Genomic DNA, 461,373 nt, shown 5'->3' with positions numbered 1-461,373 from the left:
GATTTAGTACCATTTCAAATGGTCCTTGAGGAGAATTTGCTTCAGTGGTTTGTGCTAAGAGTAAAAAGACTACTAAAGTGATAAAAAAAACACTAATGTCGTAGCGTCTGGTATTTAATGAAGAAACCGCAAGTCCTATGATACTGATAATAAATACGACAGGAATTAATCGATAATTCAACTGCATTAGATAAATTAGGGGAATTAAAATCGTTAAGGCTGCAAAAGTACCTCCAATGCGATGAATTGCCCGTCTGATAATAAAGCCAGGTTCAATTCCTGCGCTGATGACGATGACTGTCAGTAAAACCCACCATTTATGAGGGATTGTTGTAAATAAATAAATCCACATGGCAACCATAAACATGATTGCCAATTGCGTAAACCGTGCATAATCAAGCTTTTTTTTCAGTTTTGCCGCAGAGAGCATAATTTATTCCAATGGATAAACGCTTGCTGTAAACAACGTACAATATAATGCTGTAATTTTGTTTGAGGTTCTATAGGAAGTGATGGGGTTCCGCAGGGCGTATAGGTCCCCATGTTTTTTCTCAGCCTAAATAGATTATTCTTTACACCGTTCCAAAACACCTCATTTTTTGTCTCATAATATAAATTGTCTAATGCATGTTGAATATTTCTGAGGTTTATTGAAACACGATAACTTTGCATTAAATATTTCTTGGGAAGCATTCGTCGGTAATTTCGTACCATTCCCAAATGGAGGATTTCTTCACCTATAGGACTTTTTTGATCCTGATTGAACGCCGATTCAATATCTTTCTCAAGGTATTGAATGAATTTTTGCAAACCTTTGTTCCATACGATCAAATACATATTAGGGAAACATCTCAAACTAATCAGTGCAAATGTCATTGATAATAACGTTGATGAAATAAAACCGTATGCAACCTCAAGATTAGCAGGGGGTTCAGTACTTAAAACAACTGCTCCTGTCGCGATAAGTAGCATAGTTAAATTTTTTAAAGCATAAAAATATTTTAAAACGTAAAAATAGGTTACTGCTAACACAAATACTGAAAAAAAGAAAAAAACACCACGAAAGGGGTAAACAAGATAATAGGAAACACTAATGAAAATGACGGCAACAGTGATAAAAATTAGTAAACCTTCTTTTTCTTTAAATGTGGAGAGAACGGGTGCCTCATAAAGAGCGGCCAAAAAAAAGGGTGAGATAAAAGCAAGGAAACTGACGGGTTGAAATAACCAATAAACATAAACCTCTACAGTCGCAACAAAGAGACACTTATAAAGGGTAATCCGTTGTAATGCATAGGGATCGACTTCATCAAGCCATTGCTTAAACTTTGATATAGACATAAGCACTTGTTCCTAGGCGTAGCGGGTAATAAGGATCCGGATCCGTGATGCGAATAATCACAGGGAGTCTTTGCGGTAATAAGATCCATTGATTTTCATTGATGACGTTTTGTAACTGAGTACGATTATCTACCAATTGTCGATTTGCCGCCCAATAATCTGACTCAATCACCCCATGAAACATTTTTCTTCCCAGATACATTCGGGGAAATATCCATACCTCCGCGCCTTTATGGACATGGCCTAGATCCGTTTCATTAAAATTTGCTTGAATGAAAATATTATCCATATCAACTAAGGAAAATAGAGGCTGATTGATGTTCACGGGGGTTCCAACACTAAAAAATAAATTTTGAATAATTCCATTTGTTTGTGCATAAACTTCGGTTTGTTCCAAATTCACCTGAGCGTTTTTTAATCGTGCCTCCAAGGATTTAATTTCATTTTCTTGTGCTTTTATTTGATGCTGATCAATTTCCAATTGTTTTAATGCGGCGTCCCATTTATCTTTAGCGGCCTTCGTTTCTTGTTGTGAATTTTGTAAGGTGATGAGTGAAACAGATTTCAATAAATAACCTTTGTTATATTTTTGGTCGTCTTGTTTGAATTTAATGTAATTCTTTTGCTCATTCTCACTAAGTTTTAGATCGCGCTCGTAGGTAGTTTTTAAGGCTTCTAATTTAGCCCCTGCACTGGCTATATCGGCTTGAAGTTGTTCCACTGCATAGATATAGGGTTTTTGAAATACAGTAAAAAGTTTTTGACCTTTTCTGACTACATCGCCATTATGCACATAAAGATTCGTAATATAGCCATTAGTAAGTGCTGCAACTGGGCGTACATTATTGACGACAAATGCATTATCAGTAAAAGGAAATAAAAAAGAAAAAATATAAATAATGGTGGTTAGAATACCAATAAAAATGATGACATTCGCTATGGTGCTCCAACGTTTCAGTCGGACAAATCCATTTCTCATGCGCTCGCGATATCTGACTAAATTGATCATAAATCCAAATTACCATTAATTATATAGCCTGATGCTGCCGGGAATCGTGGCTCGATACCCAATACCAACGGAATTTTCCCAGGCTACAAAGAGTTTCAATAACTATTTATTGCAAGCATATCCCCCCGCTAAGTCTTGATATAAAATCACCAACGACATTGCGAGTTCCAACTTGACTTGATTTGTTGAGAGAGCCAAGTTATTTAAATAGATTTTGCTTTGTAATAATTCCTTATAAGAAATTAATCCGGTTTTTAGTAATCCTTTTTGTAAATTGTATTTACGACGGTAATCTTCTTCAGCATGTAAATAAGCCATAAATTTTTCATTCATACGTTTATTGGCAGAAAAATCAGTATCTACTTCTTTTAAAATACGTCGGACTGTTTTATTAAATTCAGCAATTTTTGTATTGTAGGCCCCTTTACGAGCTGCAATTTTTCCTAGAGAACTGGGTCTAAGTGTCCAATTGACGTAGGCATCGGTTGTTTCAGCAAAATTACTGCTGGGCAAATCTACTTCGCCTAAAAAAGCATCCAACTGCAAGCCGGGAAAGAAATCACTATAGGCAACATTAATGGCTGCTCGCGAGGCGTTTAAAGCATATTGCGCCATTTTCAAATCTGGACGATTATTTAATACCGTAGCCGGTAGGCTGCCCGGTTTGAAATGGGAAAAGTCTAATTTGGCAAAATTATTTTTATTTTTTATCCTACCAGGATTTTCATTGAGTAAATAACGAATTGCATTCTCGCTGGATACAATATTATGCAAAATAGGTTTTATTTGTGCCGCAATCAAGCGCTCATCAGATTGCAATTGAGCCAGAATAATCTCATTCTCCAAACCAATTTTGATGTCTCCGGTGCCCAATTTAATTAAGGATTTTAAGTCCCTGTCTAATTGTTTTAATAATCTTAATTGTTCTACTTGAGCGATTAAAGTGAAATAAGCAGACGCAACCTGGCCAATTAATGCCAAACGCATCCCTTCAATTGCTGCGAGACGATATTGAACATTAAATGTGGCTTCTTTTTGTTGGGTATAAAGTTTCATAATGTTCAGAAAATAATAGGGCCAGACCCCATAAAATGCACCAGGGGCTCCAAGCGCAGGGTTGGTGGAGTAGCCTGCAAATATTTGTACGATAGGAATCCAACTGAGTTTGATTTGTCGCAATTCGCCTTGTGCTTGTTGTAAATTTCCTATGGCAATATGAATGTCCATGTTATTGTTCAAACCAGCCTCAATCAATTGATTTAATTCTACATCATGAAATTGTTGCCACCAAGCAATGTAAGGCAAATCATCAACAGGTTTATAATCCTTGGTGCTGGAAGGAAATTTTTTAGGTGGTACTGCGGTTTGCTGTTCAATATTTTTATTGCAGCTTAACAACCCTACGCCTAATAACAAAAGACACAGTATTTTCTTTAACATGAATTGATCATCGTATGGAGTGGGGGTGTTTTTATCATTATTTATTTGCGGTTTTTATCGTGAAATATTAATACCTTATATTCCTTGAAATGATTAGTGTTAGTCAACCCATTCTAGAATTGTCTTTTATTGACAGGCAAAAAACTTTTCCTTATATTCTGTTTATCCACGCAAGTTGATGATTACATCTATTCTCGATTCCTCCCGATTTGTAATGTTTTATTCAACTTGTAGGGCGAGGGATACTTTAATTTATTTTTGTTAAGGTATCTCATATGCTAAATGACACTTCAATTTTAAGACATCGACCTATTTCAATAAATCTGGATAATTTCCCCGGTGGCGTAGCGGCGTGGGGTGCTTTACCTGCTGTTTTCGATTGCCATAGTAAGAAATTTGATCGTGGGGTCCATATTCATGCAAGAATGACTCATTCGGGTAAAAAAATAATTGATCAATCGTACCCTGAAGTTGAGCTAGTCTGGCAACAAAAAAATGTGATAATTACCGAAGCGAGTGCCTTGAGTTACACCATGAGCTCGATTTTTGATGTGGAAATCGTAAGTTTGAATTGTAGTCATTGTGGCTCGGAATTGCTTGATCAGGACTTAGCTTCGGTTCGTCCTTCTTTTGAACACTATTGTAGTTTTTGTGGAAATTCAACCTTGTCTAGTACGCGTTGTGTTGTAAATCCGCTTATTCGATTCAAAGAGATGCTTGATGATCAAGTAAAAAGACCCTCAACAATGCCCAAACGAAAAATAAATTTAGATAATACCCAATATCCAGGTGGATTTCAGATTTGGGGATCTAATCCCTCGATTATTTGGACTGCAAAACGCTTGGAAGAAAGCGCTATCCATGTTCATGCTTACAATGCCGAAAATAAGCGAGTTATTGATAATACATATAGCGAGGTTTGGGTAAATGGGATGCTTTTGGATATTGAAATGGTCCGTACATTGCAAATACAAAAAGCAATTCCTGAACTTCGACTTTGTTTAACCAGCATCCATTGTCCTAGTTGTTTCCATGCTCATTTTGATAAGGAGCTACTCGCAGTAGTTCCACATCAACAACATCAATGTGAACACTGTGATGCGGTTTTTACTACATCCGAGCGTGCTATTAGTAATCCTTCGACAGCCATTTTAAACGAATTAAATAGTTCACTGGAGGATATTAGAAAATGCATCAATTAATAAAAACGATCTTTAAAGCGGGAGCATTAATTTTTGATGCCCAGCATCGGGTATTGGCAGTGCATAAACGAGGAAAACCACCCAATGAATATATTGTGCCAGGAGGTAAGATTGAGCCTGGAGAAACGGATGAGGAGGCATTGAGAAGGGAATTATCAGAAGAGTTAAATGTCAGTATTCGATCGATTAGGCCTTATGAAGAATTCCAAGCAAAGGCCATTTATGAAGATGCATTGTTAGTGATGCGGACTTATTTTGTCAGTATTGAAAGAACGCCTATTCCAGGAAATGAGATAGATTATTTGGTATGGTTAGATGCTCATTTCAAGACGAGCGGATACCAATTTGCTTCAATTTTGGGGCAACAGATTTTACCGCGGTTGTTTGCTGAGGGTCATCTTGGTCTGCATTAAGGTACTGATTCATCCCAAGTTGAATCCTTTAAATGATCATCCATTGCTTTACCGGGAGCACATTCTTTTGAGAAATAACCATCATTGCGTGCAAGGTAAAAATTTTTATAATAATCAAGAGCATTTTGTTTCGCAATATTAGCGGGTACTCCCAGCAGTTTGGCAGTACGATAATTTCGTTGTACTGCTTCACATTCGGTTTTTGCTTCATTATATTCTCCACGTACGTGCATGCTTTCATGAGTTAAAATATTCAAACTGATCAATTCATCTAGGGTTGCACGTTGAGGATGCTTTACATAACTCATTAATAAGGAGCATTTGGGATATTGGATGACAATGTATCCGGTTTTAGGATCAGCATGGCCGTACACTCTTGGTTCTTCATCAAAAAGTGTATCAAATAAGGTATTACAATGAACTTTTGCAGGACGCCCTTCAGTGAGTTGGTTCGCCACATGAGTTAAAAAACGCTCGAAACGCCAGTGGTGAAATGGAGGCCATGCAAACAACAAAGCCAGGCTCAGTGATACGATGAGATAACCTGGAGATATAGGTAAGCGACCCGTGAGCTCCCGGAAAACCAGCCAGAAAAAAAATAAAGAAATTAGGGCCCAGAGCATGATGATCCTTATTGTTTACGCTTTGCTAAGACCTCTTTTTTTAATACATTTTTCATGGCCTCATAACCATTTTTTTTATGTTGCTCTATAGTTTCCCTTGAAAAATCAGAATCCCATGCACAGGGATCATCTCCGCCTACTTCTCGTATAATCCTGGTAATGGATTGTATCCCTGGATCACCCATTGTCTGAATATAAGTGGGGAAGTGTCGAATTTCTTCTGCTAGACTAGGTTCACAATAGCTTAAAATTTGCTCAATTAATTTTTTGTAATTATTGATAAGATCAGTAGTATGTATGTCCTTTCTTATTTTTTCTGAGAATAAAATCTCATCTTTTCTTGAAAGAACCTCAATCATATTTTTTGGAAGCGAGCGATTTCGTGAATAGAGTTCTACAATATAGATTTTTTTGTTGGATTGACCACAGACCTCAAGTGTTGAATCAATAGGGGTATTAGTTATGATCCCACCATCCCAGTAATGTTTATTATTAATGGTTGTCCATGGAAATCCTGGAGGTAAGCTTCCACTGGCTAGAATATGATCCGGGGTAATGTCATCTGTATAACTATCAAAAGTTTCAAATTCAGATGTTTCAACGTTAACGGCCATTACCAATAATCGAACCGGGCTGTCTTTTAGTTTATCAAAATCAATGTACTTGCGTAAGAGATCCTTAACGTATGAGGTCTCGTAAAAACTTGTCCAGTGAATGGGTAATTGATCCACACTGAAAATCGGCATAGACCATCTTGGGAGGAAAAAGTTGGGTGCCCCCCAAATTATTGTATGCCAGGAAGCGAGAATACGTCGTATTTGTTCATCAGAAACATTGAACATATCCTGAGCGAGATCATTCCAAAAACCTTCTAAGGCTTCAGTAGCATGTTTGGGATTTCCGGCGATAATTGCAGAATTAAAGGCACCAATAGAAATCCCAGAAACAATATCTGGGTAAATTCCATGTTCTTCCATTGCTTTAACCACTCCGCACTCAAAAGCACCAAGAGCGCCACCACCTTGTAGGGTAAGAACTGTTTGAATTGCAATTTCTTCCAGGGGGTAGTTAATATCAAATAACTTTTTCTTATGAGACTCTATATTAACTCGATTGATGATCAGGGATTCGGCCGCTTTAATTTCTTCGATTGGACGTCCTGAAAAAAAAGCCCCTTGTAATAATCCATCTTTTAGATAAAACAAGGCACAGTTTCTTTCTTTAATTGAACCTCTTACTATGCGCTCCGTAGCATCAGCTGTATCACCAATTATCTCAATGTAGTTATCAAATGCGTGCAGATAAAAATAAGAAGCACTGTTATAGCTTTTTCTCATTCCCATCATATTTAATGCTGCAATTTTTCCTTGCTTGATTGCATTATCAACCCCTCCGTTTCGGTGATATCTTCTAAATACAGGATCAAAAAAATTAGCAACATCTCCGGCAGCGTAAATTCCTTCTTTATTGGTTTGCAGGTATTGATTCACAACAATGCCATCATCGATCTGAATTCCACTGTCTTGAAGAAACTCAATAGAAGGAAAATATTTGTCGGTAATAAGTACAAAGTCACATGCTAAATTTTTTCCGGTATTGGTCTCTATTGACTGAACTTTGTTCTTACCATTAAATTGTTTTATCGTTTCATGAAGAAGTACTTCCACACCATTGCTAGTTATAAAAGTAGCTACTTCCGCAGAGGAACTTACATTAAATAAATGAAACTCTTCTGCGATAATCGTGACTTTTACATTGTTTTTAACCAACAAAGATGCGATCTCGATGCCAATAAAGCTTCCTCCGACAATCACTACATTTTTTGCTTGTTTTATTTCATGAATGAGTGGCTGTGCATCCATGATCGTCTTCAAATAATAGATTTTATCGAGCTTGCTTCCTGGTAGGTCAACTATTTTAGGGGCACAGCCTGTGGCAATAAGTAAATGCTTAAAACTAAAAGTTCCAGCATGGTCTGTTCTCACTGTTTTGGTTTTCGGATCAACAGACAAAGCTTTGGTATGGAGTAAGACATCAATATCATTTTTTATATAGTGGCTTTCATTGAATATAATAAATTGTTCTTTTTTTCGTTTTCCAGTCAGAAACCCTCTGGCAAGCTGAGGACGCAGATAGGGAAGGAAAGGTTCCTCCGAGATAATAGTAATGCTGCCGGTAGCGCCTTCTTTTCTTAATGTGTCGGCTGCAAATGCAGAAGAAAGGCCGCCGCCAAGAAGTAGATAGTCGACTGTTTTTGTCATTTTATTTCCTTTTACCAATGACAAGTATGCAGTTTAAAACAGCGAACACCTGCTACCTGCTCTTTTTTATAAATACACAATGAAGCTTTGAATTAAGTATTACCTTAAATTATATAACTTGGGAATATGAGGAGAGCTAATTATGAGAAAATTCTAATTTTCAATTGGTTAAGTAGAAAACTATAACACTTTTAAAAAGTAAGTTGGTGAATATGTCTCTTTTAATTCTTCCAAAATGCATAGAGGAACAATTTAATCGAGATGATCGAGTGGAAGTGTGGTTGTTTCACAAATAGTTCTTAATATAAAGCTTGATTGTACACTCGTCACCCCATTGATACGTGTCAATTTATCTAATAAGAACGATTGGTATGCGTTGAGATCCGGTACGATTACTTTTAAAACGTAATCTGCAGATTGGCCGGTTATTAAATAACACTGTACTACTTCCGGTAGAAAACGAACTGCTTCCTCAAATTGACTCATGACTGCGGGTTGGTGGCTATTTAATCCAACTAACACAATCACAGATAACTTTAAACCCAATTTTTCGGGCTCAAGAAGAGCAACCTTTTTCTTAATATAACCATTATCTTCTAACAATTTGACGCGACGAAGGCAAGGAGAGGGGGATAACGCTACCATATCGGCAAGCTCTTGATTGTTAATTTGACAATTCGACTGCAGGATATCTAATATTTTTTTATCAGTACGATCCATAAATTTTTTAAAAATAACATGAATATTTTAAATATTAGCATTTTTATCCAATAAATGTTAATAATTTAAAATTAAAATCTAAATAATCGAAATAATTCCCTATATTTGCAATAAAATTTCAAAACAAATGCATTAAAATGATTTTCTAATGCATAGGTTGTAATCAAAGTGCTTCTATTAGCTGCTTGTTTTTTTGAGGATTTATATGTCTACATCACGAGTTGTTGCCTGGTTTGTCTGGCTTATTGCGTCAATATTTTATGCATATCAATATGTTCTTAGGGTTATGCCCAATATTATGATGGATGATATTACTTCGCAATTCCATATTGATGCGACAGTATTTGGGCAATTTTCTGGGGTTTATTATCTTGGCTACTCTTTAATGCATTTGCCAATCGGTATTATGCTGGATCGTTTTGGGCCGAGAAAAGTAATGACTTTATGCATTTTGCTTCCAGTTATTGGCTTGTTGCCGCTTATCTTTGCGGATCATTGGATGTATCCACTTATAGGAAGAGCGCTTATTGGTATTGGGTCCTCCGCGGCAATTTTGGGAACATTTAAAATAATACGTATGACATTTAAAGAGCAGCACTTTTCTCGAATGCTTAGTTTTTCAGTAATGATCGGGCTTATAGGTGCTGTTTATGGTGGCGGTCCTGTTAGTTATATGTGTCATGCTGTGGGTTATAAAATGGTCGTTGAAGTATTTATTGCTCTTGGCCTCGTCCTTGCTTGTGTAACTTATTTTATTGTCCCTGATGAGAAACCAACTTTTCATACATCCGTTCTTGCTAACATCAAAACAGTTTTTACCAACAAAAAAGTAATTCTTATGTGCTGTTTTGCAGGGTTTATGTTAGGCCCTCTTGAAGGTTTTTCTGATGTCTGGGGCTCTGGTTTTTTAAAACAGGTATATGGTTTAGATGCCTCAACAGCAAACTATTTACCTTCAATGATTTTTATAGGAATGTGTTTTGGCTCCCCAGTATTAAGTTTGATTGCCGAAAAATCAGGATATTACCTAGGTACAATCATCGCAGCAGGAATAACGATGTGTCTAATTTTTACTGCGCTTGTTACAGGTATGTTAAATGTATCCAGTATCACGATGTCTTTTATATTGGTCGGAATGTGTTGTGCTTATCAGATTCTGGCTATTTATAAGGTGTCTACTTATGTTCCAGAGCATCTTGCTGGCCTCACTACGGCAATCGCGAATATGATAATCATGATTTTTGGTTATGCGTTCCACACGATTATAGGTTTTGTAGTCAATGAAAATGGGGGTATTCGTGAAGCAGGAGCCTTTGTTTATGGAATAGGGGTTATCCCTGTGACTCTGGCAATGGGTGTTATCGGTTTTCTATTCCTTGCGTATCGAGAAAAATATTCCCTCCCAAAGCTCTATCCTGTAGAGTCTCCGAGTTAAGCGTAAATAGAGCTTTGCTGATTAATGTGTGGGACCCTAATCCTCATCCCGTGGCAAGTCTGCGGGATTCCCTTGCTTCTCTTCGAGTTCATATAAGATCTAGGAAACATGTTGTTTGATATGGTCTCTCAAGTAGTTGGAAAATTTATCGATATCAGCTAGTATTTTAACAGTTAATAATCTAATGTTAACCGTTCCATTTATAAGGGCCGTTAGCTCAGCTGGTAGAGCAGGAGACTCTTAATCTCTTGGTCATAGGTTCGATCCCTATACGGCCTACCAAAATCAATGTAAGAAAATGAAGATGGTTTATTTCTAAACTACTTTAGCTTCTAAGCCACCGTCCCCAATTTTTTTAACATATGCAACATACACTTTATCTGGAAATATAATGGGTTGGTATCCACTAAGCGAGTCAGGGCTATCTTTGAAGCGGGCCAAAAAGAGTTTGCAAGTAGGATATGCTTGAATAGCAACCAATTCATATCCATTTGCTTATTAGCATAAGTCTATGGTAAAAAAGTTATTTTTATAGAAACTTGGTTCAATAAAGACTTTATTCAAATAAAATAATTACCACCTATCATATCATCACTGAGATAAGTGAGTATCTCTGAAAGACGTTATCACCAAAAGAAAAATGGAACATAATAATCAAGGATACAGTGATATGCCAAGAAGAGAATTAAAATTAATCATTGTTTCATTTGTTCTATTTTTATTTCCTAGTTTTTTATTAGCACAACATGAACATCATACGAATGCACCACCCAGCATCACTTTATCAACCCCAAATATTCCCTCTAAGATAAAAAAAGGCATAAGAAAAAAAGTAATTCATGGGGCTATGCTTCCCGCTGTCAATAAAGAGCGTACTATCAATTTAGTGATAGAGTATAAAATGGTGAACTATGCAGGGAAGATGAGACGCGCAATTTCTGTAAATAATCAAATTCCAGCACCGACACTTCATTTTAAGGAAGGAGAACACGTTAGGATCAACGTTTACAACAAATTAGATCAGGGATCATCAATTCACTGGCATGGGCTTCTTGTACCTTGGCAAATGGATGGAGTGGAAAATATTAGTCAAAAAGCGATCCCGCCCGGCGGAGTGTTCCATTACCGCTTCACACTTCATCAAGCAGGGACCTACTGGTATCATGCCCATGCAGATGTGCAAGAACAAGAAGGACTTTATGGGGCGTTTCTCATTGATCCAAAAACACCGGTTCCTTATTCTTATACTAGGGATTATGTGGTTGTTTTATCGGATTGGAGCAATTATCCCGCCAACCAAATTTTTGCTAATTTAAAGAAGGATGGGGATTATTTTTCACCAAACCTTCCCCTGCAGCCTTCCTTAGCTAAGTTTATTCACGATTATCGTAGAGCTAATGTTAAGGAGCGCAAAGCCCTTATGAATGACTATAAAATGATGCAGCAAATGCGTATGAGCATTTATGACATCAGCGATGTAGCCTACGACGCGTTTTTATTGAATGGTCACCCTAAAACCAATCCCTGGAAGGCGCCGGTTAAGGTGGGCGATGTTGTTCGTCTTCGATTTATTGGTGCTGGTGCCAGTACCATTTTTCGGGTGAAAATTCATGATACAACAATGAAAATGATGCATGTGCAAGGCAATGATGTTAAGCCTTTTACGCTGAAAAGTTTTGATATTGCTCCTGGAGAAACATATGATGTTCTGGTCGCGATTAAAAAAAATACGCCTCATATTATTTATGCTGAATCTATTGATACTGTAGGAGCAGCGGTTGGCGCTTTAGTCACATCATTTAACCAAGCCATAGATTATAAAGCAATACCTCCTTTTCCCGAACCTGAGCCCACTACACGCCAAATGATGGCTAATATGATGATGTCAGGGATGAATCATGATTCGATGTCATCGCATGCCAGGATGAAGCATGGGCAAACAGAATCTAAGATGCACGGAATGGAAAAAAATAGGATGCCGATGGGCCATTCAATGAATATGTCATCTATGGATATGTCATCTATGGGGCATCCGCAGAGGAACTTCTCTGACATTGATAAGACCTCAATGGGTATGGAAGGGGATATGGCCATGGATAAACCCATGAGTATGCCTTTAGAGTCAACCATTATTGGAGATGCCATAACTCCTATAGATAAAAAAACATCTTCTAAGACACTAGGAACCAAATATCAAGATTTAAAAGCTGCTGTAAAAACCAATAACCCAAACCGAAGCGTGGATGGGGTTATTCGGATGGAATTATTTGGTTATATGGACCGTTTTATATGGTTTATTAATGGATTGCCTGAATACAGAGCCAAACCCATTTTAATTGAACCTGGGAAGCGTTATCGAATTATTTTTACCAATAATTCTATGATGCGCCATCCCATGCACATTCATGGTCACTGGTTTATACTGCGTAATGGCCATGGGGCTTATGACCCTTTATTACATACCATTAATGTTCCACCCGGCGCTACTGCGGTAGCAGACTTCGACACCGATGCGAGTGGTCAGTGGTTTTTTCATTGCCATCATCTCTATCATATGATGGCCGGAATGGCACGAGCTTTTCAATATGAAACGATTTTAGAAGTAGCAAAAGGACTTAAAAAGCCCGAATACGAAATTGCAAAGACTGGTTATTATAATAGACCGATTGTCAGAGTCGATGAACTCGTTCCAATAAACAAGTCTTTAATTTCTCATCCTGCAGGTCATCATGCACGATTTTATTTTGCTAGTTCACTTGATATTGGCGAAGATCCTTTCAATAATGTCCAACGGTTGACCTATCTTGGCTTATATGGGCCCGATTATAATAAGTTAGAGTTATTTGCCAATGATGCGGAACTTAGTGAAGGAGAGGTGGAAAATGCAGATATAGACATTTTTTACTGGCATCAAATCAGTCAATTTTGGGCAATAAAAGGCGGGGCAAATTATTTTAATCGACCGGCTGTTTCACCTTATTGGCAACCAGGTATTGGTGTAGAAGGGATTATGCCTTATTTTATTGCGACCAATCTACGTAACTATTACTACAAGGGAAGTGCTAAATTCGATTTGGAATTATCTAGAGACACACAAATAACGAATAATTTCTTTTTGCGTTTAGGTGTCCGTAGTATTCTAGCCACTAAAACGGTAGATGGAGTAGTTGGAAACGGATTAAATCAAATGCGCTATGTGATCAGACCTTATTATCGCTTAACCCCAGGTTTAAATCTTACCGTTGAATTTGAGCGTGAGCAAGCCTATGGTTCTTATAAAACGATTCTTAACAGTTTAGGGCAGGAGGCCAGTGAAAATACGCTTACTTTTGGTTTATCCATGTTATTTTAATAGAGTTAGAACATATATGGCAATTGCATGTTTGGCATTAGGTGGTTAATTTTTACCCTAAAAACAATAGCTTGAATGATTTCTCAACTTCGCTAAATTATCAATATCCTAGGCTATCCTAAGGACAGAAAGTGGTCTCCTGTGTCGTTCATTTCTTCATTATTTAGCTTTTGATTATCCAACTCTTTGTTTCTCTTTTGCATCAATAGTTCATGATATGCTTTTTTTCGCCTTTGGACGATTAAATCAATGCGCTTTTGTTTGGCCTCTGCAAAAAAATTTAGCATAGTTTGGGTTTTTATATTTATTTTTTCGTCTGGATCATTCCAAGGCTCTTTATATAAAGTCTCCCGTACTGTTGAACTGGTATACCATTGACCATGAAAAAAAGAATACTTTTTATTATTCAGGGAAGGACAAAAAAGGGTGCCAGTATAATAATCAATATCCGCGTCAAATAAGACTATATTTTTGTGAAATTCTTTTGCTATAGCTTTCTGATTACCTTGATTGTTGCAAAAATAAAGCTTTATATCCCTAACTTTAGAATGTACATAGACAAAATCAGAATTAAAACGATCTGCTATTTTATCAATACTCAAGTAGGCCGTTTGGCTGCTAATCGGATAAGTGCTGGCCAAATGAAAATACTCTAGTAAATGATTAACCCCGTGTGCAAGTATATAAATGGTGAGCTGCTCCTGCTTTATGGATTTATAATTGATTGGATTGCCATGTTGTAAGATGAGTATTTTTTGATCTTTAAGTGTTGTTTTCCAATGGATTGCGTTGGAAACGAGATCATTATGTTCATGGAATGGGATATATAGAATTATCATTTTTTTACATTTTATATGAGCAATAGCAACTTTTTATTCAGAGCTTCTAAGAAAAGGTGATTGTACCAGTTTGAGAATAAATTGTTCACATCGATTTAATTGTTCCAGTTCTACGAATTCATTAGCACGATGTGCTTGTTCAATACTACCGGGGCCACAAACAATCGTGGGTATTTTTGCTTGTTGAAATAATCCTGCTTCAGTAGCATAAGCGACTTTTAATAGTTCTTCGGTCTGACAAATGGCCTGGGCAACACGCACAATAGGTTCCGATAAGGGTGTATCCAGTCCTGGTGCTTTAGCGAGTGTTTCTAGACTCAGATGTGCGCTCACTTGATCTTTATGTAGAGCAGGAATTAGTTGGGCATTTAGGTAATTCATGATTTGTTGATATAGTTGTTCTGGGTTATCTGCCACTAAGTTTCTAATTTCAAAAACAAATTCACACAGGCTGGGAATTGTATTATAAGCATTTCCACCCTGAATGAGGTTGGTGGAAATTGTAGTGTAGGGTACATCGTAAGAGGTATCATGATGTCCTTGAGTTTTGAGCTGATCCGCCATATGGCGAAGATAAGTAATGAATGATGCAGCATGTTCTATCGCATTACATCCCTGAGGGGTGAGTGAAGAGTGGGCCGCCACTCCGTGAATTTGGCAGCGATAGCATTGTATGCCTTTATGCCCGATCACCGGTTGCATTGAGGTGGGTTCACCTACGATACATGCTTTGGGTTTATAATTTAAATGAGTCATTTTCTCAATAAGGCTTGGTGCGCCAAGACAACCAATTTCTTCATCGTAAGAAAAAGCCAAATGTATGGGAAAATCTAGATTAAGTGCTCTCAACTGTGGAATGAGAGTCATAACTACAGCAATGAAGCCTTTCATATCACACGCTCCTCTACCATATATTTTCTCGTTTTTGAGCGTTGCTTGAAATGGGTTGCTATCCCATGATTGACCATCCACGGGTACTACGTCGGTATGGCCAGACAAAATAAGACCCCCATCGAGGTGACCATGCCGATCAGGGAGGGTTGCAAGTAAATTTGCTTTAAGACCTTTATTGTCATGAATTAAAATGGGATTAATATGATAATCATTTAATGCATTAGCTAATGTTTCTATTAGTGATAAATTGGAATTGCGTGAGGTCGTATCAAAAGCGATAAGTTTTGTTAGCCAATCCAGAGTATTCATAATATTCCCGTATCGAAGTAAGCAATTGTCATTCAAGCATATTTAAGCATTATAATCCTTCTCAAGGGGTAAAACATCTAAAAATCCGCGCTCAAATTTTTCTTAGATTTTAGGGATAATTCGCTATGGATATAGATGCGAAATAGATATTCATCGTGAAATTCTGCATGAATTGTCTACAATCAGGAGAGTAGGGCTTTAACCTGCAAGGTAACCATCCATTTTTGACTGGCATAAGGATATGAGCAATGAAAAGAATGATCGCAGTTCAGGTGAATCAATCTGGAGAATGGGAAACTGTTGAAAAAAACTTAGTAAAGCCGGAAGCAAATCAAGTTCGTATTAAAGTTGAAGCATGTGGCGTATGCCATTCAGATCTATTTGTGAAAGAAAATTTATGGCCGGATCTTCAATTACCTAGAATTCCAGGGCATGAAATAGCTGGGATAATCGACGAAATTGGGCCGAATTGCACCAAATGGAAACCAGGCCAAAGGGTTGGCGTCGGTTGGGCTGGAGCACGTTGTGGACAATGTCTCCCTTGTCGACATGGTGATTTTATTCTCTGTGAACATCATCAGATTACCGGATTACATTATGATGGTGGCTATGCACAATATATGATAGCTCCTTTAGAAGCCCTGGCATCGATTCCCGATGAGCTTTCCTTTGCTGAAGCGGCACCATTAATGTGTGCAGGGATAACAACATTTAATGCACTGCGACATAGCGTTGCTCGTGCGGGTGATTTAGTGGCAATACAAGGAGTAGGGGGCCTTGGGCACCTAGCAATTCAATTTGCTAATAAAATGGGATTTAAAACAGTTGCCCTTTCTTCAGGTGCTGACAAAGAAACACTTGCTAAAAAGTTAGGTGCTCATATTTATTTAAATTCTAATGAGCAAGATGTCGTTCTCGAGTTACAAAAATTAGGCGGTGCTCGAGTTATTCTGGCTACTGCTCCTAGTGGAAAATCAATTACTCCTTTAATTAATGCTTTAGGAAATAAAGGAGAGCTTCTGATTGTGGGAGCCTCTAATGATCCAATTGAAGTTATTTCAACTCAGCTTATTGGTAATAATCGATCGATTAAAGGCTGGCCATCTGGTAGTGCAATAGATATAGAAGAAACATTACAGTTTTGTGCATTGACCGGAATTCGTCCCATCATTCAAACATATTCACTTGCACAAGCGGACAAAGCTTTTAACGATATGATGTCCAATAAAGCTCGATTCCGCTCCGTCATCGTAATGCAATGATATTAAGTGAATTTATTGTTCTATACTTAATCAGGATCATTTAAGTTCATTTCAAGGAGTGAAATTATTATGAAAAAATTATTCTTATTTATTTTTTCGTTTACGATGATCAACGTGGTTTCCTATGCTAGTAAAATTGTAATTACCGGTACTCCTATTTTTTTGGAAAAACAAGGTGATGTTTACTATGTACCTAATGATTATAAATCGACTAAATCATATTATTATGTCAATTTAAATGGAGCACGGCAGGTATGCTATATGGACAAGCAACCTGAATTATCTGCCTTGAATCATACGACACTTGAAGTGAATTACATCGGCTCAACGTTGAGTTGGATTTGTTACCCATTGGATACTAATTATTTTGAAACTCGATAAAAATCTTATAGCGCTACGAAATGTTACGCACTGTTTAAGTTCTAAATTTCTTACCTATGTTCCACGATTTGTCTGCGGGAGCATTATATTGGAGGATTATAGATCCCTGGACAATCTGCGCGATAGGGAAGAAGATGCGTCAAGTAGGAAGAAGGTGAGCGGGCTTCAGCCAGGCTAGAATCAAAGAGCCTCGACCCACTTATTTTCCTTGTTTTGAAGTGACTAAATTGAGTCCATTAACTACTTCCTGAAGCATTTTTAAATGAATCGGTTTGGTTAATACTTTCTTCATTTCTGCACACGCGGGATTATTTCCTGTTTCACCGGAAGTAGTTAATCCAATAATTGGCAAAGGAGTTTTTTTATCACGTTGTTCCCTATCCCGAACACACTGAACTAGATTTCTACCTGAAATACCAGATATCCCTATATCCGTTATTATTAAGTCAAAGTTGTTCGTTTCTAACAACTCTAAAGCATGTTCGCCATCGATTGCCGAATAAAATGGATATCCTGCTTGTTCAACAACATTTTCAATCATGTGTAGGGAGATGATATTATCTTCTACGAGAAGAATAAGCGGGGCATCCGATACGGATTGATTCTGCGGTGATTTTGTTTCGTTATAGCTGAGGTTATTGATCTCGTTATATCCAATTTTCATTGTGAGGTTAAAATAAAAAGAAGAGCCTTTTCCTACTTCGCTTTCTAAATGGATCTCTCCGCCGAGTAGGCTTAAGTATTTTTGGGCAACATGAAGCCCCACACCATAACCACCGTGCTGACTTTTATAAGAAGGCATAGCTCGAAAGAAGCGGTCAAAGATTTTATCCTTTAATTCATGGGGGATACCAATTCCGGTATCGATTACACTGAATCGCAACTGGGCATAACTATTTTCATGAGAAAGAGTCTCAACTTTAATGGTAACAATCCCTGCATCAGTGAACCTAATTGCATTTCCTACTAAATTTAATAAAACTCGATGTAATTTTGTTCCATCAGTAATAAAACTATTTGGTGCTGTATCATCAATTTCGATATTCAGCTGAATTTTTTTCATTTCCAGACTGGGTTGCACAAGATATGCGATATCGTTAATGCTTTTGCGTAGTTCAAATAATTCTTCGTGGACGTCACTTTCCCTGAGATTATCTGCCGCAACAACTTCCATTACACCATTTAATAAGTCTAATAATTGTTCTCCACTTTCGTGGATCCAACGCGCATATTGTTTTCTTTCAGGATCCTCTGCTTTCTCTTCTAAAAGCCGTGACATCCCAACAATACCGCTTAATGGGGTATGGATATCATGACTCATGTTTTCAATAAATTCAGTTTTAGCCTGATTTGCAACCTCAGCGTTTTCCTTGGCACGACGCAGGGCAACTTCCATTTTTTTGCGTTCGGTGATGTCCAGAGAAATACCCAAAACCCCAACAGTCTCATTCTTTTGGTTCCGTAAAGGGACTTTTTGGGAATAATAAATACCCATTCCATTTGCCATAACTGCGTATTCTTCTGCAGTGTGAGGTATACCCGTTTCCATAACTAAGGTATTGACTTTATTCAATTCTTCTGCTTGATCTCTCCATGGCATATCATAATTGGTTTTTCCAACAATTTCTTTCCTGGATTTTAAACGAGCGCTTTTAGCCTGGAGATCATTACAACCTAAAAAAACATTATTTTTATCAAGCCAATAAACATGTCCAGGCATTAATGCAATTATATTTTCATAATAATCGTGAACCGCTTGTAATTCATTTTTGAATTTCAGTTTTTCATCTTCGAGAGAACGAGTTAACTTCTGAATTTCTTCGTCTTTTTGATTAATAATTTTGTACAATTCTTTTATTTTTTCTGAATCCATTATCCACCATATAATATGACTTAATAATCAAAATAGCTGCATTATTAAGTAAAAATATTGCTGAGCGACAGTATATTAAATGGACTCACTCTTAAAGAGTATAGTAATCTCCAAATAATCTGGCTCTTAAAAGTAATTAGTGAGGATATTATAAACTATTTATAAAAAAATTGGTTATTTTTTTTTCAAAATGCATTATACTATGTCTATAATTTTCTGATTGATCAGTAAAAAACTTTGATTATAAAAATAAAAAAAATTAATTTAAGTACGTAACATCATGATTTAAATAATTTTAAAGTAATAGAGTGAAGTACTAGCGTACAGAAGTGTGAGAAATAACGCTAAGGAAATATTAGATGCCAAAAATTAGAGGTCCAAAACACGGCAAAATTATTACCGCAAGTTTTGATTCAAAAGATAACAGTAAAAGTCGTTTTCCTTCATTGAAGACTACAAAAGATTTAATCCTTTTAAGCATTAAAGGAAACGAGTATTGTACGGGTGAATATTTAAAAGCCATTGTGCAACAAGCTGTTGCTGTGCACCAAACGGGTGTTAATTATACAGGTGCTCAAGGTAAAGCAACATTTTTGATAGCTGATGAAATTTATTGGCATAATATGGAGGGATCCCCATCCGGCGAGGATGAACATACTCTTAAAAAGAAAGCCATAGAGTTGGGTGAGCAATATTTAAAAAGTAATCTTAGTGCTTTTTTAGAACCTTTAGGGCTGACTCCAGAAAGTTTTAATAATAATTATCCTTGTTCTACAATGGATGAAAAAATCGAAATTATCAATAAGCTAGCAGCGCAGCAAGGCAAAAATTTTGAAATAATGCGTTGGCGTACTTGGGTTGCTCAAGATAATTTTGAGAAAACTTTAGAAGAAATAATGCCTCTTTATAGCTCTGTAGAAGGGCTCAAAATAGCCATTGACAAAACAAGTGCCGATTTTGTGAGTCGTCATTCCCAAGAAGGGGATGACCCCAAAACCTCCCTTCTCCGTTCTCAACATTACCTTACTGAAGAAAGTCCTTCTATTATGTTGTTAGGGGCTAGCTTAGGTTATAATTTTGTTATCTATCCAGGTAGTATCTTACCTCCGTTTGAAGCAACACGAGAATACTTTGTGGTTGAAAATCATGTGGCTCGCATTGAAAAAGGTGAGAATATTAAAAAGGAATGTACTCATAATAAATTTTGCTTTCATGTTGAGGATCCTTCTCGTTATGTCAACTGGTTAGAAGTTAACTTTAAAAGAAGCGAGGAAAAAATATCTGAAATAAAAGTAAGACCTAACAAGAACATTACTTTTTTCGCTCCTAAAACAACACCTACAGCAATAACCTTTAACGGGCTAAAGGATACGGAAACAAAAGACGAACAGGGTATGGAACTTGTACCTCAAAAAGATGTGTCCGACATAATACAGGGAATTTATCTGGCTTTTCAGAAAGAATACCTTGCTAAGAAAAAATCAAATTCAAACCAATCTTCACCTGAGTTGACTCAAATATTTGAGGGTATAACCCAAGGGGTTTTAGCAGCTGATATGCCTATGGTAGATAAGATTGGTTTGTTAACATCTATTGTAGATACCTACGTTAATCGTAATACTTCAGAACATCCCGTTCCGAAACATCTCCCTATAATGTAACTAAAGCCCCCTATAATAGGGGCCTTTAAGGTAATAAGTATCAATTATTTCAACATATCGGGAGTGAATGGCTGACCATTTACAATCATCTTTTGATTTTCTAGTTTAAAGGTCAATACATAATCGTTTCCCTCAATCTTTAAAACACCTTTGTTAACAAGATCTTGGAGTATTTTTTCTGCCTTATTTGCTGCTTCATTGTCAGGGTTAGACAAGATTTGTGTTGGGTTTGTTGAGCCAGATGACGTTACTTGGGTCTCTGGATTGGCTTGGGAATTGTTGGAATTGTTGGTGAGATCACTTTTAATCGATGCGGTCATCAGTGCTTTTACTGTAGTTCTAGGTGCCTTAAAACAACCCTCACCCTGCATCTTTTGCATTACTTGAGCTAGGTCATTACCATCACTTTTAGGTACGGATAATCTAAAATTACCTATAATTTTCCCATCTGGTAAACTCAAGGACATCTCAGAAAGTTCTAATACGGCCCCTTTGGCAACGAGTTTAGGTAATTCTGTTGCGAATGCTAGTGAAACCAGATTAGGGTCGCTATTCTTTTGAATTATATTAAATTCTTGTTGATTGATTTTCGCTACAATGTCTGGATCCAGATTCCTAAAATTCAAGTGTAAAATGCCTGGTCCATAATTCCGATTATTAGTAAATAATTTTTGCAACGACAGTCTAAGGTCGACGTTCAGTACATCATTACTTGTGTAAGAGCTTGCTGAGAAATCAAATCCATTAAGCTCAAAGTTTTTTGCACCAGCTAGATTCACTGCAATAGCAGGAATGTTAAAACGGGTTTGGCCAAGCCATAACCATTCTTGGTGTCTTTTAAATTTATAATCATAAGTGATTTCGCTAATCTTAAAAACAACATTACTTTGATTGTTCGCAGGATTACTGGCTTTCCCGTTCAATCCTAACAGTCTTAAGTTTCCATCGATATGATCAAGATTAGAAGAAACGCACATCAAGGAGGTTAAACCTTGCCAGTCGAACTGAAAATCTCCCTCATTTTGTCCAATCTTACCTTGTAGGGAAAAAGAAGGAAGCGTATATCTGAACACTGTTTTATTCAGGTAATTTATAAAAGCTTCATAATGAGTTTCAGGTTGCGTTGTAATGAGACCTAATCCAAAACGTATGCCATTAGGTGTTGTTAAAAAAGGTCCATGTTTGATGAGGATAGGTATATCCATATTTAAATCAACCGGCGGCTCTGTTTTAGTAACCCCATCTTTATCAGTTGTACTTTGAGCTGGGATATACATCTTAAGTGTTAATACCGCTTGAGAGGAAAACCAGCCACGATGGTATTTATTAAGGTAGACACTAAATGCGGAGGTTTTAGGCATTGAGTTTATATTTTTACTTAGAGTGCTTTTTATTGCGAAACCAATGAAATAGTAAGCTATGAGGATAAGCACCACTAAAGATAGGATAAATACAGGCCATTTTTTCATAAGTACCCAAATTAAAAATCCCTTTGTTAATAGTATTTAGACTAAAAATTTTATTTTGTAAATTAAATAGATATTGGTTAGAACTAAGTTTCAGTAAAAGTTTTTTAAGGAATAACACTTCCAGTAAAGACCAGAATGCTCTGGCCTTTATGATTGTTTAGTGATTAAAATTTAAAAAACTGCCGAGCGCCTCTGGAGTTGATTTAGGAATTGGTGCAAAAAATGAATGATACATAGTTTTACGCATATAATTCTGATAACCCATGGATTCGGAGATGTTTTCTTGAAAATCTTTCAAATTCCTAAGTTTTAATTGATAACCCTCTTCCACCATATTCCTAAAATGGACATCATCCATGCTGGAATATAATCCCCCTAATTCTGCCCAGACTTTTTTAGTAACTTCTTCTTTTATTGTTTTCCAAATAGGTAATAAATTGTTTTCAAGGAGTAAAAATAATTTCATTAGCTCCCTGTATTCATGTGCTGTCTGGGGGTTAGTTAAGGGCTCTAAATGGTTCATTGCTACATGTTCAATAATTTTATCCCTCCGTGTAGAGATGGCAAAGCTTAATGCTTTTTCAAGTGGAACAAAGTCATCAAGACTCGATTCATAAACAAGAACCTCACCTGTTTCAAACTCATAGAACCAGCCATGAAGAGTGAGTTCTTTATTTTTTAATTTTTCGGCAATTAATGGATAGGATTTTAAATGTTCCATCTGAGTCAGAATGTTTAGCTTAGTAGCCTGAAGTACTTTTAAATTGAAATCTTCCGAATGAAAATCATTAGAATCATTCATTTGTTTTAAGACAGAATGTGAATGAGAAAGCCAGGAGGCGACTTCCGGTAAACGCTCATTGAGACCGGGGGTTAATAAACCCTTCATTGCCCCGCAGTGTGAATGACCACAAATAATAATATCCGTTATGCTATGAAGCTCACTTAAAGCAAACATGAGGCCGGCAGCTTCACTCGATGGAACATGAGGAGGGGGAATAATATTGCCTACATTACGAATGACAAATAAATCACCGGGTTTTGCTTGCGTTAAAAGATTGGGTAATAAACGTGAATCAGAACAAGTGATGAATAAAATCTCAGGGCTTTGACCTACGCTCAATTGTTTGAAAATGCCTTCCATTTGTTTAAAAGATCCATCTTGGAACTGACGGACCCCCAGCATCAATTTAATTAACATAGGTGCTCCTTTTTTAAGTAGAAAACAGGTTGTGCGAAAAAAGAATTATCCTATTAAGTTAAGGTATTATTTCATAATCGTCAATTTATATAACAAAACTGTAAAGTGCTCTTTAGGGTATTCTGGATATTCCATAAATAAATACTATTATTTTAATAGTTCCATAAATCTTCAGAAGGATTTTTTGATGGACTTCCCGGGTGTTACAAGCGCTCAAATAGAAAATAAGCTTATAACCGAGGCATATAAAAAATTTTATGTTCTAGTAATTGCGGATTTTTTTGCAACCATTATTTTTGCCTTAATTATTTGGCCCCAAGTAAATAACAAATTTTTAGTAGCCTGTTGGGTACTGTTAATGTTTGTTTTCAATCAATTATTAAGAGGCGTGTTCTTATTTCGGTACTATCAGCAGAAAAAGAAAGAGAGTTTATTTAGTCCTTCTTTTTGGAAAAATTATTTTATAATTAATAACTTACAATCTGGAATCTTATGGGCTTTAGGTGGATTTTTATTTCTTTATATAGAGAATCCTCTTTCGCGAATGGCTATTTTTGTCTATCTGATTGGACTGATTGGAGCCCCCGCAGCTAAATTGCTAACCATCCACAGTGCTTTTCTTGCGTTCATGGTTCCAATATGGTTGCTCCTGATTTTTTTATCAGTATCCATTACACCTTCAATATCGTTAATCTTATTTCTGGCGACGGTGCTCTACGCAGTTGTTGTGCTTTATGGAACCACAATGGTAAATCAATTTTTAATGAAGTCAATTTATCTGGAGGTATATAGTTCGAATCTTTTATCCGATCTAAGACGCAGTGAAGAGAGTTTTCGCAATACGATTGAGAATGCACCTATTGGGATGGCTCTTGTAAAACCTGAAGGAAAATTCATCCATACGAATCGGACGTTGCAAGAAATTTTGGGGTACAGCAGTGAGGAATTAAATAGTAAGAATATACTGGATATTACTTATGCTGATGATATAGCTATGACACAAGATGCTTTGGATAAGCTTCTAAAAGGCGAGTTACGCATTTCACACATGGAAAAACGTTATATTCGAAAAGATGGCAGTATTATCTGGGCGATGGTTAGTGCCACGTTAATTCGGAATGAGAACGGAGAACCTGATAATTTTATTATGCAAATGAAAGACGTCAGTGATCGCATTCAAAATGAAGAAAAAATGCGGGAGCTGAATGAGAAAACGATGGAAACTTTAAATGAATTGAAGTTATTGGAACATGATGAAAGTTTATTAAATAAATTAAATCGTTCCTTGCAAATTTGTATTACAACAGAAGAGGCCTATCCACGAATTAATCTAATCGCCCAAGAGTTATTTCCTGATTTAAGCGGCGGCTTATCCATTTACAACAAGGGAATGAATCAAATGGAAACTGTTGTACAGTGGGGAACAGAACAATTACTCCCCAAGACCTTTCTTACCATGGATTGTTTTTCAATTCGTGAAGCAACTATCAACGTGATTGATGATCCAAATAAATCAGTTCCTTGCTCCCATTATAAGACCCCTCCTCAAGGAGGAAATATGGCATTACCACTCATGGTGCAAAATGAATTAATTGGGGTTATCCATCTACTTGCTCCGAAAGGAAAAAAGTTAACACAACATCAACAAGACATGGCAAATTCATTTGGTAATATCGTCAAGCTTGCCATTGCGAATATTAATTTGCGCGTATCTTTAAGTGAACTATCATTACATGATCCATTAACTAATTTATATAATCGCCGGTACTTAAATGATATTTTATCTCGAGAATTAATTCGAATTGCTCGAGAACAAACTTCATTGTGTGTGGCGATGCTCGATATCGACAACTTCAAGAAATTTAATGATACATATAGTCACTTAGCTGGGGATGAAGTTCTTAAATTGATCGGAAAAATATTGAAGGAAAGCTTCCGCGAAAGTGATATTTCTTTCCGCTTTGGAGGCGAAGAATTTGTTGTTGTGTTGTTAAATACAACATTGAATAATGCGGTAAGTAAAATGGAAGAACTATGCGAACGAATAAGAACCGCACCCATATTTTTTAAAGGTCATCCTCTAAATAAAATTACCATCTCCATTGGCGTAGCAGAAGCACCAAAACACGGTGCTACTATTGACGAGATAATCAAGGCTGCTGACCATGCGCTTTACGCAGCGAAACAGTCCGGTAAAGATAAAGTAAGAGCCTATAATTCATAACGAATTCATATTTTGAAGCAACACTTCAAAATATGAATAGGGTAACCCAGTTAAATATTTCCCAACGGATTGTCTGAGCGTACTGGATTCCTAAGTTCTTCCTCAAACGTGTTCGTCAACATTTCTCCTATTTCAGGGCGTGGCTTACTGGTTATGACCCCTTTAGTAAGTTGCTCACCAATAAAGCAGACTAGTTCATCAATAGTGATCCGAACTTTGGCTGGTTGATTCAATAAAAAGCTTTCAAGCTGAATTGTTAACTCTTCGAGGGCCTGGTTAAAATAATTTTTTGCTCCTGCAATATCAATAGCCGCGCTAGGGATAGGACTTTGTGGTGCATTACTAAAGAGTCTATACGAATTTATCAATCTCGAATGTTGGATGCCTATATTTCTGAATTTTTCAATGGCTCTGTGGTGGTGTGGATCTATTTTAAATACTTGTTTATAAAGATCATGAGCTAACACAATTGCATTTTGTTTTTGGATATAATGCGCTTTATATTTATTGAAAAAATCCGCTATTAGACAAAGTAAATTGGCTAAAAATCTTGGATCCCTTGAGTGAGCGGTTATTTTCTCTAATCCGAGTTGAAGCGCCCTGCTATGGGGAAGTTCATCTTCTGCTTGTAATTGGGGATGGGGGCTAAAAAAAGTTTGTGTTGGCATTCCGTCAAAAACACGGGAGCTAAATGACTGACTGATTGAGGGGCTTTGTGTCATCTCCTGATCAGAGGTCAGCGTATTTTCTGGTGAGAGAGGCAGAGGAATCCCTGAGGGTTCAGGTCCGCTTTTTTGAAGCTCTAACAGCATATCGACAGGACAGGTACTGGCATCGATCACATCAAATTGAAAGGGTTGGGGATAATCGCTAAGATCTTCTAAGTCCGAGGAGTTAGTTTCCATAACGTCTGGCATATCATCCTCTAACTCATTTTCCTTTTCCTTTTCCTCTTGTGGTACTATATCAAGTAAATTTTGAAGATCTTCTAGGATAGGATTGTCTCGTTCCTCTTTCGGAACCAAATCATAAAGTGCCTTGCATTCACTAATAAGACCATCCGTATCTTGACGATTGAAAATTGCTACTCTCGCGACATAGCTTAGAAGTTCTAGTTTGCGCAAGGGAGATCTGATAGTCCTTTCTAAAAGATTATGTTGGTTTATATACTCAGATATTACTTGGAGATAATTTCCATCTTGTGTTTTTTTATAGAGACGCTCAAGTAGATTTAAATATCCTAAACTGCTTGAGAGTTTAGGAGTGCTTTCTGTTTTTATCTGGAATTGAATGGCTCGCTTCATCCACTCAATGGATGGTGAAATGCTCTCTAAAGTGACTTCTTCATCATCTTCTAATTGATCCGCTAACTCGTCACTTACCTTCTCACAAACTGTTGCACATAATATGTTGACCCGTTTAACTACGTCTTCTTGGTTGCTAAATGCGTGGCGGGTTTTTTTAAGATGCTCCTTGTGGGTTAGTTCCATCTCATGAAACAAACCAGGGAGATCCCGCCAATAGTTTGTAACTGCCTCAAAATTCGCAGTTAGAGCTTCACGTTGTATTATTAATAATTTGGTACTTAGAATTTCGGAGAGTACATAAACCAAAGCATCATAAAAATCAGCATGCCGCGTTGTTTGAGCAGCAGCATGTAGTTGCAATGTTTTCAGTGCCTCTGAATAATGTACAAGTGCATCCTCATATCGTCCCTCATTGTATGCCTTATCGCCTTCTTGTTGTCTGTACGTATTAAAGTAAAATCCCATAATGAAGATCCAGAAAAAATTGATATTGTAGCTTAGCAATTTTTTTAATCAACAAGGAAATATATAATTTCAATTGTTCATAATTGGAAAGGAAACTTTCATAAATAACCCAGAAACGGTTTTGACTAGTAGTTAGGGTTATTTGAGCGTATTCTGATGGAAAGGATAAAAATCATTAAATTTATAGAAAGGAAATCGGGATGCTTTTTACCAAGATACTTAATAAAGAAAATGATTTAGATTTACAAGGACGCGTCTACTACCGCTCTGATAAGCGACCACCAGAAGTTATTTTTAAAGAAGGATTTTCTCCAAAAATTACAGAGTTTGAGGCAGAGTGGTGGAAAGAAGCAATTAAATATAGAGGATATGTTAATAATCGAGGAATTGACGATCGAGCGGTGGATGCGGATCCCGCGGTCTGTGTCTGTATGAGTACCAAGTTTGAGAGTGCTGCGATTTTTCCCCTCAATAATGAAGATACTTATATTTATGCCATCGCACTTCCTGATCTTACACAAACTGAATACATCGGCTCCACAGGGCAAGTCAGTTTATCAAGAACTAAAAATACCCCAGCGCACAATACAGAAATTGTGGTTGATTTAAATGGATTACAAATAGTTCAGACAAGAAATATTAATGAGTTTTTTAATTCATCAATGTCGCTAAGTGCAGGGTGGCCTCTCTATGCTTATGAAGCCTTGGCATATCGTGTATTGCCTCGATCCATTATTTGTGCAATTAAATGCATTAGAACAGACCTAGATGTGAGGCAAAACGATACACAAAATTTAAAAATGTCGTTAGCTAAAAAAATTACCCCTATTGGACCGATAATGAAAAATTTGAATTTTTGTGAAGCACAATTAATGCGAATTGGTTCAGCAGATCAAATATCTCTTAGGATAATGGATTATGGTCCACAAAAAATCCAGGCAATTCAACACATGACTCTATTGAAACAGAATAATGAGCTGCAAACTCCTAATGTTTATTATGGATTAGGAGGAAAAACTTTTTAGTTGCTTAAATGAGATTCTCACTAAAATGAGCAGCATCCTAATACAGTAAAGCATAACGAAAAAAGAAACAGCTTATTATTTTTTATGATTCTCTTTTCCCAATTTAATTGTTCTAATTTAGCACAACATGTAAATAAAGTTGACTAATCGATCTGATTGTATTAAAATGTATCCACTTTGTTTAAGAATTGAACATATTTGGAGAATTTATTATGCAAGCTAAGTTAACATCATTTTTTAAAAAGGAAAGTATTCCTAAAACCAGTCAGGAAGCGTTCGACATTTTAAGTTGTTCTACGGATCTTGCAGATATGGAACAAATAGTATTTCATTTCAAGAACTTGGTTGATGTTGAAAAAAGCGTTTTAAAATCTCACGCTCTTCGTGATGGAAGAATAACTAATAATCAAGAATTCATTGCTGACCTAGAAGCGCGTTTGCAAAAATTACAAGACGCTGTAAACGATGAGAAACCTTATAAATCTTTGTTCGGTGATGTTTGTAAAGTAAAAGAATCCCTACAGGTAATACTTGGATATTATCAAGATCAGCAGAAAGCGCGCCAGCGAATCGTATTAAATTATATGGGATCGACTAAACAAAAGAGCAACGACGTTGCGATATTAGCCTCTTCAATTGCAACAAACAACACGACATTACTTGATGAACAAGACTCAAAAGTATTAATTAAGTATTCCATTAATTTTTGTGCTGCGACTATCATGAAGGAAGATATAGAAAAGATTAGTAATATTGCTCAAAAGTCATTTTTGGCTGATCATCATCAAGATCCTCAGTTTTCCTATATTTAAATCTAAAGTTCTAATCTGTTGCGGCTTGTCCGCAACATGATGGAACCTAAAACCTAAAACCTAAAACCTAAAACCTAAAACCTAAAACCTAAAACCTAAAACCTAAAACCTAAAACCTAAAACCAATTCAATCTCTACCTACCGCGTCTTGTGCGTGGTAGGTAGAGATTAAATTTCGTATGAGTCTCTTGAGCTTATCAGGACGTAGTCTTAATAAGGGTTAGATAATTGGCAACCTAGCCCAAAACATCCCATACTGCTCGGAGGAGGATTTTTACACTTTACTGATCCAAATGTGATTGATGCAGGAGAAGCAGTTACTTCGAGAGCTGTGGTCGTACAGGATTGAGTACCGGTTGTCGCAGAAACAGTAATGTGAGCTCCTTTATAAATTAAAAATTGTGGCCATGGGGTCACTGCGCTGATCTCAGGGGATGAACCCGAGTTTGCAGGTATTGTCACGTTTATCATTGGATGTTGTCCGGAAGGATAAGTAATTTGCACTTTAAATGATTTCTGAGTTGGGGGTGTTGTGCCAAAAATAGTCAATAATGTACCACTGGTATACCCTTGACATCCTTTAGCGGATACTAGAGCATTGTTTGGAACAAACCCAGCTCCTTTTTGAACACAATTCGAATTAAAAAGACCGTAGTTTTGTTCTGCAGTAGGACCTCCTTTTGCTGGTTCATCATAGGCTTCGAATGCAAGAACTCCTATGTTATACCCGGAATTTTTTACAAAATTACTCGTATTCAGTTGATAAAGGGTTTTGAAGTATTCAGTTGCATTTGCTATTGAGGGTTCACATGGTCCTGGAGAGTTACATGCGTATCCTGTAGTTGTTCCCGCTGTTGCCCATCCTGTTTCTGCTGTCAATAGGACTCGTCCAGATGTATAAAATGGCTTTGGATTAGCCTTGGGTAAAGCAGGAGGGGTTGTCGAACCTACAACTTGAATGTAATCCCAGGCAAGTGAATTAATATGTTGAACCGTTGAGTTTAATGGAGGCATCCATACTGCTGTAGTTGCTGGTATTACTCCAAATTGAAAAGGATATGGATCATAAGCTAAAGGGGCAGTGGAAGAATAGGAGTCAATTAATGTTTTCATATCTGCAGAAATTGCAGCACTGGGTGTGACAAAATTTCCGCTGACAACCGCTGAACCTACTGGAGTTGTCAAATTATGTGCCGTTAATGTTGCTTTCAAAGCAGAGACTGCACTGGTTAAATAGTTAATATTGGAGGTTCCATTGCACGGAGGAATGGTATCACCTGCACTACAATAATTTTCGTGTCCTGCAAAGACAAGAATGACGGTTTTATTAAACACAGAAGGCGTAACTGCATTAATCACCGAATTTAATGTGTCTTGTGCGCAGGGTATATAATCTTTAGAACCAAATGGACATTTAGGGTAAATAGTGTCCACTGGCAACTGAGGAATATCTGCCTCATAAATAACCTTCATTCCTAAGAGATTGGCTTGTTTGATAATATCAATCCAACTATAAGGTTCAGTTTGATAGGAACGAACCGTTGTAAATCCGGCATTTTGCAATTGTTGGAGTTCTGCATAGACATTCGTAGCTGTTGCGCTATTGGGTGTTCCTGTATAAAAAACATCATGAAAATTGAAGGGATAATTATTCGTATAATGATTAGGATTATAATCAACACCAATAAGCTTATTGAATGAAAAGGATTGTACTGTGGTTGAGGTGCTAAGTTTATTAGAACTTAGGTAACCAATTAATTCAGCTGTCAGAGTGAACGTCCCATTCGTAGGTGAATTGAATGTACCGGTAATACTGCATTGTTCACCGCTTGCTAAGGTTCCTGTTGTTCCTGATGGAACACAGCTGTTGCTGGTGATTAAGAAATTGGGATGAAGCGGATTATTATTTTGAAGTATATTTTGGGTAAAACTGACTGCTGAAGGATCATGGTTTTTGAATGTAAACGTTACCGCATAATTGGAGTTTTTAAATACTTGACTGGGTAAGGGTTGTGCTAAAGGAAAATCGACGGTACCAAGAAGGCCTGCCGGAGCTTGGGTCGCAGTTGTTGTTAAGGCAGGTTGAACATGAACTACATTATTATCATATCCATTGTAAGCAACTAAAATAGTTTTTCGACCTATGCTCTGAGGGGTTAGAGTGATGGTATAGCTACACTTTTCTTTGGGCTGTAGTTTTTTACCACTGCATAAATCTTTATATTTAAATTCTGCTCCTGTAGCAGTACACGCTTGATTAGGAGAAGGGCACAGTATGGGTATGACTCGGAATGGATTTTTAAAAGCAAAGGGAAGATTATTGGTAAAAATATATGTAGAAGTAACACTTCCCCCTAAAGTGGAAATTTTTTTAGGAAATGGTTGATCTAAAGAATGAAGGACAGGATTACTTGCAAAAACCGGACTCACCATCAAAAACAAAGTGGTTGCTAATTGGAATTGATTCATTTTCACTCTAATGTTCCCTTTTTGTAATAATAACTTAACCATAAGAAATGCCACTCTGAAAATTGAATGAGTTATTCAATTGCTAGGACAATTCCGGCACTGCGTCCCTTCTTTTCATAAAATGTAACGTTCCTGACCCATTTTATTTTGAAGCAGGACATCATACTAAATAATGCAATACAAATTTGCTACATCTAATTATTAAATCCTTAATAGAATGAATGAAATTTCACGGGTTCTTAATTGAGTTAAGCCTCATAAAAAACTTAGTGATTTTAAAAAGGACATTATGTAGTATTTGCGATTTTTATTAAGAGGTAATGTATTTATGGGCTCAGAGAAGAAAGAGAAAAAGACACTTTGGGATGCTTATGCTTTTAGTGTGACATACACCGGAATTACAACATTGGTAGGACATCCCGCAGAACGACTTAAGGTTGCCATTCAAACCAATCTTTGGCAAGGTTCATATGCTGTTACTAAACAATTTATAGGCGCTAATTTAAACCATTTTTCGACAGGGTTTTTGTCTTGCATCCTTCGTCAACAAGGAAAAGTGATATACAGACCTTTATTGATTACTCACATGCCAAAAGAAGTTGATAAATTACAATGGCCTCCGATGATTGGGGGACTATTCAAAGCAGCCATTTCCGCTACTTTTGATACTTTAGTGCTCAGTCCTCTTGAGAATATTAAAACCGTACAAATGCGGTCGATAGCAAGCCAGGCTAAGCCAATAAAACCTATTCAGGCTATGCAAACCATCTACCAACAAAAAGGATTGCCTGGTTTCTTTTCAGGTAGTAATGCAACTCTTGCAAAATCATTTCCTAGTTGGCTTTATCTATATACGACGTATCATGCAATTAACACAAAACGGGAAAAGCAAAGTTTCTTATCTACGATTCTATGGGCAACCACAGCCTCAATCCCTATCGCTTTATCGACAACTCCACTTGATGTAATTAAGAGTCAACAACAGGCTCGCTTGGATTCATCCAAGCCAACAATAAAAGACCTTGCAACAGAAATTTATAGAAATCATGGCGTAAGTGCGTTTTTTAAAGGATTTAATTGTCGATTAATGCACAAATCATTGTCTACAGCAGGAGCTTACATGATTTTAGATATCGGCAGTAAAATGTAAGTTCCTATAATTAAGAAATAAAGCTAAGGACAGATTATTCTGTCCTTAGAATGTTTCTTGCACGAAATTTTATTTTCAGACATCATTAAAATTTAGGTAGAAAATATAATAGTTCTGCAACAGAAGTATGTGATCTCTAGATAAGTGCTTTGCCCTATTTAGAGTAGGCCATTAATACACTAAAAGACTAATTTATGAAGAAAATAACACATTGTGAAAAAACTGCGTACCAAGTCGTGGAGCAATTTAACCATTTAAATGCTTCACGAGCACCAATATCTGCTTTTTTACCCATCGTTGATCCAGAACATTTAATTATTACCTTACGTGGTAGCGATATTGTATTTAAGGGAATTGCAGGTTTTGCTGATCATCAAATAGGTAAATTAATATATTTTGATCAAAAATTTGATTGTGAACTTGTTAAAAGTGAAACTCAGGAGGAGCAAATTACGCTTAGTACCAAAGGAGTGTGGTATGCACGAATTTGGCAATCTCCAGCGGCCTACAGTCAACAATTAATTGCCGATTTAAGTCATACGTGGATTTTAAAACAAACCAAACAATCAAATTATATTATTGTTACTCATATTTGCGAACATTTTAAATATAGAGATGGATTTTCCCCTAGTGATATCGTTGAAGACTTTCATCTTACTTTAAAATAAGTTGAGGCGCGCGTATCGAACTCAGAGGCACCTAAAGACTCCATCCAAGATGTGTCATTAAAGTTTTCATCGAAGAACAAAAAATCTCTTTGATGAGTTGGGGGTTTCTATTGATAATTAGCAGCAAATGAGTTTTGGAACGATAAGATTGCTTTATTGATCTTCATAAAATTTTATGTTTAGATGCATTCCAACAATCACTGCAACTCAGGGAAGTCCGAAAACAGATGTTTGTTAGCTGAGCGGTTAAAGAAAAATAACGAATGATAAGATAATATTGAGCCGCTATCCAAGAACTCATCGATTATTCTTAATTTCTACTCCCTAACTTTGATATTTGATAACTTTTTTGCAAGGAGCATTAATTGAAAAGATATTCTCTATTTTTCATTTTATTCTCAACTTTTCTAAACCATAATGTTTTCGCAGAGACTCATGTTTCTACGACTCAAGCTTCTAATCCTTTATGGACATTTGTCCCCAATGCAAAATTTCCTCCCAAGGTAACTGTAAGCCCCACAGGAACGGCTACCATAAAATATACCCTAACCAATCAATCAAAAAAACCAAAGATTTTGATTATGAGTCCTATTAATGGAATTAAACAGGTGACTACAGGGACGGGGAACTGTAGCAATCCTTTTTCATTAGGATCTAAGCAATCCTGTACTCTAACCTTAGAAGTAATTGGTTCTGAATTAGTGGGAAATATCTCAGGTGGTCCTGTGGTTTGCAACCAAGGTAATCGCTTGCAATGCTATCAACCGAGCTCTACGAACAGTTTAAATATTACTCAAGGTAAAGCAACGAGATTCTATGTCAATGGGCATAACTCTACAAACGGTAATGGAAGTAGTTGGGCCAATTCCTTTAATAATTTAGAGTCTGCACTAGAAGCTGCAGATGCTGATCCAGGCTCGGTTGAAATCTGGGTAGCTCAAGGAGTTTATAAACCCACACGCGTCTATGCGCCCCAAGGAGTGGTTGGAGGAGCATATGGAATTAACACTCCGAAACTAAGGACATTTAATCTCCCAAGTAATACAGCAATATACGGAGGATTTTCAGGAAAGGAAACAAGTCGTCGACAAAGAGATGGGCAACGTTTCCCCACCATTTTATGTGGTGACATGACTTCAACTTGTCTAACTCCTTATGTAGTTAAGAGTACCAACGATAGGGTATGGCATGTGCTTATGGCTGGAAGTGATGTTCCTCCGGGAGAAGGGGTTAAAAACGTTACTCTTGATAGTCTCATAGTCAGGGGAGGATATGCAGTTGGTCCCGATAGAGGGGTTTTAGGACCTTTAAATATGCTTGAGAGTCTGGATTATGAACATGCTGCAGGCGGGGGGCTTTTGGCACGATATGGTTCAGTGATTGAACTTAGTAATATGCTTTTTGAGCAAAATATAAGTGATGGTTCTAATGCAACAGTGACTGAAATTCTCGCTGGTGATTTCCTTGCATTAGCGTCCGGGGGAGGGGCAGTTGCAGGAATAGATACCAATACCTCCATTACGATAAAAGAGTCCAAATTTATTAATAATCTAGCCGTATTTCCAGGAGGTAGTGGTGGCGCTTTAGAAAATTTGATTGATGCTGCATATACGGTTACTTCAAGTCAATTTGAACAAAATATTGCTTTTCGTAATGGGGGAGCCATTCGGGGTAAAGATGGTGGTGATATCATCATTGCATCAAGTAATTTCAAGGGCAATGCTTTAAAGGGTCCAGTCCCAGATGCAAGTGGCGGCGCTTTGGGGGTTATTAATACTAATGTATCTATATCCGATTCAACGTTTACACAAAATCAAACCACCAGTACCGGTTTTGGTGGTGGAGCAGTTTTTTTCCACATTCCTTTTAATGATGGCACTCCTTATTTTTTAACTGTTGTAAATTCTAAATTTATAGATAATGCTGCTGCAGCATTTGGAGGGGGTGGTGTTAATGTGTTCGGGATACTTCCCCATCCCAATTCGCGAGCTCAGATCTTAAATTCTGAATTTACTAACAACTTTGGTGGTGTCGGTGGGGCAATTTACATTGACTCGATAGCAACCACCGTAACCCAATCTATTTTCTCGAAGAATAAAGCAGAATTAGAAGGAGGAGGAATTTTCGCCTCTAACTTTGGGAATGCTTTATTTGCCTCTCCTTTAAAACCACTGGCACAAATCTCAAATAATAAATTTGTACTTAATACAATTGAGGGAGTACCTCCTGGTACAATTTCACCATTACTTTTCTTTAATGAGATCGCCAATTTCTTTAGTGGAGGTACTTCTTCAGTAAGTACTATGGCACCAGGAGGAGGCGCAATAGCGGTTGAGTTTTCTGGAAATGCTAAGATTGTTAATAATATTTTTGAAAAAAATACGGCACTGAAGAAATCATTGGGAGAGGATACTAGAGGGGGCGCGATATTAGTAGGCGGCTCAGCAGGAACCCCATTAACTATGAATTTGGCTCATGCCTGTGTCTCTTCAAACACTTTTTTCGGCAACCAAGCGAATATAGGTGATAACATCGCGCTATATAATCCAGGAAACATTCCTGGAGGTGTAACCATTGATGCATGTGTTCTCCCTATAAAAAAATAAAACTTTATAACCCGGATAGGACTTAGATTCTAATCTGGGTTTATGAATTTGATTAATTTAGATCAGATTTACTCACTTTATGGATGGGGTTATGGAAGCTGGCTTAATGTCACTTCACAAAAGATTTTGAGTTCATTTTATGAATAAATTAGGATGGTTTGTTTATTAACTTATCTCATGTAAGGAGTTTTGATGAGGAAAAAGTGCTATTTAGTATTAATGATGAACCTTTTAAGCGCTAGCGTAATGGCTGGTGCCATGGGTGAATCTGTCTCGCCTTGGAATTATGTTGCGGCATTGAGCATTGGTCCTGTATGGGAAAATGAGGGCGCTGCGCAAACCTTTTTTTTGGCTCCTGAAATTGAAAAAACCTATACCGCAGATAAATCGACACACGCACTCGCAGATTTTGAAGTGTTTTTTGGCTTGCAAAAAGCATTAACTGCTACATTCTGGGGGCAGTTAGGAATAGCAGCAGCTGCAACGACTAATGCGAGGCTTTCAGGAGACATTTGGGATGATGCAGATCCTGAGTTTGATAATTTTACCTACAGCTACAAAATGAAACATACTCATGTTGCAGCAAAAGGGAAATTATTGGCTGATATGGGGTTTATAGTGATACCTTGGGTGAGTGGTAGCATTGGTGTAGGCTTTAATGAAGCAAGTTCTTTTATAAATACTCCGAAGATTTTTGAAGCCTTACCTAATCCTAATTTTGCCTCTCATACTCAAACTGCTTTTACTTATACAGTGGGCGGAGGGATACAAAAGGCATTGAGTCAAAATTGGCAAGTTGGGGTTGGTTATGAATTTGCCGATTGGGGTAAAAGTCAACTTGGTCGAGCCTCAGGCCAAACCATAGGTGAGGGTTTGGAATTAAATCATTTCTACACAAATGGGGTTTTATTCAATATTACTTATCTTGCATGATGAGAAGTGGAGGTCGGGGAATAGGATGCTAATCTGCCATAGATTGAAGGTAAGATTCAAAGAATACTAAGTCTTATCAATGCAAGTATTATTGGTTTATGCATCAAGCTCGTCCCGGGTGGGAGGAGCTTGATTTGAAGATTAAGGTTTAAAGGTTCTTTTTGATAAAACATCCAAGCTGTGGAGATCTTTTGTTTTAGTTGCGGCAGCCGCTGCAAAATCAGCACCAATACCAAACTCGACTCGGGATAGGATTTTTTGTTGACTGGTATCAAAAGAAGGTAAGACCCAGAATGGGTCATCAAAAGCCCGAATTTTTACCCCAAGTAGTTTTGCCAATTTTTTACCAAAGGCATTACTGACCACAGCCGAACAAGAATATAACCAAATTTCAGCGTTAGGAGCCCAGGCTTTCTTGAGTTTAGCTTGCAAGGCTTTTGTGGCTGATTTTTTACTAAGGGCGGTTATTAATGCTGAATCCAAGCCTGCCGATTTAATATCATTGCCCAATACGGCATCCCATTTTCCCGTAGTGGTTAAGGTGCCTTTAAATGCTACATCTCCACTTTCTGCATATAAGAACAGATTAAGTCGTACTACTGTGGAAGCATGGGTTGTTCCAAAACCGGGCACTTGGGGTGCAAAGTAGAGCACTGTATTGATTAAATCTTCTACAGAAGTGATCACTTGACCAAAAGGTTTAGTGCCTTGATTGTTGGCGCTTGTTGCAGCAGGACTAATACTGTCAAAATCCTCTTCGGAGGGAAGCCATTTACCATTCGCTAGACCTTGGACTTCGTCTGCTTCAGTAGCCCAGGGTTTGGGAAAACTTGCATAGAAAGCCAGCTCAAATTGAATTACAGAGGGTTTAGTGGTGCCGGCGCCCCCACCGCCACCTTTATCGGAGTAACTGGCGGGGATAATGGAAGCACCTGATTGCCCTAAACTTCCCCAGTTCATTTTGGAAAGTACTTCATCTGCTCGACTAGTACCGCCAAATAGGCTACGAACTTCGTCTGGTACTCCAGGCATGGTGGGTTCACTTGTTCCTCCTGAACTGCCGCCTGAACCTTCGGAAGTTGAGCCGCCACCTTCAGAACCTGTAGAAGAAGGGGCAGTTCTGGGTGAACGTTTATCCATTTCTGTGGCAGTATTCAATAAAGCACCACCCTCAGAAATATTTTTACTGGCGCCTGCATTTGCGGAAGGTAACCCCATTGCAGCCATGGCAAGTTGTGCAGCAATTCTTTTTTCTTCAATGTCTTTTTGGGCGGCGACGGCTAAATTCGCTGCGGCTTGTTTACCCGCTTCAATACCAGCGCTGGTTGAATTACTTCCTAAAGCTTGAGCTAATGCAGCAGTGCTTGCAAGACCTGCCATATCGCGGAACATGCTACCATTTTGCACCGCATTTAATATTGCTCCCACTCCAGTTGGATCAGGAAGTGTTGTAGGATTCATAATATTTAAAACAGGAGCCCCCAATTGTCCCGGGGTAACATCAATTGGCTGAGCTCGAGATTCCATTTGAATTGCAGCAATTTCAGGAGGTTGTAAAGGTATTGGCGAGTCTTGCCAATTCCAAAAGCGTGTTGCATCGAGTCGTTCTGCACAATTGGAGCGACCCAAGACTGCTTCTGCAAAAACTCCTCCAGTTGGAATAGGAATAAGTTGTTCGACCGCTGCATTTGCACCTAATACTAACCCACGATCCTTTAACCAACCCCGCCAGCTTTTATGAGCTTCATCTTCTGTATCTGATTCAGTATCTTCAATGCCTACTGCTTTGATAAAACTTGGCATGCGAAATACTAAATAATTACTTGCAACCATCACTGGATTTGGATCAATTAAATTACCTATAGGTTTATCTTCAAAGGTAAATGCCGATAAGAGCAACGCAATTTGTGACGGATCGAGAGCGCGCCAAACCACTTGACTGTAATACAGTCGGTTTTGTTCAAGGTGCATTTTTAATTCAGCTTCATCGCTTTGGTTCACTGCAAAACGGCAAAGCTGTAATTCAACTGCATTAGGACTCACTTCCACAGGTAAACTAATAGGGAATTTTGCGCTGTTATAACTGAGCTGCAGAGTTAATCTTCCTGTTAAGTAGCTTGTATTCGCTGAGGTAATCCTAATTGCTGCTAACTCTTGAATTGGAATTGGTTCAGTAGTAATCCAGGTAATCGGGCTGATGCTATTCAATTTAATTATAGTACCGGATTGCAGATCTACATTTACTGCAGTGATTGAGAAGGATGAACGATTTTGCGCGGTTAAATCCAGTGAAATTCCGTAAAATTCTGTTTCACCTGGCAAGGAGACATTGGTAGTTCCCGGTTTTGTTATACTCGCTAAAGTGATACGAGATGCTCTGATTAATTCATCATTGAGCCAATATGGTCCGCTTGGAGTTGGAGAGGGTGGGGGATTTGTAGGTTCTGCTGCGGGCGGAGGGGTATTTGCTCCATCTTCGACAGCGTTCGTGATGTTTGTGGATGCTCGCATCGAAACATTGAGGGCTATTCGATCAATTGCCGCAACATGATCAAACACAGAACGTGTAGGCCGAAGTGGTAGGGTAGGTTGAATTATTACCGAACCAAATTCCCTGCTTAACAACTCCTTGGCCCGCTGACTTATCGCTGCGTTGGCGAGTATTCCTTGATAGCGTTTAATCGTTGCATGATCAAATTGAATCAATTTCATCGGCACAAAAAGACAACGCTCCACTTGTTGTAATTGAACATTGACCCTATAAATTTCAATGACTTCATAATATTGGATCGTTAAGGCATGCATATGGTTGTAGTTGGCGATAATCCGTGTAGAGACTGATTGATGCTCTTCCTCAGAAACCTCTTTAACAATAGAGGCTCGACGATTTCGCACTGAAGATGCCGCTTGTTGTGTCGCATCAGAAACTCGTTGATTCATCGTTGCAGAAAGATTGCGAGTTCCAGAAGAAGTTGAAAAACTTTCGGCATTGGAACTTGATGTCGCGGAGGATCCGCTTCCTCCCAATGTTAATGGGCCTAAACTCAATCCTAAACCACCGCCCCCTGCCGAGGTGGTGGAACTGCCACTTGTTTTGGAAAAGCCAGTTTGCACTTCGGAAGCAACCGCATCTTGTACTTCACTTATCGCGCGATTATGAGTGGAGGTATTGGTTAGATTTTCTGATTCAGAAATGGATTCTTGCCCTGATGCTTTGACCTGACGTGACCAGTCCATGACTGCAATACGTGTACTTTCACCGGGTGCAAGGGCGACACTATGGAGTAAATTACCTAAAGTTACGCCTTGAGCAAACCAAGATTGAGCAAAGGTAAGCATTGCCCCGACCGCAGGTTTTTTAAAGCCGAAATCAGATGAAACAGTAGGGGAAATATCAATGGGGCCTGCATTATTTAAATCACTTGTTTCCTGTGGGGATACCTGATCAATCACAATCGAGCGGTAATAATGGCGTTCAGTTGGATACTCACCTAGCTTAGGGACTAATTCACTACCTTTTTCTTCTTCCTCTTGATTCAAATCTGGAATTCCAACATCCAATATAACTTGGGCGGCACAAAATGGAGGCCATCGACCTAAATCACCAATGGTTTCAACTTGCAGATTATTCTTTATCTCGTTAGCAAGAGGAGTGCTAATGTCTCTAAAAGCATCGATTCCCGCTCCAACTAAAGCGTCTGGTGTTTTTGGGGCATCTGAATCAATAAAACTCGAGGAAATCTTTCCGGAGCGTGCAACGATAGAATTTCCTTCTCCATTAGCTGCAGCAGCAATATCCTGAGCAACTTGGAATAAAGCACAGGTTGCTAAATCATATACCGTTTTAATCCCTAGTTTATTTAAGGTTTGTTCGGTTTGATTTGAGATTCCCAACAACGAAGAAACGGGTTGACTCAACGCGTGTAAAGCATCCATTTTAGTAAATTGGAATTTTAATCCGTCGCGGTACCCCATTTTGAACTCCATTTCAAAAATGATGTTCTAAAATTATACACTACGTGCAAAATTATACCAGCTTGGAGAGAGTTAATTTTATGAGGTATGGAGAAAAAACATCCTAAATTATAGGAATGGAATGTAATATAATTCATAGGCATCTGGATTAGACCAGAAATGCAGCCTTTTGATTTTTTATGAATTAAACTCTTTAGATTCTATTAAAAGTTATTCATAAGATGAAGGTTTTTTTCTCAGGACCTTAATCTCACTTTGTCTGGATTTTTCATCTAAAATCTTTTGTTTCGCTCGCCTCGAACGTCTTTTCTTTTGGCGTTTCAATCGTTCAATTTTTTGCTGTTCTTTTGTTTGTTCATCACTGACTATCGAATGTAATTTGTTACAAAGGCGTAGTCTAGCAAAATACCGATTGTCTTCTCGACTTCTTGATTCTTGACATTTTATTTCCAAACCAGAAGGTATATGTTTTAAATAAACCGTAGAGGCTGTTTTATGCAGCTTCTGGCCTCCTTTACCACTGCCTACGATAAATTTTTCGAACAGATCTGCTTCTTGGATATGAAGTTGAACCATTAAATCGTTTAATTTATCCCATTTCTCTCTATTAATCATATTGACTACATATTAATCTTTAAGCATTAGTTAGAGTACATTACTTTAACATGGGTGAAATAGAGTATTCGATATGAAATGAAAAACATTGGATTTAAAAATTAAAATTACTTAATTAAAAAAATTATATATAAGTAATGACACATTTCGAATATCTCGGTCTAACCTGAACCTGAAATATAAATATAAATTTTTAAAGGGATGGAGGTATATCTAACTTAGTACTCTGCTTTTCCGATGGTTCTTTCTTGGTTGCCTCTTTGATAGATTCTAATTCCAGTTTTAAATTGGTTTGATTTTCAAAACGTTTCTTTTCTTCTTTTTCTGCTTGGGTATCCCAAAGAGGAGCGAAACTGAAACTTTTGATTGCCTCTTTTATTTTATCCCAAAGATCTCGTACATTTGGAGATTCTACTTTTAAAGTATCATCATCTACGCTCTTTAGAAATATATTAATTGCATCTTGATATTTATTAAGTACGTAATCTCTTTTTGTATTGTCTGAGGCTGATTCCATTACTACATTGACTGATCTTGCTGTTTCTAACCTATCTTTTAAGAGTCTTAATGCCTCCAAAGGCTCAGAGGTTTTAAAATAATCATCAGGAATTGCGCCCTGATGATTAGGATTTTTGGCGCTAAAATCGTCGGAGAGTTTTTTCCTTAGCTTTTTAAAAGAGTCATCAACTAAAGTAAAAAAAATATCCGCTTTTGCTTCAATGACATCGAGGGGTATATTTTCTTTCGGTTCATCTAACATGATTAAGCTAAAATTTGTAGCCATAACTTGTATTGGAATGACTACTGAATTTGTGAATTTATTCAGAGTGTCACTTATCTTTGAATCTATTGCTTGACGCAAAGGCTCTGCTTCACTAAGTATCTCAAGCATGTCACTTACGTCAGATTCGCTTATTTTCTCCTTAGGAGAGTCTAGGAATTTTTGAATTTTATCACTTAGATCTATGATTCGTCGATTGGCATCATCTATCTCTATATCTTCTACTTTAACCTTTTGTTTTTCATAACTAGGAAGTTCGCCACGGAGGTCTTTTATCTTATTTTTTAGGGCTTCGATCTGGTCAAAGAGAAGTTGATTATTTTGACGACAATCCTTTTCTTTGGGAGTTAAGCTATACTCTTGAAGATTCAACGCATAGACTGTCATGATAGCTGCTAGCATATGTTTGGCAACCTCTTCTTCTACTAAAGCTCGATTATTACCAATTTGTTCTGACTCCATAATTGCAGTAATCATCTGCTTATATCGTTCTTCGCCAATAGCTTCGATTACTTCATCACTTAAGCGGGTTCTTTCTTTGTTGAGCAATTTTTCTGCAACTTCATTTAATATAGGACGCATGTAAGCCAGAGCACTGCCTACTTTTTCGAGTTTCTGCTCCAAAACAGTTCTATCTACTACGGGTAAGTCTAAGTTATCAAAAATTCTTGATAACTGTCCTATATTAAATTCAGCCTGTTCAAGCTTTTCTCGTACATATACGTGCTGCTTTAAATAGTCTAAGAATCCGGATTTAAAAGCATTTAAAAAGACTCTATCAGGTGTTATTTTTCCCGATTTCTCAGCTTTCAAGTCTCGGGCTAGGTCAATGATGCTAGTGCGTAGTTCGTTTATACCCGTACCCTGTTTGGCGCTTGTTTCAATGGTTTTGGAGGTAATATTTTGCTTTTCCTTAAAATCCTCAATTGCTTCAGCCGAAATTTTGGGTGGTAGGTCTGTTTTAGTAATAGCAATAATAATTTGAGCATTTTTATCGAGCTCCTTAATCTTTTTTGCATGATAACCAGCTATTTTTAAAGAGTCAGGATCGTTTTGATTAATACAAATGACATTTACTTCTTCCTTGAACATATTATAAGGCGGATCGGGCAGTTTCTTCGCCCCTGAATTATCAGCAAGAAATATTTCAAGATTTTCTATTGGTGTTATTTTCTTAAAAGCTGTACCGTCTGTTGGTACATAGCCTTCGTCTGAACTAAAACGGTTTTCTTTCGATGATAGTGCATCAATAAGTTTTGTCTTTCCTGCCTCTGTGCTACCAAAAAATCCTACCATTATTTTAGTTTTTTCTTTTGAAACTTTTTCCGTACTCATGATGATATCTCGTAATTTAGCACTTTAATAGTTATTATAGGTGCTTTATTGTTTATTGGGTACAAATCAGCACTTCCTTGATAAAAAATTGACATCAAGTTAAAAAGCATTTGAGTGTAACTTAGGCTGGCTGGGGAACATTGGTTATTCTAATCAAACCAATTATTTGGATAAAGCTTTAGCTGTAAAAGGTTGGGTCATTACCCAACCTTTGCATAGATTAAGGAGTAGGTTGATTTGCGATGAAATCATCATCGCTGTCATCTGAATCATCAGGACCTGCTAAAAACTTATCTTCATAATCAATCACAAAACCGGCAAAAATACGAATGATGCGATCATCAATTTTTTCAGGATAGTGTACAGAGACTTCCCAGGTTTTGTCCCCAAAGTTGCGATTTAATTCAGCGATAGGGTGGGGATTGTTGGTTGATGATAAAATAACAAATCGGTCAAAGCTTGGATTCGCATAAGCAAAGCCAATTTCAGTGGATTTTCCTGACTCATCATAGTCATAAATAGTGAATTTTGCTGATTCGAGTGTTGCTAAATTTCCATCAATAAAGCCAATTTGTACTCCACGGGTATCATAAATATCAATTTCCTTCGCCCATGCATAAAGAGAACCTAAAGAAATGATTCGTGTAATTCCCGTTGCTTGCCATCCATCTTTATTGGATAAATCATAGTTGGTACGGATACGAAATGCACTTTTTTTTACTGAGCCAGGATATGTCTCTTTTTGAGGTGATTTAATTTGATAAATTTCTGAAAACTTATAAACATCTTTTGTAACTACAAAATCATAAGGGTGGTCTTCATGAACACCATAACTATTAGCAAGAGTTGCATAGGATATTGTAATCAGGAAAAACAAATACGACACCAATGATTTACGCATATATGGACCCCTTTGATTAAATAATTTTGAAAATACCAATGTGAAACAAAGAAAAACATAAATATTTCAATGTATTCTTACCTCGCGAAAGGTTGGGGTATAGTAAATCAAATTGATCACGGAATAAATTATTTCTCGTAGTTCGATGCTTTTTTAATATAACTTGAGTAAATAAATTTCGGTATGGTTAAAAAATATCTACCCCTTCAGTGTTTAAACTATAATTAACACGAATATCATCTTTAAAAAAAGGAATTTTACCCTGAACTTACTTCTATTTATTGTCTTAATTGTTATTTTATTAGCCGTACTTCCGACATGGCCTTATAGTAGCGGTTGGGGTTATTATCCTAGTGGTGGAGTAGGTTTAATTCTCCTTATTCTAATTCTGGTATTATTGTTCCGGGGTTGACTTAACCGAAAGGAACCCACAGCCTGCAGTGGATCCCGTGATTAAAACTCGGGTTCCACTGCGATGAATGCACTCAGTTATTTTTATTAAAACTTCTGCAATACCTAAGGGTTACTTCGGACCATCAAGAGAGGTGGATTGCAAGGTGTCATTATCCACTATCTCCTGTTTTTCTGAATTTGGGAATAAAAAAGTAGGAGCGGCAATCTTGTCATTATCACCCTCAAAAATACTAAACTGAGTAAGATTCGCACTGCTAAATTTAGTTCCAGAAGTATTTTTTGCAAATGTTAATCCTTTTTCCGAAAGAGAGATCAGATTGATTTCTTCCTGTATTTTTTTATGTCCAAGATTCACAAGAGATATTTGAGAGTTTAATTCAGCAATTTTGGGCTCAAGCGCATTTAGCTCATCTTTTAATTGCTTCTGCTGCTTACTTAATTCTTTCTTCATTTTTCGTTTCATTGAAGAATCCTGCTTCTGCTGTTCTATAATTTCTATCTGGTGTTTCAGCATCGATGCTTGCAACATCAAACTACCCATTGGAATGGTTACTGATTTTTTGGAGGCTACTTTCATATGTTCCAGTTGGTCTCGTATTAAATGTCTGGTGTTTGCTAAATGTTCCAATTTATCTGCGTGACGTTCTTTGAACTCCTCATCCCATTTTTTGTCGGTTATATAATTTTCTAATACAGGTGTTAACTGACTCATAAATCCACTTAAACCCAAAAAGTCCGTCACCGGGAATAGATCTAAATCCTGAGTCAAACGCGGGGCCATAATAATCGCAAGATTGGCATATGTCATTCGGTTAATTTCTTGAAATCTGCCCACTTGGTGCATTAAGTAACAGTAATGATCAAGAATCTCTCCTGCGCGTTGATGATCTATTCTCTTTGAAAGGAGGAGATCATCAATAAAATCATCGAATAATTGAGTTGCCGCACTAAGGTTTTTCTCATCGGGTAAGTCCAACAGCGATTTTAATTTTTTAGCGAAGGTTCCAAGTAATTTGTCTCCTGAATCTAATAATTGGGTGTTTTTAAAAAGTGTGGGTATCATTCCTAAAATGTTGTGGAGATGCTCACTATGTACTTTATTTTTTTCCATTACATAGTGACTTAGAATATCTACGTCAAATTGTTCATGGATAAGTTGATCCAGTAATTTCTCCGTTTCCTCTTTAGAACCAGCAACTCGAAAAGCTCCAGAGATTTTTAATAATTCGGGATTTTGAGATACTAATTGAACAATGCTTCGAAATACATTCACTATGACATGGGTGTTGTAAGGGCCAGGCATAAATTCTCCAGATGAATAAAATGAACGATAATGTTTCGGTTTATAATGTTCAAAAACAGTTATATAACTTAAATGTTATTGAATTCAAATTAGACATCAACCACCATATTGAATCCCCCATAAATCAAACGTTTGCCATCAAAAGGCATCGGGTTGTTATCGGGGTTTAACCGAGGATCTTTCATAGCTTTTTTCATTCCTTCATCCCGAACTTGCTTCGATGGCCAAAGGATCCATGAAAAAACAACGATTTCATCTTCTTTACACTTAACCGCCATAGGAAAAGATGTAATTTTCCCTTCAGGTACATCATCTCCCCAGCATTCAATTAGTTTTAACGCACCATGTTCTTTAAATACCATGCCCGCTTTAGTTGCTTGTGCAATGTATTGCGCTTTATTTGCTTTAGGCACTGCAACAATAAATCCATCCACATAATTCATAAACAACCTCCTTTTAATTTATGAAAAATAACCGATTATTAATATGGCACATTTAATTCATTTATTCCAAATATCGCATAATGATTTCTTTTTTTTAAATTAACTTAAAAGCACCCAAAAAACTCTCCTAAACTCAGGCAACCTTCTATAATTAAGATAAGGAAGAACAGATTAGCTAAGCAAGGGGACAAAAATTATGTTTAAAAGAATTGTTTTATTTCTAGCTACGAACTTGGCCATACTCATAGTTATTTCTTTTATACTAAGTTTATTCAATATTAGCCCATACCTGACACAATATGGTTTAAATTATAAAGTTCTATTAATTTATGCGGCGATTGTTGGTTTCACAGGATCCTTGATTTCACTTTTTATCTCAAAATGGATGGCGATTCATGCGTTTAATGTCCAATTAATTGAGAAACCAACCACTGAAGCAGAATCTTGGCTAATGAATCAAGTAAGGGATTTGGCGAAAAAAAGAAACATCGGCATGCCTGATGTCGGAATTTACGACAGCCCAGAGCCTAATGCGTTTGCAACTGGATGGAATAAAAATAATGCACTTGTTGCCGTTTCAACAGGATTACTCAATTCGATGCAGGAAGATGAAGTACAAGCCGTTTTAGGGCATGAAATGTCACATGTTGCCAATGGAGATATGGTAACGCTTGCTTTGATTCAAGGAGTAGTCAATACATTTGTAATCTTTTTTGCCCGTATTGCTGCATTTTTTGTGATGCAGTTTTTTAGAAAAGACGGTGATGAAGAGATACAAGGTGGTTTTGTTTATTATGGGGTGGCTCTCATATTTGAATTGCTGTTTGGAATTTTAGCCTCTTTGATCGTTATGTGGTTTTCTCGCTATCGTGAATTTCGAGCAGACAGAGGTTCTGCGCAATATGTTGGTAAAGATAAGATGATTAAGGCGTTACAACGTTTGCAACAACTCATGGATAAAACCCCAACAGACGATCGCGCACCTGCGTTTAATACCATGAAAATATCGAGCCACGGAAGTTGGCTTGCTCTGTTCTCAAGCCATCCTCCGCTTGAAAAACGAATTGAAGCATTGCAAAAGTATAGATAATACTTTTTTACTTTGGAGCCAATTTAAAATTTATAACCATTTTTTCTTTTTAAAATACCTGAATGGCAACCATGCTGAAATGACCATCATCAGTATCGCCAGCGGGTAGCCTATATGCCAACGTAACTCAGGCATGGCATTGAAATTCATTCCATAGATGCTTGCTATGAGAGTTGGGGGCAGGAAAATAACGGCGGCAACTGAGAAAATTTTGATTATACTATTTTGCTCGATATTGATCATGCCTAAAGTAGCATCGAGTAAGAAGCTAAATTTCGTAGAGAGGAAACTTGCATGTTCTCGAAGCGCATTAATATCTTTTTGGATTATGTGCATCTCTTTAGAAATATCTGAGTCACTTACTTGTTCTAAGTAAGAAATTAAGCGAGTGAAGGATATTAAACTTTCACTGGCTTTAGTACCAAGGTCTCCATTGGCTCCTATGTATTGTAATATATGCTTATAGTTTGTTTCAGCTGTTGTATTATTATTTTGTTTTGGATGAAAAATAATTTTCGATATTTCATCAAATTTATTGCTTATTTTTTCTAAAATATCAGCAAGTCTGTCTACGACGGCATCTAATAATTCTATTAGTATGGCTTTTGCATTGTAATTTTTTGTTCTAGAGCGCACCAATTTTTTAATAAATAATTTAAATGGATACAGCTCGACATAGCGCAAGGTAATCAAGCATTTTTCGGCAAGCATAAAAGTGACCACATCCGTTTTAACTTCAGGTAAATCGGATAGTGCAACCATTGTTGCTGTCATATATAGGACATTATTATCAGTGTACAATCTACTGGAAGGCTCGATTTCTTCAACCTCTTCTTTAGTCGGTATTTCAATTTTTAATTGCTCTTCGACTAGTTGTTCTTCTTCCTTTGTCGGGCACAGTAAATCAATCCAAAGAGCATTTTGAAGTAGATCTTTATTCTCATCGTTCAGAACTTTGGACTGTATACGAGTATCAGTTTGGTAATAAATGACTACCATGTGATTTATCCTTTTCGGGTTATAAACGCTGTAGCCGTGTTTGTATTTATCTTATCGTTTTTTATTATAAATAAGTAGCATTCATTCTTGGTTGCTTTCATAACTAATTTCAATGTTACATTAATAGTATGAGTTAGAGATTTGTCTTTTTTTATTACCGTGCCTGACAAATTAGCTTAATGCTTAATATTTAGTTAAGTTGTCTTGTGTAATATTAAAAGTATACAAGATACACTTTACTTTAAATAGTGAGTTAATGATGCTCTCTAAAGCCCCTAGAGCGACTAAATATTTCAAATCAAAAGCAAAACATGTAAATTTAGGCGGCAATACCCACATTGTTCGTTATTATTCTAAGTACAATTGGAAGAAATTTAATGAAGGGTCTTGTGATATTGAGGGGGTACTTCAATCAGGTAAAGAAGCATTTCCAGATATTTTTAATGAGCCCACGGTTGAATTTACGGCCTTAAAAAATTCGGTACAAAAGAAAGAAGAATTAAAGTTAATGTTAAAAGGTTTTGGACATTATAAAGGATATAGCGGTACGTCCATAGGTGATTTAATCCTTTATGAAAGCTATCGACGCTCATTACAAATAACAGGCGCTTTGATTCCTTTATTAGTTAAAACACCACCTAAAAATTTGGAATTTGGCTGCTTTGTCCGTGATTTCCACTCAAAACATATTGTTCCTGCGATTCCTGAAATAAATATGGTCTCTGAGCGAAAGAAATATCTGGATTGGGTATCTAAAATGTTACATGATCCTTGGACGGAGCAGCACCATCCACAGATTCATAAGCATTATCATAAATTGAAAGCAGAACTCATCAAACGAAGAGAGGGAGGAGTTATTGATGCTTCGGATCTTGGGATAGGTGAATTGGCCGTAATTCGAGTAGCAGATGAGTTACTAAAAAAGGAAATGGATGAACGAATCTATACTGTTTCAGAGACCATAATTGAGTCTCTTCTTAAACAATGCAAATATGAGGCTTTACCTTTGGTTTCTGCGATACAGGCTAATACGTTTATTGGTGTTCCCGAGAAAGAACCTACACATTACCCTGACCGGTTCACCGTTTTGATGGCAGGTGGACCTGGTAGCGGTAAATCAATAACAACAGAGAGTTTTGCTTTACAATTGCAGCAACAAACAGGATATGCATTAGATGAACTAGCTTTGCTAACGGTTGATAGAAAACGAACCATTTATTATGAAGATGAGTGCGTTAAAGCCGCCCCCAAGAGGTATATTGGGGCTTTGACGCATACTGAAGCTGTTGTGACTTATAATATGAGCGGTGAATTTTTAACGCGTCGTATGGATCAAAATAAAAAAGTCCCCAATGTATTCAAAGAGATGTGTAATATATGGCCTAAATGGCTTGATATAGGCTTAAAAAAAGATGGAACTTATCTGATAACCGTTTCGACACGAAAACCAGAGAATGCAGTGGATGGGGTGATTCAAAGAGGTATTTCGAATAATGATTTTATTACACCACCTGAATATGTTTTAAATTCATATCGGAGCGTTAGTGAACGTTTTCCAGTGGTAATACAAGAAAATCAGTCCAAAAAAGTGATTATTAGTGTGGTGAATAATGAAATGGCGATTGAGAAAAAATTCAGTCGTAAGGAAGAGCAAGAGACTGATACGGAGGATAACAAACCCGCTGTGGTCGTCGATTGTGAGACAAACACAATCTATGTAATAAATCTTCCACAATATATGGATTTTCTCAATCAAAGCCAACTTAATAGCAAAGCAACATCCGTACAAGAACTTTATGAAAATGCAGATATTTCCATTACCGCGGGCATAGCAAGAGCAATCGATCCAGTTAAATTTGGAGCAGCTAAAATTGCATTTGTTTGTCAGGACCTTGGTTCAACTGCGATTAATAACTTGGAAAAAAATATAGTGGCTACCGTCCAAGATGGTGTATTCAGTGTTCTTGATGAAGAAGAGTTTGCTGCATTAAAATCTAGTGCTCCTGAACATTTCGAAGTATTAGAGCGTTCTATATCCCAATGTTCACTGGGTCTAAAGTGAATGCCTAAGTGCCTCAGCATAGGGGAAATAAGCCTAGGAGCCTGATTGAAGGTGCAAGCCATAACCTAGGAATTTTATATCAGAAAACCAAGATTCGCTTGGATTACATTAATTTTGGAACGGGTCCTTGAGCATCAACGGTGGAAGTGCTTTCGAGCTCGTTCACAATTATTTTAGTAGATTCATTTAATTTTATTTTAACTCCTTTTTCCTTAACTATTGATAAATTCATCTCTTTAAAAAAACTACTGGAAGTAGAGTTATTCTTCAGCATTTTTTGAGGAGCAGAAGTAGCGAACCTTTTAAAAAACATCATCATCTCTAAAATCCTTTTTATCAAATTATGCTTTACTAGGATAAATTTTTATAAAAAATATGCAAGTGTTATTTTATTTACCAACTAAAGAGGTAATCTATTGTTTTTTTTGTGGATTTAATTCATTTTTATCAGGCAATGGATTGGTATCTAACTCTTTGGCAATTGTTCGGGTGTTTTTATTTAGGGAATTTATTTGTTTTTTATCCGAGGTCACCGTCCAGTCAATCGATTTCCCAAAATTTTTTGGAATTTTTTTAGACATTCTGGCTCTCTCCTAAGTTATAAATCTACTTATATATTAGCAAAATATTAAAAGTTGATCAGTGTAAGCTAAGTAATTTTATATTTGCGCTTTGTAGTTGGCATGAATACCCCAATTTTTTTAATATGTATTACTAATCATAGTGGTAATTTTTTGCCATTATACTTAGTTATAAGATATAACTGAAATACATCATTATGATGTTCTCAAAGGATAACTCTATTTGAACAATATACAGAACTAAAAGGAAGCGACATGTTTTCAAAAATAGATCAGATAAGAGAAAAAAATAAGAAAAAAGTGATAAAAGCAATATTTGAACTCGAAGATATAACTTACGAGACCGTTTCAATGTCTTTACCTACGAAGCTTGCAGAGGGCTCATTAGAATTAGATCATAGTGTTTACATGCCTCTTGATTGCAGTACAGTGAAAGCGAATGGTGTAGGGCGGTATCTTATTTACGATCATGCCGATGAAAAAAATCCTTTTTCTATCTGGGCATTTGCCTTTGCGGAACGACAACAAACCACAATTCATGACCATAAATATAAAGGTACTGTAACCGTTCTTGAAGGGCCAATATCTGAGAAATACTATCGACCCACAAGTGAATCTACCGCGTGTTTAGAGAATCGCATTGACCGTTTTCGGTTCCATTGCAATCGTGACGATTTAAGTGGAATTTATGTACATCAGCTTAAGCGAAGAAAAGGTTTGGGGAAAGGGATTAGTGTGACATTACATATCTACAACATGCCAGCTTATTTAGTGAATTTAGAAGGGGATAAAGTAGATCGAAGAAATTTAAAAACAATTTATTCTAAAGATAAAACAATTGATAAAGAGAATATTCCGGCTTATACAGAAGCATACCCTCAGTTAAAATTTGACTAAATAAAAACATCTAAAGTCAATTCCAGAAAAAATAAGCTTATGAGCCAAGATATATAACTTGGCTCATAAGTATTTTTATAAATTTAGAAATAGAAGTAAGGCTTTTTGTACGTGCATCCTATTTTCACTTTGATTAAAAATTATTGAAGCAGGACTGTCTGGCAATGTCTCGGATACTTCTTTTCCTCGCTCCATGGGCATACAATGCATAAACACTGCTTCGGGTTTGGCATAAGACATTAAAGATTCCGTTACCTGAAATCCTTGAAAGGCTTGAGCATTTTCTTGCTCCTCAAAGCCCATACTGGTCCATACATCCGTATAAACTGCATCGGCATTTTTAACCGCTTCTTCCGGCTTAGAAAAAACATGAATCATTCCTGTGGTGCTACTTTGTGCTTGTTTGACAATTGAATCATTCGGTTGGTGATCTTGAGGACAGCAGTAATTAATGGTTATTCCTAATTGAGGAGCAAGGAGCATCAAACTGTGGAGAATATTATTTCCATCACCAATATAAGTTACTGTTAGTCCATCAAGAGAGTCGAATTGCTCCCATAGGCTTAGTAAGTCTGCAAGAATCTGGCAGGGGTGATGCAATGCCGAAAGACCGTTAATTACCGGTACTTTGGCGTAAGCAGCCATTTCCTGTAATACTTCGTCAGCATGGGTTCTTACCATAATAAAATCGGCATAACCGTTTAGGACTCTTGCCATATCGGCCGGTGTTTCTTGTTTTCTGGTATTACCTACGCTTTCAATGGCGATTCCCCCCATACTTTGAATCGCCATTGCAAAACTTAAGCGAGTTCGAAAAGAAGGCTTTTCAAAAATCATTGCAAGACTTTTACTCGCTAAAGCCTGATGGTATAAGGAAGGGGAGTGTTTAAGCGCTTTAGCGTTCTCCAAAATTTGCAACAATTCTGATGTACTTAATTCAGTTCCTGTCAGTAGATGCTTTGGTTTCTTTGAGAAAGAGGAATTGTTTAAGTCTTCTGATTGGGATGGAGGACAATTTGACTCCAGAGCAAATCGTGCTTGTTGTAAATTAATAACAAAGGTATTCGTTGTTACTTCACTGATAGATTGAGAAGGATTTTCTGCAATCGCATTGTGATTTTCTGGGATAGTAAGGGACATATTAGCCTCCATCAATTCATTTATAATGAGTCCTTTAACCACATATTTTCCAATTTTTGAATTTCTCCATTTTCTTTAAGCTTTTGTAATGCTTGGTTAATTTTTATCGTTAAAGGAGAACCCTTTTTGACTACCAATGCATATCCATGATCCGCTTTGGCAATTACAGAATGAGAAAGATCTGTATGTTTTTTACAGTAGATCTTACCCTGAGATCCATCCATTAAAACGACATCAACTAGCCCTGCACTTAATGCTTCAATAGCTTGATTGTTATTATCAAGAACAGTAATTTCGGCCTGAGGAAAATTTTCTCGCACCCAGATCTCCATAATACTGCCCAGTTGCACCGCTATTTTCTTATCTTTGAGTTGGTTTGGGATCCTAACCGGTTGATTGGAATGATAGACAGCGGCCATGCCTTCAAAATAGTACGGGTCAGAGAAATCAAAATTGATTTTTCTAGGTTCAGTAATTGAGATTGTAGCTATGGCAATATCATCTTGACCCGAGCTTATAGCAGGAAGAACTGTGCTGAATTGCATATTGTCAAAAACAGCGTTTTTGCCAAGTTCCTTAGCGATTAGTTTTGCTAAATCAATATCGAATCCTTTTATATCCCCATGATCGCTATATTCAAATGGTGGATACTCTGCAGCGGTGGCAAAATGGAGTGAGTTTGGGTTTTCTTTTTTATCGCATGCATATATGAGAAGGGTTGTTGCTAGTAATGCAAGCTTCAATAATTGTCTCATTTGAATTTCAATCCGATATTTATCCATTTAATGAATATATAGATCATTTATTTTAATGTCAATATAGAATGAATATAATTCCAATATGTAGAATGCGTATTCAATGTAGAGAGCTTGGATATGCAAACTGTGTTTTTAGGAAGTTTTACTTAACTATTGAGCAAAATCTAATTGCCTCCATGCTTCGTATAAAACGACCGCAACTGAATTTGAAAGATTTAAACTGCGATTATTTTCACGCATTGGAATAGAAAGAGAGGTATAGGCTTGTAGAATCTCTTTAGGTAAGCCATTGGATTCGGGGCCGAATAAAAACATGTCTTCAGAAGTATATTGAACTTTCGAGTAACACTTCTGTGCCCGAGCACTGAAAGCATAAATCGTTTTTTGATGGTTGTTGAATAAATGCTTCCCAATTCTCATATTGAGCTATGGAAGTCCATTCGTGATAGTCGAGCCCCGCTCGCCTTAATGCTTTTTCTTGTAAAGAAAAACCAAGAGGATGTATTAAATGTAATTTTGCTCCTGTATTGGCGCATAGTCGAATGATGTTTCCTGTGTTTGGAGGAATTTCTGGTTGATATAAAGCAATATGAAACATAAATTTTATAATAAAAAAGGTTATATAATTCCGTTGTATGAACGATTCATCTTCACTACTTAGAATGTGAACAGTATGAATGGCTTATACAAATAATTAAAATACAATTGTTATGTAGTATTTTATCTTATTTATAATGTCAAGGAAGCAAAGTCATCCTGCAATTTTGGATGATTTTGTGAATCGACTTTTTTAACATCTTTAAAAAATGAAATCATACTTCTATCTTGCCGTACGATGAGTGCAGTACTTGAAGTTCTAATTTCAGTTTGAGATTCTGCTTCAGTTCCATAGGCAATATCTAATTCTTCATCTGGAAAAGTAATTGTTTGAGTTCCTTGCATCAAACTATGCTCTGTACTCTCAGAATCTAAAATTTCTACAACACTTACAGAACTTGCATCAGAGACTGTCTCTTTAAATGTGGGTAACGATCGCGCTTTCGAGTTTAACGAATCGGTAGCATTTGGGGAGCTTGGCTGCACCAAGGTGTCGCTAACCTTTAGGGTATGCTTATGCTCATGGGCATAACCCGCTTTAAGAATTGTGTTGTGGTAGAAGTACGCGAGTTTTTTGGTCTCATAGTAAAACCCATCTAATGAAACTAAACTCGGTATATACACTTCTGCTGAGTAATAGTTAATAGTGGTGTCTTTGTAATGCTCACCTAAACCTTGACCAAAATAAACGGCTAATTGTTTATTGGTATTATGATGATCACAAATATATAAATTTATTGCTGATACACTCTGAGCTAGTTTCGATGTAAGACCACTTTGTTTTAATCGCCAGGCCATTGCATGGATCGATAGCTGATAAGGTTCTTGCGAAAGATATTGATAATAGGCTTGATTAATATTTATGACATGCTCAGGATCCCCTGTTCCATCAGCAAGAATATAAATTTTTGCGTTGCCTCCCAAATTTTCCTGATTAAAATGAAACTGTGCTTGATCATAATATTCGTAATCTTCTTCTTTTTCATCAGGATCTTGATACATTACGATACTAGGAATTTTATCACTTTTGTCCTCTGAAGTTCTTAAGTTATATCTCCAGTCTAGGGCTCTTATATAGAGAGAAAAATTATTTTCACTGGCAGTAAATGGAATAAACAACACAATTTTTTGTTTCGGCAGGTTTGAGTCAATTTTTTTTAACATGAGTGAGCAGAACTAATAAATTTAGTAAATTATATAATTCTCAAATTAAGGGATTATTAAGTAGATTAAATTATTAATTCTACGGAATACCGGTTATAAGGAATTAAGTTTGTAATTATTTATATCTAGGGAATAAAACATCTCAACATGAGGTAGGGTAGATAAAAACTGGATACTCCACAATGCAATGGTTCCATCATAACCTAAAAACCGCCCATCAGCGAGTATGAGTGGCTTATTATTGACCATAATGAGGAAGTTATCAGTAAACCATTTAAAAATCCTAAAATCGTTTAATAAAGAAGGGGAGCCTTTGACATATTCGGGAAATTTTGGCGATGAGAAAAAAGGATAATTTTTAATCAGTGGGATCCTTGATTCTTTAAAAATTGGGGTTTCAACATTCATGATAAATAGGCGATTTGAAGTTAAGGCAATTCCTCTCCATGAAGTTGAACTTAAAAATTGAGGGAACACACGTACCTTCTGAGAATTTATCTGCAGCCTAACAAGTTCCTCCTGAATGGCTGCCATTGCTCGATAATGTTGAAACCCATTGAATAGCATAAATAGGCTAACTAATATTAAAGCAAGAATCACCGGTTTTCTTTTTTTAAAAACAATAGTGCAAATCACTCCTAAACATAAAGGTATTGTAACGAAGGGATCCACAATAGAAACTATATCCCAACTTACTCTGGTTTCGGAAAACGGCCAAAATAAGACGGTCCCGTAATTGGTACATGCGTCGAGCACCCCATGGGTCGCATAACCTATTAGTGCTGCTAAAAAAGTGAATTGCCAATTGGTTCGGAAGCGCTTAAAAATTAATAGCCCTAAAGTAACAATCAAAGCGCCTATCGGAATAAAGAGCAAAGAGTGGGTGAAGTGCCGGTGATAGAGAAAAAAAAGCATGGGGTTGCCTGATTCCTGAATTAATACGTCTAAATCAGGTGCCATTGCTGCTAATCCACCAACAAGCCAAGCATTCTGTTTGTCTTTCTTATATAAAATTGCCTGAGAACAGGCGGCTCCCAAGACCGCATGCGTGACTGGATCCATGTTTTATCCCTGTAATATTCTATTAATTTTTAATCCATTTTATGTTGGATGAACAAGAGCTACATAATTATATAATAATCCTAAAAATAAAAAGAGCTAGCTCTGTCATTCTTTGAAGACCAAAGCTATCCCTCCTAAGAAACAAGGCGAAATTGATCCATATTGGATCAATTTCGCCTTTTTTGACTTATGCTTTAAATTTCGAATACTCGCAACTCAGTGGAAGAGTGGAGGCTGTGGGGAACATATTGGTTCTTGAGAAAAGTCATATTCAGCCATAAGAGTTTCTTTAATTTCCAGGGGCGTAGGTCTATTCTCCGGACGTGACGATACCATGGGTAAAAGATGATCAGTGATGATGTCTCTTTCTTCTTCTTCATCAAGAAAGATTAGATCGTTATCAAAGCGGCCTTTCATATTTAAACGGCATATTTCTTTTAACCCCCAGCTGCGTCGAGGTGTGATTCGATGCCCTCCAAAAAGTTCCCCAAGAATATGGCCTAAAGCAAATACATCACTGGCTGTGCTGGTGCCATCCCCTACAAACCGTTCAGGGGCCATATACAAAGGAGTACCTCTTATGTCGGGACCTGCATCATTTTTATGAATTTTCTTAGAAAATGCAAAATCAATAAAAGTTACGATTGGTTTTTTGGGGTCAGAAATATCAAGCATTATATTTTTAAGCGAAATATCATTATGCACCAATCCCTTATTTTCTACTTGCTCTATGTAAGCATTAAGAATGGCGATAGAGATTTTTTTACGTGTTGCGATATCAAGTTCTATCTTAGGGCTACCATATAAAATATCATGTAACGTGGTACCTGATGCTTTTTTGATGAACATGTAAGCACCAAGCTTGCCCGATCCGTCTATAAAAAAAACGGGCTCCCTGGCATTTAAATGTCCTGCTTGCTTCGTTCGTTTATATTCTTGTTTAATGCTCTCACGCCATTGTCCTTCCTCTTTATCTTGTTTAAAGAACATGAGTTTTCTAACTCTTTCCTTATGAGGTTTTGTATGAGCAGGTATAAACTCCACTTCCTCGTTAAGAAAAATTAATTTTCCTTCAATGTGGTCCACTGCAGCATATCTTCCGCTGCCTGCGCGACTATTTTTCATCACTTCAAAACACTCACTGATGCCATCTTTCCCTGAACGCCAATTCAGCTCATGTGTTAATTTAAAATGAATTTGTTTATATATATAAAGGTTATCCACTAAAAATACTTCTGGTTGATCATCCTCCTCTAAAAATTCTTTTAGGAATATGCTCTGTTCTTTAGTTAACGCAGTTGGATTAATGAGTATAATTGGTTCCTGCACATCGTTCGTTTTTTCGTCTGTGTTAGATAGTCTAGTCATGGGAATACTTAAATATTAAAATGAATGATATTATACATTTCAATTATTAATTAAGCATTACGTAATTTAATTGAGCAGATAAAATCGATTTAAAGAGAGGAAAACATTCCAGCTCAGATGAGATTTGCAATGTTTCAAATGTCCAAAAAAGACGCTATAATGTCAAATTCAAATCTCAATGAGATGTCCTATGACACTTGAAAATACTGTGGATGTGAAAATTGATCAATCAATCGTTATTGATAAAAATAGCGAATTTTTTATCGCCATCGCTAAAAAAGGTGTTCATAGTTTCATAATGTTAGGTGTCATGGTTGACGGCGAACCTAAGTTGTTAGCGAAGGTTGGTAAGGGAAATATTATTGATAAAAGCTTTGGCTCAAGCTGTGTTCAGCAATTCACTTTGTTTGGAAAAATGGTTGGAAGTCATTCAGATGCTGTATTATTGGATGAAGGTCTTGGAGCTACCAACAAATTTCCCGAAATTAGTTATCAAGCCTATGCTATCTCTTTTGATCAATATTTGGAATTTTTAGAGATCACCAGAGATATCCATCAGGAGCAATTGGATTTCTATAAAAATAGACCTAATCCCGTTGGTGAATATAAAAAAATGACCTTCCCAGAACTGGGAGTGTACAAACTCAGAGAAGGCATTCATTGTTATATTCCTGCAGAAGAAGAAACTCCGGGAAAAATCATTCTAAGATATCAAGAGATTGGGACTTTTAAACAACACAGTAGTCACGATGCCAAGCTTCGCCAAGATATAATTGATGAGTCAAAAGAAATTCATAGCTCTAATACTTGTCGTACTACAGCCCGATCTCTCCTTAATTATACCTTACATTATCCTGCCAATGTTTCTAGTTTATTTACTATCGGTTTAAATTATAATACAAGACTATGGTATGGGAATACTTTAAAGTCGAATACCTTTTATATCCTGCCCAAGCCCCCCAATTGTTTTCGCGTGCCTTCTTCGAAAAGGAAAATACTGGATGAACTATATAATAAGCTTGAAGATTTACCTAAAAAAGAACCAGGATCAGACGCAACACGCCGAAAATTTAATGAATTAAAAAAACTATATCTGGAAGTAGCAGTTGAGCCTAAGTTATCGTTGAGCCAGCTTTTACGTAAAATAATCGAGCATCGGAAAAATAATAAAGTATTATTCGAGACCCGAAGGGGGCACAATTTGCTGAGTAGTATTGTTGAAATGTTTGGGTTTAAAATGAAAACAGGAACTCAGCAAACCTATGAACGAATGGAGCAAACTTTAAATCAAGAAATCCAGCGAAAAAGAGAAATTGAGGGAGGGCTTATACAAGCCCAAGATGAGCAAGACAGGGAGAGAAATATTTGCTACCTCAGTAGTTGATTGTTAGCAAACTCAATCATGGATTTCAGTTTGGAATTGGGAGGAAAGACCAGTAGAAGGGAAAAGTTTACAAGCCCCTCTAATGAAAAAATTAAAAATTATCTCGTCAAGACTGTTTTTCACTTATTTTTTTAGATATCATAGCCAACCCACAATCTAAAGATTCTTCAATTGTTCCTTTGTGGATATCTTAACCCTCCGCTCGATATAAGTTATCTATGATAGATGTATTTCTTGAAAAATCCTGTTTGTTTCTTCAATAACTTATCCCCATTTTCTGTGGATAAGTCTGTGTATACCCACTGGAATTCATATATCTTAGACTTGAGAACTTATCACATTAATAAGCCTATGAATGTATTGTTAAGCGCCTAAATGACCAATCCATTTTTGTAAAAAAAACATTTTGTTACTATATTTATCATATTATCTCTTGAAGGGAATTTAAGGATGTCTCGGCAAAAAGAAAGACAGGAAGTTGAGATAAAAGAACAGCCATTCGACAAAAGTAATGCCTTTATGGAAAGTAGATTGCGCGATATTCTCGAGGCAATTGAGTCTGTAAGACGAGGTGATTTGTCTAAGCGATTAAAGAAAGATCAATATGATATTTTTGGGGAAATCGCTGATTCGTATAATAGTATGATGGAAGGATTAAGCAGCTTTACTTCAGAAGTTACCCGTGTTGCCCGCGAAGTAGGTACCGAGGGGAAATTAGGTGGTCAAGCACAGGTTCCTGGTGTTACCGGCACCTGGAAAGAATTAACTGATAATGTCAATGCAATGGCTGCAAATTTAACTAGCCAAGTGCGCAATATTGCACAAGTAACTACAGCTGTTGCGAGTGGGGATCTTAATCAAAAGATCACGGTTGAAGTTAAAGGCGAAGTGTTGGAATTAAAAAATACCATCAACAAAATGGTTGATAATTTGAGATCATTTTCTGGTGAAGTAACCCGGGTTGCGAAAGAGGTTGGTACTGAAGGGAAATTAGGAGGTCAGGCACAGGTTCCCGGTGTTACAGGCACCTGGAAAGAATTGACTGATAACGTCAACGCGATGGCTGCCAATTTAACGAACCAAGTACGCAATATTGCCCAGGTAGCGACAGCAGTCGCAAAAGGTGATTTGAATCAAAAGATAACGGTTGAAGTACAAGGTGAAATGCTGCAACTCAAAGAAACGCTTAATAAAATGGTGGATAGTTTGACCATCTTTGCTTCAGAAGTAACCCGGGTGGCTAAAGAAGTTGGTACGGAAGGAAAACTTGGCGGTCAAGCACAAGTACCAGGTGTTACGGGTACATGGAAAGAATTAACGGATAACGTGAATGCGATGGCAGCTAATTTAACCAGTCAAGTGCGCAATATTGCCCAAGTTGCTACCGCCGTTGCAAAAGGGGATTTGAATCAGAAAATTACCGTAGAAGTACAAGGTGAGGTATTGCAACTAAAAGAAACAATTAACAAGATGGTAGATAGCTTGACGATTTTTGCTTCAGAAGTAACCCGGGTTGCAAAAGAAGTAGGTACCGAAGGAAAATTAGGTGGGCAGGCACAAGTCCCCAATGTTACCGGCACCTGGAAAGAATTAACCGATAATGTCAATGCAATGGCTGCAAATTTGACGAGCCAAGTCCGAAATATTGCCCAAGTTACGACAGCTGTAGCGAGCGGCAATCTTAACCAGAAGATTACTGTTGAAGTAAAAGGTGAAGTATCCGAATTAAAAAATACCATTAACGACATGGTGGATAACTTAAGATCCTTTTCAGGCGAGGTAACCCGAGTCGCGAAAGAGGTCGGTACCGAAGGTAAATTAGGTGGTCAAGCACAAGTTCCTGGAGTTACCGGAACATGGAAGGAGTTAACCGATAACGTTAATGCAATGGCAGCAAATTTAACCAGCCAAGTTCGTAATATTGCCCAAGTTGCAACTGCTGTGGCGGATGGTGATCTCAATCAAAAGATTACTGTGGAGGTAAGTGGAGAAATTCTCCAGCTTAAAGAAACACTGAACAAGATGGTAGATAACTTAAATTTGTTCGCCGCTGAAGTAACCCGAGTTGCAAAAGAAGTGGGTACCGAAGGAAAATTAGGTGGGCAGGCATCAGTGCCAGAAGTAGGTGGGACTTGGAAAGAGTTAACTGCAAACGTTAATGCAATGGCCTCTAACCTTACCGATCAAGTACGTAATATTTCAAAAGTTGCTATTGCAATTAGTGCAGGTGATTTAACGCAAAAAATTACTGTAGAAGCTAAAGGAGAAGTATTACTTCTAAAAGAAACCATTAATAAAATGGTGGATGACCTCAATCGCTTAGCAAGTGAGGTATCTCGTGTGGCTCAAGTCGCGGGTAAAGAAGGCCGATTGAATGAGCGTGCAAATGTTGAGGGCGTGGGGGGCAGTTGGAAAGATATCGTAGACAAATTAAATAATCTTCTTAATTCAATTGCCACTCCCGTGCAAGAGGTTATTCGCCTCGCGGTCGCATTGTCTATGGGAGATGTATCGCAACGAGTCAGTATCGAAACCCAAGGCGATATCAGAACTTTATCCGATGCACTGAATAAATCTTTCGATGATTTAGGAGCGTTAATTCGTTTTGCTATGGATAGTTCTACCAAAGTTTCCAGCGCGTCAGTACAGTTAGCGGATATTTCCAAGCAAGTTAGTACGACGTTACAGCAAGCTGCAAGTACCACACAGCAAATAGCTGTTGGTGCGAAAGAACAGGCGAAAAAACTAGAATCGAGTACGCGAATCGTTACGGAACTGTCTAAATCAATTCAACAAGGGGCTACCAATTCACGTAGTGCAGCAGAAGTGACCCAAGAAGCTGCAAAACTTGCAAGCAGAGGAACTGATGCAGGAAAACAGGCGGCTACCAGGCTGAAGTCTATTGATGATATTGTGAAATCAAATACCGATACGGTAAAAGATCTGGATAAACGCGCTAAAGAAATTGGAGTAATCGTCGGCACGACAAAAGGTATTGCCGACCAAACGAACCTTCTCGCATTAAATGCGGCAATAGAAGCTGCACGTGCGGGGGAAGCTGGTCGAGGGTTTGCGGTTGTGGCCGATGAAATTAGGAAACTTGCGGAAGGGACTAAAAAAGCAGCGGTCCAGATTGAAGGCATGGTTAATACCATTCTTGAATCAACGACACAAGTAGTAGAAGGAATGACCACGGGTACACAAAAAGTAACTGAATCAATCGATATCGTCAATGAAGCATTAAGGATTCTTAGTCAAATTAGTTCAGGGACTCAAGAGATCACAGTCAAAGCGCAAGAAATTTCTACTGCTACATCAGAGCAAGCGAAGGCAGCTTTAGCTGTTGCCAAAACCACAGAAGAAATATCGGCCACTTCAGAACAAGCAGCAGTTGGTGCAGAGCAGATGTCTTCTTCAATTCAACAGCAAACAGCCAGCATGCAACAAATGTCTGTGTCTGCTTCGAATCTATCGGTCTTATCTGATGAGTTAAGAACAGCATTGAAGCGATTTAAAGTGGCATATATGGCCTCTGAGACACACGTGCTTAGGAGTGAATAATGCCGAATAAATCACACCTAACCCTGAAAACGAAAGAACAACAATTGGTGCAACTTATTGTATTTCGCACTGGGAATGAAGAATTTTGTATCCCAATCAATGACGCACAAGAAATTATTAAGGTTGTACCGATCACACCTATTCCAGATTCTCCTTATTTTATGCGAGGGTTGATCAATGTACGTGGGGATATTGTAGCAATTATTGATATTAAGAAACTATTTTCTCTACCCAGTATCGATATCGATAATCCGAAGCATATTATTATCACAAAGCAAAGAAGTGGAATTTTTGGTCTCATTGTTGATGAAGTAGTAGAAGTTTTGCGCGTAAATGGAACAGATATAAATCAAAATCCATCCAGTATTGTAAATATTCATGAAAAATACGTGGGTGGAGTTGTTATCTATGAAAATCGTTTAATCATTTTATTAGATTTATCAAGCATCCTAACTCAAGAGGAACTTATAAAATTATCAGTCATAGAACGTAATTAAAGAATGATTTCCGGAAACACCGGTCATCAGTTGTGGTTGCAACATCGAGTCGCTCACAAAGAGCGTCTTCTATTTAAGAGTTTGCAACAACTAATCGGTAACTGGAATATGAGAAAACTAAGGAAAGATAGGGTAGATCTCAGTTTAGGAGAACATAATGGGGAAGATGGTCATGATTGTAGATGATTCCAAATTTATGCGGATAATTTTAAAAGATATTTTAAAGAGTAATTTTGCAGATCTCGATATCATAGAGGCTGATGGAGAAAAAGCCGCTCTACTTCATCTTAAAAAAAAATCACCCGACCTCGTGTTATTGGACATAGTCATGAACACAAGTGAAATAGAAGGAATTAAACTCTTAGAAAACATTCATGATAAATATCCCCATCTCAATGTATTAATGATTACATCGATTGGTCACGCATCGATTAAAGAACAGTGTAAAGCCTTAGGAGCGAAAGGATATATTCAAAAACCGTTTGAGATTGAACAAATCAAAAATGAACTTAAGAGCTATTTATAACTCGTTATAGGTGTTGTAAATGAATGAAGACATAAATAAATATATGGAAGCTTTTCTTAGTGAGGCAAATAATCATATTAAAAATATGAACTTAGCTCTTATTAATTGGGAAAAACATCCAGGTAACAAGAAAAATCTTCAAGATATTTTTCGCAATGCCCATACATTCAAAAGTATTTCTGCCACTATGGGATTTCAACAAATAGCAAATTTAAATCATGCAATTGAAGATTTATTAGATGCGATTCGCACTAAAAAAATTACACTGAAAAAGTGTATAAATCTTTTATTTAATTGCTTTGATTTTCTAAAAGAAAACATAAAAAAAATTGCTAAAGGGCAGCCCGAATTTGATACAGCCTCACTGATTGAAAAAATAAATTTGATATTAACGAATAATGAGAAACAAGGAGCGGATCTCTCATCGCTTGAATTATTTAGCGGCATGGAATCAATCACAAGCGTCGAAGTGAATGTGGACCGTCTCGATAAATTGCTCAATCTAACCAAAGAATTACTTATTAACAAAATGAGGTTGGAAAGTTTAAGCGAAACCCTTCAATCCTCTGAATTAACTGCAACCCTTGGTAGTCTGAATCAAACACTAAATGAGTTACAGTATTATGTAATGCAAATACGTCTAGTCCCTATAGGATTTGTTTTCGATCGTTTTTCCCGTATGGTCAGAGATCTCGCCGAACAACAAAAAAAGCAAGTAGAATTTTACACTGAAGGCAGAGAAATTGAGGTTGATCGTTCCTTAATCGACGCAATAAGCGAGTCACTTGCCCACTTAATCAAAAATGCGATTGATCATGGCTTGGAAACCAGCGAAATCAGGAAGACCCGAAGAAAATCTGTAGAAGGAAGCATCAAATTAAGAGCTAAACGCCAGAAAGAATCAGTAGTTATTGAAGTAAGTGATGATGGTGCTGGACTCGATCTCGAAGCGATTAAAACTATTGCTGTACGTCACAATTTATTATCCACAACCGCAGCAAAAGCAGAAGTAACCAAGGCCATCTTTTCTGGGATTTCTACTGCAGAAAAAGTTACAGATATTTCAGGAAGAGGGTTAGGCTTATCTATTGTTAAACAAACAATCGAATCCATTAATGGATCGATTGAAGTCGAGACCGAAAAGGGAAAGGGGACTCAATTTATAATAAAAATTCCTTTAACCTTAACCGTTATTCTTGTTTTATTAATACGTCAAGGTAATCAGATTTATGCATTACCCTTAAATAGTATAGAACGCTTAATAACGATACCATATCAGGACATAGCATCTCTCTTGCACCAAGAGTCTTTTGTATATGATGAAATGAATGTCCCTCTCTTACGCTTGTCCGTTATTTTTAAAGAAAAAGTAACATTAGAAGAGAGCCGGCAATTTATAGTCGTCTTAAGAAAAGAAGAAGAATTATTAGGTGTAATTGTAGATAGCTTGCTGACAACAGAAGAAATTATTACCCAGCCCATAAATCCAACTATTCGAGGTAGTAAATTATTTTCTGGCACAGCATTATTGGGATCGGGTGAAACCATTTTAATTATCGATGTCGATGAGCTTTTTCTATGCTTAAAATCTAAACAGGAGGGATGAACTATTATGAAGATAGGGAAACGATTTAACGAATTAATGAGCTTTGCAGCATCAGAAGCAACCTTTGCACTTTCAGGATTGTTAGACCAGCAGATAAAACTAGCGCATGTCGATGTGACCGTTAAAGTAAGTGAGGTACAAAATAGTATAAAAGATAATATAAAAGAAGAGTTAGCTAAAATTAACCCTAACACCGGGGGCGCGATAATTATGACGACCCCCTTAATCGGCACTTTAGAGGGGATTGCTTCATTTATCTTACCCGTTACATCCGCTTTTAGATTATGTGATGTTCTTTTACATAGAAAGCTTGGATCAACAACTCAACTCGGAAGTATTGAAGAGTCTGCATTGCTGGAGTCGGGAAATATAATTGTCAGCTGTTTTTTAAATGCATTAGGTTATATATCAGTTCTTGATAATATTTTGCATAAAAAAATGACACTTAGGATCAGTACTAATAATGAAGCTCCTAATTTAAGCTATCTAGCTTCTCGTGGTGAATATTTAGTACGTACTAGCTTTTATATGAAACATAGTGTTCAAGATGAGGAGCAACGTATGGATATTGATGGAATTTGTGTTTTTTTCTTTGAAAGTGCGAAAGTTACAGCCCTATTAAATATGCCTCATAATCCTGAAAAAAGCTGTTGAAATTACAAAGAATTTAATCGCCTTTCTTTGTTCGATCTATTACATCTCCTAAACATTCATACGTTATAAATATTAAAAGGTTCAATTAACGCAAAAACTCATGTCGTAGATAAATCATTCCACCAAAACGGATGTTATGCATTACTTCATCTTTGAGGTTTTTTTGGGAGATAGCTGCCTAATTCTCTATATAATTAAAACTTTAGTTCCTGGATTAGCTTTTACCCAATGAGCGACATACTCGATATGGTTATTTTTGCCAACTGCAATGCATCCACGCGTTGACCAAGGTAAGTTACTTAACCAACTAAAACGACTGGAGGACTGGGTAGGTCCATGGATACCAACATCTCTTCCTGAATATCCTGCAGCTAATTGCTTTGGAGTTGGATAGAGAATTGGAATAAATACTTTAAATTGATTTGATTTTCTTGGATGAGCTAACCCATATAAACCTATCGGAGTTTTATTATCACCCGCACGTTTTTTCCCTACACCTTTATTTCCGATGGCAATTTTAAATGTCTTAATTACAGTGCCTTGTTTACATATATTTAAAATTCGTTTTTTAGTATGTACATTGATTCCGTTTGCTAAGGGACAGGGCGCAGAACTCGACCACAAAGCCATAGGAAAAAAAATGGAAACCATTAGAAATACTGCTTTTATTTTCATATAACTAGACTAATATTATTTAAACTGGCCAATTATTATCCCATATTATGGTTTTTTTTCATAGTGGTTGGTGGCTTAAATCGTTGGGTATCATCTTATGAGAAACCTATTTAAATATAATTCCGGGAATTATTAATCTTTTTGCAACTTAAGCTCGTTCATTCGAATCAATCGCGTTTACACGTTTCAGGAAAAATAGAATTCCATGCACACTAAATCCGAGGATATTTTTAATTGATTATTTTTTGTTCAGTTAAATTGCCTGTGCTATGATTATTAAATGGGCTTAGTGTATTTTATGGAGTCATTGTGGCGGTCATGAAAAGAGCAATGTTCTTTGTTGGGGCATGCAACCGTGCTTTTTTATCACTTGTAGCAAGTTATCTTCGATTGAGTCCTCGTTCTTACAGCGAAAGATTGAAATCTTTACGTGTATTTCCCTTGTTTGGCGATCTTGTTACAGACAACAACTATTTACATCTTTTGTAAGGAGATCACTATGAGAAGGCGTTTCTTAGAGGTGGATAAATTAACGGGTGTAGGCATTGCTTTTCGCCGAGCAGTTATAAGTCATGCTACCCAATCGGGTACTTTATTTTCATCCACAGATTATCCTTATAAGTCCACTGAAAGACAGAATATAGGGCATTCCGAATTATTAAACAGTTTACCGGTAGCCGAAGATATTTATTTTCGGGGTACACCAGGTACAGAGGAAATAAATGAGATTATGCGCTCAGGTGAAATGGGAACAGGAAAATATTCCAGAAGAGAACCAAGTTTAGAAATACCGGAGTTTATTGAGGAGAATAATAGTTGTTATCTTCTCTCTGCATCTCCTTGCCCTCACACAGTACAAGACTATGCTGAAGGCTTATCGGTACTACCTACCAAAGGGTATATTATTGTGATGGGCTTGCCTAAAGTCTCTATTCGCCCTCAGCTAGTACTTCATCTCGATAGGGAGCTATATGAGGAATACGCAAGGTTGAAAAATGAAAAGGAGGAACCGGGAATCCGTCATGTATATAATTCAATTGTGACCACAGCACAGAGAAACAATGAAGTGACTATCGTATTAGGAACTGATAAACAAGATAATTGGAGGCCAATAATTGGTACCGATATCATGAAAATTGTTGAAATTACCGCTCCTGGTAAGTTTCTAGGAAAGTTTATGGCTGCTAAAAAAGTTCACAGTCGAACCATCGATAATGAGGAATTTGTAAAACGCCCATGGGCTCTAGAGATTGCAACCACCAGGAGTTCAGATCTTCCTGAGTTTAAATCCGCTTATGAGCGCATGAATAGACGAGCCGATGAATTAGGTTTGATAACTTCTTCTGATAGAAGACTGATGACTATTGATGATGTAAAGGGGGTTATGAGAGCCGGTATACTGGAAGAATTTTCACGAGATTACACTGCGGATAGAACGCTTGTATTTAGAGATGTTCCACGGGAAATTGCAATCGGCAATGCTGAAGCACTAACTGAGTTCATGATTTCTGAGCTTAAGTCTGAACTTACCTTGCAAGAAATAGTTCGTGCTGAAAGCCCCTCACATTTTTGACGAAGCGCCAGTGTAGGAACTGTCTTGGAATTTTTCTAAGACAGTAGGAATGGAAATTCATAAAATGTGTCATCGCCTCTGAGTAGTATATTAGTAATACCTGCTATACTTAGTATGAGAGACATATACGCACAATATATTCTTACCGATTCCTTTTTTTAATAGTGAGCCTCCATGACTCATATGTTGTTAATGAGTTTTGATGATAGTAATTTTTTGAATCTAAATTGTACCCTTAATCGATTTATGGAGTATGCGTTCGGTTTAATTAATAAGACTAATATCCATTTTTGTTACATTGGCACCGCCGGTAACGATAAATGGATCGAACGAGTTTTTTTTACTCGATTTGTTCGTGCAAAATTTGGAAAAAATATCACCACTTCCGAATTATCCTTGACAAAATCACGGCGCACAGAAAAACAACTGGAAGACTACATTACTCAACAAGATATACTTTTTATTGGCGGTGGTGATACCGAAAAAATGTTGGAAATATGGAACAAATCGGGATTTAGCTTTATCTTAGATAAATTGAAATCTGAAAATCGATTGCCCCTTTTAGCCGGTGTAAGTGCGGGTGGAATGTATCCTTTTCATTCGGGATTGAGTGATTCTACACCAGGACAATATACAGCAATGTCTTGCTTAGGTTGGTTTAAAGAAAGTTTCTGTCCTCATGCTAATTCGAAAAGAAAATCGCTTTGTGCGTACAGCGATAATCAATATTTAGAGCGCATGGATGCGTACATAATCGCAGTAAGACAAGGATTATTACCATCCGGCTTTGCTGTGACGGATAATTGCATGCTCCATTTCGAAAATTTTAATTTAGTAGGTGTTATCTCCTCATTGAAAGAAAATAAATGCTACTATGTGACTGATCAACAGGTTACTGATTTAGATACAGTGTGCACCGTGAATGCGAATGATCCAACCATCCGTCTCGAATGTTGGAGTACCTTATTCAGGTATATAAATTATTTCAAACTATGCACAGCAAAATTACAACTGAGCAATGGCTGATCACTTTATCGGAAGGAGTACTCATTAAAAGCTCATAATAATGATGAGCCCATTATTTCTAATAAATTGGAACCAATAACTCTGCGAAATTCTGGTCTTAAATTACCCGATATGATGAGATAGGATTTACCCTGTTCATCTCGATCAAACCAAATATTTAATACGTTTTTTTCAACTATTTTATCATCATGATACGCTTTAATTGGCATTTGACTAAACCCAAACAGCTTTGTTTCAGAGTTATTATTAAGGAAATGATTCAGGATGTTCACATTAACAAAAAAACTATTATTTTTCCGTGCCAAAAACACTCGCCCAAACATTACTAAAATTTCATAATTTAACTTATATTTATGAAAAATGCCTGTATATATTTTCGCGAAAAGTTTTATAAAAAAATTGCCAACTTTTTTATTTTTCCAGTTTTTTTGCATCAGAAAGGCAATTTTTATTATAGTGGGACATGATTGGTAATAATAATTTTCTATTCGTGAATTTTGGACTTGCTTTGCTAATTCGAGTAGAGTGACTGAGTGATTTAAGTCGATTTTAATAACATCATTTCGCACAAAAAGTCCTATCGCATGATCATAAGCCTCATGATCACGAATCGATTTTACAAAATTAATAATCGCTATTTTGTTTTTCTCATCGAGATAGGGTGCCAAAACATAACCCGTGGCTGCGATTAAAGTATCTCCAATACCAATTCGGTTTTTTTTGCAAAAGCTCTGTAGCCCCTGCAAGATATTATGGGGTATTTCAAAATAGGTAGTACACGATGAAGTTATGCTGTTTAAAATTTCATTCTGTGGAAAAGCCAGTGAGGGAATATCGGCTAAATAATGATCCCAGAAATCCATATATTTTAGTAAGTTTTTACTAAGCTCTCTTTGTTCTTGTTGAATGTAATCGTAAAAAACTAATTCAGTTCTTTTCTCGACAAACTCTGATTCGTTTTTATAGTCAACATATGCATTAGAAACCTCATTCATTAGGATTTCTGCGGATATTTCATCTGAGATAAAATGAGATATAGCTATTTGAATTTCACAAGAATTAGTTCCTAATCGAAATAATTTAAACAGAATCATAGGTAATTTTCTGTTCCATTTTCGATGTTCTAATTCAACTAGTGATTCATGTAGTTCGTGTTCTTGTTCTTCCAATTTTAAATCTCTAATATCCTGTTCAATTACTTCAAATTGAAGAATATTCTTTTGTGGACGTTGTAATGGCGAATATCTTGGGATTGTAGAGCATAGAACTGGATGATTTTTACACAGCAATTCAAAAATAATATCTAATTTCTTTTTATCCAAATTACCCGAGATTCGTTTTCTAATTACGATATTGGATAGATTCGATCTAGGGTAAAACAGTTTCATTAACCAGAATAAAAATTGCAATTCATTTAAGGGCATTTCCTTTAAAGATGGGAGGCGATCCTTTCCATTTTCATCTTCCAAAATATCGTCTGCTGCATCAATTACACCAGCGAGACGAGCAATTGTTTCGGAATGATATAAATCCTGTAAGTAAATTTTTTTATGGGCGACTTTCCTAATCTTTGTAATGAGCCTAGCCGCTGATAATGAATTGCCTCCTAAATCAAAAAAATTATCGTGGATGCTAATATCCTTTAAGTTTAAAGATTCTAACCAGATTTTTTTGAGTATGGTTTCAGTTTCGTTTCGTGGGGGTATAACTTGCTGAGGCTCCTTAGCTTCTGGTTTAGGTAATTTACTTTTATCTAATTTTCCACTCGCAGATAAGGGGAGCTCTTCCATAACCACAAAATGTGTTGGAACCATATAATTAGGTAATAGGTTTTTAAGATAATCACGCAAATCATACGTGTCTAATTTTCTAGGGTCTTTGGGAATACAATAGGCAACTAATTGTTTTTCTTCTAGTTCCCCGTGCTCGGCTCTTGCTAAAATAACAACATTTTGAATGCCAGGATAAGATGCCAAACACTTCTCAATTTCACCAATTTCAACTCGAAATCCTCTAATTTTAATTTGATCATCTATCCTTTCGACAAATTCAATATTACCGTCGTGTAAATAACAACATAAATCTCCGGTCTTGTACAACCTACCCGTGCCAAAAGGATTTTTAACAAATTTTTTCTCAGTTAATTGTTGTTTATTCAAGTAACCTTTAGCAATACCATCCCCCCCGATATATAGCTCTCCCAACGCCTCAACGGATACTGGTTGCATATTTTTATCTAATATATACAACTTGGTATTTAAAGCGGGTTTTCCAATTGGAATTCGATGCTTATACTGATCTATATTATGTTCATCAATGAGAATCCATGATGAGGCAACAGTGGCTTCAGTGGGACCATATTCACAAAATAGTTTATGAGTTGGAAATTTTTTTAACCAGTCATGGATATCTTTTGCTAACAAAGTCTCTCCACCAAAGACAATGTATTTTAAATCCAGCCTTTTTTCCTCGTTCAATACAATGCTGTTTAATTGTCTGAAACGACTTGGTGTGATTTTGATGATAGACACATGTGCATCTTGCAAATGCTTTAAATATAAATAGGGATCTCTTTTATCTGTTTCAGGACAAATGGCAATTTTAAGACCTTTTAACAAGGGGAATAACGTACATGCCACTGCAAAATCGAAAGAGATAGAAGATGAAAAATCAATGATGTCGTCCGATGAAACTGAAATAGCTTTACCAAACCAATGCACAAAATGATGAACATTACGATGAGTTATCATTACGCCTTTTGGGGTACCAGTTGATCCGGAAGTGTAGATTACATAAGCCAAATCTGTTGATTTATTTATGTGGGTTGGATTGTTGGTAGGGTACATGGCTCTCTTTGATTGGATTGCTTCCCAACAAATTACTTGAGATTTGGCCATATCATCAAATTGATCCGCTAGTTTTGAATGAGTAATTATAATTTTTGTATTTGAATCAGATAATATAGTTTTTTGGCGAAGAACAGGGTTATTAGGATCCAATGGAATATATGCTCCCCCCGATTTCAAAATTCCCAGGATGCCGATTAATAATTCAAAACCCGGATCCATGCATAGGGCGACTAAAGTATTTTGTTTAACTCCAATGTCTCTTAAATAATGAGCCAATTGATTGGCTTGATTGTTGAGATCTTCATAATTAAGGGTATTTGATTTATAGATTAACGCCACTTGCTTTACTACCTGCTCGATTTGTGTCTCGAACAATGCGGGGATGATTTTGTCATAAGTATATTTAGAGCGGGTTTGATTCCATTCTTTTAAGATTTTATGTTGCTCCTCTAAGCTCATATCCGTTGATGGTGAGGTCATACTTAAGCCTATAGTAATAAACTAATAAATTTATATAAAATTTTAGCACCTAAAAGCTACCTACTAGGGAAAACATTTATTAAAAAGTGGACACCTCGCTTTGGAAAACCCTTAATTATGTTAACTTAAAACAATCCGACCATGTTAAAAGAATTTTACTTTTGGGGTTAACATTAGGAGGCGAGTACTATGATTTTAGCACCATTAATCATGTTTGCTACGCTGGTTGAATCATTTATAATAAAATATTTATCACTCGGTACCCATCGATGACTGTCTATTTTTTGTTTGGTAAAACTGGCTCTGGAAAAAGTTATATAGGAAAAATGCTCGAAAAGCTCGACATCATTCATATCGATGGCGATAAACACATTACTCCCAGGATGCTGGACTGTCTCATTGAAGATGAACAAATGACTCCTGAGATGATTGATGAATACGTCTCTGTTTTAATTGAGGTCATCAAGACCCAAAAAGAAAAAGATCCGGCACGGAGTTTCGTTATCTCCCAAGCAATGTACCTCGACAAATATCGACTTAAATTATTACATGCTATACCTGAGCTTAAATTTGTAATGATTGATGTCGAACCAAAGGTTCGTGAACATTTCATCACCCAACGATTTCAAAATAAAGAAAGTAAAGTAAGCCCGAGGTATGCAAAAGAAATGGATAAGTTTTTTGAGACTCCTTCCCATGACATCATACGATTTGAGAATAATCTACAAACAGAAGACTTTTTTATGGAACAAATTCATGAAAAAATGCCAGCTCTTTTTAACTTAGAAAACGAAGTAACCCCTATGGATACTACGTCATATTGTCTAAACCCAGTGCTATAAGAATATTTGGACCATAAATATTTAACCCAACACACTAGGCGATAGAATTTCAAGTATTTAAGTTATATCTTTAGTTTTGGATATTGAGAAAAAACTGAATAAAACGATTGCTAAGCCCAGTTTTCATTTGCGGTAAAGGCGATGGTTAGCCAACGTTGTGGCGTGTCTTCCCCTATTGCCAAGGCGATTTCATTTCGAATTTCATCCAAGGTTTCAATATTAGAAATTGGATAATCTTTGGGTACTATTATATGTATCTCAATAAATTGTGCCCTTCCTATTTTCGCAACATAGCTGGTATAAGTTTTGAAATTACGTTGTCTGATAAGTTCGTCTAAAAATTCTCTTATTTTTTCGTCAAGATCCAAAGGCGCCATCCGAAAGATGTCCCGTGTGGCATCACGGACTGTAGCCATAGGCACAAAAATCAAACACGCCGTAAGAATCGCTAAAATAAGGGGGTCAATATAGGGGGTAAAATGTCGGTAGTCACCACCCTGCAACAAAGTTGCCAGACCAAATGCCAATAGGAGAGAGGAAGAAATTAATGCAGACATTAACCAACTTTGAATGTCTAATCGCAAGAATTCCGATTTAATTTTGCGGTTTTTTTTAATCAAATAAAAATACATGCCGGTTGATAAAAAAAATACCAAAAGAGCAAACACAAATGCACAATCAAAATCCAGCTCATGCCCACCCGACATTAAACTACCAATCGCATTTATCATCGCATAAGCACAAAGAAGTATAAGAATACTACCATTCAAAACAAGAACCATCGGTTCAATATGCCAGTATCCATATTGGAACCGCCGATTCCCCTTACTTGTTAAAAGACGAGCTACAAAAAAGGCGAGGGTTGATATAACGGTATCCACCATATTGAACATACCATCAAAGACGATGGCTAATGAGCCCGACAATAGCCCAAATAGAATTCCTGCCACGGATAAGAGAAAGGTAGCAGCTATTGAAATTTTAAGAGCTCTTCGTTCATGAAGTCCCTCTTGCTTTTTCATTTGAGTGATATCCTGATATTAATAATTGCTTTATTTACTGTATATTATTGCTTCAAGCTACTAATAAATCCATAGGCTGATGTGAGTGAATTGTTTCCTAGTAGCTGATTCTTTTCCCAATTGCTGCAGTCAAAACGTCGCAGGGTTAAGAAAAATCAGCTTATTTTACGCACATTCACTTTGCGTCCTTTTAATTTTCCACTTTGTAAATATTGGTACGCTTGATCTGCTTGGCTGTGGTGGATTGCAACATAGGAGTACATGGCGGTGATATTAATTTTGCCAATAGTGTTGCCTGGTAATCCTGCATCTTTGGTTAAAGCCCCCAATATGTCACCGGGGCGAATTTTATCTTTTTTACCGGAAGCAAGACAAAGTGTAACCATTTCTGGCGCTAAGTGAGTAGGAGGATGATTTTCTAATTCATTAATGTTTCCCCAATGAATTGGGTGTGGGTAGTTGTTTTCAATGGTGCAAACTCGTTGGGCATCTGCGGGTGTTGTAATATTTAAGGCAATACCTTTACTTCCGGCTCGTCCGGTTCGACCAATGCGATGGATATGGACATCGTGATCAAAAGCAAGATCAAAATTTATTACTGCAGCAAGTTCTTTGATATCAAGTCCACGTGCTGCAACATCAGTGGCGACAAGGATAGAGCAACTTTGGTTAGCAAAACGCAAGACAGCGAGATCCCGATCAGCTTGCTCCATGTCTCCATTTAATGCAATGGCACTAAAGCCTTCGTGGATAAGCTGGTCTGTTACTTCCATTGTTTGTTGCTTGGTATTACAGAAGATTAAAGAGGATTGGGGGCGATAATGCAACAACAATGATTTTAATAAGGGATACTTCTGAGCCTGTTTTGGGACTTCATAAAAATATTGTTCGATATCCATTTCTTCAGGAGGAGTTACTACATGAACCTCTTGCGGGTCCTTCATAAATTGTTTTGAAAGTTGTTTGATTTCTTCAGGATAAGTCGCAGAAAAAAGTAGAGTTTGTCGTTGTTCGGGACACACCGAAATGATGTTTTTAATGTCATCAAAAAAGCCCATATCCAGCATTCGGTCTGCCTCATCTAAAACTAAAGTTTGCACCTTAGATAAGTCTAAAGAGCCCATTCTTAAATGCTTAAGGACTCTCCCGGGAGTTCCTACAATGATATGAGCTCCATGTCGTAAAGAATCCAGCTGAGGCTTCATGGGTATACCACCAGATAAATTGATAATTTTGACATTAGGCATCAGACAGGCTAAACGTCGAATAGCTTGGCTTACTTGTTCGGCTAGTTCACGGGTAGGGCACAGAACTAAGCCTTGTACTGCAAAAAAAGAAATTTTTAAATTATTTAATAAAGACAAAGCAAAGGCCGCGGTCTTTCCACTCCCTGTTTTTGCTTGAGCAATAATATCTTCATTTCTAAGAATTATGGGGAGACTTTGCATTTGAATTGCGGTCATATATTCATAATTTGAAGAAGCAAGGCTTTGTATTAATTCTTCTCGAAGAGGGAGTTGAGCGAATGATGGGTTTTGGTCGGTGTGTTCTATTTGAATCATGAAGCTGTTCTCTCTTTTACTTAATTGCTATATGTATTGTTATTTGTTACGGTAATTGTTCCAATTGAATAAATGGTTCAGAATGGTTTGGTATATTTAGGTAATAATAATACATAGGATAAACTGTGTGATGCCAAAGCCTTTATTTTAAATTGTATAAATTATCGATGACGCCTTCCAGGGGGATGCTTCTCCTGGGCCATAGTGACTTTCAAGGGGCGGCCGTCAAGTATTTTACCATTCATATCTAAAGAGGATTGAGCTTCTTGCTGCGAGCTAAAGGTTATAAAACCAAATCCTTTGATGTGACCTGTAAAGCGATCTCTGATTAAAAGAAGCTCATTTACCTTACCATATTTAGAAAACGCTGCTTGTAATGACTCTTCAGTAATTCCAAAGGGTAAGTTGCCTACATAAATTTTGTTTTGTCTCACTGTCGTCTCCATAAAGTAACCACTTAAACCACAGTGAGATAGCGGTTAATAATATTAACTGCTTAAATTAAAGAGCTACTATATTTTGTGCTTGAAGACCTTTGGTTCCTTGAGTCACAATGAATTGTACTCGTTGACCTTCTGTGAGCGTTTTAAATCCAGAACTTAAAATTTCTTTAAAGTGCGCAAATACATCCGGGCCAGATTCTTGCTCGATAAAACCAAATCCTTTAGATTCGTTAAACCATTTAACGACTCCGTTTACTGTTTTAGACATAAGTATCCTTAAGTGTTTATGATAATGCCTGTATAGGCGAATTAGCCGGAAACCGGTCAAGAATTAAAAAACTACCGAACGAGGGATTAAATGAATAAAACGACGATTTGGAGAATATAAAATAGACATTTTCTAGCTGAGACTAGGTTACTACTCTTTAATATCAAAAGTCAAATCTTATTATACATGCGTTGTTCAAATCCCCTCGAAAACCCTTTTTAATGCTTTAATATAAAAAAGTTTGAACATTTATCTTCTTGTTTTTCTCTAATTTTGGACGTCTCTGCACTTCCATATAAAGATAGGTAGATAAAGAAAAACATCAATCCCATGAAAAGTAGATAAAGAAATTATTCATCAACATATATGGGATTTTTTTGAGCGTTTTCTTTTACTGTATTTATAAAAAATTGCCGACCCTCTCTATCAGAGAAACTATTAATTCCAATTAATTTTTGCGTGCATGAAGGGCATAGATGATAATAAAGTAACCTCCCGTTCTTAGCGCGAGATTTACCCATTAAAGAAAAATTATTTTTAATTTCTAAACAATAATGACATGTTTGGCAGCTCATAGATTTTCCTTTATAAGTAGCTAATAGCTCTTAATGACTATGAGAAAAAGTAAAGAAATTACGAATAAAAAAGGAATTTCCCTAGATAGGCAATAAGAAGATAATAGAAGATATGATCAACATAATACCAATCAATAATAACATTTTTTTGACCAATAAACCAGATTACTACTTTTCCATGGGAGCTGGGGGAGAGAACAGGACTATTCAAACCTCTATTAGATCGCAGTGATGGGGATGCGATTAAACTTCACCATGTTTTCAGATCATTAATGCTCGAACTTATTAATCGGGATAACCAATGCACTCCCTCATCATATTGACTCTTACTATGGATAACAAGGTAAATTGGGGTGGGTTCAAGGTTGAACGGCAAAGGTTGTATACTCAAACCGAATTGCTTTGAAAAAATATTAATTAAAAAACTTGGCGCTGTGGATATAACGGTATCCGAATTTGCAACGGCAAAAATAGCAGGCAAAATGTTTTTTACAAAGAGTTTATCATTGCGGCTCAATTTTCTTTTGAGTAAATATTCCGCTGAATGGCTGTATCTTTCCTGATTAAAACTAAATGCAATATGTTTACTGGTCAGATAACTTTTTAAAGATAAGGGCTTATTAATAAGTGGATTATTTGTACTCGCAAAACAAATAATTTCTTCTTCATATAATTTTTCAATCGTAAGTTGCGATGATAGAGCATTTTGATCAATCGCACCAATAGCTATATCCACCCCCTCATCGATGAATAGAAGAGGATCATCTGCCATGGACTCGATCGTGGTTTCAATGACGATGTGAGGCAGCTTTTCTAGCGCTGAAATCAAAGAAGGTAACAAAATTAATTCAACATAATCAGGTAAAGCAATTTTAAATGATCTCTTGGATTGAAGAGGGTCAAATTTTTCACTAGGTAATAAGATATTTTTTAAACCAGACATTACCTGTTCTAATTGGTCTTGTAATTCTTTCGCTTTGGGGGAAAGAAAGTATTCACCTTTACCAGGAATTAATAGTGGATCTTTAAAGAATTCTCTGAGTTGCTTTAAAGAAGAACTCATTGCAGGTTGACTTATGCACACTTTAGAAGCAGCCGCGCTCACGCTTTTTTCACTTAATAATGCATCTAAATGCAATATTAAATTTAAGTTAATTCGTTTAAAAGGCATCACGATATTTACCTCTCGGCAATGGTTTTTTTCTAATACAAGTATAAGAAATTAAATGCATCTTCCGAATACGAATTCCACAGCTATCAAAGTCATTATAGACACAAAATTGTTGAAACGGAGCAAATATTGCACCCGCAAAAGGACAATTGTTTGTTAAGGGTGATATAAGTGAGGAATAACTTCTGAATTAACTGGTGGTAAACAGTTTAGTCTAGAGTTCAATAAAACTTTATAAAACGAGCCTAAAGCCTCCCGCCTGGTTTTAAAAATTTAAAAAAACTCTTTTTCCTATTGTTAAATTATTCTCTCTGTGTAATAATTCACCAATATGTTCGCAAATAATGTTTTTACATGACTATTTTACCCTCCCAAGCTTTAAATACAGCTTCTAACAACTTAGGAATAAGTATCGTTCCTGAGCTAGTTATTAGTAAGAAGCTACAAGGTGAAGCTCAAAATAGGAAAATGTATGAGCTGAACATTGATTACAGCATTACTCTTTCTTCTCTCGGAAGATACTTATTTCAATTTCCACCTTCTGATGTTATTGACATCGTTAGAATTGCTACCACTCCTCCCGATCCCCAAACGTTCAAGTCTTTTCTCTAGTCTGAGATTAGCTCAGTCTCAACTGGAATCTGTTGGGAGTCACGTACATACCTAAGACCGCAAAGCTAATGAGCTTTAAAGGGGTCTTTGTATCTGCAAAGTCAAATTTTCATATAGCGTGTACGTTCTCTCTCATCTGGAAGATAAAAATAACCACTGTATCCAAATCGTAGCAATAAGATTTAAACATACAGTAAGTTAGGTTGATAAATGAAAATGCAACGTAGTGTAAAAGGCGAACGATACCTTTATATGGGTCTTAATATCTTTTTAATATTTGATTAATAGTTCTTGTTTGTTACAAATTAACCAATCTTTTAACAAATTTAACTGACTATTAGCGGGATTCATATGAAAGATAAAGAACAGAGAAATAAATTATTAAAGAAATGTATTGAAATTAAAGATTCAATTAATCAACAAATTCCTTTGGCAGCGAATCGATATGCAGAGTTTGAACAGATTGAACGCACCAAACTACAAGCCTATGAGCAGGCCCGAAGGGCAAATACCCCAGAAGCCGAACAATTGGAATCATGCATATACGAAATGGAATATCTTGAAGAACATGATGAGAAGTATGAAGCGTTTGAAATTTACGTAAAGCAAAAGCAAACCGAATACTATATTTTTGATTTCATCAATGAGTGCTTCAAGGAATTTTGTCTGGATGAGAAGGTACAATCGCCCAGCAATCTAAACGAAAATCAAAAGCAATGCTTCAAGCAAATGATTCTTAAGCAATCTTCGATTTTGTGCGAGAAAATAGCAAGAGCACAAAAACTGTTGGGAAAAGAACGTAGCGATATTAATGTCAATGAAATGGAAGACTATCTTGAAGAACATGCCGATCATTTCATTCACATTTTAGAGCAGGGAGAGGAATTAACGATTGCTGATGAAGCATTAGCTTATCGTTTTAAAAAAAGCCTTGAATTAGTGGAGCATCGAGATGCTTTACAAAAAGAGTTTAGACGAGAAAATGCTCTGCTTTTTCAATGGGGAGGGGATAGAAAAGTTACAGAAACAATCCGAAAATGCAGTGTATTTGCAACCGCTGAGTATTTTGATAAGCCTGAAATCAATACAGGTTTCTGTGATGAACATACCTCCATTGCTTTAAAAAGACTATATGATGAATATCTAATTGATAGTGATACTCGCGTAGAGAAAATTAATATTGGTTATCTTGATAATGACGGTAACCCAGCAGATGGCCACACCTTTTTGGTCATTGACCGTAATCCTGATAGTCCTCTCAATGACATCAGCAAATGGGATGGTATTCTTTTAGATCCATGGAATGGGATAGCTTGTTTGACTGAAGATTACAATTCCTTACCCTATTTTTATATTTCTTACCCAAAAGGAGCAACCTGGGAATCCATTTGTTTTACGGATGCTGATTATGATCTACGTAGTGGGATTCGAGATGCGAACAAATTCTACCGGATGACAGGAAACGGGGACCCAGAAAAACGTAGACTGCTGCTTATGGAAGAGCATCAGTTACATTCATTAGATGAAGCAGGACTCGAAGAAACCAAGGCTTTTCTTTATAAAATGGTTGATCAAGTACGGCCTGATAACTTTAAGGAACCCCTTGAAATTTTTATAACATCAACAGGCAATAAATTAGTCAATTCCCTGGCCGGGTTCTCTAAACCCGCAATTACCATTCACAGCGATTTTCTTAAGCAAATGCAAGAGGGTGTTTATACGGTTGAAGAATTAGAATTCGCATTAGCTAATGAGTTACTTTACATGAAACATGAGGGTGTTGGAATTTATCATGAAATTTCAGCCAATGAGCAATTTAAACTTGATAAATTAACCATTGAACAATGTCACAATACAGCCGCAGGTATTAGTTACTTAAGAAAAAGCATAATCTTTCAAGAGCAACATCAATGGGACGTAAGCCATGTGAATCCACCTTATTTGATTCGTAATTATTTTAATGGTGCATTGGCGGATTATCATCAACGAATAAAAAATTTGTTAACCTGGTTAGCTATCAAAGAAAATGAACGTGATGAAAAACAAAATACGTTTTTACCAATTCCCATTTTAGAAGAGGTTGCTCCGATTAACCGGGAAATTTTTTTTAAAAAAGAATGTGATGCATGTGACAATACTGTAGCAAAACTCAAATTTTTAGAATCCAAACTACCAGAACTTGCAATTGAATTACTCCCGTATGAAGTAACCTTTAGTATGGGAATCAAGGTTAGGGATTTCTGTCAATTATTGTATGCAATGGATATTAATTTGCAGGATCCGGAAGTGGCAAAAGCAACGGAAGATTTGATTGCGCGAGCTTTTGAGTTGCGAGTTCCAGCCTTTGAGCGTATTTATTTAGCTCTTGTTCATCAACATTTCACGAGTCAAAATTATTTAGATGATAAAGTTAGGGTACCTCCACTGGGACTTTTTAAGATCATAAATAATCTAATTGACGTGTTTGTGAAAGCAAAAAGTTTTGAGGAAGCGAAAGAGGCGGCACAGACATTAAAACAGTTACAAGATAAATACATCGGTCATTTTAATCTCTCGCATGGTCGAGCAAGAGCTCATACCTATCAATTTGAGAAATTGCATGGGCGTATGCCTGCAGGAAACGAAAGATTTTTCGGTTCAATTATCGGCGAGCACATCGATTGGAACACTTTCAAACCGCAGGATAATAGTACTGAGGTGCCTTGGTCGAGTCATCTTGAATGGGTACAAAAAGATGAAAGTTTTACCATTGCTGAGACATTGTGGCGTTTGGGGGTGACTACCGATCAAAACTTATGGCTTTTATTTCCTGAAAAAAAACTATTGTCTTTCATCCTAAATTATCGCGAATATCACCCAATCACTAAATTGCCTCATCAATTTTCCGCCTATGGTAGTAGTGATTATTATGAAGCCATATTAAGATTTCTATCTGAAAATATGATTCAAAAGTTTAATATCAACTTCGATATGTTTTTTATTGAGGACTCTTTTGAAAATAAATTTAAGCAGTATTATGATTTGAATTGGCCTGTGTTAATCAAACCCTCCGAATATGAAAACCGTAATATTGACAACCTGGCCGTTCAATTTTTGCTTTCTGAGTTTGCCAATATCGCTATAAATGGAACGCCAGAAGAAAAGGCCGTCGTTAAAAGCTTTTTCCTGGGACGAGCGGATAATCGGGATTTGCAGCACTTGCAGGAGGTTTCTAACGAACTTAAATCCGTTTTACATGCTAATACTCCCTATGTGAATTTCTTTATTCATCAACAGTTTCAAGACAAAAAATTTGATTTATTTACCACAGAAGAGCAACTTAAATTACTTGATACCATTACCATGTATTTGTTTGAAGTTCCCCCACAGGCGTTTATTCAAATTTTTCGCTTACCTTTTGAATCACTTAGTTTTGATTGTTTAGAGCAGTTACTCATTTTAACTAAAGATCAAGAATGGATGCGGTTCCATAATTTGGAAATCAATTTTTTTAAGGAACATATCAAACAACATGGAAATTATGAGGTATTAACTAAAGAGGCTATAACCTTAGTAAAACTTTCCATTCAATATGTCCGCAATCCTGTTGACCGTATGGAGCTATTTAAATCATTCCAATGGACTTTACCTCAAGATGTTAAGGGAACAAATCATTTAACACCTAATGATTTAATTCTTCTCTATCGCTTGTTTGATTCACAACTGATATTTCCTTCTACCGAAGTGCAAGAGCATTTTGCTCACCTGGTTATCGAACGGATAAAAGGGATTTCAGAGCTCGATGAGCGTATTCAGGCCTTGGAAGAGCTTCTCTTTGTAGAGAATTCAATAAGTCTCCCGATTAGCTATATTTCTATGCGTAATGAAGCCATTGAACTGCTAGTCAAAGATCTAACAGATAAATATGGACGTGATGACCAATCCCAGGATTATAGAGAAAAGATGATTGCAGTGATTGATCGTCTCTATAAAAACAGTTCCAAACGAGATGTCACTTTATTGCTTTCCCGATTGGCCAATGCTATCGAGTCTCAGTGGGAAGTGACGGAACATTTAGGTATTTTGTTAGAGCCTGATAAATATTTACCGACACATCAAGAGTCGAAAATCGATTTTTCTATTAGTAATCTTGCCGCAGCATCTCGGAAACTTAGTGAAGATAAGAACGACGTAAAGGAATTTTTGGATTTTATTTCCTCTCCTATCAGTTATCAAACAACAGAGAAGTTTTCCAGCTATTTGCTCAGACATAACAAAATAAACAACCTGGCAAAACTATTAGGCTATGGTGATGATCTGGCAGAAATGGAAAAGGAAAAGCCAGGAACTGTCGCCTTAATGTTAAGAACTTTTTATGCACAGTTTTGGGATGTAAGCCTGGAGGAACGAGCAGTTATTGTGGATCACTTGCTTATTCCTGCCAATAAGGTAAAAACCGCTGATGAGATGGAGGATGCCTACGAAGAAGCCTTTTCCTATGTTGTTCAAAAATTATTTCCTCATGCCGAAACAGATAGAGAGGAGAATTTTGCTTGTGCTTTGCTAAAGACTTATCTGGACACCGCCGATAAATACATACGCAGCCATTTGTTAGCTGGGATGTTAGTAGCCACCAATCAGTCGAATGAAATGGGGCAATCACCTAGTGCGGGTAAAAAATTAGCCATGTTATGTGAACACATGGGTCCTGCCTATGTCAAACTGGCTCAGGCAGTTCATAGTCATCCGAATACGCCGGAACATATTCGTCGGGATCTGGATCACCTGAAGGGAAGAGCGAACCCACCTCATCGTTGGCAATTATGGCGACTCTTGCGCGAAGTAGTTTCTCGTGAGGATCGTAAAATGATTAAACGTGTCGGAGCTCTTTTAGGCTCGGCTTCTTATAACCTAGCTCTAGAAGCAGAGTTAGAAGATGGACAAGATGTGGTGCTATTGATGTTGCGTGAAAATGCAGCAAAAAATGCGCAAGAGGGTTTCATGCATTTGCAAAAGACCATTGAATCTTGCTCCCACGTTGATATGAATCCCATTCGGGAGAGCATTTTATCGATTATCAGTGAAGCCAAAGAACTTTCGAAAATTGAAATGAACAGGAAGTTAAGTGAGCAGCAAAACCAGATTGCAGCTAACTTATACGCTCGTTCCATTACAGTGAAGGTTGATGAAAAAACCCATACTTTTACTATGAATCCCGCTCATTTGATTAAAAGTGGGGAAGGTTATCGATTCATTGAACGTATTTATGGAACGGAATTTAATGAGCTTCCTAATCAAACCCCGGAAGACAATGAAATTCGTCGCGCCATTGCTAAAGCAATCATCACGGTGGAGCTCATTAACATTCTTCAGGGGGGGTGTTTTGATTCTGATCGCCATGGTAATCAATTGCGTCATCAGAACCATCAGCTGGGATTATATGATTTTGGTGAAATGTCCTTACAACCGCCCAATGCGGTGGAGTTAAAGCAATTAGCCAATGTCCTCTCCGATATTCCCCAAGCGGCTATAAAAAACAAACTGTTTCATACCAGCTTCGACCTGCTGTTAACAAAGCATATACAAAAAGCGATTAAATCGGGTGAGCCGACCAGCTATTTAATGCGAGTACGTAAAGGACTTTTGGCATTACGAGATTTCCAAAAAGAATTATCGACTGAAGAACTAATCGATGTGTTAAAACAGGTTAATGCCAGTGAAGCCATCCATCAAAAATTCAAATCTCAGGTGGCAAATAATATTCGTATGGCGGAATACATGGAAGATATTAGCCAGAGTTATCAACATTTTGTTAGCAAGGTGGGATTTTTCAAGAGAAAGGTTGACTCATTACTCAAAGGTTGTACCTCCTATGAAGCGTCATCTCAGAATGGATCCTTATCGGACAAGGATAACCCAACATTTTTTGCTAATGGCAATTAAAAATAGAAATTAATACCTTGAGGTGGGATGCAAAAATTCTACCTCAGTAATTCAATTTTTACGGAGATACCGCTGTGTATACTACTAAATCTGTACGTGAAATTTATTTAACTGCTTTATCTAATAATGATACCTCAACTGTAGAAGGTTGCTTAACTGTCAATAAAGTTTCCCCCAATATCCGCGATAAAGAGCTGAATACAGGCTTGCATCTTGCTGTTGTGTCAAAGAATAAAGATTTATTAAAATTATTATTAAAACATAATGCTGACATTAGTCTTAAAAACAGAAAGGGCTTAACCCCTATTCAGCTAGCGGCTTTTAATGAAAGTTATGAATGTTTATCCATCATAGCCGATTTTTGTTTACTAAATAACAATTTGAAATTAGAGGCAGCCGATAAGAATTTACTAGAAGTTTTCCATTCCTCTCAAAACGAATCGGTGACAAATCCATTCATAGAGGCTGTGAAGAGAGGGGAGCTTACCCAAGTAAAAAAATGCCTTGAATCAGGTTCATCCGTCGACATGATCATTGATAATGAGTCGAGCACAGCACTGCATGAGGCAGTAAAACAACAAAATAAAGAATTAATTGCGTTATTATTACAATATGGACCTAATCTTAATCTTACCGATAAAAAACAGAGAATACCACTTCAATTGGCAGCAGAAATAGAGGATTGGGAGTGCTATCAACTCATTGCTGATTACACGAATAAGTTGGAAACATCTAGCAACATTAATAATAACATAATGGAGATGGATCAACCCAAGATTGCGAAAAAAACATCTCCGAGAGTGGCATATCAAGAAGCGGTTCGTCAGGGTAATAGTACAGAAATTGCCCAACTATTAGATGCCAAGGTATCTGTTAATACAGTCGTAGATGCTCAACTAAATACCCTTTTGCATGTTGGCGTAAAAACACAAAATTTAGAATTAGTAAAATTGGCAATAGCTTATGGTGCTTTAATCAATCGTCCAAATAGACAAGGCCAAACAGCACTAGAGTTAGCTTTATCTAGCCAAAACTGGGGTTGTATTGAAGTAATGGCTGCATCTAAAGACTTTGCGAGTCAGGAAATAAGTCCAGAAATATTAAAAATCGCAGTCCATGCAAATCAGGTGAATACAGTAAAAATATTAATTGATGCCAATGTTTCAATGGAGTATTTCAACACCAGTGCAGGCATCAATTACATTAACTGGCTGATGAGCAACAATCAGCAGGACATGCTGGCTGTTTTGAGCCAATCCCCTATAGTCCAAAAATTCCTGTTCCTGGATGCTATTAGCAAAAGTAACCTCAATTTGGTGCAAGAATTATTAAAGAAAAATAAATCTTTAATTGATGTAATGGACAGTGAGTTCAATACAATTCTGCATATCGGTGTAAAAATGCAAAATCTAGAATTAATTCGGCTTGCACTGCAAAACGGAGCTGTTTCAAATCGTAAAAATAAATGGGGTAAAACTCCTTTAGAGTTGGCACTGGAGAATAGAGCCTGGAGCTGTATTAAAACAATTGTTGAAAATGATTTTGTACATAACGAATCTCTTGATACGGCATTACTCGCTGCCTTACGTGCCCATCAGGTTGAGATAGTGCAGGTTTTAATTAATGCTGGTGCCTCGATGAACTATTTTACTACTCTTGCAGGCAAACTTTATTTTGAAAAATTGATAGCTAACAAACAAGATGAAATGCTCGCCGTTTTATCTATATCTCCGGTGGTTCAAGAATTAATGTACTTAGCTGCAATCAGTAATAATGACATTTTTGCTGTTGCAGGTGCTTTGTCACGAAAGGACGTATCTGTGGATGCTCTATTAGGGCCCAATAAAGAAACCGGGTTACACGCCGCCATTACTAATAAGAGGGCGGATATGGTTAAATTATTTTTAGATAACCATGTTCAGCTTAACACACGAGACATTAATCAATTGACAGCCATTGAGTTAGCCTTGAAGTTGCAGTCCTGGGATCTTATTAAAATCATTTTGGAAAAACGACCGCTTGATAAAAGTAATATGGCTCAATATCAATGTATTTTTATGCAAGCTTTAAAAGCGAATCAGCCAGACATACTGATGATATTGCTCAGGCAAGGTATGCAAGTACTTCCCGGTTACTTTAATTCTGATGAATGCGTACAAGATTACCAACGAATGGTTGCTAATCAATGGAATGATATGATTCATGTTTTATTGATAGGAAGTAAAGAATTTCGAATGAAATTTGGTGTTTTACCTGATCAAGTAAAAGACTATTTTGAAGAAATTATTATGGGGGAAGAGTTAACAAATCCCGTTATTACCAAGCAAGGAACAACCTATAACGCACAAGATATCAAAAAGCTGGTTCATGATCCAATTAGCAGAGCACCATTGCAACAGAGTGAATTAGTTCCAAATCTAATCGTCTATGAGTTGTTAGCTTATTATAAACATCCGCAAGTTAATCTTATGGAAGTACCCCCTTGTTTAATATGCCCAGAGACCAAGGATGTCTATAAAGAACCCGTTGTTACTGGTGATGGAGTCACGTACGAAAAAGCATGGATTACTGATTATTTGCAAAAAAATAATAATAAAACTCCTGGTGGTTATTCGCAGCTTAATAGGCCTTTATACAAAAATCGACTGGTTAAAATGTTAGTTGAAGAAAAGTATTCCCTTGAGAAAATGGTGGAAGAAAAAAATAGGGAAAATTACAAAAAAGCATTTTCAGAGAGAAATTTAAAAGCAGTGGAAGAATCTTTAAAGGCAAAAGTTTCTCCAAATACCCCTCTCGATGCCAATGCAAATACTGGATTGCATAAAGCGGTGGAAGAGGGGAGTATTGAGCTAATTAAACTACTCCTCGATCATGGAGCCAGTTTGACAATGTTGAATAAATCGGGTTTGTCACCCATGAAACTGGCAGTTACTCGTAAAGCCTGGAATTGCATTGGGGCAATTGCTGTCCTTCATCCCAATGATAAAAGCATGCTTTCTCAATATGATACTCCTTTGATCCATGCATTACAGGCTGATCAAATTGAAGTAGCTCGAGCTCTATTAAAAGCTGGTGCTCCGATGTCCTATTTTACACTTGAAGAGGGTGAGGAATATTTCAAAAAACTAATTGAGACGCAACAAAAAGAAATTCTTACTTTATTAATCACAGAAGGACGACCAGAAGTTATCAATCCTTTGTTATTTAAATTTGGTAAATTGCCTTCTGAATTAGAAGAGCTGTTTGAAGATTCAGTATCATTTACTCCTATTGAAGAGCCCGTTATTGTTCCTACGGGTATTACTTACGATTTACAAACAGCAACTACCTTGAAAATGGATCCCTTATCGCGACAACCATTAACTAAAGAAGATTTAATTCCCAATCTATTGGTAAAGGATTTATTAACCCATTACAAACGTCCGGGAGTAAATGTTTCTCAACTACCCCCATGTTTGATTTGTAAAGAAACTAACGAAATATATAGAAACCCTGTTGTTGCGCTGGATGGTAAATCATATGAAGAGGCATGGATTACAAAATATTTAGCCGATCATAATGGAATGACACCACCAGCAGATGGGGCGCCTAAGGGTTTTAAACAAACAAAAAATCTTTACTCCAACATTTTAGTCAAAAAGTTGATTGAAGAAAATTATAAAAATGCTCTTCAAAAACCACCAGCAAAAAAGATAAATTTATCAGGAGAGTCTAACCTTGGTTTCTTTGGTACTAAAGAAGAGAAAAAAGAGCCACCTCAATTAGATAATTGTATGGAATATAGTACAGGATAATCGAATAAAAGGTCGGACCAAGCCATTGATTTAAATACCGGACTTCAAACCCCTTGACACCTGGGTTCGAAGCCCGGTATCTTAAAATAACTTATTGATTATTAGTGATATACTAATTTCCCCACCTATTAAAAATTATTATTCCCTTTATTTTTGACCATAAAAAATAGGCAATGATAAGGATATTATCGAAAGGATTGTCAAATGATAATGAGTATAGAACCGAAAACTGAGCGATCATGGGTAATTTTTTAGGAATAGACAAGCTCTTGGATTATGGCCTCTATCTACGAGGGATAGTAATTACCTTGTATGCAATTGTTATTTTCAGAATGAACTTGTCCCGACTTTATGGAAATCATAGCGCCCTTGATTTTATTATTTATATAATCTTAGGTGCCATTCTGGGTGAAGCTATTGTAAATAATATTCCTCTATTGCCTTCTATAATAGTGTGTACACTTATTATTACTATGTATCGATTTTTGGCTTTTTTAACGTATAAAAGTCATCGGATAGGAAAATATATTAAAGGAGAAAAAATTATACTCATAAAAAATGGGAAATTTATTAAAAAGAACCTTGAATGTACACGAATTACACGAAACGATATAATGCAGTCATTAAGATTGCAATCTGGTCTAAGTAATCTTCGATTAGTAAATACTGCTATTCTTGAAAGAGGGGGGCAAATTTCTTTTCAAATGAAGCCTCAATTAAAAAAACCTTAATAAATGCATGAATCTTAACAGTAAGTTGTCTTTCCAGGGAACCAAGAAAAAATGTAGTCAATAAGACTCAGAAAAATGAGATGGGTTCCTTGTCCTCCTGTCGATTTAATGCTGAAAAATAAGCGCAATACGTAGTTCAACTTTGATTCTCAGTGAGCTAAAAATAGTTAGACTCTTTAGAACAATATTAATCGGCTTATCCTGAAATCATTCAATTAGATTGGATTCAGATTAAAAATGGTTTTAATTCGCATCATAAATATGATGGTCAACAGCCCAATATAATTATTTCGTAGTGTACTATAATGTTTTATACATATTTTTCTAAAGAAACAAAGACAAGAAATTAAAGCTCGTTTCAATTCAAACATGAACGTGGAATTATTTAAGGATTTAGAAATGAAAAAAGGATTTTTTTCCAATTTTAAATATGACTTTCAAGCTTCAATAGTTGTATTTTTAGTCGCTTTGCCTTTGTGTCTTGGTATTGCTCTGGCATCAGAAGCACCTTTATTTTCTGGTATTATTGCTGGAATAATAGGTGGTACTGTTGTGGGGTTTCTTAGCGGTTCAGCCCTTGGTGTTAGTGGTCCTGCTGCCGGCCTTGTGGCAATAGTTCTCGCTGCGCAACAATCCTTAGGTTCATGGAACACATTTTTATTGACCGGATTTATCGCAGGAATTTTTCAAATTGTAGCCGGATTTCTACGTGGGGGAATAATTGCTTATTATTTTCCTTCATCGGTAATAAAGGGCATGTTGAGCGGGATTGGGATTATCATAATATTAAAGCAGATTCCGCATTTAATTGGATATGATATTTCTCCTATTTTAACAGATTTAACTAATGGTCGACTCGAATTTTTTTATATTAATAAAGCGATTGAGAATATTAACTCAGGAGTTGTCATCATTAGCATGATCTCACTTTTAATCTTGATACTATGGCAATACTTAATTAATAGGGGATACAAACTATTCGAGACTTTACAAGCTCCTTTAGTAGTCGTGTTGTGTGGACTTGCTCTGTCTTTGCTTTATAAAAAAGGTTGGCTTCCCTTTCATTTAGAGCCATCAGAGCTCGTACAAATTCCTGAGTTTAAAAGTATTACAGATTTGGCTGAATCTATAACTTTACCTGATTTCTCACAACTGGGTAATATGAAGGTATATCAAGTAGCGGCCATTATTGCTTTAGTTTCAAGCTTAGAAACTTTATTATGTGTTGAAGCCACTGATAAGCTGGACCCATATAAAAGAGTTACACCAACAGATCGAGAATTGAAAGCTCAAGGGATAGGAAATATGCTTTCTAGTTTAATTGGTGGATTACCTATCACTCAGGTAATTATACGTAGTTCTACAAATATTACCTTTGGCGCTAAAACTAAGTTATCCACGATTTTGCATGGTCTATTGCTTTTAGTTTGCATACTCACTATTCCTATGATCTTAAATAAAATTCCACTGGCTTCATTAGCGGCAATCTTAGTTATGATTGGATATAAACTAGCTAGCCCCTCTGTATTTAAGCAAATGTATCAAATGGGATGGGAGCAATTTCTACCATTCATTGTTACTGTAGTTGGTATTGTAGTAGACGATTTACTTTTTGGTATTAGTGTGGGCTTTGCTGTAGCTATTTTCATTATTTTACGCCACCATTATTTAAACGCTCATGACACTAGTATTGTTATGGAAAAAGGAATGGTGTATCACATGGAGCTAGCTGAGGAAGTATCTTTTTTAAATAAAGGTAGCATCATCCATCAATTTCGAAAAATCCCACCTAAATCTACTCTAATCATTGACAGCAGCAGCTCAAAATACATCGATAACGATGTGCAGGAAGTGATTAACAATTTTACAGAGAGCGCAAAAACAAAAGACATTACCGTTGAAATGCGAGGAACTTCACTCCAAAAATAACTTTATTAATAGGTTGTGCTACTAGTATTAGGTCGTCTAAAAAATTTGGAGCACCTATGTATTGTTTTTCATATGGGCTTGCTAAATTAGTGTGATGAGATTGTTAGTTGCAGAACTATATTTGCTTCTGACTTGCTAAAAAGGGATTTGCTATGCAACTTAATGGGAAATCATCGAAAGATTCTGGTCTGAGTCAAACCGATTCATGGCATACCCTTCAAATCAGTGAAGTTGCGCAGCGTTTGAATGTTGATCTATCTAAAGGACTTAGGGAGCAAGAAGCAGCAACAAGATTAGCTTCGGTGGGTATTAATCAAATCCCAATAAAACCGTCGCGATCACCTGTCTTGCTATTTCTGACCCAGTTTAAAAGCGCCTTGATTCTCATCCTAATCGGAGCTGCTGTACTCGCCACTTTAATAGGGAACTTCAAGGATGCCAGTGTGATCCTGGCGATTGTAATTATTAACGCCTTCGTCGGTTTTTATCAAGAGTACCGGGCAGAACAAAGTTTAGCTGCACTTCGCAAGATGCTTCCATTGAAAACCCATGTTCGGCGTGGAGGTAAGAAACATTTGATTAATGCTGAAGCCGTAGTGCCTGGTGATATAATACTGGTGGAAGCTGGTGACCGACTTCCTGCTGATGGCAGGTTGGTCGTTGTAGCCAATTTTGATGTTGATGAGTCAACTTTGACCGGTGAGTCACAACCCATTAGCAAATGTGTGGATGCCATGTTAGAAAGAGATCTTTCAGTAGCTGACCGGTTAAATATGGCCTATATGAATACGATGGTCACTCGCGGACGAGCAGAACTTCTGGTTACGGAGACTGGAGTGCGAACTGAGATGGGAAAGTTATCGCAACAGCTGGCTTTGACACCAGAGACTCTTAGCCCACTACAAGTTCAGTTAGACCAGCTCGGCAAACGCTTGGGCGCGATAGCTTTAATGTTGATAAGTCTTCTTTTTATATTTCAACTACTTCGTGGTGAGGATCTCACAGATGCTATTATTGATGCTATCGCGCTGGCTGTCGCCGCAATGCCAGAGGGTTTGCCTGTAGTTGTCACGGTAACTCTGGCTTTGGGTATGTATCAGATGGCACGACACAATGTGATTGTTAAGCGTCTGGCAGGTGTTGAGATCTTAGGGTGCACAACGGTCATTTGCTCGGATAAGACTGGAACACTGACCCTTAACCAAATGACTGTACGTGAATTGTTCTACCTTGGCCAGCGGTTCAAAGTTACTGGCGAGGGCTACAGTACTGCGGGTTCAGTGCTTCATGAGACGGAGAACTCATTGCTGCCAGACATGCGTCCAATTTTGGTCCCCTTAGCCGCTTGCAATGATAGCCATGTTGAGGATGGGCGAATCATTGGAGATCCGACTGAAGCAGCTCTTCTAGTACTTACGGCAAAAGCAGGATTTCACCATGAATCCTTATTGAATGAATACCCACGCATGGCCGAGATACCTTTTGATTCAGCCTATAAATTCATGGCTACATTTCACCGTGTTGGAGAACATGTTCGCATTTTCGTTAAAGGAGCCCCAGATGTTCTTCTGGCTCGTTGCAGCCATTTTATTATTGATGATGAGCACAATGGTTTGTTGGACAGTAAGCAAAAAAAGGAAATAGAAGATCAGTACAGCATCATGGCCTCCCGTGGTCTTCGATGTCTGCTTATAGCCTCTCGTACTTTGGATGCAAAAGAATTTGTGGTGTCAGATAACTTATCGATTTGGGTTGACGATCTCACTTTTTTAGGTCTCATCGGATTCCAGGACCCCCCACGACCCGAGGCAAAGCAAGCTATCGCGGACTGTAAAGCGGCAGGCATCGCGGTCAAAATGATTACGGGTGATCATAGGGATACGGGAGTGGCTATCGCACATGAACTTGGTCTTCAAGGTGGGGCTCTCTCTGGTAAAGAACTCGATCAGTTGGATGATCGACAGCTTGCCGAAGTCATCGACGATATTACCGTATTTGCGCGAGTGTCGCCTGCTCATAAAGTGAAAATCGTGCAAGTGCTGCAGAATAAAGGGCATATAGTGGCGATGACTGGTGATGGTCTGAATGATGCCCCTGCCTTAAAAAATGCAGATATTGGTGTGGCGATGGGTGTTGTGGGTACGGCCGTTGCAAAAGAAGCTGCTACTATGGTGCTCATGGACGACAATTTCTCCACAATCGTTGGAGCGATACAGCAGGGGCGAATACTCTATGATAATATCCTTAAATTCATCCGCTTCCAACTTTCCACCACTGTGGGCGCAATTCTGACAGTGTTTTTCGCGCCCATACTAGGATTACCGGAACCCTTTAATCCAATCCAGATCTTATGGGTCGCACTAATCATGGATGGCCCACCTGCAGTATCCCTGGCCTTAGATGTGGGACGTCCAGGAATTATGAATGAGTTGCCACGTAATCGTTCGGAACCCGTATTGCCATGGTTGCGTTTGTCACGCATCCTTATGTTCGGTTTAACCATGATGGTGGGAACACTTGGTGTGCTGTACTATGCAGTAAACAATTACAATGAGCAAACAGCACTGACACTTGCATTTACCACATTTGTGCTATTCCAGTTTTTTAATGTGTTCAATGCCCGTGCTGAGAATGACTCGGCTTTTGACAAAGGTTTCTTCAAAAATCGCATGTTATGGCTATCGCTCACATCCGTCATCATTCTTCAGGTACTGGCAGTATACTGGATACCGGCACAGTCAATTTTCGGGACGTCCCATTTGACTCTTACTCAGTGGTTAATAGCCATTGGCATTTCTTCTTCTATATTGATTTTAGAGGAAGGACGTAAAGCCGCAATTCGATGGTTTTAGGGTGGATGCACGAAGAGAAGATTTGAAGCGCGAGATTACATACAATTTTATGAATGATAACTTTTAAATTGGTTGTAGTCTCATATTTTTTATAAAAATTAAGATTAAATAATGATGAAAGAAATAATAAGAAACAATAGCTTTTATTTATTAATAGGCGGAATTTTAAGTCTTTTTTTATTTACGGTACTTTTGTTTGCTGTCTATTCTCAAAGCTCATTTTTATCAATTAATCATGAGCTATATTTATTAAGCAATAAAATACAAAACAATTCCACTCACATTCTTAGTAATTTCATTTCGCTATTTGGTGATAAATACATTATTGTACCTTCTTTCATAAGCACGGGTGCCATCTTATACATCAAGAACCAAAAGTGGATAGGTCTGCATTTGATTGGGTTCATTTCAATCGCAGCTCTTCTTGCTTACATTTTTAAAAATGTCATAGCCGTTCCTAGACCAGAAATAATAACAAGCATATTACACAGTTATGCATTCCCTAGTCGCCATGTGACTTTATGCTCCGCGTATGTTACTTTTCTAACCTCACTCATTGTACCGCAAATGAAGCGTCCTTGGTTCGGAGTAATTATTGCTGGTTTTCTCATAATACTTGAGTCATATTCCCGCATAGCCCTCCAAGTTCATTGGCTATCAGATGTCTTAGGCGGGGCTTTACTTGGAGTTTCTTGTGGATTGCTAGGTGCCTATTCCTTTTTTCGAAAACCTAAAACCCCACTAAATATCAAATTTATAGTTACAACATTATTAATAACTTTTCTAATTTTTAGTTTTATATGTCTAGGGCTAGATTTTTGTGATCTTTAATCAAACCAATATCTTTATAAATCTTGGTAATTTTATTAGAACAAAAAACTAATCTATAATCAATATATTACCTTTTTACTAGAGCCTATATGAGAATCCAATTTTTGGGCGCAGTACAAACAGTCACAGGATCGAAATACCTTATTCAAACCAATCAAATTAACATTTTGATAGATTGTGGCCTTTTCCAAGGATATAAAGAGTTGAGGTTACGAAATTGGGCTAATTTACCTTTTAACCCTCAGAAAATTGATTATGTGTTATTGACTCATGCTCATATTGATCATAGTGGCTATATTCCTCTGTTGATAAAAAATGGTTTTCGGGGAAAAGTCTTATGCACAGCCGCCACAAAAGATTTGTGCAATATTTTATTGCCAGACAGTGGTCATCTTCATGAAGAGGATGCACGTTATGCAAATCGGAAAGGCTACTCTAAACATCACCCTGCTTTACCACTTTATACGCAAAAAGAAGCCGAAGATTCATTAAAATATTTTCAGGCCATTTCTTTTGGAGATCGCATTCAAATTGCTAAAAATCTATACGCGGTATTCTATTACGGTGGCCACATTTTAGGTGCATCCTTCATTCGTTTAGAGCAGGGTGATACGTCTATATTATTTTCGGGTGATCTCGGTAGGTCAACAGATCCTTTGATGTTTGCACCCAAAGAGCCTCCATCTTCTGAGTTCTTGGTTATTGAATCAACTTATGGCAATCGCATTCACGACAATACTGATCCCTTGATTCAGTTAAAAGCAATTATTAATCGTACTGTAAAGCGTGGCGGCTCTATAATTATCCCTTCTTTTGCAGTGGGAAGAACCCAGTCCTTACTTTATTATCTTCATGAATTAAAATCTAAAAAAGAAATTCCTGATATTCCAGTATTTGTTGATAGTCCAATGGCAAGTAATGCCACAAAAATTTTTGCTCGTTATGCGGAACAAAACCGCTTAACTAAAGAACAAAACCAAGCGGTGTGCGCGGTAGCTCATTATGTTAACTCAGTCGATGAGTCTATAGCTTTAGATCACTCAAAATACCCAGTCATTATTATTTCAGCAAGTGGAATGGCAACCGGTGGCCGCGTTATTCATCACATTCGTCATTTTGCACCAAACCCTAGAAATACGATTTTATTTAGTGGCTTTCAAGTAGGTGGAACTCGGGGAGATAGGATGATTCGAGGCGAGAGAGAAATAAAGATGTTTGGACAAATGATTCCAATACGTGCTGAAATAGCACAGATAGAAAATATATCTGCACATGCAGATTCTGCTGAAATGCTTAATTGGTTGGGCCATCTAAAAAAAGCTCCTCGTAAACTATTCATCACCCATGGTGAATTAGAGGCAGCACAAGCACTAAAAGCTAAAATAGAACAACAATTCCATTGGACATGTGACATTCCTTCTTATCTAGATTTTGCAACATTATGCGAGGATCCTAAGTGAAAATTTACGAAAGGTTGCCCCGTTACATGGGTTACAACAAGTTGGGTGGGTGGGCCAATTATGAAATGGTGTGCGTTATGCACATTTTCAAAGTGCACATCTAAGAGCTGCGGCAGAGAGTTGTTTAGACACGTGGGGACAGTAACTTGGTTTTTCGTCACAAACTAGAACTAAGTATTTAATTTTAAATGGCGCGCTCGAAAGGATTCGACCTCCATAAGCCTTAGTACGAGGCCTTATGCTCTGGTTTTAAATTCGTTATAAATCAATATATTGTGAAGTGCTTTCTACTAATAATTCAGGTCTGCCATTTTTTTGCAAAGCGTGGATTTGAATCTCACCCATTTGATATATTTTAGTTAGATTCCGTATTTTAAAAGCAGGATCTCGCCTCATCCAAAGGTCCCTTTTGTATTTGATTTACACTGTAGGGAGGGTAAGCGATCTTATTGCCAAAAACTGACAGGATAGTATTGTATATCGAACCGACTCGAATGGTATTACGTCCCCAACCCACGTCTTATCCAATAGCTCTAAGGGAGCCCTTTTCTGGATTAGATCTCTGGGGCATGATGGACACGTCACGGGCGGAGGGAGGATTCTATTGCAATTAATATGAATATGTGGAGTATATTTTCAGGACTAACATACAGATATCTGGCGTATGCGGTTTCTTTTATAGGAAGCATCATGAAACCAGTGTCTCATTTGATTATCTTGTTTATGTTACAGAATATTCGGGCAAGGGAAAAAAAGACCCGCCAAGGTTGCTTTGGCAGGCATGGTTTAGGACAGTTACACAACTTACTTCTTATGACCCACCTTTAGTGCATTCGCAAATGGGTGAATCACCGTCGCAATAACAGCCACAACTGCCGCCCTGGCACGTTATGGATTTTGAGCCGTTTTTACACTGAACATCGCAAGACTTAACATTTTCCTCTGTGCATTGACAGATTGCTTTACCTGTATTTCCTTCTGAACAATAACATCCGCACCCCCCCGGACATTCAATGGAGTTGGAATCCCCTTTGCAATCTACATTGCACTTGTCTGCATAGGTGCTTACAGGCACTAATAGGATGAAGGTAAAAGCGCAAAACGATAATATAAATAGTAAGATGGTTTTCATAAACTAACTCCTTTTAGATGCCAATCACTGATGCGCGTTCTTTAAAGTATAGTTCAATGGAAGTGAGTGCTAATCAACGAACGATACCAAAGATCCACGGGATGCTCATAAACAACATTTAAAGACTGTCTTGTTGGCCATTTTTGATTCAAAAAAAACACCCCATTTTGAGGTTATTTATGAGAAATGGTCACTCTTATAAATATCATCCATAAGGCGGCAATATTTTTATCCATTGATAACCTCACCCTAGCGTTTCAATGCAACCAATGCGCTTTATAGCTCCTTTTTATGGCATTCATTGCGGAAGTAATCGCTGCCATCATCGGTGGATCTGAAGATTTGATCCTGTGGAACTTTGGTATGGTTCGTTGATTAGCTCCCTCGTTTTTTTATATCAATGGCTATAGATAATTTTGTGATCAAATTGATTGTTATTTTATGGCAATTTTTCTTCAAACAATGTGGGCTGTTATCAACCCAATTTTGGAGTTTTATTTGTTAAATCCTGCAATATTTTAAATAATATAGGTTCAATTACGGCAGGTTTTGATTTTCCATCATGAATTTCATAATCTATATATCCTTGGATAATTTCTGGGGCAGATGCAAATTGATTCGCTTGTGAAATCAAATTATCTAATGGACTATTTGGGGGACTTAATTGTTTTGCATTAAGGTATTCCAAAAACTGTTTATCTAATAATTTTTCATTTATAAGTGGAGTAAGATGTTCTTGGATATCTTGTATATTTTGAATTAATAAGGAATGGGCTTGTTCCCGGGTTAACCCAAGTCGTGCATAATCGTCCATACCATTATCATCATATAGACTCGATTTTTGAGAAGAACCAAAAAATGTTGGCACCCGATTTACAATGCTAGATTGCTCTTCATCGTCAAACTCGTCTGAAGGGAGAGGAATCAATGGTTGGTAAAAAGCGGACTCCAAAATATTTTTTTCTGGTCTAGTTTTTACTTTATCAAGATCTGCAAGAAGTAACTGCACCCGTTCTTCCTTTAATGGAATAATGAGTGAATCTGATGTTCCATCAGAAAAGTGAAAGGGGTTGATAATATCGGCTATTTCTGTATCAGTGAAGCCTAATCGTTGTAATTTTACATCCACTTCAGCTTTCGCATTCACATCCCAGTAATCAGATTGACGCTGAATCTCTAAAGAGTTTGATGACCAATTATAACTAAAAAAAATGTGGCTATCGGCATTCAAATAAGGAAGAAGTTCCATTATTCTAAATTCAGGATAATATGAGTGACTTAATGCCGTTATTAGCTTCTGATTTTGTCCGTGTACTGCAAGAAAATCAAACTCTTTTTGCCATGGGTTTTCTACCAGCATTGTAACCATTTGTAGGTACATATCATGATGTTTCTCATCATAAAATTTTAATGCTTCAATTAAACGTTCTTTCTCATTATTTAGGATAGGTTCACTCGATATATCAGCTCGTCTGCCTGGATTTTGTTTAAAAAAAGCCAGCATGTAATAAATTATGAGATTCCTTTGAGGATCAATTAAATTAGATTCTTCTAAGATCTTAATCAGATGCTCCACATCTTCAAACTTAGACCAATTCTTCATGGCCCAAAACACTAATTCTTCTAAACTGTTGTGCACTTCATTGGGAGTATCTAAACTGATATTTTTTACAAGTTTAATAAGATTTCGATAAGTATCTTCAAAATCTCGGCTATAAAATTTTAAAGATTCTATCACTCTGTCTTCTCTATTTTTGGTAGATGAGATTGTTCTACAGATAAGGCCAGATCCAAAAATTCCAGACTCATATTCGTCTTGTTTGTATATATTTAAAAGATAATATAATTCCGGCTCAGTATTGCTGTTAATTAGATTCAATTTCTCTAATATGTAGGTTACTAATTCAAAATTAGAAGAATTGATTTCTTTTACAGCTGAATTAACTAACTCATCCCTTTTTTGAGCTGATGTATTATGAAATTTTTCATTCTTTATATGTTCTAGAAAGTTTGTATTATCAAATACCCAATTTCTAAGTCCAAATTGAGCAGACAAATCAATTAAATTAAGCAAAACAGAACGTTCGTTTTTACTGTTTAACAATAAACTTTTAATATAAAAATCGGAAAATTTGGATGATCCATGATATATATCGCGTAAATCAGAAAGATCCGGTTCAAAGGAAGAGTTAAACCACCATGATGCCCCAAGGAAATGCTCATCTCTTGTATAATACAATGATTTAATATTTTCTTTTGGAAATAAATCATAAAATTCTTGAAGCTGATCGATTGTATTATGCCAAAATACGAGTTTAAGCTTAGGCTTCTCTTTAATAATTAATTTTATCGTGTCTATCAACTCAGGTGTTAATGTTGTAAATGAAAGATCGATAATGCTGTCATCAGCAAGGTGTTTTACTAATTGTTGATTAAGGAGCAAAGCAGTAGGGTTGTGGTATAACGACAAATCAAGCGTATTATATTGTTTGAGCTTTTTTAATTTTTGTTCAATAAATTCTTCCTGGGTCATTTTTTTACAAGAAAATAATTCACTAGCCGTAGTTGTGGAGGGTTCCATACGATATCCAACTTGCTTGGCAATATGTCGGTTAATCAATGGTTCACCAACACCACAACCCACTAAATAATCAGCAGAATCACTATTTGCAAAACCCTGTAATGCCTTTAGTGCTTGAAAACCATCGGCTAATACAAGGCGTGTTAGAGAGCCCGATAACACAATAAAAGTTGGGGCATTCTCATCCAACACGTGAGCGCATTGGTCTAGAACCTCTTGGAAATTCAGCAAATCTCCTCTAATAAATGTTCCTTTATCTGAATATTTAGATTGTGCTTGCTCAATATTAGACTCATTAAAATCAAAGCCCGCCAAATGAACATCAATTTCATTAAATGCGTTTGCCGCTGCATTAATGAACTTCCCGTTACCACAACCACCATCAATAATATTTATTGTTTTCAGTGCTGGCTCTTTTGCTAGTATTCGTCTAATTTCGTTAATAATTTTTAGATGTTCGGCATCATAGAATTCATCAACTTTATCACGACGGGAAGCGTATGAATCGTAGACAGTATCTACATTCGATTTAATCCAATCCACAGCAAGTGCCGATTTTCTTGAATAAATACGATCAAGGTTGCATCCATAAACTGTGAATAACTCTTTAAGGACTAAACAATTTACGGAATTAATCGGTAGGACAAATTTGGTTTTATCCCTAAAACTCAGTACTAGATATCCTTTAAAACTTGGATTATCACTACCAATAAATTCTAGCAAACGCATTTTTACGAGAGATTTTTGGGTTCCATTAACCAGGAGTTCACAGGGTTTTTCTGAATCAGCTGCAAATTTAGCTTGTTGTAAAATATACATGTTGAAATCCAGGTGGGTAGGGAATGAATATCTACCCTGGGGATACGAATCAATAAGAGATTGGACTTCAAATAATAAGTTAGCTAATTCTTTTGATGTGGACTCTATAGAGCTATTGAGTGGATGTTCTTGCCCCATGTTAAGTATCTCCAGCATTTATGATCAAACAGGGTTCATGCAACCGAACATACACCAATTTTGTTTGGAGTTTTCTCATTAGAAAGTATAGAACAACTTTGAATTAAAACTCACTGATGGCGTTTAAAGTTACTCTGTAGGTGATTATATCCATCCGCTTAAATGGGAAAGGGCCCATTTTCGAAACCGTACCAAAACACGTTTCTTCCCAATTAAACTAAAACCAAGTGCTGTATTAAAACGATCGGATTAACTTATTGATTGTAAATGACAAAAATGGTGCGCTCGGAGGGACTCGAGCCCCCGACATTTTGGTTCGAAGCCAAATTAATCGAGTATAAATATTAATAAAATCAGTTAATTGCGGTGTAACAATTTTAGCAATTACTGCCTAAAACTGCTTGAAGCTTCGCCAGGACTTTTTCATGTAGAATTATTTTTTATAAAAGCAGGTTCCAGTTCTTTCCCCTCTATAATATTTAATATAATGCTAATTATCCCACCGACACTAATCTTTATGTGATAATCAACTTCGGATATTGGAACATCATCAATTGAAAGGTGAGTCAAATGTCCACAAGTAGTCTATAAAAAACGGCATCCATAATGGTCAAAACTTGTTAAAAATGCAATTATAAAATACAATTTCTATATGTTATTAATAAAACTACAGTCATGGGAAAGAAAAGGAAACTGTCTTATATTGTTGATGCAAGTGACCTAAAGGTTCGGTTTGCCGAGTTAAAAAAATCTATTGAGGCCATAACTGATCCCGGTGCATTTATACCGAGCTCTCTGCATAATTATTTGATGCAAAAAAACATCTATGAAAAAACCATACAAGATCTAAAGACATCAAATAATCAAGACTATTTTAAAAATGAAAAAATGAATAACTATGCCAAACTTTGTCTTGGTACTGATCAATTAACAGCATCAGCGTTTACGGAATACAACCATCGCTTAAGAGATTATTTTTTTGAACTACCTCAAAAAATACAGGAGCTTAAGCAAATTAAACGGGATTTAAAAACCTTGATTAAAGCAGCTGATAATCGAGCCCCCTCTCTTTTTAAAACCGGGAATGTAAAAGAGTCTATTCGAGAAGTGATTGATTTAAATGAAATTAATCAATTATTGGCATTTGCAGAAGAAACACGTGATAACATGGCAACTCATCGCGATCTTTTTATATATAAAGACAGCCAATATTATTTGCAAGCTTAGAAGTGGAATAATATCTGCCCCCTTAAATTGGAAAGAGCCGATAAATGGCGCGCTCGGAGGGACTTCAACCCCGACACCTTGGTTCGAAGCCTGATGCTCACCATTTAAAGTCATTAATAATCAACATGCTACGATGTATCAAAATCGTAAAAAACTGCCAAGAACAGCCTATTTCTGTTAGCACTGCCACAGTTATGTCACAATTTATGAGAGTGGCCAATCTCAACAATTATAAATGGAACAACATTATCAAGGTTTGGTTAGCCTGCCAATCGCGGCCTAAAATAACAACTCGAGACGTTCAGCTTTGGCATCTTTTACTGTTTCAAGTGCATCATTTTATCAGCAAGAGTGGAGCCTATTCAAAATCCGGGGGTCAAATTGCAAATGGAATGACTAAAAACTGTCCTGAAATTTCTGAACACGGCTAGAACCGATTAGCAAAATGGCAATTTTCATCATTATAATCTAATCTTTAAGCTAGGATAATGGACGCCGGTTCTATGGACGGAATCATGGAATCATGGAATCATGGAATCATGGAAAATGGTGAAACTAAGCTCTTAAATATATGTCATATTATAACGGTATTTATTGGGACCGTTATAATTTTCGCAAGCTTGTCTGTTTATTTTGGAATCTTATTTAATATTCCTGGGCTAACCAGTATTTCTTCTAATATAAATATGGAAATAAATACAGCCACTTGTTTTCTTTTGACTGGATCTGCACTTTTAGTCATAAGCAAGCGAAACCCTGGATTTATTACCCGAATAGTTTTTGATGTTATTTCAATTAGTATTCTGCTGATAAGTAGCATAACCATATACGAGTATATGTCAGGTGTAGATTTAGGTATCGATCAATTAGTAGCAAATTATATGTCGCGGTCTCAAGGCACAATGTTTACAGGACAAATGACCTTTATTAGCGCAATTTGTTTCATCCTTATTGCCGTCACTTTTATATTTGTATTAGAAAAATGGGTATCAATATGGATAGTACAAACATTTGCATTTTTGGTGATGTTACTAGCTCTGTTTTCCTTATTTCACTATCTCTACAGATACAACAATAACTACTATATCAAATATACCTCAGTCCAAGCTGCTCTGCTATTTATCATGACAAGTATAGGTATTGTATTAAAATTTCCCCATTCGGGTATTATTGGTATCTTGACCAAAGATAACTATAGCGGTTATTTATTGCGTCGGGCAGTACCACTTACTATTATTCTGGCAATCTTATTATTTTTTCTGGAATTATTTATTAAAACAAGAGGATTACTCAATTCAGATACCATTGTGGTTGTATCAGAGGTAAGTATTTTTTTCATCATTGGAATCACGACTCTATTCGCATCCATCATTCTTTCTCGTAAAGATAAAAAGCTCGAAGAATATCAGATGCAAGTCCAGCATAATGCAATGATATTTCATCAATTTGCAAAAAATATCGATCTCGTTTTTTATACAACTTCACCTGATTTAAGCCAAATGCTTTATGTCAGCCCAGCTTATGAAAAAATCTGGGGGAAAAGTATAGAGTCCTTGTATAAAAACCCTAAGGACTGGTTTGAATCTATTCTTCCTGAGGATCAAAAAAAAGCATACAAAGCTTTTTTTACTGGCTTCAAAAAAGAGGATTACAGTGCTTTTGCTGATTATCGAATTAAAAGACCAGACGGCTCAATACGGTCTATTCTAACTCGACTTTATAAGGTAAAGGATGAAAGTCATAATGTATTTTGCATTATCGGCATAGCAGTCGACATGTCCAGTATTAAAATAGGTAAAGTATGTAATCAAATCGATCATGATACATTACTCTTAATAGAAAATGAAAAGAACATTGAGGAATTTACACCAAAATTTCTAAAAATGATATGTCGCGCGTTCGATTGGGATTTAGCTGAGTTATGGCTAATAGACAAAGCCAAGAATAGATTGAGATGTATTGATGTTTGGCATAAAAATGATGTGTTATTGAATGACTTTTCTAAAAAAAGTCGTCAATCTACCTTTGGTCTTGGTGAAGGCTTGCCTGGAAGAATCTGGAATGAAAAGAAGGCCGTCTGGATATCAGATTATACATCTACTAAAGCGTTCTCTCGATCAAATGAGGCAAGAATTGCGGGATTAAAAAGCGCACTAGCATTCCCTATTATTTTTCAAGACAGATTTTTTGGAGTTATTGAATTTTTCAGTCATTACCTAGTTAATCCTGATCCTGATTTATCCGATTTGATGGAAAATATCGGTAAAAAAATTGGTGATTTTCTGGCTCGTATCTATAGCATTGAACAAATTTATGAACTTTCTCGGCAAGACGCGTTAACAAAACTCTTAAACCGTTCAGCATTAGAAGATGATATAGATCATCTGATAGTCAGTCAAAAACCAAAATACATCGCTGTTATGGTACTTGATATTGACCGGTTTAAATTAATCAATGAGGCATACGGACATGAATTTGGCGATATCCTGTTAAATTTGATCGCAATAAGATTGAGGAAATTCAGTGAAGTTAAGACGATGGACATAGCAAGACTAGGGGCTGACAAATTCATCTTATATATTTCTGAATCAAATAAAGAAGATGCTTTTAGCTATGCCCAGTTGATTAATCATAAGTTCCGTGAGCCATTCGAACTTGATAATAATAAAATATATATAACAGCAACTTTAGGAATCGCTATTTATCCACAAGACGGTCTTGATAGTAAATCTTTAGTCATGAATGCTGATTTGGCAATGATTCATGCTAAAGATCAGGGAGGAAATAGAATTAATTTTTTCACCAAAGAGCTGCCTTTTGTCACTTCCACAGCAATCGCCATGGAAGCTGATTTACGCCAAGTTATAAATGGCAATCAATTGATTCTGGCTTATCAACCCCAAGTCGATCTAAAGTCTGGAAAAATTTGTGCTGCCGAAGTCTTGGTACGATGGCAGCATCCCACAAGGGGATTAATAAATCCTGGTATATTTATTCCATATGCAGAAAAGATAGGTTTTATTGTATCTCTCAACGAACACATTATGCGCATGGTTTTTCAACAAATAAGCTTGATGGCAATAGAACTTCCAGTTTCAATCAATATTTCGGCTCAGCAATTTGATAACGGATTTCATATAGTAGAATACCTTGAGTCGCTTATAAAAGAATACCCCGTACTACCCAAACAAATCGAGTTGGAAATTACCGAAAACATGCTCACGAGAGATACTGAACATAATATCGCGGTTTTAACCGCGATCCATGAGCTGGGTTTTGAAATCTCAATTGATGATTTTGGCACGGGCTTTTCATCGTTCAACTACCTTAAACGGCTACCAGTTCATAAAATAAAAATTGATAAGTCCTTTATTACCGGGCTGCCTGTTGATTTAGCAAATGCAAAAATTGTAAAGGCAATCATCGCTATGGTTCATTCTTTAGATAAAATCGTTGTTGCTGAAGGCGCTGAGACAAAAGCTGAGGTTGAATTTTTAATCCAAGAAAAATGCGATATGGTTCAAGGATTTTATTATTTCAAGCCTATGCCGTTTAATGATCTCGCAGATATCTTAGTTAAAACTAATGTGGTTAAAGCAAATCAGAAATAAATTTATCTATAGAGTGCGGGACAAAAAAGGATTTATTACACTCTTTAAACGATTCGACAAGATAATACCATCAACAAGCTACACTGCGACAGTTCGCTATTAAATAATATTATCTAATTCAACGTTTGTCGCAATTGTCGCAGTGTCGCAAAATTTATTGATAACAATGAAGATTCATTTCCAAAACAGTTTTATTCCCCTGAGTTATCTCACTAATAACATGATGATCCATCAATATATCTATCGCTTTATTAATTCTAGACTTATCCTTTAAGGGACTTAATCTTTAAATATCTCGCATACTGAAGGTATACGTCTCGAATTGATATGACTGAACTGAATCGGAATTATTAACTGTTGAAAATATCAAATTCATCACCAATTAAGCGGGAATGAAGAAAGTTTTTATGTTGACATTTTATTTTTTGCGTACCTTGCTCTAGCTAGCTAACATGGGTCACCAAGAGACTGATAGCAGAGAATATCATGCTTCATAAACAGTTAATTATTGTTAGTCGTCAATGTAATAGATCACCAAACTTAGGTCTATGGGATCTCCTATGCTTTGCTTTTATAACAGGGCTAGTTTCTATAAAACATTTGCCCAAGATTGGCATTGTTATAAAACCATCTGCATTAATCAAGTTTCACAAAGCTATGGTTAAAAGAAAATATAGTACCTTATTTTCCAATCAGTCAAAATGCAAAAAAACAGGACCCTGGTCCATCTCAAGAATTAATACTATACTTGAAATGAAAAAAAGAAATTCTCGTTTTGACTGCAGATTGTCATGCAAATGAGTAACATGTTTGGCATAAATATTAATAAAGATGTCGTCTGACGCATTTTATCCAAGCATTACAACCAAGCTTTAACGATGTTGGTCCCTAATTGCTCTCTTTCTTTGGCAATACAAAAGGTTCGTTATGGTCATTAGATTTATTTTGTTGCGAATCCGTTTTATTAAAATCGCATCGGGTCATGGTAATAATGGATCAATACACACGACGAATCATCGGTTTTGCAACACACACAGGCGAATTGAATGGAATAGCAGTCTGCCGCATGTTTTATACAATAATTTCAAAAAAATGCGTTACCAAAATACTTAAGTTTAGACAATGATCCCTTATTTACTTTACATCAATGGAAAAGCAATTTAAGTATTTCCAGGAACTGCCCAAAACTACCTATTATAGCGTAGTGCCGCCACAGTTGAGACATGTTTTGGTCACAGAAGAAAATTAATCATTTTGTTTTAAATTAACCCGAAAAAAACGCAGATTTTTCAATATTTAAATTTAAAAGACGCCAATTTTTTCTATTGCACCCAAAACATTGGAATCAGCTGGCAGAAGGGGATAATCAGTATGTTGCGGCCTTAGTGGCATTTAAGAGTATTTTTCAACTGCTTTTCTTCAGTGTTTATGCCTGTTTTTTCTAAACGTCTTGCCCCTCTTGTTGGCATGAGTGGGCAAATAGTCCATATCAATTTTATGACGATTGCCGAAAGCGTCTTTATTTATCTAGGTATACCCTTTTTTTTTCAGGTTTTCTGACTCGTATTGTATTGATAAAACGAAAAGGGTTAACCTGGTATGAAACCAATTTTTTACCAAAAATTTCTCCCATTACCTTGATCGCTCTACTTTTTACGATTCTTGCGATGTTTTCTTTGAAAGGCTCTATGGTGTTGCAACTTCCAGTAGATGTCCTTCGTATTGCCATTCCATTGGCTATTTATTTTGTGGTGATGGTTTTTGTCAGTTTTGCTATGGGAAAGTTTATTTTGGTGCCAGTTATGGAAAGACAACGGCCTCAGCCAGTAATAAATTTTGAATTGGCTATTGCTGTTGCAATTGCTACCTTTGGACTTAATTCTGCCATTGCCTTTACAATGGTCATTGGGCCTCTTGTAGAAGTACCGGTTCTTATTTTACTTGTGAATGTTGCATTTTGGTTGAGAATGCGCTGGTTTTTAGGAACAACTCTAAAGCAATGACTATAATCTAATATTGAAATTACTTAGTGACCGCTCAACAGTCGTTCTTTTTGAACTGGGAGGCTCAAAATTATCCCCATTAATTTCTGCTAATATTAAGGTTTATGGAAGATAGTAAATAAAGGGAGGTTTTATGGAAAATCCGTTACAAACATTAATTCATATAACTCCTGCTTACTCAGGTAGATCCTGAGTTTACCTTAAGGAGCTTAGCAAATGAACATTCTCCAGGAAACGGTTGTCTCTGAAACAGAAGATGGTCAGTTTACACAGAAAATTATTATAGGAAATCATGTTTTAAGAGCTGATGAGCCTATTATAAATGGTGGAAAAGATACTGGTCCCTCACCCTATGATTTTTTACTTGCTGCATTAGGCTCATGTACTTCGATGACGTTACGTATGTATGCAAAACTTAAGAAATTTCCCTTGGAACAAGTTACTGTGAGATTAAAACATGAAAAAATTCATGTTGAGGATTGTATTGGGTGTGAAAACAATAATTCAAAAATCGATCATATTGAGCGTTTAATTGAGCTAGAAGGAACACTGACTCAAGAACAACGTACTCAACTATTAGAAATAGCCAATAAATGTCCAGTGCATCGAACATTAACGTCCAAAATTATTATTACAACAAAGCTGGTTGAAAACCAATCCAAAAGATCTTAAGGAGTATCGCGATGAAAGCACTCATATACCAAGGACCAGGGAAAAAATCTTTAGAGGAGCGGCCCGTTCCCGAAATAATACATGCAACTGACGCGGTCATTAAGATCACAAAGACTACAATTTGTGGCACTGATCTTCATATTCTTAAAGGAGATGTAACAACATGCCAGCCTGGGCGAATTCTTGGCCATGAAGGCATAGGAGTGGTCGATCAAATTGGTCCAGGAGTAACTGGATTTAAGAAAGGAGATCATGTTCTTATTTCTTGTATCACATCCTGCAGCAAGTGTGATTATTGTCGCAAAGGAATGTTCTCACACTGTGTAAACGGTGGTTGGATCCTTGGTAACTCAATTGACGGGACACAAGCTGAGTATGTTCGAATACCTTTTGCAGATACCAGTCTTTATAAAATTCCTAAAGGAGTAGATAAAGACGCTCTGGTAATGCTGAGTGATATTTTACCTACAGGTTTTGAATGTGGCGTACTCAACGGAAAAATACAACCAGGTAATACAGTTGCGATTGTTGGCGCAGGGCCTATTGGCTTGGCTGCTCTTCTTACTGCCCAATTTTACTCTCCGGCTGAAATTATAATGATTGATTTAGATAATAACCGTCTGGAAATAGCAAAACGATTTGGAGCAACAGCCACAATCAATAGTCAAGATGGCAAAGCTGCAGAAAAAATAATGAAAATGACCGACGGGCGTGGAGTAGACACGGCTATTGAAGCCGTTGGCATTGCCAATACATTTCTTATATGTCAGGACATTGTGGCGCCAGGTGGTACTATTGCTAATATTGGTGTCCATGGTGCGAAAGTAGATTTACATCTAGAGAGATTGTGGTCACAGAACATCGCGATTACTACCCGACTTGTTGATACAGTCACTACACCCATGTTGCTCAAAACAGTATGTGCGAAAAAGATTAATCCATGCTTATTGATTAGTCATCACTTTAAATTTGAAGATATTATGGATGCTTATGAAACATTCGAAAATGCAGCTAATACTCATGCGCTAAAAGTAATAATTGACTTAGAATGATGCTGTTTACCAGGGAGTTGGCAAGATAGCTAATTCCCTCGTTATCGTAGAAAGCAACTTAACTTAATTTTGTCTGGATGCGCTTTAGCCGATCGTAAGCATCCTGCGCTATTTCCAAAATTTCTGGTTTGTTAACAAGGCCCATGACAGCAAGTGGATCCATAAAAGAAACAAGCACGCTACCATCATTTTCTTCACTAACAACTACGTTGCAAGGTAATAACAACCCGATATTTGGATCTATTTCTAACGCTCGATGTGCTAATTGAGGATTGCAGGCACCGAGAATAATGTATGGTTTTCTTTCAATGCCTAATTTCTTTTTCATGGTTGCTTGTACGTCAATTTCAGTTAAAACTCCAAATCCTTCTGTTGTAAGTGCTTCTGTTACTTCTGCAATGACATTTTTAAATGAGTCGTGTCGTTTAACATTGAAATGATACATAATTGTTTATCTCCATAGTTATGTTCGATTCTCTCACCCTGAAATCGTTAAACAGCTTGTATAATGTAGCTGATTAATAGTAGAAAGGTATTATTCTTTAAATATGCCATTATTTAAAAAATACTCATCAAAAGGCAAATCGCGTAAATCTACTGCTAAATAAATCAGCCCTAATAACAACACTTCTCTTATATTATATACCTCTGCTCCACTAAAAGTATCGTGCAGTGACGTAGGAAAAAACTTTAATGTTACCTAGTAAAATTAAAAACGAGAATGGGATCGTCGGGCTAGAGAATTAATAAGCCGAGAACATGGACATTCTCGCTATAACAAAAATCTATTGTGGGTAGTAGGTTATTATGTGCAGTTGCCGAATAAAAATATGATTCTACATGAGGTTAACTAGTGGTTTTTTTGCCTTACGCACTTCGATTATTTAATTTTTGCATAGCAGCCCAAGTTCCGGCACTCTAGGCCGATTAGAGCCATTGCAGACCTAGTAGTCCATTTTATACTGCTATACCTAACAGCGAGCCAATACCTGCACTTACAAGCATCGCTATTGTTCCCCAGATTACAACACGCAATGATCCTAATAATATTCGAGCCCCGCCAACTTTTGCAGCAATTGCTCCGAGTAATGCTAAAAATAGAACCGCCATTATTGATACTGATGGAATAAGGTAGATTCTTGGAACAAGAAAAATAATTAACAAAGGTAATAATGAGCCAAGAGTAAAACTGCAGGCAGAAAAAATTGCAGCCTGAAGTGGACGCGCAGTTGTTATTTCTGTAATACCAAGCTCGTCGCGAGCATGAGCACCTAATGCATCTTTAGACATCAATTGTTTTACAACTTCTTGGGCAAAACTGCGTTCCAATCCACGATTAACGTATATAGCTGTTAACTCTTCAACTTCATTCGGTAAGCTTTCTGCAAGTTCTTTCTTCTCTCGCTGTAAGGCTGATTTTTCTGTATCCGCTTGAGAGCTTACTGATATATATTCACCTGCAGCCATAGACATGGCACCAGCAATTAAACCTGCAATCCCTGCTACAAATATTCCATCATATGGTGTATGAGCAGCAGCAACACCAATCAATAAGCTTGCAGTAGAGATAATACCGTCATTCGCTCCCAAAACTGCAGCTCGTAACCACCCAATTCGTTCAATTCGATGATATTCTTTATGTTTCATATATAAGAACTCCAATAGGGAATAGATCTAAGCCAATTTGATCAAGTTCATGTGTTTCGAATATCCAATCTTATTGTTGAGGTTGGTCATGGAAGTGATATTCATAAAAAAACTGCGCATCTTTAATGCTTTCCATTATTTAAATAAGCTATTTACTATATATCAATCTATGAACTTGTTTAACACTTTACATAATCGTTTATTATTTCACAACAGATCTTATTTAAAGCTTTTTATAATACTTATCTGGGTTAATTTTAGGTTAAAAGCTCAACACACAATAGTTAAAAAATTCTCAAATTAACAGCCGGTTTAGAAATTTTGAAAGCTATAGATTAAGAGTTAGAGTGCTATGTGGATGAGTAAAGTGCCCCCGGATTTGGGGATGAGCCAACACTTAGCGCTTGGAAAGATGAAGTCGCCAGAATGTGGCGGTTTAGTAAATCTAATGGAATAACAGAAGGGTTCCATCGCAAAATGAAACTCATTCAACATAGAGCTTATGGTTTTAGAAATTTTGAAAATTACAGAGTGCGTGTTAAGGTGCTCTGCGGGTGATTAGGGTGCTGTGCTGTTAAATCTGAGTGCCCCGTAATTGGGAAAGACCCTAAAAAATGGCGCGCTCGGAGGGACTCGAAACCCCCGACACCTTGGTTCGAAGCCTGATCCTCTTGTTTTAAATTCGTTATAAATCAATACATTGTAAAGCGTCAAACTCACCAGGAACTGCCTAAAACTGCCTATTACAGCGTAGTAGCGCCACAGTTGAGACACGTTTTGGCCACAGAAGAAAATTAATCGTTCTGTATTAAACATGCCCAAACTGAGGTTTTCGATTGTAAGCTATAATGATAGATAATGAATCAAAAGGAGTAAGTTATGAATATACAAATACAGCAAGCATTAAAAGAGCATAACTATAACGATTTAAAGCAGCTAATTGAAAACGTAGATGATTTCAAATCGGCTGTGCGTTCTTTCCCAGATTATGAAGCATCATTGGTGGAATTCTTATCTGAGCCCGATGTGTTCAACCGGTTGATCAAAGACCACAAGGACTTCATGATGATCACGCGTGATTTGCCGTCACATAAGGAAGCGCTGATAACGATGAGCCGGGTGCTATCCGATCCCGAGGCGTTCGACCGGTTGATTAAAAACAACAAGGAGTTTATAGATACCGCTAGGCAATATGCACCATATAAGCCAGATCTGATAAGGATGAGTCGGGTGCTATCCAATATCGAGGCGTTCGACCGGTTGATTAAAAACGAATATGAGTTTAAATCAATAAAAGAAGCATTTAACAAATATAACGTATTCAAAGAAGACAACTTTGAATCGCAGCGCCTTCAAGTAGTACAAACTGTCTCCTCCGCTAAAGCATTTACAAGAGGAGCAACCGTAGGTGCTTTAGCTGGCGGAGAACTTTCCCAAAAATTGCCACCGGAAGTATCAAGCTATATTGGTTCTTTTCTTGGGCGCAAGGATGGAGCTAATTTAGCCCAAACACGAAAAGAGGCAAATGAGCTGGCTAAAGAAGAAGAAGAGCGTCAGAATACGCTTAAACCTGGGAAGTAGGGGTTCTAGCGACCGAAGGTTTCCATCGAAAGATGAAACTAATACAAAGAAGAGCTTATGGCTTTAGTAACTTTGAAATTTACAGAACTCGTGTTAGGGTGCTGTGCTGTTAAATCTGAATTTGATTGGAAAAACTCGTGGTAACAGTAGTTACCCAGCAATTCAGACATGACGCCGTATTGTATTAAGTGATTAGTTAATTAGTTTAGGTATGAAATTAATCATGTGGATTCCAGGGATCTATACCCTGTTGTTCCAGAATATAAGGTTCGTGTTCATCTACTGGATGGGAAAGAGCCTTTTAAATGGCGCGCTCGGAGGGACTCGAACCCCCGACACCTTGGTTCGAAGCCAAGTACTCTATCCAGCTGAGCTACGAGCGCAATAAGGTATGGGTTTAATATTTTGCCATATTAGGTTCTGGTTGATATTGTATGCTGATAACCAGAATGGTGGGCCGTATAGGATTCGAACCTATGACACAGAGGTTAAAAGCCTCCTGCTCTACCACCTGAGCTAACGGCCCTTAAGGCAAAATATTTTTTAAACTGTACTCTAAAACTGGTGGGCCGTATAGGATTCGAACCTATGACACAGAGGTTAAAAGCCTCCTGCTCTACCACCTGAGCTAACGGCCCTAAAGAGGCTGGAATAATACCGTATTAGCACAGAATTTCAAGTCTTTTTATAATGTTTCTTAAATTTTTGTTATTTTAAAGGGCACAAATATTTTTTTTAGGCAAAATTGGCATTATAAAAAATAAGATTATTTAATTAATGGAGCATGAACATAAATATTTTTTTCTGTAGCCAATACAGTCCAATGATGCATTTTTAATTTATTGGCAAGGAATTGCGCATTTTTGGTTGCAGTAATGAGTAATAAAACATCAGCTCCTAAAGCGCCACAACCTTTGATGGCGAGTATCTCCGGCTCTTTTTTAAATTCACTTATAATTTTTAGGCTATGTTCTGCAACCAAATTTAACTCGGCGAGTTTTTGATGATAGAGATTGATCGTCCTAATCAATTTTTGGGAATTAGCATGTTCGAATGCTTGTTTTGCTTCATCAACTAAAAGTGACAAATAATCAATCTGATCGGGTAAGTCAGTGGCCTGTAAATGATGATGAGTAGCGAGTTTTACGCCAGTATGGATGAGAAAGAAAGACAAATCATGAAAGGGCCAGTCGTAGGATTTCATTATATTGTGTTGCTTATTAATGTAAACGCAGCCTTGTTGAGATTGTGCCATTACGTCATAACCACTTGGCCTTAATCCTTTCCCAGCCCATGATGATGCATAGTATGCCTTAAGCATCTGGTCTAAATTGGGTATAGTGTTTTTTATGAAACAACCTGCTAAATAGCTTGCCAAAAATTGTGCACTCGAGGCTCCTAAACCACCTCGGCCTGCATAAGGATCCTTCCATACAAGATTTTGTTCTAAGTGTTGTTGCTGCCACCAAAGCCCAGCTGGAGATTCTGGGTGAATTCCCGAGTGATTTTCTTGTTTTGTAAACGTAAGCTCGAAGCAGGGGGCAGTGGTGATGAGAAATGCTGAAGCTTGAGCTACGGCAGCATATTCACCTAATAGAAAAGTTTTTGCTGGGATTAACCATTTCATACGGCAATTGGTGTTTGTCTGATTTTGGCCAGTAAATCATGGGCATTGTTAAGGCTAATTCTTTTATGCAAATCCAGCCATTTTTGTAAATGTTCTTTGAGTACAGGCATTTCATTTTCATTGGCTCCTGCAGCCAAGAGCAAATTATCAATATGTAATTTCATATGGCCCTGAATAATGCCTTCAGTACATAAGGCTTTAATTGCACCTAGATTTTGGACTAGGCCTACAGCCGCAATGACTTGAGCTAATTCATTCGCTGAAGAAATATTCATCATTCGTAAACACATTTTTGCAGTAGGGTGCAGTGAAGTAACACCCCCTATAGTTCCTACAATAATTGGAGCTGTGAGTTGTCCAGTAAGTATTCCATCATGATAACGCCAACGGGTAATTGCTCTATATTGGCCATCACGAGCCGCATAAGCATGTACTCCAGCCTCTACTGCACGCCAGTCATTACCTGTTGCAATCAAAACAGGATCGATGCCATTCATTACCCCTTTATTGTGGGTAGCGGCTCGATAAGGATCCATTTCTGCAAAAAGGGATGCTTCTTGCAGTTTTTGACCAAGTACTGGGTCGATGGTATGGATCGTGACTTGAGCGGTTGTTAACTTTTGATCATTCAAATTGGATAAAATACACATAGTGACTTCTTCACCAGTTAACTGCTCTATAGGTGTTTTCAAATATTCAAGAACTTGATTAATAATGTTGGCACCCATGGCATCACAGCTATTCATGGTCAAGTGAATGACAGCCATATCTTGATTATCTTCTCTTTTGAGTTGGCGTAATTGCAAATCCATGACGCCACCGCCGCGTTTTACCATGTTTTCAGCAACATCTTTATTGGCTTTACTGATGAGATAAGCACGGTTTTCATGGAAAATTTGTGAAAATTTAGAGAAATCTTTTACGTTGGCTAATTGAATTTGACCTATAATGCACTCACCTTGAACCCAGGTCTTTATTTCGCCACATTGTCTAATCCATTTGGCAGATTTTGATAGGGCGGCAATAATTGAAGTTTCTTCAACAGCCATTGGAATCACATAGTCTTGGCCGTTAATGTTAAAATTAGTTGCTACACCTAAAGGTAATTGAAAATAACCAATGACGTTTTCAATCAGTTTATCTGCTAAATTTAAATCCTTTATGCCTCCATTTTTAAGAAATGCAATGTCTTCAGAGGTGATTGCCCCTAAGGCTAACAAGCGCTTAAAACGTTCTTCTCTAGAAAGTTTAGAAAATCCACGGAATAGCTCATCAGTATTAGAAGTTAAAGGCATGCTTTCTCCTTTGAGTAGCCGGCATTAACGCAAGTTTTTGTAATGCCATGTTTGCGTTGTTCAAATTGGCTGTAATTTTCTTGCATACCTGAATTAAGTGTCTTGAAAAAAATAAAAGCAATTTTATCATAAAATAGGACCGCAAACTACTCGAAAATCGTAGCTTATATTGGATTTTGTTTTTAGGCTCTTGGGTACATGATCACCTCATGCAGTTGGTCTGTTCCTGAAGAAGTAATTTATTTTGTGAAACAATAGAAATTTTTGTTTAAGATAACGTAACTTTCTATAATTGCTCCTTTTTTTATTGAATTCCCCTGGTGTTTTTTTGGCATGAAGTGTAAATTAAGCGCACTTAATTAGATTCAACTGTTGGAGAAGTTATGGGGAAATCGAGAGAAATGGAGTCGTTTACCTGGGCAAAAAGCATAAGGGAAACACTTATCGGGCAATTGAAAAAATGCAACTCTCTTGTAGCTTTGGAGGGATTTCTAAAGAAATTTAATGATAAACAGAAGGGCAGAAGTACTACAAATTTGACTGTTTTCCACCAAGGAGAGATCAAAAAACTGGATGCAGAAATCGATGAATTGATCAAGAATTTAAGAAAACGGTTCGCACCAGAGGTTCGAATTGAAACCATTCCAACAAGTAGTGATCAACCTGTAGTGGTATCTGCTGTCGTAGAAGAAAATTCAAGTCTAAATACGACTTCATTAGCAGAGCCTGGAAAAAAACATCCTCCTCAACTGAATGAGCATAAAATCGAGGTTTCTCTCGAGAAAGATAAAGGAGGAGCTCTGGTCTCAACTCAGACTAAATCGCCACTTAAAGGCAATTTACAAGGGATGAAAATAGAAAAAGAGAAATCTAGCATAGCAGATGACAATAAAAAAGCCGTTACATTTTTAATTTCAGAAGATCATCAGCGACATAAAAAAATTTTAGGTGATAATAAGTTGGCCAAAGAAACTAATGTTGATAATAGAATCCTGAGGCAACGAAAAATTCAGCTTTTTGATGTTGATGTAAAATTAAAGGCTATTTATACTAAGTTGGGCATATATGAAGCAAAAGCAAAAAAATATAAACAACAAAACAATTTTAAAGAAGCATATAAATATCAACAAGCTGCACAAGCCGCAAAAAGTATTTATAACCAAATAAATGCCTTAAAAGACACATATCTCCATGATGGTGATTTAGTTACTTTTAAATCAAAAAGCCAAGAGGTTCTAGGCGATGAGAAAAGCTCTGTAAAAACATTAAGGACACATCGTGGATGGTGGGAAAAATTTTTGGATGATCTCGTGAATCTTATTAATACCGGATTGGATCGCGCAGGTTCCTCAGTGCATTTGCCTAAATTATCACTGTTTAAACCTCTTGCTGATGGAGGCAAGAAAGTTACCGAACTAAATAATTCAATTAGTTCTCTAAAGGCATAGTTTAATTTCTAACAATAATTACCTGAGTTAATTACCTTGACTCAGGTTCCTTTTTTACCTCCCCAATAATATATTATTGTGTTACCATGTTTTATTGTTTTTGCTCTTCCTGAATATTTCTATTATTCTTGAAGCTATTTCTCAATAAATATGACTATGGTACAAAACAGCGCGCAAATCACGTTCGATAAGGAACTTGCCAGAGTTCACTGTACAGGTCACTGGTCTGTTTTGAGAATTGGGAATTTATTATCACAGTTCCAAGAACAGGAATTACCCAAAAAACAAAAAGTGATTATTAACGGCGAAAGCATCAGTGATTTTGATAGTGCAGGCGCTTTAACTTTAATTAAATGCATTGACCTGCTCGAACAACGAGGAAATCAAGTTCAGCTGTCTGATTTTAGCGAAACCCAACAACAACTCATTGATTTAATTAAATCAAAAAAAGATGTTTTAGATTATCATATTCCTGTCCCCGATAAAAAAAATCTACTTTATCAATTAGGTAAAGAATCAGAGAATAAATTCCGACAAGCAGATGGTTTTGTCGCTTTAATAGGTGATTTGGCTACTAAATTATTCGAAGCATTTGGTAATTGGCGACGATTTCAATTACCAAGCATAATCGCAAATGTACATGCTACGGGTGTTACTGCTTTACCCATCCTTGCTTTGCTTTCTTTTTTAATTGGTGTCGTTTTGGCCTATCAAATGGGATTGCAATTACAAACTTATGGAGCGAACAGCTTCATTGCTTATTTATCAGGGATGGCTATTTTTCGGGAATTTGCGCCTTTGATTACAGCTATTATTGTTGCTGGGCGTACAAGTTCTGCATTTACGGCACAAATTGGCAGTATGAAACTGAATGAAGAAGTGGATGCACTTTTAACTATGGGACTTTCTCCCACGGAATTATTAGTCCTTCCTAAAGTTATTGGCTTATTGCTCGCATTCCCTTTATTGATTTTTTGGTCTGATGTTTTTAGTATTTTAGGTGCAATGATAATGGCTAATAACATGCTGGGCATTACCTTCATCGATTTCTTGCAACGATTGAAAGATTCTGTGGGACTTTCACAATTGAATTTAGGTTTATATAAAGCACCCGCTTTTGCAATGTTGATTGCGCTAGTTGGTTGTTTTCAGGGATTCAGAGTTGAGGCCGGTACGGAAAAAAATATTGGGAGCCAAACTACCAAAAGCGTAGTGCAAGCATTATTTTTAATAATAATTGCTGACGCGATTTATTCAGTCATTTACAGTCGGATGCATTTATAAATGAGTGAACCCATTATCGAAATTAAAGGACTGAAGAATTGCCTCGGTGGTCAATGGGTACACTCTGATGTAAATTTGACTGTGGAAAAAGGCGAAATTTTAGCCATTATTGGTGGTTCAGGAAGCGGAAAAACAACCATATTACGTAGTCTACTCATGTTACTGAAGCCTACAGCCGGTACCATTAAAATATTTGGCCAAGACATTAGTCATCTCGATATGGAGCAATCATTCTTGCTTCGGCGTCGCTGGGGGATGCTTTTTCAGCATAGCGCATTATTTTCATCCATGAATGTAATAGAAAACGTTATGTTTCCTATGCGAGAATTCACTAGTCTTGATACTCAATTCATGTATGAATTGGCTTTGTTAAAAATTGCTTTAGTGGGGTTACCTAAAGAAGCCGCAGGCAAATTGCCATCAGAATTGAGTGGGGGAATGCAAAGAAGGGCAGCAGCTGCACGTGCCATCGCAATGGATCCGGAATTGTTGTTTTTAGATGAGCCGACCACAGGATTAGACCCACTTAGTGCTAGGCTTTTCGATGAATTGATTATTTTTTTAAGAGATTCTTTAAAACTTACTATAGTCATGGTGAGTCATGATATAGAATCTTTAAAGCGGACGACAGATCGCGTGGCCTTTATTGGTGATGGAAAAATTTTAAGTGTTGAGCCGATTAATGATTTAATGAAAAATAAGAATAAAATAATTGCTGGTTATTTCAGTAAAATGTAATCTAGAGCCTCCCAACATTAATTGTATGAAAGGCACTAAGCGTAACTGGAGACAGAATACTTGGAAGCGAAAACCAATTACACGATCGTCGGTGTAGTCGTACTTATATTGCTGGTAGGTTTAGTAGCTACAATGCTGTGGTTATCTGTTGGTTTTAATCAAAAAAAATATATTACTTATACCGTTTTCATGCATGAAGCGGCATCTGGCCTGACTCAGGATGCTCCTGTGAAATACAATGGAGTACAAGTGGGGCATGTAAAAGAAATAAAATTAAATCAAAGCGATCCAAGACAAGTTGAAATCTTGTTGGATATCGAAGAAGGGACACCTATTACAACAAGTACATACGCCACGTTAAATTCTCAAGGGATCACTGGCGTCACCTATATTGGTTTGAGCGCAAGCACTTCTGATCTGACCCCAATTCAAAAAATGCCAGGTGAGCCCTATCCAGTTATTCCTTCAAAACCTTCTGTTTTTACTCAATTGGATGGTATTTTAAAAAGGGTGTCCGAGGACGTAGACTCTGTAAGTACTGAAGCAAAACGCATATTTAATGAAGAAAATGCAAAACATGTACGGCATATCTTAACTAATATTGATCATTTTTCTAAAGATCTTGCAAGTAACGGGAAGAATGTTAATGTTTTAATGGATAATCTTGCCAAAACAAGTCGTGATTTCCCGCATATGCTTGAGGAGTTAAGAGTAGGAATAGCTAAATTTAATACAATGGCGGAAAGTTTGAGTAAAGCTGGGAACAGTGTATCAAAAACTATGGGTACAGGAAAAAATGCTATTGATAAAATTTCTGAAGAAGCGCTCCCACCAGCGGTCATCTTATTACGAAGATTGAATGCAATTTCTGCAAACTTGGAAAAGGTAAGTAGTGAAATGCGCCAAAACCCTGCTGTGGTTATTCGTGGAACTAAACCGCCAAAACCTGGGCCTGGAGAATAAAGATGAAAAAGTTGACCGTGTTTCTCGTGGGCTTGAGTACAGCATTACTAAGTGCATGCTCACCTGTTAAAGTCTCTGTAAAAAATCAGTATCAATTGAATGCATACAGTTCGAAACAGTTGGTGAAAGAACCGATGCCTATTACTTTATTGGTTACGCCACCGGATGCCGCTGCCGGATATCAAACAGAGCAAATGCTCTACAGTAAAAAACCTTATGAATTGGAACCGTTTGCAAAAAATGCATGGGTAAATCCACCCGCAGATATGCTTTATCCTTTAATCCTGCAAAGCTTGCAACGAACCAACCTATTTAAAGCGGTTACATCGAATGCCTATACCTTAGGTGTAAATTACCGATTAGATACCCAATTGTTGGCGCTTGAACAGAATTTTCTTAAAAAACCAAGTGTCCTGGAGTTTTCAGCCAAAATGGTTTTAACCCATGTAAGTGATAACAAAGTACTGGCTTCAAAAATTATCAATTTACAAATTCCATGCCCTAGTGATACACCTTACGGAGGTGTAATCGCAGCCAATAGAGCAACACAACAATTTACTGCGATCTTAGCACATTTTGTAGTATCTCATATTGAACATTAATCGATTCGTTTCCAGTAAATTACGTCGTAATCTGGTTAGTATAATGGAATCCAAGTTTTGAACAAAAAGTTCTCAAGACCGGGTTCCACTCCCATGCTGCCCGCTTAGTCAATGTTTTAGGCAGATCTTCTGGAGAAGACCGCGAACAGGGACGGACCTTAGGATAAAGCAGGCGGCTTTTAGCAAGCTAGAAGATTCATACGCTGCACCTGGTCATGAATTAAGATGAAATTGGTTTAATTAGTTAGTGTAGCCAAAAAATAAAAAGAATTGTACAATGTGGCCCCATGAACCCTATATGGGAACTTTGAAATTTGTTAATAATAAAAAGAACGAGGAGATTGAGGATGAAAGCCGGATCATTATGTAAATTAGGTCTGCTTGTAGCGAGTGTTGTTTTAGTTGCTGCGTGCTCCAAAACACCAGGTAGTGCAGATGGCGTAGGAGTTACTGATGCCGAAGCTTCTGCTCAAGGTTTAGGACAGTTCACTCATTTTGCGGGTCAAGAACCAGGTGAATCTTATACAACCAAGGCACCTCATAATCAATTGTACCTGTTCTCTTATGATGATAGTAACTTAGCTCCCAAGTATTTACCCTCCGTCAATGCTCAGGCAGAATACTTGAAGACTCATCCAGGTGCTCGTGTGTTAATTGCTGGACATACTGACGAACGAGGTAGTCGTGAATATAACGTAGCTCTTGGTGAGCGTCGCGCAAATACTGTAGCTGACATTTTACGTATGGCCGGTGTTAATAGACAACAAATGCGTGTTGTGAGTTACGGTAAAGAGCGTCCAATTAATTTAGGACATGATGATGCGTCACATGCACAAAATCGACGCGTTGAATTTACTTATGAGGCAACAAGATGATAAATTGCAAAAAACACCTTATCGCTACAGGTTTTATTTTTCTGCTACCTTTGACCAGTTGGTCCGTGGCACCTGTGGTTGATGACAGTGAAAATTTTGCAATGATTGACCAACAGGCGTATGAAACGTCTGTTGGCCCTAAGTACGATGAACCACAAATTGATAATGGTCAGTTTGAAATCGCTCGTAACGAGAATTACACAATAGATCATTCTCAAACCGATGATGAACCTGCGCTTGCTAAAGATGATCAAGCAAATGATTCAAATAATAATATTACTGATAGTGCCAAGCTGATTGACAAAATCCAAAGTTTACAACAAGAAATCCAAGAACTACGTGGACAATTAGAAGTACAGGCTCATGATTTGAAGTTATTACAGCAACAGCAAGTCGCTTTTTATAAGGATTTGGATTCACGTTTAAGTGGGACCACTTCTGCGAAAGCCTCTTCAAATAAACCTTCATTGGATCTTTCAGTAGGCTCTAAGGAACCCGTTGCGCCTAAGAAAACTGTATCTGCTCCTGATGTTCAAGCAAATAAAGCGGTTACTACGCCTGTTACCGTACCTGTATCTACTGCTTCCAGAGCAAACCCTGCTGATGAACAAATTAGCTATTTAGCTGCATATGAATTGGTAAAAAATAAACGATATGATGATGCTTTGAGTGCAATGAATTTATTCGTACAAAAATATCCAAGAGGTGGTTACACTGCTAATGCACAATATTGGCTAGGCGAGCTTTACTTAGTTAAAAAAGATTATTCTCAAGCCATAGAGCATTTTAACGCTGTACTACAACAATTTCCCACTTCAAGTAAATCGGCTGCGAGCATGTTAAAAGTTGGCTATGCCTACGCTGAACGAGGTGACAAACAAGAGGCTAAGAAGTTTCTACAACAAGTTGTACGAGCTTATCCTGGTACCCCAACAGCACAATTGGCTAATTCAAAATTACGTACAATATAATTAAATGAAAATGTAACTCAGAATTTGTATTTGTAGCCTGGGTGAGGCACACCGTAACCCGGGTTTTTCTATTGAAAATTTCTTGAGTTACCGCTTATAGGCCTTTACCTGGCTCTATTGAAATAGTTTACGGATCCCAAGGAGAAATTATGTATTGGCTAGCTCATGCCCCAGCTAATATTGCTTTGATCAAATATATGGGAAAAAAGGATGATAGTTCTAATAGTCCTGATAATCCTTCTTTGTCTTATACGTTAAATGAACTTAAAAGCACAGTTCGACTTGAAAAAGCAAGTTCGAAAAAAGACATTTGGGAACCATTGCTTATACCTGGCGGAATTGACAATTTTGTTCTTTCTGCAGAAGGACAGAAAAGGTTTCTTGATCATCTCGCTCGCATAAAAGCATATTTTGGCTATGATGGTGGGTTCTTAGTACAGTCTTGTAATAATTTTCCTCACAGTAGTGGAATGGCGAGCTCTGCTTCGAGCTTCGCGGCATTAACTCGCTGTGCTGTGATCGCTTTGAGCGAATTAACTAATAAACCCACGCCGTCTGTTGATGAACAAGCACAATTAAGCCGTTTAGGCTCAGGATCATCCTGTCGCTCTTTTTATTCTCCCTGGGCTCTATGGGATGATCATGAAGTTAAAGCAGTAGATTTGCCTTACCCAGAGTTAATTTATCAAGGGGTGATTATTAGCAGTAAGAAAAAGGAAGTTCCCTCCAGTGAAGCACATCAACGAGTAAAGAGTAGTCCTTTTTATGAAACACGTAGTCAAAGAGCAAAAGAGAACTTAAAACTTTTATTAGACGCCTTGATGAGCCAAGATTGGACTTCGGCCTACCAAATCTGTTGGCGTGAATTTCAAGATATGCACCGGTTATTTAATACGTGCGAGCAACCTTTTTCCTACATGACTGAAAATTGCATTGATTTATTGCGTCATTTAGAGAATTTTTGGCATAAAAAAGGCGATGGACCTATAGTGACTATGGATGCAGGACCAAATATTCATTTGTTGTATCGTTCTAACCAATCAGAATTGGCACGTGAATTTAAACGTGATTATTTAATAGGCAATTATGATGTTCTGTGATTTTGAAACCACAACGTTTGGCAAATGGATTTTAGCAGGTGAACATGCTGTAGTACGGGGACATCCAGCTCTTGTATTTCCGATCAAGGAAAAAAAGTTAACCTTAACTTATTCTGTTAATGCAACTTCTTTAGGGGCAGATTATACGGGAACTAGTGGTGCTGATATGCAGCTTTTGTTTTGGAGTGTATTGGAACATGGCATGCAATTATTGGGACGTTCTTTAAATCAATTAGGTGGTTATTTTCATTTAGATAGCACAATTCCTGTAGGAGCCGGAATGGGAGCTTCAGCAGCTCTTTGTGTGGCAATGAGTCGCTGGTTTTGTGCGCAAAAAATGATAGAACAAAGTCAATGTAATGATTTTGCAAAAGAACTAGAACATTTGTTCCATGGAAAAAGTAGTGGGCTCGATGTTGCAGGCGTCGCTACTGAGGGAGGGGTTTATTTCAAATTGGGAAAAATTATACCACTTCAGCAAAAAATTCGTCCTCAATTTTTTTTATCTTCCTGTAAGCAAATCGGAATTACCTCACATTGTATTCATCAGGTCCAGGATTTATGGACTAAAAATCCTACATTAGCTGAGCAAATCGATGCACAAATGGTTGTAGCAGTTGAGGAAGCTAGAAATGCTTTAGAACTGGGGGGAACAGATGCAATCCCTTCTTTAGCGCAAGCAATTAATAAGGCGGCAGATTGTTTTTATCAATGGAACTTAGTTAGCGAGAGTTTGCAGCAACATATGAATCGATTAACTGCTGAAGGAGCCTTGGCTGTAAAACCGACAGGTTCTGGAGGAGGGGGATTTGTGCTAAGTCTTTGGGACAAACAACCACCTGAATATCTTGAATTACTAAGTGCTTAACGGAGAATGATCAGTCTACAAATTGATAATAGACTTCTGTCCCTTTTACCATTCCAAGTTCATAGCGTGCTTGTTCTTCCAGAGCTTGCTCGCCACCTTTTAATTCTCTAATATCTGCTTCAAGCGCTCGATTTCGTGTTGCCAGTTTATTGTTTTCTTGTTCGTGAACAACCAGTTTTTTTTCAAGATTTTGCCATTGAATTAAATTTCCATCGCCCAGCCACAGCTTATGCTGTAAAACGACCAGGGAAACAATTAAAATTATAAACAAAGGGCGCATAGGTTTTGCTTAATTAAAAGGTATCCTTTTGCCATTGTATTACCATATCACAATGTGTAGCAATATGTGCTCGAGGAATTTTTTTACTTTAGACATAAAAAACATAAAATTACAGAAAAACTAGTTAGATTAGGGAGTTAAATCTATAACTAAAAAAACGTTATTGATTGAGCCAGTAACCTGGTTCCAACCAGGCTACTGGCTAATACTATCAATCAAGCAATCAAAAATGTTTACGTAAAATGTTAAGCTCTTCGTTTAATTGATCTATTTTTTCTATTAAGTCCAGTGCAAGGGCTACCCCCGGAAGATTAATTCCCAAATCCTGGTGGAGGCGAAATGCCGACTCAATTTTTCGGAGATCGTTCGGATTTAACTCCAGGTGCTCTGTTTTTGTGGTTTCTGTAGAAAATAAACCGTACTCAACCATTTCATGTAACAATTCTTCAGGTATCTGATATTTTTGACATACTTCATCAAATGATATGGTCATCGTTTCTTCGATAAGCACGCCAATAATTGTATTGTCTTGTTTCATGCTTATACTCCCATTTTGTCACGTGGATTAAAAGGCATTACTTGCTCCATTTTTTTATAGAGCTCTGTAGCAGCTTCAGTGGTTGCTGGTGGGGTAATAATTTTTAAAAGTACGTATTGGTGTCCAGGTGTTTTACCAGGTAACCCACGATTTTTAAGTCTTAACTTTTGCCCCCCTTGAGAGCCAGGAGGAATTTTTAAATCGATTTTTCCTCCTAATGTAGGAACGACCACAGTTGCACCCAACGCCGCCTCCCATGGAGTAATAGGGAGTGTGAGGTAGATATCACCATCCATAAGATCAAAGAGTGGATGTTTCTCAATTTGTATCGTTAAATAAATATCACCGCGTGGGCCCCCATGAATTCCTGGGGCTCCTTGTCCTGCAAGCCGAATTTGTTGGCCCGATTTGACTCCTGGAGGTATTTTCACTTTTAGGGTTTGCATGGTGACTTCTGATCCGTTTGTCATAGGAATTTGTATGTTTGTCACCGTTCCTTTAAATGCATTTTCCAGGCTGATATTTATTTTTCCATGATAATCTTGTCCGGCCATCGGTTGCTGGCGATAGCGAGAATGCCCGAATAAATTTTCAAATAAGTCCTCATTAAATTGGCCACTGTAGTAATGTTCGGATTCTTCCGGTCGCCAATGCGTTGATCCTCCTTGCTGATGAAACGCTTTATTTCTTCGATAATTATCATACTCTGCTTTTTTCACTGGGTCTCTTAAAACCTCGTAGGCTTCTCCCATTTCTTTAAAGCGCTCTTCTGCGTTTGGCTCTTTACTTATATCAGGATGATATTTCCGAGCCAATTTTCGATATGCCATCTTAATGTCTTTATCAGAGGCATCCTCACTTACTCCCATTATTTTATAATAGTCTTTATCCATATTTGTTTACTCAATTTAAATATCATTCATTTTTGTAACACATATTTTCCCGGCGCGTTAGGTAATGTTTTATCTATTTTAGGTGGTGTGCTCAACCACAACTCAATTGTCTCACTAGTCAATCATGTCAGGCAATCCACAATGAGCTTTTTCCTAGTTTGGCAATATCGGATGCGTTTACTTTAAAGTCAGAGCTTAGTTGACTCTTTTATTTCTTATATTTTATGTGACTGTTTTTCTATTATGCGCAACCATCTAAACATTTTTACATGGTTTCAGTTTTTCATCACCGTTTTGTTATAAAATTGTATAGTCTCTTGGATATTTATTTGTATATTAATCAGTTAAAGTACATACTATCCACATACTTCTGGATGTTGTCATGAGTTGTAATCCTGTACTTCAGGACTCTTTTCTAGGTTGACTTTGTTTAGTTTGAGCAATGGTTTCTTGTTGCTGAGAACTTTAGCTAGATGTTAACAACTACATGAAGTATCACAGTACCGTTATGAATTAATATTGGAGACCTTTATGCAAAAGTACGTACTAAATATCTTGGTGGTTTTTGTTTTATTTTCTTTGGTTGGTTGTCAGTCGAACCAAGCAACTCCTAATATATTTAGGTCGTTTTCACCTATGGCTACTCCAGGCGCAGATTTAACACAAACTGTACAAGAAGCTTTAATGCGTAATGATGATCTTGCTGTGTCGCAAGTGCATGTTCAAACAAGACAAGATGTTGTAATTTTAACTGGATACGTTAAAAAAATAAGACTTAGTGATACTGCAGAACAAATAGCGCGTCAGGTACCTGGTGTACGTGGTGTAGAAAATCATATAATTGTCCGACAATAGTCTTTAAAGCTCTCCATTTGTACTATATTTATAAAATAGGTTAAGTATGTTCAAATGGAGAATAAAATGGCTGACCTAATCCATAATGCCTTACCAGTACCGAAGCGAAAAATTATTTTTATCCATCCAGAAGATTCTGTAAGAAAATGCATTAATATGATGACGGAATTAGATATCGGTGCCTTAGTTGTAGTAGATAACGACAATCAATTAGTAGGTATCGTAAGTGAGCGAGACATAGTTCGTTCTTGCTTGCACAAATGCATTAATCTCGACACAGGAACGGTTGACGATGTGGTGCATAGAGATATAACGATACTTAGCCCTAACGATGTTGTAGAAAAAGCAATGCAAGCTATGACCGCCACTAAAAGAAGACATGTGTTAATTCGTGATGAAAATGATGAGTTGGTCGCTATTTTATCAATAGGTGATTTGCTTTATCATCTATTAGAAGATAAGGCTAGAGTGATAGAACAATTAGAAAATTACATTCATACCTATTAACAGAGTTTTTTAGGATGATATAGTATCCTTTTAATGCACCTACGAATCCTATGAAAATTGCTTTCAAATTGCTCATAATGCTCTTTATTGTTTGCGCTACAGGGTGGGCTGCTCAACCTTTGCCCACATGGTATTCGATCACAGATCATAAAGCGATCATAAAGGTAGAAATGTTTCTGTCGACCACCTGTCCCCACTGTCAAAAGGCTGATGCTTTTTTCCATGAAATGGAAAAAAAATATCCGGATTTACAGGTTCAACGATATTATATTAATCAGGATAAAGACTCATTAGGTCGTTTTTATCAATTATTGAGCGCACAGCAAATGGACGATTTTGCTGTTCCATCAATCTTTTTTTGTAATTCGCGTTGGGTTGGTTTTGCTTCAGCAGATACCACTGGAAAAGATTTGTTGCAAGCGATTAACTATTGTAAGAAGCAAATTGAACATAAAGGTGAATTAACTATTGAAACGGTTAATACTTTGCGTCATTTGGCCAATGCAAATCGATTTATTACAGGAATAGTAGAAAAACCGTCAAGGCTTCAATTTACAACTACCATTGCGCTTATGGACTCCTTTGCTCCTTGCGCTTTTTTTTGTTTTGCAGGATTTCTAGCTTTTCTTTTAATTGAGACACAAAGGAAAAGTCAGATTACTGCAGCATTTTTGTTTGCCTCTTCTGTAGCTATAGTCCACTATTTTCAACAAGTGTACCCCAGTGCTTTTTTTGAATTGTTGCCCTGGATGCGTATACCCGCAGTACTATTAGGCTTGATGACTATTTACTTTGTTAGGCAATATTATAAAAAACAGCATCCTAAAACTTTGTATTTTGTATTAGCCTTTTTCCTAGGGCTAATTACTACTATATATCAGCAAACCTGTGTGATGAATTGGTCTACAATCTTTGAACAATGGTTGAATGATCAGCATTTACCCAGTGGGCAAGCCAGTATGTATCAATTGCTGTATCAAGGAGTATACATACTACCTCTACTCCTGATTTTACTTATTTATTTTCTCTTGTGCCGGATCAAACGCTTTGCCGCTTTAAGAACAAGACTAGCCACTATTGGGTTATTATTTTTGCTTGCTATCGCTGTTAGTTTAGTGGTCTATCCCTTCGTATTGTCGAATTTGGGAATCTCAATTGTGCTTTTATTTATCTTAATGATTATTGGTAACTTTTTAAATTTGACTTGATCTTAGTTAGATGATTTGGGATTATCATCTTTCTTTGTTTGTAATAGCTCTGGTTCCCATTCGAATGTTTACTCGAATGGTTGGATTTGCGTACAAGATGCGCCAATTCGACCCTTCAGAAGAAGAAGCTGAGCACTACCTTTGTTTTTCAGGTGATAACATGAGCAAGCCCATTAATATTCCCGTGGTCGTAGAGAGTGGAAAAAAATATAAAACATCTCACGGGGTAACAGCAATTAAAGACGGAGTAAAACCAACAGGGCTAATCTATGAGCGTTTACCGAAACCTAAATGGCTGCGCGTGGTAAATCATACTACTCCTGAATATCATCAAGTAAAAGAGCAGGTGCAAAAACATCGTTTAGCGACTGTTTGCGAGGAAGCAAAGTGTCCTAATATTGCTGAATGTTGGTCGCATGGTACTGCTACAATTATGTTAATGGGAGCTGTGTGCACACGCGCCTGTCGTTTTTGCGCAGTAGACACTGGGAATCCTCATGGTTGGTTGGATTTGCAAGAACCAGAAAATACAGCCAATACAGTTGCCTTAATGAATTTAGATTATGTCGTGTTAACTTCCGTAAACAGAGATGATTTATCAGATGGTGGCGCCCATCATTATGCGCAAACTATCCGTGCGATTAAACGACGCTCTCCTAAAACTAAAGTGGAAGCATTAACTCCTGATTTTCAAGGAGTAGAAAAAGATATTGCCGTATTATTGGATAGTGGTGTCGATGTATTTGCACAAAATGTTGAAACAGTAGAACGTTTGACTCATCCAGTACGAGACAATAGAGCCGGATATGCACAAACATTAAATGTTCTTTCATTTGCTAAACGCTACAGACCTGACGTTTTGACCAAAACTAGCTTGATGCTAGGTTTAGGTGAAACGGATGAAGAAGTTATCCAGACAATGGATGACTTGCGTGTCCATAATGTAGATATTCTTACGCTGGGGCAATATTTGCAACCAACAAGAAATCATTTACCCATTGCGCGGTACGTGACTCCCGAAACCTTTGCTGAATTGAGGCAGATAGGATTAAAGAAAGGCTTTTTTGAAGTAGCTTCCGGGCCTTTAGTGCGTTCAAGTTATCGAGCAGACCGAATATTTAAACAAGATAATTTAGGTTTAGATAATTAACTCCATATTTTGCTCGGGTGGAGTTGAAACCCGGGAAAAGAATTTTTCCCAGGTTCCATGTGTTTATAAAAGTAAATTTCTTTATAACTTAATGGACAAAGAGTCGGTGTTTGAGTTTTCATCTTGAGGAGGTTGATATTTTTGCAATTGATGTTGCAAGAAACCCACAACTTTATTAGCAATCATCTGACTATAAGCCATTACTTTTTTCTCATCTTTAGGATGCTTGAGTTTAACATCTGCCAATTCAACAGCTAATTTATCAGCCCACTCCTTACATAAGTAAAAATTTCTATCTATCTTGTATAATTGAGCGATATATTGACCATGTGTTGAGTTAAGAATTTTAGAGATTTGGGTTATTGTTTCTATGGTTACTTGAGTAACAATTTCAGGTATTAATTCTTTTTCAATTTTTAATTCTTTTTTACTGCTACTACTGGTTAGTTGCTGCTCCAAGAGAGTTTGTATCAGTGTTTTGAATGAATGAAAATTCATGATCACAGGTGCATCAATACTTAATGAATCATTTAATTGTGTGCTTAATTCCGTATAGGATTCTTCAACCATTCCCGACTCAATAATCAATTGAGCAATCTTATTTAATTGTGCACTTATGCCTTCTAGGATTTCTTTAGGCTGTTTGAGTACAAATTCGCGTAAGGAAGTGATTTCGGTTAGAGTGTGTACTTCTTTCTCACTCAGTGCAAGCTCAGGAGGTAATTCTGGGTTAATTAATATATTAAACTTCATTAACATTAATTCGGCACGCAAAGAGCGAGCTTTTTCTATTGCATATTTTCGTAGTGCCGCATTCAATTTTGGTGGTTCTTTGGTTTCAAACTCTGTCGGCTTGTTATTGAGATTACCATTGAGCATCGCTTCTAATACTGCATTTTGAAAATAATGAAAAATCCACTCTCTGTTCACCTGAACATTTTTGTCCGAATACCAATTTGTATAGATTGGATCAAGCACCTCTAATAAAGCACGTATTTCTTTAATCACTTTTGATTTTAAAGGATAAAGATGACGATTTTTTTCATACTGCACCATAACATTGAATGCCATTGAAGACTTTAAGAATTTTGCGCCTCGAGCTTTAGCGTCAGTGCTGGTCTTTTTTTCAAAATAATTCTCATAAGCAACAGTATCACCCCATAAAGCACACGTAGATTCATCATTTTTTATCAATTCATCCAAAGTAATATGCGTAAAAAGAGGGTGGTTTGTATTGCTTAAACTTAAGCTGCGTTTGAGAGGTTTAGAAGTGGAAGCTTCGTCTTGCAACTTATTTTTTTGTTGCAGGAAAAAAGAACTTTTTTGTCTTGTAATAGTGGCTTTAGGGGCAGTGATTTTATCCTTTATTTCGTAAAGATGATCGACGCTTTGGTAGGGCTGGCCGAAAGTTTTAACGTCTTTAATTATAATTTCACCCTTGTCATGGGTAATTCCCGAAAATTTCTTAAATAGTTCAAGAGACATTTTAGGTAAAAATTGAACTTCATTGTCCTTTTTGATGCAATACAATAAGCATGTGGCTTGATTGGTTTTTTCATTCAATTCCCAAACTAGTGGATGTCCCTCGAATGTAATATCTCGAAAATAAATCTTCATATGAATGCACTCTAGTTAAAAAAAGCATGGTACGAATTACGTACTTAACAAGCAAGCCTATCTTTATATTTTTATAGTAAAAACAGAGGAGGTATTTATTTAAATAAATGTTAAATGCATAGGAAGACTATAAGAGGACTCTGTTTTGTGTAGAGCGCCAAGCTTCTGCTTGGCACCTGAAGGATATATTTGAATCGTTTAATAGCTGCTCTGCACTCTAACCTAAAATCACGCCGCGTTTTTTCATTATTTTTTGCAAAACATAGGCGAAAAGATACATCATAATACCTAGTCCCATAGCACAGAGACCTAGAACCAAATAATAGTTTTGATAATAAGGAAGACTTTCAATAGGTGAATGGATGGTATTAGGAATAGCTACCCATGCAGCAATTCTTCCCGATATAGCATGTGCTAAAGAACTGGCGAGGTACCACACACCCATGGCAAAGGCAATTGAGTGTTTATCACAATATAAACCTACCATGCTTAAGCCGATCGCACTGACCCATAATTCTGCAATAGAAATGAGGATATAGGTTAAAGCAATATAGTTGCCATTAATTATGCCGGTGGTGGTTGTCGAAGCCGCGCAGGACATCACTAAAAGTGCAATTCCTGCAAGCGCCGTACCTGCTGCAAATTGATAGGGAATGGTAAAGTGTGGAAATATTTTATAGAAACGCGGTAGTTGACTGCCAATAGCTAAGATAAGTAGTGGATTTAATATTTGATAATGAGCTGGTGAAACGGTTAAACCAAATAAATTATGGTCGGAATTATTTTCAGCAAATAAAATTAATGTGCTATTCATTTGGTTATAAATAACAAAAAAAACAACGGCTTCAACAATGAGTAGCAACGCAACCATTTGTTTGTCACGAACAATACCATGAAGAGTTAACGTTTTTCTTAAAAACCATACAATTCCTATACCACATCCGGTGGCGATAATTGTGCTGGCAATGTAAACATGAGAATAGGCAAATAAAGTGAGAGTATAGATAGTGGCTATATAAGCAATTAAACGAACTATGCCTGACTTGGAAAATTTAGATTGGTCTTTACCCCAAATGACATTTTCATAAATGGAATAGCGCTTAGCAAAATTTAAAGCAGCAATCGATTTTCCTACGAAAGTCAAAGTCAGAATAGAAAGCGGTCCATAGCGACTTTCAAAGAGTAGTGGGGCTATTAAAGTAGCTAACAGTGCGCCCACATTAATTGCTATGTAGTAGTATGTCATCGCTGATTTTGCCTTAATGGCATCATCTGAATAAATATGCGAGACCATGCTTGAAGAAGTTCCCATTAAAAGAGAGTTAGTGGCAGGAATAAATGCATATGCAGCAATAAAAAAAGTATCTCCTAGAGAACTGACTGTGTAGCCACTAAGCATAATCAGTAAATAGGCAAGCGCTAATAAGATACTTCCAAGAAGTATGGATCTCCTAATTCCCACTACCGTGTCAGCCATATACCCACCTAACATGGGCATCAAATAACCCATGGCATGGGCTACTCCAATAAAAGCATAGGCTTTGGCTTGGCTATACCCTAGACCTTGAGACCATACAGGGCGGGTTAAAAACAAAACTAAGATGGTGTTCAGTGCATAGACAGAGAATTGGCTCCAGAAGGTAATAAATATGATGTTATTGGCTTGTTTTTGTCGGAGAGCCAATTCAGGTAAATAATTCTTCACTTCTTGAGAAATCATTTTTCCTACCTCACTACCCAAAGATAATTATCAGATTATCATTTTCTAGCAAGAACGACATCAATTATGTGAGTATCGTGATAAGGAAAAGTGAATATTTTGCTAAATAGACGCTTAAGTCTTTGAATCAAAAAAATTTTTGGCAGCATTCTTATGGATAAAGTATTAAGAAACCATGTTCCCTCTATACCGAAAAGGGCTAATTCATCAATCGTGTTTAATGTTATGGGTATTTCTAGACGTTGATGAGCGATGACTTCAAATTGGTGGTGCTTGAATGCGTGCATCAATTCATTATTATTCGCAGCCACTGTGGTATTTTTTACAATAGATTTATAATAATGACCCACAACACTGCTTAATATGGAGTCCTCTGTAATAAATTCTGCTAGACGTTGTTGAGCGACAGGAAATGAATCATAGGTTGTGGTAATCATTGAAAAATGACCATTTGCTCGAGTAAGTAGTTTGGCTTCGTTAAATAAAACTTTAATCGGAATATAAGCATTAATAAAATGAGCCAAAATTAAATCTTGGCTATGGGGTGGTAAGAATTTACTGGCTTGTGCAGCACTACCTTCTATGGTGATGAGGGGTAATGTTTCACTAGCATGTTTTAACATCTCTGCAGATACATCAATTCCAGTGAATTCTGCCTGCGGCATAATTTGTTGCAGTTTTTTTAGAAACGCACCATCACCAACCCCCAAATCAAGAATTTTATAATGAGGTTTCATTCCCAAATAAAAGCGCTTCATTTGTTCAATTGCGACTTGGTGACTCTGGCTAATTGCACCAAAACGATTAGCCATAGCATAGTGTTCAGCGATGTCGTTGTACATGGCCTTCAAGGACATGCAAAATTTCCCGTTTAATAATGTTTGGTAAGTATATCCCTAAATGAAGGAAATTTGCGACTGGTCATCAAGGAAAAATTAATTAATTCGTTTTTTCGGACTTACAGACAATCATTTTTTCAGATTATATTTTGCTCTTTTTCGCTCAAAATAGACCCTAATATTATTTTTGTTTGAGGGATAATCCTTTATATATCTAAAATAAATGGGTCACACGTATGTATGCAATTAATCTTCAATTTACTAATTTAATTGGTTTTAAGGGAAGTTAGAGAAAAAATTTTTGCACGAAACCGTGTAAAAAGAGATAATTTACCCGTTTTCTTAATACTCTGTTAATAATCACAGTGTAAAATTAAATTCGTATAGCAAGTATTTTTTTGTCTTAGTCTTTTTTGGCTATCAAGAATACCATGGATAGCGTTCTGTGGAGGAATAGATAGCTGCTTTGTTAGGGAGATTTTTATGTTAATTTTGACTCGGCGCATCGGTGAAACCTTAATTATTGGTGATGATGTTAATATTACCGTGTTAGGTGTGAAAGGTAACCAAGTTCGCTTAGGTATTAATGCACCTAAAGATGTATCTGTACATCGTGAAGAAATTTATTTACGCATACAACAAGAAAAACAATCAGACGAGTCTGAAGAAGCAGTATAAATCGATTTCCTCGCAGTTCATCCAGTTCCGAGCATGTAAAAATGCTCGGGACGAACCCTTAATTTTTATTTATATCCTCACATTTAATAATTCCATATCATTTTTCATGAAGTGATGTATCTCCTGAAGAAAGAAAATGCATAGTTCCTCCTTCATCTTGCAGTATTAATTGTCCTAATGGATTAATTCCACAAGCAACTCCAGATAGTGTGTCTAAAGATTGTGTGACTTTTATATTTTTTCCAAACAAATAATCCGATTTATTCCATTCATCCATAAAATAGTTTAGGTCATGGTGAATAAATTTATTCAAATAACGTTCCAAATTGATAATCAGCTTTGCAATGAGAATATTACGATCAAAGTATTGTTGGGTTATTTCATATAAGGAGCACCAGGGTTTCTCTGGAAGAGGGTGGTTTTGTGTATCCGTATTAACATTTAAACCAATACCGATGATAACTTGAATACTACCATTGGATTCTGCCAATATTTCAATCAAGCTACCGCATAACTTTTTATGGAACCACAAAATATCATTTGGCCATTTAATTTTGATATTCGATGAGATATCTAATTCATTGAGCGTTGCTGCTATTGCCAAACTGGTCACCAAACTTAACCCTGAAAGTTTGGTCAAATCGTAATTGAGATTCCAACGACTTGAGCAATAAATATTTTCGCCAAATGGCGAGTGCCAGTGGCGGCCAAACCGACCTCTCCCTTGAGTTTGAATTTCAGCACAACAAATATCTACAGTATTTGTAGGAGGCAAATCTTTAAGATAGCGATTTGTAGAATCAATAGAAGTAACCACATGTACATTGTATGGAGGCATTTTTTTTTGTAACTCAAGGTGCTCCGTAATGTGTTCTTTATTTAATAAAAGCAGAGGGCTAGTGAGTTGATATCCTTGATGTCTTATTCTTTTTATAGGAATTCCTGCCGCAATTAATTGATTAATTTGTTTCCATATTGCCGAGCGGGTGATACCTATAGTTGCTCCCAATTCAGAACCACTATGGCAGTTTCCGTCGCCAAGCAACTGTAATAAATTGAGTTGTGAAGAAGTGAAGTACATTGGTTTAAACCTAAAAAATTAAAGTGTTATTTTCTTGTAGATGAATAAATCCATGTCTGATTTCTCTTACTGTAGGGTGATGGCATAATGCGCCACTGCAGGCAACTTCAGGCATAAAAGAGCGTAATTGCCAAGTTATGTTATGTAAGGGATCATCTACCAATTGTTTGGTTGGCATAGAGATGGGAACACTAAAATGTTTGGTTGGGTATGAAAGACCTAAGCCACACGCTTTAATAAATGCTTCTTTTTGGGCCCAAACATGAAAGAAAATGGCAGGTTTTAGAGCAGGTGGAACTTTAATAAACTCTTCATATTCTTGATCAGAAAATAAATTTTTTGCGATCCCTTCATAAGGCCGAGCGGAGTATTGTTCTATGTCCACACCCATGGGGAAGTTCTTTCCCACTGCCAGTAATGCCAAATCGCCAGTATGGCTGATATTAAATTGCAACTTTGTTGCATTAATTACCTCGGGCTTACCGTGATCATTATAGGTAAATTCCAAATGTTCCGCTGGAATATTTAGATATTTTGCTAAGATGATTCTCATAGTTGCTCTAGCAGTAGAAAAACGGCGTTTGTGTCTACTAAAATAAAATCGTTCGGCACGCGCTTGCTCATCTCGATTTAAAAATTCATATGCATTTCTTAGTTCATGTGTTAAAGAAAATTGCCAAAGGTCAATTCGAGCTTCGTTTAAGACGCAGTTTTCTGTATTTAAAGGGTTGAATCCAGTAATGATCATATGCTTTGTTTGAATCTGGCATCAATTGTCGGTTAAGGTTATCATATACCATGATATTTAATTCACCAAAGAGTATTCAATGAGCCGACAATTTTTGGATTTTGAGCAACCCATCGAAGAGTTGAATCAAAAAATTGAAGCACTTCGCATGATAGGTCATGATAACGAAGTGAATTTAAGTGATGAAATAGCGCGACTTCAAGCAAAATGTTCTGAGCTAACTTCACAAGTTTTTTCAAACTTAGAACCTTGGCAAGTGGCACAAATGGCAAGACATCCGCTAAGGCCACAAACAACAGATTATATCGAACGTATTTTTACTGATTTCCAGGAACTCCATGGAGACAGGAGCTGTTCTTCAGCTCCTGCAATTATTGGGGGCTTGGCGCGTTTAAATGGTGAACCTGTAATGGTCCTTGGTCATCAGAAAGGTAAACGTACTAAAGAAAAAGTGTACCGTAATTTTGGTATGGCGCGTCCAGAAGAGTATCGAAAGGCTCTACGCTTGATGAATATGGCTGAAAAATTCAAATTGCCTGTTTTTACTTTCATCGATACCGCCGGAGCATACCCAGGGATCGGTGCCGAGGAACGCAATCAATCTGAAGCAATTGCCCGTAATCTATTTGTTATGTCACGTCTTAAGACACCCATCATTTGTGTGGTTACAGGAGAAGCAGGATCTGGAGGTGCATTAGCGATTGGGGTTGGAGATCGTATTTTAATGCTCCAGTTTGGCATTTATTCAGTAATTTCTCCCGAGGGTTGTGCGTCAATTCTATGGAAGGATGCATCCAAAGCAAGTGAAGCTGCACGTGCAATGAGAATAACTGCAGATAAAATTTTCGAAAATAAATTAATTGATCTCGTAGTGCCTGAACCGCTAGGTGGCGCTCATCGTAATGTGGATGAGATGGCTGCTCGATTAAAGGATCTTTTAGTGAGTGAGTTACGCAACTTAAAGAAATTATCTTTAGATCAGCTAGTCGAAAAACGATATCAAAAATTCATGGCAATGGGAGCAAGTGATTAAACCTTTATTAAGTGCCGAGTGGTGTTCTCGCCTGAGTCATTTTAATAAATTAGTTGTGGGTTTTAGTGGTGGGCTTGATTCAACAGTGCTCTTGCATGCTCTTGCTTCCCACCCCACTTTACTGACCAAATTAGTCGCAGTGCATGTGAATCATGGTATTAATGCCAAGGCCTCTCTTTGGCAAGTTCACTGCGAGCAGTTTTGTCATGATTTGGGAATTCCTTTCATTACCCAGTCAGTTCAATTTGATCGTTCTGCAAATGTTGAAGAGGGTGCACGTATTGCACGTTATGCGGTTTTTTCTTCATTAATGGCAGCACAAGATTGCTTGATTTTAGGACATCATCTCGACGATCAGGCAGAAACAGTACTTTTACAACTTTTTCGCGGAGCCGGAATTGACGGTTTGGCTGCTATGACTGATTTTAGTCAACTTGAAGTAGGAGCGATTGCCAGACCTTTTTTAAGCCATTCTCGTGAGCAATTGCAGCATTATGCTGCGTTACATCAATTAAGCTGGATTGACGATGAGAGTAACCAAGATATTAGCTATTCTCGCAATTACCTCCGTCAACAAATTATACCTGAGTTGCAACAAAAATGGCCTGGAGTTGTGGGTAATATTGCAAGAACGGCGCTTCATTGCCAACAGGCAAAACGTAACCTAGAGGTACTTGCAGCGCAAGATATGGTCGTAGAAGAAAGCCAAGAGGCATTAGAAAGGGATTTTTTATTGCTCACCCCATTACATCAATTCAGTCGGGACCGTATTGCAAATGTGCTAAGAGTGTGGTTGAAGAATAATCAAGTCCAACTCCCTTCAGCTGCCACTTTTCGACGTTTGATTGATGAAGTAATTTTTGCCAGTCAAGATGCAGCTCCTGAAGTGAGTTGGGGGGAAGTGATCATCCGTCGTTATCAGAAGTATTTATATTTAGATAAAAAAAATGTGAGCACTTTAACTTCCTGCGTTGAATGGTCTGCATTTCCCTTACCCTTAATCCTACCTAATACTGGCATTAATTTACTGGCAAAAAAAAGCAGCCAGGGATTAGTAATACCTGCTAATACCAAAATATTTGTCCGTTTTAGGCAAGGAGGAGAAGAGTTTTTTTGGCATGGGCAGACCAAACGGCTAAAAAAATTATTCCAAGAGTGGGGGGTTCCCCCATGGTTGAGAGAGCAAGTTCCCTTGGTTTATTTTAATGATACACTTGCGGCAGTTGTAGGTTTCGCAATGAGTGATTTATTTTTTTCTAAAGAGCACCCTGAGGGGTGGATTTTCGTTAATTGATACTATGGTGTAGCCTTAGAAGCGGAACCGTAATTTCCTGGTAGAAACATTCCCCGGCTTCTGCTTCGCTTCACCAAGGCTATAGCTAAATGCAATAGTATTTAGAAATATAGACTTGAGAAAACTTGTTTCAAGTCTTTATTTTAGATTTAATTAGAAACCGAAACTGGGACTTTCTAGATCACCTCGCTCTTTTTGGGTGAGCTCTGTATCTTATTCGTATGCAATTTCCATAGCATTGTTCACATTATTCCTTAGCTCTTGCGCGTTTGTTGTCAAACCATTTATCTTGAGGAGTCAATATTTTGATTAAACGTGCTGTCCTGTTTAGCTTTGTGCTAATTTTTTTGAGTTTTAAAAATAAGATTAAATTCTCCCTCTTCACTCATCCACTCGCGAGCAGTAATTTCATTATTTTACCATGATCTAAAAAAGAGCGAGATGGCTCATGGTAAAGCATAAAACACAAGTATCAAGCAAATGAAATTAAATAATTTTGTTTTGCTCACTAAATCATTTTGATTTTTATTAATCTCATTTAGATTAATAGATTCATAAAATTTCAATGGTGTTCGTCATGAAAAGCATCTCAGAAATTAAAAAATTACTTGCCCTATGCGACAACCCCGCCAACATATCAGTAGACCTTATGGCTTTTTTCTTATATTTAAAAGAAATGAAGCGAGTGAAAAAAAGGGGAAACTTTAAAGCATTCGCAATCAGCACCGATGAAATAGATTTGTTACATGAACTTATTGAACATATGATTGAATATTGCAAAAGCGACCTAAAATTTCAAATCGCAATTTCAAAATGGGATGGAAGTGAACAATTAAATCATTGGTCTTTTTTAGAGTTTAATTTTAAGAGAATCACGAGTCGTCCGACATTGGATATTTTGATTTGTGATCCATTGGGCTTCGATCAATCGCTTGTTTTAACGAGCTTATTAAGCAGTAAAATGAAATTTGGTATTTTAAGTGAAGGATGCGCGTTAAAGGTTTATATCCCTACAGATATTTTGCAAATCAAAGGTCGTATCTGTGCCTATTTTGTTACCGATAGTATTTCGATGCTATCCAATCAAGAGAGTTACTGTCCAATTTATGATTATATGGACTCTCATCAACAACAAGAAAAAATACGCGCCGCTGTTGACACGTTGAATAAATTTCGTACGTCTATGTCTTGTTGTTATATGGAGGATGAGCTTGATAGTATATATCAGTTTAATCTCGTTGTTAGTTCTTTACCCGTTCGACTTTTACGCATGAAACAATCAACTAGCGATCTAGAACGCGAAGTTCGAGACTCTGAATTTAGAGATGAAATTGTAAACAGTAAAGAAGAAACTGCATGGGGATCTATTGATAGAAATCTATTTTTTGTTAGAGACCGCCTAGACCAAGAGCAGTACAGAAACCTAAGGGTCAATAAGAAAATGGAAAAGGTGGTAGGAGCCGTGAGTGAAACATCCTCTTTATTGAGTTCCTCAGAGGATGTTCAACAGATCAATGAAGGAATACAGAGACATCGTATATCCGGTTTAGAAAAATTAATAAAACAAGACAGCGATCAATGCCATCTAAGTTATTCTTAGCACTCTGGCAAATTAACTGCTAAGCCTCCCATAGAAGTTTCCTTATAAATACTTTGCATGTCCATTCCAGTTTGTTTCATAGTTTTGATTACTTTATCCAAAGAAATTTGATGTTGACCATCACCAATGAGAGCCATTCGTGTTGCATTCACGGCTTTTACAGCACCCATAGCGTTTCGTTCGATGCAAGGGATTTGTACTAAACCTAATACTGGATCACAGGTCATACCTAAATGATGCTCCATTGCAATTTCTGCAGCATTTTCTACTTGAGCTACAGTGCCACCAAGAACAGCAGTAAGACCTGCTGCAGCCATAGAAGAAGCAACGCCCACTTCACCTTGACATCCTACTTCAGCACCTGAAATGGATGCACCCTTTTTATAAAGTATGCCTATCGCAGCCGCAGTAAGAAAATAGGTATAAATATCCTCATGGCTCATTTTATCATGGGCGCGTTGGCAATATTTAAGTACGGCAGGAATAATACCTGCGGCACCATTGGTCGGCGCAGTAACAATACGGCCACCGGCCGCATTTTCTTCATTCACAGCCATGGCATAAAGATTTAACCAATTCATGATATCAGATTGTTCGAAAACGCTCTTCACTCCTTTTTCGTTCATAAGCTTTTTATATAAATCAGGAGCACGTCTTTTTAAATTAAGCCCTCCTGGCAAGATCCCTTCGTGTTGGCATCCATTGGTAATGCAATCATCCATTACTTTGGCAATGGCTAAAATACCGGAATGGATTTCATCTACGCTACGCCATGTTTTTTCATTGAGAAGCATTAATTCAGCAATACTCAAGTTATTTTTTTGGCAAAGTTCTAACAGTTGGGTGGCTGTAGAAAAAGGGTAAGGAGGTGGATTCGTATCTTCAGTGGCTTTGGAAAAATCTTCTTCCGTAGTGATAAAACCACCACCAATTGAATAATAAACTTGTTCAATTAATACATTATCGTGAGCGTCAAAGGCTGAGAAACGCATGCCATTTGAATGTTTGGGTAAGAGCTCTTTTTGTAAAAAGAGAAAATCAGTAGCTTCGTTAAAATTAATGTTCTTTTTATCTGCTAGGTTAAGCGTATGAGAACTAAGTATTTCGTGCATACGAGGCACCATAGATTCTGGAGCTACAGTCTCGGGTGTTTTATTTTCCAACCCATTTAAAATCGCCTTATCGGTACCATGGCCTTTTCCGGTTAAAGCAAGTGAACCATAGAGTTCTATTTTTACTCGTTGAACCTCATTCATGAGTTGTCGGTCTTCAAGTAATTTTAAAAAGGCATTAGCTGCAAGCATTGGACCTACAGTATGAGAACTTGATGGGCCAATTCCAATGGAAAATAAATCAAATACACTGATGTTCATGTGTTCATCTCTAGTTACAATTAGTGCAAAGTGTAGAGGGATCTTAATTATTTGTCTATTTTAATTATAGTTAACTATTGACTTTATAATTTGTCATATATTTTTGCAGCGACTGAAATCGACATCGGAGAAATGTATTAAGAGTTTCTAATGCGATGTACTTTATAATATAGTTACAATTAATCGTATACAAATGCTGGTAATTTCATGTAATTTTAGGCAGAATTATGATGCATTTTAGTTAGAATGCAATGTCTTCAATATAAAAATTGAGAAGATATGCACAATAGAAAGACTACAAGGGGATTCTTTATGAAGATGAAATTGGTCACTGCGGCCATTATGGGGCTGGCAATGTCTACTGCAATGGCTGCTACTGATGCTACATCGCTTGTTACGGATAAGGATAAATTATCTTATAGTATTGGTGCTGATTTAGGAAAAAACTTCAAAAATCAAGGTATTGATATTAATCCGGAAGCATTGGCTAAAGGAATGCAAGATGGTATGTCTGGTGCCCAATTGATTTTGACCGAACAACAAATGAAAGATGTTCTGAATAAATTTCAGAAAGATCTGATGGCAAAACGCAGCGCAGAATTTAACAAGAAAGCTGAAGAGAACAAATCTAAAGGCGACGCTTTTTTGTCAACTAACAAGTCAAAATCTGGTGTAGTTGTATTGCCTAGTGGTTTGCAATATAAAGTTATTGAAGCAGGTACAGGTAACAAGCCTAGTAAATCTGATACAGTAACTGTCGAATACACAGGTACTTTAATTGACGGTACTGTATTTGATAGCACTGAGAAATCAGGTAAACCTGCTACATTCCAAGTATCACAAGTAATTCCTGGTTGGACAGAAGCATTACAATTGATGCCTGCTGGTTCTACATGGGAAATTTATGTACCTTCAGACTTAGCCTACGGCCCACGTAGTGTAGGTGGTCCTATAGGTCCAAATGAAACTTTAATTTTCAAAATTCATTTAATCTCTGTGAAAAAAGCCTAATCAATGTAGAAGGGATTTCCTTCCTTATTGTATCCTACTCCTTAAAAATGGGAGTAGGATTTTTCTTTTAGATAAAAATTCTACTGCCTTTAAGAGATCTGCATGTGAATAAACGCCTATTTATTATTTTCATTTTAGGTTTTTCCTCTGGCTTACCGATGGCATTAGTCAGTAGTACCTTACAGGCATGGTTTGCATACAGTGGAATGTCAGTCCTTGCTACCGGAACATTAAGTCTAATTAGTTTACCCTATGCTTATCGAATTTTTTGGGGACCTATTCTCGATCGCTATTCTTTATTCAGCATGGGTAAAAGGCGGAGTTGGATTATAAGTATGCAATGTTTATTGCTTCTTGGATTTAACTTAATCGCCTGGTTTACCCCCGAACAATACCCTAAATTGATGGCGTTAATTGCTTTAGTTTTAGCTTGCTTTTCTGCTACTCAAGATATTGCGATCGATGCACATCGAGCTGAATATTTACCCGTTAGTGAACATGGGTTAGGAGCTTCTTTAGCAGTATTAGGGTACCGGATTGCGTTATTGTTATCGGGTGGTTTGGCCTTGATTATGGCGCAGAAGCTCGGTTGGGCTTTAACCTATCGATTTATGGGTATTCTGATGATTGCGGGCATGTTTGCTGTGGTCTTTAGTAAAGAACCGAGTCTTGAAACCAAAGAAAAGAATAATTTTGGTATGTCTTTTATCGCTCCGCTTAAGGAATTGCTTCTACGTCCCGGCATAATTCCTCTTTTGCTGTTTATTTTTTGTTATAAGATGGGTGAAGCATTTACAACCACTACAAGTGGGATTGTTATGCCTTTCTTAATCCAAGGGCTTGGTTTTTCTTTAGAGACCATTGGCTACATCAATAAAATGTTAGGGGTTGGAGCCATTTTGCTTGGAGGTTTGGGGGCGGGCTTTTTATTAATACGTTGTTCGTTATATCGTTCCTTACTTTTTTTTGGCTTATTACAAGCATTAACCAATGTGCTATTTCTTGTATTGGCCATGGTAGGGAAGAACGTTACCTTACTGGCCATTGCAGTATTTTTTGACAATTTCGCAGCAGGAATGGGCTCTACAGCTCTAGTTGCTTTATTCATGCGCTTAGTGAATAAGCAATATACTGGAACTCAATTTTCGATGCTTGTGGCTTTATCAACAATACCCCGTATTATTTCTGGACCTGTTGCTGCAAGCATTCAAATGGCGATAGGGTGGGTTGGTTTGTATGAACTTTCTATTTTATTTGCTTTAGCGTTTATCCCTTTTTTGATTTTGATCAAAAATCAAACTAAAGAAATCCGACAAGACCTAAACACTGTAGAGAAAGAAGGCCAATTAAATCCAATACAATAATAAGTTAATTGCATGTATTTTTTAGTCTGGTCGCAATACACTGAACGCGATAAGAGAAGTCCAGTGATAATTTAGATTATTGGCCGTACTATGGCATGGTGTAATAAAATTAGCACAACATTGTCAAGTTAGTATTTATAAATAAATGCGACTGCTTTCTATAGTGGCTATTAAAATCAAACCAAGCTAATCCCAAATAGTAGGAAGCTCGTTCACAATGAAATCCTTGCCCTATTCTGCCATCTTGTAAATAAGGAATGTTGCTATAATTTTAGTAACCCCTGATTATAAGGAAACATAATAAAAAATATGCGATATTTATTTCTTACTTATTCAATGACCCATGTACAGGTATCTAAAATTGAATCGTTACTTAAAAAATAGCACGAATCTATTGTTTAGGTTTGCTGCTACTTCTCCAACCTTAGCCGTACTGGTCGCGGCCCTATTTTTTGGTGCAAGTACTCCATTCGCAAAATATCTTGTTGGTCAAATTTCTCCTATATTGTTGGCTGGGTTACTTTACATTGGTAGTGGTTCAGGATTAATTATAATCCGCGTGATCAAAGATCGGGGCTTTAGCCCTTCTGGTCTGGTAAAAGGCGATTGGTTTTGGTTATTAGGTACGATGATTTGTGGCGGAGTACTGGGTCCCATTTTATTAATGGAGGGTTTGCAACAAATAAATGCAGCAAGTGCATCCTTACTTTTGAATTTGGAAGCAGTTTTTACTGCTTTGATTGCTTGGTTTATTTTTAAAGAACATACAACAAAGCGTATTGTGCTTGGTATGTTTTTAATTGTCGCCGGAGGTATTTTATTATCTGTCCCTCATGGCACTCTGACTCCAGAAAATATATTTGGCTTTATTTGCATCGCAGGTGCATGCTTATTTTGGGCTATAGACAATAATTTGACTCAAAAAATTTCTGCTGGGGACCCTTTTTTCATAGCGGGAATTAAAGGACTCGTTTCGGGAATTGTAATTGTCGCTATATCTCTTTCCTGGGGAATAAAATTACCCGATTACGTAATTATGAGTTATGCCTTGTTAACTGGTTTTATTGGTTACGGAGCCAGCCTGGTTTTATTCGTGCTTGCTATACGTGAGCTTGGTACTGGAAGAACCGGAGCTTATTTTTCTACCGCACCATTTATCGGCGCACTTATTGCAATTGTATTTTTTCATGAGGCTACCTCAATTTCTTTTTGGATTGCAATGGTGCTAATTGTCATTGGTGTTTGGTTGCATCTCTCGGAACACCATCAACATATACACACGCATGAAACGCTTGCTCATACCCATTCTCATCTCCATGATGAACACCACCAGCATAGTCATGATTTCCCATGGGACGGTAAGGAGCCTCACATTCATGCTCATGTGCATCCGCTTATGAAGCATTCGCATCCGCATTATCCTGATATCCACCATCGGCATAAACATAAGTGAACAACAGCATCATCCCCAGTTAAAGCAGTTCAATTTGCTGTGTACGTCTCATCGGAAATACCATCTTGCTTTGATAATAGGTTAACTACCGTAAAATGTTCATATTTTTTGGCAAGACTTAGAGCAGTTGCGCCATTATAATTAGTCAGTGAAGCGTCAGCTCGAGCTTTTAATAACTGGTTTACAACGTCTTCGTGACCGTATTCTGCGGCAAACATCAAAGCGGTATGCCCAGTATGATTACTTTGATCTATGTTTACTCCTGCTTCTAAAAGGGCGGCTACAACATCAGATTGGCCATATTCCGCCGCGACCATTAATGCGCTCATGCCATTTTTTCCAGCTTGATTAATGTCCATACCCGATTTAATAAACCGTTTTATTATATCGATATGTCCCTGGCCCGCGGCGTAAAGTAGGGATAATAAATCCTCACGACATTTTTCAATCATGTGGTTATTTTCCTGGAGTTGATGATGATGTCCAATCAATACGAGGAATGGATACTCCTATCATCGTATCTCGAGTCACGATTGTTGCTAATTTTTCTTCACTCCAATCTTCCGTGCCTTTAGGTCGCAAAGGTAACATCATAAAGCGCGATTTCTGATTCGAATCATGCACACGCACTTCTACATCAGGCGGAATTATAGTACCGAATTCAGCCAACACCTCTCGTGGCCATCGAACTAAGCGGCGTCTATAATTAGGCCGTTCATACCAAGCTGGTGCAAACCCTAATACAGGCCTCGGGTAGCAAGAACACAAGGTGCAAACCATTGTATTATGCAATTTTGGTGTATTTTCATAGACAACGAAATAAGTATAATCACTGGGAGTACCAGAACCAGTTGGTCTAAGCCAATCAATGCCCAACTCTTTACAGGCCGCTACGCCATCTGCGAGCAGTCGCTTTTTAAATTCCGGATCGACCCAGGCACGCGCCACAACTCGTGCTCCGCCTTTGGAGGACTCCATATCATCATGCCATTCCATAAATCGACGATAATCTTCGGCCGAAAATAACCCTTTTTCAATGGCTAATTCTCTAATAGTAGCCTCTAAAACAGTAAATTCATAAGCTTCATCGTTCTCTTCGATTTTATCATGCTCATGCTCATGTTCATGTTGCTTGCTCATAGCATCCTCTCTTTAAGTTATCCTGATTTATTTGTCTGGTGGAAAGTCAAGCCAACGCTCAGAAAACTCTGTTTCTAAGGTATCAATTGGCTCTCCTGTATAATCTGACCATAAATCAGCAAGTTTAAATCGAACCATATAAAAAGGTTCAGCTCGACCATCTTCTCGTCCCCAGGCTTCATCCTCAGGAATAACCCAATCTGGTCTTAACATAACAACTTCACCTATATGGTTGCGGGTATAACCCTGTGTCCGTGTATGAAATAATGAGGGTAAATCTTTAACAATGACACGATCACCAATCTTAAATTTATTCATTTGATATATCCCTCCCGTCGACGGATTACATCCATTTTCTGAATTAACTCATCTGGAGTAATCAAACCTTTTTCAATTAGCATCTTTGCTATAGCCAACAACCAACGTGCATAGTAAGGGGTGGCGAAATATATGGTTTCACCCAAATCATTCTCCCGACGACGTCTTTCTTCAGAACACCAATGTCCACGCCAAGCCAAACACTCTGCAACACAATGAGTACTTTTTTCCCAGAAAGCAGTTTTATGTTCCGATTTATCAAGTGGACCATCGGGTTCTCCGCCCACGTCATGAACGACATGTAAAATGGCCTCTGCCTCTTTTTGTGTAATTGTAAGAGGGAGATCCATATTTTTACTTTGAGTTACATGCTTTAGAAGCGCTTCATAGTCGCTCGATACCTTTTTATTCATAATGATCACCTATTCCTTTTAACGATTAAACATTCACCTATAAGGTTAAATATAGAACAATTAATTTAAATTATCTAAATGTAATATTAGGAAGAGGGATTAAAGTTAAGTGAATACGAAATTTAGATGAATACAATTAGGCTTGAGGATGCGATGTCTTTATGAATTTATTATGAAAAATTTTAATAAGAGAGGGAATAATAAGAGAATAAATTATGGTACCTAGGGTGGGACTCGAACCCACACGGTGTCACCACCACCGGATTTTGAATCCGGCGCGTCTACCAATTCCGCCACCCAGGCATTTGAGCGGCCATTATAACAAAGAAATAAATTCTCACAATGGATTTTTGTATATATTATTTAAAAAATAACGAAGGATTAAAGAGGGATTTGTGAAGAGATATCATTTTATTATTTTTAGTTTTTTTCTTGCACAGCTGATGACTCTTAGTTATGCAGTGAATTGCCCAGATCCACAAAGCACATCTTTAAAATGGGGTATTCCTCCACCTCCTTGGGAAGAGAATCCCTATTCACCTAATCGCCCACAGGGGGATAAAGATACTTATTTCCTACGGGCAAATATTTTAATTGCTGGATATGGTCAAGGAGTGGTTTGCACTTATAGAAATTCAGCAGGCGATTACTCAATTTGGTGGCAAGTGCGTACCAAAATTCCATCGCGTCTTGACTATAATTGGATTGATACCATGGGAGGCTTCGTCTGTACGCAAGGATTAGAGCAATGCCAATTTTATACAACATGAGCTAGACCTTCATATGATTTTGCAAGTTTTTAAGTTTTCTGAAGTTCCATTCAATATCATGGCTTTAATAAATATGGTCTATATTATTTAATGTCATTTACTGAAATGGAGTTTGCAAATGAAAAATGCTAATTTAGCTTCAAGATGGGCAAATCGATTTATAGCAGTTCTTTTTTTAATGAGCAGTCCAGTGATTGGAGCCTATGCTGCTTGTTGTTCAGGTCATGGGGGAGTTGCTTCTTGTAATGGTACTACTGGAGTCCAGATGTGTAAGGATGGTACCGCTTCTCCCTCGTGTAAGTGTAAGAAAACCAAGAGTACAACTACTATAAAATCCCGTACCATTAAAAAAACAGCTCCAGCAACCACTACAACGACAACAACGAAATCAAAAAGCTGGTGGGGTGGAAAATCAACTACTACACCCGCTACTAAAACTAAATCAACTACCACAACAACTACAAGTGCTAAAGGCTGTTGTTCAAAACATGGAGGAGTAGCTCAATGTGATACATCTACAGGTTATTTAAGATGTAAGGACGGTGTACAATCACCTTCTTGTGCTTGTCATTAAGCATTTATCACTCGGCTATTAGTGGGATAATTGTAGCCCGGATCGAACATCCGGGCTTAAAATTAATCCAATTATATTTTAGAGGCTTAAATACGATCCTCAGTGATATCGATCATCATTTGGAGGGACTTTTTAGCATTATTGATAACCCATTGCTGATCCTGTTCAGGCAATCTGTTTCTACTTCCGGTAAATTCATTGACTACATCACCAGCTTTAACTTCATTATAAGACATGGTTTTTCCTTGTCTAAGTAAATCGACCAGTGCAACCAGATGCGGGGGGTCGTTGCGTGACATCGTAGCGCAGCCACAACCTATTCCTTTTTCATTTTCTTTGTTAGGGGCTTCCGCTAAGTTAACTACGTCTATATTCAAACTTTTACAGTGTTGTTTTAGATTTTCTACCATGTGATTTTCGGTACCAATAGCATAACGTTTGGTTTTGGCGCGATCATGAACTACATAATCCCAGATGAACGCTGTGGAACCTGAGTGTTGTGCTATTTTAATTACGGAGTTTCGGCATTCTGGATGAACGATTGTGGTGTATCCTTGATTATGCCAATAATCGCACATTTCGGGTTGATAATGGGTATGCACGGCGCATTGGCTTGCGAATAATATTAACTGTGCTTCATCAAACTGTTTTAAAGTTTTTGAATCTTGATTCGCAAGTGAATATTGAGCTCCAGCAGTTCCACCCGGCCAATAGGCAAGATTTTTTATCCCTAACCAATAGGCGACGTTTTCACCCATATGTTGATCCGGAATAAAAAGAATCTTTTTATTTTGTTTTAGTGCCCATTGAAATATTTTTTTTACGTTGGAACTTGTGCAAACGGCTCCACCTTGAGCACCAGTCAACGCCTTGACTCGACCTGATGTGTTCATATAGCAAACCGGTAAAATATTTTCGGAACCATACCGCTCATTCAAATCAAGGAAAGCAGGTTCAACCATGAAATCTTTGGCAAGCATTTCCATTGTGCAACCGGACTTAGGATTGGTGATATAAACGTGTTGGTTTTTATTCGCCAAAATACTAATTGATTCCGCCATGAAATGCACTGCAGATTCAATGATGACGGATTTTTCCGGGTGTTCCGCTGCCATCAAAGCTAATTGATAGGAGTCACCGATAAGTCCTCCAAATTGTTCAACCAGGCGAACAATATCCCCACCCATGTAATAATGAGCTAAAAGGAGTAATCGCTCACCAAAATGATCCTGAGCTTTTTTAAGATAAGGAGTCATCCATGCTAAAACGGTCGTAAGTTTTCGATCTGGAAGAGCTTGGTATTCCTGGGCATATGGAATAAACTCTTCTTGATACCAGTCAATTGGGTAGTCACTCTGACAAATGCTCATATCATTTCTGATGTGCATTAATGTGGCTTCAGGTTTGTAAAGTGTGGAGTTTTTAAACATCTATTGGCCTCAATTCAATTTAAACTGATCTCTTAAGTATATTGTAGCTTGGTTATACTTTCGCTACCCAGGCTAATTTATTATTCTGGTGAAGTATCCATCAGACCAAGTTTAGCAATGCTTTCTTGTGCCTCGGCTTTTTTATTCGGATAATCTTCACGAAAGTGTCCCCCACGTGATTCTCGTCTTGCTAGAGCTGCCCTTACAATTAATTCAGCATTGAGAATAATATTTCTTAGCTCAATAAAATCTCGAGTGATGGAATGCTTCCAATAATATTCTTCAATTATTTTTTTACGCTTCATTATTAATTGTAGTAGATCTTCAAGTCCTGCCTCTGTTCGCACAATGCCCGCATAAGAAGTCATTTCTCCTCTTAGGCCACGCCACTGTGCATTGATTTGGCTGGCACGTCTGGCGTTGACTTCACTGGGCGCGCTCCAATTTGGAATATGTTCCGAGTATTTCCAAGGAGCAGAAATATCTTTTAAAGTACACCGAGCTGCATTGGATCCCATGACTAATGCTTCGAGCAACGAATTACTTGCGAGACGATTGGCGCCATGTAACCCTGTAAAAGCAACTTCGCCAATGGCGTAAAGTCGTTTTAAATCAGTACGTCCATCAATGTCTGTTAGTACACCCCCACACTGATAATGGGCCGCGGGGACAACCGGAATCATATCTTGGCTCATATCAATGCCAATGGATAATAATGTCGCATAAATTTGTGGAAAACGTTTTTTTAAGAATTCTTTGGACTGATGGGTAATATCAAGATAAACATATCCCATTTGACTGCGTTCAATCTCACTAAAAATAGCACGTGCGACTACATCACGTGTTGACAGCTCCATTTGCTCTGGAGCATAACGTTTCATGAATCGTTCGCCTGTTTCAGCGTTTTTAAGGAAAGCACCTTCTCCGCGTACCGCTTCTGAGATGAGGAAATTATTTAAAGTATGATGATGCAGAAGAGTAGGGTGGAATTGGTAAAATTCCATATTCCCAACACGAGCCCCAGCTCGATATGCCATCGCCACGCCATCTCCGGTCGCAACCATGGGATTGGTCGTATACCGGTAGGTTTTACCTGCACCGCCTGTTGCTAACACCACACAGTTGGCTAAAAAAGTATGAATTCGATTTGCGGCACAATCCAGAACATAAGCTCCTAAAATCTCTCCTTGAATGTCGGTACGATGGGGATGGTAATAAGTAATTAGGTTTACAGCGACGTGATGCTCAAAAAAATGAATTTGGGGCTGTTGTTTTGCCAACTGATTCATTGTTTGCGTAATCGATAAACCGGTTTGATCACCGCAATTAAAAATACGTCGGTGTGAATGCCCGCCTTCTTTTGCAAGATGAAAACTTCCTTTGTTGTCTTGTTTAAAGTGGACATTATACTGGCCCAGTTGTTTTATCATGTCGGGACCTTGTCGAATTATGAATTCAACTGCGGGTAAATAACACAATCCATCGCCGGCTACCAAAGTATCCGAAATGTGTGATTCTAAGGAGTCTTCTGCAGAAAAAACAGCAGCAATTCCACCTTGAGCATAGCGACTGTTACACTCAATCGCTTCAGCCTTACTGATCAGAGCAATTTTTAATCGGGGTTGCAGGCTGATAAGCTGTAAACAATATTGCAGTCCTGCCAGCCCTGTACCCATAACAAGGACATCAAATTCAAAGGTTTGCCCTTGTTGGGAGAGCATATTACTCATAAAAAGGCCTTTACTAACTGGGTTGCTAGGCCCGTATAGTTCTCTGGGGTAAGTTTTAGTAATTGCTCTTTGGCTTTTTCAGGTATTGCTAACTCTTGAATGAATTGTTTGAGACTTTGCTCATCAATTCCATGGCCACGGGTTAACGATTTTAATTGTTCATATGCATCAGGCAAATTATAACGTCGCATCATGGTTTGTACTGCTTCTGCCAATACTTCCCAATTTGCCTTTAAATCCTCTTGTAAAGCACGTTTATTTATTTGTAATTTATCATTGCCTTTTGCTAGAGATAAGTAGGCAATTAGGCTATAAGAAAACGCCATCCCTATATTACGCAATACAGTAGAATCTGATAAATCTCGTTGTAATCGTGATTGAGTAAGCTTATTGGCAAAATGAATAAATAGAGCATTGGCCATCCCTAAATTTCCTTCTGCATTTTCAAAGTCAATGGGATTAACTTTATGAGGCATGGTGGAGGATCCCACTTCTTCAGCTACAGTTTTTTGTTTAAAGTAGCCAAGAGAAATATAACTCCAAATGTCTTGAGTATAGTCGAGCAATATATTGTTAATACGCACCATAATTTGTGATACTTCTGCCAAACCGTCATGTGGCTCAATTTGGGTCGTATAAGCATTGAAAGATAAACCCAGTGATGTAACAAAGTTAGCACAATGTTTTCGCCAATCTACCTCGGGATAAGCAATAGTATGGGCGTTATAGTTACCAACAGCACCATTGAATTTACCAGGAATCAAGACTTCACATAATTGCTGTTGGGGTCTTTTGAGTCGAGCGACAAAATTGACTAACTCCTTGCCCATGGTTGTGGGAGTTGCTGGTTGGCCATGGGTTCTGGATAACATAGGCACATCAGCATGTTGCTTACCAAGCAGCGTAATGCCACCCATAATTTCAGCAAGGGTAGGTTGAATGACCTGGGCAATGGCCTGTTTTACCATTAATGCATAAGCTAAATTATTGATGTCTTCTGAAGTGCATGCGAAATGAATAAAGGCAGTAATGGCCTTCAAAGTAGCATGATGTTGGAATTTGTCTTTTAAATAATATTCAATTGCTTTCACATCATGATTTGTCTGTCGCTCAAATTCCTTAATTTTAAGAGCTTCATCCTCATCAAAATTGGTAATCAGATTATTGAGGAACTGTTTAGTCTTTTGATCTAATGGGGGGACCTCGGTAATAGCTTGATTAGCTGCTAAAGATTCAAGCCAGCGGATTTCTACAGTCAGGCGATAATAAATTAAGGCGAATTCACTAAAATAAGGACTCAAAGCCCGTGTTTTATTAATATAACGCCCGTCGATTGGAGAGATCGCATTTAAAGCAGTAAGAGTCATAAGTAGCTAGCCCTAATGGTAAAGCACATATAATATTAGATGCGCGAGCAGATGTGAATTAAAGTGAGGAATTTTATCAGAAATTGATATTTTTTTAATATGATTGTGTATAATGATTTCATTTTTAAAAATGAATCACGGCATTTCATGAAAACAATCATTGAATCCTATCAAGCAGGCTTGTTTCAGAAGAAGTATTGGCTCCAAAATATTATCTCCGGAATTATCGTAGGGGTTGTCGCTTTGCCTTTAGCAATGGCATTTGCTATTGCTTCGGGTGTGAGACCAGAACAAGGGATTTATACAGCAATTATTGCTGGTTTGATTGTTTCTATTATGGGAGGAAGCCGGTTACAAATCGCTGGCCCAACCGGAGCTTTTATTGTAGTGCTGTCAGGTATCACAGCGAAGTATGGAGTTTCTGGCTTACAAATTTCAACGATACTCGCCGGGTTCATGTTGTTATTTTTTGGCCTTGCTCGTCTGGGAGGCATTATCAAGTTTATACCTGCTCCAGTGATTATTGGTTTTACGGCAGGTATTGGCGTAGTCATCTGGGTAGGGCAATGGCATTACTTTTTTGGTCTTCCTTCAGGAGGAAGCGGTCATTTTCATGAAAAATTATGGTATTTAATACAGACTCTCCCTCAGCTTAATACAACTACAACCATTTTAGGCTTTTTTTCACTCTTCACCGTCATTTTTGCAAATAAAATTCCTGGACTGAAGCGTGTTCCAGGTCCTCTCGTGGCTCTATTAATTGTGACAGGATTGCAATCGGTTTGTCATTTTTCTGGAGTTGCGACTATAGGTTCCTTATTTGGTGGGATACCTCAAGGCCTACCTGAATTTAAATTACCCAACTTGACAATCGATCGAGTGATTGAGTTGATTGGCCCAGCGTTTACTATCGCGATGCTTGGTGCTATAGAGTCGCTTTTATCAGCAGTTGTAGCGGATGGGATGGCCGGTACAAAACACAATTCCAATCGGGAGTTACTCGGCCAGGGAATTGCAAATATTTTTGCACCCTTGTTTGGAGGATTCGCAGCAACCGGAGCGATTGCACGTACTGCGACAAACATTCGTAATGGGGGTAATAGCCCTTTAGCGGGTATCATCCATGCGCTCACTTTAATTTTAATTATTCTTTTTCTAGCTCCTTTGGCCGTGAATATCCCACTTACCGTATTGGCCGCAGTTTTATTTGTGGTGGCTTGGAATATGAGTGAAGTAAAACATTTCATTAAATTAATTAAGTGTGCTCCAAAAGCTGATGTAGTGATTTTGTTGGTTACCTTTTTCCTTACAGTGTTTGTGGATTTGGTAGTCGCAGTAAATATTGGCGTAATTATAGCTATATTACACTTCATACGGGGAATGGCGACCAGTGTTGAGGTGCAGCAAATGACTCAGGAAGAATTAGCACATGAATTGGCACGCCAAAATATAGAAACCTTACCCGATGGGGTATTGGTTTATGCTGTAGAAGGGCCTTTTTTCTTTGGAGCAGCGGAAGCATTCCAACATGCTTTAGCTGTAACTCATACCGATCCTAAAACTTTAATTATTAGAATGCGCTGGGTTCCCTTTATGGATGTTACGGGGTTACAAACTTTAGAAGAAATTATTGAAGATTTGCAGGAACGTAATGTGAGAGTCATTTTAAGTGGGGCTAATCCCCTGGTAGAGGAAAAGTTGCGTAAGGGCGGTATTATTAAACTTTTAGGTAACGCCAATTTCCATAAAGAATTTTCCCAAGCATTAATTGCATGTAATGCATAATCTCATTCAAATATCGGTACTCATGCTCAGGAGTAGCTTAAAAACTACTTTATTCTGGGATATGAGTACTAATGTTTCGGGTAACTAAAGTTTCTATTTCCCATAGCCCCACATTTTAAGTAAAATGATTATCATTTTATGGACTTGGGGTAGTTATGACGGTCAAAACACATATTATTGATTTAGCACATCTTGGCATGCATGACCTAGAGCAGGTTGGTGGAAAAAATGCTTCCCTTGGAGAGATGATCAGTCATTTATCCTCAGCAGGCGTATCTGTTCCGGGTGGATTTGCGACTACTGCGGATTCGTTCAGAGAATTTCTGTCTCAAGATAATTTAGATAAAAAAATCTATGCAAAATTGGCTTCTTTAGATGCAGACAATGTACAGCAATTAGCGGTTATTGGGAAAGAAATCAGAGAAATGATTGTTAATACACCATTTACCCCTGATTTTGAACGTGCTGTTCGAGAGGCTTATGACCAGCTGTCACAGTCCATCGGCCATGATAATTTCAGTGTAGCCGTTCGCTCATCAGCCACAGCTGAAGATTTACCGGATGCATCATTTGCGGGTCAACAAGAAACTTTTTTAAACGTCAAAGGAATTGATCAAGTTTTGCTCTCGATAAAACATGTTTTCGCATCACTTTTTAACGATAGAGCGATTACTTATCGTACTCACCATCAGTTTGCTCACCATGAAGTAGCTTTATCCGCGGGTATTCAACAAATGATTCGCAGTGATATGGCTGTAAGTGGTGTGATGTTTACTATGGATACTGAGTCTGGTTTTGATCAAGTGGTATTTATTACATCTTCTTATGGTTTGGGAGAGATGGTTGTCCAAGGAGCAGTCAATCCTGATGAGTATTACGTACATAAACCAGGTATCCTAGCAGGAAGACCTGCGGTTATTCGAAGAAATCTCGGAAGTAAAGCTCTAAAAATGATCTACAATGATGATCTCAGCAAGCCAGAACGAGTTAAAACCGTAGAGGTTGATCCGAAAGAGAGATTACTGTTTTCTTTAACGCAAAGTGAAGTAGAGCTTTTAGCTCATCAAGCCATAATTATTGAAAAACATTATGGTAGACCGATGGATATAGAGTGGGCAAAAGATGGTTTAAATGGTCAATTATATATTTTGCAAGCTCGTCCGGAAACCGTTAAAAGCCGAGACAATAAACAAATATTGGAGCGCTATACCTTACAACAAAAAGGTAAAGTGTTGGCTGAAGGACGAAGTATCGGACAACGTATAGGCCAAGGTAAGGCAAGAATTATTAAAGATGTAAATGAAATGGATCGGGTGCAACCTGGTGATGTGTTGATTTCCGATATGACGGATCCTGATTGGGAACCCGTAATGAAACGTGCTGCCGCTATTGTGACTAATCGTGGTGGTAGAACATGTCATGCGGCTATTATTGCTCGTGAATTGGGTATTCCGGCCGTAGTGGGCTGTGGGGATGCCACGAAAACGATACGTGACGGTGATGAGGTTACGGTCAGCTGTGCGGAGGGAGATAACGGCTACGTTTATGAAGGATTGTTGCCATACGAACAAGCACGTCTTGATGTAGACACCATGCCTGAATTGCCAATGAAAATTATGTTGAATGTAGGTAACCCTGAAAGAGCCTTTACATTTCAATCCATACCTAACTCAGGAGTAGGTTTGGCGCGTTTGGAATTTTTAATTTCCAATACGATTGGGATCCATCCCCGTGCCTTACTTGATTTTGATCAATTGGAAGATAAGGAATTAAAGCAATTCATTACTGAAAAAACAGCAGCTTATAATTCTCCCGTTGAATACTATATTGAGCGCTTGAAGGAAGGAATCGCAACGATTGCTGCTGCGTTTTATCCAAAACCAGTCATTGTAAGATTGTCAGACTTTAAATCAAATGAATATGCAAATCTTGTCGGTGGAAATTTATATGAGCCGCATGAAGAAAATCCAATGTTGGGTTTTAGAGGTGCATCACGATATGTTTCTGAGTCATTTGCAGAATGTTTTGCTTTGGAATGTAAAGCCGTACGACGGGTTCGCGAAGATATGGGTTTAACTAACGTAGAAGTCATGATTCCATTCGTACGAACAGTAGATGAGGCGGCTAATGTAATTCAAGTTTTGAAGCAACATGGACTTGAGCGAGGTAAGCATGGGTTACGGGTGATTATGATGTGCGAATTACCTTCCAATGCATTATTAGCTAAAGAATTCTTAGAGCATTTTGATGGGTTTTCTATAGGTTCTAATGATTTAACGCAGTTGACCTTAGGATTAGATAGGGATTCAGGATTAATCGCAGCTCAATTTGATGAACGTAATGAAGCAGTGAAGCTTCTTTTGCATATGGCAATTACTGCATGTAAAAAGGCTAACAAATATATAGGCATCTGTGGACAAGGTCCCTCGGATCATCAAGACTTTGCTCAATGGTTAATGAAAGAAGGGATAGAAAGCGTTTCACTTAACCCAGATTCAGTTTTAGAAACATGTTTATTTTTGGCAAAGCAATAGAATTGGGTGGAAGTCAATGTAACTGAGAAGCCTGAGCACAAAAAAACCTATTCGCAGTTTAAGCAATCAAAATTTGTGGCCTAAGCTGCAGAATAGAAGCCTCATTACGTGTATGGAACAGTGATCTTAAATTTGTAAAGAGGTCTTCTACTCCAGTCTAATTATCATAGCTTTAGCGAGGTATAAAATATTAATGCAAGTTTTAAAATGGTTGCTTCTAATTGCAGGAATAATCCCTGTTATTGCTTTTGCTTCTCCTGAGGCTAGCCATGCTGATCCGGTTGCATTTGTTTTACTCGGCGTTACTACTATTTTTTTCTTTGCAATTATTGGCCGTTATACGGCAAGACGCATCAATCAGCCTAGCGTACTTGGGGAATTGCTCATAGGAATTCTTATTGGAAATTTATTCTATTATTACGGATCCCCCTTAGCAATTTTATTACGAGAAGGTTCCTCAATTTTTGATGCCGTTAAGGAAATACTTCATGGAGTGCCATTAAATCAGGCAGTTAGTTCGGTTATTCCTAACCCAAATTATGCACAGCAAGTTGTAGGTGCTTTGAGTGGACCGCATGGTTCCGATTATCTCAAAATTGCTTATATAGTTGATATTTTTTCAAGATATGGGGTTATTTTTCTGCTATTTATGGTGGGGTTGGAAAGCTCGCTAGAGGAAATGAAACATACAGGTCGCGATTCGCTTATTGTTGCTTTGATTGGTGTGATTGCCCCAATGTTTTTAGGATTTGGTACCGTTTATTTATTGATGCCCGATGCCTCCTACCAATCCGATTTATTCATTGCGGCGACCTTGAGTGCAACCAGTATCGGAATTACTGCACGGGTGCTTACCGAAATGAAAAAATTACGCACTAAAGAAGCAAGGACTATATTGGGTGCGGCAATGTTAGATGATGTCTTGGGCCTAATTATTTTAGCTGTCGTCAGCTCCTTAGTGATTAGTGGGGTAGTAGATCTTATGATTGTATTGCGTATTATCGTAAGCGCAATGCTCTTTTTTTCAGGCAGCTTATTTTTAGGTCCCATTGTTTTACGCAAGGCGATTCATTTTTTTCGTTTTCTCGAGCCTTGGGAAGCAAAATTATTCATTTCCTTCTTGTTCATCATGACTCTTTCTTGGTTAGCTTCAGTGCTTGAACTTGCCACAATTATTGGGGCATTCACTGCCGGAGTCCTTCTTCATGATGACTATTTTGATGGCGTACCTTTAAGCCAACAAGAAAATCGGAGTATTTATCATTTATTATCGCCCTTAGAGTCTATCTTAGCTCCTATGTTTTTTGTGGTAATTGGCATCCAAGTGAAATTAGAGAGTTTTTATCACTTAAATGTAATTGTTTTGGCCACAGGTTTAACCATTGCAGCAGTGATTGGCAAGCTAGTGAGTGGATATGGCGCGCGCTCCTCAAATGATCGTCTACTAATTGGTATCGGCATGCTACCCCGCGGTGAAGTCGGGTTAGTTTTCGCTTCGATTGGTCGAACTTTAGGTGTTATTTCTGATGATTTATTTTCAGCAATTGTTTTAATGGTCATGGTGACGACATTTATTGCTCCTCTTTTATTAAAAATACGTTACGCTCAGAAAGACAGGAAAATTACATGAGTAAAACTTCTTTACAGATAGAGACAGAGGTGACCCGTGCTTTACACGAAGATGTAGGTGATGGAGATATTACTGCAACTTTATTATCCGCTGATCTTCGAGCTGAAGCAGAAATTATCTCCCGAGAAGCTATGGTTGTATGCGGCCAACGTTGGGTGAATGAAGTATTTAATCAACTTGATAATCAAGTCAAACTAGAGTGGCAAGTTACTGAAGGAGAATGGTTAGAGGCTCCGACTACTTTATGTAGGTTATATGGCCCAGCACGAAGCGTCTTAACTGGAGAGCGTACTGCCTTGAATTTTCTACAAACGCTGTCTGCTACGGCTACCCAAACCTATCATTATGCGCAACAGCTTCGTGGTACACAGACTCGATTACTCGATACCCGGAAAACACTTCCTGGATTAAGAGCAGCACAAAAATATGCGGTGACTTGCGGAGGTGGCTTCAATCACCGTATGGGGCTTTATGATGCTATTTTAATTAAAGAAAATCACATCAAAGCCTGTGGTTCGGTGGCACAAGCCGTTGCATTGGCAAGAAAAAATTATAAAAATGTATTAGTTGAAGTGGAAGTTGAAACTCTGGATGAGTTACGTGAAGCAATTGGTGCTCGCCCTGATAGAATTATGCTGGATAATTTTAATCATCATATGCTTGAAGAGGCGATTAAAATAAATCAGCCCAAATGTTGTGCTTTAGAAGTGTCTGGAGGAGTTACCCTAGAAAATATTGCTACAATTAGCCAATTAGGGGTGGATTTCATTTCTGTAGGTGCAATTACTAAATCAATCCAGGCTATAGACTTAAGCTTACTTATTAGGAATATTTTATGATGCCAATGATAGTTTTTACCGGAGGAGGTACAGCAGGGCATGTGGCACCTAACCTGGCATTAATACACGAATTCAGCAATAAAGGTTGGGAAATTGCTTATATAGGTTCTGCTCATGGAATTGAAAAGCAAATGATAGAACCTCTTAAAATACCATTTTATGGCATAAGCAGTGGCAAATTACGTCGGTATTTAAGTCTAAAAAACTTATTCGATCCTTTTAAGATCGTATTTGGTATTGTGCAATCTTTTTTCTTGCTTAATAAATTAAAACCGGATGTAGTTTTTTCAAAGGGTGGTTTTGTTGCATTTCCGGTTGTACTAGGTGCTTGGTTAAATCGAATTCCGGTGGTGGCTCATGAGTCCGATATGAGTCCGGGACTGGCAAATCGTTTGTGTTTTCCTTTCGTGAATAAAATTTGTTTAACTTTTGCGGCAGGAAAAAAGCATTTTAAAAAACAAGATAAAATAGAAGTAACAGGAACCCCAATCCGCAAGCAGTTATTTGTCGGTAATAGCGACCATGGACGTGAGCTTTGTGGGTTTCATGCAGAGAAACCCTGTCTATTAGTTATAGGAGGCAGTTTAGGAGCAGGATCTATTAATCGGAGTATTCGTAAGGCGTTACCCCAATTGACCAGGGAATATCAAGTTATTCATATATGTGGAAAAGGAAAACTAGAGGCTTCTTTAGTTAACCTTAAGAACTACAAGCAGTTTGAATATGCTAACGAAGAATTAGCTGATTTATTTGCTGCAGCATCAGTTATAATTTCGCGAGCTGGTGCTAATTCTCTTTATGAAATTTTAGCTCTTGGAAAACCGCATATCTTAATTCCTTTACCCGCTGAGGTCAGCCGAGGAGATCAAATTCAAAATGCTCGTTATTTTCAAAAAATAGGCATTAGTCTTGTGATTGAAGATAGCGCTTTGAATACGGATATTTTACTACAAACTTTACATGAACTGGAGAATAATAAAAGGGATATTAATAATAAAATCAATGAATTAAATATTAAGTCCGCTACAGACCAACTCGTAGCTATTATCGAGGAGCAAGTTCATGTTCAATCCGCAAGCACTGTATGAATTCGTTTGTCATCAATGGGAACAAGAAATTATCCCTAGTTTATGTGATTACATAAAAATTCCTAATAAATCACCTCACTTTGATCCTAAATGGCAGGAACATGGTTTTATGGACAAGGCAGTTTCTCATATTGCTGATTGGTGTAAGTCTCATGCTCCTAAAGGAATGATGCTGGAGATTATGAGACTGGAGGGGCGTACTCCATTAATTTTTATTGAAATCCCTGGCGAAATTGATGAAACCGTTTTGTTGTATGGTCATCTCGATAAACAGCCGGAAATGTCTGGATGGAATGAAGATTTGCACCCGTGGAAACCTGTGTTAAAAGATGGGCGTTTATATGGTCGGGGAGCGGCAGATGATGGTTATGCTGCCTATGCCTCATTAACTGCAATTTGTGCTTTGCAGAATCAAGGATTACCCATCCCGCGTTGTGTTTTGATTATCGAAGCGTGTGAAGAGAGTGGTAGTTATGATCTGCCTTATTATATCGAGCAATTAAATGATCGGATTGGCAAACCCAAGTTAGTGATCTGCCTTGATTCAGGAGCTGGGAACTACGAGCAATTGTGGATGACTACCTCATTACGAGGAAACTTAGTCGGTGAGTTATCCGTTGAGCTCATCCATGAGGGTGTTCATTCAGGTGCTGCAAGCGGTATCGTAGCAGACAGTTTTCGCGTCGCTCGGCAATTAATTAGTCGTATTGAGGATGAGATTTCAGGAGAAATAAAACTATCCGAGTTGTATTGTGATATTCCCGAAGAACGAATAAAACAAGCAGACCAGTGTGCTCAAGTATTAGGAGAGTCTGTTTATGCAGAATTTCCCTTGCATGAAGGAGTTGAGCCGTTAACGAAGAATAAGACTCAATTGATTCTAAATCGGACATGGAGACCTGCGTTAACTGTCACCGGAGCTGATGGATTTCCTTCTATAGAGAACGCAGGCAATGTTTTACGACCAAAAACTGCACTAAAATTATCTATGCGTTTGCCCCCTTTAGTAAACCCTAGACTTGCAGCAACAGTGATGCACGATGTATTAACTAAAGAACCACCGTATCAAGCTAAAGTGAGTTTTAATATCGGAGATGGTTCACAGGGGTGGAATGCGCCTCAACTTGCTTCTTGGTTAGAACAAGCGGCCGATGCGGCTTCAATGGCTTACTATGGAAAGCCAGCTGCTTATTTGGGAGAAGGGGGTACTATTCCTTTCATGGGGATGTTAGGTAAGAAATTCCCAGATGCTCAATTTATGATTACCGGAGTTTTGGGCCCTCATTCCAATGCTCATGGTCCTAATGAATTCTTGCACTTAGATATGGTGAGAAAATTAACTGCATCGGTGGCATATGTACTTTATCATGTAAGGTAATGTATTTGTTAAGCTAAGCATTTCCTCAAGTTAACCCTCTCCATTAAAGAGGGGGTTATATATTATAATTTTGATAAATTCTACCTTCTCTCGGAAGAAGATTCCCGCAGAATGGGTAAAGCAAGTGATGAGAGATAATACTTCTTGATCTAAAACTCATGCTATTTAATCTATTGAAACGAGCAGAAAATTTCATCCAAATTTTGTTACGTATTGAACTTAAAGCAAAAAAAATTAAAAAACTCTCGACATAAAGTACAAATCTTGGGATACTTTTGCCGGCTCTGGAACGAGCCACTTAGTCCAACAATTAGGAGAAAATTATGAAAGCAAAATTTATTGCTACTGTTTTGTCATTATCTGTAGTTACTTGCTCTACTCATGCAGTTGTCACTAAAGAAATCTCAGTCAAAAAAAAAACCCCTGTAGTAATTCATAAAATTGATCTCAACACAGCTGATTTATCAATGCTTACCGGTTCAGTTAAAGGCATAGGAAAAAAGCGAGCTGAAGCGATTATCGCATATCGTAAAAGTCATCATGGTTTTAAGTCTTTGGAAGAGCTGGCTGATGTGAAGGGCTTAGGCCAACATTTTGTGACATTGAATCGTGATAAATTAAATCAAGTGTTTGTTATTAATAAAATAGAATAAGAATTATATAAATTAAGTGGAACACTTTTATGTCGCTGTTGTAAGTATTAATTAATTACAACAGTGACACACAAGTGAAGAACGTGATTTAGAGTGTCTGTATTGGTGTGTTAATTTCATCTAAATCATGTTTTAAATGACTTATTTCGCTCTTAAAGAATGTAAAGCTCGTTGCTGATCGAATCGGAATAAACCCTCTTTTATGCTGAATGGCTTTAAGAAGTTTCCCGATATCACTTTCTTTATCTTTTTCTTTGCTCAACTCATTATTTATTTCAATTTCAGTCAAAGTAGCTAATTTATTTTTGTCTTCAATAGACAGCTGTTGGAACGCTGTTTCAATTGCCTCAATTTTCTTATGTGGATCAGAAGAAAAGAAACCCGCTCTCTCTAAAATCCCTTTATTTACTGTTTCTATAAATTCATTAATCTTTTCCAAGCGTTTAATTTCAGTGACTATCTTTGCTAAACTTTCTTTTTCGTTACAGCTCATTATTTCTTGTTTTATTTTGCTTGTATCTGTTTTATTTAGACGCAATCTTCCAAGAGCGATTAACAGATCAGGTTTTATATTATCAGCAGGTAATTCAACGGGCTGATTTAAACGTTCTGGTTCGGGTATTGGTTGTTTTTTAAGTAATAATTCCTTGAGTTGAGCGTTCTCTTGCCGCAAAGATTCTAACTGAGGTTTAAGATCAATCACATCAGTTTCAGGTTCTTGGATTTGTTTCCCTTTTTCAACTCGCTTAAGTAAGCTATTTTCTTTTCGTAAAAACTCCAACTCAGATTTAAGCGCGGCTGTCTCGGATACAACTTCACTAGATGGTATGGTAGTTTGTTCCACTATCTTGAGTTGTTGTTGTAATGAAATGTTTTCGTGCTGTAAGGTTTCTAACTGTTTTGTAAGTTCAACGATAGTTTGCTCGTGTTTTTGTGCAGAATTAATGTTTCTTTTTAATTCGTTATTTTCGTTTTGAACAATCTGTAATTGTTTCTTCAACTCTTCTAAAGTTCTGCTGTTTTGTTGAACAGTGCTACGGGTTTTTTCTATTTCCTTTTTTTGCTGCTCAATGAGTTCTTGAGACGATGATTCAACTTTTTGTAATCGTATAAGTTCAAGTTTCTGTTGCTCAAGCTTTTTGCTCGTTTCATCAGCGTCATGCTCAAGCTTCGCGTGTTCTTGCTTTAACAGTTCTAGCTGTTTATTAGATTCCTCTAAAGTGAGCGTTGTTTGTTTTAGGGTTTGATTTGTCTGTTGTAATTCTTCCTGAGAAGCAGATAATTCTTTTCTAATTTTATCTAAAACGGCTTGCCATTGTGCGTGATAAACATTGATAAGTTGAGTGAGGGGCATGTCTTGCAAGGCTTCGGCTCTTTGAGGCTCTTTCTCCATCAAACTTTTTCTAAAATCACGAATATATTGATTGATTTTCTCTTGATTTCCTTGCGGGAAACCAAGATTTTGAAAAGTCTCATTAAGGACTTCTTCATGCCTTTTTGCTTCCTTGGCAAATTCTTTCACAACTTCGTAACGGGCATTAGCTATTCCAAAACATTTTCTACATTGTTCTAATGATGCTCTTATTTCATCACTGAATATTAGGGCTTGTTTTGCTTTACTCTTTTTTAAATTGATAATATCTTGCAGACTTTGCTCAATTGCTTTGCACATCGAGGTCCATTGCAAATCTATCCCAGATGTCTGCGCTTGTCCTTTACCTGTTCTCTTTGCTTCAGCTACAGCTGCTCTTTCCTCTTCGGGTAATACACTAAAAGGGGTTCGCATGAAGTCAGCTAAATTAAGGATTGAATCAAGGAGGTTATTTACTTTGTCTGCATACTTACCTTCGAATAACTCTTTTGGACGTTGGGGAGCAATGTCTTTAAATAGTAGAAGATGTAATATTTTTTTATGTTTTTGAGATGGAGTACCCTCGAGACTGTCAAAAAATTTTTGAGGTGTAAAACCTTCAGGAATTAATGGTTTAACAAAAGTATGAACTATGTCGATTTGTTCCTCACTCAACTCAACAATCGGCTTGTCGTTCAATTTTATTCCTAAGCGTAAATAAGCACCCAACAGCGCTGATGCATCAATTGCGGCTTTGCCTGGCTGGGGGATATGAAGTCGCTGATCTCCTCTCAGGCTTATAAAATTAGCAATGTTGTCCATTATCTTTTTATATTCAGGAGTATCTTTTCCTTTATTGGTTGCTTCTTTTAAAAAACAAAAAAGATTGAAAAGAAGTTTAGCTATTAGATCCGGTTCGCCTTGAGTCCATTGTGATAATTCATTTGATTGTAAGCTGCTGGGCATAATAAATTAAAACCTCAAGTTAAGATTATCTATTTTGGGAATGGTAGTGTATTATATAATCAATTTGATTACAAAATATATTTTTAATTGGAAATTGAACCATAAAGGAATATTTAATATAATCAAATTGATTTCAGAATATTTTTTAATTTAACAAAATTAGAGCATATGGGAAATTTTGACTCATTTTAAGCGTATAATTTTAAAAATAATTTGTGATTGTTGATGCATAATAGTATCAAAAGCTACTTATTTTTGATTCCGATGCTTACCAAAATTGAAAACTCTCTTCATGTATAAAAATTCACTCTTTAATTTTAAATTGTTGTGTAAGAACTGTCGATTTTTATCCAAATTTAGTATAAAGTAGCGCAAAAAAAAGAACGGGATAGTGCAGCTTATGTTCAGAAAATTAAGGGGCGTGTTCTCCAATGATTTATCAATTGATTTGGGAACAGCTAATACATTGATTTATGTGAGAGATAAAGGGATTGTTCTAAATGAACCCTCTGTAGTGGCTTTACGTAATGAATCAGGACAAAAGCGCGTTGCGGCAGTAGGTCTTGAAGCGAAGCGTATGTTGGGAAGAACCCCAGGAAACATAAATGCGATTAGACCAATGAAAGATGGTGTGATCGCTGACTTTTTTGTTACTGAAAAAATGCTGCAGCATTTCATTCATAAAGTTCATGAAAACAAATTTTTACGTCCAAGTCCTCGTGTTTTGGTTTGTGTTCCCTGTGGTTCGACCCAAGTTGAACGTCGTGCGATTCGTGAATCTGCAATGGGTGCTGGTGCTCGTGAAGTATTTTTGATTGAAGAACCTATGGCTGCTGCTTTAGGGTCTGGAATGCCGGTTGAGGAAGCCAGTGGCTCTATGGTTGTCGATATAGGTGGCGGTACAACCGAAGTTGCGATTATTTCCTTAAGTGGAATTGTTTACCACCAATCCGTTCGTATAGGTGGTGATAAGTTTGATGATGCGATTGTATCTTATGTACGTCGAAACTATGGAACCCTTATTGGTGAAACCACCGCAGAGCGTATTAAACATGAAATTGGCTCCGCATTTCCAAGTCGTGATTTGTTTGAAATAGAAGTCCGAGGAAGAAACCTGGCTGAAGGAGTTCCTCGTAGTTTCATCCTTACCAGTGCAGAAATTTTAGAAGCTCTTCAAGAGCCCTTATCAGGTATTGTTGGCGCAGTGAGAGCTGCGTTGGAATTAGCTCCACCTGAGTTGGCTGCTGATATTGCTGAACGAGGTATGGTTTTAACCGGAGGCGGGGCTCTGTTGAAAAACATAGATACTTTGCTCATGGAAGAAACCGGTTTACCTGTATTAATTGCTGAAGATCCGCTGACCTGCGTAGCACGTGGTGGTGGTAAAGCTTTAGAAACCATGGATTTGCGCGGCGGTGATTTCCTCTCAACAGAATAATACGTATAACAGATTATTTAGTAGGCGCGGGTACAGTTCTATTGGATTTGTGCTCGCGCTTGTCTTTTCTGTTTTTTTGATGTTTTCAGATTATCATTATCGTTATTTAGATAATGTGCGGAGTGGTTTTTCCTTTGTTGTTGCTCCTTTGCAATATGCAGTAGATTATCCTGTTCGCGTTATTGGTTGGGTACAGTCTCTGGTTAGTGCGAAAAAAGCTTTAATAGCCGAAAACATGCAGTTACGGTATCAGCAGACCATGCTGGAGGCCGAATTACAAAAATTAATTATCATTCAAAAAGAAAACTCTCAACTGAAAGAGTTACTTCTCACTTCATCAAAAGCAGATATGAGTGCAATGGCTGCCCAAATTCTTGCTGTTGATACGAGTAATTCACGTCAGGTCGTTATCTTAAATAAAGGAAAACGTGATGGTGCCTACGTTGGGCAACCCGTTTTAGATGCCAAAGGCGTTATGGGGCAAATTGTTGATGTAGGTCCTATAACCAGTACAGTCTTACTTATTTCTGACTCCAAGAGTGCTGTCCCGGTACGAAATAATCGTACTGGAGAACGTGCGATTCTTGTGGGAACGAATGACATAGAGAAATTATCTTTAATTAATTTACCGAAAACCTCCTCGATCCACCCAGGCGATGTATTGGTGACCTCAGGCTTGGACAGGCATTTCCCTGAAGGATATCCTGTAGGGCGTGTAGAAGAGGTGAATAGCATTCCTGGTGAAGATTTTGTTAAGGTGAAAGTAAAACCTGTTGCCTTACTTAATCGTAATCGGCTGGTGTTACTGATCTGGCAAGATGCGGAGCAAGAGCAATTAAATACGCAAATTAATGAACGTTTAAATGCTAAGGAGACTATGTGATGAGAAATCTTCGCATACGGTTATGCTTGGGATTTATTGTGGCTCTTCTATTGTCAATATTACCTATGCCTGAATTAATCTCTGCTTTTAGGCCTCCTTGGGTTCTATTACTCGTGCTTTATATAGAATATTTTTTACCGGGCAATTTTCGATTGACCACCTTATTGTTTGTGGGATTATTATTGGATGTTCTATTAGCAACGGTAATTGGAGAACACTCGTTTGCCTTGCTTTTAGTTACTTGGATTGCTTCCAGCAAATCCAGACGATTCCAATTCTTCTCTATGATGCAGCAAATATTTTTAATTGGATTTTTTTGCCTTTTATATCAATCAATTATATCTTTAACTACGGCCCTACTTGGTTTCAACTATAGTTTGTTCATGCCTGTAGCGAGTGCTTTAGTGGGCATGTTTATCTGGCCATGGATCCGCCTCCTTGGTGAAGATACTTTGTTGAAACGCTTGGTATATCGTTAAACTTCATCCAATCGTTGCGAAGAACCTTCATTCTGTATCACAGTACTAAGATGAAAGGGCCCTGGTTTTACTCGGGATGAAGGGTTTGGTTATAGGTGATGTATTGTTCTATATTCCCCAGGCTGTAAATTCTCTAAGCTCCAATTACCTATTCTATGGCGAACCAATCTTAAGGTAGGGAACCCAATAGCAGCAGTCATTCTACGAACCTGATGATTTTTTCCTTCTTTTAAAATAATTTCCAACCAGCTTGTAGGGATGTTTTTACGAAAGCGAATAGGGGGATTACGTGGCCATAATAGAGGCTCATCAATGATTTTAACTTCGGCAGGTAAAAAGCTAATATCTTTGAGTACTAAACCTTTTTTCAGCGGAACTAAATCCATTTCATCAGGGATGCCTTCTACCTGAACCCAATAATATTTTCTTTTATTGAATTTGGGGTGAGTTAACTGATATTGCAGCGTACCGTTATTCGTTAATAATAATAGGCCTTCGCTGTTCTTATCTAACCTTCCTGCTGCGTAAAAATCAGGTTTGTTAATGAAAGCAGCTAATGTATGTTCCGGAGCTTCACCGGAGAATTGGCTAACAACCCCATAGGGTTTATTGAACAGTATAATTTCTGGCATTAAGTATGATATAAAAAAGCTTAAGTGCGTGTATAGTAGGGTCTTTTTCTATTATGAGCAATTCTAAATTCATTGTTTTAATAGGTTAATTCTTGTACAATAACGCAAAAATTATACTTTATGGTGAAAATTGTTTATGAAATATTCAATCTTAATTTCTCTCCTTTTTTGTCAATGTACCTATGCCATGAGTCATATTGTCATGGTTGGAGATGAAAAAGTAGAAATTAAGCACATTGTTGGAAGAGGTAAGACTTTTATACACTTGCATCATAATGAACAAACCGCTTTAAAAGCGGCTCAGGCAGTGGTTCAGAAAGATGGAGGAAGTCTTATTACTTTAGTACATTCTGGCGGTCGCAATGTAGTCTTTCATTTAAACAACCAACGTTTTGAATTTGATCCGAATCGGATTTTTACTGACAATGGAATCAAAAAAACGCTCTCACAGTTCGGTCAATATAATTCACGGGCGCATCAAGAAGTAAATAAGTTGGCCACTAAAATCAAGCAGTTACTTCCAAAAGGTAAAGTAGTAGCGGTTCATAATAATTCAACTTATTCACTTAAAGATTATTTACCCGGAAACACGTTAGAAAAAGATGCGCAGGCGATACATATGATCCCCGAAAATTATTTCCGTAATTTTTATTTAGTCACCAAAATTAATGATTTCCTTCGTTTAAAAAGCAAAGGTTATAATGGAATTTTACAAAAACCTTCCGCAACAGATGATGGATCATTATCCATCTATTTGGCAAAAAATGATTATATCAATGTCGAAGCAGGATACGATCAACTTGTTGAACAGATCAAAATGTTGCAACATGCATAGTAAACATTCAAGACATGCTAATTAAATAGAAATGGTACTTGGGATTCCAAGTTATCACATGCTATCATTGCCTTTTCTCTAATTTTACGGAGTTGTCAATGACCTACGATAAAATCAAAGTGCCTTCACAGGGTGAGGCTATAACAGTTGCTGCTGATCTGTCACTTCGTGTACCTAATAATCCCATTATTCCTTTCATTGAAGGAGATGGTATTGGTGTGGACGTAACTCCACCAATGATTCGTGTTGTTGATGCTGCGGTTGCAAAGGCATACGGCGATAAGAGAAAAATTGCCTGGATGGAAGTATATGCAGGAGAAAAAGCAACTGAAGTTTATGGTTCCGATCAATGGTTACCTAAAGAAACTTTAGATGCGATGAAAAAATATGTTGTTTCGATTAAAGGTCCCCTGACTACTCCAGTTGGAGGCGGAATTCGTTCACTAAACGTTGCTATTCGCCAAGAAATGGATCTTTACACTTGTTTGCGACCCATTCGTTATTTTGACGGCGTCCCAAGTCCACTCAAAGAGCCTGAGAAAACCGATATGGTTATTTTTAGAGAAAACTCTGAGGACATTTATGCGGGTATTGAATGGAAGGCTGATTCCCCAGAAGCTAAGCAAGTGATTGAATTCTTACGAAAGGATATGGGTGTTAAAAAAATTCGTTTTCCAGAGCACTGTGGTATAGGTATAAAACCTGTTTCTAAAGAAGGAACTACACGCTTGGTAAGAGCTGCAATCCAATATGCCATTGATAATGATCGCCAAACAGTTACTTTGGTTCACAAAGGTAATATCATGAAATTTACCGAAGGGGCCTTTAAAGATTGGGGTTACCAAGTGGCACGTGATGTTTTTGGTGCTAAAGAATATGAAGGGGGTCCTTGGATGGAATTCAAGAATCCTAAGACAGGTAAGCAAATCATTATAAATGATGTAATTGCCGACGCGTTCTTGCAACAAATTCTTTTAAGACCGGAAGATTACAGCGTAATTGCTACGCTTAATTTAAATGGTGATTATATTTCTGATGCTTTAGCTGCTCAAGTAGGTGGTATCGGTATTGCTCCAGGGGCAAATATAAGCGATGACGTTGCTGTATTTGAAGCAACCCATGGCACGGCACCAAAATATGCGGGCAAGAATAAAGTTAACCCCGGGTCAATTATTCTATCTGCCGAAATGATGTTGCGTCACATGGGATGGAATGAAGCTGCTGATTTAATAATCAAAGGCATGCAAGGTGCCATTGCAGCTAAAACAGTCACCTATGATTTTGAGCGTGGTATGAACGGTGCAACTTTGGTTAGTAGCTCTGGTTTTGGAGATGAAATAATTAAACATATGTAAATCGTATGGATAAATTTGAGCCTTAGTGGAATACAATAAAATTGGTATTATCCCTTTTTTGTATTTTCACCAAGGCTACTTTTGTGCCATCTACAATTTATACCTTTAATGAATGTTATCTAATCAATATGTTTTTGATTATTTCAAAGACTAATTTTTTCATTAAAAATAGATGATTTTACTGGCCAAAAGTGCGTAGGGAGTCTATAAAAATAGTATAGAGGTTGTATGTTATGAGCGGGCAAAATCTAGAGGAAATTGTTAGGCATAAAGTCGCTGAACCTGAGTTGAGCACGGAAATCAGAGTGCCTAGAAAGTACAAAGTAGTATTGCTCAATGATGATTATACACCTATGGATTTTGTAGTAGAGGTACTGAAGCATTTTTTTCACTTAAGTGAAGAAATCGCTGTTCAGGTGATGTTACAGGTTCATATCCAAGGAAAAGGCGTGTGTGGGGTATTTACACGAGATATAGCAGAAACAAAAGTAGCACTGGTAAATGAATACGCCAGAATGAATCAGCACCCATTGCTATCCAGCATGGAACCCGAGTAATTTGCTGTGGGCTGAAGAGGAGCAACGACAATGTTAAATAAAGAACTTGAATTCACCTTGAATTTAGCGTTCAAGGAAGCAAAAGAGAAGCGTCATGAATTTATGACCGTAGAGCATTTGTTGTTGTCATTGCTTGATAATCCAGCGGCTGGAAGTGTATTACAAGCATGTGATGCAAATATTGAAGCATTACGTCGCGATTTAATTGAGTTCATTGACGAAACAACTCCTAGAATTCCTGAAGACGAATTGGATAGAGAAACACAACCTACACTTGGCTTTCAACGTGTGTTACAACGTGCAGTATTTCACGTCCAATCTGCTGGCAAAACCGAAGTAACTGGCGCTAACGTATTAGCAGCAATTTTTAGTGAACAAGAAAGCCAAGCAGTATATTTTTTACGACGTGAGAACATTACGCGACTTGATGTAATTAATTATATTTCTCATGGTGTTTCTAAGTATCAAAACAATGATATGCATGAAAATATGAACTCTATGGAAGATGATATGAGTTCATCAGAGGGAAATGAGTCACCTTTGGAAAGCTATTGTACGAACCTCAACCGACGTGCGAAACAAGGAAAAATTGATCCCTTGATTGGACGTCATGAAGAAGTACAACGTACTATTCAGGTATTATGTCGACGTAGAAAAAATAATCCCTTGCTGGTAGGTGAAGCGGGAGTGGGTAAAACTGCGATTGCAGAAGGCCTCGCTCGACGTATTGTAGATGGGGAAATACCTGACGCCATCCGGGATTGTATTGTTTATTCTCTGGATTTAGGGGCATTACTTGCTGGAACCAAATATCGGGGTGATTTTGAAAAACGATTGAAAGCAGTGTTAAAACAATTAGGTCAACAAGATGGGGCAGTACTGTTTATTGATGAAATTCATACAATTATTGGTGCCGGAGCTGCATCCGGTGGGGTTATGGATGCCTCTAATTTAATTAAACCCCTATTGGCAAACGGCGAGCTGAAATGTATAGGTTCTACAACGTACCAAGAATACCGAGGTATTTTTGAGAAAGATAGAGCTTTAGCAAGACGTTTCCAAAAAATTGATATTCCTGAACCTACAATTGACGAAACGTTTGAAATATTGAAGGGATTGAAAGGACGATTAGAAGAACATCATGGAGTAAAATTCACTATTCCTGCACTGAAAGCAGCTGCTGAATTATCTGCGAAATACATCAATGATCGATTTTTACCGGATAAAGCAATTGACGTGGTTGACGAGGCAGGTGCTTACCAGAATTTATTAACGGCGAGCAAACGCAAAAAAATTATAAGTGTGACCGAAATTGAGAGTGTTGTTGCGAAAATTGCACGCATACCTATCAAGAAAGTTTCTGCTCGTGATAAAGATACTTTACGGAATTTAGAACGCGATTTGAAACTCTTAGTTTATGGACAAGATCAGGCGATCACTGCGTTAGCCTCTGCAATTAAATTAGGTCGCTCTGGCCTTAGAGATCCACAAAAACCCGTGGGTTGTTTCTTATTTGCTGGACCAACAGGGGTTGGAAAAACAGAAGTAACCAGACAATTGGCTAACGTTTTAGGAATTGAATTGCTACGTTTTGATATGTCTGAATACATGGAAAAACATACTGTTTCTCGTCTGATTGGTGCTCCCCCAGGATATGTTGGTTATGATCAAGGCGGTTTGCTGACCGAAGCAGTTACTAAAAACCCTCATGCAGTATTGTTGCTTGATGAAATAGAAAAGGCCCATCCAGATGTATTTAATTTGCTGTTGCAAATTATGGATCATGGTACTTTAACGGATACTAATGGACGTCAAGCCGATTTTAGACATATTATTCTGGTAATGACCTCTAATGCCGGTGCTGGAGAGATAGTACGGAACTCCATTGGATTCTCCCAACAGGATAATAGCAATGACGGGCTTGAAGTGATCAAGAAACAATTTAGTCCCGAATTTAGAAATAGGCTCGATGCAATTATTAATTTTGCTCCATTGGATTCAGTGACCATTGGTTTAGTTGTCGATAAATTTATTATGGAGTTGGATGAACAATTAAGTCATAAAGGTGTCACTTTTAACGTCGATAAAATGGCACGTGAATGGCTTATTGAGCACGGTTACGACAAAGTAATGGGCGCTCGACCCATGGCACGATTGATCCAAGAGAATGTAAAAAAACCTCTCGCTGATGAACTTTTATTCGGTAAGTTAATGCATGGTGGTCACGTCACCTTAAAAGTTAAAGACGGTAAGTTACATTTTGTCAGTCATGATCATAGAGAGGGCGTTTTTTAGATGACATTGACTGTAATAATAATAACTAAAAATGAAGAGAGAAATATCAGAAGATGTCTCGAATCCGTACGATTTGCTGATGAAGTAGTTGTACTGGATTCGGGAAGTACTGATAAAACAGTTGCCATTGCCAAAGAATATACGGAGCATGTTTTCTCTACCGACTGGCCAGGCTATGGTGCTCAAAAGCAAAGAGCATTATCTAAAGCTACAGGCGATTGGGTGTTAAATCTTGATGCTGATGAATCTGTCAGCGAGGAGTTGCAGCAAGAAATCAAGGCAGCCATGTCCTCAAATACAGCCGATGCTTTTAGAATTGCAATTCAAATGTATTTCTATAATCAACCCTTAAAATACTCTTCTAGTCCTAAACGTCACGTTCGCCTTTTTAAACGGGAAAACGCCTATTTCAGTAATGACATTGTGCATGAAAAAATAGTACTACCCGAGAGTACACGAATTGGTAAAATCAAAAATGTCATTATGCACCACTCATTTAAAGATGTAAGTCATGTCTTATATAAGATGAATAAATATTCATCTTATAGCGCGAAAACATACATCTTAAATAAGAGAAAATCCAGTTTCAGCAAAACAGTAGCCAGTACAACATGGATGTTTTTCAGATGTTATATCTTGCAACGTGGTTTTTTAGATGGCAGAATAGGTTTTTTATTTGCAGTGTTTAATGCACAAGGTACTTTTTATCGTGGTATTAAACAATTGTATCAAGATAGCAATATAGACCAATTGCCAAAAAGCACAGAGGAATTAATTTGAGACTGAGCTTGCTAGAAGAAAAAAACAATTTATTGATACCAACGCTTCTTGTTTTGTTAGCATTTTTTATCCCAATAAGTGTCAGCATCAAGTCCATTTTAGTGGTAGTTAGTATAGTGGCTCTTTTGCTAGCGCCTTACTACAGACAATATATGTATTATGCTTTTAATACATTATGGGCTCGTGCCGCTATTGGTTTATTTCTTTTTGTCATTATCGCCTGTTTGTGGTCTGAAGCACCGTACGCCTTACAGTACAACATTATCGATAAATATTCTAAGTTAATTTTCCTGCCTGTATTTGCCGTAGGGTTTATTAAACCACAGACTAGATTATGGGTTTTAAATAGCTATATATTAACGATGATATTGACGTGTATTATATCAGTGCTAAAGTCAAAACATTTAATAACATTTCATTCCACAGATCCTGCTGATGTATTTTATAACCACATTATTACTGGATTTATGGTAGCCCTAGGTGTTTATTTTGCTGGCATCTTAGTATTACAGCAGAATATGAGTAAAGGATTACGGATTTTTTATCTGTTTATGATTATCTTAGGAACTTATCAGACATTTTTTCTTAATCCAGGGAGAACAGGTTACATTATTTATGGTGTTTTAATGTCTTTACTAATAGTGCAAAAACTTCCCTTTAAAAAGGCTTTGGTAGGAATTTTGGGATTTATCGCTGCAATTAGTTTAGCTTATACTTTGAGCCCTGTGATGCAAAATGGAGTTCATTTAATGATTACAGATATCAAGCTTCTGAAACACAACCAAGCAGATACCTCTTTAGGTTTTAGAATTCAATTTCATCAATATGCGCAATCTTTATTTGAAAAAAATCCACTTATAGGTGTGGGCACTGGAGGTTTTCAATATAGCTTTCAGAAAGATCAGCCTATTCCTGCTTGGGGAAAAAAGCTTAATGAGCCTCATGGTCAATATTGGTTAACTCTTGCAGAACTGGGATTAGTAGGTATTATTCTGTTTCTTTTTTTCATAGGAACCTTGTTTTTAACTGCCTTCAGGCTTAACCAAATGAAGCCCATTCTTTTAGGGTTATTGGTTTCTTTTTGTGTTTTATCGTTCTCAGATACTATATTTTGTTATTCAACAATAGGTTACTTGTTAATTCTTTTCAGTGCATTATGTTTTGGTGAAATCATAGAAAATCAAAAGGCAATAATCGATCAGGCGCATGAGTACAAATAACCTCAGCACGAACTCCGATTTTAGCCTGGTGCAGCGAAGCGAAACCGAACCTCTAGCAATAATGCCTGGTTGCGGCTTTGTACTTTTAATTATCTAATAATTGAATAGGCCAGAGATGGTAAAAATGATGAACGGGTCCATTTCCAAAGCCCACAGAATGTTCTTTTGCCGCTTGTATGGCATTAAATAAATAGTTTTTTGCGATATCGCACGCTTTAATTAAATCAATTTTTTGGGCAAGACAGGCTGTTATGGCTGCAGATAGGGTGCACCCAGTTCCGTGAGTATTTTTAGAGTTAATTCTTGGGCTCGCAAACCAATGAATGTCTCCGTTTGCACCTATTAATAAATCATTCGATTCAACTGAATGCAAAAGATGTCCCCCTTTAAGTAAAACGTATTTGGGGCCAAACTCAAGCAGCTTTTGACCAATATACTTCATTTCTATTTCAGATGATGCATTTAGGCCGGTGAAAGTAAAAGCTTCTGGAAGGTTAGGGGTAATCAAAGTAGCTAGTGGTACCAGTTGGGTGATTAAAGAGTTCACTGCTTCGGGTAGTAATAATGGATCACCACTTTTAGCAACAGTTACAGGATCAATAACAATAGGAATATCCAGAGCATTTTTTTTTAGGAACGATGACACTAATTCAATAATTTCCGTGTTGAAGAGCATCCCTATTTTTATACTGTCCGGTTTAATATCGTCAAATATAGCGTTCAGCTGATCTTCTATTGCCTTCAATGGAATAGGGTAACAGTTTCTCACTCCGCACGTATTTTGTACCGGCAAAGCGGTAAGTACCGTCATCCCATAGCAGCCTAATGCCGAAAATGTTTTTAAATCAGCCTGAATTCCGGCTCCACCTGAACCATCAAAACCTGCTATAGATAAAGCTTTATATTGCATGACTAGACTCTTGTACAGTTTTTGACATTAAAATCCAGTCGGGATCGAATAAATTATTAATAAACACTTCTTTGAATGTAGCAGGGCGTTTGGCTTGTTCATGAGCCAATTGTCCACACAAGCCAAAATATGCAGTTGCTTGAACTGCAGCGTGAAAATGGTTTGCTTCGCAAGCAACAAAGGCACTCAGGACAGCAGTCATAGTGCAACCCATCCCTGTAATCAGGGACATAAGGTTTGAACCAAATGGAAGTAAAATCTCATCCACTCCGTTAGTTATAAAATCTTGAGGGCCACTGATTACAATTGTTTTTTTTGATTTTGCCAGCATATGGGCGCTCTGAATTGCTTTAGTTACAGGATCTGAGCTTTCGACTCCTTTAGTGCTTCCATTTGAACCAGCTAATGAAATGATTTCACTCGCATTCCCTCGGATCACTTGAGCATAAGGAAATAACTCCATTGCAGCAGATGTTCGAAGTTTGCTCGCTCCTGCACCTACAGGATCGAGAATTAGGGGTTTATCTATTGAGTTTGCAATGTTGGCTGCAAATCGAGCTCTCTCCATAAATGAATCATTCAAAGTTCCGATATTAATATATACAGCTTGACTTAAATCAATCAGTTCTTCAATCTCGACTTGAGATTCGGACATGAGGGGTGCAGCACCCAAAGCCAAAAGGCTATTTGCCATAAAATCCATAGTAACGTAATTAGTAAGGCAAAGTATTAAGGGTTTTTGTTGCTTTAAACGGGTGAGGGTGAATTGTATGTGCTCAAGCATATCGGGTCCTGAAAAACGATACTTCGCAGCATGAGAATAAGCTCCGAAGTATATATTGGATACCTACCAAGCTGCAATTTTCTCTTCGGGTCGTAAAGAACATTCTTCTGAAATTGAGCCATCATTGCATACAACGTATCCTGTCACGCTGTAGGTTGAAACGACGCCGCCTTTCCATAAGCAGCAACCACGAAATAATTGTAAATCCATGACTGCGTGTGGGGTGCAATAACATGTAGAGTAAAAACCATTTTTACAAACAAGACGGCCTGCTGATGAATCACAATAGCTTACTCCTCCCATTTGACCACAGCAACCGGAAATATATTGGGATTGCGAATATGCTGGTGAAATAAGAAAACTTAATATACCGATACAAAAAAGAGATTTAAGTGACTGCATCTTGATTTCTCGAATTATTTTTCTTTTTAGAATAACATAGGGTTTGTTTAAATTTCTACTATATTACTCAAGCTGTGCTGATTATCTGCGTTTTGGGACGCGAAATTCAGCATTTAAGAATTAATGAGTTAATTAACCCAATATTTCTAAAAACTATTAGTCGGAACTTGAATTGTTTGTAGAACATTAGGATAAAGTACAAATAAATAACTAGTAGCTAAACCTGCTAATAGACCAAATAAATGTGCTTCCCAGGATACGCCTTTATCTCGAGGAAAAATACCAAAGAATATACCTGCAAAATAATAGAGACTAATTATGCCCAGGATTATGGTTGTTAATGTAGCGGTCTGATAGATATTACTAACTAAAAAACCCCAATATCCAGTGATTAGTCCACTAGCACCTATATGTAAACCAGGTTTAGCGAAACACCATATGGCAATTCCACTTAAAACAGTTATCATTACGGTAACGACAAGAAAGTAGTTAAGCCCATTTATTAAAATGAAATTACTTAAAACGACCAAGGGAATCGAGTTAAAAAATATATGATTGAAATTTGAGTGCAGAAGAGGGGCAAATATAATACCAGGCAAGCCACGGAGATGTCTTGGAATAATGCCCAGCAATAAGATGTTTCTATAGATCTTACTCACAAAGAAAAAAAGCCATGGAATCACCAAAATAATTTCTAGGATGGGAATGTTATTTTTAGTTTGGGTAATAATCAAGTAAAGGCTATTGTTTAATTCTTCAAGCATTTTTTACTCATGTATTTGGGTAATATCACAAGTCAAACTCCCTTGTGCCAAGCGTATATCGATTGTATCGCCAAGATGTACTTGTTGGTGCGAAAACAATACTTTATTTTCTTTGGTAGCAATAGCATAACCTCTATCCAGTGTAGCCAAGGGGCTAACTGCATGCAAGGTAGATAATTGAGTTCTAAATTGATATTGAAGTTGGCTGATCTTATTTTGCATGTGCTGAATTAATTGAGCTAAGATTTTTTGTAAAACCATCTTTGTTTGATTAATTTGGTTTTTGGGATTTTGGACGTGTAAATGATTGATGCACATGTGGAGTTGATGTGTTTTCTGTTTGATGTATGATCGCATGCAGGCAATCAATTGCCGTTCCAAGTAATCAGTGGTTTGCCAATAACTGGAAATTGCTTTTTGTGGTGAGGATATTTTATCGATTAAGTGATGCAATCTAACTTGGTATTTTTGTAAAAAACGGTGCATTGCCGCAGATAAACGAGAGATGGAATGGTTTAATAATTTAAACAGCTCAATACAGTCGGGGGTCACTGCTGCAGCGGCTGCAGTCGGGGTTTCTGCTCTGTAATCAGCTACAAAATCGGCAATGGTAAAATCTGTTTCATGGCCAATCCCAGATACAATAGGAATTGTGCTGTTTGCAATAGTTCGTGCCAGCCTCTCCTCATTAAATGCCCACAAGTCTTCAATACTTCCGCCTCCTCGCGCAAGCAAAAGCACATCGCATCGTTTTTCTATATTGGCACGTTTTAATGCGTTAATCAGTTGTTGTGCTGCGCCGGCACCCTGAACTTCGCTTGGATAGATAAAGACTTCGGCTAATGGGAAACGTCGCGATAGAGTAGATAATATATCCCGAATCGCAGCTCCCGACGTTGACGTGATAATGCCAATGGCGCGAGGCATGGCCGGAATGAGTTTTTTCTTTACTGAATCAAACAAACCTTCACTGGCAAGTTTGTTTTTCAATTCTTCAAAACGTTGGTAGAGTGCTCCCAACCCCGCTTCAGTAATTAGCTCTACAATTAATTGATAATCACCGCGTGCTTCATAAAGGCTTAATCGTCCACTGGCAACTATATGTTGGCCGTCGCATAATTTGTTTGCAAGTCCATTGGTTTGACGACTTTTAAAGAAAACAGCACGAATTTGCGCCTGATGATCCTTCAGGGTAAAATAAAAATGTCCCGATCCCGGCTTACTTAAATTAGAGATTTCCCCTTCAACATGAACAACACCCAGTTCATTTTCAAGATAGCATTTAACCTGTCGATTAAGTTGGCTGACAGTAAGAATTGAATTTCTTTTTTCCACGATCAATTTATACATGCTCCATAAATAATAAACAAAGATAAATTTTAAGCATTCATGACCTACAGAGTATCAAAATTAATATCTTACATATAGTAGTGAAAGAATTTAACTTCATTTAAACCCTATCTTGGCAAACCTTCTAAGAATAAGCTATGATCCTCGCATTAAAAATTAAGAATAAAAATAAAATGAACTCATTCCAAAATAGAAAATTAGGTGTTTTCAGCTCATTTTTGTTTTTACTTATAACTATAAGTATGTCGGGCTGTGTCGACTTATCAGGAGGTAGAGCTTCTGAAAAAAGACCAATACCAAAGATCGCTCAATCTGTGTTTCATAAATCCGAAACTCAAAATAATGGGAAAACCACATCAAAAACCGTGAAAGTGAGTAAGTCGCAACCTTATCATGGTGAAGTACACACTATGTTAGGTGGACTTGGGCTTTTTAGTACTGGAATGAGAACACTGAGCGATACTGTTATTGAAGAATGCAACATACCCGCACCTAGTGATATGTGGTACAACGCTGGTAATGTAACACGTTCTATAGCTACCTATTACCAAAAGCATCAACAGCACAGGCCTATTGTTCTGGTGGGACATTCTTTAGGTGCTAATGAGCAGATTAAAGTTGCTCGCAATCTGGACAAAATGGGTATTCCTGTGGATTTATTGGTCACTGTGGATGCAGTATCTCAAACCATTGTTCCACCCAATGTGAAGCATGCAATGAATTTTTATAAGCCTGGATATGTACCCATGTTTAGTGGTTTAAAACTTAGAGCAGTAAATCCAGAGCAAACACGTATTGACAACATTAACGTGACTACGTTAAAAGGCATCGAAGTGAATCATTTCACTATTGATAAAGATCCCGTTGTGCAAGCAATGATAATGGAAGAAGTAAAAAAGGTGTTGAGTAATGCAAATCAAGAAAAAGGGTAAAGAAAATTGTTCTCGTGTATGCATAATTGGAGCCGGTCCAAGCGGTCTTGCTGCGATTAAAAATTTGCAAGAAGAGGGTGTAACCGATATCACGGTATTTGAAAAGAACAATCAAATTGGTGGTAACTGGGTATATGATGAACGAAACGATCATTCCAGTGTCTATGAAACGACTCATATTATTAGTTCAAAGCGTTGGTCAGAATTCGAAGATTTTCCTATGCCAGCGCATTATCCTGATTATCCATCGCATACCTTGGTTTTAGATTATTTTAAAAGCTATGCGGATCATTTTGATTTAACTAAATATATTCGTTTTAACACGAATGTTTTGAAGGTAGAACATACTAGTCAGCGTCAATGGAAAGTAGTATTTGAAAATGAACAGGGAACTCATGAAGAATTTTTTGATTATTTATTAGTTGCTAATGGCCATCATTGGGATCCGTTTATGCCAGAATATCCAGGGGAATTCTCGGGCCAACTGCTGCATTCACATCAATATAAGAAAGCCTCTGCGTTTAAAGATCAACGCGTTTTGGTTGTTGGTGGCGGTAATTCTGCGTGTGATATTGCAGTAGAGGTGGCACGCGTCTCTTCGCAAATGTGTATTAGTATGCGCAGAGGCTATCATATTTTTCCTAAATTTGTATTTGGCAAACCCACTGATGCAGCGGTAGCCAAAATTAGATGGATGCCTTCCTGGTTAAGACAGAAGTTTTTGAGTTTTTGTGCTCGTATTTTGCAAGGGCGATATGCCAAATATAAATTAATGACTCCTGACTGCGGGCCTTTAGAAATCCATCCTACTATTAATTCAGAGTTACTTTATTTTATTCGCCATGGAGAAGTGTTCCCTCGTCCAGGAATTACTCATTTCGAGGGGAGTCGAGTTCATTTTACAAATGGTGAATCTGAAGAATTTGATACGGTGATTTTTGCCACAGGCTATAAAATAAGTTTTCCTTTCCTCGATAAGGGTATTGCTGACTTTAGTAATTCCACCAAAATCCCACTTTATAGAAAAATGATGCATCCAGACTATGATAATCTTTATTTTATCGGTTTGTGCCAGCCTCAAGGATGTATTTGGCCGCTAGCTGATTATCAGTCAAAAATCGCGGCACGCATTATTATGGGCACTTTAAAACGACCTGATAAATTGCATGAAAAGACACTTCAAGAAATGAATAAACCTCATTATCGGTTTAAATCTCATATACGACATGCTGTAGAAGTGGATTATCATAAGTTTCGTCGTGAACTATTGGATATGTTAGAAGCTTAATATCTCATCCCGGGTGAAGGCCATCCCTTTATCCGGGAGTCTATACGAATAAACTAATTGAGCAAAGTTTCCCCTGGAAGGTAAACGATCTAAGGTAGATTGGAACGTATCTTATTAATCTACCGTAATTCAAAGAACCTACCTCCAAACAGGATCTCCTGACATGGAAGGAGATCTCGCTTGGATAGAACGATTAATTCCTGGATTCCTGCCGTTTAATTAGCGCAGACATTAACTTTTCAATATTAGTTACATGTGGTTTATCTTGAAGAATCATAGCCTTGGTTCGATCATCACAATATCCTTTTACTTCTTTATCGGGGAATATATAAAATTTCTTATCATCTACCTCCTGTACGATATGTTCTGCAATATCAATAGCAGGGCGTGAATGTGACAAAAGAGATTTTAATGCTTCATGTAAAGAGGAGTTTGCATTTGTTGTATGGGATAAAAGGGATGTATCTGTAAATGAAGGAAAAACGATAGAAACATCCACTGGCTTTTTCATACGTATCAGATCAAAATATAATGATTCAGATAAAGCAAGTACCGCATGTTTTGACATGGAGTAACACGCTGTTTGTGAACCGGTACATAATGCATATAAGCTCGCTATATTGATAATATGTGAATGAAAGGGTTGCTCAAACAAGAAAGGAATAAAAGCCTGAATCATATGAATCATTCCATGTAAGTTCACGTCCATCACCCGCTGGATTTGTTCTGGATTCAAATCCCAAATAGGCTCTAATGGGCCTATAATTCCTGCATTATTGTAGAGCCAATCGATACGCCTTAATTTCGCCTCAACTTGTTTGGCCAATTGTGCTACTTCATTAGCTTGGGTTACATCACAAGATATTGACAAAATTTGTTCCGGGAAGAGAGATAATAGTCGTTCGGCTTCTTGTTTGAGTTTTATGCTATCTTTATCTACCATTACTACAGTATTACCTTGTTGTAGATGGACTTGGCTTAACGCTAAGCCAATTCCATTCGCAGCACCGGTGATTACAGCTACTTTCATTTTTTTTCCTTTTGCTATAATTTGATAAATCTTACAAATATAAGGATGTTATCTTGAAAAACGAACATGAAATACCAGAGCCTTATGAGTATCCTGATCAGCCTGACGAATATCCAAAAGAACCGGATCCTTATGAGCCGGATGATCCTGGATTACCTGAACCTGAACCATCACAACCTTCCGAACCAAACTGGGAGTAGTTGTCTCGCAATTGTTCATATGGAAGGTCAATTTAAAGCAGGGGGCTTTATTTGACCGAAACTAAACAATAAAACGAGACCTATTCAAATTGTAGAGGATATCGAGGTAGTCTTCAGGTTAGCCCTCCTAGTTAATCCCCTTTTATCAGTTGATCCAAAGCTTTGCCTATATCCTTGGCCCTCATTAAGCTTTCCCCAATGAGAAAGGTATTAATTCCATGAGCTTGCATTAAATGTATGTCTATAGGTGAGTTAATGCCGCTTTCCGTAATGGTTATTTTATCTTGGGGGATATATTGTTTTAATTGAATACTGAGTTGGATGTCTGTCTTAAAAGTATGAAGACTGCGATTATTAATACCTATTAGTGGAGTAGGTAAACGTAAAGCGCGCTCCAGCTCTTCTTTGTTATGACTTTCTACAAGTACGGAAAGCCCCAACTCATGTGCTAGCTGGCAAAAATCCATTAACTGAATATCATCAAGTAAAGCAACTATGAGTAAGATACAATCTGCGCCTAAGGCCAGACTTTCATAAATTTGATACGAATCAAGAATAAAGTCCTTTCGCAGAATAGGTAGTTTGCACTGGTTTTTTGCTACAGCTAAATAATCAGGATGCCCCTGGAAAAAATCGATATCCGTAAGCACAGAAAGGCACCGAGCACCATGTCGTGCATAGATTGTTGCAATCTCTTCTACATTAAAATCTTCTCTGATCAACCCTTTGCTTGGAGATGCGCGTTTAATTTCTGCAATAATTGCTGGATCATTCTTATCTTTCAGAGCCGCGATGAAATCACGGCGCTCCATAGAGGGTTGTTCTGCTAATAAATTTAAGGGCTTATTTTTTTTAGCAAGAGCTACTTCTTCTTGTTTTCGTTGGGCAATACGTTCTAACACACTATTCATGATGCGATTCTTTATTTAAAGTTTGAGTTAGTTGGCTGAGTTGAGTGAAACATTGGCTGGCTTTACCGCTGTCAATCACGACTTTGGCATGTTCCAATGCCTGAATGAAAGAAATATGTTCCTGAGCGCAGTAAATTGCTGCGGCAGAATTTAATAAAACCATGTCGCGAGCGGCTCCTTGTTTTCCGGAAAACACCCCTTGAATCAATTCTAAACTTTGCAGGGGGGAATCAACGATCACTTCATCTAATGAGTGATGTTTGATTCCATAGTCTTCTGGGTTAATAATCCAGTGATGAAAGGAACCTTCTCGATACTCAAGTACATCTGTAGAGGCTGCAATACTGATTTCATCTAATCCATCTTGAGAGTTTACAACTAAAGCTCGCTCACTTCCCATATGAGCCAGTACCGAAGCTAAAGGTTTTTGCCAATCTTTTGAAAATACACCTACTACTTGTCTTTTTACTCGCGCAGGATTGATTAATGGTCCAAGTAAGTTGAACAACGTTCTAATCCCCAGTTGTTGACGTGCAACACGTGCGTGTTGCATGGCGGGATGATAGTGAGGCGCAAATAAGAATGCCAAACAACATTGTTCAATACACCTTTGGATGTGTTGATCAGAAAGACTTAATATAAAACCGGCTTGTTCTAATAAATCAGCACTACCACTACGGCTGGAAACTGAGCGGTTACCGTGTTTCGCAACTGGAAATCCTGCTGCGGCTACTACAAAGCTGCAGGCCGTAGAGACGTTAAATGTATTTTTCCCATCTCCACCGGTTCCAACGATGTCAATTAAATTGGTCCCTAAGTCGATGGGGTGGGCTAATTGCTGCATGACTTCAGCCGCAGCTATTAATTCTTCGGTCGTTTCACCTTTCATGCGCATGAGTGCTAAAAATGTTGCGATCTGTACCTCATTATATCGACCGGACATACATGCATGAATCACTGATTGCATTTGTTCCGGATTCAAATTTTTTTTCGCGATTAAGTGCTCAAATAGAAGATTGGGTTTCATATTTTAAGAAATTCTCTAATAATTGCAGTCCATGTTGGCTTAATATTGCTTCTGGATGGAATTGTAGACCAAAAACAGGATATTGACGATGTGAAATTGCCATTATTGTATCATTTGTCCATGCGTCAATAGAGAAACAATCAGGAAGACTTTGTTTCTCAACTGCCAAAGAATGATAACGTGTTGCTTGGAAGGGGTTCGGAATGTTTTTAAAAATTCTTTGTTGATTATGTTCTATAGTTGACGTTCTTCCATGCATTATTTGTGGAGCGGTTATTATTCGACCACCAAAAACTTGAGCAATACTTTGGTGACCAAGGCAAATACCTAAAATAGGAATAGTACGATAAAAAGTGCGTATTGCTTCCATGGAAATGCCTGCCTCATTGGGCGTTTTTGGCCCTGGTGAGATGACCAAGTATTGAGGAGCAAGCTTTTTTATTTGACTTATATTAATTTGATCATGGGTATAAATTAATACTTCTTGGTTGAGGCATTGGAAATATTGTACAAGATTGTAGGTAAATGAATCATAATTATCGATAATGAGCAGCATGTTAAATCTAAATATGGGTTGGTGATGTGGGTGCAGCGCAGGATACCGGACATCTACTGACTATAAATTCTGAATCCACTGCGCAGATCCAGTCTATTCTTTTATAAAGTAAAATCTTCTCCTAAATAAACGGCCCTGACTTGTTGGTTGGCTAGTATCAACTCCGGGGTTCCTTCACATAATATTTTTCCTTGACTGACAATATAGGCACGCTCGCAAATATCAAGAGTCTCTCTTACGTTATGATCGGTGATTAAAACACCAATACCTTTATTACATAAATGTTGAATGATTTTTTTAATATCAATGACCGAAATCGGGTCCACTCCAGCAAAAGGTTCATCAAGAAGGATGAAGGAGGGCTCTATAGCCAGAGCTCTTGCAATCTCCACACGTCGTCTTTCTCCTCCAGATAGAGCCATACCCAGGCTTTTATGCAGATGTGTGATATGAAACTCTTGAAGCAGAAGATCGAGCTTTTCTTCTCGTGCCTGTTCATTTAAATCAGGTCTCAGTTCGAGAATGGCCATAATGTTTTCTGCTACAGTTAATTTACGAAAGACTGAGGCTTCTTGGGGAAGATAGCTAATCCCTAGACGGGCTCTTTGATGCATGGCACATAGTGTTATATCCTGGTCAGATAGAAAAATTTGACCTTCATCACAGGACTGCAAACCGACGATCATATAAAAACACGTTGTTTTTCCTGCTCCATTGGGACCCAACAAACCAACGCACTCACCTTTTTTTATATGGATACTGATGCCGTTAACCACAGTTCGCGATTTAAAGGATTTTTTAAGATTTCGGGCTTCCAGTATACTCATGATGATTTCTTTTCTGGGTGATAAATAATAACTATCCTTTTACTGTCATCACCTTGAGACAGAACATGTTGTTTCACCGTATCATAACTTATTTTTGCAGCAGAAAAGGAATTTTTTCCTTGTTCTACTCGGGCATTTCCTATTAGCTCAATTAAATGGCGTAAGGGATAATATCGAATGGTGTCGGCATAAGCATGTACGGGAGGTTTTTGAGGATCCGTTATTGTCCAATAGTGTGCCTGTTTTTCTTTAGTCCCATTGGCTATGGCAACAACCAGTTGATTTTTTTCATTCCCAATAGTCACCGCTTTATCGGCATGTAAATTTGTTGTTCCTTGTACTAATTCCACATTGCCCGTATAAGTTCCTTTATGATCTTGTTGGCTTAAGTCAGCTGAGTCTGCCATAACATGCATTACTTGTTCTTTATCCTCCGTCAAGGCATAGGCAGCAGATGAGAACAAGAAAAAAAGGAGTAAACTATAGTTAACCATTCTCTGGAGCATAACTTCCTCTTGCTTGATGCAGTAATTCTACTCTTTTTTCATCGAGATAAGCATTCATTCCAGTTGATTGTACAATATTACCTGGTTGCTGATAGGTTACCAGCAAATCAGAACTTGCTTTCTTTTCTTTAGGGAAGTAGGTAACTTCTTCTGTTTTTAAAGTACTTTCCTCCGTTCCCTTTTTTTGACGCACTACAACGTTCCCTGTAAAAGTAATTTGTTTGCCCCCTTCAAATGATTTGGCTTTAAGTGAGCTAATGTCCCAGGGAGGTTGTTCTTCTTGGCTTACAATAATATGAGGATTTTGTAATAAATAGACATTACCTTTTTGAATATGTTGCATGAACGGTGCGGTGAGGACATTAGCAAGTGTACCTTCTGGATTAAACTGGCGCACTGTAACGTTAACAATAGTAGTGTCTACGGAATTTGCCAAAGTCTCGCTATCTAATCGAATTTTAACCGTAGAGTGGCTGTAATACCATCCGGAACAGGCTAGGATAATTAAAGTAAAAAAAAGCCATATAAGTTGTTTTGTTGCATTCATTGTTTTAGATAACCTGCTATCGCTGAATCCATCTTATTCTGTGCCTTTAAAATAAGTTCACATAACTCCCGTACCGCTCCACGGCCTCCTGATAGGGTGGTTTGCCACATAGCAATTTCTTTAATTTGATGTACCGCATTGGCCACTGCGACACTAAGCCCAACTTGCTGCATAATTGGTGCATCTGGAATATCATCACCAATGTAAGCAAAGTGCTCATCCTGGAGATTTAATTTGCTTTTTAGTTGCTTGTAGGTCTCTTGTTTATCCAATTGATCCTTATAGTAATGAACAATTCCTAATTGTTGCATTCTATGATCTACTACTGCATTCCGCGAACCCGTAATAACGGCGACCTCAATTCCAGCGGTCATCAGTAATTTTAAACCCACTCCGTCATGAATATGGAATGTTTTCTGTTCATTAAAGTGGTTATCAATATATAAGAGACCATCAGTAAGAACACCATCTAAGTCACAGATAAGGCATTTAATATTCTTGGCTCGCTCAATTAATGTATTCATTTAAAAAACACCCGCTTTTAATAAATCATGAAGATGAAGAACAGCCGAAGGTCGTTTTTCTTCATCAATGACAATTAATGAAGTGATGCTGTGTTTTTGCATAATAGTCAAAGCCTCCGCAGCAAGCATCCCTCTGGAAATAGTACGAGCATTACGGGTCATAACTTCTTTTATTGGTGTGGTATTAATATCATATTGACGGGTTAGAGTGCGTCGGATGTCTCCATCGGTATAAACCCCAACAAGATATCCTTTGTTATCAACCACACAAGTCATACCCAATTTTTTATCGGTTACTTCAAGTAACGCTTCACTTACGGTTGCGTTTTCATGAATAAGGGGTAGCTGTTCCCCTTGGTGACAGAGCTCGTCAATACGTAGCAAAAGTCGTTTGCCCAATGAGCCGCCAGGGTGTGATAAAGCAAAGTCTTCCTCACTAAAGCCCCTGGCTTGCAGCAAGGCAATTGCTAGTGCATCTCCCATTACCAAGGCTACAGTGGTGCTTGTTGTTGGTGCGAGGCCAAGAGGACAGGCTTCTTGCTTGATACTAACGTCTAAGTTGACGTCGGCTGCTTTTGCTAAAGTTGATTCAGAATTTCCAGTTAGGGCAATTAAAGGGACTTCAAGTCTTTTTAATAGAGGAAGTAATGTAACCAATTCCAATGTATTGCCCGAGTGAGAAATGGCAATTACGGTATCTTGACGGGTAATCATTCCCAGATCCCCATGACTTGCTTCGCCCGGGTGCATAAAAAAAGAGGGGCTACCTGTACTGGATAAAGTTGCAGCGATTTTATTAGCTATATGACCGGACTTACCCATCCCAGTTACTACAATCCGTCCACTACAGGAGAGCAGAAGTTCACAGGCTTTTTCAAACCTGCTATCAATTCGCTGAGTTAACTCAAAGACAGCTTGGGCTTCAGTTTCAATGACCGCCAGTCCGAGGGTACAAAAATTCATAGGCAATTGGATGTTTTTTGTTAATTTTTCATTCTAACAAAAAAATATTTGAATATATAGAATTAAATACCCCAATTTTTTTATTGATCCAGTGTGGGAAAGCTTTGGCTAATGCAAAATGACATTCCGAACAAAATTTTTTAAGATTTCCTGCAAAACCTTGCTCAGTATCACTCTTTAAAAAACGCAGTGAACAAAAAATCAAGTCGCTTAAAACCTAGCATTTTGGAGAGTATCTTAGGTATACTTCTACTTTTGGCTAAATCGGAAAGAGAGCATGCCTGAAAATTGGGTAGAAATAAAAAATTTAGTCTTCACTCGCGAAAGCCATTGTATTTTTAATGGTATTGATATGAGGGTTCAGCGTGGCAAGATTACGGCAATTATGGGACCTAGTGGTTCTGGAAAAACAACTTTATTGCAGTTAATAGGTGCTCAGCTAAGTCCTGACAGTGGCTTCATCCATGTCAATGGTCAAAACATGCATCAATTATCTCGCAAAGCTTTGTATGAGGCGAGACGTAATATGGGCTTACTTTTTCAAAGCTCTGCTTTATTTACCCATCTTTCAGTATTTGATAATGTGGCTTTTCCTTTGCGGGAGCATACTCAACTTAATGAGTCCATGTTGCGTGATATCGTATTAATGAAACTAGAAGCTGTAGGATTACGAGGTGCTGCAAACCTAATGCCTGCTCAGTTGTCCGGTGGCATGGCCAGGCGAGTTGCTTTAGCGCGTACTATAGCATTAGATCCTGAACTTATGATGTACGATGAACCATTTACTGGGCAAGACCCCATTTCTTTGGGGGTGTTGGTTCGTTTAATCAAAAGGTTAAATGAATTGTTGCATACCACAACAATAATTGTCTCACATGACGTTGAAGAAACTTGTTCTATAGCAGATTATATATACCTAATTTCTGGTGCAAAAATCATTGGTCAAGGAACCCCGAATGAGCTCATTCAGTCATCTGAACCTCAGATTAGACAATTTATGCATGGGGAAGCTGATGGGGTTGTTCCTTTTCATTATCCTGCCAGAGCCTATATAGAGGAGCTATTAGATGCTTGAGTTCATTACACGTATGGGTAATCGTAGTTCCCGGGTTTTGCAAAATTTGGGAAATTCAGGCTTATTTTTGTTCTTTATGTTGTTCAGACGGCCCGGAATTTCAAAACTTTGGCCCTTGCTACGCTATCAAATTCATTTTGTTGGTGTTTTATCGTGCTTGATCATTGTTGTTTCTGCCTTATTTATTGGAATGGTAGTAGGACTTCAAGGTTATAATACCTTGCAAAAATTTGGTGCTTCCAGTCAACTAGGTCAATTATTAGCCTTAAGTATTTCAAGAGAACTTGGTCCAGTAATTAGTGCATTGTTGTTTGCTGGACGTGCGGGTTCTGCCCTAACTGCCGAAATAGGTTTGATGAAAGCCACCGAACAATTATCCAGTATGGATATGATGGGAGTTGATCCTTTAGGCAGAGTTATTTATCCTCGTTTTATAGCGGGTTTTATTACCTTACCTCTTTTGGCATTAATTTTTTCTGCTGTAGCCATTTTTGGTGGTTATTTTATTGGTGTTCATTGGTTAGGAGTGGATGCAGGAAGTTTCTGGTCAAATATGCAAGCAGCAGTGGATTTCCGAATTGACGTACTCAGTGGTATCATTAAAAGTTTAGTTTTTGCTTTTGTTGTAACCTGGATTTCTGTATTCCAGGGGTTTGAATGTGTGCCTACCGCAGAAGGTATTAGTCAAGCGACGACTAAAACAGTAGTTTATTCATCGCTTGCTGTATTAGGGCTTGATTTTTTGTTGACCGCAATGATGATTGGAGATTGGTAAATGAGTAAGCAACGTTACGTAGATTTTAGTGTTGGCCTATTTATGTTGCTTGGTATATTGGCTTTGCTGGTCATGACAATGAAAGTAAGTAATTTTTCTAGTTTTGGATCTCATGACAGTTATGATGTAACTGCTGATTTTACCGATATTGGAGGCTTGAAAGTCCGGGCACCTGTTACTGTAGCAGGAGTTAGGATTGGTGAGGTAACTCATATTGAGTTGCAGCCGGGAGACCTGAACGCAAAGGTAACTATGCGTTTGCGTAGCGATAAAAAAATACCTTATGATGATGCTTCAGCACGCATTTTGACTGAGGGGTTGCTTGGTTCAAATTATATTAGTATTGTTCCAGGCTTTGAGGATGACGAGAATAAAGAGCATCCTTATTTGCAAAATGGAGATGTGATTGGAAAAACTCAAGAAGCAATTATTCTTGAAAATTTAATTGGTCAACTATTATTTAACATTAAAAAATAAGGTCAGAACATGAGAATAATAAAAACAATTTTATTAGTTGTCAGTGTGATTTTATCTCCGATAATGAATGCATCACAAAACTCTCCTATACCTATGTTAGAGCAAACTGCTAACAACATCATCGCTACCCTAAAAGAGAACAAGGACAACTTAAAAAGCAATCCCAGTATTATTTATCGCGCTGTAGAAAACAATTTGCTACCCATTGTTGATGTTGCAGGTATGTCACGTTCTGTTTTAGGAAGACAAGCTTGGAGTAAGGCAACAAATGCGCAAAGAGCGCAATTTTCTAAAGCCTTTACACGCTTAGTTATTCGTACTTATTCCAGTCCTTTAGCACAATATACTAATGAAAGCATACAATTTTTACCGTTAAGAGGCTCTTTAAACGCTCGATTTTTGCGTGTTAACAGCATTATTATTCGTGCAGAAGGCCAAAATATTCCATTGTCTTATAGCCTTGTAGCTAAAAATGGTCAGTGGAAGATCTATGATCTTAGCGTTGAAGGGGTAAGCCTGTTGCAAAGTTTCCGCTCCCAGTTTGCCGCTGCATTACAAAACTCCAGTATTGACGAAGTCATTAAGTTAATGGAAAAAAAGCAAATTAAAAGGACTTCCTAATTGTGAAAAATGTTAATTTTAAACCTGGGGTTGATTTGACATTTAAGTCAGTGGTTGCGGTGCGAGCAAAGCTCTATCAGGCTTTGATGGAAAATAAAACCGACCGATTTAGTTTGGATCTAAGTGATGTAAAACATTGTGATAGTGCGGGTTTAGCACTACTTATTGAAGCTAGAAAGCTATGTAAAAAAAATAACAAGTTTTTTGAAATCATAGGTATGCCTATCGAAACTCAATCTTTAGTAGAGTTTTGTGGCGTAAAGGGCATTTTGGAGGCGGTGTAGTTTTTAATTATTCCAATAGGAATGCCCATTTTTAAAAAGCGGTTACTTTTTTAGGATTATAAATTGTAGCCTGGGTGACGGTCTGAGCCAGAGCCCGGGTTTTTCTTTTTTTATTTGGATAATTAAATCTCGGATGATGCGTTTGTTTTATCTCCGATAGAATTGATGCCAAAAGTTGTATTTATTTCAATTTGTGAGCTAATTTTAATGATAAGTAATGAAGAAATCGAACAAAAATTTAAAACCATTGATGATGTTTATTACATCAAAGTGGGGGGGGATGGTTATCAATACCAGATAACCGTAGTTAGTGATGTTTTTTTAAATAAGTCCAAAGTCGCCAGACAGCAATGGGTTTATGCACAATTGAAAGAATTGATTACCACGGGAAAGCTTCATGCAATTAGTATGAATACGTGGACAAAAGAAGAATGGGGGAAGCAAAATGGATAAATTATTAATAAATGGTGGCAAAGCATTAAATGGTGAAGTAGTTATTTCAGGAGCAAAAAATGCTGCTTTACCTATTATGGCGGCGAGCTTACTTGCGAGAGATCATGTCACTATTTCCAATGTTCCCCACCTCAAAGACATAACTACTATGATGGAGTTACTTGGTCAATTAGGCGCTCAATTAATTGTTGATGAAAAAATGAATGTCCAAGTTGATGCAAATCAAGTAAATGAATTTGTTGCTCCTTATGATCTAGTAAAAACTATGCGGGCTTCGATTTTAGTATTGGGACCGTTACTTGCTCGATTTGGTAAAGCAGACGTGTCTTTGCCCGGAGGTTGTGCTATCGGAACAAGACCGGTCGATTTGCATTTAAAAGCATTGAAAACTATGGGCGCCGATATTACCGTAAAAAATGGTTATATCAATGCTCGTTGTCGACGTGGTCGTTTGCAAGGCAAACGTTTATTGTTTGATACAGTCACTGTGACGGGTACTGAAAATATTCTTATGGCTGCAACCCTTGCTGAAGGAACAACAATTATTAAAAATGCGGCTCGTGAGCCGGAAGTGGTTGATTTGGCCAATTTTTTGATTCAAATGGGGGCAAAAATTACTGGTGCAGGGACCTCAATCATCGAAGTTGAAGGTGTGGAGTCTCTTTCTGGGGGTACTTATTCGGTTATGTCTGACAGGATTGAGGCAGGAACTTATCTTGCAGCAGGAGCTCTAACTCGAGGTCATGTTACCGTGAAACGAGTTCGACCTGATACCTTATTATCGCAATTATGTAAATTTGAAGAAGCTGGCGCAGAGTTAACAATAGGTGAGGATTGGGTAAGTCTCAATATGCATAACCAACGTCCTAGGGCAGTAAATATTGCCACCGCACCATATCCCGCTTTTGCAACGGACATGCAGGCTCAATTCATGGCAATGAACTCAGTTGCTGATGGTTCTTCAACTATAGTAGAAACGATATTTGAAAATCGTTTTATGCATGTACAAGAATTACAACGCATGGGTGCGCAGATCCAACTTAATGGAAATACTGCCATAATTAATGGAGTTGAGCGATTAACCGGCGCTCCCGTAATGGCAACTGATTTACGTGCCTCTGCCAGTTTGATTTTAGCTGGATTAGTTGCAGACGGTGAAACCTCAGTTGAGCGTATCTATCACGTGGATAGAGGTTATGAGCGTATAGAAGAAAAACTATCCTTATTAGGCGCTGATATCAAGCGGGTTTCTGACCGGTGATTACCAAAGAAGAACTATCTTTATACCTGCATCAATTCTTGAGCTGTGATCGATATAATGATTACGCACCCAATGGAATGCAGGTTGAAGGTAAAGAGCAAATTAAGCGAATTTGTACCGCGGTAACTGCTTCTGAAGATGCGATTTCTCAGGCAATTGCATGGGGTGCAGATGCTTTGTTGGTTCATCATGGTTACTTTTGGCGTGGTGAAGCGCCCATAGTTATAGGGATGAAGCGTCGACGGATTTATCAATTATTGTGTAATGAATTAAATCTATTTGCGTATCATCTTCCTTTAGATTGCCATGTTGATCTGGGAAATAATGCATGTTTGGCCAAATTATTTGAAGTCGATGTTGTTCACATGCACCGGGCAGGGGGTACTGATAATCTGCTGTGGTCAGGAAAATTAACTCACACAATGAAGCAAGCAGAGTTTACTGAATTTTTAGCAAATAAATTGCGACGTGCTCCATTGTTCATTGCAGGTAGTGAAAAACCCATCACCCATATTGCTTGGTGTAGTGGAGGAGCCCAGGATTTTATCGAGGATGCATTCCGTTTAGGTGTGGATGCCTATATCAGCGGAGAAATATCTGAGCGAACTTATTATCAAGCAAAAGAGTTAGGTATTCATTATTATTCTTGCGGTCATCACGCTACAGAACGTTATGGAATTCAGGCTTTGGGTAACCATCTTGCCTCTCAATTTGAGTTAGAACATTTATTTATTGATAGTGACAATCCTATTTAGGCTCACAATTTCTTAGGTTATCACTTAAAGCCTATCTCAAATGGAATAGTAAAGTCAAAACCAATAAATTATCTAGTACAAATAAATTCCCTTTCTGTGGGCTATTAGTTCATTTTGTGTTTTGCACTTATCTACTATTTCCAATTTTCTTTTATGAAGCGGATGTAAACAGAAATGGCTCCAGAAAAAGACTGCATCCTCAAGCCTTTTGGTTTCTCGGTTCTTTTGGTCTGTTTGGGGAATGGACACAAACTCAGCAAACTTTGTCTAAGGGTCAGGTTTTCCCTAATGCCAATCCCAATTCGTTTCTGTGAGAAACAATTCCGCTGAGATTCAAGTGGCATGTAATTTGACTTAAGAACCTTTTACCTTCGGGACATTAAAACCTAATCGCAATTTTTCCCCTAGGGGGGGAGGAGCATTGGGTGCGTTTCAATTAATAGCAAGATGGTCTCAATTAGCAATGGATAATAATATTTTTAGTTATTTTATTACCGAAGGAGAGCAAACTAATTACACCTTTGCTAATCCTAGATTAACCGTTCAAAGAGCTAATACCTGGGGAAAAGGGATCAATTGGTTTTTAAACCGAAATATAGTCATTATGACCGAGTATGATCAAACTAACTTTTTAGGAGGCTGCTCAACAGGAGGATTAAATGCACCTATCACACCTGGATGCTTAACCGCTAATACCTATGCAACTGCTTCGACGAGTAAAGTAATAAATCGCCCACATGAACGGGTCATTATGCAAAGAATTCAATTATCCTTCTAGAAAGTTAATGATCAATTAACTAGCAACAATAATCACTATTTGAAAAATGAATGGACTTAAATGTGCTACATTTAATAAATCAATAGTGATTTGCCTTATGTTACTCTTGTACCTGTTGGCGTCATAGGCTAACATGATTTGATAGTCGCTAAAGGATTGTTTTAATGAGCAATTTTCGTTACTTTATGTTTTTAGTTTTTTTATGTTGTTCCTTTTCGGTTCATTCAAATATAAGTGAAAAGCACAATAAAGCTTTTCGAAATTTTTGGCATCCTACTTATCTAGGAGAGCGGCTGGATTATTGTACGGTGGATGGAAAGGAATGTGGCAAGATGGTAGCAGATCATTATTGCCAAATGTTAGGTTACGATTATTCCAGCGATAATGAAATTGCTTACAATATAGGATTAACCCATTACCTCTCAACGAGCGCAACATGTAAAGGTTGGCGATGTAATGGTTTTATGACCATTGTTTGCGCTAATGGCTTATCTCATACCCCTCCAAAACCCTATCATTATCGAGAAAAGAGTTTTGCTGTCCCTCGTTTTAATGAATATCGAGTGGATTGGTGTTATGACCAAAAACAAGGTTGTGGTTCCCAAGCTGCTAATTCCTTTTGCAGCCGTATGGGTTTTATACGCGCCAAGTATTTTGTGAAAGAAAGTCAGGTAAGTGCTACAAAAACAATTGGTAGTCAGGAATTGTGTTTTGGGAATCAGTGCAATGCTTTCAAATTGATTGTGTGTTATCGATAGTAAATTGTTCAACTCTTTCTCTTTTTAGGAGAAGGAATGATAGGTGGGGTTATAAAACTTAAGGATAAGTTTATGAGTATTAATGACATAGTTTTTATCATTGATAATAATGAACGTCGCGGCAACACGCTGCGAACAATACTTGATTTTATCGGTGAATCTACTGAAGTCAGTAAGTACCGTGAGTGGCAAATTGCTGATTTTGAGCCTAATGTTATTCTGTTGGGTGCTAGCGAAGCAATCCAGGAGACTATAAATGAGCTGGATTCTTTGGTGAATAGATTTCCCAAGGCTCCAGTGATTCTTGTGGGTCAAAAATTGAATAATACTCAGTGCCTTTTACGTAATGTTGTTGCTTGCCAACCCTTCCCATTTACTTATGCTCAAATAATGGAGTCTTTGCATCAATGCCAGATTGCAAAAGAAGCAGTCAAATCGATTGTACTCAATAATCATAAAAATCCTTTACTGCGCAGCCTCGTAGGTAATAGTGTCAGTATTCGTAATGTTCGCAGATTAATAGAGCAAGTATCTGATACTGAAGCAAGTGTTCTAATTCTTGGAGAATCTGGAACTGGTAAAGAGGTTGTAGCACGTAATATCCATACTCTATCCTCACGAGCCACTAGGCCATTTATTCCTATTAACTGCGGTGCCATTCCCGGAGAATTGCTTGAAAGTGAATTATTCGGACATGAGAAAGGTGCGTTTACTGGTGCGATTACATCCCGTCAAGGACGATTTGAATTAGCAAATGGTGGTACTTTATTCCTTGATGAAATAGGTGATATGCCATTACCTATGCAAGTAAAACTATTGCGAGTATTACAGGAGCGTTGTTTTGAACGAGTAGGCTCCAATAAAAGTATTGATGTAAATGTAAGGATTATTGCTGCCACGCATAGAAATTTGGAAGAAGCAATTAAAGAAGGAAAATTTAGAGAGGATTTATTTTATAGGCTTAACGTCTTTCCTATAGAAATGCCTCCTTTAAGAGAGCGAGCTGAGGACATTCCATTATTATTTAATGAGTTGATCTCTCGTATTGAGAGCGAAAACAGACCTAGCGTACGCTTAATGCCCGATGCTATGGCTTCCTTAAGCCAGTATAGTTGGCCTGGTAATATTAGGGAGTTAGCTAATCTAGTAGAGCGTTTAACTATTTTATATCCAAAAGGAATTTTGAGTGAAGAGGATTTACCACAAAAGATACGAGGTGGCTATAAACCTTCGCAAACAGGATCTGATACATCAAGTTCTGAACGAGAAGCCTTATTTGACGTAATGAGTCAAGAGCAAATTTCGGGTACGGAGGGGATCGACTTAAAAGAACATCTAGTGAAAACTGAATTAGCTCTTATTAGCCAAGCCTTAAATGAGTCAGATTGGGTAGTTGCACATGCTGCGAGTTATTTGAATATGAGGCGAACTACTTTGGTAGAAAAAATGCGCAAATATGGATTGACGCGGCCCGAACGAGTTTGAAACGATGGTGACCTTAGAAATTTGGGTGTGATTATTAGTTGGATATTAAATAGGTATCTCCCGGGTTTCGCTGCGCTTCACCCAGGAAAGATTATGATCCGTAAGACTTCTTACGGTTTTGTGTCATCAGTTTTGGACTCTTTTGGAGTTACAATGGGTGGTTCAGGCTCAACTGGTGGTACAGGTTCAACCGATGGGGCAGATTTAACCGGTGGAACAGGATCAACTTGAGTAGGATCTGTAGGTACATGTTCTTCAACAGGTTTTTTAGATTTAGTTTCTTTAACCGGTTCTACATTTGCTTGCTCTGCTTTTGCTGCATCCTCTGCTTCTTGTGCTCTATTTTCTTTATAAGTTTGAACGATTTCACCAACACTTTTTTTAATATCTGTAAATAACTTGCTTGTCATTGAAGCTAATTCTTTGAGGTCAGGTAGTTTTGATTTAAAGTCACTCATAGCGCACTCCCTTATGTAATCTAAGTTAATTATATACCATTATCTCAAATTCAGCAGTTCATCCAGTATTTTGAATCTTAAAGGTTTTTAGTTCCTAATCCTGCTGCCGAATCTTGGGGTATGGTGTTCTTATTTCTGAGGTATCTTCCCTTTTTTCTTATTCCCGCTCAGGAAGGAATGCATTTTCATAAATGCAGTGAGGAATTAATTTAAAGATAGATTCCCGCCTTCGCGGGAATGACATGAAAAACCACGGGAGATCTAAACCCTGGGAATTAGCAAGAACATTAATATAGAAATGTCCCTGCGGTTCTTTTATCCCCAAGGGTGCATCAGTCGTGCTGCTGGTTTAAGTAATTTATTGGCTAGAGACGCTTTGGGAGGCACGGTTAATTTAAATGCCTTATAGTTCGCTATTTTTTCGATGATATAGTCATCACTAGTGCAGAGTTTATCGACGAGTTTCAGATCAAATGCATCTTTGGCTAGCCAATGTTCTCCTGTAGAAACTTGGTCGATATCAAGTTGCTCTCGATTTGCAGCCACGTAATTTCTGAATGCCGCATGAATTTTTTCGAGATCATCCTGAGCTTTTTTCTTTCCTTTTTCAGTATTTTCACCGAAGAGTGTTAAGGTACGTTTATATTCTCCAGCGGTTAACAATTCTACATCAATATCATGTTTTTTAAGCCATCGATGGAAATTAGGGATTTGGGCTACTACACCTATAGAGCCTATAATCGCAAAAGGTGCTGCAATAATTTTATTGGCTACACAGGACATTAAATACCCACCACTGGCAGCCATTTTATCAATACTTACAGTCAAAGGAATATTTCGATCGCGTATACGTTGGAGCTGTGAGGCAGCCAAACCGTAGCTATTGACTACACCGCCAGGGCTATCCAGTCGAACTAAAACTTCGTCCCCAGCTTTTGCAATGGAGAGAATTGCCGTTATTTCTTCTCTAAGTTGTTCTACCTGAGAGGCTCGCATGTCCCCATGAAAATCAAGAACAAAAAGAGTGGGTTGTTCTTCTTTATTTTTTTTCGGTTTGGGTGTTTTTTTGCCAAGCACTTCTTTGTTCATTATGTTTATGATATGCTCATGTTGCTTATTTAAGGATGTTATTTCAAGTTTAGGTTTGGGTTTGCGGCTCAGGGAAAAGAAACCTGCAAATATTATGAGAAAGGCAATCACTACAGTCACTGATTTTAAAAGAAACATACCGTATTGTGCTAAAAATTCCATCATTAACCTTAAAAATAAAAACGAAATTATGGCTCTCAATAAGAGAGTTCGCAAGAGTTAGTTCACTACAACATTAAAAATAGGAGAAGATAACATTATGCCATCCAATGCAAAATTAAGACAAAAGAAAATTGAACACTTGCAGGATGCTAGTTTAAAGCTAATCAAACTAATAGATACTGAGTTAAAAAATGAAAAAGCTCTCCCTATCGGGCTTTTTCGTGTAGGCGCGTTAACAGAGCCACAACGTAAGGCCAAAATTGCTGAAATAGAAGAAGGAAAAGCAGATTTCACCGGAATGTCTATTTCTGAATGTGCCCAACTACTCAAATCAAGTTTAGGTGCGTTACAAGGTCATGATGAGCCCTTGTTTAGTTCGGTCCAATTTAATACCTTAAACGAAGCTAAAAACCAAAAAGATAATTATCTAGAAGTAATCAAATATATATTGAAAGGAAAATCAGAGAGCAATCAGAAAATTGCTTATTGCTTGTTGACACTATTAAACAAAGTGAGCAAAAAAAAGGAAGTTACTCAGATGGGATCTGAGAATTTAGGCAGAATGTTTGGTCCTAACATTTTTCCATTGATTGATTTAAATGTTCCGAAAGCGGCTATCGAGCAAGCTGAAAAACAAAATACAATTTGCGCGGATTTAATTGACAACGTATCGCAGTTAACTAGACCTAATTTTAATTTGTTAAGTACACATTATGAGGCTCAAGTAAATAATCGATCAGAAAATAGATATCACTTCTTCGAGGCAAAAGGGGAGAAATTAGGTGGTATTTATACACAGTTTAAAGGTGATCATTTAAAAAGCCGAATTTTGTTGAATTTTAAAAAACAACTTGAAAAAACAACCTTAGATAATTTGGAGCAAACCATAGAGGGGTTAACTAAAACGAAAGAATATGAGGTTCTGGCTACAAGCCAAGGGTTTACAACTTGGATTTTAGGACGTGACACCTCTTCGGTAATTGCTTTCAGAGAGATGGTCGCTGAACGAAAAAGCGATCTGGAGTTTGAACAATCTTTGCAAATGAAATAAAACTTGTTTTGTTTTTTAGTTCGAGTAGTATTTCTTTATAAAGTTTAGCCCCCAGTGCAGCATTGCGGAACTCGGGAATTTAGGAGTCACCTAAATGTTCCGGTTCCGCTGTGCAGCATCCAGGCTACTTAAAACCAACCAATGAAGTGTATTATTTATCTATGCTCGATGTGATTAACCTTGATTTTGATTACCAGGAGCAGCCTCTTTTAAAGAAGGTAGCTTTTCATTTGCCATCAGGTGGGTTAATTCATCTACGAGGGAGAAATGGTGCTGGTAAGACGACCTTATTGAAATTAATCGCCGGTTTATATCATCCGCATTACGGTGAAATTCAATTTTTTGGTCAAAATATTGATCACGATCGAGCGGCTTATCAACGCCAAGTATGTTTTGTAGGTCACAAAACAGGGATTAATCCTAACTTGACGTTAAAAGAAAATTGTTTTTTTGATCTTCATTATCCTTCCACCTTTTTGCCTGGTATGAAGAAAGATAAATTTATCTCTTTAGAAGAGTTGGCTGCAATTTTTAAACTGGAACATCATCTTAATACCCCCTGTGGTTTATTATCTGCAGGACAGCGTAGACAAGCAGGATTGCTACGCTTGTGGTTTTCAAAGGTCAAATTGTGGCTACTCGATGAGCCTTTAGTGGCACTGGATGATAAGGCAATAGTTAGAATTATGGATAAAATAGCCGCGCATCGGAAGCAGGGTGGTTCCGTTATATTGACTTCGCACCAACAATTACCACTCAGCTCCTCTGATTATGAGGAGTATTCTTTATGATTTCAGCTTTTGCTTTATTTACTAACCAATGCAAGCGTGAGCTGCTTATTCAAGTACGACAAATTCGTTTTTTAGTCAATTCATGCTTATTTTTGTTAATTTTTCTGTTTATGTTTCCTCTCACCGTGAAACCAGAAGTGACCTTGCTTAGAACAATAGCTCCTGGTATGGTTTGGATGGCAATACTTTTGTCGTTACTGCTCTCAGCAGAGCGTTTATTTCAGCAAGACTATGAGCATGGTGTAATTGAACAATGGATTGTATCCGGTCAATCATTACCTTTATTGGTTAGTGCAAAAATAATTGCGCACTGGTTATTCAATTTACTCCCTTTACTTGTTTTATGCCCTTTAATTGCTTTATTGTTTTCATTGACCGCATGGGAAACAGAAGTTCTTGCGCTGACTATTATTTGTGGAACCCCCGCTTTGCTTTTTCTTTGTGCCTTGGCAGCTGCCTTTGGTGTTGGAGTCAATCAAAAAGGTCTTTTGATGGCTTTGATTTTATTACCATTAACCCTGCCCTTACTTATTTTTGGAAGCGGAACTTTAAATATTGCCATGCAAGGACTGCCCATTAGTGCCTATTTGGCCTTGTTATTAGCAATGTCTGTGGTGGCTACGGGTTTTTTACCCTATGCAATAGCCGGTGTTATGCGTATCAGTCACATTGAATAGGTCTGTTTCCCTTTCTACTAGCTTGCCCAAACTGTCCCGATTTTCTGCGTTCCGATGCTCACATACTTTATGTATGCTGCGCTTCGGTACTCGCAAATCGAGCCATTTTGGCTCAAGCTAGCGAAAGGGAAACAGACCTCTGTAGTTTGCCTAAACTGTCCCGATTTTCTGCGTTCCGATGCTCACATACTTTATGTATGCTGCGCTTCGGTAGTCGCAAATCGAGCCATTTTGACTCAAGCTAGCAAAAGGGAAACAGACCGTAAGTGTTTGCGAATAGGTGGATACGTGATAAAATCCGGTTTTTTTGATTTCAATTATTCCTATGTGGAAATTATTATACCAACTGGCTTCGCCTAAGTTATTTTATAGTTTTACTGGACGTCTCACTCCAATCTTAGCAGTGGGTGCTTTAGTAACGTTACTTGTTGGTATTATTTGGGGATTGGTATTTACACCGCCTGATTATCAACAAGGCGATGCATTTCGAATTATCTATGTCCATGTTCCCAGTGCATTTTTGTCCATGATGCTTTACGCCTGGATGGGATTTTTAGCGGTATTGCTTTTGGTGTGGCGTATTAAAATCGCCGGTCTTTTAATTAATATTGTGGCCCAAATTGGTCTTAGTATGGCTTTTCTGGCGCTGGTCACCGGAAGTATTTGGGGGAAACCCATGTGGGGCGCTTGGTGGGTTTGGGATGCTCGTTTAACGTCTGAATTGATCCTTTTATTGCTTTATGCTGCGATTTTAGCAACTCATTATGCTATTAAAAACAAAGAAGATGGTGACAAAATTATTGCCATCTTAACCTTAGTTGGAATTCTTGACTTACCAATTATTCATTATTCCGTTTATTGGTGGAATACCTTACACCAAGGATCTACTTTATCAGTTTTTGCTAAACCTAAAATTGATGGGAGCATGTTATATCCTTTATTGATAACCATAGCTGGATTTTTTTTATATTGTCTGTGGATTATTTTAGAGAAAGCACGTCAAGAATTGTTGATTAGGGAAAAAAGACAAGCTTGGGTCAAGGTTCAGTTTGAAGGGGAAGTTAAATGAATCAATTTTTAGAATGGTTGACAATGGGGGGGTATTCCATTTATGTCTGGCCTGCTTATGGTTTGGTTTGTGTTGTTTTAGTAATGAATTTATTAGGTATGAAATGGAAAGGAAAACAAACACGTCAAAAATTACAACAATGGTTTAAGCGATAAAAATGACTCCAGTACGCAGACGCAAGATAATGATTCTCGCATTTAGCTTGTCTATTTTATCCATTGCTGCGGCGTTGGTTCTATATGCTTTAAGGCAAAATATCAGCCTGTTTTATGCTCCAACCCAAGTTGTAGCAGGGGAAGCACCAAAACAACATACAATTCGAGTAGGGGGTATGGTAGAGAAAGGTTCCATCGTCCGTTCGAAAAATAGTTTGAATGTAACGTTTAAAATAACTGATTTTGATCAAACAATTACCGTAACTTATATGGGAATTCTTCCTGATTTGTTTCGAGAGGGGCAGGGAGTAGTTGCTGAAGGGCAGCTGCTTGATAATCAACATTTTCGTGCCTCACAAGTATTGGCGAAACATGATGCAAATTATATGCCGCCGGAAGTGAAAGCCGCTTTATCTAAAAAGGTACACTCATGATTGCAGAATTAGGGGTTTTTTCTTTAATTTTGGCTTTACTTTCTTCCATAATGCTTGCATTGGTTCCGCTTGCAGGGTTGCAATTAAAACGCAGTAATTGGATGGACGCTGCAGGCATTTATGTGGTTTCCCAGTTTTTCTTTATTGCCTTGTCTTATTTGTTCCTTACTCTTTGTTTTTTAAAGAATGATTTTTCAGTAATTTATGTGCTTAGTAATTCCAGTATTTCCTTACCTTGGTTTTACAAACTTTGCGCTGTTTGGGGTGGGCATGAGGGGTCTATGCTGTTATGGGTCGGCATTCTTAGTTTTTGGATGTTACTTGTAGCCTTTTGCAGTACAGGACTCGACAAGGCGATGCGGACTCGCGTTTTAGTAGTTCTTGGATGGCTTAGTATAGGTTTTATTTTGTTTTTACTAACTACCTCCAATCCTTTTTTACGTCAATTTCAAGTTTTAGATACTCAGGGCCGTGATTTAAACCCTCTGTTACAAGACCCCGGATTTTTATTTCATCCACCCATGTTGTATATGGGGTATGTTGGTTTTTCAGTTGCTTTTGCTTTTGCTATTGCAGCACTTTGGGCTGGAAAGGTAGAAACCAGTTGGTCCAAATGGACTAGGCCCTGGACTCTAGCTGCCTGGTGTTGTTTAACTGCAGGGATTACTTTAGGAAGTTGGTGGGCCTATCGTGAATTAGGCTGGGGAGGGTGGTGGTTTTGGGACCCAGTTGAGAATGCTTCGTTTATGCCTTGGCTAGTAGGAACTGCTTTATTGCATTCTTTGGCAGTTACGGAGCAACGTCAACAATTTAAAGCGTGGACTATGTTGTTGGCAATTGCAGCATTTTCTTTAAGTTTAATTGGTACTTTTCTGGTACGTTCCGGTGTTCTCACCTCAGTTCATGCCTTTGCTGTAGATCCACAGCGTGGATTATACATTTTAGGTTTTTTAATATTTGTTATTGGCGGATCTTTATTATTGTTTCTCTTTAGAGCACAAAATTTGCAGTCAGGCAGTAACCCAAGTCCTTTTTCGAGAGAAAGTGCGTTGTTATTAAATAACGTTTTTTTAGTGGTAATTATGCTTACTGTTTTAATGGGAACAGTATATCCGCTGCTTGTTGAAGGATTAGGACTGGGTAAATTATCTGTAGGCGCTCCTTATTTTAATGCGGTTTTTGTTCCATTGATGATTCCTCTTTTGTTATTGATGGGAATTGGTATTCATTTAAGATGGAATAGTGATCGTTGGCGAGATGTGTTAAAGAAACTTTGGAAAACTGCATTTCTCAGTGTTTTAATTCCTTTCGTTTTATTGCTTACTACTTCTAGAGAATTTGACATTGCTGCCTTTATGGGTTTATGTCTGGCTTCCTGGGTAATTTTAAGCACGATTCAAGCGGCTTACAAACGGATTTACGAGCGTGGCTTATTTCAGGTAGGGCAAGCTTATTGGGGAATGATTCTGGCGCATTTAGGTGTGGCTACTACGGTAATTGGTATAGCAGTGTCCACAGCTTATGGCGTGCAAGATGATGTGCAAATGGAGCCAGGGAAAAAGGTTAGCCTGCAAGGTTATTCTATCGAGTTTGTGCAGCAAGAGTCATTATCAGGCCCTAACTATAAAGGAACCAAAGCGCAATTTAAAATAAATTATCAAGGTAGGACGAAGATGATTTATCCTGAGAAAAGGCTGTACACAATAGGGCAAATGCCTATGACTGAATCGGCAATTGATGTAACACCTTTTAGAGATATTTACATTGCCCTCGGTGAACCATTAACGAGTGATTCATGGTCGGTAAGACTCTATTATAAACCTTTAATCCGCTGGATTTGGGCAGGTGGATTCATGATTTTAGCGGGTGGCTTTTTTGCATTGACTGACAGACGATATTATCAAAAAAGACAGTCGATTGTGGGTGCTGTACAGGAGTTAAAAGCATGAAAAAAATAGGATGGAAGGTTATTCCAATTGCTCTTTTTTTGCTGCTATGTGTTTTCCTTTGGCGCGGTTTATCTCTAAACCCACACGAGCTACCTTCAGTTCAGCTGGGTAAGGCATTGCCTGAGTTTAGTTTACCCCAATTGCAGGATCCGAATTCCTTTTTTAATTCAAATCAATTACGCGATCAGGTACTTTTGTTAAATGTTTGGGCCAGTTGGTGCGCGGCTTGTATTGATGAGCAGGTGTTTATGTTGCAACTGGCGCGTGAAGGAATACCCATTTATGGGTTAAATTATAAAGACAAAGCAAATGATGCACTCCGATGGTTAGAGCAATGGGGAAATCCCTATAAGCTCATTATCCAGGACCAAGATGGAAAGGTTGCGATTGATTTGGGAGTTTATGGGGCACCGGAGACTTTTGTGGTGGATAAGAAAGGAGTCATTCGCTATCGACATGCAGGAGTTTTGACTCAAGAAGTCTGGTTAAAAGAGGTTTTACCTTTGATAAAACAATTGGATCAGACATCATGAGAATAGACAAAATTTTGTTTGGATTGTTACTTTTTTTATGCTCATCTATTTGGGCAAACAGCACTTATCCTTTGGATTCAGCTCAAAAGGAAGCTCAGTTTAACCATCTACTCAAAGATTTGCGGTGCCTTGTTTGTCAAAATCAAGACTTGGCTGACTCCAATGCTGAATTAGCCAAAGACCTGCGTGCTCAAGTTTATCAAATGGTTAAACAAGGTAAGAGTGATAGTGAAATTAGTGATTACCTAACTGCTCGTTATGGTGATTTTATCCTATTCAAACCACCTGTTAAGTCGGTAACTTTTTTACTGTGGTTTGGACCTTTTTTATTTTTATTATTTGGGTTTGTTATTTTTTGGCGAACTTGTTTTAGAACCCGAGAGAAGAAGCATACTTCACTTGAACTAGGTTAGTGAGTCATGGGATTGGGCTCTCGCGAACCCAGGTACTGTTTAAAATTAGTGAGTTTCTTATGAATGAATGGTGGTTATTGGGATTATTAGCAGGTCTAGCAGGACTGGCCTGTATGATTATAATTTATCCATTCAGGCGTCATTTTATAACGGGTTTGTTGTTGGTTCCGGTTATATTTTTGGTGGCATTTACTGGATATTATTATTGGGGTGGATTTGGTGGATGGCAAAAATACATTCAACATCGGAACTCTCAGGAACAAGCTAAAAAAATGCTGGAATCAGTTAAAAGCCCGCAAGAGTTAATCGATAAATTACGCGCAAAATTGGATGATACTCCCAAGAGTGCTAAAGGATGGTATCTATTGGGACGTTTGTATAATAGCCAAGATAAACGGCAAAACGCTGTGGAGGCTTTTTCGAAAGCATATCAATTTTATCCAGATGATGAACAATATGCCGTCAATTATGCACATAGCTTGTGGGTTCTGAATAACCAACAATTTACCGAACAAATTACCGAAATATTTAGTCGATTATTAAAAAATAATCCAAATCAGCCAGATGCACTAGCCATGCTTGCGATGGATGCTTTTGTGAGTCATGCTTATGAGGATGCAATTAATTATTGGCAACGTTTATTAAAACTGGCGCCAGAACAATCAGAAGAAGCGAATGCAATTCGGAAAGCAATTGCTAAAGCTGAAGAGCATATTAGATTACGAGAAACGCCAAAATAAATTAAAAACTTAAACCTGTCTTTTTGAAAAAACTTCATTAGAGTCATTCGTAAGTATGTCGGTAACGAAAGCACGTCCTTCCGAAAAGTACATACATTAATATCTGTTCTTTAAGATATGAAACCCCTCCTATTTGTAATGCAATTAATTTTAAATCTGCTAGTCTATAAGTAGGCATCAGAATTTTAAGGAGAAAATGATGTATAAGAGGGTATTATTTGCTACTGACTTTGACGAAGTTGGTGTTATAGCAGCGCATAAAGCAAAAAAAATTGCCGATGAAAATGGCGCTGATTTGATATTAGTTCATGTCGTAGAACCCATTCCTGCATATGCATATCCAGGTTTTGCCGGATTTGCTGAGGTTGAATTATCCATTCGTGAACAAGCCGAAAAAGAACTTAATGAATTGGGTGAAAAGCTCGGGGTAGATGCAAAACACCGATTTATTGAATTTGGTTCCACCAAAAATGAAATTTTAAGAGTTGCGCAGGAGCGACATATCGATTTGATTGTTACCGGAAGTCATGGAAAACATGGGCTTTCATTATTATTAGGGTCAACAGCAAACTCAATTTTGCATGGAGCTCAATGTGATGTATTGATTGTCCGCTCTATTCATCCAGAAAAATCATAAGAATAGTACCAGAGCAGCAAAGCGAATCCAGAGAATAATTTCCATTAGGAACCTAGGTTACGCTTTGTTTGCCCCAAATTTACAGGGAATTCTAATACTTTCTTTTCAATCTTTTAATTTCTCAACTGGACAGAAAACAAGTATACTACTTGCATTCGAGTTACACGATTGAATTATTATGAAATTGTTGCGCGGGATTCAACATTTTTCTGCTTTTGATAAAGGTGTGGTAGCTACTATTGGTAACTTTGATGGCGTGCATTTAGGTCATCAAAATCTTATTAGGACTTTAAGAAATAAAGCAAATGACTTAAAGTTACCTTTAGTTCTTATTCTATTTGAACCACAGCCTAGAGAATATTTCCAACAGGAAAAAGCGCCTGCACGACTCTCCAGTTTAAGAGAAAAATTAGAGGTTTTAGGCTCATGTCAGATTGACTATGTATACTGTTTAAAATTTAATAGTGTATTGGCGGAAACATCTGCGACTGATTTTGCACGCACCTATTTGTTTTCTACACTCCATGTAAAATATTTGCTCATAGGTGAGGATTTTCGTTTTGGTAAAAATAGAGAAGGTGATGTGCGCTTATTGAAAGAGCTCAGTTCTCAGTATGCCTGCGATGTGAATATTTATTCAAATTTTTGTATTAATGAAAACCGAATCAGCTCCACTCGAATTAGAACAGCATTACAGCATGGTGAGTTGAATACAGCTACCAAATACCTGGGTAGACCTTATAGTATTTGTGGGCGTGTATTACATGGAGATGGACGAGGGCGTCAGTGGGGAATCCCTACTGCCAATCTGGCTCTGAACCGATACTCGTTACCTTTACAGGGGGTATTTGCAGTTCAGGTTCGAATTGTTAACCAAATAGTATATGGTGTTGCTAATGTGGGACGCCGTCCTACAGTAGATGGCAGTAAGAATATTTTGGAAGTGCATTTATTCGATTTTGATCAGTCTATCTATGGTGAATTATTGCAAGTGTTTTTCTTGCACAAATTGCGTGATGAGGTTAAATTCACTTCGGTGGATGCTTTAATTGCGCAGATATATGATGATATTGCGGTGGCGAAAGAATTCCTCAAGAATTGTAATGAACTACTCCTATATCAAAGCTAAGTTTAGATTTAGTGCAGGTTAAATAAAAAATATTTTGGCCCAATGATGATGTGCGGTTTTTTTAAAATGTTTTTTATATAACATGCATCAAATGAGAGCTATTCTGATACGGGGTGAATAGTCACCAAAAGTTTAACGATTTTGCAGAGCGAATTTCTTATGGCAGAATATAAAGATACATTGAATCTTCCCAATACTTCATTTCCGATGAAGGCAAGTCTAGCTACTCGAGAGCCTGAGGTTTTGGCTGATTGGCAGGCAAAAAAAATATATGAAAAAATTCGTAAAGCCCGTTCCGGAAGTAAGCGCTTCATTCTGCATGATGGTCCTCCTTATGCGAATGGTCACTTACACTGCGGTCATGCCTTAAATAAAATACTTAAAGATATTATCGTTAAATCCAAATCGCTTAGCGGGTATGATGCACCCTTTGTTCCTGGATGGGACTGTCACGGGTTACCTATTGAGCTTAATGTAGAGAAAAAGATAGGCCGAGTTGGGGATAAGGTATCTGCTAGAGAGTTTCGTGCCAAATGCCGTGAATATGCAGCGAGCCAAATTGATATTCAACGCGATGAATTTCAAAGACTTGGGGTTTTTGGTGATTGGTATAATCCTTATGTCACTATGGATTTTCGCTATGAAGCCAATATTGTTCGTGCATTAGGTCTAATGATTAAAAACGGTCATTTGCAACAAGGTTTTAAACCGGTACATTGGTGTATTGATTGTGGTTCTGCTTTAGCGGAAGCGGAAGTCGACTATGATGAGAAAACTTCTCCATCGATTGATGTCACTTTTTTTGCAGTAAATCCTGAAGAGTTTATTCATTTGTTTCCAGGAAAGGCAGAAATAAAACCACTGGGCCTTCCTATTTGGACAACAACCCCATGGAGTTTACCTGCTAATGAAGCGGTATGTTTGCATCCCGCAATCGACTATTCTTTAGTAGATACGGGTGATGCATATTGGATACTTGCTACTGATTTGGTTGAATCAGCGATGGCTCGTTATGGAATGACGCAATATACCGTTCGTGGCGCGGTAAAAGGAAAGGTATTTGAACATTTGAAATTGAAACATCCTTTATATAATCGTTTTGTCCCTGTGGTATTAGGTGAGCACGTAACTACTGAATCCGGCACTGGAAGTGTTCATACAGCACCTGCTCATGGACCAGATGATTACTTAGTTGGTAAAGCCTATAATTTGCCGTTAATTAATCCAGTTAAAGGAAATGGTTGTTTTGCTGATGATGTAGAACTGTTTGCGGGACTGTCTGTTTTAAAGGCTAATGATACTATTTTGAATGCTTTAGCGGAACATGGTGTGCTTTTAGCTAAACAAAATATTAGACATAGTTACCCCCATTGCTGGCGGCATAAATCACCGATGATTTTCCTGGCCACGCCTCAATGGTTTATCTCTATGGATAAAAGCCAATTAAGAGAACATATTCTCAAAGAAATCGATAAAGTAACTTGGGTTCCTGATTGGGGTAAGGCTCGAATTAGCAATATGGTTGAAAATAGACCTGATTGGTGTATATCAAGGCAAAGAGCATGGGGTACACCTATGCCTTTATTTGTACATAGCTCGACGCGTGAATTGCATCCTGATACATTAGAGCTTATCGAAAAAGTAGCCTTGCTTATTGAAAAATCCGGGATCGATGCTTGGTTCGAAATGGATATAAAAGAATTACTTGGAAAGGATGCTGAGTTTTATGAAAAAATTAATGACACTATGGACGTGTGGTTTGACTCCGGAGTAACCCATTTTTCTGTTCTAAAGCAAAATGAGGCTTTGGCTTTCCCTGCAGATATTTATTTTGAAGGTTCGGATCAACATCGCGGCTGGTTTAACTCTTCGTTAACCACTTCCGTAGCAATGTATGGTGTGGCTCCTTATAAAACCGTATTGACTCATGGATATACCGTAGATGCTGAAGGTAAAAAGCTTTCTAAATCCAAAGGAAACTATGTTGCTTTAGATAAATTAGTCAATCAACACGGTGCTGATATTTTACGTTTATGGGTGGCGTCTACAGATTATCGACATGAAGTGAGCATTTCAGATGAAATTATAAAGAGAAATGCAGATGCTTATCGCAGAATTCGTAATACGGCCCGCTTTTTGCTTGCGAATTTATTTGATTTTGATCCAACCAAGGATTGTGTGCATGTCAAAGATCTTCTGGAATTGGATAAATGGGCATTAAAACGAACTCAGCTCTTGCAAGATGAAATTATAGAAGCCTATGAAAACTATCAATTCCATATTATTTATCAGAAGATTCATAATTTCTGTGCGGTAGATATGGGAAGCTTTTATCTGGATTTAATTAAGGACAGACAATATACCACCGCAAAAGAAAGCAAAGCCCGACGGTCTTGTCAAACTGCTATGTACCACATTATTAGGGCCTTTACTCTTTGGATAGCTCCCATATTATCCTTTACAGCTGAGGAGATAAGCCGCTATATACCAGGTTATAAACAAGAATCAGTCTTTACTGAGCTTTGGTATGATGCTTGGCCAAAGATTGATGATGTGAACATGACGGATTGGGAAGAACTGCATGTAATTCGCGACGAAGTTAATAAAGCTTTGGAAGAAACACGTCAAAGGGGCGAAATCGGTTCCGCTTTAGCTGCCGAGGTAATTTTATATGCGGATAACAAAGTATTCCCTAAACTGACTCGTTTGGGCGAGGAATTGCGCTTTTTATTAATTACATCAGATGCAGCAGTACAACCCATGGATTCAGCTCCTGCTGGGCTGTCTGCCACAGCCTATGGTTTTGCGATTGCGGTTTCAGCAAGTGCCCATGAAAAATGTGCTCGTTGCTGGCATAGACGACCTGATGTGGGACAAGATGCGCAACATCCTGAGCTCTGTTTACGTTGTGTCAGTAATATCAGTGGGCAAGAGGAAAAGAGACAATTTATATGAAAAAATGGCCATGGTTTATATTGAGTCTTTTTGTAGTTATTTGTGATCAAGCAAGTAAATACTTGGTGGAGTTTTTTTTAACACCCTATAAACCATTAGCTGTTTTCCCAATGTTTAACCTTACTTTGGCTTATAACTCCGGCGCAGCATTTAGTTTTTTAAGCGGCGCTGGAAATTGGCATCGATGGTTTTTTGCCAGTTTCAGTTTAATTGTGAGCGGTATTCTAGCTATTTGGTTATATCGTACTGCAAGTCAGGCAAAGTTACTTTTGGCTGGAATAAGTCTTATTTTAGGGGGGGCGATAGGTAATTTGTTCGACAGAGCCTACCATGGTTATGTCATTGACTTTATAGATGTATATTACAAACATCATCATTTTGCTACTTTTAATATAGCAGATAGCGCGATTTGTATTGGGGCTGGATTTTTTATTTTGGATTTATTAATTAATAAAAGTAATTAATTAAATTCTATGTGGGTTTAACCATTGGTATTTCTTCTATGTAATCCTCACTTAAAACTTTTAAGGCTTCTTTTTTAAGTTCTTTAAAGTGAGTTGAAATTTCTTTTTCTTGTTTTGGTTCATTTGTAATGCCCAATGCTCCTATCATTTTATTTAAACACTCATCAGGGGTTTTTTCATTTAGAGCATCCTTCAACTCATCAAACATTGTTTTATAAGAAGAGGAAAATATGGATAATAATATATGGCCACACGTATTTTCTTTATCATGGATAAATTTGGACACCAGTTCGATTACATTCGATTTTTGATGATCAAACGCCAGGGCTATTTGATTAAGACTTAATTGAAGTCCAAGTACATTTGACTGCGCTCTAATTATAGAGTGCTCCAAAGTAGCGATTTTTAGAGCTATTGGCAAGTCAACGGGTAAAGGTTGAGAAGTCTGGTTCAACTTAATACTTGCTGCATTTAGATATAATCTAAACAATCCTTCTAAGTGCGAACAATCCATGTTCTTCTTCAATAGTTGGATTTTTTCATGAATGCTTTTGAAGCTTTGAACCATTTTCCTTTGTTTTTCAAGCTCTTTGCTCAATTCCTCAATATCCGTATTTATCTTAGCGAATGTATTAGTTGATCTATGTTTTATAACATTAACGTATTCATCTGCTAAGAAATCAATTCTAGCTGGTTTTAATATCGTCAAGTTTTTTAACTCTTCTTCTATATTGTTAATGAGCTGAGAAGAGGCGGGAGCTTCCATAATTAATTTTTGCTTTTCAAGCTTAGAGTGAATTATGCGAAGTGGTTGTAAAACCGCATCGCATTTTTTATACAACAATTCTAAAGAAATGGTATGGCTTGGTATGCCCCCCATAAATTGGGGAATCCCCCACCTTCCTGTCCATAATATTGCCGTGACTTGTTCTCGATAAGAGCCATATTGGTATTTAAAATATTCATTCCATCCAGCCTTTTCATTTTCCGGTATCTCCAGATCGAACAAAAGTTGATTGAATTTTTCTGGGGTATCATAGTGCTTCCAAAATTGACTCATGAGTTCCTGGTTTCTTTCCAAAGGCACATTCTCTAAGAATTTGTGTAATTTAGCTACTCGATTAAAATGTTGTTGCGGAAAGCTCTCGATATTTTGTTGAATTTGAGCTTGTTGTATTTTTAAACTGTTTAATTCCTGCTTAAATTGTGTGTATAAATTATCTTCTTCTGAAAGAATTTCCTTTGATGGGTTAAGTACTGGAACAGTATTTTTTCTGACTTCTAATCGGTTTTTTAGTTCGTTAAATTTACTAATCAAATGATCCTTTATGAACCCCATTTCCTCCTTAAATCTGCTTGGGGTTAGGCGTGAACCTAATAATTTTTCCTCAAGTGCGCTTATAGAAGAATAAAGTGCTAAAATATTATCATGTTTGGACGGTTCCACTCGATTGGTATCATATTTTAGAATCCAGCTTTTTAATCCATTTAAAATATTATCAATAGCTTCATTATTAAGTGTTAAACCGAATCCTATTGAACCAAATCCATTGACCCATCCATTGCTTAACCCAGATAGGAGCTTATCAATAGGGGCAATTTCAGGATGATCTTGAGGTAAATCTCGTTTTCGTTCGAGTGCTAAAGCTGCTAGGGAAAAAATTAAAGTCCAACTACGATTTTGGTTGCTGGCTTTTTCAATTTCGGTAGACATCCTACCGGTTTTTTCTTTCATTTCTTTGGTAATATAATCTAATTGCTGTGCAAGAGGAATTGTTTTGCATTGATGAATAAAACCAATAAATGCTTTTTCTATGCCTTGTTTGTAATTGTCAAACGCAGGATCAATTTTAGTTTTTCCGTTATAGGTAGTGAGAGTTGCTATTGTTTGGTCTAATAGAGCAGTATCAATCATGCCAAGCCTATAATCAGTTTGATTAAGCACCATTATAGGCTTGGGAACATTAAGGAAAAATTAGGCTCGGTACAATAATGAAATAAAATTTAAATTCCTAACACGACCTTAAGCCAAAATACTTGTTGTGAGTGCATTGAGCTGTTTTATATCAGGGTCATGTATACTTACCGCTGCTACAGAGGGTAAATTAAGAAAATGTTCTGCTTCTTCCCATTCAATTTCCGCTGGAAATAGTTTTAAGTGAGGAAGACACTTATTCAATAGTGTACAAAAAGCTAAGTCAGCGGGGAAGGGACGGACGTGTCCGAGTCCAAGACTCATCACTGCCATGGCTTCAGAAATTGTTGCAACCCCTGGCAAATAGTTGAAGGAGTAAACATTGGCTGTTTGTGCAATTTCAGGTAGATACCCAGGGCTGGTCGCAAAATGTACGCCTGCCTGATAGCAGTTTTCAAGTTGTTGCGTATCAATCACACCACCGGCACCGATTTTAAGGGAGGGGCAGCGGGTGACGGCCTGAGCTAATAACTTTTGATCTGTTGAATTAATTTCAACTAAATCGAAACCGGCTGCTTTAATTTGTTCTAACCGTTCAAACAAAAAATTGTCTACATCCAGTGATATAATTACAGATTGCTTTCCCAGTAACTTATCTAAGATCATGGTGAGTCCTACGGTGATGTACTTTTTTTAGTAAACTTTGGTTAAGTCACAAAGTTTAATGTTAGAAGAGTTAGTTTGTGTTGGCAAGTATATTTGCGATTCTTATTTGAAGAAATTAGGGTAATTCATTAGTTATTCAAGAAAGCGATCTTGGACCCCGAGGATTTAAATTTGAACTCTCGGAGTCTAAGCCAAGGATAAATTGTTTAAGTGCTCGGTGTTGTATTAAATGGAGAAAGGGGTTGGGTCTGATCACGCTGCGCCACTGGGCTTTCTTCTGAAGTCACATTGGGCTTATAAGCTTCTTCAAATTTGGCCATATGTTTTAAGAAACTATTCATTGCTACCTCTGGAACAGGTGCTCTTTCCAACATACCCATAAGTTTTCGTTTTAGAGCTTCAGGATTAAACTTATCCAATTCATTTTTTTTGTCTTCTGGTAAATTTTTCTTTGCTTCATCGGTAAGAAACTTATCTACTTCTTTTTGTGCTCTGGGATCTTGTATTGTTTTAACTTTTGAAAACATAAATCCCCATGTAGGTTTGGGTTCATTACTGATAGTTTGAACAAATGCAGCAGCATTAAAAACTGGTTGTGGGGATGCAGTTGGGGTCGACGACATTTTAGATTGAGTATCAGTTGGAGTGGATGTAGCCCCTAAGCCATAACTTGCACCCGTGATTGTGGACCCTGGTGGCTGCATAGCTAAGTCAGGAGAAGATGTTAATGCTTGTTTCGCATTGGCACGAGCTGCTTGCATCGAAGTAATATGGTTTTTAACCATTAATTGTTCTGCTTTGTTTACCACTAGTTTTGAACGGGTTTCATCCTTTCGGGAAGCATTTTGTTCGACTTCTTGTTTTTTTACGTGTTGAACTACATTTTTTACACTCATTATCTCGGGTTTTGCATTTTCAAAGCGTGCTTGCGCTTCGGCTAACTTGAATGAATCATTTTTGACGTCATCCCACTTTTCTCCTTTATTAAGAAGATAAAATTCACCGTTGTGCTTCACAAGCCCCGGGGCTTGATCTTTAGGCAGAGCAAACAATGCTTTGTCATAAGTAACGCCTTCTGAATTTAAGTCTGCGTCAAAAAATACTTTTTCATTCCCCACTTTGGATTTTATGTCCTTTAGGCTGGCTAGTTGGAGGTTCAATGCATTTTGTTGATCCAATATCTTTCGCGCTTCTTTTTCATTGCCTTTATCTAATTCTTCAAATACATGCTCCGTCAATCTATCTATTTGTCTTTCAAGTGAGCTAATTTCTCTATCGAGCATTTCTGGATTTTTTTCGAAGGTTGGGGCAGATTTATCATAGGCGTTCAGAACGTTATTGTAAGTTGTATGCTTTGCCTCAATGGCTAAACTTTCTTCTTCAAGCCTATTTAACTCTTCGTTAAGGGCTTTTTCTTGTGTTTTAAGATTTTTTTGCTGTTCTTGATAACTTCTAATTGAGCTATCGTAGCGCTCTAAAGTATCCTTAAGTGCACTGTTCTGCTCAGGGGTCTTTTTCTTCTGAGGAGTTTGCTCGCTGGGTTTTAAAGCTTTCTCCTGTTGCATCTCAATTAACTCATTTTGAGCTTTTTGCGCTTCAGCCTCTTCTGAGAGTAGCAGATGGAATAGAAAACCTTTTTTCCGCTCCTCCATCAGGATGTCTTCTTGTATTTGAAGTTGCCGCTCTTCTTCAATAGCTCGCTCATGAGCTAACTCAGAACCAATTTCATGAATTACTGTTTCTCCAGCAGGGGATAATAAGAAGATCTTTATATCTTCAGGATTATGTAAACCGAATTGGCTCAGATCAATGGTAGAAGGATTAGGATCCGCGTCCTTAGATGAAAAAGTAAGCTCTCCACTGGTTATTTTAGATTGTATGGAGGCATCCAGTTTTTCACTTATAAGTGCGAACTCATCTGAGGTTAGGAATTCTGTTAGGTTATCTTTTGCAATCGACATAGATCTTTATCCTGTTGCACCATAGTATAATTATATACAAAATAGTTCAATAAATCACCAGAAGTGAGTGGTGCTAGAGTGAGCATGCTAAATACTATAGCTGATTGTTTCATTTTGAAAAGAGCCTTCTGAATTACTTTTCGATTTTTTTACTGCCAATATAGGGGGATGATGAGAAATGGTTTGAGAATGCTTTTCGCTAAATTGCGATTCACTGCTTTTGCTCAAGAGCGTTTGTAATAAACAGTGGCTGTTTGAATGTGGAATTAATTCATAACGTCTAGGGTCACTGGAATAATATTTTTCATCCTCTAAGGTTGTGTGTAATTTTAAATCTTCTTTTGCAAATGCCCAATAATATAGATGACCACGTTGACTTTCTATAAATGATAACAAAGTTTGTTTCAACATACTGGCTTGATCATCGATCCAGTTGCAAATCGAGGTGGTTCCTTTTGCACTCGTGCTAAACAAAAATCCAAAAGAATGATCCCAGACTTCGCCAATAGCACAGATAATATTACCTACAGAATAGGCAATAATACGCGTTATGGGGTCTAAAATACTAAATGCGATGCGAGCCGAGAAAGAAATAAAATCAAAAATAGGCAATAAAATAAGATTTTTTATTAATTGTGATAGTGGAATGCATAGAGCACAAATCACATTAATGCCGAAATTGAACAATGGATTATCAGAAAAATGACCAAATGGCCAAGTGAAACCATAAAGTGGTGATAATCTAAAATTAGCCATTAAATTATCTGAATGTGGTCTTGCTGCAAAGGAAAGGAATAAGGCTCCTATATCACTGATATTTCCTAGAATAGCAAGCATTTTAGTTAGTAGATTTGTAATACCACGAAAGGGTACATGAATAAAAAGAGCACTGACTTCGATAATTGGAATGGTGAGAAGCGCTAAAATAAAATCAGTAGAGGCTGCAAGAACCTGTTTGCTGACTTTCTTAATAAGGATTCCACTTTTTCGCCACCCCTTAAGAAAACCATTATAGAATCCATAATAGTAACCTTCAAAAAAAGGAGCGATACTCAGCTTCCCTAAAGTGACAACACTCTTAAATAGCCATTTACAGGTGCCAAGAAACCAATCCTCACCAGGATGCATAATCGTATCATAAATAGCTGCGCCACCCTTTCCGCCTAAAGCGGCATAATTGGTGTAAGGAAAGTCTCCCATTTCACGTCCCAAGGAAGGAATTACTTTAGTTAAACCATAACCAAGGCTAAGTGCTAATGAGGCAATAATCGCAATTTCTGCCGGATCTTCTTTGAGTATTTTGAATGCTTCCACAAAAAATTTATCCAAATTTCCACCCGCCACGACGCTTTGCCAATAAGTCATCGATGCAGAAATGGCTTCAGAGATTGTGCCATGACTCATCCAGTGAGCAAGTTTTTGTGTCGGTTCAATTCCCGCAATTAAACCGTGTAAGTGCAATTTAGTTAAAATTGATTTAAGGAACTCGGGAGCAAGTACTGCTCCACCTCCGTAAGCATAAGCGGCAATTGCTAAAGTACCGATCAATGGATTTTGCTCGCTCACATCAATAAAAAAACTGGCGATATGGCGTATTATCTCTAAAATTCGATGAAAGGGATTGTCATAACAGTGGGGACTTGGTGGATGATTGGGCCGGGCAATGATATAAGGACTGTTGCTAATCTGCTCTTTAATAAACTCTTCTAAAGTTTGGCCATTCGCTAATAGGCCTTTATTTTCCAATGCCGAGCTTAGAGAATCCCTTGATTTGCTATTTTTGCTTTCCTTTTTATACCCATCTAATTTTGGGATGTGGGTTTTATGAATGTGGTTGAAAAAATCATCACGCAGATCATGGATAATAAAGTGACGCATGCTTTTATAGAATTTATAGAAAAACCGAGGTATACGCGAAATAAATGCATTAAGTCTTAGGCTAACACGTTCTGGTAAGTAGAGATGACGTTTACTGATTTGTCCTAAAGTGTATAGATCATGTCCTTCGGGCAGGGGGTAGAAAAGTCCATCATGAACAAAATAGCGTAATTGCATTATTTTGTTCTCTTGTCTAATAAGGATAAGCTCTTCCTTAGCAATAATTATCCAACTACCATGGGGCAGTTTACTGATTCTTTTTTTTGCTTTTTTTTTGGTATCAGCAATTATTGGTTGGCTTTCGCTCTTAGTATATTTGCGGATTAGGGTTGGTAAATCGAGGTAACCTTTTTGTATAAACCCTTGTAAGCTATAGTAGGGGGTGATCTTTGTTATGGTTAGGCCATCTAATCGTTGTTGTATTTCTGTCTTGTGTTCTGGTTTTTTATCTATTGCCAGATAATTGATCCAATCTTGGCCATCTCGCCATAATTTATTCAAAAAAGCTGCAAGTTGTGCAATTCGATTTGCAGGAATATTACTCAATGCAGGTGCCGGAGATAATTTGTAATAGGAACAAATAGCTTTTAATGCATCATCTAAATCTTTACTATCGTGTCCTATGTGGAGCTCGCTATCCCAGACAAGGCATGGTTGTTTTGCTTCTTGTTTTTTGACGATATCACTAAAATCCATTTGATCGAGGCGTGATACAGCATAGACACGATTGAAGGAGTAATGTTGGGCTGTTTTATGGGCTTCGTAAAGAAGGTTTCCTAAGATGCCTTCAGATATCAGCGGGGAAATTGCTAACAAACGGTTTTGATTGGAACAGTGGCCAATAATTTTAATCACTTGTTTTCTTAATGCTTCCTGACCTTCATGATCCTGACTCGCTAATCGTCGCTCCGTTTTTAATAATTTTTTTAACGCATTAATGCATTCATTAGCAAGCTGTAATTTTTTTTCTTGTACCGAACTTAAGGGCTGGCTGTAGCTTTCTGAACGTACGCGGTAACGATGAACTTTGCTAATAACATTGGCTACTAATGAACAAGGTCGATCGCCGGGAAGCAGTTGGATCACCTCTGACTTATAGGTAAATAACATGAGCTGCACTGTTTTTTTATTATGATTGGCAATTAATCGCAGTCTATCTCCTCCTGGAAGAAGATATTCCATATTGTAATGACCGTATAAAACAGCTCCTGCTTCGTTACTAAATAGGCTTCCTGTTATGGTTGGCAGTGCTTGATGACTAAAGGGTGTAATGGCTAAGGGAACGATAAGCTGAGTGTGGCCTTTCGATGTTACAAAATAAGACATTGGAACTATCCGTTGTTCACATACTGCACAGGATACTTGGTTTTTTAGTGAAATATCAAGTGGAAATGCTTCAAATCTGGAAATTTTATGGTGTGACTGATAGAATGTTTTAAAAATAAACAGGAATAAATTTTAATGATTAGTTATTGTGGTTATATCGCTTTAGTTGGCAGGCCTAATGTGGGTAAATCAACCCTTCTTAATTGTATTATGCAGCAAAAAGTGAGCATTACCTCAAGAAAGCCACAAACAACTCGGCATAGTATCTTAGGGATACGTACTGAAGGTGAATACCAATTTGTTTATGTAGATACTCCTGGGATTCACCAAGGAAGTAAAAAAGCAATGAATCGTATGATGAATAAAACTGCGATTAGTGTATTGCGTGATGTGGATGTGATTGCTTTTTTAGTTGATGGAACGCATTGGCAAGACGAAGATGAATACGTTTTGAATTTAGTAAAACAAGCCAAAGTACCCTGTGTTTTAGTGGTAAATAAAGTGGATAAAATTGATGATAAAAGTCAGTTGTTACCATGGATAGAACAAATAAGTCAAAAACATGAATTTGCAGCAATCATCCCTATATCTGCAAAAACAGGAGTACAGGTGGATGAATTGCAAGAAAAATTACAGAATTATTTGCCTGAGGGGCCTCATTTATTTCCAGATGATCAATTAACTGATCGGCCTATAAAATTTTTATGTGCGGAATTGTTGCGGGAAAAAATTTTCCGCTTTTGCGGACAAGAATTACCTTATTCTGTTACCGTAGATATTGAATCTTTTAAGGATGAAGGCACTCTCGTGCGTATTCATGCATTGATTCTTGTGGATAAAGATAATCACAAACGAATGATCATTGGTGATAAGGGACAAAAGCTAAAAGAAATGGCAACGAATGCACGCGTGGACATGGAAAAACTATTAGGTAAGAAAGTATTCTTACAGTGCTGGTGTAAGGTAAAATCAGGCTGGTCGGATGACGAGCGTATATTAAAACAATTAGGTTATGACAACTAGGACAATAGCAGCTTGGGTTTTACACAAAAAATGGTCTGGGGATACCAGTGCTCAAGTCAGTTTTTTTACACGCGAGCTTGGGGTGATTCAATGTCTTTATAAGGGCGGACGTACCCCTAAAAAACAAGCCCTGTTACAACCTTTTACTTCGTTATGGATCAATCTTGCGGAACGTCGTGAGCGATATTATGTACAAACTACTGAAAGTACTTCCCCATCACTCCAGCTTACAGGCAGCTCGCTTTTTGCAGGTCTATATTTAAACGAAATTCTTTACTATGCCCTCAGTCGCAATTCTTCTGACTCGGCATTATTTGATGCTTATTTATTTACTTTAAATGCCCTTACATTAGCAAAGGAACGATTAGTCATTGAAGCGTTATTAAGACGTTTTGAGTGGACTTTACTGCATGCATGTGGTTATTCCTTTTCATTAACCCAGGAAGCGCGAACAACAAATTTGATTGTCCCTGATTCGTATTATCAATTTGTTGCTGGCGAAGGTTTTATTCGTGACAGCAGAGGAATTTCAGGTGCGCATATTCTTGCCTTGGCACAAGATAACTTAAATGAGGCTCCTTACCTTAAATCAGCAAAAATAATTATGCGTCAAGCAATCGATCATCTTCTGGGTGGACGCGAAATTAAAACAAGGGCTTTGTATCTTGCTGAGTGAAAAGAACTGGGAAAGCAGGTGAATGAATTCACGGAAATATTCCTGACTTAAACTGATGTAACGAAGATATATGTTCTAAGCAACTTGAGTTTAGGTCAGAATGGACTTTATACTCTTTATTTTATGTGTAAGGTGTAGAATGAATAAGCCAATACTATTGGGTGTTAATATTGATCATATAGCTACAGTACGTCAAGCACGTGGTACCCGTTATCCTGATCCTGTTCAAGCGGCTATTGATGCAGAAGAAGCGGGTGCGGATGGCATTACTCTGCATATGAGAGAAGATCTAAGACATATCCAAGCGCGTGATGTACGTTTGATCAAAGAAGTTTTGCAAACACGAATGAATCTTGAATTGGCAGTTACGGATGCCATGCTTGATTTTGCTGAAGAAATTTCACCCGAGCATACGTGTTTGGTCCCGGAAAAACGTGAGGAATTAACAACAGAAGGGGGACTGGATGTAATATTGCACCAAAAATCAGTAGACCTTGCTGTACGACGTTTGCAATCTATGGGTAGTGAAGTGTCTTTATTTATTGACCCAGATCGTGAACAGATCAAGGCTGCAGCAGATATTGGTGCTCCTGTTATTGAATTGCACACCGGTTGTTATGCTGATGCTACTGATGTGGAACAGCAACAGTATGAATTATCGAGAATACAACACGCTGCGGAATATGCAGCGAGTTTAAATTTGATTGTCAATGCCGGCCATGGTCTCAATTATCATAATGTGCAACCTATAGCGTCTATTAAAGAATTACATGAACTTAACATAGGCCATGCGATTATTGCCCGAGCTTTATTTTGTGGTATGAAAGAGGCGGTAAGACACATGCGTCAACTAATGCAGGAAGCAAGACTTTATGTCAACATCTGACGTGATTGTTATTCGTATTACCGGAGACTCAGGCGATGGGGTGCAATTGGTGGGAGAACAACTCACCATTAGCGCGGCACTTACCGGCCGAGATGTGCGGACCCTACCTGATTTTCCTGCTGAAATTCGAGCGCCAGCGGGTACTGTAGCGGGAGTTTCTGGTTTCCAACTGGCGATGGCCGAGCATGCTATATTCACCGCAGGTGAGTCGCTTGATGTGCTTGTTGCATTAAATCCAGCCGCATTAAAAAACTCCTTGCAACATCTGAACCAAGGCGGTTTGTTGATTATTAATGAAGACAGTTATCAAGAAAAGGATTGGCAAAAGGCGGGAATGGATAAGAGTTTTCTAGACAATTGTGCCGAACATTATCAAATTGTTTCATTTCCTTTAATCACCCAGACTCTACAGGCCGTGTCTTCGCTGGAATTAACTAAACCGCAAGCCACCAAAACCAAAAATTTTTATGTTTTGGGTTTGGTTTTGTGGTTATTTGATTTGCACACTACTGCATGCGAGTCGTTTATAGCTAAAAAATTCAAAGCAAACGCTGTTGTTGCTAAAGCCAATCAATTGGCGTTATTGGCTGGATATAATTATGCAATGACTTTAGAATTAACTCGCCGCGGTTATATGCTAGGTGAAGTGAATCGAGATGTGGGGGATTATCGGCAAATTACAGGGGTTGAGGCAGTGGGATTAGCACTCGCAACTCTTGCTACGTCGACACAAATACCGACCTTAGTTTCGGGATATCCAATTACTCCTTCTTCAGCAATCCTGCATGAATGTGCCCGCTTATCTGATTTTGGAGTACAACTTCTACAAGCAGAAGATGAAATTGCTGCAATTTGTGCTTGTATTGGCGCTGCATATGGCGGAAGGTTGGCTTTAACTACAACCTCCGGTCCTGGATTGGATCTAAAAAGTGAAAGTTTGGGTTTGGCTGTAGTTGCTGAATTACCTTTGGTTTTGCTTGATGTACAACGAGCTGGAGCTTCGACGGGCTTACCCACCAAAACAAGTCAAAGTGACTTGCGACAAGCACTTTATGGACGTCATGGTGAAGCGCCTTTGCCGGTGCTAGCAGCACAATCCGCAGCCGATTGTTTTTATACGACTTTAGAAGCATTTTATTTAGCCATTAAATTCATGACTCCAGTAATTGTTCTATTGGATGCTTATCTGGCAAATGCTGCTGAGCCGTGGAAAATCCCAGATGTATCTTCTTTAAAATTACCTCAAGTTGAATTTAACCGTTTTCCAAAACCGTTTACTCGGGATGAGTTTTTGAGTCGTAGTTGGAATAAGCCCGGTACTCCAGGATACATTCACCAATTGGGGGGGTTAGAAAAACAAGGTGAAGAGGGACGGGTAAGCTATGATGCTGAGAATCACCAAAAAATGGTTCATTTACGTCAGCAGAAAATCGATGGAATTGCACAAGAGTATGCCCCGTTGACAATTGAAGGGGATGCTAATGCAACCCTCATTTTAATTGGCTGGGGTAGTACCTATGGCAGTTTAAAATCAGCGGTGCAGCAATGTTTGGCAGAAGGGTTGGCGATTGCTTACGTGCATTTACGTCATCTGAATCCTTTGCCGAATGATTTAGGCTCTATTTTGAAAAAGTACGATAGGATATTCGTCGCAGAATTAAACTCTGGACAACTATGCCAAATTATTCGTGCCAGTTATTTGGTTGATGCACGTGCAATCAGTCAATCGAATGGACAGCCATTTACCGTCAGTCATCTGGTGAACACTATAAAATCGGAAGCCAACTATGAACAACAACTATAAACGTGAAGATTTTGCCAATGCAAATGAGGTTCGCTGGTGTCCAGGCTGTGGTGATTATGCAATTTTAATGGCTCTGCAAAAAATATTACCTGAGTTAGGCTTACCACCAGAACAGCATGTGTTTATTTCCGGAATAGGTTGTGCGGGCCGCTTACCTTACTATATGAATACGTATGGTTTTCATACCATTCATGGTCGAGCAACTGCGGTGGCAACGGGGTTAAAAGCGTTAAGGGATGATCTGTGTGTTTGGGTCATTACTGGAGATGGGGATGCTTTAAGTATTGGAGGCAATCATCTGATCCATATTTTGCGACGTAATGTAAACGTAAATATTTTATTATTTAATAATCAAGTATATGGTTTAACTAAAGGACAGTTCTCTCCCACATCACAAAAGGGCCAAGTAACGAAAACCTCGCCAAAAGGGGTGGTTAATGAACCTGTGAATCCGCTTACTTTAGCCCTAGCAGCGGGGGCTAGTTTTATAGCTCGTGGAGTAGATAAGGATCCCGTTCATTTGGGTTCAATATTAAAAAAAGCACAGGAACACCAAGGCTGTTCTTTTGTTGAAATTTATCAAGATTGTAATATTTTCAATCATGGTGCTTTCGATGAGTTTGCGCTGAAAAGTAATCGTGCCGAGAACACAGTCCTATTAGAAGAAGGGCAACCTTTAGTTTATGGTGCGCAAAAAGAGAAAGCTTTGAATGTAAAAGCAGAAGAGTTCGCTCGTGTTTCAGCAGAAGAAACTGGTCTTTATCGACATGACCCAACTAGCTTCGCCGCGGCGATACGACTCGCTTCCCTATCTTTTCCTGAGTATCCCGTTCCTTTGGGGATTTATTATCAAAAAACTCGAGATGTGTTTGCTCTTCCTCAAGAAGTCAAAAAGACTGTAAATGACTTACCGGAACTATTCAGGGCAAAAGCTACTTGGCAACAAAGTTAAATAGAGCGCTACGAGTACTAACGTCAGGAAATACCCACTGGTGAACACGTAGCCTATCCACCAGTGGATATTTACACCCAAAAAAAATCCCGGCAAAAACGAACCGGGATTTAGGTAGAGGAGAACGATAACTAGTCGCGGCCTGAAAATGCACTTAGTATATTAAGCAAGCTGACGAACAAGTTATAAATTGATACAAAAAGACCTACTGTAGCGGAAATGTAATTCGTTTCACCTTCATGGATAATTGCACTTGTTTGCATGAGAATTAATCCTGAAGAAATAAGTATAAAAATGGCTGAAATGGCTAATTGGAGCGCCGGAATTTGAATGAAAATTCCTGCTATCATTGCCAATAAAGCAACCATTACACCAACAAAAAGAAACCCACCTAGGAAGCTAAAATCTTTCTTAGTAGTTAATGCATAACCAGAGAGTGCGAAGAAAATAATTCCAGTACCACCTAGAGCGGTTGCAATTATTTGTGGACCATTAGAAAAATGGCTGATATAAAAGTTCAGCACAGGACCTAAGGTATAACCCAGAAAGCCCGTGAAGGCAAAAACGCTGACGAGTCCCCAAACGCTATTTCGTAATGCTTGAGTCAAAAACATTAACCCATAAACACCAACTATCATCAAGAGAGGATTCATTGGTCGTGCGCCGCTTGTAAGAGATAAAACGGCCATAAATGCACTGAACAAAAATGTCAAACCGAGTAATAAATAAGTATTACGCAGTACCTTATTGCTTGAGAGTGCAGACTCATTACTTCGCGTCAGAATAGTGACATTATTTCGGTTCATTGTTTAGAGCTCCTCTATGTTTATATTTAGTCTAGCATATCTATGGGTTAGTTTCCCATATTTCAAGTTTAAAACGAATTATTTTTGTTTTGAGGTTCTACAGTACTATAGTAGTATTATAAATAAATTTTGAGTAAGGTGTGTAGGCTGATCATTGTCTTAAGGGCAATTCCCTTAAATTATGAAAATCTGTCGTCCCCTCTAAGGTGGATACCCATTACGGGCAGGGCGTATTGATAATTTAAGAATAGATCCCAGGATGACAAAAAATTCTTAACTTAATGATCGCGATCCTTTAGGGTCCAGTTACCAGAATACGCGGAAAATCTCGACATTTTTGATGTCATAAATTTTAGGATTTATTATGGCACGAGCAGCATTAGTACAAATGGTTTCCTCAGCAGGAGTTGCTGATAACTTACACCAAGTCGAACAATTAATGATTCAATCTCGTGAAGAGCAAGCTGAACTTGTACTCTTGCCTGAGAATTTTGCATTTATGGGACTTCATGAAAAAGATAAATTGCAAGTTGGTGAAAGATTTGGCGTGGGATCTATACAACAAAAAATCAGTCAATTGGCAAAAAAATTAGGGTTATGGGTAATTGCGGGGACTATTCCTCTTAAAAGTTCAGGATCCAAAGTACGTGCCAGTTGCCTGGTGTATGATAATCAAGGTAAATGTGTAGCACGCTATGATAAGATTCATTTATTTGATGTAAACGTCTCACCAACTGAAGCATATCAGGAGTCAATGTCCATTGAACGCGGGCACCAACTGGCTCTTGTTGACACTCCAGTTGGAAAAATAGGATTAACGGTTTGTTATGATCTACGTTTTCCTGAACTCTACCAGCAGCTAATGTTGCAAGGAGCGCAAGTCTTTACGGTTCCTTCTGCCTTTACAGCTCTAACCGGCCTTGCACACTGGGAGGTATTATTGCGAGCCAGAGCCATTGAAAATTTATGTTATGTCTTAGCAGCAAATCAAGGAGGGCGTCATGAAAATGGACGAACCACTTTTGGTCATAGCATGATTGTTGACCCTTGGGGGAAAATCCTCACTCAAAAAGAAACGGGTACCGGAGTGGTGACAGCAGATATTGATTTACAAAACCAAAAGGAAATACGTCGAAAATTTCCCTGTATCGATCATCATGTATTAAACTTATAGGTAGATACTATTTTTTTGATCGCAAAACTAAGAGACACTATTTTTATTTATTAAGGTAATTAAATGACAGAAGCCCTTACTACAGCAAAAAAGATTTTACTAGCTCCTGCAGCACTGGATGAAACGGGTATAGAAAAATTATTCAAAACAATGATGAATCATCATATTGATGATGCCGATCTTTATTTTCAAAGTTGCAGTTATGAATCTTGGTATTTGGAAGATTCAGTAGTGAAAAGCGGGAGCTACTCCTTAGATCGAGGCGTAGGAATTCGCGCCGTTAGCGGTGATAAAACAGGATTTGCTTATTGTGATGATATTTTATTACCTTCGATGTTGCGAGCTGCTGATGCAGCCCGTTCTATTGCACTGACTGGTTCTAAACCAATTCAAGCCATTCAAGTAAAAGGAGCGGCTGTAAGTCGTTATCAAGGTTTAAATCCAATTGAAGGCATGAGTAAGCAAGAAAAAATTGCTTTGTTAGAAGCGATTGATAAAGAAGCGCGTAGTATTGATCCTCGTGTAATTCAGGTTAACGCTTCATTAAGTGGTTGCTATGAAGTTGTTATGGTGGCTGGAATGAATGGCCAAATGATTGCTGATGTCAGACCCCTAGTGAGTATTAATGTAAGCGTTATTGTAGAGGACAAAAATGGACGAAGGGAGTCAGCACGCTCTGGTGGGGGTGGGAGAGTACCTTATTCCTATTTTTATGAAAAAGAAAATGCCTTGAGTTATGCTCGAGAGGCAGTGCGCGAAGCCTTGATTAATCTGGGAGCACAACCTGCACCAGCTGGGACAATGCCAGTGGTTTTGGGCCCGGGTTGGCCGGGTGTTTTATTACATGAAGCTGTAGGACACGGTTTGGAAGGAGATTTCAATCGTAAAGGATTATCGGCATTTTCTGGCCGTATTGGACAACAAGTTGCAGCTCCAGGAGTTACGGTAGTTGATGACGGAACTTTAAAAGACAGACGTGGTTCTATAACTATTGATGACGAGGGCACTCCTTCACAATGCACTACGTTGATTGAAAATGGTATTTTGGTGAATTACATGCAAGATAAGTTAAATGCCAAATTGATGGGTATGAAGTCTACAGGTAATTGCCGTCGTGAATCTTATGCCCATGTACCTATGCCTAGGATGACGAATACTTACATGTTGGCAGGACACCATGATCCTGAAGAAATTATTCGTTCAGTAAAACGTGGTTTATACGCGGTCAATTTTGGGGGGGGACAAGTTGATATTACCTCAGGCCAATTTGTATTTTCTGCCAGCGAAGCATATCTCATTGAGAATGGAAAAATCACTGCGCCAGTTAAGGGAGCCACACTTATTGGTAATGGTCCAGATGTGATGAAAAAAATCAGTATGATTGGTAATGATTTGGGGTTGGATCGAGGAATAGGGGTTTGCGGTAAAGAAGGGCAATCTGTTCCGGTTGGAGTAGGTCAACCTACTTTGAAAATCGATGCTTTGACAGTCGGTGGAACAAGTTAATTTGGATAGGGTAACCTGGGTGAATCGAAACCGAACCTGGTTTTGTCTTAGAGAAGGGCTCCTGGGTTCAGCTATGCTTTCACCCAGGATTTAAAGATCTAAAACTTAACCTCTTAAACCAGCTGGAATTCTAACACTGATGGAATTGTTCGATTGGGCTTGTACTGTGCCACCCATACCATTAGTCACAGTATAAGCTACGGTAAATCTTGGATCCGCAGGATTATTGCTTTGATAACTACAAATGATGTTTCCTGAGGCACTGTTATAAGTCACTGAATCATTAAAATAGTTTATTAAATTAGCGGGAACATCTTGAACCGATCCATTAGAACGGAAGTATACTTGTAGTGTTTGAGATAATACAGATTCCACACCATAACCACCAATATAGTTTCCAAAATGGGTTACAGCAGTGGGTCCTTGAGTCGCCGGACAATAGACATTAATATCATAGGCAGTGGGATCCGCCATTGCGATTCCAGGAATAAAACTAGAAATCAATAATAATGAGCTTAAAGAGAAATTCTTAATCATAATAGTTCCTTCTATTTAATTAAAAGCGATGACAGGCGATTAGATTGTTAATTAATTGAGTTGTATTTGTCAATGAAAAGATCAAAAGTTTCTTTCAAAGTCATTCAAAAATCGAAAATCCAATTTTTTGCGGTTATTCTACGAGGTCTCAAAAGATTATCTTTTTTACCGTTTATTACACGCCTTAGGCCTTGTTCTCGCCAGCTAATTTATTAAGCAGAGAGTTTATCTCGAAAATACGTTCCTCTGAAGAAGTACTGTCTAGGTTAAAACGTAAGCGCTGGGGTCCTTCCATTTGATATCTTTTGGCATGTACTTGAATTAAATGAATCAATATGCCTGGATCAATAGAAGGTTTTTCGCTAAATTCCAGCTTACCTTGCTGGGCTCCCGCACTGATTTTTTGAATACCCATTTGTGCAGCTTTTAATTTTAATTCGGTAATCAATAATAAGTGTTTAACTTGTGGTGGTAATAATCCAAATCGGTCAATCAATTCGATTTGTAAATCATGCAATTGCTCTTTAGTTTTTGCATTTGCAATCCGTTTATACATAATGAGGCGGTTGTGAATATCAGGAATGTATTCCTCAGGAATAATAGCGCTGATTCGTAAATCGATCTCAGGTCCTTGGTGCATTGGCGCAGATAACTCGGGTGTTTTTCCTTCTTTTAAATCATGGACTGCTTTATCAAGCAGCTCCATAAATAAATTAAATCCAATTGCTTGCATGTTCCCACTTTGTTCTTCTCCTAAAAGCTCACCTGCTCCGCGAATTTCCATATCATGGGTTGCCAGGGTGAATCCTGCGCCTAAATCTTCTAATGATACAATCGCTTCTAAACGTTTGACTGCATCAGCAGTTAATACTTTTTCATGGGGAGTAAGTAAGTAGGCATAGGCCTGATGATGCGATCGACCAACTCGTCCACGTAACTGATGTAATTGGGCTAAACCAAACTTATCAGCACGATCAATAATAATTGTATTGGCTGTAGGAATATCAATACCCGTTTCAATGATTGTGGTGCAGACTAATACATTAAAACGATGGTGATAAAAATCAGACATTACCCGTTCTAACTCACGTTCTCGCATTTGTCCATGTGCGCTGCGGATTTTGGCTTCTGGAACTAGAGTTTGCAAATCCTGACACACACGTTCGATTGTTTCTACATTGTTATGCAGGAAAAAAACCTGACCGCCTCTAAGAATTTCTCTTAAAATGGCTTCACGAATGGTTGGATCTTTTTTCTCCTGCCAGAACGTTTTAATTGCAAGGCGTTTGGCCGGAGGGGTTGTCATCAGAGAAATATCTCTAATTCCAGCCATAGCCATATTCAGCGTTCTTGGAATTGGAGTAGCAGTCATGGATAAAATATCCACATGAGTCCGCAACGCTTTAATGTGTTCTTTTTGTTTGACTCCAAAACGATGTTCCTCATCAATAATCAAAAGTCCTAAATTTTTAAAAGAAATATTACTTTGGAATAATTTATGGGTTCCTATGACTATATCAACTGTTCCTGATTTCAAGCCAGTAAGAACTGCTTCCGTTTCTTTATTGGAACGAAAACGTGAAAGTAATTCGATATTGATGGGGAAATCAGCAAATCGATCGCGGAATGATTCGAAATGTTGCCCGGCCAAAAGAGTTGTTGGCGCTAGAATGCAGACTTGTTTATTACTTTGTACTGCAACAAAAGCAGCTCTCATCGCTACTTCAGTTTTACCAAAACCTACATCCCCACAAATTAAACGATCCATAGGTCTTGGGGATTCCATGTCTTTTATAATTTGCTCAATTGCGCGTAATTGATCAGGTGTCTCTGTAAAGGGGAAGGCGCTGGCAAATTTTACATATTCATTATGATCTATTTGATATTGATATCCTGGTTGTGCCTCTCTTTTGGCGTAGAGATCTAATAATTCGATCGCTACATCATGGATTTTTTCGACCGCCTTTTTCTTTTCCTTTTGCCATTGATCCGAACCTAATTTGTGCAAGGGTGCATGTTCACTATCTACACCTGTGTAGCGGCTAATAAGGTGGAGTGAAGTAACCGGGACATAAATTTTGTCCTCACCCGCATAAGTAAGAACTAAAAATTCACTAGCAAATCCGTTGGATTCGATATGTTGCAGTCCCTGATAACGTCCTACTCCAAACTGCAAATGGACTACTGGAGCGCCAACACGTAGTTCTGCCATATCACGGATAATTAAATCGGGATCAATCGTCTTTTGTGTACCCCGTCTTTGTGGTGTACTTTGCTCTCCAAATAATTGAGATTCAACAATGATTGCGATATGGCTTTGATTTAATTCGCATCCATAAATTAGATCTCCAGTGGTGATGTTAAGCGGGGCTGTATCGTTAAGAAAATCCTGCCATGAAGATTGTACTTTAGCGGAAATACCACTTGGTTTTAACAAATCAAGTAGCACTTCTCGTCGGCCGGCACTTTCGACCACAATTAAATAACGCCGGGTGGAATCCGCACAATATGCACGAAGTTGACTTAAAGGTTCTTGGGTTTTCCTATCAATTGGTAATTGTGGGCCGGGTACGATATCAAAATTAACCACAGCACCTTTCTTTTCCGAGGGATTTTGGAATAATCGAAGTTGTTTATACGTATTGGCTTTAGTTAATAATTCAATTGGATTAATGAAACAGGCTGTAGGTGGTAAAATAGGCCTGCTGATATCATATCGTCGTTGCTCAAAGCGCTCATTCAATTCTTGCCAGAATTGTTCTGCATTATTTTGAATGTTTTCAATCAAACAAACCTTGGCATCCTCTGGTAGATAATCAAAAAAGGTAACGGTTTTGTCAAAGAATAAAGGTAGATAATATTCGATTCCAGAAGGGAACTGACCTTCACTGATCGCTTCATAAATGGGACACTGGCTAGGATTTACGGGAAATAACTCTCTAAAAGCCCGTCGAAAGAGCAGTTGACTTTGTTCATTTAAAGGAAATTCTCGTGCAGGTAGTACATTAATTTCTTTAATTTTTTCTATTGTACGTTGCGTTTCAGTATCGAACTCCCGCAGACTGTCAATCTCATCATCGAAGAGTTCAATTCGGAATGGTAAACCAGAACCCATAGGATAAACGTCGATAATTGAACCGCGTAGGGCAAACTCACCATGTTCAAGAACTTTATTAACACAATGATAACCGGATTGTTGTAACTGGTTACGAAAGGCAGTTAAATCCAGTTTTTGTCCTTCCTTAAGCATCAAGGCATATTGATTTAAAAACTCAGGTGGGCAGAGCCTATGCATTAATGTGCTTGCCGAAGTGATAACAATTGCATTAGTGACTTGTTGAATTCGGCTTAAGGTATATAACCGTTCGGAAATAATGTCTTGATGCGGCGAGAATTGATCGTAAGGAAGTGTTTCCCAATCAGGAAAAAACAATAACTCTTGGGAGGTATTGGCGCCTAGAAAAAAATTCAATTCTGCCTGTAACTGATTTGCGCTGAGATTATCCTGAGCAATCAATAACTTAATACCAGGAGTTTGTTGGCAGTATTCAGCCAATGCCAATGCCAAACTGCTTCCATGGAGTTGTCCCCATATTTGCTTGGCTTGGGTAGGTTGATAGAGCAGGGTATTGTTGGACATAGCTTAGGCAAATCAAATTTAAAAGTTAGCAATTATACCTTATGTGTGTTTTTGGTTCATCTTAAAATTACAGTTTATTAAAATGCCAGTGTTTTCTTAGTATCGTTTAATGGTTTTAAGTCCAATCATTTATTTTAATATCAAAATGATTTAATAAAGAGATGACTTCAGGAAATGAAAAACGTGCATGTTTAATTCTATTTTCGTTGGGATTGATTAGATAGTTGATGGCATTTGTGAAATCAGCAGAATTTAAATTTGTGTGGAGAAACAGACTGTTCAGTAGGTCGGAATCTACAAAATTTGCATGACATAAATTTGCTTCCCTGAAATCAATATCATGCGCTTTACATTCTTCAATAATCAAATTAGAAAGTTCAAGCCCATAAAAACTGGAATGGCTTAAGTTGCTCCTATAAAAATAAAGTGGACTAGTCAGTTTGACTAAGGGCCAGCTTAATTCCGTCCAGTTTACTCCAATGATTTTTGAGTTTTTAAATGAAACCTCTGAAAATTTACATCCTGGAAATTTTGCCAATGTAAGATCGCAAGATTCAAAATCACAATCAGTGAAGGTTACAGTAGTGAAAATAACGTCAGTAAATTTGCACTGCTTGAACTGACAGTTTTCAAATTTAATCTGTTCAATTCGTGTTTTTTCAATACTAAATTGGGTGAATGTTTGATTAAGATAATTTTTTTCAGTAAATGGAGACGTCATATAACTTTTCTTTTTTAAGCTAATGTTGGATTATACTTGTGTGAAGTGAAGCGATCCCTGGATTGAGAGTTTATTTAGATCGTATCTTCGGGTTAAGCTGCCTTCACCAAGGCTACAAAATTCTAGATCAATTTATGCTTCATTTGTTGTATCGGTTTCAATGAGTTCCAACTCATCTAATTCGATATCAACTGACTCAATTTTTTGGAAACGCGATGTAATTTTTTTGGCGGACGTATTTACTTCACTGACATCTTGATGTGCCAAATTGATATGTTTGGAGAGTTTGTCCATTCTTTTTTCAAAACGTTGAAAATCATCTGCCAAAGCTTGGAGATGTTTTTGAATAATGTGAACTTGTTTACGAGTAGCGTCATCTTTGAGTACCGCTTTAGCTGTCGTAAGTACGGCCATTAACGTGCTTGGGGAAACAAGCCATACTTTTAATCTTTGAGATAATGAAATTAAGTCTGGGTAATTGGCATGTATTTCTGCAAAAATGGATTCCGCAGGAATAAACATCATGGCACCATCGGTAGTTTCATTTGGAATGATGTATTTATCTGCAATGTCTTTAATATGTTTCTGAATGTCTTGTCGAAATTGCTGTTGTAATGATTTTTTTTCGACTGAACCCGTCTCAGTATTAATTAACCGTTGGTAGGTTTCCAAAGGAAATTTAGCATCTATTACTACATTACCCGTTGGCTCAGGCAAAAATAAAATACAATCAGCTCGTTTCTGATTACTTAATGTATGTTGCATCGCAAAATGGTTGGGTGGAATCATGTTACTTATGAGTGTCGCCAGTTGTACTTCACCAAAAGCTCCTCGTGCTTTTTTGTCTACTAGTACATCTTGTAAACTAACCACATGGCTTGATAATTCAGTGATTTTCTTTTGTGCTTCATCAATGATCGTTAATCGTTTTACTACGTCAATAAAAGTGGACGAAGTTTTTTCAAAGCCTTCAGTTAATTTATGGTTAACTTGTTGCGTTAAGGTATGGAGATGAGTGCGAATTTCTTCAGTGAGTAACTGTAAGTGAGAGGTGAGCGAACTGGCATGTTGTTTAAAGCTATGGCTAATTTGCTCACGAACATCCGTCATTTGTTTTTGGACGGTATCATGGATTAGCTGTTGGGTCATTAATTGTCCTTGGGCAATTTTCTGACTTACATCCAAGTGAACCTGGTGCAGCTGCATGGTAAAAGATTCCATAGTCTTTTCATTACACTGCCGGCTCAGTTTTTTTTGCTGGCTTTGGGTAATCAAAAGCCAAATCAAAATTAAAAATTGCAGGGCTAAAGCACATGCTATGCCCTCAAGTAAGGTCATTGAAGATAAAAATTGCATTCATTAGTCCAAAAGTTGACTTAGTTTAATCGTTTGATCGTATTGATAAACTGGTTTTAATTGCCCGTAATCAGTCAGGTGTAAATAACCAACAGAAAGCTGATCCTCTGCTAAATGTGCAGGATTGTCAAAGCTAAATTTAATTATTTGTTTTCCTGGTTCGAGCCATTGTGCACTTTGTGCTGTTTCAATAGGAATATCTATTCCTTTTGAGTTTTTCTTGTATAAAACGCTTTGTAATGCATAACGACTTCCTGTCGCTACTTCTACCGTTGCGGCTAAAGTTAAGGGGTTAGAGGAAATTTTTTTTATACTAACTAGACTGGCAGAAGGTATTGCATAGGAAAACGCAGCTCGGCCAGTGCGATGAAGAGGGCTATTATCACTAAGTTCGCATAATACATCCACATCGATGTACCAATTCACTCCATGAGGATTCACATCAGAAGATAAGACAGCGCTGGCTTGGAATTGATTACGTTTTACCTCTTTTATTTTGAGAGGTATAGTTTGGTTGTCAGGACCTACTAGCGTAGCATCTATATCCTCTACTGGATAAGTGGTTACATTATCTTTTAGGGTAATAAGTGCGTTAAATTGAGCTCCATATTGATATTGTAAGGCCGATGGTTCAATTTGGAGATAAATCAATGAATATTTTTCAAAAACATCAATCAGATAAGTATGTGCTTCATTTTCAGAGTCTGCTGATTTGCTTTTGATTATGAAATTTCCCGCACCTAAATCAGGTTTGATTTGGAGCATGGTCTGATGTGAACCGATTTTTAGCGACTCATCTATAGCTTCATCTTGACTGTAGAGGGAAGAAGCCTCTTTTAAACTAATGAATGAACCGGAGCCACTTTTTAACTCCAATTCAGGCATGGATTTGTTTTTTTCCAAAGGAATAATGCGTATTACAGCCTCGGCAGCTTGAACCGGTAAGTTGACACCCTTTTGCAATTGAGCAGCGGTAACTCGCTGCTGATAACTGTAACTTTTTTGAATGTTGCTTTCTGCTTTATTTAAAGGACTGGCCGCAATCTTCCAATGATCTTGTAGGCTTTCATGAGGTAAGCTATCGCAAATATCACAATCATACGATTTAACTGGAATTTGTGGTAAGTTGTATGCGTTGACCTGTGCGCAACAAAATAAAGACAGAAAAGTAAGAGTAGTTCTCATTTTGCAGCTCCTTTTGAATCTAAGACAGAAATCAATATTTTATCGAGTCCAAAACATGAATGACGACTTTGGTTATGACTCAGTGTCGTTTGATCTTCCGTTTGTTCTTTATCGTAAAACCAAACGGATCCCGCAGCAATTTGGGAACTGCAATTTAAAAAACCATCTGCACAAGAATCCAAATAGATTTTAGCAAGCCTTAAACCGCTATTGAGTAAATAACCGTTACAATAACTGGCTGAAGAAAAAGGGGAGGAGATAACGTTAGTTCCTATCACTGAATCAAAAGGTACGGGCAAGGAGGGACGTTTTTTAGTGCCAAATAAGAGTTCTTCATTATAGATATGCATGTCACCTACACGTTGTTGTTTCACTGCATCGCCTGTATATCCTAATAACCAACTCAAGCTGGCTTCAAAAATTCCTCCGTTGAGAAGCATATCGGCGAGCGGGGTCCCTCCACTTGAAGGTGCTAATGCGATAATTTTCTTAATTTTTCTTTTTAATAGCATGTATCGTTTATCATAGGTTGGATTAGAGAGAATCCAACGCATTACATTGGCGCCATTGGAATGTGTATAGAGAATTAGAGAGTCAATTTTTTTATGATTTATAAAATCCAATAACTGATTCGCAGTACACCCCGCAACATCTTCCTCCCACATATATTTGCTGTAATCACAATGAACTACATAATAATTTCCAGGATTAGGAAGTGCTTGGGCTATATCTTGAATAAAATCGGTTTTCCAATACCCCCCCTCGGCATCTTCTCGGTGGTCATTTGTTCCATGTATAAAAGCAATACCCAAATTGCCATATTCATGAGACTGAGAAAAAGCATAAGTTATTGCAGAGAATGCAAATAAAAATACTGCGACTAAGATACGTTTAAAATCCATTTTATCACGCCTCGGTTCTTGTTGAATCGATATGTATCTATAGCATATTTTTTAATGATAAACTAATGTTTTAAGATCATTGCTTACCCTTCAGTAAGGTTATAAATTGATGCAAAGCTGGGGGTGAGGGGACATATTTTTAGAAGCAATGGCTTCTGGGTTTGAATTATGGATGGAAATGAATGAGTATTGATGAGATTAAGGAACAAATAGCTGAGTTGAAAAATAAAATTAGGAAATATGATTATCATTACTATGTCCTTGATGAGCCATTGGTTCCTGATGCCGAATACGATAGATGTTTTCGCGAATTACACGATTTAGAAACGAAGCATCCTGCATTATTGACGGCGGATTCCCCCACTCAACGTGTGGGGGGTGCTCCTGTAGATGCATTCATGCCGGTTACTCATCGGCAACCGATGTTGTCTCTATCGAACGTATTTACTGAAGAAGAACTGCAAGCCTTTATTAAACGAGTTACCGAAAAACTCGACGAACCCATTCAGCAATTAGTTTTTACTTGTGAACCTAAATTAGATGGCCTCGCTGTTAATCTCACCTATGAAAATGGAACATTGGTTTCTGCTGCAACACGTGGGGATGGAACTACTGGGGAAAATATTACAGCCAATATCAAAACAATCGCTGCGGTTCCTTTGGTTTTAAGAGTGTCCACACCACCTCGTATTATCGAAATACGGGGTGAAGTGTATATGCCGAAAGCAGGCTTTGAAGAATACAATAAAAAAGCTAAAGAGGCTGGCGAAAAAGTTTTTGCTAATCCTCGTAATGCTGCAGCAGGTAGTCTACGGCAATTGAATCCTGCAGTGACAGCAAGTAGGCCTTTAGCTATTTATTGCTATGGAATAGGAGCTTGCGAAGGGTACAGCTTACCGAACACGCATTGGGAGCAATTGCAATTACTAAAAGAGTTTGGTTTTAGAGTCTCTTTAGATACCAAAAAAGAGATAGGTATTAAAGGATGTTTGGATTATTACCATAATATATTAGCCAAACGTGATCAACTTCCCTTTGAAATTGATGGGGTTGTTTATAAGATTGACAGTATTCCTTTGCAACAACAACTTGGCTTTATTTCAAGAGCACCTCGATTTGCTTGCGCCCATAAATTTCCTGCCTCAGAAGAGATGACGCAACTTTTAGCTGTTGATTTCCAAGTAGGAAGAACTGGCGCTTTAACTCCTGTGGCACGTTTGGCACCGGTCAATGTGGCAGGCGTAACTGTAAGTAATGCAACATTACATAATATGGATGAAATTATTAGAAAAGATATCCGTATTGGTGATAGTGTCATTATTCGTCGTGCTGGAGATGTTATTCCTGAAGTGGTTTCTGTTGTTCTAGAAAAACGCCCTGCACATACCAAAGAGATTGAGTTACCTAAAACATGTCCTGTATGTGGTTCTGAAGTGGTGCGTGAGGAAGGTGAAGCGGTTGCTCGTTGTGTTGGTGGGTTATTCTGTAAGGCTCAATTGAAACGAATGATGTGGCATTTTGCTTCTCGTAAGGCCATGTATATAGAGGGATTGGGAGCTGTACTTATAGAACAGTTGGTGGATGAGGGAATTGTCCGTCATTTACCGGATCTGTACAGGCTTGATGTTAATACCCTGTCAAATCTTCCCCGTATGGGAGAGAAGTCGGCCAAAAATTTATTAGATGCTTTAGAGCAAAGTAAGAAAACAACCCTTAGTCGATTTCTTTATGCTCTTGGAATTCGTGAAATCGGTGAGGCGAGTGCGCGGATGTTGGCAGAGCATTTTGGAGATATTGATGCTATCTCTAAAGCAACAGAAGAAGAGTTGATGAATTTGCAAGATATGGGTCCTGTCGGTGCTTTTAATGTGGTCCATTTTTTCGCTCAGGATCACAACCGCAAAGTTATCGAACATTTATTAGCCCTTGGAGTTCATTGGCCAAAGCTGGAGAAGAAGAAAGTCAATAAAGAACATCTTTTATTTGGCAAAACAGTCGTTTTAACCGGAACTTTAAGTACTATGGGTCGCGAAGAAGCTAAAACAAAATTGTTAGCTTTAGGAGCTAAAGTAAGCGGTAGTGTCTCTGCTAAAACAGATTACGTGATTGCTGGAAGCGAAGCTGGGTCCAAATTGGATAAAGCAAATGATTTGGGTATTGCTGTTTTGGATGAAGAGAAATTTCTGGAAATGTTGGATAGTTAGAAGTTATCGCTGCGATGAGAGGAGGTTTTGGGTCTGCTGAAGTAAATGGCGAGGTTCGCTCATTATCTTCTTTGGGGAAAAGATTTTTTGATCACTGGTTTGTCGTCCTTGAGACGCCTTTATATAAGGATATTTTTTTGAATCGTATACGGCGAATGGTTCTGATTGTACTGCTTTTAAAAAGCTTTAGCTTCGCTTATGCTTGGCCTTGGGTTTTAAATAATCCCTATCCACAAGTGCAATCAAAAGAAAATATTTATTATTCATCCTTTTCCGAACAGCCTAAAACTCTGGATCCCGCACTCTCTTATTCAACGAATGAGTCTATTTTTATTGCCCAAATATATGAACCTTTGTTGCAGTATGATTATTTACAAAGGCCGTATCAATTAACTCCATTAATAGCTACTGAAATGCCCCAGTTAAGGTACCTGGATGCGCAAGGTAATCCATTGCCTGAAAACAGTCAGCAAATTCCTACTTTTAGCGTTTATACGGTACATATTAAAAAAGGAATTTATTACCAGCCTCATCCTGCTTTCGCTAAAGATGATAAGGGCATATACCGTTATCATCATATAACAACGGAATATTTAGATGATAAAGGAATTAATCAATTGTCTGATTTTAAGCATACTGGGACACGGGAATTGATTGTTGATGATTATATATATCAAATAAAACGTTTGGCGAATCCTCAATTAAGCTCTCCGATTTACGGTTTAATGAATGATTATATTGTGGGTTTTGCGGAATATGGGCAAAGCCTACCTAAAAATAATAAATACATTGATCTGCGTAATTACCCTTTAAAGGGACTTAAAAAAATAGATGACTACTCGTTTGAGATCACGTTAAAGGGAGAATATACTCAATTCCAATTTTGGTTGGCTATGAGTTTTTTTTCCCCCATACCCTGGGAAGCGGACTTTTTTTATTCCCAACCAGGAATGCTGGACAATAACATCACTTTGAGCTGGTTTCCTGTAGGCACAGGTCCTTTTATGTTGGTAAAAAATAATCCCAATCGAAGTATGGTTTTACAAAAAAATCCAAATTTTCACGAAGATTATTATCCAAGCATGGGTTCAGATGAAGATAGAAAATTGGGATATTTGGTTAATGCGGGTAAACGCTTACCTTTTATTGAAAAGGCAGTTTTTACACTCGAAAAGGAATCCATTCCCCGATGGAATAAATTTTTGCAAGGTTACTATGATAATTCTGTTGTAGGTGCGGATAGTTTTGATCAAGCAATTCATACGAATCGATATGGCAAAGCAGAACTAACTCTTGAGATGCAAAAAAAACACATGTACCTCACGGAAGAGTTACAGCCTTCAACCTACTATATGGGCTTTAATATGCTTGATAAAGTAGTAGGTGGTTCAAGTGAACGAGCCCGAAAGTTAAGAAGGGCCATTTCAATCGCGGTAAACTATGAGGAAAATATAGCAATTTTTCATAATGGCCGAGGTATTGCTGCCCAAGGACCCATTCCACCCGGTATTTTTGGTCATAAAAAAGGTAAAGAAGGAATTAATCCCTATGTTTATCAATGGAATAATGGCGATATAGAACGACGTCCTATAAGTGATGCCAAAAAACTCATGGTGGAGGCAGGCTATCCTGATGGAGTGGATCCCGCTACTGGAAATCACTTGATTTTACATTATGATGTAACCACAACAGGAGCCCCTCAGGACAAGTCGCTCTTTGATTGGATGCGTAAACAATTTGCCCAAATAGGCATTGATTTAAATGTTCGTGCGACTATGTATAATCGTTTTCAAGAAAAAATGCGCACTGGAGATGCCCAAATATTTAGTTGGGGGTGGGTGGCAGATTATCCGGATCCTGAAAACTTTCTCTTTCAATTGTATGGTGCCAACGGAAAAGTTAAATTTAGTGGTGAGAATGCCGCAAACTATCAAAATCCTGAATTTGATCGCCTCTTTAATTTAATGAAAAATAGAAAAAATGATGAGCAAAGGCAGAAGTATATTGATGAAATGCTGCAAATTGTGCGAAATGATGCGCCATGGGTCTGGGGGATACATCCGGAAGAGTTTGTTTTATCACAAAACTGGGTTACACGAGTGAAGCCCAATACTATGTCTTTTGCAACTTTAAAATATATTTCTCTCAATGTGCCTGAACGCAATAAATTGAGATTACTTTGGAATCAACCTATTTTTTGGCCCTTGGGTCTCTTGTTTGTGCTTATTTTAATTCTAGTTCTTCCTTTGGTTATTGCGTATTACAAGAAAGAAAGAAAACCAGCAGAACGGACCTCTCTATCATGATCAAATATTTATTTCGTCGAGTAAGTTATTCAATACCTATTCTTTTTGGAATTAATCTCATTACGTTTATTTTATTTTTTATGGTGAATACACCTGATGATATTGCGCGGATGCATTTAGGACAGAAACATGTGGAGCAGCAAGTAATTGAGGATTGGAAAGCAGCGCATGGTTATGATTTACCCTTATTCTACAACGAACAAAAAACAGGCATACAAAAAATACAAGCCACCTTGTTTTTTCAAAAATCCCTGAAGCTTTTTACTTTTGATTTTGGTGTCTCTGATTCTGGACGTGATATTAGTGAGGATATTACCTATAGGATGTGGCCTAGTCTTTCAATCGCAGTCCCTGTTTTACTATTGGATATTGTAGCTAACATTATTGTAGCTATGGCCATGGCTTTTTTTAGGGGGACTTACCTTGATTTAACTGGTGTGGTGCTGTGCATTATTTTAATGTCCATATCCAGTTTGTTTTATATTATTGGTGGCCAATATCTTTTTGGTAAATTATTGCGTCTCGTACCCATTTCAGGCTATGACGGGGGAGTTGATGCGTTGAAGTTTGTTATTTTGCCAGTTACAGTCGCAGTACTTAGTGGTTTGGGGGCTGGTGGTCGATGGTATCGTACTTTATTCTTAGAAGAAATGCACAAAGGCTATGTAAAAACGGCAAGAGCCAAGGGGTTATCTGAGCAAAAAGTAATGTTCAAACATGTATTAAAAAATGCAATGCTACCCATATTAACTGGTATCGTCGTGCTCATTCCTTCACTATTTATGGGTAGCCTAATCTTGGAGTCGTTCTTTGGCGTACCCGGCCTAGGCAGTTATACGATTGACGCGATTCAACAACAAGATTTTGCTATAGTAAGGGCTATGGTGTTTTTGGGCTCAATTCTTTACATTGTTGGGTTGGTATTAACCGACATCTCCTACATGGTGGTCGATCCTCGGGTGAGGTTATCATAAAAAATATAATGATGAGATTATTTGAGAAGAAAAATGACTTTTGAGTTTCTATGGACTGATAAATGTTTTCTCACCTTATTGGCCTTAAGCGTAGTGGTCATTTTGTTAAGCTTGCGTAAGCAACATATTAGACGTTCTTTTTCCCTCATTTTGCATAAGCCCATTGCAGTGAGTGCGGGCATCATTTTATTATTTTTTATTATTATTGGGGTTTTGGATTCCATTCATATTGCCTCGGTACAAAAGGACTCAGAAACTGCGACAACTTTGTTGGATAGGATTCTTGCTCCTATAGATCAGATTTCCGAAAAAACTTATTCTGCACCTTTAGCTTTAACGCAATTCATCAGTGAAACCACCTTAATAAATGGTGTTGTTAAGCAAACTTATCCAACATTAATTTATCCTCGACAGTGGGTTAAAACCGAATCAGAGAAAAATGAGGTTATAAAACGTTCAATTAGAAGTGCATTGAAAAGCAGTATATTAATAGCATTTTTTACTGGAGTAGTTCTGATTTTGTTTCGTTTTAGCCGGGGAATAAAACCTCTTTTTGTTTTAAGTGCTCCCAGCTTAAGTACCCTAATTACTTTTGGTGTCCTGACGTTTTTTGTTGCGCTTGGATATGAGCTTTCAAGAGTATTTCATGTATTAGGCACGGGACAAATTGGCCAAGATATTTTTTATTTTACAATTAAGAGCATCCGCACCGGTTTGGTCATCGGTCTTTTAACCACTTTATTTATGTTGCCCTTGGCCTTATTTTTGGGGGTTATTGCTGGGTATTTTGGTGGTTTTGCAGATGATCTGATTCAATATGCTTATACTACTCTAAGTTCGATTCCGGGTGTTTTATTGATCACCGCCTCAGTTTTATCTTTGCAAGTGTATATAGCCAATCACCCAGAGCAGTTTAGTACCTTGGCGCAGAGCGCAGATGCCCGTTTGTTAGCACTCTGTTTCATTCTAGGCGTGACGAGTTGGACGAGCTTATGTCGGCTTTTGCGAGCAGAGACTTTGAAATTGCGTGAAGTGGATTATGTTCAAGCAGCACGTGCCTTAGGATCTAATTGGTTTACCATTATTCGCAAACATTTACTGCCAAATGTAATGCATATTGTAGTAATTACCTTGGTTTTGGATTTTAGTTTTCTAGTCATGGCTGAGGCATTACTTTCTTATGTGGGGGTAGGGGTTTCACCCATGACAATTAGTTGGGGTAATATGATCAATAGTGCACGCTTTGAGCTCGCACGTAATCCAGTAATCTGGTGGCCTATGATGGCTGCCTTTCTCTTTATGTTTATGTTAGTTTTAGCAATTAACTTATTTGCCGATGCGGTCCGCGATGCTTTTGATCCACATCAATCCCATATTTGAATAAAAATAGTTTTAAAACGTATTTATGGTTTTGTTATCGTGCTGGTGCAGGTAGGCAAAACGATTGATTTAGGTTAAAGTTCCTCAATTAAGCTTAATGAGTTAATTTCCTTATGCAACAACGTTTTGTACATTTACGTGTTCACACTGAGTTTTCTTTAGTTGATGGTTTGGTTCGAGTAAAACCTTTAATGAAAGCTCTACCATCTCGAGGAATGTGTGCCGTTGCGGTAACTGATTATTGCAATTTGTTTGCTGCAGTGAAGCACTATAAGAGTGCGGTTGATGCGGGAATCAAACCTATCATTGGAAGTGATTTACCTTGCCATGACCCTGAGCAGCCAGAACGCGTTTCGTCTATAGTTCTTTTGTGCCTAAACTTAGAAGGGTATAAAAATCTAACATGTCTTATTTCTAAAGCGTACCAAGAAGGTCAATACCAAGGACAACCCAGAGTACACAATGAATGGATCAAGGAATATTCCGAGGGACTCATTGCTTTATCCGGTGGACGATTTGGGGATATTGGACAGGCTCTGCTAGCCAATGATGATGCTTTGGCAAAAAGCCGGGCATTATATTGGCAAACCCTTTTCCCTGACCGATTTTATCTGGAAATTCAACGTACGGGGCGGCCTGATGAATCCCGGTATAATGAAAAATTAATTGCCTTAGCTGACGAGCTGAGATTACCGTTAGTTGCAACTAATGATGTTCGTTTTCTTGATCAGGAGGATTTTGAAGCTCATGAAGCTCGTGTTTGCATTCATGAGGGTTATTCATTAGCAGACCCTAGAAGAACGCAAAAATATAGTGCGCAACAGTACTTACGCTCAGCCGATGAAATGATTGCTTTATTTTCTGATTTGCCCTCTGCAATTCAAAACACTGTTGAAATCACTAAGCGCTGCACGGTAAAACTAGACTTAGGTAATAATTATCTCCCCAATTTCCCTATCCCAGATGGCTCTACGGTTGAGGAGTATTTATCGCATTTATCACAAGTGGGATTAGAAGAGCGCTTACTGCAAATATTTAAAAACAAACCTGAAGTCTTACAGACCTCTCGAGGAGAATACGATAAACGACTCCAGATAGAGTTGAACGTTATTAATAACATGGGTTTTGCTGGTTACTTCCTAATTGTGGCTGATTTTATTCAATGGGCCAAAGCAAATGGTGTGCCTGTGGGGCCTGGACGGGGATCTGGAGCCGGATCATTGGTGGCTTATGCATTAAAAATCACCGATTTGGATCCTTTAGAGTATGAATTACTTTTCGAGCGTTTTTTGAATCCAGAGCGGGTATCCATGCCTGACTTTGATATCGATTTTTGTATGGAAGGACGCGATCGTGTCATTGATTACGTAGCGGAAAAATACGGCAGACAAAGTGTTTCACAAATTATCACCTTTGGTACCATGGCTGCAAAGGCAGTGGTCCGTGATGTAGGTCGTGTATTAGGGCATCCTTATGGTTTTGTAGATAAATTAGCAAAATTAATTCCTTTTGAAATTGGTATTACATTAAGCAAGGCATTGGAGCAAGAGGAAGAGCTCAAACGCCGTTATACCGAGGAAGAAGAAGTCAAAGAGTTAATTGATTTAGCCTTAAAACTTGAAGGAATTACCCGTAATGCGGGAAAACATGCTGGGGGTGTTGTTATTGCGCCATCTAAGCTTACAGATTTTACTGCAATTTATTGTGAAGAAGGTTCAAATCAAATTGTTAGCCAATTTGATAAAGATGATGTTGAGGCAGCAGGTTTGGTCAAATTTGACTTTTTAGGATTACGCACTCTAACAATTATCGATTGGGCATTAGCCACAGTAAACAAAAAACAAGTTGCGGAGGGCTTACCTCCGGTTGATATCAGTCAAATACCCACAGATGATGCAGCGACTTTTGATTTATTAAAGGCATGTAAAACCACAGCGGTGTTTCAGCTGGAATCCCGTGGTATGAAAGAACTAATTAATCGCTTACAGCCAGATTGTTTTGAAGACATTATCGCGTTGGTGGCTTTATTCAGACCAGGACCTTTACAATCTGGAATGGTCGATGATTTTATTGATCGCAAGCATGGACGTGCGGCCGTTGACTATCCTCATCCTGATTTAGAACCGATTTTAAAACCCACTTATGGCGTTATCTTATACCAAGAACAAGTGATGCAAATTGCTCAGGTATTGGCAAATTATACTCTTGGGGCTGCTGATTTATTACGTCGTGCCATGGGAAAGAAAAAGCCAGAAGAAATGGCAAAACAACGAGAAATTTTTACTCAAGGAGCCACTGCCAGAGGTGTGGATGAAAAGGTAGCAACCCATATTTTTGATTTAATGGAAAAATTTGCTGGTTATGGTTTTAATAAATCACATTCAGCAGCGTATGCTTTGGTCGCGTATCAAACTGCTTGGCTGAAGGCGCATTATCCGGCGGCATTTATGGCAGCAGTTATGTCTTCAGATATGGATAATACGGATAAAGTAGTCACTTTTATTGATGAATGTGCTCATATGAAGTTAAAGGTTTTGCCCCCTTCAATCAATCACTCAATGTATCATTTTACAACTGCCGATGACGCCACCATTATTTATGGTCTTGGGGCCATAAAAGGAGTGGGTGAATCAGCGATTGATTGTATTACCCAAGAACGAGAGACTGGGGGAATATATACTGACTTATTTAGTTTTTGCCAACGCCTTGATCTGCGTAAAGTAAATCGACGTGTATTGGAAGCAACTATTAAAAGTGGTGCTTTTGATGATTGGAATGTGGAACGCGCTATATTGACTGCTTCTTTGGAAAAAGCGTTAAAAGTAGCGGAAAAAGAGCATCAAAATCAATCCAGTGGTCAATTTGATTTGCTTTCCTTATTGGAAGAGGAGAGCAAGGAGCATGAGTACGTGCAGTGCAAACCCTGGTCTGAGGCTCAACGTCTTGAAGGGGAGAGGGAAGTTTTAGGGTTTTATTTAACCGGACATCCTGCCGATCAATATCGACGAGAATTTGGTGAATTTATCGTTTCTATCAGTCAATTAAATCCCTCGATGCATAAAAAAGCCATCATATGTGCACAAATAATAGGAATTCGCAAAATTGTGACTAAGCGTGGGAAGAAGTTGGTCATTTTGGGGATGGATGATTCTACGGCGCGACTTGATGTCGTTGTGTTTGGAGAGCTTTTTGAGTCTTCTGTGGCGAATTTGGCAACTGGAGATATGTTAGTTATCGAAGGAGAAGTTGCGCATGATGATTATAATGGCGGCGTGAAAATGACTGCAAATTCTCTCTACGATGTTCCTACTGCTCGTACTAAATTTGCTCGATGTTTGGAGTTGCGTTTGCATGCTGGGAATCAAGGAATATTAGCTTCCATTCAGGCCTTGTTAAAAGCTCATGTGGGTCGTTGTTCAGTGCAGTTTTCCTACTGTAATGACTATGCAAAAGCGCAGTTGAGTCTTGCACCACAATGGCAAGTAATTCCGAGTGATGAGTTACTTGGGCTTTTGACCAACCTTTTGGGGGATGAGCACGTGGTGATGAAATATTAGGAGTTAGGAGTTTGGGTGCAGCAGACGGAACCCAGATTGTTATCGAAAAAGCCAGGTTCCGGTTCGCTGCAGCCAGGTTACACTTATTAGTCTGCTAACAATTTATCCATTTTGGCTGCACAAATAAAATCATTATGACTCAAACCATTAAGGGCATGAGTCATAAAGCTTACGTGACAATAGTTATAACCTACCTCTAAATCTGGATGATGGTTTTCAATATTTGCTATCCATGCGAGTGCATTGACAAAGGCCATTGTTTCATAAAAATTATTAAAAGATAAACTTCGTTTAATAATTCGGTTATCTGCACTAACCTCCCAATTTTTATTTAATTGTGGCATCAAATTCTTAATTTGTTCTGCATTTAATGCAGCCCCTATGCCTTCACATGATTCGCAATGTTTGCTGCTTAAGTCACTGGTCATTTTATTTTCCTTACTTGCAGGTTTTTGGCAAATTCTATTACCCTGAATAACCATAATAGTTATTGAGAGTATCCAGAAATCGATTGTTCTGATCCTTAGTTCCTATGGTTACTCGTAGGTAATTATTCATCTTATACGGATGCAGAGGTCGCACGATGATACCTCTATCGAGCAGATAGTTGTAGAGCCGAATCCCATCTTCCTTAGAGTCAAAAGTAATGAAGTTGCATGCAGAGGGTAGGTAGGGAATATCTAATTGTTCTAATCCCTCCCTCATCTGTTCCATCCCTTCTGCATTGGTTCGCAAACTTAATTGGATAAATGAATCATCATCCAGTGCTGCATAAGCGGTGGTTAGAGCGACCTGATTGACAGTAAAAGGAAGCTGTATACGGCGCATGAGCTCAATGATTGAGGGATGAGCCATGGCATAACCTAATCGTACGCCCGCTAATCCATATATTTTTGAAAAGGTGCGTGTGATGATTAAATTGGGATGATGAGCGAGCCACTCAATACTGTTCTCATTTAATTGGGAAGCAGCATACTCATAATATGCTTCATCAATGACCAATAAGGTACTTTCAGGAATATTTTCTAACAGACGTTTTATTTCCTTTTGATTAATAAGGACCCCCGTAGGATTATTCGGATTCGCTAGAAAAATAATACTTGTTTTTTCGTTGCAGGCTTGAATTAATTTATCTATGTTGACTTGCCAATTTGAATCTATCCCAACAGTATGAACGGGGATATTTAAGGTATGGGCTTGAATTGCATAGGTGCTAAATGCGTATTCGTGGGTGATGATATGTTTGTCATGATGTAATGCAAAACAGTTAAGTAGAATGGTATATATATAATCTGAACCGTTACTTACAAAAAGCTGATCGGTATCAATTTCTAGTTTATGGGCGAGTTTAGGAATTATAGGGTGATTGATTGGTGAGGGATAAGTTGCAAGAACGTGGGGAGACATTTCTCTCAATGCGGCCAAAGCTAACGGACTGCAGCCTAGAGGATTTTCGTTGCTGGCCATTTTAATAATATCATGGTCATTAATCCCTTTTTCACGCGCTAATTCTTCTATAGATTTGCCCGGTTTATAGGGGATTAAAGATCGTATGCCTGGATGAGGTAATTGCTGAAAGTTAACCGTCATAATTTTCCCTAATATAAATTTTTCCCATATTATCCAAGCTTTAGCATTCTGTCACGAGCCTATGAGATTAAAAATCATTTAATTTTCACCGGATGTTGGACATCCGGTATAAATTATTTTTTAGAAAAATTCATTTGAGCAGCCAAGTCATCAAAGGCACGATTTGGAATTAAATCAGCTTCGGTTAAATATGCCCGATCAATTGGACATGTGTGGTGTTGGCGTACCCAAAAACGAATACTATCAACCCCGCCTCCTTTATAGTCGTTAAATGTATGTCCATGGGGATCAATAACTGTAGGAGTTCCATTTATTCCGAGAGGATCAAGAGTAATAGGGTCCTGAAGTAGAACCATATTTGATTTAGAATTTTTTTCTTTTTTACCGGAGGATGCTTGTCCTTTTAATGGGCCAAAAATAAGTTGTGCCCATGAGGTGCGATTATAATGCTCCACTTGAGCAAGAAATTCATCTGAATGCACTGCGTTATCTGGGACACAACAGTCGGATTGGTTACCCCGAGCACCAACCGGAACCTCACCAGATTTTCCATAAACCAGAGCCACCCCATTAAGTACGGCATTTCTGCAAAGTTCAATCAAATCGGTACATTTGTTTAAAAAATAGGCAGGTATATAAAGTAACACCCCAAGACCCAATCCTGCCAGTCCCCCCAGTTCAGAACCGATGTAAGCAATAGGAGCAGATAAGGGTAAGAAAGGTATAAAAAATTCAAGAACTTTTGCTGCGATATAAGGAAGGGCAGTCAATAGAATGCCTACTGTAGCAACTCCAAGATTCCAGGCTTTTTGACCGTAACTGTTGGGTGCTTCATACACATTAAGGTTTTCGAAAAAAGTTGTCCTGCCAATAAAAACTGCAAACTCATCCAGTGAATCATAGAGCTTCTTCTTTAGAAAAAGAAATCCTTGGAACAGTAAGTCAGGGAAAAATAAAGCGGTACCTATAATGGCTCCGACAGGGGTGCCAATTATAAAACCTAATAGTTCTCCTATCCAACCAAAAACGCCACGCATGACGCCGTGGTGGCGGGTGCCATCTGCATATTCTATATGTGCGCTATTTGAGGCCCAGTAGGAGGTGTAATCTGGAATCCAGAATATAGCAAACATAAAGTCTAGAATTATCCCGGGAATACTAGTAAGTTCTCTTAAAACCCGGCGAGCCAATACATGTCCTACGGTTGCACCTTTAGCGAAATAAGCATACATCATTTATCCCCTTCAATTACCTAGTTATTTGGTGGGTATTTCTTATGGGTTATGTCCGGTGCCATTTTAAACACATTAATGGTTAATAACAATCTAATAGATTACAAATAAATCATTTGGTTTAAATTGAAACTCTTACTGCCTGCCGCAGTTTTATAGCGCTTGAATTTTTATTTCCAGGGCGCTAATCTGTGCAGGCAAACCAACCACAGGGATATGGAATTTGAATCGACAAAAGGGATTTTCCCTTACTGAAGTATTGATATCTTTAATACTGGTAACTACTTTGACTCTCGTGTTATTACAACAACAACGGCAGAGCAAACAATTATTAAATCAATTAGTTTTTCGAACACAAGGATCTCAATTTCTTGATCAAATTGAGGAAACCTTAGCGGCTAAGACATCCAAACTTCCTCCAATTCCTTCTTCGTATCATTTGGAAATACAACAACAACAAAACCACCAAATACTGATTCACCTTGCATGGTTTGAACAATTAGGCACTATAACCCGTAAACGTAGTCCCATAGGAAGAACTTAATAGATGAAAAAACAAACGGGGCTTAGTTTGACTGAAGTATTAATTAGTCTTTTTCTGGCAAGTTTGATTATGACAGTACTAATCCAGCTTTTTCTAGAGAGTAAGCATCAATATCTTGAGACGGAACAAGTTTTAGCAATACGTTTTGATTTGCAATGGGTGAGTGATTTGCTAAGTGATAGCATTAGACGCGCCGGTTTTACTCCATGTTTGGGTATAGAGCGCCTGCAAACTATTGACCGTCGAACGCATCAAAACAAAATTAAAGCTCTGCATGTGGGTAACCATCCGGAGCAATTGATTCAAGTCAATCGTATGAGTGAATATTTTGCAAAAATAATCAAAATTGAGAGTCGAACAAAAATATGGGTCAAGAATTCAGTGGTATTTCATAAAAAGCGTCCCCTAATTATTGCAGATTGTGAACACGCTGAGATACACGAACTACTCGATATCGAATCTCAAAGTGAGCATTCACTTATTGTTCTCAAAAAACCGCTATTTTTTACCTATAATACTTCAACTTATGTTGGTGAGTATCTTGAAGAGAAATGGTTCATTAAGAACAATACACATCATAAGGATACCTTACATTATAAGTTAATCCATACAGAGGAAATAACTCCTTTAATTCATTACATCCATACTCGAAAGCGAACCATAAAGGAGAAGCAGTTTCTCGAAATTACTATGGGTTTAGAGGAGAACAAAACACTGGAGCTTAGGGTCTTGGTGCGTGGATGAGTGGAACAAATAAAGGGTTTATTTTATTAATAACGCTACTTATTATTGGCGTGATCAGTATCCTGGCATTGACCTCGATGCAGCATATTTTGCTCTATTATAAGGCAATCAATAAACAAGAAATGTTACATCAGAGTTTTTATCAATTAGAGGATGTAACCTTGCAACTGTTGCATCAACCCCAAGCATTCAATCAGGATTGTTTGGTCCGCTCGGACTCTGCAAACCAAGCGATACATCATCTGCTCCATCAAAAAGGATGCTCTTTAATGAGTGGTTTAACCCAATACAAGTATTACATTGAAGATTTGGGGGAGTTCCCCTGTTTGGTAGCCCGGGATAAGGGGCGGAAGTTTGCAACACATCATCAACGCGTCACAGTAGTACCTATCGAGGATGGGAACCCGGTTTCTCTATTACAAATAAGGGTTATCAGTGCAGGAAGAGTTGTTCCTTGTCTTGCAAAGGAGCGGTCGATTTCTCTTGGAGTGAGCAGTTGGAGGTATTTACCTTCTATATAACTAAACCAGACTTTTGGGTTCTTTTGATTGATTTATATGTTTTTATCCTTTGATTTTACCAATTTATTAAATTTTTTTTATATTGAGCATTGATGCAATTTTTTTATTTGAGTGTTTCAAAAAAATTCTTTAATATCAATTTGTTATTAAATGAATTGTGTACGTACCAATAGGTTTTAATAAGAACTTAATGTTTAAATTTTGTTATATTTCGTTGCAAAATATTCCATAACGTGTAAAAATTGTTCGCCTATGAAAACGAAAATACGCTTTATTACACTTTTTTTAGCCTTGATTGCCGTAAGTAGTTTGGCATGGTGGTTTTGGCCCGCAAAACAGCCCTTAAAGATGTTCAAACAGGCTGATTTTGAACGTTTACCTGGTTGGAAATCAGCGGATTTGAAAAAATCTCTACTGACTTTCCAAACTTCCTGTCGTGCTTTTATCAAACAAAATCCCGAGGAAATGGTCGGGACGGATGATATAGATTTAAAAGTAAAAGATTGGCAACCGGCGTGTAATGCTGCTTTAAAAATTTCTCCTACATCAGAACAAGAAACCAAGCAATTTTTTGAAAAATGGTTTACGCCTGTGGAATTCACTGATATTGGCAAACCTGGATTATTCACCGGTTATTATGTCCCTATAATTAAAGGAAGCTATAAGAAATCCAAAGAATTTCATGTTCCTCTCTACGAAACTCCGGAGGATCTTGTGACCTCTGATTTGGGTCTATTTTTTAACGATTTAAAAAGTCGCCGTATTGTAGGTCGGTTAGAGGGTAAAAAACTGGTCCCTTATTATACTCGTGAAGAAATTAATAATGGAGCACTTAAAGGTAAAGCACGCGTTTTAGTATGGATTAATAGTCCAATAGATCGTTTGTTTTTAGAAATTCAAGGCTCAGGGGTAATTGAACTTGAGGATGGGAGCCATCTTTCTATAGGTTATGACTCTCAAAATGGCAAACCTTATACTGCAATTGCGGGAGTATTGATCAAAAAAGGAGTGATGACCAAAGATAACGCGTCAATGCAGGCGATAAAGCGTTATTTGGAAGCTCATCCTAAGCAGATGGATAAAGTAATTAATCAAAATAAATCATTTGTTTTTTTCCATAAAATGTCTGATGGCGTCGCTTTAGGCTCACAAGGTGTGGCATTAACCCCTGGATATTCGCTTGCTATTGATAAGCAATGGGTACCTATGGGAGCACCTCTTTGGTTAACTACTACACGTCCTGATAGCAACAATCCCAATGAAAATAAGCCTATGCAACGTTTGATGATCGCTCAAGATACAGGCGGAGCAATACGCGGCAAAGTACGCGGAGATGTTTTTTGGGGTGGCGGCGAAAAAGCAACTTTAATTGCGGGCCATATGAAAAACCATGGTCACTACTGGATTCTCCTTCCCAAGCAAGCAATATCTCGCCTAGAAAAAAATAAGTTAATCTCTGGATAATTTCCTTTACCCCCTGTCCAACCCAGGAGAGGGGGGTACTCTTTCGGTGCGATTTCTTTTTCCTAGGGAAAAAGGTGCGAAAGGGCGGGTAGGGGAGCCCGAAAAACCACTCCTATATCGATGTCTTAATTGATGCAGTTTTTCCCAGAGCCTCTTTTACAGGTGGTATCACGCTATTTAATGCTTCCGTATTGCCATTGACAGACGCCCCGTCATTTCTTAACGCATCAGCTAAACTTATAAATTTGTACCCATTATTTCTATATAATTCAATAATATCTTCTAAACATAAACTATTAATAAGATTAGCGTGGATTAATAAGATTTGTTTAACGGGTTGACCATCAACTTTTTTCGCTCTTCGCTCTGCGAGTAATGTCTGTTTCCAAATGTACGCCAAGTAGCGTTTTTTAAATGCTGGAAGAATTTGAGCTCTTTTTCTATAGGGGATTTTGTAGAAACGAGCATTAAACTCATAATCTTTACTGTCGATTGTTACTGGAGCGATCGTATATTGATGAGCAGCGAGGTAATCATATACTTTTTGTTTTTTCTGCCCTGTTCCTTCTGCTAAGTAAGGGTAGCGAAAATATTTTGGTTCGGTCAATACTGGCGCTAAAACCGTATCTGCGTGATCAATATCAGCAATGTATTTATCTGCACTCATATTATTCAAGCTTTTATGAGTATAAGTATGATTTCCTATGGCAAAACCTTGATTACGGAATGTTTCAAGAAGCTCCCATTCAGGTTTCGGAATAGATCCTCCAATAGCAAATCCAGTAGCGGGGACTTGATTGTCAACAAGAGCTTTTACTATGGCCATAAATCGGGCTTGAGTTCTTTTCAAGCTTCCTGGTGTAGCGGCACCAGAACCAACAAAAGGAAGATCATCAATTGTAATTGCAATTTCTTTTTCTTCTGCAAAACATGGAGAATTCAGGGCGCTAATCAAAAGGGTTACAGCGGTCCAGCGAAGTAACATGATATCCCCTAATTTTATTTTTATTATTTTAAAATAACTATAGTAGACAATTTTTAAAAAAGTATAATTTTTTGATAATTTCTTGTTTATCAAGAGAATTATTAGTGGTAAAATGAAAGGTTGGATGGAAAATTAGATTTTTGCATCCGATCCTTCCTTTTTGTTGAGCTTTTGTTATATACCCGTCCCCGGAAATAGTTGTTTGTTTTAAACCCACTAAAAACGAGAGGCTTCTTTAAGTAAGCTATACTTATACCATTCACTTGAACTATTCGATGTTGCACATGATCTAAGTATTAAGGTAGGAAGATGAAAAAAAGACCTATTCTGATCCAAAATACAGTGTTATTGAATACGAAAAACTTCCTTTCAGAAAAAATGGATCTTTTAATCGTTAATGACAGGATAGAAGATATTGCTCCACATCTTGATCATACGGATGCTGAAATTATAGATGCTCAAGATATGGTGGCTATGCCAGGTTTAATCAATACCCATATTCATGTATGGCAGTCGGGATTGCATGGTATTGCGGGAAACTGGAGCTTAACTAATTATTTTGAAAAAATGCTTGATGATCTAGGGCGTGAATTTTCTCCGGAAGATATGTATCTAGCCAATCTGTATGGGGCATTAGAACAAATGGATGCTGGAGTAACGTGCGTACTCGATTGGTGTAATAACATTAATAGCCTTGAGCATGCCCAGCATGCTCTACGAGGGCTGGAAGATTCCGGTATCCGTGCTGTTTTTGCTTATGGTACCCCTGGGATTGATTCATCAAAGTGGTGGTTTGAGAGTTCCGAAAAACATCCGCATGATGCAGTTAAGTTTTTTAAGAAACAGGTGCTCCAAACCAATAGTAGAATACAAATGGCCTTAGCTTTGCGAGGTCCTGATTTCACCCAAAAAGAGGTATTGCTTCACGATATTAAATTAGCTCGGGAATTAAATGTATTAGCTACGATGCACGTAGGGGTAAGTGCGGCAAAATTCGGGGTAAAAAAAATATACGAAATCGGAATGCTTAGTGACAAAATAAATTTTGTGCATGGAAATAATTTAGTACAAGAAGAATATCAATTAATTGCAGATCATGGTGCATCACTGAGCATCACTCCCGAGGTTGAAATGCAAATGGGACATGGTTTTCCAGCAACTGGAAAACTATTAGATGTTGGTGGCAAGCCTGTTTTAGGTACCGATATCCCCTCTAATATGAGTGGTGACTTGTTTACTCAGCTGCGTTTTGCTTTGCAGACACAGCGTGCACTGGATAATCAAAAGGAACTTGATGCTGGTGGGTCAGTCAAAAACATCCATTTAACATGCGATGACGCTTTAGATTGGATCACAATCAATGGAGCCAAAGCGCTTCATTTAGATCGATCTATCGGTACATTAGCTCCAGGTATGAAAGCTGATCTAATACTTATTAATCTCAAAGAGATAAACATTTGGCCAGTACATCGTCTTTATGAATCCATTGTATTTTATGCAAATAGAAATAATGTAGATACGGTTATTATTGACGGAAGGTGTGTAAAACGTCGGGGAAAATTGGTGTATTCGGATCTCAATAAATTAAAGGAGCAATTATTTGAATCAGGTGCACGTATAGTCAAAAATGCTAAGCTACTGTAGTTTATTCTATGAGGTAAAGCCATGATAAATAGCCCTCTTCAAATTTCTGCTTTTAAAGACATCCTATCGTTTATTTTAGAAACTCAAAAAAATGATCTCATCCATATAAAATATGTAAAGGATGCAAACGAGGCGCATCGTGATTTAAAGGATAAAAGGGCAGATATTGTTTTTATGTCTTATGATGATACTTTGTCGATGGTTTTTGAAGAGGAGTATGCTGATATAGCTGCAATAATGCCTGTGCATGGGGGGATTTTAGATTTATGTGGCAGTATCGATTTAAAAAAAAACACTATTAGAACAGGGATAGATACATCTACAGGATATGCGCGACTTTTAAGATTATACCTTAAGCAACATTATCCTGAGGAGTATGGTAGATTTAATTGGGTTTTTGCCGGTGCTACAAATCTTCGTTATGAACAAATAAAACGTCATGTACTCGATATAACATTACTTAATCCCCCATTTTCATATGATCCATGCATACCAAGAATTGAACCCATGGTGCAATTTACTGGTGTATATCAGGGGGTTGTTGCCAATATTAATCCCGTAAACTATTTCGATTCCAACAAGCGGATAACACTTAAAAAATTTATTCATTGGTATTATCAAAAAATTCATACAATGAAAAACAATCGAGAAAAAACTATCTCCGAGCTGGCGAGTTTCTATCAAATATCATTGAAAACGGCGGAATTAATCTATGAGCGCTTATGGACTGAAGATGGGTTAAATGAACACAGTAAATTTGATGAAGCGGCACTCCGAAATACAGAAAAGATTTTTTCGCAGGATACAGGAATTAAAGTTTCTGCTAGAAGAACTTGGATTATTAATGAAGGTTCTAGTTTCTGGTCAAAATAAAGGGACAACTTTAATGGCAAGGATATATTAATTTAATTGGAGCTTGCTATCTTCTAAATCGGAATCCTCTTCCTCGTCATAACTCCAATTTTCCCAAGGATCACCTATAGAAAATGCTGCTGCTAATTTGTTATATTGTTCTCGTACTAAGGAATGCACCTGATCAAAATATTTACTATTGAATGATGTATCACTTTCAGCCTCAGTCCATTTCAATGAGCGTACATCATTACGGAATTGTTCAAGTGAATTGTGTAGGTTTACTACAAGTAGATAATCCTCAAGATCAAATTCAAAACTATTCGATAAAATATGTTGTATCATAAATTTTGTTTTCAATTGCAAGATATTTATCTTTAATTGATAAATATCTTTGAGTAAACCTTGATTATCTTTTATAAAAGCACAAGTAAAGTTAGTGAGAAGAGTATTAATTTTATTTTGTAGTTCTTCTTTTTCTTTTACTAAAACTCCATTGATTTTCTTGTCCTTGAGGATCTCATTATATGCTGATTCGATATGTGACATATCCTTCTTAAATTCTTTATTAAGCGATTCGTAAACATTTATCATCTTCACTTGCGACGAATTGATAAAAAAGCGTTTAGAAGAAGCCATGTAATCACCAAAAAATAAGAATATAAAGGAACATATTATATAATAAAATATATTAAGTGAGCATTAAATGAACTTCTTGTAGTTATGTGTTTGACTGCATAAAACAATATTAATGACCTGGACAGTTTCTATGAATTCACCGTTTTTAATGCCTCTCCTGCATCTCGGTACCCCGCATCTATTCTTCTTTTGAGGGTGTTAAAAGAAAAATCAAAAGGGGCGTTTACATTTTCGGGATCTTTGTTTTCGATATAAAGGATATTTTGGATGTATTTGTAGTCGATTAGACGTTGATACCCTGGCAATTTCTTGATAGGGCTATCTATAGGTACAATTTGTTCAATTTCATTGATTACTTCAATGTATTCATTAATCTTTTCAGTTAATTCTTTATTAAAACGGATCTTATTGGAAAATTGAATTTCAAAAATCCGGTCAAAAACATCAACTAAATTAGTTGGTATTTTACCTTGGCTTGGGAACAGATTAATTACAATAATTTGCTTTTCCACATCCGGATCAGGAGTTAGATTCTCTAAGACAGGGGAGAGTGGAGTGTTTTCAAATAAACCACCATCCCAATAACAGGTATTTTTTATCGTCGTCATGGGAAAGCCAGGAGGTAAACTTCCGCTTGCTATAACATGCAGCGGTGTAATTTCTGTTCGATCCCTTCCCTGATTCGTAAACGTTTTGACTTTCCCTGTTGTAATATCTGTGGCAGTAAGAATTAGACGCATCGACGTATTATTTACTTTTTTAAAATCAATATACTTTTCTAATAGTTTTTGCAAAGGTTTGGTGGAATAAAAACTTGTCCAATCTGCTAAATTCCAATAATCAGTACGAGGGTAGAAAAAGGACGGATTTCCAAATAAGGCCAAATAAGAGGCTAGTTTTTCATTTAAAAAAGGAGAAGAAAAAAGAGTAAATTCTTCCCACATTGCTTCAAGAGTCGCAATGGGCTCATCTTTGGCTCCAACTAAGGCTACTGCATTAATCGCCCCTATCGACACTCCTGAAACAATATCTAGTGAGAATAAAGGCTCTTCATATAGGCGTTTTAAGGCGCCGAACTCATAAGCACCTAATGCACCGCCTCCTTGCAGTACCATCCCTGTTTGTTTCATGATGTCCATTCTTTATTATTTGAATCTAAGCGTTAAGTATAGATTATTTTCTTCAACTTGATAGGGATAAAAGTTCATCATGAAAATTACTTGGCTAATTAGAGATCTACATGCGGGATCTTTCGATTGCTCATATCTCCAATAACTATCACTGCTGGTTTCGCATCAGTCTGCGTATTAGTGCCATCCATACCTAGAAAATCATCATAGGAAAAAGCATAGGAGTTTAAATAGCTGTTTTGCGGATGATCAATATTTTTATCAAAACTTAATGCATGCATGGCCTCAGAATATACATTCACACAGGGGGCATCTTTAGTCGCGCCACATTGATTAGCGACGTAATCTACTGAATTATCAACATTGTTAAAATAATATTTGAGGAGTTGTTGCATTTGTTGTTTGTTTTTGAAAATTGGATTACCTGCTGAATCAAAGAAATCCTTACCTACGAAAGCAGATTCCTTTCGCATTAACATGCCAGAAACAATAGCAGAAGTGAGATCGCGTGCAATGGTTGAATCTATAGCATTTCTATTATAAAAAGGGGCTTGAGCTCCCATTAAGATTGAATTACTGGTTTGCGGCGAGCCTAGGTTATATGACAACGATTCAGAGCTTGAGCCTCCAACCGGGGAAAAAACTAATGTTTGACTATTTGGTTCAAAAGCTCCTGACCAAATCCCTTTATTTAATTCTTTTAAATCAATTTTAATGGAGCGATTAATAGCGGAAGAATAGTACCTACTCAGCTCATGGATGTAATTAGTAAAATATCCATTAAATCGAGTACCAAATCTTCCAGGAGCATCAACTCGCATTAATATATTCTCTGAATTATACACTACTAGACTGGACCATTCCGAACGCTTCCATCGAATTGAACATTCAGGAGAGTTTATTGGTTCACCTGCACTACGGCAAACGATGGTTTTCATATTTTTAATGACGCCTTCTATACCACCCGCATGTCCATACTCATGACCTGCTTGTTGAATCGTATAAGGGATAGCAATAAAATCAACTCCCGTGGGGTTAATCACTGTTTCTCCGCTGGTGCTGTAATTAAACTCGACCTTATCAAAAAGGGTTCCATTGGTAGTCGTTTGAGGGTTATTTACATCGGGCTGCTTTGGAGTCAAGGTATTATGATCGGTAGGCATGTCCAATGGATTTCCAAAAGAAATATAAATTCTGCCAGAAGTAAGATATGGAATGCAGGCTTGCGCTATTCCTCCCGAATTAGGAATCAATTCTGATAATGGAATCCCATAGTTTTTTCCATTCATAGTTACATCGTTAATATCAACAAGTGTACCTACTTGATTTCCATTATTAAATTGAACATAAGCATGTTTTTTTGTGGTTGGATCAATACCTAGAACTACGATATACGTATTTTTATTTTCAATACGTGTATTGTTAGTCTTTGATAAATCAAAGCGGACGGACAGGCCGCCTCCTTTACATGAGTTCTGTGAAAAGGCACATTCACTTAGAGTCAATAAACATACCACACCGAATATTGAAAGGCCCAATCTGTTCATTTTGAATATTTTCATTGGATCACCTTATTTAAGTAAAAAAATTAATCGAAATGTGGATTAATCCTCAGTTATTTATTTTTACCCATTTCATTTGATGCAATTATACCCAATATATCAGATTAATGATCATGTAAATACATAACAATGAGTTCTTTATCCGAAAATTCCTTTGAGATAAGTAAGTGACATAAATTCAATAGGACTTCTAAGTTTTGTTTGACAGTATCGATACTTCGTGAAAGATTTGGAGGAATGTGCGTTCTTCTTTCGTGAAGTAGCGTGGCTAGCCTATTATTAATGATTCATCTATATTTATAGGTGGGAGTCGAAAAAATGAAATTAAGTAAAAAATTGAGTTTTATGTTGGCTTATTTGTTGGTGATATTGCCTTTTATTGGTTTTTATTATGGTGGTTTTTATACGTTCCTCCCATTTTTTATATTATTTACCCTGGTCCCATGTATGGATATTTGGTTGCTAGACCCCAGCAATCCTAACCCTACTGAAGAACATTTATTGCTCAAAGCCAAATATTTTAAGCTCCTTACTTGGATATATGTGCCTTTGCAATGTTGTTTTATAATTTTGGCGGCGTATCTCATTGCACATGTTCCTTTAACAGCAAAAGAATTTATTGGGTTTAGTTTATCTATCGGGCTTTTAACCGGTGGAATTGGAATTACCCTTGCGCATGAGCTCATGCATAAAAATTCCCAAGTAGATCAACTTTTAAGTAAAATTTTATTAGTTAGCGTATGCTATGGTCATTTTTTTATTGAACATGTACGCGGTCATCATGTCCATGTGGCTACACCCAAAGATCCGGCGACATCTCGTTTAGGAGAAAGTTTATATCAATTTTTACCTAGAACAATTATTGGTTCTTTTCGTTCTGCATCAAATTTAGAGCGTAAGCGTTTAAAGCGTTTAGGATATCCCTGGTACCATGTCAAAAATCAATTTTGGTGGATTATCGGCATCCCCATCATTCTGGCATTGCTTCTTCTTTATTATGGCGGATGGATGGTTCTTCTCTTCTTTATGATTCAGTCGTTAACCGCCATTATTTTGCTGGAAATTATTAATTATGTGGAGCATTATGGTTTGGAGCGCAAGAAATTTGCCGATGGATCCTATGAAAAAGTTTCAATTCAACACTCATGGAATGCGAGTCATTGGCTTAGTAATATGCTTCTTTTTCATCTACAAAGACATTCTGATCATCATGTTCATGGAGCACGTCCTTATCAATTATTAAGACACCTTGACGCAAGTCCCCAGCTCCCTTCAGGTTATTTGGGAATGATTATTCTGGCTCTTTTTCCCCCATTATGGCGGAAGGTAATGGATAAGAGAGTGCTTGCTCATCGCGCAAACAATGAGCAAGAATAGTGCCTGACTTTTGTTCAACTAAAATGGGATAAGAAATTTTTAAGATGTGCTAAAAAATAACTATCGCTACAATTTAATAATACTATTTAGATTGTAGCGTGGAGAAGTGCTTAGAGTTAAACTATTTTTTATCACGCTTTAATTCAAATCAAGCCCCTGGTGATGTAAGTCAATCCTATTTAGGAATAGCGGTGATTTCGTCCTTGAGATTAATTTCTCCGTTAGCGGTGGAAGTCACTTGAGAACCGTATATCAAACTCATAGGATTCCAAAAGAATGAAAGTGTTTTTGAAAAAATGCTGGTGGTCTCGGTGGTTACTTTTTCAGATTCTTTATTTTTATCTTTCCTACGATCGATTATGCCAAAATGCTTAATGGCATGTTGTTCTGTCAATTTGATGAAATCGGTTTCTGCAAGCGGAGGAAGCGCCTGGGGTCTGTCTTTATAAAATCGTTCTGCAGCCGTTGCAATTAAGCCATTAGCTTGTCTCAGTAAGTTCAATTCATCGAGTTCAATTTTTTCCTTAGGAACTATATAACGCATAGCAGCCAAGTCAAAAAGTAGAGTTTGAATTTGGTGATAAAGTCTTGCAAAATCTTCAAGAGTATTTGCAAATTGTTCTTCATAGCTTTTGGTAAGTTCCTCGATCTCGTATTTTTCTAAACCCTTTCCAGTCAATTTTTTATGGATATGAGCTATTTTAATTGCTGTGGGATGGTTAGGTAATATTTTATATTCTTCAGAATTTATGATTTCATCCAGAATAACTGAGGGGGTACTCTCGTTGTGATTTGCTTGCATTAACAATGCACTAAAATAATGACTTAAACGATGATCTATAGATTCTTGTAAGCAATTAAAATCTTTTTCTAATCCCTGAGCTTGAAGCATTAAAGTATGGTTTATGCGGGTGAAACTTAAGTTAAGAAGTTCTTCCACAAACTGTTTAATGGTTACATTATCGGATACTGATAGTTCTTGAAATTTACTGATGATATCAATAATGGCTTGGTGAAGTATTTCTTTTTCTTGTTGTTTTTCATGGGATGTCCAATCATCAGTTAAATATTGCTGGCTCACCTGTTGGATGACTATGCCAAAAGTTTCCAACACGGTCTTCCGAGTTATTTCGGAGTCTAGGATAGATGGTTCTTTATCAGCGATTTTTTTTATGTGTTCTTCTAGGACCGCTCTTGCGGTAGCAAGCATCTCAGCAAGATTTTTCCTTTTAGTATCTAGGCCAAAAATTTTAAAGAAATGTGCTTGCATTAATAAGGCATGTTCTTCATTAACATAACCAGAATAGGTCGAAAAAATGTCATTGAAGAAGCCATAGAGATGTCCTTTAAGCAAAGTTCTGCGTTGCTTAGTAAGTCCCATATAGGAATAGTGGGTTGAATTATAGGCATCATATCCAATTTGATTTTTCGCAATCGCACCATAAAGTTTTCGTAAAATATCAGGAAAATCGAGTTCGACCACATTAATTGATTTAGATTCTTTAGAGTTTGTGGAATATTTTCTACCTAAAGCGGTATATTGGTGAAAAATCTGGCTAGCATCATTAAAGGCTACATCATGCTTACTTAAGAAATTAAGTATTTTGTATATCATTAATTTTTGGACATGAGTAGTTTTATAATCATCAGGGGAAACAATGATTCCTTGTTGAGAACCATCATTTCCATTTGAACCCGTGCCATGATGTCCAGGCATGGAATAGCGAACAAAATTTTGTTTTTCTTGGGAAACCACTTCAGGAAAAATCGGAGTAAACCCCCAATCAGAACGTTCATTTGCATAATAAATTAATTCAATATTTTTTATGATTTCGGGTAGGGTAAAAAAACGTTCGTCATACCAAGTAATCGGAAAGCAATCTCCTGGTACCGGATCGATTCCAAAAAAATTTATTGAAGCATTAGGTATAGAGGATTTTAGTTGACTAAACCATTGTACTTGCTCCTCTTTAGGTATCAGATTAATTTGTGATTTTAGGGACTCTATAATATCGGGTGTATTATTTGTAGGCGTACCTTTTTGTCTTTTGACTTGTTGATCAGACAACTGCTTCAATACTTCTTCAAAAGTAGAGCAAGACGCAATAATCGATTGTACTGCCTCTAATTCATGGGCTATCAAAATCGATTCCACAGCACCTCTACTATGCGCAATTATGTTGATTGTAGTTTGTCCGCGAGCTATTGCTTTTAGAATTGCTGCAAGCCCCAAGCCAATTTTTTCTCCGACATTCGCACCATCGGTTTTCGGACCATTAATTACAGTAAGTTCATCCGCTTGAAAGGGGTACGGATCTTTGGCGTCTACTTTTGTTATTTTCGCTGGTATTTTTGTTTTGATTAACGAAGAGACCACACTCAATGTCTCTCCTTTAGGGTAATCTTTTACTTTAGCTCCCTTAGTATAAGGGGTAGGTTTAGGTATTTGTTTTAATTCAGGGGTAAAGTCAGTGAGTGTTCCTAACATTGTAAGTGTGAATGGTTGTTTCTCAATTTTACTATCCATAGTATCTGCCCCATATTGTGACATAATGACTCATTATAGAATCTAAACTATAAAAAAATAAACAAGTTACGTTCATTTTTTGCATGGGCCTCATTTAAATTTAAAAGAATAGTTTTTGCCTCTGCAAAGAAATAGCATCTATTAGGTTAGTACTCTGTAGAGGGAGAGTAGCGAGGAATCTAGGTATCGGCATAAAATTTATATAAAGCAATTAAATGGATGGATTATTAACACTCACCCTTATAAAATTTTATAAGGGTGAGTAGTATTGATAGAATGTTAGAAGTTAAAATAGCTTCTATCATAGCAATATAAAATATGTTTTTGTTTTCCTAATATGACTGTAGTTTTCTTTGGTGTTGAGAGTACTTTCGCTTTTGTAATTTTTTTAAGAGTACAAACACGTTCAGTGGAATCAATTTTTAAAAAGTAGAAGCCACCAACAGGAGTTACAGCTTCTGGTAGAAAGTACGCACCGTTACGCATCTCTACAGCTGTAAAAGTAGGCGCGGTTGTAACATCTTGAATGCTCACTTTATTATTCACTTCGGTAACATTTGCATCCACGTCTACATCGGTAGCAGTCATGTTGCTTGTTGATTGGTTCACATTTGTAGTGCTACTGGTTCCTTAATTATCATTTGAAGGAGTGACCGATGTATTTGTACTAGATGGAGTAGTAGTTGTATCTGCTCCAGGTGAAGTACTCGTAGAAGTATCCGTAGATGGGGTAGTTGTAGAAGTATCCGTAGATGGGGTAGATGTAGAGGGATCCGTCGATGGGGTAGATGTAGAGGGATCCGTCGATGGGGTAGTGGATGTCGTAGTAGTGTCAGGTGGTGTACTCGTACTTGGGCTTGCTCCATTAGACTGATTCATATTATCGTTGTCGGCCGCAAAAACAATCGTACTACTTAAAAGAAGTAGTGTGCCTAAAATAGGTCCTTTTTTACTCATTTCATTCTCCTTAAAGTTGAGAGCTATCCAGATATTAGCATAGCAATGAGAAGTTTGTTGTCAAAAAGGTTGTTTATTGATAAAAGTGATTTAATTGTTGTCTTTTTGGGGCTGGCAATACCCTAAAGCTCCCAAATGCTTTGAAAATATCTTCCAGTTAGTTAGAGCGCGAGTCGAAAAGATTAAAAACCAAATTTAAATCAACATAATGATTTCATAAATAATGAACGGAGATATCTTTACTATAATATCAAATGAGTTGTAAGTTAAACTAAACTAGCAATGAAATTTGATGCTGCATAAATCTACTCTTCACGCATTTGGAGGTAGTATGGAACACGAAACACAACTATTGGGTGAACAACTCATGGCGGGTTTGAATCCTCCATTTCCTAAAACATCCTCCGAATTCATCACGGTGCTGGCCCATTTTCATCGAGCTGAAATTGCTCGGATGGCAGGATGGCGTGATCGAATTGATCGCACAACCAACTGGGCGATTACTGCTTCAGCTGCAATGCTTTCGCTGTCTCTCTCAACGCCTTCTGCTCATCACGGGGTGCTTTTGTTTGCAATGTTGCTCGTTCTGCTGCTTCTACTTATAGAGTCGAGACGATATCGTTTTTTCGATGTCTACAGAGCTCGTGTCCGTATGATCGAACGCTATTATTTTGCTCCTATATTCCTGTCCACTAAGGCCATCGAAGAGCCGTGGGCACGCACTCTTGGACAAGACTTGCGTGAACCGCGCTTTCTCATGAGTTTCGGCGCGGCCATATCGCGTAGGTTACGCAGAAACTATGTGTGGATGTTACTCATTTTGCTCATGGCATGGATTCTGAAAATATCTTCTCATAAGCTCCAAGTTGTAGGAGGGCGTCAGGAAATAGCAATGTCTTTTCTCGGAGTTGTGGAGAATGCTTCATTGGGTCCTATTCCTGGATGGGCTGTTATTACACTGGTTGTCTTGTTCTTTATATGGGTTGCTTATGCCTGTCTTCATTCACCAGAATATACTGGCGAATTATTATACGGTGATGTGCATGTATGAGGAGAGGGCGTATTTAAGCTCAACGTTGTTTAGAAGGGATTGTCTGTATATTCCGTTCGGTTTTAAACATTTGTTCTTGAAAAGATAAAGATAATGACGCCTTTAATATCGGATAAGCTGTCTTGAACTAGAGTTCAAGACAGTCCCTCGTGCATTGTTCCACTAGTGGATATGTACAGTTTGGTCATTTACTCACTTTATTTATCAAACAATGCTCCTGGATCCATGCATGCAATTCACTGACAAGATAATTTGCTACTTCATCTTCGGGCATGTGATTACTTAGAGTCTCGCAAATAGTTACAAATGACGATTCGTGAATAATTGCATTGAGCATGGTGAGTTCTAAATGTTCTAGCTTGCGGTATCGTACATCAAGCTGACGACGCCAAACCATCACACATTGTGGCGTTTGAAGCTTCTTAGGCTTGGGAAGGGATTTATTACGGCGTAACGCATTAATAAGAGAAAGACTATTCCACTGCATAGTAATAATTTTACAGGATGGATGCAGATAAAATTTCATTTCAGGCCATTGACTTAGTGGTAAAGATTGCAAATCAGCCACGGAGAGTATGTTTGGATCATGCGCTACAATAGCTTGATATTCTGTCCATTCAAATGCAGCAATTTCAGCTAAATAGGGTTTTTCCCTATAAGGCAACGTTTCAGTCAAAAATTGATTAAGATTCGACCCAAAATTATTGAGCGAATAGGAGTATGATGGATATGAATGAGTATAATTTCGACTCATTTGGCTAAATTCTTCGTCACCCATTATCGCTGCCAAGGTACTGTAGTCGCTCATTAATGTTTCTTCAAGCCGGCTGTAAAATCCATTGGCATAGATGGCCACTCTATCTGCAATGGAGCCATGAGGTGGAACATCAAGATGAGGATTAATCAGCGGCTCGGATGTCAGAATAGAATTTTGTAATAATGTATGTAGTTCAGATAGTTTCATGTGCTAAACCCGTTTTTTCGTGCGATAAACAACTTAGCTTAATATTTTTGGCGTATTCTAATTCTTGCCGCCTCTCATTGTAAAATTATTGGTTACGGCCTAAGCTGAACGAGCGCATGGAAACTGAGCCAAATTGAATTTTTTCAAATTCAAAGTCTAGTGAATCATCCGCTTCTGAAGCGCCTAAAGTGTACAGTAAAGGGAAGTAGTGGTCCGGCGAAGGAACACTTAACCGACCGACCTCTGTAAACAGTAATTCTTCAAGCAGAGGTTTATAATTTTTTTGGCTAATACATTGTTTTACTTGTTCATCAAACTCTATTGCCCATGGATAAGGGGGCGCATTGGGATTATCCCAAATGATCATTTTGTCATTATGAACAATATTTCCACTGCCCACAATGAGTACTCCCTCATTACGTAATGATCTGAGGCGATTACCTAATTCAAAATGATACCCAGCTGGTTCTGCCATATTAATACTTAATTGAATAATGGGTATATCGGCATTAGGATACATATGATTAAATACAATCCAAATACCCTGATCAAATCCCCAATGTTCATCCAGTTGGATATGGGGTGTTTGAATTGCTGCTTTGACTTTCTCTGCTAATTCCGGCGCACCTGGCGCAGGATAGTTTACTTTAAATAATTCAGTAGGACCCTTGTGAAAATCGTGTATTGTCCTGGGAAAAGGGGTGTGGGTAATCCATGTGCGTGCAGTAAGCCAATGAGCAGAAATACAAAGAATTGACTCTGGAGGAGGTAGTTTTTTTGCCAACTTCCTAAGCATTTTTGTGAAGGGATTGTCTTCAATCGCATTGACAGGACTTCCATGTCCGATAAACAAAACGGGCATCTTAGTATGCGTCATAATATCTCCATTGGCTGTGAATAAACTATCCCTATTATGATTTTAGAATAAAAATCCATTTGCACAGGGAATGAATGTAGTCAGGTTGCTTGCAACCAGGAATATAACTCTCTATTCTTTCTTGCAAGTAAAATTTAATTATCTTTGGGTGCAAGCAACCGCCTCTTTTCTTGTCCCCGAAGGTTCGTCGCTTAGGATAGATCTGGATCCTGCGGACAAGCGGTGGGGCGTAGGGGTGATTAATTCGCGATGGGTAGAGATTCAGTTTTGGCAAACCCGCCGCCCTTGCCAATTTAGCTTGAGGAAACTACTCATCATGAAAAAAAATAATATTGTTGTTTTGGATGCTAAGCCTTTAATTAGCGATGGTTTATGCCTCGATAGTCTTTATGAGTTTGGGGAGGTTCATCTTTACGATCAAACACCTCCGGAACTCATTCTAGAACGTGCGAGAAAGGCTGAAATTATCCTCACTAATAAAGTAAAACTAACGGAACAGCATTTGGGTAAGCTTCCATACCTTCGTTATATTGGCGAAATGGCCACTGGTGTTGACAATATTGATCTCAGGGCGGCCGTAAAACATAATATTCTTGTGACGAATGTCCCTGATTACAGTACCGACAGTGTGGCACAGCATGTGCTTGCTTTATTACTTGCTAAAACTAACCGTGTTGAAGCTCACAATCAATCTATCCAAAAGGGTGAGTGGCAAACCCAGCCTTATTTTGCCTATTGGTTAAATCCCATAACAGAATTAACGGGAATGACTTTAGGATTAATGGGTTTTGGAAGAGTAGCCAAGAAAGTTGCCCTAGTGGCCAATGCTTTGGGAATGAACATTATTGCTCACAAGCCGACACCTTTTTACGATAAACGAGTAAGGTGGGTGAGTTTTGCAGATCTTCTAAAACAAAGCGACGTATTAAGTTTGCATTGTCCCCTGACGGAGTCAACACAAAATATTATAAACAGTAATACTTTGAAACAAATGAAGCCGACAGCAGTGCTCATTAATACTGGGCGCGGTGGTTTGATAAATGAAACAGCCCTGGCAAATGCGTTAAAATCAAAGCAAATAAATGCTGCTTACCTTGACGTTCTAAGTCAAGAACCTCCAAGTATTGATAATCCTTTAATTGGTTTATCTAATTGCATTATCACGCCTCATATTGCTTGGGCTTCTGTAGCAGCACGTAAACGTTTGCTAAATACAGTATGTGAAAATATTGCTTCTTTTGTTAATGAACAACCTATTAATGTAGTACGTATTTGATCGAAAAGATCCACCCCAGTTGTCCCATTTACTTTTGCAATCTTTAATAATTGTTTCATTGGTGAAGTCGATCAAGATGGGTTGCAGCGAAAGACAAGCTGGGCTGTTGCCCAGCAGGAAGTGTTATATTACTGATGAAATGATTTTGTTTGAGATGGCTCGTGTTCGTCTTTTCTTTGTACCTCAGGCTTATTGAACAAAAATCCAGGTTTAAATCCAAAAATGCCACTTGAATTACCTTGTCTTGGAGTCTCAACTGAGGCAGGACGTTGTTGACTTTGGAAAAACCCAGGTCTCAACCCCATAAAACTGGTCGTATTATTTTGTCTTCCAGCTTCCATTGGACCAGCTTGTTGTTGACTTTGGAAGAGGTCAGGTCTGACTCCAGAGGTTTGAGTAAGAAGCCCAATCAATCTTATTGTTAGTAACATTTCCTCCATACTGGAAATATTGAATGGGAGATTTAGAGAGTCTTGCTCTGGTTGTTCCGTTGGTTTAGGTATTTCAGAGGATGAAAACCCACATTCGGTTAATTCACTTACATCTTTTTTGGATAAATGGCTTGTCTTCTCTTGTTTTGCATGTTGGACAAGACTATTTTTTTCTTCCTTAGTTAATTTACGTTCGTTTAAAAATTCTTTTTCAAGTTGGGAATCTTTAAATCCAGTATAAAAAATTCCAAACGCTTTTAAGAGTGTATTGACTTCTTCCTCAGTAACAAATTGATCATTAGCATGTCCAGCTGATTTCTGAGCAATCAGTAATTGTTCGAAAAAATGCTTTAGTAATTCAGGTGTTACCTCTTGATCAAAACTATAATGAAAATGGGGTGTATGGGTTTCTTCTACAACTACATGATGCCGTTTTATGTGTTCAGCATCCTCTCCCCGAACCATGTTTTGTAGATGTTCCAATGAAGCATGCTCAGACAATAAATGATTAAACCGTTCCCTCACCTGTGCAGCTAGATGTTTGTTGGCTGGATCAGCAGTTTCAAAATTGACATTAATCACATCGTTTATCACGACTAAATAAATAAAAACATCTTCTTTAGATTTTAGATCTATTCTAAATCCCACAGTCATCCCCTTGTATGAATTGTTATGAATCAAAAATTTGTCGCATTTTATTTAACAAACCTTAAGCGAATATTAAGAAGTTGGGGATATTTACTAATAATGGATACATCTAGAAAGCAAAAAGAGACTTTTGAGGTTTGCTTTTTTGTTTGAATATTGCAAGTTTCTTGGTAATTTTATATTCTTCGCAGCAAAAGTAGTTTACTAGATTCGTCAAGGATGCGCCGCATGGTACAAAGAATAATTACCACTTTGGTTTTAGTCTTAGTTTTTCCTAATTTAAGCTGGTGTATAGAAAAGAAAGGATTAATAAATATTCCTGGATTATATTTAGGTTTGTCAGGGATTAAGGATAATTCCTCCTATAATTTTCGACGCGCTGAATCGAGCACTTCCTCACTTTATCTGGATTTTGATCGCTTTGACTGGTATGGCTCAGGTTATGGGGGGGAGATTTTTTTTGGATATGGTAAACGGGTTATAAAAAATTTTTCCCTCGCTATAGAAGGTTTTTATGACGCCAGTTCCAATGAGGGAAATATCAAATTCATTGACTCAAATACACTTTACACGCGAAACCTTCACGGAACCTTTCGCCAAAGATGGCAATACGGTATTGTCGCACGACCCGGATTTAATATTAATGAATACGCCCAATTATATGGACGGGTGGGATATCTCATCAGCAACATACAACTGAGTGGCGGAATTACCCAAACTGGAGTTTTGGGCGGGTTTTCTGGGAAATTTTCCTCAGATAAGAATTGTCAAGGGTTACAATTGGGACTGGGAGTGGAAATGCCGTTGAACTCAAGACTGAATGCCCGTATCGAATGGGTATGGAATAGCCTGCAAAATTTTACCAACCAATCACTAATTAAAGACTCAAATTTAAATACCTACACCACCTTTAGAAGGGCATCTAATATTACATTAGAACAAATTAAAGTAGGTTTAAGCTGGTAACTTTAATTGAGTTTTAAAGGTTAGATAAATGTCGGAGACTATTTAATCGCACACTTGTCACTGGAACGCTCTCATATTTGAACTATTTAGAATTTAATCCTCCGGTTTATTGTTCAGAAAATATTTGGCAATAACCAATATTTATCATTTTCTTTTCTATTTCCGACTCTGAAAATTTGGCTATACTTTATAAGATATGGAATAATATTGTACAGATCTTTCTTAATATTGGTCCGCTAATATCAAACCGTTGCTTGTAATTTTAAGGCAATGGCAAATTAATGAATAGAAAAGCGTCCTAATATTATGAAATAGGGAGATTATCATGGATATTGATTTAGGAAGCGCAGATGCCGCGGTTGGAATTTCCTTTAATGTAATTACTGATTTTCTTCGTGAGCTAACGCGTATTGGGCGATTACCGGACCATTTGGAATTTGACCGCGACATTGGAGGACAATCCTCTCATATCACTGTTCTTTTCGATCCTTTTGAGTTTGTAATGATAACCCAGGGGGCTGACACACCACGAAGTATATTGCATATTTTGGGAACCATTGAGATACGACCAGCATCAGACCCCAATGCCACTCCATTGACTGTGCCTCTTGATGCAGCGGCAAAATTAACCATTATCTTGGTTGACGCTGATCCAGTTGCCGAGATAGGCTTTCGTTATGATGGAATTGACGGCACGCCTTCACCCGCTGAAATAGCAAGTGACATCGACAACTTCATGAATAGCTCAGAAGTCCAGGATATATTAGCGAATACACGGTTGCCAATTGCTGATAGCCTCGTAGAAGGGCTGAATAACACACGATTTATTGATCCAGGTAGAAAGCCCGACCCTTCTGAATGGAATATTGAGATTACTTTGACACCGGCTGACTCTGATAGTGTCGATGCCTTTGTGGTATCTGCCAGTCCACCAGAAGCTTCCGCAACATTAACAATAACAAAAAGTTTTGTCGCTCCACGTACTGGACTTGCTATCGCATATAACAGGAATTTCTTGAACCTGGTTTTAGATAGAGGGGCGGCAGCTAAAATAGGCCAGGAAGTCGATGGGGCTAAGATAACATCCTTGTCCATGTCAATGGCTGATAATGGAATTCAAATAACGGGACATGTGATTCGAGCAATTGATACGCCAGTTATAGATGTAGCTCCCGATGTTGATATTGATTTTAATGGGGTGGCTATTCCAGTGCTAATCCGTGGTACCACAGGCATGACAATGGATACCTCTGGCATTGACGTAGATGTTGATGATAGCGATGAGATCTTTTATGGAGCACTGAAATGGGTCATAACAGTTGGTGCGTCAGCACTTCTCTTCACTGGGGTAGGGAGTTTCACTGCCCTAGGTATTCTTTTGTTGCTCACACTGGTTCAGAAAGTTTGGAACGGTGGTGTGGAATTGGATAATGCTCCTAATATCTTACGAGAGAGCCTCGGTTCCGGTCTAGGGGCCCAACTGAGTTTACTTGCTGCATCTTTAGACGATTCAACTCCAGCCGGTGAGCTCTCTGTTGATGGTACTCCAGATTCAGCCTTAGTAGTGAATGGCAACATGGTTTTGTTTGCTCAGGTAATTATCACTTCAATGATGGCACGGATGCGTTCAGCTGAATATTCTCACAAATTAAGACGTTTTGTAATTTTTGAACTTGACGACCGGCGAAAATTTCGGGCGCAAGAATTGGCGAGGCTGATGCAGAATGGCAAAATTTATGTTTCGAGTTTTCATCAGGTCGATGGAAAATATGTGCGCTCGAATCACGATGATTCGTCAGCTAATAATTTGCTAAAAGTATTTAAGGCCAATGAGACGAGAGAAGTTGTGGTAAGAAATCAATAAGCCTGTTCTCAATAGAGTTATTTCAAACTTATAGAGAATACCCTCTGTCTTCTTTACCTTCTAAAGCTTGATTTGCCTCTATTGCCTTTTGTACTTGTTGAAAAGAATGAATTATAGCAGGTAATTTTTGCATCGCCGCCTCAAAACCTGAACCACACTTTTCCTTTTGCATTTGGTTCACTAAATCCATTTAAAATAGTGATTAATTAAAATATAGTATGATTTTTGAGAAGATTGGTTCAGGTTTATGCTATTGGTAGGTGTAGAAGGCCACTACTTATTTAATAACAGACCTCACCTCTGTTCGCAGTTATTTAGGCTCAATGTATTTGCTTTAGAGGTTGCGAGAGGCTTAATGAGTTTCGGTAAATTTTTGGTCATTCCAAAGTTATTTTGTATAATTAACAACTCATATAGTATTGGGGGTAGAGAAAGTGCGTAAAGTAGTTCATGTCCTAATATCAGGTGGGGGTATATCGGGCTTAACCTTGGCTAATTTATTAGTTCGTATTGGTAAAGATGTAAAATTTCACGTTACCCTATTCGACTCACGACCCAATTTGGATAACACCCAAGACATTGGTGGCGGTATTGGTCTTTGGCCTCCTAGTCAGTTGGTGTTGAACTATATACCAAACTATCAACAATTCATTCAAAAATTTGGTTTCCCCATGCCTTTTCCAAGCTATCGAGATTCAGAAGGAAGGATTTTGGCTAGAGCAAACGATGATTTTGGAAACCGATTTCCTGTTCAATGTTTAAATCGCGATGATTTAATCAATATGCTATTGGAAGGTTTAAAAAATAGAGACGATGTTGAAATCATTACATCACAGAAAATCAATGGATATAAAAGAGATAAAGATGAGGTGGTAGTTACTCTTGATGGGGGTAAATCATATAAAGGAGATTTACTAATCGCCTGTGATGGCATCCATTCAAAAATCCGAAATTGTCTGATGTCTGAATTAAAATTACCCCCTGTCCATGAAACAGATCTGGGCTATACTTATTTTCGTGCAAATGTGAAGCTCCCAATGGATTCCCAACATAAATGGTGGTCCTCATCATTCGAAACATGGGGAACTTACCAATCCAAAAAGTACGGCAAGCATGAAGTTCGGTTTGGTTATGTGCCACTAAAATCTCCCAACGTCTTTTGGTTTATCGCTGTTAAAACCCAAGAAGATCACAAGTATCTATCGCCAATTAAGGGGGTTCGGTTAGTAGACGAGAATACTAAGAGATTTTTGCAAGATTTGGTTAGTGAATGGAGGCCTGTGCGCACGGACTCTGGTGATGTCGCAGTGGATTACCAGGAATTAATCAATTCGACCACTGAAATAATTAGAACTGATATAGCTAAAATTGAAGGAGTGGAACAGTTTCCCTGGACATCACGCGATAATCGGATCGTGCTTATGGGAGATTCAGCTCATGCTACCGCACCAAATATAGCCCAGGGGGCAGGCTTATGTATCGAAGATGCAGCGTGCTTGGCATCTAAATTGGATCGAGTTGATTATTTACAGGGCATCACAGAATACGAACAAGAACGAAAACCACGGGCTAAAACAGTTCAGAGTATCGCTGATTTGGTAGCTTCCACCGGCCAAGTTCAAAATTCATTTCTGAAAATGTTAAGAAACGGCGCTATGCGTACCGGTAGTCACTTTTTTCCTTCATTGCAACGGGGGATATTTGAATATTTAGTATCTTACAGCCTTGGTGGATCAACGAAGTCACCATACTGGCAGGTTCCTTCATTATCGATAACTGATAATGAGTCCTCTTCTATCTTTGGAAGAGCTTTTCCACAGACTCATTTACTTGACAATCAGATAAAAGATTTTAAAACGTCTCTCATTGGCGGTAGTGGGGTAGGGGTAGTCACTGTAGAAAAGCCGACCTCTTTAGCAAAAATAATAGGCTATGTTGCAGGTTTTCCTAGGGACATGTGTCAGCAACCATTTTACGCTGAAGTAATTAATTTATCTAAAGATGTGCAACGTTGGAACAGGGTATTTGGCTATAAAACGCCCCAGCAGAAAACATATTCAACCACACATTCACTCTACAGTGGCTTTAATCGACAAATGCATTTAAGCGAAGGCATAGGAGGAGGGCTAGATAAAGCGTTTCGGTTTATTTATAAAATACAGCTACAACCCGATAATTCGTTAAAATATGAATCTCAAGGTATAACATTTTTTGATTCATTTAAAATACCTTTACCTACTTTTCTATTACCCAAATCAGAGTGGATCGAAAAGCCAACAGAAAAAGGATGGAAGTTTGATGGCAAAGTTTCTTTTCCTATGATTGGCACTTTATTGCATTACTATGGTCATTTCCAAGTGAACAGAATGGATGTTGGGAAGAATAAACGAGTAATTATAGCCGGTGGCTCTGGAATGATCGGAAAAGAAGCCTGTTTGGAGTTTATCAAAAAAGGATATGATGTATATTGTTTAAGTCGCTCTTCAGATACCCAAATAAATATTGAAGGGGTCAAAGTCAGACAAATTGATGAGGATTGGTCAGAGCTAATTGATAAAAACACAATCATATTAAATTTGAGTGGCGAAAATCCAGGCGCAAAAAAATGGACCTCTACTGTCAAATCAAATATAGCAGAATCACGCTTTCGGGTCATTGATACCATAATTCGCAATATTGATAAAGCTCGCGAAAAACCGCTAAAGTATCTGCAAGCGTCTGCTGTGGGGTTTTATGGAAATGCGGGCGATACCCTTTTAACTGAAGAAAGTGAATCAGTCCCAGGTAGTGATCCTGGAACTAAATTCAGAGTGGATGTCTGTAAGGAAATTGAAAATAGAGCAAATAAAGCAAATTGCTCTGTAGTTAATTTAAGACTTGGACATGTGTTATCGAATGAGGGTGGTCTTTTGCCCTATTATAGATACTCAGGATTCTTTGGTGCAGGGAGATTTGGTTCTGGTGATCAATTTGTTCCTTATGTGCATGTTAAAGACGTTGCCAAAGCCATTGAGTTTATTGCTAACAATGACAAAATCCGAGATGGAGCAATAAACATAACTGCTCCGCAAGCTTGTACTAATTCTGAGATTTTGAAGGAGTTACGATGGGTTAAATCCGGACTCGGGATACCACTGCCAGGAGCAGTTTTAAAATTACTCATTGGCGAATCCTCAGCTATATTAACTGACTCGGAACGTGTATCTCCGAAAAGATTACTCGAGAATGGCTTTGAATTTGATTACAAAACCATAAATGAATCCTTACATGGGTTGCAATAGTAGGATGCTTCCTAGTTTTCCTTTTATAGCGAATGTTAGGTTAATTGTAAGTATTGGCAATCCAATGAGCAGCAGATTTCCTATTATCTTCTATACTAATTTAAAGAGTGTTCCTGCATGTGGTTATGGGCCTAGTGATGGTAGATAGTATGATGCTTTCTAATGCGCCGAAAATAGTAAAACATCAATCTTCAATTCAGTTCTCTTTTCACTTTCTGAAAGTTCATATTTTTAATGATAAAGCCTGGGTACAATTAGCCGCCCCTCCCCTGAATATTTTAAATAATGAGATGCAAATTGAAATAACTAGCGTATTTCATCAATTAAAAATGAGGAAGGATATTTCAGTCATTTCTTTATCGGCACAGGGAAATAATTTTTGTAGTGGGATCAATATTAAAGAAATTTTTCAAGGGTTAGAATTTGGTAAAGGTTTAAAATTTTGTCTCGATTTTGCACGAATGCTCGATGCTATTGCTGCGGTAAATAAACCTATTTTAGGTTTTATTAAAGGTTATGCCTTCGGTGCAGGTGCTACACTTGCCGCACTCTGTGACTATTCTATTGCGGCTCCAAATGCAAAATTTAGTTATCCAGAAAGAAAAATTGGTCTCAAACCTTCTGTTAGTTTGCCCTATTTAATTCCTAGAATGGGGAATCTGGCAATTTTTCCCTTTTTATCAGGAAAAATATGGAATGCACAAGAAGCTCAAAAATTCAAACTTATCGATGAAATATGCGGCGATAAAAATAAATTGATTGTAAAAAAGAAATCTCTTCTCAAACAATTTAGCAATTCTCCTATGCGCTTAAATCGTAGCTTTATTCCCCAAAAAAACAATATAACTCTCGATATGGATTTTTCCTTAAAAAATTATTTTGAAACTATAAAAAGAATTTATCCTAATAGAACCGAGGAGGGAAGAGAAATGCTCATTCAATATACGGCACAAGATCTATTTAATGATCTCTCTAAACCTCTAGCGCTAGAGTTATTTAGTCGTTATTTTAAGCATTAAACTAAACCGCTCTACTAAACCTAATTTGTAAATAGGTTTGCTGCAGGGATTTTATAGATTAAATGGTTTCTGATTCAATCTTTTTACTACATGCAAGAGCCCAATCAGACTCACCTTTTTTATTAATCTTAAGTTGACGAAATAAGGCATTTATGATTAAGTTTAAAACTTCAGGATTACAAAGGATTGTTTCTATGAGATTTATTGTCTTATTGGCGTCATTCTTGTTCACCCTATCAATACATGCAGAGGAAACTGCATCGTCGCCTGAATATCTAATAAAAATAATGAATCATTGTTATGAAGATGAAAATAAGCTTGGTACTGAATTAGCGGAATGTATTTTAAAGAAAATGAGAGGTGTAAATAACCCTAATGGATATCATGTATTGATGAAAGATGAAAATTTTAGCAAAACCGTTGCAAGCGAGTTTACTTTGCTCATCTACGATAAATATGGAAATATCCTTATATGCAAAGGGATAGCAAAAGAAAAAATAGTGTTTAAACAGTGTGACACTAAAAAAATTATTAATTTTGATCCCCAAAAAATGCCAATAGATTTGGATTTTTGAGAATTATTATAAGGAAACCACTTTAGAAAAACTGGTCCGGAATCTCTACTTCAAAATATTATGCATTCTGGTTAAAAATTTTAATTTTTCATGCTTACTTTTTGAAGCATTTTATATTGGCGCAAATTTCCAGATTCTAATCATTAGAAGAACCTGGAAATACCAATTTGCAAAATCCTCTGACTTAAAAGATCCTCAGGACATAAAAAACTGCCTTTATAAATTCGTCAATGTTTATATGACAGATTAAATACCGGTTCACCAGAAGGCTTTTTTCTTGTCTTTTATGCTTTTGACAAAAAAGGCGCTACTCCAGGAAAATTTCAAACTATTACAAACTAGTCAAAAGAATAACTATAACTGGCATTATTTTCAAAATACAGATCGTCGACGTGAGCTACATGACAGATATAAGCTACATGTCAGCGTTGATCCTAAGGTATTTCCGGAGGTTGAAGATCAAGTTCATACTATACTAAATAGAGCGATAAAAAAAGGTTCGATTATCACCTATAAAACCTATGATGTAATGAGGAATCATAAAGAAGATTTGAGTCCAGAGGCACTTCGACAACAAAATAACCCCTTTGTTATCTATCTCAATGACGAACAAGCCACTAATCCTCAGTATTTATCTGAAATCACCCAAGTATGCAAAGAAATCGAGAATGTCTTATACCACTCCAAAGCTGGTGAACATAGGGCAACAAGTGATTTACCACTAACTCCTCATATTATCTTTCGTCAAGCCATTTTAGATGGCGATGTGAATCCCGTTAAAGGTAAAGTTCCCTATAAACCAGCACAGGGTAACGATGCTGAAACCCTTAAAGAACAAGGGAAGGGATCTATTACCTATCAATTACTAACAGAAAATTTACACGACTTTAGACCCATGGAGGAATTGGTTTCTTCTTACAAACCTCCGGAGAAATCCACGGATCAAACTGAGGAGCCGCCTAATCCAGGTAAACCTTGGGTTCCACTGGATGCATTCCCCACACAAGAAAAACCTGAGGCACTGATGTCAGAACCCCATAAATCTTGGGTTCCACGTGATGGTTTCCCTAAACAAAAACCTGCTTTCCCAACTGATAAACTTGAAGAGGTAAGGCTTGAACCAGAGAAACCTTGGGTTCCTCTTGATGCGTTCAATGAAGAAGTAACTGAAAGGCCTAGTCAGGGATCTAAAGCACGGCTTTTGGAACTAAAAAACTCAAGACCTGGAAGACAGCCGAGTGTAGCTTCGGAACCACAAAGTTCCGATGAGTTATCAAATTCACCACACTTATCAAAGCAAACCTTACAGGCAATAAAAAAAGTGACTACCCAAGAAGATCCTTTGGAACAAATTAAGGAAAAACCGAGTATTTCTTTCCACTTTAAGCATGAGTAGCAGGTCGTTTTATATTCATTTGAATTTCGTTTTCTGCATTCATTGAGCTTTCGCTGAAACCTTAAACTGCAGGGGTTTTTGATGCAGATTGTAGAATATTCTCAACTCCCAAATACATTCTGTAAAGGTAGCGAAGGGGCTTTTGTCTTCTGAGACATAACATGGAAATTTGGGCATTAGCTAATATAATTATATAAGGATACGCTAAATAATGCGCATAAAATGAAACATAAAAAAAAGGCTTATAAAAGTAAGAGTGCAGGCTTATTCACAAAGCAACAGGAATCTAATGAGATAGAAAAGTCTACCTCTGAGATTTCAATTGTTAAAAGAAAAGAGGAAAAAAAACATCCACATCGTTCTTATATATACAAAGAAGCCCTAGATTCTAACTATAGTGAAATAGAAGCTTTTAATGGCTTATGTTATCGCATGCTACTCGGAGAACATGCTGCAAAAGTGAGGGGAGTTCATGATGATTCAAATGTTACCATTGCTGCCGTCTCAAAACTTATTCCTGACTATTTATCATTTTACAGCTATTATAAACAGAATAACAAGGTAGGAATAAGTACCGAAGATTTTATTAAATTCAAGTTTCCACAAATTTTAGTTGCAGCTTATTGCGAAGAAGAAAACGATTTAAACGCAGAAAACTTTGGGTTTGGAGGTAATAAGGAAGGTGAGATAATTTCGGTTAAAATAGATCATGGTGAAAGTACATATCCTGTTTTATCCCAGCAAATGGATATTCCTGCTAAAAGTCAATTTATTATTACTGCACATGATATAATTAACTTCCCAAGATTAAAAGACGCAGGCCCCGCAAGCTTTGTCCATGAATATCCACCAAAATTATTAGATGTTGATGAATTAGTTCATAATGAACATTTTATCTCACAAAAATACTATACTTTTCTGAAACGCATTCTTATTGATGACCTTAATTATATCGAAATAGCAAACGCAACTGTTAGTTCAGAGGCACTGAGAGAACAACTTGTTGCAGATAAAATTGAAAGAACTGTCTTATTAAAAACTACACTACTCGCTATCCCTGAATTTAGGCAATACATTAATCAAAATCCTTTAGTCATAGATCAAATTATTAAAGAATTTATAGAATTTAATGATGAAATTAGAAAACCAGATGATATGCTTTTGAGAATCGATATACAAAAAGTAAACTCTAATTTTTTAGATATTGTCAAAATTTGTAAAGAAATGGACCAACCTAATTTGACTCGAGAATTGAGCGAAGAAGAATTAATTGCCTTACAAAATCTTCCCGACGTATTAGACGAAATGGAATTAGAAATTGACAACTTCGAAAGAACTCTTATAGCGAGTGAAGTAATAAGTGACTTGCCTTTATCTAAAGAGATTGAAAAGCCTACAACCCCAACTGCATTAAATGTACCTCAGATAGAAGAAACTAGAATAACTTCCTCGTTATCTCCAACTAATACTCTTCCGGATCAATTAAAAGTTAGGGGTAATATTATTAAAATTCCTACTAGTGAGAGAGAGGAAAACATTTTCGCTGTAAACGCAGTATTAAATAATGATGATTTAATGAAAGGACGAGATGGTACTATTCCTACTATTATTCAAGACATACGCGCTATTATTGAGGGTATGGATTATTCAGATGATCAAAAAATTGCCGCCGCTATTATACAAATCAAGGATAAAATAAATAAATCAGAAGAAAGGAATCATAGTAAGAATACTTTGCAAATTATTGATGCATTTAGTCAACCGAGCCATATAAATTTCAGGGTAATTCGAGACTCTTTGTCTAAAAATGAATCTATGGAAAAGATAATGGCTCCTGTTAAAATGGAGCGTCTGGACTAGTTATGTCTTGATTTAGCTCCTCACCACCAGAAACTTCCAATATCAAGCACAATTTCTCTAGGTAGTTTCCATGACCATTACAGAAGGATCAATTACATTTAATATTTTGAGCAGCATCATAAAGGAATAATTCCTTTTTTATTAGTGCTCCAAGAAAACTATGCTTTCTTTAGGCTAGGGTAAATCGATTGCAACTTATTGATTATACTCGGTTCTCATGGTGGCCAGAGGCAGAATCGAACTGCCGACACGAGGATTTTCAGTCACCTACCTCATCAATAAGTTATTGTTTTTATTATAATTTATATCGCAGTGATCCACTACAAATGTCCTACGATGTATAACAGTGTCGTACTCAAATACGCAAATTCCCCACAGAGGATTTCAATCATAAAGTATAAGGGTAAATTTGACACAACTCCAAAAAGCCATATTTTTATTGAATATATTTTGATCGTCTCCTACTACTAAAAAGAAAAAATTAGCCCTCGTGAATATTGATTAAAAATTAATTACAATAACAATAAAAAAATGAACATGGGATAAATAAAATTAATATAAAAAATCAATCTATTTCAACAGAAGCAGAGGCATTACAAGATATAATTTCTTGGGCTAGGGATAAACCGCTATGGCAACAAGATGCCTTACGTCGATTGTGTCAGAATGGGGTATTGAATGAAGCAGATTATGGGGAACTAATGGAAATCTGTAAAAATAAACAATCAGCAGTTCCCATAGCCAGTGAACACGCCCCTACACCAGATGCAGCGTCCTCTCATGTATACCTGCGTGGGATTAAGAATGTTGAAAACGTTAATGCACTAGCTACCAACCAGGTTGTAAGTTTTGAAAAAGGGAACGGTCTCACTGTAATTTATGGCGATAATGGTTCTGGTAAATCCGGTTATGCCAGAATCTTAAAGAGCGCTTGTCGTGCCAGATTACATCAAGAACTCAAAATCCTGCCTAATATTTATGAACCTAGTGCAGGAATTCCCAAGGCCAAGCTTGATTTTGCTGTGAATGACCAAAATCACAGTACAAATTGGGTATTCAAAACTGCCAGTGATCCTAACCTTTCAGCAATAAGTGTTTTTGATTCCTCGACCGCGAATATTCATGTTGATAATGAAAATGAGGTCGCCTATAACCCTTATCCAATGGAACTTTTAAAGCAACTCTCTGATGCTGCAAAGGAAATAAAGGGCAGACTAAATCTTGAAATCCAAACATTGGAAAATCAGACTCCACACTCTCTGAAAATCCCTAAATATCACCAAGACACATCGGTTTTTGAAATCATCAGTAAGTTATCATTAAAAACCGATGTTGGTAAAATCCAAGCATTAGCAACTTTAAGTGAAAAAGAGGTTAAGGAATTTGAAATTTTAAAATCCGACCTTGCAAATGATCCAGAAGTTACAAGTCGTAAAGTAAAAAGCATCAAATCGAAATTAGAACAGACCACTGCGGCAATAAAAGTCCTGTGTTCCGCTACAACAGATCAAGAACTCAAGCAGGTGCAAGGATTATACGAGGATTTTGTGGCAAAGCAAGTCGCAGCAAATACTGCTGCTCAAAATTTGTTTCAGGGTGAGAAGTTACCTCAGATTGGTTCCGAAAGCTGGCGTGCATTATGGGAAGCTGCCCGAAAGTATTCAGAGAATACAGCGTATCCTGACCAGGCTTACCCATATACCAAAGATGGTGCCCATTGTGTATTATGCCACCAGGTACTCTCTGCTGAAGCCGCAAAACGTTTACACAGTTTTGAGCATTTCGTGCAAGATGAAACAAAGCAGCAAGAAGAGATAGCTAAAAGTGCGCTTCAAGCTGCCATTAATACGTTGGTACAGAAATCAATATCATTAAAAACTTTGAGGGAATTGCAGGAAATATTGATTGAACTTGGTAAGGTTGCTTTGAGTAATGAGCTAAGACAAATTACTGTGCAAGCAAAATGGGGGCTCCGTACATTTCTAAGAAATATTAGCAGTAATATTAATACAATACCACTGCCGGTAGAATATCCCGAGGAACGGGTTGCTGCGGTTCAGGTTGAATTGACTAAGCGCGTTGCTACGCTTACAGCAGAAAAAACATCAGAAGCACGTAAGCAAGCCGAGAAAAAGCTGTTGGAATTAGAAGATAGGAAATGGTTGGATATCGTAAAAGATGATGTAATTGCGCAGATATCTCGTCTAAAAACAATAAGTGAGTTACGTAAATTAGTAAATGAAAATAAAACCACCTCCATAACAGCTAAGAGCTCCGAATTAGCAAAATACTTGGTCACAGACGCTTTGCGAGCACAGTTTTCAAAAGAAGTAGCTAAGTTAGAATTGGGTAAACTTGCTATTGAGTTAAAACATAGTGTTTCACGCCAAGGCGCACCACTTTTTAAAGTAGCACTCGAACGCAAACCAGATGCTAAGGTTAGCAATGTACTTAGCGAAGGCGAATTCCGATGTATCGCATTAGCCACATTTCTTGCAGAGCAGGCCACTACTGAAAGTAAATCAACCGTAGTTTTTGACGATCCGGTATGTTCGCTTGACCATATGCACCGCGAACAGGTTGCAAAACGCCTGGCAGAAGAAGGTAAAAATCGACAAGTAGTGATTTTTACCCATGACTTGGCTTTTATGTTCCTTTTGGAAGAAGCCTGTGGACAGGAAGGGGCCTCAATAGCTTATCGCTGGATCAATAGAAACGATGAATATACAGGGTTCTGTGAAAATAATGCACCTCCTAAAGCTCAAAAGATACTAGATGTATTAGATGGCCTACAAAAACATCTGGACAATGTTAAACAATTCTATACAAAAGGAAAATTGAATGATTGGCGGCGCCAAGTTTATCATTTTCAACAGGAACTGCGTCCATTATGGGAGAGAGCAGTTGAAGATGCAGTTTCGCCAGTTGTACGCCGCTTTCAAAACAAGGTCGATACTAAAGGACTATCCAAATTGACTACATTAACAATCGAAGATTGCCAGATTATGCGAGAAGCTTATGGGCGTTGCTCAAAACTTCTACATAGTGAAAGTGAACATTTAAACCGCCCCTTGCCAAAACCAGAAATAATACAAAAAGAGATAGAGGCAATGAAAAATTGGATTCAATTAATCAAAGACAGGCAGGCAAAAATTAAAGATATTTAATTTATAGTGCTTGCAATGGTGCCATTTGAATGATTTAAAATAAGTATGGTGGAGTGGGATTGAAGAAACCCCTCCCATTATTTTTAATTTTCATGAAATATTATTCAAAGACCATGAAAACCATGCCAATTCTAAGTTATAGGTTTTCTCCAAAATGCTCAAGCTCATTGTCTAAAATTCTCTACAGATGGTGTCATTTGTAACCTATAATTATTACCCAAAACTTTTTGAACCGCATATAGATAAAGATAATACCAAACAAAAGCTATTAAATAGTTACTTAATTGATTTATGATAATCGTTCACTAATAAAAAATTTAAACAATAATTTTTATTAATTATGCGGAGCTTTTCAAGTAGTATCATCTTATAACCTGTGATAAAAACTAAAGGGAGTAGGATCCAAATGTCACAAAACTTCCCATGCCCTCCTGATTTTTTATTGGAATTTAATGAACAGCTAGTAGATATAAAAGAATGTTATCGTTTAGGCTTTGAATGGTATAAATATGTTGCTCAATTATGTTTATTTACTTCTCATTTTGATGTAAAAAATTTTCCTGACTTAAATGTGAATCAATATGCAATAATTGTAGGATTATTATGTAGAATTACGAGATTAATGTTAAACAATATGACTTTATCTTGTGAAGGTAGAAATGGTGAGACTACTTCTATAATTGATAGATGTATCAATGAAAGCGCTATAAAATTAATGTGGTTATGCAAAAATCCAATTAAAGAAAACTTTGATATTTATATTGCTGATGGTCTCAAAAACGACTTAAAATTAAAAAAAGATTTAAATCAAATTTTAAATCACAGAAAAACTCCTGCAACTACAACAGAAGTAAGAATGCTCGATTCGATAGAGCGATATATACACCAAAGTGATTTCACCGAGGTTGAAATAGAGCAAACCAAAAAAATGCCTGATGTAGCAAGTATTCTTAAAAAATTAAACTTTCATAATATTATCTATAGAACTTTAATGACCATGGGAGCACATAGTGTACATGGAACGTGGACAAGCCTAGTTAAAGATTTTGTGCAAATAGATGCTGAAAAAGTTTTACCAAAAGATGCCACTACGCCCACACATATAAATCAATATATCTCTGTTTCAGTAATGGTATTAGAAGGCTTAAAAGCCTTTTATAGTCTACCTTTTTATAAAACTAAAGATCTTTGTCAAGAAATTATTTTATTAATCGAGGATTATATAAATGAGATCGTTAAGATATTGCATCATTATAATTCATTAACTTGAAAGGTTAATTACCTTAATAAATTAATTAATTAATGGGTAAGTCATAATGTTTATATTTTTATACTTAAGACATCCGTAGGATGGGAGAACAATCTTCCCTCACAAATCACTTCTGCATCATGTTTTTCATATAGCCGATTTAAATTAGGCTTTAACGTATCCAGTAAAATCAAAACCGCACCAGATTCTGCAGCTACTTTCTTAGCCTCGTCTATAATTTGCTTCCCAAAACTAAGACCACGATAATCCTTTTCCACATACACATACATTAACTCACGTGATTTGGGTAATTTGTCTGAAGCTTGAGACAAATCCTCATGATACGAATGGTCTAGCAATGCAAACATAGCGACAGGAACACCAGCTAAAGTACCTATATAAGTATTATTGCTTAATGATCCCAACACATCCATACGAAATTCAACTCCTTTATTACGAATATATCCCCATTCACCTTCAGCCCATTTTGCAGCAGTAGGCAGATGTTGCATGCACTCACTTAGCTTAGTAAAAGTAAGTTTGTGTTTTATTAAGGCTGAACTAAAAAGTAACATGCAAATATCTCCAAAAGTTAATAAACCAGAGACGGTTGTGAATCATTTATTTGCCGTTGGCTGTACTCACATACAGCCAACGAGATTAGACCAATTATGGCTCCCAATATATAGTACCAAGCGGGAGCGATAAAATTTCCAGTTTTATTTACTAGCCACATCATGATTAGAGGGGTAGTCCCACCAAACAACGAAATACCTATATTAAAAGCAATACCAAAAGCACTGTACCTATATTGATGAGGGAACAGAGAAACCATATATGCATTTAATGGGGCATATGTAATCGCAATTAGTATGGACATTAATACCATACCGAAAGTAATTAATACCCAATCACCTGTGGATAATAAGAGGAATATTGGAATACTTAGGAGTAAGAGTGATAACATTCCAAATTGAATAATTCTTAGAAACCCTATTCTATCTGCCAAAATTGCTATAAATGGTTCGAGCGATGCATCTACCATCAAAGATAAAGTGATGATAAGTGTTGCTAGACTTAATGAAATATTAAAATAATGATGCAGATAAGTAGCTGTAAAAACGTAAGTCCCGAATGTCATAATTCCTACTAGCCAGGCAATGCCTATAACTCCAATAATTGCATAGGATTTTTCTTTTATCGCTTTGAGAAAAGGTGAGTGTTTCTTTTCATGAGAGGTTATTTTTTGGTATTCAGGTGTTTCTGATACGTGAGTACGTAAATAAAAAATGAGTATTCCTGCTATTAATGCAAGAGCAAATGCGATGCGCCAACCCCAAGAGGGCATAAAGGATGCTGTAAAAAAAGATGCGGCTAGTCCGGCTAAAATTGATCCAAAACTGTAAGCTGAACTTGTCAGGCTTCCATAAAATGCCTTTTTTTCAGGTTTTGCATGTTCGACCAAAAAGATAGCTGAGCCAGTAAATTCACTGCTGGCTACAAAACCTTGTATGATTCGTAAGAATGTAATTAGGATCGAAGCCGAAATACCAATTAATTGGTAACCAGGAACAATACTGATCAGCGCAGTAGGAATTGCCATAGCTAAAATGCTAAGTGTTAATGCTCGTTTTCGTCCAAATTTATCCCCAATGGAACCAAAAAATATTGAGCCTAGAGGTGCTAATAAATATCCTACAGCGAACACACCAAATGTGTTGAGAAGAGAAGCCATTTGGTTATCGGCAGGGAAGTAAGTTGCAGCAATGATGGGTGCAAAATAGCCAAAAATCGCAAAATCATACCATTGGAGTGTAGTGCCTGAAACACCAGCTAATAACGCTTTTTTTGATGCAGAATTGTTCAATTATTGCTCCCTATACCAATTAAACTATTTATTCCAGATTGAGAGAGCTTGAATATTTTCCAGTCAGCTAAAGAATTTGCTCCAATTTTTTTATAAAAATTTTGAGCATTCTTGTTTTCTTGTGATACCCACCATTCAATACGAGAGCAATTATTAGCAGCAGCTTCGCATGCTACATAGTTTAATAGGGCCTTTCCAATTCCCTGCCGTCTAAAACCTGGTGAGACGTATAAATTCTCAATATAAATACCTTTAGCGTCATTGAAACAAACATTATTCTGAGTGAAATTAAACATGACTAGGCCACAAACTTTTTCGTTAGCCAACGCTACTCCAACAAAATGATGAGGTTTAGAGCAAAACAACAATTCCCCAAGTTTTTTTTCAGTGATTTTAATCTTGTCTAATATCCCTTCATATTTTGCTAATTCCATAATTTTTAAATAAATTTGGCTCAAATGTTGGAGTTTTGCTTGAATTATTGGCATCATAGAGCATCTTAATTGCGATTGTAAATAATATAGTCATAAAATGGATATAGTACTTATTCCAGGAGCTTTAGCAACCCCTAAGTTATGGTTTCAACAGGAAAAAATTTTTAAGAAACCAATTCATTATGTAGATACTTTAAATAGTAATTCGATTGTTCAAATGGCTGAACGTTTTTGTTCTGTTGCTCCTAAGCAATTTACCTTAATTGGGTTTTCAATGGGGGGATGTATTGCTTTGGAACTTTTTCGTCTTATGCCAGAGCGTATTGAAAAACTTGTTTTGATTAATTCAGGGGCAAGACACATTTCTGAAAAAGGGCAATTAGAGCGGGAACGTTCATTAGATTTGATTCAAAAAGGTAAGTTCGAGTTTTTAATAAAATTGATTTTCAAAAATTCAATTTATGATACGAGTAAGCATAAGTCTTTGCTGCCATTAGTTGAGGAAATGGCATTTGCAGTAGGTGCAGAAAATTACACGAATCAACTTAACGCTATTCTGGCAAAGCCAGACCACTCAGAATTATTACAAGATATTAAATGTCCCACTTTATTAATTGCATCTCAGCAAGATAACGTAATGCCTATTGAACGATCTGAACATATGGCACAACACATAGAAAATTCAAAACTAATATACATGGAACAATGTGGCCACATGGCTATGCTAGAAAAACCGAATTTATTGAATCAAATTTTGAAGGATTGGTTGTAAGCAAAAGTTTTATTAGGGATTGTATGCACAGCGTCAGTGAAGATGGAACAATTTGCATTAATTTAAATGACTACAATGAATTATCTGACTCCATAAAATTTCGGGAAAAAATAGATTACTTATCTGAAAAATTAAATTGTCCAAAAGAAATCTCTAATTTTTCTATTTCTATGCTGTTTCATGGTGGGCAACGATATTATCTTTCCAATCTGTACCTATGGGCCATACCTTATCGAACTGAGGGCTTATATAGAGGAGATGTAGATCACGATCGTTCGCTTTATAACGGTAAAGAATTTTTCATTCAACGAGATATAACATATGACGAAATGCAGATTCCGATTATTCAAATACTGGAAACACGTTACAAGTTGAGCACAACTTTTGCAATGGTTCGTCAGTGTAATGAATGCGACTTTATTATTGAAGCTTATAATAACGAAAAAGTATCTGATCCTAGTAAACTCTATTTTGAAGTACGTGATCAGTTTGAAAAATTTATTTGTACATTTCTTGATGCTATGTTACCCGAGATAAGTACCGCTTTAGGAAGCCATAAATGGTTATCAATATTGAATGATGCAGATTTAAGAAAAAATGTGATTACCCGCAAGATTGATTCAAAAAAAATTGCACAACTTACCCAAAGAGAAATTCAGTGTTTGAGTATGATTTCTAACGGCATGACAATAAAGAAAATTTCTGAGCGATTGCATTTGTCTAGTGAAACCGTCAATACCCATGCAAAATCTATTCGTCAAAAGTTGGATTGTTCCAATATTACTGAAGCAGTATCCAAAGCGTTCCGTTGGGGGCTTTTAACCTAATAAAATTAATTAACTTTTTAAAAAATACCCAAATTTGGGGATAGGATATCCCTTCCAAAATTTTATAATTCCCGCCGTAAAAAGTTTTTCTAAATGGAGTTATGGAATGGGATGTATCGTAGAATTTAATAAAAATGTTCGTTTCGATTTTGTTCAGAATAAATCGAAACAAAAAATATGGATTGAAGTGCTTTTATGTTTTACTCACTTGGATATTAATCAATTAGCAATGCTTTTGGGAGTTTCTTCTGAAAAGTTAATTAAGGTTCATAGGGGAGCGAGCTATTTTTCTCAAGATATAGCAGAGGAGCTTGGGAAGTTATTTTTAATTTCATTTAGTGATTAATCCTTTAGAATTAGATTACATTGGAAACTAAGAGATCTTGTTTTGTGATGACCAAGTAGATCCGAACAAACCGTTAATTTAAAAATATCTCCTAAATTCGGTGATGACCCCTAAGATAGAGACATCTTTAATATTTTGAACATTGATAGTAGCCCATAGGGGGTTGCTTGCTAAAAGTTGGAATAAACAGGATTCTGTTTCTCCGTATTTTCTTAAAACAGTCTGATTTTTTTCAGCCAGGTAGGCCAAAACAAAATCCCCAGGAGAAGGTTTTCTGGCTCCATCGAGTATAATTACATCACCCTGGTTTAAATCAGGATGCATACTGTTGTCTTCAACAAGTGTGGCAAATAAGTTGGAGCTTTCTGATGATTTATTAAACTCATCAAGGATGATCGAGTTATTTCCTTCTGAAATTGTATTTTCTATTCTAGGGATATCTTTGATATTGACTAGGGGTACAAAACGAGATGAAGATCGTAATTCACCTTGCGGGTTATCAGTGAGTCCCAACAGATAAGATGCAGATACGTTTAGAACTTCGGCAATTATTTTAGCTTCCTCAGGTCCTGGTTTTCTAGTTCCTTGTTCCCAGTTACTTATTCGTGCTGCTGAGAGACTGTTAGTCCTTGATGCAAGTTCTTTGATAGTTATTCCTAATTCTTTTCTTGACTTAGTAATTCGAGCAGCAATTTTTTCCTTGATAACCATAAATTCCTCAAATAAAGCATTGACAATAAAACGAATTGTTGTATTATAAAGTCATAATAAAACAATCCGTTTTATTTTGTTATTTTTGAGATCATATTCGCTTATATGATGCCTAAAAATATCGATTTTGTTTTAAGAATAACACAAAAAAAATACAAGTCCTAGTTTATTACGGTTAAGGATGCCTGCATTATCATGAATTTGACGATTAGTTTAGAAGAGCTATCTGCAATAAGTGGATTGCCTCACTTACAACAATTACTTTACCTCTGTGGTCTTCGGCCTTATGTAGATTATAAAACTGCTATTGTAGGTTTGAAGCGAGGCATTAGCTATCAATCCCTTGCTGAAACACTCTATATCGAACCTCATCCAGGGATTAAAGGTGGCTCGCCAAGTAAAGATCAATTACGCAGGGCTTTAAAAGGTTTAGAGCGAGCGGGTCTATTAGAAATACAATCTCTAGAGCACAAACTTATTTTTAAATGCTTATTGGTCAATATGGATTATTGTGTCCAAAATAAAGCCGCCATAAACCCGCCACAGAAAGCCGTCACAAACCCACACACGGAAAGTCTTGTAGATATTGGATTATTTCAAGTTGGGTCAAAAAAAGCCGACACATCTGAATCCCCAAAAGCCGCCATACCTCTAAAAGAAGATAATTATTATTTTTGTTTATTATCGCGATTCGAAAAATTCTGGTCGCTATACCCAGAGAAGAAATCCAAAACCAAAGCACAAGCAGCATTTGAACAACTTAACCCAAATACCTTGTTATTTCAGCAACTCATGAACGCTTTGCAAAAACAAATCCATCATGTTGAAACCATGAAAGTCTATGGCACATGGGTGGCGCATTGGAAATATCCTGCCAATTGGTTGGCACAACGCTGTTGGGAAGACGAAATCACTGAAATGAAGCAGGAGAGTCATCATGAAACACATTGGAAGCCTCATCAACATGAATCCACAAGAGACCCATTTTGGAACCCCAGTGAAGAAGACCATGAACCCGAAAGAACCAACATCGTCCATTTCCCGAGAGGTTAATCCCAAAAGCAAACTGATTGAAACCTTGTTTTCAAAGTTTGCAGCTTTTTATGGCCACATTTGGAGAAGCCAGTTTAAGAGTGAAGGATTTTTGGAATATGCAAAAAAAGAATGGCAAGAAGGTTTGAGTGAGTTTAGCGAAAACACACTTAATAAAGCCATCCTTCAATGCCGCGAGTTTTATGAGTTGCCGCCTTCTTTACCACAAATGATTGCGTGCTGTCGGGAGATTAAAAAACGCACGCAGTTTTATGTAGTTAAGAAGAATCATGTGCCTGCAAAACAGGAGGTTGTTGTCACTCATTTAAACAAGTGTAAAGAAATTTTAACTAAAAAATAAAGGAAGAACATTATGTTAGTTTTAGGCAGAAAAATTGGAGAAAAAGTGGTGATTGATAATGGGAAAATCGAGATTCAGGTTTTGTGCTCCCGAGGAAATAAGCTCCTATTGGGATTTAAGGTACCAGAGAATATGGGGGTTGAACGAGAGGAAGATTTTCTAAAAAAAATATTAAAAGTCCCTGAGTTTTTAAAAGTAAATCATGCTTAACCAATGAGTCATAAGGAGAGTGAAATGCAAAAACAAAATACCCTCATGAAGATCTTTAAAGGAGTAATCAGTACTTTATGTATTTTTCTTTTTTCATCAAGCCTATGGGCTAATGATCTTTTATCCAAAGCTTTGGAAGGGGATGTCAAAGATTCATTAGGAAGCGGCTCAATGTTTTGGAAAGTTTTTATTTTAGTAGACATTATTTTAGCCACCGCCATGGCTGTTAAAAGTAAGAATCCAATGGTTTTTGTGGGTGTTACTGCGGTTGCTTTTATTCCGGCATTTTTATTAAAAACATTCGTGTTTTAAGGAGGAAAAAAGATGAGCACCATGAGTTATCAATTTTTGAGCCACATTGATGCACCCAAGAGAATACTCACTTTAACCTTGGATGAGCTAGTGGTTGTAGGATTGAGCTTTATGTTGCTCATCATCAGTAATCAAAAAGTTTTGGTCTCACTATTTGGAATGGGGCTATTAAGCGGTTTGCGTTTTTTGAAAAAAGGGGATGGACCAAAAGCATTGCTGGTACTTGCTTATTGGTATCTTCCTAGTGGATTGACGCAATTCTTTTTACCCCAATTACCCCAGTCGCATCATCGTGTGTATGTGGCATAAGGAGAAAGCAAATGGATTTTAAAATGTATCAAAGCCGATTAAGCCAATTATCCGCACGATTTAATTTGATGGTTTGTTTGGTGTTTGGTTTATTGATATCTAATCTTGTTTTATCGTGCTTTGTTTATTCAACGTTTAAACATCATACCGTAGAGATTACCCCCTTTTCAGGAAGTCCTGGTTATATAAAAAGTGCTTCATTTGTTGACAGTCACTATTTAAGTTTAATGACGGAGAATTTTATCAATGAGCGTTTGAACGTTAGTCCTGAGACTGTAGATGCCAATCATAAGCGCTTACTTTCTTTCGTGAATCATCAACAATACCCCGAATTTTTAAAACGACTCGCCCAAGAAGCTCGAGTGATTAAAAACAAAAAAATGTCCTCTACCTTTGACATCACAGAAATTTTTGTCAACCCCAATGAACTTTATGCCGTGGTGAGTGGCACGTTAAAGCGTTATGTAGGAATTAAAGCAATTTCTGATATCCAAACAACCTACAAATTAATATTTCAATATGTCAATGGCCGTTTATCAATTATTCAATTTGCACCAAAGAAGGAGAGTGACCATGCTTAAGGGGCTGGGTGTCATTTTGGTACTGGTATCATTAAGTGTTGCGGCAAGTAACACTATCCCGATTAAAGACAACAGCGATATTCCATTAACGTTAAGCCAGGGAAATTACAACCGCATTTTAGTAAAGAATGACAAAATCATGGAAGCAATATTCCCAGAAAAGGCAATGGCAATTAAACGTGATGAGCAGGATGGTTCCGTTTATATTATGTTGGCAACAATGAATCCGTTTACCTTGTTTTTGACTACTGAAGCAGGTCGACATTTTTCTCTTACTTTAACTAGCGAGGAGTCATTAGGTAAAACCATTGAATTGCTTTCTCAACCGAGACACATAGCAAAAGCAACTTCACCTAAAGTAAGAGCAAATTCAACAAAAAGAACTCATGAGGCCGTTCCAGAAGCAATTCTTGCACTGCTTAACGCTATGGAACAGCATAAACCCTTTACTGATGTGACAGTAAAACATCAATTTGGCAAAGCAGAGCGTTGGGCAAAAGGATTAACTCTTTTACCTAAAGAGTCCTGGGATGGAAAATTGCTTCAAGGAGAAACCATTGAACTCTATAACGCAGGTAAAGAGCCCTTAGCTTTATCCGAAGCTTGGTTTGCTAAGAAAGGGACACTAGCCATTAAATTTTCTAAGCCAATAATTAAGCCTAGAGAGCATGCCATGCTTTACCGTGTTCAAGGAGTAGACCATGGCTAATTGGCAACACAATCTACTAATTAAAAGTCGCCAAGTTCGGACCTTGATTGTAGTTGGAAGTGTTATTTTGCTAATCCTTGCCATCCTTGTTTCATTGTTTGTCGAGGGTCGTCCTAAAAGTACTTCTGCTATCCAAAAACCAGTAGATATCACAGGTATTGTGGATGAATCGTTCACCGAAGCTGCATCCGATAATGCACTTACTATCCAACAAACTGAGCTTGAATCACTCAAAAAGCAAATTAGTGAGTTAACTTCCAATATCAAGAAGATGCATCAAGAACAGCAAAAACAATTCAGCGCACAAAAAGAAGAATTGACCGCGCAAATAACCACAATGGTTTTAGCACATACGGAAAAAGCAAAGGATTCTGAGCCACCACAGAATTCATCCCAAGAATTAAAAGGGGTACAAAATTCAGAGTTTTGGCATCATCCCGAGACCTATGCCATGAATGGTGTAAACACATCAAACTTGATGGCTTTAGCTGATGGGATGCCACGTATTCATACGGTGTCATTTCATAAGAAACGTAGTAATAAAAAAATTCATCCTAACACCTATTTAAACCCAGCTCATTACGTACCTTCCAACACTTCAGTACGCGCTGTTGTTTTAGGTGGTGCTGATGCAGATGCATCGGTTAATGGTCAATCTAAAAACAATGGCGTTATGCTCTTTAAATTTCTGGAAGATGGAACACTGCCAAATGGTGCACGCTCCCGTCTTCGGGGATGTCGTGTGAGTGCTAATTCCTATGGGGATATTTCCAGTGAGCGTGCTTTTGCAACCCTTTATCGTCTGTCTTGTGCTCATCCGGGCCGGCCCATCATTGATATAGAAGTAACAGGGTGGGTGTTTTTCAATGGCAAAGTAGGAATTAAAGGTAAGCCCTTAATGCGGGATAACAAAGTCATGACTTGGGCAGGAGTCAGTGGTGCCTTATCAGGTATTGCGCAAGCGGCGCAGTATGCCCAAAGTGTACAAAATATTGGTCCCTATGGTGCGACTTCCGTTGTTCCTTCAAGTCAAATTGCCCCATTTGCAGCCTATGGCGGTGCGTCCAAAGCCGCAGATACTTTATCGGCCTATTACGTCAAACGAGCCGAGCAATATCATCCCGTCATTCAAGTAGGCTCAGGCAATGTAGTCACCATTGTCTTTAAAGATGGATTTTATTTAGAGCCTGATGAAGACAAAAGCCAACATGCCATGGGTCAAGTAAAGAGAGAAGAAGAGTCACAAAGATTAATCGCATCCAATAATGATGACAGTTCAACTGAAATGAATTTTACAGTACCGCCTGAAGTCCTAGGAAAAATTGACCATGCGAATACCTTAGCTGCAAATCAAATCGGAGGGTTGCGATGAGCCAACGGAAAAAAATTCTAATTACCTTAATTTCTTTTGGGTTGGCGGCATGTGGCCCCATCAATTCTAACTTTAGTTGTAATGCGACTGCAGGGGATAGTTGTTTGACGATTGAGCAAGTGGATGCCATGACACGATTCGCCGATTATGCGAGGCCCTATGGTCTAAAAAATAAGCAAACCAACACAAAAAATGCACCTCTTATCAAATCTGGAAGAAAAGTTAAACAAAGTAATGGGCAAGCACTTTGGCTAGCACCGACAGTTAAGGGGCAATCATGGGCTTAAAACTCAATCAATTGCGAGATAAAGCACGCGAACTAGCGCATCGTGCAAGTCAAAAACTGGGAGAAACTGCAGGCATAAAGCCTGACTCTTTGCAGCATCACATAAAAGCCTATGAAACCTGTGCTTTAGACTTGCCCTCCATAACCAGTTTGCTTCCTTATGAAACAGTAAGTGAGGAGGGATTTTTTGTCAATCGTAATTCTGCAGGTTTTGGACTTCTTTTAATGCCCACGGCAGGAGCAGATGAATCCTTAATGAAATCTCTGGCAGAACTATTTAAAAATAAACTCACTGAAGGAACAGATTGTACCGTATTGCTGTATAAGCATCCCTGGCTTGCCCAAAATTTGCAACACAATTATGCGCCTATTTTAAAGCAAGGTGGCATTTATGCAGAGCTTGCTCGTCAAAGTTTGAAATACCATCTTAATGCCATTGCCAAGGGTTATAAAAATGGCCGCAATGTCCCCGCCACTTTGTCGGATTATCGAGGATATCTGTTCATTTCAAGACCGAATGAGCAAGAAGTTGAAAGCAAGCTGCGAGTACTTCGAGAAGAGTTTGAATCCGAACTCAAAGTGGCAGGATTTAGTTTGGCACGCTGTGATGCACACGATTTTAAAGTTTTAATGCGGGCTCTGATGTCACCGAACTTTAATGAGCTGTCCTGGCCCACCATCGAGAATTCATCACCTTTTATTGCCAAGTCTATTCTTAATCCTACTACTGTATATGAGATTGGTGATGAGGCGATTAATCTCTCTGTCGCCGATGAGGAAGGAATTATCCAGCGCTCAAGGGTAATCAATTGTGAACTAACCAGTTTTCCTAAAGCTCCTTTTGCGTTATGGCAAACTCCTGATTTGTTTGCCAACCTTTTAAAGCCGGAACAAGGCATTCAATGTTCCTTTCTGCTTTCATTTACTATTCGCGGTGTGAATCAGGAAAAGATGAAAGCGCAAGCGAAAAAAAGAGCCAAATCGTTAACTGCCAATAATAATGCCATTCAATCCTTTATTAATCCGGGTATTAAAGAAGAAGCTGCCGAATGGCAGTTTGTGCATGAGCATGCATCCAAAGGTGAATTACATCTTCTGCCTACCTTTTACAATTTAGTGTTGTATACGACAGTAGAAAAAGAACGCGAGCATGTGGCCAAAGCAATTGCAAGTTTTAGACAAATGGGATTTACCTTAGTACAAAGCCGTTGCAAACAATGGCTGCGATTTTTGGCAAGTCTTCCGTTTATGCTGACCGAAGGACTTTTCTCAAGACTAGCGCTTTTAGGTATGACCAAAAAACTAAGTCATACCAATGTGGCTAATCTTCTACCCGTAGTGGCCGATTTTAAAGGAGCACGGCAAGGGCTCATTGTGCCAACCTATCGTCATCAGTTGTTTTATTTAGATACCTTTGATGACCGAGTCTTACCCATCACCAATTTTAATCGCTTAACGGTAGCAAGCCCTGGCTCTGGTAAATCCTTTTTTGAACAAGCACAAATCCTGGATGGCTTATCCCGCGGGCAGCACATTTTTGTCATCGACTTAGGCGGTTCGTACAAACATTTATGTGAGTTGGTTGGGGGAAGCTACATTGATGCCTCCACATTGACTCTTAATCCTTTTACGCTATTTGATTTTGATGGAGTCACCGAAATTGATGGCGAAAAGGTAAATGATTCCATCCAAATTAGAGATTTATTAGCCATTATGGCAAGTCCCAATGAGGCATTAGGAGAGGTTCAAAAAGCATGGCTTTTGGATGCAGTGCTCACCTGTTGGCAAGAACATGGCCGGCAAGCCAAGATGGATGATGTACTGAATGCGCTTCGCGGACTGCTACAAAAACCAGAATCCAGAAATGACCGCAGATTAAAAGATTTGCTCATCCTGTTGGATAAATATGGCAGCCAGGGAATCTATGGCAGGATGTTTAATAGTGATACCCCACTTTTAAATAACTCTAATTTTGTGGTTCTGGAAATGGGCCAACTAGAGAGTAATCCAGGGTTACTCACTATCGTCATGTTTGTCATGATAGTAATTATCCAAGGGCAGTTTTACCATTCCGACCGCAGAATTCAAAAACGCTGTATTATTGATGAAGCATGGCGCTTTCTGGCTGTAGGTTCTAATCCAATTTCTGCAGGATTTATTGAACAAGGATTTCGTACAGCAAGAAAACATACGGGTGGGTTTGCCGTAATTACCCAAAATCTGGCCGACACCATGAATACCCTCCAGGGGCAAGCCATTGCCGCGGCAGCAGATACCAAAATCATCATGCGCCAAGGAGCATTTCGTGAGTACGTTGAGAAACATCCTGATCACTTTACCCCTCTAGAAATTGCCATGATTGAATCCTTTGGTGAGGCAAAAACTCAAGGCTTTTCTAATTTGATGATTCAATTCGGTAATGTGACTACGTTTCATCGTTATTTTTGCGACCCATTCTCAAGAGTATTGTTCTCCACTTCGGGCGATGAATTCGGAGCAATCGAGTCCTTAATGAATCAAGGGATATCCCTCACGGATGCGGTTTATCAAGTAGCACAACATCACTATGGAGATGAATTATGCGATTGAGTCATACCGTAGTAGTCAGTGTTGTAACAATACTCTTTATTGGTTTGCAATTTTGGATTTCACCAAAAACCAACATTGTACTTTTTGATTCTGCAGCTATTCAAGCTCAATTAGTCCGTCAATTAGCAGAACATCAAGCCAATGAGAAACAAGTGAGCCACACAACCCAGCAAATCAAGCAGAAACTGCACCTGCTGTTAACACAGTATGCTAAGCAACATCACGTCATAATTTTTGACCAGCGTGAAGTGCTTGCAGGTGGTGAAAACATTACAAGCGAGATTGCTAACAAGCTCAGTCAGACGATGAGGAAGAGCTCATGAAAAGCGTATTGCTTCTGGCTTTTATCATGGCGATTCATTGGAATGCACATGCCAAATCATTTGGTGTAGTAGGGGAGGTTTTTCCGGTTAGCGAAAAAAGCTTTTTAGAGCTGATTGAAGAACGGTTACGTGCATTAACTGTTAGTGGTGAATTGGAGGCATTAAAGCAGAAATGGATTCACGCAGCAGCTCAACACGCAAACAGACCGACTGCATTAGATTTAAAACGCACTCAACAAACAATCCAGCATTACTACGCGCCAGAAATCACCTTAAGTCAGGATATAACCGATGCCAAAAGCAAGGTGCTTTACCCTAAGGGAACTTCTGTAAATGCGCTGGAGTATATGCCGACGTATAAACCTTGTTGGCTGTTTTTTAATGCTGATGATGAAGCACAGATTCGTTGGGCGAAGCTACAAAAGAATCAATGCCCCAATCCCAAATTAATTTTGACAGGGGGGGCGATTCACAGCACCGAAAAGAGATTCAAGGCAGTGACTTATTTTGATCAGGGAGGCCGAATTACACGAAAGCTTGATATAAGGCATGTACCAGCGCGAGTAAGCCGCGAAGAAAATCAGCTTCTTATTGTTGAAACAGCAATTAAGGAGAGTGGCGATGTCCTTTAAAGTCCTTCTTTTCGTAATCTCTTTCGCCTGTTCTTATACGGGATGGAGCAAACAATGCACGGGACATTTCGTCAATCCGATTCGTGATGTGTGTTGGCGATGTTTATTTCCTTTATCGATTGGCAACATCAAGGTGGTCAATTCATCTCTTCCCGATACCGACAATGCATCAAGCCCCATAGGCATATGCCCAGGTCCCTTGGGTTTACGTGTCGGGTTGAATATTGGGTTTTGGGAGCCAATGGCATTAGTAGATATTACCGATACACCCTATTGCCTGGTTAATCTGGGAGGCATCAAGCTCAATTTGGGTTTAAAGCACAGTAGAGGCGGCCGTCATGTGGTTGGCCATGGCCAGCAACGCGCTTTTTTCCACGTGCACTGGTACAAATATCCGCTGATTAGTTGGCTTAATCTCATCACCTCACTAGGTTGTATGCAAGGAGGTGATTTTGACATTGCTTACCTCACGGAGCTTGATCCTACCTGGCAAGACTCTGAAATGAGTTTTGTCTTAAGTCCTGAGTCGGTGCTGTTTGGAAATCCGGTGGCAGCAAGCGCATGTGCCGCAGATGCCATTTCTTCGACATTAACAAAAAAACCAATAGATAGTCTTTTTTGGTGTGCAGGAGCACAAGGCACCCATTACCCGCTGACAGGGCATGTGAATGCGTCAATTTCTCCAGTGCAAACCGCGCTGCTTTTGACAGAACGCATGAATTACAAAATGCACCGTGAATTTTTGGTGTCTGATTCAAGTCCTGCGTCGGGTGCGATTTGCAAAGAACATTACTATACCGTAACACCTAAATCCCGCTACCGCTATGAAATGGTGAATCAAGTGGCAGATGGCAAACATTGCTATCCAGGAGGCTTAGGCACTTTGGCTTGGGAGTTAGGAAAAATTAAACCACATACCGCCGACCAGTATGGATTTTTAGTGTGGCGAAAACGTAACTGTACCTTCCTTTAAATGGAGATAAAATGCTAAAAAAAGGAATTACTTTATTGTTTGGATGCCTCGCAAATACAGTGCTCGTTGCTTCTACAGTATCGGTATTTGTTAGCTTCTCCATGCCCTATAACTTATTGGAAGAGACACTCAAAGAAAGTAGCCGTTTACATATTCCCGCCTATTTAAACGGACTATATCACGATTCAATGCGAGACACTGCACTTAAAGTTATGGCGTTAAGTAAGCATATTCCTAATTTGAATTTGGCAATTGACCCCACTTTATTTGAACGTTTTGGTATTCAGCAAGTACCTGCTTTGGTAGTGGCAGATGAACAGAGCTTTGATGTGATTTATGGCCATTTGCCACTCCAAGAAGGATTAGCGCGAATTGCAGGACATGGAGATACTCGCTTTACCATCCAAGATGCTCGGAGGATAAGCGGTGAGTAAATTCATCTTGATGCTATTTTTGAGTACATTCTTTACCGCGATAATGGCTCAAACTCCATCTGATGCGATAAAAGCGCGTAATGAGGCAATACAGTCTTTAAATGGATTCAATCCTGAAAGAATATTAAAAGGATATACGCAAAATCCCAATGAAATGAGCCTTCTTCCGCAAGAAGGAACGAACACTTTGCCAGCTACAGGCTTAAACGCACTATCTAATAATCCGGATGCGTTAGAAGTTTATCAACAGGCAGGAACTCGCACTAAAGGACGCTACAATCCGAATAGCCCAGCGATGCGTTATGCCGAACAATTACTTGAAAATCCAGAAGATGCAGTAAATGGGGTCTGCTATAAAGAGCCCGGTTATTGTCAATCGACCCCAGAGATCAAAACCTGCGAAGAAACCCTGGGCTATAAAAATATCTCCTGTGGTGATGTCCTTAGAGTGACCCTAAAACCGCTTTCACAACAGTTTACTCGCGAAGTCATGTTTCCTCGCGGCAGCGCAACCTTTCATTTAGCCCAATGCGGTAAACACAATAAAAGATGCAGTCAGGTTAATCTTGCAGAAATAAAGTCTTCGTGTGAAACATTAAATTTGGTGGTGATGTATCACAAGAAAGTACTACAACTGATCAAAAATCCTACCTGCAAAGACCCTACAGTGACAATTTCCTTAGGAAAAATAATTAAAGCACCGATTACTCTTAAAATGACGCTAACCCAAAAGGTGAGTGACGAGTCGTGGGTTACTCAAACCTGCGACAAGAAAACCTCAGATTCCTGTATTTTGACCCATAGCAATTCATGTCTAGAACCAAACGCCACAAAAATCATTGAGGGCATTGCCATTACCAGACCATGCTGGGGTCATGCTTCGAACTATCAATGCTCCTATTTAGAAAACAGTTATTGCATGCCCTTGCTTCAGGCGGGCTGTTCGCAAGTGAGTTCACAGTGTCTTAATGCGTCCAATGGATTGTGTACCCGGTTTCTCCAAACTTTTTCCTGTATGACCCAAGTGTGTTTTCCAGAAAAAACCATTTGTCCTGATAAAATACCCTGTAGTGATGGAGCATGTGACTTATCTTTTGAGGAAGAAAGTGATGATGCAGCGGAAGGATTGTCCCGCCTCGGGGCTCTTGCGGGTGCTGCCTCCGATGTCGCAACCAAGCAAGTTCGCAGTGGGATTCCTGCTATTTTTATCGGAACAAATTCAACCTGTCGCAAAGTGGTTGCCAATACACGCAATTGTTGTCATGGCAGTCACCAAATGACCCATTGCAGTGATGATGAGAAGCGGCTTGCCAAAGCCAAGGAAGAAGGAAGAGCATATAAAGTAGGAACTTTTTGTGCTTTAAAAAAGTTAGGGCTTTGCCTGGAAGAAAAAGAATCGTGGTGTGTTTTTCCCACACAATTGGCCTCCATCCTACAAATCCAAGGACGATATTATCAGTTAGGTATACACTTTGGCTGGGCAAAAGATGAAGACAATAAAGCCAATTGCCGTGGCATCACCCCAGAAGAACTGGAACGTATTAATTTTTCTGTTTTGGATTTATCGCCCATTTCCCAAGAGCTCATGAGTCGCAAAGTACTGCCAAATGATGGGCAAGTATCTGCGGTCAATCAGTCCCATATCGAGCGCTTAAAACAGATGGGGCAATCTCATGATTAAATGGGGGGTTTTTCTTTTGATATTCCTAAACTCACTTAGTGTATTCGCTGAGAAACCGGTCGGTTTTCTTTGGTATAGCATTGAAAAGGAGCAGAAAAAATCGAAGCAACCAAGTTCTCGAGGTAAGGCTTTTAATCAACTTAGCTTTACTGAACGTGATGCAGTGCTTCGCTTTTACACCATGGAAGCCTTACATAAAGCACGACATACAAAGAAGGTTGAAGACATGCGCGTTTTTTTAAGACTTCAAGATTACTGGCTTAAAGAATCCACTCATTTTAAGCAGCTTTTTCAACAAACAATGTTGGTTTATCCTGAGTATGACTATACGGTTACCCATCCCACGTCCAACCTTGGTGCCAAAATTACAGATGAAGTGCGTGAAGCGCAGCGAGTAGAGGTCATCAACAATTTAGCAAAATCTCATGGACTATTATTCTTCTATCGGGGCAAGAGTCCCTACGATATGAAACAAATTCCTATCCTTGTAGATTTTTGTCATCGTTTCCATTTGACTTTAATGCCCATTAGTATCGATGGAACCATTTCCTCTCAATTACCTCATTCAAAAATTGATTCAGGCCAGGCAAACCATTTGGGTGTGCATTATTTTCCAGCAGTTATTCTAGTCAATCCAAAATCGAATAAAACAGAACCAGTGGCTTATGGATTAACTACTCAGGATGTCTTAATGGAACGATTCGTTCAGGTGGCAACCCAATTTCAAGGAGAACCCGTATGAAAGGACGCATGCTTATTATCCTAATGATGTTGCTTAGTGTTTCGCTTAGTGCAGCAAATTCCGATTGGCTCACAACAACGATTGCTGCAAAGGAGCAGGGTATAAAGCCACAAATCTTTAGCCAACCTCAAACGCAAACACAAGTCTTTTTTAAAGAGCATGGGCTCATTTTCTTTTACGCAAGCTCTTGTCCTTATTGCCAACAATTTGCCCCTATTCTTAATTCCTGGGCAACCCACAATAAAATAAAGGTACTTCCCTTAGCTTTTGATAACCAAACCTTGAGCGAATTCCCCAACTTTTTACCTGCTACCACCGAATGGATTAGTGCAGCGTATCAAGAAAATCCAATCCAGTATCCTGCGTTATTTGTGGTAAATCCTAAAACAAAAAAGCTCTATCCCGTAGGATTTGGGGCAATGACACACGATGAGTTGCGTGGTCGCTTAGAGCGACTCCTCCCAAAAATTATTGCTTATGAGCGAAGTGGAGACATGCATGACTAAAGCACTTGGCTATCTTTTACTGTTGGTTATCTCGATTGGCCATGCCAGCGTGAGTACTGATTTAGATAACTTCTTCAATGGCATAGGCTATGCATCCAACGTCACCTCACCTGCAGCGTTTGAATCGCAAGCCGCAGGATTTTTTGGTGGCGGCTCACTCTATGCGCGCAACCAAGTTCGTCAATATCAACTGGTGCAATTGGACCTTCCAAGCTATCGCGCAGGATGCGGAGGAATTGATTTATTCACCGGCAGCATGAGTTTTCTAAGCGAACAAAAGCTTGTGGATTTAGGCAAATCAGTAATGACTAATGCAGGGGCTTATGCCGTCGATGTGATGCTTGCATCCACGGTGCCCGAACTCAAACAAGTTAGAGATTATCTGCAACAGCTTGAACAAATGGCCAATCAAGCGAGCATCAATTCCTGCCAACTATCACAAAATATGGTGGGTGGGGTTTGGCCTAAAACTGCTGAGAGCCAACAAAAGATTTGTAAAGACCAAGCTGCTATGGGAAAAGAAGGTTTATTTAGTGATTACGTCAAAGCACGTATGGCCTGTTCAGGAACTGGATTTGATAACGTAATGAGTAAGGCATCAACTGACCCCGAACGAAAAAAACAGGTGGTACTCAACAAAAATTTAATTTGGTCCATTTTGCAAGCCAAATCATTTTTGAATTCCGACCGAGAACTAGCTGAAATGGTCATGAGTCTTACGGGAACTCTTATTATCGATGGCCAAGGTAAAGTAACCAATGTGCCCTCACTTGCCTCTAACCCCACTTTAATTAATGCTTTGATTGGGGTAGGAACCACCCATCAAGCCAAAATATGGCGTTGTAAGGATGCAGGAGGCACGAGTGCATGCTTGCAAGTGAGTCTTCAAGATATTTCGATACCCGAAACGGCAACGCTCACTTACAAAGTACGTGAGATTATTCGCACCATGAATTCAAAACTAGTTAATGATGAAAAGCCAGGAATGCGTGAGCTCAATTTCTTAAGTATGACTTCATTACCGGTTATGAAGTTTTTATCCGTTCTAAACAGCATGCATTATGGCAGCACAGCCGTGGATATTGAAGAGTATTCCATGCTTATTGCTCAAGATTTGCTGACTAATTATTTAAGCGAATTGCTCATCGAAGTAAACCAAGCTACGGCAGGTTCTGAACTCAATTCCGATTTATTAAAAGAAATTCAGAAACGAATCAGTCAGGCAACAATATTAGTGACTTCAATCGATCCGAAAGTAGGGCATAAGCTGCAGCAGAAATTAGCGTTGGTGGAGCGCATGGCACGCATTGAAAAGCAAGTAGCTTCCAGCATGAACAGTGTAGGAGCATAGAATGATAACGATTCATGTACTAGCCGGTGGTGAACTCGTCCAACATATCATTAATGCCACGACCTCTTTTATGAAGCAAGACAGCTTTTTAGGTTTACTTCGCATTACCGCATTGATTGGTATTGTAATGAGCACCATTGGTTTTTTAAAAACCCGAAACCCTATGGCGTTTGCTCATTGGTTTTTAGGATACATCGTATTAATTAATATTATTTTATTGCCTAAAACTTCAGTACTTATTGATGATATTTCGAGCCAAACTCCCAAATTAGTCGATAACGTACCTGTAGTGTTTGGCTTGAGCGCAAGCCTTATCACCACCATCGGCTATGGGCTTGCACAAAGTTATGATGCCTTGCTCTCAATGCCCAATGATTTGCAGTATACCCAAACGGGTGCTTTATTTGGTTCACGTCTTATTCAAGCATCCACCGGTTTTCGCATTATTGACCCCGTTCTTAAAGAAGAGATGAGCGAATATTTTCGAGTCTGTGTGGTTGGAGATATTCGCATGAATCATAAATATTCAGTGGGTGATTTGGCACATTCTGCCAATCTCTGGGATTTAATCACCAAGAAAGCATCTCCTCTTCGAATGCTTAAAGTAAGTGGAAAGCTGGTGACTTGCCAAGAAGCATCAAAAGCTGATGGTCCATACAGTCTTCGCAAAAAACTTGAGACAGAAATTAAAAAAGCCTATACCTTTTTCGGAGTTAATTTATTTGGTAAACCCAAAAATACCACTTATGAAGCACTCTTTAACACCCACTTAAAATCTGCGTTCAATTATTATCAAGGGCTCACCGACTCAGCAAGTAATGTGTTTTTACAAAGCATGATGATAAATGCCATGAGAGAAGGAGTAGGACAGTATCAGGCATTTACTGATGCCACTGCAGGAGTGGTTAATCAACAGTTTACTAAATCGCAAGTACAGCATCGCTGGAGCTGGGAAGTTCTTGGACAAAAGGCACTATGGATTTTACCGATTACCCATACGTGCCTTACTCTGTTACTTTTTGGAGTTTTTCCTTTGATTATTGCATTAAGCTCTCTTCCTGGTGGGGTGCGTATTCTGTATGGGTACGTGCAATTTTTTATGTCGTTGCAGTTTTGGCCTGTTCTTTTTGCCATACTCAATGCAGGTATGACCCTTTATGGTGCCTCTTCATCCTCAGAATTCGGTCAATTTACTATGGTCAATTTGAATCAAATCGATGAGCTCCATGCCGACATTTCTGGGGCTTGCGGCTATTTGATGATGCTTATTCCGTTCTTATCCCATGGTTTAGTGTCCAATTTGGGTGGGGCTTTTAGTAATCTGGCCACAAGTATGATGAGCCACATGCAAGGCTCGAGTATGTCAGTTGCCGGCGAAGCGGCAAGTGGCTCGTTTGCTCTAGGGCAAACCAGCTTCTACAATACCACTGCCAATAATTTCTCAGCCAACAAACATGATTCCAACTGGACCCATCTTCGTGGAATGCATACAGAACAATTAGGAAGCGGTGTTTTAAAAACAGTAAACGCACAGGGTGGAAGTATTTTTGATGTAAGTCCAGGTATGACCCGCAGTGCTATTTCTATTAATACCGCTGAAGGATTAAGTGCATCACTGAACCAAGCCTATGAACAATCTCGTCAAGCAGCCATTAATGAATCCAACCATTATCAATCTGCTTTATCTCAGTTTGCCCATCGTGCCTTACAACTGTCTCAGTTACAAGGTCATGAGATGCGTTTAGGTGAGGGAGTTTCTGCCAGCGAGTCATCTCAATATTCAAAAGCCCTTTCCACAATCAGTCACATCGCCGAAGATGCGGCCCAACGAATGGGCGTGAGTAAAGAGGAAGCCCTTACTCATTTAACCAGTGGTGGGTGGGGAGCGCAGGCAGGGATTAGTACCAAACGCAGTCTCTTTGGGAAGTTAGCACAATGGGGCACTGGGTTTAATGCAGGAGGAGAGACACATCTTAAATACGAGCAGTCCTCAAGTAACAGCAATCGCTACCACAAGTCAATGGATGGAAGTCTTTCTGCACGAGAAGCGAAAGATTTTAATGATGCAGTCAATTACGTACAACACTTTGCAAAAAATCATCATTTTGACGACAGCCATTCACAAGCGGCTTCCTTATCCAATCAGCTGGGTGCAGACCTTCGGCAAGCAGAAACGGCAAGTCATAATTATGATGCGAACACGTCTAAAGCGCAGCGCATCTCTAAAGCAAAAAGTTATGTGGAGTCCCATTCGGCCCAAATTAATACAGACTTGAATCAAGCATTTCCTGCCTACGTGGCTAAGAAAGTTGGCGAGCCAAGACGAGACGAACTCTTTGGTCGGCCTGGTGATATTAATTCTCTGAATCAACTTCAGGCACTCGGTCAAAGTTTCCTTGCCGACAAACGAGAAGAGTTGCTCACAAATATTGACTCCCAAGCCTCCCCAAAAAATGTGGATTCTTTAAGTCAACAAGGAAGCCGGTATGTTGAGCAAAGAGAAAATCAATTGAGCACATCTTATCAAAAGAATAATCAAGATTTGACAGGGAGTGCGATGACATTAAACGTAGGAATAAACTCTAAATCGACAGACTACTTACAACAGAATGTTCAAAAGCAAATCCATCAAATACCGCATCATCTCCAAACAGAAGAAAAGTTGCTTCATAAAGCTCAGCATGATCTAATGAAGAAAGAGACTAAGGCCATTAATGAAGGGAGAGACGCACAAAAATTTATTTTAAATGGAAAAAGTTCAAAGTCTTAGGACTGCAAACGAGAGGAGAAAAACAATGAATTCAATGGAATTGAAATGTGCATTAGATGCAGACATACAGCGCATTAAGCGATTAAATCCTGACATAATTCCGGCACGATTTTATTATGGAGCCTTGTTGAAATTATTTTTTAGTGGTTTTTGGAAAATATGGCTCATTATCTTAACCACCTTTGTTTATACAGGTATCCGTAACCCGTCTAATGATGTTATGGCACATGATACAGTAGTGCACATTATCCAAGATGCAGCACTTTCGAGCTTATTTTTGAGTCTTGGTGCCATGCTGTTACTTACTCAAACACTTAATTTCAGTATTCTGGTGCGTTTTCATCTGGAGCATCAATTAAAAACAGGGCCGTTACTGGTCAAAAAATTAAAGCAATCTGCTCTTTTGTTCTTTGGAGTATTTACAGTAATCTGCGCCTTATGTGCAAGTTTTGCTGAGTCTTCTGACATCTTTTTTCTCATGGGGTTTGCCTACTTTGGTAGCCTTCTTATTACTTATTTTGTTGTGAGTATGGAAATAAATCGCATTGGATTAAATCTCCTTTTTTCAGTCATGCATGAGTTCTTTCGAAAAGACCAGAAAGGACACTGGGATTCTGTAAATTAATTCACCAAAGTAATTTATTAATCGCCATAAATACAAGCAGTGGTAGCCACTGCTTTGCCTAAAAGTAAGGATGAATCGTTAATGCAAAATGAGCCTAATTTTAAACATTATACCCGTGGCGGACAAATCAGTTTTCATAACCTAAGAATGTGGGATCAGATTACCAAATCATTGACGGTGATTTGCTTATTTCTTTGGTTGCTAGTTACCGGGTTTATCATTTGGAGTGTTACCTCAATTGAAAAACTACAGCATGCTTCTGTGTATTATTGGGCTAAACTTTTAAATCTTATTGGCCAAAGTCATGTTTTCACCCTTTCTTTTCATGGCAAGGAATACCATCAAAACGTACAGCAAGTTCTAAATTATTCCTATTATGATGAAAACGCACGTGAGATAACTCGAACCCTAGGTCAATCTGCTTTAGGTGCTTTTTGTATTTCTTTTCTTATAGGAGTGGGGCTTGCCTTTTATTTTATTCGTCGGGGTAAAGAACAAAGCAAGCATCAATTTATTCGAGGAAGTCGTATTGGCACTTCAGAACACGTAAAGCATTTAATTATTCGAGATAATGTTGCTTCAGACATCCATATTGATGGCTTTCCATTAATTGTGGGAAGCGAAGTACAACATTTTTTAGTCCATGGAACCGTAGGAACGGGTAAAAGCCAACTCATCATGAAAATGTTGGATGCATTACGCACACGAGGTGATCGCGTTATCATTTATGATAAAGGCTGCTCCTTTATCTCCCATTATTTTCAAGAAGAATTGGATGTTGTGTTAAACCCCTTTGATGCACGCTGTCCTAATTGGGATATGTGGGCAGAAGCACCTCGGGATTCTGATTTTGAAAATATGGCCGAAAGTCTTATCCCGATGCACGGGGAATCAGATCCATTTTGGGTCAATGCAGCCCGAACTGTTTTTTCCTCAGTAGCTTCAACCATGCGCCATGACTCAGACCGATCGCTTGAGAAGCTTCTTCGGCTTTTGTTAACTGGCGAATTTTCTTTATTGGAAGAGTACTTAAAAGGAACGGCTGCTGCAACCTTAGTCAGTGGTAAGATTGAAAAAACCGCGATTTCAATTCGTTCCGTAATTACGACCTATCTTAAATCCTTACAGACTTTATCAGGAGTTGAAACGCACAATAAATCAGCTTTCTCAATACGTGATTACATTTTGGATGACAGTCGAAAAGGCTGGCTTTTTATTTCATCCAATGGCGAGCAGCACAAAACCTTAAAGCCCTTGATGTCGATGTGGTTGGCTATGGCATCGCTGACACTTTTAAGCTTAGAACCAAATCGAAATCGCCGTATTTGGTTTGTCTGTGATGAGTTACCTAGTTTGCATAAATTGCCTTTGCTTGGAGAGACGATTGCTGAGGTGCGAAAGTTTGGAGGTTGTTTTTTATTAGGAATGCAAAGCTTTGCCCAGCTTACCAAAGTATATGGACAAAGTGGAGCACGTGAATTATTTGATTTGCTCAATACCCGTTTTTTCTTTCGCAGCCCCAGTAGTGATATGGCACGTCTTGTTGCTAATGAATTGGGTGAAGAGGAAATAGAAGAATCTCGAGAGAATTACTCCTACGGGGCGAATAGCATTCGGGATGGGATTTCTCTGGGAAGTCAGCGGGTAACCCGGCCTATTGTTGCTTATCCTGAAATTTTAGAACTTCAAGATTTAGCTTGTTTTTTACGTCTTCCAGGACCTTATTCTGTGACTAAGTTGCAGCTTCAATTAATACCTCGTCAAACACAAACGCAAGGTTTTGTCGAAAGATCTGTACCAACCTGTAGCTCAGAGGACTCTTTAAAAGTGGAGCAAGAAAGCGATTCTTCCTCAGGTCCAAATTTAGAGGCAGTTTCCTCAAAAGGCAAAGAACGTCAACTCACAGAATACATGGACTAACAAAGAATGCTCAGTATACAACCTTTAAAATCAGCCCAAGGTGCAGCAGATTATTATACTGCAGCGTTTAATTATTATGCAGGTGATGCAACAGCCATGCATTGGATGGGTAAAGCATGTGCTCATTTACAATTACAAGGCGTTGTTGAAAAAGAGCAGATGTTACCTTTGTTGGAAGGTCGATTACCTAACGGACAAATATTGCAAAACCTAAAAGGGGAGCATAGACCTGGTTTTGATATGACTTTTTCCGCACCTAAAAGTGTTTCCCTTTTAGTTGGTCTGGGTGCGGCTCCGGAGCTGATTCGTTTTCATGATGAGGCAGTGAAATATGCGATTTCTCAAATAGAGAGTGAGTTTTCCGAAACCCGCATCCGACGAGAAGGCGAACTCTTTTATGAGAAGACGGATAATTTATTAATTGCGGCATTCAGGCAGCCCAGTTCTCGAGCGAACGACCCAGCGCTACATACTCATTGTGTCACCATGAATATGACGTATCACCAAGGGAAGATGCGTTCTTTAGCCAGTGATCCTTCACGAAATCGTGGCGTTATTGAGCAAATCCAAAATAATGCACATTATTGTGGGTTAATTTATCGCCAGCATTTGGCCAATCAACTTAAAGACGCAGGGTATAATTTACGACTTACAGGCGATGGATTATTTGAAATAGAGGGAATTTCAGATGAAGTATTAAAGGAATTTTCCAGAAGACGAGAAGACATTGAACGGCATTTAGAAGAAAAAGGGTGGTCAGGGGCAAAAAGTGCTTCTGCAGCAACCCTTCTCACGCGACAGAATAAAGAAGAGCAGAATATGGAGGTGCTCGACAATGATTGGCAAGAGCGTGCCAAAGAACTTAATTTTGATGCGCATAGTTTCATCAAGAATCGAGGTCAAAAGAGCAAATCCACCTCTTGGGTTTCAGAATTAAAAGAGAAACTTATTAGCTTCGTCACAATAAATCGTCACACCAAAGAACCCACGGAATTAAAGGCGGCAAAGGCCTGTGTGCAAGTAGCTATTGAAACGCTAAGTCAACGTACTGCAGTATTTAGTGAGCGAACTTTATTGCACGAAGCAATGAAGCACAGTCTTATTTACCCTGAAGCAATTACCAAAGAAACCATTATTGCAGCAATTGCGCAGGAGAAGACAAAGCAAACACTTTATGAAGGTACATGTCCAGAAACCCAGAAAACCCTTTTAACAACTCCTTGGCTACTCACAGTGGAATCCGAAACCCTTGCTCGAATTGAGCTAAATAAAGGGAGTGTAAAACCTATTGCAACAAAAGGGAGGGTCGAGGCATTTCAAGACGAGCGAAGCTCCATGTTAGCTCATTCAATGACTGCCTCACAAAAACAAGCCATGATTGCATTATTGACCAATACCGATCGATTCTCTGCAATTCAAGGTTATGCAGGCGTTGCTAAAACCTCTATGCTCGCTGAGGCACGACTTCTAATCGAAGAGCGAGGATATACCATACGTGGAATAACTGTAGCGAGTTCCGCAGCGCATGAGCTACAAACAAAAGCAGGGATTACAGCCGATGTTTTTCCGATTGTGCATCAGGAGCTAAAAGATGCGCCAACCGCTTCTTTGTCGAAAACACTATTTATTGTCGATGAGGCATCAATGCTTTCCTCGCATCAAGGTCATGAGCTGCTGAAGCAAGTCGAGCGAACGGGTGCCCGTTTAGTGTTGGTTGGTGATAAGGCACAACTTCCAAGCGTTAATACAGGCAGGATCTTTAGCCTCACCCAAGAGTATGGAATTAAAACCTCCATTATGGATGAAATCGTACGTCAAAAAAATAAAGATACAAAAGATGCAGTAATTTATGCGACTCAAGGAAACGTTAAAGAGGCATTAAATCATCTTAACGTCCAAACTTTAAATTCTCATGAGGAACGAATTCAATGGATAGCGCAAAAGTGGTTGTCTTTGCCTCCCCAGGAGCGTGAAGAAACCTTGTTATTTGCTCCTACTCATGCCAATCGGCAAGAAATTACAGAAATTATTCGCCAAGGTCTTAAGAAGGAGACGGTTTTAAGAGGAAATAAATTTGAGCACCAAGTGCTTAAGGCTAAATCTATAGAAGCATCTCAACTGCGGCACAGTGCTTATTACCAAAAAGGAAATTTAATCCGTTTTAACCAAGATTTTATTAATGGGCGGATAACGCGGGGGTCTTATTATACTGTTGGAAAAATGGACAAGCACCATTACCGAGAGAACGTTTTACCGCTTATTAATGCACAAGGGAAAATCATCCCCTTCGCGTTAAAAAATCTTCCCCAATATAAAACCCACACAGCACCTTTTGAACGACTTATTGAGCTTTATGAATCAAAGCCCCTTGAACTTTATGAGGGTGATAAAGTCATGTGGACCCGGAATTTTAAAGCAGAAGGTATTCGAAATGGTCAATGTGCCACAATTTACGAAATTAATAACGAAGCGATTCATTTTAAAACGAAGGATGGTATTTCTTTGCAGCTGGAACATACCCATCCTTGCCTAAAACACCTTGATTACAGCTATGTCTTAACCAATTACAAAGTCCAGGGACAAGATGCAAGTTATGGAATCGGACTTATGGAGTCTTATCATCGTTTTAGTGCCACTCTAAAAAATTTCTATGTACAAATTTCTAGGGCAGTACATGGAATGACCTTGGTTACAGATAATAAGGAAGAGTTGATTTGGGCAATACAAAGAAATAATGATGAAAAGCCTGCTTCTCTTGATGTTTTTTCAAGTAAACAATTAGTGAACCATTACGAGCGATATAAGCAACAAAATTTTGTACCACTTCAATCAATAATTAATAGGAAGCAATCATGGGAAGCTCAATCAATTCAAATGAATCTCAGGGAGATGAATTTTATCCCAAATAAAAGTATCCACCTTTTTTCTCAGAAACCAAAAGAATTAGTCAAAGAATTAGAACTATAAAGTAGGAGATAATTATGCAACGTTTAACTATTTCATTACCCGAAAATTTGCATAGCCGTATTTCATCACTGGGGATACAACATCATGAATCAATGTCCAGTATCATTAATCGATTAATTCATGTTGGGTTACAGCACTGGTACGAGGAACAACAAAAAACAAGTTCAATTGTTGAGCAGCATTGTCAGCAATTAATTATTCAAATGAATGCATTGATAAAAAACATGTCAGTAGAGTTACTTAAGTTAACTCAGGAGGACTTGGAGCAGCTGCAAAGAGCGGCAATGAGTAAGTTTGCCGAATTAAACCAAGTGAGTAAGAATAAGTTTTCATTTTAAATTGCGAAAAAACTTAAGAAAACAGGTAGAGGGAGTTCGTATTGGACTTAACCTTTTTGCTGATAAGTAAAAGTAGTTAAAAGAATAGAAAATAAGTGACAGAGCCTTATAATGTCGCCTACTTATTTTTTGGTGGTTCTAATGATTCGATACATACTTTTACTATGTTTTATCTCTCTAAGTTATGCCCAATCTCCTGGCTCTTTTTCACAATCTAAGAAAATTGCAGCACAATTATTTCAAAAACATCCACAAACTATATATTGTCAATGCAGTTATGAAGAGAAAGAAGTAAATTTAGCCAGTTGTGGGATGCAAGCTGCTGATTCAATCAAGCGAGCGCATCGTATTGAATGGGAACATATTATGGCTGCCGAACATTTTGGGCAGCAATTTGCATGTTGGCGTGAGCCTTTGTGCGAGGACAAACATGGTAAATCCTATAAGGGACGACGATGTTGTGAAAAAATCGATGAACAATTTCGCCATGTGGAGGCCGAACTTTATAACTTATGGCCTGAAGTAGGGGTAGTAAATCAAGCTCGTTCGAACTATCGATTTAGCGTGCTGCCTGAGCAATCCGAATATCTAGGATGTACAATGAAAATCGATAAAAAATTACGACGTGCTGAGCCGCCCGATTCTGCCAAAGGAGTCGTGGCACGTGCTTATTTATTTATGTCCGAACATTACGGATTATCCTTAAGCTCATCGCAAAGACAATTGTTTATTGCTTGGAATAAAACATTTCCTCCAAGTTCTTGGGAAAAACAATGGGCATTGCAAGTTGCTGCAATTGAGGGGTATGAAAATCCTTACATTCTAAATTGGCAAGAAAATGCATCGCTTAGAATGGCTTCTCGATAAGAAAAATCACTTTGGTGGTTTTATCATCTTTTATGAAGAAAATTATTTGTGCAAATGACAAACATAGCCCCCTCTTGACTAAAAATTATTTTGAACTGCGCTCTAGTTCCAGTGGTTCAATCAAAAGTAAACGTTATAAATTTTTCTTTACGAAAGTATTTCACGAGGATGTGCTCATTAATCAGTGTTAAGGAGCTATACTGATAATAACTCCTTAAATGAACGAAATTATGTGTGGTCGATTTGCTTATGTGGTGTCTTACGACAAGTTAAAGTATCAATTTAATCTATCCAATTCCATTGAAATTACCCCGCGATTTAATATTGCTCCAGGGGCTGATGTGGTCTGTCTTGTAGAAACGAATGCTCATGAAGTTCAAAGTGTATTGTTGCGCTGGGGACTTATTCCATCTTGGACAACAGACCGAAAAAAAATAGGAGGCCTCATCAATGCACGTGCCGAAACCCTTTTTGAAAAGCCGGCCTTTCTTCAGCCGATGAAATCCAAGCGTTGTTTAATGCCTATGAGTGGTTTTTATGAATGGCATCAAGAAGATGGAGTAAAACAACCTTATTTTTTTCAAAAAAAGAATCATGATTTGCTGGCCGTAGCCGCTCTTTGGGATATCTGGCAGCATGAAGATGAGGTGATTTATTCCTGTTGTTTGATTACCACTGATGCCAATCGAATCATGGAGCCAGTACATCATCGGATGCCTGTTATTTTAGATGAAGTGGCTCAGTCCATTTGGCTGAATAACTCCCAATGTGATAAAGCCCAATTATTGGCCTTAATGAAACCCTATCCCTATGAGGATTTGGAAGGGTATCGGGTTACCACTTTAATGAATAAAGCTGATTTTGACCATCCATTGGCAATGCAACCATTGTCTCAATAAAAAATTTAAAAAATTTTTTCCTTAATATTCTCGAAGACTTAGGGTGAATTTTAGTCCATGTAGCTTTGAGATGGGATTTACAGCGTGTTTTCTTGTGTCTATGATAATTGTACACAAATCAAAAAAAGAGCCATTATGTCATCACGAGGCGGAAAAAGAGCAGGGGCAGGGCGTCCCAAGGGCGAGCCCACCAAAGCAGTTCGTCTTCCCATATCTCAGCTTGCTGAATTAGAGCAACTAAAGAATCGCGCGGCTTACAAATTGCCGGTATTCGCGAGCAAAATACAAGCAGGATTCCCATCACCTGCTGATGATTACATTGAGGGGTATCTCGATTTAAATACCAAATTCATAAAGCATCCATCCGCTACGTTTGTTTTACAAGCTACTGGGGAGTCCATGGTGAACGCCGGTATTTTTTCAGGGGATTGGCTTTTAGTCGACAGAAGCATAGAACCGTCCGATGGTCGTATTGTGATTGCGGCAGTCAATGGTGAGCTCACCGTAAAACAACTTTCGAAAAAAGGAAGCAAGGTGCAATTGCTCCCTGCCAATCCTAAATTTAAACCCATTGATATTACAGAAGAGGATGAAATGGTGATTTGGGGTGTAGTCACTTTAGTACTTCATGAGCTTGCTTAACATGTTTGCACTTGTCGATTGTAATAATTTTTATGCAAGCTGCGAACGTTTATTTCGCCCTGACTTAAGGGATGTTCCCATTGTAGTATTATCGAATAATGATGGATGTTGTATCGCGCGTTCGAATGAGGCGAAAGCCTTAGGAATTGCGATGGGTGAGCCTTATTTTAAAATTAAAAACTTGTGTAAACAGCATGGAGTGAAAGCTTTTTCTTCAAATTATACGCTTTATGGCAACATCAGCCATCGAGTGATGTGCACCATTGAGGAAAACTGGCCACACCTTGAAATCTACTCGATTGATGAAGCGTTTCTTGATTTAAGGACTTTACCGGTTGACTGTCATGATTCTTTTTGTGAGCAATTACAGAAGAAAATTTTAAAACATACAGGAATACCTACTTCCATAGGCATTGGACCTACAAAAACATTAGCTAAAGTGGCGAATCATTTATGTAAAAAGGTCTTTAAGATTCCGGTATTTAATATCACGTCGAATCGTGAGCAATTATTAAAGCAGATTTCAGTAGGGGATGTATGGGGAGTAGGGCGGCAATGGGAAAATAAACTAATTGCCCGAGGGATTCATACTGCCTATGATTTGGCAATGACCCATACTCATCTTTTGAAGAAGAGTTTTAATGTCGTGTTAATGCGTACGGCCATGGAACTTCAAGGAATCAAATGTAATGGTTTAGAAGAAATTGAACCGAAACAAAGTATCATGTCGTCAAAAAGTTTTGGACAGATGCAAACCCGATACCCTTCTATTGCAGAATCGGTGAGTAGCCATTGTGCCAGAGCCGTTGAGAAAATGCGCAACCAGAAATTGGTGGCTCAGCGCATTTTGGTTTTTGTACATACCAATCGGTTTCGGGAAGATTTGGCGCAACACTTTCAATCCATTGAGTTTCGTTTTATCAATCCAACCGATGATTTGCGCCTGATTACCAAAATCGCCAAACGATGTTTGCAACGTATTTTTAAACCAGGATATTACTATAAAAAAGCTGGCGTTTGTCTTGAAGATTTAATTCCTAAAAACCCAAGACAATTGGATCTATTTCATCAGCCGAGTGATGAACAATTAGATCATACGGAACAACTGATGAGTGTGTTTGACCGAATCAACCAAAAATTTGGACGAAGCACAATTCGACTCGCAGCGGAAGGCTATTCAAAACCCTGGGCAATGCGTGCTGAGCTTAAATCACCTGCCTATACCACGCGATGGTCTGAGGTTCCTCAAGTTCATTTGTATTAAAGGGGTTTATCATGAATGAATTAAAGAGGAATCCGATAAGAAAAATCATTCATATTGATATGGATTGTTTTTATGCAGCAATCGAAATGCGTGATTTTCCTGAGCTTGCGAATAAACCCATCGCGGTTGCTGGAGCGGCTGACCGAAGAGGGGTTATTGCAACGTGCAATTATGCGGCACGAGCATATGGGGTTCGCTCAGCCATGCCCACAGCACAGGCATTGAAATTATGTCGCCACCTTGTCTTACGGCCTATACGCATGGAGGTTTAGGAAAAATTAAACTCTTTGAATATTAAAACATGTGGTGATTTACACCATTATTCCATGGAATATTTATCCAATGAATTTGGTGTTATCGGGCAGCGACTTTATGATTTAGCACGTGGAATTGATGAGCGTCCTGTTAATCCTGAGCGTATTCGCAAATCCATTAGTGTTGAAGAAACTTATTTGCAGGACTTACCGGATGTACAAGCCTGTTTTGCAGCTTTACCAGAATTAATGGTACGTCTTGGGCCGCGAATTAAAGGTGCGGGAGCATTGTCTTCAATACACACTCTTTTTGTTAAATTAAAATTTAATGATTTTCAGCGCCTTGTTCTTGAAGCAGAAGATTCAAGGTCGCCCAGCAATCGTTAATCGCTCTATGGCCATCATAAAAATATCCCAACTTCCAGTTAAGATAATCAAGCTTCGAGCTTTCATAGTCCCGCTCTTTCCAATCGATATCTTTTATTGTGCAACCGAAGGGGAGGGAAGTAACTCGTTCCTTTATCTCTTCAGGTGTTTGTAATTCAAGAAAATTACGGTCAAATTGAGCATTGTGACATATTATTAAGTGACTCTCTTTTAGCACTTGGAAAACAAAGTCCCAATTAATTGCCTTGTTCATTACATCTTCATTATGAATGCCTGTAATTTTTGTAATTTCAGCAGGTATTGGTTTGCCAGGGTCATTCAGTTCATTATAAGAATGCTTAATTTCTAGAATTCCGTCCTCATTGGAAAATAAAAATGAAAAGCATACCTATTTCAATGATTTCATGTTGGGTTGCATCCATGCCCATTGTTTCCAAATCAATTATGGTCGTCATAAATACTTTGGATGAAGGTTGAGTCGCACGTTCTTTAATTTGCATAGGTACCCGCTTTAAAACTTGAAAGTCGGGATGTCGTGATAGTGTATCGAAGGATTGTTCAATCATATATAGCTATTTAAGATCATTTAAAAAATTTTCTGATGGGTTAAATAGTAACGCAGAATTCTGACAGGTTTTAGGCATGTTACAAATTTATATAACTGAATTATCGACTATAGCGATTTGCATATTCCTAATCAAACATTATAAATATCATTTGTACCGACCTGGTGAAAAAGATCTATTAAAAGGATAATTAAAAGATTATGAGTCGTTTAATGTTATAGCAATGCAATAGTTGTCGTATAAGCTTGGATTAGTACTTCAATTAATTTCTCTACTAAAATTAGTTTTATGCAAAATCTTCCAATTCATTAATAATTTGGGGAGGAAAAACTTAGGATTATGCACACAATCTACCGAGATAATGAAAAAAGAAAAAATGAGGTATTCACTCTATACTTTAAAAAGATATTTTATCTAAATGGATTTTTTATGAAGAATATCATTATTATTATTATTGTTATTTTGTGTAATTGTGCTTATGGTAAAATTTATAAATGGGTAGACTCTTCTGGCGTCACTCATTATAGTGAAGAGCCGATAACGGAGATACAAACTACCCCTGCTAATAATACACCTCCACAATCTCCTCAATCTAAGCCCTCTGACCTGGGTAAACGTCCACCAGAATACGAAACAGCTATCTATGAACTTAAATCAGCAAAAACTATAGAATGCTATTTTCCTCAAGGCATGATTGCAAATTGGCAGGGAAAAACAATGAAACTTGAGGAAGATCATATGTCTAATGCGATTCATTTTGACAATATTGATCTTTCAAATAAAAAGCACGCTAGGATGATAGGTAATTTGGGTGCTACTGATGTTATAGCTTTTGGGTCACCTAGTGGGATTACATTTACTGAAGTTACTGATGTGGGAAATTTAATGTATACAACTGTCTTTCCCTTCTATTTGGGGAATAAAAGAATTAATTCTGAACCATCAAATACTTTTCTTTTTCAAAAAGCTTATATTGCCGTCACCTCCCGTCATATCTATGCCCCAATTATTGGACCAATGCCTTCTCAAATCCAAGGATATTGTCGGATCCTGGAATAAATTAAAAGTCCCTCGTTGCCTCTAAAGGCATTTTAAATCTCTATTAGTTAGATGTAATTTAGTTCTGGATATCTGCCTTAGTATAAGGAAACATGTGTTTCCCAATTAAAATAAACTTTTCGATCAATGATATCGTTTTGAGGAAGAGATTTCCTTTTGTATTTGTTTATAATTTCAATATCAAGCCAAGTTCTTTTTCTACTAGAACATTTCCGTCCACTAATATTAGAAAAGCAGTACATTGGATTTTTAACAAATCTTGTTTGTCGAAATGTGAACTCTCGGCACATCTTACGCTCTCATGGAAGGGTGGCCTTCTTCTTGACGAGGTAGGTTCAGGCTAACCCAACAATCGATAATCGTTTGATGATAAGAAAAAGTGCGAAATGGACAATGGATGCGCGACTTCAATTGTAAGCTATAATCAAATGAAATATTCATAAAATGGATTTTTATGTTGATATATAAAAAAGTAGCAATAATAACTATTATTTTTCCGCTAATGTTTTTAAATGGATGTTCAAGTGATAATAAACAAGATAGTTTTTTTATTTATGCTGAAATCAATCAAGAAGAACACTTATGTTTCATGAAAAAGGGATTCCATGATGAGAAATATGAAGGAGAATTCAGAAATTCCGGAGGTGACGAGAAAATAATAAATTGTAACATTCCCTTACCAACACAATTTAAAGACAAATATAAAATGTGTGTGCTTTCAGGTATTTCAATTGATGGACGAGATCAAGTTGGGATTAGTATGAATGGATGGTCTTGTGATGTGAGTTCAGTTTTTAGTAGCGTAACAATGTATATGAAATCTAAAGCGACACGTGGTCAAGTTAGTTGTAGCATGCTCTGTATTAAAAATTAATGAGCATAGATTCTATAATAGATCCAATAATAAAAACTGCTGCTCCAACCATTTCCAGTTTGCAGGGAATATATCTTAATAGAGTTTAGTATTTATAAAACAAAATTGTTTGAGATAGATAACGTACCTTATCTATCTCCTACAGGGTAGTATCGAGAAAAGTCAAAGAAAATTACCATTGAATTTACAGGGATAGCAAATAATAATAATGAAGTTTGCGATGGATAAGGTATTTTTACGGGGTCATTCTTGAAAATGCGATAATTTATATTTTTTAATTATAGAGCTATATTTATATATGATTCTGACTGGTATGGCTGATGAGCTATTTGTTTCATCAATGCTTTTTGACACTTCAAAACTATCAAAATAACTGAGGGTATCTTTATTCAGAATCTCTTTTCCTTTCTGCAGATGCTCAACCCTGATTTGTTTATGCATATTCCATAGCTGATCCAAGAAAGTCCTAAAGTGTCGTAATATCTCGCATATCTGAATCATTTTCTTCTAAAAGATTGTTGATAGAATCTTTTCGAATTTTATCCATTTCGGGATTTTCCTTCCCCGTCTGTTTATAATGGTCATAGAAGTCAGAATCACTTTTAAACTAGAAGGTTTTAGTTTTGTTTCCAAATATTGATTGCCATCATCCTCCTTAATTCCTCTAAATATTTCAAGTGCTGGGGCAGCAAACCCATAATGTTGAGTATAGTGTCTTAACTCATTCATAAAAGAGAATACTGCATGCTTTTTTAAATATTCATTTTTTTTTACATTAAATAAATCCTTTTTTGTTATTGTTTTTATACTTCTATTGCCATATTGCAAGTAGTTATAAATACTCGCTAAAGTGTTCGATATATATCTGTTAGCCTCAACTCTAATATTGGTTAGTTGTTGTTCGCCCAATTGCTTAATTATTCTTCAAACAAGACTCTTACTTAAATATTTAGACAATATAAAAACAGAAATTCAGAATGCAATGAGTAGCTCAGATTAATCGTAAAACCAGGGATAGGAAGAGGGGAGGGAAATTAGGCGTAAATAATGTTTAAAAAGTCTGATTATCCTTAAAACTAAGGTCAGCTCTAATTATCTAACGCCATGTCACGAAATACCTGATTAATGCATAATAAAATCTGTATTAATATTTACCAATATAAATGATTGATAACTTCTGTGATAATAAAAAATAGTACGTCATTTGATTAATGACGTAGCTTTTCTACTTAAATAATGCCCATTAAGTATATACTTATCTTGAAGATTAAATTAATGGAATAAATTATGAAAATAAATACTTTCGTATTTCTGTGTTTTTTTCCACTTGTTACTTATGCTGAGAATACTAAATTTTATTCTCAAGAACAATTTGGAGCTAAATGGCCCTTTACAGTAAATGAAGGCTACTTAGCGTGTGAGCCTCATAATGCAGTTATTTTTATTACCAATGATGGAAAAAAATACGGAGTAAATGGAATAGCACAAAGCACGCGTAAATATTTAAAACTCGAAGAAATTTGGAAACCTAATTTGGAGCCTGGATTGGAAAGCTCTAAAATGTCGCTGCCTGATAATTTTATTCAGGATGGTTTGTCTTTATGCGAATGACCTTGTGATCTTTAAAAGGGCGGCAATTATTTAGCTAATTATGATTAAATTAAATATTAATTATGCTTAACGCTATGGGCCATGAACCTTGAGAAATTGGGAGCAGAGGACCTGCTAAGGGCTTACTAAGAGCCATAAAGAATGATCCGGAACATGTGTTAGCTACCTTGGCAAGCTATCCAATTTCATAGGGAAAAAGAATGACTAAACTAAGTGATATTTATAAAGCTTATGCTGCAGAAATGCAATCAGTCCTAAACTTGTCCGAGCTTTTGCTCCAAAAGCAGAAATAAAAGGTAACTGAAAGATTTTCGAAGTCATATATTTAAGTATGAATTCTCATTTCATCGCTATTTGACTATTTCTTTAGTACACTTCATTATTAAATGTTAATACATTTAACAATAAATTTGATTCTCCTATTTAGGAAATATTTATATCTATACTAAGAAACGTAGAGTAATTATGTTCGCATTATCTCCTTCTCTGGAAATTGGCTCCTATGAATATCTTTTAAATGAGAAGGTATCTTCCTATAAGCAACTTGTTGATTTAATTGAAAAATCACATGCAACTAGCTTGAGTGATTTAGTTGAAAAGGATATTGCACAAAAGTATTTAAATCTTGTTTTGGAAAGATTTAATAAAGCCCCTATTCCTAATCTAAACGTATTTATTAGAGGTACTATAGATTATTTATCTAAATTGAATGATGCGGAATATCCTCTTCCTCTATTATATTATCAAGGTAATCTTGATTATCTATATACTAAGGGAGTTGCCGTTGTAGGATCGAGAAAGCCCTCTGAGACTGGTATAAAAAGAACACAGAAATTAGTTAAAGAGCTAGTATCTCAGGATTTAACAATAATTTCTGGATTGGCCTCGGGAATAGATACTGCAGCACACAAAACATCTATTGAGTTAAAAGGTAGAACTATCGCTGTAATAGGAACACCAATTACTCATTTTTATCCCCCTGAAAATAGATCTCTTCAACAATTGATTGCACAGGATCATTTGTTAATCTCGCAAGTTCCAATTATTAGATATGAGAGTGGAAATCCTAAAAGTAATCGCTTTAATTTTCCAGAAAGAAATAAAACTATGTCTGCAATCAGTGAGGCAACAATCATTGTAGAAGCGGGAAATACTTCGGGCTCATTAACACAAGCAACAGCAGCAATTAAACAAAAAAGAAAATTATTTATTCTTAACAATAATTTTGAAAATAAAAACTTAACATGGCCTGAAAAATTTGAGAAATTAGGCGCCATTCGTGTTAAAAGCACAAACGATATATTGAATCATTTACTTTGATGTATAAAATACTTGCTTTAGAAAATTGGGAATTAGAGAGAAATCGCTTTGCCCTAGAAGAAAATGATAAATGTTATTATTATATGACATACGATTCATGGTCTAGTATATTTGATAATGAACAAAAGCAGATCGTTTCGAATTTAAAAATTTCACCCCAAGATATTCGTAAGAGTCCCCTGAGAGAAAAGTACAAAGCAAAGAGTATAGCGACTATTTCTGAGTGGTTAATACAGACAATTAAGAAACATCCTGAATTAACTAATTTTTTATGGATCCCTGCTCCTCCATCAAAAGCACCTGGGGATGAAAATCATGATAATAGGTTAGTTAAAATATTAGACTTGGTTAGTGCTGCTATTCCTGAATTTATTTTTTTTGATGCTCTTTATGTTAAAAAATCGGTGGACGAAAGCCATAAGACAAATGATAGAGATGTGCAAAAAAAACTACTAAATTTAGGAATTGACGAGAATTTTATCAATAAACTTAAAAATAAAAGTGTTGTTATTTTTGATGATGTATTAACTACCGGTACAACATTTAAAGCTGCACAAATAAAAATTCATCAGATTGATAAGGCCTTAAAAGTTATTGGTATTTTTATTGCCAAAGCAATAGCCACTTCGAATGATATTATGTAATGTTTATTCTATTAGCTACGGTGAATTAAATATTTTCTAACTACGTGAGGACTAATATTATGGTTTTTTAAAAGGGAAGGGCTGGGATTAAACTCCTAATATTATAAAATCTGATCAAAGGTAAAATTAGGCCTTACATAGATGTAGAGAGGGTTAATGAAAAGGGACGAGGAAATATTTGTATGAGTTCTTTAAATATTGTGAGGAACAAAATAGAAGAGATAGAAACTATTGCATACCTAAGTTTCCAAAATCAAAAATCTAAAAATATTCTTTATCATGGATTAAATCAAAATGAGTTAGAGACTTTACTAAATAAATTACTAGATTAGTCCATCTACTGGTGATTATAGATTGTAATAGGCCTTGGAAGAGGAAGTTACAACCAAGTGCAAGATCAATCTAATATATTGATTAATCGTAAAACCACACTTTACAAAGGTAAAACAGGTCAAATTCAAGTTGTTAGTGAAACAGAGACGCTAATTTTCTGAATTTGGAAAGGATGGATTGAATATAAGAATTAAATAATGCCACAGTTGACGCTCACCATTTCTCAAAATATTAATGCTAATCTTATTAATTTCAAAAGTCTTTTCGAGCAGATTCATAAAGCTCTGCTAGTTGTACCTAATATGGATGTAAACACTGCTCATAGTGGTGTTATTCAAGAAAGTTTTTCTTACATTGGGTTTGACAATCCTAAGGCAACAAAAGTTTATCTCCAGCTTTACTGGATGGAAAATGAAGAAAGAACAGCAATGAAACCAGTTCTAGGAAAGACTTTGCTTGATATTCTTGACAATAATGTTGTTCCAGAAGTAGTAGGGCAGGGGTTAATATGTATTCCTAGAGTCAGGATCGCAAATCTTGGGAATTTGAATCAATGCTATTTCATTGGTTGATAATAAATTTCGCCTTGTAACTTTCACTATTAAGTATGATAACTGTGAATAGTAGACTTAAAGCAGGTAGTGACTTCGAAATAGAACAAATGCATGAAAATAGATTTTTTAGCCTCAAAAGCGATAACGTTCGCAAAACCCGCATTTTTTAACTCTATCATGAAAAAATCACTAATAGATAATATGATAATTAATTATTTGTAGTGAGTTGTTGGTGAAAATATGGTGAAGAGAAGGTAAAAAATATGATTAGATAATGAATTCCTTACACCATATAATTCACCTTGTATTCACCGTCATTTATTGCTTATAAACCTTTAGATTTTACTAAAAAAATTTAATAATCATAAAGATATGTTGCATTATTTATTGTGCGAAAGGTGTGCTCGATTTCTTTTTCTTTTGTTAATTAACGATCTATTTATTAGTTTATTAAGATTATTTGTATGAGTTAGTTTTCTAGCGCATTCCAATTGCGCGATTGTGATTGAAGATAAATTAGGGATAGTTTATCTTGCATTATATAAAACAAAATGTTTTAATTCAAAAAACAAATCGTGTTTTTAATTTCCCATACATGAGTAAATTTATGTTAAATGTCAATGTATTGCCTCGACTTATTCGTCTAAAGGATGCTCCATTTTATCTAGGAATGGATCGCCATCGCTTTAATGAAGAAGTTAGACCGACTATAACAGAGATACCAATTGGGATACAAGGAATAGCTTTCGATAGACTTGATTTAGATGCTTGGGTAGACGACTATAAGCAGTGTAGTGGTCGTCCTGCGATAACCAAGCAAAGGAGTTTGGAACAATGGGACGAAAAAGAACACCAGGCCTGCAGAAACGCGGGAGTATCTGGTACATTGATAAAAAGATCTTTGGAAAAAGACTTTGTGAAAGCACTGGAACAGGCAGTCTCGATGAAGCGGAAAAATACTTAGCTAGACGACTTGAAGAGATACGCTTAGCATCCGTTTATGGGGTTAGGCCAAAACGTTCTTTTATAGAAGCGGCTACTAAGTTTCTGAATGAAAACCAGCATAAGAAAAGCCTGAGATCTGATGCGGGACGTTTACGAGTCTTAGTTAAGTATATTGGTAACATATCTATTGATGCGATTCATGCGGGTACACTGCAACCGTTCATTGATAGTAGAAGAAAAGATGGAATTAAAACACGAACAATAAATCATGGTTTAAAAGTTGTTCGACGTATTCTTAACTTGGCTTCTACTGAGTGGATTGATGATTTTGGTTTAACCTGGCTTGCGAGTGCTCCAAAGATAAAACTTTTGCCAGAGAATGACCTGCGAAAACCCTGTCCTTTAAATTGGGAAGAGCAGGAACGGCTTTTTCAAGAATTGCCCACACATCTTGAGAGAATGGCATTATTTGCTGTTAATTCAGGATGTAGGGAGCAAGAAGTTTGTCAGCTTTGTTGGGATTGGGAAGTAAAAATACCCTCCTTACCGAACATATTAGTATTTATAATACCTGGTGTGTTGGTAAAAAATGGTGAGGAAAGATTGATTGTATGTAACGATGTTGCACGGGCAGTGATTGAAAGCCAACGAAATGTGCATAATCAATATGTATTTACATATCAGGGTAAGCCAGTAAGTAGAATGAATGCAACTGCTTGGAGAAAAGCAAGAGTAAGAGTTAATTTAGAGCATGTTCGTGTACACGATTTGAAACATACTTTTGGTCGTAGATTGCGGGCAGAGGGTGTAAGTTTTGAAGATAGACAGGATTTACTTGGCCATCGTTCAGGACGAATCACCACACACTATTCTTCAGCAGAGTTGCAGAATTTATATGAAGCAGCAAATAAAGTTTGCTCAAAGAAACAAAGTGGGGTCGTACTCACTTTAGTTCGTAAGGCAAATCGGAATAACATAGATAGAAGCATTCATAAAGAGAAGGTGATAGTTCTTTAAAATTTTAAAACTTCTACTAGGTCACGCAATAGTCACGCAAGTGATTTTTGCATATTAGGTAAGTCGATTATAACTTATTGATTATACTCGGGTCTCATGGTGGCCAGAGGCAGAATCGAACTGCCGACACGAGGATTTTCAGTCCTCTGCTCTACCGACTGAGCTATCTGGCCCCGAGGGTTGCTATTAGACTCCGAGAAGCGTTTTGAGTCAAGTGTTGAATGCATTTTTTTTTAAAAAAAATCATTTTTTTTTGGGATTAGGTTTTACATTTAAGTACTAAGGAATACTTTATTTTACACTTTATGTTTTTTGTTCGATTTATGGTTAATAGTTGTCCTTATTTAAGTTCTAAATGAATGCTTTATGGATTATTCTCGATCAAGTTGGGAGGGATCTTCTTATTTGTGTTGTATTTGCTCAGTGTTTTGGAGTAAAGGGAGGTTTTTGAAAATTATTTTTGCCTTTGGACTTTTTAAGAGCACTATCATTTATTCTGACGCTTTTTCTTGGAAACTTATATGCTTGCTAATCGATAAAGTACAAATCCATTTAGTTCTGGATCCCGCGGACAAGCCGCAGGACGTAGGAAATTTAATAAGAATAGAATTAACAATTAGCAAAAACCAAAAAACAAATAACAGGGTAGCTGGTGGGATAATTCAGCCCGACCTTATAACGGGATTTTAATATTTATTCGTTTTGAATTATTCAGGGGTGTAACCTGCTGGTTTTTCAGAGCCGTCACCAAAAAAATATTTTTGCATTTCTTCTTTTAAAAACTCACGGGCTTTAGCTTCCATTAAATTGAGACGATATTCATTGATGATCATGGTTTGATGGGATAACCACATATTCCAAGCTTGTTTTGATACTTCGTTATAAATCCGTTCTCCTAATGCACCAGGGAAGGGGGGTTTTAATAAACCTTCGGATTCTTGTTTTAACTTACAGCAATGTACTATTCTGGTCATGTTTTGCCTCTTATTTCCAACATATAAACGTTGCATAGTTTACGTATTATTCGGCATTTGTGTAGTTAAAAATATATATTTTTAGTCGGACCGGTGTTTTGCCTGCGCCAGTAAAATATGTTGGGATAAAATTTGCTCCTGTTCATTCGTTAATCCATTAAAGCATACTGCTGTACGATAATTATGTTCGTTTTGGTACTGACTATAGACTACAGTTCCTTCAACGATTATGGGTATCATTTTGGGTTTTGTATAGATGACTAATTTTAAAAGAGTTTTCTCTTTAATGAGATCTGGAGTTTTAAATGCCATTCCACCTAAACTGATATTGACTTTGCGCAGTTGAATGGTATTTGTCATTAACATTTGTCGTGATAAATAATCTATTTTGGCGTTGAGTAGGTTCAGGTAATGGGCTACTGTTGGTTCTTTGAGGGCAATGACTTGGGTCAACTCTGCCAACTCATAATCAATTTCTTGAAAATAATGTGCTGCCTCAAGATATCGCTGTCCATTTTTTCCTAAAAGTTGATCTACAACTGCGCGATCAGGACACAGTTCCCCTGGTTCCATAATTCGGTAGTTAAAATAAATATGATCTTCTACCCGAAAATGTTGACGTCTTTCATGTATAGGCATAGTAGCTCCATTAACTGCATTTTAGTAAACAAGTCTCCTTGACTTCAATTACACGACATACTTAGTTGTTCTTCTTGTCTCATATCCAATGCTGATGAGTTTGATGATGATTGTGTTATCCACTCATCTTCTTTCTTCTCTTCCTTTGTTTCATTGATTTCATTGGATTCAGTTTGATTCGATTCATTTTGAAACAAATTTGTTGTTAAAACGTGCATCCAAGGCATTGACAATGCTTCCAATTTCAATATCACTTTTTTCGCAGAGTCAGAGAGCATTCGACTTTCATGCTGTGCTTCAGTGTAATTGGTTGCAGTTTCCACTCTAAGGATGCATTCGTCCAGAAAGTCAGTAAATTCCTGATTTGTTATTTTATCTTGCCTTACTGCTTCTAATACTACAGCATTAAATTCAGATACTCTATCCAGCTTCAATGCAGCGATAAATGCTGCACTTAGATTTTTTGGGATTTTTGAAGCAATCATTAGCTTTTGTAGTTGTTGTTGCGCGTCAAAAGAGAATTTTTTAAGGACATGCATGCCAAAACCTTTATCATAAGCCCTATCAATATGTTCTTTGAGGTGTTTCTCGGTCTCCGTGATGCATTTCAACTGTTCATCAATAGGAATTGAAGAATTCATTTTTTCACGATACGTTGTAATCGTGTTCATAATGTAAGTTCTATTTCCGGCTTTATATGCTTCCTTGATGAGATCCAAATCCGCTGGATCCAAATAGTTTGTAGAAAGATCCAGTACCAGTCTATGTTCGGGATGAAGCAAATCCTCTCTTAAAGCTGCTAGATGAACTTTAGTTAGAGTTATTGTTTTAGAAGAGGTAATCGTAATAGATTCACCCCCACCACGTCGCTTAATAAAATCCAACAGAAGTGAAGAAACCTTATCACTAAAAGTTAATTGGATTAAGTTATCACCTAGGTCTTCTATTTTCTTAATTTTATTAAGTTGTCTGTAAGTCCATGGATATTTAAATGGACGACCATCATCACTGAATAATATAGGATTATGCAGTAACTTTTCAAAAATTAAGACTTGTCTAATCTCTAAAATACCTACATTACCGCTTGTTTGCGGCAGCATTTCATCGATGTACTTAAGACGCTCCATAATTCGAGTTCGGAGTATCTCTGCGTCTTTTTCAAGCACGATCAAGTCGCTCAGATTAGTTGTTAATTGGCTTTGTTTTTCGAGGCTTAATTGCTTTTTAAATTGGCGTTTAATCCGGTTTTGTTGTTTTTGATGTTGCCATGCGACATGAGTGAGATATTGACTCAGTTTTTCGCCTATGGAGCGTAATTGCATGATGCTTTGAAATTTGGAACTCATTGAGGAATCTTCAATGATAGTACGATTGCGTCCTAAACCATGGCGAGTATGTTTTTTAAAAAATTCTACGGGTATCAAACACAAGCGTGAATCAAGAATAAATTTGTGTGTATCCATAAGGGATTGATCAAAAATAAAAAGTGATTTTGCTGTTTTTAAAGCCTTGTTTTGACAGTTGCCACCAATTGTATCGGTATCACTACATAGATAAAGCAAACCAAGAGCGTTCCCAAAATCATTAATAAAACAATCCGATTGAATTCCTTCACCTAGGGGTTTAATCGTTGAATAATGTGTATAAGTTTTTCCTGCTAACCATGCATAGAATGATTTTCCTAAAGAAAACTCGCTAAGTAAACGAATCTCTGAAAAAGGGATAAATAAGGCAGGGTGTCCATTATGGAAAATTGTAGTTGTGGCCGTCGTATCTAATTCAAGTAATCGGGAAATATTTAGTGCCATAGCCTCATGTTGAACTTCTTTAATATCACCGTGTTTGGGTAATTTTATAATGGCTTCGGTGCTGAGCTTATAGAGTTCTCTTTCAGTGTGATAATCCTCAATACTGAAACCGTCCTCTTTCGCACAAAGACGACGCAACTGTTCTTTTACAGTCCCAAGACTAATTAATGAGATTTTTTCGGTTACACCGCCTACGTTTTCTTGGAGGGTGCAATAGTAAAGTTCTGTTCCATTATCTTGCGGAATATTAATTCGCTTTAATTCGTTTATTTTATTGAGATCCAAAAGTATATTTAATTTTTTTTCTAACTTTTCTCTTTGTGATTTATCATTAGATAATCGCTCTATTTCTTCCTCATACCGTTGGATTAATGATGTTATATGTATTGAGTTTGATGCGTCAAAGGGTTTAGCGTCTGGAAAGGTCTGGGTCAAGGTATAAAGATTTGCTCTACAGCTAACTATTAAATGTTCTAACTCAGTATCTACATTTTGAGGAATATACGTTGGGCGTTCGTAGTAGTCATCTTTGGGTAATTGAAGAATTTCATGGGCATTCCGGGTATAACGTATGCCTTCTTCAGCTTTTTTGAGGTCCACGCTTTTTAATAGAGGAGGGGATCCCCCTTTTTCAAAAGTAGTAGAATATTTAATGATGCCACAAAACTCACGCCACTGATCTGGGTCTGTTTCCAGGGTTTGCAGGTTGAATAAACCATTATGATGAAGATCGATATGATCTAATAATTTTTCAAAATCGGTATACAGCGTCCGATCCATATTTTGCATTTTTACTGCAACAGGATTTTCACTTTTTTCTTTTAAAAAACGTTTAATAATCCTGTTTTTTTGCTCCAACTCCATTGGTTACATCCTTATAAAACCAATTTGACCTATTTATAATATAGACAATTTTTTTATTTTTGGTCAAAAAATACTTTAGGGATTTACGTATAATAATCAATACAAATAAAGATGAAAACTATATTAAATTACAATAAGTTAGTGGAAGGGTCTTTTTATTGGGTTTTAAATCTTAAAATAAGTTTTGGAGAGTAAGCGCTCTTCCTTGAGCCCCTTGTTATTATTTAATTACGTGCATTAACACTTACGTGTTCTTGGCTGTTTGTTTTAAAAATGTCCTCAACTCTTGGATGGCGTGAGCCTATCTCGCCCCGAAAAAGCGTGGAGGGGACTCGGTGGGCAGATTTTCTTTGTGGGTCGTCTACGTCCTTATAGGCCTTTGCAAGTGCCTGGAAAAATCTATAATTTTCTGCAAGAGTAACTGAATCCTTCCTGGTATGCTGCGTTTTTTCTTCAGTTGGAGACGCAACCTTTTGGGGTTCAGTGGGAGGTACAGCAGTAGAGCTTTGTATGGAAGTAGAGTCTTCTTCTGAGTTTTTAGTATCCTTTTTCGTAGCAACATCCTTTATAATTCTAGTTTCAGAGGGTAAAAGATCCTCATCTGATTCCTCTGCCTCTTCCTTTTCTTTTTTAAGCACATGGGATTGGGAAACTTTGGTTGCTTCGGTTTCATCTACAGCTTCCTCTTCCTCGCGAATTGATTCCTTGTTATTTAATTCTCGTATCTCATCCAAATGGACTTTAAAGTATTCTTTAAAGTTTTTTGCTTCTGTGAGTCCCAAACTATCGAGTTCTTCTGCGGGTAAGAACTCAAATTGAATAAAATGAGTTTGAAAGTTTTGATCATTAAAATCGAGTGAAATTTCGATCTTGTCTGCTGTGGTTACTCTTGCAACCCTGAAAAAGCCAAAGGAGAGAGTATGGATCATTTGTCGCCACCAACTTGCAGAGTTCCAATCCTGGGTAAAAAGGGCGGTTTCAATTTCTTGAGAAATTTCAGAGAAATATTTTTTCGAATAATTTTGATAACATTTGGTTGCTAACTTTTCCGCAATATAGTTTAAACGCGGCTCGCTAGGATAACGGTCTGAAATGGCAGAAAAAACTACGTTTGCTCGTTCTAAATAGTTTATACCTTCAAACTCATGGGAATATAGAAGTTTTTTAACCTCATGTAACTCTTGCTCAATACCTAAACTTTTCGCAGACAGTTCCTGTTCAAGTTGTTGGTAGAAAAAGTCGGTCTCATGATTAATATAGGGAAGTAGTCTTTGGAACTGTTCGATAGTAAGCCTTTTCCCTTCTTCAAAACGCGTTAGTTCGTCAACAAGGATGGTCAAGTTAGTTATGGCACGATAGGGTTTATGAAAATGAGCAAGGACATTACTTTTTTCCTCACGGGATTTCTCTGGTAATCTACCAAGTTGGGTCACGATCAGAAATTCTTTGAGGGCTTTACCTATCTGATAGGACATTAATTGTTTTACGTCAATTCGTGTCGTCCGCGCTGTAGGTGTGTAATTTTCACATTCATCATCGAGACAGGCAAGATATTGCGGGGGAGCATATCGCGGAGTGCTGCGCAGGTCATTGGCAAGTGGTTTTGGAGAGCGAACAAAAGTTTTGCGATCGCTCACCAGCAGTTTGTTCTTGTGGACCAAAAAATTAGTTAATTTGATATCTGGATGATAAGCACCGGCTTGTTGAAGTTTAAGGCAAAAGTCATTAATCTGACTGAAATAATATTTAGTTATTGCCGCAATGGTTTGTTGTGACTGTCCCTTTAATTTTTTCGCGACGTCAACCAAACTTCCCTGTTCAGCAAATTGACTTATTACAACAGGTTTGTATTCAATTTCTTTATTATCTTCTGTTTTGAATTGCATCATAAACAGAGCAGCATCATTGATGAAATACTTTGCTACAGGAAAAGAATGGAGATCTTGTTCGAAACCCAAATCGTTTCTATCTTCTACTCGAATCACAAGATCTTTCCAACGTTTCATTTTGAATTTGAAATTGTAATTATTGACATGTTTCTCGCCTAGAGGTTCTGTTTTATACTCAGAGCTTTGCAGATCGCTTTCGCCTTTGATTGCACTAATTTTTCTTTTGGCAAGGCGTAAAATTTGCTTATGCTCATCCAGGCTTTTTTTCAGAATGGTATCCCTTTCAGCCAATTGATTAAGACGATAACTTATGGCCAAAAATTGCGATTTTACTTGAGAAAACGGTTCACCACTTTTTAATAATGTGTCACGTTTTTGCATCAGCTCATAGAGATCTTCTCGGGGTTCCATCATCTTTATTTCAGATGCATCTATTTGCTGTGCTACTGCTTTTGCAAATTGAAATCCTTTAAAAAAAAACGAGCCGTCAGGATTTATTCCAAAAGCTTTCAGATGAGCTTGCCAACTATCTTTATCGGTTGCTGCGAGCCACTTGTACTCACCCTCAAATATAGGGGTTGAATTGATGGAATAATTGATCTTCTGTAATTGAAATAAACGTTGAACTACATCTTCGGCTGGTATTTTATTAAATTCTTGTATTAATCTTCTTAGCCTTCGGTGTTTCGCGCTAATTGGTTCTACTCTTAATCCCATGGGGGTACTCCAACGTCAAAAAATCAGAAAAGATAGAGTTAATATTTTTTACTATGAGAAATTCATTTCTTTTTTGAGAAGTTCAGAAATAAATTACTGAAACTTTAAATATCAATCCCACCAGTAATTTGAAAAATTGCGTAAAATTACAACATAGTCCTCTTTGTCTTTCAAGAAATATGAGTAGGGCAGGCAATAATTGCATCAATTCGACTTTTCAAAATTTATAACAAAAGTTGTTCCGTATTTTAGCTTATCAAAAGCCTTTGAGAGGATGTAATTCCTAAGAAAACTACTATCTTAAATAGTCTGTTTTATGATTTAATATTGACTATTTCCAGTATAAGAAAGGGTTATCATGACTTTTGTAGTAACAGAAAGTTGTATCAAGTGCAAATACACTGATTGTGTTGAAGTATGTCCTGTGGATTGTTTTTACGAGGGACCGAACTTTTTGGTGATTCATCCTGATGAATGCATTGATTGTGCGTTGTGCGAACCTGAATGTCCAGTCAATGCAATTGTTTCTGAAGATGATTTAACTTCCGAACAACAGCAATTTAAAGAATTAAATGCGGAACTGGCTAAAACATGGCCTAATATTACTGCTAAAAAAGATGGACCGCCTGACGCCAAGGATTGGGAAGAGGTTAAGGATAAACTTCAGTACTTACAAAAAGAGTGGTAGAAATCAATTCGCTTGCTGAATCTTGTCAGCAATATCTCAGTGAAAAAGGAAGACTTTCCACTGCCATTCCTGGATTTGTGGCGCGAAAGCCACAGTCCGATTTGGCTGTAGCAATTGCTACAGCAATTGAAGATAAGTCAATTTTAATTGCTGAAGCAGGGACTGGAACTGGTAAGACTTTTGCCTACCTACTTCCTTGTTTGTTAAGTGGAAAAAAAGCGCTAATTTCTACAGCAACCAAAACACTACAAGATCAACTCTATCAAAAAGATTTACCCACTTTAGTAAGAGCTTTGGGCCTATCTGCGCGCATCCAAAATCTCAAAGGGCGATCGAATTATATATGTCAATATCGTGTGGAGTTGCACTCTGAAGAAGGGCAATTTCAAAGCCCACAATGTGCCCACGAAATCGCACATGTTCGCAGTAAATTATCGCAAATGAAAAACGGTGATCGATCTGAATTACCTGAGTTAAGTGAAGACTCTCCGGTTTGGCCTTTTGTGACTTCAACTGTAGATAATTGTTTGGGTATTGAATGCGCAAATCATGATACCTGTTTTTTGCTCAAGGCTCGTAAACGTGCATTGGATGCGGATGTAGTCGTTATAAATCATCATCTCTTTTTTGCTGATTCACGCTTGAAAGAAGAGGGATTTGGAGAGTTATTGCCGGGTGTGGATGTAATTATTTTTGATGAGGCGCATCAGCTGGCTGAAATAGCCACGCATTTTAATGGCGAGCGAATTGGCACGCGTCAATTTCGTGATTTATTAGATGATCTTATTAAAGAATGGCCTGCTGTAGATCTTGCAAATCAACCTTTAAAAGCATTAAGTCATAAAGCAGATACGTTAATGGATGAGTTGTTGACTAGCTTGCCGGGAATAGATGATCGAATAAGCTGGGAAGAATTAAAAAATAACAAATCATTTATGAGTGTGTGGAATGAGTGGTTAGCATTAAAAGACAAGGTGTTGGAGTGCTTCAGTGATCTCTCACTTGCCGAATTCCCTGGTCTTGCGCGTTGTAAAGAACGTTTGCTGGAGTTAACTCGGGTCTTATTATTTTTTACTCAAGATAGTAATAATAAAATACGTTGGCTCGAGCGCTTTAAACATACGCTAGTTTTTCATGTTACTCCTTATGATGTGGCTGAACCATTTAGTGAGCTACTCAAGCGCCAAGACAGTACGTATGTATTTACGTCCGCAACTTTAACCATAGCAGATTCGTTTGATTGTTTTTGTAAGCCTTTAGGATTGTTTGAAGCCAAGACTCTATTATTGCCGAGTCCTTTTGATTATCGACAACAAGCCTTATTATACTTACCCAGAGGATTACCTGATCCTAAGGATTCAACTTATTATGAATTATTAGTATCTCGTGCTATTCCTCTAATTGAAGCTCTGGGCGGGCGTTGCTTTGTTCTGTTTACCAGTCATAAAGCGTTAAAACAAGTTGCTCAAATGATGGGCAATATTTTAAAATATCCCTTATTAATTCAGGGAACCGAAGCAAAACCCATTTTACTTGAGCGTTTTAGGCAATTGGGCAATGCCGTTTTATTGGGGACTGCTACTTTTTGGGAAGGCGTGGATGTTAAAGGTGAAGCTCTTTCATGTGTTATTATTGATAAATTACCCTTTTCTAGCCCAGCGGATCCGGTAGTTCGTGGGAGAATGGCTTATTTAAAGGAAAAAGGCCTGTCGGGTTTTGACGAGTTATCTTTACCTGGAGCAGTAATTGCTTTAAAGCAAGGTGTAGGACGTTTAATTCGTGATAATACAGATAAAGGTGTTCTAATGATTGCGGACCCTCGCTTGACCAGTAGAGATTACGGTGGTCGTATTTTGGCCAGCTTACCTCAATTACCGAAAACTCGCGATGAACAAAAGGTACTTAACTTTATTAAAGAATTAGAGCTGGATTATGAAACTGTTAGCGATTGATACATCTACAGAGACTGCTAGCGTGGCTTTGTTTACTGGGGAAGAGTTATTTTGTGAAGAACAAAATAATCAAAAAACACATGCACAATTTATTGTACCGATGATCGATAAGTTGATGGTGAACGCTGGTTTACAAATGAATCAGCTAGACGGCATAGTATTTGGTCGAGGCCCTGGTAGTTTTACCGGTTTACGCATCGCATGCAGTATTGCAAAAGGTTTGGCTTATGCGAATGACTTGCAATTGATTCCTGTGAGTAGCCTTGCCGCAATTGCTTGGTCAGTTCGCCAGCAAAAACAAACAAACCATATATCGGTATTGACGGTGTTAGATGCACGTATGCATGAGGTGTATTGGGCTTATTTTGCTGAGAATCAGTGGGAAGCAGGGGAGCACGTTAATCCAGTTAAAGAGCTTCACCTCCCTGAGAATCACTCAGTAATTCTTGCAGGAGTGGGAATAGATCTATATTGGAATGATTTTACTTCAGAAATTAAGTCCCACATCAGTGATAAAATAACCATCAACCCTTCTGCAGCAGCCATGATTCAGTTTGCTCAGAGTTCTGGGCAAAAACCGCTTTCAGCTGCTGAAGCGCAACCTGTATATGTACGGAATAAAGTGACTTAAGCTCATAGGAGAAATTTTGTGGATAAAAAATTATTGGAAATATTAGTGTGTCCTTTATGTAAGGGAAAGTTATTGCTAAAGAAGCAAGAACTTATTTGTAAATTTGATCGACTGGCTTTTCCTATTCACGATGATATTCCAGTTATGTTAGAGCATGAGGCTCGAGTTATACCCTTAGAAGAAAAGGATGAGCTATAACAAAGGAATAAAGTCGCATGGGTGGAGCGTAGCGGAACCGGAGTGGGTTTTTATCCTATCTCAAACCCGATTCCGCTTTAACCACGCCCGTCTTATGATTAGTGAGATATCTTTTACGCCAGTACAGTATAAATGCGGGGATCATCATCATGAGGATTCCTAAAGAAAAAACCAGGCGAAAGTGAGCGGCACTACCAAAGTTCATAAATTCTATTGGCGGGATGAAACCTACGATTAGGGTCATACTACATCCACATAAGCCTAAAATACATGTCAAATAATAACCTAATTTTTTCCCTGGGATCGCAAAAGGTCTTTCAAGGTGGGCGTACTTGCTTTTTAATTTCCAAGCTGCAATAAACATGAGAACATACATCATGATGTAGAGTTCGGTACTTAGAGCAGTAAATAACCAATAGATGGCATTGACACTAGGAAATAGGAGAAAACCACTGCATAAAAGGGTTACTAAAATAGCCTGCATGATTAATATTCGCGAAGGCATGCCTCGTTTATTTAATTGACACATAAACTTGGGAAGAAAATTATGATTGGCTGCCATCAGTAGACCTTTAGCAGGTGATATGATCCAATTAATCATACTGCCTAAACTTCCTAAGAGGAGTAATGCGATAAGAATTGGCAACAGCCATTCTAGATTATAAGCTTGAAAAAAGTTATTAAAGGCTTGGAGTACCCCATCAATTAGACTAATTTTTTCTTTTGGGAGTACGAAAGCGATAGCTAAAGAACCAAAAATCATTGTGGTTAAAATGAGCAGCACAGAGAAAAACATTGCCCGCGGAAAATTAGTTTGTGGCTTATGTACGTTACGAACATGGACTGCAGCGAGTTCCATACCCAAGAACGAAGTCATAATTGCGGTGAGCGATACCCAGGATTGACTGTCTTTCCAGTGCGGTATTAAATGAGAAAAACTCATATCTATTGCGATAGGATTTCCTTTAAGGACCCAAATCAGTGCTAAAACAATAATAAAGCCCATAGGAAGTATCATTCCCAATATGGCACAAAGACCAGCAAAGTGTGCTGAGGCGCGTAAGCCAGATAAAGCGATTAGGGTTAATGACCAAAATATTACTAAGATCACTGTGATGAGATAGTATTTATTTTGGGCTAATTCAGGATTGATTAAATAAGCTAACACCCCTGCGATAAAGGATAAAATAGTTGGGTACCAGACTAATGTATTGATCCATTGCAACCAAATAGTAAAAAAAGCTAAGTTTTCGCCATACGCATGTTTTACCCAACTATAAATTCCACCTTCTTCATCAGACCATGTAGAGGATAATTCAGCAGCTACTAACGCAACAGGAATTAAAAAAACAATTGCTGAAAAGATAAAGAAAAAAATTAATGAAGAGCCAAATAGGGCAGTACCCGGCAGATTTCTAATGCTGTCAATTGCACCCGTAATGAGTAAGATTAGAGCAAATACAGATATTTTTTCAGAAGACCAATTGTTCATTAATTAAAACGACTTATTAAAATGCAAGGCATTATATAGGAAGTTGGTGAAGGACGTTACTGTTTATTTTATCATAAAGAGTTAACCTTTGTTACTTTTATGTAAAGTAAGCGACTCCTGAAGATATTATATCTTCACAGAACAAGTGGAATCTTTTTTATCATATTCCTATAGACAGGTTTTTGACGGTTAAAATTTAAGTTGTATCAATAGCTAAAAACCTGTCGATAATCTTTAAAATTATAGAGTTATGGAGTGATCCAAACTGGACACTTTCTCATTAGACTCATCCACCTTTATTTGTTTGGGACATGCAAAGAATTTCCCTTTCTCTTTGGATGGAGATAAACACTCTCTTTTAATGGTTTTTAAAAGATTATCGAATTCGAGAAAAATTTTTATTTTTAATTGATAATCGGATTCTCTGTGATCGCTGTTCTCTTTATAAAATTCCACGGCTTTACCGCTTAGCCTCGTTATTTTTTGTTGTAAATCATTTTTTGATTTGCAATGATCGCGTAATTTCATAGCTTGTTCGGTAAATTCGAAAAATTGTGCTTTGTATGCTTCTATTTTCATTTTCAATCCTTTTAGATTATAAAATAGGTTTCCTAACCTCATGAATAAAAAGCAAAAAATATGCCGTTTTCATTTTGACGTTAAAGAGTACTTAAAACAATTACGGATTTTTATTTTCTTTATTTAAACCACCTTTACATACTGGGGAAATCAAAACAATGTTTCCTCTGCGTTCCCATTCATCTGGAGTAAATAAATGCATACTTAAGGCATGTAATCCATGATCAAATTCTTCTTTGAGCAATTGATTTAACATTCTATGTCGTGCAACTCGCGATAAATTAATAAATCGAGAAGAAACAACAGTCAGCTTAAAATGAGTTTGCGCCCCTTCAGGAACATGATGATTCGCTGATTCATCTTCGACATCTAAATAAACAGGAACGAATTCTTGATTTACTAATTCTACAATCCGATTCTTACGTGACATATACAACTCTTAGTTAATTTATAATAAAAAAGCCGCCATCAAGCGGCTTTTTAAACAAGATACGATTAAATTCTGCAGTTTGCAGGAACGTATCGGTTATTGGCGGCATTATTCACCGCACAAGCCCAGGTAATTGGTGCAGTGGGTGGTGTACCGGCAACCAGAGGGTTCCCATTCGCTGTGGGAGTTAAAGTTAAGACAACGTTATTAGCTAGAGCTGTATAAGTGACAGTGATTACACCAGTAGCTGGTGTAACAGCAACACTTGCAACACTCGCTGTAGCTGGGGGTGCACTCCAACCTAAGTCCAAGGTAGCAGAACCAGTTGAAGCATTTTCAGAGATCGTAGTCTTTGCGGAGGAGGCGAGACTTAATCCTTCTGTCACACGAGCTCTAACGACGTAATCCTGATATGCAGGGATAGCAATTGCTGCAAGAATACCAACTATTGCTACCACTATCATTAATTCAATTAAAGTAAAGCCTTTTTCTTTCATTATCTGCTCCTAATGATTGGTACAACGATAAAAATGCAAATAAAATGCCATTTATCAATAATTTACAACTCATTTAGGCCAAATACAACCTGCCCTGGCTAAAAAAGGAAGTCCTCTTTACTCGCCTTTATTTTAATTGTAGCAGATGTGATGGTTGGTTGCTTAATTTAAGAATGAGACTTTTTAATAAATTATTAGATAGGGCACGGGATTGTAAAGCGGATCAATTCAAACATAAGACAACCTGGACTTAGCTGCCGCTACACCCAGGCTTTCTTTTAATTTATTTAAGTACTTTGGGGACTAATTGATTTTTCAAACGAACATAATCAGGTAACCCATTAATGTAGTCCGGGTATGCTTCTCCTTGAATTAAGGGAGACAAGTATTTTCTACACGCATCAGTAATACTCATACCATCAGTTCCGATATATTCTGCTGGCATCGCTTTTTCTTGGTTTGCGACCTTAGCCAATGGTACTTGTCCAATAGACCATTTGTAGGGCTCATCTTGCTCACGGATAATGATGGGCATGATGGCATTATCACCTTTTATTGCATATTCTACTGCAGCTTTGCCAAGCGCATAGGCTTGTTCTAGATCCACTTTTGAAGCGATATGACGAGCAGCACGTTGTAAATAATCTGCAACGGCCCAGTGGTATTTATAATTGAGTTCAGTTTTGATGAGCTGAGCAATGACTGGTGCTACACCACCTAATTGAGCATGTCCGAATGCATCACGAAGTCCTGCATCACTTAAGAATTTACCTTCTGTGTTACGAATTCCTTCTGACACGACAATGACACAATAACCATATGTTTTGACACATTCATCAACCTTACTCAGGAATTTTGCCTGTTGGAAAGGGACTTCAGGCAATAAAATAATGTGGGGAGGCTCATCAGGTTGTTGGCTGGCCAATCCGCTTGCTGCGGCAATCCATCCTGCATGACGTCCCATCACTTCAAGAATAAAAACTTTGGTCGATGAGGCAGCCATAGAAGCCACATCAAAACCTGCCTCTTTGGTTGAAATAGCTACATATTTGGCGACCGAACCGAACCCTGGGCAAGCATCGGTATAAGGAAGATCATTATCAACGGTTTTGGGTATTCCAATGCACGTAATTGGGTATCCCATTTTTGTCCCTAATTGCGATATCTTATGGGCTGTATCCTGTGAATCCCCACCACCATTATAGAAAAAATAACCTATATTATGAGCTTTAAATACTTCAATCAGACGCTCATATTCTGCACCTTCATCTTTAAGTTTGTAACGACAGGAACCGAATGCTCCAGAAGGTGTTTGCAATAATTTGGCAATATCGGCATCACTCTCAAGGGATGTATCAATAAGTTCTTCGTGTAAGGCACCGATAATTCCATTTTTAGCGGCGTATACTTTGCCTATGTGTTGAGGATATAACCGAGCAGTTTGCAGCACACCACATGCAGAGGCATTAATCACAGCTGTTACACCACCAGATTGAGCATATATCGCATTTTTTATAGTCATTCTTTCTCCTGGTTAAAGGTCATTGCTTATCTCCATTTACTTCTATGTACGTTCAAATGAGACAAGTAAACTTTTAAATTCTTATTTTTTGATTTTCATATTCATTTATCACTGCATCAATGCTTTGAATTAATTCTGCAAAAGGAGTAGCCAACTCTTCAATTGAAGCAGCATGTGCAGCCAGTTTTTCTACATGAACTACTTTTTTCTGTAATGTTGGCACGCCCGAAAAACAACATGCTCCATGAAGTTTATGAGCCGCTTCTCCTAATTTTTTAATGTTTTTATCATGCATTAATTGAATGAATTCTTCTCGGTTCTGATGTAATTCTTCCACAAAACGCGCAAGAAACTCTTCTGCCAACGCTTGATTTCCTGAAACTTTCTGTACGCATAATTGCCAATCAATCGCAGCATGTTTTGCTTTATCAGCGATTCGAATGATTTGGGTGAGTAATTGTTTTTCATCAATAGGTTTTTGCAAGCAAAAATCGACGCCCGATTTTTTCAAGTCAATACTATTCACATCTCTTCCATTTGCACTGATTAAAACAATGGGGGTATGCCGATTAAGTTGTGATTTTTGACGAATGAGCCGAGACGCTTCTAATCCATTTATTTTAGGCATTTGTAAGTCAAGTAAAATGAGATCATACTTTTTGTCATTACAAGCCGAGACAGCCATCTCACCGTCGTCTACCGCAGTCATGTTTGCATGAGTACCTAATAGCGAGTTAAGAAGCATTTTGTTCACTGGATTATCTTCTGCAATGAGCAAATTAAGCCGCATAAAACGTAGTTGCTCCCTTAGGCTATCCAATTCATGATTTGTTGGTTTTTCAACATTTTCTAAGCTGGTAAGCGATTCAATTACATCTTGAAGTTTTTGAATACTAATTGGCTTATATAAAAATCCTTGAGCTCCAAGCGCGGTATAATCATTAATAAGCCATTTAGAAACCAATACATAGGGGAAATAATTATGTTCTGAGATTAGTTTGCCAATTTTTTGTTCATAGCCTTTGTTAATATTGAGAAATGCAATTTTACAGTCTTTGTTATTCTCGAGAGCCTTCGCAAGACGATTAAAGGAGTTGACCGCGACACATTGTATTCCCCAATAACCTAAACCATTACAAAGCGCTTCTAAATGCAGTGAATTATCATCAAAGCACAACATTTTAAACTGAGCGAAGGGGTGTATTTGATTCTTTTCTATTTCATAAGCAGCCAGCTTTTCAACTTTGACCTGAGCAGTAAAGCTTGAGCCTTTATTGAGTTCACTGGTAAAAGAAATACGGCCATGCATTTCTTCACAAAGTTTTTTGCAAATGACCAAACCAAGACCCGAGCCGCCATATCGACGCGTAATGCTTGTATCTGCCTGGTTAAAGGCTGTAAATAGTTTACTTTGATCCTCAGGAGAAATACCCAGACCTGTATCGGTAATTGTGATACTTAAAGTGTAATCCTTATCTGTTTCTTGCTCTACTTTTGTGCGAACTAACACATAACCATGATCGGTAAATTTAACCGCATTGGTCACCAAATTAGTAATAAATTGCTTGATCCTAAAAGGATCGCCTAAAATAATTTTGGGTACATTGACATCGGTTATAGGAATTAAATCAATTCCCTTTTTATGAGCAGTGGGCGCTGCAAGAGTAAGAACTTCATCAATACAGTGACGAATATTTAACGGAATGCAATCTAGATGAAGTTTTCCGGCATCGATTTTGGAAAAATCGAGAATGTCGTTAATTATTCCTAATAAATCTTGGGCAGAGGCTTTGATCGTTTTTACATAATCCAATTGTAATGGATCAAGCTTGCTTTCCAATAAAACATTGGTGAATCCAATTACTCCATTCATCGGTGTACGGATTTCATGGCTCATATTGGCAATAAATTCTGATTTTTGCCGGCTTTTTTCTTCAATTTTCTTCTTTTCAAGTGAGAGTTCAATATTTTTTTCTTCCAGCAGTTCGAGACTTTGTTGTAAATCTTCAGTAGCAACTTCAATATGTTGATTCAAATCCCGGATTGTTTCGAGGTATTTTTTTTGCAAATGAGCACAACCTTGCTCAATAATGCCTAACTCACCTGGACTTGTTGTTTTAATTTCGGTTTCAAATTCATTCCGTAAAATTTGCTTCATACTTCGACGTAAACGGGAAATAGGTAAATAAATACGTTTGGAAAGAAAATAGTGAATGGTTAGTCCCATTAGCAAACCAAATAAGGTAATAAAGATGGTAACGATGAGCATTTGATAGCGTTTTATTATCATAGAACGCGTATCAATATCGATGGATAACCATCCTAGAATGTCATCCGCCCGGGTGGCCATGGGGCTTAAGAGCTTCTTGAAAGGGGAACTGGAATAAAGATTGAATTTTGGAATAGTAACGGGTGCAATAAAATTAATCGTAAAAGGATTTATTTGTTTGCTTTCAATGTAATCTCCCGTGAATTTAGGGGGATCAAACGGTTTATTCAAAGAGTGTTTTCCACCGCGATATGCAAGTAATTGTCCATCACTACTGTAAAAGGCAAGTGCGATTACTTCGGGATTGATGGTGGATGCATTAATTAAACCCTGTAAAGTACGATCATCACGCCGCAGCATAGCATATTGTGCTGCAGGTAATAGTTGGCGGATATACGCTTCTCCTAATCGGGACATGTGTTGCTTTAAGTCATTACCAAATAGTCCATTATAAAAAATAGCGAGGAGCAGGGCGACTAGAAAGGCTGGAATTAGGGTGGTAATTCTCAGTTGATACTTAATACCAATGCGTTTCAAGATAACTCACCAATAGTTCGAGTAATACTTATATTTTAGCCTGAGTAGGGCATAGTGTAACCTGAAATGATTGTACAATATCAAGTGACTTGCTTCACCCAGGCTGCAAAGTCAGTTATTATAGCCCGATTATTTTATTCCTTACAATGTGGAACAGATTATGACTGTTAGAACCCGATTTGCACCAAGCCCAACTGGATTTTTACATGTAGGTGGGGTAAGAACTGCTTTATTTTCATGGCTTTATGCAAAACGCCATCATGGTGAATTTATTTTGCGCATAGAGGACACCGATCAGGAACGTTCTACTCAAGAATCGGTGCAAGCTATTCTAGATGGTATGGCTTGGTTGGGTATGGATTATGCTGAAGGTCCTTATTATCAAACGGCGCGTTATGAGCGATACAACCAGGTGGCGCAACAATTTTTGGACGAAGGAAAAGCTTATCGTTGTGAATGCAGCAAAGAACGTTTGGAAGCGTTACGAACGGAACAATTAGCTGCCAAAGAAAAACCTCGTTATGATGGTCATTGTCGAGATAAAAATTTGCCTTTATCGGATAAGCCTTTTGTAATCCGTTTTAAAAATCCGGAGCACGGAACTGTATCCTTTCACGATGAAGTATATGGCGAAATTCATGTAGCCAATAATGAGTTGGATGATTTGATTTTGGTGCGTTCTGATGGCCATCCAACCTATAATTTTGCTGTGGTTATCGATGATGCGGACATGAACATTACCCATGTAATTCGCGGGGATGATCACATTAACAATACCCCACGACAAATTAATCTGTTTCAGGCATTGAACGCCTCTATCCCCGTATTCGCTCACTTGCCTATGATTTTAGGGGAAGATGGTAAACGTTTGTCTAAAAGGCATGGTGCTGTCAGTGTATTGCAATTTAAAGAATTAGGTGTTTTACCCCATGCGTTGTTAAATTATTTAGTTCGTTTAGGCTGGTCATATGGGGATCAAGAAATTTTCAGCATCAATGAAATGATCGAGCGCTTTGATTTGAAAAATGTAAGTCGTGGTGTTTCCAGTTTTAACTATGAGAAATTATATTGGTTAAATCAACATTATCAAAAAAATGATCCAGTTGAGGATGTTGCTGAGTCCTTGCGTTGGCATTTTGAGCAGGCGGGAATTGATATATCCAATGGACCTAAATTGACTGATTTGGTTTCTATTCAAGCTGAGCGGTGCAAAAACTTGAATGAAATGTGTCAAATGAGTTTATACTTTTTCACTGATTCGATTGAGTACGATGAAGCTGCGGTAAAAAAGCATTTACGTCCGGTGATTCTGGAGCCATTGACCGCACTTTATGAGCAGTTGCACAAGATAAGTTCCTGGGAAAAAGATCATTTACAAGAATGCATTAATGATGTCAGTGCAAAATTTGATATCAATATGGGGAAGATAGCCCAACCTTTACGAGTAGCCGTAACTGGCTCGAGTATGTCACCATCTATTGATATGACATTAACTTTATTAGGCAAAGAAAGGGCATTAACCCGTCTTAACAATGCTTTAGAACAGTTAAAAATTAGAGCACAGGCAACTAGCTGATAACCACTTATGGACTGCAGGTTGATTTAGAATATTAACCTGCAGATGTAAGCTCGTATTAAATCACATACTGAATTAATAGGAGAGAAATTTTTTATGTAACAAGGATGGTATCTTATGAAATTAAAATCAATACTCCTGGGGTTAGGCTTAATTCCTTCTTTGATTTCGCCAATATTGTTCGCTGCTTCAGAGGCAACTTCTAATATTACAGCTCAATTACAGAACGTAATTGATGATTATTATACAAAGTACAATCAAAAAGAAAAATTCACTGCTATTGCAGCCTCTGTTTTAATTCCTCAGAATCAAACCAATTACCAAAAAGAAATCAAAACGGTGTTGCACGGGACTATGGGATATCCTCCTCTATCCCAACCTATTACTCCAAGCAATTTATTTGATATTGGTAGTATTACTAAATCATTTACGGCGTTGATTATTCTGCAATTGCAAACTGAAAATAAATTGTCTTTAGATGATCATTTAGGAACATGGTTACCACAATATCCTAATTGGAAAAATGTCACTTTAAGACAGCTATTAAACATGACCAGCAGGATCCCCAATTACTCTGCAGATGATGAATTTTCTAAGAAAATGGAGTCTCATTTGGATGCCGTTTGGACTGATGAAGAGTTACTTAAGTATGCCCATCCGGAAAAACCACTTGAGACGAAAAAGGGAAATCTTTTTGAATATTCAAACTCTAATTATATTTTAGCTGCTTTAGTTATAGAAAAAGTAACCAATGATACTTTTGCCAACCAATTAAAATTGCGAATTCTTAATTCTCAAAACGGTTTAAATGATATGTTTTATTTGGCTGGGCCTGATGGTCAGTCTCTAGGAAAATCGATTGAGGCTCGGAGAGTTCATGGATATTTTTATGATGAAGCAGAGAATAAACTAATTGATACTTTAAGTAATGATCTCTCTTGGGCTGGAGCTGCGGGTGCCATTGTGGGTACAACTGAAGATGTCGCTCGGTGGGTTCAACAGCTTTATCATGGCACATTAATTAAGCCGATTTTCAGAGAGCGGATTCTAGCCGAATTAGAGTCTGTTGTATCAATGAAAACAGGAAAAACTATTCCTACAGTGACAGAAAACGATCCTTCTGGATTTGGCTTGGGTGTGGGATATCTTTACGATAAAGATCTGAAGCAACGTTTTTGGGTGTATAAAGGCAGTACCTTAGGGTTTCGGGTCATGTATTTTTGGCAACCCTGCAATAATGTGACTACTGTAGTTGCTTTAAATGGTAAGGGAGGGGAGGGAAATCCTAAGTCTAGACTCGGTGACGAGATTATTAAAGCAAACCGGAATTTGTATAAAGTAATTTTGCAAAATTACCCCGAATTACAGTGCATGTCTTGAGTCATCCTCTTTGCTCCTTCTTTTCCATTTAGAAGGAGCTCTTTCTAATTTCACCGATAAAACCTTTACCTTTTATTATAAATTCGATTCTAGTTGGTTTGCGTACATTTCATGTGATACAATTTGCGCTCTAAGTTCAAAAGATAATGATTATGTCAAAAAATAGCCCACCGCCTGATTTGCTAAAAGTTAATAAAAAAACGGATCATTTTTTTATTTCAATTAACAAACAAGGACCGCATGCTTTTCTAATGCTGGGGGTATATGACCAAAATAAAGTCCGTCGTTTACTTTGCCGCGTAGGTAAGTTTGGCTATCCCAGTGGGGCGAAGTGTGACCTTCATTTAATGCCTCAACTACCAAAAGATCTCACAGCATATAAATACGACTATATATATTGTCAGGATCAAGGTATCCAAAAGTTGTATTACGTTCGCCAAAAAGTAGTAAAAATTACTGAAAATGGAGAAGACACCGATGGAGAAAAAACTAAAAAAGTACCGTATGCTGAAGAAGTGAATATTGCTGATTATGATGAATTCAATAAAAATATAAATCAAATTAACCCTCAGAAAGCTGCCCGATTACATCTAAGTGCTGAGCAAGTTCTTCAAATAATTACCTCTAATGGAGGCCATGTTCAGACTATAAAAGCAGATTATTTTATGCAAATGGATTTCCTCTGCAATTCTCTTTTTTTTAAGAATAGGGGACAATTAACGGATGAAGGGATCTTTCGAAAAAAAATACAAAGGGATCGAATCAGTTATCAAGCGTACGATATATCCTATGAACAATATCTCGAGTTTGTCAGCATATTAGAAAGTTTGCGCGCCCATAACGAATTTGAATATTACAAGCCCGACTCAACAAGCGGGGATGAAGTCACATTAAAATTAACTAGCACGAAAATTGCATCCTCCCCCGATGTAAAACCCATACCGAACGATCGTTTAAATAAAATAAAAGCGAGTATTAGTGAGTTACATATTGGTAATACATGTAGGCATACAGCAATAGAGCTTCTTGAGACCGTTCGGCATGCTCCAGTATCTTCTTTGGTTTCATCTATCTTTTTTAAGGATTTACCTTGTGAAACGGTGTTGGAATACGGCAAGCCTTGTAAAAAAATCCCATACTATGTACTTCCACCACCCCCAGTAACCATCGTTGAATCAAATAACACAAAGAAGAAAGTAATTACAATGCTGTACTCAAGAATGGAAAATATGCTACTCCTGGAGCCTGACTCTTCTAGTACTCAGAAGAAATTCTTGAGACTCAAAGAATTATATTTAGACATAGTGGGACCCAGTAAAAGTTCATCTATAGAGCAATTATTGAGATATATCCAGACTTGGAAAGATCAAAATAAAGGTGATTTACAAGTTTTGAGAAAAACATACTTTTGGGATGATCTTCCTTTTATTAAACGACAATCGTCCACTATGAAACTGATAAATCAACTTGAAGAAGAGCTTCAAAAAAATAAAACACCTGAACTAAGTAGTTAGCGAGTATATTGGGTGTTCTATTGTGAATCTAAAAAGATTATTATAGATAATTCTAGGGGGTTTCTTATCGAAACCCATCAGAGTAGCCTAGGTAAAGCGAGACGGAACGGGAACTTATTTTTAAAGCTGGGTTTTTCCCCGCTTTACCCAAGCTATTATCTGAGCTGAGAAGTTGTAACCTTGATAATTGACAATGAATCAAAGGAGTGGATATGAAACTTTATTATGCTAAATCAGCATGTTCATTAGCGGCACGTATTGTCCTTAATGAATTGGGTCGCACTTTTCAGGATGAAGAGGTTGATTTAAAAGCTAAAAAAACGAAGTCTGATGAAAATTATTTAGCAATTAATCCTAAAGGTGCAGTACCCGCACTTTATCTCGATAATGGAGATATACTTACAGAAAATCAGGTCATTTTACAATATTTGGCAGATAGTACACCGGGTCAAAAGCTATTAGCTTCAGTGGGTGATTTAAGAAGATACCATACCCTTGAATGGCTTAATTATGTTGCTACCGAATTACATAAGACACTAGGTATGTTTTTTAATCCAAATCTTAATGAAGAGACAAAAAACATGTTTATGTCGCTTGTTAATACGAAACTAAAATTTGTTAACGAGCATCTTGCGAAAGGACCCTATTTAATGGGCAAGGATTTTACACTGCCAGATGCTTATTTATTTGTAGTGCTGCGCTGGTCTTATCATTTTAAAATAGATCTTTCGTCGTATAAACATTTAGAACAGTTCATGAAAGTTGTTGCAGAACGTCCAGCTGTAGTGACCTCATTGCAACAAGAAAAATTATAATAAGTATTTATTTCTAGCTAAATTAAGAACGTTCGTATTTTCGTTTAATACGTGTTTAATTCGATCGTTCTTTTTTACTTCAGGGGATAAGATCATTACTCACAGTGGTTATTTAAGAGGTGAGATATGCCTATAAAACCTAGTTTTAAGGGTGGTATAGATTTAAATTTTTCCTCACAAAGTAATTTTGAACCCATAGAAGGGGTGGCTAAAGAAAATCAGGCTTCTATTATTGCTCGCAATGCCGTACGTTTTTTAATGATGGGCTGGACGAAGCAGTGGACTGAATTTCTAACTCCTTCAGTGGCTCATGCCATTTTTGTAAAACGTGATCATGAATTATTAAGAGAATTACGTTTTGCTTTTCAGCAAGGCTTTTTGGAGCTTTTTGAGCAATTAAAAAATAAACAATTAACTAAAGAGCAAGAAGAACAAGCTCATCTTTATTTAAGTAATTGTTTAACATTACTTCCTTATGGAGATTTAACTCCTTATGAATCCATCAAAATCCCTCAATGTATTAATGGAAATTGGGAGCTTGTCGAGTACCAGGTTAAACCCATTGAACTAACAAAACGCTCAGGATGGGCGCGGTTTTTTATTCAAGATACCGATCGTGTGTTTGCTTATGGACTTGAACCCCTTTTCCATAAAGGTGCGGAGTCGCATTTAATTTTTATGGGAACAACTTACCCAGCGGGACAAGGTTTTATACCCCAAGTGAATACTGATTCCAATGGTTCTGAAACAGTTGGCGAATCTCTTTATATTATGGGGCGGAAGAGAATTCACGAATGGCTGAAATCCCAAAAAAATAAGATCCATGTATGTGGAGTAAGTTTGGGAGGATCTTTAAGTTTATTGCTTGCTATTGATAGAGGAGAGTATCAACTTTCAAGGGTTGATGCATTAAACCCAGCAGGACTTCATGCCAACAAACGAAAGTATGATTATTGGGATAAATTAAAAGATAAACCTCTAGTTGTCGTACAAAAACAAGGAAATGATCCAGTTTCAGCTTTTGGGGTTTGGAAGGATGATTGGTATATTATCCAAGTCACTCCACCAAGTGACAAAAAAGGCCCTAATGGATTTTGTGACCATTTTTTAAATTATGCAGGCTTTGCCGAAACACAGTTCGATTACATTGAGGCAGAAGAGGATAATGCGAAAAGAAAAACACGTAATTTTTGGCTCTATAATCTCGGTAGAAGTTTAATTTATGGTCTATTCTTACTTCCCTATACTTATCTGGTACGGCCACTTTTTTATTTTCTCGCGCACAACTGGAAAATTACGGTGCCTGTATTAGGAATTTTAGTGTGTGCCCCTCTTGTAGTTGCCGGTGTTTTACCACTACTTGCATTTATGGGCATAGTTGGAGGTTTATTTGCTAGCGTTTTTATATCTTCCTTTTGTTTTCCTAAAAATGGCATTTCAAAAGCATCGTCAGCAGAACCTGAGCTTGCTGGAAAGGAAGGACTAGCTCAATTACACGATCCTTCTCTTGCTCGTAATCCCACTATGGATATTTATAATAAAAGTAATGCTGTAGAAGTCGATTTGACTTATCAACAAATCCATACCTATTATGATGTGATGCGTCGTCTTGTAAAAGGGAAACATTTTTTGCCGAGCGAGGAAAAGAAAAGCAAACATGTTGATGGAGTTACTAAAAAATTCTTACTAAAAGAATGCTCGGAGCCCCAAAAGCAGGATTTGGTAGTGCCTTTTAGAGTTACCCGAGCCAAAGCAGCTCATATTCGACATACTTTAACTTTAGTGGAACAACTTGGAGTTGAGAATAAAAAATTAAAGCCAAGTTTAGAAAAATACTACACTCAATATTCTATTGGCAAGCATAAATAGTTGCACTCGTACTCGATTTAGACTTCTTTTTACTAGGTATATCATTTTATGATTATTAGGGATAAGGAGATAAATTTGTCTGAAGGAACAGTTTTTAAAGGGGGCTTAGAACTTAAGTTTGTTGACCCACAAGAATTTGAATCGCTTGATGGAGTGGATCGTGCTGACTACGCTCCTATTTTAGCGCGTAATATATTGCGTTTTTTTACTATGGGATGGACTGAATCCTGGACTCAATTTTTAACCCCAGCTGTCCTATATTCATTTTTCTTTCAACGCGACACTGCTTTGTTAAGAGAAGTTCGTTTCGCCATGCAGCAAGGTTTTTTGGAACTCTTTAAACAATTGCAAGGCAAAAATTTAAGTCGGGAAGAGGCGGAACAGGTACAACTCTATTTAAGTAACTGTTTGTCTATGCTTCCTTATGGTGATTTAACCCCCTATGAATCCATTACCCTACCTCAATGTATTGACGGACATTGGGACTTGGTTGAATATCAAGTTACCCCAATTGAATTAACAGAACCACACTGGTGGAAGAGTTTTTTTACTTATGATAATGACCGTGTTTTTGCTTATGGACTTAAGCCCCTTTTCCATGAGAAAGCAGAATCCCATTTAATTTTTATGGGCACTACTTATCCTGCAGGACAAGGTTTTCTTACCCAAGTAAAGACTGACACAATGGGATTTGAAACGGTTGGTCTCTCTTTATATCGTAGTGGACGAGAGAGAATACGAACGTGGCTAAACCAACAGAAAAACACGATTCATGTGTGTGGGGTAAGTTTGGGAGGTGCTTTAAGTCTATTGCTTGCTATCGATAAAGGTAATTATAAGCTATCACGGGTGGATGCTTTAAATCCTCCTGGACTTTATGAGCCTCTATTTAAAAGAAGCTATGATCATTGGGATGACTTAAAAGATAAACCTAGGGTAGTAGTGCAAAAACAAGGTAATGATCCGGTTTCAGCTTTTGGGATTTGGAAAAAGGATTGGGAGATTCTTCAAGTTGTACCCCCACAAGACAAACAAGGACCTAATGCATTTTGCGATCACTGTTTAAATTATGCAGGATTTGCAGATACCGAGTTTCAATATGTTTCTGCGGAAGAAGACAATAATCAACGTAAAACGCACCATCTTTTATTTAATGCGATTGCGAGATCCTTTCTTTATTATTACGTTTTAGTTCCTTACACCTATGCAGTTCGTCCATTTGGATATTATATGTTGAACAAATTGCTTCCTCAAAGCTCTAAGACTTCGTTAGAAAAGAACATCCTGGGATTAGCCAAAATACATCATCCCTCGCTGATGCGAAATCAATCAATGGATATGTATCATGCAAATAATACTGTTGAAATTAAACTTACATACCAACAACTCAATACTTATTATCAGATAACACGATGCTTAATAAAGGATAAAAACTTCTTACCAAGAAAAGAACAGGAAAATAAACATATGCAAGGAATTACAAAAAAAACTTTATTGACCGAAAGTGACGATACTAAGAATGCTCATTTACAGGTCCCTTTTAAAGCCACCAAAGCTAAGGCATTCCATATATTATCTACTTTAAGTTTGGTTCGCCAATTAGGTTTGGATAATAAAGAGAAACTAAAATCTATATTGGAAAAACACTATGAAACCTATCGTTTAGGTAAGCATTAACTATGTTAGCATGAGTGCTGTGCCGCTAGAATGACGTTGTTATTTGCGAACCCTTCTCTAACACTGATGGCAATAAACATCACTTAAAAACGAAAAATTAGATGTCCGGCGATTGAATAAAGAAATGGATAATATGCGTCGGCAGGATTAAGCTGCGACTCTCCATAACCTGCAGTAAAACTTCCGGCAATTTCACCCATAATTCGTTCAGTAAAATTATAATTAACACCCACACTAAAAGCAGGTCCCGGTCGCCAATCATCTACCACAATATCTTTACGATGGACACCAGCCACTCCTGCGCCAGAAAAAATTTTCATTTGCGAGTGCGGAATAGGGACCATAAGTTTTCCCATCAAAGTTAAAGTCTCAGTTTGAGATGCTAACGTATCTAAACCATCATGCTCGAAACTGAATAAACTTATGGGATCGAAAAAGACATTTGCTTCAGGAAAGTGCACGTAATTTACTTCAATTGCAAAATATCGAGTAAATTCGTATCCAGCCATTACTCCCCAAACACTTCCACCTTCCTCAACATCTGTAGGTGTGGATAACATTAGGGCAACATTTTGATTTTCCTTAGTGGGAACCAAACCCGTCCAGGTAGTTGAACCAAATCCTCCAATGGCACCGATATAAAAAGGGTGATGTGGTAGATTTTCTGTCTCAGCCAGACAATACGGCGTAGAAAGAAATAAGAATGAGAATAAAAATAATTTCGATTTTTTATCACGCACAATAATTACTCTACCAGGATTCCTTAGATCGTTAGCATTGTGTTGGGCCGTAGCCCAACCTTAATCATGTTATGATTTTAATTTATATAAATTACTGACAGGGTTTTTTGGTAGAACTACATATTCTGCCTCGAGAATCAACTCCTCCCAGACGATAGCAATTCCAATTATCAAGACAATCTTGTTTTGTAGTATAAGGTTGAGCTGCGCATGCTTTATCCAGGGATCCATAGACACTCACCATACGTGCATAAAGCATATTCATATCTTGACACATACCAGAAGGCAAACCGGAAGAAGTACAGTAGCAAGTTGCAACTTTCTTAAATGAGGAGCAAAAATTTACATCATTCGTAGGAACTGCATTACCACAAGAACTACCATATGAAAAAGCAGAGAAACTGAGTAAGCACATTAAACCTGCAAAAAATCCTCGTATCATTTTTAATATCCTCTATTTAACTCGAAATTCTATGCAAGTTACTCTATCAGAAAATTAATCTGCCTGCAAAAGACATCGATATTAATATCGCATTTTAATTTGCGAATATTGAAAGCGGTAAAAGTATTTTTGATTTATTGTTTATGAAAGCAACTGCTCTTCTTCTTCATATTTGAGGGAGGCTTCGTGTAGATTTTTTTCAAAACCTACTGAATTCATAATCTGAATTGCTTCTAGAGCAATTTTTTCGCGAAATTCGGGTCTTAAATTTGCGGAAATAACTAATTGATGAACGTTTTCATTGTCATCTCGAATAAAACTGGCTTCGAAAATATAATCTATCGCTAGTAAATCATCCTTATTATTTTTAATTTGTTTGGTATTCAAACCAAATAATTTTAAATTTTTATTAGTCAGGTCAGTAAAGTTAGTACGGATGTTGAGGTTAATAACAAATTTGGTATTTCGTTTAAATGAAATCATTCGACTGCCACATCGTTTTAAGATTTTACGATAAATGGAAGGTATGTTGAGTAGTTTTAGATAAAGTGGAGTGATTAGATGGGTAAATATATTTTCAAGTATGTTGGGTTTAAAGGAACCTATGGAACTCAGTTTTATTAAATTTGAACAGTGCTGATAGTTACTTGTATCAATAATCGAATTACGTAGTTCTTGAGATAGACCAGTCAAAGTTGCCGCCTCATCAAGGATAATTTTAGCCGGCTCAACTCTCAGGAAACAACCAATTGTATTATCATACATTGGATTATCACGTGTTGATTGAATGATATTCATGAGGGTGTAAGGTGTCTCACTTTTACAGTTACCGGAACAATTTCGTAACGCCAATGCAATTACAGCGCATAACGCGTTATTGATACTTATATGATTTAGTTCGCAAAAAAGCTTGAAATGATTTAAAGAGGCTTCTGGTATGACTGAGTACGTGGAATAAGGAATTTGTTCAGCTTGCATATTACGAACTATATACTCCTCGGGAAAAGTAAATAAATGGGTATCTTTTAGATACTTCTCCCAAAATGGAATGTCTTCATCCAGGTGAATTTTCATTGCAGATCGTTCATTAAAAATATGTTCTTTAAAGTGTGAGTCTAGTGCAATTTCATCAAGCATTAAGTGCGTGTATCGTTCATAAAAATGAGATAACTCAGCGAATAAAATATCAGTACAATGCTCATCAGAAATTAAATGCGGTATGCAAATTTGAAGCTCAGATTCGTTCTCAGTTAAGTAAAATAATTTGCCGATAATTAAAGCTGTTTTTTTCGGCCAGGGATAAAAATCAATGAGTTGTGTCATTGAATCTTGCAATTCTTTTTCACTTTTGTGGGACGGAAGCATTGTAAGATCAGTAGTTGCGAGTTTAAATGACCATTTTTTTTGTGTTTTTTGGGCCGGTTTTAATTTGAAGATTTGATAAGTAAGTGTTTCATGCTTTTTTAAAATCGCTTGAAAAGCAAAATCTAAAGCCTTTTCGTTTAAGTGACCACTGAATCTCTTTCTAGCGACAATATTTAACTTTTGTGCTCTGGGTTCAAAAATATGTGACATCCAAAGTAAAAACTGGAAATCACTCAGAGGTAGATGACTTATTTTATGATAGCTAACTGTTTTATTTTTTGTTTTTTTCTTATTTCTTTTTGTGTTTCTAACAATAGGAGCTAAAGCTGCAATGTTGGTGGCCTTATAAAAGTCAGATAGACTGATAGTTCTATTTAATTCATCATTTATTTTTGAAATGATACGTGCCGCAGATAAAGAATGTCCCCCTAAATCAAAAAAATTATCATGAATACCAATGAGTTGAACGCCCAATTCATCTGACCAAATTCGCGCAAGTTTTTTTTCAAGTGCAGTAACAGGCTCAGTATAATTATAACTCGCAGTTAACAAAGGTACAGGTAATGCGGCTTTATCCAGCTTTCCATTCCTAGTCAAGGGAAACTTATCCACATTTACAAAAACTGTAGGAACCATATATTCCGGTACCTTTTGGTGTAAATGCTGGCGTATTTGATTCGTATTTAATGAAGCTTCGGGGTCTTTTAAAACGTAATAGGCTACCAAGCGTTGTTCTCCAAAAGCATCTTTTTGGGGCAGTACTGCAACTTCTTCAATACCGGGATGGCCAATCATGTGTTTTTCAATTTCGCTTGGCTCAATACGATACCCACGTATTTTTACTTGCTCGTCAATTCTACCTAAATATTCAATGGTTCCGTCAGGCCGTTTTTTACATAAATCCCCTGTTTTATATAAACGAGTTTTACTTAAGGTAATAAATCGTTCTTGTGTAAGTTGAAGTTGATTTAAGTAACCGCGCGCCAAACATGTCCCCCCAATAAAAAGCTCACCGACCTCTCCATCGGGAACCGGTTCATTGTTGGCATCGAGAATAATGCAACTCATATTAGTGCCTGCAATGCCAATAGGGACATTCGTATCCAGATAGGAGCAGTTCAAATTAGTAACTTTATATGTTGAAACCGCCACCGTTGCTTCAGTGGGTCCGTATTCATTAAATAGAACATGTTTAGGATAGGATTTAAGCCAAGATTGACATTCAGCAGCAGATAAATTTTCTCCTCCGAGAATAATGGAATGCAGGTGCGGCAATGTAATGAAATTATTTTTTATTTCGTGCAACAGCACTTTAAAATAACTTGGAGTTAGTTTAATAATGTTGATGCGTGCTTTCGCTAGATAATGCAAATACGAGTGAATTTCCTTCTTTGTTTTTTCCTCGCAAAGAACCACAGTTAATCCCAACATTAATGGCACAACGGTCGTAGTGACTGACATATCAAAAATAGGGTTTGCAGAAAAATCGATACGCTGTTGCGGTTTGCACTGTGTATAGTGGGCAAACCAATGACAATAATTGACCACCGAACGGTGTTCAATAAGCACGCCTTTGGGAGTTCCAGTAGAGCCCGATGTATAGATGATATATGCTAAATGCTCTGGAGTATTTGTTGGAGATGGATTATTCCATGCTTGTTGGTTGATAACCTTATCATCAATGTCCAATAACACAAGAGTTCCTTGATACGGTTTAAATTTATCTTTGAACATAGATTGAGTAATTAAAATTGAGGCTTTGCTATCCTGAAGTAAAAAAAATAAACGATCCTCAGGTTGCGATGCATCTATCGGTAAGTAAGCACCACCTGCCTTTAAAATGGCTACAAGTGTAATTAGAAAATCAAATGAACGCTCCAAACAAAGTGCAATAGGAGAATCTGGTTTTAAGCCTAAGCTTTTTAAGTAGTGAGCGAGTTGATTTGCTCTTCGATTTAGCTCGCTATAAGTCAGTTGTTCATTTCCCTTTACAGCAGCAATATGATTTGGGAAATGATGCGCATGTTCTTCAAATAAGGCTTGTATTATTTTTTTATTCGCCATTTTCTTATCCTAAATTCGGCAGTTAAAGAATAGCGGTAAACAAAATTTTATGCTGAATTTAAAGTCTTAAAGTATTTTTTATTTATTATGAAGTGTCATCCCCCTCAAATTATTGGAATTACCTCATCGGTTATAAAAAATAATTAAAAACCCTTTAAATTCAGTATAGTAAACCTTTTGGGATATTCAAATTCGAGTTAGGATTATAGTTTGGGTAGAATTCGATCCAGCCATTTAGGTAGATACCAGAGCCAATTTTTAAAAATGGCCATGGTTGCGGGGACTAAAAAACTTCGTATTAAAAAGGCATCGACGAAAATAGCAACAGCAATGCCAAGACCAAATGCTTTGACCATCAAAACATCAGCAATCAAAAAGGAGCAGGTAATCACAATAACAATAAGTGCAGCACTGGTAATAATACGACTGCTTTTTTCAATGCCAAATATAATGCTTTTGTTATTATCACGAGTTAATTGATGCGCCTCTTTGATTCGAGAGAGCAAAAATACTTCATAGTCCATCGAAAAACCAAACAGGGCACAAAATATTATTACTAATAAACTGATATCGAGCATTTCTTGTGGTTGGAAGTTAAGAATACTGGATAGATATCCCTGTTGGAATACGAAAACCAACGCACCATATGAAGCACATAAACTTAACAAAGTCATTATTATTGCTTTCAGAGGCAGGAGGAGAGATCTTAATAATAGAAGCAAGATCAAATATGAAAATACAATAATCCATAGAACCGCATAGGGCAGATAACGATAAATACTGTGTAACACATCAATATTACTCACTGTTACTCCGGTAAGTTGGACCTTTAATCCGCTGCCTATTTTTATATTTTGTAATTCACTTACCAGTTGTTTCGTTTCTTCCGAGTTAACTGGATATTTGCTAATTACATTAATGACTGCCATATGTTTGGTCGTTGTCGTATCCAATAATTGTTTTACCTGGGGATCAAGCAATTTTTTATTCAAATGATAAAGCGTGTAATATTGATTCTTTTTAAGGTCGGAAGTGCTACTGATAATACCATTGACCTCTTTGACACGTGGATTATCTTTCAATTTATGTACCAAATTATATATTTTGGATAGGTTATTGCGAGACAAAATAGATGAAGAGGGCGATTCGATCACTAAGATTATAGGGCTTAATTGTTCAAGCTGAAATTTCTTTGCATAGGTATCATAAAAAGCTCGGTTTTCTGATTTCTCAGGGAAAATACGATAGTCAGAGACACCAAATTTTGCCTCTAAAAAGGGATATCCAAGCACTAACAAGAAAATAAGAATAGGGAAGAAAAAAAGATAGGGATGCCGAACAACTCGTTCTGCGAGCCAACGCCAAGAACTGGAGTGATTTTTATTCTTATATACGTGTACTGATAGAAAATTAATCTTTGATTTCAGGACGGCAAGAATGGCAGGTAAAAAAATTGTAGAGATTAATACTGCAAAGAAAACGGCAGCCAAACCACCTACCGCAACGGAAAAAAGAATGTTAACAGGAAACAAAAATAAAGCACTGAGGCTTACAAAAACGGCCAACCCACTAAAAAAAATTGCTTTTCCAGCTGTTTCTTGGGTAGTTGCTATCGCCTCTTGAACCGTTAATCCGTTCTTTAGCTCATCTCTAAAGCGATTTATAAAAAATAATGAATAATCAAGACAAAGACACAAGCCGAGCAATAAAGCGATGTTGATGGTGAAAATGGAAAGGGTAAAAAGATGCCCAAAGAAATAAAGCGTTGTAAGAATAATGATCGCGCACCCGCCGCCAAGAATAATTGGAAGTGTGGCAGCAACTACCGACCCAAATACCAGAATTAAGGTGATAATCGCTATAGGCGTGGCGACAATATCTGCTTTATATAGGTCGGTTTGTGTTTGTTTGTTCACATTTTCTACGAACAGCGGTTCACCTCCAATCCACATAGTCATCTGACTTGGTTTTTTTATGGAGTCTTTAAATTGATTTAATAAATCATTAGTAAGAGGCTTATTGCTTTTGATGATCACGGCAACATATGCTGTATGTTTATCTTTGGAAATTTGATGCGTATCATCAGGATAAATAATTTTGTGTTTAATGGGAAAATCCTTTAAATCAGCCAAGGATTTTTTAATTTTTTCTTTGAATTTATCTTTTGTCGCTAAAAGCTTTTTGCTGTGGTACATGATAAGAAATTTATTTTTATCATTATATCCCAATTGTTTATTCATATACTCTTCGGCACGGGCACTTTGAGAGCTTTCATCCACAAATCCAGTGGTCTTAAACGGTGTAATAATGTGCGGCAAAAAGGGGATACAGAGTAAAATTGCAAGCAACCATAAAACTATAATGGGCCAACGAAGCTTATTTATAAATCTTCCTAATCGGTATGACAGTGCTTTTTTTTGCATGTTTATCGCGAAACTCCAAGTTCCGTAAACTCATTAAAAATAATGACTCTTTTAATATATTAGTATAAATTAGGCATTATGTGTAAATTAATGAGTGAAAAGCTATTTGTGCATCAATATCAGGATTTAATAACTCTTTTTGATCGTTGCTTTGGCAAAGAATTTAATACCAGGCTCATTAAAGGGGATGATGAGCCCATTTATCTACCAGCAAATGAGGCGCATTCTTATAATGCGTTATATTTTGCTCATGGTTTTTTTAGCAGCGCACTCCATGAATGTTCTCATTGGCTTATTGCGGGAGAAGAACGTAGAAAGCAAGTGGATTTTGGGTATTGGTATATGCCTGATGGGCGTAGTGCAGAACAACAAGCTTTATTTCAACATGTTGAAGTAAAGCCCCAAGCATTGGAGTGGATTCTCTCAAAAGCTGCCGGGCATAAATTTCATGTCAGTATTGATAATTTAAATGGTGGTGCAGAGGCGGAGTCGGACACGGTTGCTTTTAAAAAAGCGGTTTATGAGCAAGTAGTTTATTATTGTCAGCATGGGTTACCCGCACGCGCACAAAAATTTCGTGATGCTCTAAGTTCCTTTTATGAGCAATCAAAAATTTTAAGGGTTGAGGATTTTTCTTTAGAAGAATTATGAGCTCTATAGAATCCATATAGTTACGTGGAGCGCACTACAGCGGATTTAAATGGTGTCACTCCAGTTACACTATACATCAATGATGTAACGCTACTCCTAATGTCCAATCCAGATTTTCCGCTGAAGGAACATAATTTAACTGTTGATTTGCTGTTAAACCATATCCCTCGACCATCAGCGCATAATAAAAAGCAGGTAGAAGACAATATGACTCAATGTATTCGTTGTTTGGAAATTGATTACTGAGACGTTCCCATTGTTGATGACAGATCAGATTGTTTGCTTGTTGAAACAAATCTTGAATGGTCAATTGATTGTTTTGAAATTGGAACGGTTTGCTTTCTGCAAGATTTGGAAAACCGCCGATGGCGTACCAAGAGCTGATATGACTCGCAGAAAGAATAGGTTGTACCTCTTTTTTGACCTTATGCATTTTAATTAAAGGAGATACCTCTTGCTCACAAAGTAAAGCATCACCTTGTCCAGTACGTCCGTCAGAAAGTGGATAACCCTCAGAAAAGCAAGAAGCAGTATCGAGAAGTTGATGGGCCATTTCATTTTGCCCAAGTCCTAAGAAACTATGTACGGATAAATTGATATGTTGGCCGTATAGATCCAATTCAACTTGGGTTCCTTTCTCTTCAGTATTTTTTTGTATTGGGAATACAATTTGTACTGAGGCCCCACCAATATCCATGACTCCTACGGGAGTACTAGAGGGCGATTTGAGTGCGCCTATATGATAATTTACCGCTAGCCAGTCGTATAATGCTTCATCATGTCCAGTGATGGTTTTGGCTTCTATAAGCTGCCATGCAGATTGTTGGTTAAACCATTTTTGTACTTCTTGATAGTAAATTTTTTGTTTGGTTTGTGGTACAAGACGCATTCCTGCGGTTGCATAGAAGTAAACAGGAATGTTTTGTACAGGAGCTCCGGAGAAAAGGGTAGTGAGATATGCATCTATAGTATTTTGGTTTGCCTCAATGGTAGCAAATCCAGGTTTTATCTTTTTGGACCATATTTCTGCAATACCGGATGGGGTATTGGTTTCATCAAGATCATAAGCAAAAATATGAAGTCTTGAACCGGTACTTCCAGCATCTACTACCGCGATACATTGATGTTCATTACACGCAGCAGGATCAGCATAACCCTCATTAACTAATACAAAAAGACATGAGATAATGAATAAAAATCGAAGCATGGGAAAAGTCTCAATAAAAAGTCAGTAAATGATACATTATGTATTATTTGTTTTCAACATGATATTATGTTGAAAAAATGATACACTACTTTTTTATATTTTTATGTAGGTAAATGAACCTTCATGCTTTCTGGTTGGAAATAATCTAACCTGCTTTTTAAGTTAGTCTTCAGGCAGTATCAAAATGATAAATCAAGAATATCGCGGTTCTATCTATGCCATTTTATCCGGTTTCCTATACGGTTTTATAGGTTATTTTGGTTTGAGTGCGATTAATGGCAATCTATCTGCCAGCACAATGCTATTTTGGCGCTTTTTAATTTCCAGCATGATTATTTTGCTTATAATGCTGCTCAAAATAAAAAAAACGACCGATTCTTACAAAAATATGGGGATTGCCTTTTTAACAGGTGCTTTTTTTTACGGCATATCAACTTGGCTTTACTTTTTAGCATCTCAATATATAGGTTCTGGATTGGCAATGGTTATCTTTTTTACCTACCCAGTACTGATTATGTTGCTGAATTATTTCTTTTATGAGCAGTCTATTCGACGTGTTTACTATTTCGCTATTCTAGTAATTTTAATGGGTATGGTGCTTATGGTGGACTTCGATGCATTGTCTTTTAACTTGTGGGGTATTTTGTTAGGCGTTGCTTCAGCTTTTTTTTATGCTTGTTACGTGATTGGCAGTAAACGAAACGAGCTCTCTCCAAATATGTCTACCTTTATGGTTTGTTTGGGATGCATGGTAACCAGTTTATTTTTTTCACTTTTTAATCATTCCTTTACAATCCCTTCATCAATAGATGTTTGGTACCATCTCTTTGGAATTTCAATTATTGCAACGGTAGCTCCCATTATTTTGTTGTTGTACAGTCTGAAATACATCAGCTCAGAAAAAGCTTCCATTTTGTCAGTTCTAGAACCCGTGTTTGTGGTCATTTTTGGAGTATTCCTCTTAGGTGAAAAAGTGAGCCTATGGGGGGGTGTGGGAGTGGTATTGGTATTGACAGGTGCACTTATTACTTTATTCAGCCATAAAATTAATTTGGGCTCATTAAAGTTTGAGTTCATACGACGCAGTGAAGATGTCGGGTAGCTTGGTTTTAGACCCTAGTATAAGCATCCTCGTAAAATGCTGGCTACCTGAAAGATGGCGCAGTCGTAAACCGGAACTAAGCAAGAGCCTCCGGATTACGACACATACTGTAGTGATCAGATAATTTTAATACCAACTTCCATTGCAACCACCGCAGCCCCCACAATCACTCGCACAAGTTCCGCAACATGCGTTACCGTTAGAACAGTTGACTAAGAACCCAGTTGAACACACTAGAATTACGGCCAGTATTATTTTTTTCATTACCTATCCTTGTTATAGTATGTATATTAACTATACTCTACGATTTTAAGTTTAACCAATTTTTATTCAAGTTTTCTAACGTTTTTTCTCACTATTATGGATTGAGAAAAAAGGTTATTAATTTCTAATGCTCTGCAATTTGTAGCCATTGCAATTTCCATAAATTATAAATAAATATTTGATTTTGTGTAGTATTTAAATATACTGCAAGTACTTGATGGGTTAAGTAACGATGATTTGCCACATAGCTAAGTAAATCATGTGATACACCCGTTATTTCCCACTCACAGCCGTTAATATAGAGTTGATATTCGGATTGCTCATCCGCACTTTGATAAGCAAAGCGACACGAGGCATCTCTAAAGAGATCTAATCCTGTGTTTAATTCGTTAATAAAACTTGGTAAATCAATTAATTCATCTTCTTCTAATGGCAAAGGTAATTGATGCTCTGCTTGTAGATCCAACTGTGTTGCAAAGCATCCAAACCATGATTTCATAATGTGTTCATCACTGATTAATTGTTGTAACAATCTTTGCGCATTGTTCCAGGCCGGGCGAGTGATTTCAGAAGTATTGCGCAAATGAGACCAGTTGGGATCTTGATATAAAGTTTTGAATGTACCTTTTTCCGCTAAGTACTCACTAAGACTTTCCAATAATTCTTGTCCTTGATAACTGCGAAAACCAAAAGAATAGGTCATGCAATCCTGGGTCAGTGAAATGCCATGATGTCCCACATGGGGAGGAAGATACAACATATCGCCTTCTTCGAGAACAATACGTTCTTCGACATCAAATTGCTCCATAATACGAAGTTCGAGATCTTTGAGATAATTATGAGTATTGCATTTTTTAGTGGTAAGTAACCATTCTCGTCTACCCACGCCTTGATATAAAAAAACATCATAATTATCGTAGTGAGGTCCAACACTCCCTTGAAGTGCAGCATAACTAATCATGATATCGTCGATCCGCCATTGTGGGATAAAATCAAAATGTTCAAGCAAGGAATAAACTTCAGGAATTAATCGATCAACCCCTTGTACGAGCAAAGTCCAATGTGTTGGCGGGAGAGTATTGAAATCATGTTCTGAGAACGGACCCCGTTTTAAATGCCAATACGGTTTTTCATTGGGTGTTTCTAAAACCAACCGACTTTCAACATCTTCTTCCAGAGCCAGACCAGCCAACTCATCGGGAGATAAGGGATTAATAAAGTCCGGGAAAGCATTGCGAATTATTAGAGGTTTTTTTTGCCAATATTCACTAAGAAAAGTTTCTACAGAAATTTGCTGAAGATTGATCATGGGTCGTTAATACTCCATAGTCATTTGTACCCTTAATTCCACTGCGTAAGACCGGGAACATAGGTAAACAAACGTGTCTGTTAATTCGATTGTAAAATCCGTTCTAATTCACCTTTCGCTTGGCGTGAGAAACTGATTAAATCGCTTTCTTTTTCAAAAAAATCAAAGGATTGAACTAATGTAGTTTCATCGTGTTCTTTGAAGGCTGTTGCTTTTTTTTGAATGTCCTCCTGATTATATCCTAAGAATTTCATAATCTCTTTGGTCATACTCAGAGAAGAATCAAATAATTCTCTAATAAAATAATCCACACCTACTCGATGTAATTCAAAAGCATGGCGTCGATTACGAGCTCTGGCATAAATCTTTAAATGGGGAAAATGTTGTTTGGCTAACTTCACAATTTTTAAATTAGCCTCTACATTTCCCACGGCGACTATCAGAAGTTTTGCATGTTCGGCCCCCGCGCTTTTTAACATATCCAATCGGCTTGCATCCCCGAAATATCCGACATAACCGAATTTTCTGAGCAGCTCAATTTGTTCTGGATTTTTTTCCAATACGGTCATTTTTATATTTTCACCGTTAAGCAGGCGCCCTATAATTTGCCCAAAACGTCCATAACCTGCAAGAATAATCCCATTTTTTTCATTAAACGAGTCGTATTCTCGTTCCGGTAAAAAGCTCATAAATTTGGGTATCACAAATCGATGATAAAAAAGCATTAAAAAAGGAGTCGCAAGCATAGATAATGCAACAACTAGAGTGCAAAAAGCGGCACTTTCTTGACTGATTACTTTGGTCACCCCTGCATATTCAAAAAGTACGAAAGCAAATTCACTTCCTTGAGATAGGGCAAACGCAAAACCCAAGCTTTGCAATTTTGTTAAATCAAAAAAACGTCCCAATATATACAAGATAATTGCTTTACAGGTAATTAAAGAAAGTACAGCCATAATAATCAGCATGGCTTTATTAGAAAAAAGGGAGAAATTCATCCCCATCCCTACAGAGATAAAGAATAATCCCAGTAAAATGCCTTTAAAAGGTTGAATATCAGCATCCACTGCATGTTTATATTGAGAGTTAGCTAACACTACACCTGCAATAAAGGCGCCTAAAGCAGGAGAGACCCCTATAGATTCCATTAATAAAGTCACACCTACTACTAAAGCTAGCGAAAATGCGGTAAATACTTCGCGTAGATTGGTTTTAGCAATAATTGAAAACAAATGTCTAGATAAGTAGTGACCCACTAGTATAACTACTCCAATCACGCCCGTTACCAAAATTGCATGCATCCATCGTGGGAGATTCATGATAAATGCGGTTTCGTGGATATTGATTTTTATATTTGCATGTTGTTCAAGTAATGGAATAATAATTAGAATTGGGATTACTGCAATATCTTGGAATAATAGTACAGCGAATGAGGTTTCACCTTCTGCGGTTTTGAGCAAGTTTTTTTCTTGAAGTATCTGCAAAACTAGAGCAGTGGATGACAGGGACAAAGCCATACTTACTGCTAAAGTTGCTCGCCAATCAAAGCCTATAAGGAGCCCAATGGCTGTTAAGATACTTGTAGTTAAGAGTACTTGTAAACCACCTAAACCCACAATTATTTTGCGAAGTTTCCATAACATGACTGGTTCTAATTCCAATCCAATCAGAAACAACATCATAATCACGCCAAATTCACCAAAATTCATAATTTGTTGTGAGTTTGCTATAAGTTTGAATCCGAAAGGACCAATAAGGATACCTACAGTGAGGTAACCGAGAACTGAGCCCAATTTGAAACGGCTGGCAATAGGAACCATAATGCTGGCCGCGGCAAGAAAGATGAAGATATTAAGCATTAAGTGACCATTCATAATTTTAACTCTGATTGTTATTTGGCATGACAATTCTTAAATTTTTTTCCACTACCACAGGGGCAGGGTGCATTCCGGGCAACTTTGGGTTTTTTGGTTTTTTCTAACCCCTGCTTATGTACTCCACTTACATAAAACCAACGGTCATTTTCTTTGTGAAATTCACTTAACTCATGGATAATTTTTATTGTGTTATCTTCGGAATAACGTGCTGCAAATTCAACATAACCAATATTGGGATCCGGGATATTCGAATTCAACACTTCTAAACTAACCCAGGTTACGCTTTTAGCCCATTGCTCCGCTTGAAGTTCATTAAAGCCTACTAAAGCTTTTCCTTTCATTGTTTTTTTGATGTAATCAATTTTACCCATACTGTACGCTGTATAGCGTGATCGCATCAATTGTTCTGGAGTTTGTGGGTGCTGTTGTTTTTCAAGGTATAAACCACAACACAATTCATATTTATTTTGTGATCCACAAGGGCAAAGTGACATGATATGATCCAGCAGCTAAAAGTAAAAATTGGATTTTGAATTATATTCGATATAGCTTCAAATTTTTACTAAATTACACATTATTTAAGGTAAAATAATGAATTCCTATTTATTTACACAAAGCGTAGAACAAATCGATCATCAAAAGAGCGTTAATCAATTAGAAGCAGGCAAGGTCTTGTTTTTCCCAGAATATTTTTTTACTCCCGTAGACACGCTTTTATTATCTGAAAATGTCTTGGATGGTAGTCGTAAAAATGTAAGTTATGATATTCGTAATAAAAAGTTAAGCGCTTATAATAAAGATATTGGCGATCTTGAGGTTAAACTCAGGGATATGATGCATGGTTATGCAGAATTTGCCCACCATTTAATTCAGAGTGCTCTTCCTTCTTACGTATCTCATTTGCAATGGGGCAGGACCAGTTTTAGACCTGCGGAAATTAATGGTCGTGTTTCCTCAAAACGTAAAGATGATACACGTTTGCATGTGGATTCTTTTTCGGCAAGTCCTGTCCATGGTTTAAGGATTTTACGAGTTTTTTGTAATATCAATCCTACAGAACCTCGAGTTTGGAATCTTGGTGAACCATTTGAAGAGGTTCTTAATCGGTTTGCACCTAAAATTGCGCCGTACAGTAAAATAAAAGCCAAAATGCTGAAGTGGGTCAAAGCAACAAAAACTTTAAGACCCCCGTATGATCATTATATGCTTCATTTACATGACACAATGAAGTTGGATGATGTTTATCAGGCAAATGTTGAGAAGATGCAAATTGATTTTCCTGCTAAAAGCACTTGGATAGTTTTTACCGATCATGTGTCGCATGCAGCATTGAGTGGTCAGCATTTGTTAGAACAAACGTTTTACTTACCCGTCGATAAAATGGCAACGCCTGATAACTCACCATTGAATCAATGGCAGAAAATTAGACCAGAAGTAAGATCTCATATTTAGATAGGCCTTTAATAAAAAGTAGGACTTTATCTACGAGATCTTTATACTGTTTCCCCAAGCTCTATCTAAGTTTGGGGACTTTAAATTTAAGTATGGAATAATTTCTTCCCTAAATCCTGTGATGCACCTAAATATGATGCTTTATGAATTTCTCAAGCGCAGTAGGTGTTAATGGTTTACTGAAAAGAAAGCCTTGGACCTCGTCACAACGTTGTTGTTTTAAAAAATCTAATTGTTTTTTACTTTCAACGCCCTCAGCAAGAACCTTAAAATTAAAACTTCGAGCCATAGAAATGATCGCTTCAATAATTACTTCATCACTACGCGACGCCGATATATTTTGGATAAAAGATTGATCAATCTTTAAACAATCAATGTGAAGTTGTTTTAGATAATTGATGCTGGAGTTTCCTGTCCCAAAATCATCTAATGAAATACGAATACCAAGTTGTTTGAGTTGATTTAGTGTCTTTATAATGTCTCTGTGCGTAATGATCACATTTTCAGAAATTTCAAATTCTATATGTTCCGGAGAAAGTAAATGTTCTTTTAAAATATTCTCTACAACCGTGATAAAATTGGGCTGTTGTAATTGCCGAGTAGTAATATTAATGCCAACGCGAATATAAGGCAGACCTTTTCTATGCCAAGCTTTAATTTGCTGACACACTTCACTAATAATCCACTCACCTATAGGGATAATTAAACCCGTTTCTTCAGCTATAGGAATAAAATCGATTGGCAACATCAATCCATTCTCTGGATGATTCCAACGAATTAAGGCTTCTACAGACAAGATGTTTTCGTTATCAACATTAAATTGAGGTTGGTACAGTAAAAAGAACTCTTTATTCTTAAGGGCCTTCCTTAAATCGGTTTCGATTTTAAAGCATTGATCAGTATATTCATGTAGTTGAGTAGCATAAAAAGCATACTGATTTCCTCCCAATCTCTTGGCCTGATACATTGCTAGATCAGCATTTTTTAACAAATCACTGGGTGTATTTCCATCTTTAGGATAAATACTTATCCCGGCAGCGGTAGTAATAGTTATATCTCTTTTTACCATTTTGAACGGTTCTGTCATGGAGTCTATAATTTTGTTAGCAATGACACTAACATCCTCATTTTTAAATATCTGACAAATCATGACGAACTCATCACCACCCATCCTCGCTAAGGTATCTTCTTTCCTAACTAGAGAAGACCATCGTTGCCCCACCATACGCAATAGTTGATCGCCAACTTCGTGCGACAAACTGTCATTAATTAATTTAAATCGATCTAAATCAAAATACAGGATGGCAAATTGGTGTTCATGTTTCCGTGCATAATCAATACTCGCTTGTATTTGATCGAATAATAGGGCTCGGTTAGGTAATTTAGTCAATGGATCATGCAGGGCTTGGTATTTTAGCTGTTTTTCAAGGTTTGCTTGTTCTGTTATATCACGAAAACTCCAGACACGACCGATGATTTTCTTGTTTAATCTGTGGGGAAGGGTATAACACTCCAATATTTTGCCATTCTTGAAAGTAATAATCACTCTACTGATTTCGTCAATGTTTTTTCTAAGACGCTCGATCTCCGCTAAATACTCTTCAGGCTCAGCAATCTGATTCAGCATATAATATAAAAAGATGCTACCATCATTAGTATCTAACATGGATTTAGGAATATTCCACATCGAGGTAAACTTGGAATTACAATCGATTAACTTGTCATTTAAATCGATGACTAAAATTCCATCTGCGGAAGATTCAAACGTGGACCTTAAAAGAGATAATGATTGCTGCAAGGATTCTGTACGTTTCTTAACCGTCTGCTGCAGTATTTGTTCATGATGTTTTGCATTATTGGCCAAAATCCATTTTCTTGTTAATGCACAAGCGAGTTGTCTTACCGCGACTACATCAAATGGTTTTTTTAAAATCAGGTAATTATCTCCCATTCCTAATTCTTTTACGGTTTCTTCCCAACTGTAATCCGAATAAGCAGTACAAATTACCACTTGAATCTCGGGATCAATCTCCCACATATGTTTAATGGTTTCAATACCATCCCATCCTGGAGGCATTCTTATATCGACGAAGGCCAGGGCATAATGTATCCCTTTTTCTACATCCTCATTAATTTTGGTAATTGCTTCTTTGCCCTGGCACGCGGTATTTAAAATAAATTTTGGTAAAAAGTATTCGATATCCGGGTTATAGGAACCGCTTAAAGAAGGCTCGTCATCAAATAATTGTTGTTCTAAATGGCGAAGTTCCGACTTTGTATTCGAAGCAGTCAAGACTTTAATAAAATCTTGATGAATTGAGGGATTATCATCAATGATCATAATATTTAGTGCTATTTCACTCATGAGTTCTCCCTATTTATCTAACCTGTCCCGGATAGGTAAAGTCAATACAAATTGCGCGCCATATCCTTCACCTTTACTCTCTGCTAAAAGAGTCCCCCCCATATCACGAGCTGATAGTGCAGAACTGTGTAATCCAAAACCATGCCCATTTTGTTTTGTAGTAAATCCAAAAGCAAAAATCCGTTGTAGATTATCTGCATTGATCCCAACTCCATTATCCTTGACAATAACTTGTACTGATTTTTTTTCTGTTTTTTGTATTATCAATTTGATTTCTTTAATGGGAGTAGTCGTGTTTTCCAAGATCGATTCTTTGGCATTTTGAATTAGATTGATCAATATTTGTAATAACTTGGATTTATCAACAATGACTAAAGGTGCTGGATGATACTCTTTAATTATCTTAATCCCATTTTTTGAGGAGCTCATAGTGATATTCAATGCTGTTTCTAACAATTCTGGAAGATAGACTCTTTCATTCATACTCGATAGCCCACTAATCGATTTTTGGGTATCTACGATTTGACTTATATGCTGTAAATCATTCTGAAGATTATGTACTTCGATACTATTTTTTTTATTTTCTTCCAAAATAATTTTAGCAAGAGTTAATAGATATTCAGGGATAATTTTACCTTTAGGATCCAGGGTTAAAAAATCAGCTAAATTGAGTTGGTTTTTCTCCATCATCTCTGTAATTTTTAATAATTTTTTATCATAATCTTGTTTAAAGCTATTTTTTAATAAGGTGATGGAAACGTTGGAGCTATTTAAAATATTTCCAATATTGTGCAAAATGGTTGTAGCGACCTCTGCCATTCCCGCACGACGGGCGGTAGATGATATTTTTCGATTTAATTCTTTGATTTTTTCTTCGGCAATTTTACTTTTATGAATATCAATAACAATACCAGCAAGCTGTTTCTCTCCCTCTTGGCATCGGCCAATTGCTCTATACCAGTGATAATTTCCATCAGGCTTCCTTACCCGTATTTCACATTCATAATCCATTCTATCGTTTAAAGCACACTCTACCTTTTGGAGTAACTCAAATCGATCTTGTTCATGAACTAACTCTAGAAATTCCTGCAAAGAAGGAGGTTTATTAATTGGATTTAACTGAAACAGATTGAATAATTCACTTGACCAGATGGTGTGCCCGGTGTTGCCATCAAACGACCAATATCCTAATCCTGCAATATGTTGGGCAAACTCTAGCTTTTCATTCAAGCTCATCATTTCTCGAGAAGAAATTTTTATAGAACGTTCATGCAAATAACGCTCTTGATCCGCTTCTATATACGTATTATTGATGCGGTGGAGAAAAATTTCCCATTGCTCATCCGATTCTGGTTTTTTATCTTGAGCAATATTTGAGTGTTCAAGTTGTCGTTTTAATAATTTATGAATTTCCATATTGTCTTATTTTAGCCTTAAGTTTTTATGTCTCATAAATGGTTGTAATCGTCATGGTTTGGTTATGTAATTGACAATTCCCAACAGAAAAAGGTGATAATTCCCCATATGAATAAAACCCCACTTGCGTAGAACCTTTTGGTAGAGCAGTCAGAGTGGATTCAATTTCTTCTTCTGTTCGTTCTCCTAAAAGCAATCTCCTGCCTACACAACTGATATCAATCGCCAAAACGGGGCCTAGTTGTTCTAAGTTATCATTGAGCATCAATTTATTTGCGAGCAGACCTGCTTCATTAGCACTATCAATTAATCGATCAAAGTTTGCTCTCATTAATTGCGCATGCCATCCCATTGGAATATCCCCCGCAAAAGTCAGGGATTGCTCTTTCTCATTAACTGCAAGGATTGTACGCACTAATTGGATATCATCATGTGCCTGAGGATTATTAATAGCCAATGGATAAAGTAATCCTGAAGAAGGTAATTCAGAGGCTTTTTCACCTAAATATTCTTTATATAGTTGTAAGGCGGGTTGATAATCAAGCTCATATAAGACATTGGATTCGGACCGGGTAATTCGACGAACCGGACCAAAAATATCCCATCCTCCCTTAGAAGCATGTCCAATATGAATATTCGCACCATAAAAACCAACCGCAACGGCATAATGGTCCATTATTTTATTATTTAAAATTGCCCATGTTTTTGTGAAGTGACTGCCATCACCTGCTAAGCCACCGGTAATGACAAGTTTTTGATGACTTTTGACTGTATTTAATCCTTGAACTAATTCGGAACCATTTACATTGAGTCCATCGGACAAAATAAAAATACTGTGCAGATCGTCTGCTTTGAGCTGTTCAGCAATGAGCTCGCCAGCTTTTTCAGAGTCTTTACCGTTATTCACCTCAGCTTTTGCAATTTTCAAAGAGGTTTTAGCAAATTTGATTACTGCCACGGTAATACTGTGGTCAAAAAGATGATCACCAAAAATTTCTCCAGCAGTAGAGCAACCGATGATTTTCGATTTAGAATAAAAGTTAGCCAGCTTCATTATTGGCTCTTGAAAATCCATGAACTCAGGGGCTGCAAAAATAAGCACTAGGGTGTTCTCTGAATCAAGATCTGGAAATTCTTTCAAACTCCATCCTTTTTTTCTAAGGAATTGAAAGGCTTTTATTTCCATAGAGCACTCCTTGTAACTAAGTATGACAATCAGAAAATGTTTTTATTAGTATAGTGTCAATTTTGGTTTTTTTCTTGATTAATTGACCTCATTTTAATCAAAACAAGAGTTGCAGTGGTTCATCTAGATTTTTTTGCTACCCAAATGAAAATTCGTTATGATGAATTTCATTATTTTGCTGAAGGGACGTAGGACTTATGGAAGGAGAAAAATCACCTACCCGGAATAAAAAAATGGTGATTACTGGACGTTGGCGAGAACAGTTCCCGGCAGAAAATTCCTTAGGTTTAATCATCATTTTACTCACCTTAGTTGCTGTATTATGGTTCTATATCTCTACTAAAAAAACACAAACTGTTAGTCCTCAACCTATTCCAATTGTTGCGGGAATTTCTACAACTCGAGATGTACCTATTTATATTGCGGCACTGGGCACAGTAACACCTGTTTATACTGTGACGGTTCAAACCCAAATAAATGGTTTATTAATGAAGGTTCTCTTCAAGGAAGGTCAATTGGTTAAAAAGGGCCAGTTACTTGCCCAAATTGATCAGCGGCCTTATGAAGCCTTACTCACTCAATATGAAGGGGATCTCAAACGGGATTCCGCTTTGTTAGCGAATGCCAAAATTGATTTAAAACGCTATCAAAAATTATGGAAAGAAGATTCGATTTCCCAACAAACATTAGCTACTCAGGAGTCACTTGTTGAGCAATATGAAGGTAATGTTAAAACCGACCTCGGTCTCATTCAAAGTACTAAAGTCAACCTTATTTATTGCAATATTACTTCGCCTATTGAGGGACGAATCGGTTTGCGTTTGGTAGATCCAGGGAACTTTGTTCAAACTTCAAGTACCCAAGGTATTGCAGTGATCACTACTCATGATCCTGTTACGGTAATTTTTCCTGTAGCAGAAGATTTTGTGTCGCTTATTGCACCCCAAGCCTATGGTGGTAAAGAGATGCAAGTGAACGTTTTTGATAGACAACAAAACCATTTACTTGCCACAGGAAAATTATTGGCTTTGGATAACCAAATTAGTACGACAACAGGAACCGTACGACTTAGGGCGATATTTGATAACCATAAAAACAAATTATTCCCTAACCAATTTGTGAATGTGAAAATACTCGTTGAGACGTTGCACCAAGCGACGGTTGTGCCCACAGCTGCGCTTCAACATACTACAACAGAAGATTTTATTTACGTCATTAATGAGGATAATACAGTAAAAATTCAAACGGTAACTCTGGGACCTACCCTTGGTGATGATACTGTAATTAAAAATGGTTTATTACCCAATCAACGAGTAGTGGTAAACGGTGCCGATAAATTAATGAATGGGTCCAAAGTTTTGGTCCAAAAAGAATATCCAGCAAGTGTCTCAGTTCAAAAAAGCGAGTATCGTTTAAAGGTGAATAACCTCACATGAGTATTTCAGGCCCCTTTATTGCAAGAGCTATAGCCACTTCACTATTGATGTTTGCTATTTTGCTGACTGGCGTTCTTTCTTACAAACTCTTACCTATTTCAGCGCTCCCTGACGTGGAGTATCCAACAATTCAAGTATCAACTTTTTATCCTGGAGCAAGTCCAGATGTAATGAGCACTACCGTTACGGCCCCACTTGAACGTCAATTCGGACAAATGCCAGGTTTGGAGCAAATGACCTCAAACAGCTCAAATGGGTCATCCATTATAACTTTGCAATTCAATTTGGATATGAGTTTGGATGTAGCAGAGCAAGAAGTTCAACAAGCGATAAACGCTGCAAGTAGTTATTTGCCGATCGATCTTCCCAATCCTCCTGTTTACAGTAAAGTCAATCCGGCAGATACACCCATCCTAACCTTGGCTTTGACTGCAAGAACTTTACCATTAACTCAAGTAGAGGATTATGCAGAAACACGTCTTGTTCCTAAAATCTCTCAATTATCGGGTGTGGGGTTGGTAAGCATCGGTGGCGGGCATCGACCTGCGGTACGAATTCAAGCTAATCCAAATGCATTGTCTGCGTATGGATTAACTATGGAAGACGTACGTTCTATCGTTATAGCTTCCAATGTGAATGCTGCTAAGGGAAATTTCGATGGCCCACGCTTAGCCTATACGATTAATTCCAATGACCAGCTTTTGTCTGCTGCAGATTATCGTCCTTTAATTGTTTCATACCAGAATGGGTCTCCCGTTCGTTTATCTGATGTAGCTGATGTTATTGATGGGACAGAAAATACAATGCAAGCAGCATGGATGGATACAGAACCGGCGATTATACTCAATATCCAACGCCAACCCGCAGCAAATGTCATTGAGGTAGCCGAACGTGTCAAAACTCTATTGAAACAAATGAGCTTGGCAATTCCGGCAGGAATGGATATCAAAATTCTTACCGATCGTACGACCAGTATTCGTTCTTCCGTAGAAAATGTTCAATTTGAATTACTGTTGTCCGTTGCCTTGGTTGTAATGGTGATTTTCCTTTTTTTACGTAAACTATCCGCGACAATAATTCCAAGTATTTCAGTACCCTTGGCACTCGTAGGCACATTAGGTTTAATGTATTTACTCGGGTTTAGTCTTAATAATCTTACTTTGATGGGATTAACCATTGCTGCAGGCTTTGTAGTTGATGATGCGATCGTGATGATTGAAAACATCATACGCTATATCGAAATGGGAAAGGAACCTTTGGATGCTGCTCATAAAGGAGCCGCGCAAATTGGCTTTACTATTGTTTCTTTATCTATTTCTCTGATTGCGGTACTGATTCCTTTATTATTTATGGGGGATATAGTCGGTCGATTATTTCGTGAATTCGCAGTGACCTTAACCATGACTATTGCAATTTCAGCGTTCGTTTCGTTAACGCTGACTCCTATGCTTTGTTCTAGACTGTTAAATGTAAAAAATAATAATAAAGTCAATAAGTTAGAGAGATTTCTTAAACGTCAGTCCGATTCTCTTATTGAGCGATATAAAATTTCTCTTCATTGGGTTCTTTCGCGCCAACCTTTTATTTTACTGGTCTTTTTCATTACTGTATTAATCACAGGCATTTTATTATATTTCATTCCTAAAGGATTTTTTCCCATTCAAGATACAGGAATTATTCAAGGAATATCACTAGCTTCTGAATCGGTTTCATTTAAAGAAATGACAACTCGACAACAAGCTTTGGTGCATGCAGTGCTTTCTGATCCCGCTGTTGAAAATGTATCATCCTTTATTGGTATTGATGGTACGAATATAACGCTAAATAGCGGGCGTATTTTGATTAATTTGAAACCTTTTGAGCAACGTTCAGGTGTTACCGAGGTTATGAATCGTTTGCAATCTAAAATGAATCAAGTTATTGGTGCTTCCTTATACATGCAGCCGGTACAAGATTTAACAATTGATACATTAACCAGTCGCACACAATATCAATACAGCATTAGCGCTCCTGATAGGGAGGACGTTACTAAATGGTCGCAGTTAATGTTAGAGAAAATGCGCCAACTATCTATTTTAAAAGAGGTCAATACCGATCAACAAAATACAGGTTTGGTGACCTTATTGGATATTGATCGCGATACCGCATACCGACTGGGTATTACCATGCAGACGATTGACCAGACTTTATATGATTCATTTGGTCAGCGGCAAATATCTATTATGTTTACTCAACGAAACCAATACCGGGTTGTATTGGAAGTATTGCCCCCACTGCAAAGAGAGTCGATTGCTTTTGACAATATTTATATTAATTCTTCTGTAATTAATTCTTCTACCAACGCTTCCGGCTCCTCGAGTACTTCACAAAATAATAATTCTTTTTCGGAGATGATAACCAGTGGCTCTGTTCCAATTAAGACTTTTGCTCGTTTAAAGCAGACTGTTGGTCCTTTAGTTATTGCGCATAAAGACCAATTCCCTTCTGCTACGCTTTCGTTCAATCTTGCAAATAATGCATCCTTAGGAGATGCAGTGACTCAGATTGACGATATAAAAAATAGTCTTAATATGCCTCTCAATGTAGAAGCGGGTTTTCAAGGAACCACAAAAAATTTTCAAAAATCCCTAGCTAATGAAGGGTGGCTGGTTATTGCTTCAGTGGTTGTGGTTTACATTATATTAGGGGTACTCTATGAAAGTTACATCCATCCACTAACTATTTTATCAACCTTACCCTCAGCTTCGATGGGGGCTTTACTTGCATTGTATATAACAAACAATGAGCTGAGTATCATTGCCTTGATTGCGATTATTTTATTGATTGGAATTGTATTAAAAAATGCAATTATGATGATTGACTTTGCGCTTGAACAAGAACGTGAATACAAACTCAAACCAGAACATGCAATTTATGAAGCCGCTGTATTACGTTTCAGACCCATTTTGATGACTACAATGGCCTCTATGCTGGGGGCAATTCCTCTGGCATTTAGTAATGGGCTAGGTGGTGAGTTACGACGTCCATTAGGTATTGCGATAATTGGGGGGCTGATGGTCAGTCAGTTAGTTACTTTATATACGACTCCGATTATTTATCTAACATTTGATCGTATCTCACGTAAGATAATGAGTTATGGTAAACATAATCCAGGTGTTACGGAGGCTGGATTGTGAATTTATCCTCCTTATTCATTAACAAACCCATTGCCACAATCTTATTAGCGTTTGGATTAAGCTTCGCAGGAATTCTCGCATTTAATTTATTACCTGTGGCACCGTTACCTCAAATTGATTTCCCAACAATTATGGTTCAAGCTCAATTACCAGGAGGTAGTCCAGAAATTATGGCAACCTCAGTTGCAGCGCCTTTGGAGCGTCAGATAGGGCGAATTGCAGGGGTTACTCAACTGACTTCCTCAAGTACTTTAGGACAAGCCAGCATCACCGTACAATTTGATCTATCCCGTAATATTGATGGAGCTGCCCGAGACATCCAAGCAGCAATTAATGCATCCTTAAGTCAATTACCCCCTAATTTAACGAATAATCCTACTTATCGTAAAGTAAATCCTGCTGACGCGCCGATTATGATTCTTGCATTGACATCGGATAAATATACTCCAGGACAGATGTATGATGTCGCTTCAACTATTTTGCAACAAAAGATTTTGCGGATTGAAGGTGTAGGGCAGGTTGGTGTTGGTGGGAGCTCATTGCCCGCAGTTCGCGTTGAAATTAACCCTACAGCTTTAAATAAATATAAAATTGGATTAAACCAGCTTGCAGGAATAATTAATAATGCCAACGTGAACTTGGCAAAAGGACAATTGATTCATGATGATACTGTTTCCATAATCCGTAGTAATGATCAGCTACAAAAGGCAAGCGACTATGGACCGCTTATTATTAGCTATTTCAATAATCAACCAGTACGCCTTTCTGATATTGCCCATGTATTTGATTCAGTTGCTGACGTTCATACTGCGGGTCTGGCAAATGGGAAACCCGCAGTGCTTTTAGTTTTATTTAAGCAACCTGGGGCCAATGTGATAAAAACAGTGGATCATGTTAAACAAATATTACCCCAACTGGAGGCTTCCATATCTAAGGATATTAAATTAAATATTTTAATGGATAGAACCACCTCAATTCGTACTTCATTACATGATGTGGAGCTTACTCTACTTATAGCGATGTGTTTAGTAATTTTTGTTACTTATCTTTTTCTTGGAAGTTTTCGGGCGATGATGATTCCTGGAATTGCAGTTCCTTTATCTTTACTTGGTACTTTTGCAGTAATGAAATTATTAAATTACAGCTTAGATAATTTATCGTTGATGGCTTTAACCATTTCTACAGGTTTTGTTGTCGATGATGCAGTTGTAGTACTGGAAAATATTTCTCGTCATATCGCTATGGGAAAAAAGCCGTTGCAAGCTGCTTTTGATGGATCAAAAGAAATTGGTTTTACAGTGTTGTCGATTAGTATTTCATTAATTGCCGTTTTTATTCCCATTTTTCTTATGAGTGGGATAGTAGGACGCTTATTTCGTGAGTTTGTGGTGACCCTTTCGGTAGCAATTTTGACTTCCCTGGTTGTTTCCCTAACCTTGACACCGATGATGTGTTCCAAACTGTTGCATGAGAATGAAGGAACGAAAAGCAACTTTTTTATGCGCTTTACAGAAAAAGTACGTTTGCATTATGCAAAGGGTTTGCATTGGGCGTTATTTCACCCACGAGTCATGTTAATTCTCACTTTTGCAACTGTTTTACTGACTGCAAGTTTGTTTATGGCGATACCTAGAGGATTTTTCCCTCAACAAAATACCGATCGAATCGCAGGATCTTTACGGGCGGATCAAAATATTTCGTTTCAAGCAATGCAGAAGAAACTTATTCAATTTGTCTCGGCAATTCGCAAAGACTCGGCTGTCGCTAATGTGGGTGCCTTTATTGGTAGTGGGCCGGGTAATAATACAGCAAATACAGGCTCTGTCTTTATTACGCTTAAGCCTGTCCAAAATAATAGTCCAACTACCTCTCAGGTAATCGAGCGATTGCGTAGCAAATTATCTTTAATTACTGGTGCTACTTTGTATATGCAGGCTGCCCAGGATTTAACAATAGGTGGCCGACAAACGGCAGCTCAATTTCAATATACGATAACTTCTGATAATTTAAACGATCTCGCTACTTGGACGCCACGGATTATGGAGCAATTGGCAAAGATCCATGGAATTACTGATTTAAATAATGACCAGCTTAATCATGGCTTGCAAACTTATGTGAATGTAGATCATGACACTGCATCGCGTTTTGGGATTACCCCAGAACAGATTGATCGAGTGCTGTATTATGCTTTTGGGCAAAGTCAGATCTCGGTAATGTATATGCCAATGAATCAATATTATGTGGTCATGAATGTTGCTCCAAAATATTGGCAATATCCTGCTGTATTGGAAGAAATTTACGTCAAGTCGTCAATGGGAGAGGAAGTGCCATTATCGGTATTTGCCAGTTTTGAGACTGGTTCTACCTTATTATCAGTAAATCATCTAGGTCTGGCCCCTGCGGCAACCTTTTCATTTAATTTGATTCCTGGAGTATCGTTAGGTGGAGTAGTGAAACAAATTAGTGCAGGAATCAAAAAAATGAATTTACCGCCAACCATGCGAGGTACGTTTCAGGGGACAGCACAAGCGTTTCAAGAATCATTTGCAAATGAGAAATATTTAATAATGACTGCTATTTTAGCAGTCTATATTGTGCTGGGAATGCTGTATGAAAGTTTGATTCATCCAATAACTATTTTGTCTACTTTACCCTCAGCTGGTGTAGGCGCATTATTGGCTTTATTGTTATTTAAGTCCGATTTGAGCATTATTGCTTTGATTGGAATGATTCTTTTAATTGGTATTGTGAAAAAAAATGCCATTATGATGATTGATTTTGCATTAGAAACGGAGCGCTTAGAAAATAAATCCTCACGCGAAGCAATTTATGAAGCTGCTTTATTGCGTTTTCGCCCTATCATGATGACAACAATGGCTGCTATTTTAGGTGCTATGCCTCTGGTTATTGGCTTTGGAGTGGGTTCAGAGCTTCGTCGCCCATTAGGTATAACTATTGTTGGTGGGCTCATTATGAGTCAATTATTAACCCTGTACACGACACCAGTTATTTATTTAGCAATGGACAATGCAGGCATACGTTTTCGAAATTTTATGAACCGGCTTAAGTTACGAGGCGCCTATGGCCAATCATAATCGATTAAAAGCACTCTATAGATATTCTCTGGAAGCTCTCAGGATACAGTGTTTAATTCTATCTTCTTTTTTTATATGTTCCTGTATGGTCGGTCCCAATTATGTGCCTCCGAAACTTGTAGTTCCAACACAATTCAAAGAAGCCAAAGGTAAAGAAGCAATAGGACAAAAGCGCAAAAATTGGAAACCCATCAAGCCCCATGACAATATGAATCGTGGTGAATGGTGGAAAATTTTCAATGATCCTGTATTAAATGAGTTGGAAAATCAGTTGAATTATTTCAATCAAAATATTGTGAATGCGGAGGCAAATTACAGGCAAGCACTTGCTATTGTAGATCAAACGCGTGCCAATTTATACCCAACAGTCGTGGGTGCATTTAGTTTGTTCCGACAAAGACAGGCAGGAGGAAGTACCTCAATTATTAGTACTTCTGGTACTACGGGAACTGCTACAACAAATATAGCCTCTGTAGCAACCACCACGACAATTTATACCTCATTTTTGAATGCAAGCTGGGAACCTGACCTTTGGGGACTGGTTCGCCGAACAATTGAATCTGATCTTGCTTTTGCGCAATCCAATGAAGCGTTGATTGGTGTGACTCGTTTATCAGCCCAAGGTGCTTTGGCCCAGTATTATTTTGAATTACGCACATTGGATCGAGTTCAAAAATATTTAGACGACATAGTAACCACTTATAGAAAGGTCTTACAATTTACACGAAACCAATATGCATCAGGTGTTGTATCGCGGGCTGATGTGGTTCAGGCACAAATCCAACTTGAATCAGCTCAAGCATCAGCAATTAATAATGGAATTTTACGAGGTCAATATGAACATGCCATTGCTGTATTAATGGGACGTCCGCCTGCTAATTTCTCATTAAAACCTGCCATTATAAAATTAAAACCGCCTGTGATTCCTTTGGAGGTGCCTTCCATTTGGCTCGAACGCAGACCGGACATCGCCCAAGCTGAACGGTTGGTGCAACAAGCAAGTGCCTTAATTGGAGTTGCAGTTGCGGCGTATTTTCCCAACTTAGTCTTAAATGGAACTGTCAGCGCAGCTGGTCATAGTTTTCATCAATTAATTCATAAACCCGCAATCAGTTGGTCAGCAGGGATGCAATTAGCAGAAACTATTTTTGATGGAGGGTACCGGGCGGCAGGAGTGAGGGGGGCCAAAGAACAATATATGGCCCAAGTTGCCAACTATCGTCAAGTAGTCCTAACTGCATTCCAGGATGTGGAAGATAACCTGGTTTCTTTACGCTTTTTAGAAAAACAAAGTAGGGTTCAAGATAAAGAAGCAAAAGACGCGCTGTACGTACTTAAACTGGTAAAAAACCAATATAAAGCGGGCACTGTCCCTTATATAAATGTACTTACGGCGCAAATTAGCGCTCTTACACTTGCGCAGGCTGCAACACAAATAGACGGTTTGCAAATGGCTTCTGCCATTGGTTTGGTTAAAGCATTAGGGGGCGGTTGGGTTGCCCATCGGCCACCAAAGCATAAAACTTAATTCCTATTTGAGTGAAGTGATATTTATAAAAAAGCGATCGGATGAGGTTCTGCATTGAGATTATTAAAGGAATTTAGTAAGAATTTGTTCCATCCTCAGTTTGAAAATAACGACAGTTCTAAGAAGATAATAGATTGACATCCACATGGCATCTCTTTAGCATGGGCAAAAAATAAGCGAGGGAGATTGTATGCTGGGAATGATAAGTTTAGATGATATCTGGTATCTATTAAATGATATGAACGATCCCGATGATTCTTCATTTTTTTCCTATGAAAGAGCACGATTTATTGAGCTTTATAAAAAGCGTCCTGGTTTTTTTCAACCCTATCAAGACAATAAAGAGTTTCTTGGCGGTGTGCTCGCTCCAGTTGTGCATCCCTTGGAGTTTGCTGCTTTGGGTATAATGGGGGTTGTTGTAGGTGTTATTTCCCCACTTATTTGCGTTGGGGGGGTGGTTTTAGGTCTTGGAGCTGCTGCCTTCGGAAATACAGAACTCTGGGATACAGCATTTGAAGCTGCTTCTATTTTTTTATATTTAACAGGCTATGCGCTTTTAGTCGCATCAGCCAGTCTTTTACTTGCAGCTCTTAGCATTCCCTGTGCTTTGATTACTTTGGGTACTCGTAGTATTGCTTCTATGGGCGCTGAAGTACTAGAATGCATGAACAATATGGAAACTACTACTGAAGTACAAGAAAGTAAACTGCAATAAAAACTCCCTTTGGTTTTATTTAAAAATAATGGACACATGAAATGTGGAAGATTTATGTTTTATTTGATTGGCGAAAAAGAAATAAATTTCATTTTAGAGGGTGAAACCATTGAGGATATCGCCCATCGAGCAATTAACACATACAGAGATCGTCCTGGTTTTTTCACTCCGTATAAAAATAGATATGAGTTCCTCGGTGAATTAATTGCTCCAGGTATATACCCGCTCTCTGGAGTTGTGACTGCTGGATTTTCCGTATATGCTTCAGTCCTTTCTACCGTAATTTGCGTTGGAGGTTTGCTTGTCGCCGCTGGCAGTGCTTTATTTGATGCTCCGACGCTCCGGGATGACGCACTAGAATTTACGGGATTTATGGTACAGTTTGTTGGAGTTGCCCTTTTTACAGCTGCTGTGAGTGCTTTATTAGCAATTCTTAGTGTTCCTCATAGCTTAATTTCTGTAGTTACTCGTTCTGCTGCTTCAATAGAGGCATTATTTTCAGGAAAGGTCGTGGATGCGCCGGGAATGCATGATGAGGTAAAGGCGGAAGTTAATATAGAAGAGTGTGCTTTCCGATGCATTTAAGTAAAGTCTATTTAACGATTAGGGATTAGTAGTTAAGAAAAATTAAACTAATGAACTTTTCTGCTCATTAGTTGATTGTCGATGCAAATAATTCGTTAACATGTTTAATTCCATTTTAATTCGATTGATTTTCTCCTTTAATTTATTTTCTACATCTCGGTAATTTTTAAGATCCAAAGTAATCGATTCTTTTTTTTCTTGCTGTTGAATAATGAAGTTAAGCCAATTGATTTCACTTGCAGGATTAACGAGACGGGAGTTAGTTTGTGTTTGGTCAATCTGTTCTTCAATATTTTGGATTTGTTGTTCGAACTCTTGCTTCTTACACTGCGCCGCATGTAAATTTAAGTCCAGTTCATGGAGTTGTTTGTTTAATTTATCTATTAAAAAAGTGAGTGGCTGATTCATTATCTAGGTTACAGTTCGATCTTGATTACGTACAAAAAATTCGTTTATCTTATAAACGCAAGGATTACTTTTTATCCACAGCTTCTACTTAAAATACATAGCGGATTAAATCAGACTTATAAAAATAAAACAACTGGATAAAAAAAGTTCTTTGTTTGATTGTTAATTGCCCATCATGCTTGATGTTGTTAGAATGCGGTTCCTTACAATCTGTATTTATTAGGTTTTAATTAATGAAAGAGATCACTCTAACCGCGATATTTGAAGGAACAATCTACAGTATTGAAGAACCGAATACTCATTTGCATCAAGTTTTATCGAAAGATTGTAAGGGGGTACGCATTACCTCTGCTCAGGAGGTTGAACAATATAAAGATGCTACCCATTTTAAAATGGGTTTTAATGGATGCGGTGTTGATTATGGAGTGAAAGGGCTTTTATTCGGTGCTGGAGTTAAAAAACAAAGTGATCAAGTAGTCGAAGTGATCAAAAGATTAATTAAAGATGGATATAAAGTAAAATTTAATGGCATCGGTTTAAGTCGAGGTGGTATTGCTGCGATTATGGCAGCTATAAAGTTAGCTCATATTGATCATTTTCATTTGGAAACCAATTTGCTTCTTTTAGATCCTGTACCTGGTAATTTATTTTATGTTCCTTTTTTAGATGTTTTTCAGTATACCTTAACCAATAACGCAATTGATTTATCTCATTCTAAAAATTTAAATTATGTTGAAACGCTCTATCCTTATCTTGAAGTGGGTGATGACACTGAAGACTTTGTCGATCAGATCCTTGCAAAATTCCATATTCCTATAAGACCTACTTATCCTCAACATTGTCAGGTTAGAGAAGAAGTTATTTTAGGTGCGCATTTAAAAGCATTTCAGGATGTTGATAAAGAAAATGATGCCGTTCATCTACGTTATGGAGTGGATGTGATTCCTGTAATCAGAAAACTGAGTAAAGCGATTATGTATCAGTTCTTGGATAGGGTGGGGAGCATAGTAAAATCCGGAGAGAATATAGAACTGTCCGAGATCATTAATGAATTTCAACGAGAGGGAGCGAAATGGAAATGTATTTTAGCTGAAATTATTGCCACCATCATCCCTAAAAGTAGAGTCTTGCATTCTCAGGATCAATCGAAGATTACAGTCTCGAATTCAGCAAAATATTTAAATAAAACCCATCGTGAACTTATCGATACTGAATCCCAGGATCCAGGGGAACTCTGTTTAAAAGTAGAGCCAGAGCGGCCTTATTTAGAAAGGAAAAAGACCCCTTTAACAAACGCAGTATTGGTCGATTTGATCGAATTTATTAACAGTAAGATGACCAATACAAGTAAACAAGGTGAAAAAGGTGGGTTATTACTTAAAATAAGAAATGATCTTCAACGCGAAGGCGAAGATGCATTCGATGAAGAACAGCTGAGTTATATCCTTAGAGATATTCTGGCAGTTGCATTGCAACGCGATCGTTACAGTTATAGTTTTTACAGTACAACTACTTCTGGACTTGCATTGGTTAATGCATTAAATCAATCCAAATTTATTGCAATTAAAGAGCTGCTCCAATTTGATGATAAACCAATTGAATACTCTGATTTGACTAGCTATGTTTTGGGCCGCAATGATCCAGGACATTTTAATAGTCAAGATATGAGAGTCAATTTTGATTTAGTAGCGGATCATTCTCTTGGAGAAGATGGATATAAGATGCTAATTTAGATTGATCACGGTTTTTTGTGATACATAAAATATAATTGAACAATAAGTTATAAGGGATCATATGGCTAAAGAATTAAGGAAAAAAATTAATACAATACTTCATTTTTATGTAAACAGCCGATCCCTTGATATTCTTGTAAAAGGAATTTTAATCTTCTTAGTTCCAGCCAGGTTCTAGTAATGTTTCACTGGCTAAAAAGATGGCGGTACAAACGCATCATAGGTCATTCACCTGTCAGGGACGAACAATGGGAAGACGTATTTCAAAACTTACAGTTACTACGACGTTTAAGTGAGCAAGAACAAATAAAGCTTAAGCGTTTGGCAATTTTATTTCTTCACTATAAATCCTTGGAAGCGGTTGGAGACCTGCAAATAACACTTGCTATGAAATTAACTATTGCACTACAAGCCTGCCTCCCTATTTTGAATCTTGGTTTCGATTGGTATGACGGTTGGATTTCGGTTGTGATATATCCCGGCGCCTACTCGCATGAAAGCAAAACAATTGATGAGTTTGGTATAGAACATTTAGGAAGATCCTACTTAAGTGGTGAGTCATGGCAGCAGGGGCCAGTCATTATTTCTTGGGATGATGCATTACATCATGGTGGAAAAGGAGGGCGTAATGTGGTAATTCATGAATTTGCCCATAAATTAGATATGCAAAATGGAAGGGCGAATGGATTTCCTCCACTTCATAAAGGAATGTCAGCGAAACACTGGGCTGAGGCATTCAACAAGGGATATGAAAATCTGATAAGCCGTATCCAGCAAGAGGATCCTATTCCAATTGACCCCTATGCAGCTACCTCACCTGCTGAATTTTTTGCCGTATTTTCTGAATTATTTTTTGAAAAACCTGAAGTAATCAACCGGTACTATCCTGATATTTATGATTTACTCACTCAATTTTATCGTCAAGATCCTCTTAGGACTAATGTTTTTTAGCTTCGGTGAAGGAAGCTGTAACCCTAACTGAACTTCGTTTCACCCAAGCTAAGGGGGTAATTACCAAGTAAATGCATATCGTGTTTCTCTCGTGCTCCATCCATCTGTAATGTGTACTTCGAGTTGCCGTTCAGAGATCAAACTAAATTCAATTAATGAACCCCAATATGGATTATGAAATTCGAAGCTTTGTTTGGTTTGTCCTATGGTAAGTTTGCAAGAAACTTGTCGAGGTTCCGGAGCTCCAAGACCATCACCATAACTTAAATCCAATTGAGTGGAGCCCTGCGATCTACCGGCAGAAGCCACTTCATTCAACCAGTTACACTCAATTTTTGCTGATTGAGCGTGTTGATTTTTGAGCTTTAAACAACTTCTTTGTGAACTGATACATGGATTTGCTAAGGATGAACCCGTTACTAACCCCAGGAGAAGAAAAGTATAGAATTTTTTCATTTTTATGCCTAATTAGTTTGGGTGTGATGTTTTTATCATCGTTTTCAATGGGTTGTCAATAGTTATAAAAATATTCTATTTATTTAAAAACTATAAATTTAGCATAATGTTTGCGCTAATAATCCATGATTTCGAGTATAAAAAAACAACCTGGTTGGTGCAACCAGGTCTGCCGGGCCTGTTATTAATTCAGTACTTAATAGACAAGTACTTCTGCACCTTGAACCTGTTCTTGCTGATCAGGGAGTAGTATTTGAGCTTCCTCTTGAGCCAAGCTTGCCTCATAACGTAACAATTCACTTGTTTTGAAGAATCGAAGCGTTTGATACTTGGTTTTTTGACGTTCTTCTTTTTCAATCCTTTCGATAACAGGTTCAGTTTCCATGAACTCTTGTTCTATCAAAGAAACTTGTTTTTGGGACGTATCATCAATGAAGGATGCAAGATCGAGTTTGGTTTGCTCCAGAAGTTTTCTTACAAGCTCCCCTCGGTGGCTGTCCAATAGTTCATTGTGATCTTTTAAAGCATGCAGACAGTCTCGTTCCTCTTTTTGGATAGAAATTTTTGTTTCATTCAGTAATTCAATCTGTGCTTTAATATGCCGAATAGCTCGTTGGTTTATTAGGTTCTTTGCTATCAATTGCCCGCTTTCCAGGTAAGAACAGCTGGCTTCATTCATCCGATTTGTTGCAGATTTAATCGTTTTATCTATATTTTCAATCTCTTTTTCCTGGGCAGTTATTTTTTCGGAAATATCTTGTATTCTACGGCGTATCCTCCCCAGATCCTCCTCTATTCTACCCTGCTTGGTGATAAGAACAAAAAAGCGCTCTTCAGGTATTTTGCCAAAAATAACCTTAAGTCGATTTTGATCTACAGGGTTTAATTTCCAATTCCACTGTTTTATTTCATCGACATACTCCATTTTTTGGCGAATTAAATCAGGAAGTTCATGATGATCAACATCTAAATTATTCCAATCCAATGTTAAAAGAGCTTTTAATCGTGCTAGTTTTTTAAATTCAACTTGTTTTTGTTCAGGAAGCACCTCAATCGCTTTATCATCAAGTTTAAGCAGAGAGTCTTTATTTTTATCAAGTGTTTCCTTCGCCGTTTTCAGTCTGTTTCGTTCTGAATCTACGCGGGCTAAAAAAGAGGATTGATATCCGGTGAATTCCTTTCGGTAGGGCATATCTTCTACTTGAAGTTCTATGTAGGACTGAATGCCATCAGTTCCATTTTGAATGTGCAACTTTCCGGGGGCCACCTGAAGTAATTCAGCAAATCGAGCTTGTTTTTGTTTAAATAGACTTTCCTGAACGTCTTGATTTAGTCCATCCTTTTTACCCAACTCCTCTATGGAGCGTGTAAGTTGCTTTTGTAAAGAACTCAATTGCGTTAAGTAAGGCTGATATGCTTTATATGTGCTAAATCGGACAGTGGCTTCATATAATTCATGGATCACATGACTTGGATTATCTTTACTTTGTTCACTGATGCGAAGTAGCGTTTGCTTCATATGCTTCCAGGTAGGATCGGAAGTTTTAAAAAAGTAAGGGGACATTTTTGTTAACAAATTACGAAATGCAGCGATCTGATGCTCGGAAACCACTTTATCATGACAATTTTGGCGAAAATCAAGATCACAGTGCGGGGCATTATTTAATGAGTCAATCGCATCAAGTGCATCATTAATTACTTTTCGAGGAGATGAGTGACTAATTGAAAATAAATATTTATCTTTTAAAATGACTTTATGTTGCTGAAGCGCCTTATAAAGTTCACCGATTAGACCTGCATCTTGAGGTGAATTGATTAGATTACCAGCCAAGTTAAAAATATCCAATGCTGCTTTCTTGGCTTCAGTGCGTTCAAAAATCGCATGAAAAGCAGCTGGATTTTCGTTAATCCATGCAAATTCATGGCGTAAATATTCTGCCAGTTTTTTCATGATTTCTGCATCATAACTTCTTTGGAGATTATTCAAATCCGCATCTTCAGGTAACTCCAAATTTCTATAAAGAGTTGAAAAAGAAAGGATCAAACCCTGCATTTTAAATTGTTCTACCAGTGAAAATTTTGTAAATTCAGCGCAACGATTTAGAATTAAAGGTTTCATTTTAGCCAATAATTCCCGAATTTGTTTACTGTCCGCATCTTTTAGTTTCTTTTGATAAAACTGGATGATACTTTCAGAAACTTCTTGTTGCTCATCACCATGTAGCACTTTGTTTTTTTGTTTTATGAGGCTGTCAATCACGTTTCTAACTATTTCGGGTATATAGGAAGAATTTTGTGACGAATTTTTAGGGAAAAATATTTTGATTGCATTGGGGCATATAGAGCAAAACTCTCCAATTAGATTAGGTAAAATTTGTTTGCTTTGAGCCAATTCAAGATTTTTTCTTACCTGTTCAGAGGGATTTGTATACTCAAGAACAGCTCCTGCTTTATCAGCAATCACGGTTTCCAGGTTCTGGTACATTAATGCTTTTGTTGCTGCAGTAAACGGTTTGCCTCTTTGTTGCAGCTTTGTTTGAATGTTTAATTCTTGAACAAAATCCAATTCTTTCAAGTACTTAAATCTTAGAGCCTGCTCATTGGTCATAGGAGCTTTTGCAGCTTTAGCTGCCCATTGTTCTTCGCGTGCAGCCTCCCAGAATTTGGACGCTGATTTTTTAAACTGAGTAATACTTTCATACAAGGAAGTTTCAGATACAGCGGGGTCTTGGGAGCGAGTTAATTCACTCAGCAGCATTTCACGCCATTGATAAAGCTCATATTTCATTTTAGGATCATTCGGATAGATCTCGAGAAGTAAGCTTTCCCATGCTTCAATTTGCAGCATCAAAATTTGTTGGGCCTCATCAATAGCCTGAGTATAGGTTCTATCGACTGTAGCCTGTAGCTTGAGCTTATCTCTCACTTCTTCAATAGTATGTTCATTAATACGTTGGCGGGTCCAGGGGAACACATAATAGAAAAACTTATTAAGTAAATCCTTGGGAGTTTTTACTTGGTAGATTGGCAGCCATTCACCAGGTTTTCCATTACGTGCAGCGCGGCCAGCGATTTGGGTGGTCATTCTTTCAGTATCAGGATAAGTTTGTATTACAAATAAACCTTTAGGATGATCGCCTGTGTTAATGTCTATGCCTTTTGCAAGCATTGCAGTGCCTACCGTGATAGTATTCGCTTGACCTGCTTGCTTGATGATTTTATCTAACTCTGCCGCGGATTCTTTTCCGGTAATAATTTGAACTTTAAACCCTTGCTCCTCATAAATTTTTAAACTGGTACCAATAGCCTGGGCTTCATCAAAATCTTCATTTACGATAAGGATAGGTTGAGTTTGTGTGTGACTCCATTTTTCAATGGCATTTTTTCTTTGTAAAATTAAGGTTTCATCATAGGGAAGAATTGTTTCATCAGGATTAATTTCCATTGTTGGCTTTGTGACGGGGCGCTTAATTTTTTTAAACGTTTCATGTATTGCCTTGACGGTCTCATCCCGATTGAAGGTGAATATTGGAGGATGGTTTATACGTTTATCGCCCGCATACGGAGCCACACTGATTGCTTGAGTTCCCACTGATGTAGCCAAACTCTCCAGTTCCGTTTTATCTCCCGGAGTTGCCGAGATTCCAAGGAGGCGACCTAAAGTTTTTTGGAAGAATTTGATTAACCCTCGTGCAGATTGACTGCCAAGTACTGAGGGAACAGCATCAATGCAAATATATTGGGCTTGATCTTTTCGTTCTGCTTTAAGCCGTGCTTCTAGCGCTTGTTGAACTGACTCAGTAAAAATTGAGCCAGTCTTGGGGGTACTCCGAATTAAAGGGATACAGGCAATTTTTTTCGTAATTTCATGCCCAGCCTCATTTTTTTCTTTGAGTGGTTGCATGATGAAATGCTTGTTTTCAACCAGAGTTGCTGCGATGCAACTGGCATGAATCCATTGCTTCAATTGGGTGTTACTCGATGCCATCAAATAATTTTGCTTTTCAACATCGCCATTAAATTGCTCATTAATTTGCTTATTGAGAAACAGTCTGAATTGATCCAAATCTTCATCTTCATCCCAGGCGGGGTTGAGTTTACGAAATCCGGGAAGATTAATAAATTGGTATGCAAGGGGATAAATCCACTGTGCAGGATTGTTTACATTAGCATCCTCGACTTCTGCAACGAGTTTATAAAGCGTTACTTGATCCAAAAGAGCGTCGTCACATTCATCCAAAACAATGTGTACTGGACCAATGGTTTCAAGTAATTTTTCATTTTGGTCCATCTTAACAGCTAAGTGAAAACTGGCCATGTCCTCAACTGTAGAGCAGTTAATTCCATTAGGGATGAATCGGTCGATAGGGCTGTTACTTTGGATAAGTGCCGATCTAATGTTTAAAAAATTAAAAAAAGGTTCGCAGCTGTTTTCATAGTCTCGAATCAGTAGAGTCGGGTTTGCTGTCCATTGAACTACCGTACCCCCTTGGGCCCATTGTATAACAGAAAGCATCGGAGTATTTATACTTTTCCCTTCACCCGTTTTGATACGCATTAATAAATTAGATGATGGATCTTCTAATGCAAGCAATAGGACAAGCATTTGTGTGGTGTTTGGGAAGATTCCTGTGGTGCGGAAATAGATTTCTCTTAAATACGCTAAAAGTTCTAAATGAGCTATCTCTCGTTCTTTGGGGCCTAACTTTTGCGAACGCAGCTGTTGAAGTCGCAGGTCGGCTTGTACTTTTAAGTCATGACGCGAGCAAGCAGTTAAACCTTTTAGGCCGGTAAAATCACCAGGATTGAGTGGATCGGTATAGCCTAAAGTTTCTATGAAGGTTAATTGTCTTGCAAGCTTCATTTGCAGTGCGTGCGGTAAATCTTCTTCACGTAGCAAATCTTGTAGATTAGTTAAGGCATCTTTTATTCGATCGGTTGCAAACTGTTTTACTAAATCTCTTTTTTCTCCCGGTTTAGCAAAAGGATTCGTGTCAAAGCTCAGGTAATAGGCGTTAATTTTTTCAGAGTCGTGCGCAAGTAATGCAGCGTTGAGACTCTGTGCATTGGGGTAAGGAGGTGTACTGAATAATTTAAGGACCTGATCGACATCAGCAGACAAACGCCGTTTTAATCCCTTAGTGATTTCTAACAAAGAAGCTAGAGTTACGGTGGAGTCTTTTTTATTTTTAGCTAAACCAGTCAAAATCGTAGCTACTTTTGCTCTCTTCTCCTCTGGATTGATTTCAGCTAATTGTTCGAGAATATGAGGATAAGTGCTCATATTCTGTGTGGCATTATCCTGAGAGATTCTATTGAGTAGTGCAATACAAAGTTCATGTTGATTGATATTATGAGTTAAAAATAATTGAGTCTTTTCAACCAATTCTGGGATGAGTCCCGATTCCGTAGTCGATAGCCCAACTAAAATTTGAATAATTTGTTTGATAATTAATGATTTGGTCTCTTCTGAAAGATCTGATTTCTTGAATTTATTTAATGCTGCAAGTGGGAAGGCTGTAGTACTTTTCAAGTTATGAGCCATGCTCATTTTGAAAAACATGGTTTGAGTTTCGGGATCAAGATCCGGTAAATCAAAAAGCTCAACTAGGCCATCAACAGCGCGTCCAATGGAAATATTATCTGCATTAGGATGTTCATCTAGAGTTTGGGTTGTTAATTTCAAATAAAGATCCAGTTTCTCCGAACTGTCACTAATTAATTTATTAACTAAGGTATGTTTTTGCTGATAATTTAAACGAGCTAAGCTTCCTGTATTAAGTTGTTTGTAAATTTTAATAAATTGTTGAGGAAGTCGATCATTTATCTCTATAAGCAAGTTGAGATAATTAGCCAATGACTCAATTTTGTTTTTATAACCTTCTAATGCTTGATCTGCGGGAGCATTTTCATCGATTAAAGCCGCTTCCTCAAGAATGCTTTTTTCAAATTCAGAATCTTGAGTATTTAATTGTTGTAAGGTTTTTTTCAGGGCAGGTAGTACTTTTTTCTGAATCAGTTCCTCTTTGAAGAAGAATGTCAAAGAATGTGTCTCATTAAAAGCGGCCATCCACGATAGGCAAGTATTCAAATCCAAATCTTTGACAATTTGCTTATTCAAAGGATTGTCAAAAAAAGGTCTCATTTGTGAAAGAAACAGGTTATGTACTTGACCTAAAACAGTAGCAAACGTTTTGTTAGTTGTTTGATCGGTAGCTTTTCTTTTTCCAGTTAGTAGGAAACTTAAAATATATTCCCCTTTAGTCTCTCCAATGAGAAGACTATACATTCCTTCAAGTAAGAGGGGTTTTTTTTCTTCGAAAAATCGAAGTTTTTCGATCACTTCAGAAAATTTGGGATTGGGGCTTTGTAATAGATTAACTAAGTCCTCAACTGCATCAAATAGGGGTATTAATTCTCTATTCAGTTGATCACGTAATTGCTTAGGAACAATTAAATTGTCTAGGTTTTTTTGTAATGCCTTTTTGAGGAGATCAATTTTGAATACAGCACTTCTTTTTTTAATTGCTTCAACTAGGGCATCAACAATTAAATCATCGAGCTTAGAAATATCTCCATTACCCAGCACACAACCCGGAAAAGGATTTTTTTCAATGATGATCGCTTTTAACCATGCTTCCTGTTTTTCTAAAGTTTTGCACTCAGAAGGGATTGTCTCTGCTGAATCCGCAAGTCCCTGGAGCAGGAGTTGAATTTGTTCTGCTTTAGGCAAAGTTTGAGACTTTGAAAGATTAATTTGACTTAAAGTACTTAATATAACGTGATGAAAGAGCTCGCCTTTCTTATCTCTTATGCTTTGAATTGTTCCTAATAATCGCTCAAGACTTTCCTGATTTAAATCAGGTTCATTGAGCTTTGCGAGTAATTTAATGATCTCCGGAGAGAAGTTTTGGCGATTTTTTTGCAGCATCGCTGTAAATGCGGCAGTAACGGATAGAGAAAATTTATCGATTTCGGCTGGAGCAGTTTTTTGAATACGTTCTTGCAGTGTATTGAGTAATTCAAACCCTTCATTTTCCAGACATGAAACCAGGGGAACAATGAAATCGACGTTGAGGTCTTTATCAGGAAATTCAGTTTTAAATTCCCGACATTGTTTCATTAATGTTTTAATTTGCACCAATGAAGGTTGAGGTTTGAATAAAAAACATCGAGAGAATGCTTGCAATAAATGAGTACGCTCGTTTTCTTCCAGACCTTGTAATGAATGGATACAATGAATTAAAGTTTCTTTCCATTGCGCAGGATCCAAAGCCGCATTATTTGCAAAAGTACAGGCCAAAATAAATGTTAATTGATTCTTCTGGGCTGAAGTCCATGAAGTAAGTTTTTCAATTTCACGAAGTTGTTCCTGAATGTCGGCTAATCTTATTTCAGCTTTCCAATGCTGACCCATGTATCGAAATAGCCAGGGAGTAAGCTCATAGGGTTCCGGTGTAATTTTCTGATAAATGAGTTGGGGATCTGTGATTGTATCTTCAGGGTTTTCAAGCTGCATACACGCAGCAACCTGCCTAAATTGCTCTGAAGCTGGTTTTTGCAACATGGCATAATGTACACCTGTTGATCCCCAATTAAGATCCGATAAAGAGAGACACTGCTCCTGCGGATTTTTTGCATGTTCGATTACATCCAATACCCTATTTAATGTAACGAGGAAATGTCCCTTATGATGAATCGGACACGGATTGGGAAGCGTAAGATTTTTTTCAGCGATACGGGGAATAATGATTTGCGTATAAGCATCAAAGAAGGTATTAAAATCAAAACTGCTTTTATCATACTCTAAATGCGACCGAACCAGTGTATTCCACCATTCTTTTTGTTCTGATGGAAGCTGGGTTAATTTTTGTAGGTTTTTAATTCCACGCGTACTCAAAAGTGAATTTTGTACTTCAGGATTTTTAAGAAACTCAAGATCTATTTTTTTATTTAAACAAGTATTTAGCAGTCTGACCAATAAAACAGTATGTGCTTCACCTCCAAGTATATATTGCTTACAAAGGAGAGGAACGATGAATTCATCGTGTTGTTTAGGGGAGAGAGAGCCATTTGATTTATACAGCTCCATTAAAAACGTTTTAATTTCATTTTCATATGCAGGAATAAGACTTAGAAGCATATTTTTTTTGGCTAATGAGAACTTAGATCTCAAAAGTAGAGAAAGAGTATTTTGAGGAAGATGGGGCAACAGTGCCGTTGCCTCCTCAATTGAGGGTAAGGTTAACAATTCTTGTTTTTTGAGTACAGGGGCTAAACCAGAGGGTAGTTTTCTTGGTGCATCCGTATAACAAAGCGCTTTTTTATCTTTGTTTATATAAAATCCTTTAGGAAGATTTCCAGGAATGATACCGTCACTAAACGCGTAAATATGTTCTTTTATCAAGGGGAGTGCTGATTCTTGCAGATTATCAATCCCTAAAGCTTTGAGTTGTTTGATTAATTCAGGAATCTCAGTTGATTCAATTGGAACAAGATTGAGGTCGGGGCCTCCTACATGTTCACTCTGTTCGAGGTGAATGACTTTCTGGATACTTGGGGGTTTAGGTAAAAGAATGCTTTTTTGAATTTGGATGCGCGCACGCACTGCAGGAGAGCTAGAACTTAATGCGTACTTTAAAGGGTTGATTTTGGGTTCGTTGGATGTATTTTTAAGTAAGGTTTCTGCTGTTTTATTTAATATTATTCGACGTGCAATAAGTCCAAGTCGATTTGATGCCTGTTGGTTTTCTGGAATTTTAAAAATAAAGAGGCGCTTACGATCATCGTTAATAAAGTTGAGGAGGGCGTCAATATCTTTTTCAGCGAATTGTTTTGAATCAAGTTCTATTTCTAAGGGAGTATAGTTTATTTCAGTTTCATATGAACTTATTAGATTTTCTAGTAGGGACTGAATGTATTTGTTTTCTGAATATTGTGGCACAGCAAAAACTCCCAGAATCAAAAGAAATAAAAGAATACATTGTTATTATTAACAGGAGATTAAGCGTTAAAGATGTAATGAATATTTTTTTATTTCGCTGATGGTGAAGCGTATTATATTGGAAAAAAAAGAATATATACAATGCTATATGTAAAAAAATTATTCATTTAAGGTCGAACTTTAATGAGTATTTTTTTGAGGATTAATTTTGTACCCATAGTTCGTGTTTTTATTCCTTCTTGCTATCACATCTATTGATTTTTCTGTTAATAAGGCGTTTAAAAAGTTTATTCTTGGTTTTTCGATTACAAAATTAACTTCTTTAGGAAAAGTGCAAAAATTTACTTGACAGATCTTGGGGAGCTCATTAAACTGCGAACCTAATTTTGGGGTTATAGCTCAGCTGGGAGAGCGCTTGCATGGCATGCAAGAGGTCGGCGGTTCGATCCCGCCTAGCTCCACCATCAACATCATTGATGTTGATGGGGAAAACGTTCAAGGTCCCCATCGTCTAGCGGCCTAGGACACTGCCCTTTCACGGCGGTAACAGGGGTTCGAACCCCCTTGGGGACGCCATTATTGGTGTTGTAGTTTAGTAGTAAGAAGTATAAAATATAAAGATCCAGGTCCCCATCGTCTAGCGGCCTAGGACACTGCCCTTTCACGGCGGTAACAGGGGTTCGAACCCCCTTGGGGACGCCACATTTATCATTCTATTGTTTCTTCTTTTATCCAATCATCGTGAAGATTTCCTAGAGGTATTGTCCACCTTTAATGAATGAGACACCCCCATAGATAATGATCATAATCTTTCGAATATTGTTCTTGTGTTAAATCCAAATAAGCGCTCATGCATCCTATAGGCATACTCATCTGTCATATTAGCCAGATAATCGCAAACGATTCGATAAGCCGTTGTTTCATCTTCGGCTTGTTTAAACAAAACTCTGTTTTTATTGTCTAATAAACTACCGGGATTGGAGCTGATGGCATCGAAGAGTCTTAATACCACGGTTTGGCCTCCATACTCAAAAGTACGGGCCTCTTGAGAATCGATGACATTATTATAGATGCATTGTTTTAAATAATTCAAAAGTGCATTTGCTTCAGGAGTAAGGGCTAAATTGTATTTAAGTAAATGATTTTCGAATTGTTCATTCGTGGTTATGATTTGGGTTGAAGTTATAAAATAATTAACCATTTCTCCGATGGTTTGTTTCCTTGAATAAAGATCTGCAGAAAAAAGAGACTCAATTAATTGATTTTGACGACCGGATAACAATGTATTGTTTAATAACTGTCGAAATTCAAGCGTATCTAGGTGTGTGGGATTGATGAGACGTAAATGGATCGCATCTTCAAGATCATGAACCCCATAAGCAATATCATCTGCGATGTCCATAATAGAACAATCAAAACTATGATAGGCCGATTTTCCTGTTTTTGTGCCCTGAGGCTTTTGCGACAGGGATTGAAATAATTCTTTATCACTATTGGAAAAAGGCGATAGCAACCAATCGATCTCGGGTTGCTCACAATCAAAATAAGCTTTGGGCGGTAGCCAATCATTAATCTTAATGGTTTTATGGATGGATTCATGAACTGGCGCTTGGTTGGGTGCAACAACCGTAGAGCGCTTCACTGGATATTTTAAAATGCCAAGCAGTGCACGTCGGGTTAAATCAAGACCATAGGTTCCATAGCTGCTTTCTACTTTAGTTAGCAATCTTAGTGTTTGGCCGTTAGCTTCAAATCCACCATAATCGCGCATCATATAATTTAGCGCTACTTCACCCCCATGACCAAAAGGTGGATGACCAATATCATGAAGTAAACAAATAACGGAGATTAGATCATCATTGGGTAACAAGCCAGCTAGGCTAATCTGCTTTTCTTGATTCATCAAGAGATTGTGGACAATACTTCGTCCTATAGAATCCACTTCCAGAGAATGGGTTAATCGAGTTCGATGAAAATCTCCTTCGTCAGTTCCTAAAATTTGTGTTTTTCTTTGCAGTCGTCTGAATGCAGGACAGTGAATCACTCGGGTTCGATCTCGTTCATAAGGATCTCGATGATCCAGATTTCCTCTTTGATTAGTTTGTCCCGAACGTCGATGTGTCCACATAAGTTTTTGGCCGTAGAAATGAAAAAATAATTACTGTAAGACAAAATTTGTTCTTTAACAACACAATTTTCTAAAGTTTTTTCTAAATATGTAGATACAGTTATCAAGAAGTGAATAATAAGAACAATAAACTAGGGGAAGAACAATGGATAAGAAAATAAACTTAGCACTTATGGTACTGTGTGCTTTTATTATGTCTTCTTGTACCAAGGATAGTGAATATCTCTCCTATCCCGCTTACTCATATACGGACATTACTGAACCCTATGCTATAAATAGCTACCGTATGGTAAATTATGATTATAAGTATCAACAAAGACGTGAAGTTAATATTCCCAATTCGTATCATGTTGGTGAATTACATTCTCCTGTTTCTTTTAAGGATAGAGATCAGAATTGGGTAAATAGCCAAAATCCACAAGGGTATACTATTGAGTTGACAGAGGGTGATAAGGCATCTCAAGTAGCGCAAGTCCTTTATAAAGCCCCCAAAAAAGATCGGATGGCTCAGATCAAATATGAGCGTGATGGCAAAACACGTTATAAGGGTGTGTATGGAACTTACGGTTCAGCGGAAGAAGCACAAAAGGCCCTAAGTACGTTACCACCTGAAATTAGGGGTAATGCCACAGTAATTAACTGGGGTAATGTACAACAATAAACCGAACAATTCACCGCAAATTAGGAGATATCTTAATTTGCGGTGAATTGAGGCTATGTTGTTTTAGAAGCGGAACTAATTAGAATCATTAAACGAGTTACGCCAGGGGTTTTTGAGCGGTCTGCTTCAAACTGCTTCACTGTAATTGCGTAACGTTGATTTAATTTTTCCAACCAAGCAATAAATAAGTTGAAAGCTACGGCATCAAACGTAAGTTGAATATCTCCTAAGCCAGTTTGTTGTAATTGATAAGGAAACTTCAGCGTAGGATCATTTTTTAGTTGGGTCGCTAGCGTCGTCAAGAGTTGACTGTTATCTACTGATTGTTTCTTTGTTTTTTTTAGTAGATGTTGTTGTTTTATTTTTTGCATCCATGCCAATGTGGCAGTTTTTTCTACGAGCTGAGTTGATTTTTGGGAGACCTTCAGGCTCAATGGGCTATATAAAAATAAATAATAAATATAGAGCAAAAGACAAAGTGTTGCTCCAATTAGCATCCATTTTTCCCTTTCATTAAGCGTACTTAAATAAGCTTTCACATTAACTCCAAGGTGGCGGCGACTTGTTGTTCGCGAGTTGATGCTTGAGTTTGTTTTACTTTGAGTTGCAGTTTTTTTAATTCATTTTCCAACTCTTCTAAACTGGCGAAATCCATGCTTATTATAGTTACAGATAAGGTTTTGTTTTGATATCGCAATTGCTCTACAGTATTACGATCATTCTTCATTACTTTAGCTAATTGATTGAGTAAAAACCAAAAACGATTTTGTTCCTCTGTGTTACTATTTTTTAAAAGCTGGGTGATGCGAAATTTAGGACTAATAATTTGTTTGGCATCGGGAAAAAACTCATGATAGATCACTGCAATTTGCTCATCAATTTTCTGAGTTTCTTTATTTAAGAGATGCAACTTGATTCCATTTACAACAAGTAGGGAAATTAACCAGATACAAAAAAGGAGGCCGACTAGCTGATAGCCTTTTTTAATTAAATCACTTTTATTCCCGTGTTGCATTTCTCCTTGGCAGAGATTCATCAATTTGACTTTTAATATCCGTTGAGCAATCCAGGTATATGATGATTCCTGGTTTATTGCAGATGATGTATCAACTTGCATTGCGCTGTCTGTAAAAAGTAAGGGTTGGTATTGTGGATGGCTCTTTAGATAGATATTAGCTAACTCTCCAGAAAGTGCACCTTTGAAGTCATCTGTATTGATGAGTAAAGTGGTTTCATTGATACATAGTTCCTGGGGTTCCAAGGCAAACCAATCTACAGTAATTGCAAAAAATTCAATATTTTGTTGATTGAATAATTCCATCAGATATCGAATTCGCTGTTTTCCTATGACAGTAACAAGATAGTGGTTGTTTTGATACCTAGCTTTATCGAAAGCGAAATGAAGCTCATCTACGGGTTGTGCTACCTTTTCTTCCAAAGCATAAGGAATTGCGGTTCTTGCTTTTCTTTCAGGAAGCCATGAAAACTCCAGATCAAGAAGACTAACTTGCTCACAAGTTTCGATCACTAAAGTTCTGCAATCCGTTTGCAATGATTTAATTTCTGCAAAACTTCGTTGTGAGGGTGGGAGAGTTAATGTCCCACCTTCATTTAATTGAAGACAAAAACATCCGGTTTCATCAAGATGTTTAGTAAAGAGAAAAAGAGTATCCATTCCTAAGCATATGCTCTAAGTTTTTTTTTATTCATTACGGTCCACTGCTGCTTCAATTGTTGTGCTAAAAGATAAACTACTAGCGCATATTGAGGACTGGAATTGTATCGGGTTATAACAAAGAAGTTAGGATAAGCTATCCAATATTCATTTCCTTCTGCAGTAACCAATTCAATCAATGCTGCGCGCGAGGGGTGGTTATGCGCGGCGGTTATTGGTTTGACTCCATGCGCAAGGAGCTGTGAATAGTAATAATTGGGTCTTTTAGGATTCATTTGAATACGTTTATGCAGTGAACCCACCAATTTAGCATTCTGCGCTACCCCATCATTGGTTTTCCAACCATGTTGGTGGAAGTAATTCGCGATGCTCCCTATAGAATCCGCATTATTAGAAACGAGATCGCGCTTGCCTGTGTTATTAAAATCAACAGCAAAATTACGGTAACTGCTTGGCATAAATTGGGGTTGCCCTATAGCTCCCGCATAAGATCCCTTATATTGAGTTGCAGGAACTCCATGTTCACGACATAAAAGCAGATACTCTTTTAATTCTTTAGTGAAGTAGGGCGAGCGTTTGGGGTAGTTGAACGCCAAGGTAGCCAAAGCATCTAAAACCCGATGATCTCCTTGTCGTTCTCCATATAGTGTTTCTACGCCGAGAATTGCAATAATAATTTCTGGTGGAACACCATATTTTTTTTGTGCTCTATCTAAAGCCTCTCTATTAGCAACCCAATAGTCCAATCCACCTTTTAAACGTGCTGGGGTGAGAAACAAATCTCTGTAAACATCCCAGTTTTTCTTCTCATAAGGTTTTTCCATGGATTCAATAATATCAGGCTGGATGACGACTTGATTCATTATTTCTGTAAGCTCTTTAGCAGTAAAGTGGTGCTCTTTGACCATACTTTTAATAAAAAGCTGTACATCTTTTCTTTTAGTAAATGCGGTATCTGAATAAGTTGAGAATGAAAAAATTAGCAATATTATTGCCATGAACCCCAAACTTGGTTTTCGTCGCATAGCGCATCCTAATAAAAATGAAATGATAAATTTTATTAAAAATGCACTATATTAGCAAATACTTTAAGGTCGCGCATATTTAAGCTAGAATGCGCTATTTGGAAAAAGGTTATTTCAGTTGAGTGATTTAAAGCGAATTCGTAATTTTTCAATTATTGCCCATATTGATCATGGTAAATCTACTTTGGCAGATCGATTTATCCAAATTTGTGGTGGTTTATCCGAACGTGAAATGAGTGCTCAAGTACTTGACTCTATGGATATAGAACGAGAGCGAGGCATCACGATTAAAGCACAGTGTGTTTCTCTGAATTACACGGCTAAAGACGGTAAAAACTATCTCTTGAATTTTATTGATACTCCTGGACATGTGGATTTCAGTTATGAAGTATCCCGCTCTTTAGCTGCCTGTGAGGGTGCGATACTTGTTGTTGACGCAGCACAGGGTGTAGAAGCTCAGACGGTTGCTGTTTGTTACACCGCTATTGATCAATCATTATCAGTTTTGCCGGTCCTTAACAAAATCGATTTACCACAAGCTGAACCTGAACGCGTTATCTCAGAAATCGAAGACATCATTGGTCTTGATGCACATGATGCAATAAGAGTTAGTGCTAAAAGTGGTTTAGGGGTGGACGATGTGCTTGAAGCTTTAGTAACGCGTATTCCTCCACCAGAAGGTGATATTAATGCACCGTTACAAGCTTTAATTATTGATTCATGGTTTGATAGCTATCTTGGTGTTGTTTCCTTAGTACGTATTGTTAATGGTTCAATCCGTAAAGGGGATAAGATGAGAGTAATGTCTACAGGACGTTCCTACGAAGTCGACCAAGTAGGCATATTCACTCCTAAGCGCACGAGATTGGATGTATTAAATGCTGGCGAAGTAGGGTATTTGGTAGCAGGAATTAAAGAAATTCAAGGTGCTCCTGTTGGTGATACACTTACTTTAGAAAAAACTCCAGCGGATAAACAACTTCCTGGATTTCAACGTGTGAAACCCCAAGTTTATGCAGGTCTATTTCCTATCAGTTCCGATGATTTCGAAGCATTCCGCGAAGCTTTAGCTAAATTAAGCTTAAATGATGCGTCCTTATTTTATGAACCTGAATCTTCAGAAGCATTGGGTTTTGGTTTTCGATGCGGCTTCTTGGGCATGTTGCATATGGAAATTGTACAAGAGCGTTTAGAACGAGAATATAACCTGGACTTAATCTCTACTGCGCCTACTGTGGTTTATCAAATTTTGACCCACAAAGGCGAGACGATGCTGATTGATAATCCCTCTCTATTGCCTCCATTGCCACAAATTAAAGAAATGTATGAGCCTATTGTTAGGGCAAACATACTGGTACCGCAGGACTTTCTGGGTTCAATAATTACCTTGTGTGTTGAGCGACGCGGGATACAAGTCAATATGACTTACAGTGGTCGTCAAGTTTCTGTAACTTATGATATTCCTATGAGTGAAGTGGTTTCGGACTTCTTTGATCGATTAAAATCAGTTAGCCGTGGATATGCATCACTTGATTATAATTTTTTACGGTTTCAAGAAGCTGATTTAGTTAAAATGGACATTTTAATTAATAGCGAACGTGTAGATGCGCTTTCAGTTATTGTTCATCGTTCTTCAGCACATAGTCGTGGGAAATTAATCGCTGAAAAAATGCGTGACTTAATTCCTCGACAAATGTTTGATGTGGCTATTCAAGCCGCATTAGGAAGCCATATTATTGCCAGACAAACAGTAAAAGCATTACGTAAAAACGTTACTGCAAAATGTTATGGTGGAGATGTGACTCGAAAACGAAAGTTGTTGGAAAAACAAAAAGCAGGGAAAAAACGTATGAAACAGGTCGGACACGTGGAAATACCACAAGAAGCGTTTATGGCGGTTTTCCAAACAGATAAAAAGAAATAGTACAAGAGCAAACACAATGCTGTTGGATGTATTATTACGAAACTAAGTTTAGGATATAATTTATGAATTTTGCTTTAATATTGGTTGTCCTATCGTTCATCAGCGGTTTTATTTATCTTTTAGATATTCTCTTTTGGGCAAGAAAACGTGCTGAGGACCAAAAACCAAATCGTATTATTGAATATTCACGATCGTTTTTTCCTGTATTTTTCATTGTATTAATTTTACGCTCATTTTTAATTGAACCGTTCCGTATCCCATCTGGTTCATTGGAACCGACATTATTGGTGGGTGATTTTGTAGCGGTTAATAAATTTATTTATGGATTAAGACTTCCGGTTTGGGAAAAGAAAGTGGTTTCGATTTCTGATCCTAAAACAGGAGAGGTTGCAGTATTTCGTTGGCCTCCTGATCCTTCTTATGATTACATCAAAAGGGTAATAGGAATACCTGGCGATAAAATTAGTTATCATAATAAAGTGCTAACAATTAATGGAAAAAAAGCAGAACAGACTTTTCTTGAGTACACTATTGATGAAAGTTCAGGGAAAGCAGTAGCAAAATATCAAGAAGATTTGAATGGTACAATACATAATATTTTTGTTAGAACGGATGTTCCAGCTGTAGATTTTGATATCGTGGTTCCCGAGGGGAATTATTTTATGATGGGTGATAATCGCGATGACAGTGCAGATAGCCGGTTCTGGGGATTTGTACCGGAATCCTATCTCCGAGGTAAAGCATTTTTAGTTTGGATGAGTTGGAATGGTAAAACAGATAACGTTCGTTGGTCTAGAATAGGAAAATTGATTCCGTAAGTATGCGGTATCTTTGATAATCTGAGCAAAAACACTCACTTAAAATTGAAAGGAATAAGCAAATGCATAAACAAAAGGGAATGACTTTTATAGGGATGATACTTACTGTAGCGGTGATTGTTATGGCTGCAATCGTTGTAATGCGTGTTATTCCTGTTTATTTGCAGTATTACTCGGTTATCAAATCGATAAAAGGATTGAATACAATGTCTGTATCTTCACTAAGTGGTGATCCGATGGCAGATGTTAATGTTTTAAAGAGTACCGTAGATAAGCGCCTCAATATTAATGGGGTTGAGAGTCTAAAGGAAAATCAATTAATGATTGAGCCTATAGGGACGAATAAATTTAGAGTAAAAGTGAAATATCAAGTTATTAAGCCCCTAGTATATAATATAAGCTTATTATTTGATTTTGATCACACTGAAGAGGTTGTAGCAGGCAGTGAAAGTTGATTTAGAAAGGTTATGCAGGCGATTAAATTATCAATTTAATAATATTGCCTATCTTAAGCAAGCTTTAACGCATTGTAGTGTAGGAAGTGTAAACTATGAGCGTTTTGAATTTCTTGGAGATTCAATTTTAAGCTTTGTAATTGCCAATGAATTGTTTCATCGTTTTCCTTTACAAAGTGAAGGCCAATTAAGCCGCTTGCGTTCATTTTTAGTGCGGGGCGAGATGCTGGGTGAATTGGCTAAAGAAATTGAGCTAGGTGATTTCCTTTTTCTTGGACAAGGTGAGTTGAAGAGCGGCGGTTTTCGCAGGGCCTCGATTCTTTCAGATGCTATGGAAGCTGTTTTTGCAGCAATATTTCTAGACGGGGGGATAGAGGCTTCAAAAGAGGTAATATTAAAATTATATCGCTCTAGACTTGAAGATTCTAATTTGAACGATTGTTTAAAAGATGCCAAAACTCAATTGCAAGAGTATTTGCAAGCTGAAAAAATGGCTCTTCCAGAGTACACGTTGACTAAGGTGGAAGGTGATGAGCACAATCAAATATTCTACATAACTTGTACAGTAATGGGAACAAAACAACAAACTTTTGGCGAAGGCTCTAACCGTAGAAAAGCAGAACAGTTAGCTGCAAAGTTAATGTTGGAACTATTGCGTTCCCCCAAATCACTGTAATATTTGGATTGTTTAACGCATGAGGCGCTCCCTATATTAGATAAGGTTCACTTTATGTTTACTTTGCTCTGCCTGTACTTAAGCTATGGCAATCGTAATCCTAAATTTTGTTTTAAATGATCTTAAAAAAGAATTCAAGAAACTTGATATGATGATGTATATCTGACACCTTATCTTAAGGATTATTTAGGTAAATAGGGAATTAATTGTGCACATTAAACTGAAATCAATAAAAATAAAGTTCAACACGCTTATCCTTCTTTTGATGTGCTTACTATCTGCTTCTTCCCACGCAACGAAATTATTGCATCAGGACTTGCTCAATGTCATGCATCAACCGCGTTATCAAAATGCACAATGGTGGATTGAAGTTAAAGATTTGAATACCCAAGAAATGGTTTATCAATTAAATGGCAACCAATTATTAATGCCTGCCTCTGTAACTAAATTATTCTCTTCTGCAGCTGCGTTGAATGTTTTAGGTGACGACTACCGTTTTAAAACACCAGTATATTTTATGGGACATCAAGAGAACAACATCTTAAATGGCAACCTTATTCTTGTTGGTAAAGGGGATTTAGAATTAGGCGGCCGTGTTCATGAGGACAAACTCACTTTTGGATACATCGATCATATTTATGCAAATGAGTTACCTGGAGCAGGTATGGTTCCAGAAAACCCACTGAATGGATTAATTAACCTTGCTCAACAAATTAAAGCCAAAGGTATTACACAAATTAATGGTGATGTATTAGTAGATAACCGTTTATTCAAAACAGAACATTTACGCAATTACATTATTTCCCCGATCATGATTAATGAAAACTTGTTCGATTTTCAAATTAAACCGACCATTGTAGGCAAGAAAGCATCAATAAAATGGCGCCCACAAGCTCCAGGTTATTCTATCGATAACCAGGTTATAACGGTTCGTGATGGGGAAAAAACTGATATCAAAATTTCAAGTAAAAATAGTGACACTGTTTTGGTCATAAAAGGACAAATTGCTGCCAATTCCGGAGAGCTATTGAGAGTAGCACCTATTCTTAAACCCGCTCTTTTTGCCAAGCAAGCATTTATTGCGGCATTAAAACAACAAGGGATTATTGTTCATCTTGATAATAAAAGTAGTCAGCTACCCAATGCTGAAACCTATAAGCAGCTTACTCCAATTGCGCAATATATTTCTCCACCATTTTCTGAATATATTAAAATTATTTTAAAATTAAGTCATAACATAGGCGCTGATTTACTACCGCTTATATTAGCCGAACACTATAAAGAAACATCATTTGCTCAAGGTTTGCCTCATATTGCAAAATTTTTACTTGATAAAGTAGGATTAAATAAAAATGAGTTTGTATTCGGTGATGGTGCTGGTGGGGATACAAACAGGCTTCTTCCCAAGGCTGCTATTAAATTATTAACTTATATGCATAAGCTGCCTGGACCTCAATTTAAAGCCTTCTATGATGGATTACCTATACTTGGTGTGGATGGTAGTCTTGCGAAAGCAGCCCAGAATATTCCTGCGGTCGGAAAGATTCATGGGAAAACAGGTACCTCGTTATCCTATGACTTTGCGAACCAACGGTTTTATTCCTTTTCAGAAGTATTATCAGGATATATTAACGCGAAGAATGGGCATTTACTTGCCTTTATTATTGCAGTCTCTAATACGCCTTTGGAATCTCTAAATGACGCTTTCCTAATTCAAAAAGATGTTAGCCAGGTCGCCGTTGAAATTTATAACCACTCATAATTTATCATTCTGGCTACTCTTAAGACCCATCTAGACAAAGGGTAGGGTAGCTGGAAATAAAAAATCTAGCCAAAGCGAAAGCTGGGAACCTCAGTTCCATACTCTGGTAATGGTTCGCCATGTACCTCATCAACGGCTTCTTTAGTCAATTTACACACGCAAACGTTAACATGATCCGAAAAATTGGAATTTAGATCCCCATTCAGATAGTTCACTGTGTTAACTTTATCCCAGCCCTTAACTTTTTGGAGAAAATCCTCCCTCTTTTCTAACTGAACAAAAACCTGTCTGTCGGGATCAATAAGATATGCTTTATCATTATCGCTTGCATAGATGATGTAGGTATGATCTAAATCCTTATCTTTTTCTTCACTGGTGCTTTCCAGACTGACTAACATTAGTTCACCTTTTTTTAATTCTTGTATTTTTTTGAAAAACTCCTCTAAATCATCGACTTCTTCACTGTCATGGACCTTATGTACTAACCCTTCTACAGGGTCATTTCCTTCATCGTATTCGGGTATTTCCTTTGGCTCCACGCCTTGTAATAATACCCGAGCCCCCTCAATAGCACACCACTGGCAATTTCCTTTGTTTTTAGGAATACCCTGGGCATTCAAGGGATTGATTTTTTTGAGTTTCTCGAGTAGTTTCGCTTCCATTTTAGCCTCAATTTAATACCATATGGTTAAATTATAGGCTATAAAAAATAATTTCAGCTGTAATAAAAAATCAAAGGCTTTAAAAAGAAAAATATCCGGAGCCAACGATTTACTTGTCCAGCGAGTCAGTATAGGTATTTATTTATCCCGTATTACAAGGAGCTACACAGGCATAGTTAAATTAAACCTTCTAAGCTGCTACTAATTTCTAACCATTCTTCTTCAGCATTATTTAAAGAAGTATGTGAATCAGTACGTTTTTGCAGTAACTGATTGAGTTTACTTTGTTGGGAACTGTCCTCATAAAGACTGGCATCGCCAAGCAGTATATCCAGTTTGGAAAGTTCATTTTGATATTGTTCAATCAATTGTTCCAATTTTTTGAGACGATTTTGTAACGTTTTCTTTTCTTTATAATCAGTTGTGGGGGCAGTTATTGTATTTTCTTTGTTTGAATCTTTAGTTTGAAGCCAGGAATAATAATCATCTAAGTCCCCTTCAAAAGGTTGAACTTTTTGCTGATAAACAAGATAGAAATTATCTACACTCGTTTTCAGCATATGACGATCATGAGAAATCAAAATTAATGCGCCTTCATAACTCTGTAATGCGAGCTCGATAGCTGAGCGCATCCCCAGATCCAAATGGTTTGTCGGTTCATCAAGAAGAAGTAAATTAGGCTTAAGCCACACAAGTTTGGCCAAAGCCAGGCGTGCTTTTTCACCCCCGGAAAAATGGGTAATAGGCTGAACAGCCATATCCCCAGCAAAATTGAAGCCACCTAAAAAATCACGAATAGTTTGTTCACGTGTTTCTGGAGATAGAGCTTGGATCGTTTCCACTGGACTTAAATTGCAATCAAGCTGTTCTAATTGATGTTGTGCGTAATAGCCAATTTTCAAATGAGCTGAACGATGAATAGTTCCATTCAAAGGAGTTAAGGAACCAGTTAAAGTCTTAACTAATGTTGATTTTCCTTCGCCATTTGGACCAAGTAAAGCGATTCGGTCACCTGGATTGAGTGAAAGATTAATTCTCTTTAATATCGTTTTTTCTGATTGATATCCTGCATCAACCATAGTGCATTGTATCAATGGGTTTCCTGCACGGGGACATTGAAAGAATTCAAAAGAAAAAGGTGAATCAACTTGGGCTGCTGCGATAATTTCCATTTTTTCTATAGCTTTAAGACGTCCTTGCGCTTGTTTTGCTTTAGTTGCTTTTGCTCTAAAACGATTTACAAATGACATCATATGATTAATTTTAGTTTGTTGCTTTTCATACATCGTTTGTTGTAAGGCCAATTGTTGTGCGTGTGTTTTTTCAAAACAACTGTAATTGCCGCCATAAAGCGATAGATCTTGTTTTTCAATATGTAAAATGTGAGTGACGAAGGCATCAAGAAATTCTCGGTCATGAGAAATAAGAATAATAGTACTGGGGCTTTGTTTTAAAAAGCGTTCTAGCCAAAAAATGGCTTCCATATCCAAATGGTTAGTAGGCTCATCTAACAAAAGTAAATCCGCCGGCTTCATTAAACACCGTGCTAGACTTAAGCGCATTCGCCACCCTCCGGAAAAGCTATTTACGCAAGACTTTTGCTGTGCACTACTAAAACCAAGACCAGACAAAATTGTAGCTGCTTGAGCGGGTTTACTGTAGCCGCCTGAATGGCTTAATTCCTCATGACACGCTAACACTTCAGCATCGTTACCCGTTTCTTCAGCTTTTTGTAAGCGTTGAAGCAAATTCATATAACCATCATCGCCGCCTAGGACAAAATCTAATGCTTGTTCATCACTGTCAGGTAATTGCTGAGATAAGTGGCTGATGCTCAGTTGAGGGTTAATTAAAAACTCACCTGTATCGGGAGCTAATTTTCCTAATAAAAAATCGAATAATGTTGATTTTCCGCAGCCGTTATGGCCAATAAGACCTATCTTTTGTTTTTCATAAAGGGTGACATTGACTTGATCCAATAAAACTTTATTGCCACGACTTAGAGTAATTTGACGAAGAGTAAGCATGATAAATCTTTAGCCATAAATTGAGTAGGTACAAAATTAAGAATTCATAGCAAAACTTGGTCACCTCTGTTGTATCTAAATCTACATATCTCTGAAAAAAAGTAAAAGTTGCTCTCGACAGTCTGCGACTTGTCTGCGCAATTCCAGAGGAACTGCGTTAGACGTAATAAGTCGCGAGGGCAGGGTGTAGATAATACGAAATAAAAGACAGATGCTCAATCCTCGCTATGAATCACGCATATTTTATGAATTTTAACACAAATACCTTTAACTTGGCTCAGGTTCTATAGTTTTTTTCCTTGCCGATTGATAACGAGCTTGCTTTTCAATGTCGATATATCGATCAGTTGTAGCGCTGGAACTATGGCCTGCATCATCGCGAACATGTTCACGGGGACGAATTTTCACATCTTCAGAGATTCCAGTATGTCTAAGCCAGTGGACCGTAGCTGCAGCCAAATTATCGGCTGCTTCTGTATATCCTTTTATCCGAAGTTGCTCACCCGCCAAGTCAAAGCATCGTTGAATAATTCTACGTATCGGGGCTGTATCACTCATGGGGCCGTTGCCACGAATTTTTGGAATAAGCGGACTATTATCCGCTGGGGAAGGAAGAGGGGATAACCCTAGAAAACATCGCCATCGCATTAAACTATCTAACATCGCATCACTTACCGCGATTTGGCGTTCTTTATTTCCTTTACCTACCGTGGTAAACCACCAGTGGCCGTTACTGTCTTTAGAGAAATCATTCATGCTGGGAATCCAGCGCTCACTTGCTGCGAGTTCCGAGATACGGAGATACATCCCAAATAACATACTGAGCATAAAACGAGTGCGTTCGTGTTTTAAGGGAGATTCTTCGGCTAGTGATTCAGCGGCTTCTAAAACGGCACGCCATTGCACCAGGCTAAGTCTCCGTATGGGGGCATTTTGTTGTCTCTTACGAATAAATTTGCTTTTTTGTCGAATGAGGGCAACTGGATTGGAAACCAGGTATTCTTCAGCGATTAGGAAATTAAATAAAGTACTTAAAATAGCGAAGATTTCTTGTATCGCTCCCTGAGATAAATTGAATTGGTCGATTTCAGGTTTATGGCCGCTTTTTAGTGCAGATTTACTAACTGTTACTACAAAAGGCCTCCATTCTTCATTGGGAATACGTCTCCCATCCCTTTCAATAAAACGCGGTACTTTTTTCAAACTAATCCAGGATTTGAGTGGGTTTTGACAAAAATGAATGTATTGTTCTATATCGTCACGTTTTAATTCTTTTAAGGTTGTTTTTTTAATTAACCAGGTCCATTGCAACAACCGTTCAGTTTCTCTTCGGTAACTATTGAATGTACCCTGGCTCCCCGTGTAGCTTTTTAGAAAATTCAAAGCATAGTTAAAATCCTGCTGAAAATGTAAATCAGGCAATATAGCGTGCTCATGATTTTTATGGAGATAATTTATGTTGTCAAATATAGGAAGTAGTTTAAATTTCATAAATTCATTAGGGAGTTAATATAATTCTCAATGCTAGCTGAAAAACGATGAAGATACGAGTAGGGCCAGCTTGAGATATTGTATGTGTGATTGGCTATATGGTTTAAAAAAAGCCTAGTTGTTCAAGCCAAATAAATAGCAAACACAAAAAAATTAAATTAATTAAAATTAAGTGATTTAAGATATTGACCTTGATGAAAGCACCTAGTATTATCTGCGCTCTGTCCTTGGGACGGGTTACGGGGTGTAGCGCAGTCTGGTAGCGCGCCTGCTTTGGGAGCAGGATGTCGGGGGTTCGAATCCCTCCACCCCGACCAAATTTGCGCCCGTAGCTCATCTGGATAGAGCATCGGCCTTCTAAGCCGAGGGTAGCAGGTTCGAATCCTGCCGGGCGTGCCAGCCCAGATTTTATTTATCATAAGAATTTCTGGTAAAAGTTTTTATGGTGAGCGTAGCTCAGTTGGTAGAGCCCCGGGTTGTGATCCCGGTTGTCGTGGGTTCGAGTCCCATCGTTCACCCCATTTGAGAAAGAAACAAATGGTTTATCGCTAAAGATTTATCTGAGTCTTTACAAGACCGAATTACTGATTGATAATCCAACCTGATTTGCGAAAGTGGCGGAATTGGTAGACGCACTGGATTTAGGTTCCAGCGGGGCGACCCGTGAGAGTTCGAGTCTCTCCTTTCGCACCATTATCATTATAAATTCCAAGAGGTGACATTAATGCAAGTTTCTGTTGAGACCCTAGAAGGTTTGGAACGTAAGGTAACAGTTTCTGTACCTGCGGAGAAAGTTGAGGAAGAAGTGAGCTTACGTCTCAAGAATCTTGCTCGCAAAGCTAAAATGGACGGTTTTCGTCCTGGTAAAGTACCCATGCATGTTGTTGTTAGTCGTTATTCTCAAAGTGTTCGTGAAGAGGTCGCTCGCGACATGGTACAATCAACTTTATTCGAAGCATTGCAAAAAAACGAATTGGTTCCAGCTGGGTATCCTTCTGTAGAGCCTGAACAAATTGAGCAAGGGAAAGACTTCAGATATTCTGCAAGATTTGAAGTAATGCCAGTATTCGAGATTGTTGAATTAAACCAAGCCATGGTTGAACTGGCACGTTCAGAAGTAACTGATAAAGATGTTGATAACATGCTGGATAAACTACGTGAGCAAAATAAAGAATGGCATGATGTATCTCGAGCTGTTAAAAAAGGCGACAAAGTAGTTATCGATTTCGAAGGGTTTCTAGACGATAAGCTTTTTGATGGCGGAAGTGCTAAGGGCCATGAATTAGTTATTGGCTCCGGATCAATGATTCCTGGATTTGAAGATGGGATTATCGGTAATAAGAAGGAAAAACCTTTTGATATCAAAGTAACCTTCCCAGAAGACTATGGTCATAAAGAATTAGCAGGTAAAGAAGCTGTATTCAAAATTACTATTCATAATGTAATGGAAGGAAAGCTTCCTGAGCTTAATGATGAATTCGCAGAGAAATTTAATATCAAGGAAGGTGGCGTAGAGGCACTCAAAAAAGATATTAAAGAGAATATGGCGCGTGAATTAGAGCGCCGGGTTAGTATGATGAATAGAGAAAAGTTGTTTGATAAATTAATGGAAGCTAATTCTATTGAGTTACCAACTGCTTTAATTGACAAAGAAATCGAACATTTGAAACATGATATGTATCATCGTCTTTTTGGACATGAGCATCATGATAACGAACAGATTCCTGATTTTCCTCGTGAATTGTTCGTTGAACAAGCAAAACGTCGTGTTCATCTTGGCTTACTCTTTTCCGAATATGTTAAAAAGCACCAAATCGTAGCGGATAAAGATAAAGTTAAGGAAGTGATTGAGCGATTTGCTAGTGCTTATGAAAATCCTGATGAGCTTCGTGCTTGGTATCAAAGCAGTAAAGAACATATGGCCGAAATTGAAGCACTGGTTATGGAAGAGATGGTTGCAGATAAAATTGCTGAGGATGCAAAAGTTAAATACAAGAATAAGGATTACGATTCAGTAATGAATCCTAAGCCAGAGACTGATGCAACTGAGAAAAAAGGAGAGTAATTATATGTCGGGCTATTCAGAGAACATAATTAGGAATGCCAGTGGATTAGTCCCAATGGTTATTGAACAAACCTCACGCGGTGAGCGTTCATATGATATTTACTCAAGATTATTGAAAGAGCGTATTATCTTTCTATTGGGTGAAGTTGAAGATCATATGGCTAATTTGGTGGTTGCTCAATTGTTGTTTCTTGAGTCTGAAAATCCTGAAAAAGATATTTCTCTTTACATCAATTCACCTGGAGGAGTAGTAACTGCAGGCTTGGCAATTTATGATACCATTCAGTTTATTAAACCAGATGTAAGTACATTATGTATAGGGCAAGCAGCAAGTGCTGCTGCCTTACTGCTTTGTGCTGGCGCAGAGGGTAAGAGATTCTGCTTACCAAACTCACGAGTAATGATTCACCAACCTTTAGGTGGTTATCGTGGTCAAGCAACTGACATCGAAATCCACGCTCGTGAAACTTTAGCTGTAAGAGAACGATTAAATACCATTATGGCAAAGCACACGAAAAAGACTCCTGACCAAATTATGCGCGATACAGAGCGTGATAATTTTATGAGTGCGACACAAGCTGTTGAATATGGCCTAGTTGATCAAGTGCTTTATGATCGTGAATCAGCAAGTAAAGTAGAGTAATTATTTACATTAAATTTAAAGACTGAACTATAATGTATCATCGCCCGGCTGTAACGAAGCGGAACCTGGGTTTGGGTTAAGGTTTTTCCGGTTCCGCTTCGCTGCACCCAGGCTAGGAATGCGAGGGGGCCTTTTTAGATTGATTCATTATTACCTCTTCGTATTCGCTTTGTTTTAAAAAATAGTGACAGTGGCATATCTTTTTCTGATTGACTAATATTTTACATATATTATCTATTTTTCCGATAATCGTTGTAAGAAGGGGTTTGGTTATGAGTAAATCCGGTAACGGAAGTGGCGATAAAGTTTTGTATTGTTCTTTTTGTGGAAAGAGCCAACATGAAGTAAAAAAATTGATTGCTGGTCCTTCTGTATTTGTATGTGATGAATGTGTTGAGTTATGCAACGATATTATTCGTGAAGAAACACACGAGTCTCATGAAGAAGCAGAAGTGCGCTTGCCATCACCTAAAGAAATTTCAACCTTCTTAGATGAGTACGTTATTGGGCAATCACATGCAAAAAAAGTCTTATCCGTAGCTGTATATAATCATTACAAGCGATTACAACATAAAAGTGAAGATGGGGTTGAGCTTGGAAAAAGTAATATTTTGCTCATCGGACCTACAGGCAGTGGAAAAACACTTTTAGCACAAACATTAGCTCGTATTCTCAATGTGCCCTTTGCTATGGCAGATGCAACTACACTTACTGAAGCTGGGTATGTAGGTGAAGACGTAGAAAACATTATTCAGAAGCTTCTACAAAAGTGTGATTATGATGTAGATAAAGCACAACATGGTATCGTTTACATTGATGAAATCGATAAGATATCACGCAAATCAGATAATCCTTCAATTACACGCGATGTTTCTGGAGAAGGTGTTCAACAAGCACTTTTAAAACTAATTGAAGGTACAATTGCTTCAGTCCCACCTCAAGGTGGTCGTAAGCACCCACAACAAGAATTCTTACAAGTGGATACTTCTAATATTTTATTTATTTGTGGGGGTGCGTTTGCTGGGCTAGAAAAAGTAATAAGAGAGCGTAGTGACAAGTCAGGCATTGGATTTTCTGCTCAATTAAAAAATAAAAAAGAAAACAATGATGAAATATCCAAGGTATTGAACCAAATGGAATCTGATGATTTGATTAAATATGGATTAATACCAGAGTTTGTTGGCCGATTGCCCGTGGTCGCCACCTTACAGGAACTGGATGAATCTGCTCTTATTGATATCTTAACTAATCCTAAAAATGCTTTGACTAAGCAATTCCAGTCTTTATTCAAAATGGAAGAGGTTGAGCTTGAATTTCGAGAAGAGGCATTGAATGCTATCGCTAAGAAAGCTCTTGAAAGAAAAATGGGTGCACGAGGTTTGCGTGCCATACTTGAAAATATTCTTTTAGACACCATGTATGAATTACCTTCTCTTGAAGGAGTAATTAAGGTTGTGGTTGATGAAAGTGCGGTGACTAGCTCATCTAAACCCATCCTTATTTATGAACAAGATGGGATGAAGAGTGCAGCCGGTGCCCAAGAGTAAAATTTTTGCTCTATCTCTCTCCTATCCATAAGATGGGAGAGAGGTTCTTAGAAACTTTCTTAATTATAACGCTTTGATTTCTTGCAATAACTCTCCCTTCCTTTTAAATTATAATTAGTAGTCACGTAAATATTAAAGTTTTCCGTTTGAATAAGGGTTCATTATGTCCACTGAAATTAAAGAGACTTCGAATGAGACAGAAAAACTGTCTAGTATACCTGTATTACCATTAAGAGACGTAGTGGTCTACCCCCATATGGTTATTCCTCTATTTGTTGGGCGAGGAAAATCAATAAAAGCCCTGGAAGCGGCTATGGTTGATAGTAAACAAATCTTTTTAGTAGCACAGAAAAAATCATCCAATGATGATCCTGGAGCCGAAGATATTTTCCACGTAGGCACATTATCCAGTGTGCTTCAATTGTTGAAACTTCCTGATGGAACTGTGAAAGTTCTAGTTGAAGGGGAGAAGCGTGCCAAAGCAAAGGAATATAATCAGGCAAAAGGATATTTAGAAGCGGATCTGGAATTGCTGGAGGAGGAAAATGCTGCAGTTCAGGAACCGGATATCGGAATCTTAATGCGTTCCTTGATGTCTCAATTCGAGCAATACATTAAATTGAATAAAAAAATTCCACCTGAGGTTTTATCTCCTCTCGCGGGTATAGAAGAACCTGGACGTTTAGCAGATACCATTGCAGCTCACCTAACTTTGAAAGTTGATGATAAACAAGAATTGCTAGAAACAATGGATGTTGGCACTCGTCTGGAACGCTTAATGTCAGCCATAGAGAATGAAATTGACTTATTGCACGTAGAAAAGCGTGTGAGAGGACGAGTTAAGCGACAAATGGAGAAAAGTCAGCGAGAATATTATCTCAATGAACAAATGAAAGCGATTCAAAAAGAATTAGGTGAATTAGGTGAAGAAGGTAGTGAGATTGAACAACTGGAACATTCTATTAATAAAGCCGGCATGCCTAAGGAAGCTAAAGAAAAATCCATAGCAGAGCTTCATAAGTTGAAAATGATGTCTCCAATGTCTGCTGAAGCCACGGTTATCCGCAATTATCTTGATTGGATGCTTGCAGTGCCCTGGAAAAAAAGAACTAAAATTCAATTTGATTTGCCTAAAGCAGAAAAATTATTAGATAAAGAACATTATGGCCTGGAGCGGGTTAAAGAACGCATTATTGAATATCTGGCTGTTCAACAACGTGTGAAACGATTGAAAGGTCCTATTCTCTGTCTCGTTGGACCTCCAGGAGTGGGTAAAACCTCGCTAGGGCAATCTATTGCGAATGCTACAGGGCGCACCTTTATTCGTATTGCTTTAGGTGGTGTTCGAGATGAAGCAGAAATTCGTGGTCATCGGAGAACTTATATTGGTTCTATGCCAGGAAAAATTATTCAAAAATTGTGTAAGGCGGGAGTAAAAAATCCACTTATTATGTTGGATGAAGTGGATAAAATGGCTATGGATTTCCGTGGTGACCCAGCGGCAGCATTGCTTGAAGTTTTGGATCCAGAACAAAACCATACCTTTAACGATCACTATCTCGAAGTAGATTATGATTTGAGTGACGTGATGTTTATTGCGACAGCAAACTCGCTAGAAATTCCGGCACCATTATTAGATAGAATGGAAGTAATTCGACTTGCAGGATATACGGAAGATGAAAAAGTAAGTATTGCTGAAAAATATCTGGTTCCGAAACAAGTTGTGTTGAATGGTTTGAGTAAACAAGAAATACATATTAGTGAAGGAGCGATACGAGAGGTAATTCGGCACTATACACGTGAGGCAGGCGTACGTAATTTAGAACGGGATATTGCGAGTGTTTGTAGAAAAGTCGTAAAAGAAATTTTATCCAATAAAAAAGTTAAAAAAATGACAGTAACCACCAGCAATATTGAAAAATATTTAGGTGTAAAAAAATTCCGTTATGGTTTAGCTGAGGAATTTGATCAAGTAGGGCAGGTTACAGGGTTGGCGTGGACTAGTGTGGGTGGCGAATTGCTGACAATAGAAGCATCCATGATGCCTGGCAAAGGTAAGGTAACGCATACCGGTCAATTAGGTGAGGTTATGCAGGAATCTATCCATGCCGCAATGACGGTAGTACGAAGCCGAGCCAAGAAATTTGATTTGCCAGATGATTTCTATGATAAGAATGATTTCCATGTCCATGTTCCGGAAGGTGCTACTCCCAAGGATGGTCCAAGTGCGGGTATAGGTATGTGCACGGTGTTAGTTTCTGTAGTGACACATATTCCTGTAAAAGCGGATGTAGCCATGACAGGAGAAATTACTCTAAGAGGTCAGGTTTTGCCAATTGGTGGGCTTAAGGAGAAATTATTGGCTGCTCATCGAGGCGGAATCAAACATGTCATTATTCCTGAGGAGAATGTAAAAGACCTGGAAGAGATTCCAGACAATGTTCTGCGAAAGCTATCCATACATCCTGTTAAGACCATAGAACAGGTGTTAGAGCTGGCTTTACAACGAACTCCTTGGGTGGATCAGCCAACAAATGTACAGTCTGAGGCTTTAGTAGGTAAAAAATCAAAAAAAATTAAAAATAATGATTTACATACCCATTAATTAGAGGTATATTTCGTTTCGTAGCCCGCCACTAGCGGGCATTGCAAGGAAGTAACTACTCGACCGGTTAGTTTAATGAAGTAAGTTAAATTAACTTTGAAGTATGGAAGATTAACAGTATAGGGGAAGCAATGAATAAGAGCGAATTAGTTGATGCTATAGCAAGCGGTTCGGGTTTAACAAAAGCTGACGCAAGCCGAGTTCTCGAAACTTTTACTGATACTATTACTAATGTTTTAAAAAATGGTGATCAAGTGGTAATACCTGGTTTCGGTTCTTTTTCAACAGGCAATCGTTCAGCAAGAACAGGTAGAAACCCACAAACTGGTAAAATTATTCAAATTAAAGCGTCACGAGTAGCCAAGTTTAAAGCGGGTAAAAACCTGAAAGAAGCAGTGCAAGAAGCATAAGTTTTCTGGGTGCTTAGCTCAGCTGGGAGAGCATCGCCCTTACAAGGCGAGGGTCGTAGGTTCGATCCCTACAGCACCCACCAAGAAATGGAGTGGTAGTTCAGTTGGTCAGAATACCGGCCTGTCACGCCGGGGGTCGCGGGTTCGAGCCCCGTCCACTCCGCCAGATTAACGCGCCGAAAGGCGCGTTTTTTTTATCTGGAATGAATTTTTATGTCAAAATTTATTTCCTTTCATTTCTGATTTCTTTTTATTTAGAGAAAGCTAGATGTAGTATGAAGAAAAAAATTCATACCCACACCTTAATTTCAGGCTGAATTAGGAAAAACCAATTTTGAAAAATAAGAGCTGTTGTTTTTGTTTTGATTTTTTTCAGTCTGGGGTATAATCAGCCTCGCTAATTAAATAAAGCCTTAATTAATATATGGATCTCGGGACATGTTACAAAAGTTAAATGAACGTATACAGGGTGTAGTAGCTTGGTTAGTAGTTATTTTAATCGGTATTACGTTCACACTTTTTGGTGTGGATTACTATCTACAATCACGCCAAACAACAAACTCAAAGGTTGTTGTCAATGGTCAGCCTTTGACAATGCAAGCATTTGAGACTAATTACAGACGCGCCCGTTCCATGCAAGATATTGAACAGATGACTGCTGCTGATGAGAAAAAGCTGCAAAATCAAGTTCTAGATCAAATGATTACTAATGAAGTTTTAGTGCAAGCGGCTCGCAAAAATGGGTTTGATGTCAGCTTGAACCAAGCAAATGCAGCAATTTTGAGCATTCCCCAGTTCCAAGAAGACGGTCATTTTTCCGCCCAAAAATATCAGCAAGCCTTAAATGCTGCGTTATTCACACAATCAAGCTTTCAAAATGAAGTAAAACAGGGAATGCTCCTAAATCAACAACGATTTGCTTTTATGGGAAGTTCTTTTGCTTTACCTGATGAGATTGATCGGTTTGTAAGTTTGTATATGCAAAGCAGGGACTATGATTATTTAACTATCCCTGCAGCACTTTTTGAGAAGGATGTCCAGATATCTTCAGAGGAAATTGCTAACTATTATAATAAGCATAAAAAAGATTTCATGACTCCTGAAAAAGTCAGTTTGGATTATGTTTCTTTATCAATGCATGATATTAAGAACAAAATTAAAATTTCTGATGATGATGCAAAACGTTATTACGAAGAAAACCAAAACAACTATTTAACTCCTGCAAGTTGGCAAGTAGCCCATATTTTATTTGCTGTTCCAGATGATGCAAGTCAAGCCGATTTGGAAAAAATTCAGAAAAAAGCGAATGATACATATCAAGCATTACAAAAAAATCCAGAGCAATTTGACCATTTTGTTTCAACGCTATCCGATGACAAACTCTCTGTAACAGATAAGGGTGTATTGCCTTGGATTTCTGCAGGACAGAATGATTATAATCGAATTTTGTCTAATTTAACTAAGCCAGGGCAGATTTCCGCACCTGAAAAAACGAAACACGGTTATGAAATTTTTAAACTAATTGCTTATAAGCCGGTCTCAACAAAATCTTTTTCTGAAGTCGAGCAATCGATCAAAGAACAACTAAACACTGAAGCAGCCCAAAACAAATATACTCAAGCTTTGGAACAGCTGTCTGATTTAAGCTATCAATCCCCTGATTCACTTCAGCCAGTTGCAGAGGCTTTAAATTTGAAAATTCAAACTACAAAACCTTTTTCAAGAGGGGATGGTGTCGATAATATTACTAAAAATAAACAGGTAATAAATGCCGCATTCAGCCATGATGTTCTTGATTTAAGCAATAATAGTGAACCAATACAAATTGATAATGATTCAGTTGTAGTTGTTAGAATTAATCAGCACTGGGATGAAAAAGAACAGCCTTTGGAATCTGTCCATGATCAAATTAATAAAATTTTAGTTAAGAAAAAAGCTGAAGCTAAAGCCAAAGAGATTGGGATGAATTTATTAAGTCCAGTTGTAGATAAGAAGCAGCAAGAACTAATAAGTTCAAATCATTTATTATGGAAATCCGAGCTTAAGTCAACCCGTGATAATGATAAGGTTGATACTGATATTAATGATACGGCATTTAATTTATTACGACCTGAAAGTCGTGATGGACTTGTTATGTCAAATGGCGATTATGTAGTAGTCAGATTGAAACAGATACATGATGGGAAATTGAGTACATTAGACAGGGAGCAACAGGATAGCTTAATTCAGCAAATTGAAGCGAGCTATGGCATGATGGATTATGACTTGTATGAAAAAAGTTTAATTAGTCGCGCACAAATTGTGAGGCATTAGGTTCTAGAGCAGACGTGTTAGTGGCTTCTTATTTCTAGAAGTTAAATAACAGGGTTTGCCGGTGTTACCCAATAATAGGAGTTTCTCTATGTCTGGTTTAAGTACAAAATTTACAGACCTTAAATTGAAGCAGTTTTATGGTCATGTATTAACTCATTATAAAAATTGCGTTGACCGTGGTTTAGATGTTACTCAAATGTATAATGAGATGTTCCTGGCAGTGCAATATTCTCTAGAATCGCCAATGAGCCCTCTTTATGTTCTAGAACGAGAAGAAAAAACTAAAGCGTATGCTGCTTTTAATAAAATATTTTATGCTTTGCCGTTATTTAGAAAACTACCAACTGAAAATCAGCGTACTTTTAATCCTAAAAAACCTAAATTTGACCCAGAAGTTAAATATGTAATTAATGAGTATAACTATTATAATTGCCACGATTCAACACTAACAAATTGGTTGATTTTGAGCACTATCCTCGATTCTCGCCGCCATGCTCATTCTCACGATTCGAGCTGCTGTTTCCCTTCTAACCATCACGGACGTAACTCCTCTTCGGATGATGATTTGGGCAAATTAATCCTAGGTTTACTGATTATTGCATTAGCAGCGCTTGCAGTTATCCTGGCCTTCATTGCTTTAGCCTACATGATTGATGAATTTGCAAACGGTATTGAACGATTTTGGTATGGGGAGGGTTGGTTAAAAGGTGCATTGTTATTCGCAACTTCCCTTGGATTCGGTGCAGGTTCAACTCTTTTGACCCTTAATTTTGCTGCAGCACCTCTAATTGCTCTTGCTATAGCAGCCGGATTCAATCCTGTTGGGGTAGTGATACTGGCCACAGTATTGCTTACAACAATCGGTGCTGGCATTGGATGTTTGGCAATGAGTATGATTTATGATTCAATTAATCAATCGAAGAATGAAGAGTCTATGGATCCCGCAGATCCACAGCGATTTCAATTAACTGCGTCAGAAGAAGCGGCTTTACTTAAAAAAAATATTGATCCGCTCGCTGTCAAATGTGCAATGGTTGCATTGCGCGCAGAAATGGCGAAATTTTTAGAAAATGAAAAACCAATACCTTCTTTTTTTACTCGCTATTTTGATAAAAATGGAAGTCAAGTTAACGACTTACTGAAAACATTAAGACAATTACGTAAAGGTGAATTGAGGATTGTTGAGGTAGGTGGTTTATGGTTTGACTGTGAAATTCCCCAACCTGTATATACGCCATCTTTTTATTCGCAGCCCCAAGCACAATATTATGTAGTAAAACCTACAGCCCCGTACGAGCCTACAGCCCCTCAATACATCTAAAGGTGTAGCTTTAATCGGGTAAAGTTTATCTTTGCCCGATTAAATCCTTCTGTGTAATGACCTAGTTATACCACTTATTCATTAGACGTAAATGGAAACATGCGCTTCATTACAGAATCTTTGCATATAAAATGATGATATAGAGCTGCTAGTATATGAATTCCCACAAAAAATAGAATAATAAAAGCAAGTGTTTCATGAGTTAAAAACATTATGCCTCCAAAGTGTTCATTCGCTGAGATAAGACAAGGGATCGTAAACCAACCAAAGAAATTAATAGGTTTTCCATCCGCACACGTTAACAGATATCCAATAATTGGCATAAGTATTATAAGCAGGAAAAGAATATGGTGTACCGCTTTGGAAACAATGTATTGCCAAAGAGGTTGATCTTCTGGGGGACGAGGTTTGCTATTAATAATGTGCCAAATAAAAAAAACAATTCCTAATATTAAGAGAGTCAGGCCTACAGACTTATGCAACATGATATAAAGATCTGTAAGCGGTGAATGTTCGCTAAGAGACCAAACAAAATAAAATTGTGCGATCATTAAAATAAAAATTAGCCAATGCAGCAGTTTAGTTATACTACCAAATCGTTTTACGGTATTCCTTAACATATTGATTCTCCACGGATAATAGATGAGCCTACTATACCAATGGCTTATATAATTTCAATATTCCATATGGTTTTATTGTCGAAATGTAAATTAGTGTGAAAAGAAACTGTACATTGAGAATAGATGGTTGTTTTTATACTTGAAGAATAAGGGATTACGACTTGGCGGAGAGACAGGGATTCGAACCCTGGGAAGGTTGCCCTTCAACGGTTTTCAAGACCGCCGCATTCGACCGCTCTGCCATCTCTCCAGGCGTGAATACTATCCTAACGTCTTTGGTTTTGCAAATATTTTTTGATATTTTATGTAATTTTGGGCAACCCCTTTTGATTGCTGTTTTTATTTTTACCATTTTTTAAAAAAAACTGAAGAATGTTCGCAAATTAAATAGTCCTAGGTATAATATTCCAACTTTTGTGGCTGTTGTCGCGGATGCAACAGATGTATATTTAGATAGGTGTAGTTTATGAAACGAATTCAAATGTTGTTCCTAATTGGTCTTATTGTCTCTTTGTCAGCATGTAAAACCTGGTGGGGTAAAGATGATGAAGATAATAATCCTTATAAAGGGATGACCGCTGAGCAGCTTTACACAGCAGCACAGAAGGACTTACATAAAAAGGAATATGCCACAGCAATAAAACATCTCGAAGCGATTGAAACAATGTATCCGTTTAGCGATTATACCGAAAATTCACAGCGGCAATTAATCTACGCATATTATAAAAATGAAGATTATCCCTCTGCTGCAGCAACTGCAGAGAGATTTATACATCTTTATCCACGAGCTAAAAATGTTGATTATGCTTATTACATGCGTGGAATGGCTAATTTCCAACAGAGTCGAGGGGTTTTTGCCAAATTTTTACCTCTGGATGAGTCGTGGAGAGATCCTGGAACGCAAACACAAGCTTATTCCGATTTCGGTACTTTGATTCAAAAGTTTCCAGACAGTAAATATAAACCAAATGCATTACAACGTATGACTTATCTACGTAATATGTTTGCCCAGCATGAGTTGAATGTAGCGACGTTCTATTTTAAACGTCAGATGTATGTTGCAGCAATTAATAGAGCCAGTTATGTCGTTAAAAATTACCCACAAGCTCCAAGCGTAAAACAAGCTTTAATTGTTATGCATGATGCCAATATGGCTTTAGGTTTTAATCAAGCTGCGGAAGAGGCATTGGCTGTTTATAAAGCAACTTATCATACTGCCAAAATGGAAAAAATTACCTAATTTATCGATGGATAACCATCTTTATACTTATAAAATCATGGATAGCGCTACGGAATTTAAAAGGGTAGGAAAATGGAAATAGGGGGCCTTTAAATGCCCCCTTATTTATAGAGCCTCTACTAACTCAGGTTCTTTTGCTTTGACTGCAACGAAAAGATCATTGGTCAACTCACGTAACTCACCCGCTAATAAAGTAAGTGCAGCATCCCGTTGTTGATACTCTTCATCAAGTTGTTTAATTTCGTTAAAATCATCGAGTAAATATTCAAGACTTTTAAGTTTTTTGAATGTAAAGTCGTGGGTTAAGGTAAATTGGATTCTTTCTTTCCAGATTAACGAAATTTCAGCTGTTGCCATACCTTGTGATAATAAAGTTATAATTTCTTCAGCTGGAAGCTCATAACCCTTACAATGTACTCGCTTTTTTTCATCATCAAGAGCAAAAAGAATGCAATCCGATGCTAATTGAAAATGGTTAGGAAGAGTACTTGGAGAGTGAATCCATTCTGCGAATCGTAAAGCCAAATTCTCTGTGTGAGTGAGCGGTTCAATCGTAACTCCTGCTACCGACTTACGTAAAAGGGAAGTAAGCTGTGACGCTTGGTTATTACTGGAGGCATTTACTATTATTCTTTTGCTGGTGCTATCAAGAATGGCAAACATTTTTTTTTGGACGCAAAATGATTTGGGTAGTAATTCAAATTCAATATCTTCGGCCATTTGTGCTTTCTCTGCACGTTTAATAGTGCGGCCCTGTTGGGTCTCAAGTGCGTGCACTTTTTCAGCAAGCATTTTATTAATCACACCACGGGGCAATAAACGCTCTTCCTTACCCATGCAAATTAGGGAACTCCCTGCAACTTCCTGAACCATTTCATCTGCAAAGGCAGGAAGCCAACCATAAACAAACCGAGCGTGAGGTGGACAAGGTTTTAAGATATTTTCAGCAAGGGATGCTGTTAAATCGCTCGCTTCATCCAGTTCATATTGATAGATTAGTGCATTGTTAAACCACATAAAAAAACTCCTGAGATTACATAATATAATAAGTGCCGATTGCCATCGTTCTATTGTAGGGTAGTTTATAAAAGTCGATGTTTAAATTGGCTGAATAATTTCGTATTAAAAAGGCAAATAATTTTTCCTGCCAATAAAAGGTTAATGATTTTCTTGATTTTGATGCGGTAATATTAGGTATTTCTACCATATAAGTAGCACGGTCTACATTTAACTTAAAGGGGAAAAGGTTTTTGTTCGAGGCGCGCTCTAGGGCTCTGGGAATAGAAATAGTCTCCATAAAACCATAGTGCAAAGTAAGGTTGAATACTTTTTCATGCAAGCAAGTAATTTCATAGCGTTGACTGTAATGTATGTAGGGAATGTTATCTACGACATAATTTACAATCAGCACGCGTTCGGGTACTGCTCGGCTTAACTTAAGGAAATGAAGAAAGCTTCCGCCACTTTTATCATAAACATCAGTGATAAATACCGCAGTCAAATCGGTAAGTTGATTCAAGCTTTTATACTCTAATTGCCTGAGAATCTTGGAGATATCATCTTTATTCATGTAATAATTTTCGCGTAGGTATTCTAGGCCAAATCTCCAGGTATACATGATGGTTGCTATAAATAAAGCGAAGGTAACAGGGACCCATCCACCAGTTAAAAACTTATGTAAATTTGAACCCAAAAATGCAAAATCTATTATAAGGAATAATCCAAATATAGGGATAACTTTAATTTTGGACCATTTCCAAATTGATAAAGCAGTATATGCAACCATTGCATCAATCAGTAGCATATCTGCATTCACAGCGATCCCATAGGCATGAGCAAGTCGATCTGAAGTTTTAAAGGCAATACAAAAAGTTAAAGTTCCAATAAACAAAATGAAGTTAATTTGGGGGACATAAATCTGGCCGGAAAACTCCTTAGATGTTTGTATTATGGGTATACGAGGGCATAAGCTCAGCAAAACAGCTTGTTTAGTCAAAGAAAAAGTAGCCGAGATTACCGCTTGGGATGCGATTATTGTTGCAATGGTAGCTAGGATAATTAAGGGAATATAAAACCATTCAGGAGCAATCATGTAAAAAGGATTGTTAATGGCATTAGGGTTAATCAGTAAGTTAGCTCCTTGGCCAAAATAATTTAATATCAAACAGGGGAGAACAACGGCAAACCACCCGGCTCGAATAGGGTTTTTCCCAAAATGTCCTATATCGGCATAAAGTGCTTCGCCTCCGGTTACCACGAGAAAAATACCGCCTAACAGTAAATAGCCTTTTAATCCTGTATCTCGTATTAGATCGAATGCGTAGTAAGGATTGATCGCCGTAAGTACGATAGGAGATTTAGCAATTTGTACGATGCCAAGAATTGCGATCGTAAAAAACCAAATTAATATGATGGGTCCAAATAGATTGCCAATGCTTCCTGTTCCTCTTGCTTGTAATGTGAACAGGAGAATGAGAATAACAATAGCTATAGGCAGGATGAAGGGAGTAAAGGAAGCTGAAAGTGTACTAAGACCCTCTACAGCACTGATTACTGAGATGGCTGGAGTCAACATCCCATCACCTAAGAGTAATCCAGCCCCAAAAATTGCTATGATGTAAAATAATGGCGTATATTTGGTGCTTTTATGCTTCATGAGTGCCAAAAGTGCGAGAATACCTCCCTCACCATCATTATCTGCACGTAAAATCAAAATTAGATATTTGAAGGAAATAACGAGAATTAAACACCAAAAAATCAGCGAAAGTACGCCTAAAATGTGTGATTGAGTAATAGGAATATTATTTAGAGTTACTTTTAAAGCATATAAAGGACTGGTTCCTATATCCCCAAATACAACGCCTAAAGCTCCAAGGGTAAGACCATAAGAGAACTTGTGTGTGTTTTCCATATTAATTACCAGAATGCGTTGCTAAATGAATAGCAAAAAGAGCGATAAAGAGTTTTTTCATATTTGCTATACTATCCCTAACTTTATTTTTTCCACCAGTTAATTGGAGGGAGAATGACTTTCTTAGGTTTTATAAATTTTACGAACTCTTGCAGGTCTAGTGTTCTTTGTGTAGATTAGCCGATTTTTGTTCTTTGGGAAATAGAAAAATGAATGCAAAAGTTATTTTGCTTGCAGCAAAACAAAATACTGTATTACGAGGTCATCCATGGATATTCCCCAAGGCTATTGCGAAGACTCAGGGAAAATTAATTACAGGACAGTTGGTTGATATTTATAATGCAGATGAGAAACTTATTGGTGTAGGTGTTTATAATGAGCATTCTCTTTACAGGGTCAGGGTCTTGGGGCTTATCAGTGAATCAATTGATATAAGTAATTTACACACTTTGGTTACCCATCGTTTGAATCAAGCAAAGCAAGTAAGAGAGTGTTTAAATTTACCCAATGAAGAAACTACGGCTTATCGTTTATTTAATAGTGAAGCAGATGGCCTTTCTGGCTTAACCATTGATCGATTTAATCAAACATTTGTGGTTTCCAGTTCCGCTTATTGGGTTGAGTCCAATCGAGAACTTATTATTGACGTGTTACGCAATTTGTTCCCCACAGATAAAATTATATGGTTGCCACAAAGTAAACCCCTGGGACAGGATGGCTGGAAGCAAATTACTGTAGAAGAGACACATTATAATACCCAGGTGCTTGAAGCAGGGGTTATTTATGAAGTGGAGTTTGCTCAAGCTCAAAAAACCGGATTATTTCTCGATCAACGAGAAAATCATCAACGTGTAGCTGAATTATCTAAAGGAAAGAAGGTATTAGATCTCTACTGTTATAGTGGTGGTTTTGCATTGCATGCTGCGAAAGCAGGGGCCTTAAAGGTGACAGCGGTGGATAGTTCTGCGCAAGCAATAGCTCAAGCTCAAAAGAATGCAGTGTTAAATCGAACGTCGCAGATTGAATGGATTGAAGCGGACGCACGGGAATATTTAACACAAGCGGGGGATTATGATGTAGTTGTTCTTGACCCTCCTAAATTGGTTCCATCCAAGCAGCATGTTGAGCGCGCTAAAAACTACTATCGGTTTTTACATCGTGAAGTTTTTAAGTACATGAAAACAGGTTCTTTATTAATGACGTGTAATTGTTCATCAGCACTTTCATCTCAGGAATTTTGTTCTCTGGTAAGTGTTCAAGCTGGAGCTGTAGGGAAACAAGCCCGGATTTTAGGTGTTTATGGTCCAGCAAGTTGTCATCCTACCTTAGCATCTTTTCCAGAAGGAAGTTATCTTACCGCCGTTTTATTGGCTGTAGTGTAATCATTTCATAGCCGGGGTGGAGCAGAGCGAACCCCGGGTTTTTCCCATTACGCTCGGGAAGACGGAGGCTGCTGCGCTTTGCCCAGTCACTGTGTAATATTTAAGTATGAACCGATCGGTCTCTATCTTGTAAACATTGCAACACATCATAAAAACTCAGTTCACACGCTTTTAATAAAACAAATAAGTGAAAAATTAAATCAGCACATTCATTAACTAATTCTTCACGGTTGTTATTTACCGCTGCAATTACAGCTTCTACCGCTTCTTCTCCTACCTTCTGCGCGCATCGCGAGAGTCCGGAATCTAATAAGTTTGCTGTGTAGCTGTTTTCATGGTTTGAATCCGCACGTTCATTAATCAACTCAATCAATTCATGGATAAAACCAAGGTTGGTGTGATGGGCGGGCTGAAAGCAACTGGTGTACCCTAAATGACATGCAGGACCTTTAGGCAAAACCTGAATTAACAGGCTGTCATTATCGCAATCAACACTGATGTGTTGTACTGACATGCTGTTACCAGAGGTTTCTCCCTTACGCCACAAGCGTTTACGGCTTCGGCTATATAGATTTAATTGGCCAGTAGTAAGTGTAGCGATCAAAGCCTCCTGGTTCATATAACCTAACATTAGAACATTACCATTTTCTGCATTTTGGACGATGGCTGGTAATAGGCCATTCATTTTTTTCCAGTCTAAAGAGTTAATTTCCATATGAATCATAATCGTACCTCAATCTTTTGTTTTTTAAGTGCTAATTTTATTTCGTTTATCGTCAAAATTTTGTTATGAAAAATGCTGGCAGCTAAAGCTCCATCTACTCGAGACTCAAGGAACACTCTAGTAAAGTCATTTAGTGTTCCTGCACCTCCTGATGCAATTAATGGAACCTGACATAGTGGTCGCATTAATTTTAATTGATCTAAGTCATAGCCTTTGCGCGCACCATCTGATTGCATGCAGTTTAGTACTATTTCTCCTGCCCCCCGATCTTGTACCTCCTTGATCCATTCTCTTGTTTTACGTCTGGAATTAAGTGTTTTCTTCTCATCTCCAGTATATTGATAGACATAATAATCATCATCTATAAATTGACTATCAATCCCAATTACAACGCATTGGCTTCCAAAATTTCGACTTAATTCATTGATTAAATCGGGGTTTTCTAACGCTGGACTATTTATGGATATTTTATCGGCTCCAGAATTTAATACTGATTTTGCCTGATTAAGGGACCGAATTCCACCCGCTACAGTGAAAGGAATATTGATGATACTAGCTACTCGATTTATCCAATCAGGACAAACTAAGCGTTGCTCAGAGCTTGCAGTAATATCATAAAAAACCAGTTCATCTGCCCCGGATGCGGAATACTCCGACGCAAGTTCAAGAATATCCCCAACAATACGATGATTGCGAAATTTAACTCCTTTGACGACTTGATTATCGCGAACATCAAGACATGGAATAATTCTTTTGGTTAACATAATCTTATACTCAATTTAATAATGTTTTTGGTTAAGCGCAGCGGAACGGGATCTCGTGATTCTGATGTAATTAACAATCTCCCTGTCCTACAGCCTGGAGATCCTTCATTGCACTCGGGATGATGAGGGTTCTCCAGCGCTTCTAATAAGTTACGAGGTACACATACATAACATTGACTCCAGATTCAAACTGCCTTGGTAAAGACTTAGCCCCAGAATCGCCGCGCTAACCCCTAAGGCATCCAACTGATTAATATCATCTGCATGACGGATACCTCCTGAGGCTTGCCATTTAATTTGTGGAAAACGATCTACTGCCTCTTTATAAAGATCAAAATTTGGTCCCTGCATCATTCCATCACAAGCAATATCAGTACAGAGGATTTGTGTCACATTCAATTGTTGATAGTGCGCAACGACTTCCCATAAATTACTATTTGATGTTGTTTGCCAACCGTGAATAGCAGGAATAGGTATCTTATTTTGCATTCGAATATCTAACGCCAAAATAATATGTTGGGGATTTATTTTTTTAATAATTTGTGCAGTCAATTCAGGATTAGTAATGGCAATACTGCCTAAGACCAGGTTTGATATTCCTAATGAAACACATAAAGTTGCTTGTTCTAAAGAGCGAATTCCGCCTCCAGCCTGTACGGGAATTCCCGTGTTTTGCATTGCACAGATTAAAGACAGTTGGTGCATGGTTCCTGTTCGAGCACCATCCAAATCCACGATATGCAGGCGTTTCGCCCCTAATTGAGCAAAGTAGGTGGCACGGTCTATCGGTAGTGTATCGAATTGTGTGACTTGATCGAATTGGCCCTGCCGTAAACGTACACAACGACCTGCTTGAATATCAATTGCTGGGATCAGGATCATACCGCCTCCATATTTTAAGTCATTTAGTGAGGTCTGCTTGACGATTTAGTCTAAGCGACTCTTAAGTTACAAAAATTATTTAGTAAGGTCATTCCAGTTTCTGCAGATTTTTCCGGATGGAACTGCATGCCCCAAATATTATTTTTTTGAATTATTGCTGCGAATGGTTCACTGTATTCACAATAAGCCAAAGCATACTCACTTTCACCAAGGGCATAACTATGAACGAAATAGACATAGTCTTGTTCTTTTAATCCTTGTTGTAAGAATGACTCAGTGCGCCATCGCAATTGGTTCCAACCCATATGAGGCACCGGGAAATGCTCTTTTCGGGGCAAACGTTTTATTGTCCCGGGAACCATACCTAAACAACGGATATCATTTTCTTCACTTTGTTCAAACAATAATTGCATACCGAGACAAATCCCCAGCAAAGGCTGTTCTAGGGAAGTAATTACGTCAATCAAGTCATACTGACGTAATGCATTCATTCCATAAGCCGCAGTACCCACCCCTGGCAGAATGACATGGCTTGCATTATTAATTACTTTCGCATCGTGCGTTAAATGATAAGTAAATCCCAATCTTTTTAATGCATTAACTAAAGAGGTTAGATTCGTCCCGCTCACATCAATAACGGCAATCATAATACCCCCTTAGTCGATGGCAGCGCATTGTTTGTTTTCATACAGGCCTGGCCTAGAGCTCTACCTAAAGATTTGAAACAGGCTTCGATCATGTGGTGATGATTTTGACCTTTTACTTCAATGTGAATGGTTGCACCCAGTGCAGTGGCTAATGAATTAAAGAAATGAGGTACCATTTCCGTTGCCATCCCTCCCACAAATTCTCGAGTAAATTGGCCTTTGAACTCGCAAAAACCTCTCCCACTGATATCAATAGCGATAGAAGCTAAAGCTTCATCCATGGGCAAGGTAAATCCATAACGGTTAATCCCCCATTTGTCACCAAGTGCCTTTTTTAGGCTTTCTCCTAAAGCGAGGGCGGTGTCTTCTATTAGATGATGATCATCAACTTCCACATCCCCATGGGCATATATTTCAAGATTAAATCCGCCATGTTTGGCTACTTGCTCCAGCATGTGATTAAAAAAGGGTATAGGTGTGTTTATGATACTATTTTGATCTGTATCCAACATTAAGGTCAGGCTGATATGAGTTTCTTTTGTTATTCTTTGAATCACTGCACTTCGCTTTTGATTCAACAGGGTTTGGGTCACTTGATCCCAGCCATGTTTCGGTGAGATTGGCAGGAATTTAATACCTAGATTATCCGCAAATTGTCGATCTGTATCTCTATCACCAATAACCCAGGAACATGATGTATCGATCACTCTTTTTCTTAGAAATTGATCCACCAAACCTGTTTTTGGTTTTCGACACAAACAATTTTCCTCAGGCATGTGAGGACAAATAAATATTTCCTCAAAAAATATCCCCTGTGAAGAAAACAGGTCCAAAGTAAATTCATGACAAATCATAAAATCATCTTCAGGGAAGGAAGAGGTACCTACTCCATTTTGATTGCTCACCATAATAAATTGGAATCCTTCTTTTTGTAATTGCAGTAATGAGGGAATCACATGGGGTGTGAGTTTAATTTTATCTAAAGAATCTACTTGAAAATCAAAAGGTTCCTCAATTAAAGTGCCATCACGATCAATAAATAAGATTTTTTGCATTTTTACATCCAGAAATATTGTTTTGAAAAGAAGATAAAGCCCGTAGCAAAAGCTGATTTTGTGACTCACTACCAACGGTGATCCGTATATGTTCATGGAGTAATGAATTAGTTAAAAAGCTTTTGATTGCTATGCCTTGATTAACAAGCCAAGAAGTTAATTCCAGGGCATAGTCGGTTTGGACAAGAATGAAGTTTGTTTCAGTCGGATAGACTTTTTTAATCGCAGGAAAGAATTGTAATTCCTTCACTAACTGGGCTCGAGATTCTTTAATTGTGCTAATCGACTGCATCAACCATTCGGGTTTTTCCAATGCACGTAGCGCAAGATCAATCACTACACTGGAAAGCGGAAAGGGGGGCATAATTTTATTAAAAGCTTGAATTACCTGTTCTTGGGCTAAAATAATCCCTAAACGAAGATTAGCTAAGCCATAAGCTTTGGAAAGAGTACGCAAAACAATTATATTTTCGAATTGGGTAATTAGTGATGTTGCACTTTGAGCTTGAGCAAATTCGATATACGCCTCATCTACAACAATAATGGAGCGATTTTTATATTCATCACAAAGAGAAGCAATAAAATCCAGATCGATTAGATTTGCAGTAGGATTATTAGGATTACACAAAAAAATAAGCTTACAGTTTTTTTGCCAACTATTTCGCACATCTGCTAGTGATAGTTCGAAATTGTTGCAAGGATTTAACGAACATTCAATAAGTTGTGCATTCTGGAGGTACACATAAAATTCATACATGGAAAAGGTAGGTGAGAACTGCATGCATGCATCTTGGCCCGCACTCAAAAATAAACGAGTAATTAAATCAATTCCATCATCAGATCCTCGAGTTAATACCATTTGATTTGAATCAACTTGATAACGTTTTGCCAATTGTTCTTGTAACTGGTCAAGCAGATTTTTTTCTGGATAAAAATTCAAATCGATATCCGTATTTAATGCAGACCAAGGAAGCTCATTGGCATGCAATCGGCATTTAGGGGCACTATTATAAACATAGGGTTTTTTGTTTAATAATTCAGGGCGTATTAAGTTAAGTACAGACATTTAAATCTCCAATGAGTTCAACCTAATGGCTACAGCCTGTGCATGAGCATCCAAACCTTCAATTCGTGCCAGTGTTATTGCGGAAGGTCCTAAGGTTTTAATGCCTTCCTCACTAATCGATTGCACATTAAAGCGAGTTAGGAAATCGAGTGTACTCAGACCATTATGATTTTTGGCATAACCATTTGTGGGTAATACATGATTTGAGCCAGTTATATAATCACCAAGTGTTTCAGCAGCCCAAGACCCAAGAAAAACAGTACCAACGCTATAAATCTGATCCAGTAAATCTTCTGCATCTTCGCGATTTATAATCAAGTGTTCCGGGGCATAGAAGTTAATCATATTTAATTGAGCTGTTTTATCTGCACATATAATAATCAAACTATTTGCAAGAGATTGTTTGATTATTTGAGTTCTGGATAAGCGAATAAATTGTGTTTGTAGCTGTTGATTAACTTGTTCTGCGAACTGAAGGGTGTCGCAAATCAAAATTACTTGAGAATCGACTCCATGTTCAGCTTGGGCAAGTAGATCCGCAGCGACAAATGCTGGGTTTGCTCGATCGTCGGCCAGGATCATCACCTCGGAAGGGCCTGCTGGCATATCTATAGCAGCACCAGCTGGATCTGATGAAACCAGAGTTTTTGCTTCCGTGACATAACTGTTTCCTGGTCCAAAAATCTTATCTACTTTAAGAATCGTTTCAGTTCCATAAGCCATCGCAGCAATGGCTTGAGCTCCTCCGATTGTGTAAATGGTATCTATGCCACATAAACGTGCGGCAACAAGTAAATGTTCATTAATCGAACCTGATGCATCAGGAGGCGTACATAATATTTTTATGGGACATCCTGCAACCAATGCAGGTATAGCTTGCATTAACAATGAAGAAACCAAAGGCGTTTTGTTGCCTCCAGGGATATACAACCCTACGCGTTGGATTGGCCTATAGGTACAATAAATATTCACTCCTTTTGCGGTGCTTATATTTTTATTTTCCGGGAGTAGGGCCTGGTGGTAAGCAGTTATGGTTTTGATAGCCTCATTAATAGCATTAAGAGAAGCACGAGTGATGCAGGCGGTTTCAATTTTTTGCATGGGGATTTGCAGGCTTTTCAAAAAAGCACCATCGAACTGTTCTGTGAATGCAAATAAGGCTTGATCCCCAAACGTTCGCACGTGTTTAATAATCTCGCTTACCTTGCTTTTCACTGAGGAGGTTTGCATGGGGCGAGTTAAACAGATTTCTTTTTCCTCTTGAGATAGGGCTTGCCAAGTTTTAATGGATAACATCGTACTACTCCAACATTTTTTCTATGGGTAAAACCAATATAGAACTGGCGCCGAGGGTTTGAATGGTTTCTAAGGTGTTCCAAAACACCCGCTCACTAGAAACCACGTGAACAGCTACTTTGTCCATATTTCCTGGCAAAGGTAAAATTGTAGGTGATTCTGCTCCGGGGAGTTTTTCTGCAATTGCATCGAGAGCAGATTTAGGAGCATGAAAAACAATATATTTTCGTTCCTGTGCTTGTTGGACTGCCTGAATCCTTCGCGCAAGCATGGCAAATAAATCTTGAAATATATTTGCCGGCTTTTGGTCACTTTGAATCAATACGGCTTGGCTTGAAAGTACCACATCCACTTCATTAAGTTTGTTGTCTTCCAGGGTTTGCCCACTTGAAACCAGATCACAAATCGCATCAGCCATACCCATTCGAGGAGCAACTTCAATGGATCCTGATAGTACAAGACTTTCCGCGCATATCTTTTTGTCACGTAAATATTGATTTAATAAATTAGGATAGCTTGTAGCAATTCGTTTGCCATCCAGGCTGCCGGGGCCTTGATAGTCCATGGACTCAGGCACGGCAATAGATAAACGACAGGTGCAAGTACCCAACCTGGCTGTTCTTTTAAATCCTTTGGATGGATTGGCAAGGGAAGCCTCTAATAAGACGTTTTCGCCAACGATACCGCCATCACATAAACCATCAAATACTAAAACAGGGATGTCATCATCGCGGACAAAAAGTAAATCAATGGGGAAGTTGTCAACATGGGTAAGTAAGCTATTTGGTTTAATACGGAACTTTAAACCGCATTTTTGTAAAAGACTCAAGGACTCTTCTGATAGGCGCCCCTTTTTCTGCAAGGCTAAACGTAAACGATTTTTCACGACAACTCCAATTTTTTCGCGATTAATTCATAACCGCCCGTACCAAAACTCAAACAGCGTGCTACACGAGTTATTGTGGTGACGCTGACCCCCGTTTGTTCATGAATTGTGCGATAGGGAATCCCTTGTCTCAATAAAGGAACAACTTGCCACCGATCTGCCATTGCTTCGAGTTCTGCTGGAGTACATAAATCGGTAAAAAATTGCAATGCTTCATCTTTATTATTAAGCAAGCTAATCGCATGCATTAAATCAGGGAGCGCAGAATGTTTTATTGTAGTATGTGTTTTCATATTAATGTATTAGCGTGTTATAACATTAGAACAATTTTAATGACTATTTTTAATACTGTCAATGGATATGATCATAGAATTTTAAATGTTCTTGCCGTCATCCCGCGTACAAACGGGAAATGAAAGCAAGAAACCTTGAGTTATGACTATGCCTTCATCCAGGCAACAAAGAAAATATTCTAGGGGGGATTTACTGAGTTTTTTATACGTTAACACCCATAATCGGCTTGATATGCTTCAAGTTTTTTAACGTGTTCGTTTTGGTGTGTATTTTTTAAGTACTCAATCAAATCAAATAAAGTAATAATTGAATATACGTCAATACCTTGTGCTTTAATTTCAGATAAAGCTGATTCCTTAGTTAATCCGCGTTCACATCGATCGAGAGCGATGATGACACCAGTTAATTGACCTCCATGCTCCTTAATTAAAACTTGAGACTCTCTAAAAGCAGTACCTGCAGTAATAACATCATCAACAACAATAGTTTTCCCGGATAAGGGTGCCCCAATTAATTGGCCTCCTTCACCATGATCTTTTACTTCTTTACGGTTAAAAGTAACCGTGGTTTCTTTGCCTAACTCAGCTAAAGCTATAGCTGTTGCTGTAGCCAGAGGTAAACCTTTGTAAGCGGGTCCAAACAGATGCTCGAATTGAACGTGATGCTCCAATAAGGTCTTTGCATAAAATTGTCCTAATTGTCGTAAAGCATTTCCTTGATAAAATAATCCTGCATTAAAGAAATAAGGACTGACTCGGCCGGACTTTAAAGTAAACTCACCAAATTTTAATACTTGGCAATCAAGCGCTAATTTTATAAAAGCTGATTTCATCTGATTCATTGTGTATTTCCAATAGAAAAAAAAAAGATAAAGTAATTGTTTTTTTTAAAAAATTCTTAACAATCAATAAAAAACTGCTATGCTAATCTATATGTAAGGAAACATTTCTTACGTATAGTGAATGTTTATTATAACCCAACGTTTTAATAGTAATTATTTTTGGGCTAAAAATAAACATCTGTAATGGTTGGATAGTAAAGCTTAAGACAAAGGGGATAGCTAATGTCGCAAAGAGAAACGGGCCATGTAAAATGGTTCAATGAGAAAAAAGGATTTGGATTTATCATTAATGAAAATGGTGACGATATTTTTGTTCATTATAAAGATATCCAAGGTGTTGGATTTAAAACCCTCCATGAAAATGATCCAGTATCCTTTGTGCTTGATAAAGGACCTAAAGGGTTAAAAGCACAAGACGTTACAATAATTACTGAACAGTAAAGTAACGGATAACATATTCTCAGCTATCGCGCGTGTTAAGTTTAACCTGGGCTAAGGATTTGAGCCGTAACCTGGGTTTACTTCTCATGCAATGGATTTTTGATTAGCGCTACAATCTAGGAATCGTGTTCTAGTAAAGGTTATTTACGAACTAGAACCTCAAAAACAGGGAATGTGGCAATTAATCAATGTTCTCTTTTTATCTAAATTTCTAAAAAAAACAATCTCGATCTTGAATTTTACCAAAACAACTTCATATATCTCTCTTGTTATTTAATTTTTACTTTAGGGGATCTGTATGAAACGTTTGTCCATGTATCAAGTAGATGCATTTGCATCCACTCTTTTTGAAGGTAATCCTGCAGCAGTTTGTCCTTTGGATCATTGGTTAACAGATAAAGAAATGCAAAGTATTGCTTCAGAAAATAATTTATCTGAAACAGCATTTTTTGTCCCTGAAGGAGATGGATATTACATAAGATGGTTTACTCCAAATGAAGAAATTGCTTTATGTGGCCATGCAACCCTTGCTACCGCCCATGTTATTTTTGAACAATTAAATTTTAAAGGTCCTGCTATAAAATTTAATTGTAAGAGTGGGATACTTATAGTTCGTAAATATAATAATGGCCTAATGATGGACTTCCCTGAATTGCCTTATTTCCCTATTGAACTCTCATCGGAGTTATTGAAATTAAATTTAAAAAAACCACAAAAGGTTTTTAAAAGCCAATTTGATTTAATGTTTGTTTATGAACATGAAAATGACGTAAAAATGGCGATGCCGGATTTGGATGCAGTAGCTCGTTTGGATTACCGAGGTCTCATTTTAACCGCCCCAGGTATAAGTACCGACGTTTATTCACGGTGTTTTTACCCAGGATGTAATGTTCCAGAAGATCCTGTTACCGGTTCAGCACATTGCGTTATTGCCCCCTATTGGTGTGAACAATTAGGGACATCGCATATCACTGCTATGCAGGGCGGAAACCGACAGGGAAAATTGGAATGTGAAGTTAAAGAAGGACGAGTCTTTCTGTATGGAACCAGTCATCTTTATTTAGAAGGTACAATTTACTTGCCATGAGCGCTCTAGAGACAACAGGACTTTTATTAAGAGCAGGGAGCGATGAAGACATTGCTCCTTTCTATGAACCAGGCTCCCAGGGTAATGCAATACATTGCTAATTTTGGACTATGGATGTAGTTACTTCGTTTATAGAGCGAATGAATGCACAACTTACTGAAAAAGTTATACCTTTATGTGGTTGCCTTTACTGTCCCTGATAATATAGGTTCTCAACGAGTTATGACAAAACTCAGAATGATTCGAGATAAGCATGGTGATTTTCTACATCTAAAATTGACTCAGTCAATTCTTTGGCGAAACAATTATTTGTTCGGATTAGTAATAAACCAGAGTAATTGCATCATTTAATTCATGATTTTCAATTATTTCTTTGTTCAATTTATTTAATGACATTATTCGTGGTTCTATTTATCATGAATGTCTATTTAGAATGTTCGTATTAGAAAGGAGTATCTATGACAACCTATATGTTCCCTGGACAAGGATCTCAAGCAAAGGGGATGGGGATCGAATTATTTTCCCATTTCCCTGAGCAAATAAAACAAGCTGATGACATCTTAGGGTATTCCATTAAAGATTTATGCTTAAATGATCCCAAACAACAATTGGGTAATACTGAGTATACTCAACCTGCATTATATATTGTTGAAGCACTCTCTTTTTTAGCTAGAGCTGCTGAAGAGCCCCTTCCACAATACCTCATAGGCCATAGTTTGGGCGAGTATGCTGCTTTATTTGCGGCAGGGGCATTTGATTTTGTTACCGGATTAAAACTGGTCCAAAAACGTGGTGAATTAATGGCCAAAGCAAGTGGCGGGGGAATGTTGGCAGTAATTAATCTACCTGAAGATCGCATTAAATTTTTACTGAGAGTCAATGGATTGGATTCCGTCGATTTTGCTAATTTTAATTCACCCAAACAAATAGTTCTTTCTGGACTTGCTGCCGATATTGCCAAGGCTAATGAATTACTTGCCAGTGAGGCATTGATGTGCGTTCCATTAAAAGTTAGTGGTGCGTTTCATTCTCGTTATATGCAAGGAGCAGCTGATGAATTTGCACAATTTATTGCACCGTTCGAATTCGCTCCACTCAAAACACAAGTGATTGCTAATGTTACAGCAGAGCCTTATAGCGATAAAATGATTAAAGACAACTTGGTGAAACAAATTGTTCATCCTGTTCGGTGGACGGAAACGGTTCGTTATCTCAAAAATCAAGGTGAAACTGTTTTTATTGAGGTAGGGCCAGGAAAGGTATTGACCCGTTTGGTAACGCAAATTTAACGACCCCAAAAAACGGATATTCCTATGAGCACCTCGGGTTTCATGGGGATTTCCGCTGCGAATTAAAATTTTATACCTCACCACATCCAGAAGAAAAATATCATCTACACTTATTAAGTGATCAATTTACAGAGGATGTGATATGACAATTCGACTAAAACATGAGCATGGGACACTAGAAGCGATCGAGCTTTTTCAGCTACAACACCATTTAGCGCTTCCACATCTTAAGAACTATTTACAATCAAAAGGCTCAAGACAATGCAAATCAATCAAAAAAATTAGCATCGAACAATCCACTTTGGATGATAAAGACTATAGTGCACTCCATGACATTCTAAAATTATCGTCAAAAGTAAGCGAGGTTTCCTTTTATTCGAATCATATCGATACCGATCATCTCACCTATTTATTTGAGTCTTTGCCTAATAAAAAACTAAATACAATTCGATGCGTAGATAATTGGATAGGTGAGAAAATTTCTACTCACTTTTTTTCTTTTCTGACCAAAAAGAAACTAACAGTTTTGGATTTATCATTAAACTGGTTACGTGATGCTGGAGTACAATGTTTATTAGACGCACTTGAAACCAATACAAATTTAAACGAATTGGTATTAAGCTGTAATGATTTTAGCTTGGCTGGAACGAAGGCATTGCATCATTACGTATTGAGACACCCTTCATTAACGATTTTAGATATATCGTACAATAACTTGAACGAAGATTGCGCGAAACACATTGCTGCTATGATCACTAAATCACAATCTTTGACTCATCTTAATCTTAGGAGTAATAAAATTGGTAATGTAGGCGCTGAGTATATTGCACAAGCATTAAAATTAAATACTAATTTAAAATATGTAGATTTGTCCGATAATGGAATTTCAGAAACAGGGCTATCTCAGCTGGTTCGTGAGGCAGACACTCATGATCATCTTGAAGGCTTGGTATTAAAGCATAATGATCTCCCTCCAGGTTTAAAGCCTAGTCGCTCAGACTTGCAAGTTTTTTATTAACATTAGATGCAGAAATATATAACCGTTCAGTGTAGTATTCACTTCCTAGTAGAACGTGAACGGTTATATATTTATCAATGGAGTTTTGCCCATGGGCACTGGTGCTTTTTACCTTTTAAGAGAACGTAGATTTTTGCCTTTTTTTCTGACTCAATTTTTTGGTGCGTTCAACGATAATGCTTTCAAATTAGCAATGCTTACTTTGATTAGTTATCATTTAACTCATGATCAAGCTCAATCTGAATATTACCAAGCTATAGCTGGTGCATTATTCATATCACCATTCTTTCTGCTTTCAGCGACCTCAGGACAATTAGCAGACAAATACGATAAAGCTTTAGTAACCCGAGTGATTAAATTATTAGAAGTATTGTTAATGATTATCGGAAGCTTGGCTCTATATTGGGGCAATATTTTTCTAATGATGTTCACTTTGACAGGGTTGGGTGTACATTCCACCTTTTTTGGACCCATAAAATATGCAATTCTACCAGATCATTTACCCAAAAAAGATTTATTAGGGGCAACTGGGTTAATTGATGCGAGTACCTTCATAGCGATTTTATTAGGAACTACAATGGGTTCTTTATCCATTGGAATGAACAATCCAAAGCCCTACCTGGCAGTTTTTTTGACGGTATTAGTTGCAGTGATTGGATTAATTTCCAGTCTGTTTATCCCTAGAGTTCCATCTTCGTGTGAAAAAATAAAAATCGATGCCCAGATTTGGCGAGTTACTTATAGGATGTTGAAGCAGGCTACAGAGCATTTCGGTATCTTATTATCTATTTTGATTTTATCTTGGTTTTGGTTATTAGGTACAGTCATTCTAACCAAGCTACCGGACTATACGAATTATATTTTGGGTGCAAATAATGCCATCTTCGCATTATTTCTTGCTTTGTTCTCCGTAGGAATTGCTTGCGGTTCAGTGACAGTTAACTTTATTTTTAAAGGACGGATTAATTTGTCAATGGTCCCCTGGGCAATGTTCGCTTTTACTTGCTTTTCTATGGATTTGTATTGGGCTACTCCCACAACAGAACAAGGCATCCTCTTTTCTTTAAATAATTTCTTCACCCGATTTGCGCATTGGCGTATTGCTTTTGATTTATTCATGTTGGCTTTTAGTTCCGGCTTATTTTTAGTTCCCCTATATACTTACTTGCAAGTTGCGAGTCCTCCTAATGGTAGAGCCCGAGTTATTGCTACCAATAATATTTACAATTCTCTATTTATGGTTATAGGGACGCTTATGGTCATTGGTTTATTGCACTTTAGTGCTGCAATTCCACAAATTTTTTTAATTTTGAGTTTATTAAATGCTGTTGTTGCATTGTTAGCTAGGATTTATTTAAAGAGGGTGGTTCTGCCAGAAAAATAATTAGGATGGGCCAATAGTCCTGAACTTAAATGAAATTCCCGCGAATTTAGAGATCTTTCTAATACTATGCCTCGCTAGAAATAGATTTCCGCTTCGCGGCCATGACAGTTTTTCTTTAGACTTAATGGCAGTGGGGCTGATAGCCTGGGGCAGTTTTTACGCTAACCAATCACGGGCAGGCAGAAAATCCGTATATAGTTTTGCTTCTGCGCTATGTGTTTCAGGTTGCCAATTATAGTCCCAAGTAACTTCCGGAGGTAACGACATTAAAATTGACTCCGTTCTTCCATTCGATTGTAAACCAAATAAGGTTCCTCGGTCATAAATCAGATTGAATTCCACATATCGCCCTCTTCGGTAATTTTGAAAAGTTTTCTCTTTTTCACCAAAAGGGTGGGATTTGCGACGGGATACGATTGGAGCATAAGCCTCAATATAGTGATTACCTATGCTTTGCATTAAAGCAAAACTATGATCAAAACTTATTTCATTATAATCATCAAAAAATAAGCCACCAATTCCACGTGCTTCATTTCGATGTTTAATGAAAAAATATTCATCACACCATTGTTTAAATTTAGGGTAAATCGTTTGGCCAAAAGGCTCGCAGGCTCGCAAAGCAATTTGATGCCAATGTTTGCAATCTTCTTCAAAACCGTAGTAGGGCGTTAAATCAAATCCTCCACCAAACCACCAAACGGGCTCAGCTCCATCTTTCTCTGCAAGAAAAAAACGTACATTTGCATGCGATGTAGGTACATAGGGATTATCTGGATGAATGACTAATGATACGCCTAGGGCATTAAAATTCCTACCCGCTAATTCAGGACGATGGGCACTTGCTGAAGCCGGAAGATGAGCTCCGGTTACATGAGAAAAATTGACACCTGCTTTTGCAAAAACCCCCCCTCCAGTTAAAACACGAGTCATTCCGCCACCACCCGAGGGTCGTTTCCAGGAATCTTCCATAAAATGAGCTTGACCATCAAGATTCTCGAGTCGCGAGCAAATTGTATTTTGTAATTGTAAGAGATAGGTTTTTACTTGTTCTATAGCGTTTTCAGGAAGAGTATGTTTTTTTGACATGGCTGAGCCTCACCAGGTTATAACTCGCTCATTTTCTCATTTATTTGAAATTGGCACAATGTTTGCTTTTCTTGTGGTACTTATTTTAAAAGGAGGACATATGGCGTTAGATTTGGATTCATATTTTGGAATACATGCTAAAGCTCTAGTCGCTCGTGATCATAGGGCTTCACAGTTAGCGAATAACTTGGCTAATGTAAACACACCCAATTATAAAGCTCAAGATGTCGATTTCAATGAATTTTTAGCAGCGAGTATGGCTGGCAGTGCACAGAAGATGGAGGTTACTTCTCCGAATCATATAGATACAAATGCCGATTTTGCAGCGAGTTTGAAATATCGGGTTACTTCTCAAATGTCTTTAGATGGTAATACCGTGGATAAGGATTTGGAAACCACAGAATTTGCCAAGAACTCACTTCATTATCAAGCCAGTTTGAGTTTTCTGGATAATAAAATCAAGTCCATGATGCTTGCGCTGAAAGGAGAATAGGCATGACATTAAGTGCAGTTTTTAATATTGCAGGTTCTGCATTGACCGCTGAAACAGCTCGTTTAACAACAAGTGCTCAGAATATGAGTAATGCTAACGTAGAAACAGGTAATGCTGACGAAGTGTATAAAGCAAAATATCCTATATTCAAAGCGGTACAGCAGCATGCAAATCAGTGGATGGATGAACAAATATCTGGAGGCGTTCAGCTAAAGGGAACATATGAAAGTACTTTAGATCCGATAAAGCATTATGCCCCTGATAACCCCCAAGCAGATCAAAAGGGTTTTGTTTATTCACCGAATGTGAATTATGTTGAAGAAATGGCAAATGTGATTTCTGCATCAAGGTCGTATCAAATGGATGTTGAATTGCTTAATACAACAAAACAACTATTACAAAGGACCTTGAGGTTAGGGGAATAAGGGAGAAAAGGAAATGGCAACAAATTCAGTTAATGGAACTAACACATCGAATCCATCATTTAATCAAATTGATGCGACAGCGAAAAAAAGCTTAGGGCAACAGGATTTCTTACGTTTAATGGTAGCTCAAATTCAAAACCAGGATCCTATGCAACCGCAGGTAAATGGTGAGTTCCTCTCGCAGCTAGCGCAGTTTAGCACTAATGATGGCGTTGCTAAAATGCAAGAATCCTTGCAACAAATGGCAACTTCTTTGCAATCAAATCAGGCCTTACAAGCTTCAGCTTTAGTTGGTCGCAAGGTTTTGGTAAATAGTAACGCGCTTCAACTTGGAGTAGAAGGAGATGCGAAAGCAGCCGTTGATATTCCTCCTGGACTCAGTAATTTGAATGCATCCATTTATTCAGAATCCGGTGAACTTATAAAAACCATTCCATTAGGCCAACCTTCACCTGGATTTTTTCAGTTTAATTGGGATGGTACAGGAAACGACAGCAATCGAGTAAAAGAAGGTAAATATAAAATTGAGGTTCATGCTGTTTATGGAGGGCAAGAAGTATCATTAAAAACGATGACCTCCACAAATGTTGATAGCGTAAGCCTTGGTCAAAATGGAGAGGGCTTAAAATTGAATGTAGCAGGGATTGGACCAATATCATTGGATCAGGTTAGACAAATTTCAGTTTAAAAGCAGGAGGCTAAGATGATTTTTGACGCAGCATTAAGTGGACTTCAGGCAGCAACCAGTAACTTAGACGTTATTGGTAATAATATTGCAAACTCTTCGACTATAGGATTTAAGGGATCTCGTGCCAATTTTGGTGATATTTATGCCTTTGGTGGATATGGGAGCTTTGGCTCCGGTAGCACAGCTATTGGTGGTGGCGTAATGTTGACTCAAGTTCAGCAATCCTTTGCATCTGGAAATTTAACCAATAGCACAAATAGTTTGGATCTGGCAGTGAATGGTTCTGGATTTTTCATTTTAAACAATCCAGGGGGGGGCGCTGTATATACCCGTGCAGGTCAGTTTAATTTAGACAACCAAAATTATATTACTAATGCTAATGGACAATATCTTACTGGACTGCTTGCGGATGGCCAAGGAAATATTACCGGAACGTCAGGGAATTTAAAGATAAGTACGGAAAATATAAGCCCACAGGCGAGCACTATGGTAACGACTGGGGTGAATTTAAATTCACAAAGCACTCCTCCGGCAATTGATTGGGTAGGGGGGGCTTCACCACTGAGCAGTTCTTATAATAATCCCACCGCATTAACTATTTACGATAGTTTGGGGAATTCTCATGTACTTAGTATGTTTTTTATCAAAGCAGATTCCGCTGCAGCAGTGGGGCAACCTAATGCTTCAACTCCTGCGGGTACAGAGAATCAATGGTATGTTGCTTTTCAAATTGACAACCAAAATGTACCTACGAATGTAGGTACAGATAATACAACGAACTTGTTTGAAGTGAATTTTAATTCGGATGGATCATTTGCCGGAGTCGCAAGCCCAGGAGGCACCCCTATTGGAAATAACCTGATTCCATTATCACTTAACTTAAATAATGGTGCTGATCCTTTAAGTTTGAATATTGACTTATCCGACAGTACACAGTTCGGAAGTCCATTTTCTGTTCAATCGAGTGCCCCCAATGGTTATACAACTGGAAGTTTGGCTAGCCTAAGTATCGATGATTCGGGCCTTATTTTAGGAATTTATACCAATGGTCAGTCTATGGCTATGGGCCAAATTCAATTGGCTAATTTCGCTGATCCTACTGGTCTGCAGAATATGGGAAATGTGTGCTGGGGTGAAACTTCAGCTTCAGGACAACCCTTAATTGGTGTGGCAACAACTGGAGGATTAGGCGCAATTAAATCGGGGATGTTGGAGCAATCTAATGTTGATTTAACCAGCGAACTTGTTGATTTGATTAGTGCTCAACGCGATTTTCAAGCGAATGCTCAGTCAATTCGTGCGGGTGATACGATTACACAAACAATTATTAATATGCGTTAGGAGATAAACCATGGATCCTATCTTATATAATGCAGCAGGGGGTGGAAGAACCGGTTTTAAACGTCAGGAGATAATCGCCAATAATTTGGCGAATGTGAATACTCCTGGCTTTAAAGCGGACCTGTACCAAGCACAAACATTGTATGCAAATATGAACGGATCCAATGGTGGACCAGCTTTCGCAATACAAAACCCCAGTACAGTTGATTTAAGTCCTGGGGATATTATGACCACAGGGCGGAATTTAGACATAGCGATTGAAGGCAATGGCTGGTTTGCTGTAGGTACTGGTCAAGGTCAAGAAGCGTATACTAAAGCAGGTAACCTACGATTGGATGTTAATGGTTTATTAACTACGGCATCTGGCCATCCTGTTTTAGGTAATGGAGGTCCCATTTCTATACCTCCAGCTCAATCCATCGATATAGGAACCGATGGAACGATTACCGTGGTTCCGCAGGGTGGGGATCCTAAAAGTGCGGTGATACTCGATAGGATTAAATTAGTAACACTGGATAAAAATAATATTATTAAAAATTCAGAGGGATTATTCCAATTGAAAAATGGCGGAGCTCCAATTGCTGCTGATGGGAATGTTAAAGTTAAAAGCGGAGCTATTGAAGGCTCTAATGTGAATGCCGTTGATCAAATGGTAGAGATGATTACTTCAGGACGAGAGTATGATTCCCATATGAAATTGATTGCGACAATGGAAGACAATCTTCAGAAATTGGCACAAGTATTGCAGGTATGAATACCATTTATTAGAAAAATAAGAATAATTGCGGAGGGAGCTCCATGGAACCAGCATTATGGGTCAGTAAATCAGGCTTGGAAGCACAAGAAAAGAATATTGCTACAATTGCTAACAATTTAGCAAACGTAAATACCACTGGATTTAAAAAGGATAGGGCAATATTTCAAGATCTACTTTATCAAAACTCAAGCCAAGCTGGAGCTCAATCTTCAGAAAACTCATTAATTCCTACAGGAATAAATGCAGGTTCAGGGGTGCATCTAGCAGCCACAGAAAAAATATTTGAGCAAGGAAGTGTGCAAAATACCCGCAACCCTTATGATTTGATGATCCAAGGTCAAGGATTTTTTACGATTTTAATGCCAGATGGTACGCAAGCTTATACACGTGATGGAACTTTTACAGTGGATAGCACAGGACAGCTTGTAAATATGAATGGGTATCCGCTGCAACCTGCGATAAATATTCCTAGCCAAACCTTAGGGGTAACTATAAGTACGGACGGGGTAGTGAGTGCTACAGTCGTTGGAAGCAATACCCCAACAGTATTGGGAAGCATTCAGTTAGCTAATTTTACCAACCCAACCGGACTTCAACCTATAGGACAAAATCTATTTATAGAAACTGCTTCAAGTGGCGCAGCAACCTTGAATAATCCAGGAACATCAGGTGTAGGTACTTTATTGCAAGGCTCTCTAGAGGCGTCTAATGTGAATGTCGTTGAAGAACTAGTTAATATGATTCAAGCCCAAAGAAGCTATGAGATTACAGCAAAGGGGATCCAGACAGTGGATAACATGCTGCAATACTTAAATCAAACTGTTTAAGAAGATTTCATTGATGAAATTATTTAATTTGCTTGTTATAAGCTCAGTCGCCATTTTTTTGGGGGGGTGTGAACTTTTAAATCCCCCTCAACGCGGGAAGGATCCTGAGTATGCACCTACATATCCTACAACGCCCGATCCGAAGGAGTTGAGGAAAGAGTCTGGTGCAATTTATAGTGCTGAAACTGCGTTACCTCTTTTTGAAACACCTAGAGCGAGACATCCCGGCGATATCATCACAGTATTCTTAGTAGAAAGTACTAACGCTTCAAAAAATGCAACATTGCAACAGATGAAAACCGATACCAACGTAATTAAAAATAAACTCTTTTTGGGAAGGCCAATCTCTTTTGGTAATGGGTACAGTATGGACTTTGATTTGAACAACCAGAGACAGTTCAATGGTTCTGCACAAGCGGTACAGAATAATAAGTTGGCTGGAAGTATTTCGGTTACCGTATCTGAAGTGTTGGCGAATGGAAATATGGTAGTGCAAGGCGAAAAATGGGTTAAAATCGACCAAGGTGAAGAGTATGTACGTGTTTCCGGAATTATCCGGCCTCAGGATGTTCGTGCTGACAACTCCATAACTTCAGATCGTCTGGCAAATGCTCGTATTGCTTATGGGGGTACAGGACAGGTGAATAATACGAATGCTCAAGGATGGTTGGCACGATTTATGTGGGGGCCTTTGTTCCCAACCTAATCGAGTTGATATCTGATACGATGAAATTCAGAAGACATAGAGTATACACTTGTTTGCCCAGTTAGAGCGGAAAAAAAGATAGGATTTGCATTAATTAGAGTTCTTCATTTAAGGAATCGTAATGCGGCGAGTGCTGATAATCACATGGATGTTGCTCATGAACCTGATCTCAAATCTGGTTTATGCGGAACGTATTAAAGATATTGCTACCCTTGCTGGTGTTCGTACCAACCAGTTGATTGGTTATGGTTTGATTGTTGGCTTAAACGGTACAGGAGATAAAACCGGTACGCGATATACTGAAGATACGTTTGCAAACATGCTTACCCAATTAGGTGTGAACATACAGCCAGGTACCAAACTTAATTCAAAAAATATGGCAGCAGTGATGGTGACCGCGAGTTTGTCTTCTTTTATGAAAAAGGGTCAATCTATGGATGTCAATATTTCGTCAATTGGTGACTCGAAAAGTTTGTTAGGTGGGACTTTATTAATGACCCCATTAAAAGGAGTCGATGGACGAGTTTATGCAATAGCCCAAGGAAATGTAATCGTATCCGGTGTCAGTGCTGCAGGAAGTGATGGTTCAAGCGTTACTGTAAATGTTCCTAGCGGGGGACGAATTCCTAATGGTGCAACAATTGAAGCTGATATTCCCAACCCTTTTTATTTTACAAAAGAATTAACCTTTAATTTGCATTCTCCTGATTTTACAACTGCAAAACGCATGAGCGATGCCATTAATGAAATGATGGGCCCCGGGACAGCAAGAGCTTTGGATGCTGCATCTGTAGTGGTTACGGCCCCCCAAAAAATGTCGCAGCGAGTGGATTATGTATCGGTGCTGGAAAATATAGAATTCAAGCCTGCTGAAGCCATCGCTAAAATTATTATTAATGCCCGTACAGGAACGGTAGTGATTTCATCCAATGTCGTTGTTAAATCCGCAGCCGTTTCACATGGTAATTTGGTGGTTAGTGTGACGGAAACTCCTGTGATAAGCCAACCAAATGCATTTGCAAATGGAAGAACCGTTTCAACACAACAATCACAGGTATCCATTGAACAGAAAAATAATCATGCTTTTGTCTTGCCACCGGGTGTGACATTAAAAGACATTGTTAGAGGTATTAATGCTGTAGGCGCAACGCCAGCTGATGTGATTGCCATACTTGAAGCACTACAACAAGCCGGCGCGTTAAATGCTACGTTAATTGTGATATAAGAGGGAAACCTATCAAGGCTCATATAATTTTTTGATCTGTTGGTACGCCTTGAATATGGAAGGATCTGATCCATTGAAAAAAGGATTAACATGACGGTACATGGAATTGCCACCAGTGATTTTAATGCATTAAATGAACTAAAAGTTCAGGCTCAAAATGATGCAAAAGAAGCACTACCTGAGGCAGCGAAGCAATTTGAAGGAATATTCATACAGTCTATGTTGAAAAGTATGCGTATGGGACAACATTTTCTTGAAGAGTCGAGTCCATTTAGAGGTAAAGATCGGGAAACTTTTCAAGATATGTTGGATGCTCAATATGCAAGTACTATTGCAAACTCAAAGAGTATTGGTTTGGCAGATATGCTTACACGACAAATGGAGCATAATTTGTCTTCATCCGAACAACCCAACAAAATGACTCCGCCTAAAAGCGTGGGTTCTCCTTCATTGCCTACTCCCACCACTCAGGCTCAACCCGATACGCCACCAAATACAATTGATGAGTTCGTCAAATCAATTTGGCCTCAAGCTAAACAAGCCGCATCGCTTATTGGTTTAGATCCTAAAGTTTTGATCGCACAAGCTGCATTAGAAACAGGGTGGGGGAAATTTGTTACTAAGGATGTTGATGGCAGTAGCAGTAACAATTTATTCAACATTAAATCAGGTAGTACCGAACTTGAAACCGTTCAAGTTAAAACAACAGAATATATCGCAGACACCCCAATTAAGGTAAACGCATCATTCAAAAAATATTCATCTACGGAACATAGTTTCAATGATTATATTTCCTTAATCAAGGACAACGAACGATATCAAAATGCTTTGGCCAGCACTGCAAATCCTGAGGTCTATGTCAATGAACTACACAAAGCAGGTTATGCGACTGACCCTAAGTATGGTGCTAAGATTTTATCAATTTATCATGGTGAGGAGTTGAAGCAGGCAATCCAACGCTGTGAATTATCAGAGCAAATTTGAAACAATATTGCGCTGAGAGTGGATTGATCAAGTATATTAACTATTAAACAAGAAGTTATAAGACATTTGAATATTAGGTCAGGGAGCGAGTAACCATGTCAATACTAAGTATTGCTTATTCAGGAATGAGTGCTTTTCAAAACGCATTGAGCGTTACTGGAAATAATATTGCTAATGTCAAAACGCGTGGATATTCAAGACAGAGTATTCAATTTGCTCCAACTCCATCCCGGAGCTTTGCGGGCTCTTTCATTGGCACAGGGGTCGCAGTCAATAATGTTTATCGCAATGTTGATCAGTTTGCTAATGCGCAAGTGAGAAGTACATTAAGCATTAAATCCCAATATGATACATTTTATCAGCAAGCTCTGCAGATTAATAAATTACTTTCTCAGGATGGCAGTAGTTTATCTTCCTCATTACAGTCTTTTTTTGACTCGTTAGGCCAACTTAATAATGCACCAGACAGCGTCGCATCAAGAAATGTTGCCATGAGTCAAAGCCAATTGTTAGCCAGTCAATTTTTATTCTTACAACAAAATTTGGATCAATACCAAGAAAACTCAACAGCCCAGATTAAAGAAATAACAGGTAAAATCAATCAACTAACAGCAAACATTGCAGCAGTAAACGCACAAATAATGAACTCACCCAACTCACCTGAATTATTGGATCAACGAGATGAATTACTTAAGCAGTTGTCTGAATTCTCCGATTTAACTGTAATTGAACAGGACAATGGGCTGGTGAATGTGGGTATTGGTAGTGGTCAAATGTTGGTAATTGGGACGACCCAAAGAGCTTTGTCTGTGAGTTATGATCAACTCACAGCTCAAGGGACTCGTATTTCTTTGGATTCGGGTGCGGGACAAACAGATATTACAAATCAATTAGCCAGCGGCACCTTAGGTGGCTTATTGAATTATGAACGAAATATTTTATCTAAATCTAGCCAAATTATAGGACAAATGGCGATTGGATTAGCTCAGACATTCAATGCTCAAAATCGCTTGGGCATGGATTTGAATAATCAGCTAGGCCAGAATATTTTTACGGACTACAACAGTCAATCTTTGCAGTTAAATCGGGCGGTTGCTGCAGCAACAAACGGTGGATCAGGAGTGTTGTCCGTGAATATTTCTGATATTTCCCAAACCAAAATTAGCGATTATCAATTAGTTGTTACTAATGCAGGAACTAATCAGATAGCACTCATCCGTGATTCAGATGGGTCAGCAGTCACATTAAATTGGAGTAGTAACCCACCCGCTCCCCCTGCGGGGCAAATTGTCGTCGATGGCATGACTATTATCGTGGACAACATTGCTAATCTTGCTGATAATGATACTTTTACAATTATGCCAACGCGTGGGGCTGCTGCGAATTTCTCTCTTTTGGTGAGCGATCCTCGCCAATTAGCTCTAGCATCACCAGTACAAACTAGTGCTTCCCTAAACAATACAGGAAACGGAACAATTGATTTAGGAGCTGTGTTCAATACTAACGAGGTCACAAAACAATATACCATTGATTTTATTTCACCGACCCAATTCAATTTGGTTAACGTTACAGATGGTATTACAAGTGGCCCAATCACGTACGTGCCAAATACAGACAATGTGATTCAGATTCCAGATAGCATCAATCCGTCGTACTCTATTAGATTATCCGGTGCTCCAAATACCGGCGATCAGTTTGTGGCCCAGTATAATCAAGGAGGATATGGTGATAATCGTAATGGCTTACTTTTAGCCGGAGTTCAACAGCAAAGTATTTTTTCTAATGGTAATGAAACAATTTTTGATGTTTATTCTGATTTACTTTCTGAAACAGGAAGTCAAACTAATGAGGCTAAAAATCGTGCTGATGCGTTTCAAGTTTTATATAAGCAATCTGTGGATTATCAAGAGAGCATAAGTGGTGTCAATTTGGATGAAGAGGCGCAAAATTTACTTCAATTCAAACAAGCTTATGAAGCTGCAGGAAAGCTAATGGAAATTGCCAATCAAATGATGGAATTACTTTTTCAAATAATGAGGTGATAAATGCGTATTTCGACGAATCAAATTTATCAGAATAGCTTGAATAGTTTATTGAACAAACAAGAGCGAGTAGCGAAACTTCAGGAGCAACTCAACGAAAATTTTTTAAAGGTACGATACTCATCTGACGATCCTATCGCGTTCGCACAGATTGAACTCATGAATCAACGAATAAATACTACTCAACTTCTACAAAAAAATCGTGAAAGTGCTGATAGTGCGTTAAGTATGGAGGAATCTATTTTAAATGATTGCACCATCAGTTTACAACGCTTACGAGAAATTCAAGTTAAAGCTGGAAATTCGACATTATCAGAACAAGATCGTAAAGCATTGGCCATTGAGGCCAATATTATATTGAAAGAATTGCTTGATTATGCGAATGCCAAAGATATCAATGGCGATTATATGTTTAGTGGGGGACAGACTTCTACTTTGCCTTTTTCAATCAATACTTCGGGGCAATATGTATACAATGGTGATAGTACACAACGTTTTCAGCTTGTAGGAAGCAGCCTACAAATGGCCATAAACGATCCTGGGGAGGATCTGTTCATGCGTATACCCAATGGAAATGGAAGTTTTACAATCAAGCAAACTGCAACGCCAAATACTGGAACTGCTTCATTAAATACGGGTTCATTAATTACCCCTTCAGCGTATGTACCGGATGATTACACAATGAGTTTTGCATTGAACTCCCAGGGAAGTTTGGTCGTCATGGTTAGTGGTGCAACGAGCGGTAATGTTATCCCTCCCACGGGTTTACCGGATGATGCACCTTTATATCAAGATGGAATGACGGTTAGTTTTAATGGAATGGAAATGGCTATTTCGGGTTTGCCGAATGCTGGTGATTCTTTTTTAATTACTCCATCTCAAAATGAATCAGTTTTTGCCACTATACAAAACATGATTAATAATTTAAATCAACCTTATTCAACGGCCACCGAAAAGGCAGCAGCTACGACTGTAAATAATCAAATTTTAGCCCAAATAGATAGTGCTTTGAGTACCATCCTTGATGCCCGAGCCAATCTGGGAGCACGTTTAAATCAGTTGGAACATGCTGAAACAGCAAATTCCGATGTAATTGAGCAAAGCCAAATAATTTTAAAGCGCTTGCAAGAAGTAGATCCTTTAGCTGCTGCAACGGAGTTCAAACAGGAACTGTACAATTTAGAGGTCGCACAACAAAGTTTTGTGCTCATTCAGGGATTATCTCTTTTTAATTTTATTTAATCTTTGGATTGGCATACTCATAAAACAATTCCATACTCAGATTTCGTTGTCCTTTGGCTTTGAGTAGAAAAGGGAAGTCTGCTTAATTCTGCTTTTAATTCATTACCCAATTAGTGCATATCATTGTGCCAAGAATATTTTTCTTTGGAGCCATGGCCTAATCTATCACGCATCTTATCCTAGTTCGAACGTAGTAATTCCATAAATTCCTTCGGTAGACAGTTTAGGAGCTCCTTTTAAATACATTCTTGCTGTTTCGAATATTTTGGACATCTTAAATTTATTAACCAAATGAACGGCAAAAGGATTACTCTCGACAATATCTAGAAAGACAATCTCTCCTTGAGCGTATTCGACTAATTGTTCAAAAAGTTTCTGGGCAATAGTAGGTGTATCTGCGAAGAGTGGGCCTATTTTATAACCCTCAAAACATTTTCTGATTACTCCATAACCCATGAGCTGTCGTTCCGAAACAAAACCAAGTGCTAATGCAGTATTCTGTTTAATCCATTCTGAAAGAAATTTAGGTCTTGATGCAGGAAAATACTGCTTATCATATTGAATTAGTTGTTCAAAAGGTACGGTATTCAGATCAACTAAGTGGGGATCTACTTTTGGTCTTAATCGGGGATGCTTTAAAGCATAGCGGGCATTGTTATGCGCAAGTCGATAACCAATGTGCGCATAGTTATTGACCATAGAAAATACCCCATCAATCCCCGCATTGCGATTATTAATATAGTTAAGACGAGCAGTAGTTAACTTCATTCCGTATCCTTGAGAACGATATTTTTTATCAACGATATAAAGTCCACAAAAAGCAAAGTGTGCGTCATAAACTACAGCGGAACCAACTGCAATAATTTGATTATTTAATTTACCAGCAAAGAATCCTTGAGGATCAGCTTGGTAAAAACATTCTGCATCATTTAATCCTGGGTTCCAGCCTTCTTTTCGTGCCCAATCTATAGCAATTCCAACTTCTTCACGGGTCATTCGTTCGATATGATATTGGAGCATGATGTTACTTCTATGAAAGTATATATATTAAAGTAAATATCAAAATAATAACTAAAGCAAACAGGATTCTTTTATTTTTATGCGATAAATTTCAAATACTATTTAATCGTTTTAATTTCATTTTTCACTATATTAAAGAGATACTAAATACTAAAAATTCCTGTATCATAATTCTCTTTAGTCTATGTAAGGAAGCATTATGAATTTCAATATTAGGAATACCCTAGGCCCCTTATTTCTCATTCTTTCATGCCCTGTTTTTGTTATGTTGATGTGGTACACCAATACTCAGCTCCAAGGGTCCTTGTCTGCTTTGTGGGAGTTAATGATTAGGGATGGTTTTTACCAAACAGTAGTTTCTGTTTGGAAACCGTATTTTTGGGGGTCTGCAATAGCTTGGAAGATTATTTTAATTTTTACGGTATTTGAACTGGCTTTAATGAAAATTTTGCCAGGTAAAAAATTTGAAGGACCTATTACACCCAAAGGGAATATCCCTGTTTATAAAGATAATGGAGTCCTGGCATTTATTGTCACAATGACAAGCTTTTGCATCGCATCGTTTGGCTTCAATCTATTTTCAGCTTCTATACTTTATGACAATCTGGGGGCTCTTTTTGGCGCGTTGAATTTATTTAGCCTTATCGTTTGTGTTTTTTTGTATATTAAAGGACGTTTTTTCCCTTCATCGACAGATTCAGGTATAACAAATAATATTTTATTTGATTACTACTGGGGAACAGAGCTTTATCCTCAAATCCTGGGATGGAGCATCAAAAAATTCATTACATGTCGTTTTGGGATGATGAGTTGGGGGCTGTTTCTTATTTCTTATTGTGCCAAGCAAGCTGAGTTAGGCGGATTATCTAACTCAATAATGATTTCAGTCCTCCTACAATTTGTCTATCTGAGCAAATTTTATATGTGGGAAAAAGGCTATTTACGCTCTTTAGACATTATGCATGATCGAGCCGGTTTTTATATTTGCTGGGGTTGTATGGTATGGGTTCCTTGCGTTTATACTTCTCCAAGTATGTATCTTGTCCTCCATCCAATCAATTTATCTTTTGTATGGGCTACTCTCATTTTAGGGTTAGGTTTTGCGAGTATAATTATAAATTATCTTGCGGATAAACAAAGACTTATTGCGCGAGCTACCCAAGGTGAATGCAAAATTTGGGGTAAAAAGCCAGTTACGGTGTTGGCTCGTTACGAGACTACAGAAGGTGATAAAAAACAAACCATACTACTGGCTTCAGGGTGGTGGGGGATAGCCAGACATTTCCATTATATTCCAGAGCTGGCCGGTACTTTTTTTTGGTCCGTACCTGCTTTATTTGACAATTTTGCCCCGTACTTTTATCTTTGCTTTTTAACAGTTCTTTTATTTGATAGGGCATTTCGTGATGATAAGCGATGTTCATCTAAGTATGGTCATGATTGGAAAAAATATTGTGAATTGGTTCCCTATAAAATCGTTCCCCTCGTGATTTAATATATGAATTAGAATTCGGTTTATTTCCATACTCCTGGGTAATAGCAAAGCGTCTATCCGGGAGTTTCCTAACTCCATATCAAATAAAAACATTTAACTCTAAATGAGGAGCGATATGCTTTTTTATGTTTTATTTATTATGGGCATTGGTTTTGTTCTGAAAATTTATCAGATATATCAGAATGCATCTGCTGCACGAATCACCTATCCCTCTGCAATGAGCTATCTTTCGTTAATAAAAGATATTACTCTTTTAAGAACCGATCCTTCTGCGAAAACTCAATTACAAACACGTTTTATGACCTTTATAGCTGATCTTGGTTCTCACTCACTTGATGCACAAGGTTCGGGCATTGCGTATTTTAAATTACCTGATCTTACTCCAGTATTCGTATTGTCAAACAAATCTGCAATTCAACAACTGTACGCAAAATCTAATGAAAAGAAATTCGGACAAAGACAGTTTTTTCGACGTTTAGCAGTGATACTTGGCTCTGGTAACCTCATGTCTTCTATACTAGGTTCGGATACTCATTCAAGGATTCGCCAATCCATTCTTTCCCGGAATGAAACAAATAGACCTCACGTAGCCAACATGGTTGCCGCATTTTTTAAAGAATATGAATTGGAACAAGGTCAGCATGGAAGACCTCTTAGTGAAGTAATGGATAAATTGTCCAGAAGAGTATTGCTCACAACCTATTTTGGAGAGGGTATTATTAAATCTTTTGAAACATTTTATCATCCAAGTTTAACGAAAGAGTTAATTGCTTGTCTTTTTAGTCTAGATCCTATTAAGGATAAGGAGAAAAAAAATCTTATATCTTTAAGAGATAAAACATTTAAATTAGCTTGCCAGGTTATTTTCTCATCCGCTGAATTAACAAAACAACTAATGGAAAAACAAAGTTGGCTTAATTATTTGCTTACAGTCAGAGTAATAATGAGTACTGATGTAAAGAGTCAATTGCAACAACTCGGAATAGATTCAGAGCAAGAATTAACAGCAGACCAATGTGAATCATTGATAAAGTATTCAATAGAACATGCGGACACTACCTTATTATCAAATTTAGTAAGGGATGTGGTGAATGAAAGTTTATTCATTCCATTATTAGGTTTTGATGCCACAGCCACTGCATTGATTACCGCTTTAAGAATCGCACTTCAGGATAAGCGCATTTACACCATAATAAAACAGGAAATTCAGCAAAAAATTTCTACAAGCGAAGCTTTTGAATTACATTCTCCTTGGGATGCCCGCACAGACAAAGGGGTTTCTTATGCGGAAGCTGTTCTTTTGGAAGCTTTACGATTAGCTCCACCAGCTCCTATTGTGCCAGAAATAGTACATGAATCCATCAATATTGACATAGAGGGTAGCTCACTCACCTTGCCTCCAGGGGCTCTTGTATTTATTCCTATGCAAGGAGTACACACACATGCAAAATATTTTCCTGACATTGCGCTTTCGAGTGAAGGACAGCGAATTTTTGGTAAAAAAGTAATAAGCGCTAACGATATTTTTCCAGAGCGATGGGGTCCAAAAAACAATTCTGACGAATTTTACAATGCGCATTTTTTTGCTGAAACCCCTGTATCCTATGTTCCAAATACCATGGAGAAAGAAGGGCAATTATTACCCTTTAAAACTGGAGCACGTCGTTGTCCAGGCCTTCGAATTGCAATGACTGAAGTAATGGCTTTATTTCGTATGCTAGCTGTCTATAAATTTGAGCTCACAGCCGAAGAGCATTTGGAGTTACACTTTAATTATGAGACACCATTACAAAGGAATGGGGGAATGGGGTTGCTAACAATTAAACCTCGTAAACAATTGGAGTTATGGGAAGACCCTTCACCTTATATTGAAAGCAGGGTCAAAGGTCTTAATTTTTTTCCTGATTCTCCATCTAAAGATAAAATAAATGGTTCCTGTTTTTATATATCGAATAGCCGAGTCTAGTTGTTGGGGCAAGCGAAGCATCAATCAGGGGTTTTCATATTAAATCCGGAGATGCTTCTACATACAAAGTAATTGTTCATCAAAAATTAGGAATTGAGGCATAGCACGCTAATGAAATACCCCATAAATGAATGTAATCACCAATTAATATA

General features: G+C 37.7%; 383 protein-coding genes, 17 tRNA genes and 4 pseudogenes (1 of these 404 running past the window's edge). 242 read left to right on the top strand and 162 right to left on the bottom strand.

The window, feature by feature from the left end:
- The 4 genes from ACWTE2_RS03860 to ACWTE2_RS03845 form a co-directional block, all read right to left on the bottom strand.
- Positions 1-430: the 5' portion of an FUSC family protein gene (locus ACWTE2_RS03860; RefSeq protein WP_454784221.1), read on the bottom strand. It extends 458 nt beyond the left edge of the window; the window shows 430 of its 888 coding nt (coding positions 1-430); it begins with the start codon at positions 428-430; the stop codon falls past the left edge of the window.
- A complete protein-coding gene (locus ACWTE2_RS03855) occupies positions 409-1,341 on the bottom strand; it encodes a hypothetical protein (protein ID WP_454784220.1) in 933 nt (310 codons plus the stop codon). The genes ACWTE2_RS03860 and ACWTE2_RS03855 overlap by 22 nt, the downstream gene beginning before the upstream one ends.
- The gene (locus ACWTE2_RS03850; protein WP_454784219.1) at positions 1,322-2,350 is read right to left on the bottom strand and encodes an HlyD family secretion protein; all 1,029 of its coding nucleotides are present in this window, start codon (positions 2,348-2,350) and stop codon (positions 1,322-1,324) included. Before ACWTE2_RS03850 ends, ACWTE2_RS03855 begins: the two co-directional genes overlap by 20 nt.
- Positions 2,351-2,452: 102 nt before the next feature.
- The gene (locus ACWTE2_RS03845; protein ID WP_454784218.1) at positions 2,453-3,790 is read right to left on the bottom strand and encodes a TolC family protein; all 1,338 of its coding nucleotides are present in this window, start codon (positions 3,788-3,790) and stop codon (positions 2,453-2,455) included.
- A 275-nt stretch (positions 3,791-4,065) separates the two neighbouring features.
- Between ACWTE2_RS03845 and ACWTE2_RS03840 the strand changes: the two genes are divergently transcribed.
- Both ACWTE2_RS03840 and ACWTE2_RS03835 read left to right on the top strand, forming a co-directional pair.
- On the top strand, positions 4,066-4,992 hold the full coding sequence (locus ACWTE2_RS03840; protein ID WP_454784217.1) for a hypothetical protein: 927 nt from the start codon (positions 4,066-4,068) through the stop codon (positions 4,990-4,992).
- Positions 4,980-5,405: an NUDIX hydrolase gene (locus ACWTE2_RS03835; RefSeq protein WP_454784216.1), complete on the top strand. Its 426-nt coding sequence runs from the start codon at positions 4,980-4,982 to the stop codon at positions 5,403-5,405. The genes ACWTE2_RS03840 and ACWTE2_RS03835 overlap by 13 nt, the downstream gene beginning before the upstream one ends.
- Here ACWTE2_RS03835 and ACWTE2_RS03830 read toward each other — a convergent pair.
- The 3 genes from ACWTE2_RS03830 to ACWTE2_RS03820 form a co-directional block, all read right to left on the bottom strand.
- Complete coding sequence (locus tag ACWTE2_RS03830; protein WP_454784215.1) at positions 5,402-6,028, bottom strand: hypothetical protein; 627 nt, start codon at positions 6,026-6,028, stop codon at positions 5,402-5,404. The genes ACWTE2_RS03835 and ACWTE2_RS03830 overlap by 4 nt on opposite strands.
- Positions 6,029-6,036: 8 nt before the next feature.
- Complete coding sequence (locus ACWTE2_RS03825) at positions 6,037-8,289, bottom strand: FAD-dependent oxidoreductase (RefSeq protein WP_454784214.1); 2,253 nt, start codon at positions 8,287-8,289, stop codon at positions 6,037-6,039.
- Positions 8,290-8,541: 252 nt separating this feature from the next.
- On the bottom strand, positions 8,542-9,009 hold the full coding sequence (locus tag ACWTE2_RS03820) for an Lrp/AsnC family transcriptional regulator (RefSeq protein ID WP_182391172.1): 468 nt from the start codon (positions 9,007-9,009) through the stop codon (positions 8,542-8,544).
- Between the two features lie 205 nt (positions 9,010-9,214).
- Between ACWTE2_RS03820 and ACWTE2_RS03815 the strand changes: the two genes are divergently transcribed.
- The 3 genes from ACWTE2_RS03815 to ACWTE2_RS03805 all read left to right on the top strand — a co-directional run bounded on the left by ACWTE2_RS03815 (position 9,215) and on the right by ACWTE2_RS03805 (position 13,796).
- A complete protein-coding gene (locus ACWTE2_RS03815) occupies positions 9,215-10,444 on the top strand; it encodes an MFS transporter (RefSeq protein WP_454784213.1) in 1,230 nt (409 codons plus the stop codon).
- 206 nt (positions 10,445-10,650) lie between these two features.
- Positions 10,651-10,726 (top strand) — tRNA-Lys (locus tag ACWTE2_RS03810).
- 388 nt (positions 10,727-11,114) lie between these two features.
- Positions 11,115-13,796 (top strand): multicopper oxidase domain-containing protein, encoded by a 2,682-nt coding sequence (locus ACWTE2_RS03805; protein ID WP_454784212.1) that lies wholly within the window; start codon positions 11,115-11,117, stop codon positions 13,794-13,796.
- A 113-nt stretch (positions 13,797-13,909) separates the two neighbouring features.
- On the opposite strand, the gene ACWTE2_RS03800 is transcribed toward ACWTE2_RS03805, so the two are convergent.
- Positions 13,910-14,635: a hypothetical protein gene (locus tag ACWTE2_RS03800; RefSeq protein WP_454784211.1), complete on the bottom strand. Its 726-nt coding sequence runs from the start codon at positions 14,633-14,635 to the stop codon at positions 13,910-13,912.
- A 33-nt stretch (positions 14,636-14,668) separates the two neighbouring features.
- Positions 14,669-15,838: an acetylornithine deacetylase gene (gene argE, locus ACWTE2_RS03795; RefSeq protein WP_454784210.1), complete on the bottom strand. Its 1,170-nt coding sequence runs from the start codon at positions 15,836-15,838 to the stop codon at positions 14,669-14,671.
- A gap of 248 nt (positions 15,839-16,086) precedes the next feature.
- Here argE and ACWTE2_RS03790 point away from each other — a divergent pair, with 248 nt between their 5' ends.
- Both ACWTE2_RS03790 and ACWTE2_RS03785 read left to right on the top strand, forming a co-directional pair.
- Positions 16,087-17,100: an alcohol dehydrogenase gene (locus tag ACWTE2_RS03790; protein ID WP_454784209.1), complete on the top strand. Its 1,014-nt coding sequence runs from the start codon at positions 16,087-16,089 to the stop codon at positions 17,098-17,100.
- A gap of 69 nt (positions 17,101-17,169) precedes the next feature.
- Complete coding sequence (locus ACWTE2_RS03785) at positions 17,170-17,481, top strand: hypothetical protein (protein WP_454784208.1); 312 nt, start codon at positions 17,170-17,172, stop codon at positions 17,479-17,481.
- 199 nt (positions 17,482-17,680) lie between these two features.
- Here ACWTE2_RS03785 and ACWTE2_RS03780 read toward each other — a convergent pair whose 3' ends face one another.
- Positions 17,681-19,354, bottom strand: coding sequence for an ATP-binding protein (locus ACWTE2_RS03780; RefSeq protein ID WP_454784207.1), 1,674 nt, complete (start codon positions 19,352-19,354; stop codon positions 17,681-17,683).
- A gap of 359 nt (positions 19,355-19,713) precedes the next feature.
- Between ACWTE2_RS03780 and ACWTE2_RS03775 the strand changes: the two genes are divergently transcribed.
- Positions 19,714-21,015: a hypothetical protein gene (locus ACWTE2_RS03775; RefSeq protein ID WP_454784206.1), complete on the top strand. Its 1,302-nt coding sequence runs from the start codon at positions 19,714-19,716 to the stop codon at positions 21,013-21,015.
- 44 nt (positions 21,016-21,059) lie between these two features.
- Here ACWTE2_RS03775 and ACWTE2_RS03770 read toward each other — a convergent pair whose 3' ends face one another.
- Complete coding sequence (locus ACWTE2_RS03770) at positions 21,060-22,484, bottom strand: YdgA family protein (protein WP_454784205.1); 1,425 nt, start codon at positions 22,482-22,484, stop codon at positions 21,060-21,062.
- 157 nt (positions 22,485-22,641) lie between these two features.
- Positions 22,642-23,685 (bottom strand): carbonic anhydrase, encoded by a 1,044-nt coding sequence (locus ACWTE2_RS03765; protein WP_454784204.1) that lies wholly within the window; start codon positions 23,683-23,685, stop codon positions 22,642-22,644.
- A 187-nt stretch (positions 23,686-23,872) separates the two neighbouring features.
- Here ACWTE2_RS03765 and ACWTE2_RS03760 point away from each other — a divergent pair, with 187 nt between their 5' ends.
- The gene (locus tag ACWTE2_RS03760; protein ID WP_454784203.1) at positions 23,873-25,909 is read left to right on the top strand and encodes a GGDEF domain-containing protein; all 2,037 of its coding nucleotides are present in this window, start codon (positions 23,873-23,875) and stop codon (positions 25,907-25,909) included.
- Between the two features lie 50 nt (positions 25,910-25,959).
- On the opposite strand, the gene ACWTE2_RS03755 is transcribed toward ACWTE2_RS03760, so the two are convergent.
- Entirely contained in the window at positions 25,960-27,681 is a 1,722-nt protein-coding gene (locus tag ACWTE2_RS03755; protein ID WP_454784202.1) for a hypothetical protein, read from the bottom strand.
- A 200-nt stretch (positions 27,682-27,881) separates the two neighbouring features.
- Between ACWTE2_RS03755 and ACWTE2_RS03750 the strand changes: the two genes are divergently transcribed.
- Together ACWTE2_RS03750 and ACWTE2_RS03745 are read left to right on the top strand one after the other, a co-directional pair.
- Positions 27,882-28,706 (top strand): hypothetical protein, encoded by an 825-nt coding sequence (locus tag ACWTE2_RS03750; RefSeq protein WP_454784201.1) that lies wholly within the window; start codon positions 27,882-27,884, stop codon positions 28,704-28,706.
- A 212-nt stretch (positions 28,707-28,918) separates the two neighbouring features.
- On the top strand, positions 28,919-29,518 hold the full coding sequence (locus tag ACWTE2_RS03745; RefSeq protein ID WP_454784200.1) for a hypothetical protein: 600 nt from the start codon (positions 28,919-28,921) through the stop codon (positions 29,516-29,518).
- A 210-nt stretch (positions 29,519-29,728) separates the two neighbouring features.
- Here ACWTE2_RS03745 and ACWTE2_RS03740 read toward each other — a convergent pair whose 3' ends face one another.
- Positions 29,729-32,029 (bottom strand): hypothetical protein, encoded by a 2,301-nt coding sequence (locus tag ACWTE2_RS03740; protein ID WP_454784199.1) that lies wholly within the window; start codon positions 32,027-32,029, stop codon positions 29,729-29,731.
- A 286-nt stretch (positions 32,030-32,315) separates the two neighbouring features.
- Here ACWTE2_RS03740 and ACWTE2_RS03735 point away from each other — a divergent pair, with 286 nt between their 5' ends.
- The 4 genes from ACWTE2_RS03735 to ACWTE2_RS03720 all read left to right on the top strand — a co-directional run bounded on the left by ACWTE2_RS03735 (position 32,316) and on the right by ACWTE2_RS03720 (position 37,344).
- On the top strand, positions 32,316-33,137 hold the full coding sequence (locus tag ACWTE2_RS03735; protein ID WP_454784198.1) for an MC/SLC25 family protein: 822 nt from the start codon (positions 32,316-32,318) through the stop codon (positions 33,135-33,137).
- 194 nt (positions 33,138-33,331) lie between these two features.
- On the top strand, positions 33,332-33,805 hold the full coding sequence (locus ACWTE2_RS03730) for a hypothetical protein (protein WP_454784197.1): 474 nt from the start codon (positions 33,332-33,334) through the stop codon (positions 33,803-33,805).
- A 365-nt stretch (positions 33,806-34,170) separates the two neighbouring features.
- A complete protein-coding gene (locus tag ACWTE2_RS03725) occupies positions 34,171-36,411 on the top strand; it encodes a hypothetical protein (RefSeq protein ID WP_454784196.1) in 2,241 nt (746 codons plus the stop codon).
- Positions 36,412-36,603: 192 nt separating this feature from the next.
- A complete protein-coding gene (locus ACWTE2_RS03720; protein ID WP_454784195.1) occupies positions 36,604-37,344 on the top strand; it encodes an outer membrane protein in 741 nt (246 codons plus the stop codon).
- Positions 37,345-37,485: 141 nt separating this feature from the next.
- On the opposite strand, the gene ACWTE2_RS03715 is transcribed toward ACWTE2_RS03720, so the two are convergent.
- The 4 genes from ACWTE2_RS03715 to ACWTE2_RS03700 all read right to left on the bottom strand — a co-directional run bounded on the left by ACWTE2_RS03715 (position 37,486) and on the right by ACWTE2_RS03700 (position 44,951).
- On the bottom strand, positions 37,486-41,319 hold the full coding sequence (locus tag ACWTE2_RS03715; RefSeq protein WP_454784194.1) for a hypothetical protein: 3,834 nt from the start codon (positions 41,317-41,319) through the stop codon (positions 37,486-37,488).
- 210 nt (positions 41,320-41,529) lie between these two features.
- Positions 41,530-41,934, bottom strand: coding sequence for a peptide chain release factor family protein (locus tag ACWTE2_RS03710; protein ID WP_454784193.1), 405 nt, complete (start codon positions 41,932-41,934; stop codon positions 41,530-41,532).
- A gap of 193 nt (positions 41,935-42,127) precedes the next feature.
- Complete coding sequence (locus ACWTE2_RS03705; RefSeq protein ID WP_454784192.1) at positions 42,128-44,050, bottom strand: GTPase domain-containing protein; 1,923 nt, start codon at positions 44,048-44,050, stop codon at positions 42,128-42,130.
- Positions 44,051-44,270: 220 nt separating this feature from the next.
- The gene (locus tag ACWTE2_RS03700) at positions 44,271-44,951 is read right to left on the bottom strand and encodes a hypothetical protein (RefSeq protein WP_454784191.1); all 681 of its coding nucleotides are present in this window, start codon (positions 44,949-44,951) and stop codon (positions 44,271-44,273) included.
- Between the two features lie 220 nt (positions 44,952-45,171).
- On the opposite strand from ACWTE2_RS03700, the gene ACWTE2_RS03695 reads away from it, so the two are divergent.
- Positions 45,172-45,363: a DUF3309 family protein gene (locus tag ACWTE2_RS03695; RefSeq protein ID WP_454784440.1), complete on the top strand. Its 192-nt coding sequence runs from the start codon at positions 45,172-45,174 to the stop codon at positions 45,361-45,363.
- A 111-nt stretch (positions 45,364-45,474) separates the two neighbouring features.
- On the opposite strand, the gene ACWTE2_RS03690 is transcribed toward ACWTE2_RS03695, so the two are convergent.
- Together ACWTE2_RS03690 and ACWTE2_RS03685 are read right to left on the bottom strand one after the other, a co-directional pair.
- A complete protein-coding gene (locus tag ACWTE2_RS03690; RefSeq protein ID WP_454784190.1) occupies positions 45,475-46,668 on the bottom strand; it encodes a RhoGAP domain-containing protein in 1,194 nt (397 codons plus the stop codon).
- Between the two features lie 89 nt (positions 46,669-46,757).
- The gene (locus ACWTE2_RS03685; RefSeq protein WP_454784189.1) at positions 46,758-47,111 is read right to left on the bottom strand and encodes a DUF1428 domain-containing protein; all 354 of its coding nucleotides are present in this window, start codon (positions 47,109-47,111) and stop codon (positions 46,758-46,760) included.
- A 196-nt stretch (positions 47,112-47,307) separates the two neighbouring features.
- Here ACWTE2_RS03685 and htpX point away from each other — a divergent pair, with 196 nt between their 5' ends.
- A complete protein-coding gene (htpX, locus tag ACWTE2_RS03680; RefSeq protein ID WP_454784188.1) occupies positions 47,308-48,201 on the top strand; it encodes a protease HtpX in 894 nt (297 codons plus the stop codon).
- A gap of 30 nt (positions 48,202-48,231) precedes the next feature.
- On the opposite strand, the gene corA is transcribed toward htpX, so the two are convergent.
- Positions 48,232-49,200, bottom strand: coding sequence for a magnesium/cobalt transporter CorA (corA, locus tag ACWTE2_RS03675; protein ID WP_454784187.1), 969 nt, complete (start codon positions 49,198-49,200; stop codon positions 48,232-48,234).
- Positions 49,201-49,456: 256 nt separating this feature from the next.
- Between corA and ACWTE2_RS03670 the strand changes: the two genes are divergently transcribed.
- Positions 49,457-51,262, top strand: a complete 1,806-nt coding sequence (locus ACWTE2_RS03670) for a hypothetical protein (protein ID WP_454784186.1) — start codon at positions 49,457-49,459, stop codon at positions 51,260-51,262.
- A 103-nt stretch (positions 51,263-51,365) separates the two neighbouring features.
- Here the strand turns inward: ACWTE2_RS03670 and ACWTE2_RS03665 are convergent, their stop codons facing one another.
- Both ACWTE2_RS03665 and ACWTE2_RS03660 read right to left on the bottom strand, forming a co-directional pair.
- Complete coding sequence (locus ACWTE2_RS03665; protein WP_454784185.1) at positions 51,366-51,581, bottom strand: hypothetical protein; 216 nt, start codon at positions 51,579-51,581, stop codon at positions 51,366-51,368.
- Between the two features lie 94 nt (positions 51,582-51,675).
- Positions 51,676-51,843: a hypothetical protein gene (locus tag ACWTE2_RS03660; RefSeq protein ID WP_454784184.1), complete on the bottom strand. Its 168-nt coding sequence runs from the start codon at positions 51,841-51,843 to the stop codon at positions 51,676-51,678.
- A gap of 255 nt (positions 51,844-52,098) precedes the next feature.
- Between ACWTE2_RS03660 and ACWTE2_RS03655 the strand changes: the two genes are divergently transcribed.
- On the top strand, positions 52,099-52,740 hold the full coding sequence (locus ACWTE2_RS03655; RefSeq protein WP_454784183.1) for a cupin domain-containing protein: 642 nt from the start codon (positions 52,099-52,101) through the stop codon (positions 52,738-52,740).
- 75 nt (positions 52,741-52,815) lie between these two features.
- Here the strand turns inward: ACWTE2_RS03655 and argF are convergent, their stop codons facing one another.
- The 6 genes and pseudogenes from argF to ACWTE2_RS03625 all read right to left on the bottom strand — a co-directional run bounded on the left by argF (position 52,816) and on the right by ACWTE2_RS03625 (position 58,829).
- Positions 52,816-53,880: an ornithine carbamoyltransferase gene (gene argF / locus ACWTE2_RS03650; protein ID WP_454784182.1), complete on the bottom strand. Its 1,065-nt coding sequence runs from the start codon at positions 53,878-53,880 to the stop codon at positions 52,816-52,818.
- 20 nt (positions 53,881-53,900) lie between these two features.
- The gene (locus tag ACWTE2_RS03645; RefSeq protein ID WP_454784181.1) at positions 53,901-54,635 is read right to left on the bottom strand and encodes an ABC transporter substrate-binding protein; all 735 of its coding nucleotides are present in this window, start codon (positions 54,633-54,635) and stop codon (positions 53,901-53,903) included.
- A 153-nt stretch (positions 54,636-54,788) separates the two neighbouring features.
- Positions 54,789-55,236, bottom strand: a pseudogene (gene trmL / locus ACWTE2_RS03640) (tRNA (uridine(34)/cytosine(34)/5-carboxymethylaminomethyluridine(34)-2'-O)-methyltransferase TrmL).
- 131 nt (positions 55,237-55,367) lie between these two features.
- Positions 55,368-56,399 carry a hypothetical protein gene (locus tag ACWTE2_RS03635; RefSeq protein ID WP_454784180.1) on the bottom strand — a complete coding sequence of 344 codons (1,032 nt, stop codon included), beginning with the start codon at positions 56,397-56,399 and terminating at the stop codon, positions 55,368-55,370.
- Between the two features lie 93 nt (positions 56,400-56,492).
- A complete protein-coding gene (locus tag ACWTE2_RS03630) occupies positions 56,493-57,461 on the bottom strand; it encodes a metal-dependent hydrolase (RefSeq protein WP_454784179.1) in 969 nt (322 codons plus the stop codon).
- A gap of 216 nt (positions 57,462-57,677) precedes the next feature.
- On the bottom strand, positions 57,678-58,829 hold the full coding sequence (locus ACWTE2_RS03625; protein ID WP_454784178.1) for a protein kinase domain-containing protein: 1,152 nt from the start codon (positions 58,827-58,829) through the stop codon (positions 57,678-57,680).
- Between the two features lie 214 nt (positions 58,830-59,043).
- Here ACWTE2_RS03625 and ACWTE2_RS03620 point away from each other — a divergent pair, with 214 nt between their 5' ends.
- From ACWTE2_RS03620 to ACWTE2_RS03595, 6 genes are all read left to right on the top strand, one after another.
- On the top strand, positions 59,044-60,213 hold the full coding sequence (locus tag ACWTE2_RS03620; protein WP_454784177.1) for a hypothetical protein: 1,170 nt from the start codon (positions 59,044-59,046) through the stop codon (positions 60,211-60,213).
- Between the two features lie 450 nt (positions 60,214-60,663).
- Positions 60,664-63,774 (top strand): HAMP domain-containing protein, encoded by a 3,111-nt coding sequence (locus ACWTE2_RS03615; RefSeq protein WP_454784176.1) that lies wholly within the window; start codon positions 60,664-60,666, stop codon positions 63,772-63,774.
- Positions 63,774-64,271: a chemotaxis protein CheW gene (locus ACWTE2_RS03610; RefSeq protein ID WP_454784175.1), complete on the top strand. Its 498-nt coding sequence runs from the start codon at positions 63,774-63,776 to the stop codon at positions 64,269-64,271. Before ACWTE2_RS03615 ends, ACWTE2_RS03610 begins: the two co-directional genes overlap by 1 nt.
- A gap of 157 nt (positions 64,272-64,428) precedes the next feature.
- A complete protein-coding gene (locus tag ACWTE2_RS03605; RefSeq protein ID WP_454784174.1) occupies positions 64,429-64,797 on the top strand; it encodes a response regulator in 369 nt (122 codons plus the stop codon).
- Positions 64,798-64,816: 19 nt separating this feature from the next.
- The gene (locus tag ACWTE2_RS03600) at positions 64,817-66,403 is read left to right on the top strand and encodes a chemotaxis protein CheA (RefSeq protein ID WP_454784173.1); all 1,587 of its coding nucleotides are present in this window, start codon (positions 64,817-64,819) and stop codon (positions 66,401-66,403) included.
- Positions 66,404-66,409: 6 nt separating this feature from the next.
- Positions 66,410-67,057: a hypothetical protein gene (locus tag ACWTE2_RS03595; protein WP_454784172.1), complete on the top strand. Its 648-nt coding sequence runs from the start codon at positions 66,410-66,412 to the stop codon at positions 67,055-67,057.
- Between the two features lie 186 nt (positions 67,058-67,243).
- Here the strand turns inward: ACWTE2_RS03595 and ACWTE2_RS03590 are convergent, their stop codons facing one another.
- Entirely contained in the window at positions 67,244-67,732 is a 489-nt protein-coding gene (locus tag ACWTE2_RS03590; RefSeq protein ID WP_454784171.1) for a L,D-transpeptidase family protein, read from the bottom strand.
- 309 nt (positions 67,733-68,041) lie between these two features.
- Here ACWTE2_RS03590 and ACWTE2_RS03585 point away from each other — a divergent pair, with 309 nt between their 5' ends.
- The 3 genes from ACWTE2_RS03585 to ACWTE2_RS03575 all read left to right on the top strand — a co-directional run bounded on the left by ACWTE2_RS03585 (position 68,042) and on the right by ACWTE2_RS03575 (position 70,331).
- The gene (locus ACWTE2_RS03585) at positions 68,042-68,221 is read left to right on the top strand and encodes a hypothetical protein (protein WP_454784170.1); all 180 of its coding nucleotides are present in this window, start codon (positions 68,042-68,044) and stop codon (positions 68,219-68,221) included.
- A gap of 10 nt (positions 68,222-68,231) precedes the next feature.
- The gene (locus tag ACWTE2_RS03580; protein WP_454784169.1) at positions 68,232-69,305 is read left to right on the top strand and encodes a hypothetical protein; all 1,074 of its coding nucleotides are present in this window, start codon (positions 68,232-68,234) and stop codon (positions 69,303-69,305) included.
- A 174-nt stretch (positions 69,306-69,479) separates the two neighbouring features.
- Positions 69,480-70,331, top strand: a complete 852-nt coding sequence (locus ACWTE2_RS03575; RefSeq protein ID WP_454784168.1) for a Type 1 glutamine amidotransferase-like domain-containing protein — start codon at positions 69,480-69,482, stop codon at positions 70,329-70,331.
- A gap of 32 nt (positions 70,332-70,363) precedes the next feature.
- On the opposite strand, the gene ACWTE2_RS03570 is transcribed toward ACWTE2_RS03575, so the two are convergent.
- The gene (locus ACWTE2_RS03570; protein ID WP_454784167.1) at positions 70,364-73,660 is read right to left on the bottom strand and encodes an amino acid adenylation domain-containing protein; all 3,297 of its coding nucleotides are present in this window, start codon (positions 73,658-73,660) and stop codon (positions 70,364-70,366) included.
- A gap of 269 nt (positions 73,661-73,929) precedes the next feature.
- On the opposite strand from ACWTE2_RS03570, the gene ACWTE2_RS03565 reads away from it, so the two are divergent.
- On the top strand, positions 73,930-74,502 hold the full coding sequence (locus ACWTE2_RS03565) for a hypothetical protein (RefSeq protein ID WP_454784166.1): 573 nt from the start codon (positions 73,930-73,932) through the stop codon (positions 74,500-74,502).
- A gap of 110 nt (positions 74,503-74,612) precedes the next feature.
- On the opposite strand, the gene ACWTE2_RS03560 is transcribed toward ACWTE2_RS03565, so the two are convergent.
- The 6 genes from ACWTE2_RS03560 to lelA form a co-directional block, all read right to left on the bottom strand.
- Entirely contained in the window at positions 74,613-75,524 is a 912-nt protein-coding gene (locus tag ACWTE2_RS03560; RefSeq protein WP_454784165.1) for a cation diffusion facilitator family transporter, read from the bottom strand.
- Between the two features lie 155 nt (positions 75,525-75,679).
- The gene (dbpA, locus tag ACWTE2_RS03555; protein ID WP_454784164.1) at positions 75,680-77,086 is read right to left on the bottom strand and encodes an ATP-dependent RNA helicase DbpA; all 1,407 of its coding nucleotides are present in this window, start codon (positions 77,084-77,086) and stop codon (positions 75,680-75,682) included.
- Between the two features lie 161 nt (positions 77,087-77,247).
- On the bottom strand, positions 77,248-77,520 hold the full coding sequence (locus tag ACWTE2_RS03550) for an RNA recognition motif domain-containing protein (RefSeq protein ID WP_454784163.1): 273 nt from the start codon (positions 77,518-77,520) through the stop codon (positions 77,248-77,250).
- Positions 77,521-77,587: 67 nt separating this feature from the next.
- A complete protein-coding gene (locus ACWTE2_RS03545; protein WP_182391124.1) occupies positions 77,588-77,797 on the bottom strand; it encodes a cold-shock protein in 210 nt (69 codons plus the stop codon).
- Between the two features lie 350 nt (positions 77,798-78,147).
- Positions 78,148-78,372, bottom strand: a complete 225-nt coding sequence (locus ACWTE2_RS03540) for a hypothetical protein (protein WP_454784162.1) — start codon at positions 78,370-78,372, stop codon at positions 78,148-78,150.
- A gap of 250 nt (positions 78,373-78,622) precedes the next feature.
- The gene (gene lelA / locus ACWTE2_RS03535) at positions 78,623-79,549 is read right to left on the bottom strand and encodes a LysR family transcriptional regulator LelA (RefSeq protein WP_454784439.1); all 927 of its coding nucleotides are present in this window, start codon (positions 79,547-79,549) and stop codon (positions 78,623-78,625) included.
- Positions 79,550-80,506: 957 nt separating this feature from the next.
- Here lelA and ACWTE2_RS03530 point away from each other — a divergent pair.
- The 7 genes from ACWTE2_RS03530 to ACWTE2_RS03500 all read left to right on the top strand — a co-directional run bounded on the left by ACWTE2_RS03530 (position 80,507) and on the right by ACWTE2_RS03500 (position 97,674).
- Positions 80,507-86,077: an AarF/UbiB family protein gene (locus ACWTE2_RS03530; protein WP_454784161.1), complete on the top strand. Its 5,571-nt coding sequence runs from the start codon at positions 80,507-80,509 to the stop codon at positions 86,075-86,077.
- A gap of 74 nt (positions 86,078-86,151) precedes the next feature.
- Positions 86,152-89,871, top strand: a complete 3,720-nt coding sequence (locus tag ACWTE2_RS03525) for an ankyrin repeat domain-containing protein (protein ID WP_454784160.1) — start codon at positions 86,152-86,154, stop codon at positions 89,869-89,871.
- 239 nt (positions 89,872-90,110) lie between these two features.
- The gene (locus ACWTE2_RS03520; RefSeq protein WP_454784159.1) at positions 90,111-90,602 is read left to right on the top strand and encodes a DUF421 domain-containing protein; all 492 of its coding nucleotides are present in this window, start codon (positions 90,111-90,113) and stop codon (positions 90,600-90,602) included.
- A 399-nt stretch (positions 90,603-91,001) separates the two neighbouring features.
- Positions 91,002-92,531 (top strand): SulP family inorganic anion transporter, encoded by a 1,530-nt coding sequence (locus ACWTE2_RS03515; protein ID WP_454784158.1) that lies wholly within the window; start codon positions 91,002-91,004, stop codon positions 92,529-92,531.
- A gap of 152 nt (positions 92,532-92,683) precedes the next feature.
- A complete protein-coding gene (locus tag ACWTE2_RS03510) occupies positions 92,684-95,383 on the top strand; it encodes a calcium-translocating P-type ATPase, PMCA-type (protein ID WP_454784157.1) in 2,700 nt (899 codons plus the stop codon).
- A gap of 111 nt (positions 95,384-95,494) precedes the next feature.
- On the top strand, positions 95,495-96,214 hold the full coding sequence (locus tag ACWTE2_RS03505; protein ID WP_454784156.1) for a phosphatase PAP2 family protein: 720 nt from the start codon (positions 95,495-95,497) through the stop codon (positions 96,212-96,214).
- Positions 96,215-96,303: 89 nt separating this feature from the next.
- The gene (locus ACWTE2_RS03500; protein WP_454784155.1) at positions 96,304-97,674 is read left to right on the top strand and encodes an MBL fold metallo-hydrolase RNA specificity domain-containing protein; all 1,371 of its coding nucleotides are present in this window, start codon (positions 96,304-96,306) and stop codon (positions 97,672-97,674) included.
- 258 nt (positions 97,675-97,932) lie between these two features.
- Here the strand turns inward: ACWTE2_RS03500 and ACWTE2_RS03495 are convergent, their stop codons facing one another.
- Both ACWTE2_RS03495 and ACWTE2_RS03490 read right to left on the bottom strand, forming a co-directional pair.
- On the bottom strand, positions 97,933-98,070 hold the full coding sequence (locus tag ACWTE2_RS03495; protein ID WP_454784154.1) for a hypothetical protein: 138 nt from the start codon (positions 98,068-98,070) through the stop codon (positions 97,933-97,935).
- Between the two features lie 1,211 nt (positions 98,071-99,281).
- The gene (locus tag ACWTE2_RS03490) at positions 99,282-102,344 is read right to left on the bottom strand and encodes a methyltransferase domain-containing protein (protein WP_454784153.1); all 3,063 of its coding nucleotides are present in this window, start codon (positions 102,342-102,344) and stop codon (positions 99,282-99,284) included.
- A 675-nt stretch (positions 102,345-103,019) separates the two neighbouring features.
- On the opposite strand from ACWTE2_RS03490, the gene ACWTE2_RS03485 reads away from it, so the two are divergent.
- The 6 genes from ACWTE2_RS03485 (at position 103,020) to ACWTE2_RS03460 (ending at position 110,909) form a co-directional block, all read left to right on the top strand.
- Entirely contained in the window at positions 103,020-103,571 is a 552-nt protein-coding gene (locus ACWTE2_RS03485; protein WP_454784152.1) for a hypothetical protein, read from the top strand.
- A gap of 44 nt (positions 103,572-103,615) precedes the next feature.
- Complete coding sequence (locus ACWTE2_RS03480) at positions 103,616-104,002, top strand: hypothetical protein (RefSeq protein WP_454784151.1); 387 nt, start codon at positions 103,616-103,618, stop codon at positions 104,000-104,002.
- 84 nt (positions 104,003-104,086) lie between these two features.
- Positions 104,087-107,182: an EAL domain-containing protein gene (locus tag ACWTE2_RS03475; protein ID WP_454784150.1), complete on the top strand. Its 3,096-nt coding sequence runs from the start codon at positions 104,087-104,089 to the stop codon at positions 107,180-107,182.
- Positions 107,183-108,738: 1,556 nt separating this feature from the next.
- A complete protein-coding gene (locus tag ACWTE2_RS03470) occupies positions 108,739-109,185 on the top strand; it encodes an arsenic resistance protein (protein WP_454784438.1) in 447 nt (148 codons plus the stop codon).
- 216 nt (positions 109,186-109,401) lie between these two features.
- Positions 109,402-109,857: an OsmC family protein gene (locus ACWTE2_RS03465; protein ID WP_454784149.1), complete on the top strand. Its 456-nt coding sequence runs from the start codon at positions 109,402-109,404 to the stop codon at positions 109,855-109,857.
- A gap of 11 nt (positions 109,858-109,868) precedes the next feature.
- On the top strand, positions 109,869-110,909 hold the full coding sequence (locus tag ACWTE2_RS03460; protein WP_454784148.1) for a zinc-dependent alcohol dehydrogenase family protein: 1,041 nt from the start codon (positions 109,869-109,871) through the stop codon (positions 110,907-110,909).
- 58 nt (positions 110,910-110,967) lie between these two features.
- On the opposite strand, the gene ACWTE2_RS03455 is transcribed toward ACWTE2_RS03460, so the two are convergent.
- Positions 110,968-111,354, bottom strand: a complete 387-nt coding sequence (locus ACWTE2_RS03455) for a DUF302 domain-containing protein (protein ID WP_454784147.1) — start codon at positions 111,352-111,354, stop codon at positions 110,968-110,970.
- A gap of 512 nt (positions 111,355-111,866) precedes the next feature.
- The gene (locus ACWTE2_RS03450; RefSeq protein ID WP_454784146.1) at positions 111,867-112,556 is read right to left on the bottom strand and encodes a VIT1/CCC1 transporter family protein; all 690 of its coding nucleotides are present in this window, start codon (positions 112,554-112,556) and stop codon (positions 111,867-111,869) included.
- Between the two features lie 393 nt (positions 112,557-112,949).
- Here ACWTE2_RS03450 and ACWTE2_RS03445 point away from each other — a divergent pair.
- The 3 genes and pseudogenes from ACWTE2_RS03445 to ACWTE2_RS03435 all read left to right on the top strand — a co-directional run.
- Positions 112,950-113,114 (top strand): annotated as a pseudogene (locus tag ACWTE2_RS03445) (transposase); the annotation flags it as partial.
- Between the two features lie 321 nt (positions 113,115-113,435).
- Positions 113,436-114,137, top strand: coding sequence for a hypothetical protein (locus ACWTE2_RS03440; RefSeq protein WP_454784145.1), 702 nt, complete (start codon positions 113,436-113,438; stop codon positions 114,135-114,137).
- Positions 114,138-114,148: 11 nt separating this feature from the next.
- Positions 114,149-114,250: pseudogene (locus ACWTE2_RS03435) on the top strand (transposase); the annotation flags it as partial.
- 193 nt (positions 114,251-114,443) lie between these two features.
- On the opposite strand, the gene ACWTE2_RS03430 reads toward ACWTE2_RS03435, so the two are convergent.
- From ACWTE2_RS03430 to ACWTE2_RS03410, 5 genes are all read right to left on the bottom strand, one after another.
- Positions 114,444-114,520, bottom strand: a tRNA-Arg gene (locus ACWTE2_RS03430).
- A gap of 67 nt (positions 114,521-114,587) precedes the next feature.
- A tRNA-Lys gene (locus ACWTE2_RS03425) sits at positions 114,588-114,663 on the bottom strand.
- 36 nt (positions 114,664-114,699) lie between these two features.
- Positions 114,700-114,775 (bottom strand) — tRNA-Lys (locus ACWTE2_RS03420).
- A 128-nt stretch (positions 114,776-114,903) separates the two neighbouring features.
- Complete coding sequence (locus ACWTE2_RS03415; protein ID WP_454784144.1) at positions 114,904-115,764, bottom strand: hypothetical protein; 861 nt, start codon at positions 115,762-115,764, stop codon at positions 114,904-114,906.
- On the bottom strand, positions 115,761-117,059 hold the full coding sequence (locus ACWTE2_RS03410; protein WP_454784143.1) for a hydroxymethylglutaryl-CoA reductase, degradative: 1,299 nt from the start codon (positions 117,057-117,059) through the stop codon (positions 115,761-115,763). The genes ACWTE2_RS03415 and ACWTE2_RS03410 overlap by 4 nt, the downstream gene beginning before the upstream one ends.
- A 383-nt stretch (positions 117,060-117,442) precedes the next feature.
- Between ACWTE2_RS03410 and ACWTE2_RS03405 the strand changes: the two genes are divergently transcribed.
- The 9 genes from ACWTE2_RS03405 (at position 117,443) to ACWTE2_RS03365 (ending at position 125,908) form a co-directional block, all read left to right on the top strand.
- The gene (locus tag ACWTE2_RS03405) at positions 117,443-118,507 is read left to right on the top strand and encodes a hypothetical protein (protein ID WP_454784142.1); all 1,065 of its coding nucleotides are present in this window, start codon (positions 117,443-117,445) and stop codon (positions 118,505-118,507) included.
- Positions 118,508-118,663: 156 nt separating this feature from the next.
- On the top strand, positions 118,664-119,791 hold the full coding sequence (locus ACWTE2_RS03400) for an MlaE family ABC transporter permease (RefSeq protein ID WP_454784141.1): 1,128 nt from the start codon (positions 118,664-118,666) through the stop codon (positions 119,789-119,791).
- Entirely contained in the window at positions 119,792-120,529 is a 738-nt protein-coding gene (locus ACWTE2_RS03395) for an ABC transporter ATP-binding protein (protein WP_454784140.1), read from the top strand. It begins immediately after the preceding gene.
- Between the two features lie 60 nt (positions 120,530-120,589).
- Complete coding sequence (locus ACWTE2_RS03390; protein WP_454784139.1) at positions 120,590-121,492, top strand: MlaD family protein; 903 nt, start codon at positions 120,590-120,592, stop codon at positions 121,490-121,492.
- 2 nt (positions 121,493-121,494) lie between these two features.
- Complete coding sequence (locus ACWTE2_RS03385) at positions 121,495-122,094, top strand: ABC-type transport auxiliary lipoprotein family protein (RefSeq protein WP_454784138.1); 600 nt, start codon at positions 121,495-121,497, stop codon at positions 122,092-122,094.
- A gap of 347 nt (positions 122,095-122,441) precedes the next feature.
- Positions 122,442-122,969: a peptidoglycan-associated lipoprotein Pal gene (gene pal, locus ACWTE2_RS03380; RefSeq protein ID WP_454784137.1), complete on the top strand. Its 528-nt coding sequence runs from the start codon at positions 122,442-122,444 to the stop codon at positions 122,967-122,969.
- Positions 122,966-123,940: a tol-pal system protein YbgF gene (gene ybgF, locus ACWTE2_RS03375; protein ID WP_454784136.1), complete on the top strand. Its 975-nt coding sequence runs from the start codon at positions 122,966-122,968 to the stop codon at positions 123,938-123,940. Before pal ends, ybgF begins: the two co-directional genes overlap by 4 nt.
- Positions 123,941-124,089: 149 nt before the next feature.
- Entirely contained in the window at positions 124,090-125,040 is a 951-nt protein-coding gene (locus tag ACWTE2_RS03370) for a diphosphomevalonate decarboxylase (protein WP_454784135.1), read from the top strand.
- On the top strand, positions 125,030-125,908 hold the full coding sequence (locus tag ACWTE2_RS03365) for a mevalonate kinase family protein (RefSeq protein ID WP_454784437.1): 879 nt from the start codon (positions 125,030-125,032) through the stop codon (positions 125,906-125,908). Before ACWTE2_RS03370 ends, ACWTE2_RS03365 begins: the two co-directional genes overlap by 11 nt.
- A gap of 10 nt (positions 125,909-125,918) precedes the next feature.
- Here ACWTE2_RS03365 and ftsB read toward each other — a convergent pair whose 3' ends face one another.
- From ftsB to ACWTE2_RS03350, 3 genes are all read right to left on the bottom strand, one after another.
- Positions 125,919-126,188: a cell division protein FtsB gene (gene ftsB, locus ACWTE2_RS03360; protein ID WP_182391102.1), complete on the bottom strand. Its 270-nt coding sequence runs from the start codon at positions 126,186-126,188 to the stop codon at positions 125,919-125,921.
- 223 nt (positions 126,189-126,411) lie between these two features.
- A complete protein-coding gene (locus ACWTE2_RS03355; protein WP_454784134.1) occupies positions 126,412-126,726 on the bottom strand; it encodes a chaperone modulator CbpM in 315 nt (104 codons plus the stop codon).
- 2 nt (positions 126,727-126,728) lie between these two features.
- Positions 126,729-127,619 carry a DnaJ C-terminal domain-containing protein gene (locus tag ACWTE2_RS03350; RefSeq protein ID WP_454784133.1) on the bottom strand — a complete coding sequence of 297 codons (891 nt, stop codon included), beginning with the start codon at positions 127,617-127,619 and terminating at the stop codon, positions 126,729-126,731.
- 531 nt (positions 127,620-128,150) lie between these two features.
- On the opposite strand from ACWTE2_RS03350, the gene ACWTE2_RS03345 reads away from it, so the two are divergent.
- The 4 genes from ACWTE2_RS03345 to lipA all read left to right on the top strand — a co-directional run bounded on the left by ACWTE2_RS03345 (position 128,151) and on the right by lipA (position 131,339).
- Positions 128,151-128,474 carry a BON domain-containing protein gene (locus ACWTE2_RS03345; RefSeq protein ID WP_454784132.1) on the top strand — a complete coding sequence of 108 codons (324 nt, stop codon included), beginning with the start codon at positions 128,151-128,153 and terminating at the stop codon, positions 128,472-128,474.
- Between the two features lie 66 nt (positions 128,475-128,540).
- Entirely contained in the window at positions 128,541-128,981 is a 441-nt protein-coding gene (locus tag ACWTE2_RS03340) for a CBS domain-containing protein (RefSeq protein ID WP_454784131.1), read from the top strand.
- A 50-nt stretch (positions 128,982-129,031) separates the two neighbouring features.
- Positions 129,032-130,189, top strand: a complete 1,158-nt coding sequence (locus ACWTE2_RS03335) for a thioredoxin family protein (protein WP_454784130.1) — start codon at positions 129,032-129,034, stop codon at positions 130,187-130,189.
- A gap of 160 nt (positions 130,190-130,349) precedes the next feature.
- Positions 130,350-131,339 (top strand): lipoyl synthase, encoded by a 990-nt coding sequence (gene lipA / locus ACWTE2_RS03330; RefSeq protein ID WP_182393682.1) that lies wholly within the window; start codon positions 130,350-130,352, stop codon positions 131,337-131,339.
- A gap of 81 nt (positions 131,340-131,420) precedes the next feature.
- Here lipA and ACWTE2_RS03325 read toward each other — a convergent pair whose 3' ends face one another.
- The 3 genes from ACWTE2_RS03325 to ACWTE2_RS03315 all read right to left on the bottom strand — a co-directional run bounded on the left by ACWTE2_RS03325 (position 131,421) and on the right by ACWTE2_RS03315 (position 135,533).
- Positions 131,421-132,956, bottom strand: a complete 1,536-nt coding sequence (locus ACWTE2_RS03325) for a hypothetical protein (protein ID WP_454784129.1) — start codon at positions 132,954-132,956, stop codon at positions 131,421-131,423.
- A gap of 217 nt (positions 132,957-133,173) precedes the next feature.
- Positions 133,174-134,676, bottom strand: coding sequence for a peptide MFS transporter (locus tag ACWTE2_RS03320; protein ID WP_454784128.1), 1,503 nt, complete (start codon positions 134,674-134,676; stop codon positions 133,174-133,176).
- Positions 134,677-134,714: 38 nt separating this feature from the next.
- A complete protein-coding gene (locus tag ACWTE2_RS03315) occupies positions 134,715-135,533 on the bottom strand; it encodes a class I SAM-dependent methyltransferase (protein WP_454784127.1) in 819 nt (272 codons plus the stop codon).
- Positions 135,534-135,998: 465 nt separating this feature from the next.
- Here ACWTE2_RS03315 and csrA point away from each other — a divergent pair, with 465 nt between their 5' ends.
- On the top strand, positions 135,999-136,193 hold the full coding sequence (gene csrA, locus ACWTE2_RS03310) for a carbon storage regulator CsrA (RefSeq protein WP_010654169.1): 195 nt from the start codon (positions 135,999-136,001) through the stop codon (positions 136,191-136,193).
- Between the two features lie 97 nt (positions 136,194-136,290).
- Here csrA and ACWTE2_RS03305 read toward each other — a convergent pair whose 3' ends face one another.
- Positions 136,291-137,274 carry a biotin--[acetyl-CoA-carboxylase] ligase gene (locus ACWTE2_RS03305; protein WP_454784126.1) on the bottom strand — a complete coding sequence of 328 codons (984 nt, stop codon included), beginning with the start codon at positions 137,272-137,274 and terminating at the stop codon, positions 136,291-136,293.
- A 10-nt stretch (positions 137,275-137,284) separates the two neighbouring features.
- Positions 137,285-138,022, bottom strand: a complete 738-nt coding sequence (locus ACWTE2_RS03300) for a 4'-phosphopantetheinyl transferase family protein (protein ID WP_454784125.1) — start codon at positions 138,020-138,022, stop codon at positions 137,285-137,287.
- Between the two features lie 79 nt (positions 138,023-138,101).
- Here ACWTE2_RS03300 and ACWTE2_RS03295 point away from each other — a divergent pair, with 79 nt between their 5' ends.
- The 3 genes from ACWTE2_RS03295 to ACWTE2_RS03285 all read left to right on the top strand — a co-directional run bounded on the left by ACWTE2_RS03295 (position 138,102) and on the right by ACWTE2_RS03285 (position 141,949).
- A complete protein-coding gene (locus ACWTE2_RS03295; protein ID WP_182391091.1) occupies positions 138,102-139,055 on the top strand; it encodes an acetyl-CoA carboxylase carboxyltransferase subunit alpha in 954 nt (317 codons plus the stop codon).
- The gene (gene tilS, locus ACWTE2_RS03290; protein ID WP_454784124.1) at positions 139,048-140,349 is read left to right on the top strand and encodes a tRNA lysidine(34) synthetase TilS; all 1,302 of its coding nucleotides are present in this window, start codon (positions 139,048-139,050) and stop codon (positions 140,347-140,349) included. Before ACWTE2_RS03295 ends, tilS begins: the two co-directional genes overlap by 8 nt.
- Before the next feature lie 577 nt (positions 140,350-140,926).
- Positions 140,927-141,949: a hypothetical protein gene (locus ACWTE2_RS03285; RefSeq protein ID WP_454784123.1), complete on the top strand. Its 1,023-nt coding sequence runs from the start codon at positions 140,927-140,929 to the stop codon at positions 141,947-141,949.
- On the opposite strand, the gene ACWTE2_RS03280 is transcribed toward ACWTE2_RS03285, so the two are convergent.
- Positions 141,946-143,322 carry an L-serine ammonia-lyase gene (locus tag ACWTE2_RS03280; protein ID WP_454784122.1) on the bottom strand — a complete coding sequence of 459 codons (1,377 nt, stop codon included), beginning with the start codon at positions 143,320-143,322 and terminating at the stop codon, positions 141,946-141,948. The genes ACWTE2_RS03285 and ACWTE2_RS03280 overlap by 4 nt on opposite strands.
- A gap of 312 nt (positions 143,323-143,634) precedes the next feature.
- Here ACWTE2_RS03280 and bamJ point away from each other — a divergent pair, with 312 nt between their 5' ends.
- The 3 genes from bamJ to ACWTE2_RS03265 all read left to right on the top strand — a co-directional run bounded on the left by bamJ (position 143,635) and on the right by ACWTE2_RS03265 (position 147,150).
- Positions 143,635-144,333 (top strand): BamJ family beta-barrel-assembly machinery protein, encoded by a 699-nt coding sequence (gene bamJ / locus ACWTE2_RS03275; RefSeq protein WP_182391087.1) that lies wholly within the window; start codon positions 143,635-143,637, stop codon positions 144,331-144,333.
- Between the two features lie 104 nt (positions 144,334-144,437).
- Positions 144,438-145,697 (top strand): AmpG family muropeptide MFS transporter, encoded by a 1,260-nt coding sequence (locus ACWTE2_RS03270; protein WP_454784121.1) that lies wholly within the window; start codon positions 144,438-144,440, stop codon positions 145,695-145,697.
- 361 nt (positions 145,698-146,058) lie between these two features.
- Positions 146,059-147,150 (top strand): DMT family transporter, encoded by a 1,092-nt coding sequence (locus ACWTE2_RS03265; RefSeq protein ID WP_454784120.1) that lies wholly within the window; start codon positions 146,059-146,061, stop codon positions 147,148-147,150.
- A gap of 29 nt (positions 147,151-147,179) precedes the next feature.
- On the opposite strand, the gene ACWTE2_RS03260 is transcribed toward ACWTE2_RS03265, so the two are convergent.
- The 5 genes from ACWTE2_RS03260 to ACWTE2_RS03240 form a co-directional block, all read right to left on the bottom strand.
- On the bottom strand, positions 147,180-147,602 hold the full coding sequence (locus tag ACWTE2_RS03260; protein WP_454784119.1) for an ankyrin repeat domain-containing protein: 423 nt from the start codon (positions 147,600-147,602) through the stop codon (positions 147,180-147,182).
- 4 nt (positions 147,603-147,606) lie between these two features.
- Positions 147,607-148,290 (bottom strand): thiocyanate hydrolase subunit gamma, encoded by a 684-nt coding sequence (scnC, locus tag ACWTE2_RS03255; protein ID WP_182391083.1) that lies wholly within the window; start codon positions 148,288-148,290, stop codon positions 147,607-147,609.
- Between the two features lie 27 nt (positions 148,291-148,317).
- Positions 148,318-148,608 (bottom strand): SH3-like domain-containing protein, encoded by a 291-nt coding sequence (locus tag ACWTE2_RS03250; protein WP_182391082.1) that lies wholly within the window; start codon positions 148,606-148,608, stop codon positions 148,318-148,320.
- A complete protein-coding gene (locus tag ACWTE2_RS03245; protein WP_182391081.1) occupies positions 148,605-149,021 on the bottom strand; it encodes an SH3-like domain-containing protein in 417 nt (138 codons plus the stop codon). The genes ACWTE2_RS03250 and ACWTE2_RS03245 overlap by 4 nt, the downstream gene beginning before the upstream one ends.
- 216 nt (positions 149,022-149,237) lie before the next feature.
- Positions 149,238-149,324, bottom strand: a tRNA-Leu gene (locus ACWTE2_RS03240).
- A 140-nt stretch (positions 149,325-149,464) separates the two neighbouring features.
- Between ACWTE2_RS03240 and ACWTE2_RS03235 the strand changes: the two genes are divergently transcribed.
- Together ACWTE2_RS03235 and ACWTE2_RS03230 are read left to right on the top strand one after the other, a co-directional pair.
- Complete coding sequence (locus ACWTE2_RS03235; protein WP_454784436.1) at positions 149,465-149,791, top strand: DUF3757 domain-containing protein; 327 nt, start codon at positions 149,465-149,467, stop codon at positions 149,789-149,791.
- 118 nt (positions 149,792-149,909) lie between these two features.
- Positions 149,910-150,365, top strand: a complete 456-nt coding sequence (locus ACWTE2_RS03230; RefSeq protein ID WP_454784118.1) for a hypothetical protein — start codon at positions 149,910-149,912, stop codon at positions 150,363-150,365.
- An 86-nt stretch (positions 150,366-150,451) separates the two neighbouring features.
- Here the strand turns inward: ACWTE2_RS03230 and nadA are convergent, their stop codons facing one another.
- The 3 genes from nadA to purB all read right to left on the bottom strand — a co-directional run bounded on the left by nadA (position 150,452) and on the right by purB (position 154,892).
- The gene (gene nadA / locus ACWTE2_RS03225; protein WP_454784117.1) at positions 150,452-151,795 is read right to left on the bottom strand and encodes a quinolinate synthase NadA; all 1,344 of its coding nucleotides are present in this window, start codon (positions 151,793-151,795) and stop codon (positions 150,452-150,454) included.
- 80 nt (positions 151,796-151,875) lie between these two features.
- Positions 151,876-153,525 carry an L-aspartate oxidase gene (gene nadB / locus ACWTE2_RS03220; RefSeq protein ID WP_454784116.1) on the bottom strand — a complete coding sequence of 550 codons (1,650 nt, stop codon included), beginning with the start codon at positions 153,523-153,525 and terminating at the stop codon, positions 151,876-151,878.
- Positions 153,522-154,892, bottom strand: a complete 1,371-nt coding sequence (purB, locus tag ACWTE2_RS03215) for an adenylosuccinate lyase (protein WP_454784115.1) — start codon at positions 154,890-154,892, stop codon at positions 153,522-153,524. The genes nadB and purB overlap by 4 nt, the downstream gene beginning before the upstream one ends.
- A 147-nt stretch (positions 154,893-155,039) precedes the next feature.
- Here purB and ACWTE2_RS03210 point away from each other — a divergent pair, with 147 nt between their 5' ends.
- The 7 genes from ACWTE2_RS03210 to ACWTE2_RS03180 all read left to right on the top strand — a co-directional run bounded on the left by ACWTE2_RS03210 (position 155,040) and on the right by ACWTE2_RS03180 (position 164,799).
- Complete coding sequence (locus ACWTE2_RS03210) at positions 155,040-156,677, top strand: SulP family inorganic anion transporter (protein WP_454784114.1); 1,638 nt, start codon at positions 155,040-155,042, stop codon at positions 156,675-156,677.
- Between the two features lie 155 nt (positions 156,678-156,832).
- Positions 156,833-159,211, top strand: a complete 2,379-nt coding sequence (gene ppsA / locus ACWTE2_RS03205) for a phosphoenolpyruvate synthase (protein ID WP_454784113.1) — start codon at positions 156,833-156,835, stop codon at positions 159,209-159,211.
- Between the two features lie 193 nt (positions 159,212-159,404).
- Positions 159,405-160,841 (top strand): cation:proton antiporter, encoded by a 1,437-nt coding sequence (locus tag ACWTE2_RS03200; RefSeq protein WP_454784112.1) that lies wholly within the window; start codon positions 159,405-159,407, stop codon positions 160,839-160,841.
- Positions 160,838-161,680: a carboxylating nicotinate-nucleotide diphosphorylase gene (gene nadC, locus ACWTE2_RS03195; protein WP_182391073.1), complete on the top strand. Its 843-nt coding sequence runs from the start codon at positions 160,838-160,840 to the stop codon at positions 161,678-161,680. Before ACWTE2_RS03200 ends, nadC begins: the two co-directional genes overlap by 4 nt.
- Entirely contained in the window at positions 161,677-162,768 is a 1,092-nt protein-coding gene (locus ACWTE2_RS03190) for an undecaprenyldiphospho-muramoylpentapeptide beta-N-acetylglucosaminyltransferase (protein WP_454784111.1), read from the top strand. The genes nadC and ACWTE2_RS03190 overlap by 4 nt, the downstream gene beginning before the upstream one ends.
- Positions 162,743-164,146: a M20 family metallopeptidase gene (locus ACWTE2_RS03185; RefSeq protein WP_454784110.1), complete on the top strand. Its 1,404-nt coding sequence runs from the start codon at positions 162,743-162,745 to the stop codon at positions 164,144-164,146. The genes ACWTE2_RS03190 and ACWTE2_RS03185 overlap by 26 nt, the downstream gene beginning before the upstream one ends.
- A 323-nt stretch (positions 164,147-164,469) precedes the next feature.
- Positions 164,470-164,799: a ComEA family DNA-binding protein gene (locus ACWTE2_RS03180; protein WP_454784109.1), complete on the top strand. Its 330-nt coding sequence runs from the start codon at positions 164,470-164,472 to the stop codon at positions 164,797-164,799.
- 88 nt (positions 164,800-164,887) lie between these two features.
- Here ACWTE2_RS03180 and ACWTE2_RS03175 read toward each other — a convergent pair whose 3' ends face one another.
- A complete protein-coding gene (locus ACWTE2_RS03175) occupies positions 164,888-167,116 on the bottom strand; it encodes a CCDC158 family protein (RefSeq protein WP_454784108.1) in 2,229 nt (742 codons plus the stop codon).
- Between the two features lie 400 nt (positions 167,117-167,516).
- Here ACWTE2_RS03175 and ACWTE2_RS03170 point away from each other — a divergent pair, with 400 nt between their 5' ends.
- Genes ACWTE2_RS03170 through mreD form a run of 3 tightly spaced genes read left to right on the top strand, consistent with a single transcriptional unit; the run spans position 167,517 to position 169,916 of the window.
- Positions 167,517-168,554: a rod shape-determining protein gene (locus tag ACWTE2_RS03170; RefSeq protein WP_003636696.1), complete on the top strand. Its 1,038-nt coding sequence runs from the start codon at positions 167,517-167,519 to the stop codon at positions 168,552-168,554.
- On the top strand, positions 168,532-169,437 hold the full coding sequence (gene mreC / locus ACWTE2_RS03165) for a rod shape-determining protein MreC (RefSeq protein WP_182391068.1): 906 nt from the start codon (positions 168,532-168,534) through the stop codon (positions 169,435-169,437). The genes ACWTE2_RS03170 and mreC overlap by 23 nt, the downstream gene beginning before the upstream one ends.
- A complete protein-coding gene (gene mreD, locus ACWTE2_RS03160) occupies positions 169,437-169,916 on the top strand; it encodes a rod shape-determining protein MreD (protein ID WP_182391067.1) in 480 nt (159 codons plus the stop codon). The genes mreC and mreD overlap by 1 nt, the downstream gene beginning before the upstream one ends.
- 89 nt (positions 169,917-170,005) lie before the next feature.
- On the opposite strand, the gene ACWTE2_RS03155 is transcribed toward mreD, so the two are convergent.
- Positions 170,006-170,548: a pseudouridine synthase gene (locus ACWTE2_RS03155; protein ID WP_454784107.1), complete on the bottom strand. Its 543-nt coding sequence runs from the start codon at positions 170,546-170,548 to the stop codon at positions 170,006-170,008.
- 136 nt (positions 170,549-170,684) lie between these two features.
- Here ACWTE2_RS03155 and ACWTE2_RS03150 point away from each other — a divergent pair, with 136 nt between their 5' ends.
- From ACWTE2_RS03150 to ACWTE2_RS03125, 6 genes are all read left to right on the top strand, one after another.
- Entirely contained in the window at positions 170,685-171,383 is a 699-nt protein-coding gene (locus ACWTE2_RS03150; protein ID WP_182391065.1) for a protein tyrosine phosphatase, read from the top strand.
- A gap of 98 nt (positions 171,384-171,481) precedes the next feature.
- Positions 171,482-172,738, top strand: a complete 1,257-nt coding sequence (gene icd, locus ACWTE2_RS03145) for an NADP-dependent isocitrate dehydrogenase (protein ID WP_182391064.1) — start codon at positions 171,482-171,484, stop codon at positions 172,736-172,738.
- A gap of 233 nt (positions 172,739-172,971) precedes the next feature.
- A complete protein-coding gene (gene clpS, locus ACWTE2_RS03140) occupies positions 172,972-173,295 on the top strand; it encodes an ATP-dependent Clp protease adapter ClpS (RefSeq protein WP_182391063.1) in 324 nt (107 codons plus the stop codon).
- A 30-nt stretch (positions 173,296-173,325) separates the two neighbouring features.
- Positions 173,326-175,590, top strand: a complete 2,265-nt coding sequence (clpA, locus tag ACWTE2_RS03135) for an ATP-dependent Clp protease ATP-binding subunit ClpA (protein ID WP_454784106.1) — start codon at positions 173,326-173,328, stop codon at positions 175,588-175,590.
- Positions 175,591-176,370 (top strand): glycosyltransferase family 2 protein, encoded by a 780-nt coding sequence (locus ACWTE2_RS03130; RefSeq protein ID WP_454784105.1) that lies wholly within the window; start codon positions 175,591-175,593, stop codon positions 176,368-176,370.
- A complete protein-coding gene (locus ACWTE2_RS03125) occupies positions 176,367-177,590 on the top strand; it encodes an O-antigen ligase family protein (RefSeq protein WP_454784104.1) in 1,224 nt (407 codons plus the stop codon). The genes ACWTE2_RS03130 and ACWTE2_RS03125 overlap by 4 nt, the downstream gene beginning before the upstream one ends.
- 85 nt (positions 177,591-177,675) lie before the next feature.
- Here ACWTE2_RS03125 and thiD read toward each other — a convergent pair whose 3' ends face one another.
- The 5 genes from thiD to xseA form a co-directional block, all read right to left on the bottom strand.
- Positions 177,676-178,500 (bottom strand): bifunctional hydroxymethylpyrimidine kinase/phosphomethylpyrimidine kinase, encoded by an 825-nt coding sequence (thiD, locus tag ACWTE2_RS03120; protein WP_182391059.1) that lies wholly within the window; start codon positions 178,498-178,500, stop codon positions 177,676-177,678.
- Positions 178,490-179,284, bottom strand: a complete 795-nt coding sequence (gene thiM / locus ACWTE2_RS03115) for a hydroxyethylthiazole kinase (RefSeq protein ID WP_454784103.1) — start codon at positions 179,282-179,284, stop codon at positions 178,490-178,492. The genes thiD and thiM overlap by 11 nt, the downstream gene beginning before the upstream one ends.
- A 63-nt stretch (positions 179,285-179,347) precedes the next feature.
- Complete coding sequence (locus ACWTE2_RS03110; RefSeq protein ID WP_454784102.1) at positions 179,348-179,686, bottom strand: neurogenic locus notch; 339 nt, start codon at positions 179,684-179,686, stop codon at positions 179,348-179,350.
- A gap of 146 nt (positions 179,687-179,832) precedes the next feature.
- Positions 179,833-180,450 (bottom strand): rhomboid family intramembrane serine protease, encoded by a 618-nt coding sequence (locus ACWTE2_RS03105; RefSeq protein ID WP_454784101.1) that lies wholly within the window; start codon positions 180,448-180,450, stop codon positions 179,833-179,835.
- A gap of 3 nt (positions 180,451-180,453) precedes the next feature.
- Complete coding sequence (gene xseA, locus ACWTE2_RS03100) at positions 180,454-181,800, bottom strand: exodeoxyribonuclease VII large subunit (protein WP_454784100.1); 1,347 nt, start codon at positions 181,798-181,800, stop codon at positions 180,454-180,456.
- Positions 181,801-181,973: 173 nt separating this feature from the next.
- Between xseA and ACWTE2_RS03095 the strand changes: the two genes are divergently transcribed.
- Positions 181,974-182,732 carry a thioesterase domain-containing protein gene (locus ACWTE2_RS03095; protein WP_182393679.1) on the top strand — a complete coding sequence of 253 codons (759 nt, stop codon included), beginning with the start codon at positions 181,974-181,976 and terminating at the stop codon, positions 182,730-182,732.
- Positions 182,710-184,020 carry a flavin-containing monooxygenase gene (locus tag ACWTE2_RS03090; protein WP_182391055.1) on the top strand — a complete coding sequence of 437 codons (1,311 nt, stop codon included), beginning with the start codon at positions 182,710-182,712 and terminating at the stop codon, positions 184,018-184,020. The genes ACWTE2_RS03095 and ACWTE2_RS03090 overlap by 23 nt, the downstream gene beginning before the upstream one ends.
- Positions 184,021-184,213: 193 nt before the next feature.
- On the opposite strand, the gene ACWTE2_RS03085 is transcribed toward ACWTE2_RS03090, so the two are convergent.
- Positions 184,214-185,050, bottom strand: a complete 837-nt coding sequence (locus ACWTE2_RS03085; protein ID WP_454784099.1) for an SDR family NAD(P)-dependent oxidoreductase — start codon at positions 185,048-185,050, stop codon at positions 184,214-184,216.
- A 53-nt stretch (positions 185,051-185,103) separates the two neighbouring features.
- Between ACWTE2_RS03085 and ACWTE2_RS03080 the strand changes: the two genes are divergently transcribed.
- Entirely contained in the window at positions 185,104-185,250 is a 147-nt protein-coding gene (locus ACWTE2_RS03080) for a hypothetical protein (RefSeq protein ID WP_454784098.1), read from the top strand.
- 131 nt (positions 185,251-185,381) lie between these two features.
- On the opposite strand, the gene trpC is transcribed toward ACWTE2_RS03080, so the two are convergent.
- The 8 genes from trpC to ACWTE2_RS03040 form a co-directional block, all read right to left on the bottom strand.
- The gene (gene trpC / locus ACWTE2_RS03075) at positions 185,382-186,161 is read right to left on the bottom strand and encodes an indole-3-glycerol phosphate synthase TrpC (protein WP_454784097.1); all 780 of its coding nucleotides are present in this window, start codon (positions 186,159-186,161) and stop codon (positions 185,382-185,384) included.
- Positions 186,154-187,188: an anthranilate phosphoribosyltransferase gene (trpD, locus tag ACWTE2_RS03070; protein WP_454784096.1), complete on the bottom strand. Its 1,035-nt coding sequence runs from the start codon at positions 187,186-187,188 to the stop codon at positions 186,154-186,156. Before trpD ends, trpC begins: the two co-directional genes overlap by 8 nt.
- Positions 187,166-187,744 (bottom strand): anthranilate synthase component II, encoded by a 579-nt coding sequence (locus ACWTE2_RS03065; protein ID WP_454784095.1) that lies wholly within the window; start codon positions 187,742-187,744, stop codon positions 187,166-187,168. The genes trpD and ACWTE2_RS03065 overlap by 23 nt, the downstream gene beginning before the upstream one ends.
- Before the next feature lie 101 nt (positions 187,745-187,845).
- On the bottom strand, positions 187,846-188,571 hold the full coding sequence (lptB, locus tag ACWTE2_RS03060; protein WP_182391049.1) for an LPS export ABC transporter ATP-binding protein: 726 nt from the start codon (positions 188,569-188,571) through the stop codon (positions 187,846-187,848).
- Positions 188,568-189,077 (bottom strand): lipopolysaccharide transport periplasmic protein LptA, encoded by a 510-nt coding sequence (lptA, locus tag ACWTE2_RS03055; protein WP_182391048.1) that lies wholly within the window; start codon positions 189,075-189,077, stop codon positions 188,568-188,570. The genes lptB and lptA overlap by 4 nt, the downstream gene beginning before the upstream one ends.
- Positions 189,058-189,624: an LPS export ABC transporter periplasmic protein LptC gene (gene lptC, locus ACWTE2_RS03050; protein WP_454784094.1), complete on the bottom strand. Its 567-nt coding sequence runs from the start codon at positions 189,622-189,624 to the stop codon at positions 189,058-189,060. Before lptC ends, lptA begins: the two co-directional genes overlap by 20 nt.
- The gene (locus ACWTE2_RS03045) at positions 189,621-190,148 is read right to left on the bottom strand and encodes a KdsC family phosphatase (protein WP_182391046.1); all 528 of its coding nucleotides are present in this window, start codon (positions 190,146-190,148) and stop codon (positions 189,621-189,623) included. The genes lptC and ACWTE2_RS03045 overlap by 4 nt, the downstream gene beginning before the upstream one ends.
- Complete coding sequence (locus tag ACWTE2_RS03040; RefSeq protein ID WP_182391045.1) at positions 190,149-191,111, bottom strand: KpsF/GutQ family sugar-phosphate isomerase; 963 nt, start codon at positions 191,109-191,111, stop codon at positions 190,149-190,151.
- A gap of 277 nt (positions 191,112-191,388) precedes the next feature.
- Between ACWTE2_RS03040 and ACWTE2_RS03035 the strand changes: the two genes are divergently transcribed.
- From ACWTE2_RS03035 to ACWTE2_RS02985, 11 genes are all read left to right on the top strand, one after another.
- Positions 191,389-192,186: an ATP-binding cassette domain-containing protein gene (locus ACWTE2_RS03035; protein ID WP_454784093.1), complete on the top strand. Its 798-nt coding sequence runs from the start codon at positions 191,389-191,391 to the stop codon at positions 192,184-192,186.
- Positions 192,179-192,961, top strand: a complete 783-nt coding sequence (gene mlaE, locus ACWTE2_RS03030; protein ID WP_110143469.1) for a lipid asymmetry maintenance ABC transporter permease subunit MlaE — start codon at positions 192,179-192,181, stop codon at positions 192,959-192,961. Before ACWTE2_RS03035 ends, mlaE begins: the two co-directional genes overlap by 8 nt.
- Positions 192,962-193,438, top strand: coding sequence for an outer membrane lipid asymmetry maintenance protein MlaD (mlaD, locus tag ACWTE2_RS03025; RefSeq protein WP_182391043.1), 477 nt, complete (start codon positions 192,962-192,964; stop codon positions 193,436-193,438).
- Positions 193,439-193,447: 9 nt separating this feature from the next.
- Positions 193,448-194,059 (top strand): MlaC/ttg2D family ABC transporter substrate-binding protein, encoded by a 612-nt coding sequence (locus ACWTE2_RS03020; RefSeq protein ID WP_182391042.1) that lies wholly within the window; start codon positions 193,448-193,450, stop codon positions 194,057-194,059.
- Between the two features lie 2 nt (positions 194,060-194,061).
- The gene (locus ACWTE2_RS03015; RefSeq protein WP_182391041.1) at positions 194,062-194,343 is read left to right on the top strand and encodes an STAS domain-containing protein; all 282 of its coding nucleotides are present in this window, start codon (positions 194,062-194,064) and stop codon (positions 194,341-194,343) included.
- 207 nt (positions 194,344-194,550) lie between these two features.
- Positions 194,551-194,796, top strand: a complete 246-nt coding sequence (locus tag ACWTE2_RS03010) for a BolA family protein (RefSeq protein WP_454784092.1) — start codon at positions 194,551-194,553, stop codon at positions 194,794-194,796.
- Complete coding sequence (gene murA / locus ACWTE2_RS03005; RefSeq protein ID WP_454784091.1) at positions 194,789-196,057, top strand: UDP-N-acetylglucosamine 1-carboxyvinyltransferase; 1,269 nt, start codon at positions 194,789-194,791, stop codon at positions 196,055-196,057. The genes ACWTE2_RS03010 and murA overlap by 8 nt, the downstream gene beginning before the upstream one ends.
- Positions 196,054-196,812: a Nif3-like dinuclear metal center hexameric protein gene (locus ACWTE2_RS03000; protein ID WP_182391038.1), complete on the top strand. Its 759-nt coding sequence runs from the start codon at positions 196,054-196,056 to the stop codon at positions 196,810-196,812. The genes murA and ACWTE2_RS03000 overlap by 4 nt, the downstream gene beginning before the upstream one ends.
- 421 nt (positions 196,813-197,233) lie before the next feature.
- Complete coding sequence (locus ACWTE2_RS02995) at positions 197,234-197,590, top strand: hypothetical protein (protein WP_454784090.1); 357 nt, start codon at positions 197,234-197,236, stop codon at positions 197,588-197,590.
- Positions 197,591-197,754: 164 nt separating this feature from the next.
- A complete protein-coding gene (locus ACWTE2_RS02990) occupies positions 197,755-198,348 on the top strand; it encodes a hypothetical protein (RefSeq protein WP_454784089.1) in 594 nt (197 codons plus the stop codon).
- A 72-nt stretch (positions 198,349-198,420) separates the two neighbouring features.
- On the top strand, positions 198,421-199,833 hold the full coding sequence (locus ACWTE2_RS02985; RefSeq protein WP_454784088.1) for a sigma-54 dependent transcriptional regulator: 1,413 nt from the start codon (positions 198,421-198,423) through the stop codon (positions 199,831-199,833).
- Positions 199,834-199,943: 110 nt separating this feature from the next.
- On the opposite strand, the gene ACWTE2_RS02980 is transcribed toward ACWTE2_RS02985, so the two are convergent.
- Both ACWTE2_RS02980 and sohB read right to left on the bottom strand, forming a co-directional pair.
- A complete protein-coding gene (locus ACWTE2_RS02980; RefSeq protein WP_454784087.1) occupies positions 199,944-200,291 on the bottom strand; it encodes a hypothetical protein in 348 nt (115 codons plus the stop codon).
- A 315-nt stretch (positions 200,292-200,606) separates the two neighbouring features.
- On the bottom strand, positions 200,607-201,542 hold the full coding sequence (gene sohB, locus ACWTE2_RS02975; RefSeq protein ID WP_182393678.1) for a protease SohB: 936 nt from the start codon (positions 201,540-201,542) through the stop codon (positions 200,607-200,609).
- Between the two features lie 97 nt (positions 201,543-201,639).
- Between sohB and ACWTE2_RS02970 the strand changes: the two genes are divergently transcribed.
- The 14 genes from ACWTE2_RS02970 (at position 201,640) to lspA (ending at position 214,539) form a co-directional block, all read left to right on the top strand.
- On the top strand, positions 201,640-202,593 hold the full coding sequence (locus tag ACWTE2_RS02970) for a RhoGAP domain-containing protein (protein ID WP_454784086.1): 954 nt from the start codon (positions 201,640-201,642) through the stop codon (positions 202,591-202,593).
- 161 nt (positions 202,594-202,754) lie between these two features.
- The gene (gene ccmA, locus ACWTE2_RS02965) at positions 202,755-203,384 is read left to right on the top strand and encodes a heme ABC exporter ATP-binding protein CcmA (protein ID WP_454784435.1); all 630 of its coding nucleotides are present in this window, start codon (positions 202,755-202,757) and stop codon (positions 203,382-203,384) included.
- Positions 203,381-204,061, top strand: a complete 681-nt coding sequence (ccmB, locus tag ACWTE2_RS02960; protein ID WP_454784085.1) for a heme exporter protein CcmB — start codon at positions 203,381-203,383, stop codon at positions 204,059-204,061. The genes ccmA and ccmB overlap by 4 nt, the downstream gene beginning before the upstream one ends.
- A gap of 325 nt (positions 204,062-204,386) precedes the next feature.
- Positions 204,387-205,130, top strand: coding sequence for a heme ABC transporter permease CcmC (ccmC, locus tag ACWTE2_RS02955; RefSeq protein WP_454784084.1), 744 nt, complete (start codon positions 204,387-204,389; stop codon positions 205,128-205,130).
- Positions 205,127-205,285 (top strand): heme exporter protein CcmD, encoded by a 159-nt coding sequence (gene ccmD / locus ACWTE2_RS02950; RefSeq protein WP_454784083.1) that lies wholly within the window; start codon positions 205,127-205,129, stop codon positions 205,283-205,285. Before ccmC ends, ccmD begins: the two co-directional genes overlap by 4 nt.
- 2 nt (positions 205,286-205,287) lie before the next feature.
- Positions 205,288-205,719: a cytochrome c maturation protein CcmE gene (gene ccmE / locus ACWTE2_RS02945; protein WP_454784082.1), complete on the top strand. Its 432-nt coding sequence runs from the start codon at positions 205,288-205,290 to the stop codon at positions 205,717-205,719.
- Positions 205,716-207,668 carry a heme lyase CcmF/NrfE family subunit gene (locus ACWTE2_RS02940; protein ID WP_454784081.1) on the top strand — a complete coding sequence of 651 codons (1,953 nt, stop codon included), beginning with the start codon at positions 205,716-205,718 and terminating at the stop codon, positions 207,666-207,668. Before ccmE ends, ACWTE2_RS02940 begins: the two co-directional genes overlap by 4 nt.
- Positions 207,665-208,201 carry a DsbE family thiol:disulfide interchange protein gene (locus tag ACWTE2_RS02935; RefSeq protein WP_454784080.1) on the top strand — a complete coding sequence of 179 codons (537 nt, stop codon included), beginning with the start codon at positions 207,665-207,667 and terminating at the stop codon, positions 208,199-208,201. The genes ACWTE2_RS02940 and ACWTE2_RS02935 overlap by 4 nt, the downstream gene beginning before the upstream one ends.
- Positions 208,198-208,614, top strand: a complete 417-nt coding sequence (locus ACWTE2_RS02930; RefSeq protein WP_454784079.1) for a cytochrome c-type biogenesis protein — start codon at positions 208,198-208,200, stop codon at positions 208,612-208,614. Before ACWTE2_RS02935 ends, ACWTE2_RS02930 begins: the two co-directional genes overlap by 4 nt.
- 59 nt (positions 208,615-208,673) lie before the next feature.
- Positions 208,674-209,354 (top strand): tetratricopeptide repeat protein, encoded by a 681-nt coding sequence (locus ACWTE2_RS02925; RefSeq protein WP_454784078.1) that lies wholly within the window; start codon positions 208,674-208,676, stop codon positions 209,352-209,354.
- Positions 209,355-209,553: 199 nt separating this feature from the next.
- Positions 209,554-209,991 carry a universal stress protein gene (locus ACWTE2_RS02920; protein WP_454784434.1) on the top strand — a complete coding sequence of 146 codons (438 nt, stop codon included), beginning with the start codon at positions 209,554-209,556 and terminating at the stop codon, positions 209,989-209,991.
- Between the two features lie 178 nt (positions 209,992-210,169).
- Positions 210,170-211,120 carry a bifunctional riboflavin kinase/FAD synthetase gene (gene ribF, locus ACWTE2_RS02915; RefSeq protein ID WP_454784077.1) on the top strand — a complete coding sequence of 317 codons (951 nt, stop codon included), beginning with the start codon at positions 210,170-210,172 and terminating at the stop codon, positions 211,118-211,120.
- 159 nt (positions 211,121-211,279) lie between these two features.
- Positions 211,280-214,075 (top strand): isoleucine--tRNA ligase, encoded by a 2,796-nt coding sequence (ileS, locus tag ACWTE2_RS02910; protein WP_454784076.1) that lies wholly within the window; start codon positions 211,280-211,282, stop codon positions 214,073-214,075.
- Positions 214,072-214,539 (top strand): signal peptidase II, encoded by a 468-nt coding sequence (lspA, locus tag ACWTE2_RS02905; RefSeq protein ID WP_454784075.1) that lies wholly within the window; start codon positions 214,072-214,074, stop codon positions 214,537-214,539. Before ileS ends, lspA begins: the two co-directional genes overlap by 4 nt.
- A 7-nt stretch (positions 214,540-214,546) precedes the next feature.
- Here the strand turns inward: lspA and ACWTE2_RS02900 are convergent, their stop codons facing one another.
- The 4 genes from ACWTE2_RS02900 to ACWTE2_RS02885 all read right to left on the bottom strand — a co-directional run bounded on the left by ACWTE2_RS02900 (position 214,547) and on the right by ACWTE2_RS02885 (position 222,285).
- Positions 214,547-216,454 carry a hypothetical protein gene (locus ACWTE2_RS02900; protein ID WP_454784074.1) on the bottom strand — a complete coding sequence of 636 codons (1,908 nt, stop codon included), beginning with the start codon at positions 216,452-216,454 and terminating at the stop codon, positions 214,547-214,549.
- Between the two features lie 108 nt (positions 216,455-216,562).
- Positions 216,563-217,120: a bifunctional 4-hydroxy-2-oxoglutarate aldolase/2-dehydro-3-deoxy-phosphogluconate aldolase gene (locus ACWTE2_RS02895; RefSeq protein ID WP_182391019.1), complete on the bottom strand. Its 558-nt coding sequence runs from the start codon at positions 217,118-217,120 to the stop codon at positions 216,563-216,565.
- Positions 217,121-217,326: 206 nt separating this feature from the next.
- Complete coding sequence (locus ACWTE2_RS02890) at positions 217,327-219,081, bottom strand: hypothetical protein (RefSeq protein WP_454784073.1); 1,755 nt, start codon at positions 219,079-219,081, stop codon at positions 217,327-217,329.
- Between the two features lie 87 nt (positions 219,082-219,168).
- Positions 219,169-222,285: a hypothetical protein gene (locus tag ACWTE2_RS02885; RefSeq protein WP_454784072.1), complete on the bottom strand. Its 3,117-nt coding sequence runs from the start codon at positions 222,283-222,285 to the stop codon at positions 219,169-219,171.
- A gap of 135 nt (positions 222,286-222,420) precedes the next feature.
- Between ACWTE2_RS02885 and era the strand changes: the two genes are divergently transcribed.
- The 5 genes from era (at position 222,421) to ACWTE2_RS02860 (ending at position 227,626) form a co-directional block, all read left to right on the top strand.
- Positions 222,421-223,308 (top strand): GTPase Era, encoded by an 888-nt coding sequence (gene era / locus ACWTE2_RS02880; RefSeq protein ID WP_182391016.1) that lies wholly within the window; start codon positions 222,421-222,423, stop codon positions 223,306-223,308.
- A complete protein-coding gene (gene recO / locus ACWTE2_RS02875; RefSeq protein ID WP_182391015.1) occupies positions 223,298-223,984 on the top strand; it encodes a DNA repair protein RecO in 687 nt (228 codons plus the stop codon). The genes era and recO overlap by 11 nt, the downstream gene beginning before the upstream one ends.
- Before the next feature lie 139 nt (positions 223,985-224,123).
- A complete protein-coding gene (gene pdxJ, locus ACWTE2_RS02870) occupies positions 224,124-224,870 on the top strand; it encodes a pyridoxine 5'-phosphate synthase (protein ID WP_454784071.1) in 747 nt (248 codons plus the stop codon).
- Entirely contained in the window at positions 224,857-226,674 is a 1,818-nt protein-coding gene (locus ACWTE2_RS02865; protein ID WP_454784070.1) for a 2-oxoacid:acceptor oxidoreductase subunit alpha, read from the top strand. The genes pdxJ and ACWTE2_RS02865 overlap by 14 nt, the downstream gene beginning before the upstream one ends.
- Positions 226,658-227,626: a 2-oxoacid:ferredoxin oxidoreductase subunit beta gene (locus tag ACWTE2_RS02860; RefSeq protein ID WP_454784069.1), complete on the top strand. Its 969-nt coding sequence runs from the start codon at positions 226,658-226,660 to the stop codon at positions 227,624-227,626. Before ACWTE2_RS02865 ends, ACWTE2_RS02860 begins: the two co-directional genes overlap by 17 nt.
- A gap of 131 nt (positions 227,627-227,757) precedes the next feature.
- Here ACWTE2_RS02860 and ACWTE2_RS02855 read toward each other — a convergent pair whose 3' ends face one another.
- Positions 227,758-228,432, bottom strand: a complete 675-nt coding sequence (locus tag ACWTE2_RS02855) for a Bax inhibitor-1/YccA family protein (RefSeq protein WP_454784068.1) — start codon at positions 228,430-228,432, stop codon at positions 227,758-227,760.
- A 364-nt stretch (positions 228,433-228,796) separates the two neighbouring features.
- On the opposite strand from ACWTE2_RS02855, the gene ACWTE2_RS02850 reads away from it, so the two are divergent.
- Positions 228,797-229,606 carry a carbon-nitrogen hydrolase family protein gene (locus ACWTE2_RS02850; protein WP_454784067.1) on the top strand — a complete coding sequence of 270 codons (810 nt, stop codon included), beginning with the start codon at positions 228,797-228,799 and terminating at the stop codon, positions 229,604-229,606.
- Positions 229,607-229,669: 63 nt separating this feature from the next.
- Positions 229,670-231,112 carry a metalloprotease TldD gene (gene tldD, locus ACWTE2_RS02845; RefSeq protein ID WP_182391009.1) on the top strand — a complete coding sequence of 481 codons (1,443 nt, stop codon included), beginning with the start codon at positions 229,670-229,672 and terminating at the stop codon, positions 231,110-231,112.
- A gap of 105 nt (positions 231,113-231,217) precedes the next feature.
- On the opposite strand, the gene ACWTE2_RS02840 is transcribed toward tldD, so the two are convergent.
- From ACWTE2_RS02840 to ACWTE2_RS02815, 6 genes are all read right to left on the bottom strand, one after another.
- The gene (locus ACWTE2_RS02840) at positions 231,218-231,649 is read right to left on the bottom strand and encodes a hypothetical protein (RefSeq protein ID WP_454784066.1); all 432 of its coding nucleotides are present in this window, start codon (positions 231,647-231,649) and stop codon (positions 231,218-231,220) included.
- A 184-nt stretch (positions 231,650-231,833) separates the two neighbouring features.
- Positions 231,834-235,289: a transcription-repair coupling factor gene (gene mfd, locus ACWTE2_RS02835; RefSeq protein ID WP_454784065.1), complete on the bottom strand. Its 3,456-nt coding sequence runs from the start codon at positions 235,287-235,289 to the stop codon at positions 231,834-231,836.
- 115 nt (positions 235,290-235,404) lie between these two features.
- A complete protein-coding gene (locus ACWTE2_RS02830) occupies positions 235,405-236,010 on the bottom strand; it encodes a pentapeptide repeat-containing protein (RefSeq protein WP_182391006.1) in 606 nt (201 codons plus the stop codon).
- Positions 236,011-236,142: 132 nt separating this feature from the next.
- Positions 236,143-237,366 (bottom strand): DNA recombination protein RmuC, encoded by a 1,224-nt coding sequence (locus ACWTE2_RS02825; RefSeq protein ID WP_454784064.1) that lies wholly within the window; start codon positions 237,364-237,366, stop codon positions 236,143-236,145.
- Positions 237,367-237,369: 3 nt separating this feature from the next.
- On the bottom strand, positions 237,370-238,551 hold the full coding sequence (locus tag ACWTE2_RS02820; RefSeq protein WP_454784063.1) for a DUF4785 domain-containing protein: 1,182 nt from the start codon (positions 238,549-238,551) through the stop codon (positions 237,370-237,372).
- Complete coding sequence (locus ACWTE2_RS02815; protein WP_454784062.1) at positions 238,548-239,453, bottom strand: hypothetical protein; 906 nt, start codon at positions 239,451-239,453, stop codon at positions 238,548-238,550. The genes ACWTE2_RS02820 and ACWTE2_RS02815 overlap by 4 nt, the downstream gene beginning before the upstream one ends.
- 182 nt (positions 239,454-239,635) lie before the next feature.
- On the opposite strand from ACWTE2_RS02815, the gene ligA reads away from it, so the two are divergent.
- The 5 genes from ligA (at position 239,636) to dnaE (ending at position 249,874) form a co-directional block, all read left to right on the top strand.
- On the top strand, positions 239,636-241,657 hold the full coding sequence (gene ligA / locus ACWTE2_RS02810) for an NAD-dependent DNA ligase LigA (protein WP_454784061.1): 2,022 nt from the start codon (positions 239,636-239,638) through the stop codon (positions 241,655-241,657).
- Between the two features lie 155 nt (positions 241,658-241,812).
- Positions 241,813-243,963 (top strand): ABC transporter substrate-binding protein, encoded by a 2,151-nt coding sequence (locus ACWTE2_RS02805; protein ID WP_454784433.1) that lies wholly within the window; start codon positions 241,813-241,815, stop codon positions 243,961-243,963.
- A complete protein-coding gene (locus tag ACWTE2_RS02800) occupies positions 243,960-244,937 on the top strand; it encodes an ABC transporter permease (RefSeq protein WP_454784060.1) in 978 nt (325 codons plus the stop codon). The genes ACWTE2_RS02805 and ACWTE2_RS02800 overlap by 4 nt, the downstream gene beginning before the upstream one ends.
- Before the next feature lie 33 nt (positions 244,938-244,970).
- On the top strand, positions 244,971-246,317 hold the full coding sequence (locus ACWTE2_RS02795; RefSeq protein WP_454784059.1) for an ABC transporter permease: 1,347 nt from the start codon (positions 244,971-244,973) through the stop codon (positions 246,315-246,317).
- A 113-nt stretch (positions 246,318-246,430) separates the two neighbouring features.
- A complete protein-coding gene (gene dnaE / locus ACWTE2_RS02790; RefSeq protein WP_454784058.1) occupies positions 246,431-249,874 on the top strand; it encodes a DNA polymerase III subunit alpha in 3,444 nt (1,147 codons plus the stop codon).
- 86 nt (positions 249,875-249,960) lie between these two features.
- Here dnaE and ACWTE2_RS02785 read toward each other — a convergent pair whose 3' ends face one another.
- The 3 genes from ACWTE2_RS02785 to ACWTE2_RS02775 form a co-directional block, all read right to left on the bottom strand.
- Positions 249,961-250,302 carry a 4a-hydroxytetrahydrobiopterin dehydratase gene (locus ACWTE2_RS02785; protein ID WP_182390998.1) on the bottom strand — a complete coding sequence of 114 codons (342 nt, stop codon included), beginning with the start codon at positions 250,300-250,302 and terminating at the stop codon, positions 249,961-249,963.
- 37 nt (positions 250,303-250,339) lie between these two features.
- Positions 250,340-251,464 (bottom strand): histidinol-phosphate transaminase, encoded by a 1,125-nt coding sequence (hisC, locus tag ACWTE2_RS02780; RefSeq protein WP_454784057.1) that lies wholly within the window; start codon positions 251,462-251,464, stop codon positions 250,340-250,342.
- Between the two features lie 113 nt (positions 251,465-251,577).
- Entirely contained in the window at positions 251,578-252,699 is a 1,122-nt protein-coding gene (locus ACWTE2_RS02775) for an RING finger protein (protein WP_454784056.1), read from the bottom strand.
- Positions 252,700-252,919: 220 nt separating this feature from the next.
- Here ACWTE2_RS02775 and ACWTE2_RS02770 point away from each other — a divergent pair, with 220 nt between their 5' ends.
- The 4 genes from ACWTE2_RS02770 to mltA all read left to right on the top strand — a co-directional run bounded on the left by ACWTE2_RS02770 (position 252,920) and on the right by mltA (position 255,969).
- Positions 252,920-253,240, top strand: a complete 321-nt coding sequence (locus ACWTE2_RS02770; protein WP_454784055.1) for a prepilin-type N-terminal cleavage/methylation domain-containing protein — start codon at positions 252,920-252,922, stop codon at positions 253,238-253,240.
- Between the two features lie 3 nt (positions 253,241-253,243).
- Positions 253,244-253,984 (top strand): PilW family protein, encoded by a 741-nt coding sequence (locus ACWTE2_RS02765; protein WP_454784054.1) that lies wholly within the window; start codon positions 253,244-253,246, stop codon positions 253,982-253,984.
- Entirely contained in the window at positions 253,981-254,505 is a 525-nt protein-coding gene (locus ACWTE2_RS02760; protein ID WP_454784053.1) for a type II secretion system protein, read from the top strand. The genes ACWTE2_RS02765 and ACWTE2_RS02760 overlap by 4 nt, the downstream gene beginning before the upstream one ends.
- Positions 254,506-254,757: 252 nt before the next feature.
- Complete coding sequence (gene mltA / locus ACWTE2_RS02755) at positions 254,758-255,969, top strand: murein transglycosylase A (protein ID WP_454784052.1); 1,212 nt, start codon at positions 254,758-254,760, stop codon at positions 255,967-255,969.
- Between the two features lie 112 nt (positions 255,970-256,081).
- On the opposite strand, the gene ACWTE2_RS02750 is transcribed toward mltA, so the two are convergent.
- The gene (locus ACWTE2_RS02750) at positions 256,082-256,954 is read right to left on the bottom strand and encodes a polysaccharide deacetylase family protein (protein WP_454784051.1); all 873 of its coding nucleotides are present in this window, start codon (positions 256,952-256,954) and stop codon (positions 256,082-256,084) included.
- 309 nt (positions 256,955-257,263) lie between these two features.
- Between ACWTE2_RS02750 and ACWTE2_RS02745 the strand changes: the two genes are divergently transcribed.
- Positions 257,264-258,598: an amidohydrolase family protein gene (locus ACWTE2_RS02745; protein ID WP_454784050.1), complete on the top strand. Its 1,335-nt coding sequence runs from the start codon at positions 257,264-257,266 to the stop codon at positions 258,596-258,598.
- 21 nt (positions 258,599-258,619) lie between these two features.
- Positions 258,620-259,471 (top strand): hypothetical protein, encoded by an 852-nt coding sequence (locus tag ACWTE2_RS02740; protein ID WP_454784049.1) that lies wholly within the window; start codon positions 258,620-258,622, stop codon positions 259,469-259,471.
- A gap of 27 nt (positions 259,472-259,498) precedes the next feature.
- On the opposite strand, the gene ACWTE2_RS02735 is transcribed toward ACWTE2_RS02740, so the two are convergent.
- The 3 genes from ACWTE2_RS02735 to ACWTE2_RS02725 form a co-directional block, all read right to left on the bottom strand.
- The gene (locus ACWTE2_RS02735) at positions 259,499-260,089 is read right to left on the bottom strand and encodes a hypothetical protein (protein ID WP_454784048.1); all 591 of its coding nucleotides are present in this window, start codon (positions 260,087-260,089) and stop codon (positions 259,499-259,501) included.
- Positions 260,090-260,217: 128 nt separating this feature from the next.
- Complete coding sequence (locus ACWTE2_RS02730; protein ID WP_454784047.1) at positions 260,218-261,219, bottom strand: patatin-like phospholipase family protein; 1,002 nt, start codon at positions 261,217-261,219, stop codon at positions 260,218-260,220.
- Between the two features lie 98 nt (positions 261,220-261,317).
- Positions 261,318-262,781, bottom strand: a complete 1,464-nt coding sequence (locus ACWTE2_RS02725; protein WP_454784046.1) for a beta-1,3-glucanase family protein — start codon at positions 262,779-262,781, stop codon at positions 261,318-261,320.
- 318 nt (positions 262,782-263,099) lie between these two features.
- Between ACWTE2_RS02725 and ACWTE2_RS02720 the strand changes: the two genes are divergently transcribed.
- Positions 263,100-264,158 carry an alkane 1-monooxygenase gene (locus ACWTE2_RS02720; RefSeq protein WP_454784045.1) on the top strand — a complete coding sequence of 353 codons (1,059 nt, stop codon included), beginning with the start codon at positions 263,100-263,102 and terminating at the stop codon, positions 264,156-264,158.
- A 175-nt stretch (positions 264,159-264,333) separates the two neighbouring features.
- Here ACWTE2_RS02720 and ACWTE2_RS02715 read toward each other — a convergent pair whose 3' ends face one another.
- From ACWTE2_RS02715 to ACWTE2_RS02705, 3 genes are all read right to left on the bottom strand, one after another.
- Positions 264,334-266,709 (bottom strand): hypothetical protein, encoded by a 2,376-nt coding sequence (locus tag ACWTE2_RS02715; RefSeq protein WP_454784044.1) that lies wholly within the window; start codon positions 266,707-266,709, stop codon positions 264,334-264,336.
- 255 nt (positions 266,710-266,964) lie between these two features.
- Complete coding sequence (locus ACWTE2_RS02710; RefSeq protein ID WP_454784043.1) at positions 266,965-267,273, bottom strand: hypothetical protein; 309 nt, start codon at positions 267,271-267,273, stop codon at positions 266,965-266,967.
- A 42-nt stretch (positions 267,274-267,315) separates the two neighbouring features.
- Positions 267,316-267,642, bottom strand: coding sequence for a hypothetical protein (locus ACWTE2_RS02705; RefSeq protein WP_454784042.1), 327 nt, complete (start codon positions 267,640-267,642; stop codon positions 267,316-267,318).
- A 292-nt stretch (positions 267,643-267,934) separates the two neighbouring features.
- On the opposite strand from ACWTE2_RS02705, the gene ACWTE2_RS02700 reads away from it, so the two are divergent.
- Positions 267,935-268,693 carry a DUF2270 domain-containing protein gene (locus ACWTE2_RS02700; protein WP_454784041.1) on the top strand — a complete coding sequence of 253 codons (759 nt, stop codon included), beginning with the start codon at positions 267,935-267,937 and terminating at the stop codon, positions 268,691-268,693.
- Between the two features lie 184 nt (positions 268,694-268,877).
- Here the strand turns inward: ACWTE2_RS02700 and ACWTE2_RS02695 are convergent, their stop codons facing one another.
- Together ACWTE2_RS02695 and ygiD are read right to left on the bottom strand one after the other, a co-directional pair.
- A complete protein-coding gene (locus ACWTE2_RS02695; protein WP_454784040.1) occupies positions 268,878-269,657 on the bottom strand; it encodes an HvfC/BufC family peptide modification chaperone in 780 nt (259 codons plus the stop codon).
- Between the two features lie 85 nt (positions 269,658-269,742).
- The gene (gene ygiD / locus ACWTE2_RS02690; RefSeq protein WP_454784039.1) at positions 269,743-270,534 is read right to left on the bottom strand and encodes a 4,5-DOPA-extradiol-dioxygenase; all 792 of its coding nucleotides are present in this window, start codon (positions 270,532-270,534) and stop codon (positions 269,743-269,745) included.
- Between the two features lie 316 nt (positions 270,535-270,850).
- Here ygiD and ACWTE2_RS02685 point away from each other — a divergent pair, with 316 nt between their 5' ends.
- The gene (locus ACWTE2_RS02685; protein WP_454784038.1) at positions 270,851-271,810 is read left to right on the top strand and encodes a D-2-hydroxyacid dehydrogenase; all 960 of its coding nucleotides are present in this window, start codon (positions 270,851-270,853) and stop codon (positions 271,808-271,810) included.
- A 128-nt stretch (positions 271,811-271,938) separates the two neighbouring features.
- Here ACWTE2_RS02685 and ACWTE2_RS02680 read toward each other — a convergent pair whose 3' ends face one another.
- A complete protein-coding gene (locus ACWTE2_RS02680) occupies positions 271,939-272,889 on the bottom strand; it encodes a hypothetical protein (RefSeq protein ID WP_454784037.1) in 951 nt (316 codons plus the stop codon).
- Between the two features lie 228 nt (positions 272,890-273,117).
- Here ACWTE2_RS02680 and ACWTE2_RS02675 point away from each other — a divergent pair, with 228 nt between their 5' ends.
- Together ACWTE2_RS02675 and ACWTE2_RS02670 are read left to right on the top strand one after the other, a co-directional pair.
- On the top strand, positions 273,118-273,855 hold the full coding sequence (locus ACWTE2_RS02675) for an outer membrane protein (RefSeq protein ID WP_454784036.1): 738 nt from the start codon (positions 273,118-273,120) through the stop codon (positions 273,853-273,855).
- A gap of 325 nt (positions 273,856-274,180) precedes the next feature.
- Positions 274,181-275,719, top strand: a complete 1,539-nt coding sequence (locus ACWTE2_RS02670) for a hypothetical protein (RefSeq protein ID WP_454784035.1) — start codon at positions 274,181-274,183, stop codon at positions 275,717-275,719.
- Between the two features lie 28 nt (positions 275,720-275,747).
- On the opposite strand, the gene ACWTE2_RS02665 is transcribed toward ACWTE2_RS02670, so the two are convergent.
- A complete protein-coding gene (locus ACWTE2_RS02665; protein ID WP_454784034.1) occupies positions 275,748-275,891 on the bottom strand; it encodes a hypothetical protein in 144 nt (47 codons plus the stop codon).
- Between the two features lie 262 nt (positions 275,892-276,153).
- Here ACWTE2_RS02665 and ACWTE2_RS02660 point away from each other — a divergent pair, with 262 nt between their 5' ends.
- The 5 genes from ACWTE2_RS02660 to ACWTE2_RS02640 all read left to right on the top strand — a co-directional run bounded on the left by ACWTE2_RS02660 (position 276,154) and on the right by ACWTE2_RS02640 (position 283,850).
- Positions 276,154-279,000, top strand: a complete 2,847-nt coding sequence (locus tag ACWTE2_RS02660) for a TIGR01777 family oxidoreductase (protein ID WP_454784033.1) — start codon at positions 276,154-276,156, stop codon at positions 278,998-279,000.
- A 149-nt stretch (positions 279,001-279,149) separates the two neighbouring features.
- Positions 279,150-280,019 (top strand): enoyl-CoA hydratase/isomerase family protein, encoded by an 870-nt coding sequence (locus ACWTE2_RS02655; protein ID WP_454784032.1) that lies wholly within the window; start codon positions 279,150-279,152, stop codon positions 280,017-280,019.
- 152 nt (positions 280,020-280,171) lie between these two features.
- On the top strand, positions 280,172-280,594 hold the full coding sequence (locus ACWTE2_RS02650; protein ID WP_454784031.1) for a hypothetical protein: 423 nt from the start codon (positions 280,172-280,174) through the stop codon (positions 280,592-280,594).
- Positions 280,595-280,871: 277 nt separating this feature from the next.
- On the top strand, positions 280,872-281,990 hold the full coding sequence (locus ACWTE2_RS02645; RefSeq protein WP_454784030.1) for a hypothetical protein: 1,119 nt from the start codon (positions 280,872-280,874) through the stop codon (positions 281,988-281,990).
- Positions 281,991-282,212: 222 nt separating this feature from the next.
- On the top strand, positions 282,213-283,850 hold the full coding sequence (locus tag ACWTE2_RS02640; protein WP_454784029.1) for a hypothetical protein: 1,638 nt from the start codon (positions 282,213-282,215) through the stop codon (positions 283,848-283,850).
- Positions 283,851-284,068: 218 nt separating this feature from the next.
- Here the strand turns inward: ACWTE2_RS02640 and ACWTE2_RS02635 are convergent.
- Positions 284,069-284,137: transfer RNA gene (locus ACWTE2_RS02635), tRNA-Phe, on the bottom strand.
- A 387-nt stretch (positions 284,138-284,524) separates the two neighbouring features.
- Between ACWTE2_RS02635 and ACWTE2_RS02630 the strand changes: the two genes are divergently transcribed.
- Together ACWTE2_RS02630 and ACWTE2_RS02625 are read left to right on the top strand one after the other, a co-directional pair.
- Positions 284,525-287,017 carry an AAA family ATPase gene (locus tag ACWTE2_RS02630; protein WP_454784028.1) on the top strand — a complete coding sequence of 831 codons (2,493 nt, stop codon included), beginning with the start codon at positions 284,525-284,527 and terminating at the stop codon, positions 287,015-287,017.
- 406 nt (positions 287,018-287,423) lie between these two features.
- Positions 287,424-288,287, top strand: a complete 864-nt coding sequence (locus ACWTE2_RS02625) for a DUF5677 domain-containing protein (protein ID WP_454784027.1) — start codon at positions 287,424-287,426, stop codon at positions 288,285-288,287.
- Positions 288,288-288,337: 50 nt separating this feature from the next.
- Here ACWTE2_RS02625 and ACWTE2_RS02620 read toward each other — a convergent pair whose 3' ends face one another.
- The 3 genes from ACWTE2_RS02620 to ACWTE2_RS02610 are packed head-to-tail and all read right to left on the bottom strand — an operon-like array spanning position 288,338 to position 290,624.
- The gene (locus ACWTE2_RS02620; protein ID WP_454784026.1) at positions 288,338-288,841 is read right to left on the bottom strand and encodes a GNAT family N-acetyltransferase; all 504 of its coding nucleotides are present in this window, start codon (positions 288,839-288,841) and stop codon (positions 288,338-288,340) included.
- A gap of 17 nt (positions 288,842-288,858) precedes the next feature.
- Positions 288,859-290,133, bottom strand: coding sequence for an MFS transporter (locus ACWTE2_RS02615; RefSeq protein WP_454784025.1), 1,275 nt, complete (start codon positions 290,131-290,133; stop codon positions 288,859-288,861).
- Positions 290,130-290,624 carry a GNAT family N-acetyltransferase gene (locus ACWTE2_RS02610; protein WP_454784024.1) on the bottom strand — a complete coding sequence of 165 codons (495 nt, stop codon included), beginning with the start codon at positions 290,622-290,624 and terminating at the stop codon, positions 290,130-290,132. The genes ACWTE2_RS02615 and ACWTE2_RS02610 overlap by 4 nt, the downstream gene beginning before the upstream one ends.
- A gap of 40 nt (positions 290,625-290,664) precedes the next feature.
- Here ACWTE2_RS02610 and ACWTE2_RS02605 point away from each other — a divergent pair, with 40 nt between their 5' ends.
- From ACWTE2_RS02605 to ACWTE2_RS02595, 3 genes are all read left to right on the top strand, one after another.
- Complete coding sequence (locus ACWTE2_RS02605; protein WP_454784023.1) at positions 290,665-291,339, top strand: alpha/beta fold hydrolase; 675 nt, start codon at positions 290,665-290,667, stop codon at positions 291,337-291,339.
- Between the two features lie 23 nt (positions 291,340-291,362).
- On the top strand, positions 291,363-292,166 hold the full coding sequence (locus ACWTE2_RS02600; RefSeq protein WP_454784022.1) for a helix-turn-helix transcriptional regulator: 804 nt from the start codon (positions 291,363-291,365) through the stop codon (positions 292,164-292,166).
- Between the two features lie 106 nt (positions 292,167-292,272).
- Complete coding sequence (locus ACWTE2_RS02595; protein WP_454784021.1) at positions 292,273-292,512, top strand: hypothetical protein; 240 nt, start codon at positions 292,273-292,275, stop codon at positions 292,510-292,512.
- 78 nt (positions 292,513-292,590) lie between these two features.
- Here the strand turns inward: ACWTE2_RS02595 and ACWTE2_RS02590 are convergent, their stop codons facing one another.
- Complete coding sequence (locus tag ACWTE2_RS02590) at positions 292,591-293,223, bottom strand: helix-turn-helix domain-containing protein (protein ID WP_454784020.1); 633 nt, start codon at positions 293,221-293,223, stop codon at positions 292,591-292,593.
- A 195-nt stretch (positions 293,224-293,418) separates the two neighbouring features.
- Between ACWTE2_RS02590 and ACWTE2_RS02585 the strand changes: the two genes are divergently transcribed.
- The 28 genes and pseudogenes from ACWTE2_RS02585 to ACWTE2_RS02450 all read left to right on the top strand — a co-directional run.
- Positions 293,419-294,276 (top strand): hypothetical protein, encoded by an 858-nt coding sequence (locus ACWTE2_RS02585; RefSeq protein ID WP_454784019.1) that lies wholly within the window; start codon positions 293,419-293,421, stop codon positions 294,274-294,276.
- Entirely contained in the window at positions 294,233-294,616 is a 384-nt protein-coding gene (locus tag ACWTE2_RS02580) for a Vir protein (RefSeq protein WP_454784018.1), read from the top strand. Before ACWTE2_RS02585 ends, ACWTE2_RS02580 begins: the two co-directional genes overlap by 44 nt.
- 12 nt (positions 294,617-294,628) lie before the next feature.
- Positions 294,629-294,826, top strand: coding sequence for a carbon storage regulator (locus ACWTE2_RS02575; protein ID WP_454784017.1), 198 nt, complete (start codon positions 294,629-294,631; stop codon positions 294,824-294,826).
- 24 nt (positions 294,827-294,850) lie between these two features.
- Entirely contained in the window at positions 294,851-295,138 is a 288-nt protein-coding gene (locus ACWTE2_RS02570) for a hypothetical protein (protein WP_454784016.1), read from the top strand.
- Positions 295,139-295,150: 12 nt separating this feature from the next.
- Positions 295,151-295,447, top strand: a complete 297-nt coding sequence (gene traL, locus ACWTE2_RS02565; protein WP_454784015.1) for a type IV conjugative transfer system protein TraL — start codon at positions 295,151-295,153, stop codon at positions 295,445-295,447.
- An 11-nt stretch (positions 295,448-295,458) separates the two neighbouring features.
- Entirely contained in the window at positions 295,459-296,028 is a 570-nt protein-coding gene (traE, locus tag ACWTE2_RS02560; RefSeq protein WP_454784014.1) for a type IV conjugative transfer system protein TraE, read from the top strand.
- Positions 296,021-296,737 (top strand): type-F conjugative transfer system secretin TraK, encoded by a 717-nt coding sequence (traK, locus tag ACWTE2_RS02555; protein WP_454784013.1) that lies wholly within the window; start codon positions 296,021-296,023, stop codon positions 296,735-296,737. Before traE ends, traK begins: the two co-directional genes overlap by 8 nt.
- Positions 296,730-298,109: a TrbI/VirB10 family protein gene (locus tag ACWTE2_RS02550; RefSeq protein ID WP_454784012.1), complete on the top strand. Its 1,380-nt coding sequence runs from the start codon at positions 296,730-296,732 to the stop codon at positions 298,107-298,109. Before traK ends, ACWTE2_RS02550 begins: the two co-directional genes overlap by 8 nt.
- Positions 298,106-298,396: a conjugal transfer protein gene (locus ACWTE2_RS02545; RefSeq protein WP_454784011.1), complete on the top strand. Its 291-nt coding sequence runs from the start codon at positions 298,106-298,108 to the stop codon at positions 298,394-298,396. Before ACWTE2_RS02550 ends, ACWTE2_RS02545 begins: the two co-directional genes overlap by 4 nt.
- On the top strand, positions 298,387-300,984 hold the full coding sequence (gene traC / locus ACWTE2_RS02540) for a type IV secretion system protein TraC (RefSeq protein WP_454784010.1): 2,598 nt from the start codon (positions 298,387-298,389) through the stop codon (positions 300,982-300,984). Before ACWTE2_RS02545 ends, traC begins: the two co-directional genes overlap by 10 nt.
- Positions 300,975-301,307, top strand: a complete 333-nt coding sequence (locus tag ACWTE2_RS02535) for a TrbI F-type domain-containing protein (RefSeq protein ID WP_454784009.1) — start codon at positions 300,975-300,977, stop codon at positions 301,305-301,307. The genes traC and ACWTE2_RS02535 overlap by 10 nt, the downstream gene beginning before the upstream one ends.
- A complete protein-coding gene (traW, locus tag ACWTE2_RS02530) occupies positions 301,304-301,939 on the top strand; it encodes a type-F conjugative transfer system protein TraW (RefSeq protein WP_454784008.1) in 636 nt (211 codons plus the stop codon). The genes ACWTE2_RS02535 and traW overlap by 4 nt, the downstream gene beginning before the upstream one ends.
- The gene (traU, locus tag ACWTE2_RS02525; RefSeq protein WP_454784007.1) at positions 301,929-302,912 is read left to right on the top strand and encodes a conjugal transfer pilus assembly protein TraU; all 984 of its coding nucleotides are present in this window, start codon (positions 301,929-301,931) and stop codon (positions 302,910-302,912) included. The genes traW and traU overlap by 11 nt, the downstream gene beginning before the upstream one ends.
- Positions 302,913-302,923: 11 nt before the next feature.
- Positions 302,924-303,346, top strand: coding sequence for a type-F conjugative transfer system pilin assembly protein TrbC (gene trbC / locus ACWTE2_RS02520; protein WP_454784006.1), 423 nt, complete (start codon positions 302,924-302,926; stop codon positions 303,344-303,346).
- The gene (gene traN / locus ACWTE2_RS02515) at positions 303,339-305,027 is read left to right on the top strand and encodes a conjugal transfer protein TraN (protein ID WP_454784005.1); all 1,689 of its coding nucleotides are present in this window, start codon (positions 303,339-303,341) and stop codon (positions 305,025-305,027) included. Before trbC ends, traN begins: the two co-directional genes overlap by 8 nt.
- Positions 305,020-305,769, top strand: coding sequence for a type-F conjugative transfer system pilin assembly protein TraF (gene traF, locus ACWTE2_RS02510; protein ID WP_454784004.1), 750 nt, complete (start codon positions 305,020-305,022; stop codon positions 305,767-305,769). Before traN ends, traF begins: the two co-directional genes overlap by 8 nt.
- Positions 305,766-306,275, top strand: coding sequence for a type-F conjugative transfer system pilin assembly thiol-disulfide isomerase TrbB (trbB, locus tag ACWTE2_RS02505; RefSeq protein ID WP_454784003.1), 510 nt, complete (start codon positions 305,766-305,768; stop codon positions 306,273-306,275). Before traF ends, trbB begins: the two co-directional genes overlap by 4 nt.
- Positions 306,268-307,626: a conjugal transfer protein TraH gene (locus tag ACWTE2_RS02500; protein ID WP_454784002.1), complete on the top strand. Its 1,359-nt coding sequence runs from the start codon at positions 306,268-306,270 to the stop codon at positions 307,624-307,626. The genes trbB and ACWTE2_RS02500 overlap by 8 nt, the downstream gene beginning before the upstream one ends.
- 1 nt (position 307,627) lies before the next feature.
- Entirely contained in the window at positions 307,628-310,396 is a 2,769-nt protein-coding gene (gene traG / locus ACWTE2_RS02495; RefSeq protein WP_454784001.1) for a conjugal transfer mating-pair stabilization protein TraG, read from the top strand.
- A 25-nt stretch (positions 310,397-310,421) separates the two neighbouring features.
- Complete coding sequence (locus tag ACWTE2_RS02490) at positions 310,422-311,021, top strand: hypothetical protein (protein WP_454784000.1); 600 nt, start codon at positions 310,422-310,424, stop codon at positions 311,019-311,021.
- An 81-nt stretch (positions 311,022-311,102) separates the two neighbouring features.
- Entirely contained in the window at positions 311,103-312,941 is a 1,839-nt protein-coding gene (gene traD / locus ACWTE2_RS02485; RefSeq protein ID WP_454783999.1) for a type IV conjugative transfer system coupling protein TraD, read from the top strand.
- A 6-nt stretch (positions 312,942-312,947) separates the two neighbouring features.
- Positions 312,948-315,908, top strand: a complete 2,961-nt coding sequence (mobF, locus tag ACWTE2_RS02480; RefSeq protein ID WP_454783998.1) for a MobF family relaxase — start codon at positions 312,948-312,950, stop codon at positions 315,906-315,908.
- Between the two features lie 14 nt (positions 315,909-315,922).
- Positions 315,923-316,246: a hypothetical protein gene (locus tag ACWTE2_RS02475; protein ID WP_454783997.1), complete on the top strand. Its 324-nt coding sequence runs from the start codon at positions 315,923-315,925 to the stop codon at positions 316,244-316,246.
- A gap of 141 nt (positions 316,247-316,387) precedes the next feature.
- Positions 316,388-317,113, top strand: coding sequence for an endonuclease (locus tag ACWTE2_RS02470; RefSeq protein WP_454783996.1), 726 nt, complete (start codon positions 316,388-316,390; stop codon positions 317,111-317,113).
- A 230-nt stretch (positions 317,114-317,343) separates the two neighbouring features.
- Positions 317,344-318,012 carry an SOS response-associated peptidase gene (locus tag ACWTE2_RS02465; protein ID WP_454784432.1) on the top strand — a complete coding sequence of 223 codons (669 nt, stop codon included), beginning with the start codon at positions 317,344-317,346 and terminating at the stop codon, positions 318,010-318,012.
- Between the two features lie 135 nt (positions 318,013-318,147).
- Positions 318,148-318,654, top strand: a complete 507-nt coding sequence (locus ACWTE2_RS02460; protein ID WP_454783995.1) for a LexA family protein — start codon at positions 318,148-318,150, stop codon at positions 318,652-318,654.
- The gene (locus tag ACWTE2_RS02455; RefSeq protein ID WP_454783994.1) at positions 318,641-319,918 is read left to right on the top strand and encodes a Y-family DNA polymerase; all 1,278 of its coding nucleotides are present in this window, start codon (positions 318,641-318,643) and stop codon (positions 319,916-319,918) included. The genes ACWTE2_RS02460 and ACWTE2_RS02455 overlap by 14 nt, the downstream gene beginning before the upstream one ends.
- Positions 319,919-319,929: 11 nt before the next feature.
- Positions 319,930-320,526: pseudogene (locus ACWTE2_RS02450) on the top strand (Y-family DNA polymerase); the annotation flags it as partial.
- Here ACWTE2_RS02450 and ACWTE2_RS02445 read toward each other — a convergent pair.
- Together ACWTE2_RS02445 and ACWTE2_RS02440 are read right to left on the bottom strand one after the other, a co-directional pair.
- Positions 320,498-320,848: an exonuclease domain-containing protein gene (locus tag ACWTE2_RS02445; protein ID WP_454784431.1), complete on the bottom strand. Its 351-nt coding sequence runs from the start codon at positions 320,846-320,848 to the stop codon at positions 320,498-320,500. The pseudogene ACWTE2_RS02450 and the gene ACWTE2_RS02445 overlap by 29 nt on opposite strands.
- Positions 320,849-320,918: 70 nt before the next feature.
- Complete coding sequence (locus ACWTE2_RS02440; RefSeq protein WP_454783993.1) at positions 320,919-321,125, bottom strand: hypothetical protein; 207 nt, start codon at positions 321,123-321,125, stop codon at positions 320,919-320,921.
- A 429-nt stretch (positions 321,126-321,554) separates the two neighbouring features.
- On the opposite strand from ACWTE2_RS02440, the gene ACWTE2_RS02435 reads away from it, so the two are divergent.
- Positions 321,555-322,184, top strand: coding sequence for a DUF4124 domain-containing protein (locus ACWTE2_RS02435; RefSeq protein ID WP_454783992.1), 630 nt, complete (start codon positions 321,555-321,557; stop codon positions 322,182-322,184).
- 454 nt (positions 322,185-322,638) lie between these two features.
- Positions 322,639-323,058: a hypothetical protein gene (locus tag ACWTE2_RS02430; RefSeq protein WP_454783991.1), complete on the top strand. Its 420-nt coding sequence runs from the start codon at positions 322,639-322,641 to the stop codon at positions 323,056-323,058.
- A gap of 507 nt (positions 323,059-323,565) precedes the next feature.
- Here the strand turns inward: ACWTE2_RS02430 and ACWTE2_RS02425 are convergent.
- Complete coding sequence (locus tag ACWTE2_RS02425) at positions 323,566-323,967, bottom strand: hypothetical protein (RefSeq protein ID WP_454783990.1); 402 nt, start codon at positions 323,965-323,967, stop codon at positions 323,566-323,568.
- 378 nt (positions 323,968-324,345) lie between these two features.
- Here ACWTE2_RS02425 and ACWTE2_RS02420 point away from each other — a divergent pair, with 378 nt between their 5' ends.
- The 5 genes from ACWTE2_RS02420 (at position 324,346) to ACWTE2_RS02400 (ending at position 329,482) form a co-directional block, all read left to right on the top strand.
- On the top strand, positions 324,346-324,669 hold the full coding sequence (locus ACWTE2_RS02420; RefSeq protein WP_454783989.1) for a DUF2511 domain-containing protein: 324 nt from the start codon (positions 324,346-324,348) through the stop codon (positions 324,667-324,669).
- 465 nt (positions 324,670-325,134) lie between these two features.
- Positions 325,135-325,989 carry a DNA-processing protein DprA gene (locus ACWTE2_RS02415; RefSeq protein WP_454783988.1) on the top strand — a complete coding sequence of 285 codons (855 nt, stop codon included), beginning with the start codon at positions 325,135-325,137 and terminating at the stop codon, positions 325,987-325,989.
- On the top strand, positions 325,989-326,633 hold the full coding sequence (locus tag ACWTE2_RS02410) for a phosphoribosyltransferase (protein ID WP_454783987.1): 645 nt from the start codon (positions 325,989-325,991) through the stop codon (positions 326,631-326,633). The genes ACWTE2_RS02415 and ACWTE2_RS02410 overlap by 1 nt, the downstream gene beginning before the upstream one ends.
- 530 nt (positions 326,634-327,163) lie before the next feature.
- Positions 327,164-327,538, top strand: a complete 375-nt coding sequence (locus tag ACWTE2_RS02405) for a hypothetical protein (protein WP_454783986.1) — start codon at positions 327,164-327,166, stop codon at positions 327,536-327,538.
- 816 nt (positions 327,539-328,354) lie between these two features.
- Positions 328,355-329,482, top strand: coding sequence for a tyrosine-type recombinase/integrase (locus tag ACWTE2_RS02400; RefSeq protein ID WP_454783985.1), 1,128 nt, complete (start codon positions 328,355-328,357; stop codon positions 329,480-329,482).
- Between the two features lie 97 nt (positions 329,483-329,579).
- Here ACWTE2_RS02400 and ACWTE2_RS02395 read toward each other — a convergent pair.
- The 5 genes from ACWTE2_RS02395 to legK7 all read right to left on the bottom strand — a co-directional run bounded on the left by ACWTE2_RS02395 (position 329,580) and on the right by legK7 (position 336,373).
- Positions 329,580-329,655: transfer RNA gene (locus tag ACWTE2_RS02395), tRNA-Phe, on the bottom strand.
- A gap of 534 nt (positions 329,656-330,189) precedes the next feature.
- Positions 330,190-330,456 (bottom strand): oxidative damage protection protein, encoded by a 267-nt coding sequence (locus ACWTE2_RS02390; protein WP_182390970.1) that lies wholly within the window; start codon positions 330,454-330,456, stop codon positions 330,190-330,192.
- An 81-nt stretch (positions 330,457-330,537) separates the two neighbouring features.
- Positions 330,538-331,095, bottom strand: coding sequence for a PilZ domain-containing protein (locus ACWTE2_RS02385; protein ID WP_182390969.1), 558 nt, complete (start codon positions 331,093-331,095; stop codon positions 330,538-330,540).
- Positions 331,096-331,139: 44 nt separating this feature from the next.
- Complete coding sequence (locus ACWTE2_RS02380; RefSeq protein WP_454783984.1) at positions 331,140-333,767, bottom strand: hypothetical protein; 2,628 nt, start codon at positions 333,765-333,767, stop codon at positions 331,140-331,142.
- Between the two features lie 224 nt (positions 333,768-333,991).
- Positions 333,992-336,373 (bottom strand): LegK7 family Dot/Icm T4SS effector kinase, encoded by a 2,382-nt coding sequence (gene legK7, locus ACWTE2_RS02375; protein WP_454783983.1) that lies wholly within the window; start codon positions 336,371-336,373, stop codon positions 333,992-333,994.
- A gap of 358 nt (positions 336,374-336,731) precedes the next feature.
- Between legK7 and fdxA the strand changes: the two genes are divergently transcribed.
- The 4 genes from fdxA to ACWTE2_RS02355 are packed head-to-tail and all read left to right on the top strand — an operon-like array spanning position 336,732 to position 339,842.
- Positions 336,732-337,061 carry a ferredoxin FdxA gene (fdxA, locus tag ACWTE2_RS02370; protein ID WP_182390966.1) on the top strand — a complete coding sequence of 110 codons (330 nt, stop codon included), beginning with the start codon at positions 336,732-336,734 and terminating at the stop codon, positions 337,059-337,061.
- The gene (yoaA, locus tag ACWTE2_RS02365) at positions 337,055-339,013 is read left to right on the top strand and encodes a DNA repair helicase YoaA (protein ID WP_454783982.1); all 1,959 of its coding nucleotides are present in this window, start codon (positions 337,055-337,057) and stop codon (positions 339,011-339,013) included. Before fdxA ends, yoaA begins: the two co-directional genes overlap by 7 nt.
- Complete coding sequence (gene tsaB, locus ACWTE2_RS02360; RefSeq protein ID WP_454783981.1) at positions 338,994-339,644, top strand: tRNA (adenosine(37)-N6)-threonylcarbamoyltransferase complex dimerization subunit type 1 TsaB; 651 nt, start codon at positions 338,994-338,996, stop codon at positions 339,642-339,644. The genes yoaA and tsaB overlap by 20 nt, the downstream gene beginning before the upstream one ends.
- Before the next feature lie 18 nt (positions 339,645-339,662).
- A complete protein-coding gene (locus ACWTE2_RS02355) occupies positions 339,663-339,842 on the top strand; it encodes a Trm112 family protein (protein WP_182390963.1) in 180 nt (59 codons plus the stop codon).
- A 55-nt stretch (positions 339,843-339,897) separates the two neighbouring features.
- Here the strand turns inward: ACWTE2_RS02355 and ACWTE2_RS02350 are convergent, their stop codons facing one another.
- The 6 genes from ACWTE2_RS02350 to letS form a co-directional block, all read right to left on the bottom strand.
- Positions 339,898-341,334 carry an APC family permease gene (locus ACWTE2_RS02350; RefSeq protein WP_454783980.1) on the bottom strand — a complete coding sequence of 479 codons (1,437 nt, stop codon included), beginning with the start codon at positions 341,332-341,334 and terminating at the stop codon, positions 339,898-339,900.
- Positions 341,335-341,574: 240 nt separating this feature from the next.
- On the bottom strand, positions 341,575-341,913 hold the full coding sequence (locus ACWTE2_RS02345; RefSeq protein WP_454783979.1) for a hypothetical protein: 339 nt from the start codon (positions 341,911-341,913) through the stop codon (positions 341,575-341,577).
- 100 nt (positions 341,914-342,013) lie between these two features.
- Entirely contained in the window at positions 342,014-342,343 is a 330-nt protein-coding gene (locus tag ACWTE2_RS02340; protein WP_454783978.1) for a BolA family protein, read from the bottom strand.
- Between the two features lie 65 nt (positions 342,344-342,408).
- Positions 342,409-342,840, bottom strand: a complete 432-nt coding sequence (locus tag ACWTE2_RS02335) for a pilin (protein ID WP_454783977.1) — start codon at positions 342,838-342,840, stop codon at positions 342,409-342,411.
- 283 nt (positions 342,841-343,123) lie between these two features.
- Complete coding sequence (locus tag ACWTE2_RS02330; RefSeq protein ID WP_182390959.1) at positions 343,124-344,362, bottom strand: 6-phosphofructokinase; 1,239 nt, start codon at positions 344,360-344,362, stop codon at positions 343,124-343,126.
- Between the two features lie 73 nt (positions 344,363-344,435).
- On the bottom strand, positions 344,436-347,171 hold the full coding sequence (gene letS, locus ACWTE2_RS02325; RefSeq protein WP_454784430.1) for a two-component system sensor histidine kinase LetS: 2,736 nt from the start codon (positions 347,169-347,171) through the stop codon (positions 344,436-344,438).
- A gap of 157 nt (positions 347,172-347,328) precedes the next feature.
- On the opposite strand from letS, the gene gltX reads away from it, so the two are divergent.
- The 6 genes from gltX to ACWTE2_RS02295 all read left to right on the top strand — a co-directional run bounded on the left by gltX (position 347,329) and on the right by ACWTE2_RS02295 (position 355,999).
- Entirely contained in the window at positions 347,329-348,744 is a 1,416-nt protein-coding gene (gltX, locus tag ACWTE2_RS02320) for a glutamate--tRNA ligase (RefSeq protein WP_182390958.1), read from the top strand.
- 117 nt (positions 348,745-348,861) lie between these two features.
- Entirely contained in the window at positions 348,862-350,124 is a 1,263-nt protein-coding gene (locus ACWTE2_RS02315; RefSeq protein WP_454783976.1) for a serine hydrolase domain-containing protein, read from the top strand.
- 152 nt (positions 350,125-350,276) lie between these two features.
- Complete coding sequence (locus ACWTE2_RS02310) at positions 350,277-351,638, top strand: hypothetical protein (protein ID WP_454783975.1); 1,362 nt, start codon at positions 350,277-350,279, stop codon at positions 351,636-351,638.
- Between the two features lie 212 nt (positions 351,639-351,850).
- Positions 351,851-352,453, top strand: coding sequence for a glutathione transferase GstA (gstA, locus tag ACWTE2_RS02305; RefSeq protein ID WP_454783974.1), 603 nt, complete (start codon positions 351,851-351,853; stop codon positions 352,451-352,453).
- Between the two features lie 126 nt (positions 352,454-352,579).
- On the top strand, positions 352,580-354,322 hold the full coding sequence (locus tag ACWTE2_RS02300) for a hypothetical protein (RefSeq protein WP_454783973.1): 1,743 nt from the start codon (positions 352,580-352,582) through the stop codon (positions 354,320-354,322).
- Between the two features lie 75 nt (positions 354,323-354,397).
- On the top strand, positions 354,398-355,999 hold the full coding sequence (locus ACWTE2_RS02295; RefSeq protein WP_454783972.1) for a hypothetical protein: 1,602 nt from the start codon (positions 354,398-354,400) through the stop codon (positions 355,997-355,999).
- A gap of 83 nt (positions 356,000-356,082) precedes the next feature.
- Here the strand turns inward: ACWTE2_RS02295 and ACWTE2_RS02290 are convergent, their stop codons facing one another.
- From ACWTE2_RS02290 to ACWTE2_RS02275, 4 genes are all read right to left on the bottom strand, one after another.
- Positions 356,083-356,739, bottom strand: coding sequence for a hypothetical protein (locus ACWTE2_RS02290; RefSeq protein WP_454783971.1), 657 nt, complete (start codon positions 356,737-356,739; stop codon positions 356,083-356,085).
- Positions 356,740-356,830: 91 nt separating this feature from the next.
- Positions 356,831-357,181, bottom strand: coding sequence for a hypothetical protein (locus tag ACWTE2_RS02285; RefSeq protein WP_182390952.1), 351 nt, complete (start codon positions 357,179-357,181; stop codon positions 356,831-356,833).
- A 141-nt stretch (positions 357,182-357,322) separates the two neighbouring features.
- Entirely contained in the window at positions 357,323-360,610 is a 3,288-nt protein-coding gene (locus tag ACWTE2_RS02280; protein ID WP_454783970.1) for an amino acid adenylation domain-containing protein, read from the bottom strand.
- 203 nt (positions 360,611-360,813) lie between these two features.
- Complete coding sequence (locus ACWTE2_RS02275) at positions 360,814-363,033, bottom strand: MMPL family transporter (protein ID WP_454783969.1); 2,220 nt, start codon at positions 363,031-363,033, stop codon at positions 360,814-360,816.
- A gap of 108 nt (positions 363,034-363,141) precedes the next feature.
- On the opposite strand from ACWTE2_RS02275, the gene ACWTE2_RS02270 reads away from it, so the two are divergent.
- Positions 363,142-363,684: an elongation factor P hydroxylase gene (locus tag ACWTE2_RS02270; protein ID WP_454784429.1), complete on the top strand. Its 543-nt coding sequence runs from the start codon at positions 363,142-363,144 to the stop codon at positions 363,682-363,684.
- Between the two features lie 76 nt (positions 363,685-363,760).
- On the opposite strand, the gene ACWTE2_RS02265 is transcribed toward ACWTE2_RS02270, so the two are convergent.
- Entirely contained in the window at positions 363,761-364,891 is a 1,131-nt protein-coding gene (locus ACWTE2_RS02265; protein ID WP_454783968.1) for a multidrug DMT transporter permease, read from the bottom strand.
- Between the two features lie 184 nt (positions 364,892-365,075).
- On the opposite strand from ACWTE2_RS02265, the gene ACWTE2_RS02260 reads away from it, so the two are divergent.
- The gene (locus ACWTE2_RS02260; protein ID WP_454783967.1) at positions 365,076-365,993 is read left to right on the top strand and encodes a DMT family transporter; all 918 of its coding nucleotides are present in this window, start codon (positions 365,076-365,078) and stop codon (positions 365,991-365,993) included.
- Between the two features lie 388 nt (positions 365,994-366,381).
- On the opposite strand, the gene ACWTE2_RS02255 is transcribed toward ACWTE2_RS02260, so the two are convergent.
- The 3 genes from ACWTE2_RS02255 to ACWTE2_RS02245 all read right to left on the bottom strand — a co-directional run bounded on the left by ACWTE2_RS02255 (position 366,382) and on the right by ACWTE2_RS02245 (position 369,937).
- Positions 366,382-367,566, bottom strand: coding sequence for a JmjC domain-containing protein (locus ACWTE2_RS02255; protein ID WP_454783966.1), 1,185 nt, complete (start codon positions 367,564-367,566; stop codon positions 366,382-366,384).
- 80 nt (positions 367,567-367,646) lie between these two features.
- Positions 367,647-369,440, bottom strand: a complete 1,794-nt coding sequence (locus tag ACWTE2_RS02250) for a monovalent cation:proton antiporter-2 (CPA2) family protein (RefSeq protein ID WP_454783965.1) — start codon at positions 369,438-369,440, stop codon at positions 367,647-367,649.
- A gap of 17 nt (positions 369,441-369,457) precedes the next feature.
- Positions 369,458-369,937, bottom strand: coding sequence for a YchJ family protein (locus ACWTE2_RS02245; RefSeq protein ID WP_182390944.1), 480 nt, complete (start codon positions 369,935-369,937; stop codon positions 369,458-369,460).
- 97 nt (positions 369,938-370,034) lie between these two features.
- Here ACWTE2_RS02245 and kdoO point away from each other — a divergent pair, with 97 nt between their 5' ends.
- Positions 370,035-370,895: a Kdo hydroxylase KdoO gene (kdoO, locus tag ACWTE2_RS02240; RefSeq protein WP_454783964.1), complete on the top strand. Its 861-nt coding sequence runs from the start codon at positions 370,035-370,037 to the stop codon at positions 370,893-370,895.
- 127 nt (positions 370,896-371,022) lie between these two features.
- Here the strand turns inward: kdoO and ACWTE2_RS02235 are convergent, their stop codons facing one another.
- Genes ACWTE2_RS02235 through ACWTE2_RS02225 form a run of 3 tightly spaced genes read right to left on the bottom strand, consistent with a single transcriptional unit; the run spans position 371,023 to position 375,862 of the window.
- Positions 371,023-373,260 carry an EAL domain-containing protein gene (locus ACWTE2_RS02235; RefSeq protein ID WP_454783963.1) on the bottom strand — a complete coding sequence of 746 codons (2,238 nt, stop codon included), beginning with the start codon at positions 373,258-373,260 and terminating at the stop codon, positions 371,023-371,025.
- A gap of 9 nt (positions 373,261-373,269) precedes the next feature.
- Positions 373,270-374,676, bottom strand: coding sequence for a sensor histidine kinase (locus ACWTE2_RS02230; RefSeq protein WP_454783962.1), 1,407 nt, complete (start codon positions 374,674-374,676; stop codon positions 373,270-373,272).
- A 25-nt stretch (positions 374,677-374,701) separates the two neighbouring features.
- On the bottom strand, positions 374,702-375,862 hold the full coding sequence (locus ACWTE2_RS02225) for an FIST signal transduction protein (protein ID WP_454783961.1): 1,161 nt from the start codon (positions 375,860-375,862) through the stop codon (positions 374,702-374,704).
- Between the two features lie 197 nt (positions 375,863-376,059).
- Here ACWTE2_RS02225 and ACWTE2_RS02220 point away from each other — a divergent pair, with 197 nt between their 5' ends.
- The 6 genes from ACWTE2_RS02220 (at position 376,060) to ACWTE2_RS02195 (ending at position 386,397) form a co-directional block, all read left to right on the top strand.
- A complete protein-coding gene (locus ACWTE2_RS02220) occupies positions 376,060-377,298 on the top strand; it encodes an efflux RND transporter periplasmic adaptor subunit (RefSeq protein WP_454783960.1) in 1,239 nt (412 codons plus the stop codon).
- A complete protein-coding gene (locus ACWTE2_RS02215; RefSeq protein WP_454783959.1) occupies positions 377,295-380,474 on the top strand; it encodes an efflux RND transporter permease subunit in 3,180 nt (1,059 codons plus the stop codon). Before ACWTE2_RS02220 ends, ACWTE2_RS02215 begins: the two co-directional genes overlap by 4 nt.
- A complete protein-coding gene (locus ACWTE2_RS02210) occupies positions 380,471-383,569 on the top strand; it encodes an efflux RND transporter permease subunit (RefSeq protein WP_454783958.1) in 3,099 nt (1,032 codons plus the stop codon). The genes ACWTE2_RS02215 and ACWTE2_RS02210 overlap by 4 nt, the downstream gene beginning before the upstream one ends.
- Positions 383,570-383,597: 28 nt before the next feature.
- On the top strand, positions 383,598-385,097 hold the full coding sequence (locus ACWTE2_RS02205; RefSeq protein WP_454784428.1) for an efflux transporter outer membrane subunit: 1,500 nt from the start codon (positions 383,598-383,600) through the stop codon (positions 385,095-385,097).
- 190 nt (positions 385,098-385,287) lie between these two features.
- Positions 385,288-385,812: a hypothetical protein gene (locus ACWTE2_RS02200; RefSeq protein WP_454783957.1), complete on the top strand. Its 525-nt coding sequence runs from the start codon at positions 385,288-385,290 to the stop codon at positions 385,810-385,812.
- 54 nt (positions 385,813-385,866) lie between these two features.
- Positions 385,867-386,397 (top strand): hypothetical protein, encoded by a 531-nt coding sequence (locus ACWTE2_RS02195; protein ID WP_454783956.1) that lies wholly within the window; start codon positions 385,867-385,869, stop codon positions 386,395-386,397.
- A gap of 42 nt (positions 386,398-386,439) precedes the next feature.
- Here the strand turns inward: ACWTE2_RS02195 and ACWTE2_RS02190 are convergent, their stop codons facing one another.
- Positions 386,440-386,805: a hypothetical protein gene (locus ACWTE2_RS02190; RefSeq protein ID WP_454783955.1), complete on the bottom strand. Its 366-nt coding sequence runs from the start codon at positions 386,803-386,805 to the stop codon at positions 386,440-386,442.
- Positions 386,806-387,038: 233 nt separating this feature from the next.
- Here ACWTE2_RS02190 and ACWTE2_RS02185 point away from each other — a divergent pair, with 233 nt between their 5' ends.
- Positions 387,039-388,538 (top strand): hypothetical protein, encoded by a 1,500-nt coding sequence (locus ACWTE2_RS02185; protein ID WP_454783954.1) that lies wholly within the window; start codon positions 387,039-387,041, stop codon positions 388,536-388,538.
- Positions 388,539-388,718: 180 nt separating this feature from the next.
- Positions 388,719-389,489: a M90 family metallopeptidase gene (locus ACWTE2_RS02180; RefSeq protein ID WP_454783953.1), complete on the top strand. Its 771-nt coding sequence runs from the start codon at positions 388,719-388,721 to the stop codon at positions 389,487-389,489.
- Positions 389,490-389,549: 60 nt separating this feature from the next.
- Here the strand turns inward: ACWTE2_RS02180 and ACWTE2_RS02175 are convergent, their stop codons facing one another.
- The gene (locus ACWTE2_RS02175) at positions 389,550-389,945 is read right to left on the bottom strand and encodes a hypothetical protein (protein ID WP_454783952.1); all 396 of its coding nucleotides are present in this window, start codon (positions 389,943-389,945) and stop codon (positions 389,550-389,552) included.
- A 196-nt stretch (positions 389,946-390,141) separates the two neighbouring features.
- Positions 390,142-398,889, bottom strand: coding sequence for a helicase-related protein (locus ACWTE2_RS02170; RefSeq protein WP_454783951.1), 8,748 nt, complete (start codon positions 398,887-398,889; stop codon positions 390,142-390,144).
- A 388-nt stretch (positions 398,890-399,277) separates the two neighbouring features.
- Here ACWTE2_RS02170 and ACWTE2_RS02165 point away from each other — a divergent pair.
- From ACWTE2_RS02165 to ACWTE2_RS02155, 3 genes are all read left to right on the top strand, one after another.
- Positions 399,278-399,353 (top strand) — tRNA-Ala (locus tag ACWTE2_RS02165).
- A gap of 36 nt (positions 399,354-399,389) precedes the next feature.
- Positions 399,390-399,465, top strand: a tRNA-Glu gene (locus ACWTE2_RS02160).
- 50 nt (positions 399,466-399,515) lie between these two features.
- Positions 399,516-399,591, top strand: a tRNA-Glu gene (locus ACWTE2_RS02155).
- A gap of 100 nt (positions 399,592-399,691) precedes the next feature.
- Here the strand turns inward: ACWTE2_RS02155 and ACWTE2_RS02150 are convergent.
- Entirely contained in the window at positions 399,692-401,017 is a 1,326-nt protein-coding gene (locus ACWTE2_RS02150) for an anti-phage deoxyguanosine triphosphatase (RefSeq protein ID WP_454783950.1), read from the bottom strand.
- A 145-nt stretch (positions 401,018-401,162) separates the two neighbouring features.
- Here ACWTE2_RS02150 and ACWTE2_RS02145 point away from each other — a divergent pair, with 145 nt between their 5' ends.
- Positions 401,163-401,678: an SPOR domain-containing protein gene (locus ACWTE2_RS02145; RefSeq protein WP_454783949.1), complete on the top strand. Its 516-nt coding sequence runs from the start codon at positions 401,163-401,165 to the stop codon at positions 401,676-401,678.
- A gap of 53 nt (positions 401,679-401,731) precedes the next feature.
- Here ACWTE2_RS02145 and lspM read toward each other — a convergent pair whose 3' ends face one another.
- From lspM to mltB, 3 genes are read right to left on the bottom strand one after another with little or no spacing between them, the layout of a single operon-like run.
- On the bottom strand, positions 401,732-402,217 hold the full coding sequence (lspM, locus tag ACWTE2_RS02140) for a GspM family type II secretion system protein LspM (RefSeq protein ID WP_454783948.1): 486 nt from the start codon (positions 402,215-402,217) through the stop codon (positions 401,732-401,734).
- Positions 402,214-403,353 (bottom strand): type II secretion system protein GspL, encoded by a 1,140-nt coding sequence (gene gspL / locus ACWTE2_RS02135; RefSeq protein WP_454783947.1) that lies wholly within the window; start codon positions 403,351-403,353, stop codon positions 402,214-402,216. The genes lspM and gspL overlap by 4 nt, the downstream gene beginning before the upstream one ends.
- A 2-nt stretch (positions 403,354-403,355) precedes the next feature.
- A complete protein-coding gene (gene mltB, locus ACWTE2_RS02130; RefSeq protein ID WP_454783946.1) occupies positions 403,356-404,378 on the bottom strand; it encodes a lytic murein transglycosylase B in 1,023 nt (340 codons plus the stop codon).
- A gap of 118 nt (positions 404,379-404,496) precedes the next feature.
- On the opposite strand from mltB, the gene lepA reads away from it, so the two are divergent.
- The 5 genes from lepA to dacB all read left to right on the top strand — a co-directional run bounded on the left by lepA (position 404,497) and on the right by dacB (position 410,013).
- On the top strand, positions 404,497-406,302 hold the full coding sequence (gene lepA / locus ACWTE2_RS02125) for a translation elongation factor 4 (RefSeq protein WP_182390922.1): 1,806 nt from the start codon (positions 404,497-404,499) through the stop codon (positions 406,300-406,302).
- A 62-nt stretch (positions 406,303-406,364) separates the two neighbouring features.
- Positions 406,365-407,120, top strand: coding sequence for a signal peptidase I (lepB, locus tag ACWTE2_RS02120; RefSeq protein ID WP_454783945.1), 756 nt, complete (start codon positions 406,365-406,367; stop codon positions 407,118-407,120).
- A gap of 62 nt (positions 407,121-407,182) precedes the next feature.
- On the top strand, positions 407,183-407,575 hold the full coding sequence (locus ACWTE2_RS02115) for a DUF4845 domain-containing protein (protein ID WP_182390920.1): 393 nt from the start codon (positions 407,183-407,185) through the stop codon (positions 407,573-407,575).
- Positions 407,565-408,251: a ribonuclease III gene (gene rnc / locus ACWTE2_RS02110; RefSeq protein WP_454783944.1), complete on the top strand. Its 687-nt coding sequence runs from the start codon at positions 407,565-407,567 to the stop codon at positions 408,249-408,251. Before ACWTE2_RS02115 ends, rnc begins: the two co-directional genes overlap by 11 nt.
- Positions 408,252-408,459: 208 nt before the next feature.
- On the top strand, positions 408,460-410,013 hold the full coding sequence (gene dacB, locus ACWTE2_RS02105) for a D-alanyl-D-alanine carboxypeptidase/D-alanyl-D-alanine endopeptidase (RefSeq protein WP_454783943.1): 1,554 nt from the start codon (positions 408,460-408,462) through the stop codon (positions 410,011-410,013).
- A 65-nt stretch (positions 410,014-410,078) separates the two neighbouring features.
- Here dacB and ACWTE2_RS02100 read toward each other — a convergent pair whose 3' ends face one another.
- The 3 genes from ACWTE2_RS02100 to ACWTE2_RS02090 form a co-directional block, all read right to left on the bottom strand.
- Positions 410,079-410,675 carry a hypothetical protein gene (locus tag ACWTE2_RS02100; protein ID WP_454783942.1) on the bottom strand — a complete coding sequence of 199 codons (597 nt, stop codon included), beginning with the start codon at positions 410,673-410,675 and terminating at the stop codon, positions 410,079-410,081.
- Positions 410,676-410,851: 176 nt separating this feature from the next.
- Complete coding sequence (locus tag ACWTE2_RS02095; RefSeq protein ID WP_454783941.1) at positions 410,852-412,702, bottom strand: ABC-F family ATP-binding cassette domain-containing protein; 1,851 nt, start codon at positions 412,700-412,702, stop codon at positions 410,852-410,854.
- A 267-nt stretch (positions 412,703-412,969) separates the two neighbouring features.
- A complete protein-coding gene (locus ACWTE2_RS02090) occupies positions 412,970-414,193 on the bottom strand; it encodes a tyrosine-type recombinase/integrase (protein WP_454783940.1) in 1,224 nt (407 codons plus the stop codon).
- A gap of 240 nt (positions 414,194-414,433) precedes the next feature.
- Between ACWTE2_RS02090 and ACWTE2_RS02085 the strand changes: the two genes are divergently transcribed.
- The 13 genes from ACWTE2_RS02085 to ACWTE2_RS02025 all read left to right on the top strand — a co-directional run bounded on the left by ACWTE2_RS02085 (position 414,434) and on the right by ACWTE2_RS02025 (position 425,097).
- Positions 414,434-414,510, top strand: a tRNA-Pro gene (locus ACWTE2_RS02085).
- Between the two features lie 5 nt (positions 414,511-414,515).
- Positions 414,516-414,592 (top strand) — tRNA-Arg (locus ACWTE2_RS02080).
- A 46-nt stretch (positions 414,593-414,638) separates the two neighbouring features.
- Positions 414,639-414,714 (top strand) — tRNA-His (locus ACWTE2_RS02075).
- Between the two features lie 87 nt (positions 414,715-414,801).
- Positions 414,802-414,886 (top strand) — tRNA-Leu (locus ACWTE2_RS02070).
- A 31-nt stretch (positions 414,887-414,917) separates the two neighbouring features.
- On the top strand, positions 414,918-416,258 hold the full coding sequence (gene tig / locus ACWTE2_RS02065) for a trigger factor (protein ID WP_454783939.1): 1,341 nt from the start codon (positions 414,918-414,920) through the stop codon (positions 416,256-416,258).
- Between the two features lie 4 nt (positions 416,259-416,262).
- Complete coding sequence (clpP, locus tag ACWTE2_RS02060) at positions 416,263-416,901, top strand: ATP-dependent Clp endopeptidase proteolytic subunit ClpP (protein WP_454783938.1); 639 nt, start codon at positions 416,263-416,265, stop codon at positions 416,899-416,901.
- Between the two features lie 272 nt (positions 416,902-417,173).
- Complete coding sequence (gene clpX / locus ACWTE2_RS02055) at positions 417,174-418,448, top strand: ATP-dependent Clp protease ATP-binding subunit ClpX (protein ID WP_454783937.1); 1,275 nt, start codon at positions 417,174-417,176, stop codon at positions 418,446-418,448.
- Positions 418,449-418,611: 163 nt separating this feature from the next.
- Positions 418,612-421,053: an endopeptidase La gene (gene lon, locus ACWTE2_RS02050; RefSeq protein WP_182390911.1), complete on the top strand. Its 2,442-nt coding sequence runs from the start codon at positions 418,612-418,614 to the stop codon at positions 421,051-421,053.
- Between the two features lie 131 nt (positions 421,054-421,184).
- A complete protein-coding gene (locus ACWTE2_RS02045) occupies positions 421,185-421,463 on the top strand; it encodes an HU family DNA-binding protein (protein WP_182390910.1) in 279 nt (92 codons plus the stop codon).
- A gap of 7 nt (positions 421,464-421,470) precedes the next feature.
- A tRNA-Val gene (locus tag ACWTE2_RS02040) sits at positions 421,471-421,546 on the top strand.
- 6 nt (positions 421,547-421,552) lie between these two features.
- Positions 421,553-421,629 (top strand) — tRNA-Asp (locus ACWTE2_RS02035).
- A 272-nt stretch (positions 421,630-421,901) separates the two neighbouring features.
- The gene (locus ACWTE2_RS02030; RefSeq protein ID WP_454783936.1) at positions 421,902-423,776 is read left to right on the top strand and encodes a SurA N-terminal domain-containing protein; all 1,875 of its coding nucleotides are present in this window, start codon (positions 421,902-421,904) and stop codon (positions 423,774-423,776) included.
- Positions 423,777-423,864: 88 nt separating this feature from the next.
- A complete protein-coding gene (locus ACWTE2_RS02025) occupies positions 423,865-425,097 on the top strand; it encodes a hypothetical protein (RefSeq protein WP_454783935.1) in 1,233 nt (410 codons plus the stop codon).
- A gap of 74 nt (positions 425,098-425,171) precedes the next feature.
- Here the strand turns inward: ACWTE2_RS02025 and ACWTE2_RS02020 are convergent, their stop codons facing one another.
- A complete protein-coding gene (locus ACWTE2_RS02020) occupies positions 425,172-425,717 on the bottom strand; it encodes a cytochrome b (RefSeq protein WP_454783934.1) in 546 nt (181 codons plus the stop codon).
- A gap of 162 nt (positions 425,718-425,879) precedes the next feature.
- A tRNA-Ser gene (locus tag ACWTE2_RS02015) sits at positions 425,880-425,967 on the bottom strand.
- Positions 425,968-426,183: 216 nt separating this feature from the next.
- On the opposite strand from ACWTE2_RS02015, the gene ACWTE2_RS02010 reads away from it, so the two are divergent.
- The gene (locus ACWTE2_RS02010) at positions 426,184-426,957 is read left to right on the top strand and encodes an outer membrane protein assembly factor BamD (RefSeq protein WP_454783933.1); all 774 of its coding nucleotides are present in this window, start codon (positions 426,184-426,186) and stop codon (positions 426,955-426,957) included.
- 105 nt (positions 426,958-427,062) lie between these two features.
- Here ACWTE2_RS02010 and ACWTE2_RS02005 read toward each other — a convergent pair whose 3' ends face one another.
- Together ACWTE2_RS02005 and ACWTE2_RS02000 are read right to left on the bottom strand one after the other, a co-directional pair.
- On the bottom strand, positions 427,063-427,974 hold the full coding sequence (locus tag ACWTE2_RS02005; protein ID WP_454783932.1) for a recombination-associated protein RdgC: 912 nt from the start codon (positions 427,972-427,974) through the stop codon (positions 427,063-427,065).
- A gap of 16 nt (positions 427,975-427,990) precedes the next feature.
- The gene (locus ACWTE2_RS02000) at positions 427,991-429,868 is read right to left on the bottom strand and encodes a potassium transporter Kup (RefSeq protein WP_454783931.1); all 1,878 of its coding nucleotides are present in this window, start codon (positions 429,866-429,868) and stop codon (positions 427,991-427,993) included.
- A 209-nt stretch (positions 429,869-430,077) separates the two neighbouring features.
- Here ACWTE2_RS02000 and ACWTE2_RS01995 point away from each other — a divergent pair, with 209 nt between their 5' ends.
- Positions 430,078-431,250, top strand: a complete 1,173-nt coding sequence (locus ACWTE2_RS01995) for a class I SAM-dependent rRNA methyltransferase (RefSeq protein ID WP_454783930.1) — start codon at positions 430,078-430,080, stop codon at positions 431,248-431,250.
- Between the two features lie 100 nt (positions 431,251-431,350).
- Here ACWTE2_RS01995 and hisIE read toward each other — a convergent pair whose 3' ends face one another.
- From hisIE to pyrE, 10 genes are all read right to left on the bottom strand, one after another.
- Positions 431,351-431,974 (bottom strand): bifunctional phosphoribosyl-AMP cyclohydrolase/phosphoribosyl-ATP diphosphatase HisIE, encoded by a 624-nt coding sequence (gene hisIE, locus ACWTE2_RS01990; RefSeq protein ID WP_454783929.1) that lies wholly within the window; start codon positions 431,972-431,974, stop codon positions 431,351-431,353.
- A complete protein-coding gene (hisF, locus tag ACWTE2_RS01985) occupies positions 431,971-432,738 on the bottom strand; it encodes an imidazole glycerol phosphate synthase subunit HisF (RefSeq protein ID WP_454783928.1) in 768 nt (255 codons plus the stop codon). Before hisF ends, hisIE begins: the two co-directional genes overlap by 4 nt.
- Positions 432,739-432,888: 150 nt before the next feature.
- Entirely contained in the window at positions 432,889-433,620 is a 732-nt protein-coding gene (locus ACWTE2_RS01980; RefSeq protein WP_454783927.1) for a 1-(5-phosphoribosyl)-5-[(5-phosphoribosylamino)methylideneamino] imidazole-4-carboxamide isomerase, read from the bottom strand.
- Between the two features lie 50 nt (positions 433,621-433,670).
- Positions 433,671-434,267, bottom strand: a complete 597-nt coding sequence (gene hisH, locus ACWTE2_RS01975; RefSeq protein WP_454783926.1) for an imidazole glycerol phosphate synthase subunit HisH — start codon at positions 434,265-434,267, stop codon at positions 433,671-433,673.
- The gene (hisB, locus tag ACWTE2_RS01970) at positions 434,264-435,322 is read right to left on the bottom strand and encodes a bifunctional histidinol-phosphatase/imidazoleglycerol-phosphate dehydratase HisB (protein ID WP_454783925.1); all 1,059 of its coding nucleotides are present in this window, start codon (positions 435,320-435,322) and stop codon (positions 434,264-434,266) included. Before hisB ends, hisH begins: the two co-directional genes overlap by 4 nt.
- On the bottom strand, positions 435,300-436,388 hold the full coding sequence (hisC, locus tag ACWTE2_RS01965; RefSeq protein ID WP_454783924.1) for a histidinol-phosphate transaminase: 1,089 nt from the start codon (positions 436,386-436,388) through the stop codon (positions 435,300-435,302). Before hisC (ACWTE2_RS01965) ends, hisB begins: the two co-directional genes overlap by 23 nt.
- On the bottom strand, positions 436,389-437,684 hold the full coding sequence (hisD, locus tag ACWTE2_RS01960; protein WP_454783923.1) for a histidinol dehydrogenase: 1,296 nt from the start codon (positions 437,682-437,684) through the stop codon (positions 436,389-436,391). It abuts the gene before it with no gap.
- A gap of 4 nt (positions 437,685-437,688) precedes the next feature.
- Positions 437,689-438,570 (bottom strand): ATP phosphoribosyltransferase, encoded by an 882-nt coding sequence (gene hisG / locus ACWTE2_RS01955; RefSeq protein ID WP_454783922.1) that lies wholly within the window; start codon positions 438,568-438,570, stop codon positions 437,689-437,691.
- Positions 438,567-438,863 (bottom strand): YerC/YecD family TrpR-related protein, encoded by a 297-nt coding sequence (locus ACWTE2_RS01950; RefSeq protein WP_182390894.1) that lies wholly within the window; start codon positions 438,861-438,863, stop codon positions 438,567-438,569. The genes hisG and ACWTE2_RS01950 overlap by 4 nt, the downstream gene beginning before the upstream one ends.
- Before the next feature lie 209 nt (positions 438,864-439,072).
- On the bottom strand, positions 439,073-439,705 hold the full coding sequence (gene pyrE, locus ACWTE2_RS01945) for an orotate phosphoribosyltransferase (protein ID WP_182390893.1): 633 nt from the start codon (positions 439,703-439,705) through the stop codon (positions 439,073-439,075).
- Between the two features lie 222 nt (positions 439,706-439,927).
- Here pyrE and ACWTE2_RS01940 point away from each other — a divergent pair, with 222 nt between their 5' ends.
- The 5 genes from ACWTE2_RS01940 to ACWTE2_RS01920 all read left to right on the top strand — a co-directional run bounded on the left by ACWTE2_RS01940 (position 439,928) and on the right by ACWTE2_RS01920 (position 444,924).
- Complete coding sequence (locus tag ACWTE2_RS01940; RefSeq protein ID WP_182390892.1) at positions 439,928-440,146, top strand: cold-shock protein; 219 nt, start codon at positions 439,928-439,930, stop codon at positions 440,144-440,146.
- Positions 440,147-440,444: 298 nt separating this feature from the next.
- Entirely contained in the window at positions 440,445-441,233 is a 789-nt protein-coding gene (locus tag ACWTE2_RS01935) for a PhzF family phenazine biosynthesis protein (protein ID WP_182390891.1), read from the top strand.
- Positions 441,234-441,691: 458 nt separating this feature from the next.
- A complete protein-coding gene (gene fabD / locus ACWTE2_RS01930) occupies positions 441,692-442,522 on the top strand; it encodes an ACP S-malonyltransferase (RefSeq protein ID WP_454783921.1) in 831 nt (276 codons plus the stop codon).
- Between the two features lie 142 nt (positions 442,523-442,664).
- Positions 442,665-443,540, top strand: a complete 876-nt coding sequence (locus ACWTE2_RS01925) for a leucine-rich repeat domain-containing protein (RefSeq protein ID WP_454783920.1) — start codon at positions 442,665-442,667, stop codon at positions 443,538-443,540.
- A gap of 91 nt (positions 443,541-443,631) precedes the next feature.
- Positions 443,632-444,924: an MFS transporter gene (locus ACWTE2_RS01920; protein WP_454783919.1), complete on the top strand. Its 1,293-nt coding sequence runs from the start codon at positions 443,632-443,634 to the stop codon at positions 444,922-444,924.
- A 156-nt stretch (positions 444,925-445,080) separates the two neighbouring features.
- Here ACWTE2_RS01920 and hemF read toward each other — a convergent pair whose 3' ends face one another.
- On the bottom strand, positions 445,081-446,010 hold the full coding sequence (hemF, locus tag ACWTE2_RS01915; RefSeq protein WP_454783918.1) for an oxygen-dependent coproporphyrinogen oxidase: 930 nt from the start codon (positions 446,008-446,010) through the stop codon (positions 445,081-445,083).
- A 100-nt stretch (positions 446,011-446,110) separates the two neighbouring features.
- Here hemF and flgB point away from each other — a divergent pair, with 100 nt between their 5' ends.
- From flgB to flgL, 11 genes are all read left to right on the top strand, one after another.
- Positions 446,111-446,503 (top strand): flagellar basal body rod protein FlgB, encoded by a 393-nt coding sequence (gene flgB / locus ACWTE2_RS01910; protein ID WP_454784427.1) that lies wholly within the window; start codon positions 446,111-446,113, stop codon positions 446,501-446,503.
- 2 nt (positions 446,504-446,505) lie between these two features.
- On the top strand, positions 446,506-446,928 hold the full coding sequence (flgC, locus tag ACWTE2_RS01905) for a flagellar basal body rod protein FlgC (protein WP_182390885.1): 423 nt from the start codon (positions 446,506-446,508) through the stop codon (positions 446,926-446,928).
- A 13-nt stretch (positions 446,929-446,941) separates the two neighbouring features.
- The gene (locus ACWTE2_RS01900) at positions 446,942-447,616 is read left to right on the top strand and encodes a flagellar hook assembly protein FlgD (protein ID WP_454783917.1); all 675 of its coding nucleotides are present in this window, start codon (positions 446,942-446,944) and stop codon (positions 447,614-447,616) included.
- A 15-nt stretch (positions 447,617-447,631) separates the two neighbouring features.
- Positions 447,632-448,957: a flagellar hook protein FlgE gene (gene flgE / locus ACWTE2_RS01895; RefSeq protein WP_182390883.1), complete on the top strand. Its 1,326-nt coding sequence runs from the start codon at positions 447,632-447,634 to the stop codon at positions 448,955-448,957.
- A 10-nt stretch (positions 448,958-448,967) separates the two neighbouring features.
- Complete coding sequence (gene flgF, locus ACWTE2_RS01890) at positions 448,968-449,711, top strand: flagellar basal-body rod protein FlgF (RefSeq protein ID WP_454783916.1); 744 nt, start codon at positions 448,968-448,970, stop codon at positions 449,709-449,711.
- 44 nt (positions 449,712-449,755) lie between these two features.
- Positions 449,756-450,541 carry a flagellar basal-body rod protein FlgG gene (flgG, locus tag ACWTE2_RS01885; RefSeq protein ID WP_454783915.1) on the top strand — a complete coding sequence of 262 codons (786 nt, stop codon included), beginning with the start codon at positions 449,756-449,758 and terminating at the stop codon, positions 450,539-450,541.
- A gap of 13 nt (positions 450,542-450,554) precedes the next feature.
- Positions 450,555-451,247, top strand: a complete 693-nt coding sequence (locus tag ACWTE2_RS01880) for a flagellar basal body L-ring protein FlgH (protein WP_182390880.1) — start codon at positions 450,555-450,557, stop codon at positions 451,245-451,247.
- A 121-nt stretch (positions 451,248-451,368) separates the two neighbouring features.
- A complete protein-coding gene (locus tag ACWTE2_RS01875; RefSeq protein WP_454783914.1) occupies positions 451,369-452,472 on the top strand; it encodes a flagellar basal body P-ring protein FlgI in 1,104 nt (367 codons plus the stop codon).
- Between the two features lie 90 nt (positions 452,473-452,562).
- Positions 452,563-453,456, top strand: coding sequence for a glucosaminidase domain-containing protein (locus ACWTE2_RS01870; protein ID WP_454783913.1), 894 nt, complete (start codon positions 452,563-452,565; stop codon positions 453,454-453,456).
- Between the two features lie 95 nt (positions 453,457-453,551).
- Positions 453,552-455,498, top strand: a complete 1,947-nt coding sequence (flgK, locus tag ACWTE2_RS01865; protein WP_454783912.1) for a flagellar hook-associated protein FlgK — start codon at positions 453,552-453,554, stop codon at positions 455,496-455,498.
- 3 nt (positions 455,499-455,501) lie between these two features.
- On the top strand, positions 455,502-456,740 hold the full coding sequence (gene flgL, locus ACWTE2_RS01860) for a flagellar hook-associated protein FlgL (RefSeq protein WP_454783911.1): 1,239 nt from the start codon (positions 455,502-455,504) through the stop codon (positions 456,738-456,740).
- A gap of 174 nt (positions 456,741-456,914) precedes the next feature.
- On the opposite strand, the gene ACWTE2_RS01855 is transcribed toward flgL, so the two are convergent.
- Positions 456,915-457,760: a GNAT family N-acetyltransferase gene (locus ACWTE2_RS01855; RefSeq protein ID WP_454783910.1), complete on the bottom strand. Its 846-nt coding sequence runs from the start codon at positions 457,758-457,760 to the stop codon at positions 456,915-456,917.
- A 199-nt stretch (positions 457,761-457,959) separates the two neighbouring features.
- Here ACWTE2_RS01855 and ACWTE2_RS01850 point away from each other — a divergent pair, with 199 nt between their 5' ends.
- Both ACWTE2_RS01850 and ACWTE2_RS01845 read left to right on the top strand, forming a co-directional pair.
- On the top strand, positions 457,960-459,255 hold the full coding sequence (locus ACWTE2_RS01850; RefSeq protein ID WP_454783909.1) for a phosphatidylethanolamine N-methyltransferase family domain-containing protein: 1,296 nt from the start codon (positions 457,960-457,962) through the stop codon (positions 459,253-459,255).
- Positions 459,256-459,370: 115 nt separating this feature from the next.
- The gene (locus ACWTE2_RS01845; protein WP_454783908.1) at positions 459,371-461,221 is read left to right on the top strand and encodes a cytochrome P450; all 1,851 of its coding nucleotides are present in this window, start codon (positions 459,371-459,373) and stop codon (positions 461,219-461,221) included.
- The last annotated feature ends 152 nt before the right edge of the window (positions 461,222-461,373 follow it).

This window comes from Legionella nigrisilvae (assembly GCF_977063395.2).
This window is presented reverse-complemented; position numbering and strand designations above follow the sequence as displayed.

Coding starts and splice junctions, on each gene's coding strand:
- ACWTE2_RS03855 (WP_454784220.1), bottom strand. CDS start 1,341: ATGTCTATATCAAAGTTTAAGCAATGGCTTGATGAAGTCGATCCCTAT.
- ACWTE2_RS03850 (WP_454784219.1), bottom strand. CDS start 2,350: ATGATCAATTTAGTCAGATATCGCGAGCGCATGAGAAATGGATTTGTC.
- ACWTE2_RS03845 (WP_454784218.1), bottom strand. CDS start 3,790: ATGTTAAAGAAAATACTGTGTCTTTTGTTATTAGGCGTAGGGTTGTTA.
- ACWTE2_RS03840 (WP_454784217.1), top strand. CDS start 4,066: ATGCTAAATGACACTTCAATTTTAAGACATCGACCTATTTCAATAAAT.
- ACWTE2_RS03835 (WP_454784216.1), top strand. CDS start 4,980: ATGCATCAATTAATAAAAACGATCTTTAAAGCGGGAGCATTAATTTTT.
- ACWTE2_RS03830 (WP_454784215.1), bottom strand. CDS start 6,028: ATGCTCTGGGCCCTAATTTCTTTATTTTTTTTCTGGCTGGTTTTCCGG.
- ACWTE2_RS03825 (WP_454784214.1), bottom strand. CDS start 8,289: ATGACAAAAACAGTCGACTATCTACTTCTTGGCGGCGGCCTTTCTTCT.
- ACWTE2_RS03820 (WP_182391172.1), bottom strand. CDS start 9,009: ATGGATCGTACTGATAAAAAAATATTAGATATCCTGCAGTCGAATTGT.
- ACWTE2_RS03815 (WP_454784213.1), top strand. CDS start 9,215: ATGTCTACATCACGAGTTGTTGCCTGGTTTGTCTGGCTTATTGCGTCA.
- ACWTE2_RS03805 (WP_454784212.1), top strand. CDS start 11,115: ATGCCAAGAAGAGAATTAAAATTAATCATTGTTTCATTTGTTCTATTT.
- ACWTE2_RS03800 (WP_454784211.1), bottom strand. CDS start 14,635: ATGATAATTCTATATATCCCATTCCATGAACATAATGATCTCGTTTCC.
- argE (WP_454784210.1), bottom strand. CDS start 15,838: ATGAATACTCTGGATTGGCTAACAAAACTTATCGCTTTTGATACGACC.
- ACWTE2_RS03790 (WP_454784209.1), top strand. CDS start 16,087: ATGAAAAGAATGATCGCAGTTCAGGTGAATCAATCTGGAGAATGGGAA.
- ACWTE2_RS03785 (WP_454784208.1), top strand. CDS start 17,170: ATGAAAAAATTATTCTTATTTATTTTTTCGTTTACGATGATCAACGTG.
- ACWTE2_RS03780 (WP_454784207.1), bottom strand. CDS start 19,354: ATGGATTCAGAAAAAATAAAAGAATTGTACAAAATTATTAATCAAAAA.
- ACWTE2_RS03775 (WP_454784206.1), top strand. CDS start 19,714: ATGCCAAAAATTAGAGGTCCAAAACACGGCAAAATTATTACCGCAAGT.
- ACWTE2_RS03770 (WP_454784205.1), bottom strand. CDS start 22,484: ATGAAAAAATGGCCTGTATTTATCCTATCTTTAGTGGTGCTTATCCTC.
- ACWTE2_RS03765 (WP_454784204.1), bottom strand. CDS start 23,685: ATGTTAATTAAATTGATGCTGGGGGTCCGTCAGTTCCAAGATGGATCT.
- ACWTE2_RS03760 (WP_454784203.1), top strand. CDS start 23,873: ATGGACTTCCCGGGTGTTACAAGCGCTCAAATAGAAAATAAGCTTATA.
- ACWTE2_RS03755 (WP_454784202.1), bottom strand. CDS start 27,681: ATGGGATTTTACTTTAATACGTACAGACAACAAGAAGGCGATAAGGCA.
- ACWTE2_RS03750 (WP_454784201.1), top strand. CDS start 27,882: ATGCTTTTTACCAAGATACTTAATAAAGAAAATGATTTAGATTTACAA.
- ACWTE2_RS03745 (WP_454784200.1), top strand. CDS start 28,919: ATGCAAGCTAAGTTAACATCATTTTTTAAAAAGGAAAGTATTCCTAAA.
- ACWTE2_RS03740 (WP_454784199.1), bottom strand. CDS start 32,029: ATGGTTAAGTTATTATTACAAAAAGGGAACATTAGAGTGAAAATGAAT.
- ACWTE2_RS03735 (WP_454784198.1), top strand. CDS start 32,316: ATGGGCTCAGAGAAGAAAGAGAAAAAGACACTTTGGGATGCTTATGCT.
- ACWTE2_RS03730 (WP_454784197.1), top strand. CDS start 33,332: ATGAAGAAAATAACACATTGTGAAAAAACTGCGTACCAAGTCGTGGAG.
- ACWTE2_RS03720 (WP_454784195.1), top strand. CDS start 36,604: ATGAGGAAAAAGTGCTATTTAGTATTAATGATGAACCTTTTAAGCGCT.
- ACWTE2_RS03715 (WP_454784194.1), bottom strand. CDS start 41,319: ATGGGGTACCGCGACGGATTAAAATTCCAATTTACTAAAATGGATGCT.
- ACWTE2_RS03710 (WP_454784193.1), bottom strand. CDS start 41,934: ATGATTAATAGAGAGAAATGGGATAAATTAAACGATTTAATGGTTCAA.
- ACWTE2_RS03705 (WP_454784192.1), bottom strand. CDS start 44,050: ATGAGTACGGAAAAAGTTTCAAAAGAAAAAACTAAAATAATGGTAGGA.
- ACWTE2_RS03700 (WP_454784191.1), bottom strand. CDS start 44,951: ATGCGTAAATCATTGGTGTCGTATTTGTTTTTCCTGATTACAATATCC.
- ACWTE2_RS03690 (WP_454784190.1), bottom strand. CDS start 46,668: ATGCCTGGCCCTTACAACACCCATGTCATAGTGAATGTATTTCGAAGC.
- ACWTE2_RS03685 (WP_454784189.1), bottom strand. CDS start 47,111: ATGAATTATGTGGATGGATTTATTGTTGCAGTGCCTAAAGCAAATAAA.
- htpX (WP_454784188.1), top strand. CDS start 47,308: ATGTTTAAAAGAATTGTTTTATTTCTAGCTACGAACTTGGCCATACTC.
- corA (WP_454784187.1), bottom strand. CDS start 49,200: ATGGTAGTCATTTATTACCAAACTGATACTCGTATACAGTCCAAAGTT.
- ACWTE2_RS03670 (WP_454784186.1), top strand. CDS start 49,457: ATGATGCTCTCTAAAGCCCCTAGAGCGACTAAATATTTCAAATCAAAA.
- ACWTE2_RS03665 (WP_454784185.1), bottom strand. CDS start 51,581: ATGATGATGTTTTTTAAAAGGTTCGCTACTTCTGCTCCTCAAAAAATG.
- ACWTE2_RS03660 (WP_454784184.1), bottom strand. CDS start 51,843: ATGTCTAAAAAAATTCCAAAAAATTTTGGGAAATCGATTGACTGGACG.
- ACWTE2_RS03655 (WP_454784183.1), top strand. CDS start 52,099: ATGTTTTCAAAAATAGATCAGATAAGAGAAAAAAATAAGAAAAAAGTG.
- argF (WP_454784182.1), bottom strand. CDS start 53,880: ATGTCCCTTACTATCCCAGAAAATCACAATGCGATTGCAGAAAATCCT.
- ACWTE2_RS03645 (WP_454784181.1), bottom strand. CDS start 54,635: ATGAGACAATTATTGAAGCTTGCATTACTAGCAACAACCCTTCTCATA.
- ACWTE2_RS03635 (WP_454784180.1), bottom strand. CDS start 56,399: ATGTTAAAAAAAATTGACTCAAACCTGCCGAAACAAAAAATTGTGTTG.
- ACWTE2_RS03630 (WP_454784179.1), bottom strand. CDS start 57,461: ATGGATCCAGTCACGCATGCGGTCTTGGGAGCCGCCTGTTCTCAGGCA.
- ACWTE2_RS03625 (WP_454784178.1), bottom strand. CDS start 58,829: ATGACTAGACTATCTAACACAGACGAAAAAACGAACGATGTGCAGGAA.
- ACWTE2_RS03615 (WP_454784176.1), top strand. CDS start 60,664: ATGTCTCGGCAAAAAGAAAGACAGGAAGTTGAGATAAAAGAACAGCCA.
- ACWTE2_RS03610 (WP_454784175.1), top strand. CDS start 63,774: ATGCCGAATAAATCACACCTAACCCTGAAAACGAAAGAACAACAATTG.
- ACWTE2_RS03605 (WP_454784174.1), top strand. CDS start 64,429: ATGGGGAAGATGGTCATGATTGTAGATGATTCCAAATTTATGCGGATA.
- ACWTE2_RS03600 (WP_454784173.1), top strand. CDS start 64,817: ATGAATGAAGACATAAATAAATATATGGAAGCTTTTCTTAGTGAGGCA.
- ACWTE2_RS03595 (WP_454784172.1), top strand. CDS start 66,410: ATGAAGATAGGGAAACGATTTAACGAATTAATGAGCTTTGCAGCATCA.
- ACWTE2_RS03590 (WP_454784171.1), bottom strand. CDS start 67,732: ATGAAAATAAAAGCAGTATTTCTAATGGTTTCCATTTTTTTTCCTATG.
- ACWTE2_RS03580 (WP_454784169.1), top strand. CDS start 68,232: ATGAGAAGGCGTTTCTTAGAGGTGGATAAATTAACGGGTGTAGGCATT.
- ACWTE2_RS03575 (WP_454784168.1), top strand. CDS start 69,480: ATGACTCATATGTTGTTAATGAGTTTTGATGATAGTAATTTTTTGAAT.
- ACWTE2_RS03570 (WP_454784167.1), bottom strand. CDS start 73,660: ATGACCTCACCATCAACGGATATGAGCTTAGAGGAGCAACATAAAATC.
- ACWTE2_RS03565 (WP_454784166.1), top strand. CDS start 73,930: ATGACTGTCTATTTTTTGTTTGGTAAAACTGGCTCTGGAAAAAGTTAT.
- ACWTE2_RS03560 (WP_454784165.1), bottom strand. CDS start 75,524: ATGAAAAAGCAAGAGGGACTTCATGAACGAAGAGCTCTTAAAATTTCA.
- dbpA (WP_454784164.1), bottom strand. CDS start 77,086: ATGATTCAAATAGAACACACCGACCAAAACCCATCATTCGCTCAACTC.
- ACWTE2_RS03545 (WP_182391124.1), bottom strand. CDS start 77,797: ATGTCTAAAACAGTAAACGGAGTCGTTAAATGGTTTAACGAATCTAAA.
- ACWTE2_RS03540 (WP_454784162.1), bottom strand. CDS start 78,372: ATGAGCTGCCAAACATGTCATTATTGTTTAGAAATTAAAAATAATTTT.
- ACWTE2_RS03530 (WP_454784161.1), top strand. CDS start 80,507: ATGAAAGATAAAGAACAGAGAAATAAATTATTAAAGAAATGTATTGAA.
- ACWTE2_RS03520 (WP_454784159.1), top strand. CDS start 90,111: ATGGGTAATTTTTTAGGAATAGACAAGCTCTTGGATTATGGCCTCTAT.
- ACWTE2_RS03515 (WP_454784158.1), top strand. CDS start 91,002: ATGAAAAAAGGATTTTTTTCCAATTTTAAATATGACTTTCAAGCTTCA.
- ACWTE2_RS03510 (WP_454784157.1), top strand. CDS start 92,684: ATGCAACTTAATGGGAAATCATCGAAAGATTCTGGTCTGAGTCAAACC.
- ACWTE2_RS03505 (WP_454784156.1), top strand. CDS start 95,495: ATGATGAAAGAAATAATAAGAAACAATAGCTTTTATTTATTAATAGGC.
- ACWTE2_RS03500 (WP_454784155.1), top strand. CDS start 96,304: ATGAGAATCCAATTTTTGGGCGCAGTACAAACAGTCACAGGATCGAAA.
- ACWTE2_RS03495 (WP_454784154.1), bottom strand. CDS start 98,070: ATGAGGCGAGATCCTGCTTTTAAAATACGGAATCTAACTAAAATATAT.
- ACWTE2_RS03490 (WP_454784153.1), bottom strand. CDS start 102,344: ATGGGGCAAGAACATCCACTCAATAGCTCTATAGAGTCCACATCAAAA.
- ACWTE2_RS03485 (WP_454784152.1), top strand. CDS start 103,020: ATGGGAAAGAAAAGGAAACTGTCTTATATTGTTGATGCAAGTGACCTA.
- ACWTE2_RS03480 (WP_454784151.1), top strand. CDS start 103,616: ATGGCGCGCTCGGAGGGACTTCAACCCCGACACCTTGGTTCGAAGCCT.
- ACWTE2_RS03475 (WP_454784150.1), top strand. CDS start 104,087: ATGGAATCATGGAATCATGGAATCATGGAAAATGGTGAAACTAAGCTC.
- ACWTE2_RS03465 (WP_454784149.1), top strand. CDS start 109,402: ATGAACATTCTCCAGGAAACGGTTGTCTCTGAAACAGAAGATGGTCAG.
- ACWTE2_RS03460 (WP_454784148.1), top strand. CDS start 109,869: ATGAAAGCACTCATATACCAAGGACCAGGGAAAAAATCTTTAGAGGAG.
- ACWTE2_RS03455 (WP_454784147.1), bottom strand. CDS start 111,354: ATGTATCATTTCAATGTTAAACGACACGACTCATTTAAAAATGTCATT.
- ACWTE2_RS03450 (WP_454784146.1), bottom strand. CDS start 112,556: ATGAAACATAAAGAATATCATCGAATTGAACGAATTGGGTGGTTACGA.
- ACWTE2_RS03440 (WP_454784145.1), top strand. CDS start 113,436: ATGAATATACAAATACAGCAAGCATTAAAAGAGCATAACTATAACGAT.
- ACWTE2_RS03415 (WP_454784144.1), bottom strand. CDS start 115,764: ATGAAATGGTTAATCCCAGCAAAAACTTTTCTATTAGGTGAATATGCT.
- ACWTE2_RS03410 (WP_454784143.1), bottom strand. CDS start 117,059: ATGCCTTTAACTTCTAATACTGATGAGCTATTCCGTGGATTTTCTAAA.
- ACWTE2_RS03405 (WP_454784142.1), top strand. CDS start 117,443: ATGGGGAAATCGAGAGAAATGGAGTCGTTTACCTGGGCAAAAAGCATA.
- ACWTE2_RS03400 (WP_454784141.1), top strand. CDS start 118,664: ATGGTACAAAACAGCGCGCAAATCACGTTCGATAAGGAACTTGCCAGA.
- ACWTE2_RS03395 (WP_454784140.1), top strand. CDS start 119,792: ATGAGTGAACCCATTATCGAAATTAAAGGACTGAAGAATTGCCTCGGT.
- ACWTE2_RS03385 (WP_454784138.1), top strand. CDS start 121,495: ATGAAAAAGTTGACCGTGTTTCTCGTGGGCTTGAGTACAGCATTACTA.
- pal (WP_454784137.1), top strand. CDS start 122,442: ATGAAAGCCGGATCATTATGTAAATTAGGTCTGCTTGTAGCGAGTGTT.
- ybgF (WP_454784136.1), top strand. CDS start 122,966: ATGATAAATTGCAAAAAACACCTTATCGCTACAGGTTTTATTTTTCTG.
- ACWTE2_RS03370 (WP_454784135.1), top strand. CDS start 124,090: ATGTATTGGCTAGCTCATGCCCCAGCTAATATTGCTTTGATCAAATAT.
- ACWTE2_RS03365 (WP_454784437.1), top strand. CDS start 125,030: ATGTTCTGTGATTTTGAAACCACAACGTTTGGCAAATGGATTTTAGCA.
- ftsB (WP_182391102.1), bottom strand. CDS start 126,188: ATGCGCCCTTTGTTTATAATTTTAATTGTTTCCCTGGTCGTTTTACAG.
- ACWTE2_RS03355 (WP_454784134.1), bottom strand. CDS start 126,726: ATGAAACAAGACAATACAATTATTGGCGTGCTTATCGAAGAAACGATG.
- ACWTE2_RS03350 (WP_454784133.1), bottom strand. CDS start 127,619: ATGGATAAAGACTATTATAAAATAATGGGAGTAAGTGAGGATGCCTCT.
- ACWTE2_RS03345 (WP_454784132.1), top strand. CDS start 128,151: ATGCAAAAGTACGTACTAAATATCTTGGTGGTTTTTGTTTTATTTTCT.
- ACWTE2_RS03340 (WP_454784131.1), top strand. CDS start 128,541: ATGGCTGACCTAATCCATAATGCCTTACCAGTACCGAAGCGAAAAATT.
- ACWTE2_RS03335 (WP_454784130.1), top strand. CDS start 129,032: ATGAAAATTGCTTTCAAATTGCTCATAATGCTCTTTATTGTTTGCGCT.
- lipA (WP_182393682.1), top strand. CDS start 130,350: ATGAGCAAGCCCATTAATATTCCCGTGGTCGTAGAGAGTGGAAAAAAA.
- ACWTE2_RS03325 (WP_454784129.1), bottom strand. CDS start 132,956: ATGAAGATTTATTTTCGAGATATTACATTCGAGGGACATCCACTAGTT.
- ACWTE2_RS03320 (WP_454784128.1), bottom strand. CDS start 134,676: ATGATTTCTCAAGAAGTGAAGAATTATTTACCTGAATTGGCTCTCCGA.
- ACWTE2_RS03315 (WP_454784127.1), bottom strand. CDS start 135,533: ATGTCCTTGAAGGCCATGTACAACGACATCGCTGAACACTATGCTATG.
- csrA (WP_010654169.1), top strand. CDS start 135,999: ATGTTAATTTTGACTCGGCGCATCGGTGAAACCTTAATTATTGGTGAT.
- ACWTE2_RS03305 (WP_454784126.1), bottom strand. CDS start 137,274: ATGTACTTCACTTCTTCACAACTCAATTTATTACAGTTGCTTGGCGAC.
- ACWTE2_RS03300 (WP_454784125.1), bottom strand. CDS start 138,022: ATGATCATTACTGGATTCAACCCTTTAAATACAGAAAACTGCGTCTTA.
- ACWTE2_RS03295 (WP_182391091.1), top strand. CDS start 138,102: ATGAGCCGACAATTTTTGGATTTTGAGCAACCCATCGAAGAGTTGAAT.
- ACWTE2_RS03285 (WP_454784123.1), top strand. CDS start 140,927: ATGAAAAGCATCTCAGAAATTAAAAAATTACTTGCCCTATGCGACAAC.
- ACWTE2_RS03280 (WP_454784122.1), bottom strand. CDS start 143,322: ATGAACATCAGTGTATTTGATTTATTTTCCATTGGAATTGGCCCATCA.
- bamJ (WP_182391087.1), top strand. CDS start 143,635: ATGAAGATGAAATTGGTCACTGCGGCCATTATGGGGCTGGCAATGTCT.
- ACWTE2_RS03260 (WP_454784119.1), bottom strand. CDS start 147,602: ATGATTGAAAAATGTCGTGAGGATTTATTATCCCTACTTTACGCCGCG.
- scnC (WP_182391083.1), bottom strand. CDS start 148,290: ATGAGCAAGCAACATGAACATGAGCATGAGCATGATAAAATCGAAGAG.
- ACWTE2_RS03250 (WP_182391082.1), bottom strand. CDS start 148,608: ATGAATAAATTTAAGATTGGTGATCGTGTCATTGTTAAAGATTTACCC.
- ACWTE2_RS03245 (WP_182391081.1), bottom strand. CDS start 149,021: ATGAATAAAAAGGTATCGAGCGACTATGAAGCGCTTCTAAAGCATGTA.
- ACWTE2_RS03235 (WP_454784436.1), top strand. CDS start 149,465: ATGACTCTTAGTTATGCAGTGAATTGCCCAGATCCACAAAGCACATCT.
- ACWTE2_RS03230 (WP_454784118.1), top strand. CDS start 149,910: ATGAAAAATGCTAATTTAGCTTCAAGATGGGCAAATCGATTTATAGCA.
- nadA (WP_454784117.1), bottom strand. CDS start 151,795: ATGTTTAAAAACTCCACACTTTACAAACCTGAAGCCACATTAATGCAC.
- nadB (WP_454784116.1), bottom strand. CDS start 153,525: ATGAGTAATATGCTCTCCCAACAAGGGCAAACCTTTGAATTTGATGTC.
- purB (WP_454784115.1), bottom strand. CDS start 154,892: ATGACTCTTACTGCTTTAAATGCGATCTCTCCAATCGACGGGCGTTAT.
- ACWTE2_RS03210 (WP_454784114.1), top strand. CDS start 155,040: ATGAAAACAATCATTGAATCCTATCAAGCAGGCTTGTTTCAGAAGAAG.
- ppsA (WP_454784113.1), top strand. CDS start 156,833: ATGACGGTCAAAACACATATTATTGATTTAGCACATCTTGGCATGCAT.
- ACWTE2_RS03200 (WP_454784112.1), top strand. CDS start 159,405: ATGCAAGTTTTAAAATGGTTGCTTCTAATTGCAGGAATAATCCCTGTT.
- nadC (WP_182391073.1), top strand. CDS start 160,838: ATGAGTAAAACTTCTTTACAGATAGAGACAGAGGTGACCCGTGCTTTA.
- ACWTE2_RS03190 (WP_454784111.1), top strand. CDS start 161,677: ATGATGCCAATGATAGTTTTTACCGGAGGAGGTACAGCAGGGCATGTG.
- ACWTE2_RS03185 (WP_454784110.1), top strand. CDS start 162,743: ATGTTCAATCCGCAAGCACTGTATGAATTCGTTTGTCATCAATGGGAA.
- ACWTE2_RS03180 (WP_454784109.1), top strand. CDS start 164,470: ATGAAAGCAAAATTTATTGCTACTGTTTTGTCATTATCTGTAGTTACT.
- ACWTE2_RS03175 (WP_454784108.1), bottom strand. CDS start 167,116: ATGCCCAGCAGCTTACAATCAAATGAATTATCACAATGGACTCAAGGC.
- ACWTE2_RS03170 (WP_003636696.1), top strand. CDS start 167,517: ATGTTCAGAAAATTAAGGGGCGTGTTCTCCAATGATTTATCAATTGAT.
- mreD (WP_182391067.1), top strand. CDS start 169,437: ATGAGAAATCTTCGCATACGGTTATGCTTGGGATTTATTGTGGCTCTT.
- ACWTE2_RS03155 (WP_454784107.1), bottom strand. CDS start 170,548: ATGCCAGAAATTATACTGTTCAATAAACCCTATGGGGTTGTTAGCCAA.
- ACWTE2_RS03150 (WP_182391065.1), top strand. CDS start 170,685: ATGAAATATTCAATCTTAATTTCTCTCCTTTTTTGTCAATGTACCTAT.
- icd (WP_182391064.1), top strand. CDS start 171,482: ATGACCTACGATAAAATCAAAGTGCCTTCACAGGGTGAGGCTATAACA.
- clpS (WP_182391063.1), top strand. CDS start 172,972: ATGAGCGGGCAAAATCTAGAGGAAATTGTTAGGCATAAAGTCGCTGAA.
- clpA (WP_454784106.1), top strand. CDS start 173,326: ATGTTAAATAAAGAACTTGAATTCACCTTGAATTTAGCGTTCAAGGAA.
- ACWTE2_RS03130 (WP_454784105.1), top strand. CDS start 175,591: ATGACATTGACTGTAATAATAATAACTAAAAATGAAGAGAGAAATATC.
- thiD (WP_182391059.1), bottom strand. CDS start 178,500: ATGCAATATAAAGCTTTATCTATAGCAGGTTTTGATGGTTCAGGTGGA.
- thiM (WP_454784103.1), bottom strand. CDS start 179,284: ATGCTTGAGCACATACAATTCACCCTCACCCGTTTAAAGCAACAAAAA.
- ACWTE2_RS03110 (WP_454784102.1), bottom strand. CDS start 179,686: ATGCAGTCACTTAAATCTCTTTTTTGTATCGGTATATTAAGTTTTCTT.
- ACWTE2_RS03105 (WP_454784101.1), bottom strand. CDS start 180,450: ATGCTTGAAGAATTAAACAATAGCCTTTACTTGATTATTACCCAAACT.
- xseA (WP_454784100.1), bottom strand. CDS start 181,800: ATGTATAAATTGATCGTGGAAAAAAGAAATTCAATTCTTACTGTCAGC.
- ACWTE2_RS03095 (WP_182393679.1), top strand. CDS start 181,974: ATGAACTCATTCCAAAATAGAAAATTAGGTGTTTTCAGCTCATTTTTG.
- ACWTE2_RS03090 (WP_182391055.1), top strand. CDS start 182,710: ATGCAAATCAAGAAAAAGGGTAAAGAAAATTGTTCTCGTGTATGCATA.
- ACWTE2_RS03085 (WP_454784099.1), bottom strand. CDS start 185,050: ATGAAAGTAGCTGTAATCACCGGTGCTGCGAATGGAATTGGCTTAGCG.
- trpC (WP_454784097.1), bottom strand. CDS start 186,161: ATGAATAGTGTGTTAGAACGTATTGCCCAACGAAAACAAGAAGAAGTA.
- trpD (WP_454784096.1), bottom strand. CDS start 187,188: ATGAAACCCAATCTTCTATTTGAGCACTTAATCGCGAAAAAAAATTTG.
- ACWTE2_RS03065 (WP_454784095.1), bottom strand. CDS start 187,744: ATGCTGCTCATTATCGATAATTATGATTCATTTACCTACAATCTTGTA.
- lptB (WP_182391049.1), bottom strand. CDS start 188,571: ATGAGTATACTGGAAGCCCGAAATCTTAAAAAATCCTTTAAATCGCGA.
- lptA (WP_182391048.1), bottom strand. CDS start 189,077: ATGCTCCAGAGAATGGTTAACTATAGTTTACTCCTTTTTTTCTTGTTC.
- lptC (WP_454784094.1), bottom strand. CDS start 189,624: ATGAATGCAACAAAACAACTTATATGGCTTTTTTTTACTTTAATTATC.
- ACWTE2_RS03045 (WP_182391046.1), bottom strand. CDS start 190,148: ATGAATACATTAATTGAGCGAGCCAAGAATATTAAATGCCTTATCTGT.
- ACWTE2_RS03040 (WP_182391045.1), bottom strand. CDS start 191,111: ATGAATTTTTGTACCCTCGGACTGGCGGTCATTGAAACTGAAGCCCAA.
- ACWTE2_RS03035 (WP_454784093.1), top strand. CDS start 191,389: ATGCCTGAAAATTGGGTAGAAATAAAAAATTTAGTCTTCACTCGCGAA.
- mlaE (WP_110143469.1), top strand. CDS start 192,179: ATGCTTGAGTTCATTACACGTATGGGTAATCGTAGTTCCCGGGTTTTG.
- mlaD (WP_182391043.1), top strand. CDS start 192,962: ATGAGTAAGCAACGTTACGTAGATTTTAGTGTTGGCCTATTTATGTTG.
- ACWTE2_RS03020 (WP_182391042.1), top strand. CDS start 193,448: ATGAGAATAATAAAAACAATTTTATTAGTTGTCAGTGTGATTTTATCT.
- ACWTE2_RS03010 (WP_454784092.1), top strand. CDS start 194,551: ATGATAAGTAATGAAGAAATCGAACAAAAATTTAAAACCATTGATGAT.
- murA (WP_454784091.1), top strand. CDS start 194,789: ATGGATAAATTATTAATAAATGGTGGCAAAGCATTAAATGGTGAAGTA.
- ACWTE2_RS02990 (WP_454784089.1), top strand. CDS start 197,755: ATGAGCAATTTTCGTTACTTTATGTTTTTAGTTTTTTTATGTTGTTCC.
- ACWTE2_RS02985 (WP_454784088.1), top strand. CDS start 198,421: ATGAGTATTAATGACATAGTTTTTATCATTGATAATAATGAACGTCGC.
- ACWTE2_RS02980 (WP_454784087.1), bottom strand. CDS start 200,291: ATGAGTGACTTTAAATCAAAACTACCTGACCTCAAAGAATTAGCTTCA.
- sohB (WP_182393678.1), bottom strand. CDS start 201,542: ATGGAATTTTTAGCACAATACGGTATGTTTCTTTTAAAATCAGTGACT.
- ACWTE2_RS02970 (WP_454784086.1), top strand. CDS start 201,640: ATGCCATCCAATGCAAAATTAAGACAAAAGAAAATTGAACACTTGCAG.
- ccmA (WP_454784435.1), top strand. CDS start 202,755: ATGCTCGATGTGATTAACCTTGATTTTGATTACCAGGAGCAGCCTCTT.
- ccmB (WP_454784085.1), top strand. CDS start 203,381: ATGATTTCAGCTTTTGCTTTATTTACTAACCAATGCAAGCGTGAGCTG.
- ccmC (WP_454784084.1), top strand. CDS start 204,387: ATGTGGAAATTATTATACCAACTGGCTTCGCCTAAGTTATTTTATAGT.
- ccmD (WP_454784083.1), top strand. CDS start 205,127: ATGAATCAATTTTTAGAATGGTTGACAATGGGGGGGTATTCCATTTAT.
- ccmE (WP_454784082.1), top strand. CDS start 205,288: ATGACTCCAGTACGCAGACGCAAGATAATGATTCTCGCATTTAGCTTG.
- ACWTE2_RS02940 (WP_454784081.1), top strand. CDS start 205,716: ATGATTGCAGAATTAGGGGTTTTTTCTTTAATTTTGGCTTTACTTTCT.
- ACWTE2_RS02935 (WP_454784080.1), top strand. CDS start 207,665: ATGAAAAAAATAGGATGGAAGGTTATTCCAATTGCTCTTTTTTTGCTG.
- ACWTE2_RS02930 (WP_454784079.1), top strand. CDS start 208,198: ATGAGAATAGACAAAATTTTGTTTGGATTGTTACTTTTTTTATGCTCA.
- ACWTE2_RS02925 (WP_454784078.1), top strand. CDS start 208,674: ATGAATGAATGGTGGTTATTGGGATTATTAGCAGGTCTAGCAGGACTG.
- ACWTE2_RS02920 (WP_454784434.1), top strand. CDS start 209,554: ATGTATAAGAGGGTATTATTTGCTACTGACTTTGACGAAGTTGGTGTT.
- ribF (WP_454784077.1), top strand. CDS start 210,170: ATGAAATTGTTGCGCGGGATTCAACATTTTTCTGCTTTTGATAAAGGT.
- ileS (WP_454784076.1), top strand. CDS start 211,280: ATGGCAGAATATAAAGATACATTGAATCTTCCCAATACTTCATTTCCG.
- lspA (WP_454784075.1), top strand. CDS start 214,072: ATGAAAAAATGGCCATGGTTTATATTGAGTCTTTTTGTAGTTATTTGT.
- ACWTE2_RS02900 (WP_454784074.1), bottom strand. CDS start 216,454: ATGATTGATACTGCTCTATTAGACCAAACAATAGCAACTCTCACTACC.
- ACWTE2_RS02895 (WP_182391019.1), bottom strand. CDS start 217,120: ATGATCTTAGATAAGTTACTGGGAAAGCAATCTGTAATTATATCACTG.
- ACWTE2_RS02890 (WP_454784073.1), bottom strand. CDS start 219,081: ATGTCGATTGCAAAAGATAACCTAACAGAATTCCTAACCTCAGATGAG.
- ACWTE2_RS02885 (WP_454784072.1), bottom strand. CDS start 222,285: ATGTCTTATTTTGTAACATCGAAAGGCCACACTCAGCTTATCGTTCCC.
- era (WP_182391016.1), top strand. CDS start 222,421: ATGATTAGTTATTGTGGTTATATCGCTTTAGTTGGCAGGCCTAATGTG.
- recO (WP_182391015.1), top strand. CDS start 223,298: ATGACAACTAGGACAATAGCAGCTTGGGTTTTACACAAAAAATGGTCT.
- pdxJ (WP_454784071.1), top strand. CDS start 224,124: ATGAATAAGCCAATACTATTGGGTGTTAATATTGATCATATAGCTACA.
- ACWTE2_RS02865 (WP_454784070.1), top strand. CDS start 224,857: ATGTCAACATCTGACGTGATTGTTATTCGTATTACCGGAGACTCAGGC.
- ACWTE2_RS02860 (WP_454784069.1), top strand. CDS start 226,658: ATGAACAACAACTATAAACGTGAAGATTTTGCCAATGCAAATGAGGTT.
- ACWTE2_RS02855 (WP_454784068.1), bottom strand. CDS start 228,432: ATGAACCGAAATAATGTCACTATTCTGACGCGAAGTAATGAGTCTGCA.
- ACWTE2_RS02850 (WP_454784067.1), top strand. CDS start 228,797: ATGGCACGAGCAGCATTAGTACAAATGGTTTCCTCAGCAGGAGTTGCT.
- tldD (WP_182391009.1), top strand. CDS start 229,670: ATGACAGAAGCCCTTACTACAGCAAAAAAGATTTTACTAGCTCCTGCA.
- ACWTE2_RS02840 (WP_454784066.1), bottom strand. CDS start 231,649: ATGATTAAGAATTTCTCTTTAAGCTCATTATTATTGATTTCTAGTTTT.
- mfd (WP_454784065.1), bottom strand. CDS start 235,289: ATGTCCAACAATACCCTGCTCTATCAACCTACCCAAGCCAAGCAAATA.
- ACWTE2_RS02830 (WP_182391006.1), bottom strand. CDS start 236,010: ATGACGTCTCCATTTACTGAAAAAAATTATCTTAATCAAACATTCACC.
- ACWTE2_RS02825 (WP_454784064.1), bottom strand. CDS start 237,366: ATGCAATTTTTATCTTCAATGACCTTACTTGAGGGCATAGCATGTGCT.
- ACWTE2_RS02820 (WP_454784063.1), bottom strand. CDS start 238,551: ATGAGAACTACTCTTACTTTTCTGTCTTTATTTTGTTGCGCACAGGTC.
- ACWTE2_RS02815 (WP_454784062.1), bottom strand. CDS start 239,453: ATGGATTTTAAACGTATCTTAGTCGCAGTATTTTTATTTGCATTCTCT.
- ligA (WP_454784061.1), top strand. CDS start 239,636: ATGAGTATTGATGAGATTAAGGAACAAATAGCTGAGTTGAAAAATAAA.
- ACWTE2_RS02805 (WP_454784433.1), top strand. CDS start 241,813: ATGGTTCTGATTGTACTGCTTTTAAAAAGCTTTAGCTTCGCTTATGCT.
- ACWTE2_RS02800 (WP_454784060.1), top strand. CDS start 243,960: ATGATCAAATATTTATTTCGTCGAGTAAGTTATTCAATACCTATTCTT.
- ACWTE2_RS02795 (WP_454784059.1), top strand. CDS start 244,971: ATGACTTTTGAGTTTCTATGGACTGATAAATGTTTTCTCACCTTATTG.
- dnaE (WP_454784058.1), top strand. CDS start 246,431: ATGCAACAACGTTTTGTACATTTACGTGTTCACACTGAGTTTTCTTTA.
- ACWTE2_RS02785 (WP_182390998.1), bottom strand. CDS start 250,302: ATGACCAGTGACTTAAGCAGCAAACATTGCGAATCATGTGAAGGCATA.
- hisC (WP_454784057.1), bottom strand. CDS start 251,464: ATGACGGTTAACTTTCAGCAATTACCTCATCCAGGCATACGATCTTTA.
- ACWTE2_RS02775 (WP_454784056.1), bottom strand. CDS start 252,699: ATGATGTATGCTTATTTCGCTAAAGGTGCAACCGTAGGACATGTATTG.
- ACWTE2_RS02765 (WP_454784054.1), top strand. CDS start 253,244: ATGAAAAAACAAACGGGGCTTAGTTTGACTGAAGTATTAATTAGTCTT.
- ACWTE2_RS02760 (WP_454784053.1), top strand. CDS start 253,981: ATGAGTGGAACAAATAAAGGGTTTATTTTATTAATAACGCTACTTATT.
- mltA (WP_454784052.1), top strand. CDS start 254,758: ATGAAAACGAAAATACGCTTTATTACACTTTTTTTAGCCTTGATTGCC.
- ACWTE2_RS02750 (WP_454784051.1), bottom strand. CDS start 256,954: ATGTTACTTCGCTGGACCGCTGTAACCCTTTTGATTAGCGCCCTGAAT.
- ACWTE2_RS02745 (WP_454784050.1), top strand. CDS start 257,264: ATGAAAAAAAGACCTATTCTGATCCAAAATACAGTGTTATTGAATACG.
- ACWTE2_RS02740 (WP_454784049.1), top strand. CDS start 258,620: ATGATAAATAGCCCTCTTCAAATTTCTGCTTTTAAAGACATCCTATCG.
- ACWTE2_RS02735 (WP_454784048.1), bottom strand. CDS start 260,089: ATGGCTTCTTCTAAACGCTTTTTTATCAATTCGTCGCAAGTGAAGATG.
- ACWTE2_RS02730 (WP_454784047.1), bottom strand. CDS start 261,219: ATGAAACAAACAGGGATGGTACTGCAAGGAGGCGGTGCATTAGGTGCT.
- ACWTE2_RS02725 (WP_454784046.1), bottom strand. CDS start 262,781: ATGAAAATATTCAAAATGAACAGATTGGGCCTTTCAATATTCGGTGTG.
- ACWTE2_RS02720 (WP_454784045.1), top strand. CDS start 263,100: ATGAAATTAAGTAAAAAATTGAGTTTTATGTTGGCTTATTTGTTGGTG.
- ACWTE2_RS02715 (WP_454784044.1), bottom strand. CDS start 266,709: ATGTCACAATATGGGGCAGATACTATGGATAGTAAAATTGAGAAACAA.
- ACWTE2_RS02710 (WP_454784043.1), bottom strand. CDS start 267,273: ATGACTGCTACCGATGTAGACGTGGATGCAAATGTTACCGAAGTGAAT.
- ACWTE2_RS02705 (WP_454784042.1), bottom strand. CDS start 267,642: ATGAGTAAAAAAGGACCTATTTTAGGCACACTACTTCTTTTAAGTAGT.
- ACWTE2_RS02700 (WP_454784041.1), top strand. CDS start 267,935: ATGCTGCATAAATCTACTCTTCACGCATTTGGAGGTAGTATGGAACAC.
- ACWTE2_RS02695 (WP_454784040.1), bottom strand. CDS start 269,657: ATGAAACTATCTGAACTACATACATTATTACAAAATTCTATTCTGACA.
- ygiD (WP_454784039.1), bottom strand. CDS start 270,534: ATGACGCATACTAAGATGCCCGTTTTGTTTATCGGACATGGAAGTCCT.
- ACWTE2_RS02685 (WP_454784038.1), top strand. CDS start 270,851: ATGAAAAAAAATAATATTGTTGTTTTGGATGCTAAGCCTTTAATTAGC.
- ACWTE2_RS02675 (WP_454784036.1), top strand. CDS start 273,118: ATGGTACAAAGAATAATTACCACTTTGGTTTTAGTCTTAGTTTTTCCT.
- ACWTE2_RS02670 (WP_454784035.1), top strand. CDS start 274,181: ATGGATATTGATTTAGGAAGCGCAGATGCCGCGGTTGGAATTTCCTTT.
- ACWTE2_RS02665 (WP_454784034.1), bottom strand. CDS start 275,891: ATGCAAAAGGAAAAGTGTGGTTCAGGTTTTGAGGCGGCGATGCAAAAA.
- ACWTE2_RS02655 (WP_454784032.1), top strand. CDS start 279,150: ATGATGCTTTCTAATGCGCCGAAAATAGTAAAACATCAATCTTCAATT.
- ACWTE2_RS02650 (WP_454784031.1), top strand. CDS start 280,172: ATGATTAAGTTTAAAACTTCAGGATTACAAAGGATTGTTTCTATGAGA.
- ACWTE2_RS02640 (WP_454784029.1), top strand. CDS start 282,213: ATGAAACATAAAAAAAAGGCTTATAAAAGTAAGAGTGCAGGCTTATTC.
- ACWTE2_RS02625 (WP_454784027.1), top strand. CDS start 287,424: ATGTCACAAAACTTCCCATGCCCTCCTGATTTTTTATTGGAATTTAAT.
- ACWTE2_RS02620 (WP_454784026.1), bottom strand. CDS start 288,841: ATGTTACTTTTTAGTTCAGCCTTAATAAAACACAAACTTACTTTTACT.
- ACWTE2_RS02610 (WP_454784024.1), bottom strand. CDS start 290,624: ATGATGCCAATAATTCAAGCAAAACTCCAACATTTGAGCCAAATTTAT.
- ACWTE2_RS02605 (WP_454784023.1), top strand. CDS start 290,665: ATGGATATAGTACTTATTCCAGGAGCTTTAGCAACCCCTAAGTTATGG.
- ACWTE2_RS02600 (WP_454784022.1), top strand. CDS start 291,363: ATGCACAGCGTCAGTGAAGATGGAACAATTTGCATTAATTTAAATGAC.
- ACWTE2_RS02595 (WP_454784021.1), top strand. CDS start 292,273: ATGGGATGTATCGTAGAATTTAATAAAAATGTTCGTTTCGATTTTGTT.
- ACWTE2_RS02590 (WP_454784020.1), bottom strand. CDS start 293,223: ATGGTTATCAAGGAAAAAATTGCTGCTCGAATTACTAAGTCAAGAAAA.
- ACWTE2_RS02585 (WP_454784019.1), top strand. CDS start 293,419: ATGAATTTGACGATTAGTTTAGAAGAGCTATCTGCAATAAGTGGATTG.
- ACWTE2_RS02580 (WP_454784018.1), top strand. CDS start 294,233: ATGAACCCGAAAGAACCAACATCGTCCATTTCCCGAGAGGTTAATCCC.
- ACWTE2_RS02575 (WP_454784017.1), top strand. CDS start 294,629: ATGTTAGTTTTAGGCAGAAAAATTGGAGAAAAAGTGGTGATTGATAAT.
- ACWTE2_RS02570 (WP_454784016.1), top strand. CDS start 294,851: ATGCAAAAACAAAATACCCTCATGAAGATCTTTAAAGGAGTAATCAGT.
- traL (WP_454784015.1), top strand. CDS start 295,151: ATGAGCACCATGAGTTATCAATTTTTGAGCCACATTGATGCACCCAAG.
- traE (WP_454784014.1), top strand. CDS start 295,459: ATGGATTTTAAAATGTATCAAAGCCGATTAAGCCAATTATCCGCACGA.
- traK (WP_454784013.1), top strand. CDS start 296,021: ATGCTTAAGGGGCTGGGTGTCATTTTGGTACTGGTATCATTAAGTGTT.
- ACWTE2_RS02550 (WP_454784012.1), top strand. CDS start 296,730: ATGGCTAATTGGCAACACAATCTACTAATTAAAAGTCGCCAAGTTCGG.
- ACWTE2_RS02545 (WP_454784011.1), top strand. CDS start 298,106: ATGAGCCAACGGAAAAAAATTCTAATTACCTTAATTTCTTTTGGGTTG.
- traC (WP_454784010.1), top strand. CDS start 298,387: ATGGGCTTAAAACTCAATCAATTGCGAGATAAAGCACGCGAACTAGCG.
- ACWTE2_RS02535 (WP_454784009.1), top strand. CDS start 300,975: ATGCGATTGAGTCATACCGTAGTAGTCAGTGTTGTAACAATACTCTTT.
- traW (WP_454784008.1), top strand. CDS start 301,304: ATGAAAAGCGTATTGCTTCTGGCTTTTATCATGGCGATTCATTGGAAT.
- traU (WP_454784007.1), top strand. CDS start 301,929: ATGTCCTTTAAAGTCCTTCTTTTCGTAATCTCTTTCGCCTGTTCTTAT.
- trbC (WP_454784006.1), top strand. CDS start 302,924: ATGCTAAAAAAAGGAATTACTTTATTGTTTGGATGCCTCGCAAATACA.
- traF (WP_454784004.1), top strand. CDS start 305,020: ATGATTAAATGGGGGGTTTTTCTTTTGATATTCCTAAACTCACTTAGT.
- trbB (WP_454784003.1), top strand. CDS start 305,766: ATGAAAGGACGCATGCTTATTATCCTAATGATGTTGCTTAGTGTTTCG.
- ACWTE2_RS02500 (WP_454784002.1), top strand. CDS start 306,268: ATGACTAAAGCACTTGGCTATCTTTTACTGTTGGTTATCTCGATTGGC.
- traG (WP_454784001.1), top strand. CDS start 307,628: ATGATAACGATTCATGTACTAGCCGGTGGTGAACTCGTCCAACATATC.
- ACWTE2_RS02490 (WP_454784000.1), top strand. CDS start 310,422: ATGAATTCAATGGAATTGAAATGTGCATTAGATGCAGACATACAGCGC.
- traD (WP_454783999.1), top strand. CDS start 311,103: ATGCAAAATGAGCCTAATTTTAAACATTATACCCGTGGCGGACAAATC.
- mobF (WP_454783998.1), top strand. CDS start 312,948: ATGCTCAGTATACAACCTTTAAAATCAGCCCAAGGTGCAGCAGATTAT.
- ACWTE2_RS02475 (WP_454783997.1), top strand. CDS start 315,923: ATGCAACGTTTAACTATTTCATTACCCGAAAATTTGCATAGCCGTATT.
- ACWTE2_RS02470 (WP_454783996.1), top strand. CDS start 316,388: ATGATTCGATACATACTTTTACTATGTTTTATCTCTCTAAGTTATGCC.
- ACWTE2_RS02465 (WP_454784432.1), top strand. CDS start 317,344: ATGTGTGGTCGATTTGCTTATGTGGTGTCTTACGACAAGTTAAAGTAT.
- ACWTE2_RS02460 (WP_454783995.1), top strand. CDS start 318,148: ATGTCATCACGAGGCGGAAAAAGAGCAGGGGCAGGGCGTCCCAAGGGC.
- ACWTE2_RS02455 (WP_454783994.1), top strand. CDS start 318,641: ATGAGCTTGCTTAACATGTTTGCACTTGTCGATTGTAATAATTTTTAT.
- ACWTE2_RS02440 (WP_454783993.1), bottom strand. CDS start 321,125: ATGATTGAACAATCCTTCGATACACTATCACGACATCCCGACTTTCAA.
- ACWTE2_RS02435 (WP_454783992.1), top strand. CDS start 321,555: ATGAAGAATATCATTATTATTATTATTGTTATTTTGTGTAATTGTGCT.
- ACWTE2_RS02430 (WP_454783991.1), top strand. CDS start 322,639: ATGTTGATATATAAAAAAGTAGCAATAATAACTATTATTTTTCCGCTA.
- ACWTE2_RS02420 (WP_454783989.1), top strand. CDS start 324,346: ATGAAAATAAATACTTTCGTATTTCTGTGTTTTTTTCCACTTGTTACT.
- ACWTE2_RS02415 (WP_454783988.1), top strand. CDS start 325,135: ATGTTCGCATTATCTCCTTCTCTGGAAATTGGCTCCTATGAATATCTT.
- ACWTE2_RS02410 (WP_454783987.1), top strand. CDS start 325,989: ATGTATAAAATACTTGCTTTAGAAAATTGGGAATTAGAGAGAAATCGC.
- ACWTE2_RS02405 (WP_454783986.1), top strand. CDS start 327,164: ATGCCACAGTTGACGCTCACCATTTCTCAAAATATTAATGCTAATCTT.
- ACWTE2_RS02400 (WP_454783985.1), top strand. CDS start 328,355: ATGGGACGAAAAAGAACACCAGGCCTGCAGAAACGCGGGAGTATCTGG.
- ACWTE2_RS02390 (WP_182390970.1), bottom strand. CDS start 330,456: ATGACCAGAATAGTACATTGCTGTAAGTTAAAACAAGAATCCGAAGGT.
- ACWTE2_RS02385 (WP_182390969.1), bottom strand. CDS start 331,095: ATGCCTATACATGAAAGACGTCAACATTTTCGGGTAGAAGATCATATT.
- ACWTE2_RS02380 (WP_454783984.1), bottom strand. CDS start 333,767: ATGGAGTTGGAGCAAAAAAACAGGATTATTAAACGTTTTTTAAAAGAA.
- legK7 (WP_454783983.1), bottom strand. CDS start 336,373: ATGGGATTAAGAGTAGAACCAATTAGCGCGAAACACCGAAGGCTAAGA.
- fdxA (WP_182390966.1), top strand. CDS start 336,732: ATGACTTTTGTAGTAACAGAAAGTTGTATCAAGTGCAAATACACTGAT.
- tsaB (WP_454783981.1), top strand. CDS start 338,994: ATGAAACTGTTAGCGATTGATACATCTACAGAGACTGCTAGCGTGGCT.
- ACWTE2_RS02350 (WP_454783980.1), bottom strand. CDS start 341,334: ATGAACAATTGGTCTTCTGAAAAAATATCTGTATTTGCTCTAATCTTA.
- ACWTE2_RS02345 (WP_454783979.1), bottom strand. CDS start 341,913: ATGAAAATAGAAGCATACAAAGCACAATTTTTCGAATTTACCGAACAA.
- ACWTE2_RS02340 (WP_454783978.1), bottom strand. CDS start 342,343: ATGTCACGTAAGAATCGGATTGTAGAATTAGTAAATCAAGAATTCGTT.
- ACWTE2_RS02335 (WP_454783977.1), bottom strand. CDS start 342,840: ATGAAAGAAAAAGGCTTTACTTTAATTGAATTAATGATAGTGGTAGCA.
- ACWTE2_RS02330 (WP_182390959.1), bottom strand. CDS start 344,362: ATGACTATAAAAAATGCGATATATGCTCAATCTGGTGGTGTAACAGCT.
- gltX (WP_182390958.1), top strand. CDS start 347,329: ATGACTGTTAGAACCCGATTTGCACCAAGCCCAACTGGATTTTTACAT.
- ACWTE2_RS02315 (WP_454783976.1), top strand. CDS start 348,862: ATGAAATTAAAATCAATACTCCTGGGGTTAGGCTTAATTCCTTCTTTG.
- ACWTE2_RS02310 (WP_454783975.1), top strand. CDS start 350,277: ATGTCAAAAAATAGCCCACCGCCTGATTTGCTAAAAGTTAATAAAAAA.
- gstA (WP_454783974.1), top strand. CDS start 351,851: ATGAAACTTTATTATGCTAAATCAGCATGTTCATTAGCGGCACGTATT.
- ACWTE2_RS02300 (WP_454783973.1), top strand. CDS start 352,580: ATGCCTATAAAACCTAGTTTTAAGGGTGGTATAGATTTAAATTTTTCC.
- ACWTE2_RS02285 (WP_182390952.1), bottom strand. CDS start 357,181: ATGATACGAGGATTTTTTGCAGGTTTAATGTGCTTACTCAGTTTCTCT.
- ACWTE2_RS02280 (WP_454783970.1), bottom strand. CDS start 360,610: ATGGCGAATAAAAAAATAATACAAGCCTTATTTGAAGAACATGCGCAT.
- ACWTE2_RS02275 (WP_454783969.1), bottom strand. CDS start 363,033: ATGCAAAAAAAAGCACTGTCATACCGATTAGGAAGATTTATAAATAAG.
- ACWTE2_RS02265 (WP_454783968.1), bottom strand. CDS start 364,891: ATGCTTCGATTTTTATTCATTATCTCATGTCTTTTTGTATTAGTTAAT.
- ACWTE2_RS02260 (WP_454783967.1), top strand. CDS start 365,076: ATGATAAATCAAGAATATCGCGGTTCTATCTATGCCATTTTATCCGGT.
- ACWTE2_RS02255 (WP_454783966.1), bottom strand. CDS start 367,566: ATGATCAATCTTCAGCAAATTTCTGTAGAAACTTTTCTTAGTGAATAT.
- ACWTE2_RS02250 (WP_454783965.1), bottom strand. CDS start 369,440: ATGAATGGTCACTTAATGCTTAATATCTTCATCTTTCTTGCCGCGGCC.
- ACWTE2_RS02245 (WP_182390944.1), bottom strand. CDS start 369,937: ATGTCACTTTGCCCTTGTGGATCACAAAATAAATATGAATTGTGTTGT.
- kdoO (WP_454783964.1), top strand. CDS start 370,035: ATGAATTCCTATTTATTTACACAAAGCGTAGAACAAATCGATCATCAA.
- ACWTE2_RS02235 (WP_454783963.1), bottom strand. CDS start 373,260: ATGAGTGAAATAGCACTAAATATTATGATCATTGATGATAATCCCTCA.
- ACWTE2_RS02230 (WP_454783962.1), bottom strand. CDS start 374,676: ATGGAAATTCATAAATTATTAAAACGACAACTTGAACACTCAAATATT.
- ACWTE2_RS02225 (WP_454783961.1), bottom strand. CDS start 375,862: ATGGAAATAAAAGCCTTTCAATTCCTTAGAAAAAAAGGATGGAGTTTG.
- ACWTE2_RS02220 (WP_454783960.1), top strand. CDS start 376,060: ATGGAAGGAGAAAAATCACCTACCCGGAATAAAAAAATGGTGATTACT.
- ACWTE2_RS02215 (WP_454783959.1), top strand. CDS start 377,295: ATGAGTATTTCAGGCCCCTTTATTGCAAGAGCTATAGCCACTTCACTA.
- ACWTE2_RS02200 (WP_454783957.1), top strand. CDS start 385,288: ATGCTGGGAATGATAAGTTTAGATGATATCTGGTATCTATTAAATGAT.
- ACWTE2_RS02195 (WP_454783956.1), top strand. CDS start 385,867: ATGTTTTATTTGATTGGCGAAAAAGAAATAAATTTCATTTTAGAGGGT.
- ACWTE2_RS02190 (WP_454783955.1), bottom strand. CDS start 386,805: ATGAATCAGCCACTCACTTTTTTAATAGATAAATTAAACAAACAACTC.
- ACWTE2_RS02185 (WP_454783954.1), top strand. CDS start 387,039: ATGAAAGAGATCACTCTAACCGCGATATTTGAAGGAACAATCTACAGT.
- ACWTE2_RS02180 (WP_454783953.1), top strand. CDS start 388,719: ATGTTTCACTGGCTAAAAAGATGGCGGTACAAACGCATCATAGGTCAT.
- ACWTE2_RS02175 (WP_454783952.1), bottom strand. CDS start 389,945: ATGAAAAAATTCTATACTTTTCTTCTCCTGGGGTTAGTAACGGGTTCA.
- ACWTE2_RS02150 (WP_454783950.1), bottom strand. CDS start 401,017: ATGTGGACACATCGACGTTCGGGACAAACTAATCAAAGAGGAAATCTG.
- ACWTE2_RS02145 (WP_454783949.1), top strand. CDS start 401,163: ATGGATAAGAAAATAAACTTAGCACTTATGGTACTGTGTGCTTTTATT.
- gspL (WP_454783947.1), bottom strand. CDS start 403,353: ATGGATACTCTTTTTCTCTTTACTAAACATCTTGATGAAACCGGATGT.
- mltB (WP_454783946.1), bottom strand. CDS start 404,378: ATGCGACGAAAACCAAGTTTGGGGTTCATGGCAATAATATTGCTAATT.
- lepB (WP_454783945.1), top strand. CDS start 406,365: ATGAATTTTGCTTTAATATTGGTTGTCCTATCGTTCATCAGCGGTTTT.
- ACWTE2_RS02115 (WP_182390920.1), top strand. CDS start 407,183: ATGCATAAACAAAAGGGAATGACTTTTATAGGGATGATACTTACTGTA.
- ACWTE2_RS02100 (WP_454783942.1), bottom strand. CDS start 410,675: ATGGAAGCGAAACTACTCGAGAAACTCAAAAAAATCAATCCCTTGAAT.
- ACWTE2_RS02095 (WP_454783941.1), bottom strand. CDS start 412,702: ATGCTTACTCTTCGTCAAATTACTCTAAGTCGTGGCAATAAAGTTTTA.
- ACWTE2_RS02090 (WP_454783940.1), bottom strand. CDS start 414,193: ATGAAATTTAAACTACTTCCTATATTTGACAACATAAATTATCTCCAT.
- tig (WP_454783939.1), top strand. CDS start 414,918: ATGCAAGTTTCTGTTGAGACCCTAGAAGGTTTGGAACGTAAGGTAACA.
- clpP (WP_454783938.1), top strand. CDS start 416,263: ATGTCGGGCTATTCAGAGAACATAATTAGGAATGCCAGTGGATTAGTC.
- clpX (WP_454783937.1), top strand. CDS start 417,174: ATGAGTAAATCCGGTAACGGAAGTGGCGATAAAGTTTTGTATTGTTCT.
- lon (WP_182390911.1), top strand. CDS start 418,612: ATGTCCACTGAAATTAAAGAGACTTCGAATGAGACAGAAAAACTGTCT.
- ACWTE2_RS02045 (WP_182390910.1), top strand. CDS start 421,185: ATGAATAAGAGCGAATTAGTTGATGCTATAGCAAGCGGTTCGGGTTTA.
- ACWTE2_RS02030 (WP_454783936.1), top strand. CDS start 421,902: ATGTTACAAAAGTTAAATGAACGTATACAGGGTGTAGTAGCTTGGTTA.
- ACWTE2_RS02025 (WP_454783935.1), top strand. CDS start 423,865: ATGTCTGGTTTAAGTACAAAATTTACAGACCTTAAATTGAAGCAGTTT.
- ACWTE2_RS02020 (WP_454783934.1), bottom strand. CDS start 425,717: ATGTTAAGGAATACCGTAAAACGATTTGGTAGTATAACTAAACTGCTG.
- ACWTE2_RS02010 (WP_454783933.1), top strand. CDS start 426,184: ATGAAACGAATTCAAATGTTGTTCCTAATTGGTCTTATTGTCTCTTTG.
- ACWTE2_RS02005 (WP_454783932.1), bottom strand. CDS start 427,974: ATGTGGTTTAACAATGCACTAATCTATCAATATGAACTGGATGAAGCG.
- ACWTE2_RS02000 (WP_454783931.1), bottom strand. CDS start 429,868: ATGGAAAACACACACAAGTTCTCTTATGGTCTTACCCTTGGAGCTTTA.
- ACWTE2_RS01995 (WP_454783930.1), top strand. CDS start 430,078: ATGAATGCAAAAGTTATTTTGCTTGCAGCAAAACAAAATACTGTATTA.
- hisIE (WP_454783929.1), bottom strand. CDS start 431,974: ATGATTCATATGGAAATTAACTCTTTAGACTGGAAAAAAATGAATGGC.
- hisF (WP_454783928.1), bottom strand. CDS start 432,738: ATGTTAACCAAAAGAATTATTCCATGTCTTGATGTTCGCGATAATCAA.
- ACWTE2_RS01980 (WP_454783927.1), bottom strand. CDS start 433,620: ATGATCCTGATCCCAGCAATTGATATTCAAGCAGGTCGTTGTGTACGT.
- hisH (WP_454783926.1), bottom strand. CDS start 434,267: ATGATTGCCGTTATTGATGTGAGCGGGACGAATCTAACCTCTTTAGTT.
- hisB (WP_454783925.1), bottom strand. CDS start 435,322: ATGCAAAAAATCTTATTTATTGATCGTGATGGCACTTTAATTGAGGAA.
- hisC (WP_454783924.1), bottom strand. CDS start 436,388: ATGTCTGTACTTAACTTAATACGCCCTGAATTATTAAACAAAAAACCC.
- hisD (WP_454783923.1), bottom strand. CDS start 437,684: ATGTTATCCATTAAAACTTGGCAAGCCCTATCTCAAGAGGAAAAAGAA.
- ACWTE2_RS01950 (WP_182390894.1), bottom strand. CDS start 438,863: ATGAAAACACATACTACAATAAAACATTCTGCGCTCCCTGATTTAATG.
- pyrE (WP_182390893.1), bottom strand. CDS start 439,705: ATGAATCAGATGAAATCAGCTTTTATAAAATTAGCGCTTGATTGCCAA.
- ACWTE2_RS01940 (WP_182390892.1), top strand. CDS start 439,928: ATGTCGCAAAGAGAAACGGGCCATGTAAAATGGTTCAATGAGAAAAAA.
- ACWTE2_RS01935 (WP_182390891.1), top strand. CDS start 440,445: ATGAAACGTTTGTCCATGTATCAAGTAGATGCATTTGCATCCACTCTT.
- fabD (WP_454783921.1), top strand. CDS start 441,692: ATGACAACCTATATGTTCCCTGGACAAGGATCTCAAGCAAAGGGGATG.
- ACWTE2_RS01925 (WP_454783920.1), top strand. CDS start 442,665: ATGACAATTCGACTAAAACATGAGCATGGGACACTAGAAGCGATCGAG.
- ACWTE2_RS01920 (WP_454783919.1), top strand. CDS start 443,632: ATGGGCACTGGTGCTTTTTACCTTTTAAGAGAACGTAGATTTTTGCCT.
- hemF (WP_454783918.1), bottom strand. CDS start 446,010: ATGTCAAAAAAACATACTCTTCCTGAAAACGCTATAGAACAAGTAAAA.
- flgB (WP_454784427.1), top strand. CDS start 446,111: ATGGCGTTAGATTTGGATTCATATTTTGGAATACATGCTAAAGCTCTA.
- flgC (WP_182390885.1), top strand. CDS start 446,506: ATGACATTAAGTGCAGTTTTTAATATTGCAGGTTCTGCATTGACCGCT.
- ACWTE2_RS01900 (WP_454783917.1), top strand. CDS start 446,942: ATGGCAACAAATTCAGTTAATGGAACTAACACATCGAATCCATCATTT.
- flgE (WP_182390883.1), top strand. CDS start 447,632: ATGATTTTTGACGCAGCATTAAGTGGACTTCAGGCAGCAACCAGTAAC.
- flgF (WP_454783916.1), top strand. CDS start 448,968: ATGGATCCTATCTTATATAATGCAGCAGGGGGTGGAAGAACCGGTTTT.
- flgG (WP_454783915.1), top strand. CDS start 449,756: ATGGAACCAGCATTATGGGTCAGTAAATCAGGCTTGGAAGCACAAGAA.
- ACWTE2_RS01880 (WP_182390880.1), top strand. CDS start 450,555: ATGAAATTATTTAATTTGCTTGTTATAAGCTCAGTCGCCATTTTTTTG.
- ACWTE2_RS01875 (WP_454783914.1), top strand. CDS start 451,369: ATGCGGCGAGTGCTGATAATCACATGGATGTTGCTCATGAACCTGATC.
- ACWTE2_RS01870 (WP_454783913.1), top strand. CDS start 452,563: ATGACGGTACATGGAATTGCCACCAGTGATTTTAATGCATTAAATGAA.
- flgK (WP_454783912.1), top strand. CDS start 453,552: ATGTCAATACTAAGTATTGCTTATTCAGGAATGAGTGCTTTTCAAAAC.
- flgL (WP_454783911.1), top strand. CDS start 455,502: ATGCGTATTTCGACGAATCAAATTTATCAGAATAGCTTGAATAGTTTA.
- ACWTE2_RS01855 (WP_454783910.1), bottom strand. CDS start 457,760: ATGCTCCAATATCATATCGAACGAATGACCCGTGAAGAAGTTGGAATT.
- ACWTE2_RS01850 (WP_454783909.1), top strand. CDS start 457,960: ATGAATTTCAATATTAGGAATACCCTAGGCCCCTTATTTCTCATTCTT.
- ACWTE2_RS01845 (WP_454783908.1), top strand. CDS start 459,371: ATGCTTTTTTATGTTTTATTTATTATGGGCATTGGTTTTGTTCTGAAA.